At 63.1% G+C, this 454,880-nt stretch carries 409 protein-coding genes, 14 tRNA genes, 9 rRNA genes, 1 other RNA gene, 8 pseudogenes and 1 riboswitch (2 of these 442 cut by a window edge); of the genes and pseudogenes, 238 read left to right on the plus strand and 203 right to left on the minus strand.

What is annotated here, in order from left to right:
• The 54 genes from SFA35_RS03110 to bfr all read left to right on the plus strand — a co-directional run.
• Nucleotides 1-312, plus strand: a 16S ribosomal RNA gene (locus tag SFA35_RS03110); it begins 1,225 nt to the left of the window's first position.
• Nucleotides 313-455: 143 nt separating this feature from the next.
• A tRNA-Ile gene (locus SFA35_RS03115) sits at nt 456-532 on the plus strand.
• A gap of 4 nt (nt 533-536) precedes the next feature.
• Nucleotides 537-612, plus strand: a tRNA-Ala gene (locus SFA35_RS03120).
• 255 nt (nt 613-867) lie between these two features.
• Nucleotides 868-3,760 (plus strand): 23S ribosomal RNA (locus SFA35_RS03125).
• Nucleotides 3,761-3,900: 140 nt separating this feature from the next.
• Nucleotides 3,901-4,016: ribosomal RNA gene (rrf, locus tag SFA35_RS03130) — 5S ribosomal RNA — on the plus strand.
• Together the 16S, 23S and 5S rRNA genes with 2 tRNA genes alongside form the textbook arrangement of a ribosomal RNA operon.
• A gap of 299 nt (nt 4,017-4,315) precedes the next feature.
• Complete coding sequence (gene birA, locus SFA35_RS03135; protein WP_320575122.1) at nt 4,316-5,278, plus strand: bifunctional biotin--[acetyl-CoA-carboxylase] ligase/biotin operon repressor BirA; 963 nt, start codon at nt 4,316-4,318, stop codon at nt 5,276-5,278.
• Nucleotides 5,268-6,017 carry a pantothenate kinase gene (locus tag SFA35_RS03140; protein ID WP_320575124.1) on the plus strand — a complete coding sequence of 250 codons (750 nt, stop codon included), beginning with the start codon at nt 5,268-5,270 and terminating at the stop codon, nt 6,015-6,017. Before birA ends, SFA35_RS03140 begins: the two co-directional genes overlap by 11 nt.
• A gap of 7 nt (nt 6,018-6,024) precedes the next feature.
• Complete coding sequence (locus SFA35_RS03145; RefSeq protein ID WP_320575126.1) at nt 6,025-6,444, plus strand: hypothetical protein; 420 nt, start codon at nt 6,025-6,027, stop codon at nt 6,442-6,444.
• A gap of 143 nt (nt 6,445-6,587) precedes the next feature.
• A tRNA-Tyr gene (locus SFA35_RS03150) sits at nt 6,588-6,672 on the plus strand.
• 24 nt (nt 6,673-6,696) lie between these two features.
• Nucleotides 6,697-6,770, plus strand: a tRNA-Gly gene (locus SFA35_RS03155).
• A gap of 26 nt (nt 6,771-6,796) precedes the next feature.
• Nucleotides 6,797-6,872: transfer RNA gene (locus SFA35_RS03160), tRNA-Thr, on the plus strand.
• A 108-nt stretch (nt 6,873-6,980) separates the two neighbouring features.
• Nucleotides 6,981-7,056 (plus strand) — tRNA-Trp (locus tag SFA35_RS03165).
• A 45-nt stretch (nt 7,057-7,101) separates the two neighbouring features.
• Nucleotides 7,102-7,470, plus strand: coding sequence for a preprotein translocase subunit SecE (secE, locus tag SFA35_RS03170; protein WP_320575128.1), 369 nt, complete (start codon nt 7,102-7,104; stop codon nt 7,468-7,470).
• A 9-nt stretch (nt 7,471-7,479) separates the two neighbouring features.
• The gene (gene nusG / locus SFA35_RS03175) at nt 7,480-8,013 is read left to right on the plus strand and encodes a transcription termination/antitermination protein NusG (RefSeq protein WP_108240418.1); all 534 of its coding nucleotides are present in this window, start codon (nt 7,480-7,482) and stop codon (nt 8,011-8,013) included.
• A 116-nt stretch (nt 8,014-8,129) separates the two neighbouring features.
• Nucleotides 8,130-8,561, plus strand: coding sequence for a 50S ribosomal protein L11 (gene rplK / locus SFA35_RS03180; protein WP_043192510.1), 432 nt, complete (start codon nt 8,130-8,132; stop codon nt 8,559-8,561).
• Nucleotides 8,561-9,256 (plus strand): 50S ribosomal protein L1, encoded by a 696-nt coding sequence (gene rplA, locus SFA35_RS03185; RefSeq protein WP_320575133.1) that lies wholly within the window; start codon nt 8,561-8,563, stop codon nt 9,254-9,256. Before rplK ends, rplA begins: the two co-directional genes overlap by 1 nt.
• A 200-nt stretch (nt 9,257-9,456) precedes the next feature.
• Entirely contained in the window at nt 9,457-9,957 is a 501-nt protein-coding gene (gene rplJ, locus SFA35_RS03190; protein WP_320575135.1) for a 50S ribosomal protein L10, read from the plus strand.
• Between the two features lie 78 nt (nt 9,958-10,035).
• Complete coding sequence (rplL, locus tag SFA35_RS03195; protein WP_025215758.1) at nt 10,036-10,401, plus strand: 50S ribosomal protein L7/L12; 366 nt, start codon at nt 10,036-10,038, stop codon at nt 10,399-10,401.
• Between the two features lie 216 nt (nt 10,402-10,617).
• Complete coding sequence (gene rpoB, locus SFA35_RS03200) at nt 10,618-14,691, plus strand: DNA-directed RNA polymerase subunit beta (RefSeq protein WP_320575139.1); 4,074 nt, start codon at nt 10,618-10,620, stop codon at nt 14,689-14,691.
• 63 nt (nt 14,692-14,754) lie between these two features.
• The gene (rpoC, locus tag SFA35_RS03205; RefSeq protein ID WP_320575141.1) at nt 14,755-18,954 is read left to right on the plus strand and encodes a DNA-directed RNA polymerase subunit beta'; all 4,200 of its coding nucleotides are present in this window, start codon (nt 14,755-14,757) and stop codon (nt 18,952-18,954) included.
• A gap of 233 nt (nt 18,955-19,187) precedes the next feature.
• Nucleotides 19,188-19,562: a 30S ribosomal protein S12 gene (gene rpsL / locus SFA35_RS03210; protein ID WP_213879453.1), complete on the plus strand. Its 375-nt coding sequence runs from the start codon at nt 19,188-19,190 to the stop codon at nt 19,560-19,562.
• Between the two features lie 119 nt (nt 19,563-19,681).
• Complete coding sequence (gene rpsG, locus SFA35_RS03215; protein WP_002555493.1) at nt 19,682-20,152, plus strand: 30S ribosomal protein S7; 471 nt, start codon at nt 19,682-19,684, stop codon at nt 20,150-20,152.
• A 30-nt stretch (nt 20,153-20,182) separates the two neighbouring features.
• On the plus strand, nt 20,183-22,285 hold the full coding sequence (gene fusA, locus SFA35_RS03220) for an elongation factor G (RefSeq protein ID WP_320575145.1): 2,103 nt from the start codon (nt 20,183-20,185) through the stop codon (nt 22,283-22,285).
• 31 nt (nt 22,286-22,316) lie between these two features.
• Nucleotides 22,317-23,510: an elongation factor Tu gene (gene tuf / locus SFA35_RS03225; RefSeq protein WP_320575147.1), complete on the plus strand. Its 1,194-nt coding sequence runs from the start codon at nt 22,317-22,319 to the stop codon at nt 23,508-23,510.
• Nucleotides 23,511-23,667: 157 nt separating this feature from the next.
• Nucleotides 23,668-23,979, plus strand: a complete 312-nt coding sequence (gene rpsJ, locus SFA35_RS03230) for a 30S ribosomal protein S10 (RefSeq protein ID WP_003186070.1) — start codon at nt 23,668-23,670, stop codon at nt 23,977-23,979.
• An 80-nt stretch (nt 23,980-24,059) separates the two neighbouring features.
• Nucleotides 24,060-24,695, plus strand: coding sequence for a 50S ribosomal protein L3 (gene rplC / locus SFA35_RS03235; protein ID WP_320575150.1), 636 nt, complete (start codon nt 24,060-24,062; stop codon nt 24,693-24,695).
• A gap of 12 nt (nt 24,696-24,707) precedes the next feature.
• Nucleotides 24,708-25,310, plus strand: a complete 603-nt coding sequence (gene rplD, locus SFA35_RS03240; RefSeq protein ID WP_320575152.1) for a 50S ribosomal protein L4 — start codon at nt 24,708-24,710, stop codon at nt 25,308-25,310.
• Nucleotides 25,307-25,606: a 50S ribosomal protein L23 gene (gene rplW / locus SFA35_RS03245; RefSeq protein WP_002555488.1), complete on the plus strand. Its 300-nt coding sequence runs from the start codon at nt 25,307-25,309 to the stop codon at nt 25,604-25,606. The genes rplD and rplW overlap by 4 nt, the downstream gene beginning before the upstream one ends.
• 14 nt (nt 25,607-25,620) lie before the next feature.
• Nucleotides 25,621-26,445 carry a 50S ribosomal protein L2 gene (rplB, locus tag SFA35_RS03250; protein WP_320575156.1) on the plus strand — a complete coding sequence of 275 codons (825 nt, stop codon included), beginning with the start codon at nt 25,621-25,623 and terminating at the stop codon, nt 26,443-26,445.
• 16 nt (nt 26,446-26,461) lie between these two features.
• Nucleotides 26,462-26,737, plus strand: coding sequence for a 30S ribosomal protein S19 (rpsS, locus tag SFA35_RS03255; protein ID WP_002555486.1), 276 nt, complete (start codon nt 26,462-26,464; stop codon nt 26,735-26,737).
• An 11-nt stretch (nt 26,738-26,748) separates the two neighbouring features.
• Nucleotides 26,749-27,081, plus strand: coding sequence for a 50S ribosomal protein L22 (gene rplV / locus SFA35_RS03260; RefSeq protein ID WP_003103908.1), 333 nt, complete (start codon nt 26,749-26,751; stop codon nt 27,079-27,081).
• A gap of 13 nt (nt 27,082-27,094) precedes the next feature.
• Complete coding sequence (rpsC, locus tag SFA35_RS03265) at nt 27,095-27,781, plus strand: 30S ribosomal protein S3 (RefSeq protein WP_008065719.1); 687 nt, start codon at nt 27,095-27,097, stop codon at nt 27,779-27,781.
• 12 nt (nt 27,782-27,793) lie between these two features.
• On the plus strand, nt 27,794-28,207 hold the full coding sequence (rplP, locus tag SFA35_RS03270; RefSeq protein WP_226507474.1) for a 50S ribosomal protein L16: 414 nt from the start codon (nt 27,794-27,796) through the stop codon (nt 28,205-28,207).
• Complete coding sequence (gene rpmC / locus SFA35_RS03275; protein WP_002555481.1) at nt 28,207-28,398, plus strand: 50S ribosomal protein L29; 192 nt, start codon at nt 28,207-28,209, stop codon at nt 28,396-28,398. The genes rplP and rpmC overlap by 1 nt, the downstream gene beginning before the upstream one ends.
• Nucleotides 28,399-28,400: 2 nt before the next feature.
• Nucleotides 28,401-28,667, plus strand: a complete 267-nt coding sequence (gene rpsQ, locus SFA35_RS03280) for a 30S ribosomal protein S17 (protein ID WP_213879467.1) — start codon at nt 28,401-28,403, stop codon at nt 28,665-28,667.
• A gap of 23 nt (nt 28,668-28,690) precedes the next feature.
• Nucleotides 28,691-29,059: a 50S ribosomal protein L14 gene (gene rplN / locus SFA35_RS03285; protein ID WP_003243907.1), complete on the plus strand. Its 369-nt coding sequence runs from the start codon at nt 28,691-28,693 to the stop codon at nt 29,057-29,059.
• Between the two features lie 11 nt (nt 29,060-29,070).
• On the plus strand, nt 29,071-29,385 hold the full coding sequence (gene rplX, locus SFA35_RS03290) for a 50S ribosomal protein L24 (RefSeq protein ID WP_002555478.1): 315 nt from the start codon (nt 29,071-29,073) through the stop codon (nt 29,383-29,385).
• A gap of 20 nt (nt 29,386-29,405) precedes the next feature.
• Nucleotides 29,406-29,945 carry a 50S ribosomal protein L5 gene (rplE, locus tag SFA35_RS03295; RefSeq protein WP_320575168.1) on the plus strand — a complete coding sequence of 180 codons (540 nt, stop codon included), beginning with the start codon at nt 29,406-29,408 and terminating at the stop codon, nt 29,943-29,945.
• Between the two features lie 13 nt (nt 29,946-29,958).
• Nucleotides 29,959-30,264 carry a 30S ribosomal protein S14 gene (rpsN, locus tag SFA35_RS03300; RefSeq protein ID WP_320575171.1) on the plus strand — a complete coding sequence of 102 codons (306 nt, stop codon included), beginning with the start codon at nt 29,959-29,961 and terminating at the stop codon, nt 30,262-30,264.
• Between the two features lie 211 nt (nt 30,265-30,475).
• Entirely contained in the window at nt 30,476-30,868 is a 393-nt protein-coding gene (rpsH, locus tag SFA35_RS03305) for a 30S ribosomal protein S8 (RefSeq protein ID WP_213879473.1), read from the plus strand.
• A 12-nt stretch (nt 30,869-30,880) separates the two neighbouring features.
• A complete protein-coding gene (gene rplF, locus SFA35_RS03310) occupies nt 30,881-31,414 on the plus strand; it encodes a 50S ribosomal protein L6 (protein ID WP_320575177.1) in 534 nt (177 codons plus the stop codon).
• 10 nt (nt 31,415-31,424) lie between these two features.
• Entirely contained in the window at nt 31,425-31,775 is a 351-nt protein-coding gene (gene rplR / locus SFA35_RS03315; RefSeq protein ID WP_053162831.1) for a 50S ribosomal protein L18, read from the plus strand.
• 3 nt (nt 31,776-31,778) lie between these two features.
• The gene (gene rpsE, locus SFA35_RS03320; RefSeq protein ID WP_213879475.1) at nt 31,779-32,279 is read left to right on the plus strand and encodes a 30S ribosomal protein S5; all 501 of its coding nucleotides are present in this window, start codon (nt 31,779-31,781) and stop codon (nt 32,277-32,279) included.
• Between the two features lie 2 nt (nt 32,280-32,281).
• Entirely contained in the window at nt 32,282-32,458 is a 177-nt protein-coding gene (rpmD, locus tag SFA35_RS03325) for a 50S ribosomal protein L30 (protein ID WP_003176408.1), read from the plus strand.
• A gap of 3 nt (nt 32,459-32,461) precedes the next feature.
• Nucleotides 32,462-32,896 (plus strand): 50S ribosomal protein L15, encoded by a 435-nt coding sequence (gene rplO / locus SFA35_RS03330; protein ID WP_320575182.1) that lies wholly within the window; start codon nt 32,462-32,464, stop codon nt 32,894-32,896.
• Nucleotides 32,897-34,228, plus strand: a complete 1,332-nt coding sequence (secY, locus tag SFA35_RS03335; RefSeq protein WP_320575184.1) for a preprotein translocase subunit SecY — start codon at nt 32,897-32,899, stop codon at nt 34,226-34,228.
• Nucleotides 34,229-34,257: 29 nt separating this feature from the next.
• Nucleotides 34,258-34,374, plus strand: coding sequence for a 50S ribosomal protein L36 (gene rpmJ / locus SFA35_RS03340; protein WP_002555468.1), 117 nt, complete (start codon nt 34,258-34,260; stop codon nt 34,372-34,374).
• A 131-nt stretch (nt 34,375-34,505) separates the two neighbouring features.
• Nucleotides 34,506-34,862: a 30S ribosomal protein S13 gene (gene rpsM, locus SFA35_RS03345; RefSeq protein WP_320575186.1), complete on the plus strand. Its 357-nt coding sequence runs from the start codon at nt 34,506-34,508 to the stop codon at nt 34,860-34,862.
• A 30-nt stretch (nt 34,863-34,892) separates the two neighbouring features.
• The gene (gene rpsK / locus SFA35_RS03350) at nt 34,893-35,282 is read left to right on the plus strand and encodes a 30S ribosomal protein S11 (protein ID WP_002555466.1); all 390 of its coding nucleotides are present in this window, start codon (nt 34,893-34,895) and stop codon (nt 35,280-35,282) included.
• 17 nt (nt 35,283-35,299) lie between these two features.
• Entirely contained in the window at nt 35,300-35,920 is a 621-nt protein-coding gene (gene rpsD, locus SFA35_RS03355; RefSeq protein WP_213879483.1) for a 30S ribosomal protein S4, read from the plus strand.
• Nucleotides 35,921-35,942: 22 nt separating this feature from the next.
• The gene (locus SFA35_RS03360) at nt 35,943-36,944 is read left to right on the plus strand and encodes a DNA-directed RNA polymerase subunit alpha (protein ID WP_320575190.1); all 1,002 of its coding nucleotides are present in this window, start codon (nt 35,943-35,945) and stop codon (nt 36,942-36,944) included.
• A 42-nt stretch (nt 36,945-36,986) separates the two neighbouring features.
• Nucleotides 36,987-37,373, plus strand: a complete 387-nt coding sequence (gene rplQ / locus SFA35_RS03365; protein ID WP_320575192.1) for a 50S ribosomal protein L17 — start codon at nt 36,987-36,989, stop codon at nt 37,371-37,373.
• A gap of 173 nt (nt 37,374-37,546) precedes the next feature.
• Nucleotides 37,547-38,995, plus strand: a complete 1,449-nt coding sequence (locus SFA35_RS03370; RefSeq protein WP_320575194.1) for a catalase — start codon at nt 37,547-37,549, stop codon at nt 38,993-38,995.
• Between the two features lie 155 nt (nt 38,996-39,150).
• Nucleotides 39,151-39,615: a bacterioferritin gene (gene bfr / locus SFA35_RS03375; protein ID WP_320575196.1), complete on the plus strand. Its 465-nt coding sequence runs from the start codon at nt 39,151-39,153 to the stop codon at nt 39,613-39,615.
• Nucleotides 39,616-39,666: 51 nt separating this feature from the next.
• Here bfr and uvrA read toward each other — a convergent pair whose 3' ends face one another.
• Nucleotides 39,667-42,501: an excinuclease ABC subunit UvrA gene (gene uvrA, locus SFA35_RS03380; protein ID WP_320575198.1), complete on the minus strand. Its 2,835-nt coding sequence runs from the start codon at nt 42,499-42,501 to the stop codon at nt 39,667-39,669.
• A gap of 176 nt (nt 42,502-42,677) precedes the next feature.
• Between uvrA and SFA35_RS03385 the strand changes: the two genes are divergently transcribed.
• The 3 genes from SFA35_RS03385 to SFA35_RS03395 all read left to right on the plus strand — a co-directional run bounded on the left by SFA35_RS03385 (nt 42,678) and on the right by SFA35_RS03395 (nt 45,158).
• On the plus strand, nt 42,678-44,072 hold the full coding sequence (locus SFA35_RS03385; RefSeq protein ID WP_320575199.1) for an MFS transporter: 1,395 nt from the start codon (nt 42,678-42,680) through the stop codon (nt 44,070-44,072).
• A 10-nt stretch (nt 44,073-44,082) separates the two neighbouring features.
• Nucleotides 44,083-44,610 (plus strand): single-stranded DNA-binding protein, encoded by a 528-nt coding sequence (locus tag SFA35_RS03390; protein ID WP_320575201.1) that lies wholly within the window; start codon nt 44,083-44,085, stop codon nt 44,608-44,610.
• A 257-nt stretch (nt 44,611-44,867) separates the two neighbouring features.
• Nucleotides 44,868-45,158, plus strand: coding sequence for a hypothetical protein (locus SFA35_RS03395; RefSeq protein WP_320575203.1), 291 nt, complete (start codon nt 44,868-44,870; stop codon nt 45,156-45,158).
• Between the two features lie 69 nt (nt 45,159-45,227).
• On the opposite strand, the gene SFA35_RS03400 is transcribed toward SFA35_RS03395, so the two are convergent.
• On the minus strand, nt 45,228-46,214 hold the full coding sequence (locus SFA35_RS03400; RefSeq protein ID WP_320575205.1) for an Abi family protein: 987 nt from the start codon (nt 46,212-46,214) through the stop codon (nt 45,228-45,230).
• 721 nt (nt 46,215-46,935) lie between these two features.
• On the opposite strand from SFA35_RS03400, the gene SFA35_RS03405 reads away from it, so the two are divergent.
• From SFA35_RS03405 to SFA35_RS03415, 3 genes are all read left to right on the plus strand, one after another.
• The gene (locus SFA35_RS03405) at nt 46,936-47,229 is read left to right on the plus strand and encodes an Abi family protein (protein ID WP_320575207.1); all 294 of its coding nucleotides are present in this window, start codon (nt 46,936-46,938) and stop codon (nt 47,227-47,229) included.
• 133 nt (nt 47,230-47,362) lie between these two features.
• Nucleotides 47,363-48,247, plus strand: a complete 885-nt coding sequence (locus SFA35_RS03410) for a sugar nucleotide-binding protein (protein WP_320575209.1) — start codon at nt 47,363-47,365, stop codon at nt 48,245-48,247.
• A complete protein-coding gene (locus SFA35_RS03415; protein ID WP_320575211.1) occupies nt 48,240-49,169 on the plus strand; it encodes an NAD-dependent epimerase/dehydratase family protein in 930 nt (309 codons plus the stop codon). Before SFA35_RS03410 ends, SFA35_RS03415 begins: the two co-directional genes overlap by 8 nt.
• On the opposite strand, the gene SFA35_RS03420 is transcribed toward SFA35_RS03415, so the two are convergent.
• The 3 genes from SFA35_RS03420 to SFA35_RS03430 form a co-directional block, all read right to left on the minus strand.
• Complete coding sequence (locus SFA35_RS03420) at nt 49,166-49,795, minus strand: TetR family transcriptional regulator (RefSeq protein ID WP_320575213.1); 630 nt, start codon at nt 49,793-49,795, stop codon at nt 49,166-49,168. The genes SFA35_RS03415 and SFA35_RS03420 overlap by 4 nt on opposite strands.
• A 146-nt stretch (nt 49,796-49,941) precedes the next feature.
• On the minus strand, nt 49,942-50,226 hold the full coding sequence (locus tag SFA35_RS03425) for a hypothetical protein (RefSeq protein ID WP_320575215.1): 285 nt from the start codon (nt 50,224-50,226) through the stop codon (nt 49,942-49,944).
• Between the two features lie 83 nt (nt 50,227-50,309).
• Nucleotides 50,310-50,495 carry a hypothetical protein gene (locus SFA35_RS03430; RefSeq protein WP_320575217.1) on the minus strand — a complete coding sequence of 62 codons (186 nt, stop codon included), beginning with the start codon at nt 50,493-50,495 and terminating at the stop codon, nt 50,310-50,312.
• A 134-nt stretch (nt 50,496-50,629) separates the two neighbouring features.
• Between SFA35_RS03430 and SFA35_RS03435 the strand changes: the two genes are divergently transcribed.
• On the plus strand, nt 50,630-52,702 hold the full coding sequence (locus tag SFA35_RS03435; protein ID WP_320575219.1) for an AsmA family protein: 2,073 nt from the start codon (nt 50,630-50,632) through the stop codon (nt 52,700-52,702).
• Nucleotides 52,703-52,799: 97 nt separating this feature from the next.
• Here SFA35_RS03435 and SFA35_RS03440 read toward each other — a convergent pair whose 3' ends face one another.
• A complete protein-coding gene (locus SFA35_RS03440) occupies nt 52,800-53,330 on the minus strand; it encodes a ferritin-like domain-containing protein (protein WP_320575222.1) in 531 nt (176 codons plus the stop codon).
• A 137-nt stretch (nt 53,331-53,467) separates the two neighbouring features.
• Nucleotides 53,468-53,809, minus strand: coding sequence for an osmotically-inducible lipoprotein OsmE (gene osmE / locus SFA35_RS03445; RefSeq protein ID WP_320575224.1), 342 nt, complete (start codon nt 53,807-53,809; stop codon nt 53,468-53,470).
• A 187-nt stretch (nt 53,810-53,996) separates the two neighbouring features.
• On the opposite strand from osmE, the gene SFA35_RS03450 reads away from it, so the two are divergent.
• Entirely contained in the window at nt 53,997-54,284 is a 288-nt protein-coding gene (locus SFA35_RS03450; protein WP_320575226.1) for a PsiF family protein, read from the plus strand.
• A gap of 98 nt (nt 54,285-54,382) precedes the next feature.
• On the plus strand, nt 54,383-55,393 hold the full coding sequence (locus tag SFA35_RS03455) for an AI-2E family transporter (RefSeq protein WP_320575228.1): 1,011 nt from the start codon (nt 54,383-54,385) through the stop codon (nt 55,391-55,393).
• Between the two features lie 34 nt (nt 55,394-55,427).
• On the opposite strand, the gene SFA35_RS03460 is transcribed toward SFA35_RS03455, so the two are convergent.
• Nucleotides 55,428-56,696 carry an Hsp70 family protein gene (locus tag SFA35_RS03460; RefSeq protein WP_320575230.1) on the minus strand — a complete coding sequence of 423 codons (1,269 nt, stop codon included), beginning with the start codon at nt 56,694-56,696 and terminating at the stop codon, nt 55,428-55,430.
• Nucleotides 56,697-56,895: 199 nt separating this feature from the next.
• Here SFA35_RS03460 and SFA35_RS03465 point away from each other — a divergent pair, with 199 nt between their 5' ends.
• Nucleotides 56,896-57,843, plus strand: a complete 948-nt coding sequence (locus SFA35_RS03465; protein ID WP_320575232.1) for a DnaJ C-terminal domain-containing protein — start codon at nt 56,896-56,898, stop codon at nt 57,841-57,843.
• A gap of 9 nt (nt 57,844-57,852) precedes the next feature.
• Here SFA35_RS03465 and SFA35_RS03470 read toward each other — a convergent pair whose 3' ends face one another.
• The 20 genes from SFA35_RS03470 to cbiE all read right to left on the minus strand — a co-directional run bounded on the left by SFA35_RS03470 (nt 57,853) and on the right by cbiE (nt 79,399).
• On the minus strand, nt 57,853-60,453 hold the full coding sequence (locus SFA35_RS03470) for a membrane-targeted effector domain-containing toxin (RefSeq protein WP_320575234.1): 2,601 nt from the start codon (nt 60,451-60,453) through the stop codon (nt 57,853-57,855).
• An 82-nt stretch (nt 60,454-60,535) separates the two neighbouring features.
• Nucleotides 60,536-62,236 (minus strand): urease subunit alpha, encoded by a 1,701-nt coding sequence (gene ureC / locus SFA35_RS03475; protein WP_320575235.1) that lies wholly within the window; start codon nt 62,234-62,236, stop codon nt 60,536-60,538.
• 56 nt (nt 62,237-62,292) lie between these two features.
• Complete coding sequence (locus SFA35_RS03480) at nt 62,293-62,598, minus strand: urease subunit beta (RefSeq protein ID WP_320575237.1); 306 nt, start codon at nt 62,596-62,598, stop codon at nt 62,293-62,295.
• Entirely contained in the window at nt 62,595-63,128 is a 534-nt protein-coding gene (locus SFA35_RS03485) for a GNAT family N-acetyltransferase (RefSeq protein WP_320575239.1), read from the minus strand. The genes SFA35_RS03480 and SFA35_RS03485 overlap by 4 nt, the downstream gene beginning before the upstream one ends.
• A 6-nt stretch (nt 63,129-63,134) precedes the next feature.
• The gene (locus SFA35_RS03490; protein ID WP_320575241.1) at nt 63,135-63,665 is read right to left on the minus strand and encodes an N-acetyltransferase family protein; all 531 of its coding nucleotides are present in this window, start codon (nt 63,663-63,665) and stop codon (nt 63,135-63,137) included.
• Between the two features lie 9 nt (nt 63,666-63,674).
• Complete coding sequence (locus tag SFA35_RS03495; protein WP_320575242.1) at nt 63,675-63,977, minus strand: urease subunit gamma; 303 nt, start codon at nt 63,975-63,977, stop codon at nt 63,675-63,677.
• Between the two features lie 43 nt (nt 63,978-64,020).
• Nucleotides 64,021-64,860, minus strand: coding sequence for an urease accessory protein UreD (locus SFA35_RS03500; RefSeq protein WP_320575243.1), 840 nt, complete (start codon nt 64,858-64,860; stop codon nt 64,021-64,023).
• A gap of 31 nt (nt 64,861-64,891) precedes the next feature.
• Nucleotides 64,892-65,590 (minus strand): urea ABC transporter ATP-binding subunit UrtE, encoded by a 699-nt coding sequence (gene urtE / locus SFA35_RS03505; protein WP_320575244.1) that lies wholly within the window; start codon nt 65,588-65,590, stop codon nt 64,892-64,894.
• 71 nt (nt 65,591-65,661) lie between these two features.
• Nucleotides 65,662-66,522, minus strand: a complete 861-nt coding sequence (gene urtD, locus SFA35_RS03510; RefSeq protein WP_414058483.1) for an urea ABC transporter ATP-binding protein UrtD — start codon at nt 66,520-66,522, stop codon at nt 65,662-65,664.
• Nucleotides 66,519-67,598 (minus strand): urea ABC transporter permease subunit UrtC, encoded by a 1,080-nt coding sequence (gene urtC, locus SFA35_RS03515; RefSeq protein WP_320575245.1) that lies wholly within the window; start codon nt 67,596-67,598, stop codon nt 66,519-66,521. Before urtC ends, urtD begins: the two co-directional genes overlap by 4 nt.
• Nucleotides 67,598-69,169, minus strand: coding sequence for an urea ABC transporter permease subunit UrtB (gene urtB / locus SFA35_RS03520; protein WP_320575247.1), 1,572 nt, complete (start codon nt 69,167-69,169; stop codon nt 67,598-67,600). The genes urtC and urtB overlap by 1 nt, the downstream gene beginning before the upstream one ends.
• Before the next feature lie 135 nt (nt 69,170-69,304).
• On the minus strand, nt 69,305-70,570 hold the full coding sequence (gene urtA, locus SFA35_RS03525) for an urea ABC transporter substrate-binding protein (RefSeq protein WP_320575249.1): 1,266 nt from the start codon (nt 70,568-70,570) through the stop codon (nt 69,305-69,307).
• Between the two features lie 292 nt (nt 70,571-70,862).
• Nucleotides 70,863-71,630 (minus strand): sulfite exporter TauE/SafE family protein, encoded by a 768-nt coding sequence (locus SFA35_RS03530; protein WP_320575251.1) that lies wholly within the window; start codon nt 71,628-71,630, stop codon nt 70,863-70,865.
• 233 nt (nt 71,631-71,863) lie between these two features.
• Nucleotides 71,864-73,243, minus strand: coding sequence for a PepSY domain-containing protein (locus SFA35_RS03535; RefSeq protein ID WP_320575253.1), 1,380 nt, complete (start codon nt 73,241-73,243; stop codon nt 71,864-71,866).
• A gap of 29 nt (nt 73,244-73,272) precedes the next feature.
• Nucleotides 73,273-75,315: a TonB-dependent copper receptor gene (locus SFA35_RS03540; protein WP_320575255.1), complete on the minus strand. Its 2,043-nt coding sequence runs from the start codon at nt 75,313-75,315 to the stop codon at nt 73,273-73,275.
• A gap of 87 nt (nt 75,316-75,402) precedes the next feature.
• Nucleotides 75,403-75,843, minus strand: a complete 441-nt coding sequence (locus SFA35_RS03545) for a DUF2946 domain-containing protein (protein WP_320575257.1) — start codon at nt 75,841-75,843, stop codon at nt 75,403-75,405.
• 3 nt (nt 75,844-75,846) lie between these two features.
• Nucleotides 75,847-76,317, minus strand: a complete 471-nt coding sequence (locus SFA35_RS03550; RefSeq protein ID WP_320575259.1) for a copper chaperone PCu(A)C — start codon at nt 76,315-76,317, stop codon at nt 75,847-75,849.
• A 55-nt stretch (nt 76,318-76,372) separates the two neighbouring features.
• Complete coding sequence (locus tag SFA35_RS03555) at nt 76,373-77,101, minus strand: cobalt-precorrin-6A reductase (RefSeq protein ID WP_320575261.1); 729 nt, start codon at nt 77,099-77,101, stop codon at nt 76,373-76,375.
• Nucleotides 77,098-78,195, minus strand: coding sequence for a cobalt-precorrin-5B (C(1))-methyltransferase (locus SFA35_RS03560; RefSeq protein ID WP_320575263.1), 1,098 nt, complete (start codon nt 78,193-78,195; stop codon nt 77,098-77,100). The genes SFA35_RS03555 and SFA35_RS03560 overlap by 4 nt, the downstream gene beginning before the upstream one ends.
• Nucleotides 78,188-79,399, minus strand: coding sequence for a precorrin-6y C5,15-methyltransferase (decarboxylating) subunit CbiE (gene cbiE / locus SFA35_RS03565; protein ID WP_320578827.1), 1,212 nt, complete (start codon nt 79,397-79,399; stop codon nt 78,188-78,190). The genes SFA35_RS03560 and cbiE overlap by 8 nt, the downstream gene beginning before the upstream one ends.
• Nucleotides 79,400-79,506: 107 nt before the next feature.
• Between cbiE and cobG the strand changes: the two genes are divergently transcribed.
• From cobG to SFA35_RS03600, 7 genes are all read left to right on the plus strand, one after another.
• A complete protein-coding gene (gene cobG / locus SFA35_RS03570) occupies nt 79,507-80,823 on the plus strand; it encodes a precorrin-3B synthase (RefSeq protein ID WP_320575265.1) in 1,317 nt (438 codons plus the stop codon).
• On the plus strand, nt 80,820-81,446 hold the full coding sequence (locus tag SFA35_RS03575; RefSeq protein WP_320575267.1) for a precorrin-8X methylmutase: 627 nt from the start codon (nt 80,820-80,822) through the stop codon (nt 81,444-81,446). Before cobG ends, SFA35_RS03575 begins: the two co-directional genes overlap by 4 nt.
• The gene (locus tag SFA35_RS03580) at nt 81,443-82,177 is read left to right on the plus strand and encodes a precorrin-2 C(20)-methyltransferase (RefSeq protein ID WP_320575269.1); all 735 of its coding nucleotides are present in this window, start codon (nt 81,443-81,445) and stop codon (nt 82,175-82,177) included. The genes SFA35_RS03575 and SFA35_RS03580 overlap by 4 nt, the downstream gene beginning before the upstream one ends.
• A complete protein-coding gene (gene cobJ / locus SFA35_RS03585) occupies nt 82,177-83,880 on the plus strand; it encodes a precorrin-3B C(17)-methyltransferase (RefSeq protein ID WP_320575271.1) in 1,704 nt (567 codons plus the stop codon). Before SFA35_RS03580 ends, cobJ begins: the two co-directional genes overlap by 1 nt.
• Nucleotides 83,881-83,981: 101 nt before the next feature.
• Nucleotides 83,982-84,671 (plus strand): hypothetical protein, encoded by a 690-nt coding sequence (locus SFA35_RS03590; protein WP_320575273.1) that lies wholly within the window; start codon nt 83,982-83,984, stop codon nt 84,669-84,671.
• 110 nt (nt 84,672-84,781) lie between these two features.
• The gene (locus SFA35_RS03595) at nt 84,782-85,456 is read left to right on the plus strand and encodes a hypothetical protein (protein WP_320575275.1); all 675 of its coding nucleotides are present in this window, start codon (nt 84,782-84,784) and stop codon (nt 85,454-85,456) included.
• Nucleotides 85,453-86,085, plus strand: a complete 633-nt coding sequence (locus SFA35_RS03600) for a hypothetical protein (RefSeq protein WP_320575277.1) — start codon at nt 85,453-85,455, stop codon at nt 86,083-86,085. The genes SFA35_RS03595 and SFA35_RS03600 overlap by 4 nt, the downstream gene beginning before the upstream one ends.
• A 9-nt stretch (nt 86,086-86,094) precedes the next feature.
• Here the strand turns inward: SFA35_RS03600 and SFA35_RS03605 are convergent, their stop codons facing one another.
• The 11 genes from SFA35_RS03605 to SFA35_RS03655 form a co-directional block, all read right to left on the minus strand.
• Nucleotides 86,095-88,893, minus strand: coding sequence for a response regulator (locus SFA35_RS03605; protein WP_320575279.1), 2,799 nt, complete (start codon nt 88,891-88,893; stop codon nt 86,095-86,097).
• A 103-nt stretch (nt 88,894-88,996) separates the two neighbouring features.
• Nucleotides 88,997-90,286 carry a phosphoribosylamine--glycine ligase gene (gene purD / locus SFA35_RS03610; protein WP_320575281.1) on the minus strand — a complete coding sequence of 430 codons (1,290 nt, stop codon included), beginning with the start codon at nt 90,284-90,286 and terminating at the stop codon, nt 88,997-88,999.
• 206 nt (nt 90,287-90,492) lie between these two features.
• Complete coding sequence (gene purH / locus SFA35_RS03615) at nt 90,493-92,100, minus strand: bifunctional phosphoribosylaminoimidazolecarboxamide formyltransferase/IMP cyclohydrolase (protein WP_320575283.1); 1,608 nt, start codon at nt 92,098-92,100, stop codon at nt 90,493-90,495.
• 77 nt (nt 92,101-92,177) lie between these two features.
• On the minus strand, nt 92,178-92,498 hold the full coding sequence (gene fis, locus SFA35_RS03620) for a DNA-binding transcriptional regulator Fis (protein WP_008368706.1): 321 nt from the start codon (nt 92,496-92,498) through the stop codon (nt 92,178-92,180).
• Entirely contained in the window at nt 92,495-93,508 is a 1,014-nt protein-coding gene (dusB, locus tag SFA35_RS03625; RefSeq protein WP_320575286.1) for a tRNA dihydrouridine synthase DusB, read from the minus strand. Before dusB ends, fis begins: the two co-directional genes overlap by 4 nt.
• Nucleotides 93,509-93,675: 167 nt before the next feature.
• Nucleotides 93,676-94,770, minus strand: coding sequence for a DUF3426 domain-containing protein (locus SFA35_RS03630; RefSeq protein ID WP_320575288.1), 1,095 nt, complete (start codon nt 94,768-94,770; stop codon nt 93,676-93,678).
• Nucleotides 94,771-94,795: 25 nt separating this feature from the next.
• Entirely contained in the window at nt 94,796-95,689 is an 894-nt protein-coding gene (gene prmA, locus SFA35_RS03635) for a 50S ribosomal protein L11 methyltransferase (protein ID WP_320575290.1), read from the minus strand.
• 152 nt (nt 95,690-95,841) lie between these two features.
• Entirely contained in the window at nt 95,842-97,188 is a 1,347-nt protein-coding gene (accC, locus tag SFA35_RS03640) for an acetyl-CoA carboxylase biotin carboxylase subunit (protein WP_320575293.1), read from the minus strand.
• A gap of 17 nt (nt 97,189-97,205) precedes the next feature.
• On the minus strand, nt 97,206-97,658 hold the full coding sequence (gene accB, locus SFA35_RS03645) for an acetyl-CoA carboxylase biotin carboxyl carrier protein (protein WP_320575295.1): 453 nt from the start codon (nt 97,656-97,658) through the stop codon (nt 97,206-97,208).
• Nucleotides 97,659-98,098: 440 nt separating this feature from the next.
• Entirely contained in the window at nt 98,099-99,871 is a 1,773-nt protein-coding gene (locus tag SFA35_RS03650; protein ID WP_320575297.1) for a protein-disulfide reductase DsbD, read from the minus strand.
• Nucleotides 99,872-100,008: 137 nt separating this feature from the next.
• Complete coding sequence (locus SFA35_RS03655) at nt 100,009-101,622, minus strand: PleD family two-component system response regulator (protein ID WP_320575299.1); 1,614 nt, start codon at nt 101,620-101,622, stop codon at nt 100,009-100,011.
• Nucleotides 101,623-101,861: 239 nt separating this feature from the next.
• On the opposite strand from SFA35_RS03655, the gene SFA35_RS03660 reads away from it, so the two are divergent.
• The 5 genes from SFA35_RS03660 (at nt 101,862) to SFA35_RS03680 (ending at nt 106,861) form a co-directional block, all read left to right on the plus strand.
• The gene (locus tag SFA35_RS03660) at nt 101,862-102,959 is read left to right on the plus strand and encodes a DUF2333 family protein (protein WP_320575301.1); all 1,098 of its coding nucleotides are present in this window, start codon (nt 101,862-101,864) and stop codon (nt 102,957-102,959) included.
• Nucleotides 102,959-103,489, plus strand: a complete 531-nt coding sequence (locus SFA35_RS03665) for an NUDIX hydrolase (protein ID WP_320575303.1) — start codon at nt 102,959-102,961, stop codon at nt 103,487-103,489. Before SFA35_RS03660 ends, SFA35_RS03665 begins: the two co-directional genes overlap by 1 nt.
• An 81-nt stretch (nt 103,490-103,570) precedes the next feature.
• Entirely contained in the window at nt 103,571-103,942 is a 372-nt protein-coding gene (locus SFA35_RS03670) for a translation initiation factor Sui1 (protein ID WP_320575305.1), read from the plus strand.
• A gap of 155 nt (nt 103,943-104,097) precedes the next feature.
• A complete protein-coding gene (gene speA / locus SFA35_RS03675; RefSeq protein ID WP_320575307.1) occupies nt 104,098-106,008 on the plus strand; it encodes an arginine decarboxylase in 1,911 nt (636 codons plus the stop codon).
• Nucleotides 106,009-106,012: 4 nt separating this feature from the next.
• On the plus strand, nt 106,013-106,861 hold the full coding sequence (locus tag SFA35_RS03680; protein ID WP_320575309.1) for an alpha/beta hydrolase: 849 nt from the start codon (nt 106,013-106,015) through the stop codon (nt 106,859-106,861).
• Here the strand turns inward: SFA35_RS03680 and SFA35_RS03685 are convergent.
• The 12 genes and pseudogenes from SFA35_RS03685 to SFA35_RS03740 all read right to left on the minus strand — a co-directional run bounded on the left by SFA35_RS03685 (nt 106,851) and on the right by SFA35_RS03740 (nt 116,584).
• Nucleotides 106,851-108,197 carry an MATE family efflux transporter gene (locus SFA35_RS03685; RefSeq protein ID WP_320575311.1) on the minus strand — a complete coding sequence of 449 codons (1,347 nt, stop codon included), beginning with the start codon at nt 108,195-108,197 and terminating at the stop codon, nt 106,851-106,853. The genes SFA35_RS03680 and SFA35_RS03685 overlap by 11 nt on opposite strands.
• 10 nt (nt 108,198-108,207) lie before the next feature.
• Nucleotides 108,208-108,501: a hypothetical protein gene (locus tag SFA35_RS03690; RefSeq protein ID WP_320575313.1), complete on the minus strand. Its 294-nt coding sequence runs from the start codon at nt 108,499-108,501 to the stop codon at nt 108,208-108,210.
• 140 nt (nt 108,502-108,641) lie between these two features.
• Nucleotides 108,642-109,112: a prepilin peptidase gene (locus SFA35_RS03695; protein ID WP_320575315.1), complete on the minus strand. Its 471-nt coding sequence runs from the start codon at nt 109,110-109,112 to the stop codon at nt 108,642-108,644.
• A gap of 151 nt (nt 109,113-109,263) precedes the next feature.
• Nucleotides 109,264-109,830: a DUF4136 domain-containing protein gene (locus tag SFA35_RS03700; RefSeq protein ID WP_320575317.1), complete on the minus strand. Its 567-nt coding sequence runs from the start codon at nt 109,828-109,830 to the stop codon at nt 109,264-109,266.
• Nucleotides 109,831-109,874: 44 nt separating this feature from the next.
• Nucleotides 109,875-110,471, minus strand: coding sequence for a DUF4136 domain-containing protein (locus SFA35_RS03705; protein WP_320575319.1), 597 nt, complete (start codon nt 110,469-110,471; stop codon nt 109,875-109,877).
• Nucleotides 110,472-110,496: 25 nt separating this feature from the next.
• Nucleotides 110,497-111,246 carry a methyltransferase domain-containing protein gene (locus SFA35_RS03710; RefSeq protein WP_320575324.1) on the minus strand — a complete coding sequence of 250 codons (750 nt, stop codon included), beginning with the start codon at nt 111,244-111,246 and terminating at the stop codon, nt 110,497-110,499.
• Nucleotides 111,243-111,548, minus strand: a complete 306-nt coding sequence (locus SFA35_RS03715; protein WP_320575326.1) for a MazG-like family protein — start codon at nt 111,546-111,548, stop codon at nt 111,243-111,245. Before SFA35_RS03715 ends, SFA35_RS03710 begins: the two co-directional genes overlap by 4 nt.
• Before the next feature lie 69 nt (nt 111,549-111,617).
• Nucleotides 111,618-112,211 (minus strand): LysE family translocator, encoded by a 594-nt coding sequence (locus tag SFA35_RS03720; RefSeq protein WP_320575328.1) that lies wholly within the window; start codon nt 112,209-112,211, stop codon nt 111,618-111,620.
• 54 nt (nt 112,212-112,265) lie between these two features.
• A pseudogene (locus SFA35_RS03725) lies at nt 112,266-113,102 on the minus strand (AraC family ligand binding domain-containing protein).
• Between the two features lie 67 nt (nt 113,103-113,169).
• Nucleotides 113,170-114,030, minus strand: a complete 861-nt coding sequence (locus tag SFA35_RS03730) for a MaoC/PaaZ C-terminal domain-containing protein (RefSeq protein ID WP_320575330.1) — start codon at nt 114,028-114,030, stop codon at nt 113,170-113,172.
• 3 nt (nt 114,031-114,033) lie between these two features.
• Entirely contained in the window at nt 114,034-115,386 is a 1,353-nt protein-coding gene (locus SFA35_RS03735; protein WP_320575332.1) for a 3-oxoacyl-ACP reductase, read from the minus strand.
• A 169-nt stretch (nt 115,387-115,555) separates the two neighbouring features.
• Entirely contained in the window at nt 115,556-116,584 is a 1,029-nt protein-coding gene (locus SFA35_RS03740; RefSeq protein ID WP_320575334.1) for a bile acid:sodium symporter family protein, read from the minus strand.
• Between the two features lie 88 nt (nt 116,585-116,672).
• Between SFA35_RS03740 and SFA35_RS03745 the strand changes: the two genes are divergently transcribed.
• The 4 genes from SFA35_RS03745 to SFA35_RS03760 all read left to right on the plus strand — a co-directional run bounded on the left by SFA35_RS03745 (nt 116,673) and on the right by SFA35_RS03760 (nt 123,100).
• Nucleotides 116,673-117,485, plus strand: coding sequence for a helix-turn-helix transcriptional regulator (locus SFA35_RS03745; RefSeq protein WP_320575336.1), 813 nt, complete (start codon nt 116,673-116,675; stop codon nt 117,483-117,485).
• A gap of 196 nt (nt 117,486-117,681) precedes the next feature.
• Nucleotides 117,682-119,739 carry an autotransporter outer membrane beta-barrel domain-containing protein gene (locus SFA35_RS03750; protein ID WP_320575338.1) on the plus strand — a complete coding sequence of 686 codons (2,058 nt, stop codon included), beginning with the start codon at nt 117,682-117,684 and terminating at the stop codon, nt 119,737-119,739.
• Between the two features lie 164 nt (nt 119,740-119,903).
• A complete protein-coding gene (locus tag SFA35_RS03755; RefSeq protein WP_320575340.1) occupies nt 119,904-122,060 on the plus strand; it encodes an autotransporter outer membrane beta-barrel domain-containing protein in 2,157 nt (718 codons plus the stop codon).
• A 143-nt stretch (nt 122,061-122,203) separates the two neighbouring features.
• A complete protein-coding gene (locus SFA35_RS03760; RefSeq protein ID WP_320575342.1) occupies nt 122,204-123,100 on the plus strand; it encodes a PA4780 family RIO1-like protein kinase in 897 nt (298 codons plus the stop codon).
• A gap of 4 nt (nt 123,101-123,104) precedes the next feature.
• On the opposite strand, the gene cueR is transcribed toward SFA35_RS03760, so the two are convergent.
• The 3 genes from cueR to SFA35_RS03775 form a co-directional block, all read right to left on the minus strand.
• Nucleotides 123,105-123,506: a Cu(I)-responsive transcriptional regulator gene (gene cueR, locus SFA35_RS03765; RefSeq protein WP_320575344.1), complete on the minus strand. Its 402-nt coding sequence runs from the start codon at nt 123,504-123,506 to the stop codon at nt 123,105-123,107.
• Nucleotides 123,503-125,668: a heavy metal translocating P-type ATPase gene (locus tag SFA35_RS03770; protein ID WP_320575346.1), complete on the minus strand. Its 2,166-nt coding sequence runs from the start codon at nt 125,666-125,668 to the stop codon at nt 123,503-123,505. The genes cueR and SFA35_RS03770 overlap by 4 nt, the downstream gene beginning before the upstream one ends.
• 64 nt (nt 125,669-125,732) lie before the next feature.
• On the minus strand, nt 125,733-126,119 hold the full coding sequence (locus SFA35_RS03775; RefSeq protein ID WP_320575349.1) for a hypothetical protein: 387 nt from the start codon (nt 126,117-126,119) through the stop codon (nt 125,733-125,735).
• 152 nt (nt 126,120-126,271) lie between these two features.
• On the opposite strand from SFA35_RS03775, the gene SFA35_RS03780 reads away from it, so the two are divergent.
• Both SFA35_RS03780 and SFA35_RS03785 read left to right on the plus strand, forming a co-directional pair.
• Nucleotides 126,272-126,469, plus strand: a complete 198-nt coding sequence (locus SFA35_RS03780) for a heavy-metal-associated domain-containing protein (protein ID WP_320575351.1) — start codon at nt 126,272-126,274, stop codon at nt 126,467-126,469.
• Between the two features lie 78 nt (nt 126,470-126,547).
• On the plus strand, nt 126,548-127,729 hold the full coding sequence (locus SFA35_RS03785) for a multidrug effflux MFS transporter (RefSeq protein ID WP_320575353.1): 1,182 nt from the start codon (nt 126,548-126,550) through the stop codon (nt 127,727-127,729).
• A gap of 3 nt (nt 127,730-127,732) precedes the next feature.
• On the opposite strand, the gene SFA35_RS03790 is transcribed toward SFA35_RS03785, so the two are convergent.
• The gene (locus tag SFA35_RS03790; protein WP_320575355.1) at nt 127,733-127,909 is read right to left on the minus strand and encodes a hypothetical protein; all 177 of its coding nucleotides are present in this window, start codon (nt 127,907-127,909) and stop codon (nt 127,733-127,735) included.
• Between the two features lie 429 nt (nt 127,910-128,338).
• Here SFA35_RS03790 and SFA35_RS03795 point away from each other — a divergent pair, with 429 nt between their 5' ends.
• Complete coding sequence (locus SFA35_RS03795; protein ID WP_320575357.1) at nt 128,339-129,022, plus strand: helix-turn-helix transcriptional regulator; 684 nt, start codon at nt 128,339-128,341, stop codon at nt 129,020-129,022.
• Here SFA35_RS03795 and SFA35_RS03800 read toward each other — a convergent pair.
• The 3 genes from SFA35_RS03800 to SFA35_RS03810 form a co-directional block, all read right to left on the minus strand.
• Nucleotides 129,019-129,969, minus strand: a complete 951-nt coding sequence (locus SFA35_RS03800) for an adenosine deaminase (protein ID WP_320575359.1) — start codon at nt 129,967-129,969, stop codon at nt 129,019-129,021. The genes SFA35_RS03795 and SFA35_RS03800 overlap by 4 nt on opposite strands.
• A gap of 66 nt (nt 129,970-130,035) precedes the next feature.
• Nucleotides 130,036-130,992 (minus strand): 2-oxoglutarate and iron-dependent oxygenase domain-containing protein, encoded by a 957-nt coding sequence (locus SFA35_RS03805; protein WP_320575361.1) that lies wholly within the window; start codon nt 130,990-130,992, stop codon nt 130,036-130,038.
• Nucleotides 130,993-131,079: 87 nt separating this feature from the next.
• Complete coding sequence (locus tag SFA35_RS03810; protein WP_320575363.1) at nt 131,080-132,162, minus strand: BMP family ABC transporter substrate-binding protein; 1,083 nt, start codon at nt 132,160-132,162, stop codon at nt 131,080-131,082.
• A 281-nt stretch (nt 132,163-132,443) separates the two neighbouring features.
• On the opposite strand from SFA35_RS03810, the gene SFA35_RS03815 reads away from it, so the two are divergent.
• Nucleotides 132,444-133,535: a calcium:proton antiporter gene (locus tag SFA35_RS03815; RefSeq protein WP_320575365.1), complete on the plus strand. Its 1,092-nt coding sequence runs from the start codon at nt 132,444-132,446 to the stop codon at nt 133,533-133,535.
• Here SFA35_RS03815 and SFA35_RS03820 read toward each other — a convergent pair.
• From SFA35_RS03820 to SFA35_RS03855, 8 genes are all read right to left on the minus strand, one after another.
• Nucleotides 133,532-134,887, minus strand: a complete 1,356-nt coding sequence (locus tag SFA35_RS03820) for an 8-oxoguanine deaminase (RefSeq protein WP_320575367.1) — start codon at nt 134,885-134,887, stop codon at nt 133,532-133,534. The genes SFA35_RS03815 and SFA35_RS03820 overlap by 4 nt on opposite strands.
• Before the next feature lie 92 nt (nt 134,888-134,979).
• On the minus strand, nt 134,980-135,906 hold the full coding sequence (locus tag SFA35_RS03825; protein WP_320575369.1) for an ABC transporter permease: 927 nt from the start codon (nt 135,904-135,906) through the stop codon (nt 134,980-134,982).
• Nucleotides 135,906-137,009, minus strand: a complete 1,104-nt coding sequence (locus SFA35_RS03830) for an ABC transporter permease (RefSeq protein WP_320575373.1) — start codon at nt 137,007-137,009, stop codon at nt 135,906-135,908. The genes SFA35_RS03825 and SFA35_RS03830 overlap by 1 nt, the downstream gene beginning before the upstream one ends.
• Nucleotides 137,010-137,020: 11 nt before the next feature.
• Nucleotides 137,021-138,580 (minus strand): ABC transporter ATP-binding protein, encoded by a 1,560-nt coding sequence (locus tag SFA35_RS03835; RefSeq protein ID WP_320575376.1) that lies wholly within the window; start codon nt 138,578-138,580, stop codon nt 137,021-137,023.
• 215 nt (nt 138,581-138,795) lie between these two features.
• A complete protein-coding gene (locus SFA35_RS03840; RefSeq protein ID WP_320575378.1) occupies nt 138,796-139,380 on the minus strand; it encodes a YigZ family protein in 585 nt (194 codons plus the stop codon).
• Nucleotides 139,381-139,405: 25 nt separating this feature from the next.
• Nucleotides 139,406-140,068, minus strand: coding sequence for a TetR/AcrR family transcriptional regulator (locus SFA35_RS03845; RefSeq protein WP_320575381.1), 663 nt, complete (start codon nt 140,066-140,068; stop codon nt 139,406-139,408).
• A gap of 92 nt (nt 140,069-140,160) precedes the next feature.
• The gene (locus tag SFA35_RS03850; protein WP_414058489.1) at nt 140,161-141,555 is read right to left on the minus strand and encodes a uracil-xanthine permease family protein; all 1,395 of its coding nucleotides are present in this window, start codon (nt 141,553-141,555) and stop codon (nt 140,161-140,163) included.
• Between the two features lie 136 nt (nt 141,556-141,691).
• On the minus strand, nt 141,692-142,612 hold the full coding sequence (locus SFA35_RS03855) for a LysR family transcriptional regulator (RefSeq protein ID WP_320575384.1): 921 nt from the start codon (nt 142,610-142,612) through the stop codon (nt 141,692-141,694).
• Between the two features lie 112 nt (nt 142,613-142,724).
• On the opposite strand from SFA35_RS03855, the gene SFA35_RS03860 reads away from it, so the two are divergent.
• The 10 genes from SFA35_RS03860 to recD all read left to right on the plus strand — a co-directional run bounded on the left by SFA35_RS03860 (nt 142,725) and on the right by recD (nt 160,930).
• Nucleotides 142,725-144,071, plus strand: a complete 1,347-nt coding sequence (locus SFA35_RS03860) for an aspartate aminotransferase family protein (protein ID WP_320575385.1) — start codon at nt 142,725-142,727, stop codon at nt 144,069-144,071.
• Nucleotides 144,072-144,093: 22 nt separating this feature from the next.
• Complete coding sequence (locus tag SFA35_RS03865; protein WP_320575387.1) at nt 144,094-145,587, plus strand: CoA-acylating methylmalonate-semialdehyde dehydrogenase; 1,494 nt, start codon at nt 144,094-144,096, stop codon at nt 145,585-145,587.
• Nucleotides 145,588-146,153: 566 nt separating this feature from the next.
• A 16S ribosomal RNA gene (locus SFA35_RS03870) occupies nt 146,154-147,690 on the plus strand.
• Nucleotides 147,691-147,812: 122 nt separating this feature from the next.
• Nucleotides 147,813-147,889 (plus strand) — tRNA-Ile (locus SFA35_RS03875).
• Nucleotides 147,890-147,919: 30 nt separating this feature from the next.
• Nucleotides 147,920-147,995: transfer RNA gene (locus tag SFA35_RS03880), tRNA-Ala, on the plus strand.
• Between the two features lie 252 nt (nt 147,996-148,247).
• Nucleotides 148,248-151,138, plus strand: a 23S ribosomal RNA gene (locus SFA35_RS03885).
• 140 nt (nt 151,139-151,278) lie between these two features.
• Nucleotides 151,279-151,394 (plus strand): 5S ribosomal RNA (gene rrf / locus SFA35_RS03890).
• A 289-nt stretch (nt 151,395-151,683) separates the two neighbouring features.
• On the plus strand, nt 151,684-155,166 hold the full coding sequence (gene recC / locus SFA35_RS03895) for an exodeoxyribonuclease V subunit gamma (protein WP_320575390.1): 3,483 nt from the start codon (nt 151,684-151,686) through the stop codon (nt 155,164-155,166).
• The gene (gene recB / locus SFA35_RS03900) at nt 155,163-158,852 is read left to right on the plus strand and encodes an exodeoxyribonuclease V subunit beta (protein WP_320575391.1); all 3,690 of its coding nucleotides are present in this window, start codon (nt 155,163-155,165) and stop codon (nt 158,850-158,852) included. Before recC ends, recB begins: the two co-directional genes overlap by 4 nt.
• On the plus strand, nt 158,849-160,930 hold the full coding sequence (recD, locus tag SFA35_RS03905) for an exodeoxyribonuclease V subunit alpha (RefSeq protein ID WP_320578829.1): 2,082 nt from the start codon (nt 158,849-158,851) through the stop codon (nt 160,928-160,930). The genes recB and recD overlap by 4 nt, the downstream gene beginning before the upstream one ends.
• A gap of 16 nt (nt 160,931-160,946) precedes the next feature.
• Here the strand turns inward: recD and SFA35_RS03910 are convergent, their stop codons facing one another.
• The 5 genes from SFA35_RS03910 to SFA35_RS03930 form a co-directional block, all read right to left on the minus strand.
• Nucleotides 160,947-162,464 (minus strand): amino acid ABC transporter permease/ATP-binding protein, encoded by a 1,518-nt coding sequence (locus tag SFA35_RS03910; protein WP_320575392.1) that lies wholly within the window; start codon nt 162,462-162,464, stop codon nt 160,947-160,949.
• 59 nt (nt 162,465-162,523) lie between these two features.
• Nucleotides 162,524-163,306 (minus strand): ABC transporter substrate-binding protein, encoded by a 783-nt coding sequence (locus tag SFA35_RS03915; RefSeq protein ID WP_320575394.1) that lies wholly within the window; start codon nt 163,304-163,306, stop codon nt 162,524-162,526.
• A 40-nt stretch (nt 163,307-163,346) separates the two neighbouring features.
• On the minus strand, nt 163,347-164,387 hold the full coding sequence (locus SFA35_RS03920; RefSeq protein ID WP_320575397.1) for an isopenicillin N synthase family dioxygenase: 1,041 nt from the start codon (nt 164,385-164,387) through the stop codon (nt 163,347-163,349).
• Between the two features lie 51 nt (nt 164,388-164,438).
• The gene (locus SFA35_RS03925; RefSeq protein ID WP_320575399.1) at nt 164,439-165,281 is read right to left on the minus strand and encodes a sugar phosphate isomerase/epimerase; all 843 of its coding nucleotides are present in this window, start codon (nt 165,279-165,281) and stop codon (nt 164,439-164,441) included.
• 369 nt (nt 165,282-165,650) lie between these two features.
• A complete protein-coding gene (locus SFA35_RS03930) occupies nt 165,651-166,622 on the minus strand; it encodes a LysR family transcriptional regulator (RefSeq protein WP_320575401.1) in 972 nt (323 codons plus the stop codon).
• A 105-nt stretch (nt 166,623-166,727) separates the two neighbouring features.
• Between SFA35_RS03930 and SFA35_RS03935 the strand changes: the two genes are divergently transcribed.
• The 6 genes from SFA35_RS03935 (at nt 166,728) to SFA35_RS03960 (ending at nt 174,058) form a co-directional block, all read left to right on the plus strand.
• Nucleotides 166,728-168,251, plus strand: a complete 1,524-nt coding sequence (locus SFA35_RS03935) for a CoA-acylating methylmalonate-semialdehyde dehydrogenase (RefSeq protein WP_320575403.1) — start codon at nt 166,728-166,730, stop codon at nt 168,249-168,251.
• 9 nt (nt 168,252-168,260) lie between these two features.
• Nucleotides 168,261-169,148 (plus strand): 3-hydroxyisobutyrate dehydrogenase, encoded by an 888-nt coding sequence (gene mmsB, locus SFA35_RS03940; RefSeq protein WP_320575406.1) that lies wholly within the window; start codon nt 168,261-168,263, stop codon nt 169,146-169,148.
• A gap of 203 nt (nt 169,149-169,351) precedes the next feature.
• Nucleotides 169,352-169,936, plus strand: a complete 585-nt coding sequence (locus SFA35_RS03945) for an NAD(P)H-dependent oxidoreductase (protein WP_320575408.1) — start codon at nt 169,352-169,354, stop codon at nt 169,934-169,936.
• A gap of 25 nt (nt 169,937-169,961) precedes the next feature.
• Nucleotides 169,962-170,858, plus strand: a complete 897-nt coding sequence (locus SFA35_RS03950) for a LysR family transcriptional regulator (RefSeq protein WP_320575410.1) — start codon at nt 169,962-169,964, stop codon at nt 170,856-170,858.
• Between the two features lie 99 nt (nt 170,859-170,957).
• Nucleotides 170,958-172,625, plus strand: a complete 1,668-nt coding sequence (ggt, locus tag SFA35_RS03955; protein ID WP_320575411.1) for a gamma-glutamyltransferase — start codon at nt 170,958-170,960, stop codon at nt 172,623-172,625.
• On the plus strand, nt 172,622-174,058 hold the full coding sequence (locus SFA35_RS03960) for a hypothetical protein (protein ID WP_320575413.1): 1,437 nt from the start codon (nt 172,622-172,624) through the stop codon (nt 174,056-174,058). The genes ggt and SFA35_RS03960 overlap by 4 nt, the downstream gene beginning before the upstream one ends.
• Nucleotides 174,059-174,455: 397 nt before the next feature.
• Here the strand turns inward: SFA35_RS03960 and SFA35_RS26625 are convergent, their stop codons facing one another.
• Together SFA35_RS26625 and SFA35_RS26630 are read right to left on the minus strand one after the other, a co-directional pair.
• The gene (locus tag SFA35_RS26625; RefSeq protein WP_414058523.1) at nt 174,456-175,319 is read right to left on the minus strand and encodes a methyl-accepting chemotaxis protein; all 864 of its coding nucleotides are present in this window, start codon (nt 175,317-175,319) and stop codon (nt 174,456-174,458) included.
• Nucleotides 175,320-175,358: 39 nt separating this feature from the next.
• Nucleotides 175,359-176,372 (minus strand): annotated as a pseudogene (locus tag SFA35_RS26630) (methyl-accepting chemotaxis protein); the annotation flags it as partial.
• Between the two features lie 243 nt (nt 176,373-176,615).
• Between SFA35_RS26630 and SFA35_RS03970 the strand changes: the two are divergent.
• Both SFA35_RS03970 and SFA35_RS03975 read left to right on the plus strand, forming a co-directional pair.
• Nucleotides 176,616-177,620 (plus strand): response regulator, encoded by a 1,005-nt coding sequence (locus SFA35_RS03970; RefSeq protein ID WP_320575420.1) that lies wholly within the window; start codon nt 176,616-176,618, stop codon nt 177,618-177,620.
• A 2-nt stretch (nt 177,621-177,622) separates the two neighbouring features.
• A complete protein-coding gene (locus tag SFA35_RS03975) occupies nt 177,623-178,582 on the plus strand; it encodes a diguanylate cyclase (protein WP_320575422.1) in 960 nt (319 codons plus the stop codon).
• A gap of 18 nt (nt 178,583-178,600) precedes the next feature.
• Here SFA35_RS03975 and SFA35_RS03980 read toward each other — a convergent pair whose 3' ends face one another.
• Entirely contained in the window at nt 178,601-180,220 is a 1,620-nt protein-coding gene (locus tag SFA35_RS03980; RefSeq protein WP_320575425.1) for a methyl-accepting chemotaxis protein, read from the minus strand.
• A 217-nt stretch (nt 180,221-180,437) separates the two neighbouring features.
• Here SFA35_RS03980 and SFA35_RS03985 point away from each other — a divergent pair, with 217 nt between their 5' ends.
• On the plus strand, nt 180,438-180,932 hold the full coding sequence (locus SFA35_RS03985; RefSeq protein WP_320578831.1) for a DUF1543 domain-containing protein: 495 nt from the start codon (nt 180,438-180,440) through the stop codon (nt 180,930-180,932).
• A gap of 51 nt (nt 180,933-180,983) precedes the next feature.
• Here the strand turns inward: SFA35_RS03985 and SFA35_RS26635 are convergent, their stop codons facing one another.
• From SFA35_RS26635 to SFA35_RS04005, 5 genes and pseudogenes are all read right to left on the minus strand, one after another.
• The gene (locus tag SFA35_RS26635; RefSeq protein ID WP_414058524.1) at nt 180,984-181,394 is read right to left on the minus strand and encodes a methyl-accepting chemotaxis protein; all 411 of its coding nucleotides are present in this window, start codon (nt 181,392-181,394) and stop codon (nt 180,984-180,986) included.
• A gap of 180 nt (nt 181,395-181,574) precedes the next feature.
• Nucleotides 181,575-182,300, minus strand: a pseudogene (locus SFA35_RS26640) (PAS domain-containing protein); the annotation flags it as partial.
• A gap of 80 nt (nt 182,301-182,380) precedes the next feature.
• On the minus strand, nt 182,381-183,700 hold the full coding sequence (locus tag SFA35_RS03995; protein WP_320575429.1) for a sensor histidine kinase: 1,320 nt from the start codon (nt 183,698-183,700) through the stop codon (nt 182,381-182,383).
• Nucleotides 183,701-183,796: 96 nt separating this feature from the next.
• Nucleotides 183,797-183,994, minus strand: a complete 198-nt coding sequence (locus tag SFA35_RS04000; RefSeq protein WP_320575432.1) for a hypothetical protein — start codon at nt 183,992-183,994, stop codon at nt 183,797-183,799.
• A gap of 141 nt (nt 183,995-184,135) precedes the next feature.
• Nucleotides 184,136-184,333, minus strand: a complete 198-nt coding sequence (locus SFA35_RS04005) for a DUF6124 family protein (protein ID WP_320575433.1) — start codon at nt 184,331-184,333, stop codon at nt 184,136-184,138.
• 271 nt (nt 184,334-184,604) lie between these two features.
• On the opposite strand from SFA35_RS04005, the gene SFA35_RS04010 reads away from it, so the two are divergent.
• Entirely contained in the window at nt 184,605-184,850 is a 246-nt protein-coding gene (locus tag SFA35_RS04010; protein WP_320575435.1) for a hypothetical protein, read from the plus strand.
• Between the two features lie 105 nt (nt 184,851-184,955).
• Here SFA35_RS04010 and SFA35_RS04015 read toward each other — a convergent pair whose 3' ends face one another.
• Nucleotides 184,956-185,432 carry a DUF488 domain-containing protein gene (locus SFA35_RS04015; protein WP_320575437.1) on the minus strand — a complete coding sequence of 159 codons (477 nt, stop codon included), beginning with the start codon at nt 185,430-185,432 and terminating at the stop codon, nt 184,956-184,958.
• Nucleotides 185,433-186,328: 896 nt separating this feature from the next.
• On the opposite strand from SFA35_RS04015, the gene SFA35_RS04020 reads away from it, so the two are divergent.
• Complete coding sequence (locus SFA35_RS04020) at nt 186,329-186,865, plus strand: DUF4760 domain-containing protein (RefSeq protein WP_320575440.1); 537 nt, start codon at nt 186,329-186,331, stop codon at nt 186,863-186,865.
• 923 nt (nt 186,866-187,788) lie between these two features.
• Here SFA35_RS04020 and SFA35_RS26645 read toward each other — a convergent pair.
• Nucleotides 187,789-188,121: an Arm DNA-binding domain-containing protein gene (locus SFA35_RS26645; RefSeq protein WP_414058492.1), complete on the minus strand. Its 333-nt coding sequence runs from the start codon at nt 188,119-188,121 to the stop codon at nt 187,789-187,791.
• A 702-nt stretch (nt 188,122-188,823) separates the two neighbouring features.
• Between SFA35_RS26645 and SFA35_RS04030 the strand changes: the two genes are divergently transcribed.
• The 3 genes from SFA35_RS04030 (at nt 188,824) to SFA35_RS04040 (ending at nt 191,330) form a co-directional block, all read left to right on the plus strand.
• The gene (locus tag SFA35_RS04030) at nt 188,824-189,180 is read left to right on the plus strand and encodes a hypothetical protein (RefSeq protein WP_320575441.1); all 357 of its coding nucleotides are present in this window, start codon (nt 188,824-188,826) and stop codon (nt 189,178-189,180) included.
• 264 nt (nt 189,181-189,444) lie between these two features.
• Nucleotides 189,445-190,875: an SIR2 family protein gene (locus SFA35_RS04035; RefSeq protein ID WP_320575443.1), complete on the plus strand. Its 1,431-nt coding sequence runs from the start codon at nt 189,445-189,447 to the stop codon at nt 190,873-190,875.
• An 11-nt stretch (nt 190,876-190,886) separates the two neighbouring features.
• Entirely contained in the window at nt 190,887-191,330 is a 444-nt protein-coding gene (locus SFA35_RS04040) for a TIR domain-containing protein (RefSeq protein ID WP_320575445.1), read from the plus strand.
• A gap of 14 nt (nt 191,331-191,344) precedes the next feature.
• On the opposite strand, the gene SFA35_RS04045 is transcribed toward SFA35_RS04040, so the two are convergent.
• Nucleotides 191,345-191,533: a hypothetical protein gene (locus SFA35_RS04045; protein WP_320575447.1), complete on the minus strand. Its 189-nt coding sequence runs from the start codon at nt 191,531-191,533 to the stop codon at nt 191,345-191,347.
• Entirely contained in the window at nt 191,527-192,531 is a 1,005-nt protein-coding gene (locus SFA35_RS04050; RefSeq protein WP_320575449.1) for a hypothetical protein, read from the minus strand. The genes SFA35_RS04045 and SFA35_RS04050 overlap by 7 nt, the downstream gene beginning before the upstream one ends.
• A gap of 508 nt (nt 192,532-193,039) precedes the next feature.
• On the opposite strand from SFA35_RS04050, the gene SFA35_RS04055 reads away from it, so the two are divergent.
• The 3 genes from SFA35_RS04055 (at nt 193,040) to SFA35_RS04065 (ending at nt 195,520) form a co-directional block, all read left to right on the plus strand.
• Entirely contained in the window at nt 193,040-193,909 is an 870-nt protein-coding gene (locus SFA35_RS04055; RefSeq protein ID WP_320575451.1) for a hypothetical protein, read from the plus strand.
• Nucleotides 193,910-194,072: 163 nt separating this feature from the next.
• Nucleotides 194,073-194,324 carry a hypothetical protein gene (locus SFA35_RS04060; RefSeq protein ID WP_320575453.1) on the plus strand — a complete coding sequence of 84 codons (252 nt, stop codon included), beginning with the start codon at nt 194,073-194,075 and terminating at the stop codon, nt 194,322-194,324.
• 14 nt (nt 194,325-194,338) lie between these two features.
• Entirely contained in the window at nt 194,339-195,520 is a 1,182-nt protein-coding gene (locus tag SFA35_RS04065; RefSeq protein WP_320575456.1) for a hypothetical protein, read from the plus strand.
• Nucleotides 195,521-195,923: 403 nt separating this feature from the next.
• Here the strand turns inward: SFA35_RS04065 and SFA35_RS04070 are convergent.
• The 6 genes and pseudogenes from SFA35_RS04070 to smpB all read right to left on the minus strand — a co-directional run.
• Nucleotides 195,924-196,207, minus strand: a pseudogene (locus tag SFA35_RS04070) (integrase); the annotation flags it as partial.
• Nucleotides 196,183-196,637: pseudogene (locus SFA35_RS04075) on the minus strand (integrase arm-type DNA-binding domain-containing protein); the annotation flags it as partial. The pseudogenes SFA35_RS04075 and SFA35_RS04070, both read right to left, overlap by 25 nt.
• A gap of 187 nt (nt 196,638-196,824) precedes the next feature.
• Nucleotides 196,825-197,212, minus strand: a transfer-messenger RNA (tmRNA) gene (gene ssrA / locus SFA35_RS04080).
• A gap of 106 nt (nt 197,213-197,318) precedes the next feature.
• Entirely contained in the window at nt 197,319-197,603 is a 285-nt protein-coding gene (locus SFA35_RS04085; RefSeq protein WP_320575457.1) for a hypothetical protein, read from the minus strand.
• A gap of 206 nt (nt 197,604-197,809) precedes the next feature.
• A complete protein-coding gene (locus SFA35_RS04090; RefSeq protein ID WP_320575460.1) occupies nt 197,810-200,629 on the minus strand; it encodes an FAD-binding and (Fe-S)-binding domain-containing protein in 2,820 nt (939 codons plus the stop codon).
• A 189-nt stretch (nt 200,630-200,818) separates the two neighbouring features.
• Entirely contained in the window at nt 200,819-201,301 is a 483-nt protein-coding gene (gene smpB, locus SFA35_RS04095; protein WP_320575462.1) for an SsrA-binding protein SmpB, read from the minus strand.
• A 161-nt stretch (nt 201,302-201,462) separates the two neighbouring features.
• Here smpB and SFA35_RS04100 point away from each other — a divergent pair, with 161 nt between their 5' ends.
• Both SFA35_RS04100 and SFA35_RS04105 read left to right on the plus strand, forming a co-directional pair.
• Nucleotides 201,463-201,897, plus strand: coding sequence for a type II toxin-antitoxin system RatA family toxin (locus SFA35_RS04100; RefSeq protein WP_320575464.1), 435 nt, complete (start codon nt 201,463-201,465; stop codon nt 201,895-201,897).
• Nucleotides 201,894-202,199, plus strand: coding sequence for an RnfH family protein (locus SFA35_RS04105; protein ID WP_320575466.1), 306 nt, complete (start codon nt 201,894-201,896; stop codon nt 202,197-202,199). The genes SFA35_RS04100 and SFA35_RS04105 overlap by 4 nt, the downstream gene beginning before the upstream one ends.
• A gap of 92 nt (nt 202,200-202,291) precedes the next feature.
• Here SFA35_RS04105 and SFA35_RS04110 read toward each other — a convergent pair whose 3' ends face one another.
• Complete coding sequence (locus tag SFA35_RS04110; protein ID WP_320575468.1) at nt 202,292-202,816, minus strand: outer membrane protein assembly factor BamE; 525 nt, start codon at nt 202,814-202,816, stop codon at nt 202,292-202,294.
• A 98-nt stretch (nt 202,817-202,914) separates the two neighbouring features.
• Here SFA35_RS04110 and fur point away from each other — a divergent pair, with 98 nt between their 5' ends.
• Nucleotides 202,915-203,322: a ferric iron uptake transcriptional regulator gene (fur, locus tag SFA35_RS04115; protein WP_320578833.1), complete on the plus strand. Its 408-nt coding sequence runs from the start codon at nt 202,915-202,917 to the stop codon at nt 203,320-203,322.
• Nucleotides 203,323-203,534: 212 nt separating this feature from the next.
• Here the strand turns inward: fur and recN are convergent, their stop codons facing one another.
• Complete coding sequence (gene recN, locus SFA35_RS04120; RefSeq protein WP_320575470.1) at nt 203,535-205,208, minus strand: DNA repair protein RecN; 1,674 nt, start codon at nt 205,206-205,208, stop codon at nt 203,535-203,537.
• Nucleotides 205,209-205,428: 220 nt separating this feature from the next.
• Between recN and grpE the strand changes: the two genes are divergently transcribed.
• The 7 genes from grpE to greA all read left to right on the plus strand — a co-directional run bounded on the left by grpE (nt 205,429) and on the right by greA (nt 215,519).
• Entirely contained in the window at nt 205,429-205,992 is a 564-nt protein-coding gene (grpE, locus tag SFA35_RS04125) for a nucleotide exchange factor GrpE (RefSeq protein ID WP_320575472.1), read from the plus strand.
• A gap of 142 nt (nt 205,993-206,134) precedes the next feature.
• Entirely contained in the window at nt 206,135-208,054 is a 1,920-nt protein-coding gene (dnaK, locus tag SFA35_RS04130) for a molecular chaperone DnaK (RefSeq protein WP_320575475.1), read from the plus strand.
• 191 nt (nt 208,055-208,245) lie between these two features.
• Nucleotides 208,246-209,379 carry a molecular chaperone DnaJ gene (gene dnaJ / locus SFA35_RS04135; RefSeq protein WP_320575477.1) on the plus strand — a complete coding sequence of 378 codons (1,134 nt, stop codon included), beginning with the start codon at nt 208,246-208,248 and terminating at the stop codon, nt 209,377-209,379.
• Nucleotides 209,380-209,391: 12 nt separating this feature from the next.
• Nucleotides 209,392-210,195 carry a 4-hydroxy-tetrahydrodipicolinate reductase gene (dapB, locus tag SFA35_RS04140; RefSeq protein WP_320575479.1) on the plus strand — a complete coding sequence of 268 codons (804 nt, stop codon included), beginning with the start codon at nt 209,392-209,394 and terminating at the stop codon, nt 210,193-210,195.
• 375 nt (nt 210,196-210,570) lie between these two features.
• Nucleotides 210,571-211,707 carry a glutamine-hydrolyzing carbamoyl-phosphate synthase small subunit gene (gene carA / locus SFA35_RS04145; protein ID WP_320575481.1) on the plus strand — a complete coding sequence of 379 codons (1,137 nt, stop codon included), beginning with the start codon at nt 210,571-210,573 and terminating at the stop codon, nt 211,705-211,707.
• Nucleotides 211,708-211,824: 117 nt separating this feature from the next.
• Nucleotides 211,825-215,046 (plus strand): carbamoyl-phosphate synthase large subunit, encoded by a 3,222-nt coding sequence (gene carB / locus SFA35_RS04150; RefSeq protein WP_320575483.1) that lies wholly within the window; start codon nt 211,825-211,827, stop codon nt 215,044-215,046.
• Nucleotides 215,043-215,519 carry a transcription elongation factor GreA gene (greA, locus tag SFA35_RS04155; RefSeq protein WP_320575488.1) on the plus strand — a complete coding sequence of 159 codons (477 nt, stop codon included), beginning with the start codon at nt 215,043-215,045 and terminating at the stop codon, nt 215,517-215,519. Before carB ends, greA begins: the two co-directional genes overlap by 4 nt.
• Before the next feature lie 60 nt (nt 215,520-215,579).
• On the opposite strand, the gene SFA35_RS04160 is transcribed toward greA, so the two are convergent.
• The gene (locus tag SFA35_RS04160; protein ID WP_320575492.1) at nt 215,580-215,888 is read right to left on the minus strand and encodes a YhbY family RNA-binding protein; all 309 of its coding nucleotides are present in this window, start codon (nt 215,886-215,888) and stop codon (nt 215,580-215,582) included.
• Between the two features lie 98 nt (nt 215,889-215,986).
• Here SFA35_RS04160 and rlmE point away from each other — a divergent pair, with 98 nt between their 5' ends.
• The 15 genes from rlmE to pnp all read left to right on the plus strand — a co-directional run bounded on the left by rlmE (nt 215,987) and on the right by pnp (nt 231,356).
• A complete protein-coding gene (rlmE, locus tag SFA35_RS04165; RefSeq protein WP_320575494.1) occupies nt 215,987-216,640 on the plus strand; it encodes a 23S rRNA (uridine(2552)-2'-O)-methyltransferase RlmE in 654 nt (217 codons plus the stop codon).
• Between the two features lie 189 nt (nt 216,641-216,829).
• Complete coding sequence (gene ftsH, locus SFA35_RS04170; protein ID WP_320575497.1) at nt 216,830-218,740, plus strand: ATP-dependent zinc metalloprotease FtsH; 1,911 nt, start codon at nt 216,830-216,832, stop codon at nt 218,738-218,740.
• A 21-nt stretch (nt 218,741-218,761) separates the two neighbouring features.
• Nucleotides 218,762-219,613, plus strand: coding sequence for a dihydropteroate synthase (folP, locus tag SFA35_RS04175; RefSeq protein WP_320575504.1), 852 nt, complete (start codon nt 218,762-218,764; stop codon nt 219,611-219,613).
• A gap of 17 nt (nt 219,614-219,630) precedes the next feature.
• Nucleotides 219,631-220,968: a phosphoglucosamine mutase gene (gene glmM / locus SFA35_RS04180; RefSeq protein WP_320575506.1), complete on the plus strand. Its 1,338-nt coding sequence runs from the start codon at nt 219,631-219,633 to the stop codon at nt 220,966-220,968.
• A gap of 66 nt (nt 220,969-221,034) precedes the next feature.
• Nucleotides 221,035-221,790, plus strand: a complete 756-nt coding sequence (tpiA, locus tag SFA35_RS04185) for a triose-phosphate isomerase (RefSeq protein ID WP_320575509.1) — start codon at nt 221,035-221,037, stop codon at nt 221,788-221,790.
• A gap of 3 nt (nt 221,791-221,793) precedes the next feature.
• The gene (gene secG, locus SFA35_RS04190; RefSeq protein WP_320575511.1) at nt 221,794-222,174 is read left to right on the plus strand and encodes a preprotein translocase subunit SecG; all 381 of its coding nucleotides are present in this window, start codon (nt 221,794-221,796) and stop codon (nt 222,172-222,174) included.
• Nucleotides 222,175-222,210: 36 nt separating this feature from the next.
• Nucleotides 222,211-222,296, plus strand: a tRNA-Leu gene (locus tag SFA35_RS04195).
• A 99-nt stretch (nt 222,297-222,395) separates the two neighbouring features.
• Nucleotides 222,396-222,472, plus strand: a tRNA-Met gene (locus SFA35_RS04200).
• A 130-nt stretch (nt 222,473-222,602) separates the two neighbouring features.
• Nucleotides 222,603-223,061: a ribosome maturation factor RimP gene (gene rimP, locus SFA35_RS04205; protein ID WP_320575513.1), complete on the plus strand. Its 459-nt coding sequence runs from the start codon at nt 222,603-222,605 to the stop codon at nt 223,059-223,061.
• A 59-nt stretch (nt 223,062-223,120) separates the two neighbouring features.
• Nucleotides 223,121-224,602, plus strand: a complete 1,482-nt coding sequence (nusA, locus tag SFA35_RS04210; protein WP_320575515.1) for a transcription termination factor NusA — start codon at nt 223,121-223,123, stop codon at nt 224,600-224,602.
• A gap of 27 nt (nt 224,603-224,629) precedes the next feature.
• A complete protein-coding gene (gene infB, locus SFA35_RS04215) occupies nt 224,630-227,158 on the plus strand; it encodes a translation initiation factor IF-2 (RefSeq protein ID WP_320575517.1) in 2,529 nt (842 codons plus the stop codon).
• Nucleotides 227,159-227,283: 125 nt separating this feature from the next.
• Nucleotides 227,284-227,703 (plus strand): 30S ribosome-binding factor RbfA, encoded by a 420-nt coding sequence (gene rbfA, locus SFA35_RS04220; RefSeq protein ID WP_320575519.1) that lies wholly within the window; start codon nt 227,284-227,286, stop codon nt 227,701-227,703.
• A 5-nt stretch (nt 227,704-227,708) separates the two neighbouring features.
• Entirely contained in the window at nt 227,709-228,626 is a 918-nt protein-coding gene (gene truB, locus SFA35_RS04225) for a tRNA pseudouridine(55) synthase TruB (RefSeq protein ID WP_320575521.1), read from the plus strand.
• 111 nt (nt 228,627-228,737) lie between these two features.
• A complete protein-coding gene (gene rpsO, locus SFA35_RS04230) occupies nt 228,738-229,007 on the plus strand; it encodes a 30S ribosomal protein S15 (protein WP_213880640.1) in 270 nt (89 codons plus the stop codon).
• 246 nt (nt 229,008-229,253) lie between these two features.
• Nucleotides 229,254-231,356, plus strand: coding sequence for a polyribonucleotide nucleotidyltransferase (gene pnp / locus SFA35_RS04235; protein ID WP_320575526.1), 2,103 nt, complete (start codon nt 229,254-229,256; stop codon nt 231,354-231,356).
• A gap of 81 nt (nt 231,357-231,437) precedes the next feature.
• On the opposite strand, the gene SFA35_RS04240 is transcribed toward pnp, so the two are convergent.
• The gene (locus SFA35_RS04240; protein WP_320575528.1) at nt 231,438-236,504 is read right to left on the minus strand and encodes a dermonecrotic toxin domain-containing protein; all 5,067 of its coding nucleotides are present in this window, start codon (nt 236,502-236,504) and stop codon (nt 231,438-231,440) included.
• A 305-nt stretch (nt 236,505-236,809) separates the two neighbouring features.
• Here SFA35_RS04240 and SFA35_RS04245 point away from each other — a divergent pair, with 305 nt between their 5' ends.
• The gene (locus tag SFA35_RS04245) at nt 236,810-237,154 is read left to right on the plus strand and encodes a BON domain-containing protein (RefSeq protein ID WP_320575530.1); all 345 of its coding nucleotides are present in this window, start codon (nt 236,810-236,812) and stop codon (nt 237,152-237,154) included.
• Between the two features lie 302 nt (nt 237,155-237,456).
• Here the strand turns inward: SFA35_RS04245 and SFA35_RS04250 are convergent, their stop codons facing one another.
• The 15 genes from SFA35_RS04250 to dksA form a co-directional block, all read right to left on the minus strand.
• A complete protein-coding gene (locus SFA35_RS04250) occupies nt 237,457-237,768 on the minus strand; it encodes a DUF2845 domain-containing protein (protein WP_414058493.1) in 312 nt (103 codons plus the stop codon).
• Complete coding sequence (locus tag SFA35_RS04255; RefSeq protein WP_320575534.1) at nt 237,765-240,701, minus strand: DUF748 domain-containing protein; 2,937 nt, start codon at nt 240,699-240,701, stop codon at nt 237,765-237,767. The genes SFA35_RS04250 and SFA35_RS04255 overlap by 4 nt, the downstream gene beginning before the upstream one ends.
• Nucleotides 240,702-240,811: 110 nt before the next feature.
• On the minus strand, nt 240,812-241,828 hold the full coding sequence (locus tag SFA35_RS04260; protein ID WP_320575536.1) for a class I SAM-dependent rRNA methyltransferase: 1,017 nt from the start codon (nt 241,826-241,828) through the stop codon (nt 240,812-240,814).
• Nucleotides 241,829-241,921: 93 nt separating this feature from the next.
• The gene (locus SFA35_RS04265; RefSeq protein ID WP_320575538.1) at nt 241,922-242,794 is read right to left on the minus strand and encodes an oxygenase MpaB family protein; all 873 of its coding nucleotides are present in this window, start codon (nt 242,792-242,794) and stop codon (nt 241,922-241,924) included.
• 12 nt (nt 242,795-242,806) lie between these two features.
• Nucleotides 242,807-244,744 (minus strand): acetate--CoA ligase, encoded by a 1,938-nt coding sequence (acs, locus tag SFA35_RS04270; protein WP_320575540.1) that lies wholly within the window; start codon nt 244,742-244,744, stop codon nt 242,807-242,809.
• A 121-nt stretch (nt 244,745-244,865) separates the two neighbouring features.
• Nucleotides 244,866-246,530 carry a glucose-6-phosphate isomerase gene (pgi, locus tag SFA35_RS04275; protein ID WP_320575543.1) on the minus strand — a complete coding sequence of 555 codons (1,665 nt, stop codon included), beginning with the start codon at nt 246,528-246,530 and terminating at the stop codon, nt 244,866-244,868.
• A gap of 223 nt (nt 246,531-246,753) precedes the next feature.
• Nucleotides 246,754-247,608 carry a pantoate--beta-alanine ligase gene (panC, locus tag SFA35_RS04280; RefSeq protein WP_320575545.1) on the minus strand — a complete coding sequence of 285 codons (855 nt, stop codon included), beginning with the start codon at nt 247,606-247,608 and terminating at the stop codon, nt 246,754-246,756.
• Nucleotides 247,605-248,405, minus strand: coding sequence for a 3-methyl-2-oxobutanoate hydroxymethyltransferase (gene panB / locus SFA35_RS04285; protein WP_320575548.1), 801 nt, complete (start codon nt 248,403-248,405; stop codon nt 247,605-247,607). Before panB ends, panC begins: the two co-directional genes overlap by 4 nt.
• 229 nt (nt 248,406-248,634) lie before the next feature.
• On the minus strand, nt 248,635-249,120 hold the full coding sequence (gene folK, locus SFA35_RS04290) for a 2-amino-4-hydroxy-6-hydroxymethyldihydropteridine diphosphokinase (RefSeq protein WP_320575550.1): 486 nt from the start codon (nt 249,118-249,120) through the stop codon (nt 248,635-248,637).
• Nucleotides 249,120-250,511 (minus strand): polynucleotide adenylyltransferase PcnB, encoded by a 1,392-nt coding sequence (locus tag SFA35_RS04295; RefSeq protein WP_320575552.1) that lies wholly within the window; start codon nt 250,509-250,511, stop codon nt 249,120-249,122. The genes folK and SFA35_RS04295 overlap by 1 nt, the downstream gene beginning before the upstream one ends.
• Nucleotides 250,512-251,240: 729 nt before the next feature.
• Nucleotides 251,241-252,674, minus strand: a complete 1,434-nt coding sequence (locus SFA35_RS04300; protein ID WP_320575555.1) for a sigma-54 dependent transcriptional regulator — start codon at nt 252,672-252,674, stop codon at nt 251,241-251,243.
• A 22-nt stretch (nt 252,675-252,696) separates the two neighbouring features.
• Nucleotides 252,697-255,651 carry a sensor histidine kinase gene (locus SFA35_RS04305; protein ID WP_320575557.1) on the minus strand — a complete coding sequence of 985 codons (2,955 nt, stop codon included), beginning with the start codon at nt 255,649-255,651 and terminating at the stop codon, nt 252,697-252,699.
• Nucleotides 255,635-255,811, minus strand: coding sequence for a hypothetical protein (locus SFA35_RS04310; RefSeq protein WP_003250005.1), 177 nt, complete (start codon nt 255,809-255,811; stop codon nt 255,635-255,637). The genes SFA35_RS04305 and SFA35_RS04310 overlap by 17 nt, the downstream gene beginning before the upstream one ends.
• Nucleotides 255,812-255,901: 90 nt before the next feature.
• Nucleotides 255,902-256,789 carry a tRNA glutamyl-Q(34) synthetase GluQRS gene (gluQRS, locus tag SFA35_RS04315; RefSeq protein WP_320575560.1) on the minus strand — a complete coding sequence of 296 codons (888 nt, stop codon included), beginning with the start codon at nt 256,787-256,789 and terminating at the stop codon, nt 255,902-255,904.
• Between the two features lie 81 nt (nt 256,790-256,870).
• Entirely contained in the window at nt 256,871-257,314 is a 444-nt protein-coding gene (dksA, locus tag SFA35_RS04320) for an RNA polymerase-binding protein DksA (protein WP_320575562.1), read from the minus strand.
• Between the two features lie 259 nt (nt 257,315-257,573).
• On the opposite strand from dksA, the gene SFA35_RS04325 reads away from it, so the two are divergent.
• Nucleotides 257,574-258,749 carry a pyridoxal phosphate-dependent aminotransferase gene (locus SFA35_RS04325; RefSeq protein ID WP_320575565.1) on the plus strand — a complete coding sequence of 392 codons (1,176 nt, stop codon included), beginning with the start codon at nt 257,574-257,576 and terminating at the stop codon, nt 258,747-258,749.
• Nucleotides 258,746-259,462 (plus strand): DNA/RNA nuclease SfsA, encoded by a 717-nt coding sequence (gene sfsA, locus SFA35_RS04330; protein ID WP_320575567.1) that lies wholly within the window; start codon nt 258,746-258,748, stop codon nt 259,460-259,462. The genes SFA35_RS04325 and sfsA overlap by 4 nt, the downstream gene beginning before the upstream one ends.
• A gap of 184 nt (nt 259,463-259,646) precedes the next feature.
• Here sfsA and SFA35_RS04335 read toward each other — a convergent pair whose 3' ends face one another.
• The 4 genes from SFA35_RS04335 to SFA35_RS04350 all read right to left on the minus strand — a co-directional run bounded on the left by SFA35_RS04335 (nt 259,647) and on the right by SFA35_RS04350 (nt 262,918).
• The gene (locus SFA35_RS04335) at nt 259,647-260,441 is read right to left on the minus strand and encodes a cyclic nucleotide-binding domain-containing protein (RefSeq protein WP_320575569.1); all 795 of its coding nucleotides are present in this window, start codon (nt 260,439-260,441) and stop codon (nt 259,647-259,649) included.
• Nucleotides 260,442-260,479: 38 nt separating this feature from the next.
• Nucleotides 260,480-260,752 (minus strand): TfoX/Sxy family protein, encoded by a 273-nt coding sequence (locus tag SFA35_RS04340; protein ID WP_320575571.1) that lies wholly within the window; start codon nt 260,750-260,752, stop codon nt 260,480-260,482.
• Nucleotides 260,753-260,913: 161 nt separating this feature from the next.
• Nucleotides 260,914-261,258, minus strand: coding sequence for a pentapeptide repeat-containing protein (locus SFA35_RS04345; RefSeq protein WP_320575573.1), 345 nt, complete (start codon nt 261,256-261,258; stop codon nt 260,914-260,916).
• A gap of 100 nt (nt 261,259-261,358) precedes the next feature.
• Nucleotides 261,359-262,918 carry an AAA family ATPase gene (locus SFA35_RS04350; RefSeq protein WP_320575574.1) on the minus strand — a complete coding sequence of 520 codons (1,560 nt, stop codon included), beginning with the start codon at nt 262,916-262,918 and terminating at the stop codon, nt 261,359-261,361.
• Nucleotides 262,919-263,049: 131 nt separating this feature from the next.
• Between SFA35_RS04350 and mrcB the strand changes: the two genes are divergently transcribed.
• Genes mrcB through SFA35_RS04365 form a run of 3 tightly spaced genes read left to right on the plus strand, consistent with a single transcriptional unit; the run spans nt 263,050 to nt 266,530 of the window.
• Complete coding sequence (mrcB, locus tag SFA35_RS04355; protein ID WP_320575576.1) at nt 263,050-265,380, plus strand: penicillin-binding protein 1B; 2,331 nt, start codon at nt 263,050-263,052, stop codon at nt 265,378-265,380.
• 59 nt (nt 265,381-265,439) lie between these two features.
• On the plus strand, nt 265,440-266,201 hold the full coding sequence (locus SFA35_RS04360; protein ID WP_320575578.1) for a tetratricopeptide repeat protein: 762 nt from the start codon (nt 265,440-265,442) through the stop codon (nt 266,199-266,201).
• Nucleotides 266,201-266,530, plus strand: coding sequence for a YqcC family protein (locus SFA35_RS04365; protein ID WP_320575580.1), 330 nt, complete (start codon nt 266,201-266,203; stop codon nt 266,528-266,530). Before SFA35_RS04360 ends, SFA35_RS04365 begins: the two co-directional genes overlap by 1 nt.
• A gap of 11 nt (nt 266,531-266,541) precedes the next feature.
• Here the strand turns inward: SFA35_RS04365 and SFA35_RS04370 are convergent, their stop codons facing one another.
• Nucleotides 266,542-266,982, minus strand: a complete 441-nt coding sequence (locus SFA35_RS04370) for a DUF4124 domain-containing protein (protein WP_320575582.1) — start codon at nt 266,980-266,982, stop codon at nt 266,542-266,544.
• Nucleotides 266,983-267,378: 396 nt separating this feature from the next.
• Between SFA35_RS04370 and SFA35_RS04375 the strand changes: the two genes are divergently transcribed.
• The 12 genes from SFA35_RS04375 (at nt 267,379) to SFA35_RS04430 (ending at nt 280,033) form a co-directional block, all read left to right on the plus strand.
• The gene (locus tag SFA35_RS04375; protein ID WP_320575583.1) at nt 267,379-269,103 is read left to right on the plus strand and encodes an acetolactate synthase 3 large subunit; all 1,725 of its coding nucleotides are present in this window, start codon (nt 267,379-267,381) and stop codon (nt 269,101-269,103) included.
• A gap of 2 nt (nt 269,104-269,105) precedes the next feature.
• The gene (ilvN, locus tag SFA35_RS04380; RefSeq protein ID WP_320575586.1) at nt 269,106-269,597 is read left to right on the plus strand and encodes an acetolactate synthase small subunit; all 492 of its coding nucleotides are present in this window, start codon (nt 269,106-269,108) and stop codon (nt 269,595-269,597) included.
• 72 nt (nt 269,598-269,669) lie between these two features.
• A complete protein-coding gene (ilvC, locus tag SFA35_RS04385; RefSeq protein WP_320575587.1) occupies nt 269,670-270,686 on the plus strand; it encodes a ketol-acid reductoisomerase in 1,017 nt (338 codons plus the stop codon).
• Nucleotides 270,687-270,831: 145 nt separating this feature from the next.
• Nucleotides 270,832-271,674 (plus strand): CDP-diacylglycerol--serine O-phosphatidyltransferase, encoded by an 843-nt coding sequence (pssA, locus tag SFA35_RS04390; RefSeq protein WP_320575590.1) that lies wholly within the window; start codon nt 270,832-270,834, stop codon nt 271,672-271,674.
• Nucleotides 271,675-271,731: 57 nt separating this feature from the next.
• Nucleotides 271,732-272,745, plus strand: coding sequence for a protein-methionine-sulfoxide reductase catalytic subunit MsrP (gene msrP / locus SFA35_RS04395; RefSeq protein WP_320575592.1), 1,014 nt, complete (start codon nt 271,732-271,734; stop codon nt 272,743-272,745).
• Nucleotides 272,745-273,365: a protein-methionine-sulfoxide reductase heme-binding subunit MsrQ gene (gene msrQ / locus SFA35_RS04400; RefSeq protein WP_320575594.1), complete on the plus strand. Its 621-nt coding sequence runs from the start codon at nt 272,745-272,747 to the stop codon at nt 273,363-273,365. The genes msrP and msrQ overlap by 1 nt, the downstream gene beginning before the upstream one ends.
• Nucleotides 273,366-273,863: 498 nt before the next feature.
• Nucleotides 273,864-275,400, plus strand: a 16S ribosomal RNA gene (locus tag SFA35_RS04405).
• A gap of 64 nt (nt 275,401-275,464) precedes the next feature.
• Nucleotides 275,465-275,541, plus strand: a tRNA-Ile gene (locus tag SFA35_RS04410).
• Nucleotides 275,542-275,545: 4 nt separating this feature from the next.
• Nucleotides 275,546-275,621: transfer RNA gene (locus tag SFA35_RS04415), tRNA-Ala, on the plus strand.
• 255 nt (nt 275,622-275,876) lie between these two features.
• Nucleotides 275,877-278,769: ribosomal RNA gene (locus tag SFA35_RS04420) — 23S ribosomal RNA — on the plus strand.
• Nucleotides 278,770-278,909: 140 nt separating this feature from the next.
• Nucleotides 278,910-279,025: ribosomal RNA gene (gene rrf / locus SFA35_RS04425) — 5S ribosomal RNA — on the plus strand.
• Between the two features lie 399 nt (nt 279,026-279,424).
• Nucleotides 279,425-280,033 (plus strand): hypothetical protein, encoded by a 609-nt coding sequence (locus tag SFA35_RS04430; RefSeq protein ID WP_320575596.1) that lies wholly within the window; start codon nt 279,425-279,427, stop codon nt 280,031-280,033.
• 58 nt (nt 280,034-280,091) lie between these two features.
• Here SFA35_RS04430 and mksF read toward each other — a convergent pair whose 3' ends face one another.
• The 3 genes from mksF to mksB are packed head-to-tail and all read right to left on the minus strand — an operon-like array spanning nt 280,092 to nt 284,906.
• Nucleotides 280,092-282,911 (minus strand): Mks condensin complex protein MksF, encoded by a 2,820-nt coding sequence (mksF, locus tag SFA35_RS04435; RefSeq protein ID WP_320575599.1) that lies wholly within the window; start codon nt 282,909-282,911, stop codon nt 280,092-280,094.
• The gene (mksE, locus tag SFA35_RS04440; protein WP_320575602.1) at nt 282,908-283,627 is read right to left on the minus strand and encodes an Mks condensin complex protein MksE; all 720 of its coding nucleotides are present in this window, start codon (nt 283,625-283,627) and stop codon (nt 282,908-282,910) included. Before mksE ends, mksF begins: the two co-directional genes overlap by 4 nt.
• Nucleotides 283,617-284,906: an Mks condensin complex protein MksB gene (gene mksB, locus SFA35_RS04445; protein WP_320575604.1), complete on the minus strand. Its 1,290-nt coding sequence runs from the start codon at nt 284,904-284,906 to the stop codon at nt 283,617-283,619. Before mksB ends, mksE begins: the two co-directional genes overlap by 11 nt.
• A 175-nt stretch (nt 284,907-285,081) precedes the next feature.
• On the opposite strand from mksB, the gene SFA35_RS04450 reads away from it, so the two are divergent.
• Nucleotides 285,082-285,861 carry an energy transducer TonB gene (locus SFA35_RS04450; protein ID WP_320575606.1) on the plus strand — a complete coding sequence of 260 codons (780 nt, stop codon included), beginning with the start codon at nt 285,082-285,084 and terminating at the stop codon, nt 285,859-285,861.
• 8 nt (nt 285,862-285,869) lie between these two features.
• Nucleotides 285,870-286,322, plus strand: a complete 453-nt coding sequence (gene rimI, locus SFA35_RS04455; RefSeq protein WP_320575608.1) for a ribosomal protein S18-alanine N-acetyltransferase — start codon at nt 285,870-285,872, stop codon at nt 286,320-286,322.
• 120 nt (nt 286,323-286,442) lie between these two features.
• Here the strand turns inward: rimI and SFA35_RS04460 are convergent, their stop codons facing one another.
• Nucleotides 286,443-286,847, minus strand: a complete 405-nt coding sequence (locus tag SFA35_RS04460; RefSeq protein ID WP_320575611.1) for a serine kinase/phosphatase — start codon at nt 286,845-286,847, stop codon at nt 286,443-286,445.
• Nucleotides 286,848-286,975: 128 nt separating this feature from the next.
• On the opposite strand from SFA35_RS04460, the gene can reads away from it, so the two are divergent.
• Nucleotides 286,976-287,614 carry a carbonate dehydratase gene (gene can / locus SFA35_RS04465; protein ID WP_320575619.1) on the plus strand — a complete coding sequence of 213 codons (639 nt, stop codon included), beginning with the start codon at nt 286,976-286,978 and terminating at the stop codon, nt 287,612-287,614.
• A 2-nt stretch (nt 287,615-287,616) separates the two neighbouring features.
• Here the strand turns inward: can and SFA35_RS04470 are convergent, their stop codons facing one another.
• Nucleotides 287,617-288,555, minus strand: coding sequence for a 2-hydroxyacid dehydrogenase (locus SFA35_RS04470; protein WP_320575621.1), 939 nt, complete (start codon nt 288,553-288,555; stop codon nt 287,617-287,619).
• An 87-nt stretch (nt 288,556-288,642) separates the two neighbouring features.
• Between SFA35_RS04470 and SFA35_RS04475 the strand changes: the two genes are divergently transcribed.
• The gene (locus SFA35_RS04475; protein ID WP_320575623.1) at nt 288,643-289,356 is read left to right on the plus strand and encodes a TerC family protein; all 714 of its coding nucleotides are present in this window, start codon (nt 288,643-288,645) and stop codon (nt 289,354-289,356) included.
• Here SFA35_RS04475 and SFA35_RS04480 read toward each other — a convergent pair.
• From SFA35_RS04480 to SFA35_RS04500, 5 genes are all read right to left on the minus strand, one after another.
• The gene (locus SFA35_RS04480) at nt 289,337-291,016 is read right to left on the minus strand and encodes an acid phosphatase (protein WP_320575625.1); all 1,680 of its coding nucleotides are present in this window, start codon (nt 291,014-291,016) and stop codon (nt 289,337-289,339) included. The two genes, SFA35_RS04475 and SFA35_RS04480, sit on opposite strands and share 20 nt — an antisense overlap.
• 71 nt (nt 291,017-291,087) lie before the next feature.
• Nucleotides 291,088-291,774 (minus strand): TIGR02466 family protein, encoded by a 687-nt coding sequence (locus SFA35_RS04485; protein ID WP_320575627.1) that lies wholly within the window; start codon nt 291,772-291,774, stop codon nt 291,088-291,090.
• Nucleotides 291,775-291,904: 130 nt separating this feature from the next.
• A tRNA-Met gene (locus SFA35_RS04490) sits at nt 291,905-291,981 on the minus strand.
• Nucleotides 291,959-292,306, minus strand: a complete 348-nt coding sequence (locus SFA35_RS04495) for a hypothetical protein (protein ID WP_320575629.1) — start codon at nt 292,304-292,306, stop codon at nt 291,959-291,961. The genes SFA35_RS04490 and SFA35_RS04495 overlap by 23 nt, the downstream gene beginning before the upstream one ends.
• A gap of 51 nt (nt 292,307-292,357) precedes the next feature.
• The gene (locus tag SFA35_RS04500) at nt 292,358-293,653 is read right to left on the minus strand and encodes an NCS2 family permease (protein WP_320575631.1); all 1,296 of its coding nucleotides are present in this window, start codon (nt 293,651-293,653) and stop codon (nt 292,358-292,360) included.
• Nucleotides 293,654-295,031: 1,378 nt separating this feature from the next.
• Here SFA35_RS04500 and SFA35_RS26650 point away from each other — a divergent pair.
• The 4 genes and pseudogenes from SFA35_RS26650 to SFA35_RS04515 all read left to right on the plus strand — a co-directional run.
• Nucleotides 295,032-295,136: pseudogene (locus SFA35_RS26650) on the plus strand (hypothetical protein); the annotation flags it as partial.
• 216 nt (nt 295,137-295,352) lie between these two features.
• Entirely contained in the window at nt 295,353-296,039 is a 687-nt protein-coding gene (locus SFA35_RS26655; RefSeq protein ID WP_414058525.1) for a methyl-accepting chemotaxis protein, read from the plus strand.
• A gap of 183 nt (nt 296,040-296,222) precedes the next feature.
• Nucleotides 296,223-297,437 (plus strand): MFS transporter, encoded by a 1,215-nt coding sequence (locus SFA35_RS04510; RefSeq protein ID WP_320575635.1) that lies wholly within the window; start codon nt 296,223-296,225, stop codon nt 297,435-297,437.
• A 57-nt stretch (nt 297,438-297,494) separates the two neighbouring features.
• Nucleotides 297,495-297,647: a hypothetical protein gene (locus tag SFA35_RS04515; protein WP_320575637.1), complete on the plus strand. Its 153-nt coding sequence runs from the start codon at nt 297,495-297,497 to the stop codon at nt 297,645-297,647.
• Nucleotides 297,648-297,715: 68 nt separating this feature from the next.
• Here SFA35_RS04515 and SFA35_RS04520 read toward each other — a convergent pair whose 3' ends face one another.
• The 4 genes from SFA35_RS04520 to SFA35_RS04535 form a co-directional block, all read right to left on the minus strand.
• Entirely contained in the window at nt 297,716-298,747 is a 1,032-nt protein-coding gene (locus tag SFA35_RS04520) for an NADP-dependent oxidoreductase (protein WP_320575639.1), read from the minus strand.
• Nucleotides 298,748-298,764: 17 nt separating this feature from the next.
• A complete protein-coding gene (locus SFA35_RS04525) occupies nt 298,765-299,535 on the minus strand; it encodes an SDR family NAD(P)-dependent oxidoreductase (RefSeq protein WP_320575641.1) in 771 nt (256 codons plus the stop codon).
• A 73-nt stretch (nt 299,536-299,608) separates the two neighbouring features.
• Nucleotides 299,609-300,085: a WbuC family cupin fold metalloprotein gene (locus tag SFA35_RS04530; RefSeq protein WP_320575643.1), complete on the minus strand. Its 477-nt coding sequence runs from the start codon at nt 300,083-300,085 to the stop codon at nt 299,609-299,611.
• A 148-nt stretch (nt 300,086-300,233) separates the two neighbouring features.
• Entirely contained in the window at nt 300,234-301,592 is a 1,359-nt protein-coding gene (locus SFA35_RS04535; RefSeq protein WP_414058526.1) for a carbohydrate porin, read from the minus strand.
• Nucleotides 301,593-302,074: 482 nt separating this feature from the next.
• Between SFA35_RS04535 and SFA35_RS04540 the strand changes: the two genes are divergently transcribed.
• The 10 genes from SFA35_RS04540 (at nt 302,075) to SFA35_RS04585 (ending at nt 313,214) form a co-directional block, all read left to right on the plus strand.
• Entirely contained in the window at nt 302,075-303,385 is a 1,311-nt protein-coding gene (locus SFA35_RS04540) for a Fic family protein (RefSeq protein WP_320575647.1), read from the plus strand.
• 112 nt (nt 303,386-303,497) lie between these two features.
• The gene (locus SFA35_RS04545; RefSeq protein ID WP_320575649.1) at nt 303,498-304,280 is read left to right on the plus strand and encodes an SDR family oxidoreductase; all 783 of its coding nucleotides are present in this window, start codon (nt 303,498-303,500) and stop codon (nt 304,278-304,280) included.
• A gap of 197 nt (nt 304,281-304,477) precedes the next feature.
• Nucleotides 304,478-305,881 carry an LLM class flavin-dependent oxidoreductase gene (locus tag SFA35_RS04550; RefSeq protein WP_320575651.1) on the plus strand — a complete coding sequence of 468 codons (1,404 nt, stop codon included), beginning with the start codon at nt 304,478-304,480 and terminating at the stop codon, nt 305,879-305,881.
• Nucleotides 305,878-306,846 (plus strand): AMP-binding protein, encoded by a 969-nt coding sequence (locus tag SFA35_RS04555; RefSeq protein ID WP_320575653.1) that lies wholly within the window; start codon nt 305,878-305,880, stop codon nt 306,844-306,846. Before SFA35_RS04550 ends, SFA35_RS04555 begins: the two co-directional genes overlap by 4 nt.
• A complete protein-coding gene (locus SFA35_RS04560) occupies nt 306,843-307,667 on the plus strand; it encodes an ABC transporter ATP-binding protein (RefSeq protein WP_320575655.1) in 825 nt (274 codons plus the stop codon). The genes SFA35_RS04555 and SFA35_RS04560 overlap by 4 nt, the downstream gene beginning before the upstream one ends.
• On the plus strand, nt 307,664-308,545 hold the full coding sequence (locus SFA35_RS04565; RefSeq protein WP_320575657.1) for a branched-chain amino acid ABC transporter permease: 882 nt from the start codon (nt 307,664-307,666) through the stop codon (nt 308,543-308,545). The genes SFA35_RS04560 and SFA35_RS04565 overlap by 4 nt, the downstream gene beginning before the upstream one ends.
• 4 nt (nt 308,546-308,549) lie before the next feature.
• Nucleotides 308,550-309,614, plus strand: a complete 1,065-nt coding sequence (locus SFA35_RS04570; protein WP_320575659.1) for a branched-chain amino acid ABC transporter permease — start codon at nt 308,550-308,552, stop codon at nt 309,612-309,614.
• Nucleotides 309,615-309,686: 72 nt separating this feature from the next.
• Nucleotides 309,687-311,030, plus strand: a complete 1,344-nt coding sequence (locus tag SFA35_RS04575; protein WP_320575661.1) for an ABC transporter substrate-binding protein — start codon at nt 309,687-309,689, stop codon at nt 311,028-311,030.
• A gap of 23 nt (nt 311,031-311,053) precedes the next feature.
• A complete protein-coding gene (locus SFA35_RS04580; protein WP_320575664.1) occupies nt 311,054-312,388 on the plus strand; it encodes an ABC transporter substrate-binding protein in 1,335 nt (444 codons plus the stop codon).
• Between the two features lie 28 nt (nt 312,389-312,416).
• Nucleotides 312,417-313,214, plus strand: a complete 798-nt coding sequence (locus SFA35_RS04585) for an ABC transporter ATP-binding protein (RefSeq protein WP_320575666.1) — start codon at nt 312,417-312,419, stop codon at nt 313,212-313,214.
• A gap of 3 nt (nt 313,215-313,217) precedes the next feature.
• Here the strand turns inward: SFA35_RS04585 and SFA35_RS04590 are convergent, their stop codons facing one another.
• From SFA35_RS04590 to SFA35_RS04630, 9 genes are all read right to left on the minus strand, one after another.
• The gene (locus tag SFA35_RS04590; RefSeq protein ID WP_320575668.1) at nt 313,218-314,459 is read right to left on the minus strand and encodes an acyl-CoA dehydrogenase family protein; all 1,242 of its coding nucleotides are present in this window, start codon (nt 314,457-314,459) and stop codon (nt 313,218-313,220) included.
• Nucleotides 314,460-314,979: 520 nt separating this feature from the next.
• Nucleotides 314,980-316,080, minus strand: coding sequence for a redox-regulated ATPase YchF (gene ychF / locus SFA35_RS04595; RefSeq protein WP_320575670.1), 1,101 nt, complete (start codon nt 316,078-316,080; stop codon nt 314,980-314,982).
• Nucleotides 316,081-316,101: 21 nt separating this feature from the next.
• Complete coding sequence (pth, locus tag SFA35_RS04600; RefSeq protein WP_320575672.1) at nt 316,102-316,686, minus strand: aminoacyl-tRNA hydrolase; 585 nt, start codon at nt 316,684-316,686, stop codon at nt 316,102-316,104.
• A 76-nt stretch (nt 316,687-316,762) separates the two neighbouring features.
• A complete protein-coding gene (locus SFA35_RS04605; protein ID WP_320575675.1) occupies nt 316,763-317,368 on the minus strand; it encodes a 50S ribosomal protein L25/general stress protein Ctc in 606 nt (201 codons plus the stop codon).
• A gap of 137 nt (nt 317,369-317,505) precedes the next feature.
• Nucleotides 317,506-318,447, minus strand: a complete 942-nt coding sequence (locus tag SFA35_RS04610) for a ribose-phosphate pyrophosphokinase (protein WP_003205529.1) — start codon at nt 318,445-318,447, stop codon at nt 317,506-317,508.
• A gap of 47 nt (nt 318,448-318,494) precedes the next feature.
• Nucleotides 318,495-318,569, minus strand: a tRNA-Gln gene (locus tag SFA35_RS04615).
• A gap of 34 nt (nt 318,570-318,603) precedes the next feature.
• Nucleotides 318,604-319,455, minus strand: a complete 852-nt coding sequence (ispE, locus tag SFA35_RS04620) for a 4-(cytidine 5'-diphospho)-2-C-methyl-D-erythritol kinase (protein ID WP_320575685.1) — start codon at nt 319,453-319,455, stop codon at nt 318,604-318,606.
• Nucleotides 319,452-320,099 (minus strand): lipoprotein insertase outer membrane protein LolB, encoded by a 648-nt coding sequence (gene lolB / locus SFA35_RS04625; protein WP_320575686.1) that lies wholly within the window; start codon nt 320,097-320,099, stop codon nt 319,452-319,454. Before lolB ends, ispE begins: the two co-directional genes overlap by 4 nt.
• Before the next feature lie 4 nt (nt 320,100-320,103).
• Nucleotides 320,104-321,831, minus strand: a complete 1,728-nt coding sequence (locus SFA35_RS04630) for a tetratricopeptide repeat protein (RefSeq protein ID WP_320575688.1) — start codon at nt 321,829-321,831, stop codon at nt 320,104-320,106.
• 175 nt (nt 321,832-322,006) lie between these two features.
• Between SFA35_RS04630 and hemA the strand changes: the two genes are divergently transcribed.
• From hemA to SFA35_RS04660, 6 genes are all read left to right on the plus strand, one after another.
• Complete coding sequence (gene hemA / locus SFA35_RS04635; protein ID WP_320575691.1) at nt 322,007-323,284, plus strand: glutamyl-tRNA reductase; 1,278 nt, start codon at nt 322,007-322,009, stop codon at nt 323,282-323,284.
• Nucleotides 323,281-324,363, plus strand: coding sequence for a peptide chain release factor 1 (prfA, locus tag SFA35_RS04640; RefSeq protein ID WP_320575693.1), 1,083 nt, complete (start codon nt 323,281-323,283; stop codon nt 324,361-324,363). Before hemA ends, prfA begins: the two co-directional genes overlap by 4 nt.
• Nucleotides 324,364-325,194 (plus strand): peptide chain release factor N(5)-glutamine methyltransferase, encoded by an 831-nt coding sequence (gene prmC, locus SFA35_RS04645; RefSeq protein ID WP_320575695.1) that lies wholly within the window; start codon nt 324,364-324,366, stop codon nt 325,192-325,194. It begins immediately after the preceding gene.
• Nucleotides 325,188-325,943: a molybdopterin-synthase adenylyltransferase MoeB gene (locus SFA35_RS04650; RefSeq protein WP_320575698.1), complete on the plus strand. Its 756-nt coding sequence runs from the start codon at nt 325,188-325,190 to the stop codon at nt 325,941-325,943. The genes prmC and SFA35_RS04650 overlap by 7 nt, the downstream gene beginning before the upstream one ends.
• Nucleotides 325,936-326,736: a glutamate racemase gene (murI, locus tag SFA35_RS04655; RefSeq protein ID WP_320575704.1), complete on the plus strand. Its 801-nt coding sequence runs from the start codon at nt 325,936-325,938 to the stop codon at nt 326,734-326,736. Before SFA35_RS04650 ends, murI begins: the two co-directional genes overlap by 8 nt.
• A 125-nt stretch (nt 326,737-326,861) precedes the next feature.
• Nucleotides 326,862-327,377 carry an acyloxyacyl hydrolase gene (locus SFA35_RS04660; RefSeq protein WP_320575706.1) on the plus strand — a complete coding sequence of 172 codons (516 nt, stop codon included), beginning with the start codon at nt 326,862-326,864 and terminating at the stop codon, nt 327,375-327,377.
• Between the two features lie 47 nt (nt 327,378-327,424).
• On the opposite strand, the gene phrB is transcribed toward SFA35_RS04660, so the two are convergent.
• The 5 genes from phrB to SFA35_RS04685 all read right to left on the minus strand — a co-directional run bounded on the left by phrB (nt 327,425) and on the right by SFA35_RS04685 (nt 332,114).
• Nucleotides 327,425-328,861, minus strand: coding sequence for a deoxyribodipyrimidine photo-lyase (gene phrB, locus SFA35_RS04665; protein ID WP_320575707.1), 1,437 nt, complete (start codon nt 328,859-328,861; stop codon nt 327,425-327,427).
• Between the two features lie 33 nt (nt 328,862-328,894).
• On the minus strand, nt 328,895-329,815 hold the full coding sequence (locus SFA35_RS04670) for a MerR family transcriptional regulator (RefSeq protein ID WP_320575709.1): 921 nt from the start codon (nt 329,813-329,815) through the stop codon (nt 328,895-328,897).
• A gap of 2 nt (nt 329,816-329,817) precedes the next feature.
• A complete protein-coding gene (locus SFA35_RS04675; RefSeq protein WP_320575715.1) occupies nt 329,818-330,789 on the minus strand; it encodes a DUF523 and DUF1722 domain-containing protein in 972 nt (323 codons plus the stop codon).
• 115 nt (nt 330,790-330,904) lie between these two features.
• The gene (locus tag SFA35_RS04680; protein ID WP_320575717.1) at nt 330,905-331,135 is read right to left on the minus strand and encodes a TIGR02450 family Trp-rich protein; all 231 of its coding nucleotides are present in this window, start codon (nt 331,133-331,135) and stop codon (nt 330,905-330,907) included.
• Nucleotides 331,128-332,114 (minus strand): NAD(P)/FAD-dependent oxidoreductase, encoded by a 987-nt coding sequence (locus tag SFA35_RS04685; protein WP_320575720.1) that lies wholly within the window; start codon nt 332,112-332,114, stop codon nt 331,128-331,130. Before SFA35_RS04685 ends, SFA35_RS04680 begins: the two co-directional genes overlap by 8 nt.
• A 210-nt stretch (nt 332,115-332,324) precedes the next feature.
• On the opposite strand from SFA35_RS04685, the gene SFA35_RS04690 reads away from it, so the two are divergent.
• Both SFA35_RS04690 and hemH read left to right on the plus strand, forming a co-directional pair.
• Nucleotides 332,325-333,224, plus strand: coding sequence for a TIGR01777 family oxidoreductase (locus SFA35_RS04690; protein ID WP_320575722.1), 900 nt, complete (start codon nt 332,325-332,327; stop codon nt 333,222-333,224).
• 40 nt (nt 333,225-333,264) lie between these two features.
• The gene (hemH, locus tag SFA35_RS04695; protein WP_320575724.1) at nt 333,265-334,293 is read left to right on the plus strand and encodes a ferrochelatase; all 1,029 of its coding nucleotides are present in this window, start codon (nt 333,265-333,267) and stop codon (nt 334,291-334,293) included.
• A gap of 37 nt (nt 334,294-334,330) precedes the next feature.
• Here hemH and SFA35_RS04700 read toward each other — a convergent pair whose 3' ends face one another.
• Both SFA35_RS04700 and upp read right to left on the minus strand, forming a co-directional pair.
• Nucleotides 334,331-335,593, minus strand: coding sequence for a uracil-xanthine permease family protein (locus SFA35_RS04700; protein WP_320575726.1), 1,263 nt, complete (start codon nt 335,591-335,593; stop codon nt 334,331-334,333).
• Between the two features lie 2 nt (nt 335,594-335,595).
• Nucleotides 335,596-336,234 (minus strand): uracil phosphoribosyltransferase, encoded by a 639-nt coding sequence (gene upp, locus SFA35_RS04705; protein WP_320575728.1) that lies wholly within the window; start codon nt 336,232-336,234, stop codon nt 335,596-335,598.
• Nucleotides 336,235-336,403: 169 nt separating this feature from the next.
• Here upp and SFA35_RS04710 point away from each other — a divergent pair, with 169 nt between their 5' ends.
• From SFA35_RS04710 to SFA35_RS04720, 3 genes are all read left to right on the plus strand, one after another.
• Nucleotides 336,404-336,961, plus strand: coding sequence for a hypoxanthine-guanine phosphoribosyltransferase (locus SFA35_RS04710; protein ID WP_320575731.1), 558 nt, complete (start codon nt 336,404-336,406; stop codon nt 336,959-336,961).
• Nucleotides 336,962-337,060: 99 nt separating this feature from the next.
• Nucleotides 337,061-337,558, plus strand: a complete 498-nt coding sequence (locus SFA35_RS04715) for a hypothetical protein (RefSeq protein ID WP_320575733.1) — start codon at nt 337,061-337,063, stop codon at nt 337,556-337,558.
• 65 nt (nt 337,559-337,623) lie between these two features.
• A complete protein-coding gene (locus tag SFA35_RS04720; RefSeq protein WP_320575735.1) occupies nt 337,624-337,908 on the plus strand; it encodes a PA4642 family protein in 285 nt (94 codons plus the stop codon).
• 75 nt (nt 337,909-337,983) lie between these two features.
• Here SFA35_RS04720 and mqo read toward each other — a convergent pair whose 3' ends face one another.
• The gene (mqo, locus tag SFA35_RS04725) at nt 337,984-339,498 is read right to left on the minus strand and encodes a malate dehydrogenase (quinone) (RefSeq protein ID WP_320575737.1); all 1,515 of its coding nucleotides are present in this window, start codon (nt 339,496-339,498) and stop codon (nt 337,984-337,986) included.
• A 662-nt stretch (nt 339,499-340,160) separates the two neighbouring features.
• Here mqo and SFA35_RS04730 point away from each other — a divergent pair.
• Nucleotides 340,161-340,745: a YajG family lipoprotein gene (locus SFA35_RS04730; protein ID WP_320575740.1), complete on the plus strand. Its 585-nt coding sequence runs from the start codon at nt 340,161-340,163 to the stop codon at nt 340,743-340,745.
• A gap of 55 nt (nt 340,746-340,800) precedes the next feature.
• Here the strand turns inward: SFA35_RS04730 and SFA35_RS04735 are convergent, their stop codons facing one another.
• Both SFA35_RS04735 and SFA35_RS04740 read right to left on the minus strand, forming a co-directional pair.
• Nucleotides 340,801-341,004, minus strand: coding sequence for a hypothetical protein (locus SFA35_RS04735; protein ID WP_320575742.1), 204 nt, complete (start codon nt 341,002-341,004; stop codon nt 340,801-340,803).
• Between the two features lie 72 nt (nt 341,005-341,076).
• The gene (locus SFA35_RS04740) at nt 341,077-342,243 is read right to left on the minus strand and encodes a 1-acyl-sn-glycerol-3-phosphate acyltransferase (RefSeq protein WP_320578835.1); all 1,167 of its coding nucleotides are present in this window, start codon (nt 342,241-342,243) and stop codon (nt 341,077-341,079) included.
• Between the two features lie 110 nt (nt 342,244-342,353).
• Between SFA35_RS04740 and SFA35_RS04745 the strand changes: the two genes are divergently transcribed.
• The 4 genes from SFA35_RS04745 (at nt 342,354) to SFA35_RS04760 (ending at nt 344,344) form a co-directional block, all read left to right on the plus strand.
• Nucleotides 342,354-342,536, plus strand: coding sequence for a CPXCG motif-containing cysteine-rich protein (locus SFA35_RS04745; RefSeq protein ID WP_320575743.1), 183 nt, complete (start codon nt 342,354-342,356; stop codon nt 342,534-342,536).
• Complete coding sequence (locus SFA35_RS04750) at nt 342,536-342,799, plus strand: putative signal transducing protein (RefSeq protein WP_320575745.1); 264 nt, start codon at nt 342,536-342,538, stop codon at nt 342,797-342,799. The genes SFA35_RS04745 and SFA35_RS04750 overlap by 1 nt, the downstream gene beginning before the upstream one ends.
• Before the next feature lie 37 nt (nt 342,800-342,836).
• The gene (locus SFA35_RS04755) at nt 342,837-343,457 is read left to right on the plus strand and encodes an SOS response-associated peptidase (RefSeq protein ID WP_320575747.1); all 621 of its coding nucleotides are present in this window, start codon (nt 342,837-342,839) and stop codon (nt 343,455-343,457) included.
• Between the two features lie 77 nt (nt 343,458-343,534).
• A complete protein-coding gene (locus tag SFA35_RS04760) occupies nt 343,535-344,344 on the plus strand; it encodes a M48 family metallopeptidase (protein WP_320575749.1) in 810 nt (269 codons plus the stop codon).
• A gap of 1 nt (nt 344,345) precedes the next feature.
• On the opposite strand, the gene SFA35_RS04765 is transcribed toward SFA35_RS04760, so the two are convergent.
• The 3 genes from SFA35_RS04765 to SFA35_RS04775 all read right to left on the minus strand — a co-directional run bounded on the left by SFA35_RS04765 (nt 344,346) and on the right by SFA35_RS04775 (nt 347,185).
• A complete protein-coding gene (locus tag SFA35_RS04765; protein WP_320575751.1) occupies nt 344,346-344,930 on the minus strand; it encodes a TMEM165/GDT1 family protein in 585 nt (194 codons plus the stop codon).
• A 91-nt stretch (nt 344,931-345,021) separates the two neighbouring features.
• Nucleotides 345,022-345,143: riboswitch (yybP-ykoY riboswitch) on the minus strand.
• Nucleotides 345,144-345,182: 39 nt separating this feature from the next.
• Nucleotides 345,183-346,181: a class I SAM-dependent methyltransferase gene (locus SFA35_RS04770; protein WP_320575753.1), complete on the minus strand. Its 999-nt coding sequence runs from the start codon at nt 346,179-346,181 to the stop codon at nt 345,183-345,185.
• Between the two features lie 77 nt (nt 346,182-346,258).
• On the minus strand, nt 346,259-347,185 hold the full coding sequence (locus SFA35_RS04775) for a 2-hydroxyacid dehydrogenase (RefSeq protein WP_414058494.1): 927 nt from the start codon (nt 347,183-347,185) through the stop codon (nt 346,259-346,261).
• 138 nt (nt 347,186-347,323) lie between these two features.
• Between SFA35_RS04775 and SFA35_RS04780 the strand changes: the two genes are divergently transcribed.
• The 3 genes from SFA35_RS04780 (at nt 347,324) to SFA35_RS04790 (ending at nt 351,383) form a co-directional block, all read left to right on the plus strand.
• On the plus strand, nt 347,324-347,953 hold the full coding sequence (locus tag SFA35_RS04780; RefSeq protein ID WP_320578837.1) for a LysE family translocator: 630 nt from the start codon (nt 347,324-347,326) through the stop codon (nt 347,951-347,953).
• Between the two features lie 164 nt (nt 347,954-348,117).
• Complete coding sequence (locus SFA35_RS04785; RefSeq protein ID WP_320575757.1) at nt 348,118-349,992, plus strand: DUF1302 domain-containing protein; 1,875 nt, start codon at nt 348,118-348,120, stop codon at nt 349,990-349,992.
• A gap of 26 nt (nt 349,993-350,018) precedes the next feature.
• On the plus strand, nt 350,019-351,383 hold the full coding sequence (locus SFA35_RS04790) for a DUF1329 domain-containing protein (protein WP_320575759.1): 1,365 nt from the start codon (nt 350,019-350,021) through the stop codon (nt 351,381-351,383).
• 23 nt (nt 351,384-351,406) lie between these two features.
• On the opposite strand, the gene vapC is transcribed toward SFA35_RS04790, so the two are convergent.
• Complete coding sequence (vapC, locus tag SFA35_RS04795; protein WP_320575761.1) at nt 351,407-351,820, minus strand: type II toxin-antitoxin system tRNA(fMet)-specific endonuclease VapC; 414 nt, start codon at nt 351,818-351,820, stop codon at nt 351,407-351,409.
• Nucleotides 351,820-352,050 (minus strand): type II toxin-antitoxin system VapB family antitoxin, encoded by a 231-nt coding sequence (gene vapB / locus SFA35_RS04800; protein ID WP_320575763.1) that lies wholly within the window; start codon nt 352,048-352,050, stop codon nt 351,820-351,822. Before vapB ends, vapC begins: the two co-directional genes overlap by 1 nt.
• A 308-nt stretch (nt 352,051-352,358) precedes the next feature.
• Here vapB and SFA35_RS04805 point away from each other — a divergent pair, with 308 nt between their 5' ends.
• A complete protein-coding gene (locus SFA35_RS04805; RefSeq protein ID WP_320575765.1) occupies nt 352,359-353,072 on the plus strand; it encodes an OmpA family protein in 714 nt (237 codons plus the stop codon).
• A gap of 55 nt (nt 353,073-353,127) precedes the next feature.
• Here SFA35_RS04805 and SFA35_RS04810 read toward each other — a convergent pair whose 3' ends face one another.
• From SFA35_RS04810 to SFA35_RS04820, 3 genes and pseudogenes are all read right to left on the minus strand, one after another.
• Nucleotides 353,128-354,045: an acyltransferase gene (locus SFA35_RS04810; protein ID WP_320575767.1), complete on the minus strand. Its 918-nt coding sequence runs from the start codon at nt 354,043-354,045 to the stop codon at nt 353,128-353,130.
• The gene (gene pta, locus SFA35_RS04815) at nt 354,042-356,150 is read right to left on the minus strand and encodes a phosphate acetyltransferase (protein ID WP_320575769.1); all 2,109 of its coding nucleotides are present in this window, start codon (nt 356,148-356,150) and stop codon (nt 354,042-354,044) included. The genes SFA35_RS04810 and pta overlap by 4 nt, the downstream gene beginning before the upstream one ends.
• Nucleotides 356,151-356,294: 144 nt before the next feature.
• Nucleotides 356,295-356,411 (minus strand): annotated as a pseudogene (locus SFA35_RS04820) (DUF3565 domain-containing protein); the annotation flags it as partial.
• Here SFA35_RS04820 and SFA35_RS04825 point away from each other — a divergent pair.
• Both SFA35_RS04825 and SFA35_RS04830 read left to right on the plus strand, forming a co-directional pair.
• A complete protein-coding gene (locus tag SFA35_RS04825; protein ID WP_320575771.1) occupies nt 356,380-356,865 on the plus strand; it encodes a peptidylprolyl isomerase in 486 nt (161 codons plus the stop codon). The pseudogene SFA35_RS04820 and the gene SFA35_RS04825 sit on opposite strands and share 32 nt — an antisense overlap.
• Before the next feature lie 176 nt (nt 356,866-357,041).
• A complete protein-coding gene (locus SFA35_RS04830) occupies nt 357,042-358,145 on the plus strand; it encodes an NADH:flavin oxidoreductase (RefSeq protein ID WP_320575773.1) in 1,104 nt (367 codons plus the stop codon).
• On the opposite strand, the gene SFA35_RS04835 is transcribed toward SFA35_RS04830, so the two are convergent.
• On the minus strand, nt 358,114-359,307 hold the full coding sequence (locus tag SFA35_RS04835; protein ID WP_320575775.1) for a glycosyltransferase family 1 protein: 1,194 nt from the start codon (nt 359,305-359,307) through the stop codon (nt 358,114-358,116). The genes SFA35_RS04830 and SFA35_RS04835 overlap by 32 nt on opposite strands.
• A gap of 63 nt (nt 359,308-359,370) precedes the next feature.
• A complete protein-coding gene (gene cysZ / locus SFA35_RS04840) occupies nt 359,371-360,099 on the minus strand; it encodes a sulfate transporter CysZ (RefSeq protein ID WP_320575777.1) in 729 nt (242 codons plus the stop codon).
• 358 nt (nt 360,100-360,457) lie between these two features.
• On the opposite strand from cysZ, the gene trxB reads away from it, so the two are divergent.
• Nucleotides 360,458-361,423: a thioredoxin-disulfide reductase gene (trxB, locus tag SFA35_RS04845; protein ID WP_320575779.1), complete on the plus strand. Its 966-nt coding sequence runs from the start codon at nt 360,458-360,460 to the stop codon at nt 361,421-361,423.
• A gap of 119 nt (nt 361,424-361,542) precedes the next feature.
• On the opposite strand, the gene SFA35_RS04850 is transcribed toward trxB, so the two are convergent.
• The 5 genes from SFA35_RS04850 to SFA35_RS04870 are packed head-to-tail and all read right to left on the minus strand — an operon-like array spanning nt 361,543 to nt 363,935.
• A complete protein-coding gene (locus SFA35_RS04850) occupies nt 361,543-361,884 on the minus strand; it encodes a HopJ type III effector protein (RefSeq protein ID WP_320575781.1) in 342 nt (113 codons plus the stop codon).
• Nucleotides 361,877-362,179, minus strand: a complete 303-nt coding sequence (locus SFA35_RS04855; protein ID WP_320575783.1) for a DUF1244 domain-containing protein — start codon at nt 362,177-362,179, stop codon at nt 361,877-361,879. Before SFA35_RS04855 ends, SFA35_RS04850 begins: the two co-directional genes overlap by 8 nt.
• Before the next feature lie 15 nt (nt 362,180-362,194).
• Nucleotides 362,195-362,566 carry a dihydroneopterin triphosphate 2'-epimerase gene (gene folX, locus SFA35_RS04860; RefSeq protein ID WP_320575786.1) on the minus strand — a complete coding sequence of 124 codons (372 nt, stop codon included), beginning with the start codon at nt 362,564-362,566 and terminating at the stop codon, nt 362,195-362,197.
• A 40-nt stretch (nt 362,567-362,606) separates the two neighbouring features.
• Nucleotides 362,607-363,314 carry a dihydromonapterin reductase gene (gene folM / locus SFA35_RS04865; protein WP_320575788.1) on the minus strand — a complete coding sequence of 236 codons (708 nt, stop codon included), beginning with the start codon at nt 363,312-363,314 and terminating at the stop codon, nt 362,607-362,609.
• Between the two features lie 48 nt (nt 363,315-363,362).
• On the minus strand, nt 363,363-363,935 hold the full coding sequence (locus SFA35_RS04870; RefSeq protein ID WP_320575790.1) for an antibiotic biosynthesis monooxygenase: 573 nt from the start codon (nt 363,933-363,935) through the stop codon (nt 363,363-363,365).
• Nucleotides 363,936-364,176: 241 nt separating this feature from the next.
• Between SFA35_RS04870 and SFA35_RS04875 the strand changes: the two genes are divergently transcribed.
• Nucleotides 364,177-365,124, plus strand: a complete 948-nt coding sequence (locus SFA35_RS04875) for a MerR family transcriptional regulator (RefSeq protein WP_320575792.1) — start codon at nt 364,177-364,179, stop codon at nt 365,122-365,124.
• A gap of 9 nt (nt 365,125-365,133) precedes the next feature.
• On the opposite strand, the gene SFA35_RS04880 is transcribed toward SFA35_RS04875, so the two are convergent.
• Together SFA35_RS04880 and SFA35_RS04885 are read right to left on the minus strand one after the other, a co-directional pair.
• Nucleotides 365,134-365,739 (minus strand): hypothetical protein, encoded by a 606-nt coding sequence (locus SFA35_RS04880; RefSeq protein WP_320575794.1) that lies wholly within the window; start codon nt 365,737-365,739, stop codon nt 365,134-365,136.
• 68 nt (nt 365,740-365,807) lie between these two features.
• A complete protein-coding gene (locus SFA35_RS04885; RefSeq protein ID WP_320575797.1) occupies nt 365,808-366,266 on the minus strand; it encodes a PAS domain-containing protein in 459 nt (152 codons plus the stop codon).
• Between the two features lie 148 nt (nt 366,267-366,414).
• On the opposite strand from SFA35_RS04885, the gene SFA35_RS04890 reads away from it, so the two are divergent.
• A complete protein-coding gene (locus SFA35_RS04890) occupies nt 366,415-366,870 on the plus strand; it encodes a flavodoxin (protein WP_320575799.1) in 456 nt (151 codons plus the stop codon).
• Here the strand turns inward: SFA35_RS04890 and SFA35_RS04895 are convergent.
• Nucleotides 366,865-367,746, minus strand: a complete 882-nt coding sequence (locus SFA35_RS04895) for a LysR family transcriptional regulator (protein WP_320575801.1) — start codon at nt 367,744-367,746, stop codon at nt 366,865-366,867. The two genes, SFA35_RS04890 and SFA35_RS04895, sit on opposite strands and share 6 nt — an antisense overlap.
• A gap of 192 nt (nt 367,747-367,938) precedes the next feature.
• Between SFA35_RS04895 and SFA35_RS04900 the strand changes: the two genes are divergently transcribed.
• The 4 genes from SFA35_RS04900 to fahA all read left to right on the plus strand — a co-directional run bounded on the left by SFA35_RS04900 (nt 367,939) and on the right by fahA (nt 371,918).
• Nucleotides 367,939-368,280 carry a CidA/LrgA family protein gene (locus SFA35_RS04900; protein ID WP_320578839.1) on the plus strand — a complete coding sequence of 114 codons (342 nt, stop codon included), beginning with the start codon at nt 367,939-367,941 and terminating at the stop codon, nt 368,278-368,280.
• A complete protein-coding gene (locus tag SFA35_RS04905) occupies nt 368,270-368,956 on the plus strand; it encodes an LrgB family protein (RefSeq protein WP_320575803.1) in 687 nt (228 codons plus the stop codon). Before SFA35_RS04900 ends, SFA35_RS04905 begins: the two co-directional genes overlap by 11 nt.
• A gap of 362 nt (nt 368,957-369,318) precedes the next feature.
• Nucleotides 369,319-370,629, plus strand: coding sequence for a homogentisate 1,2-dioxygenase (hmgA, locus tag SFA35_RS04910; protein WP_320575806.1), 1,311 nt, complete (start codon nt 369,319-369,321; stop codon nt 370,627-370,629).
• Nucleotides 370,626-371,918: a fumarylacetoacetase gene (gene fahA / locus SFA35_RS04915; RefSeq protein ID WP_320575808.1), complete on the plus strand. Its 1,293-nt coding sequence runs from the start codon at nt 370,626-370,628 to the stop codon at nt 371,916-371,918. The genes hmgA and fahA overlap by 4 nt, the downstream gene beginning before the upstream one ends.
• On the opposite strand, the gene SFA35_RS04920 is transcribed toward fahA, so the two are convergent.
• Entirely contained in the window at nt 371,915-372,721 is an 807-nt protein-coding gene (locus SFA35_RS04920; protein WP_320575810.1) for a SirB1 family protein, read from the minus strand. The genes fahA and SFA35_RS04920 overlap by 4 nt on opposite strands.
• Before the next feature lie 183 nt (nt 372,722-372,904).
• On the opposite strand from SFA35_RS04920, the gene SFA35_RS04925 reads away from it, so the two are divergent.
• Entirely contained in the window at nt 372,905-373,927 is a 1,023-nt protein-coding gene (locus SFA35_RS04925) for a Leu/Phe/Val dehydrogenase (RefSeq protein ID WP_320575812.1), read from the plus strand.
• 36 nt (nt 373,928-373,963) lie between these two features.
• On the opposite strand, the gene SFA35_RS04930 is transcribed toward SFA35_RS04925, so the two are convergent.
• The gene (locus tag SFA35_RS04930; RefSeq protein ID WP_320575815.1) at nt 373,964-374,215 is read right to left on the minus strand and encodes a YebG family protein; all 252 of its coding nucleotides are present in this window, start codon (nt 374,213-374,215) and stop codon (nt 373,964-373,966) included.
• Nucleotides 374,216-374,489: 274 nt separating this feature from the next.
• Here SFA35_RS04930 and SFA35_RS04935 point away from each other — a divergent pair, with 274 nt between their 5' ends.
• Nucleotides 374,490-374,978 (plus strand): phosphate-starvation-inducible protein PsiE, encoded by a 489-nt coding sequence (locus tag SFA35_RS04935; protein WP_320575816.1) that lies wholly within the window; start codon nt 374,490-374,492, stop codon nt 374,976-374,978.
• Nucleotides 374,979-375,096: 118 nt separating this feature from the next.
• Here the strand turns inward: SFA35_RS04935 and SFA35_RS04940 are convergent, their stop codons facing one another.
• From SFA35_RS04940 to SFA35_RS04950, 3 genes are all read right to left on the minus strand, one after another.
• Nucleotides 375,097-375,405 (minus strand): DUF3509 domain-containing protein, encoded by a 309-nt coding sequence (locus SFA35_RS04940; protein ID WP_320575818.1) that lies wholly within the window; start codon nt 375,403-375,405, stop codon nt 375,097-375,099.
• 213 nt (nt 375,406-375,618) lie between these two features.
• Nucleotides 375,619-376,029 carry an HPF/RaiA family ribosome-associated protein gene (locus SFA35_RS04945; RefSeq protein WP_320575820.1) on the minus strand — a complete coding sequence of 137 codons (411 nt, stop codon included), beginning with the start codon at nt 376,027-376,029 and terminating at the stop codon, nt 375,619-375,621.
• 167 nt (nt 376,030-376,196) lie between these two features.
• Entirely contained in the window at nt 376,197-377,096 is a 900-nt protein-coding gene (locus SFA35_RS04950; RefSeq protein ID WP_320575823.1) for an AraC family transcriptional regulator, read from the minus strand.
• Nucleotides 377,097-377,229: 133 nt separating this feature from the next.
• On the opposite strand from SFA35_RS04950, the gene SFA35_RS04955 reads away from it, so the two are divergent.
• Nucleotides 377,230-378,141: a DMT family transporter gene (locus SFA35_RS04955; protein WP_320575826.1), complete on the plus strand. Its 912-nt coding sequence runs from the start codon at nt 377,230-377,232 to the stop codon at nt 378,139-378,141.
• Here the strand turns inward: SFA35_RS04955 and SFA35_RS04960 are convergent.
• From SFA35_RS04960 to SFA35_RS04970, 3 genes are all read right to left on the minus strand, one after another.
• A complete protein-coding gene (locus SFA35_RS04960) occupies nt 378,099-378,557 on the minus strand; it encodes a DUF2165 domain-containing protein (RefSeq protein ID WP_320575828.1) in 459 nt (152 codons plus the stop codon). The two genes, SFA35_RS04955 and SFA35_RS04960, sit on opposite strands and share 43 nt — an antisense overlap.
• A gap of 185 nt (nt 378,558-378,742) precedes the next feature.
• Nucleotides 378,743-379,717 carry a D-glycerate dehydrogenase gene (locus SFA35_RS04965; protein ID WP_320575831.1) on the minus strand — a complete coding sequence of 325 codons (975 nt, stop codon included), beginning with the start codon at nt 379,715-379,717 and terminating at the stop codon, nt 378,743-378,745.
• Between the two features lie 57 nt (nt 379,718-379,774).
• On the minus strand, nt 379,775-380,722 hold the full coding sequence (locus SFA35_RS04970) for a LysR family transcriptional regulator (RefSeq protein ID WP_320575833.1): 948 nt from the start codon (nt 380,720-380,722) through the stop codon (nt 379,775-379,777).
• A gap of 241 nt (nt 380,723-380,963) precedes the next feature.
• Between SFA35_RS04970 and SFA35_RS04975 the strand changes: the two genes are divergently transcribed.
• From SFA35_RS04975 to SFA35_RS04990, 4 genes are read left to right on the plus strand one after another with little or no spacing between them, the layout of a single operon-like run.
• Entirely contained in the window at nt 380,964-382,433 is a 1,470-nt protein-coding gene (locus tag SFA35_RS04975; RefSeq protein ID WP_320575835.1) for an efflux transporter outer membrane subunit, read from the plus strand.
• A complete protein-coding gene (locus SFA35_RS04980) occupies nt 382,430-384,595 on the plus strand; it encodes an FUSC family protein (RefSeq protein ID WP_320575838.1) in 2,166 nt (721 codons plus the stop codon). Before SFA35_RS04975 ends, SFA35_RS04980 begins: the two co-directional genes overlap by 4 nt.
• The gene (locus SFA35_RS04985; RefSeq protein WP_320575840.1) at nt 384,585-384,785 is read left to right on the plus strand and encodes a DUF1656 domain-containing protein; all 201 of its coding nucleotides are present in this window, start codon (nt 384,585-384,587) and stop codon (nt 384,783-384,785) included. Before SFA35_RS04980 ends, SFA35_RS04985 begins: the two co-directional genes overlap by 11 nt.
• Nucleotides 384,786-384,807: 22 nt before the next feature.
• Complete coding sequence (locus SFA35_RS04990; protein ID WP_320575843.1) at nt 384,808-385,668, plus strand: HlyD family secretion protein; 861 nt, start codon at nt 384,808-384,810, stop codon at nt 385,666-385,668.
• A gap of 14 nt (nt 385,669-385,682) precedes the next feature.
• Here the strand turns inward: SFA35_RS04990 and SFA35_RS04995 are convergent, their stop codons facing one another.
• Together SFA35_RS04995 and SFA35_RS05000 are read right to left on the minus strand one after the other, a co-directional pair.
• The gene (locus tag SFA35_RS04995) at nt 385,683-386,507 is read right to left on the minus strand and encodes an SDR family oxidoreductase (RefSeq protein ID WP_320575844.1); all 825 of its coding nucleotides are present in this window, start codon (nt 386,505-386,507) and stop codon (nt 385,683-385,685) included.
• A gap of 27 nt (nt 386,508-386,534) precedes the next feature.
• Nucleotides 386,535-386,999 carry a multidrug transporter gene (locus SFA35_RS05000; RefSeq protein ID WP_320575846.1) on the minus strand — a complete coding sequence of 155 codons (465 nt, stop codon included), beginning with the start codon at nt 386,997-386,999 and terminating at the stop codon, nt 386,535-386,537.
• A gap of 66 nt (nt 387,000-387,065) precedes the next feature.
• Here SFA35_RS05000 and SFA35_RS05005 point away from each other — a divergent pair, with 66 nt between their 5' ends.
• Nucleotides 387,066-387,347 (plus strand): type II toxin-antitoxin system Phd/YefM family antitoxin, encoded by a 282-nt coding sequence (locus SFA35_RS05005; protein ID WP_320575847.1) that lies wholly within the window; start codon nt 387,066-387,068, stop codon nt 387,345-387,347.
• Nucleotides 387,340-387,631: pseudogene (locus SFA35_RS05010) on the plus strand (type II toxin-antitoxin system RelE family toxin). The gene SFA35_RS05005 and the pseudogene SFA35_RS05010 overlap by 8 nt, the downstream one beginning before the upstream one ends.
• A gap of 125 nt (nt 387,632-387,756) precedes the next feature.
• On the opposite strand, the gene SFA35_RS05015 reads toward SFA35_RS05010, so the two are convergent.
• The 12 genes from SFA35_RS05015 to yaaA all read right to left on the minus strand — a co-directional run bounded on the left by SFA35_RS05015 (nt 387,757) and on the right by yaaA (nt 404,112).
• Entirely contained in the window at nt 387,757-388,398 is a 642-nt protein-coding gene (locus SFA35_RS05015; protein WP_320575849.1) for an alginate O-acetyltransferase AlgF, read from the minus strand.
• Between the two features lie 25 nt (nt 388,399-388,423).
• Nucleotides 388,424-389,572: an alginate O-acetyltransferase gene (locus SFA35_RS05020; RefSeq protein ID WP_320575852.1), complete on the minus strand. Its 1,149-nt coding sequence runs from the start codon at nt 389,570-389,572 to the stop codon at nt 388,424-388,426.
• Nucleotides 389,573-389,583: 11 nt separating this feature from the next.
• Entirely contained in the window at nt 389,584-391,035 is a 1,452-nt protein-coding gene (locus tag SFA35_RS05025; RefSeq protein ID WP_320575854.1) for an MBOAT family protein, read from the minus strand.
• A gap of 114 nt (nt 391,036-391,149) precedes the next feature.
• Nucleotides 391,150-392,310: a mannuronate-specific alginate lyase gene (locus SFA35_RS05030; protein WP_320575856.1), complete on the minus strand. Its 1,161-nt coding sequence runs from the start codon at nt 392,308-392,310 to the stop codon at nt 391,150-391,152.
• Between the two features lie 8 nt (nt 392,311-392,318).
• A complete protein-coding gene (locus SFA35_RS05035; RefSeq protein WP_414058495.1) occupies nt 392,319-393,872 on the minus strand; it encodes an alginate O-acetyltransferase in 1,554 nt (517 codons plus the stop codon).
• Between the two features lie 10 nt (nt 393,873-393,882).
• Nucleotides 393,883-395,475 carry a mannuronan 5-epimerase AlgG gene (algG, locus tag SFA35_RS05040; RefSeq protein ID WP_320575859.1) on the minus strand — a complete coding sequence of 531 codons (1,593 nt, stop codon included), beginning with the start codon at nt 395,473-395,475 and terminating at the stop codon, nt 393,883-393,885.
• Between the two features lie 20 nt (nt 395,476-395,495).
• Nucleotides 395,496-396,998: an alginate export family protein gene (locus SFA35_RS05045; protein ID WP_320575860.1), complete on the minus strand. Its 1,503-nt coding sequence runs from the start codon at nt 396,996-396,998 to the stop codon at nt 395,496-395,498.
• Complete coding sequence (locus SFA35_RS05050) at nt 396,995-398,437, minus strand: alginate biosynthesis protein AlgK (RefSeq protein ID WP_320575862.1); 1,443 nt, start codon at nt 398,435-398,437, stop codon at nt 396,995-396,997. The genes SFA35_RS05045 and SFA35_RS05050 overlap by 4 nt, the downstream gene beginning before the upstream one ends.
• Before the next feature lie 17 nt (nt 398,438-398,454).
• Nucleotides 398,455-399,618, minus strand: a complete 1,164-nt coding sequence (locus tag SFA35_RS05055) for an alginate biosynthesis protein Alg44 (protein WP_320575864.1) — start codon at nt 399,616-399,618, stop codon at nt 398,455-398,457.
• A gap of 37 nt (nt 399,619-399,655) precedes the next feature.
• Nucleotides 399,656-401,137, minus strand: coding sequence for a mannuronan synthase (gene alg8 / locus SFA35_RS05060; protein WP_320575866.1), 1,482 nt, complete (start codon nt 401,135-401,137; stop codon nt 399,656-399,658).
• A gap of 82 nt (nt 401,138-401,219) precedes the next feature.
• Nucleotides 401,220-402,536: a nucleotide sugar dehydrogenase gene (locus SFA35_RS05065; protein ID WP_320575868.1), complete on the minus strand. Its 1,317-nt coding sequence runs from the start codon at nt 402,534-402,536 to the stop codon at nt 401,220-401,222.
• 796 nt (nt 402,537-403,332) lie between these two features.
• Nucleotides 403,333-404,112 carry a peroxide stress protein YaaA gene (gene yaaA / locus SFA35_RS05070; protein WP_320575871.1) on the minus strand — a complete coding sequence of 260 codons (780 nt, stop codon included), beginning with the start codon at nt 404,110-404,112 and terminating at the stop codon, nt 403,333-403,335.
• Between the two features lie 135 nt (nt 404,113-404,247).
• Here yaaA and SFA35_RS05075 point away from each other — a divergent pair, with 135 nt between their 5' ends.
• Nucleotides 404,248-405,351 (plus strand): polysaccharide deacetylase family protein, encoded by a 1,104-nt coding sequence (locus tag SFA35_RS05075; RefSeq protein ID WP_414058527.1) that lies wholly within the window; start codon nt 404,248-404,250, stop codon nt 405,349-405,351.
• Nucleotides 405,352-405,801: 450 nt separating this feature from the next.
• Nucleotides 405,802-407,196 carry a PhoH family protein gene (locus SFA35_RS05080; RefSeq protein ID WP_320575875.1) on the plus strand — a complete coding sequence of 465 codons (1,395 nt, stop codon included), beginning with the start codon at nt 405,802-405,804 and terminating at the stop codon, nt 407,194-407,196.
• A gap of 52 nt (nt 407,197-407,248) precedes the next feature.
• Here the strand turns inward: SFA35_RS05080 and SFA35_RS05085 are convergent, their stop codons facing one another.
• Complete coding sequence (locus SFA35_RS05085; RefSeq protein ID WP_320575877.1) at nt 407,249-407,449, minus strand: hypothetical protein; 201 nt, start codon at nt 407,447-407,449, stop codon at nt 407,249-407,251.
• Nucleotides 407,450-407,551: 102 nt separating this feature from the next.
• Nucleotides 407,552-408,460 (minus strand): glutaminase B, encoded by a 909-nt coding sequence (gene glsB, locus SFA35_RS05090; RefSeq protein WP_320575879.1) that lies wholly within the window; start codon nt 408,458-408,460, stop codon nt 407,552-407,554.
• A gap of 115 nt (nt 408,461-408,575) precedes the next feature.
• Between glsB and moaC the strand changes: the two genes are divergently transcribed.
• Genes moaC through moaE form a run of 3 tightly spaced genes read left to right on the plus strand, consistent with a single transcriptional unit; the run spans nt 408,576 to nt 409,739 of the window.
• Nucleotides 408,576-409,049: a cyclic pyranopterin monophosphate synthase MoaC gene (moaC, locus tag SFA35_RS05095; protein WP_320575880.1), complete on the plus strand. Its 474-nt coding sequence runs from the start codon at nt 408,576-408,578 to the stop codon at nt 409,047-409,049.
• The gene (locus tag SFA35_RS05100) at nt 409,046-409,288 is read left to right on the plus strand and encodes a MoaD/ThiS family protein (RefSeq protein WP_320575882.1); all 243 of its coding nucleotides are present in this window, start codon (nt 409,046-409,048) and stop codon (nt 409,286-409,288) included. Before moaC ends, SFA35_RS05100 begins: the two co-directional genes overlap by 4 nt.
• Before the next feature lies 1 nt (nt 409,289).
• Nucleotides 409,290-409,739 carry a molybdopterin synthase catalytic subunit MoaE gene (gene moaE, locus SFA35_RS05105; protein WP_320575884.1) on the plus strand — a complete coding sequence of 150 codons (450 nt, stop codon included), beginning with the start codon at nt 409,290-409,292 and terminating at the stop codon, nt 409,737-409,739.
• A 75-nt stretch (nt 409,740-409,814) separates the two neighbouring features.
• Here the strand turns inward: moaE and rhlB are convergent, their stop codons facing one another.
• Both rhlB and SFA35_RS05115 read right to left on the minus strand, forming a co-directional pair.
• Nucleotides 409,815-411,281, minus strand: coding sequence for an ATP-dependent RNA helicase RhlB (gene rhlB / locus SFA35_RS05110; RefSeq protein ID WP_320575886.1), 1,467 nt, complete (start codon nt 411,279-411,281; stop codon nt 409,815-409,817).
• 123 nt (nt 411,282-411,404) lie between these two features.
• Complete coding sequence (locus SFA35_RS05115; RefSeq protein WP_320575889.1) at nt 411,405-412,061, minus strand: alpha/beta hydrolase; 657 nt, start codon at nt 412,059-412,061, stop codon at nt 411,405-411,407.
• 473 nt (nt 412,062-412,534) lie between these two features.
• Here SFA35_RS05115 and SFA35_RS05120 point away from each other — a divergent pair, with 473 nt between their 5' ends.
• The 6 genes from SFA35_RS05120 (at nt 412,535) to SFA35_RS05145 (ending at nt 418,933) form a co-directional block, all read left to right on the plus strand.
• Nucleotides 412,535-413,563, plus strand: a complete 1,029-nt coding sequence (locus SFA35_RS05120; RefSeq protein WP_320575891.1) for an amino acid ABC transporter substrate-binding protein — start codon at nt 412,535-412,537, stop codon at nt 413,561-413,563.
• Nucleotides 413,564-413,633: 70 nt separating this feature from the next.
• Nucleotides 413,634-414,815, plus strand: a complete 1,182-nt coding sequence (locus SFA35_RS05125; RefSeq protein WP_320575893.1) for an amino acid ABC transporter permease — start codon at nt 413,634-413,636, stop codon at nt 414,813-414,815.
• A gap of 9 nt (nt 414,816-414,824) precedes the next feature.
• A complete protein-coding gene (locus tag SFA35_RS05130; protein WP_320575895.1) occupies nt 414,825-415,919 on the plus strand; it encodes an amino acid ABC transporter permease in 1,095 nt (364 codons plus the stop codon).
• A gap of 10 nt (nt 415,920-415,929) precedes the next feature.
• A complete protein-coding gene (locus tag SFA35_RS05135) occupies nt 415,930-416,694 on the plus strand; it encodes an amino acid ABC transporter ATP-binding protein (RefSeq protein ID WP_320575897.1) in 765 nt (254 codons plus the stop codon).
• 418 nt (nt 416,695-417,112) lie between these two features.
• A complete protein-coding gene (locus SFA35_RS05140) occupies nt 417,113-418,330 on the plus strand; it encodes a CynX/NimT family MFS transporter (protein ID WP_320575900.1) in 1,218 nt (405 codons plus the stop codon).
• Between the two features lie 129 nt (nt 418,331-418,459).
• Entirely contained in the window at nt 418,460-418,933 is a 474-nt protein-coding gene (locus tag SFA35_RS05145; RefSeq protein WP_320575902.1) for a nuclear transport factor 2 family protein, read from the plus strand.
• Here SFA35_RS05145 and SFA35_RS05150 read toward each other — a convergent pair.
• Entirely contained in the window at nt 418,930-419,796 is an 867-nt protein-coding gene (locus SFA35_RS05150) for a hypothetical protein (protein WP_320575904.1), read from the minus strand. The two genes, SFA35_RS05145 and SFA35_RS05150, sit on opposite strands and share 4 nt — an antisense overlap.
• 75 nt (nt 419,797-419,871) lie before the next feature.
• Between SFA35_RS05150 and SFA35_RS05155 the strand changes: the two genes are divergently transcribed.
• Together SFA35_RS05155 and SFA35_RS05160 are read left to right on the plus strand one after the other, a co-directional pair.
• Complete coding sequence (locus SFA35_RS05155) at nt 419,872-420,216, plus strand: GIY-YIG nuclease family protein (RefSeq protein WP_414058496.1); 345 nt, start codon at nt 419,872-419,874, stop codon at nt 420,214-420,216.
• A gap of 65 nt (nt 420,217-420,281) precedes the next feature.
• A complete protein-coding gene (locus SFA35_RS05160) occupies nt 420,282-421,217 on the plus strand; it encodes a glutathione S-transferase family protein (RefSeq protein WP_320575909.1) in 936 nt (311 codons plus the stop codon).
• 50 nt (nt 421,218-421,267) lie between these two features.
• Here the strand turns inward: SFA35_RS05160 and SFA35_RS05165 are convergent, their stop codons facing one another.
• Nucleotides 421,268-422,431 (minus strand): type III PLP-dependent enzyme, encoded by a 1,164-nt coding sequence (locus tag SFA35_RS05165; protein WP_320575912.1) that lies wholly within the window; start codon nt 422,429-422,431, stop codon nt 421,268-421,270.
• Nucleotides 422,432-422,871: 440 nt separating this feature from the next.
• Between SFA35_RS05165 and selD the strand changes: the two genes are divergently transcribed.
• Nucleotides 422,872-423,906 carry a selenide, water dikinase SelD gene (gene selD, locus SFA35_RS05170; protein WP_320575914.1) on the plus strand — a complete coding sequence of 345 codons (1,035 nt, stop codon included), beginning with the start codon at nt 422,872-422,874 and terminating at the stop codon, nt 423,904-423,906.
• Nucleotides 423,906-425,006, plus strand: a complete 1,101-nt coding sequence (mnmH, locus tag SFA35_RS05175; protein WP_320575917.1) for a tRNA 2-selenouridine(34) synthase MnmH — start codon at nt 423,906-423,908, stop codon at nt 425,004-425,006. The genes selD and mnmH overlap by 1 nt, the downstream gene beginning before the upstream one ends.
• Before the next feature lie 9 nt (nt 425,007-425,015).
• Here mnmH and SFA35_RS05180 read toward each other — a convergent pair whose 3' ends face one another.
• Nucleotides 425,016-426,065, minus strand: coding sequence for a permease (locus SFA35_RS05180; RefSeq protein WP_320578842.1), 1,050 nt, complete (start codon nt 426,063-426,065; stop codon nt 425,016-425,018).
• A 176-nt stretch (nt 426,066-426,241) separates the two neighbouring features.
• Here SFA35_RS05180 and SFA35_RS05185 point away from each other — a divergent pair, with 176 nt between their 5' ends.
• The gene (locus tag SFA35_RS05185) at nt 426,242-426,811 is read left to right on the plus strand and encodes a hypothetical protein (RefSeq protein ID WP_320575920.1); all 570 of its coding nucleotides are present in this window, start codon (nt 426,242-426,244) and stop codon (nt 426,809-426,811) included.
• Between the two features lie 82 nt (nt 426,812-426,893).
• Here the strand turns inward: SFA35_RS05185 and SFA35_RS05190 are convergent, their stop codons facing one another.
• Genes SFA35_RS05190 through SFA35_RS05205 form a run of 4 tightly spaced genes read right to left on the minus strand, consistent with a single transcriptional unit; the run spans nt 426,894 to nt 430,300 of the window.
• Nucleotides 426,894-428,045, minus strand: coding sequence for an ABC transporter ATP-binding protein (locus SFA35_RS05190; RefSeq protein ID WP_320575923.1), 1,152 nt, complete (start codon nt 428,043-428,045; stop codon nt 426,894-426,896).
• The gene (locus SFA35_RS05195) at nt 428,042-428,695 is read right to left on the minus strand and encodes an ABC transporter permease (protein ID WP_320575925.1); all 654 of its coding nucleotides are present in this window, start codon (nt 428,693-428,695) and stop codon (nt 428,042-428,044) included. The genes SFA35_RS05190 and SFA35_RS05195 overlap by 4 nt, the downstream gene beginning before the upstream one ends.
• A 10-nt stretch (nt 428,696-428,705) precedes the next feature.
• On the minus strand, nt 428,706-429,599 hold the full coding sequence (locus SFA35_RS05200) for a glycine betaine ABC transporter substrate-binding protein (RefSeq protein WP_320575927.1): 894 nt from the start codon (nt 429,597-429,599) through the stop codon (nt 428,706-428,708).
• 14 nt (nt 429,600-429,613) lie between these two features.
• On the minus strand, nt 429,614-430,300 hold the full coding sequence (locus SFA35_RS05205) for an ABC transporter permease (RefSeq protein ID WP_320578843.1): 687 nt from the start codon (nt 430,298-430,300) through the stop codon (nt 429,614-429,616).
• Nucleotides 430,301-430,588: 288 nt separating this feature from the next.
• Between SFA35_RS05205 and SFA35_RS05210 the strand changes: the two genes are divergently transcribed.
• The 8 genes from SFA35_RS05210 to SFA35_RS05245 all read left to right on the plus strand — a co-directional run bounded on the left by SFA35_RS05210 (nt 430,589) and on the right by SFA35_RS05245 (nt 445,041).
• Nucleotides 430,589-431,188 carry a hypothetical protein gene (locus SFA35_RS05210; protein ID WP_320575929.1) on the plus strand — a complete coding sequence of 200 codons (600 nt, stop codon included), beginning with the start codon at nt 430,589-430,591 and terminating at the stop codon, nt 431,186-431,188.
• A gap of 76 nt (nt 431,189-431,264) precedes the next feature.
• Nucleotides 431,265-432,848 carry a peptide chain release factor 3 gene (locus SFA35_RS05215; RefSeq protein ID WP_320575931.1) on the plus strand — a complete coding sequence of 528 codons (1,584 nt, stop codon included), beginning with the start codon at nt 431,265-431,267 and terminating at the stop codon, nt 432,846-432,848.
• A 96-nt stretch (nt 432,849-432,944) separates the two neighbouring features.
• The gene (locus SFA35_RS05220) at nt 432,945-439,145 is read left to right on the plus strand and encodes a hypothetical protein (protein ID WP_320575933.1); all 6,201 of its coding nucleotides are present in this window, start codon (nt 432,945-432,947) and stop codon (nt 439,143-439,145) included.
• 134 nt (nt 439,146-439,279) lie between these two features.
• The gene (locus SFA35_RS05225) at nt 439,280-440,566 is read left to right on the plus strand and encodes an ABC transporter substrate-binding protein (protein WP_320575935.1); all 1,287 of its coding nucleotides are present in this window, start codon (nt 439,280-439,282) and stop codon (nt 440,564-440,566) included.
• Nucleotides 440,567-440,643: 77 nt separating this feature from the next.
• Entirely contained in the window at nt 440,644-441,552 is a 909-nt protein-coding gene (locus SFA35_RS05230; RefSeq protein ID WP_320575937.1) for a sugar ABC transporter permease, read from the plus strand.
• Nucleotides 441,545-442,390 carry a carbohydrate ABC transporter permease gene (locus tag SFA35_RS05235; RefSeq protein ID WP_320575939.1) on the plus strand — a complete coding sequence of 282 codons (846 nt, stop codon included), beginning with the start codon at nt 441,545-441,547 and terminating at the stop codon, nt 442,388-442,390. Before SFA35_RS05230 ends, SFA35_RS05235 begins: the two co-directional genes overlap by 8 nt.
• Before the next feature lie 2 nt (nt 442,391-442,392).
• Nucleotides 442,393-443,553, plus strand: coding sequence for an ABC transporter ATP-binding protein (locus SFA35_RS05240; protein WP_320575941.1), 1,161 nt, complete (start codon nt 442,393-442,395; stop codon nt 443,551-443,553).
• Between the two features lie 120 nt (nt 443,554-443,673).
• Entirely contained in the window at nt 443,674-445,041 is a 1,368-nt protein-coding gene (locus tag SFA35_RS05245; protein ID WP_320575943.1) for a carbohydrate porin, read from the plus strand.
• Nucleotides 445,042-445,134: 93 nt separating this feature from the next.
• Here the strand turns inward: SFA35_RS05245 and hexR are convergent, their stop codons facing one another.
• On the minus strand, nt 445,135-445,995 hold the full coding sequence (gene hexR / locus SFA35_RS05250; protein ID WP_320578845.1) for a DNA-binding transcriptional regulator HexR: 861 nt from the start codon (nt 445,993-445,995) through the stop codon (nt 445,135-445,137).
• A 189-nt stretch (nt 445,996-446,184) separates the two neighbouring features.
• Between hexR and zwf the strand changes: the two genes are divergently transcribed.
• Genes zwf through SFA35_RS05265 form a run of 3 tightly spaced genes read left to right on the plus strand, consistent with a single transcriptional unit; the run spans nt 446,185 to nt 449,049 of the window.
• Nucleotides 446,185-447,654, plus strand: a complete 1,470-nt coding sequence (zwf, locus tag SFA35_RS05255) for a glucose-6-phosphate dehydrogenase (RefSeq protein WP_320575945.1) — start codon at nt 446,185-446,187, stop codon at nt 447,652-447,654.
• Nucleotides 447,641-448,354: a 6-phosphogluconolactonase gene (pgl, locus tag SFA35_RS05260; protein ID WP_320575947.1), complete on the plus strand. Its 714-nt coding sequence runs from the start codon at nt 447,641-447,643 to the stop codon at nt 448,352-448,354. Before zwf ends, pgl begins: the two co-directional genes overlap by 14 nt.
• Nucleotides 448,355-448,371: 17 nt before the next feature.
• Nucleotides 448,372-449,049 (plus strand): bifunctional 4-hydroxy-2-oxoglutarate aldolase/2-dehydro-3-deoxy-phosphogluconate aldolase, encoded by a 678-nt coding sequence (locus SFA35_RS05265; RefSeq protein WP_320575949.1) that lies wholly within the window; start codon nt 448,372-448,374, stop codon nt 449,047-449,049.
• A gap of 93 nt (nt 449,050-449,142) precedes the next feature.
• Here the strand turns inward: SFA35_RS05265 and SFA35_RS05270 are convergent, their stop codons facing one another.
• The gene (locus SFA35_RS05270; RefSeq protein WP_320575951.1) at nt 449,143-449,364 is read right to left on the minus strand and encodes a DUF3820 family protein; all 222 of its coding nucleotides are present in this window, start codon (nt 449,362-449,364) and stop codon (nt 449,143-449,145) included.
• 206 nt (nt 449,365-449,570) lie between these two features.
• On the opposite strand from SFA35_RS05270, the gene SFA35_RS05275 reads away from it, so the two are divergent.
• Nucleotides 449,571-450,026 carry a PA2169 family four-helix-bundle protein gene (locus SFA35_RS05275; protein ID WP_320575953.1) on the plus strand — a complete coding sequence of 152 codons (456 nt, stop codon included), beginning with the start codon at nt 449,571-449,573 and terminating at the stop codon, nt 450,024-450,026.
• Between the two features lie 68 nt (nt 450,027-450,094).
• Here the strand turns inward: SFA35_RS05275 and SFA35_RS05280 are convergent, their stop codons facing one another.
• From SFA35_RS05280 to SFA35_RS05295, 4 genes are all read right to left on the minus strand, one after another.
• Entirely contained in the window at nt 450,095-451,609 is a 1,515-nt protein-coding gene (locus SFA35_RS05280) for a sensor domain-containing diguanylate cyclase (protein WP_320575955.1), read from the minus strand.
• A 246-nt stretch (nt 451,610-451,855) separates the two neighbouring features.
• Nucleotides 451,856-453,202 carry an OprD family porin gene (locus tag SFA35_RS05285; RefSeq protein ID WP_320575957.1) on the minus strand — a complete coding sequence of 449 codons (1,347 nt, stop codon included), beginning with the start codon at nt 453,200-453,202 and terminating at the stop codon, nt 451,856-451,858.
• A gap of 202 nt (nt 453,203-453,404) precedes the next feature.
• On the minus strand, nt 453,405-453,650 hold the full coding sequence (locus SFA35_RS05290) for a hypothetical protein (protein WP_320575960.1): 246 nt from the start codon (nt 453,648-453,650) through the stop codon (nt 453,405-453,407).
• A gap of 148 nt (nt 453,651-453,798) precedes the next feature.
• Nucleotides 453,799-454,880 carry the 3' portion of a multidrug efflux RND transporter permease subunit gene (locus SFA35_RS05295; RefSeq protein ID WP_320575962.1) on the minus strand. 1,993 nt of this gene lie beyond the right edge of the window, so only the last 1,082 of its 3,075 coding nucleotides appear in the window; its start codon lies off the right edge, out of view; it ends in the stop codon at nt 453,799-453,801.

The raw sequence follows: 454,880 nt of genomic DNA on the forward strand, positions 1-454,880 counted from the left end.
GTGCTACAATGGTCGGTACAGAGGGTCGCCAAGCCGCGAGGTGGAGCTAATCTCACAAAACCGATCGTAGTCCGGATCGCAGTCTGCAACTCGACTGCGTGAAGTCGGAATCGCTAGTAATCGCGAATCAGAATGTCGCGGTGAATACGTTCCCGGGCCTTGTACACACCGCCCGTCACACCATGGGAGTGGGTTGCACCAGAAGTAGCTAGTCTAACCTTCGGGAGGACGGTTACCACGGTGTGATTCATGACTGGGGTGAAGTCGTAACAAGGTAGCCGTAGGGGAACCTGCGGCTGGATCACCTCCTTAATCGACGACATCATCTGTTTCATGAGCACCCACACGAATTGCTTGATTCATTGTAGAGACGATTGGGTCTGAGTTTGTTAGAGCGAACCCCATGCTACTTAGGTAGAGAGTGGGTGAGGTCGACTTAGTTGTAGCCCCTGATTGGGTCTGTAGCTCAGTTGGTTAGAGCGCACCCCTGATAAGGGTGAGGTCGGCAGTTCGAATCTGCCCAGACCCACCAATTTGGGGCCATAGCTCAGCTGGGAGAGCGCCTGCCTTGCACGCAGGAGGTCAACGGTTCGATCCCGTTTGGCTCCACCATATTTGGTACCCTCGTTGTAAAGCTTAGAAATGAGCATTCCATCAGATGATTGATGCGTGAATGTTGATTTCTAGTCTTTGACTAGATCGTTCTTTAAAAATTTAGGTATGTGATAGAAGTATAGACTGGATAGCACTTTCACTGGTGTTGTTCAGGCTAAGGTAAAATTTGTGAGTTACTCTCAATTGACTTGAGAAAGCAAATTTTCGGCGAATGTCGTCTTCACAGTATAACCAGATTGCTTGGGGTTATATGGTCAAGTGAAGAAGCGCATACGGTGGATGCCTTGGCAGTCAGAGGCGATGAAAGACGTGGTAGCCTGCGAAAAGCTTCGGGGAGTCGGCAAACAGACTGTGATCCGGAGATGTCTGAATGGGGGAACCCAGCTGTCATAAGACAGTTATCTTGTACTGAATACATAGGTGCAAGAGGCGAACCAGGGGAACTGAAACATCTAAGTACCCTGAGGAAAAGAAATCAACCGAGATTCCCTTAGTAGTGGCGAGCGAACGGGGACCAGCCCTTAAGTGGTTTGGAGATTAGCGGAACGCTCTGGAAAGTGCGGCCATAGTGGGTGATAGCCCTGTACGCGAAAATCTCCTTGTCATGAAATCGAGTAGGACGGAGCACGAGAAACTTTGTCTGAATATGGGGGGACCATCCTCCAAGGCTAAATACTACTGACTGACCGATAGTGAACTAGTACCGTGAGGGAAAGGCGAAAAGAACCCCGGAGAGGGGAGTGAAATAGATCCTGAAACCGTATGCGTACAAGCAGTGGGAGCAGACTTTGTTCTGTGACTGCGTACCTTTTGTATAATGGGTCAGCGACTTATTTTCAGTGGCGAGCTTAACCGAATAGGGGAGGCGTAGCGAAAGCGAGTCTTAATAGGGCGTCTAGTCGCTGGGAATAGACCCGAAACCGGGCGATCTATCCATGGGCAGGTTGAAGGTTAGGTAACACTGACTGGAGGACCGAACCGACTACCGTTGAAAAGTTAGCGGATGACCTGTGGATCGGAGTGAAAGGCTAATCAAGCTCGGAGATAGCTGGTTCTCCTCGAAAGCTATTTAGGTAGCGCCTCATGTATCACTGTAGGGGGTAGAGCACTGTTTCGGCTAGGGGGTCATCCCGACTTACCAAACCGATGCAAACTCCGAATACCTACAAGTGCCGAGCATGGGAGACACACGGCGGGTGCTAACGTCCGTCGTGAAAAGGGAAACAACCCAGACCGTCAGCTAAGGTCCCAAAATCCTGGTTAAGTGGGAAACGATGTGGGAAGGCTTAGACAGCTAGGAGGTTGGCTTAGAAGCAGCCACCCTTTAAAGAAAGCGTAATAGCTCACTAGTCGAGTCGGCCTGCGCGGAAGATGTAACGGGGCTCAAACCAGGTACCGAAGCTACGGGTATCATCTTATGATGATGCGGTAGAGGAGCGTTCTGTAAGCCTGTGAAGGTGAGTTGAGAAGCTTGCTGGAGGTATCAGAAGTGCGAATGCTGACATGAGTAACGACAATGGGTGTGAAAAACACCCACGCCGAAAGACCAAGGTTTCCTGCGCAACGTTAATCGACGCAGGGTTAGTCGGTCCCTAAGGCGAGGCTGAAAAGCGTAGTCGATGGAAAACAGGTTAATATTCCTGTACTTCTGGTTACTGCGATGGAGGGACGGAGAAGGCTAGGCCAGCTTGGCGTTGGTTGTCCAAGTTTAAGGTGGTAGGCTGAGATCTTAGGTAAATCCGGGATCTTAAGGCCGAGAGCTGATGACGAGTGTCCTTTAGGACGCGAAGTGGTTGATGCCATGCTTCCAAGAAAAGCTTCTAAGCTTCAGGTAACCAGGAACCGTACCCCAAACCGACACAGGTGGTTGGGTAGAGAATACCAAGGCGCTTGAGAGAACTCGGGTGAAGGAACTAGGCAAAATGGCACCGTAACTTCGGGAGAAGGTGCGCCGGTGAGGGTGAAGGACTTGCTCCGTAAGCTCATGCCGGTCGAAGATACCAGGCCGCTGCGACTGTTTATTAAAAACACAGCACTCTGCAAACACGAAAGTGGACGTATAGGGTGTGACGCCTGCCCGGTGCCGGAAGGTTAATTGATGGGGTTAGCGCAAGCGAAGCTCTTGATCGAAGCCCCGGTAAACGGCGGCCGTAACTATAACGGTCCTAAGGTAGCGAAATTCCTTGTCGGGTAAGTTCCGACCTGCACGAATGGCGTAACGATGGCGGCGCTGTCTCCACCCGAGACTCAGTGAAATTGAAATCGCTGTGAAGATGCAGTGTATCCGCGGCTAGACGGAAAGACCCCGTGAACCTTTACTATAGCTTTGCACTGGACTTTGAATTTGCTTGTGTAGGATAGGTGGGAGGCTTTGAAGCGTGGACGCCAGTCTGCGTGGAGCCAACCTTGAAATACCACCCTGGCAACTTTGAGGTTCTAACTCAGGTCCGTTATCCGGATCGAGGACAGTGTATGGTGGGTAGTTTGACTGGGGCGGTCTCCTCCTAAAGAGTAACGGAGGAGTACGAAGGTGCGCTCAGACCGGTCGGAAATCGGTCGTAGAGTATAAAGGCAAAAGCGCGCTTGACTGCGAGACAGACACGTCGAGCAGGTACGAAAGTAGGTCTTAGTGATCCGGTGGTTCTGTATGGAAGGGCCATCGCTCAACGGATAAAAGGTACTCCGGGGATAACAGGCTGATACCGCCCAAGAGTTCATATCGACGGCGGTGTTTGGCACCTCGATGTCGGCTCATCACATCCTGGGGCTGAAGCCGGTCCCAAGGGTATGGCTGTTCGCCATTTAAAGTGGTACGCGAGCTGGGTTTAGAACGTCGTGAGACAGTTCGGTCCCTATCTGCCGTGGACGTTTGAGATTTGAGAGGGGCTGCTCCTAGTACGAGAGGACCGGAGTGGACGAACCTCTGGTGTTCCGGTTGTCACGCCAGTGGCATTGCCGGGTAGCTATGTTCGGGAAAGATAACCGCTGAAAGCATCTAAGCGGGAAACTTGCCTCAAGATGAGATCTCACTGGAACCTTGAGTTCCCTGAAGGGCCGTCGAAGACTACGACGTTGATAGGTGGGGTGTGTAAGCGCTGTGAGGCGTTGAGCTAACCCATACTAATTGCCCGTGAGGCTTGACCATATAACACCCAAGCAATTTGCGTCGAATGACCAGATTGCGGTGTTGTGAAGACGACAACAGCACGAAAATTTGCGACTCACAAACATCACATACCTGATTTGCCGAGCTGTCCTTCAAAAGACTCCTCAGCACCCGAATTTCTTGACGACCATAGAGCATTGGAACCACCTGATCCCATCCCGAACTCAGCAGTGAAACGATGCATCGCCGATGGTAGTGTGGGGTTTCCCCATGTGAGAGTAGGTCATCGTCAAGATTAAATTCCAGAACCCCGTCTGCTCGCGCAGATGGGGTTTTGTTTTTGCGCCTGGAAAAAGCCCAAGCCAGGCCCAGCTGCCATACAGGGCCTGGTGCAATGCGGGCAATATGGGAGTGGGCTACGCCCACGATCTCTTGCCCTTGCGATCGCCGAAGACCAACCGGCATGGCGGCCTCTCAGGGGCTTCGCCCCCCCTCCCTCGAATACAGTATTTCCAGCTGCATTCCCGAGCCCTTTTCTATGCAACAGCACCCCGCATGGCTATCATGCCTGCCTCATTGTGAGGCGGGACCGGCATGTTGACGTTGTTGAAACTCCTCAAGGATGGAAAATTCCATTCAGGCCAGGATCTGGGGGCAGCGCTGGGCATCAGTCGCAGCGCTGTCTGGAAGCAACTGCAGCAATTGCAGGGCGAACTGAACCTGGCCATCCATAAAGTCCGAGGCCGCGGCTATCAGCTGTCCGCGCCCCTGGAGCTGCTCGACCCGGCGCTGATCGAGGCCCAGGCTGCGGTGTCGCCGTCATGGCCGGTCACGGTGCTGGACACCATCGACTCCACCAACGCCGAGGCGCTACGGCTGCTCGCAGGCGGTCGGCAGGCGCCGTTCCTCCTGCTCGCCGAGCGTCAAACCGCCGGCCGCGGCCGCCGAGGCCGAACCTGGGTCAGCCCGTTCGGGGAGAACCTCTACTACAGCCTGTTGTTGCGCATAGAAGGTGGAATGCGCCAGGTCGAAGGCTTGAGTCTGGTGGTCGGTCTGGCAGTCGTGAATACGCTGCGCGAGCTGGGGGTGGTTAAGGCTGGACTGAAATGGCCCAACGACATCCTGGCAGAGCAGCGCAAGCTGGCGGGTATCCTGCTGGAGCTGGTAGGCGATCCTGCCGATGTCTGCCATGTGGTCATCGGTATTGGCATCAACGTCAACATGCAGTCCACGGAGGAGGTCGATCAGCAGTGGACCTCGATGCGCCTGCAGTCGGGGGCACCTGTTGATCGCAATCACCTGGCGGCCTTGCTCAGCGCCAAGCTGCAAGTCTATCTTGAGCGGCATCGCCGGGAAGGCTTCGCAGCGATTCAGCCCGAATGGGAACACAACCACCTATGGCAAGGGCGGCAGGTCGCGCTGATTGCCGGTGCCAAGCAGATCGAGGGCAAGGTATTGGGTATAGATCGCCAGGGGGCGCTGCGTCTCGAGGTGCAGGGGCGCGAGCAGGTGTTCAGCGGTGGCGAATTGAGTTTGAGGCTGCGCGATGATTCTTGAGCTCGATTGCGGCAACAGCTTTATCAAGTGGCGGGTGATCGTTCGCAATGACGGCGCTATCTTCGCCGGCGGCACGGTCGATTCCGATCTCGCGCTGCTGGCGACGCTGGAGGCATTGAACGGTCTGGCCCTACGCCACTGCCGGCTGGTCAGCGTCCGTTCCGATGATGAGACTGCGCGGGTGATACAGCTGCTGGCTGATCGGTTCGCCATCGTGCCGGTCTGTGCTACGCCCGCGCAGAGCCTCATTGGCGTACAAAATGGCTATGACGAATATCAACGGCTGGGGCTTGATCGCTGGCTGGCCCTGGTGGGTGGCTATCACCTGGCACAGGGCAACTGCGTGGTCATCGATTCCGGTACCGCCGTGACCTCCGATCTGATCGCCGCCGACGGTCGCCACCTGGGTGGTTTCATCTGCCCGGGCCTGGCTCTGATGCGCAACCAGCTGCGTACCCACACACGCAGGATCCGCTACGACGATCACGCCGCAGAAGTCGCCCTCGAGTCGCTGCAGCCTGGGCGCTCGACGGTGGAGGCGGTGGAGCGCGGCTGTACCTTGATGCTGCAGGGCTTCGCCCTGACCCAGCTGGAGTTGGCCAAAAGTTACTGGGGCGATCGATTCACGGTATTTCTCGCGGGCGGAGACGCCGAGCGCGTGCATGAAGTGATGCCGGGCGCACAGGTAGTGCCAGACCTGGTATTCATCGGCTTGGCGATCGCCTGCCCATTGTCCTGAGGTGCTTATGCGTTGGTTGTTCCTGCTGCTGCTGATTCTCAACGTCTTCTATTACGTCTGGCACCAGCAGGAGGCGCCCATGCAGGCCAAGGAGATCGCGCCGCTGACCTCGCACAGCGCCGGGCAACATGATATTCACCTGCTCAGCGAGGCAAAGAAGGATGGCGCAGGAGGGCAGGATTGCCTGTACCTGGGTGGCCTGTCGACGAGCGAGGCGCTGGCGCCGTTGCAGCAGCGCCTGAGCGGCGAGAAGATTGCTGCAGTTACGCGCCAGCTCAAGGCCGAGCAGGGCGGCGGATACTGGCTGCGCGTAGGGGTGCCGGGCCAGCCGTTGCCCGACGAGGTCCAGGTGCGGAGCCTGTCTCGGGACATCAATGAGCTGAAACATCAAATAATGCCGTGCGAAGGCATTGCAACCGGCGAATAGTTTGCATAGAATGGCGCCCGCTTCACAGGGATGATGTCTTGTCCGGCCATGTGAAGCACCTGTCTCAAGTAGCTAACCTCAAGATTTTAATGAGAAAATAGCTTGACAGGGCGGTGGCAAGCTGTAAAATGCCGCCACATTAAGGAGGGGTTCCCGAGCGGCCAAAGGGATCAGACTGTAAATCTGACGTCTACGACTTCGAAGGTTCGAATCCTTCTCCCTCCACCATTTTTAGCGAGAGCTGCAAGCTCCGCGGGTATAGTTTAGTGGTAGAACCTCAGCCTTCCAAGCTGATGATGCGGGTTCGATTCCCGCTACCCGCTCCACGTTTGCTGCTGTTGCACGGTGTTACGCTCTTGTAGCTCAGTTGGTAGAGCACACCCTTGGTAAGGGTGAGGTCAGCGGTTCAAATCCGCTCAAGAGCTCCATTTTCAGAGGCAGATATGAATATATCTGCCTTTGTTTTAATGGGCTGATTCAACGAAGGTTGAATTCGTTCCTTCGGGCCTGCATAATGGTCGGCCTGATTTTGTTTTAGGTCAGTAGCTCAATTGGCAGAGCGACGGTCTCCAAAACCGTAGGTTGGGGGTTCGATTCCCTCCTGACCTGCCAGATTCACTCGGTGGGTTTGGCTTTCTTTTCACAGGATCTTCCTAGATGACTCCAAAAGCTGAAGCCCAGGATTCGCGTTTCGATCTGCTCAAGTGGCTCGCAGTCGTCGCTTTGGTGGTCGTGGGTGTCGTAGGTAACCAGTACTACCACGCCTCGCCGATCCTGTATCGGGTTCTCGCGCTTCTCGTCATTGCTGCCGTCGCTGCCTTCGTGGCTCTGCAGACCGCCAAAGGCAAGTCGTTCTTCGTCCTGGCTAAGGAAGCTCGCACCGAAATCCGTAAAGTCGTTTGGCCGACTCGCCAAGAAACCACGCAGACCACACTGATCGTAGTGGCGGTCGTACTGGTCATGGCGTTGCTGTTGTGGGGTCTCGATTCCCTGCTCGGCTGGCTTGTTTCCTTGATTGTTGGCTAAGGGTGTCCCGTGGCTAAGCGTTGGTACGTTGTGCATGCCTACTCGGGTTACGAGAAGCATGTTATGCGCTCTTTGATCGAGCGTGTAAAGCTGGCCGGCATGGAAGACGGCTTTGGCGAAATTCTGGTCCCCACTGAAGAAGTGGTCGAGATGCGCAATGGCCAGAAGCGCAAAAGCGAACGCAAGTTCTTCCCTGGCTATGTGCTGGTCCAGATGGAAATGAACGAGGGTACTTGGCACTTGGTCAAGGATACTCCTCGCGTGATGGGCTTCATTGGCGGTACCGCCGACAAGCCTGCGCCGATCACCGACAAGGAAGCGGAAGCTATCCTGCGCCGCGTTGCTGACGGTAGCGACAAGCCCAAGCCGAAGACCTTGTTCGAGCCGGGTGAGGTCGTTCGCGTCACCGACGGTCCGTTCGCCGATTTCAATGGCACGGTCGAAGAAGTTAACTACGAAAAGAGCCGGATCCAGGTGGCAGTGCTCATTTTCGGTCGCTCTACTCCGGTAGAGCTCGAGTTCAGTCAGGTCGAAAAGGTCTGATTGGAAACGGATCCCATACCCCGCAGGCGTAAGCTGCGGGGTTTTGTCGTCACTGGGATAAAACGCAAAGCAACTGGGGAGCCGCAAGGCGCCTGTACCCAATAGTGGAGTAGCTCATGGCTAAGAAAATCACGGCTTACATCAAGCTGCAAGTAAAGGCCGGCCAGGCCAACCCAAGTCCACCCGTCGGCCCGGCTCTGGGTCAGCACGGCGTGAACATCATGGAATTCTGCAAGGCCTTCAACGCCCGTACTCAGGGTCAAGAAGCCGGCCTGCCGACTCCTGTGATCATCACCGTTTACAGCGACCGCAGCTTCACCTTCGAGACCAAAAGCACCCCTGCTTCGGTTCTGCTGAAGAAAGCTGCTGGCCTGACCAGCGGTTCCGCTCGTCCGAACACCGTCAAAGTCGGTACCGTGACCCGCGCTCAGCTGGAAGATATCGCTAAAGCCAAGAACGCGGACCTGACTGCCGCTGACATGGAAGCAGCCGTGCGTACCATCGCCGGTTCTGCTCGCTCCATGGGCCTCAACGTGGAGGGTGTGTAATGGCTAAGCCGACCAAGCGTCAAAAGGCTATCGCTTCCAAGATCGAAGCTGGCAAGTTCTACAACTTCGAAGAAGCCGCCACCCTGCTGGCCGAGCTGTCGACCGTCAAGTTCAGCGAGTCGTTCGACGTCGCCGTGAACCTGGGCGTTGATCCGCGTAAATCCGATCAGGTCGTACGTAGCGCTACCGTGCTGCCACACGGCACCGGCAAGACCGTACGGGTTGCCGTGTTCACCCAGGGTCCAGCTGCCGAAGCTGCTCTGGCTGCCGGTGCAGACCGCGTTGGCATGGACGACCTGGCTGCCGAAATGAAAGGCGGCGACCTGAACTATGACGTCGTAATCGCATCGCCTGATGCCATGCGCGTTGTCGGTCAGCTGGGCCAGATCCTCGGTCCGCGTGGCCTGATGCCTAACCCGAAAGTCGGTACCGTAACTCCTGACGTCGCCAACGCCGTGAAAAACGCCAAGGCGGGTCAAGTTCGTTATCGCACCGACAAAAACGGCATCATCCACACTTCCGTAGGCAAGGTCGGCTTCGAAGCCACCAAGCTGAAGGAAAACGTCGAAGCACTGATCGCTGACCTCAAGCGTATCAAGCCTGCTTCCTCGAAAGGTATCTACGTCAAGCGCGTTACCCTGAGCACCACCATGGGCCCGGGCCTGGTCATCGACCAAGGTTCGCTGGACGCGTAAGACCGCTCGGGCACGAGCAATCGTGCCCTGGCATGCAAGATTGGGGTCCCTGCCTGGCGGGGGCTATCCAAGACCGTAGGCGGCGCAAGCCTTAAACCCCAAGCCTACGCAGATGGTGCTCCCGGTTCCTTACCGAATCAGACACCAAAACGACATCCGGCTTCGGCCAGATGAAACGGTAACAAGCAGGAGTTAAACCCGTGGCAATTAATCTCGAAGACAAGAAGGCCATCGTCGCTGAAGTCAACGAGGCTGCCAAAGTCGCTCTGTCCGCTGTCGTGGCTGATGCCCGTGGTGTGACAGTAGGCGCTATGACCGGACTCCGTAAAGAGGCCCGCGAAGCTGGCGTGTATGTACGTGTCGTACGTAACACCCTGCTCAAGCGCGCCGTTGAAGGCACCGAGTATTCGATCCTCAACGACGTGTTCAAAGGCCCGACCCTGATCGCCTTTTCCAAAGACCACCCGGGCGCTGCTGCCCGTCTGTTCAAGGAATTCGCCAAGGGTCAGGACAAGTTCGAGATCAAGGCAGCTGCGTTCGAGGGCAAGTTCCTCGCAGCTAACCAAATCGACGTGCTGGCAACTCTGCCGACCCGTGACGAAGCCATTTCGCAGCTGATGAGCGTGATTCAAGGCGCTACCAGCAAGCTGGCTCGTACTCTGGCTGCAGTTCGCGAGCAAAAAGAAGCCGCCGCAGCCTGAGGCTGAACGACTTCTCTCGCGTATTTTTGTTTATTTCGATGGCCGAGTAGGCCGTCCCCCAATTCAGGAAATACAGCAATGTCTATCTCCCAAGACGATATCCTCAACGCCGTAGCTGAAATGTCGGTTCTGCAGGTTGTTGAGCTGATCAAGGCTTTCGAAGAAAAATTCGGCGTTTCCGCTGCCGCTGCTTCGGCTGGCCCAGCTGCTGCTGCCGCTGTTGTTGAAGAGCAAACCGAATTCAACGTCATGCTTACCGAAGCTGGCGAGAAGAAAGTCAACGTGATCAAGGCTGTTCGTGAGCTGACCGGTCTGGGCCTGAAAGAAGCCAAGGCAGTCGTTGACGGCGCCCCAGCAATGGTCCTGGAAGCTGTTTCGAAAGACGCAGCCGACAAAGCCAAGGCTACTCTGGAAGAAGCAGGCGCCAAAGTCGAGCTGAAGTAAGCATCGACCTTGCGTCTCCAGCCCAGCGTTTAGCGCGAGGCTGATGGCTGGTGGCTCATGCCACCGGCCTTTTTCCGTTACTGGCGGTCGATCAGGTCGACGCGAGTAACGTGCAGTACCACCCGAGGCGGTGGCGCGAATCAAGGGATTCGCAAGATTTTCTGGCTGCTCCCGTCGGGAGGGGCCACAAGCAGGTGACCAAGCTGGGGAACGCTGATGGCTTACTCATACACTGAGAAAAAACGTATCCGCAAGGACTTTAGCAAGTTGCCGGACGTCATGGACGTACCGTACCTCTTGGCTATCCAGCTGGATTCGTATCGCGAATTCTTGCAGGCGGGAGCGACCAAGGACCAGTTCCGTGACGTCGGTCTGCATGCGGCCTTCAAATCCGTTTTCCCGATCATCAGCTACTCCGGCAATGCGGCTTTGGAGTACGTTGGTTATCGCCTGGGCGAACCGGCTTTTGATGTCAAGGAATGCGTGTTGCGAGGCGTGACGTACGCCGTACCTTTGCGGGTAAAAGTACGCCTGATCATTTTCGACAAAGAGTCGTCGAACAAAGCGATCAAGGACATCAAAGAGCAAGAAGTCTACATGGGTGAAATCCCCCTGATGACTGAGAACGGTACCTTCGTAATCAACGGTACCGAGCGCGTTATCGTTTCCCAGCTGCACCGTTCGCCTGGCGTGTTCTTCGACCACGACCGTGGCAAGACTCACAGCTCCGGCAAGCTGCTGTACTCGGCTCGCATCATTCCTTACCGCGGTTCGTGGCTGGACTTCGAATTCGACCCGAAAGACTGTGTATTCGTCCGGATCGACCGTCGTCGCAAGCTGCCCGCGTCGGTACTGCTGCGCGCGCTGGGTTACAGCACCGAAGAAGTCCTGGATGCGTTCTACACCACCAACGTCTTCCACGTTCAGGGCGAAAACCTGAGCCTGGAACTGGTGCCTCAGCGCCTGCGTGGTGAAATCGCGGCCCTGGACATCACCGATGGCAGCGGCAAGGTCATCGTCGAGCAAGGCCGTCGTATCACCGCACGCCACATCAACCAGATCGAGAAGTCCGGGGTCAAGACCCTCGACGTTCCGCTGGACTACGTACTGGGTCGCACCACGGCGAAGGCTATCGTGCACCCGGCTACCGGCGAGATCCTGGCTGAATGCAACACCGAGCTGACAACCGACGTCCTGGCGAAAATCGCCAAGGCCCAGGTCGTGCGCATCGAAACGCTGTACACCAACGACATCGACTGCGGTCCGTTCATCTCCGACACGCTGAAGATCGACTCCACCAGCAACCAATTGGAAGCGCTGGTCGAGATCTATCGCATGATGCGTCCAGGCGAACCGCCGACCAAGGATGCCGCCGAGACCCTGTTCAACAACCTGTTCTTCAGCCCTGAGCGCTATGACCTGTCTGCGGTCGGCCGGATGAAGTTCAACCGTCGTATCGGTCGCACCGAGATCGAAGGTTCGGGCGTGTTGAGCAAGGAAGACATCGTTGCCGTACTGAAGACCCTGGTCGACATCCGCAACGGCAAAGGCATCGTCGACGACATCGACCACCTGGGTAACCGTCGCGTCCGCTGCGTCGGCGAGATGGCCGAGAACCAGTTCCGTGTGGGCCTGGTGCGCGTGGAGCGTGCGGTCAAGGAACGTCTGTCGATGGCCGAAAGCGAAGGCCTGATGCCTCAGGACCTGATCAACGCCAAGCCGGTAGCGGCCGCGGTGAAAGAGTTCTTCGGTTCCAGCCAGCTTTCGCAGTTCATGGACCAGAACAACCCGCTGTCCGAGATCACCCACAAGCGTCGTGTTTCCGCACTCGGCCCTGGCGGTCTGACTCGCGAACGCGCGGGCTTCGAAGTTCGTGACGTACACCCGACGCACTACGGTCGCGTGTGCCCGATCGAAACGCCGGAAGGTCCGAACATCGGTCTGATCAACTCCCTGGCTGCCTATGCGCGCACCAACCAGTACGGCTTCCTCGAAAGCCCGTACCGTGTGGTGAAAGACGCTCTGGTCACCGACGAGATCGTGTTCCTGTCCGCTATTGAAGAAGCCGATCACGTGATCGCGCAGGCTTCGGCGACCATGAACGACAAGAAAGTCCTGATCGACGAGCTGGTAGCAGTACGTCACCTGAACGAATTCACCGTGAAGGCGCCTGAAGACGTCACCCTGATGGACGTTTCGCCCAAGCAGGTAGTCTCGGTTGCAGCCTCGCTGATTCCGTTCCTCGAGCACGACGACGCCAACCGTGCGTTGATGGGTTCGAACATGCAGCGTCAGGCCGTACCGACCCTGCGTGCCGACAAGCCGCTGGTCGGCACCGGCATGGAGCGCAACGTTGCCCGCGACTCCGGTGTCTGCGTGGTGGCTCGCCGTGGCGGCGTGATCGACTCCGTCGATGCCAGCCGTATCGTGGTTCGGGTTGCCGATGACGAAGTCGAAACCGGTGAAGCCGGTGTCGACATCTACAACCTGACCAAGTACACCCGTTCGAACCAGAACACCTGCATCAACCAGCGTCCGCTGGTGAGCAAAGGTGATCGCGTCGAGCGTTTCGACATCATGGCGGATGGTCCTTCCACCGACATGGGCGAACTGGCCCTGGGCCAGAACATGCGCATCGCGTTCATGGCGTGGAACGGCTTCAACTTCGAAGACTCCATCTGCCTGTCCGAGCGTGTGGTTCAGGAAGACCGCTTCACCACGATCCACATCCAGGAACTGACCTGTGTGGCGCGTGATACCAAGCTGGGCCCAGAGGAAATCACTGCCGACATCCCTAACGTGGGTGAAGCGGCGCTGAACAAGCTGGACGAAGCCGGTATCGTTTACGTGGGTGCCGAAGTCGGCGCCGGCGACATCCTGGTCGGCAAGGTCACCCCGAAAGGCGAGACCCAGCTGACTCCGGAAGAAAAACTGCTGCGCGCAATCTTCGGCGAGAAGGCCAGCGACGTCAAAGACACCTCCCTGCGCGTGCCGACTGGCACCAAAGGTACCGTCATCGACGTTCAGGTCTTCACCCGCGACGGCGTCGAGCGTGACGCTCGTGCCCTGTCGATCGAGAAGAGCCAGCTGGATGAGATCCGCAAGGACCTCAACGAAGAGTTCCGCATCGTCGAAGGTGCTACCTTCGAACGTCTGCGTTCGGCCCTCAAAGGCCAGATCGTCGAAGGCGGCGCCGGCCTGAAGAAAGGCACCGAGATCACCGACGAAGTTCTCGACGGTCTCGAGCACGGCCAGTGGTTCAAACTGCGCATGGCCGAAGACGCGCTGAATGAGCAACTGGAAAAGGCCCAGGCCTACATCGTTGATCGTCGCCGTCTGCTGGACGACAAGTTCGAAGACAAGAAGCGCAAGCTGCAGCAGGGCGATGACCTGGCACCGGGCGTACTGAAGATCGTCAAGGTCTACCTGGCCATTCGTCGCCGCATCCAGCCGGGCGACAAGATGGCCGGCCGTCACGGTAACAAGGGTGTAGTCTCGGTCATCATGCCGGTCGAAGACATGCCGCACGACGCCAACGGTACTCCGGTGGACGTGGTTCTCAACCCCTTGGGCGTACCTTCGCGCATGAACGTTGGGCAGATCCTCGAGACCCACCTGGGCCTCGCGGCCAAGGGCCTGGGCGAGAAGATCAACCGTATGCTGGAAGAACAGCGTAAGGTGGCTGAACTGCGCGGTTTCCTGACCGAGATCTACAACGAGATCGGCGGGCGTCAAGAGAAGCTCGAAGACTTCACCGATCAAGAGATCCTTGACCTGGCGAAGAACCTCAAAGGCGGTGTGCCAATGGCCACCCCAGTATTCGACGGCGCCAAGGAAAGCGAAATCAAGGCCATGCTGAAACTGGCAGACATGCCGGAAAGCGGCCAGATGCAGCTGTTCGATGGCCGCACCGGCAACAAGTTCGAGCGTCCGGTCACCGTCGGCTACATGTACATGCTCAAACTGAACCACTTGGTGGACGACAAGATGCACGCGCGTTCCACTGGTTCTTACAGCCTGGTCACCCAGCAACCGCTGGGCGGCAAGGCGCAGTTCGGTGGTCAGCGTTTCGGGGAGATGGAAGTGTGGGCGCTGGAAGCATACGGCGCGGCATACACCCTGCAGGAAATGCTCACAGTGAAGTCGGACGATGTGAACGGTCGGACCAAGATGTACAAGAACATCGTGGACGGCGATCACCGTATGGAGCCGGGCATGCCCGAGTCCTTCAACGTGTTGATCAAAGAGATTCGTTCCCTCGGTATCGATATCGATCTGGAAACCGAATAACACGTGACGCGAATGGGAGCGGGCCCTTGAAGCTCGCTCCCTGCTCCGCCAGGAGGAAAGGCCTTGAAAGACCTACTGAATTTGCTGAAAAACCAGGGTCAAGTCGAAGAGTTCGATGCTATCCGCATCGGCCTCGCGTCGCCTGAGATGATCCGTTCGTGGTCGTTCGGTGAAGTTAAAAAGCCGGAAACCATCAACTACCGTACGTTCAAGCCCGAGCGTGACGGCCTGTTCTGCGCCAAGATCTTTGGCCCAGTCAAGGACTACGAGTGCCTGTGCGGCAAGTACAAGCGCCTCAAGCACCGTGGCGTGATCTGCGAAAAGTGCGGCGTTGAAGTTGCGCTGGCCAAGGTTCGTCGTGAGCGCATGGCGCACATCGAACTGGCTTCGCCGGTTGCTCACATCTGGTTCCTGAAATCGCTGCCGTCGCGTATTGGCTTGCTGATGGACATGACCCTGCGTGATATCGAACGCGTTCTCTACTTCGAGAGCTATGTCGTTATCGACCCGGGCATGACCACCCTGGAAAAAGGCCAGCTGCTCAACGACGAGCAGTACTTCGAAGCACTCGAAGAGTTCGGTGACGACTTCGACGCCCGCATGGGGGCCGAGGCTGTCCGCGAACTGCTGCACGCTATCGACCTGGAACACGAGATCGGCCGCCTGCGCGAAGAGATTCCGCAGACCAACTCCGAAACCAAGATCAAGAAGCTGTCCAAGCGCCTGAAGTTGATGGAAGCCTTCCAGGGTTCCGGCAACCTGCCTGAGTGGATGGTGTTGACCGTTCTGCCGGTTCTGCCGCCAGACCTGCGTCCACTGGTTCCGCTGGATGGCGGTCGTTTCGCGACTTCCGACCTCAACGATCTGTATCGTCGAGTGATCAACCGTAACAACCGTTTGAAGCGTCTGCTGGATCTGTCCGCTCCCGATATCATCGTGCGCAACGAAAAGCGCATGCTGCAGGAAGCTGTGGATGCCCTGCTCGACAACGGTCGTCGCGGTCGCGCCATCACCGGCTCGAACAAGCGTCCTCTGAAATCCCTGGCCGACATGATCAAGGGTAAGCAGGGTCGTTTCCGTCAGAACCTGCTCGGCAAGCGTGTGGACTATTCGGGTCGTTCGGTAATTACCGTAGGCCCGACCCTGCGTCTGCATCAGTGCGGTCTGCCGAAGAAGATGGCCCTCGAGCTGTTCAAGCCGTTCATTTTCGGCAAGCTGGAAATGCGTGGTCTGGCGACCACCATCAAGGCTGCCAAGAAGATGGTCGAGCGCGAACTGCCGGAAGTGTGGGACGTTCTCGCCGAAGTGATTCGCGAACACCCCGTGCTGCTCAACCGTGCACCGACGCTTCACCGTCTGGGTATCCAGGCGTTTGAACCGGTTCTGATCGAAGGTAAAGCCATCCAGCTGCACCCTCTGGTCTGCGCCGCGTACAACGCCGACTTCGACGGCGACCAGATGGCGGTCCACGTACCGCTGACCCTGGAAGCCCAGCTCGAAGCCCGCGCGCTGATGATGTCGACCAACAACATCCTGTCGCCCGCCAACGGTGAGCCAATCATCGTTCCGTCGCAGGACGTTGTATTGGGTCTGTACTACATGACCCGTGAAGCGATCAATGCCAAGGGTGAAGGCCGTATCTTTGCCGACCTGCAGGAAGTCGACCGGGTATTCCGCGCCGGCGAAGCAGCGCTGCACGCCAAGATCAAGGTTCGTATCAACGAAACCGTGAATGATCGTGACGGCGGCAGCGTGAGCGGCACCCGTATCGTCGACACCACTGTCGGCCGTGCGCTGCTGTTCCAGGTTGTACCAAAAGGCCTGTCCTTCGACGTCGTCAACTTGCCGATGAAGAAAAAGGCGATCTCCAAGCTGATCAACCAGTGCTACCGCGTGGTCGGTCTGAAAGAGACCGTGATCTTCGCTGACCAGTTGATGTACACCGGTTTCGCGTACTCGACCATTTCCGGTGTCTCCATCGGTGTTAACGACTTCGTTATCCCGGATGAGAAGGCCGCCATCATCGGTGCTGCCACCGATGAAGTGAAAGAGATCGAGAGCCAGTACGCTTCGGGTCTGGTGACCCAGGGCGAGAAATACAACAAGGTGATCGACCTTTGGTCCAAGGCCAACGACGAAGTGTCGAAGGCAATGATGTCGAACCTCTCGAAAGAGCGGGTTATCGACCGTCATGGCGTGGAAGTCGATCAAGAGTCGTTCAACTCGATGTACATGATGGCCGACTCCGGCGCACGGGGTTCTGCTGCGCAGATCCGTCAGCTCGCCGGTATGCGTGGCCTGATGGCCAAGCCGGACGGCTCCATCATCGAAACGCCGATCACTGCGAACTTCCGTGAGGGCCTGAGCGTACTTCAGTACTTCATCTCGACTCACGGTGCGCGTAAAGGTCTGGCGGATACCGCGTTGAAAACCGCGAACTCCGGTTACCTGACTCGTCGTCTGGTAGACGTCGCGCAAGACCTGGTGGTGACTGAAGTCGACTGCGGTACCGAACACGGTCTGCTGATGACTCCGCACATCGAAGGCGGTGACGTCGTCGAGCCGTTGGGTGAGCGCGTACTGGGCCGAGTGATCGCCCGTGACGTGTTCAAGCCAGGTACCGAGGACGTCATCGTTCCTGCGGGCACCCTGGTCGACGAGAAGTGGGTCGAATTCATCGAGCTGAACAGCATCGACGAAGTGATCGTGCGCTCGCCAATCAGCTGCGAAACCCGTTACGGGATCTGCGCCAAGTGCTACGGCCGCGATCTGGCCCGTGGTCACCAGGTGAACATCGGTGAAGCGGTTGGCGTTATCGCTGCCCAGTCCATCGGTGAGCCGGGTACCCAGCTGACCATGCGTACGTTCCACATCGGTGGTGCGGCGAGCCGGACCTCGGCGGCCGACAGCGTTCAGGTGAAGAATGGCGGTACTGTCCGTCTGCACAACCTGAAACACGTCGAGCGTCTGGATGGCAACCTGGTTGCCGTATCCCGTTCCGGTGAGTTGGCGATTGCCGACGAATTCGGTCGTGAGCGCGAGCGCTACAAGCTGCCGTACGGCGCCGTGATTTCGGTGAAGGAAGGCGACAAGGTCGACGCTGGCTCCATCGTGGCCAAGTGGGACCCGCACACTCACCCGATCGTCACCGAGATGAAAGGTACCGTGACCTACGTGGGCATGGAAGAAGGCATCACGATCAAGCGTCAAACCGACGAACTGACCGGCCTGACCAACATCGAAGTACTGGATCCGAAGGATCGTCCAGCGGCTGGCAAGGAAATTCGTCCGGCTGTGAAGATGGTCGGCATCGATGGCAAGGATCTGCTGCTGCCAGGTACCGACGTACCGGCTCAGTACTTCCTGCCAGCCAACGCCCTGGTCGGCGTGGCGGACGGTGCGCAGGTGGGTGTGGGTGACGTTATCGCCCGTATCCCGCAGGAAACGTCGAAGACTCGTGACATCACCGGTGGTCTGCCGCGTGTTGCCGACCTGTTCGAAGCGCGTCGTCCGAAGGAAGCGTCGATTCTGGCGGAAGTCAGCGGCACCATCGCATTCGGCAAGGAGACCAAGGGCAAGCGCCGTCTGGTCATCACTCCGAACGACGGTACCGATCCGTACGAAGAGCTGATTCCGAAGTGGCGTCACCTGAACGTCTTCGAAGGCGAACAAGTGAACCGCGGCGAAGTTATCTCCGACGGTCCGAGCGATCCGCACGACATCCTGCGTCTGCTGGGTGTAAGCGCGCTGGCCAAGTACATCGTCAACGAGATTCAGGACGTTTACCGTCTGCAAGGCGTGAAGATCAACGACAAGCACATCGAGACCATCCTGCGCCAGATGCTGCGCAAGGTCGAGATTGCCGAGTCGGGTGATTCCAGCTTCATCAAGGGCGACCAGATGGAACTGACTCACGTTCTCGGTGAAAACGAGCGCCTGAGCACCGACGACAAGTTCGTGGCCAAGTACACCCGTGTGTTGCTGGGTATTACCAAGGCCTCGTTGTCGACCGAATCGTTCATCTCCGCGGCTTCCTTCCAGGAAACCACGCGAGTTCTGACCGAAGCGGCCGTCACCGGCAAGCGCGACTACCTGCGTGGCCTGAAGGAAAACGTGGTCGTGGGTCGCCTGATCCCGGCCGGTACCGGTCTGGCCTACCACAGCGAGCGCAAGCGTCGCCGTGAACTGGACAAACCGACTCGTGTCAGCGCCAGCGAAGTAGAAGCTGCACTGACCGAAGCCTTGAACTCCAGCGGCAGCTAAGCTGAAGGGTTCCAGGTAAACGAAAGCAGGGCCCTGGTTGTCTCAACCGCAGGGCCCCGTCTCTGACGGGGTTCGGCAGGGGAGGAGGCCGGGGCTTTGTCTTGACTGGGGAGCGAGGTTTCTTTAGACTCTTGTACCCCTAAAATTGGCGGGGAGATTTGACAGGGTCATGCCCTGCCATTTTTGCTTTCTTGCAAGACAATAGCGTCGCAAGACAACAGTGGAGCTAGTAGATGGCAACTATCAACCAGCTGGTACGTCAGCCGCGTAAGCGTATCGTCGAGAAATCCGACGTACCTGCGCTGCAGAACTGCCCGCAACGTCGTGGCGTGTGCACCCGTGTGTACACCACCACGCCGAAAAAACCTAACTCGGCACTGCGTAAAGTATGCCGCGTGCGCCTGACCAACGGTTTCGAGGTTTCCTCGTACATCGGTGGTGAAGGCCACAACCTGCAAGAGCACAGCGTTGTGCTGATCCGTGGCGGTCGTGTAAAAGACTTGCCAGGTGTTCGCTACCACACCGTTCGCGGCTCCCTGGATACCTCCGGCGTCAAAGGTCGTAACCAAGGTCGTTCGAAATACGGTACCAAGCGTCCGAAGAAGTAATGGTCGCTTGCGGCACACAGCAATTTTCTATTTTTCTGAGTCGATAAGAGTAAGGTCGGGCGCCCGTCCACAGGGCAGGTTGTTCCGAGCTAACCTGAAGACCGTTTGAGGGCTTATCCATGCCAAGAAGACGCGTAGCAGCCAAGCGCGAAGTGCTTGACGATCCAAAATACGGCAGCCAGATCCTGGCCAAGTTCATGAACCACGTGATGGAAAGCGGCAAGAAAGCCGTTGCCGAGCGTATCGTTTATGGCGCGCTGGAAAAGGTTAAAGAACGCAAGAACAGCGACCCCCTGGAAATCTTCGAGAAAGCTCTCGACGCCATCGCTCCGCTGGTCGAAGTAAAGTCGCGCCGTGTAGGCGGTGCTACTTACCAGGTTCCGGTCGAAGTTCGCCCGTCCCGTCGTAACGCCCTGGCCATGCGCTGGCTGGTAGACTTCGCCCGCAAGCGCGGCGAGAAGTCCATGGCCCTGCGCCTGGCTGGCGAGCTGTTGGATGCTGCCGAAGGCAAAGGTGCTGCAGTTAAGAAGCGCGAAGACGTTCACCGTATGGCTGAAGCCAACAAAGCGTTCTCGCACTACCGCTTCTAAATCCAGCGTCATTTATCTTGCGAGGGCTTTATGGCTCGTACAACCGATATCAAGCGCTACCGTAACATCGGTATCGTTGCTCACGTAGACGCGGGTAAGACCACGACTACCGAGCGCGTCCTGTTCTACACGGGCGTAAACCACAAGATGGGCGAGGTGCATGATGGCGCCGCGACCATGGACTGGATGGTGCAGGAGCAGGAGCGGGGTATCACCATTACCTCCGCTGCGACCACCGCTTTCTGGGAAGGCTCGACCAAGCAGTTCCCGAAGCATCGCTTCAACATCATCGACACCCCCGGCCACGTTGACTTCACCATCGAAGTAGAGCGCTCGCTGCGCGTACTCGACGGCGCTGTCGTTGTGTTCTGCGGTACCTCCGGCGTTGAGCCGCAGTCGGAAACCGTATGGCGTCAAGCCAACAAGTACGGCGTTCCGCGTCTTGTTTACGTCAACAAGATGGACCGTGCCGGCGCAAACTTCCTGCGCGTGATCGGTCAGATCAAGCAGCGCCTGGGTCACACCCCGGTGCCTATCCAGCTGGCTATCGGCTCGGAAGACAACTTCGAAGGTCAGATCGATCTGCTGACCATGGAAGCTGTTCGCTGGGACGAGAGCGACAAGGGTACTTCGGCCATCCGTGGTCCGATCCCTGCCGAGCTGCAGGAGCTGGCTGAAGAGTGGCGCAACAACATGGTCGAGGCTGCGGCCGAAGCCACTGAAGAGCTGATGAACAAGTACCTCGAAGGTGAGGAACTGACCATCGAGGAAATCAAGGCCGCTCTGCGTCAGCGCACCATCGCTGGCGAAATCGTCCTGGCTGTCTGCGGCTCTTCGTTCAAGAACAAGGGTGTCCCCCTGGTTCTCGACGCCGTCATCGACTACCTGCCGGCTCCAGTCGACATTCCCGCCATCAAAGGTTCCGACCTGGATGACGAGACCATCGAAATGGAACGTCACGCAGACGACAACGAGCCGTTCTCGGCTCTGGCGTTCAAGATCGCGACCGACCCATTCGTGGGTACCTTGACCTTTGCTCGCGTCTACTCGGGCAAGCTGGAGTCCGGGACCACCGTCCTGAACTCGGTAAAGGGCAAGAAAGAGCGTGTTGGCCGTATGGTGCAGATGCACGCCAACAGCCGCGAAGAGATCAAAGAAGTACTGGCGGGTGACATCGCGGCCTTGATCGGCATGAAAGATGTGACCACCGGCGACACCCTGTGCTCGCTGGAAAAGCCGATCATCCTGGTTCGCATGGACTTCCCGGAGCCGGTTATCTCGGTTGCCGTTGAGCCAAAGACCAAGGACGACCAGGAAAAAATGGGTATCGCACTGGGCAAGCTGGCTCAGGAAGACCCATCTTTCCGCGTCAAGACCGATGAGGAGACGGGTCAAACCATCATCTCCGGCATGGGCGAACTGCACCTGGACATCCTGGTTGACCGGATGCGCCGCGAGTTCAACGTCGAAGCCAACATCGGTAAACCACAAGTGTCCTATCGTGAGAAAATCACGAAGGCTTGTGAGATCGAAGGCAAGTTCGTTCGTCAGTCCGGCGGTCGTGGCCAGTTCGGCCATTGCTGGATCCGTTTTGCTCCTGCTGACGAAGGTCAGGAAGGTCTGCAATTCGTAAACGAAGTGGTCGGTGGTGTGGTTCCAAAGGAATACATCCCGGCTATCCAGAAGGGTATCGAAGAGCAGATGAAGAACGGCGTTGTTGCCGGCTATCCGCTGATCGGCCTGAAGGCGACCGTTTTCGATGGTTCTTACCACGACGTCGACTCCAACGAGATGGCGTTCAAGGTGGCAGCCTCCATGGCGACCAAGCAACTGGCTACCAAAGGTGGCGGTGTTGTTCTTGAGCCGATCATGAAGGTTGAAGTTGTAACACCTGAGGACTACATGGGTGACGTGATGGGTGACCTGAACCGTCGTCGTGGTCTGATCCAGGGTATGGAAGATACGGTCTCCGGCAAGGTTATCCGCGCTGAAGTGCCGTTGGGCGAGATGTTCGGTTATGCGACCGACGTTCGTTCCATGTCCCAGGGTCGCGCGAGCTACTCTATGGAATTCTCCAAATACTCCGAGGCTCCGTCGAACATCGTCGAAGCTATCGTTAAAAAACAAGGCTGATTCAGCCCCTTTAGGCTAGGAGTTAATTGTCGTGGCTAAAGAAAAATTTGATCGTTCCCTTCCGCACGTCAACGTTGGCACCATCGGTCACGTTGACCACGGTAAAACCACTCTGACCGCTGCTCTGACTCGCGTCTGCTCCGAAGTTTTCGGTTCGGCTCGTGTTGACTTCGACAAGATCGACAGCGCACCAGAAGAAAAAGCTCGCGGTATCACCATCAACACCGCTCACGTTGAGTACAACTCGACCATTCGTCACTACGCTCACGTTGACTGCCCAGGTCACGCTGACTACGTGAAGAACATGATCACCGGTGCTGCCCAGATGGACGGCGCGATCCTGGTTTGCTCGGCCGCCGATGGTCCGATGCCACAAACCCGTGAGCACATCCTGCTGTCCCGTCAGGTAGGCGTTCCGTACATCGTGGTCTTCCTGAACAAGGCTGACCTGGTAGACGACGCAGAGCTGCTGGAACTGGTCGAGATGGAAGTTCGTGACCTGCTGTCCACCTACGACTTCCCAGGCGACGACACTCCGATCGTCATCGGTTCCGCTCGTATGGCTCTGGAAGGCCTGGACGACAACGAAATGGGCACCACTGCCGTTCGTAAACTGGTAGAGACTCTGGACAGCTACATCCCAGAACCAGTTCGTCTGACCGACAAGCCATTCCTGATGCCAATCGAAGACGTGTTCTCGATCTCCGGCCGCGGTACTGTTGTTACCGGTCGTATCGAGCGCGGTATCGTCAAGGTTCAGGATTCGCTGGAAATCGTTGGTCTGCGTGACACTACCGTCACCACCTGCACCGGTGTTGAAATGTTCCGCAAACTGCTCGACGAAGGTCGTGCTGGCGAGAACTGCGGCGTGCTGCTGCGCGGTACCAAGCGTGACGACGTTGAGCGTGGCCAGGTTCTGGTCAAGCCAGGTTCGGTCAAGCCGCACACCAAGTTCACCGCTGAAGTGTACGTTCTGAGCAAGGAAGAAGGCGGCCGTCACACTCCGTTCTTCAAAGGCTACCGTCCACAGTTCTACTTCCGGACCACCGACGTGACCGGTAACTGCGAACTGCCGGAAGGCGTTGAAATGGTAATGCCAGGTGACAACATTCAGATGACTGTCACCCTGATCAAGACCATCGCAATGGAAGACGGTCTGCGCTTCGCTATCCGTGAAGGCGGTCGTACCGTCGGCGCCGGCGTCGTTGCCAAAATCATCGAGTAATTCTCTTTTTGAGATAGCATCGATGCTTTGAGAAAGCCCCCGCTCAGCGGGGGCTTTTTTATTGGGTTGACACCCCATGGGCGCGTCTATAGAATTGCGCCTCCTTTAATCGGGCGTATTGCGCTCGGTGGGAATAGCAGCCGGAGTCTGAAATCCAATGCAAAATCAGCAAATCCGTATCAGGTTGAAGGCTTTTGACCATCGCCTGATCGACCAATCCACCCAGGAAATCGTGGAAACCGCGAAACGTACTGGTGCACAAGTGCGTGGTCCAATTCCACTGCCTACCCGTAAAGAGCGTTTCACCGTTCTGGTTTCCCCGCACGTCAACAAAGACGCGCGTGACCAGTACGAGATTCGCACTCATAAGCGTGTTCTGGACATCGTCCAGCCAACGGATAAAACCGTTGATGCGCTGATGAAGCTTGATCTGGCGGCCGGTGTGGAAGTACAGATCAGCCTCGGCTAAGACTCGGGTCTTAGTCGTGTAACGCTCTGAAATGGGCGGCCATAGCGGGTGAAAGCCCCGTACACTCATGAGGTTACAACATGACTATTGGTGTAGTCGGTCGTAAATGCGGTATGACCCGCATTTTTACCGAAGAAGGTGTCTCCATTCCGGTTACGGTCATCGAGATCGAGCCGAATCGCGTCACCCAGTTCAAAACTGAAGAAACCGATGGCTATCGTGCAGTGCAAGTCACTGTCGGTGAGCGTCGTGCTTCGCGCGTGACTGCTGCTCAAGCAGGTCACTTCGCCAAAGCAAACGTTGCTGCAGGCCGTGGCGTCTGGGAATTCCGTCTTGAAGAAGGCGAGTACCAGGCTGGCGACTTGATCAGCGCTGAACTCTTCGCTGCAGGCCAGCTGGTAGACGTTACCGGTCAGTCGAAAGGTAAAGGCTTTGCCGGTACCATCAAGCGTTGGAACTTCCGCGGTCAAGACAATACCCACGGTAACTCTGTTTCCCACCGTGTCCCTGGCTCCATCGGCCAGTGCCAGACTCCTGGTCGTGTATTCAAGGGCAAGAAAATGTCCGGTCACATGGGCGCCGAGCGCGTGACCGTTCAGTCCCTCGAAGTCGTACGCGTAGACGCTGAACGCAATCTGCTGCTCGTCAAGGGTGCCGTTCCTGGCGCTACCGGCGGCAATTTGGTTGTGCGTCCGGCAGCCAAGGCTCGCGGTTAAGGGGAAGCTGAAATGCAATTAAATGTAAATGACGCTCAGGCGATCGAAGTTTCCGAACTGACCTTCGGCGGCGAATTCAACGAGACGTTGGTGCACCAAGCAGTCGTGGCCTACATGGCCGGCGGCCGTCAAGGCACCAGCCAGCAGAAAACCCGTTCCGACGTTCGTGGTGGCGGCAAGCGCCCGTGGCGTCAGAAGGGTACTGGCCGTGCACGTGCCGGTACTATCCGTAGCCCAATCTGGCGTGGCGGTGGTACCACCTTCGCAGCGCGTCCTCAGGACCACTCGCAGAAGCTCAACAAGAAGATGTATCGCGCAGCACTGCGCTCCATCCTCGCTGAGTTGGTGCGTACCGACCGTCTGGTCGTCGTCCAGGATTTCGTTGTCGATGCACCGAAAACCAAAGACCTGCTGAGCAAGCTGAACGGCATGGGTCTGACCGACGTTCTGATCGTGTCCGACGCTGTTGACCAGAATCTGTACCTGGCTGCTCGCAACCTGCCACACGTCGATGTACGTGACGTGCAGGGTTCCGATCCAGTTAGTCTGATCGCATACGACAAGGTGTTGATCACCGTGTCGGCCGTGAAGAAATTCGAGGAGCTGCTGGGATGAACCAGGAACGCGTATTTAAAGTTCTGCTTGGCCCGCACGTTTCCGAAAAGGCTACGGTTCTGGCTGACAAGAAAGGCCAGTTCGTTTTCAAGGTTGCAACCGACGCAACCAAGCTGGAAATCAAGAAGGCCGTCGAAAGCCTGTTCAGCGTGAAAGTAGAGCGCGTCACTACCCTGAACGTTCTGGGTAAAAGCAAGCGCACTGCTCGCGGTCTGGGCAAGCGTAATGACTGGAAGAAGGCAGTTATCTCCCTTCAGCCAGGCCAAGATCTCGATTTCAGCAGCAGTGCTGAGTAAGGAAGGGGTGCATCATGGCAATCGTTAAATGCAAACCGACTTCCCCTGGCCGCCGTTTCGTGGTCAAGGTGGTCAACCAGGAGCTGCATAAAGGCGCTCCTCACGCACCGCTGCTCGAGAAGAAATCGAAGTCTGGTGGTCGTAACAACAATGGCCGCATCACCACCCGTCATATCGGTGGTGGCCACAAGCAGCATTACCGTATGGTCGACTTCCGTCGCAACGACAAGGATGGCATCGCTGCCACCGTCGAGCGTATCGAATACGATCCAAACCGTACTGCTCACATCGCACTGCTGCTGTACGCAGACGGCGAACGCCGCTACATCATCGCCCCTAAAGGCGTGAGCGCTGGCGACCAGCTGATCTCGGGCGCTCTCGCTCCGATCAAGCCAGGTAACTCGCTGCAACTGCGCAACATCCCAGTGGGTAGCACCATCCACGGCGTCGAGCTGAAGCCTGGTAAAGGCGCTCAGATCGCTCGTTCGGCAGGCGCTTCGGCCCAGCTGATCGCTCGTGAAGGTGTTTATGTAACTCTGCGTCTGCGCTCCGGCGAGATGCGTAAAGTGCTGGCTGAATGCCGCGCGACCCTGGGCGAAGTCTCGAACTCCGAGCACAGCCTGCGTTCGCTGGGTAAAGCCGGTGCCAAACGCTGGCGTGGCGTTCGCCCAACCGTTCGTGGTGTTGCCATGAACCCGGTTGACCACCCACATGGTGGTGGTGAAGGTCGTACCTCCGGTGGTCGTCATCCGGTATCGCCATGGGGCTTCCCGACTAAGGGCGCGAAGACTCGTGGTAATAAGCGTACCGACAACATGATCGTCCGTCGTCGCAAGTAAATAGAGGGATACGACAGTGCCACGTTCTCTGAAAAAAGGTCCTTTTATTGATCTTCACCTACTGAAGAAGATCGAAGTGGCGGCGGAAAAGAACGATCGCAAGCCGGTGAAAACCTGGTCGCGTCGCTCGATGATCCTGCCACAAATGGTCGGTCTGACCATCGCGGTACACAACGGTCGTCAACACGTCCCCGTTCTCGTGAACGAAGACATGGTCGGCCATAAACTGGGCGAGTTTGCCGGTACCCGCACTTATCGTGGGCACGTGGCTGACAAGAAAGCCAAGCGTTAAGGGGTTAGGAAATGGAAGTAGCCGCTAAGTTGTCGGGCGCTCGAATCTCCGCCCAGAAAGCCCGCTTGGTCGCCGACCAGATCCGCGGGAAGAAGGTGGGCGAAGCGCTCAACCTGTTGGCTTTCAGCAGTAAGAAAGCCGCTGAAATCATGAAAAAAGTGCTGGAGTCGGCCGTAGCCAACGCCGAGCACAACGAAGGCGCAGACGTCGATGACCTGAAGGTTTCGACTGTTTTCGTCAACGAAGGGCGTTCGCTGAAGCGCATCATGCCACGTGCCAAAGGCCGGGCTGATCGCATCGTCAAGCGGTCTTGCCATATCACTGTCAAGGTTGCTGACAAGTAACGGAGTCGATCAGATGGGTCAGAAAGTACATCCCATTGGCATTCGCCTGGGAATCGTCAAGGAGCACACCTCCGTCTGGTACGCAGACGGTCGGACTTATGCGGACTATTTGCTCGCAGATCTGAAGGTGCGTGAATACCTCCAAGACAAACTAAAAAGCGCGTCCGTAAGCCGTATCGATATCCATCGCCCGGCTCAGACTGCACGGATCACCATCCACACCGCTCGTCCTGGTATCGTTATCGGGAAGAAAGGTGAAGATGTCGAGAAGCTGCGTCAGGACCTGACCAAGCAAATGGGTGTGCCTGTGCACATCAATATCGAAGAGATCCGCAAGCCGGAGCTCGACGGTATGCTGGTTGCGCAAAGCGTAGCTCAGCAGCTGGAGCGTCGTGTGATGTTCCGTCGCGCCATGAAGCGCGCTGTTCAGAACGCCATGCGGATCGGTGCCAAGGGCATCAAGATCCAAGTGAGCGGTCGTCTGGGCGGTGCTGAAATTGCGCGGACTGAATGGTATCGCGAAGGTCGTGTGCCTCTGCACACCCTGCGTGCCGACATCGACTATGCCAACTACGAAGCCCACACCACCTACGGTGTGATCGGTGTCAAGGTTTGGATCTTCAAAGGCGAAGTAATTGGTGGTCGCCAGGAAGAACTGAAACCTCAAGCACCAGCGCCTCGTAAAAAAGCTGCTAAATAAGGGGTACGCCAAATGTTGCAACCAAAGCGTACGAAGTTCCGCAAGCAGATGACTGGCCACAACCGTGGTCTGGCACTGCGCGGTAGCAAAGTCAGCTTCGGCGAATTCGCCTTGAAAGCTGTTGCCCGCGGTCGTCTCACCGCCCGTCAGATCGAGTCGGCACGTCGTGCTCTGACCCGTCACGTAAAGCGTGGCGGCAAGATCTGGATCCGTGTATTCCCGGACAAGCCGATCTCCAAGAAGCCTCTCGAAGTGCGGATGGGTAAAGGTAAGGGTTCCGTCGAGTACTGGGTTGCCCAGATTCAGCCAGGCAAAGTCCTGTATGAAATCGAGGGTGTCACTGAAGAGCTGGCGCGTGAGGCTTTCGCCTTGGCAGCTGCAAAGCTGCCTCTCGCCACCTCCTTTGTTAAGCGGACGGTGATGTGATGAAAGCGAACGAACTTCGTGAAAAATCAGCACAGCAACTGAACGAGCAACTGCTCGGCTTGCTGCGCGACCAGTTCAATCTGCGTATGCAGAAAGCAACTGGCCAGTTGGGGCAGTCTCACCTGCTCTCGCAAGTGAAGCGCGACATCGCTCGCGTGAAAACTGTGCTCAACCAGCAGGCAGGTAAGTGATCATGGCTGAAGCCGAAAAAACCGTCCGTACGCTGACTGGCCGTGTCGTCAGCGACAAGATGGACAAAACCATCACCGTGTTGATCGAGCGTCGCGTAAAGCACCCGATCTACGGTAAATACGTCAAGCGTTCGACTAAGCTACACGCACACGACGAAACCAATCAGTGCAAAACCGGCGACAAGGTTTCCATTCGCGAAACCCGTCCGCTGGCCAAGACCAAGTCCTGGGCCCTGGTTGAAGTTCTCGAACGCGCTGTTGAAGTCTAAGGGCTAAGGGTCGGAGAAATTTTATGATTCAGACTCAATCCATGCTCGATGTGGCCGATAACAGCGGCGCTCGTCGCGTCATGTGCATCAAGGTATTGGGCGGTTCGCACCGCCGGTACGCTGGCATCGGTGACATCATCAAGGTGACCGTCAAGGAAGCAATTCCTCGCGGCAAAGTGAAGAAAGGCCAGGTGATGACTGCTGTTGTAGTCCGCACTCGCCACGGTGTTCGTCGCGCTGACGGCTCCATTATCCGCTTTGACGGCAACGCTGCTGTTCTGTTGAACAACAAGCAAGAGCCGATCGGCACCCGTATCTTTGGGCCAGTGACCCGTGAGCTTCGTTCCGAGAAGTTCATGAAGATCGTCTCGCTCGCCCCAGAAGTGCTGTAAGGAGATCCGACATGCAAAAGATTCGTCGTGACGACGAGATCATCGTGATCGCCGGCAAAGACAAAGGTAAGCGCGGTAAGGTGCTCAAGGTTCTCGCTGATGACCGTCTGGTCGTCGGTGGGATCAACCTGGTGAAGCGTCATACCAAGCCTAACCCGATGTCGGGCGTACAGGGCGGTATCGTCGAGAAAGAAGCGCCACTGCACGCTTCCAACGTCGCCATTTTCAACGGCGCAACCAACAAGGCTGACCGCGTTGGTTTCAAAGTTGAAGACGGCAAGAAAATTCGTGTCTTCAAGTCGACCCAAAAAGCGGTTGATGCTTGAACACTGCTAGGTAGAAGACCATGGCACGACTCAAAGAGATTTACCGGAAGGAAATCGCTCCCAAGCTTGTAGAAGAACTCAAGCTGGCGAACGTGATGGAAGTTCCGCGCGTTACCAAGATCACCCTGAACATGGGTATCGGCGAAGCAATCGGCGACAAAAAAGTCATCGAGCACGCTGTAGCTGACCTGGAAAAGATCACCGGCCAGAAAGCCGTCGTGACCTACGCTCGCAAATCCATCGCGGGCTTCAAGGTCCGCGAGGGCTGGCCGATTGGTGTCAAGGTGACCCTGCGTCGCGATCGTATGTATGAATTCCTGGACCGCCTGCTGGCGATCTCCCTGCCTCGGGTTCGCGACTTCCGCGGCCTGAATGCCAAGTCCTTCGATGGTCGTGGCAACTACAGCATGGGCGTGAAAGAGCAGATCATTTTCCCGGAAATTGATTACGACAAGATCGATGCCCTGCGCGGTCTGGACATTACCCTGACCACCACTGCTCGTTCGGATGATGAAGGTCGCGCCCTGCTGCGTGCTTTCAAATTCCCGTTCCGCAACTGATTGGAGTAGGAAAATGGCCAAGAAGAGCATGAAAAACCGTGAGCTGAAGCGTCAGCTGACGGTCGCCAAGTACGCCAAGAAGCGTGCAGAGCTGAAAGCAATCATCGTGAATCTGAACGCAAGTGACGAAGACCGTTGGAATGCCTCGATCGCCCTGCAGAAGCAGCCACGTGACGCCAGCGCTTCGCGCATGCGTAACCGCTGCCGCCTGACTGGCCGTCCACACGGCGTATACCGCAAGTTCGGCCTGGGCCGTAACATGCTGCGTCAAGCCGCCATGCGCGGTGACGTACCAGGTCTGGTCAAGGCCAGCTGGTAAGTCGTACCGCCGAGTCCCGGTGATCGGGAGAGCAATCAACCGACCGCCGGTACCCTGCGACTGAATCAAGCCCCTCATGGGGCTTGATTCATTTGTGGGGTGCGTCTAGAATTGCCGGCTCGCCAGAGCCCGGGTTTTTGGACCGGTTTTACTGTCTCGGCGACGTTGTAGCCGCAAGGCTAATAATTTTTGTATCAGGAGCGTCAAGCCCATGAGTATGCAGGACCCGTTAGCGGACATGCTAACTCGAATCCGTAATGCCCAGATGGCTGAAAAGTCCGTCGTAAGCATGCCGTCTTCCACGTTGAAGGTAGCTGTGGCCAAAGTTCTGAAGGACGAAGGCTATATCGCGGGTTTTCAGGTAAGCAGCGAAACCAAGCCGTCGCTTTCCATCGAGCTCAAATACTTCGAAGGCCGTCCGGTCATCGAGGAAGTCAAACGCGTCAGCCGTCCCGGCCTGCGTCAGTACAAATCCGTTGATGACCTGCCAAAAGTTCGTGGCGGTCTCGGCGTATCCATCGTCTCCACCAACAAGGGTGTGATGACGGATCGTGCTGCGCGCGCTGCCGGTGTCGGCGGCGAAGTTCTTTGCACAGTGTTCTAAGGGGGGATAAGCATGTCTCGCGTCGCTAAGAACCCCGTAAAGCTGCCAGCCGGTGTCGAAGTCAAATTCGTCGGCCAGCAGCTTTCGGTGAAGGGTGCCAAGGGCACTCTTGAACTGAATGTACACTCGTCCGTTGAAATCGTTGAAGAAGCTGGCGAGCTGCGTTTCGCCGCCCGCAATGGCGATCAACAGACCCGTGCAATGGCCGGTACCACCCGTGCTTTGGTCAACAACATGGTCCAGGGCGTAAGCCAAGGCTTCGAGCGCAAGCTCCAGCTGGTCGGTGTTGGTTACAAGGCTCAAGCCAAAGGCCAAGTGCTGAACCTGGCTCTCGGCTTCTCGCACCCGGTGGACTACGAATTGCCGCAAGGCATCACCGCTGAGACTCCTAGCCAGACCGATATCCTGATCAAGGGCATCGACAAGCAGCTGGTGGGTCAAGTGGCCGCTGAAATCCGCGATTTCCGTCCGCCAGAGCCTTACAAAGGCAAAGGTGTACGTTACGCAGACGAAGTCGTCCGCCGTAAAGAAGCCAAGAAGAAGTAGGGCATAGCAAATGACCGACAAAAAAGTTACTCGACTGCGTCGAGCTCGCAAAGCACGCCTGAAAATGCACGAACTCGAAGTCGTGCGTCTCTGCGTGTTCCGCTCTTCGCAGCACATCTATGCCCAGGTCATCTCGGCCGACGGCAGCAAGGTCCTGGCAAGCGCCTCGACTTTGGACAAAGAACTGCGTGATGGCGCCACTGGCAACATCGACGCGGCCACTAAGGTTGGCCAGCTGGTCGCTACGCGTGCTAAAGCCGCTGGTGTCTCGCAGGTGGCTTTCGACCGCTCTGGCTTCAAGTACCATGGTCGCGTGAAAGCGCTGGCTGATGCTGCTCGTGAAGCTGGGCTGGAGTTCTAAGTTATGTCAAATAACGACCAAAAGCGCGACGAAGGCTACATCGAGAAGCTGGTTCAAGTGAACCGCGTTGCCAAGACCGTAAAAGGCGGCCGTATCTTCACCTTCACCGCGTTGACCGTGGTAGGTGATGGCAAGGGTCGCGTTGGTTTCGGCCGTGGCAAGTCTCGTGAAGTGCCAGCTGCCATCCAGAAGGCGATGGAAGCTGCTCGTCGCAACATGATCCAAGTGGACCTCAACGGTACCACCCTGCAGTACGCCATGAAGTCCGCCCACGGCGCCTCCAAGGTCTACATGCAGCCAGCTTCCGAAGGTACCGGTATCATCGCCGGTGGCGCAATGCGTGCCGTCCTGGAAGTCGCTGGTGTTCAGAACGTTCTGGCCAAGTGCTACGGCTCGACCAATCCTGTGAACGTGGTACACGCCACTTTCAAAGGTCTGAAGTCGATGCAGTCCCCGTCGTCCATTGCTGCCAAGCGCGGCAAAAACGTTGAGGAGATCATCTGATCATGGCCACCGTTAAAGTAACGCTGATCAAAAGCATGACCGGCCGCATCCCTAACCACAAACTGTGCGTTAAGGGTCTGGGTCTGCGTCGCATCGGTCACACTGTAGAAGTCCAGGATACTCCCGAGAATCGCGGGATGATCAACAAGGCCTACTACATGCTGCGTGTCGAGGGTTAATCGATGAAACTCAATGATCTGAGTCCAGCGCCGGGTTCCCGTCGCGAAAAGCATCGTCCGGGCCGTGGTATCGGTAGTGGTTTGGGCAAGACCGGTGGCCGTGGCCACAAAGGTCAGACCTCCCGCTCCGGTGGCACCATCGCTCCAGGCTTTGAAGGCGGTCAACAGCCGCTGCATCGCCGTTTGCCGAAGTTCGGCTTCGTTTCGCTGAAAGCCATGGACCGCGCAGAAGTGCGTCTGTCCGAGCTGGCCAAGGTTGAAGGCGACGTCGTCTCCGTGCAATCGCTCAAGGATGCGAACGTGATCAACCAGAACGTTCAGCGTGTGAAAATCATGCTGTCCGGTGAAGTTGCTCGCGCTTTCACCTTCAAAGGTATCGCCGTCACCAAAGGTGCACGTGCGGCTATCGAAGCAGCTGGCGGCAAGTTCGAGGAATAAATGGCTAAGCAAGGTGCTCTCTCAGCGCTCAGCAAAGGCGGGTTGTCCGAGCTCTGGGCTCGTCTGCGATTTCTGTTCCTGGCGATTGTCGTCTACAGGATAGGCGCACACATCCCAGTTCCAGGTATCAACCCGGACCGGCTGGCCGATCTGTTCAAACAGAATGAGGGGACCATTCTTAGCTTGTTCAACATGTTTTCCGGCGGTGCGCTGGAGCGGATGAGCATCTTTGCACTGGGGATCATGCCGTACATCTCGGCATCGATCATCATGCAGCTGATGTCCGCTGTAGCGCCGCAGCTGGAACAGTTGAAGAAGGAAGGTGAGGCTGGTCGTCGCAAGATCAGCCAGTACACCCGCTATGGCACCGTCGTCCTGGCACTGGTTCAAGCGATCGGCATGTCGATCGGTCTGGCCAACCAGGGCGTTTCGTTCTCCGCTGGCATCAGCTTCTATCTGCTCGCCGTATCGACCTTCGTGGCCGGTGCGATGTTCATGATGTGGCTGGGCGAGCAGATTACCGAGCGCGGTGTGGGCAACGGTATCTCGATGTTGATTTTTTCGGGTATCGTGGCCGGTCTTCCGAGAGCAGTAGGGCAGTCTTTCGAGTCTGCACGTCAGGGCGATATCAACATCTTCGCGTTGGTTGCGATCGGTTTGTTGGCGGTAGCGATCATTGGTTTCGTGGTGTTCATCGAGCGTGGTCAGCGGCGTATTGCCGTTCACTATGCCAAGCGTCAGCAGGGCCGCAAGGTCTTCGCTGCGCAGACAAGCCACTTGCCACTGAAAGTGAACATGGCCGGTGTGATTCCAGCCATTTTCGCGAGCAGCATCCTGTTGTTCCCGGCCTCGCTGGGGCAATGGTTCGGTCAGTCCCCTGGTATGGGCTGGCTGCAGGATCTCTCTCAGTCGATCGCTCCTGGTCAGCCGTTGAATATTCTGCTGTTTAGTGCAGGGATTATTTTCTTCTGCTTCTTCTATACGGCGTTGATGTTCAATCCGAAAGACGTAGCGGAAAACCTGAAGAAGTCCGGTGCCTTTATTCCGGGCATCCGTCCAGGGGAGCAGTCGGCGCGCTACATTGATGGCGTTCTGACCCGCTTGACCATGTTCGGTGCTCTCTACATGATGTGCGTCTGTCTGCTTCCCCAGTTCCTGGTGGTCGCCGCAAACGTTCCGTTTTACCTTGGCGGGACCTCGTTGCTGATCGTCGTAGTGGTTGTGATGGACTTCATGTCCCAAGTACAATCGCACCTCGTTTCGCACCAGTACGAATCCCTGATGAAGAAAGCCAACCTGAAGGGCTACGGTGGCAGCGGTCTGCTGCGCTGAGCACCCCCTAAGGTTCGAGGAGTTTGGTGATGAAAGTTCGTGCATCGGTCAAAAAACTGTGCCGCAACTGCAAGATTATTCGCCGCGAAGGTGTTGTTCGCGTCATTTGCAGCGCGGAACCGCGTCACAAGCAGCGCCAAGGCTGATTGTGATCTGTGCTTCAAACCCAGCAGCTAGTGCGCTGCTGGGTTGATTATTTGTTTCTACAGCGATATTATCTCGCGCCCTATTTCTTGGCTTCCGGGGCGTAGGTAGCTGTCAATTGGAGTCCCACTGAATGGCCCGTATTGCAGGCGTCAACATTCCAGATAACAAGCATACTGTTATCTCGCTGACCTACATCTATGGTGTTGGTCGCACCACTGCGCAGAACATTTGCGCAGTCACCGGGGTCAACCCGGCCGCAAAGATCAAGGATCTGAGCGACGAGCAGATTGAATTGCTGCGTGGCGAAGTTGCCAAGTTCACCGTTGAAGGCGACCTGCGTCGCGAAATCAACATGAAAATCAAGCGCTTGATGGATCTGGGCTGCTACCGCGGTCTTCGTCATCGTCGTGGTCTGCCGGTTCGCGGTCAACGCACCAAGACCAACGCGCGTACCCGTAAAGGCCCGCGTAAGCCGATCCGCAAGTAATCGCACCAGCGAATCGACAGGAATCTAGTCATGGCAAAACCTGCTGCTCGTCCTCGTAAAAAAGTAAAAAAGACAGTGGTTGATGGCATCGCCCACATCCACGCGTCTTTCAACAACACCATCGTGACCATCACCGACCGTCAAGGTAACGCTCTGTCCTGGGCTACCTCCGGTGGTTCGGGTTTCCGCGGTTCCCGCAAGTCCACCCCGTTCGCGGCTCAAGTAGCTGCTGAGCGTGCTGGTCAAGCTGCGCTGGAATATGGCCTGAAAAACCTCGACGTCAACGTCAAGGGTCCAGGTCCAGGTCGTGAGTCCGCTGTCCGTGCTTTGAACGGCTGTGGCTATAAGATCGCCAGCATCACCGACGTGACGCCAATCCCGCATAACGGGTGCCGTCCGCCGAAGAAGCGCCGCGTGTAATCAGGAGACGATAGATAATGGCTCGTTACATTGGTCCAAAATGCAAACTGGCGCGTCGTGAAGGCACTGACCTGTTCCTGAAAAGCGGCGTTCGCGCCCTGGAATCGAAGTGCAACATCGAAGCAGCCCCAGGTATCCACGGTCAGCGCCGTGGCCGCCAGTCCGACTACGGCACCCAGCTGCGTGAAAAGCAGAAAGTCCGTCGTATCTATGGCGTTCTCGAGCGTCAGTTCAGCGGTTACTACAAGGAAGCTGCCGGCAAGAAAGGCGCAACTGGCGAGAACCTGCTGCAGCTGCTCGAATGCCGTCTGGACAACGTTGTATACCGTATGGGTTTCGGCTCCACTCGTGCCGAATCTCGTCAGCTGGTATCGCACAAGTCGATCAGCGTCAACGGCAAGACCGTTAACGTTCCGTCCTACCAGGTTCGTGCTGGTGACGTGGTCGCGATCCGCGAGAAGGCAAAGAACCAACTTCGCATTGTCCAGGCTCTCGATCTGTGTGCCCAACGTGGCCGCGTAGAATGGGTAGAAGTAGACACTGAGAAGAAGTCGGGCGTTTTCAAGAACGTTCCAGCTCGCAGTGATCTGTCCGCCGACATCAACGAAAGCCTGATTGTCGAGCTCTACTCCAAGTAAGGGCTAGAAAATAGGTGCATCCATGCAGATTTCGGTAAATGAGTTCCTGACGCCCCGCCATATCGATGTGCAGGTCGTCAGTCCAACCCGCGCCAAGATCACTCTCGAGCCTCTCGAGCGTGGTTTCGGCCATACCCTGGGCAACGCGCTGCGCCGCATCCTGTTGTCCTCAATGCCCGGCTGTGCAGTAGTCGAGGCCGAGATTGACGGTGTACTCCACGAGTACAGCGCCATCGAAGGTGTACAGGAAGACGTCATTGAAATCCTGTTGAACCTGAAAGGTCTGGCTATCAAGCTGCACGGTCGTGACGAAGTTACGCTGACCTTGTCGAAAAAGGGTTCGGGGGTGGTTACCGCTGCCGATATTCAGCTGGATCATGATGTCGAGATCGTTAACCCCGATCACGTAATCGCTAACCTGGCGTCCAACGGCGCCCTGAACATGAAGCTCGTTGTAGCTCGTGGTCGCGGTTATGAACCAGCCGACTCGCGTCAGAGCGATGAAGACGAAAGCCGCAGCATCGGTCGCTTGCAGCTCGACTCTTCGTTCAGCCCGGTACGCCGTATCGCCTACGTGGTGGAAAACGCCCGTGTCGAACAGCGCACCAACCTGGACAAACTGGTTATCGATCTGGAAACCAACGGTACTCTGGATCCTGAAGAGGCTATCCGCCGCGCTGCAACCATCCTGCAACAGCAGCTGGCTGCGTTCGTCGACCTCAAAGGTGACAGCGAACCTGTGGTAATCGAACAGGAAGACGAGATCGATCCGATCCTCCTCCGTCCGGTTGACGATCTGGAACTGACTGTACGTTCGGCCAACTGCCTCAAGGCGGAGAACATCTACTACATCGGCGACCTGATTCAGCGCACCGAAGTAGAGCTGTTGAAGACTCCAAACCTGGGCAAGAAATCCTTGACTGAAATCAAGGACGTACTCGGCTCACGCAGTCTGTCCCTCGGCATGCGCCTCGACAACTGGCCGCCTGCAAGTCTTAAGAAGGACGACAAGGCGACTGCCTGATCGTCGTAATCACCGAACGTCGTGTTTGGTAAGGAATGAACCATGCGTCATCGTAAAAGTGGTCGTCACCTGAGCCGCACTAGCTCGCACCGCAAGGCCATGTTCCAAAACATGGCGGTGTCGCTGTTCGAGCACGAGCTGATCAAAACTACTCTGCCTAAAGCCAAGGAACTGCGCCGCGTTGCCGAGCCGCTGATCACCCTGGCCAAGGTTGACAGCGTATCCAACCGCCGTCTGGCTTTCGACCGTACTCGTTCGAAAGCTATCGTTGGCAAGCTGTTCAACGACCTGGGCAAGCGTTATGCAACCCGTGAGGGTGGCTACCTGCGCATCCTGAAGTGCGGTTTCCGCGCTGGCGACAACGCGCCTATGGCGTACGTCGAACTGGTTGATCGTCCAGTCGGTGGCGTTGTAGAAGCCGCTGAGTAAGACGTTTCAGTCACATAAGAAACCGGGCCCAGCGCCCGGTTTTTTATTGCCTCTTGCATTTAGAAAAATCTATCGCCCACCAATAATCAATGCATTGGCGCGATACGCGAACGACCCGCAATAATCCTCTCAAGCCACCTAGAACGACATTCTCAGCCCGAGAGAGGAAACGCATGAGCCAGACCAAGACCTTGACCACCGCCAGCGGTGCTCCGATTTCCGATAATCAGAATTCGCGCTCTGCGGGCCCCCGCGGACCTTTGCTGCTCGAAGACTTTCACCTGATCGAGAAGCTCGCCCATTTCAACCGCGAGAACATTCCGGAACGACGCGTCCATGCCAAGGGCTCGGGTGCCTATGGCACGTTCACCGTGACTCGGGACATCACCCACCTGACGAGCGCCCGACTGTTCAGCCAGGTCGGCAAGCAGACCGAAACCTTCCTGCGCTTTTCCACAGTGGGTGGTGAGCGCGGTTCGGCTGACACCGAGCGCGACCCTCGCGGTTTCGCCCTGAAGTTCTACACCGAAGAAGGCAACTGGGACATCGTTGGCAACAACACCCCGGTGTTCTTCATTCGCGATCCGCTGAAATTCCCCGACTTTATCCACACGCAAAAGCGCCTGCCACAAAGCAACCTGAAGAGTGCGCAGATGATGTGTGATTTCTGGTCCCATTCGCCTGAGGCACTGCATCAGGTCACCATCCTGTTCTCCGACCGCGGGATCCCGGATGGCTATCGCCACATGCACGGTTTCGGCAGCCACACCTACAGCCTGATCAATGCCGCAGGCGAGCGGCATTGGGTCAAATGGCACTACAAGACCGAACAAGGCATCAAGAACCTGGCCCCGGCCGACGCGGCGCGGATTGCCGGCACCGACCCGGACTACGCCCAGCGTGACCTGTTCGCAGCGATCGAGCGCGGTGACTTCCCGAAATGGCGTGTGTGCATCCAGGTCATGAGCGAGGCCCAGGCTGATGCCCATCACGAGAATCCGTTCGACGTGACCAAGACCTGGTCGCAGAAAGAGTATCCGCTGATCGAAGTCGGCATGCTCGAGCTCAACCGCAACCCGCTGAACTACTTCGCCGAAGTCGAGCAGGCAGCGTTCGGCCCCAGCAACATGGTACCTGGCGTCGGCCTGTCGCCTGATCGCATGCTGCAGGGCCGGGTGTTCGCCTACGCTGACGCCCATCGCTACCGCGTCGGGACCAACCACCAGCAGTTGCCGGTGAATGCGCCGCGCAGCCCGGTCAACAGCTACCAACGCGACGGTTCCATGGCGTTGGGTAGCAACGGTGGGTCGGCACCCAACTACGAGCCCAACAGCTATGCCGACGCGCCCAAGCAGGACGCCCGCTACGCCGAGCCGCCCTTGGCGCTACAGGGTGCTGCCGATCGCTGGGACCACCGTGTCGACGGCGATTACTACAGCCAGGCCGGTGCACTGTTCCGCTTGATGAGTGACGCGCAGCGGGCGCTGCTGGTGGACAACATCGCCGGTGCCATGGCCGGGGTCTCGGTGGATGTTATCGAGCGCCAATTGGGTCACTTCAGCAAGGCAGATCCGGCGTATGGAGAAGCAATCGCAAGGGCGATCGAAGCGAAACGCGCCTAAGTCGAAATGCTAAGAAGAACCGCCCTCATTTGGGCGGTTTTTCGCTTCCAATCGTCGCCGTTTCCGCCTTTTTTAGTGATTCTTTTAGTGTCTGCCCGTGACCTCAGAGCATTCATGGTTCAAACTATGTCTTTCGAACAGGGAGATGTAGGTCAATGTTGGGTCATCCGGAAGTCATCGAGTACCTGAACACGTTGCTGCGAGGAGAGCTGGCCGCGCGTGATCAGTATTTCGTCCATTCGCGGATGTACGAAGACTGGGGCTTCAGCAAGCTCTATGAGCGTATCAACCACGAAATGCAGGAAGAGGCCGAGCACGCCGACGCCTTGATGCGCCGCATCCTCATGCTCGAAGGTACGCCGACCATGCGCCCCGACGATCTCGACGTCGGCACCACCGTGCCGGAAATGCTCGAGAGCGACCTGCGCCTGGAGTACAAGGTGCGGGCCGCGCTGTGCAAGGGTATCGAGCTGTGTGAGTTGCACCATGACTACGTCAGCCGCGAAATCCTGCGAGTGCAGCTAAACGACACCGAGGAAGATCACACCTACTGGCTGGAGAAGCAGCTCGGCCTGATCAAGTCGATCGGCTTGCAGAACTATCTGCAGTCGCAGTTCTGAAGCTTATGCAATAAAAAAGCCCCGGTTTTCCGGGGCTTTTTTATGGATCAATCAAGCCTTGTCACGCTCCAGCAACGGCTTGAGGTAATGCCCGGTGTAGGACTGCTTCATCCCTGCCACCTGCTCCGGCGTCCCCACGGCAATAATCTGCCCGCCCTTGGAGCCACCCTCTGGCCCCAGGTCAACCAGCCAGTCCGCAGTCTTGATCACGTCGAGGTTGTGTTCGATCACCACCACGGTGTTGCCGTGGTCGCGCAGGCGATGCAAGACATCGAGCAGTTGCTGGATATCGGCGAAGTGCAAACCGGTAGTCGGCTCGTCGAGGATGTACAGGGTCTTGCCGGTGTCGCGCTTGGACAGCTCACGGGACAGCTTGACCCGTTGTGCCTCGCCCCCAGACAGCGTGGTCGCCGACTGCCCCAGCTTGATGTATGACAGGCCCACATCCATCAGCGTTTGCAGCTTGCGCGCCAGGGCCGGCACGGCATCGAAGAACTCGCGGGCTTCCTCGATGGTCATTTCCAGGGTTTCGTGGATGCTCTTGCCCTTGTATTTGATCTCCAGGGTTTCGCGGTTGTAGCGCTTGCTCTTGCACACGTCGCACGGCACGTAGATGTCCGGCAGAAAGTGCATCTCGACCTTGATCAGGCCATCGCCCTGGCAGGCCTCGCAGCGCCCGCCCTTGACGTTGAAGGAGAAACGCCCCGGGCCATAGCCGCGCGAACGGGCCTCGGGTACACCGGCGAACAGCTCGCGGATTGGCGTGAACAGCCCGGTATAGGTCGCCGGGTTGGAGCGCGGCGTGCGCCCGATCGGGCTCTGGTCGATGTCGACCACCTTGTCCAGGTGCTGCAGGCCGTCAATGCTGTCGTGCGCCGCTGCCTCGAGGGTGGTCGCGCCGTTCAACGCGGTGGAGCTGAGTGGAAACAGTGTGTTGTTGATCAGCGTCGACTTGCCCGAACCGGACACGCCGGTAACGCAGGTCAGCAGGCCGATGGGAATTTCCAGGTCGACATTGCGCAGGTTGTTGCCGCGTGCGCCCTTGAGGGTCAGCGCCAACTTCTTGTTGCGTGGCGTGCGCTTGGCAGGCACTTCGATTTTGACCCGGCCGGACAGATACTTGCCGGTCAGCGAGTCGGGGTGGTCCATGACCTCCTGGGCGGTGCCCTGGGCCACGATGTAGCCACCGTGCACGCCGGCACCCGGGCCGATATCGACCACATAGTCGGCCAGGCGAATGGCGTCTTCGTCGTGCTCGACCACGATCACCGTGTTGCCGATGTCGCGCAGATGCTTGAGCGTGCCCAGCAGCCGGTCGTTGTCGCGCTGGTGCAGGCCGATCGACGGCTCGTCGAGGATGTACATCACCCCGACCAGGCCGGCGCCGATCTGGCTGGCCAGACGGATGCGCTGCGCCTCGCCACCGGACAGGGTGTCGGCACTGCGGTCCAGAGTCAGGTAGTCGAGGCCGACGTTCACCAGAAATTGCAGGCGCTCGCGAATCTCCTTGAGGATCTTGTCGGCGATCTCGCCCTTACGTCCGGTGAGCTTCAGCTCGTCGAAATATGACGTGGCGTCGCCGATCGGCAGCCCGGTCACCGCCGGCAGGGTCTTCTCGCCGACCCACACGTGCCGCGCCTCGCGACGCAGACGCGTGCCGCGGCAGTCGGGGCAGGGCTGGGTACTGAGGAACTTGGCCAGCTCCTCGCGCACGGTGGTCGACTCGGTCTCGCGATAGCGTCGCTCCAGGTTCGGCACGATGCCTTCGAAGGGGTGCGAGCGCTTGACGATGTCACCGCGGTCGTTGAGATAACGGAAGTCAACGTTGTGATTGCCGCTGCCGCTGAGCAGGATCTTCTGCTGATCGGTCGGCAGGTCCTTGAAGGGCACCTCCAGGCTGAAGCCATAGTGCGAGGCCAGCGAGCCGAGCATCTGGAAGTAATACACATTGCGCCGGTCCCAGCCGCGAATCGCCCCTTCGGCCAGGGTCAGCTCGCCATTGACCAGGCGCTTGGTGTCGAAGAACTGCTTCACGCCCAGGCCGTCACAGGTCGGGCAGGCGCCGGCCGGGTTGTTGAAGGAAAACAGCTTGGGTTCCAGCTCGCTGATGGCGTGACCGCAGATCGGGCAGGCAAAGCGCGCGGAGAAGATCATCTCATCGCCCGGCTCGTCGTCCATGGGCGCCACGAGGGCGATGCCGTCCGCCAGCTTGAGCGCCGTCTCGAAGGACTCCGCCAGGCGTTGCTGCAGGTCGTTACGCACCTTGAAACGGTCGACCACCACCTCGATGGTGTGCTTCTTCTGTTTTTCCAGCTTGGGCAGTTCGTCCATCTCGTGCAGCCGGCCGTTGACCCGCACGCGCACGAAACCCTGAGCGCGCAGCTCTTCGAAAATCGCCAGGTGTTCACCCTTGCGCTCGCGAATCACCGGCGCCAGCAGCATCAGCTTGCGGCCCTCGGGCTCGGCCAGGACCAGGTCGACCATCTGGCTGACGGTCTGCGCCTCCAGCGGGATATCGTGGTCGGGGCAGCGCGGGGTGCCGACGCGGGCATACAGCAGCCGCAGGTAGTCGTAGATCTCGGTGATGGTGCCGACGGTGGAGCGCGGGTTGTGCGAAGTGGATTTCTGCTCGATGGAGATCGCCGGGGACAGCCCTTCGATGGTGTCGACATCGGGTTTTTCCATCATCGACAGGAACTGCCGGGCGTAGGCCGACAGCGATTCCACGTAGCGCCGCTGGCCTTCGGCATACAGCGTGTCGAACGCCAACGAGGACTTGCCCGAGCCCGACAGGCCGGTGATGACGATCAGCTTGTCACGGGGCAGGGTGAGGTCGATGTTCTTCAGGTTGTGGGTCCGAGCCCCACGAATCAGGATCTTGTCCAAAAGCGGCCTCGCTTGGCGGGCGTAAACGCAGGAGTATAAGGCTAAATACTGGATGGATGCACACTATGATGCGGCTGCATGAAAAGCGCATGACATCTGCGCGGCAAAGCGTCGCCGTATGTGTCGTTAATCTGTGGGACTGGTAGAATCGCCGCCGGTTCACATGAGGTTTTTCCATGCACGATCCCCACACCGAACGCATGAGTGGCGCCGAAACCCGCGCAGCCAGCGGCCTGGCCCTGGTATTTGCGTTTCGCATGCTTGGCATGTTCATGGTCCTGCCAGTGCTGGCCACCTACGGCATGGACCTGGCGGGCGCCACCCCCGCGCTGATCGGTCTGGCCATCGGCGCCTACGGCCTGACCCAGGCCTTCCTGCAGATTCCGTTCGGCATCCTCTGCGACCGCATCGGGCGGCGCCCGGTGATCTATGGCGGGTTGATCGTCTTCGCCCTGGGCAGCCTGCTGGCCGCCCACGCCGACTCCATCTGGGGGGTGATCGCCGGGCGCATCCTGCAGGGCGCCGGCGCCATCTCCGCCGCCGTGATGGCGTTGCTGTCGGACCTGACCCGCGAGCAGCACCGGACCAAGGCCATGGCCATGATCGGCATGAGCATCGGAGTGTCGTTCGCCGTGGCCATGGTGGTCGGCCCGCTGCTGACCCGAGCCTTCGGCCTCTCCGGGCTGTTTCTGGCCACCGCCGGGCTGGCGTTGGTCGGCATCTTGCTGATCGCCTACGTGGTGCCGGTGGCCTCCGGGCCCTTGCAGCACCGCGAGTCGGGCGTGGCCAAGGGGGCCATGCTCGCCACCCTGCGCCACCCCGACCTGCTGCGCCTGGACCTGGGCATCTTCGTGCTGCATTCGGTGCTGATGGCCAGCTTCGTCGCGCTGCCGCTGGCGCTCGTCGAGCGCGCCGGCCTGCCCAAGGAGCAGCACTGGTGGGTGTACCTGACCGCGCTGCTGATTTCTTTTTTCGCAATGATTCCGTTCATCATCTACGGCGAAAAAAAGCGCAAGATGAAGCGCGTATTGATTGGCGCGGTGGCAACGCTGCTGCTCACCGAATTGTTCTTCTGGCAGTTTGGCGACTCGCTAAGAATGCTGGTTATAGGTACAGTGGTCTTCTTCATCGCGTTCAACCTGCTTGAAGCGTCGCTGCCCTCGCTGATCAGCAAGGTTTCGCCGGCAGGCGGCAAGGGCACGGCGATGGGGGTGTACTCCACCAGCCAGTTCCTGGGTTCGGCAATGGGCGGCATCCTGGGCGGCTGGCTGTTTGGCCATGGTGGGCTGAACATGGTGTTCATCGGCTGTGCGGTGCTGCTCGCACTCTGGCTGGCGATAGCTGTTACCATGCGCGAACCACCTTATGTAACAAGCCTGCGCATGCCGCTCTCGCCCGAGGCGAAGCGCGAAGCGGGCTTGGCCGAACGCCTCAAGGCCGTGCCGGGCGTAACGGATGCAGTGGTGGTGGCCGAAGAGGCCGCCATCTATATAAAACTGGACACTGAAATTTTGGACCGCACGTCGCTGGAGCGCCTGATCAACCCGGCCCCAGAGACCTGCGAAGCCTAGGAGAAGATTTATGGCCCGTGGGGTTAACAAAGTCATACTGGTCGGCACCTGTGGCCAGGATCCGGAAGTCCGTTACCTGCCCAATGGCAACGCGGTGACCAACCTGAGCCTGGCAACCAGCGAGCAATGGACCGACAAGCAGAGCGGCCAGAAGGTCGAGCGCACCGAATGGCACCGCGTGTCGATGTTCGGCAAGGTCGCGGAAATCGCCGGCGAATACCTGCGCAAAGGTTCGCAGGTGTACATCGAAGGCAAGCTGCAGACCCGTGAGTGGGAAAAGGACGGCATCAAGCGTTACACCACGGAAATCATCGTCGACATGCAGGGCACCATGCAGCTGCTCGGCGGCCGTCCTCAGGGCGACCAGAATGCGCAAGGCGGCGGTGGCAACAACTACCAGCAGTCGGCCCCGCGTCAGCAGGCCCCACGCCCGCAGTCGGCACCCCAGCAGTCCGCTCCGCAGCGCCCGGCTCCGCAACAGTCGGCCCCTCAGCCGGCGCCGGACTTTGACAGCTTTGATGATGATATTCCGTTCTGATACCTAGCTTTTCTGAGCTGTAAACATGTGAAGCGAAGCCGTTGATTTGGCTTCGCTTTTTTGTTTACCGCACTACCGGCAAGCGTGTATGCAATATACTTTTCCATATACGCAAGGATTGGATGAGCGATTGATGAAGCTGTCGAAGGCGCAAAAGCAACGGGCTATCGAGTAGATGCACGACCTAATGTTACGACTTCCACTGGCCGAGGAAGCAGATCGCATAGATCAGTGCTGGACTGCAGCGGAAGACACCATTGATTCGTACATCACTGCAGCGGAGTCGCGAGCTTCTGATTTACCGCCTAGTGAGCAGCTGGGGGGAGGCCTGTTTCAACCTTATTTCCCTAGTCGATCTGATTCGAGATGACGACAACATTCGGCTTGTCTCCGAGCTGCTGACGCCTGAGTTCGGCGTCGAGTTGTTCGGCATGTTACCGAGGGTCAAGCGTCTCAGGGATGCGGCAATGGCGAAGCTGGAAGAGCTGGCCGAGCAGCAATCCAGGACAAAGGACGAAAGCCCATCCACCAAGTTTGATCTGTTTTAGCTAACGAACGTCCACCAGGTCTCCTGATGGTTAAATCAGTGGAAATGCCGGCCAGCATGGTAGCAACGTTCATATGCCGAAAAGATGGCGAGGGAACCCAGCTTCGCTAGGGAAGCCCATAGCGGCGAAGGTGCATCCAGGGATTGCCGGTTTGGAATCGATCAGGCGTGCGATTTCACGGATCCACTGACTTCCAGGCTCGATTCGTTGAAGTAGCAGCCAGATTACGGCGATAAGCCCGTATAAGCGCTTTAACGCATTTGCATCCAGGTTTAGGGCTTGGAAATAAGGGCTCTGTTGCGGTAGAGCAATGGGGTTGCTCGACGATTGGTTCCAGATCCGGGTGTGATGGGCACACCGGTTGCGGAGGGTGTTCAGCTCCTTGAGCCAGCTGATGAATGCTCTGACATCTGTAAGGCCCAGCCTGGCAAGGACCCAGCCCTGAGGCTTGGCTTTGAGGAGTTGATAGTAGATGGACAGGGTTCCGAAATCCCATGCTTCGACAGCAACCCAAAATGGCACAGAGCGATTCTTTAACCGATGAGAGTTGAAGTACTCCTCTTTGCATTCATCCTGTTTCTTTTGCTGACGAGCCGTCCAGCTGTCCCATTTGCTCATGCTGAAACCAGGATTGATGACAGTCCACTTAGGTTCGATGAAGGTCACCGAGGTATATGCCATTTCGCCGTTACGGCCCAGCTCGTGAGCTACGACGGTCTTGAGATGGACCTCGATCGACTCGATTGCATCAAGCATGAGCAAGCGGAGCGCTTTATCAAATCTGTAAAGCTCAACGGCCTTGTCGAATCGAGTTCTAGGCTGGAAATCTTCCATCCGAACTGGCTTTCTGGTCTGAGGGCAGATGAGCTTGTTACCTGCGTCATCACGGGCGAATCTGCGGGCTGGGTACCAGAAACCGCTCAAACGGTAATAACCAAGGCGGGCGATTTCACGCTTGGTTGCGTCGACGTCGAGAATTTCCATGCCGCGAGCGGTCAGTAGCGTGACCAGGTCAGCGTAGGCTAGGAAAGGCTTCGGAGGGATGGGCTGGTTCAACTTCCATGTTCCAGAAACAAGAAGGCCTGACCGTAATGCCGGTCAAGCCGGCAACATAGGATCAGGCGCTGTTGAGATAATGTTGCCTGCAGTTGACAGGGGTGTCAACCAGATCCGACGGCCTGTTCTGCCGCAGAAATCCTGATTGCCCGGGCGGGTGTAAGCGCGGCTATGTGTCGTCGAGGATGGCCAGGCCTGACAATCCCGATCCGGGCGCATGAAGCGAACCAGGGCCTGAGTCAGAAAAAATGTATACAACCCATGCCTAAAATCCTGTGTGGTTTACGTTTTTTCGGAAACAATTACGTTTCTGGCTTCTAGGGCCTTGATCCTCAAAGAAATCTGCGTTGTTGACAGTATTCTGGTGAGTAGAACCGTTCTAATTCCTACTGGTTCAGCTGGAACCTGCAATGGCAGCAATGACCGCCGGTCGGATGCAGTTACGCTTTGATTTGGCTTCGCTTTGCCTGGCAGATTGATCAAATTGATCAACCAGTAGGACCGTGTTAGCGTTGACCCCAAGAATAGCCCCCACGCCTCGGGCGGGACTTGTCCCGTACTGCGCACCAGGGGGTTAGTTATTTCTGGCCCCCCACATGCCCCGCAGGATGCTCTGGCATGCCGCAAGCGCCCCTCTATTTCCTCAAGCCTGCGAAGCCACCCAACGCTCTGCTGCGCCACCACGCCGGCCCTGCCGCCTGTATGGACGGTCCTCGAGGCGATGACCATAGGCCAGCTTTCGCGCCTGTTCAGTGATCTGCACCTGCATCATCGCAAAACTGTAGCGGCCAAATTCGGCTACAACGAGTCCGTGTTGGTGACTTGGCTGAAAAGCCTGACCATCCTTCGGAATGTCTGCGCCCACCATGGCAGGCTGTGGAATGCTTCGATTACCGCAGATGCGCTCAAATACGCCAAGGCTAAACAAGTGCTGCAAGTCTTGGCTGTGTTTATAGTTTTTGGACAGATGACACGTGCCTCACGCCATTCAGTGCTGAACAGCTTGTTCGAGTGATTCACGGTGGCCTTTGCCGGTGTCTTCCAACAGGGACTTGGTGCCGACTACGGACCCGCACAACCGAGTCGTCCAGACCTCACCCGCTTTGTGATATAAATAGTCGTTTAACCCGATTGGATCTGCCGACTCTATGCGAATGCGCCTTATGCTTTTGGGCGGTGGCAATGCCTTGGGCCAAGCGCTGATTCGCCTCGGTGCGGAAGAAGACATTGGCTTTCTGGCCCCGCGCCCGCCGGAAAACGGCTGGGACGCGCCAAGCCTGACCCAACTGCTGGACGACACCCGCCCAGACGCCGTGATCAACCTGGCGTATTACTTCGACTGGTTCCAGGCGCAGAGCGTCGCTGCCGAGCGCCTGGCGCTGCAGGAGCGCGCCGTGGAGCGCCTCGCCGAGCTGTGCCAGCACCACGAAATGATCCTTGTGCAGCCCTCCAGCTACCGTGTGTTCGACGGTTTGCGGGCCACCGCCTACAGCGAAAAGGACCAGCCGGTACCCCTGGGTGTGCGGGGTCAGGCCTTGTGGCGCATGGAAAACAGCGTGCGCGCCACCAGCCCCAAACACGTGCTGATCCGCTTCGGCTGGCTGCTGGATGACAGCGTCGACGGCCTGCTCGGACGCTTTCTGCAGCGCGCGGAAACCCCGCAGGAAATTCTCCTGGCCGACGATCGCCGGGGTAACCCGACGCCGGTGGACGATGCCGCGCGGGTGATCATTTCGGTGCTCAAGCAGCTCGATTGCGACGCGCCGTTGTGGGGGACCTACCACTACGCCGGCAACGAGGCGACCACCCCGCTGGCGCTGGGCCAGGCAATTCTCAGCGAGGCGGCCAACCTGCATCCGCTGGCGGTCGAGGCGCCTGCGGCGCAAGCGCACGCGGCCAGCCCGGACGCCGCCGAAGAGCCGCAGCATGCGGTGCTCGCCTGCAAGAAAATCCTTCATACCTTCGGTATCAAGCCGCGTGCCTGGCGCGCCGGCTTGCCGAGCCTACTCGACAGATATTATCGCCATGGCTGACGCCCCCGTTCTCATCACCGGCGGCGCCGGTTTCATCGGTTCGCACCTGGCGGACGCCTTGCTCGCCAAAGGCTACGCCGTGCGCGTGCTCGACGACCTGTCGACCGGCAAGCGCGAAAACCTCGCCCTCGACCACCCTGGCCTGCAGCTGATCGTCGGCGACGTTGCCGACGCGGCGCTGGTGGCCCGCGCGGTCGAGGGCTGCCAGGCGGTGGTGCACCTGGCGGCCGTGGCCTCGGTGCAGGCCTCGGTAGACGACCCGGTGAAGACCCACCAGAGCAATTTCATCGGCACCCTGAACGTCTGCGAGGCCATGCGCCTGGCCGGGGTCAAGCGCGTGCTGTTCGCCTCCAGCGCGGCGGTGTACGGCAACAACGGCGAGGGCCAGGCCATCGGCGAGGACATCGCCAAGGCGCCGCTGACCCCCTATGCCTCGGACAAGCTGGCCAGCGAGTACTACCTGGACTTCTACCGCCGCTCGCACCGCCTGGAGCCGGTGCTGTTTCGCTTCTTCAACATCTACGGGCCGCGCCAGGATCCGTCCTCGCCCTACTCCGGGGTGATCAGCATTTTCTGCGAGCGCGCCCAGCAAGGCCTGCCCATCACCTTGTTCGGCGACGGCGAGCAGACCCGCGACTTCTTCTATGTCGGCGACCTGGCCGACCTGCTGCTGCAGGCGCTGGAGAAACCCTCGGTGGAAGAGGGCGCGGTGAACGTCGGGCTCAACCAGGTGACCAGCCTGAACCAGCTGCTGGGCGCCCTGCACGGGGTGCTGGGCAGCCTGCCGGAAATCAATTATCAGGATGCCCGCGCCGGCGACATCCGCCACTCCCGCGCCGACAACCGCCGGTTGCTGCAGCGCTACACACTGGGTGCCACCACGCCGCTGGCCGAAGGCCTGAGCAGGCTGCTGGCCGGCTAACGGCTGTTGACCCCGGCCCAATGCCTGGCGCCGACGAAGATGAAGCGCAACTGTTGGGTAATTTTCACTTGCGGTGACAGGTGGCGGGGCAGGGGCTGATCGGGCGGGTCGATCAGTTCCGGCAGGGTCGCGAACACGCTCTTGACCACCAGGTCGGCGAGCACCGCCAGCGCCTGCTCATCCAGATGCTGCCAGCGCGGCATCAATGCCATGTCGGCCGCCAGGTCCGAGCTGATGGCGTCGCGCAGGCTGCCCAGGGCCTGGCGCACCGGCCGCGAGCCGCCGTACTGCTCGCGGGCGAGGAACAGGAACTGTGCCCGATTGGCCGCCACCCCTTGCAGAAAGATGCGCACCGAGGCTTCGGTAAGGCCGCCGCGTTCGAACTCGTTCTGCCGCACCAGGCGGATGGTCTCGCGAAAGGCCTGGCCCACCTCGCTGACCAGCGCCAGGCCCAGCTGGTCCATATCGGCGAAATGCCGGTAGAAGCCGGTGGGCACGATCCCCGCCGCTTTCGCCACTTCCCGCAGGCTGATGCTGCCAAAACCACGGCCGGACGCCATCAATTGCCGGGCGGCATCGAGGAGGGCGTGGCGGGTCTGCTGCTTCTGTTCGGCGCGGGGGAGCATGGCGAGGGGACTTTCTTGGTCGGCAGCTCGGGACTTTAGCAAATCCGTCGGCTGGGCGTCGAACGGGGGAGTGAATCATCGTCGCGCTGCAGACAGACAAAAGCCCGGTTCGAGGCGAACCGGGCTTTTTTCAGGGCACTCATGAATCAGCTGTCGTGTTGGGCGCGAACATAATCCGAACCGTCCTGGGCCAGGCGATCGAGGGTGCGATCCGAACCATCTTGGGACAGGCGTTCGAGGGTGCGATCCGAACCGTCCTGAGCGACACGGTTGAGGGTGCGGTCGGAGCCTTCCTGAGTGAAGCGATCCTGTTTGATCACGTGGTCCGAACCGCCTTCAGCCAACATGTTGTGGGTCTGGGCGACCGGCATGGCGAAAGCGTTGGCGGCCAGGGCCGAGAAAGCGAGGGAAAGCAGAATTTGGCGTTTCATGATATTGGCGCTCCTTGGGAGGGCAGCAAAGTGGGTACAGGAGCAATGCTACTCTTGAAAATTCGATACAAAAGTTCATAAAGCTAATGGTAACAATCGATGAAAATGATATTCATGAAAAAGCCCGGTAAATCAGGGGCTTGCGATGGGTGTTTTTGCACCGAAAACGTGAGTTCAATCTTTTCAGTGCACTGGCAGCGGGCGCGGTACGGGCTGTGCACCGGTTGCAGATGGCCTGTCGTGGGCGGCGTTTCGATGAAATCCTTCATGAAACCTGCTGGGCAGAGGCCTGCAATTGCATCGGCTGGGCATAAAAGGTTAAACCCAACGGCCTTTTGCCAGTCCTAGTCTCATGTGGGGAGCTGCACCATCCCCGAGGCCCGCTGTAACAGGAGCACCGTGCATGACGCGCCCACGCAAGATTCTGCTGTGGATATTGGCCATTTTCCTGGTCTTGATCGCTGTACTGGTCGTGGTGATCGCCACGTTCGATTGGAACCGGGTCAAGCCGACCCTCAATGCCAAGGTCTCGGAGGCGCTGCATCGGCCTTTCGCTATCAATGGCAACCTCGCCGTGCAATGGCAGCGCGAACCGGATGAAGGCGGCTGGCGCGCCTGGGTGCCGTGGCCGCATTTCGAGGCCGATGACATCACCCTGGGCAACCCCGACTGGTCGAAGAACCCGCAGATGGTCGGCCTCAAGCACATTGAATTTCGTCTGTCGCCGCTGCCGCTACTGGTCGAGCACGTGGTCATCCCGCGCATCGACCTCACCGAGCCGAGTGCCAATCTCGAGCGCCTCAAGGACGGTCGCGCCAACTGGGTGTTCGACTTCGGTCCGAAAGACCCCAATGCCGAACCGTCCAAATGGGTGATGGACATCGGCGCGATCAAATTTGACAAGGGCCACGTCACCTACAGCGATCAGACGCTGCAGGCGCAAATGGACGTGCTCATCGACCCCCTCGGCAAACCCATCCCCTTCAGCGACATCGTCGGCAGCGGCGCGGCGAAGAAGGTCAGCGATGGCGGCGGCACCGCCCAGGATTACGCGTTCGGTCTCAAGGTCAAGGGCCGCTACAAGGACCAACCCGTCGACGGCACCGGCAAGATCGGCGGCCTGCTGGCGTTGCAGGATGCGAGCAAGCCTTTCCCGGTGCAGGTGGATATCGCCATCGGCGATACCCACGCCGCTGTAGCAGGCACCCTGACCGATCCTAAGAATCTCGGCGCGCTGGACTTGCGCCTGCGCCTGAGCGGCACCAGCCTGGGCAATCTGTACCCGCTGACGGGGGTCACGCTGCCCGACTCGCCGGCATATGAAACCGACGGCCATCTGCAGGCCAAGCTGCATGACCCGGCGGGCGCCACGTTCAGCTACCAGGGCTTCAACGGCAAGATCGGCGATAGCGATATACACGGCGACCTCAGCTTCGTCGCCGGCCAGCCGCGGCCCAAGCTGAGCGGCAAGCTGGTCTCCGAACAGCTGCTGTTCAAGGACCTGGCGCCGCTCATCGGTGCCGATTCCAACGATGCGCAAAAAGCCCGTGGCGGGGCCAGCAAGCAGCCGCAGGGCAAAGTGCTGCCGGTCGAGCAGTTCAAGACCGACCGGTGGCGGGCCATGGATGCCGACGTCGAATTCACCGGCAAGCGCATCGTGCACAGCGACAAGCTGCCCTTGAGCGACCTGTACACCCACGTCGTGCTGGATGATGGCCGCCTCAAGCTCGAGCCGCTGCGCTTCGGCGTGGCCGGTGGCAAACTCGACACCCAGATCGACCTCAATGGCCGCGATACGCCCTTGCAGGGCTCCGCGCGCCTGACGGCCCGTGGCTTCAAGCTCAAGGAGCTGTTCCCGGGCTTCGCGCCCATGAGCACCAGCTTCGGCGAGCTCAATGGCGATGCCGACATCACCGGCACCGGCAACTCGGTGGCGGCCCTGCTGGGCACGGCCAACGGCAACCTGAAGATGATCGTCAACGACGGCGCGGTGAGCCGCAGCCTGATGGAGATCGCCGGCCTCAACGTGGGCAACTATGTGGTGGACAAGCTGTTCGGCGAGAAGGAAGTGAAGATCAACTGCGCGGCGGCCGACCTGGGCATCAAGGACGGCCTGGCCACCACCCGCCTGTTCGTGTTCGACACCGAGAACGCGATCATCTATATCAACGGCACCACCAACTTCAAGGATGAGCAGCTGGACCTGAAGATTACCCCGGAGTCCAAAGGCTTTCGGGTGTTCTCGCTGCGCTCGCCTTTGTATGTGCGTGGCCCGTTCGCCAAGCCCGGTGCCGGGGTGCAAGCGGTGCCTTTGGCGTTGCGTGGCGCTGGCATGGTGGCCTTGGGTGTAGTGGCTGGCCCGGCTGCCGGCTTGCTGGCGTTGATTGCCCCCAGCGGCGGCGAGCCCAACCAGTGCACGCCATTGCTGCAACAGATGCGCGAAGGCAAGGCGCCGAAGACCGTACCCGGTGCCTGAGCTCGGTTCTTAACCTATAGATAACTACTCCTCATAGTCAGCGCACACAAAAAAGCCAAGGCATGAAAACCTTGGCTTTTTTACAGCGCAGAGCGGGTTACAGGTCTTTCAAGATATCCGCCATATCATCGGCGTGCTCTTCTTCCTGGGCCAGGATGTCCTCGAACAGGCGGCGGGTGGTCGGGTCTTTCTCGCCGATGTACTGCACGATCTCGCGATAGCTGTCGATGGCGATACGCTCGGCCACCAGGTCTTCGTAGACCATTTCCTTGAGGGTCGAGCCAGCCACGTATTGAGCGTGGGAGTTCTTGCTCAGGTTGTCCGGGTTGAAATCCGGCTCGCCGCCCAGCTGCATGATGCGCTCGGCCAGGCGGTCGGCGTGTTCGGCTTCCTGGGCCGCATGCTCGGCGAATTCGCCGGCTGCGACGCTGGCCTTGAGGCCGGAGGCCATGAAGTAGTGGCGCTTGTAGCGCAGCACGCACACCAGCTCGGTCGCCAGCGACGAATTGAGCAGGCGCAGGATCTCTTCGCGGTCGCCCATGTAGCCTTCGGTGACGGCGCCGTTATCTACGTTGGTCCGCGCTCTCTCGCGCAGGGTGTTCACATCGGTCAGCTGTACATTGATCATCATCGTCTCCAGGCTTACGGTTGGCCGTCTCGCTCTCTATGCGCTCGGCAGGAGCACGCGGCGTGATCGGTACACAGGTGTGAGTGGCGGCCGGCCGAAAAAGTTTTACTCGGCTCTGGCCGCACCGCTCACCGGCCTCACATGGCCTTTTCGTTGGCCTTGCGCTGGTCGCAGGTCATGAAGCCCTTGCTGGCGACGTGGCCCGAGCTGTCGAAGCTGACGTAGTAAGGCTGCTGATGGCCGTCGCGGTTGAGGATGTAATTGTTGCAGGTGCCCGCCGAGGAGTTGGCAGTACCGTTGACCACGGTCGAAGGCGTACCGCCGATGGCGATCACTTGCTGCATGGTCATGCCGGTTTCGACCTGCTTGACCAGTGGCTCGTTGCGATAGGTGACGAAGTCCACCGGGTTTTCCGGTGTGGACGAGCAACCGGCTACCGAAGCCAGGACGAAAAGTGCCGCGAGGGATTGTTTGATCATGATGTCACTCCGTTGAATTAACCTGATGGGCAATAGCTGCGGGCTATATACGCTTATGAGTGCTCTTTGATTGCGGTAGTTCTATAGGCGTTGCCAGATGCTTCTGGCTCCCGAAAAAAGTGTAAGAAAGGTTGTCTACACTCATGGGCGTACCGTGCTTCCGCGCATGGCCCCAAGGAGCGACGTCATGAAGATGATTCACCTGCCATTGCTGCTGGTCACCGCGCTGTTCTGCGCGCAAGGCTTCGCGGCCACCGACCAACAGAACAAGATGACCAGCTGCAACGCCGACGCCACCGCGAAAAGCCTCAAGGGCGATGACCGCAAGGCCTACATGAGCAGTTGCCTTAAGGCCACCCCGGCTGGCACCCCGCAACAGCAGAAGATGAAAACCTGTAATGCCAGCGCCAGCAGCCAGTCACTCAAGGGCGACGCGCGCAAGACCTTCATGAGCAGCTGTTTGAAGAAAAGCTGAACCAGGCCGATAGTTGAAGGAGTCGGCCACCCACTGGTTCTGCCAGGGGAAGGGTGGCAGACTGCCCATCCTTCCCCGCTGTTCGTGCTTGAGGCTGTATGCCCATCTTTTCCCCCCGCCAGATATTGATCGCCAGCTGGATTCTGCTGTTCGGTGGTTTGCTGCTCGTCATTCCGTTGCGCCTGCTGCCGAGCCTGCTGGCCGGCCTGCTGGTCTACGAGCTGGTGGACATGCTGACGCCCAAGCTGCAGCGGCTGATCTCCGGGCGCCGCGCGCGCTGGCTGGCGGTGGCGCTGCTGGGCACGCTGGTGGTGAGTGTGCTGGCGCTGATCTTCGCCGGCGCCATCAGCTTCCTGTTGCACGAAGCGGAAAACCCCGGCGCCTCGCTGGACAAGTTCATGGGCGTGGTGGACCGCGCCCGCGGGCAGTTGCCGCCCTTCATCGATGCTTACCTGCCGGCCAGCGCCGCTGAATTCCAGGTGGCCATCAGCGCCTGGCTGAGCAAGCACCTGAGCGAATTGCAGCTGGTGGGCAAGGACGCCGCGCACATGTTCGTCACCCTGCTGATCGGCATGGTGCTGGGGGCGATCATCGCCTTGCAGCGGGTCTCCGACGAACTACGTCGCAAGCCGCTGGCAGCGGCCCTGTTCGACCGTCTTGGGCTGCTGGTGAGGGCCTTTCGCAACATCGTCTTCGCGCAGATCAAGATTGCCGCGCTGAACACCTTTTTCACCGCGATCTTCCTGGCCGTGATCCTGCCGCTGTGCGGCATCAAGCTGCCGCTGACCAAGACCCTGATCGTGCTGACGTTCCTGCTCGGCCTGCTGCCGGTGATCGGCAATCTGATGTCCAACACCCTGATCACCATCGTCGGCCTGTCGTTGTCGATCTGGGTGGCGGTGGCGGCGCTGGGATATCTGATCGTCATCCACAAAGTGGAGTACTTCCTCAACGCACGCATCGTCGGCGGGCAGATCAGCGCCAAGTCATGGGAGTTGCTCCTGGCAATGCTGATTTTCGAAGCGGCCTTCGGCCTGCCGGGGGTGGTGGCAGGGCCGGTTTACTATGCGTACCTGAAGAGCGAGTTGCGCGAGCAGGGGCTGGTTTGATGGGGCAGGGGGCTATACCCCCTCCCATCAAGCGCTATACGCCGTAGCGCTTGCGTGCTTCGATCGCCAGGCCGGCGCCGATGCTGCCGAAGATATTGCCTTCCACGTGCCGCGCATTCGGCAGCATCGCCCCGACGCCCTGGCGCAACGCCGGAATGCCGCTGGAGCCGCCGGTGAAGAACACCGTGTCGACCTGCTCCACGCGTACGCCGGCATCGCCGAGCAGTTGCGTGACGCTGCCGCGCACCCGCTCGAGCAGCGCCTCGATGGCCGCGTCGAACAAGGCGCGGGTCAGCTTCACGCTGAGTTCCGGCTCAATTCGATCCAGCGCCACCAGGCGGCTTTCAGCGTGGGTCAGCTGGATCTTGGTTTCTTCCACTTCCATGGCCAGCCAGTGCCCGGCGCGCTGCTCGATCAACTTGAACAGACGGTCGATGCCGTCGGTGTCCTGGATGTCGTAGCGCATGCTGCCCAGGGCCAATTGGGACTTTTGCGAGTACACCGAGTTGATGGTATGCCAGGTGGCCAGGTTCATGTGATGGCTGGTGGGCATGAAGGCGCCGCTCTTCATGCGGCTGCCGTAGCCGAACAGCGGCATCACCCCTTGCAGGCTCAGCTGTTTGTCGAAGTCGGTGCCGCCGATGTGCACACCGCCGGTGGCCAGGATGTCGCTCTCGCGGTCAGCCACATCGCGGCGCTCGGGTGCCAGGCGCACCAGCGAAAAGTCCGAGGTACCCCCGCCGATGTCGACGATCAGCACCAGTTCTTCGCGCTCGAGCGTCGACTCGTAGTCAAAGGCCGCGGCGATCGGCTCGTACTGGAAGGAGACTTCCTTGAAGCCGATGTTGCGCGCAACCTCTTCCAGGGTGTCCTGGGCTTCCTGGTCGGCAGCGGCGTCGTCGTCGACGAAATGCACCGGCCGCCCCAGCACCACTTCATCGAAAGGTCGCCCGGCATTGGCCTCGGCGCGCTTCTTGAGCTCGCCGATGAACATGCCCAGCAAGTCCTTGAATGGCAGCGCAGTGCCCAGCACGCTGGTGTCATGCTTGATCAGCTTGCTGCCCAGCAGGCTCTTGAGCGAGCGCATCAGGCGGCCTTCGTAGCCTTCGAGGTATTCGTGCAGGGCCAGGCGGCCATACACCGGGCGGCGCTCCTCGATGTTGAAAAACACCACGGACGGCAGGGTGATCTTGCCGTCCTCCAGCGCGATCAGCGACTCCTCGCCTGGCCGATGCCAGCCGACGGTGGAGTTGGAAGTACCGAAGTCGATGCCGCAGGCGCGGGCCGCAGATGCGTTTTTCATGTGTTTCGCGGTTCTATGTAAAAACGGTCGCGCAGTGTATGCCAGTTGCGCGCAGAATCAAGGCCGACCATCGCTTGGCCAGGTGGCTTGAAAGCCCGGGCAAGGGCCCCCATCTACAGATTAAACTTGCACCGCGCCTGCCCGTCTCACGCTTTGAGGGGGGCGGGGCGCACTCGCTACCAGCATTGGTGAGACCCGGATGGACTTCAAAGACTACTACAAGATTTTGGGCGTGGAGCCGACGGCGGACGACAAGACCATCAAGTCGGCCTTTCGCAAGCTCGCGCGCAAATATCACCCCGATGTCAGCAAGGAAAAAGACGCCGAGGCCCGCTTCAAGGAGGCCAACGAGGCGTACGAAGCGCTGAGCAGCCCAGAGAAACGCGCCGAATACGACGAGCTGCGCAAATACGGCCAGCACGGTCGGCCGTTCCAGGGCCCGCCCGGCTGGCAGGGCCGCGGTGGCGCCGGTGCCGGCCCGGGCGGCGAGAACGTCGATTTTTCCGACTTCTTCAGTTCCATCTTCGGCCAGGGCGGGCGGGGTAACGGCAACCCCTTCGGGCGCGGCGGCCAGCAGCGCGCTGCGCCGCGCAAAGGCCAGGACGTGGAAATGACCCTGGCGGTGTTTCTTGAGGAGACGCTGTCGGGCGAGTCCAAGCAGGTCAGCTTCCGCGTGCCGGGCGCCGAAGGCGGCGAGACGCGTACCCTCAACGTGAAGATTCCGGCGGGGGTCAACGACGGTGAGCGCATTCGCCTCAAGGGCCAGGGCGCACCGGGCAGCGCCGGTGGCCCGGCGGGTGATCTGTTTCTGACCATCAAGCTGGCGCCGCACCCGCATTTCGTGGTCGAGGGCCATGACCTGGTGATCGACGTGCCGCTGGCGCCCTGGGAGCTGGCGCTGGGTGCCAAGGTGGCGGTGCCGACCCTCACCGGGCGCATCAACCTCACCGTGCGCCCCGGCAGCCAGAACGGCCAGCGCCTGCGGGTCAAGGCCAATGGCCTGGCCAACAAGCAGGGCGAGCGCGGCGACCTGTACGCGCAGCTCAAGGTGGTGATGCCGTCGCGGGTCGACGAGACCACCAACGCCCTGTGGGAAAAGCTGGCCCGCGAAGCCGAGTTCGACCCGCGCGCCAACTGGCTGCGTTGAGGTCGGCGCTCAGTCGAGCATCTCGTAGGCGCGCTGCACGCCCAGTTCCAGCCTGACGTCGCCTTGCACTTGAACGGTTCCGGACAGTTCGCCGCTGTCCAGGGTCAACTTGGCGGCTTCGTCATTGAGCAGGTCTCTCACGCGCAGGTGCGCAGCGCCGGTCAGCTCGGCCAGGCCAAGCTCGCCGGCGACGCTCGAAGCGCGGATGTCCTGGGTCAGGGCAATCCACTTCTCCCGGGGCGCCCCGGCGCGCTGGGCGTTGATGCGCTGCATCGCATAGAACAGGCGCATGCGCCGGGCCAGTCCCGGCTGCGCCGGCAGGCCGTCGCTGGCCAGGCTGGCCGCACAGTCCAGCGCCTGCAGGCGAATGCCGTGGCGGCGCGCTTCCTTGAGCAGGCGCTGATGGCTGTAGTATTCGTGCTGGTCGAGCAGCAATTGCGCGCGTATCTGCCTGAAGCGACGAGTGAGCTGGAGCGGCATGTCGCCGGTCAGCCAGAAGTGGTCCAGTGCCGGCTGATGCAGGTCCTTGAGCAGATGCTCGACGTAGAGGGTTCTCACGCCGGCGGCCTTGAGCCTGGCCATATAGTCGATCAGCAGGCGTTTGCCGCCAAGGCCGCTGCGAGTTTCGCTGATCACCAGGGCGTCGCCGCTGGCGAAGAAGATATCGAAGAACTCGCGGGCGCTGGTGTCGGCGTCCAGCGCGGTAATCTTCCAGCGGCCGATGGCCGGCGGGTCCAGGAAGAAATCGCTGCCTTGTTGCGCCAACTGCTGGCGCAGGCCTCGCAGTTGCTCGCGGGCGGCCAGCAGCGGGCTGCCGTCACCCAGCGCCGAGCTCATCAGCTCGGCGCCGTTGCGGCCTACCAGTTGTTCGATGAAGTTGTCGTAGCGGGCCGACGTGTTGAACGCGTTGAGTTCGACGCTCAGGCGGTGGGCCTCGAGGACGGGCACATCGACCGGCTGCAAAGGGATGCCTTCTTCCACCTCGAGTTCGACATGGGGCTCCCAGCGCCCGCGCCAGTTGCGCACCACTGGCCAGGCGCCAGCCAGGCGTTGCGGCTCGAGGGGGTCGACCACCACCCACTGCTCGATGCCCTCGACGAAACTCACCTGGTAGGTATGGCCCTGCATGGCGATGTAGCGGTGCTGCGAGTCGAACACATGGACCCCGGCATTGCGCCCGTTGCCCAGCGATGCGGCGTCCAGTTCGAGGTCGACGGCCATGGCCTGCAGCAGCGGATTGTCGGCCACGGCGGTTTCCCCGGCCGCCACCGAGGCGTCGTTGGCGAGCACCGGCTCGTCGAGGTCGGCGAAGGCTCGTGCGGCAGTGCTCTGGTGGGCGTATAGCTGGACGCCATCGAGCAGCAGCAACACGGCATCGGTCAGCGCGGCGTGCCACGCCTGGTGGCGTTCGGCGCGGTCGACGCCATGCACCGCCAGGGCCATGTGCCCGCCCAGGCTCAGGGCAGTGGAGGCTGCCGCGAGCAGGGCGACTTGCGGCGCCAGTGGCGCCAGCCCCGAAGTGATGCGGGTGAAGGCGGCGAGGTCCACCAGCCACAGGCGCTTGCGCAGGTCGCGATTGTCGAATACGGCCCTCACCTCGCCTTGCAGACGCTCCAGCATGCGGTTGAACAGGTAGCTGAAGACATCGCTCTTGACCTCTTTGCTGTGACTCTGCAAATGCGTTTGCGTGGGCGACCAGGCCGTAGCCCGCAGCGCATCGAGCGTGGCGTGAAAGGCCTTGCGCTGGTCGCGTGCGGTTTCGTCCATGGCGTGCGGATCGACGAAATGGGTGATCAGGTGCCGTCGTGACTCGGCATCGGCGGCTTCCTCGCGCAGCCAGTCATAGGCTTCCTGCAGTCCCTGGAAGACCATGTACCAGCCGTCGGCGGCATACAGAATGTGCAGGCCATCGCTATTGCGGATGAAGAGCATGTCGACCGCCGTCAAGGCTCCCAGGGTGAACGTACGCACCTCGGCGTACTGGCGCAGCGTGTTGCTGTTGCGCAGGTCCTGAAGATTGAACGGAAAGCGGGTCGGCCCCCAGAGTGTATTGACCAGCAGCTTGAACACGTCCGTGCTCAGCGGCCCGTATTTGCTGCGCGCGGACCAGGCGCTGGTGATGAAGGCGGCCTTGAGCAACACGCGGCCGTTCTCCGCCTCCTGCTCGCGAAAGGTCGCCAGGCGCGCCAGGTAAGTGCCCTTGAAATCCAGGGCCCAGAAGTCGTTGAGCACGTCCACCACCGACATCGCCACCTGGTTCTGCTGGTCGTATGAACCGGCCTCGGGCCCGGCCTGGTAGAACCCGGTCATCTGGTCCAGATCGATGGCGTTGACTTCGTCGCGTACCGCGAAGCGCTTGATCACCAGGTCCGTCAGGGTCACCGACTGCTGCGGCGGGCCGCGGTGTTCTCGGCCATTGAAGGACTGCTGATTGCTCTGCGCGTTGTCGAAGGCGTGCCACCACACCTGGTCCGGGTCGAGGGTCTGCCCCGTGTGCTTCTTGATCAGCAGCGCCGCTTGCTCGCGGGCAAACTCACGCAGGTCGGGGATGGCGGCGCTGTATTGCGCGCCGATGGTATTGAGGGATTGGCCAAAGGTCTGATGCGGCATGGTCAAGGCTCGGTCGTCTAGAGGGACGACCAAGCTAGGGCAGCACTGGAGGGTGCTGGATGTAGATAGTTAGCGGGCGCGGTCAGAACAGGAAATAGCGCTGCGCCATCGGCAGCACTTCTGCCGGCTCGCACCACAGCAGCACGCCATCGGCCTTGACCTGATAGGTCTGCGGGTCGACTTCGATGTCCGGCAGCGCGCCGTTGTGAATCAGGTCGGTCTTCTGCACGCTGCGACAGCCCTTGACCACGGCGATCTGCTTTTGCAGGCCGAGGTTGGCTGGCACCCCGGCATCGAACGCGGCCTGGCTGATGAAGGTCAGGCTGGTGGCGTGCAGGGCGCTGCCATAGCTGGCGAACATCGGCCGGTAGTGCACCGGTTGCGGGGTCGGAATCGAGGCGTTGGCATCGCCCATCAGGCTGGCCGCAATCGCTCCGCCCTTGAGAATCAGGGTCGGCTTGACCCCAAAGAAGGCCGGGCGCCAGAGTACCAGGTCAGCCCACTTGCCGACTTCCACCGAGCCTACCTCATGGCTGATACCGTGGGTGATGGCCGGGTTGATGGTGTACTTGGCGATGTAGCGCTTGACCCGGAAGTTGTCGTTGCCGGGGCCGTCGCCTTCCAGTGCGCCGCGCTGCTTTTTCATCTTGTCGGCGGTCTGCCAGGTGCGCAGCACCACTTCGCCGACGCGGCCCATGGCCTGGCTGTCGGAGCTGAGCATGGAGAAGGCACCGAGGTCGTGGAGAATGTCCTCTGCGGCGATGGTCTCGCGGCGGATGCGACTCTCGGCGAACGCCACGTCCTCGGCGATGCTCGGGTCCAGGTGGTGGCAGACCATGAGCATGTCCAGGTGCTCGTCGATGGTGTTGCGGGTGAACGGCCGGGTCGGGTTGGTCGAACTCGGCAACACGTTGTTGAAGCCGCAGGCCTTGATGATGTCCGGCGCATGGCCGCCACCGGCACCCTCGGTGTGGTAGGTGTGGATGGTGCGGCCCTTGAAGGCGGCCAGGGTGGTTTCGACGAAGCCCGATTCGTTGAGGGTGTCGGTGTGGATGGCCACCTGCACGTCGTACTGGTCGGCCACGCTCAGGCAGTTGTCGATGGCCGCAGGCGTGGTGCCCCAGTCTTCGTGCAGCTTGAGGCCGATGGCGCCGGCCTTGATCTGCTCCACCAGCGGCTCCGGCAGGCTGACGTTGCCCTTGCCGGTAAAGCCGATGTTCATCGGGAAGCTGTCGGCGGCCTGCAGCATGCGCGCCATGTGCCAGGGCCCGGGGGTGACCGTGGTGGCGTTGGTGCCGGTGGCCGGGCCGGTGCCGCCACCGATCATGGTAGTGACGCCGCTCATCAGCGCTTCTTCGATCTGCTGCGGGCAGATGAAGTGGATGTGCGTGTCGACGCCGCCGGCCGTAAGGATCATCCCCTCGCCAGCGATGACCTCGGTGCTGGCGCCGATGGCGATGCCCACATCAGGCTGGATGTCCGGGTTGCCGGCCTTGCCGATGGCGTGGATGCGGCCGTTCTTGAGGCCGACGTCGGCCTTGACGATGCCCCAGTGGTCGATGATCAGCGCGTTGGTGATCAGCGTGTCGACCACTTCGGCGGCCAGCAGCTGACTCTGGCCCATGCCGTCCCGGATGACCTTGCCGCCGCCGAACTTGACCTCTTCGCCGTAGGTGGTGAAGTCCTTCTCGACCTCGATCCACAGCTCGGTGTCGGCCAGGCGCACCTTGTCGCCGACGGTGGGGCCGAACATGTCGGCGTAGGCTTGTCTGGAGATTTTCATTGGCTAATTCCTTTTGCACAGCTTGCAGCTTGCAGCTGGCAGCTGAAGGCTGGTTTTCAAAGCTCGCCCATGACCCGCCCGGCGAAGCCGAACACCCGGCGCAGGCCGGCCAGTTCGACCAGCTCGACCTCGCGGCTCTGCCCCGGCTCGAAGCGCACCGCAGTGCCGGCCGGAATGTTCAGGCGCATGCCGTGGCTTAGCGCACGGTCGAAGGTCAGGGCGTCGTTGGTTTCGAAGAAGTGATAGTGCGAGCCCACCTGGATCGGCCGGTCGCCGCTGTTGGCAACGGTGATGGCCTGGGTGCGGCGGCCGACGTTGAGCTCGATGTCGCCGGGCTGGATCTGGTATTGGCCAGGAATCATGCTGGTTGCCCCAATGTCTTGAAGTAAATGGCGGTCGGCTTGTAGCCGCCGTGTGGCGACGCGCAGTAATCGGGCAGCTCGCCCACGCGGGTGTAGTGCAGGGACTGATAGAAAGCTTCGGCTGCCGAGCCCGCCTCGGTGTCCAGGTACAGCAAGCCGCGCTGGTGCTGGCGCGCAGCGTGTTCGAGGGCCTGCATCAACTGCTGGCCCAGGCCCCGGCGACGGGCACTGGAATGCACCAGCAGCTTTTGCACCTCGGCGCGATTGAGCCCGTTGGGCTTCAGGCACAGCGCCAACTGCACGCTGGCCACCACCTCTTCGTCGCGCACCACCACCCACAGCAGCAGGCTGCCGGCGTCCAGCCCATGGCGCACGTCCTCGAAATAACGGCTGGCCTGGGCGTCATCCAAGTCGGCCATGAAGCCGACGCTGGCGCCATCGGCCACCGCGTCGCGCAGCAGGGCGATCAGCCCGAGGCGATAGTGGGCGAAGCTTTCGGTGTTGACGCGGCGCAGCTGGGCGGGGTTCATCGCGGTCTACTCCTGGTGCGCGGCGGGCGGCTGGGGGCTGCTGTCGAGCAGCAGTTGCATGAAGGTCAGGTCCAGCCAGCGGCCGAACTTCACCCCGACCTGCGGCATCTGCCCGCTGACGGTGAAGCCCAGGCGCTCGTGCAGGCGCACCGAGGCAGCGTTGCCGCTCTCGATGGCCGCCATCATGACGTGCTTGCCCCCTTCGCGGGCGCGCTCGATCAGCGCCTGCATCAGCATCGGGCCCAGGCCGCGGCCGCGCTGGTCGTGGCGCACGTACACCGAGTGTTCGACGGTGTAGCGATAACCTTCGAAGGCCCGCCAGTCGCCATAGGAGGCGTAGCCGAGCACGCCTTGTTCGTCAGCCACCACCAGGATGGGGTAGAGCTGGGCGCGGCGGCCCTCGTACCAGGCCTGGCGGTTGGCCAGGTCGACCTGTTTGTCGTTCCAGATCGAGGTGGTGTTGAGCACCGCGTCGTTGTAGATGTCGCGAATCGCTGGCAGGTCTTCGGGTTGCGCATCGCGCAGAGTCAAAGTCATGGTGCGGCCTCAGGCGATGGGTTGGTGCACAGTGACCAGCTTGGTGCCGTCGGGGAAGGTCGCTTCCACCTGGATCTCGGCGATCATCTCCGGCACGCCCTCCATCACTTGTTCGCGGCCGAGCAGGGTGGTGCCGTAGTGCATCAGTTCGGCCACGGTCTGGCCGTCGCGGGCGCCTTCGAGCAGCGCGGCGGAGATCAACGCCATGGCTTCCGGGTAATTGAGCTTCAGGCCTCGGGCCAGGCGGCGTTCGGCCACCAGCCCGGCGGTGAAGATCAGCATCTTGTCTTTTTCGCGTGGAGTCAGGTCCATGGGGTGCAGCTTCCAGTTCAGAAAAGGGTAAGGGGGCAGCGGCTCACGTCGCCCAGATGCGCGGGGCGACGGCAGCGCGGCCTAGCAGCGCGGGACGCAGCAGTTGCCACAGGCCGAGCAGCCACTCGCGGGCGTGCAACGCCTCGCTGGCCAGGCAGCGCGCGACCAGCAGGCCGGGCAACTGGCTGAGGTCGCCGCGAACCCGATTGGGCAATTCGCGGCAGCGTTGCAACAAGTCTTCGGTAATCTCTCCGGTGATCAACAGCGTAGCGAAAACCGGCTGGCCAGCCAGGCCGATGGGCGAGTCGAGCAAGCCGTCGCCACCGTTGACGCGCTGGCGCTCGTGCCAGAGCAACTGGCCGTCGCGCACAATCTCCAGGCGCGACTGGAAATGCCCATCGGCAAAGCGCTCGTCTGCCGCCGGGCGACCCAGGGCGACCACGTCCCAATACAGCAGGCGCGCGTCACCCTGCAATTGGATGCGGGTACTCAGCTCGGCCTGGGCCGCGCTGTAGACGATGGTTTCCTGAGGCAGCCACTCCAGCGTGGCGCCGGCGGCCACCTGCAGGTTCAGCTGCTGATAGGCCGGGCCGGCGGCGCGATACCACTTGGCCGCGCCGGGGCTGGTCAGCTGCGCCCAGGCGCCGGCGCCGACGCTGACGTCGATGTCCAGCCGGTCGCCGCCGGCAATTCCGCCGGGGGGGTGCACGATAATGTGCTGGCAGACTTGCGGACCCTCGCCGTACAGATGCTTCTGCACCCGCAGCGGGCCCTTGTGGCGGCGCTGGACTGGCCGCGTGCAGTCGCCGAAGCGGGCATAGGCCAGTTCCAGCTCAGCATGCCAGCTGGGCGTGAATACGGCGGTATTGGCAGGCAGATTCATGAGGTCATCGCAACAATCGGGCTCGGGCAGTTTAAATGGTGACCAGGCCGCGTACACCCTCGGCCTCCATGTTTTCGCCGCGCCCTTGCTGGACGATCTCGCCACGCGACATCACCAGGTACTGGTCGGCCAGTTCGGCGGCGAAATCGTAGAACTGCTCGACCAGCAGGATCGCCATGTCGCCACGAGCGGCAAGCTTCTTGATCACTGCGCCGATCTCCTTGATCACCGACGGTTGGATACCCTCGGTCGGCTCGTCGAGAATCAGCAGGCGCGGGCGGCTGGCCAGGGCCCGGCCGATCGCCAGTTGCTGCTGCTGGCCGCCGGATAAGTCGCCACCGCGGCGGTGCTTCATCTGCAGCAGCACCGGGAACAACTCATAGATGAAGGCCGGCACCACCTTGGCTTCGGCGCCGGGAAAGCGCGACAGGCCCATCAGCAGGTTCTCTTCCACCGTCAGGCGTCCGAAGATCTCCCGGCCCTGTGGCACGTAGGCGATCCCGGCGTGCACGCGCTGGTGCGGCTTGAAGCCGGTGATGGCCTTGCCGTCCCAGTTGACGTTGCCTTCCTTGGCCGGAATCAGGCCCATCAGGCACTTGAGCAGGGTGGTCTTGCCGACGCCGTTGCGCCCCAGCAGGCAGGTGACTTCGCCGATCTGCACGTCGAAGGACAGGCCGCGCAGGATGTGGCTGCCGCCGTAGTATTGGTGAAGCTTGTGCACTTGCAGCATTGCCGCGCTCCTATCGAACCAGCCAAACGAAACCCACTACCAAACAAAACCCAACGCCAGGCAGACACCTGTCAACGGCCGAGGTAGACCTCGATCACCCGTTCATCCGCCTGCACCTGCTCCAGCGAACCCTCGGCCAGCACGCTGCCCTGGTGCAGCACCGTGACGTGGTCGGCGATGGAGCCGACGAAGCCCATGTCGTGCTCCACCACCATCAGCGAGTGCTTGCCGGCAAGGGTCTTGAACAACTCGGCAGTGAACTCGGTCTCGGCGTCGGTCATGCCCGCCACCGGTTCGTCGAGCAACAGCAGCTGAGGGTCCTGCACCAGCAGCATGCCGATCTCCAGGAACTGCTTCTGGCCGTGGGACAGCAGCCCGGCCGGGCGGTTGACCGAGGCGCTCAGGCGGATGGTCTCCAGCACGCTGGCGATGCGGTCGTGCTGCTCGCCGCTCAGCTTCGCGCGCAGGCTGGCCCACACCGACTTGTCGGTCTTCTGCGCCAGTTCGAGGTTTTCGAACACCGTCAGCGCTTCGAACACGGTGGGCTTCTGGAACTTGCGGCCGATGCCGGCCTGGGCGATCTGCACCTCGCCGAGGCTGGTCAGGTCCAGCGTCTCGCCGAACCAGGCCTGGCCCTCGCTGGGCCGGGTCTTGCCGGTGATGACGTCCATCATGGTGGTCTTGCCGGCGCCGTTGGGGCCGATGATGCAGCGCAGCTCGCCGACGCCGATGTACAGGTTGAGGTTGTTCAAGGCCTTGAAGCCATCGAAGCTGACGCTGATGTCTTCCAGGGTCAGGATGGTGCCGTGGCGGGTGTTGAGCCCGGGTCCGGCGCTTTGCCCCAGGCCGATGGCGTCGCGGCTGGTGCCGGCGTCGCTGTTGGGGTCCAGCACCGGTTCGAGCATGAATTCGGGCGTCGGTGTGATTCTCATTGCTCACCCCTCTTCTTGATCAGGCCGATCACACCCTTGGGCAGGTACAGCGTGACGATGATGAACAGCGCGCCGAGAAAGAACAGCCAGTACTCCGGGAACGCTACGGTGAACCAGCTCTTCATGCCGTTGACCACGCCGGCGCCGAGCAGCGGGCCGATCAGCGTGCCGCGCCCGCCCAGCGCGACCCACACCGCCGCCTCGATGGAGTTGGTCGGCGACATCTCGCTGGGGTTGATGATGCCCACCTGCGGCACGTACAAGGCCCCGGCCAGGCCGCACAACACGGCGCTCAGCACCCACACGAACAGCTTGAAGCCGCGGGGGTCGTAGCCGCAGAACATCAGGCGGTTCTCGGCGTCGCGCAGGGCGGTCAGCACCCGGCCGAACTTGCTCGCGGCCAGGCGCCAGCCGAGCAGCAGGCTGGCCACCAGCAGCGCCACGGTGAGCAGGAACAGCACCGCGCGGGTGCCCTGGGAGGTGATGCTGAAACCCAGGATGCTGCGAAAGTTGGTGAAGCCGTTGTTGCCGCCAAAACCGGTCTCGTTGCGAAAGAACAGCAGCATGCCGGCGAAGGTCAGGGCCTGGGTCATGATCGAGAAATACACGCCCTTGATCCGCGAGCGGAAGGCAAAGAAGCCGAACACCAGGGCCAGCAGGCCGGGCGCCAGCACCACCAGGCACAGCGCCCAGAGAAAGTGGTTGGTGCCAACCCAGTACCACGGCAGCTCGGTCCACGAAAGAAAGGTCATGAACGCCGGCAGGCCGTCGCCGGCCGCTTCGCGCATCAGGTACATGCCCATGGCATAGCCGCCGAGGGCAAAGAACAGGCCATGGCCCAGCGACAGCAGGCCGGCATAGCCCCACACCAGGTCCAGCGCCAGGGCGACGATGGCGTAGCAGAGGATCTTGCCGACCAGGGTCAGGGTATAGGCCGACACCTGCAGGCTGTTGTCCGCCGGCAGCAGCGACAGCAACGGCAGGGCGATCAGCAGCACCAGCACGAGCGCGCCGATCGCCAGGGTGATCTTGGGCCCGGCCTTTTGTGCAGCGCTGACCATCAATGGCTGGTTCATCAGTCGATCACCCGTCCTTTCAGTGCGAAGAGGCCTTGCGGGCGCTTCTGGATGAACAGAATGATCAGCGCAAGGATGAGGATCTTGCCAAGTACGGCGCCGATCTGCGGCTCGAGAATCTTGTTGGCGATGCCCAGGCCGAAGGCCGCAGAGACACTGCCTGCCAGCTGTCCGACGCCGCCGAGCACCACCACCAGGAAGGAGTCGATGATGTAGCTCTGGCCCAGGTCCGGGCCGACGTTGCCGATCTGGCTCAGGGCCACGCCGCCGAGGCCGGCGATGCCCGAGCCGAGGCCGAAGGCAAGCATGTCGACGCGACCGGTGGGCACGCCGCAGCAGGCGGCCATGTTGCGGTTCTGGGTCACCGCGCGCACGTTGAGGCCCAGGCGAGTCTTGTTCAGCAGCAGCCAGGTCAGCGCCACCACTGCCAGGGCGAACAGGATGATGACGATGCGGTTGTACGGCAGCACCAGGTTGGGCATTACCTGGATCCCGCCCGACAGCCACTCGGGGTTGGCCACCTCGACGTTCTGCGCGCCGAAGGCCAGGCGCACAGCCTGGATCAGCATCAGGCTGATGCCCCAGGTCGCCAGCAGAGTCTCCAGCGGCCGGCCATAAAGATGGCGAATCACCGTGCGTTCCAGCGCCATGCCGATCGCGGCGGTGACGAAGAAGGCTACCGGCAGGGCGATCAGCGGGTAGTACTCGAGGGCGCCGGGCGCGTAGTGCTGGAACAGCAGCTGCACCACGTAGGTGGAGTAGGCGCCAAGCATGAGCATCTCGCCGTGAGCCATGTTGATCACCCCCAGCAGGCCGAAGGTGATCGCCAGGCCCAGCGCCGCCAGCAACAGGATCGAGCCCAGCGACAGGCCGCTGAAGGCCTCGCCGAGGATGTCGCCGATCATCAACTGGCGCTTGATCTGCACCAAACTGGTTTCTACCGCAGTACGCACGCCCGCGTCACTTTCGGCGTCCGGCGCCTGCAGCGTCTGCAGGCGGGTCAGGGCCATGGGGTCGCCGGTCTCGCCGAGCAGGCGCACGGCGGCCAGGCGCACGGCCGGGTCTGGGTCGACCAGTTGCAGGTTGGCCAGGGCCAGGCTCAAGGCAGCCTTGACCACAGGGTTCTTCTCGCCGGCGACTTCATGGTCGAGCAGGCCGAGTTGGTTGGGCCGGGCGCCGCGCTGCAACTGCTGGGCGGCGGCCAGGCGAATCTTGTCGTCGTTGGACAGCAGCTGATGGCTGGCCACGGCGGTGTCGGTCAGGCCGCGCAGACGGTTGTTCAGGCGCAGCTTGCGCATGGGTTCGACCGGCGCGTCATTGCTGTCGAGGTTGACCAGCTTGCCGTCGTTGTCGATGAAGGGGTGCTTGTTGTCGTCGGCAGCCACGCGGCCCTGCTGCAGTGCCAGGAGAAAATCCAGGCGTTGCGGCACCGGTTGCGCCGACCAGGTTTCCAGCAAGGTCGCCTGCTGGCTGGAGTCGGCGGCAACGAAATCGCCGGCGTCGCTGGCATGGGCTGCCAAGGGCAGCAGCAGGGTCAGGCTGAGGATCAAACGAGTGAGGGCGCTGGGCATTGGCAATGTCCTGTGGGGTCCCTGAAGCGGCGGCCGGTTCGCAGGGCCGAGCTTGCTCGAGAAGGGTATTGCACCCGTTCCCGAGCGAGCTCGGTCCTACAGACTGAGGCCAGTCCGGCGAACAGCGATCTCGCCTTAGTTGCTCTTCACCGCATAGTCAGGCTTCTTGTCGTTGCCTGGGATAAACGGGCTCCACGGCTGAGCGCGGATCGGCTCCTTGGTCTGCCACACAACGTTGAACTGACCGTTGTCCTCGATCTCGCCGATCATCACCGGCTTGTGCAGGTGGTGGTTGGTCTTGTCCATGGTCAGGGTAAAGCCCGACGGCGCGGCGAAGGTCTGCCCGGCCATGGCCTCGCGAACCTTGTCGACATCGGTGGACTTGGCCTTCTCGGCCGCTTGCGCCCACATGTGGATGCCCACGTAGGTGGCTTCCATCGGGTCGTTGGTGACCACGGTGTCGGCGTTGGGCAGGTTGTGCTTCTTGGCGTAGGCCTTCCAGTCGGCGACGAACTTCTTGTTCACCGGGTTTTCTACCGATTCGAAGTAGTTCCAGGCGGCCAGGTTGCCTACCAGCGGCTTGGTGTCGATGCCGCGCAGTTCTTCTTCGCCGACCGAGAACGCCACCACCGGCACGTCGGTTGCCTTCAGGCCCTGGTTGGCCAGTTCCTTGTAGAACGGCACGTTGGAGTCGCCGTTGACGGTGGAGATGACTGCGGTCTTGCCACCGGCGGAGAACTTCTTGATGTTGGCGACAATGGTCTGGTAGTCGGCATGGCCGAATGGGGTGTAGACCTCTTCGATGTCGCTGTCTTTCACGCCTTTGGAGTGCAGGAAGGCGCGCAGGATCTTGTTGGTGGTGCGCGGGTAGACGTAGTCGGTGCCCAGCAGGAAAAAACGCTTGGCCGCGCCGCCGTCTTCGCTCATCAGGTACTCGACCGCCGGGATAGCCTGCTGGTTGGGCGCCGCGCCGGTGTAGAAGACGTTGGGCGACATTTCCTCGCCTTCGTATTGCACCGGGTAGAACAGCAGGCCGTTGAGCTCCTCGAACACTGGCAGCACCGACTTGCGCGACACCGAGGTCCAGCAGCCGAACACTACCGCCACTTTGTCCTGAGTGATCAACTGCCGGGCTTTCTCGGCGAACAGCGGCCAGTTGGAAGCGGGGTCCACCACTACCGGCTCGAGCATCTTGCCGTTGACGCCGCCCTTGGCGTTTATCTCGTCGATGGTCATCAACGCCATGTCTTTAAGAGAGGTTTCGGAAATCGCCATGGTCCCGGAAAGCGAGTGCAGGATGCCGACCTTGATGGTCTCGGCGGCCTGAACGGTCCAGGACATGCCCATCGCGGCGATGGACGCCGTCAGAGTGAAAGCCTTGATCAAGCTGCGACGCTTCATTTGTGCAATCTCCATTTACCGTTTTTTTAGTGGGCAGACGACAACTCTCCGGCAAGGGTGTTTGCAAGGCGTGTGCCGGAACGGCCGACGGCCTGTAGCGGGCCCCCGCGCATCTGCGCGAAACGGCATCGCGCACCGCAAGGGTGCCGGGCGCGAGAGGGAGTGCACGTGCGTGCGCTGGGACGGTGCGTTTTGCTAAGCGGATTGCTAGCACATGCTGGGCTGACCGCAATCGCTGCGGATAGAGGCAAAGCCCGAGGGGACACCAGGCCGTTGCTGACCCATCAGGCAGTCAACCAAGGAGGGTAACCCCCATCCGCCCGATCAAAAACACCAGCAGAATCAGAAAAAGCACCCTGATAAATCCGCTGCCCAAGCGTAGGGCCAGGTAAACCCCCGCGAGCGAACCGCTGATATTACAAACGGCCACCACTCCACCAATGGCCCATAGCACATTGCCCGAAGGCACAAAAAATAGGAGCGCGGCGGTGAAGGTTCCCAGGTTGACCAACTTGGCCGAAGCCGAGGCGTTGAGGAAATCGAAGCCGAAATATCGAACGAAGATAAACAGCAGCAGGCTGCCACTGCCGGGCCCGAACACGCCGTCGTAAAAGCCGATGAGCCCACCTGCCACAGCGCCGATGGCCACATCTTTGCGACGAAGTGGCAGCACATGATGGACCTGACCCATGTCCTTTTTCATGAACGTGTATAAGGCCATCGCTATGAGGATAATAAAAACCGCATATTCCATCAGCTTCTTCGGAATGAATGAAACCGATAGTGCGCCAGGCCAGGATAGTGCGAACGCCGAAAGCATCATGGGCAACAGTAACTTCCAGATGATGCGTACTCTTTTTACATAGCTGAAAATAGAAAAGATGTTTCCAGCAAGCGCCGCAAGCTTGTTGGTCCCGAATACTGTGCTCAAGCTGAATTGAGGCAAGGCATGCAGCAGCGCTGGGACCTGAATCAATCCCCCACCACCCACAGCAGCATCCATCAAACCGCCGCAAAAAGCGAAAAACCCTAATATTAAAAGGGTCTGATCTAAGTCCATGGATGAGTGTCCGCTGAGGAATTTATGCCATGAACACGCTTGCAGAGTATGTCCCTCAGTAGCCTGCTCATCAGGTGGATTGCGCGGTAGTTTAACTAAGCCGGAGAATGGCTCGGGCAGTTATCGCAAGAGAAAATGTTTAAATATGTTGCTGAGCTGAAGCGCCAAAACTCATCCGATACTTCGCCCCCCCTTCCCACCAAGGTGGGAAGGGGCAGAGCCGCCAGGCCGTTTCAGCCTGGTAACCGAGTACCCGCCCTGATCATCACCACCACCCGATCCACCACCCACACCGCCAGCAACGACAGGCCCACCAGCGGAAAAGCCAAGGCGAGCACAGCCATCACCCCCATGGCGACCTTCCATTTGGGCAGATCATGGCGCAGTGGCGGCACGCCGAGGCTGCCGGTGGGGCGGCGTTGCCACCAGATGAGCAAGCCGCTGACAGCGCTGAGCAGAATCATCACGCAGACCAGGGCGATCGCCCATTGGTTGATCGGCCCCAACAGCTTGCCTTCGTGCAGCATCACGCCCATTTCCGTGGCGCGGGCGACGTTGCCGTAGTCTTTCCAGCGCACGTCGGCCAGCACCTGGCCGGTGTACTGGTCCACATGCAAGGTGGCGTCGTGGCGTGGGTCGTCGGCGAACAGGGCGATGGTGAAGACGCCGGTTTCGGTGGTGGGCAGGGTGATGCTATAGCCGGGTCCTACCCCCCTCTCCGAGGCACGCTGCACCACGCTTTGCAGGCTGACCATGGGCGCGGCGGGCGGTGCTGGGATGGCGCCGTGCTGCATGTGCTCGGCGTGCGCGCCGCTGGCCTCGGACATCGGCATCGGGGTGTTTTCCAGTGCCCAGGGCACGGTCTGACGGGCTGCGCTGTTGAGGCTGCGGGCCTGCAGGTCGGACGTGGGCACCTGGTTCCACATGGCGTCCGGGAAGCGGTTCCACACGTCGGCGAACTGCTTGCCCCAGAAGCCGGTCCAGGTCATGCCACTGATCAGCATGAGCAGCAGGCAAACCGAGCCCCAGAAGCCGACCACGCTGTGAATGTCCCGCCACAGCGCACGGCCGCGGCTGCGCCAGCGTGGCCAGAGCACGCCGCTGGCGGCCGTGCCGCGCGGCCACCACAGGTACAGGCCGGAGACCACCAGCACGATGCCCCATCCGGCGGCCAGTTCGACGAGGCGGTCGCCCAAGGTGCCGATCATCAGTTCGCCGTGCAGGGCGCGGGCTACGGCTTGCAGGTTGAGCTTGGCGTCCTGGTCGCCGAGCAACTCGCCGCTGTAGGGGTTGATGAAGACATTGAGCTCGCGGCCATGCTCCTTCACCACGAATTGCGCGCTGCGGTCCACAGCGGTGGGCGGCAGGTATTGGCTGACGCTGGCGTGCGGGTAGGCAGCACGCACGTCCCGCAGCAGGGTGTCGGCGGCCAGGCGCTGTTCGGCCACCGGCACCACCAGCAAATGGCGGTACAGCAGCGGATCAAGCTGCGGCTTGAACAGGTAGATCAGGCCGGTCAGGGCCAGCAGGATCATGAACGGGGCGACGAACAGGCCGGCGTAGAAATGCCAGCGCCAGGCCAGGTTGTAGAACGAGATTCGAGAAGTGCTCATAAAGGTTTCCTTGATCGCCAGGCGGGCTGTCAGAAGCTGAATTCGACTTTGCTCCAGAGCGTGCGCCCCGGTTCATTGACGGCCTGCGGGTCGCTGGCCGGGTAGCCGAAGCCGGCGTTGCCGGCCAGGTTCAGGTGCTCGGCGTAGGCCTTGCCGAACAGGTTGTCGATGCCACTGCTGAGCTTGAGATGGGAGTTCACCCGGTAGGCGGCGTTGAGCGAAAACACGCCGAAGCCGGGGCTTTGCCGGTAATCCTTGCCGACCACGTTGCCAGCGTCGGCGTCGATGCGCCGTTGTGCCGCGACCAGCCGCCAAAGCGCGGCGGCGCTCCAGTTGTCGCGGGCATAGGTCAGGCCCAGGCGCGTATCCAGCGGTGGCATCTGCGGCAGCGGGCGGTGGTCAGTGGTGTTTTCGCCCCAGGCGTAGGCGAGGGTGGCGTCCACCTTCCAGCGCGGGGTGAGGTTGTACGCCGCGCCCAATTCGCCGCCCCAGATGCGCGCATCGACGTTGCGCGCCTGGGTGTCGTTGCCCTGGTAGTCGAAGAGCATGAAGTTCTCGACCTGGCCCAGGTAACCCGAGGCCCAGGCGTCGAGATCGGCGTGCCGGTACTGCAGGCCGACGTCCAGCTGCGTGGTCTTTTCCGGCTTGAGGCCGGCGAAGGCGTTGGCGGATCCGCTCGGGCCGCGGGTGGGCGAAAACAGCTCCCAATAGTCCGGGAAGCGCTGCACATGCCCCACGCCGGCATAGGCGGTGGCCGGCAGACTGGCCAGGTCATGCTCCCAGCGCACGAAGCCGCTGGGCAGGCTGGCCTGGCGCTGCTGGTCGGCGGTGGGGTTGGGCACCACGCTCATGCCGGAGCCGAGGGTCTGCCGAGAGTCGCGAGCCGAGGCGCGGTCCAGGCGGGCACCGCTGACCAGGCGGTCGTTATCGTCGAGGCTCCAGGTCAGCTCGCCGAACAGGCCGTAATTGCGCAGTTCGGCGTCCTTGTCCCAGGGCAGCTCCTTGTAGGTGTCCACGCCCATGGCGCTGCGAGCGCGGTGCTGGCTGGTCTGGGCGTCTACGCCGGCGAGCAGTTGCAGGTCGTTCCAGTGCCAGGTGCCCTTGAGGCGCGTCCCCAGCGTGCGGCGCTCGACGGCACTGGCCATGGGGCCGGCCATCATGCCGGTGGTCGATGGCGTGCGCAGGCTGTAGTTGTCCATCACGTGGTCGGCGTAGTTGTAGTAGACCTGCCCCTCGAGTTTGTCGAACACCTCGCCCAGGCCGCTCTTCTCGAAGCGCAGGCCCAGGCTTTCGCGCTTGAACTGGGCGCCGTCCATCCCACGGCCAGCGTAGCGAGCATCGCCGTTGCCTTTGCCGGCGGTGAGCTCGACCAGGGTGTCGGCATCTGGAGTCCAGCCGAGGGCGGCATCGCCGTTCCATTTGTCCCAGCGCGAAGGCACCCGGTGGTTGTCGCCGTCGCGGTAGTCGTCGGCCTGGGACTGATTGCCGACGAAGCGGGCATAGCCCTCGCGATTGCCGACTGCGGTGTCGACGAGCTTGTCGAACCGGCCGTTGGAGCCGGTCAGCAGGCTGGCGTTCAGACGCGTGCCCAGTTCCGAGGAGGGTTGCGAGAACTGCTCCGGCTCGCGCTCGAAAAGCACCGTGCCGGCCGAGGCGCCGGGACCCCACTGCACGCTTTGCGGGCCCTTGATCACGGTCAGGCGGTCGAAGGTTTCAGGGGAGATGTAGGCGGTGGGTGCGTCCATGCGGTTGGGGCAGGCGCCGATCATGTTGCCGCCGTTGGTGAGGATGTTCAGACGTGAGCCAAACATGCCGCGCAGCACCGGGTCGCCGTTGCTGCCACCGGCGCGGATGGCGCTGAAGCCGGGAATGGTTTTCAGGTAGTCGGCGCCATCGCTGGCCGGCACCGGCTGGCGTGGGTCTTTGGGATCGGTGGTGATGGTCAAGGGGGAGGTGGGTGCCAGCGCCGTGATGACGACAGGGCTCAATTCGCTGATCGGTTCCCCGGCGGACACCAGGACAGGCACAAGCGTGCCGCACACTGCGGCGAACGAAGTTAAACGCACAGACATGGAAGATTCCAACTGCTAACAGCCATACGGGCGCGCGCCGCCGTGCTGCTCTATGGGCAGTTCACGGCGGCGGGCGAAGGATGTGGGTCAGGCAGGCAGGGAAACGGGTGGCGCGCGGGTGCGGGCACCGGGGAAGATCGCCTGGCGGGCGTGGCCGGCGAGTGCCTGCGGCGGGCTGCCGAGGCTGTGCAACGGCTGCGCGGCGGCGATGAAAAGCAGCGCCTGGGGCAGGGCCGGATTGTGAAAGAACAGGCTGCAGTAGCCGCATTTTTCCCAGAGTGGGTGCAGGCTGTGATCGTGCTCACCGGAGTGCGCGGTGGCCGGCATCTGCATGGACATGGGCATGTCCATCGCCATGCCCATCGGCATGTCGTGGGCCATGCCCCGGCTGGTACCGCCAGGGGTGGGCAGTGATTGCGATACCAGCGGGCCGATGAACATCATCAGCATGGCGAACACGCCCAGCCAGCTGGCGCGGCGATGCGTCAGCGTGCTGGAACGGGTGGCCTTGCGGGTGAGAGTTGTCATCGATCAGCGCGGGTCCGCCGGGGGCACCTTGAGCACATCGACGTCGACGCTGACATCGCCGGCCTTCTCGAAGTGCAGCACCAACGGGAAGAACTGGCCATCGCGCAGTGGGCCGTTCAGTTGCGTGAGCATGATGTGGTAACCCATGGGCGCAAAGGCCACGCGGGTGCCCGGGCCGACGCTGACGCCGTCCTCGACCTTCTGCATCTTCATCATGCCGTCCTGGTCGACGTGCGCGTGGATCTCGGCCGTGCCGGCCGCCGGGGTGTCCACCGACTTCAAGCGGTCGGCGTTCATGCCCTGGTTATCGAGGACCAGGTACACCGCCACCGTCGGCGAGTTGGGCGGCAGTTCCTGCGACCAGGGCTGCAGAATGTGCAGGTCGCCGACGGCGAAATCATTGGCCTGCACGGGCAGCGCGAGCACTGCGGCGAGGCTCAGCAAAACGGTATGAAATAGCCGGAATCGGGTCATGGATTTTCCGTTGACGGAACGTGCTGGAAGCTCGCCATTAAGCCAGAGGTGGCCATCAGGTGAAAGGCGTTAAATGGTTCAGCAGTGCTGCGACCGACTGCCACTCCCGATCCGCTGCCGGCAGTGCCGGGCGCCCCAGCAGCAACACCGGCACGCCGCGCTCGCGCGCCACTTGCAGCTTGGGTTCGGTGGCGCCGCTGCCGCTGTTCTTGCTGACCAGTACGTCGATGTGACGACGTTCGAACAGTGTGCGCTCGTCCTCCAGCAGGAAAGGCCCGCGCGCACCGATGATTTCGCACTGATGGTTGCCCGGATAGTTGTCCAGTGCGCGCAGGGTCCAGAACTGCCCGGGCGGGATTTCATGGATGTGCGCCAGCGGCTCGCGGCCCAGGGTGAACAGCGGGCGCGAGAACGGCGCCAGCGCGCTCGTCAGTGCCGGCCAGTCGGCGACTTCGCGCCAGTCATCCCCGGCCTGCGGCTGCCAGGCGGGCCGGCGCAGCGCCCAGTAGGGAATGCCTGCGGCGCGGGCCGCCTTGGCAGCGTTGGCGCTGATCTGCGCAGCGTAGGGGTGGGTGGCGTCCAGCAGCAGGCCGAACTGCTGCTCGCGCAGGTAGGCCGCCAGGCCCTCGGCCCCGCCATAACCGCCGACCCGCACCTGGCAGCGCAGGTCGCCCGGCACGCGGCCGACACCGGCCAGGCTGTAGACGTGCTGCGGGCCCAGGGTGCGAGCGACCGCCAGGGCCTCGGCGACGCCGCCGAGCAGCAGGATGCGCGGCGGCTTCATGGCACGGCTCCGGCATGGCCGACGATGCCGCCCTGGCGATCGATGGCGAACACCTCGACGCTGACGCTGGCCGGCACCACGCTGCGGGCGAAGGCCAGCGCGTGGCCGCACACCGCGTCGCCAAGGGCGAAGCCGGCGGCGCTGGCCATCGCCAGGGCCTGCTGGCTGGTATTGGCCTGGCAGATGTCTTCCTGCAACTGGGCGCTGGCGCCGAGGGCGGCGGCCCATTCGGCCAGCTGCGGCAGGTCGATGCTCGAATGGCGGCTGTGCAGGTCCATGTGCCCGGCCGCCAGCTTGCTGATCTTGCCGAAGCCGCCACACAGGCTCAGGCGAGGCACCGGCACCTTGCGCAGGTGCTTGAGCACGGCGCCGACGAAGTCGCCCATCTCGATTAGAGCAATGTCGGGCAGTTGGTAGACCTGGCGCATGGTGTCTTCGCTGGCGTTGCCGGTGCAGGCGGCGATGTGGCTGTAGCCATTGGTGCTGGCGACGTCGATGCCCTGCTGGATGGAGGCGATGTAGGCCGCGCAGGAGAACGGCCGGACGATGCCGCTGGTGCCCAGGATCGACAGGCCGCCAAGGATGCCCAGCCGCGGGTTCATGGTCTTGAGCGCCAGCTCGGCGCCGTGCTCGACGTTGACCGTGACTTCGAAGCCGCCGCCATAGCCGCACTCGCCGGCGAGCTGCGCCAGGTGTTCGACGATCATGCGCCGCGGCACCGGGTTGATCGCCGGCTCGCCGACGCCCAGCACCAGCCCGGGGCGGGTCACGGTGCCGACGCCGCTGCCGGCGAAGAAGCGCACGCCGGGTGCCGCCACCAGGCGCACCTGGCTGTAGAGCAGGGCGCCGTGGGTCACATCGGGGTCGTCGCCGGCGTCCTTGAGGGTGCCGGCTTCGGCGCCGTCGGCGGTCGGCCGGCAGAACTCCAGGCGCATCGACACCTGCTTGCCTTTGGGCAGGACGATGTCTGCCGCGTCGCTGGCCACGCCGCGCAGCAACAGCCGGGCGGCCGCCAGGCTGGTGGCGGTGGCGCAGCTGCCGGTGGTCAGGCCGCTGCGCAGGGGCGCTGGCTGCTCGGCGGTTTCGTCACGCATGGAGGGGCTTGACCAGATCGAGCAAGGTGATGGGCAGGGACTGGCGCCAAGTGTCGAACTCGCCCAGGGGCTGCGCCTGGGCGATATGCAGGCGGGTCAACTCGCCGCCGTGCGTTGCCCGCCACTGCGCCAGCACCAGCTCGCTCTGCAGGGTCACGGCGTTGGCTATCAGGCGGCCGCCGGGTTTGAGGTGGTGCCAGCAGTGCTGCAGCACGCCTTCACGGGTGACGCCACCGCCGATGAAGATCGCGTCAGGGGCCGGCAGGTCCTGCAAGGCTTGCGGCGCGCTGCCGCGCACCAGTTGCAGCCCGGGCACGCCGAGCACGTCGCGGTTGTGCTCGATCAGGGCCTGGCGCCCGGCATCGGCTTCGATGGCCAGCGCCCGGCAGGCCGGGTGGCTGCGCATCCATTCGATGCCGATCGACCCGCTGCCGGCGCCGACGTCCCACAGCAGTTCGCCGGGCTGTGGGGCGAGACGGGCGAGAGTGACGGCGCGCACGTCACGTTTGGTGATCTGCCCGTCGTGGCGAAAGGCACTGTCCGGCAACCCGGCCAGGCGCGACAGGCGCGGCGTGTCGCTGGCAGCCTGGCACTCGATGGCCAGCAGGTTGAGGTCGGCGCCGGGCGCGGCCTGCCAGGCCTCGGCCAGGCCGTCGAAGCGGCGCTCGGCCGGGCCGCCGAGATGTTCCAGCACGGTCATGCGGCTGGGGCCGAAGCCGCGCTCGCAGAGCAGCCAGGCGACTTGCGCGGGGCTTTGTGCATCGTTGCTGAGCACCAGCAGGCGCACCCCGCTGGCCAGTTGCGCGGCGATGGCGGCTACCGGGCGGGCGACTACCGACAGGGTGGTCACCTCCTGCAGCGGCCAGCCCAGCCGCGCGGCGGCCAGCGAGAACGACGAGGGCGCCGGCAGCACGGTCATGGCCGTGCTGTCGAGCTGGCGTGCCAGGCTGGCGCCGACGCCGTAGAGCATCGGATCGCCACTGGCCAGCACGCAGACCGCCTCGCCCGGGCGCGCCAGCACCGCCTCGAGGCTGAACGGGCTCGGCCAGGGCTGGCGCTCGGCGGCGATGCAGGGCGGCAGCAGGGCCAGTTGCCGTGGGCTGCCGAACACCCGGCCGGCGCGCAGCAGCGCGTGCCGGGCGTTCTTGCCCAGCCCGGCGTAGCCGTCTTCGCCAATCCCCACCACGGTCAGCCAGGGCGCCATGCCTGCTCCTTTCTTGAATGATCCGACCAGCAGGCTTTTCATGCCGCCGGCTAAAACGGGCATAATACCGCGCCTTGTACCCGCAAGCGCCCTTTCCACGATCTCTGGTGCCCCTTTTGAGCGAGCCTGCTGCCCACACGCCCCTGCGCCCCTCGGCCTGCCCGGGATTGCTGCGCGTGGTGCAGGCACTCGACGGCGGCCTGTGTCGGGTGAAGTTGCCCGGTGGCGTGCTGCGCGCCGAGCAGGCCGAGGCCCTGGCGCAGGCGGCCCGGCGCTACGCCAGCGGCGTGCTTGAAGTCACCAACCGCAGCAACCTGCAGATCCGCGGTATCGGCGGCGAGGCGGCCGCGCTGGCCGAGGCATTGCTGGCGGCCGGGCTCGGTCCGCGTGAGGTGGCCGCCGACGATGTGCGCAATCTCATGCTCAGTCCTGCCGCCGGTCTCGATCCCGCCCGCTTGATCGACGTCGGCCCCCTGGCCACGCAGATTCTCGCCAGCCTGGAACAGCGAACGTCGCTGCACCAGCTGTCGGCCAAGTTCGCCGTGCAACTGGACGGCGCTGAAGAATTGGCGATGGTCGAGCATCACCACGATCTGTGGCTGTCGGCCATGGTTCATCAAGGGCAGACCCTGTTCGCGGTCGGCCTGGCTGGCTGCCCGGTCGATGGCAGCCAACTGGCCGTGGCCGCGCAGGATGCCCATGCACTGGTGCTGGCCGTGCTCGAGCGCTTCGTGAAAGTGGCGACGCCCGCGCAGACGCGCATGCGCGACCTTGGCGCCAGCCTTCAAGACCTTTTGCAGGGCAGCGCAATTGCGCTGCACGCCGTAGCGTTTCGCCGCGCCAGGGTGCTGGCCGAACCCCTGGGCGTTCATGTGCAGTCGCAGCCGGGGCGGGTCAGCGTCTGCGCTGGCGCGCCGCTGGGCCGCCTGGATGCAATGGCCCTGCACGGGGTGGCGCAACTGGCCCGGCGCTATGGCGACGGCACCCTGCGCATGACGCCCTGGCAAGGGCTTTTGCTGCCGCACATCGCCACCGGCCAGGCCGGGGAGGTCGTCAGCCAGCTCGATGCCTTGGGCCTGTTGACCGACGCCGCTGCACCCTTGGCGCAACTGCTGGCCTGCACCGGCGCGGCAGGCTGCGCCAAGGGGCACTCCGACACCAAGGCCGACGCCCTGCGCCTGGCGCAACTATTGCCACGCGCCCAGGCCGTGCACCTGAGCGGCTGCCCGCGCTCGTGCGCCTGCGCCCACGGCGCGCCGGTCACGCTGCTGGCCACCAGCCCAGGCCACTATGATCTGTATGTTCGCGATGCCCAGGGCGAGGGCTTCGGCGCCCTGCAGGCACGCAATCTTTCCCTGCAAGCGGCCGCCGCCTGGCTGGGCCGCTCATGCAGCGACTCTTCGACTGACAAAGGCACCCCATGATTGACTACATCCGCGACGGTCAGGAGATCTATCGCAACTCTTTCGCCATCATCCGCGCCGAGGCCGACCTGAGTGGCATTCCCGCCGACCTGGAAAAACTCGCCGTGCGGGTCATCCACGCCTGCGGCATGGTCGAGGTGGTCGAAGGCCTGCGCTTCTCCCCCGGCGCCGGCAAGGCCGGGCGCGACGCGCTGGCCGCCGGCGCGGCGATCCTCTGCGATGCGCACATGGTGGCCGAGGGCGTGACCCGCGCGCGGCTGCCGGCGAACAACCCGGTGATCTGCACCCTCAAGCACGACGGCGTGGCAGAGCTGGCCCGCGAACTGGGCAACACCCGTTCGGCGGCGGCCCTGGAATTGTGGCGGCCACACCTGGAAGGCGCGGTGGTGGTCATCGGCAATGCGCCGACGGCGCTGTTCTACCTGCTGGAGATGATCGACGCCGGCGCGCCGAAACCGGCGCTGATCCTCGGTTTCCCGGTCGGCTTCGTCGGCGCGGCCGAGTCCAAGGCCATGCTGGCGGCGGACAGCCGCGGCGTGCCATTCGTCATCATGCAGGGCCGCCGCGGCGGCAGCGCGATGGCTGCTGCAGCCATCAATGCCTTGGCCACGGAGGTCGAATGATGCAGGCTCGTGGCCGTTTGCTGGGCCTGGGCGTGGGCCCCGGCGACCCGGAACTGATCACCGTCAAGGCCTTGCGCCTGCTGCGCGAAGCGCCGGTGGTGGCGTATTTCGTGGCCAAAGGTAAAAAAGGCAATGCCTTCGGCATCATCGAGGCGCACCTGCAGGCCGCCCAGCAACTGCTGCCGCTGGTCTACCCGGTGACCACCGAAGCCCTGCCGGCGCCCTTGTCGTATGAGCAGGTGATCAGCGACTTCTACGACAGCGCCAGCCACGAGGTGGCCGCGCACCTGGACGCCGGCCGCGACGTGGCGGTGATCTGCGAAGGCGATCCGATGTTCTATGGTTCCTACATGTACCTGCACGACCGCCTGGCCGAACGCTACGAGGCGCAGGTCATCCCCGGCGTGTGCTCGATGCTCGGCGGCGCCGCCGTGCTCGGCGCGCCGCTGGTGTATCGCAACCAGAGCCTGTCGGTGCTCTCCGGCGTGCTGCCGGCCGACGAGCTCAAGCGGCGTCTGGCCGACGCCGACGCCGCCGTGGTCATGAAACTGGGACGCAACTTTCCCAAGGTACGCCAGGTGCTGGCCGAGCTGGGCCTGGCCGAGCGGGCGCTGTACGTGGAGCGCGCGACCATGGCCAATCAGAAGGTGGTGGCCCTGGCCGAGGTCGACCCGATGTCGTCGCCGTACTTCTCGCTGATCATCGTGCCCGGTGAACGGTGGCAGGGCTGATGAGCACCTCGACTCCTGCGATCGTCATCCTCGGCAACGGCGCCCTGGCCACTGCGCAACGCGTGCAACAACGCTATCCGGGGGCGCTGATCCACGGCCTGGCCGGGCGAGTCGGCGCTGCCGATCGCCACTATCAGGATTTCGGCGCCACGCTGCGTGAACTGTATCGGCACAACACGCCGATCATCGCCCTGTGCGCTGCGGGCATCGTTATTCGGACCTTGGCCAGCGAGCTGCTGGAGAAGGGCGCCGAGCCGCCCGTGCTGGCCGTGGCCGAGGACGGCAGCGCCGTGGTGCCACTGCTGGGCGGGCTGGGCGGGGTGAATGTCATGGCCCGCGAGATCGGTGCCGCCCTGGGCGTGGCGGCGGCGATCACCACCAGCGGCGAGTTGCGTTTCGGCACCTGCCTGCTCAACCCGCCGCCAGGCTACGCGCTGGCCGACCTGGACCAGGGCAAACGCTTCGTCTCCGATCTGCTGGCCGGCGAACCGGTGCGCATCGAAGGCCAGGCCCCATGGCTGGCGTCGGCGCAGTTGACCGAAGACCCTGGCGCGCGTCTGCGCATTCATGTTGGCAGCCAGGCGCGGCAGGCATCCGCCGATGAATTGTTGATTCATCCACGCAGCGTGCTGGTGGCCGTCAGCGCGGCCACCCCCGCATTGGCCGAACGGGTGCACCAGGCACTGCAGGCGGCGGACGTGGCGTTGCCGGCACTGGCTTGCCTGCTGGCCAGCGAAGACGATATGGCGCAGCCGGCGCTTCGCGAGGCGGCGCTGGCGCTGGGCGTGCCCCTGCGCTTTGCGGCGCCCGCCAGCTCGTTGCGCGAGCTGGCCGAGCGGGCCGTCGTCGGTGGGCTGCCGGTGGTCGAATGCGAGCAGGTGGCCATCGCCGTAGCCGCGCAGCCCCTGCAGATCGCGACCATCGGCCGCCGGCGCGGTCGCCTTGCCGTGGTCGGTCTCGGCCCGGGGGCCGCCGAGCTGATGGTGCCCGCCGTCAGGGCTGAGCTGGCGCAAGCCAACGACGTGCTCGGCTACGAGACCTATGTGCGCATGGCCGGGCCGTTTCGCGACGACCAGGTGCTGCATTGCAGCGACAACCGCGAAGAGCTGCTGCGCGCCCGTCACGCCTTCGAGCTGGCGGCCAGCGGCCGCTCGGTGGTAGTGGTGTCGTCCGGCGACCCGGGCGTGTTCGCCATGGCGGCAGCCGTGCTCGAGGCCCTGCATGAGTCCAGCGACCCGGCCTGGCATCGGGTCGACCTGCAAATGTTGCCGGGGGTGTCTGCTTCGCTGGCCACTGCCGCCCAGGCCGGTGCACCGCTGGGCCACGATTTCTGCGTGATCTCGCTGTCGGACAACCTCAAGCCCTGGTCGATCATCGAAACCCGCCTGGACCTGGCCGCCCAGGCCGACCTGGCGCTGGCGTTCTATAACCCGATCTCGCGTTCGCGCCCGCATCAGCTGGGGCTGGCGCTGGAGATCGTCCGCCGCCATCGCCGTGCCGACACCCCGGTGACCCTTGGCCGCGACATCGGGCGCCCCGGCCAGAGCCTGCGGGTCACCACCCTCGGCGAACTGACCCCAGAGCAGGTCGACATGCGCACCATGGTGCTGGTCGGCTCGTCCACCACCTGCGTGTTTGCGCGTGCCGATGGCGGAGTCTGGGTGTACACCCCGCGCTACTACGGCGCCGCGTACAAGAGATGACAGGGCCGGGCTTCCAACTGGGAGCCCGACCGCGTTGCGCTTAGTTTGAGCTCCTGCCCATCCCGGGCGAACCACTGGCAAGGCTGCCAAAGGAGCTTCACATGAGCGACAACGAACTGGACATCGAACAAAGCGGCGTGGTCATCAACAACATCGTGACCGCCTTCGGCAAGGGCATGTCCCAGGCCAATCGCAACGATATCCGCAACTGCCTGCATTACTGCAACCTGGCCGCCGACAAGGCCCACCCCGATGATGACAAGGGCACCGCATGGTACCGGGTGTTCACTTCGGCGCTCAAAAGCTTCGCTTTCTTCGAGATCCGCGACAAGGACGAACGCCTGACCGTCGACAGCACGGCCGTGACCCTGGACGGCGTGGCGGTGAATCTCATCGCCAAGGCCGTGGGCGGGGCTGCCTCGGCCGGTATCCAGGCGGCGACGGTACTGCCCCTGATCGGCGACGCGCTGGCCGGGCTGAAACGCGACGACAATGCTGCCAATCTGTTCAAGGACAAGTCGCGCCGCCACAACGGTGCCCTGTTCGTGGTGGCCGCCTGCGTCGAATCCGAGCAAGGCGACGTGTACATGGCGCTGGGGGTGGTGGGCAGCCGCGAGGCAACCACCAACACCCAGTTGCTGTTCGGCAACTATCAGTCGAACTCGACCAGCACCTACGGCGCCAGCACCCTCCTGGGTTTCAACCCCTCGGTGTATGCGCGCATCCGCGAGGACGTGCTGGTCAAACTAGGTGACAAGGCCGTGGGGGCGTTCGCCGAGTTCCCGATCTGACGAATGCGTGACGCGGTGGGAGTGGCCCCGCGACCCCGCAGGCCGGATCACCGGCTTGCAAACTGCGCCCGCTCCCACTTCCGGTTTCAATCCCGAATATGGATCCCCCTATGGAAGCGAACCTCACCGTTGTCGCCGGCGCCCTGCTGGTGACCGATCCCGGTGCCAAGGCCCGAGACGATGTGCTGGGCTTGAGCCTCTACGCCCAGCTGGCTGCCGACAAGAAAGGCAGCACTGCCGCCCCCCCATTCACTCGTCATGACGATCCGGTCTCCTGGCATCGCCACAACACCGCCGCTTTGAAAAACTTCGGCATGCTGCTGCCGGCCACCGATGAGCTGGCATTCACAGCCTTGCCTGGCGAAGTCAGGACCCTGGTGCAGTGGCTCGAACTGCAGCCCTCATCAGCACCGGCGCAAGCCTTGCTGCAACTGGCTCGATTGCCCGAGGACGACAAGGCCTTGCAGCGCCTGCAAAGCCGCATCCTCGCGCACGACGCTACCGGCAGCCGTCTGACGCTGTTGCTGCAATGCCTGAGCGGGGAGGGCAGCTTCGAGAGCTGGTTCGTCACCCTGCACACCGCGCAACCGCTTGGGCCCAACGTCTTCAGTCAGCCCATCGACGGCGGTTCGCTGCTGTGCGAAGTGCATATCAGCCATCGAGCTGGACGCTTGGGGCCCGGCCATGGCCAGTTCCGTACCCTGCTGGCGCAGAAGATCGAGGCGGTGCGCCAGGCCAATGTGCTGACAATCGATAACCCCCAGACTACAGGTGATACCCCATGAGCAAAGACCATCAGCCCGCGGCTTCGATGTTGAGCTCGGTCGCCACGTTCGTTGCCGGCATGTCGGCGGATGACAAACGTGACATCAGTGACATGCTGCGCCAGGCGGATATTTTCGCCAGCACAACCTGGCGACGCCACGATCATTTCTCCCAATGGATGGACTACCACGACAGTCGACTGGTCAAGCATGGCTGCACCAAGCTCGGGCCGCTGTTCATGGACCCGCTGTTCATCAAAAGTGCCGAGGATCTCCAGAAACCCTTCGCCTTGAAGATGTTCAGCGTGCGTGAGTCGCTAAAGCTCAGGGACTTGACCATCGAAGCGCTGAACCAGTCCGGCTATCGCGACTTCTGTATCGAGTTCATCAAACACGGCTCGGCGCGCAGCGTGCTGACCGCGAACCAGACCGTGCCATGCATGGCCAACCCTGAGGGCGGCGTCAGCCTGATGGTCTGTGGCCTGCAGGCCGTGGGCAAGTTGACGCACGATGGCAGTCGAGAAGTCGTGCTGCGGATCAAGGGCGGTGAGTACATCTTCAACGCCGGGCAATACGCCAAATGGAGAGAGGAGGTGCACAGCCATCTGCTTCGCTATGGGCAACAGCAGCTCAAGCATATCGAGCTGTAGGCCGGTCCTTCAGGAGCTTTGCAGCATCCGCGCTTCGCGCTCGCTGACCCAATGCTCGATCAGCTCGCGCAGCTGCGACAACTCGATCGGCTTGGCCATGTGGCCGTCCATGCCGGCCTGACGCGCACGTTCCTTGTGTTCGGCAAGAATGTGCGCGGTCAGTGCCACGACCGGCGTACGGATGCGCTGGGTGCCGACCTCCCAGGCGCGCAGCTGCTGGGTCGCGCTGAAGCCATCGAGAATTGGCATTTCACAATCCATCAACACCAGATCGTAGCGCTGCGCCTTCATGGCGCGAAGCGCCTCCTCGCCATTGCTGGCGGTGTCGGGTTCCAGGTTGAGCTTGCCGAGCATGCCGCGGATCACCTTGGTGGAGATGTTGTTGTCTTCGGCCACCAGGATGCGGAAGTCGCTGGGCACATGGATCGCCGGCACGGCAACCGTCGGCGCCAGGTAGGCCGATTCACCCTTGCCCCGTTGCATCAACTCGTCGGCCAGGGTAGTGCGCAGGGTGTAGCCGGCCACCGGCTTGGCGAGGATGCGCTTGACCCCCGAATTGCGCGCGATGATCTTGCTTGGCGCATTGCTGATGCCGGTGAGCATGATCAATAGAATGTCGTGGTTCAGGCTCGGGTCTTCCTTGATCTTGGCCGCTAGCTGCATGCCGGTCATGCCCGGCATGTTCTGGTCCAGCAGCACCACATCGAAATAATCGCGCAGGTGCGCCTTGGTGCGCAGCAGCGCCAGCGCTTCCTTGCCCGAGGGCACCGCGCTGACGTTCAGGCCCCAGGCGGTGCACTGCTGCACCAGCACCTTGCGGCAGGTCTCGTTGTCGTCCACCACCAACACACGGGCGCCGCGCAGCGGGCCGTCGAGGTCGGCCGGCGGATGCTCGAGGCGTTGCGGGTCCAGCGGCAGGGTCAGCCAGAAGGTACTGCCTTGCTCGCCAGCTTTAGCATTGGCGCCCTTGCCGCCTGCGGCGCCGCTGTTGATGCCGAAGTCGCCTTTCATCAGCAGCACCAGCTGCCGGGCGATGACCAGGCCCAGGTGTCCGCCCAGACGGTTGCTGGCCAGCAGGTCCTTGCTTTGCAGCTCGGTGTGCAGCAAGGCCTCGCGTTCGGCGGCGGGTAGCGGCTCGCCGCTGTCCTGCACGCTGATGCGCAGGCGAGGCTCGCCAGGTCGCGAGTCGAGAGCGACGGCCAGCAGGATTTCGCCGTGATCGGTTTTTTTCAGCGCGTTGTCCAGCAGGTTGAGCAGGGTCTGGCGCAGGCGCGTGGGGTCGCCGCTGATCACTCGTGGCACTTGCGGCTGGGTGAAGCTGATCAGCTCGACGTTTTGCTGCTCGGCCTTGGCGCGAAAGATGTTCAGGCAGTCTTCGAGCAGCGCGCTGAGGTCGAACTGCACGTCGTCCAGCTCGATCTGCCCGGACTCGATCCGCGAGATGTCGAGGATCTCGTTGATCAGCCCGAGCAGTTCGTTGCCGGCGCTGTGGATGGTCTGCACGTAGTCGCGCTGCTTGACCGACAGCGGCGTGCCCAGCAACAGTTCGGTCATGCCCAGCACGCCGTTCATCGGGGTGCGGATTTCATGGCTGAGCTTGGCCAGAAACTCGGCCTTGGCGTTGATTTCGGCGGTGCTGGCGGCCAGGTCGCGGCTGGCGCTGAAACGCGTTTCACGCAGTTCGCGCAGCCGTTCGCTGAGGGCCATGTTGAGCAGCACGCCGCTCAAGGTGACCATTGCGAGCAGGGCGAAGATCAGCCACTGTGCCGGGATGCGGGTCAGCCAGATAAGAGCCGGAAGCATCAGCAGAAAGCCGATGTTGCAGATCGCCAGGCCCCAGGTGAACAACCGCGCCGGCTGGTAGCCGCGCTGCCAGTGCCAGCCGGCGACGACCAGCATCAGCAGCGTATTGAAGGCGATCAGGGCATAGGTCAGCAGGTTCATCGGCAGCGCGCTGACGAACAGCATGAGCAGGCCGCAGACCACGCTCAGGGCAATGGCCGCCTGCAACACCCGATCGCGCACGCGGCTGGCCAGCGGGGCGAAGAAGCGCTGGGTGAACACCAGTGCGCACAGCGAGGCGAGCAGGGCCACCAGGTACGCCGCCGGCGTTTGCGCGGTGTGCCAGGCCGTGACCCAAGGGCCGGAAAGATTGAGCAGGATCAGTGCGCAGAGCACGATCATCAGCTGCGTGGCAGCCAGCCACAGGCTGCTGTTGGAGCGTGCGGCGCTGTAGCGCATCAGGTTGTGGAAGATCAGCATGGCTGCCGCACCCAGCAGCAACCCGAACAGCAGCGGCTGGCGCTGGTCGGCGGCGGCGACGATGGCCGGCTGCAGGCTGATGGCGGGGCGCAGCTGGTGCTGGGAAACGATGCGCAGGTAGATGTCCAGTGGCCGATCACTGATCGGCAGGGCCAGCAGGTGGGCGCTGTTGGACAGGCGCGGGGCGCTTTCGGCGCTGCCGGCACCGCTGCGGATCTGCTGCAGCACGCGCTCGCCATCGAGGGCGTACAGGTCCAGGTGCAACAGGTCGGGGGCGAACACCCTGAGCAACTGCTCATGAGGCTCTGGCTGCAAGCGGTAATGCAACCAGAGGGCGCCGCTGGGGTCGGCGGCGTTGACGTTGCCCAGCTGGATGGGGGCGAACTGGTTCTGGAAGCGCTCGGAGCGTACGTCGCCGAGCTGCAGGGTGGCATCGTCGTCGACAAGCACCGACCAGCCGCTACCCTGCTCGGCGTGTGCGCACAGCACAAACAGCAGGATGAACAGCCCGATCAATGATCTTGTGGCAGTCCTGAGCCAGCCCACGGCGAAATCCCTTCGTAGATGAATGCCTGAGTATAACTACGCATTGCATGCCAGCGTAACCCGGGGGCCGAACGGCGCGGGTTACGCACGGCTGGCCGACGGGTTACTGCAGCTCCTGCTCGCGGGCGATGGCGCGGTAGCCGATGTCGCTGCGGTAGAAGCAGCCCTGCCAGTCGATCTTGGCGGCCAGGGCATAGGCGTTCTGCTGCGCAGCGCCCACGGTTTCGCCAAGGGCGGTGGCGCAGAGGACCCGGCCACCGCTGGTCAGCACCTGGCCCTCCTTGAGGGTGGTACCGGCATGGAACACCTTGCCCGGCAGCTGCGCCGCCACGTCGAGGCCGCCGATCACGTCCGCCTTGCGGTAGTCGGCCGGGTAGCCGCCGGCAGCCAGCACCACGCCCAGGCTCGGCCGTGGGTCCCATTGCGCCTCGATCTTGTCGAGGGCCTGGGCCAGCGCCGCTTCCACCAGCAGCACCAGGCTCGATTGCAGACGCAGCATCACCGGCTGGGTTTCCGGATCGCCGAAGCGGCAGTTGAATTCGATGACCTTGGGGTTGCCGGCCTTGTCGATCATCAGACCGGCATAGAGGAAACCGGTGTAGACGTTGCCTTCCTCGGCCATGCCGCGCACGGTCGGCCAGATCACCTGGTCCATGACCCGCTGGTGCACGTCGGCGGTGACCACCGGTGCTGGCGAGTAGGCGCCCATGCCGCCGGTGTTCGGGCCGCTGTCGCCGTTGCCGACGCGCTTGTGGTCCTGGCTGGTGGCCATCGGCAGGACGTTCTTGCCGTCGACCATGACGATGAAGCTGGCTTCCTCGCCGTCGAGAAACTCTTCGATGACTACGCGCGAGCCGGCGTCGCCGAACGCGTTGCCGGCGAGCATGTCACGCACGGCGTCTTCGGCTTCGCCCAGAGTCATGGCGACGATCACGCCTTTGCCTGCAGCCAGGCCATCGGCCTTGATCACGATCGGGGCGCCTTTCTCGCGCAGGTAAGCCAGCGCCGGCTCGATCTCGGTGAAGTTCCGGTATTCGGCGGTAGGAATCTGGTGGCGTGCCAGGAAGTCCTTGGCGAACGCCTTGGAGCCTTCCAGCTGGGCCGCGCCTTTGGTTGGGCCGAAGCAGTCCAGGCCGCGGCTGCGGAACAGGTCGACGACGCCAGCCACCAGCGGCACTTCCGGGCCGACGATGGTCAGAGTGACATTTTTCTCGGCAAAGTCGGCCAGCTGCTCAATGGCCTGCACGTCGATGGCGACGTTCTCGCACTTGGCTTCAGTCGCGGTGCCGGCATTGCCCGGAGCGACGAAGACTTTCTGCACGCGCGGGTCTTGCGCCACTTTCCAGGCCAGGGCGTGCTCGCGGCCGCCGCTGCCGATGATCAATACGTTCATGTTCTATAACCTCGGTGGAGCTGAATGCTTGGGCGCACCGGCACCCGCTTTTGATCTTGCTGGACAACACAGGGTGGGAGGTCGCAATGAAGCGGGTAGATGCAAGGCGGAGTCGGTCTCGATGAGCGCAGTTGCCTTCTGGCAATGAGCATCAGCGGGATCGGCTCCAACGCAGCAGATACCGGCTTCAGTGCGGCCGTCGCCGATCAATGGCGGAAATGGCGCATACCGGTGAACACCATCGCGATGCCGGCTTCGTCCGCTGCCGCGATGACTTCGGCATCACGCATCGAGCCGCCGGGCTGGATCACCGCGGTGATGCCCACCTTGGCAGCGTTGTCGATACCGTCGCGGAACGGGAAGAAGGCGTCCGAGGCCATGACCGAGCCCTGCACTTGCAAGCCGGCGTGTTCGGCCTTGATCGCGGCGATGCGCGCCGAGTTGACGCGGCTCATCTGGCCGGCGCCGACGCCGATGGTCTGGCGATTGCGCGCATAGACGATGGCGTTGGACTTGACGTATTTGGCGACTTTCCAGGCAAAGATCAGGTCGTGAATTTCCTGTTCGCTCGGGGCGCGTTGGGTGACCACTTTCAGGTCGTCGGCGCCGATCATGCCGATGTCACGGCTCTGCACCAGCAGGCCGCCGTTGACGCGCTTGTAGTCCCAGGCCGCAGCGCGGTCCCGGGACCACTCGCCGCAGGCCAACAGGCGCACGTTGGCCTTGGCGGCAACGATGGCGCGGGCCTCGTCACTGACGCTCGGGGCGATGATCACTTCGACGAATTGGCGCTCGACGATGGCCTTGGCCGTCTCGGCGTCCAGCTCGCGGTTGAAGGCGATGATGCCGCCGAAGGCCGACTCGGTGTCGGTGGCGTAGGCCAGTTCGTAGGCCTGGCGGATGCCGCCCTCGGCGTCCGGGCTGACGGCCACGCCGCACGGGTTGGCATGCTTGACGATGACGCAGGCCGGCTTGACGAAGCTCTTCACGCATTCCAGCGCGGCGTCGGTGTCGGCCACGTTGTTGTATGACAGCTCCTTGCCCTGCAGCTGCACGGCGGTGGCGATACCCACTTCAGCGGGCTTGGCTTCCACGTAGAACGCTGCCTTCTGGTGCGGGTTCTCGCCGTAGCGCATTTCCTGGGCCTTGATGAACTGGCTGTTGAAGGTGCGTGGGAATTCGCCGCGCGCTTCGGTGCTCAGGGTCTCGGCAGTCTGGTCCAGGGTGCCGAAGTAGTTGGCGATCATGCCGTCGTAGGCGCTGGTGTGCTCGAACGCCTTGAGCATCAGGTCAAAGCGCTGGGCGTAGGTCAGGCCGCCGCTCTTGAGGCCTGCAAGAACGCTCGCGTAGTCGCTGGCATTGACCACGATGGCCACATCCTTGTGGTTCTTGGCCGCCGAGCGGACCATGGTCGGGCCGCCGATATCGATGTTCTCGACGGCGGTGGCCAGGTCGCAGCCGGGCTTGGCCACGGTGGCTTCGAACGGGTAGAGATTGACCGCCACCAGGTCGATCGGCTTGATGCCGTGTTCGTTCATGATGGCGTCGTCGGTGCCGCGACGACCGAGGATGCCGCCGTGGATCTTCGGATGCAGGGTCTTGACCCGGCCGTCCATCATTTCCGCGAAGCCGGTGTAGTCCGCCACTTCAACCGCAGCGATCGAGTTGTCGCGCAGCAGCTTGAAAGTGCCGCCGGTGGAGAGGATCTCGACGCCGAGGGCCTCCAGTTCACGGGCGAATTCAACGATCCCGGTCTTGTCGGATACGCTGATGAGGGCGCGGCGGATCGGCAGGCGGGTGGTCTGATCGGTCATCTCGATTTCCATCTAGAGCAGAAAAATCAACAAAAAAGGCGAACCCTGGGGTCGCCTTTTCTGGTGTGGATTGGGGCTTACAGCAGATCGTACTGCTTGAGCTTCTTGCGCAGCGTACCGCGGTTCAAGCCCAGCATTTCGCTGGCCTTGGTCTGGTTGCCCTTGACGTAGTTCATCACGCTTTCGAGCAGCGGCGCCTCGACTTCCGAGAGCACCAGGTTGTAGACGTCCGTGACGGCCGCGCCTTCAAGGTGCGCGAAATAGTTGTGCAGCGCCTTCTCCACACTGCCGCGCAGGGTCTGACCCTCTTCGCTCGGCGTGTTCAGGTGCTGTTTCAGGTTGACGTTGTCGCTCACGGGCGTTGTTCCACTCACTAAAGTCTCAGTCATCATCGTCATGCGGCCACACCCTCTGCGTCCCTTGTCACCAGGCTCTCATGGCGTTCGCTGAAAAACTGGCGAACGTTGGCGCATTGCTCTTGTGTCTCTGCCAAACGATTGAAGTGGCTGCGGAACTCCTTGGCCCCAGGCAGCGTGGCCAGGTACCAGCCGACATGCTTGCGGGCAATACGAACGCCCATCACCTCGCCATAAAAGGCGTGCAATGCGCCAAGATGCTCCAGCAGGATGTCTTCCACTTCAGTCAGCTGCGGCGCGGGCAGCAACTGCCCGGTTTGCAGGTAATGCTGGATCTCGCGAAAGATCCATGGCCGCCCTTGGGCGGCCCGGCCAATCAACAAACCGTCCACGCCCGTGGCATCCAGCACGGTCCGGGCCTTTTGCGGTGAGTCGATGTCGCCGTTGGCGAACACCGGTATCGACACCGCCTGCTTGATCGCGGCAATGGTGTCGTACTCGGCTTCGCCGGTGTACAGGTCCGCGCGTGTCCGGCCGTGCACTGCCAGGGCAGTGATGCCGGCTTGCTCGGCAATCTTTGCAACGGTGATGCCATTCTTGTTGCTGCGGTCCCAACCGGTGCGAATTTTCAAGGTCACCGGCACATCCACCGCCGCTACGACGGCGTGGAGAATCTCTTCGACCAGCGCTTCATCCTTCAGCAGGGCGGAGCCGGCGGCCTTGTTGCAGACTTTCTTGGCCGGGCAACCCATGTTGATGTCGATGATCTGCGCGCCCATCTCGACGTTGGCCCGTGCCGCCGCCGCCAGCATCTGCGCATCGCCCCCGGCGATCTGCACCGAGCGTGGCTCGGGATCGCCTTCGTGGAGCATGCGCAGACGCGACTTGCGGGTGTTCCACAGGCTCATGTCACTGCTGACCATTTCCGACACCACCAGCCCGGCGCCGAGCCGTTTGCACAGTTGACGGAAAGGTTGGTCGGTGACGCCCGCCATCGGGGCGAGAATCAGCGAGTTCTGCAGTGTATATGGGCCGATGCGTACCGCCGACATAGGAGTTCCCTGTTGTGGGGGGCCGATCTTGGGAGTTCGAAAAAGGGATCGCATAATACCCGCTCTCGATGACCGGATAAAGATCGATTTGGATAAAATCTGAACAGTTATTGGCTTATAACCAGTCGGGCAACTGTGTGCCCGATGGATCCGCTGCGCCGGGTTGGCTAATCCGGCGAACGGAAGCTGAGGCTGTAATTCACAGCCTTGGGGCCGGGGTCGAGGATATCCAGGGCAATGTGGATGGGCGTCTGCGGGGGCATTTCCGCCTGGCCGGTCAGGTCGCCGCCCAGGTATTCACCCGGTTTGAAGCGACGACTGGCGATCAGCGCGCCGTTGATGTCGGCGAAACGCAGTTCCAGCAGCGGGAACGGCTGGGCGAAGGTCGCACGGTTGTAGATGATTGCGTCCACCACCAGCGCGCCGCTGAAGTCCGGATGGCTGCGCACTACCAGATTGCTGCTCTTGATCAGTGCGATATCCACCTTGGACGGCACCTTGCAGCCTAATTGCGGGCACAGCTGCTCGAACCAGGGGCGGTATTCGTCCTGGCGGGCCAGCTGGTCGAAGTGGTAGCCGATGTACTGGCCGGCCAGGCCCAGCACCGCCACCAATGATAGAGCAGCCCACAGCAGGCGCTTGCTCCAGCCGCTTTTGGGTTTTTCCCAAACGTACTGCGGCGGGTCCTCGAGCAGATCGTCGAGCATCGGGTCGTGGCGCAGCGAGGGTTCGCTGCGCTGGGGCTGGGGTTTGTCGCTGATTCGCGGGGCGCTTGGCGGCGGCTCGTGCTCGACCACCGAAGCCAGCGGTGGGTCGATGTCGTGGGCCAGCTCGGGCTCGGCGCCATGGCCATGGCCATCGTCATCCGGCGCGGTGTAGAACGCGTCAGGCCACAGGGCATCGTCCTGCGGATCTTCACGGCTGGCACTGAGGTCGTCGTTGCGTGGCGAATGCTGGCGCTCGAGGTTGCCCAGGTCGACGTCGCTGCTGCTGCGCCATTGCCGGGGGCTGCCGCTGGGGTCGGCCGCAGGCTCGGCAGCGGGGGCGGGCATTGGCGTGGGCGCCAACACCGCTTCGACCGGCATGGCCGCCAGCGGCGGGTTCTGCCGCGCGGCACTCTGTTCGAGCAGCTGGCGGGCGGCGTTGAACACCTGCAGGCACGAGCCGCAACGCACGGCCCCGCGCGCCACGCTCAACTGATTGTGGCTGACCCGGAAGCTGGTCTGGCAATGAGGGCACTGGGTGACGAAGCTGTCGGTCATGCGCGGGTCCGGATTATGCAGACGGCTATTCTAGGCGCTCTTGGCGACGACGACCACTGATGCGCACCCAGCCTTCGCGGTTGGCGATGGGGTCCAGTTCGAAGTCGGCGGCGTAGGCGGCGGCGACTTCCTCGCCCTGCTCGGCAAGGATGCCGGACAACGCCAGCAGGCCGCCCGGACGCACCAGGCCGCTGAGCTGCGGCGCCAGGCTGACCAGCGGGCCGGCGAGGATGTTGGCCACCAGCACGTCGGCCTGCATGGCCGGCAGGTGTTCTGGCAGGTACAGCGCCAGGCGCTCGTCGGCGATGCCGTTGCGCCCGGCGTTGTCGCGTGATGCTTCCAGGGCCTGCACGTCGATGTCGGTACCGACTGCCGTACGGGCGCCCAGCAGCAGGGCGGCGATGGCCAGAATCCCCGAGCCGCAGCCAAAGTCGAGCACCTGGCTGTCCTGCAGGGCCTGGCCGTCCAGCCACTCCAGGCACAGGGCGGTGGTCGGGTGGGTGCCGGTGCCAAAGGCCAGGCCCGGGTCCAGCAGCAGGTTCACGGCGCCGGGTTCAGGTGCGGCATGCCAGCTGGGCACGATCCACAGGCGTTGGCCGAAGCGCATGGGGTGAAAGTTGTCCATCCAGCTGCGTTCCCAGTCCTGATCCTCGATGACTTCGGCCTGGTGTTCCGGCAGTGGCGCGTCAGTGAGCAGCTGCAGGTGGGCGAACACGCTGTCGGCCTGGGTGTCGGCTTCGAACAGGGCCAGCAGATGGGTGTGCGACCACAGCGGCGTGGTGTTGAGGTCCGGCTCGAAGATCGGTTGATCCTCGGCGTCCATGAAGGTCACCGATACCGCGCCGACTTCCAGCAGCGCGTCTTCGTAGGTTTCAGCCTGTTCGGGGCTGATGGCGAGACGAACTTGAAGCCAGGGCATGGCGGGTACCTTCGAAGAAATCGGAAAGCGCGGGAGTTTACGTGAAGCGTGGGGGTTTGGCGATGCGCACGCCCTGTTGGCAATCTGGACGGGCAGCCGAACCCCAGGCACAAAAAAACCGGCCGGGGCCGGTTTTTTCGATGCGTCGCGACTTACTTCTCGCTGGCCAGCTTGTGCTCCAGGTAGTGGATGTTCACACCACCCTTGCAGAAGCCCTCATCGCGAACCAGGTCGCGGTGCAGCGGGATGTTGGTCTTGATGCCGTCGACCACGATCTCGTCCAGGGCATTGCGCATACGGGCCATGGCCTCGTCGCGGTCCTTGCCGTAGGTGATCAGCTTGCCGATCAGCGAGTCGTAGTTCGGCGGTACCGCATAGCCGCTGTACAGGTGCGAGTCAACGCGCACGCCGTTGCCGCCCGGGGCGTGGAAGTGCTTCACCGTGCCTGGGCTCGGGATGAAGCTGCGCGGGTCCTCGGCGTTGATCCGGCACTCCAGCGAGTGACCACGAATGACCACGTCTTCCTGGGTGTACGACAGCTTGTTGCCAGCGGCGATGCTGAGCATCTCCTTGACGATGTCGATACCGGTGACCATTTCCGACACCGGGTGCTCGACCTGGACGCGGGTGTTCATTTCGATGAAATAGAACCGACCGTTTTCGTACAGGAACTCGAAGGTGCCAGCGCCGCGATAGCCGATCTCGATGCACGCCTTGACGCAGCGGGCGAAGACTTCCTGGCGAGCGGTCTCGTCGATGCCGGGGGCCGGCGCTTCTTCGAGCACCTTCTGGTGGCGGCGCTGCAGCGAGCAGTCGCGGTCACCCAGGTGGATGGCGTGGCCCTGGCCGTCGGAGAGCACCTGCACTTCCACGTGGCGTGGGTTGGTGAGGAACTTCTCCAGGTAGACCATCGGGTTGCCGAACGCCGCGCCGGCTTCGGTACGGGTCAGCTTGGCCGAGGCGATCAGGTCTTCTTCCTTGTGCACCACGCGCATGCCGCGACCACCGCCGCCGCCAGCGGCCTTGATGATCACCGGGTAGCCGACTTCACGGCCGATGCGCAAGGCAGTTTCTTCGTCTTCGGGCAGCGGGCCGTCGGAGCCGGGTACGGTCGGTACGCCAGCAGCGATCATGGCGTGCTTGGCCGAAACCTTGTCGCCCATCAGGCGAATGGTGTCGGCTTTCGGGCCGATGAAGGCGAAGCCGGATTTTTCCACCTGCTCGGCGAAGTCGGCGTTCTCAGCCAAAAAGCCGTAGCCTGGGTGAATGGCGGTGGCGCCGGTCACTTCAGCGGCGGCGATGATCGCCGGGATGTGCAGGTAGGACAGGTTGGCAGGGGCCGGGCCGATGCAGACCGACTCGTCGGCCAGGCCCAGGTGCATCAGTTCCTTGTCCGCCTTGGAGTAGACGGCCACGGTCTTGATGCCCAGTTCCTTGCAAGCGCGCAAGATGCGCAGGGCGATCTCGCCGCGGTTGGCAATCAGGACTTTTTCCAACATCGCAGGCTCTCCGCTGGTCAAACGATGGTGAACAGCGGCTGGTCGTACTCAACCGGCTGACCGTCTTCTACCAGGATCGATTCAATCACACCGCTGGTTTCAGCTTCGATGTGGTTCATCATTTTCATCGCTTCGACGATGCACAGGGTGTCGCCTTTCTTCACGGTCTGGCCGACTTCAACGAAGGCCGGCGAGGCAGGGGAAGACTTGCGATAGAAGGTGCCGACCATCGGCGAGCGGGCCACAGTGCCGTTGAGCTTCGGCGCGGCTGGAGCTTCGGCGGCAGCGGCAGGGGCTGCGGCTGGAGCGGCGACCGGTGCAGCAACCGGTGCTGGCGCGTAGTACTGCTGGGCAGGGGTCTTGCTGTGGCGGCTGATCCGTACAGATTCTTCGCCTTCACGGATTTCCAGTTCGTCGATGCCGGACTCTTCCAGCAGCTCGATCAGTTTCTTGACTTTACGAATATCCATCAATCATCAACTCCCAAGGGTCGGTCAGGGGCGTTTAAGCAAGTTCATGCCTTGCCAGCGTGCCTGGCGGGCCAGCGGCCTGTAACCAGGCGCTGGCGCTGCGGCTGCGAATCACTTCAGCCGGCATGGGCCGGGCCGAAGTGACGGCGGAAATTTTTGCGTGGTGCCTGTGGTAAAACGGCACTTCGCTGAGTGGGATGCTCAACGGCGCTCGTGCGTCACGTTCTGCATGGCATCGATTGGGAAAATCGATTGGAGGATCGCCATTTTTAACTTTCCTCTTCGGCGTAGGGTTCGGCAGAGCGGGGCGACTATGCCGCAAACTGCCCTCGACTGTCCAGTTGCCTGCAATAGCCAGCACGATGAGCGATAATCGCGAGAAATTTGTGACTGGGCGCACGATGTCGGTCACTGCAAGGATTTTTACAGGCCTTTCTCGGTTATAGACCCTGTTGGCGATTCGCGCTGGCGATCCGCTGCGCGAAATCAGCGGCGTTTATCTCGCCAATTACCCTGGAGCCCTCTACTTCGCTGCCGTTGCCGGCAAACAGCATCAACGCCGGCGGCCCGAAAAGCCGGTAGCGATCGAGGAGGGCGCGTTGCTCGGCATTGCTGTCAGTGAGGTCGAGCCGGACAAGCCGGTACCCGTTGAGCAGGCTCTGCACTTGCGGATCGGTGAGCACCTGATGCTCGATCACCTTGCAGCTGATGCACCAGTCGGCGTACCAGTCGAGCAGCAGCGGTTGGTTGGCCGCCTTGGCGTCGGCGAAGGCCGCCTGCAATTGGGCGTCGCTGGTCACGGTCTGCCAGGCCCCGGCCTGTCCGGCGCTGGCCGAGGCCGAGGCTGTCTGTGCACCGGTCAACGGCTGGAATGGATCGCTGTGGCCGCTCCAGGCGCCGTACCAGCAGGCCAGCCCGTAGAACACCGCCAACAGTCCAAGCACCTGGCCGAGCCGCTGAGCGGTGGTTTTCGGGGCGAACTCCAGCGCTCCGAGAAACACCCCGACGCCGACCGTCAGCAGGCCCAGCATCAGCAAGGTCACCGGACCCGGCAGCACGCGGCTGAGCAGGCCGACCGCCAGGGCCAGCAGCAGCACGCCGATGGCGTTTTTCACCGTGACCAGCCATGGCCCGCTGCGGGGCAGCACGGCGGCGCCGCCGGTGGCGACCAGCAACAGCGGCGCGCCCATGCCCAGGCCCAGCGCCAGCAACTTCAAGGCGCCGCCCCAGGCATCACCACTGGCGCTGATATAGAGGAGGGCACCAGCCAGGGGCGCTGACACGCACGGCGACACCAGCAGGCTGGAGACCACCCCCAGCACGGCGGCGCCCCACAGCGAGCCGCCCTTGGCGTTGCCGGCCAGGCGATCGAGGCGGCTGCTCAAGGCCTGCGGCAGCTTGAGTTCGAACAGGCCGAACATGGCCAGGGCGAACACCACGAAGAACAGCGCGAAGGGCACCAGCACCGCTGGTGATTGCAGGCGTGCCTGCAGGTTCATCTGCGCGCCGAACAGTCCCATGAGGGCGCCCAGCGCCGCGAAGCACAGGGCCATCGGCAGCACGTAGGCCAGTGAAAGACTCAAGCCGCGCCAGCCGCCGACCGAGCCGCGCAACACCACCCCGGAGAGGATCGGCAGCATCGGCAGCACGCAAGGGGTGAATGTCAGCCCGATACCGGCGAGGAAGAACAGCGCCAGGTCGCGCCAGCCCGTGGCGGCGGGGGTGTTGCCGGGCGGCGCGGCGGCGCCACTGCCCGCGATGTCCAGGCGCAAGGTTTCCGGGGGGTAGCACAGGCCCTTGTCGGCGCAGCCCTGGTAGGTCACCGCCAGGGTGAAAGGCCGCGAATCGCCCGGCGGGCGCGGCAGGTCGACGTCAAGGATGCCGTGGTACACCTCGACGTCGCCGAAGTACTCGTCCTGCTTCTTCTCGCCGGCCGGCAGCTGCGCCGTGCCCAGTTGGATATCCGCAGGCTGGGCATGGAACTGGAAGCGGTGGCGGTACAGGTAATAGCCTTCGGCGGCGACGAAACGCAAACGCACATGCTGCGCAGTGCTCTCGACCACGCTCAGCTGGAAGGCTTCGTGCACGGGGAGGAAGTCGCTGCTGTTATTGAGTGCGCCGCCAAGGGTGGCGTTGGGCCGGCTGTCGAGCAGGCTGGCGGCACCCACTGGCAGGGCCAGCAGCAATAACAGAAGACAGAGCAGGCGGCGCATAAGGATCTCGCGGGCGTATGAAGCCTCGCATCATAGCCCAGCGGGTCCCGAGGGCGCAGGGGGGTGGGCGTTACCTTTCATTTCGGTGGCGCGGCAAGGACAGCCCGAGGGCGTTGCCTGCTCGCGCATCCTTGCGCTCAATCCGCCAGCTGAATCCGGTTGCGCCCCGCGCCCTTGGCCAGATACAAGGCGGCGTCGGCCCGCGAGGCCATGTTCAGGCCATCGAAGACGGTGTTGAGCTGCGCCACGCCGGCACTGAAGGTGCAGGTGAAATCCTGGGGTTGTGCCGGGTAGTTGATCTCGGCGAAGCGCTCGCGAATCTCGTCCAGTACCAGCCTGGCGGCCTCCAGGTCGGTGTCCGGCATGACGATGGCGAATTCTTCGCCACCATAGCGGCCAATGAAATCGGTCTTGCGCAGGCGCTGCTTGAGGAACAGCGACAGGCTCTTGATCACCCGGTCGCCCATGGGGTGGCCATGGCCGTCGTTGACCTGCTTGAAGTGGTCGATGTCGAGCATGGCGAAGCATAGCGGCTTGTCTTCGCGGCGCGCGCGGAAACTGCAATCCTCCAGCAGTTGCAGGATATGCGTGTGGTTGTACAGCCCGGTGAGGCTGTCGCGGACCATCCGCGACTTGAGGTTGCGCGCCCGCGCGGCGCGGTTGCGCACGGTGGTGATCAGGTGGCGCGAGCGGATCGGCTTGGTGAGGAAGTCGTCACCGCCCTCGCTCATGGCGTCCAGCTGCTTGTCCAGGTCGTCTTCGGCGGAAAGGTAGATGATCGGCACGCTGACATAGCGATCATTGTGGCGGATGACCTTGGCCAGTTCCGTGCCGGTGCAGCCGGGCATGTACATGTCGAGGATGATCAGGTCGGGCTGGAAATCCGCCAGTTCGGCCATGGCCTGGATCGGGTCGGTGAGACTGCGGGTGACGATCCCGGCGCTGTTGAGCAGGCGCTCGGTGTGCATCGCCTGGGCCCGCGAATCGTCGATGACCAGCACGCGGAACGGCTCGTAATGGGCGACACAGGTGAGGATCTCGATCTTTTCCAGCAGGCTGGAAGCCTCCAGGGTGCCGCTGAGAAACTCCTGGCCGCCGGCGCGCACGGCGGCCAGGCGGGTTGGCGTGTCGGTTTCGTGGAGGCTGAAGAACAGCAGCGGCAGCTTGTGCTCCAGGCCTTCCTGGGCCTGCTCGGCCAGCCGCAGACCGACCCCGCTGCCGGCAAAATCCACGTCCATGACGATGGCCGCAGGATGACGTTCGGCCATGGAGGCCTGAAAGGCGCTGGCCGATTCCATGGCCTGGGCGCTGAGCCCGAAGAACTCCAGCTGGGTGCTCAGCCGCTCGGCCCGGTCGAAGTCCTGCAAGGCGATGTAGATCGGCTTGCGCAAGGGCGGCAGCAGGGTCTGGTCGAGCTCGTCGCCATGGCGCAGGCCGGTGCGTGACAGGCGATGCATCAGGCGGTTGAGCTCGTTGATCGATTCGCTGGTCAGGCGGTTGTGGTTGTCCTGCACTTTTTGCAGCGTCTCGCCGATGCTGCGGGCCAGCAGTACATGTTCCGGCTGTTCGAAGCGTTCGGCGAAGCGCTGCAGGCGCAGGTTGGCTTCGCCGAACTCGGCCAGGTCCACGGCTGACCATTCGCTGCGGTGCAGGCGCTGCCAGATCTCCAGGATCTGTCGGGCCTGGTGGATCACGCGCTGGGCGAAATGATGCTTGAGACGCTGACGGCTGGGGTCTTCTGGCTCGGTCATGGTGGGCTACTGAGAAAGAAACTGAAGGGGTGCTTCAGTGGTGGCCCCATGCTATCACCTCTTCGTGAATAACCGAATGTCTGGCGCCAGAAAACTGCGCTCAACGGTCGTGCAACATGATGACCGGTTGGTCAAATAGGATTGCCTGCCGGCTTGTTCTATAGTGCGTTGCCTGAACGCACCATGTGCGAGGGCTGCGGTCCAACCGTTGAATTCTGAGATAGACAAGGGACATAGCCATGCTGGACTGGAAGAACCGCACGGGCAAGACCGACGGCGCGACAGGGCGCAAGCCTGACGTGGAGACTGCCCCGAGTGGCACGAGCACTCGTTCGCGTGGTTACCTGGGCGGGCTGGTACTGAGCCGCGGATTGCTGTCGCTGATCGCCATCTACCTGCTGGTGACCGGCGGCCTGGGCTGGTACTGGAGCGAGGAGCCCGCGCTGTTTCCGGTGCAGCAGGACGCGCAGATGTCGGCCGAGCGCGACGGCAAGAAAATGGTCGTGGGCTACACCACGGTGCAAACCCTGAAGACCGTTGCCGGCACCCTGCTCGACAAGCCCGGTGGCTATATTTCCAACGACCGTTTCCCGCCAGGCCTGTGGATGGACAACATGCCCAGCTGGGAATATGGCGTGCTGGTCCAGGTACGCGACATGACCCGCGCGCTGCGCAAGGACTTCGCCCGCTCGCAGTCGCAGTCGGCCGAAGACGGCGACCTGGCCAAGGCCGAACCGCTGTTCAACTTCGACAACCGCAGCTGGGTGCTGCCGTCCAGCGAATCGCAGTACCAGGACGGCATCAACGCGTTGACCCGCTACCAGAACCGCCTGGCCGACCCGGCGCAGAACAACGCCCTGTTCTATGCCCGCGCCGACAACCTGAACAACTGGCTGGGCGACGTCGGTACGCGCCTGGGCTCGCTGTCCCAGCGCCTCTCGGCCAGCGTTGGCCGGGTCAAGCTGAACGCCTCGCTGAAGACCGAAGCGGTGGTGCCAGGCCAGGCGCCGCAGGTCGACGAAGAAGTGGTGGAAACCCCGTGGATGCAGATCGACAACGTCTTCTATGAAGCACGGGGTCAGGCCTGGGCGCTGTCCCACCTGCTGCGCGCGGTGGAAGTCGATTTCGCCGACGTGCTGGCCAAGAAGAACGCCACGGTCAGCGTGCGCCAGATCATCCGCGAGCTGGAAGCTTCGCAGGAGCCGGTCTGGAGCCCGATGATCCTCAATGGTAGCGGCTTCGGCATCCTGGCCAACCATTCGCTGGTCATGGCCAACTATATTTCCCGCGCCAACGCCGCCGTCATCGACCTGCGTCAGCTGCTGTCGCAGGGATGATGCCTGGCAACCCAAAGGAGGCCGCGCACCGCGCCGCCTCCGACGCCGAATCCATCGCCTGGGTCGACGAAGACGACACTCTGCTCGGTGCGCTGCCACGTGGCGAACTGCGTGAGCGCGGCCTGATCGGGCGCGGCACCTTCATTCTGTTGTTCAACTCGGCCGGCGAGCTGTGCGTGCACCGGCGCACCCTGAGCAAGGCGCTGTATCCCGGCTACTGGGACGTGGCGGCGGGCGGCATGGTCCAGGCCGACGAGAGCTACGAGCTGTCGGCGGCGCGCGAGCTGGAAGAGGAGCTGGGTGTGGCAGGCGTCGAGCTGGTCGCCCACGAGCGTTTCTACTTCGACCAACCTGGCAACCGGCTCTGGTGCGCGGTGTTTTCTGCGGTGTGGGACGGCCCCCTGTGCCTGCAGCCAGAAGAGGTGCTGGAGGCGCGGTTCATGCCCGTCGCCGAAGCCTTGCGGCGCAGCCAGAGCGAGCCCTACTGCCCTGATTCGCTGATGGCGCTCAAGCACGTGCTCAGCCCATGAAACTGCCCCTGGGCGGGGTACACAGCGCAGTTTTTTGCCGTTAAACTGCGCGGCCTATTCATCCTCCACAAAGGATCGCCGGTGGCCAAGAAAGCCGCATCCTTCGCCGCGCTCGGCGGCCTGGTCTTTTCCACGGACTCGGGCCGGCATTGCCCTGACTGCCGTCAGCCGATCGACGCCTGCACCTGCAAAAGCACTGCGATCCCGGAAGGGGATGGAATCGCTCGTGTGCGTCGAGAAAGCAAGGGCCGTGGCGGCAAGACGGTGACCACCATCACCGGGGTGCCCTTGCCGGCCGAAGCGCTCAAGGAGCTGGCCAGTACCCTCAAGCGCCGCTGCGGTACGGGGGGCGCCTTGAAGGACGGGGTGATCGAGATCCAGGGCGAGCATGTCGAGTTGCTGCTGGCCGAGTTGATCAAGCTCGGCTACAAGGCGAAAAAGTCCGGCGGCTGAGGCCGCAGCGCCCCGACGTTCTAAACTTGGCGCGCCCGGCAGGGTCGAACCTGCACAGACACATCAATCGTCATCTTCATTTTCCAGACTGCCCGGACCCTGCCAGCGCATCGCCTGCAGGGCCCGCATTATCCGAATTTTCATAGGGGACCTCGATGTCCGTACGACGCACACGCAAAGACGATGGCAGCCAATGGACCGTGGCCGACAGCCGCAGTGTTTATGGCATTCGCCATTGGGGCGCTGGCTATTTCGCGATCAATGAAGCCGGGCGTGTCGAAGTGCGTCCCAACGGCCCGGGCAGCGCGCCGATCGACCTTTACGAACAGGTCGACGAGCTGCGCAAGAGTGGCCTGTCGCTGCCGTTGCTGGTGCGCTTTCCCGACATCCTGCAAGACCGCGTGCGCCAGCTGACCGGTGCCTTCGACGCCAACATCGAGCGCCTGGAGTACCAGAGCCAGTACACCGCGCTGTACCCGATCAAGGTCAACCAGCAGGAAGCGGTGGTGGAGAACATCATCGCCACGCAGAACGTTTCCATCGGCCTGGAAGCCGGTTCCAAGCCCGAGCTGCTGGCGGTGCTGGCCCTGGCGCCGAAGGGCGGCACTATAGTCTGCAACGGCTACAAGGACCGCGAATTCATTCGCCTGGCGCTGATCGGCCAGAAGCTGGGGCACAACGTCTTCATCGTCATCGAGAAAGAATCGGAAGTGGCGCTGGTGATCGAGGAGGCGGCCGAGCTCAAGGTCAAGCCACAGGTCGGCCTGCGCGTGCGTCTGTCGTCGCTGGCTTCGAGCAAGTGGGCCGACACCGGGGGCGAGAAGTCCAAGTTCGGCCTGTCGGCCGCGCAGCTGATCTCGGTGGTCGAGCGCTTTCGCACTGCCGGCCTGGACCAGGGCATCCGCCTGCTGCACTTTCACATGGGTTCGCAGATCGCCAACCTGGCCGACTACCAGCACGGCTTCAAAGAGGCCATCCGTTACTACGGCGAGCTGCGTGCGCTGGGCCTGCCGGTGGACCACATCGATGTCGGCGGCGGCCTGGGCGTCGACTATGACGGCACCCACTCGCGCAACGCCAGCTCGATCAACTACGACATGGATGACTACGCCGGCGTCGTGGTCGGCATGCTCAAGGAGTTCTGCAACGCTCAGGGGCTGCCGCACCCGCACATCTTCTCGGAGAGCGGCCGCTCGCTGACCGCACACCACGCCATGCTGGTGGTGCAGGTCACCGACGTCGAGCGCCACAATGACGACGTGCCGCAGATCGACGACAAGGAAAGCCTGCCCGAGACCGTGCAGTGGCTGGCCGACCTGCTGGGCCCCACCGACATCGAAATGGTCACCGAGACCTACTGGCGTGCCACGCACTACATGAGCGACGTGGCCACCCAGTACGCCGACGGCAAGATCACCCTGGCCCAGAAGGCCTTGGCCGAGCAGTGCTACTTCGCCGTGTGCCGACGCCTGCACAACTCGCTCAAGGCACGCCAGCGCTCGCACCGCATGGTGCTCGATGAGCTCAACGACAAGTTGGCCGACAAATACATCTGCAACTTCTCGGTGTTCCAGAGCCTGCCCGACACCTGGGCCATCGGCCAGGTGCTGCCGATCCTGCCGCTGCATCGCCTGGACGAAGAGCCACTGCGCCGCGCCGTGCTGCAGGACCTGACCTGCGACTCCGACGGCAAGATCAAGCAGTACGTCGACGAGCAGAGTATCGAGACCAGCCTGCCGGTGCATTCGCTGAACGAAGGTGAGGACTACCTGCTGGGGATCTTCCTGGTGGGCGCCTACCAGGAAATTCTCGGCGACATGCACAACCTGTTCGGTGACACCGACTCGGTGAACATCTACCAGAACCCCAACGGCAGCGTGTACCACGCCGGCATCGAGACCCACGACACCATCGAGGACATGCTGCGCTACGTGCACCTGTCGCCCGAAGAGCTGATGACCCACTATCGTGACAAGGTCGCCAGCGCTTCGATCAGCACCCGTGAACGTACCCAGTACCTGGACGCGCTGCGTCTGGGCCTGACCCGTTCCTCGTACCTGTCGTAAGCCGATGCGGGCGCTGCGGCGGGTCATCGGCCTGGGGCTGATGGTCATGCTGGCAGGCTGCTCACGGCTGGGCCTGATCGACTGGTTGACCCCCGACCGCGGCTACCACTTGGTAGCCGGCATCGATTATGGCCAGGGGCCGCGCCAGCAGCTGGACCTGTACCAGCCTTCCACACCACTGCCGGCGCACCCGGTGGTGGTGTTTTTCTATGGCGGCAGCTGGAACAGCGGCCAGCGCGGCGACTACCGCTTCGTCGCCCAGGCACTGGCCAGCCGCGGCATCCTGGTAGCGGTCGCCGACTACCGGCTGTATCCGCAGGTGCGCTACCCGGCGTTTCTCGATGACAACGCGCAGGCGGTGGCCTGGGTCTACCGGCATGTCGCCGAGTATGGCGGCAACCCGCAGCGGTTGTTCCTGATGGGCCACAGCTCCGGCGCCTACAACGCAGCGATGCTGGCACTGGACCCGGCGCGGCTGGCGGCGGTTGGCCTCTCCCCAGCCATCATCAAGGGTTGGATTGGCCTGGCCGGTCCTTATGATTTTCTGCCTGTGGAAGACAAGGAAGTGCGCCCGGTGTTCTTCTATCCGGATTCACCGGTCGATTCGCAGCCGATCAACCATGTGCAAGCCGGGGCACCGCCGGCCCTGCTGCTGGCGGCCAACAGCGACAGCTTCGTCAACCCGGTGCGCAACACCGGCGGCCTGGCGCGGCGCCTGCGCGAAGTCGGCGTGCCGGTGCGGGTGCGCTACTTCGATCACCTCAACCACGCCACCCTGGTCGGCGCCATGGCTTGGCCACTGGCCTGGCTGGCGCCGGTGCGCGATGAGGTGGTGGGGTTTGTCAGTCAGTAGCGCCCAGCCACGCATCGCGTCGTCGCAAGCGCCAGCCGATCAGCCCCAGGGTCACGGCGCGCAGCGCCATGAACAGCAGAAAGCTCACCCATAGCCCATGATTGCCCAAGCCCATGCTCAACCAGGCCACGGGCAGGATGATCGCCACACTGACCAGCATGCCGTTGCGCATCTCGCGGGCGCGGGTGGCGCCGATGAACAGGCCGTCGAGCAGGTAACTCCACACGGCCACCAGCGGCAGCAGCGCCAGGTACGGCAGGTAGACGTAGGCCGTCTCGCGCACGCTGGCGATATCGGTCTGCAGGTCGATGAACAGATGGCCGCCCAACAGGAACAGCAGGGCGAAGGCCAAGCTGGCCAGCAGCGACCAGCCACAGGCAACCACCAGCGATCGGCGCAGGCCATCACGGTCGCGTGCGCCGATCGCGTGGCCGCACAGTGCCTCCACCGCATGGGCCAGGCCGTCCAGTGCCTGCGCAGTGAGCATCAGGCCGTTGAGCAGCAGGGCGTTGGCCGCCACCGTGGCGTCGCCGAGCCGCGCGCCTTGCACAGTGATCAGGAAAAACACACCCTGCAAGGCCAGGCTGCGAATGAAGATGTCGCGATTGACTGCCAGCAACGGCCGCCAGTTGTGCCAGCGGCGCAAGGCCGCCCAGGCGACCTGGCCGGGGTAGCGGCGCAGTGCTGGGCGGGTCAGCATCAGACCCAGCAACACCCCGGCCCATTCGGCCACCACCGAAGCGCGCGCCGAGCCCAGCACGCCCCAGTCCAGCCCCAGCACAAACCACAGGTTGAGGACGATGTTCAGCAGGTTGGTGGCCAGCAGAATGGCCAGCGGCGCCCGGGCGTTCTGGGTACCGAGAAACCAGCCGATCAGAGCGAAAGTGCCCAGGGCCGCCGGCAGCCCCAGCAGGCGGGTGTTGAAGAAGTCGCGGGTGGTTTGCGCCAGGTCCGCCGAGGGTTGCATCAGGCTCAGGGCGAAGTGGCTGAAGGGCAGCCCGACCAGTCCCAGCAGCAGCGAGAACAGCAGCGCCAGCATCAGCCCCTGGGCCAGCACCTGGCGCAGTCCGGCGCCGTCGTTGCGCCCCGAGGCCAGGGCGGCGAAGCCGGTGGCGCCCATGCGCAGGAAACCCATGGCCCAGGCCAGCAGCGAATAGAGGCTGCCGCCTACGGCTACGGCGCCCAGCTGGTGGGCGTGGGGCAGGTGGCCGATCACCGCACTGTCGACCAATGCCACCAGCGGTACGGAAATATTCGAGAGAATCATGGGCGCAGCCAGCGCCCAGACCTTGCGGTGAGTGGCACGGTGGCGCCAGTCGGCCAGCAGTTGCGACATCGAGAAGGCCTTAGCGAATGATCCAGCTCAGCAGCCACAGGCCCAGCAAGGCCCAGATGATGCCGCTGATGATGGCCGCGCGCATGAACGCGCGCACCGCCGAATAGAGAAATACCAGGCCCACTACCAGGCCGATGATGCTGATCAGCGAGGTGTCCATGCCCAAGGTGCGTGACAGGCCCTCGACGAAGTTGCCTCCGGCGTGGCCGAGCAAGTTGAACAGCCAGCCCAGGCTGTCGACCACAAAGCGAATGACCGCGCCCAGCGCCTGGCCGAGCCACTCGAAAAAGCCATCTACTTGCATGCGTGTTTCCTGTCGGTCTGAAGGCAGTCTCTGGTGATCAGAGCAGCGCCGAATTCGAGTCTTGGGCCATTGCCCGCGGTCGGGAGTTCCCTGCTGGACCCGACCAACGGCGGCACGACTGAATAGTAGGGGCTAACGGCCTACTGAAGCCAGAACAACGACAGGACAAAACCTGCCAGCAGGAACGGCGAGAAGGGCGGATTGATGCTAGTGGCCGGCTCCAATGGGTGCAGCAGGCGGCGCGTGCGCGGCTTGAGCCGAGCCCAGATGCGCGGGCCGATCAAGGCCCATATGACCAGGGTGAGGATGGCGCCGACGAAGGTACCCAGCAGGTGCATGCGGTCGCTGGCCAGGGCCAGCCCGGCCAGCAGCTTGACGTCGCTGGCGTCCAGGCGGCCGGACAGGTAGCCGGGGAAGGTCAGCAGCATCGACAGGGCCAGCGCGTAGCCGCCCTCGCTGACGCTGGCGCCCAGCCAGGTGTGGCCGGTACTGAACAGCACCAGCAAGGCCAGCGCCGCGCCGCCCAGGGTCAGGCTGTTGGTGATGCGCCGCTGGCGGATGTCCTGCTCGGCGCAGAGGGTGAACCAGATGACCAATATCAGGTTTTGCATCGTTAGACGTCCCTTGTGTCTGCCGACGTGTCGAAGCGATCACTCGCTGCCTGCTCGCTTCTGTCAGGGTAGACGCGATCTGGCCAAGGGTGTTCCGCTGGCGACAAAATGCTGCCGCAGCGGGCAGCTTTTCATGCCCAACGGCAATCCGTCAGTGCGGCGGGTAGCTGGAAAGCACCTCGGCCACGGATTTGCGGATGGTGTCGCTGCGCTGCTGCGGGCCGGCATCGCCGCTGTTGTCGATGTGCTCGGCACTGGCCCGCCACACCAGCTTGCCGTCGCGGCCGTCGAGCAGGTCGATCTGCACCGTGGCCACTTTGTAGTCGATGGTGCGCGTCTCGGTATAGATCGGCGCGCCCCAGCCGCCGCCCCAGTAGCCACCCCACAGCGGGGGCTGGCTGACGATCTGCTGCTGGCGGTTGTCTACGATCCACCACGTCTGCACATCGAGGTCGGCCTTGCTGCCCGCCGGGGCGGGACGCAGGCCGCGCTGGTCGAGCTGCTCGCTGACCGCCTGGCGGATGCGCTGCTCGGTCAGGTCGCTGCGGATGCGCGGGTCATCGGGCCGGTATTGCAGCACCGGGTCCTTGAAGGCCCAGGTACGATAGCCGGCGAAGTCGCGGCTGGCGTCATAGTCGGCCACCGGTCGGTAGGCCTGGCAGGCCCCGAGCAGCAGGCTCAGGGACAGCGTCAGGGCGATTCGAGCGGGCAGGGTCATGGCAGTTCTCCTTGCTAGGCAGCTTCACAACGGGACCGCCCGCCTCAGGCGGGAGGGTAGGCACTCAGGGCTTTGGCCACGGCCTGGCGCAGGGCATCGGCGCGCTGGCTCTCGCTGCCGTCGCTGCTGGTTTCGGCGGCGGCCCGCCATACTGGCTGGCCGCTGACGCCGTCGAACAGGTGGATGTCGATCACCATGACATTGACCACATAGGTGCGCACCACCGGCGGCCGATAATAGTTGCCGTACGGGCCATAGCCGGGGCCGCCGTAGTAGCCGTCGTCCTGCACCTGGCGCACGCGCTGCTCCATGCGCACGTCGGCGGCGACCCGCAGATCGGCCGGCTGGCCATTGCGCGCGGGGCGCAGGCCACGCTGGTCAAGGCCCTGGCTGACCGAGTCGGCAACCTGTGCCGGGTCGGCCAGCGGCGTGCCGATGGGCAGGCGGTCGTTGAACCAGGCCCAATTGCGGTAGTGGGCGAAGTCCCGTGGCGCCGGCGGGTAGGCGCTGGCATCGAAGGTTTGCGCGGCCTGTGCCGGGGCCGGCGGCAGCGGATTGGAGCTGGCGACATAGGGATTGGGGCTCTGGCAGGCGGCCAGGCCCAGGGTCAGCAGAACAAGTGAAGCGAAACGGCAGTACATGTTGGACTCCACGGCGGCAGGCCGCTCAGACAGGTCGGCAGATCCAGTGCAAATAACGCCCCAGGCCGGCGAACGCCGGGTGGCGGCGGTGGGCAAGCTCCATTTCGATCAGGTCCGCGACGTCGCAGCGGGCCTGGAATTCGGCCGGCATGTAGTCGTGGAACACCCGCACCCCGCTCTGGCTTTCGACTTGCCAGTGGCCGTCGAGTTGCGCCGCCAGCTCGCGCGGGTCAAGTGGCGTCTGCGGGGTGAGGCTCTGCTTCTCGCCGGCCAGGTCATTGGTGCGCAGCTTGCGCAGATGCCCCTTGAGCAGGTTGCGATAGACCAGCGCGTCACGGTTGTAGAACGCCAATGACAGCCAGCCGCCAGGCGCTGTCAGCTGGCGCAGCACGGGGAAGATGGCGAACGGCTCGGCCAGCCACTCGAGCACGGCATGGCACAGCACCAGGTCGTAGGGTTGGTGCGATTGCGCCGGCAGCTCCTGCCAGCTGGCATGGATGAACGTGGCACTCAGCCCGGCACTGGCGAAGCGCTCGCGGGCGCCGTCGAGCATCGGCTGGGCCGGCTCGGCCAGGGTTACCTGATGGCCTTGCTGGGCCAGCCACAAGGCCATGTGGCCCAGCCCGGCACCGATGTCCAGCACGCGCAGTGGCCGCTGTGGCAGACACTCGCGCAGGTCGGCCTGGAGCACCGCGAGACGGATGGCGCCCTTGTTGCCGCCATAGATTTTCGCCGCAAAGCGCGTGGCCAGCTCGTCGAAATGGCGATCCTTCATTTGGCGAAACGCCGTTCGCTGTCGGCCAGTTTCGCCCGCACCACTTCATCCATGTTCAGGCCCAGCTCGCTGCACAGCAGCAGCAGGTACAACACCACGTCGCCGATTTCCTGGCCGGCATGGGCCAGGTGCTCGGGCGGCAGCTGGCGCGACTGGTCTTCGCTGAGCCATTGGAAAATTTCCACCAGCTCGGCCATCTCCACGCTGGCGGCCATGGCCAGATTCTTCGGGCTGTGAAAGCCGCGCCAGTCGTTGCTGTCGCGAATGCGGTGCAGGCGTTGGGTCAATGCTTCTATATTCATGGGGCTCGCTCCTCGAGCCCATAGCTTCGCGGTGCCGTGTGGCCAATGCAAGTGAATGGCGTGCGCCGTTCAGTTTTGCAGCAGCACACTGGACCAGGCGGCGGCGAGCAACAGCAGGGCCATGGCCCGGTTGAAGTGGCGCAAGGCCCTGGGCGAGCGCAGCACCCGCGCTGAACCGGCGCCCAGCAGCGCCCAGCAGATCAGGCAGGGCACCGATACGGCGAAGAACAGCCCGGCGAGCAGGGCGATCCGCTGCGCCGGGTGGGCAGCGCCGTTGCTGAACACGCCAAGCACCGCCAGCGCCATCATCCAGGTCTTCGGATTGACCAGCTGCAGGCCGGCGGCGCCGAGCAACCCCAGGCGCGGCGCGCCTTGGCTGGCGGTGGCATCCAGGGCCGGCGCGCGATACAGCCCCCAGGCCAGCCAGCTGAGCCAGAGCACCCCGGCCCAGGCCATGGCCACCTGCACCTGCGGCCATTGCAGCAGCAACTGGCCCAGGCCCGTACCAACCACCAGCACCAGCCCGGCGGCCCCGGCGCAGGCGCCCAGCACGATCGGCAGCGCTGCCGCCAGGCCGTAGCGCGCGCTGTTGCTCAGCACCAGCAGGTTGGTCGGGCCAGGGGTGATGGAGGCGACGAAAGCGAACAGTATGAAGGGCAGCATGGCAGCACCGAGCGTCAGACTTGAAGAGGACTCAGGGTGGCGCAGGGCCCGGCGCTAGTCTGGAAGGTTTGTGCAGCGCTTGCGGTAGGCGGCGGGCGTCAGGCCGTAGGCGCGCATGAACCAGCGGCCCAGGTGGCTCTGATCGGCAAAGCCCAGGTCGCTGGCGACCTCGGCGGGCTGCGCGCCGCCGGCCAGCAGGCGGCGCGCGCGGGCCAGGCGCAGCTGGATCAGATAGGCATGGGGCGGCAGGCCGAACGCCGCGCGAAAGGCCCGGGTCAGGCGGAACCGATCGACCCCGCAGGCATTGGCCAACTCATTCAGGCCCAGGTCTTCATGGACATGCGCGTGCAGATAGTCCCGTGCCCGCAAGGCCACCTGGGGCAAGCGTGGGTCGGCCTCGGCGCGCAGGCGCCAGTGCAGTTGCCGGGTCAGCTGTTCGAGCAGGTGGTCCAGCGCGGTCTGGCGGACGATGCGCAGCTCGCTGCCGCGCAGCGCAGTGAAGGCCGCAGCGATGGCCTGCATCAGGCGCGGGTCATCGATCAGGGTCTGGGCGAAACTCAACTGGGCATTGGCCGGCGCCTGCTCGAACCACTCGCTCAGTTCGCGCTGCAGCCAGGCCGGGTCCAGGTACAGCATGCGGTAGGTGAAACCGTCGGCGCTGGGCGCCTGGCCGTCGTGCAGCTCGCCGGGTTCGAGTAGAAAGATCTGGCCCGGCGTGCTGTCGTGCCGGGTGCGCCGGCAGTTGAACTGCTGCACACCCTGCTCGGTGAAGCCGACCAGGTAGCTGTCATGAAAGTGCGGGTCTTAGGCGTGGCCTTCGAAATGCGCGCGCAGGGTCTCGATGCCGGTGTCGTGATCCTGTGCCAGATCGATCCAGTTGCCTGCTTTCATCGCGTTCCTCCCAGGCCACAAGGGTGAACCACGTGCCAAGCCGGCGTCTAGACGATTTGTGCAGCCGTCAATGCAATGGCCGCCATTGCCCGACCAGATGCGTCAAGCCGCCGTCGCCCTCGACCGCAAAGCGCCCGCTGGCGCCAGCGGCGCTGGCATTGAGCAGCAGTTCGCAGGGCAGACGCACCGGCTTGTCGAACTGCACGGCGATCTCCACGTTGGCCACCGGCAGCGACTCGCGCAGCGCCGCCAGCGCGCGCGCCGCTGTCCACATGCCGTGGGCGATGGCACAGGGAAAGCCGAACATCCGCGCACTGGTGGCGCTCAGGTGGATCGGGTTGTAGTCCCCGGAGACCCGCGCATAACGCCGACCGGTATCGGCCTCAGCGGTCCAGCGGGCCACCTCGGTCAGTGGCAACTCGCCCGTGACCGGTGGGTTGGCCAGCGCCGGTTGCCCGGCGATGTGCACGTCGCGGCAAAGCAGGGTGCTGGTCTCTTCCCACAGTGGCCCCAGCGGGTCCTGCACCTCGGTGACGAGGTCGAAGGTGGTGCCCTTTTCATGGGGCGCGAGATGAGCGACGTGCACGCTGACCTGCACCCCGCTGATGCCGCCCAGCGGGCGCTGGATACGGATCACGTTGCGCAGGTGCACCAGCCCCAGCAGCGGGAACGGGAAGTCCTTGGCGGTGAGCAATTGCATCTGCATCGCAAACGCCAGCACATGGGGATAGGTTGCCGGCAGCAGGCTGCCCTCGCCAAAGCCGCAGGCCTGGCGATAGGCGGCGAGTTTTTCCGGGTCCGGGCGCAGCCAGCAGCGCAGGGCGCGCTCGGGTAATTGCTCGCCGCTGACCTTGCGCTTGAGCGCGGCACGGGCATACAGGCCGGTCAGGGGGGCGGGGTGTTCGAGGGTCTGCCATTGCCGTGACATGGTTCAGGCCCCCAGCAGGCTTTGGCCGCAGACGCGCAGCACCTGGCCATTGATCGCGCCGCTGCCGGGCTGGGCCAGCCAGGCTACGGTTTCAGCGACATCCTGGGGCAGGCCACCCTGGCCCAGGGAGCTCAGGCGACGGCCGGCTTCGCGCAGGGCGAAGGGCATCTGTGCCGTCATCTGCGTCTCGATAAAACCGGGCGCCACGGCGTTGATGCTGGCGCCGCGCTCGGCCATTCGCGGGGCCCAGGCCTGCGCCAGGCCGATCAGCCCAGCCTTGCTGGCGGCGTAGTTGCTCTGCCCGCGGTTGCCGGCGATGGCGCTGGTGGACGACAGCAGGATGACTCGGCCATGGTCATGCAGGGTACCGCTGTCGAACAGGCTTTCGGTCAGCCGCGCCGGTGCCTGCAAGTTGACCGCCAGCACGCTGTCCCACTGTTCCTGGCTCATGTTCACCAGGCTTTGGTCGCGGGTGATGCCGGCGTTGTGCACGACGATGTCGATGCCGCCTGGCAGCGCCGCGATCAGCCCGGCGCCGGCATCCGCCGCGCAGATGTCCAGGTCGAGGGTGTGGCCGTTGAGGCGGGCGGCGAGGGCGGCCAGCTCGGTCTGCGCCGCCGGCACGTCCAGCAGGTACACCTCGGCGCCGTCACGGGCCAGGGTTTCGGCGATGGCCGCGCCGATGCCGCGGGCGGCTCCGGTGACCAGCGCCTTGCGCCCGGCCAGCGGTCGGGCCCAGTCACTGACCTGCTGGGTGCAGGGCCCCAGGTGCAGGACCTGGCCGCTGACGTAGACACTTTTGGGCGACAGCAGAAAACGCAGGAGTCCCTCAAGCTGGTGCTCGGCCCCTGGCTCCACATACACCAGCTGCAGGGTGCCGCCGTTGCGCAACTCCTTGGCCAGCGAGCGACTGAAGCCTTCCAGGGCGCGCTGCGCTACCTGAACCGCCGGCGCCTGGTCGGCGCGCACCGGGCGGCCGAGGATCACAATATGGGCGCTGGCTTGCAGGTGCTTGAGTACGGGAGCGAAAAAGTCGCGCAGCTGGCCCAGCGCCGCCATCTCAACGATTTCGCTGGCATCGAAGACCAGCGCCTTGAGTGGCGTCGGCGCCTGGCCCTGCCAGGTCGGCAGGCTGGTGCCGGCGTTGGCCAGGCTCAAGGGTTGGTCGCTCAGGCGCCCGGCGAATTCGGCGATGCGCCCGCTCAGCGCCCCGCCGCCCAGCAGCAGGGCCCCTTCAATGACCCGTTGTCGGCCTGCCCGCCAGCGTTCCAGGCGCGCCGGAGTCGGCAGCCCGACTGCCCCGGCAAGGCGCCGGCCGATCCCGGAATTGGCGAAGTCGATATAGGGATCGGACATGCAACGCACTCCACTTGATTGGGCTCCCACAATGGACCACACCCGGCAAGCAGTCGTTCGCCGGGCTTTGCCCGGGGTTTGCACTGGCCAGCGCCGCGAATCGGTGGCGCAGACCTGGTTCATCCCCCCGTATCGAGCAGGAGCGCCGGCGGTCAGGGCTTGACGGCGATCATCGAGCGCTGACGGCTGCCGCAGGCGGGGCGTTGACGGCGCTGCGCTGGTCATGGGCATAGCTTTCAGCCATCACCGAGCACACCACGAGCTGCAGCGGATGGTAGATCATGATCGGCAGCAGAATCAGCCCCAGCCCGGGGTTCGCCCCGAAGATCAGCGCCGCCATCGGCGCCCCGGCCGCCAGGGACTTCTTGCTGGCGCAGAACACCGCAGCCACCTTGTCGGCATGATTGAAGTGCAGGGCACGGGCGGTGCGGGTGGTCAGGGTGAGGATCAGCGCGAGCAGGATGGCGGTACCGACGAAGGCGGTGACGATCACCGACAACCCCTGTTTCTGCCACATGCCCGAGACCATGGAGTTGCAGAACGCCGAATACACCAGCAGCAGGATTACCAGCTTGTCCATGATGTTGGTGTAACGCTTGTGCCGGCCGAAGAACTTGCCCAGCAGCGGACGTACCAGCTGGCCAAGCACCAGCGGCAGCAGGAGCATGGCGCAGAGGTCGAGCAGCGTGGAGCCCAGGTCGATGCCGCCGGCGCCGGAGCCGACCACCAGGCTGACCAGCCAGGGGGTGATGAAGATGCCGACCACGCTGGACAGGCTGGCATTGAGGATCGCCGCTGGTACATTGCCGCCGGCGCTGCCAGTCAGGGCCACCGAGGAGGAAATGGTCGAGGGCAGCGCGCAGAGGTAGAAGAAGCCGAGCATCAGCAGCGCCGGCACGTGAGAGCCCAGCAGCTTGTCGCACACCAGCCAGATCAGCGGGAACACCACGAAGGTGAAGCCCTGCACCATCAGATGCAGGCGCCAATTCTTCAGGCCGTGGCTGATCTGCTCGCTGGACAGGTTGACCCCGTGCAGGAAGAACACCAGGAACACGCCGACGTTGATCACGACCTCGGCGTGCATCGGCCCACCGCTGGCGCCGTAGCTGGGCAGGAAATACGCCAGCAGCGTAGCCAGCAGCATGCCGCAGAGGAACCAGTCGGTGACCACGCGCTTGAGGTGTTTTAAAGCGTGCATGAGAAGCACCCGCGAAAAGATTTGTCATGATTGAGGCCACAGCCTAACGTAGACCGTCTCCTGCCGTCTCGCGATACAAGGCCAACATATGCCGACTAACGGACAACATCAGCTGCAGCGGCAGATCCCCGAGCTGTCGAGCCTGCCGCGCGCGCTCTACGCCCGCGCCGAAAGCCTCAGCGCCGGCAGTTGGACGCCACCGCATCAACATGCCTGGGTACAGTTTTCCTATGCCATCAGCGGGGTGCTCGGCGTACACACCGCCGAAGGCAGTTTCTTCGCACCGCCGCAGTGGGGCGTGTGGATACCGGCAGGGGTCGAGCACGAAGTGGTGACTTCGACCCGCGCGGAAATGCGCAGCCTTTATGTGCATTGCGAGGCCGTGCAATGGGCCCCGCCGCGCTGCCGGGTGCTGGAGGTGACGCCGCTGGCGCGTGAGCTGATCAAGAGTTTTTGCCAGCTGCCAGTGGAGTACCCGCAAGGCGACTGCGCCGAAGCGCGCCTGGTGCAGGTGCTGCTGGATCAACTGGGGCAGCTGCCGGAGGTAGCATTCTCCCTGCCCTTGCCGCGCCATCCGCGTCTGCTGGCACTGTGCGGCGAACTTGTCGAGCGCCCCGACTCTGCCGCGACCCTCGCCGACTGGGCTTTACGCCTGGCCACCTCGGAGAAGACCCTGATGCGCCTGTTCCAGCGCGAGACTGGCTTGAGCTTTCGCAGTTGGCGCCAGCGCATGCGCCTGCTGTCGGCGCTGGGCGCCCTGGAGCATGGCCAGAGCGTCACGGCCACGGCGCTCGGCTGCGGCTATGACTCGACGTCGGCCTTCATCGCCGCGTTCAAGACACTGTTCGGCGCAACGCCGGGGGATCTTTTCAGGCGTGAGGGTCATGTCCTACAAGGTTGATCGATCTTTGTAGGACGCGCTGGAGGCGCTGTCTTATTCAACCCAGTCGTGTGCATCCGTAGCGTGAACTGGCTTTACGCCAATTCATTGCATGGGGCAATAAATGACTGATTACAAAAGTAAAAGAATCAATGGGCTGAATCGCTGCCGGCTCGCGCTGGCTGTCGGCCTGGCAGGGTGCATGGTGGCGCCGGCAATGGCAAAGACGCTGCTGCCGGGCGAGGTGGCCAGCGTGTGGGCGGGTGAGCCGGCGCAGGACTGGTTTCTTATGTCAGATGCGCAACTGACCCTCGAAACAGGCGCCAGCAGCCACGATATTTTCGCCATGGGCGGTTCCCGGGTGATCGTCAAGAGCGCGGATGTGCAATCGCAAAGCCCGCGCGCGGCGCTCAGCCTGGTCAACAGCACGGCACTTGTCACCGACTCGCGTATCGTCAGCGACACTCTTGGCCTGTCGGTATCCCGCAACTGGAGCGATGGCGACGATATGGCTAGTGCCATATTGGTCAATAGCACCGTGCAGGGTGGCCGGGCAGGAATGTCCATGGATTCCAGTCAAGTGCTCGCGTACGGCTCCAGGATCGAGGGAGGGGCAGTCGGCGTCGAAATGGCCGATGGGCGCCTGACCCTGGCCGACGGCACGCGTGTGAGCGGCGATACCGGCGTGGAGATGAAAGCGGCCTGGTTCTTCGGTGACAGCATCGGTAACCACCTGGTGCTCAACAGCGCCCACGTCGAGGGCCGCAGTGGCAGCGCAATCGTGGTCAAGGCCGATAATCTCGGCGAGCCCACCGAGGCCAACATCATTCTGCGCAATGGCTCGACCCTGACCGCCAGCAATGGCGTGCTGGTGGACGTCGAAGCCGGAGCCGATGTCGGGCTCGAGGTTTCTGCCAGTCATCTGACCGGGGAGCTGATCAATCTCAACCGCCTCGCCCTGAGTGACAACGCCAGTTGGACCATGACCCGCGATGCCGCGGTCGGCGCGCTGACGATGGACCGCGGTACGGTGAATCTGGGTGGCGGCGATGGCGACTTTCGCCAACTGACCCTGGACCGCCTGGAAGGCAATGGCCAGTTCAACATGGGCGTCGACCTGGCGGCACTGCAGGGCGACCTGCTCAAGGTCAACGGCACGGCCAACGGCGATTTCCGTCTGAAGATCGCCAACACCGGTCGTGAGCCCGAGGCGGGCGCGAGCGGGCTGACAGTGGTGCAGACCGGCGGCGGCACTGGCCATTTCGACGTGGTCGGCGGTCAGGTCGACGCCGGTGCCTTCGCTTATGTGCTGCAACGCGAGGGCGATGACTGGGCGCTGGTGCAGAAGGTCGACCGCCAGGGCCGCCGCGCCTTGTCGGCGTCCTCGCAGTCGGTGTTGGGTCTGTACAACGCCGCGCCGGTGGTCTGGAGCGGCGAGCTGACCGGCCTGCGCAGCCGCTTCGACGAACTGCGGCGTACCCCGGCCGCCACCGGTTTGTGGTTGCGCGCGCAAGGCGCCAAGTACGAAGTCGGCCACACCGATCTGCGCACCTATGACATGCGCCAGAGCGGCTTCACCCTGGGCTCGGACCTGGCGTTGAGCCAGGAGCTGACCGTCGGCCTGCTGGCCGGCAGCAGCAAGGCCGACCTGGACTTCTCCCGCGGCACCCGTGGCAGCATCGACAGCGTGTTCGTCGGTGCCTACGCCGGCTGGACCGAGGCCAGCGGCCTGTACGTCGATGCGCTGGTCAAGGCCAACCGGTTCAGCAACCGCGCCGACGTGCTGATGAGCGACGGGGTCAAGGCCCGTGGCAAATACAACGACTTCGGCCTCGGCGGCTCGCTGGAATTGGGCAAGCGCCTGACCCTGGGCGAGGGCTGGTACCTCAAGCCGTACGCCCAGCTGACAGCGCTGTCGGTGCAGGGCCAGGGCTACCGGCTGGACAATGGCCTGACCGCCGACAGCAACGCGGCGCGCTCGCTCAACGGCCGCCTGGGCAGCCAGTTCGGCCGCACCCTGGCCATGGCTGGCGGCGGTACCTTGCAGCCGTACCTGAAGCTGGCCGCAGCGCGTGAGTTCGCCGATGGCAACCAGGCACGGATCAATGGCCAGACCTTCGATAACAGCCTCAAGGGCAACAGCATCGAACTGGGGACGGGCTTCACCGCGCAGCTGAGCGAGGCCTGGCAGATGAACGCCGAGTTCGATTACGCCACCGGCCATCGGGTCGACCAGCCCTATGGCGTGAGTGCGGGGTTGCGTTACGCGTTCTGATTGCCCAGCCAGCTTCTGCGGCCCGCCTTTTCGGCGGGCCGTTTTATTTCCTACAAGGTCACGGCCGCCTTCCCACCCGCCGGGTCAGGCTCCTCCCATTCAGCCCGTCGGGCCGCTCCCTTAGCGTGAGTTCGCGAGTCCCAACTCTCTGCATGGAGCACCACATGAGCCATCCACATCATCACAAAACCTTCCTGCCTTCGCGCCTGGCCTTGGCCGTCGCCCTGTGCGGCAGCCTGTGCGCGCCGGCGCTGGCGGCAACCCTGGAGCCTGGGGAATCGGCCATCGTCCAGCCGGGCGATCCCACTCAAGCCTGGTTCCTGCGCTCGCAGGCCGAGCTGACCCTGATGCCAGGAGCGACCAGTCATCAGATCCACGGCGTCAGCAATTCCAGGGTCACCCTGGATGGCGCCGAGGTCGAGGCGCAGGGTCGCAACGAGGCCCTGAGCCTGCTCAACAGCCAGGCAGACATTCGCGACTCCTGGCTGGCTTCCGACACGGTCGGGTTGCGCCTCGCCAGCTCGACGCTGGTGGCTGGCGACGCTTCCAGCGCGGTGGTCGACAACAGCATCATCGTCGCCGGCAAGACAGCTGCCGAGCTGGAGTCAGCCAGCCTCCATGCATTCGACAGCATCTTCTGGAGTGAAGACGATTTCGGCTACGGCATCACCATGGCCGACGGCCAATTGCATCTGGGACGGGGCAGCGAAGTCAGCGGGGCGACTGGCATCCTTCTGCAATCGGCTTATCTTTTCACCGAGTCGCAAGGTAACCACCTGGTCATCGACGGCGGCAGTTCGGTCGAAGGCCGTGACGGCAGCGCCATCGTGGTCAAGGCCGGTAATGTCGGCCTGCCGACCGAGGCCAGTATCGTGGTCAGCAACGGCTCCACGCTCAAGGCCAGCAATGGCGTGCTGGTCGACGTGGAGCGCGGTGCGCAGGTGGACATGACCATCGCCAATAGCCATCTGACCGGGCAGCTGCGCGGCCTGACTGCGCTGAGCCTCGTCGACCAGGCCAGCTGGACCCTGACCCAGGACGCCGAGGTCGGCAGCCTGGCGCTGGAGCGCAGCACCGTCGACCTCGGCGGTTCGGCCGGTGATTTCCGTCAGCTGACGCTGGACAGCCTGAGCGGCAGCGGCCAGTTCAACATGGGCGTCGACCTGGCGGCACTGCAGGGCGACCTGCTCAAGGTCAACGGCACGGCCAATGGCGATTTCCGTCTGAAGATCGCCAACACCGGTCGTGAGCCCGAGGCGGGCGCGAGCGGCCTGACAGTGGTGCAGACCGGCGGCGGCACTGGCCATTTCGACGTGGTCGGCGGTCAGGTCGACGCCGGTGCCTTCGCTTATGTGCTGCAACGCGAGGGCGATGACTGGGCGCTGGTGCAGAAGGTCGACCGCCAAGGCCGCCGCGCCTTGTCGGCGTCCTCGCAGTCGGTGTTGGGTCTGTACAACGCCGCGCCGGTGGTCTGGAGTGGCGAGCTGACCGGCCTGCGCAGCCGCTTCGACGAACTGCGGCGTACCCCGGCCGCCACCGGTTTGTGGTTGCGCGCGCAGGGCGCCAAGTACGAAGTCGGCCACACCGATCTGCGCACCTATGACATGCGCCAGAGCGGCTTCACCCTGGGCTCGGACCTGGCGTTGAGCCAGGAGCTGACCGTCGGCCTGCTGGCCGGCAGCAGCAAGGCCGACCTGGACTTCTCCCGCGGCACCCGTGGCAGCATCGACAGCGTGTTCGTCGGTGCCTACGCCGGCTGGACCGAGGCCACCGGCCTGTACGTCGATGCGCTGGTCAAGGCCAACCGGTTCAGCAACCGCGCCGACGTGCTGATGAGCGATGGGGTCAAGGCCCGTGGCAAATACAACGACTTCGGCCTCGGCGGCTCGCTGGAATTGGGCAAGCGCCTGACCCTGGGCGAGGGCTGGTACCTCAAGCCGTACGCCCAGTTGACAGCGCTGTCGGTGCAGGGCCAGGGCTACCGGCTGGACAATGGCCTGACCGCCGACAGCAACGCGGCGCGCTCGCTCAGCGGCCGCCTGGGCAGCCAGTTCGGCCGCACCCTGGCCATGGCCGGCGGCGGTACCTTGCAGCCGTACCTGAAGCTGGCCGCAGCGCGTGAGTTCGCCGATGGCAACCAGGCACGTATCAACGGCCAGACCTTCGATAACAGTCTCAAGGGCAACAGCATCGAGCTGGGGACGGGCTTCACCGCGCAGCTGAGCGAGGCCTGGCAGATGAACGCCGAATTCGATTACGCCACCGGCCATCGGGTCGACCAGCCCTATGGCGTGAGTGCGGGGCTGCGCTACGCTTTTTGACCATTGCCTGACGCCAGCAGCCCGCCTTTATTGGCGGGCTGTTTGCATCTGTCTATCGTCAATGGTCGGCAAGCGCCTCTCGCTGTGAGAGGATGCCACCTGAACTCGCGTGTCTGGCCACGAAGGACCCAGAATAAAAGCTGATGAAGACTCCAAAACGCATTGAACCGCTGATCGAGGACGGTCTGGTGGACGAGGTGCTGCGACCACTCATGAGTGGCAAAGAGGCAGCTGTCTATGTGGTGCGTTGCGGCAACGAGCTGCGCTGCGCCAAGGTCTACAAGGAGGCCAACAAACGAAGTTTCCGCCAGGCGGCCGAATATCAGGAAGGCCGCAAGGTTCGCAACAGCCGGCAGGCCCGGGCCATGGCCAAGGGCTCCAAGTTTGGCCGCAAGGAAGCCGAGGAGGCTTGGCAGAACGCCGAGGTGGCTGCCTTGTTCCGCCTGGCCGGTGCCGGTGTGCGCGTGCCAAAGCCCTTCGATTTTCTCGAGGGCGTGCTGTTGATGGAGATGGTCTGCGACGAATACGGCGACGCCGCGCCGCGGCTCAACGACGTCTCGTTGGAAGCCGACCAGGCGCGGGAGTATCACGCCTTCCTGATTCGCCAGATCGTGCTGATGCTCTGCACCGGCCTGGTGCATGGTGACCTTTCCGAGTTCAACGTGCTGCTGTCGCCTGACGGCCCGGTGATCATCGACCTGCCACAGGCTGTCGACGCAGCGGGCAACAACCACGCCTTCAGCATGCTGGAGCGGGATGTAGGCAACATGGCCAGCTATTTCGGGCAATTTGCCCCGGAGTTGAAGCAGACTCGCTACGCCAAGGAAATGTGGGCGTTGTACGAAGCGGGCAATCTGCACCCGGCCAGTGTGCTCACCGGCGAGTTTGCCGAGGAAGAGGTCGAGGCCGATGTCGGCGGCGTGATGCGCGAGATCGAAGCGGCGCGGCTGGACGACGCGCGCCGACGTGCGGCGCGCGAGGCCGACGAGACGCCGGCAGGCAAATCCGATGAACCGCCGCCCCCGCCCTGGTTGCAATAGCGGCTCACTGGCAGCAATTGCCGGACGCCAGGTTCGCCAGAATCGGGCAGTCCGGCCGCTCGTCGCCCTGGCAGTGGCTGACCAGCTGCTGCAATGAATCGCGCAGCGCGGTCAGTTCATCGATGCGTCGGTCGAGGTCCTCGACGTGGGCCCTGGCCAAGGCCTTGACGTCGGCGCTGGCACGGCTGCGGTCCTGCCACAGGGTCAGCAGGCGGCCCACTTCCTCCAGCGAGAAGCCCAGGTCGCGGGCGCGCTTGATGAACCCCAGGGTGTGCAGGTCGTCGGCCCGGTACAGGCGGTAGCCGCTGTCGCTGCGATGGGCCGCGCTGAGCAGCCCGATCGACTCGTAATAGCGAATCATTTTGGCGCTGAGCCCGCTCTGGCGGGCGGCCTGGCCGATATTCATGGTTGACCCCTCGAACTGAAACCTGGCCGCCAGCGAGTCAGCCACAGTGCATTGAGCACCACGCTGACGCTCGACAAGGCCATGGCTGTGCCGGCCAGTACCGGGCTGAGCCAGCCGGCGGCGGCCAGTGGAATGCCGAGCAGATTGTAGATGAATGCCCAGAACAGATTCTGGCGGATTTTCGCCTGAGTGCGGCGGCAGATGTCCAGTGCCGCCGCGACCAGGCGCGGGTCGCTGCGCATCAGGGTGATCCCCGCTGCCTGCATGGCCACGTCGGTGCCACTGGCCATGGCCAGGCCGAGGTCGGCGGCGGCCAGCGCCGGCGCGTCGTTGATGCCGTCGCCGACCATGGCCACCACCTGCGTACGGCGCAGCGTTTCGATGACCTGCGCCTTGCCGGCGGGCAGCACCTGGGCATGTACCTGGTGGATGGCCACGGCTGTCGCGATCTGCCGTGCACTGCCCAGGTTGTCGCCGGTGAGCAGGTGGCATACGACCCCGTCCGCCTGCAGTAGCGCCACTGCCGCTCGGGCCTGCGGGCGCGCCTCGTCGGCGAAAGCCAGCACCCCCAGCACGTGGGCCTGCGGCTGCATGGCCACCAGCCATGACACGGTGCAACCCTCGGCTTCCCAAGCCAGGGAGATGGCATCGGCGCTCAGGTGCAGGTCCTCCAGCAGGCGCCGGTTGCCCAGCTGCAACGGCTGGCCCTCGACGGTCCCGGCAATGCCGCGCCCGGCCAGCGCGCGGCTGTCGTGCAGCGCGGGGAGGTCACCGCAGCGCTCGAGCAGGGCCAGCGCCAGGGGGTGTTCGCTGCCCTGTTGCAAGGCCGCCGCCAGGCGCAGCAAGGTTTGCTCGTCGCCGTTGCTGGCCGCCTGGTGCAGCAGCCGCGGCCGGCCGAGCGTCAGCGTGCCGGTCTTGTCGAACACCACGCAGTCCACCGCTTCGGCGCGCTGCAGCGTGGTGCTGTCCTTGATCAGGATGCCATGCCGGGCCGCCGCTCCGGTTCCCGCCAGTACCGCTGCGGGCGTGGCCAGGCCGAGTGCGCAAGGGCAGGCGATGACCAGCACCGCCACTGCGTGGATGATCGCCGTCTGCACTGGCGCCCCGCCGAGCAGCCAGCCCAGCAGTGTCAGCAGGGCGATGACGAGCACCAGCGGCACGAAGACTCGGCTGACCCGGTCCACCAGCAATTGGATCGGCGCCTTCGCGCCCTGGGCGCTCTCCACCAGGCGAATGATCCGCGCCAGCGTGCTCTGCGGCCCCAGCGCGGTGACGCGCACCCGCAGTTGCCCTTCGCCGTTGATGGCCCCGCCCGTGACCCGGTCGCCGGGTTGCTTGGCCACCGGCAGCGGCTCGCCGCTGATCAGCGCCTCGTCGGCATGGCTGCGCCCCTCCAGCACGATGCCATCGCAGGCAAAGCGCGCCCCTGGCTTGACCAGCAGCACGTCGTCCGGGCGCAGCGCCTGCACCGCGACGGTTTCCAGCCGCTCGCCGACCTGACGCAGCGCGGTGTCGCTCTGCAGGTTTTCCAGCGCGCGCAAGGCCTGGCCGGCCTGCCGCCGGGCGCGGCCTTCGAGCCACTTGCCGAGCAGCACCAGGGCGATCACCGTGGACGACGACTCGAAGTACAGGTGCATCGGGGCGGCGGGGCTGCTCAGCCAGAGATAGACGCTCAGGCCGTAGCCGGCGCTGGTGCCGAGCACTACCAGCAGGTCCATGTTGCCATCCAGGGTGCGCAGCGCGCGCCAGGCGGCACGGTAGAAGCGCGCGCCGATGCCGAACTGCACCGCGCCTGCCAGCAGGCATTGCAGCCAGGCCGGCAGCATCCAGTGTACGCCCATGGGCTGCAGCAGCATCGGTGCCAGCAGCGGCAGTGCCAACAGCAGCGCAAGGACCACGGCCAAGCGCTCGTGGCCGGCTGCACGGCACTGATCGTCAGGGTTCTGGCCGAGGCTCGCCTGGTACCCGGCGCGCTCTATGGCGGCAATCAGCAACGCCGCCGGCGCGGCGCTGCGCAGCGTGACCTGGGCGCGGTGGCTGGCCAGATTCACCGACGCCTGTTCGACGGCGGGGAGTTTCTTCAAGGCGCGTTCGACCCGACCCGCGCAGTTGGCGCAGGTCATGCCGCTGACGGACAGTTCCAGGGTGGGCAGGTCAGACATCGGAGCAGTCTCCTTGGAGGTGCTCGCAGTTTCAACCTTGACGCCTTGGCAAGGTCAAGCGGTGTCAGTAAGTCACCGGCGCCGGTTTCAGAAACAGCCCGGAAGTGCCGACGGCGATGCGGTATTTGGCGATGGCGCCGGCGCGCAGGTCGATTTCAGTGTCGGCCGGCTGCTGCATGCCGGGTGCGCAGCCGGGGGTCTGCCCGGGCAGGTAGCCGAGGCGGATCGAGGCTTTGCCGGGCGGCAGGTTGAAGGAGGTGGATTGCTCCTGGAATACCCGGCCGATCAGCTGGCCTTGCAGGTAGATGCCGATCTCGCAGCTGCTCGCCACCTCCAGCCGCTCCCGGGAGATGATCAATATGGCGTAATCCTGGGCGTCTTCGGCGCTTGCCAGAGGCGCGATGCTCGCCAGGCCGAGAAGGCCGGCAAGGCTCAATGCTGACCAGCGCATGACTGGATCTCCTGCTGTGGGGGCTGATAGCTCAGCTTGGCCGAGCAGGGCGCCGATTGCCAGCCCGGCAGCCGGCAATAAAACTTGATGGGCTTGACCTTGACCTTATGGCAAGGCTCAGGGTGCAGCCATTCACCACAAGGAGCCTCACCATGCAGCCATTCAACGTGCAAGGCATGACCTGCGCCCATTGCGCCCGGGCCATCGAGTCGGCGATCGGCGAGGCCGACCCGCAGGCCAGGGTCGAGGTGGAGGTGGCCAGCGGCCAGGTTCGCGTCGACTCGAGTTTGAGCGCCGAGGCGCTGATCCAGCTGATCGAAGCCGAGGGCTACAGTGCCCAACGTGGCTGAGCCGGGCGATCGGGCATGACCCCTGGCCGGTACGCAGTTACACTGCCAGGTCGACTTGTCTTGCCGTCTGGATACCTGATGAACCTTCGCACTATCCTCATCCTGGGAGCCCTGAGCGCTTTCGGGCCCCTGGCCATCGATTTCTACCTGCCGGGCTTTCCCGCCATCGCCCAGGCGTTCGGCACCGACGAGCAGCATGTGCAGATCACCCTGGCCGTGTACTTTCTGGGCCTGTCGATCGGGCAGCTGATCTATGGGCCGATCGCCGATCGGTACGGCCGACGCGTGCCGCTGCTGGTAGGCGTCAGCCTGTTCACCCTGGCTTCCATCGCCTGTGCGTGCGCACCCAACCTGGAGTGGCTGATCGCCGCGCGATTCGTCCAGGCCCTGGGTGGGTGTGCCGGCATGGTGTTGTCGCGGGCCATCGTCAGCGACAAATGCGACGCGGTGGGTTCGGCCAAGGTCTTCTCGCAGCTGATGCTGGTCATGGGGCTGGCGCCCATCCTCGCGCCGATGCTCGGCGGCCTGCTGGTCAACACCCTGGGCTGGCGCTGGATCTTCATCCTCCTGACCCTGTTCAGTGCCGCTGCCACGGCGGCGGTGTTCCTGGGCCTGCCGGAAAGCATGCCCGCCGGCCATCCGCGCCAGCCGCTGAGTGGCGCGCTGAGCCGCTACCTGCGCCTGATGGTGCACCCGACCTTCATCGGCTATGCGTTTACCGGCGGCATCGCCATGGCCGGCATGTTTGCCTACGTCGCCGGGTCGCCGTTCGTGTTCATCAAGCTCTATGGCGTACCGGCCGAGCATTACGGCTGGCTGTTCGGCAGCAACGCCGCCGGCTTCATCCTGGTGGCGCAGGTCAACGCCAGGCTGCTGGCCAGGCACGGGCCGGCGTACCTCTTGGGCAAGGCGACCCTGGTCTACCTGACGTCCGGGCTGGTGCTGCTCGGTGTGGCCGCGCTGCACACCGAGCATTTGTGGCCGCTGCTGATTCCGCTGTTCATATGCGTCGCCAGCCTCGGCTGCATCATCCCCAATGCCTCGGCCTGCGCGATGAACGGCCAGGGGCGCAATGCCGGCAGCGCCTCGGCTCTGCTGGGCTGCATCCAGTTCAGCGTGGCCGCTGGCGCGGCGGCCATGGTCGGCGTGCTGCACGACGGCAGCGCCCTGCCGATGACCCTGGTGATCGGCAGCTGCGCGCTGATCGCCGTGGTGGTCGGCCGGCTGACCGCTCGTTTGGCCCGCCGCGTCGAGGCCTGAGGGTCAGGCACTACGGCGGTTGGTGCCAGGCAGCGAGTGCGGCGCGCGCAGGCGCGCCTGCAAGGTAGCGACAAAGGCCTGGGCCTCCGCTTCGCTACGGAAGGACACCACGTGCTGGCCCATTTGTACCTGCCAATGGCTACCCCGTGGCTTGACCGATTCGGTGATGGCGATATTCATCGAGCACTTCCTCCAGTGGGCAAAAGCCAGCAGTTTAGTCGCTGCCCGGGGCCACGCCGGCCGCGTCACCCTTCGCCAGATCAACGGTCATTGATCCCCAGCCGCCATTCCGAGGTCTTGGCAACAATCGGAATCATTTCATTGGGCGACGTTTCTTGTAGTCCTTATGCACGCGCCTTGTAGGCAATTGCCCTGCAGTCGTGGCGGTTCGCGCCCCGGCCCCCAGCTTGCAAGGGCCCGGGCAGAGCGGGTGGCCGGCCATCGGCGGTTTGCTTCGGCAGCATTTCCGCTTTGCATGAACTTGCATCCTGTTGGCAAACCTGACGCCCCTCGCTCCGATGCGCTGGGACCGGCACCGTGCGCGGTCGAGCGGCAGCCATATACTGACGGCTGTTCCGATACGGACGATTCCAGACAGGGAGTGGAACCATGCAGTACGTACCCAGCATCAGCCAGATCGCAACGCTGCTCGCCGATCCCAAACGCAGTGCCATGATCTGGGCGCTGATCGATGGCACGGCGCGAGGCGCCGATGAACTGGCCGGCCTTGCTGGCCTGAGCACCTCATCGGCCAGCGCCCATCTGTCACGGTTGTCTTCCGGCGGCTTGCTCAAGCTGGAGTCGCGCGGACGCAAGCGGTTCTTTCGCCTGGCCGCGCCGGAGGTCGGCCTCGCGGTGGAGGCGCTGGCCTGCGTCAGCGTCGGGCATCAGGCGCAGGCCGGGGCGGGCCGGCCTGCGCCGACCCCACTATCGTTGCGCCGGGCGCGACTGTGCCAGGATCATCTGGGCGGAGAGTTGGCCACACAGCTGTATCAGCGGTTGCTGCTCAAGGACTGGATCGAACGGGGCGACGGCCAGTTGCTGATCACCTCGGCCGGTGCCGAGGGCCTGGCGCGCTGCGGCATCTTCATCGAGGCGCTGGTGCCCAGGCAGCGCCAGGCGCTGTGCCAGTGCAGCGACTGGAGCGAAGGTTGCCCGCATCTGGGCGGAGCCTTGGGTGCCAGCCTCATGCGGCTGTTTCAGCAATCGGGGTGGCTGCGCACCACCGACTCCAGTCACGTATTGCGGGTGACTGAAGCGGGGCTGCGCGAGATCGGCAAGCTGGGTGCTTAGCGAGTCAGGCGGGCATCCAGGCTGTTCTGCGCCAGGCGCCGGGCCTGGTCCTGGGTCATGCCCAGGTCGGTGTACAGCGCGTGGAAGTTTTCCGTGACGTAGCCGCCGAAGTAGGCCGGGTCATCGGAGTTGACCGTGACCTTCACGCCGCGCTCGAGCATGTCGAGAATGTTGTGCTGGCTCATGTGGTCGAACACGCACAGCTTGGTGTTGGACAGCGGGCAGACGGTCAGCGGAATCTGTTCGTCGATGATGCGCTGCATCAGCCGTTCGTCTTCGATGGCACGTACGCCGTGGTCGATGCGCTGGATCTTGAGCAGGTCCAGGGCCTCCCAGATGTACTCCGGCGGGCCTTCTTCGCCGGCGTGGGCGACGGTCAGGAAGCCCTCGGCGCGAGCACGATCGAATACCCGCACGAACTTGCTGGGTGGATGGCCGACTTCCGAGCTGTCGAGGCCTACAGCGACGAAGGCGTCGCGAAACGGCATGGCCTGGTCGAGGGTCTTCTGCGCTTCTTCTTCGCTGAGGTGGCGCAGGAAGCTGAGAATCAGGCCGCTGCCGATGCCCAGTTGCTGCTTGCCATCCTTGAGCGCCTGGCTGATACCGCGCAACACCACCTCGAAGGGCACGCCGCGGTCAGTGTGGGTCTGCGGGTCGAAGAAGGGTTCGGTATGCACCACGTTCTGCGCCTTGCAGCGCAGCAGGTAGGCCCAGGTCAAGTCGTAGAAGTCCTGTTCGGTGCGCAGCACGTCGGCGCCCTGGTAGTACAGGTCGAGGAACTCCTGCAGGTTGTTGAAGGCGTAGGCGCTGCGCAGGCCTTCGACATCGGCCCAGGGCAGGGCGATCTTGTTGCGCTCGGCCAGGGCAAACAGCAGCTCCGGTTCCAGCGAGCCTTCCAGGTGCATGTGCAGTTCTGCCTTGGGCAGCGCGTTGAGCCAGTCGTACATAATCGTTTCTCATCAGGTGCAAGGCCGGCATTCTACAGGAACCTGACTGTCGGGTTCAGATCGCCTTCAGGCCGGGCGTCGGTAAGCATAGGTGTCGGCAAAGCGTGACAGCAGGAACTCGGCGCACGTGGTGGCGGGGTAGCGCGGCGGATGTTCGGCGTCCTGGCAGCCGGGCAGGCACTCGACCCGGGTATCGGGGTGCGGCTCGGCGAAGAACGGCATGGAGTAGCGGTCCACGCCCAGGGGGCTGATCACCCGGTGCGGCGTGGAGCGGTAACGGTCGTTGGTCCAGCGCGCCATCATGTCGCCGAGATTGACCACGAAGGTACCCTCGATGGGCGGCGCGTCGAGCCACTGGCCGTCCACCGTGCGCACCTGCAGGCCGCCGGCCTGGTCCTGATGCAGCAAGGTGATGCAACCATAGTCGGTATGGGCGCCGGCGCCTTGCTGGGCGGCCGAGGTGGCGGTATGGCGCGGTGGGTAGTGGATCATGCGCAGCACGCTGACCGGCTCGACGAAGCGCTGGTCGAAGAAGTCGCGCGGTACGCCCAATGCGTGAGTCATGGCCCGAAGCAGAGTCAGGGCCAGAGCCTGCATGTCCAGGTAATGCTGCTCCAGCAAGGCCTCCCAGCCGGGCAGCTGGGGATGGCGATTGGGCCCGCGCAGCGGTTTGCCGGCGATCACCTGCGGGTGGTCCATCGGCAGGTGCAGGCCCATGTCGAAGGTTTCCTTCAGATCGCTGGGCAGTGCCGGGTCCAGCTGCTCGGTGGCGATGGCGCCGTAGCCGCGATGGTGGCGGGTCTGGGTGATGTCGATCGCCAGCTTCTGCGCCAGGGGCAGGGCGAAGAAGGTCTCGGCGGCGGCGCTCAAAGCGCCGATGCGGGCGGCGCTGATCGGGTGGCCGCTGATGTAGAAGAAGCCCCATTGCCGGCAGGCGCGGTCGATGGCGTCGGCGACCTGCGCCGCGCCCTCGGCATCGTCCTGGTACAGCGGGCTGATATCGATGACTGGAAGTGTCCGCATGACCTTGGCGTCCTTTCAAGTGTTCGCCGCCGTCCCTGTTCGACAGAAGGACGGCGATCCGTTTGCAGGTGAGCGCTCGCAGCCCGTTTATTTAGGCATCTGCGCCGTGATGCCTTCGACGTAGTAGTTCATCGAAGCCAGTTCGGCGTTGCTGGCGCTGGCGCCGGCGGCAATCTTCACGGCACCGGTCTGGTCCTTGATCGGCCCGGTGAACGGTTTGAATTCACCGCTCTTGATGCTGGCGATGAGCTTCTCGGCTTCGGCCTTGACGTCGGCCGGCACCACGTCGCTGATGGGCAGCTCGACGGTGCCGTCATTCAGCCCGCCCCAGTAGTCCTGGGATTTCCAGGTGCCATCGAGCACTGCCTGAGTGCTGGCGATATAGTGCGGCGCCCAGTTGTTGACGATCGAAGTCAGCACCGCCTTGGGCCCGAAGTGGGCCATGTCCGAGGCGTAACCCACGGCATACACGCCGCGGCGTTCGGCAGTCTGGATCGGCGCCGGGCTGTCGGTGTGCTGGAAGATCACGTCCACGCCCTGGTCGACCAGCGCGTTGGCCGCATCGGCTTCCTTGCCCGGGTCGAACCAGGAGTTGACCCACACCACCTTCATTTCGGTGCCGGGGTTGTACTTGTTCAAGGCCAGCTGGATGGCATTGATGTCGCGGATCACCTCGGGAATCGGAAAGGAGGCCACGTAGCCGATTTTTTTGCTTTTGGTCATCTTCGCGGCGAGGAAGCCGCCGACGTAGCGGCCCTCGTAGGTGCGGGCCAGGTAGGTGCCAAGGTTCTTGTCCTGCTTGTAGCCGGTGGCGTGCTCGAAAATCACCTTGGGAAATTGCTTGGCGACTTTCACCGTGGGGTTCATGTAGCCGAACGAGGTGGTGAAGATCAGGTCGTACTTGTCCTTGGCCATGTCGCGGATCACCCGCTCGGCGTCGGCGCCCTCGGCGACGTTTTCCACGTAGCTGGTCTTGATCTTGTCACCCATCTGCGCTTCCAGCGCCTTGCGGCCTTGCTCGTGCTGGTAGGTCCAGCCATGGTCGCCGATCGGCCCGACATAGACGAAGCCGACTTTCAACGGATCGGCCGCGCTGGCCGCCAGGCTGCCCGCCAGGCCGATCGCTGCGGCCAGTGTCCCGAGGATTTTCTTCAATGGGCGTTTTTGCATGAATCACAAGCTCCGGTTTGTTGTGGGGTGAGGGCGTTGCAATGCTGGCGGAGCTCAATGCAAAAAATTGACCAACAGGACAGGTCGCGGTGTTTGCTGGGGGCGCGGCCTGCCAATGGACAGTTGTCTGCCACCTGCTGGTGCGGATCGCCGGATGCAGGCGCCATTTGTGGGACGGGCAATGTCCCAGGGAGAAGGTCTGCGGCGCGCAGACGAAACGTTGCCCGCCGCCTACAGTCTCTATGACACATCTTGCAATCCCATCACCGATCAGGCCGCCGATGCTCAACACGCTCAAAGAAGAAAAATTCCTCCTGCTGGCCTTGCTCATGACGTGCCTGGCCTACCCCCTGGAACCGCAACTGCTGGGGCACGGCCAGACCGTGGCATTGATCGCCGGGGTGGTGCTGGTGGCGGCCATCATCTGCGCCTCGATGCGCGTGGCCCACCACGCCGAGCTGATCGCGGAAAAGGTCGGCGACCCCTATGGCACCATGATCCTGACCCTGTCGGCGGTGCTGGTGGAGGTGGTGATCCTGGCTATCATGATGAACAACGAACCGTCGCCGACCCTGGTGCGCGACACCATCTACTCGGCGGTGATGCTCGACATCAACGGCATCCTCGGCCTGGCCGCGCTGATGGGCGGGCTCAAGCACGGCGAGCAGTCCTACAACGACGATTCGGCGCGCACCTACAGCGTGATGATCCTCACGGCCATGGGCGTGTCCATGGTGGTGCCGGAGTTCATTCCGCAAGGCGACTGGAAGATCTACTCGGCGTTCACCATTGGCGCCATGCTGGTGCTGTACACCTTGTTCCTGCGCATGCAGGTCGGGCCGCACAGCTACTTCTTCAGCTATAGCTACCCGCAGAAGCGCAAGCCGAAGGAACCCTCCGAGGTCAACGAACCGCAGGTCAGCCGCAAGCAGTCGATCGTGACCCTGGTGTTCGGCCTGGTGGTGATCGGCGCATTGGCCGAGGTGATGTCCAAGACCATCGACCTTGGCCTGGAAAACAGCGGAGCGCCGCCAGTGCTGGCGGCGATCCTGGTGGCGGCGATTTCCGCGGCACCGGAGATTCTCACGGCGTTGCGCGCGGCCTTGGCCAACCGCATGCAGTCGGTGGTCAACGTGGCACTGGGCGCCTCGCTGTCCACCGTGATCCTCACCGTGCCGGTGATGGAAGCCATGGCGCTGTACAGCGGCCAGCCATTCCAGATGGCGATGACCCCGGTGCAGACGGTGATGATCCTCATCACCCTGCTGGTGTCGGCGATCAACCTCAACGATGGCGAAACCAACGCCATCGAGGGCATGACTCACTTCGTGCTGTTCGCCACCTTCATCATGCTGTCGCTGCTCGGGCTTTAGCCGGCGATCAGCTCGGCGGCGGCCTGGCGGTGGTCGGCGATCAGCTGGCGCACGTCGAGGCCCTCGATCTGCCCGTCGACCACGCGCCACTTGCCGCCGACCATCACTCGGTCGGCGCGGTCTGCGCCGCACAGCAGCAGCGCCGACAGTGGGTCGTGGCTGCCGGAGAAGCGCAGCTCATCCAGCTTGAACAGCGCCAGGTCGGACTGTTTGCCGACGGCCAGCTCGCCGACGTCCTTGCGCCCCAGCAGCGCCGCCGAACCCTTGGTGGCCCAACCCAGCACCAGCTGCGGGGTAATCTTGTCGGCGCCGTAGCGCAGGCGCTGCAGGTACATGGCCTGGCGCACCTCGAGGATCATGTTGGAGCCGTCGTTGGACGCCGAACCGTCGACGCCGATGCCCACCGGCGCGCCGGCCGCCACCAGGTCCAGGGTCGGGCAGATGCCTGAGGCCAGGCGCATGTTCGAGCTCGGGCAGTGGCAGATACCGGTGCCGTGCTGGCCCAGACGGGCGATTTCATCCGGGTTGAAGTGGATGCCGTGGGCCAGCCAGGTGCGCGGGCCCAGCCAGCCGACGCTGTCCAGGTAGTCGACGGTGCGCAGGCCGAAGCGCTGCAGGCAGAAGTCTTCCTCGTCCAGCGTCTCGGCCAGGTGGGTGTGCAGGCGAACGTCGAGGCGCTCGGCCATGTCGGCGGAGGCGCGCATGATTTCCGGGGTTACCGAGAACGGCGAGCAGGGCGCCAGGGCGATCTGGATCTGCGCGCCGTCGCCGCGCTGGTGGTAGCGCTCGATAAGGCGCTGGCTGTCTTCAAGAATCACTTCACCTTGCTGCACGGTCTGCTGGGGTGGCAAGCCGCCGTCTTTCTCGCCCAGGGTCATGGAGCCACGGGTGAGCATGGCGCGCATGCCCAGTTCGCGGACCGCCTCGACCTGCACGTCGATGGCGTTTTCCAGGCCTTCCGGGAACAGGTAATGGTGGTCGGCCGCCGTGGTGCAGCCCGACAGCAGCAGCTCGGCCAGGGCGACCTTGCTCGCCACGGCAAGTTTCTCCGGGGTCAACCGCGCCCACACCGGATAGAGGGTCTTGAGCCACGGAAACAGCGGCTCGTTGACCACCGGCGCCCAGGCGCGGGTCAGGGTCTGGTAGAAGTGGTGGTGGGTGTTGATCAGGCCCGGCAGCAGCACGTGCTCACGGGCGTCGAACACCTGATCGCAGGGCTGCGCCGGCTGCTCGCCCAGGCCCAGCACTTGTTCGATGACGCCATCGGCGACCACCAGCCCGCCACGGGCATCGAGCGCGTTGGCGGTGAAGATGGCGAGGGGATTCTTTAACCAGGTACGGGTCGCGGGCATGGTGGCCGGCTCCTCTGAAAGTTGTGTTCAGGTTAGCCAGCTCAGTTTTGCCCTGTCTGCTGATCCAGGTTGTGCCGGGCGATTGTATACAGTCAGTGGCCCGGTTGCCAAGGTTGGCCGAGGGACACCGGCGCGTACAGCCGGGTGCGCAGGCCGTCGCGCGAGAGCAGCACCAGCACCACGATGGTCGCCACGTATGGCAGCATCGCCAGCAGATTGGACGGGATCGCCAGGCCGATGCCCTGGGCCACCAGATGGAGGATGCTGGCCAGGCCGAACAGGTAGGCGCCGAGCAGCAGGCGCCACACCCGCCAGCTGGCGAATACCACCAGCGCCAGGGCAATCCAGCCGCGCCCGGCGCTCATGTTTTCCGCCCACATCGGCGTGTAGGCCAGCGACAGGTAGGCGCCAGCCAACCCAGCCATGGCGCCGCCGAACAGCACCGCCAGGGTGCGCACGCGCAGCACCGGCAGGCCCATGGCGCTGGCCGCGTCAGGGTTTTCGCCGACCGCCTGGATGATCAGGCCCAGGCGGCTGCGCAGCAGCACCCAGGCCACCAGGGCGAACAGCGCGAACGACAGGTACACCAGCAGGTCCTGGCCGAACAGCATGCGTCCGACCAACGGCAGGCTGCTCAGCCACGGCAGCATGATCGGCTCGAAACCGGCCAGTGGTTTGCCGACCCACGCGGCGCCGACAAAGGTCGACAGGCCCACGCCAAAGATGGTCAGCGCCAGCCCCGTGGCCACCTGGTTGGCGTTGAAGGCCAGGGCAACCAAGGCAAACAGCGACGACAGCAACATGCCCGCCAGCATCGCCAGCAACACCCCGAGCCAGAGGCTGCCGGTACTGAAGGCGACGATGAAGCCGATCACCGCGCCGAACAGCATCATGCCCTCCTGGCCGAGGTTGAGCACGCCGCTCTTCTCGCAGATCAGCTCGCCCAGGGCCACCAGCAGCAACGGGGTGCCAGTGCGTACCATGGCGTAGAAAATATTGCTCAACAGGTCGATATCCATCACAGCGCTCCCACGGCGGCCGCGGCGGGGGCGCGGCGAGCCCAGCGCAATTTCAGGCGCGGGCGGTAGAGAATCAGAACGTCACAGGCGAGCAGGAAGAACAGCATCATGCCCTGGAACAACTGGGTGATCGCCTGGGGCAGGTTGAGGCTCATCTGCGCGCTTTCGCCGCCCAGGTACAGCAGGGCCATCAGCAGGCTGGAGAAGACGATGCCGATCGGGTTGAGACGGCCGAGAAAGGCCACGGTGATCGCCGCGTAGCCGTAGCCGGGGCTGACCTGCGGCACCAGCTGGCCGATCGGCCCGGTCACTTCGCAAACCCCGGCCAGCCCCGCGAGGGCGCCGCTGATCAACAGCGCCAGCCAGACCAGGCGTTTCTCGCGAAAGCCCACCGAGGCCGCGGCACGTTTATCCAGGCCCAGTACCTTGATCTGGAAGCCGACAAAGCTGCGCTGCAGCAGCACCCACACCGCAACCAGGGCCAGCAGGGCGAACCAGGCGCCGGCGTGGGCGCGGCCGTCGGCGAACAGCAAGGGCAGGCGCGCCGAGTCGCCGAACATCGCCGACTCGGGGAAGTTGAAACCGGCCGGGTCCTTCAGCGGGCCGTGGACGAAGTACAGCAGGAGGTTCAACGAGATGTAGTTGAGCATGATGCTGGTGAGGATTTCGTTGGCGTTGAACTGCGTGCGCAGCCAGGCGGTCAGGCCGGCCCACAGCGCGCCACCGAGGGTGCCCACGGCCAGCACCATGACCAGCGCCCAGCGGCTCTGCAGGTCGATGATATTGACCGCCAGCGCGCTGCCCACCAGGGCGCCCATCAGCAGCTGGCCTTCGGCGCCGATGTTCCAGATGCGCGCCTGGTAGGCCACGGCCAGGCCCAGGGCGCAGAGCAGGATGGGCGTGGCCTTGACCAGCAGTTCGGAGACGCCGTACAGGTCGCTGACCGGGGCGATCAGCAAAGTGCGCAGGGTCAGCCACGGGTCCAGGCCGAGGGCCATGAACAGCAGCGCGCCGCAGCACAGGGTGAGGATCGCTGCCAGCAGCGGCGAGCACCACAGCATGGCGCGCGATTGCTGGCCACGGGGTTCGAGGGAAAGCAGCATCGCAGGCTCCGTCAGCTGTTGATCGAGGAAAGGGGGGCGGCCGCCGTGTCGGTCGCGAAGCGCCCGGCCATCCAGCCGCCGAGTTCGGCCGGGTGGATCTGCCCGGTGGCTTTCAGGGCGCTGAGGCGCCCGCCGCTGAGGGCGCCGAGGCGGTCGCAGATCTGGAACAGTTCGTCCAGGTCCTCGGAAATCACCAGAATCGCCGCGCCGGCATCGCGCAGGGCGATCAAGGCACGATGGATGGTGGCGGCGGCACCGACGTCGACGCCCCAGGTCGGGTGCGCCGCGACCAGCAGGCGTGGCTGCTGGAGGATCTCGCGGCCAAGGATGAATTTTTGCAGGTTGCCGCCGGACAGGCTGCGCGCCGGTGCCTGGGCGTCCGGGGTCTTGACCGCGAAGCGGCGGATGATGGTGTCGGCCAGCTCGCGAACCTTGTCGCGCTGGATCAGCCCTTTGCTCACCAGGCCCTGCTGGAAGGACGTCAGCAGGGCGTTGTCGGCCAGGCTCAGTTCCGGCACCGCGCCGTGCCCGAGCCGCTCGGCCGGGACGAACGCCAACCCCAGCGCGCGGCGAGCGTCGGGACGCAGGTGGCCGACCGCGCGTTCGCCGAACTTGATTCGCGTGGCACCGTCGCTGCCCAGGGTCTGCTCGCCGCTGAGCAGGGCCAGCAGTTCTTCCTGGCCGTTGCCGGCGACGCCGGCGATACCGACGATCTCGCCGCTGCGCACCGCCAGGTTGAGCGCCTTGAGCGAGCAGCCAAAGGGATCGGGGTTGCGCCAGGACAGATGGTTGACCGTGAGAAAGTCCTCGGTGCCCCGGGTCTTCGGGTACTGCGCACTCAGGCCCTCGGCGTCGCCGACCATCAGCCGCGCCAGTTCCAGGTCACTGCACTCGGCCGGCCGGCAGTGCCCGGACACCCGCCCGCCACGCAGCACCGTAGCGCTGTGGCACAGAGCGCGCACTTCGGCCAGCTTGTGGCTGATGAACAGGATGCTGCAGCCTTCGCTGGCCAGCCGGCGCAAGGTCACGAACAATTCGTCGGCCTCCAGTGGTGTCAGCACCGAGGTAGGCTCGTCGAGAATCAACAGGCGAATGTCCTGCATCAGGCAGCGAATGATCTCGACCCGCTGGCGCTCGCCGATCGACAGGCTGTGCACCAGCCGTTGTGGCTCGACGCTCATGCCATAGCGCGCTGACACCTCGCGGATCTTCGCCTCCAGCTGGCGCGGCGTCTGCCCGGGGCCCATGGCCAGGGCGATGTTCTGCGCCACGCTGAGCGTCTCGAACAGGGAAAAATGCTGGAACACCATGCCAATGCCCAGCGCCCGCGCCTGCGCCGGGTTGCGCATGCGCACCGGCTGGCCCTCCCACAGCAGGGTTCCGCTGTCGGGTTGGGTCACGCCGTAGATGATCTTCATCAGGGTGCTCTTGCCCGCGCCGTTCTCGCCGAGCAGGGCGTGGATCTCCCCGGCCTGGATGCTCAGGTCGATGGCATCGTTGGCCAGGCAGCCGGGGTAGCGCTTGCTGATACCGCGCATCTGCAGGCGCTGGGGCAGTAGGTCTGTGGACATGGCAGTCTCGGTCGAGGAGGGCTGCGCTGTCTAAAGCAATAACCTGGCCAGGAGGTCAGCTTTAGCTCCAGAAGAGCGTGGCGGGGAGTGCGGGGTGGGCGCAGCCCACGATCTGCTGATCTGGGTGGCAAAACGGACGAGCTTGGCGGCCTCTCAAGCCCTTGGCCCGCACCTGCGAGGCGCCGAAACAGCGCACGCGCGCACCAAATCAGCCACTATTGACCTTGCAAGCGAATCCGCCCCCGGGAAAGATCCGCCAACTGCTGCTGCAACCCCGCCACCTGCTGCGGCTCCACCGCCAGCATCAGGTCTGCGCCCTCGGCGGTAAAGTCTTCCTGCTCGACCAGCCCGGCCAGCTCCGCCACCCGCAGCTTGACCAATGGCAGCTCGGCAAAGGTGCAACTGCAGCTCACCAGGACGCGCTTGACCAACAGCCGCTTGCCAGCTTGCTGCAGGCACTTGTTGGCGCCGCCGCCATACGCCCGCGCCAGGCCGCCGGTGCCCAGCTGGATGCCGCCGTACCAGCGAATCACCAGCACCACTACCTGGTCGCAGTCCTGCGCCTGGATAGCCGCCAGTATCGGCCGCCCGGCTGTGCCGCCGGGCTCGCCGTCGTCGGTACTGCGGTAGTGCTCGCCCAGCTTCCAGGCCCAGCAATTGTGCGTGGCGTCCGAGTCGCTGTGGCGTTCGATGAAGCTCTGCGCCTCGGCGGCGCTGTTGATCGGGGCGGCGAGGGTGATGAAACGGCTCTTGCGAATCTCTTCGCGAAATTCGCACGGCTCGAGCAGGGTGGAGGGCATTCAGGCAGCGTCCGCAGGCGGGGGGTCACAGCGGCGGGGTCAGCCCGCAGCCTTTGAGAATGATCCGGATCAGGTTGTCGCCGGCGGTCTCGAAATCCTGCTTGGTCAGGCGCGTGCGGCCAGTGACCTGGCAGATCTGCGTGGCGAAGTCGGCGTAGTGCTGGGTACTGCCCCACAGCAGGAAAATCAGGTGCACCGGGTCGACCGGGTCCATCTTGCCTGCCTCGATCCAGCCCTGGAACACCTGGGCCCGGCCGGCGAACCAGAGGCGGTAGTCCTGGCTGAAATACTCGGTCAGGCACTGCCCGCCGCTGATGATCTCCATGGCGAAGATGCGTGAGGCCTGCGGCTGGCGGCGCGAGAACTCCATCTTGGCGCGGATGTAGCGAGTCAGCGCCTGAGCCGGATCGTCCTCGGGGTCCAGGTTGTTGAAGGTGCTGTCCCACAACTCGATGATGTTGCTCAGCACCGCCACATACAGGCCCAGCTTGTTGGTGAAGTAATAGTGCAGATTGGCCTTGGGCAACCCTGCCTTCAGCGCAATGGTGTTCATGCTGGTACCCTTGAAACCGTGGCGAGCAAACTCGTCTTCCGCGGCCTGAATGATGGTTTCCTCATTCTTCTGACGGATGCGGCTGGCCGGTTTGCCGGCGTTGGGGATGCTGTGGGCTGGGACTTCGAGGGTCATAGGCAGTTCCGGACGGATCGTATGGGCGCGACATGTGCGTTGATAGCGCACCCGATACGATCCGACAAGCGTTGCGGCGAAAAACTATGGTCTCAGACCGGCGTTTTCACCACCGCAGGCTCCAGCTCGGGCGCCAGCGGCGCGGTCTCGCGAGGCTGTGGCAGGATCAGGTTGAGCAGCAGGGCGGTGATGCCGCCACTGGTGATCGCCGAGTCGAACAGGTTCTGCACCAGCTTGGGCAGGTGGTGCAGCAGCTCCGGTTGCGAGGCGATGCCCAGGCCGACGCCGAACGAGGTGGCGATGATCAGCATGTTGCGCCGGTCCAGCGAGGTCTGCGCGAGGATGCGCACGCCGGCAGCCGCGACACTGCCGAACATCACCAGGGTAGCGCCGCCCAGCACCGGCTTGGGAATCTGCTGCAGCACGGCGCCGATGGCCGGGATCAGCCCGAGCATGAACAGCAGCGCGCCGATGTACAGGCCGACGTAGCGGCTGGCCACGCCGGTCAGCTGTATGACGCCGTTGTTCTGGGCAAAGGTAGTGTTGGGGAAGGCGCTGAAGGTTGCGGCGAGCATACAGCTGACGCCGTCACCCAGCACGCCGCCCTTGAGCCGGGCGATATAGCTCGGCCCGCTGATGGGTTCGCGCGACAGCATGCAGTTGGCCGTCAGGTCGCCCACCGTCTCGATGGTGCTGATCAGGTAGATCAATGCCACCGGCAGGAAGGCGCTCCAGTCGAAGGCGAAACCGAACTTGAACGGCAGCGGCACGCTGATCAGCGGCAGCGCGGGCAGCGCCTGGGGCACCAGCTTGCCGCTGAACCAGGCGGCGATGCTGCCCAGGGCCAGGCCGATGATGATCGCCGACAGGCGAATCCACGGCGTGTTCGAGCGGTTGAGCAGGATGATCACCACCAGCACGAAGGCGCCCAGGCCGAGGTTGCCCGGGGCGCCGAAGTCGGCCGCGCCGAAGCCGCCGCCCAGGTCGGTGACGCCGACCTTGATCAGGCTGATGCCAATCAGGGTGATGACGATGCCGGTCACCAGCGGTGTGATGACCCGGCGCAGCTGGCCGATGAAGCGGCTGAGGACGATCTGCACCAGGCCGCCGAAGAAGCACACACCGAACACCATCGCCATGATGTCCTCGGGGCTGCCGCCGCGTGCCTTGACCATGAAGCCGGCCGACAGCACGGCGCCGAGGAAGGCGAAGCTGGTGCCTTGCAGGCAGATCATGCCGGCGCCGATGCCGAATGGCCGCCGCGCCTGAATGAAGGTGCCGACCCCGGACACCATCAGGGCCATGCTGATCAGGTAGGGCATGTGCGCGCCGAGGCCCAGGGCCGAACCGATGATCAACGGCGGGGTGATGATGCCGACGAAACTGGCCAGCACATGCTGCAGGGCGGCCAGCACGGCGGCCATGGGATTGGGGCGGTCGTTGAGGCCGTAGATCAAATCGTTAGGGGCGGATGATTCTGGGGGCATGGCTGTCTCGGTGCAGTCGGGAGGGCAGATGCCGGATGACTGCAAAAAGCTGTCCAACCGATCAGCAACCTGTTGTGCTCGATGGTGAATCCGCTTGTGAAACAACGAGATAAAATTTTTATCGGCCCGCCAGGGCTCATCCTGCGGTTGCCGCCAGGCTTTCCAGAAAGCTTTCCAGCACCAAATGGGGGCGGCGGCCCTTGCGCGTGACCCACGACAGGCTCAGGTCATAAAAGCGCTGGCTCGGCTTGAGGGCGCGCAACCGGCCCTGCTGGACCCAGAACATGGCGTAGTGATCGGGCAGGTAGCCAATATAGCGCCCGGTGAGGATCAGAAACGCCATGCCTTCGCGGTCCGACGCGCTGGCCGTACAGTTGAGGGCCTGGTAGCGCGCCTGAATGTCGGCCGGCAGGCGAAAGGTCGGGGCGATGGCTTCCTGGGCATTCAGGCGCGGGTCGTCAAGCTGGCCGTCGTCGGCATAGAACAGCGGGTGGCCGACGGCGCAGTAAAGTAGCGAGCGTTCGCTGTACAGCGGCTGATATTCCAGCCCGGACAGCGCGCTGGCCTGGGGCACCACGCCAACGTGCAGGCTGCCGTCGAGCACCCCTTGCTCGACCTGGCTGGGGGCGATCATGCGTATCTGGATGCGCACGTCCGGGCCGCGGTCCTTGAGCTGGGCCAGGGCATGGGTGATGCGCATGTGCGGCAGGGTCACCAGGTTGTCGGTCAGGCCGATGTTCAGTTCGCCGCGCAGGTGCTGGTGCAGGCCGTTGACCTCGGTGCGAAAGTTCTCCAGGGCGCCGAGCAGTTGCAGCGCCGACTGATACACCTCGCGCCCCTCCTCGGTCAGCGAGAAACCGGCGCGCCCGCGTTGGCACAGGCGCAGCCCGAGCCGCTGCTCGAGGTCGCTCATCTGCTGGCTGATGGCCGAGCGGCCGATGCCCAGCACGTTCTCGGCAGCGGAGAAGCCGCCACACTCGACTACGCTGCGATAGATCTTTAACAGGCGGATGTCGAAGTCGCTGACTTGGGCGAGGGGGTCGGGTCTGCGGCTCATTGTTTAGTGGGCGCCTGACTGAGGATCTGAAAAGTGGGATTTTCCAGACTTTATCGCCGTGCCAATTTAGCTGCAACCGGTCTTCTCGCCTATCACGCCCTGAGGTATTGCCATGAACATGCCTGAAAAAGCCCCGGCTGGCATCGCCAGCCAGCTCAAGCTCGACGCCCACTGGATGCCCTACACCGCCAACCGCAGTTTCCAGCGCGACCCGCGAATCATCGTCGCGGCCCACGGTAGCTACCTGACCGACGACCAGGGCCGGCAGATCTACGACAGCCTGTCGGGCCTGTGGACCTGCGGCGCCGGGCACACCCGCAAGGAAATCCAGGAAGCGGTGTCGCGCCAGCTGGGCGTGCTCGACTACTCCCCGGCGTTCCAGTACGGCCATCCACTGTCCTTCCAGCTGGCGGAAAAAATCACCGAGCTGACCCCGGGCAAGCTCGATCACGTCTTCTATACCAACTCCGGTTCCGAGTGCGCCGATACTGCCGTGAAAATGGTCCGCGCCTATTGGCGTCTCAAGGGCCAGGCCACCAAGACCAAGCTGATCGGCCGCGCCCGTGGCTACCACGGCGTCAACGTCGCCGGCACCAGCCTGGGTGGGGTCAACGGCAACCGCAAGATGTTCGGCCAGCTGATGGACGTCGACCACCTGCCGCACACCTTGCTGCCGGGCAATGTCTACTCCAAGGGTTCGCCCGAAGAGGGCGGTATTGCCTTGGCCGATGAAATGCTCAAGCTCATCGAGTTGCACGATGCGTCGAACATTGCTGCGCTGATCGTCGAGCCGATGGCCGGCTCGGCCGGCGTACTGCCGCCGCCCAAGGGCTACCTCAAGCGTCTGCGCGAGATCTGCGACCAGCACAACATCCTGCTGATCTTCGACGAAGTCATTACCGGCTTTGGCCGTACCGGCTCGATGTTCGGCGCCGACACCTTCGGGGTGACGCCAGACCTGATGTGCATCGCCAAGCAGGTCACCAACGGCGCCATCCCCATGGGCGCGGTGATTGCCAGCAGCGAGATCTACCAGACCTTCATGAACCAGCCGACGCCGGAATACGCCGTCGAGTTTCCCCATGGCTATACCTACTCGGCGCACCCGGTGGCCTGCGCGGCCGGCCTGGCGGCTCTGGAGCTGCTGCAAAAGGAAAACCTGGTACAGCGCGCCGCCGAATTGGCGCCGCACTTCGAGCAAGTGCTGCACGGGGTGAAAGGCGCGAAGAACATTGTCGACATCCGCAACTTCGGCCTGGCCGGCGCCATCCAGCTGGCGGCCCGCGACGGTGACGCCATCGTGCGGCCGTATGAGGTTTCGATGAAACTGTGGAAAGCCGGCTTCTATGTACGCTTCGGCGGCGACACCTTGCAGTTCGGGCCAACCTTCAATGCCCAGCCGCAGGACCTCGACCGCCTGTTCGACGCCGTCGGCGAAGCCCTGAACCAGGTCGATTGATTTCATTCCGGAGATTATTTGCATGAGCACTATCCAACACCTGATCCACGGCGAGCTGGTCAGCAGCGGCGAGCGTAGCGCCGACGTCTACAACCCATCGACCGGCCAGGTGATCCATCAATTGCCGCTGGCCACTCGCGACACCGTGCAGCAGGCCATCGATTCGGCGAAAAAAGCCTTCCCGGCCTGGCGCAACACGCCACCGGCCAAGCGCGCCCAGGTCATGTTCCGCTTCAAGCAGCTGCTCGAGCAGAACGAAGCGAGAATCTCCCAACGGATCAGCGAGGAGCATGGCAAGACCCTGGAAGACGCCGCCGGTGAACTGAAACGCGGCATCGAGAACGTCGAGTACGCCTGCGCAGCACCGGAAATCCTCAAGGGCGAGTACAGCCGCAACGTCGGGCCGAACATCGATGCCTGGTCCGACTTCCAGCCGCTGGGCGTGGTGGCCGGCATCACCCCGTTCAACTTCCCGGCCATGGTGCCATTGTGGATGTACCCACTGGCCATTGCCTGCGGCAACTGCTTCATCCTCAAACCATCGGAGCGTGATCCGAGCTCGACGCTGCTGATTGCCCAGTTGCTCCATGAAGCAGGCTTGCCGGCAGGCGTGCTCAACGTGGTGCACGGCGACAAGGTGGCGGTGGATGCGCTGATCGAGGCGCCCGAGGTCAAGGCGCTGAGCTTCGTCGGCTCCACGCCGATTGCCGAGTACATCTATAAGGAAGGCACTGCACGGGGCAAACGCGTGCAGGCTCTGGGCGGGGCGAAGAACCATGCGGTGCTGATGCCCGATGCCGATCTGGACAACGCGGTGAGCGCGCTCATGGGCGCGGCCTATGGTTCCTGCGGCGAGCGCTGCATGGCCATTTCGGTGGCGGTGTGTGTTGGCGACCAGGTGGCCGATGCCCTCGTGGCCAAACTGGTTCCGCAGATCCAGTCGCTGAAGATTGGTGCTGGCACTACCTGCGGCCTGGACATGGGGCCCCTGGTCACCGGGCAGGCGCGCGACAAGGTCAGCGGCTATGTGGAAGAGGGCGTTCGCGCCGGAGCCCAGCTGGTGGTGGACGGCCGTGGCTTGAGTGTGGCCGGCAACGAAGACGGCTTCTTTCTGGGTGGTTGCCTGTTCGACCGGGTTACGCCCGAGATGCGCATCTATAAAGAAGAGATCTTCGGGCCGGTGTTGTGCATCGTGCGTGTCGACAGCCTGGAAGCAGCCATGCAGCTGATCAACGACCATGAGTACGGCAATGGCACCTGCATCTTCACCCGTGACGGTGAAGCGGCCCGGTTGTTCTGCGACGAGATTGAAGTGGGTATGGTCGGCGTCAACGTACCCTTGCCGGTGCCTGTGGCCTATCACAGCTTTGGTGGCTGGAAGCGTTCGCTGTTTGGCGACCTGCATGCCTATGGCCCTGATGGCGTGCGTTTCTATACGCGGCGCAAGGCAATTACCCAGCGTTGGCCGCAACGGGCCAGCCATGAAGCTTCGCAATTCGCCTTCCCAAGCCTTTGAAATGCCTGAAAGGCGGCCCGCGAGGGCCGCCTTTTGCTTTATTTGAACTTTATGACGGTTTTTTGAATCCGGGGGGTTGACGGCCTCTCGGAACTCTCTATAATTCGCCCCACTTCCGGCGCAGACGAAACGGAAAACTCCTTGAGATTCAATGAGTTAACCGAAGTAAACAGCGAGGTGGTGCTTCGATACGGGCTTCGGTCTGACGATCGAAAGCGGTGAGAAAAGGTGGTTGACAGCGGTTTGAAACGCTGTAGAATTCGCCTCCCGCTGACGAGAGATCGAAGCGAGTCAAGTGTTTGGTTCTTAACGAGATTGTCGTTAAAAACTTCAAAATAAACCCTTGACAGGCTCTGAGGAAAGCGTAGAATGCGCGCCTCGGTTGAGACGAAAGAATCAACCAACCGCTCTTTAACAACTGAATCAAGCAATTCGTGTGGGTGCTTGTGAGATAAGACTGATCGTCACTAGATTATCAGCATCATAAGTTACTCCGCGAGAAATCAAAGATGTAACCAACGATTGCTGAGCCAAGTTTAGGGTTTTCTCAAAACCCATGCAGTATTGAACTGAAGAGTTTGATCATGGCTCAGATTGAACGCTGGCGGCAGGCCTAACACATGCAAGTCGAGCGGATGAGAAGAGCTTGCTCTTCGATTCAGCGGCGGACGGGTGAGTAATGCCTAGGAATCTGCCTGGTAGTGGGGGACAACGTTTCGAAAGGAACGCTAATACCGCATACGTCCTACGGGAGAAAGCAGGGGACCTTCGGGCCTTGCGCTATCAGATGAGCCTAGGTCGGATTAGCTAGTTGGTGGGGTAATGGCTCACCAAGGCGACGATCCGTAACTGGTCTGAGAGGATGATCAGTCACACTGGAACTGAGACACGGTCCAGACTCCTACGGGAGGCAGCAGTGGGGAATATTGGACAATGGGCGAAAGCCTGATCCAGCCATGCCGCGTGTGTGAAGAAGGTCTTCGGATTGTAAAGCACTTTAAGTTGGGAGGAAGGGTTGTTTCCTAATACGAAGCAATTTTGACGTTACCGACAGAATAAGCACCGGCTAACTCTGTGCCAGCAGCCGCGGTAATACAGAGGGTGCAAGCGTTAATCGGAATTACTGGGCGTAAAGCGCGCGTAGGTGGTTTGTTAAGTTGAATGTGAAATCCCCGGGCTCAACCTGGGAACTGCATCCAAAACTGGCAAGCTAGAGTAGGGTAGAGGGTGGTGGAATTTCCTGTGTAGCGGTGAAATGCGTAGATATAGGAAGGAACACCAGTGGCGAAGGCGACCACCTGGACTCATACTGACACTGAGGTGCGAAAGCGTGGGGAGCAAACAGGATTAGATACCCTGGTAGTCCACGCCGTAAACGATGTCAACTAGCCGTTGGGAGTCTTGAACTCTTAGTGGCGCAGCTAACGCATTAAGTTGACCGCCTGGGGAGTACGGCCGCAAGGTTAAAACTCAAATGAATTGACGGGGGCCCGCACAAGCGGTGGAGCATGTGGTTTAATTCGAAGCAACGCGAAGAACCTTACCAGGCCTTGACATCCAATGAACTTTCCAGAGATGGATTGGTGCCTTCGGGAACATTGAGACAGGTGCTGCATGGCTGTCGTCAGCTCGTGTCGTGAGATGTTGGGTTAAGTCCCGTAACGAGCGCAACCCTTGTCCTTAGTTACCAGCACGTTATGGTGGGCACTCTAAGGAGACTGCCGGTGACAAACCGGAGGAAGGTGGGGATGACGTCAAGTCATCATGGCCCTTACGGCCTGGGCTACACACGTGCTACAATGGTCGGTACAGAGGGTCGCCAAGCCGCGAGGTGGAGCTAATCTCACAAAACCGATCGTAGTCCGGATCGCAGTCTGCAACTCGACTGCGTGAAGTCGGAATCGCTAGTAATCGCGAATCAGAATGTCGCGGTGAATACGTTCCCGGGCCTTGTACACACCGCCCGTCACACCATGGGAGTGGGTTGCACCAGAAGTAGCTAGTCTAACCTTCGGGAGGACGGTTACCACGGTGTGATTCATGACTGGGGTGAAGTCGTAACAAGGTAGCCGTAGGGGAACCTGCGGCTGGATCACCTCCTTAATCGACGACATCATCTGTTTCATGAGCACCCACACGAATTGCTTGATTCATTGAAGAAGACGATAGAAGCAGCTTTATGCTCCAAGCTGATAGCTCACGCTAACGGCTACAAGCTCGAAATTGGGTCTGTAGCTCAGTTGGTTAGAGCGCACCCCTGATAAGGGTGAGGTCGGCAGTTCGAATCTGCCCAGACCCACCAATTTTGTGTGGGAAACGCCTGTAGAGATACGGGGCCATAGCTCAGCTGGGAGAGCGCCTGCCTTGCACGCAGGAGGTCAACGGTTCGATCCCGTTTGGCTCCACCATTACTGCTTCTGCCTTAAAGCTTAGAAATGAGCATTCCATCAGATGATTGATGAGTGAATGTTGATTTCTAGTCTTTGACTAGATCGTTCTTTAAAAATTTAGGTATGTGATAGAAGTATAGACTGGATGACACTTTCACTGGTGTTGTTCAGGCTAAGGTAAAATTTGTGAGTTACTCTCAATTGACTTGAGAAAGCAAATTTTCGGCGAATGTCGTCTTCACAGTATAACCAGATTGCTTGGGGTTATATAGTCAAGTGAAGAAGCGCATACGGTGGATGCCTTGGCAGTCAGAGGCGATGAAAGACGTGGTAGCCTGCGAAAAGCTTCGGGGAGTCGGCAAACAGACTGTGATCCGGAGATGTCTGAATGGGGGAACCCAGCTGTCATAAGACAGTTATCTTGTACTGAATACATAGGTGCAAGAGGCGAACCAGGGGAACTGAAACATCTAAGTACCCTGAGGAAAAGAAATCAACCGAGATTCCCTTAGTAGTGGCGAGCGAACGGGGACCAGCCCTTAAGTGGTTTGGAGATTAGCGGAACGCTCTGGAAAGTGCGGCCATAGTGGGTGATAGCCCTGTACGCGAAAATCTCCTTGTCATGAAATCGAGTAGGACGGAGCACGAGAAACTTTGTCTGAATATGGGGGGACCATCCTCCAAGGCTAAATACTACTGGCTGACCGATAGTGAACTAGTACCGTGAGGGAAAGGCGAAAAGAACCCCGGAGAGGGGAGTGAAATAGATCCTGAAATCGTATGCGTACAAGCAGTGGGAGCAGACTTTGTTCTGTGACTGCGTACCTTTTGTATAATGGGTCAGCGACTTATTTTCAGTGGCGAGCTTAACCGAATAGGGGAGGCGTAGCGAAAGCGAGTCTTAATAGGGCGTCTAGTCGCTGGGAATAGACCCGAAACCGGGCGATCTATCCATGGGCAGGTTGAAGGTTAGGTAACACTGACTGGAGGACCGAACCGACTACCGTTGAAAAGTTAGCGGATGACCTGTGGATCGGAGTGAAAGGCTAATCAAGCTCGGAGATAGCTGGTTCTCCTCGAAAGCTATTTAGGTAGCGCCTCATGTATCACTGTAGGGGGTAGAGCACTGTTTCGGCTAGGGGGTCATCCCGACTTACCAAACCGATGCAAACTCCGAATACCTACAAGTGCCGAGCATGGGAGACACACGGCGGGTGCTAACGTCCGTCGTGAAAAGGGAAACAACCCAGACCGTCAGCTAAGGTCCCAAAGTTATGGTTAAGTGGGAAACGATGTGGGAAGGCTTAGACAGCTAGGAGGTTGGCTTAGAAGCAGCCACCCTTTAAAGAAAGCGTAATAGCTCACTAGTCGAGTCGGCCTGCGCGGAAGATGTAACGGGGCTCAAACCATACACCGAAGCTACGGGTATCACGCAAGTGATGCGGTAGAGGAGCGTTCTGTAAGCCTGTGAAGGTGAGTTGAGAAGCTTGCTGGAGGTATCAGAAGTGCGAATGCTGACATGAGTAACGACAATGGGTGTGAAAAACACCCACGCCGAAAGACCAAGGTTTCCTGCGCAACGTTAATCGACGCAGGGTTAGTCGGTCCCTAAGGCGAGGCTGAAAAGCGTAGTCGATGGAAAACAGGTTAATATTCCTGTACTTCTGGTTACTGCGATGGAGGGACGGAGAAGGCTAGGCCAGCTTGGCGTTGGTTGTCCAAGTTTAAGGTGGTAGGCTGAGATCTTAGGTAAATCCGGGATCTTAAGGCCGAGAGCTGATGACGAGTGTCCTTTAGGACGCGAAGTGGTTGATGCCATGCTTCCAAGAAAAGCTTCTAAGCTTCAGGTAACCAGGAACCGTACCCCAAACCGACACAGGTGGTTGGGTAGAGAATACCAAGGCGCTTGAGAGAACTCGGGTGAAGGAACTAGGCAAAATGGCACCGTAACTTCGGGAGAAGGTGCGCCGGTGAGGGTGAAGGACTTGCTCCGTAAGCTCATGCCGGTCGAAGATACCAGGCCGCTGCGACTGTTTATTAAAAACACAGCACTCTGCAAACACGAAAGTGGACGTATAGGGTGTGACGCCTGCCCGGTGCCGGAAGGTTAATTGATGGGGTTAGCGCAAGCGAAGCTCTTGATCGAAGCCCCGGTAAACGGCGGCCGTAACTATAACGGTCCTAAGGTAGCGAAATTCCTTGTCGGGTAAGTTCCGACCTGCACGAATGGCGTAACGATGGCGGCGCTGTCTCCACCCGAGACTCAGTGAAATTGAAATCGCTGTGAAGATGCAGTGTATCCGCGGCTAGACGGAAAGACCCCGTGAACCTTTACTATAGCTTTGCACTGGACTTTGAATTTGCTTGTGTAGGATAGGTGGGAGGCTTTGAAGCGTGGACGCCAGTCTGCGTGGAGCCAACCTTGAAATACCACCCTGGCAACTTTGAGGTTCTAACTCAGGTCCGTTATCCGGATCGAGGACAGTGTATGGTGGGTAGTTTGACTGGGGCGGTCTCCTCCTAAAGAGTAACGGAGGAGTACGAAGGTGCGCTCAGACCGGTCGGAAATCGGTCGTAGAGTATAAAGGCAAAAGCGCGCTTGACTGCGAGACAGACACGTCGAGCAGGTACGAAAGTAGGTCTTAGTGATCCGGTGGTTCTGTATGGAAGGGCCATCGCTCAACGGATAAAAGGTACTCCGGGGATAACAGGCTGATACCGCCCAAGAGTTCATATCGACGGCGGTGTTTGGCACCTCGATGTCGGCTCATCACATCCTGGGGCTGAAGCCGGTCCCAAGGGTATGGCTGTTCGCCATTTAAAGTGGTACGCGAGCTGGGTTTAGAACGTCGTGAGACAGTTCGGTCCCTATCTGCCGTGGACGTTTGAGATTTGAGAGGGGCTGCTCCTAGTACGAGAGGACCGGAGTGGACGAACCTCTGGTGTTCCGGTTGTCACGCCAGTGGCATTGCCGGGTAGCTATGTTCGGGAAAGATAACCGCTGAAAGCATCTAAGCGGGAAACTTGCCTCAAGATGAGATCTCACTGGAACCTTGAGTTCCCTGAAGGGCCGTCGAAGACTACGACGTTGATAGGTGGGGTGTGTAAGCGCTGTGAGGCGTTGAGCTAACCCATACTAATTGCCCGTGAGGCTTGACCATATAACACCCAAGCAATTTGCGTCGAACGACCAGATTGCGGTGTTGTGAAGACGACAACAGCACGAAAATTTGCGACTCACAAACATCACATACCTGATTTGCCGAGCTGTCCCTCAAAAGACGCCTCAGCACCCGAATTTCTTGACGACCATAGAGCATTGGAACCACCTGATCCCATCCCGAACTCAGCAGTGAAACGATGCATCGCCGATGGTAGTGTGGGGTTTCCCCATGTGAGAGTAGGTCATCGTCAAGATTAAATTCCAGAACCCCGTCTGCTCGCGCAGATGGGGTTTTGTTTTTGTGCCTGGAAAACGCCCAAGGCAGGCCCAGCTGCCATGCAGGGCCTGGTGCAATGTGGGCAATGTGGGAGTGGGCGCAGCCCACGATTTTTTGATCCTGAGGATCAAACCGGTCTGGCGGCTTCGCCCCCTCCCACATATCTCCTCGCACATATCCCCATCCGCAACAGCCTTTCAACAGGCAGCCTGCGCCCCTTGTGGTAAGGTTTCCCCCCTCAGAAGCCGCTCAACCAGGACGCTCGCATGCCGGACGCAAACGCTCTCACCCCAGGTTTCATGGTGGTTCAAGGCAACCGCCTGGACGAGCTGCGCAACCTGGTGGTGAGCATCATGCGGCGCTACCCGCTGGCCCCTCTGGAAAACGAAATCGCCCTGGTGCAAAGCAACGGCATCGCCCAGTGGCTCAAGCTGGCCCTGGCCGAAGACGCCAGTGATGACGGCACCGGCGGCTGTGGCATCGCCGCAGCCATCGACGTGCAACTGCCGGGCAGTTTCATGTGGCAGCTGTATCGCCGGGTTCTGGGGCGCGACGAAATCCCCGCCAACTCGCTGCTGGACAAGGCGCCTCTGACCTGGCGCCTGATGCGCCTGCTGCCGGAGCTCATCGGCCGTCCGCACTTCGAGCCTTTGCAGCGTTTTCTCACCGACGACAATGACCTGCGCAAGCGCTATCAACTGGCCGAGCGTCTGGCCGACCTGTTCGACCAGTATCAGGTCTACCGCGCCGACTGGCTGGAGGACTGGGCCGCCGGCAAGCATCAGCTGCGCAATGGCCGCGGTGAAGCCAAGCCCTTGCCGGCCGCCAACTGCTGGCAAGCCGAGCTGTGGGGCGCCCTGCTGCTGGACGTCGGTGCCGAAGGCATGGCGCAGAGCCGGGCAGGGGTGCATCGGCGTTTCGTCGAACGCATCAACAGCCTGGACCAGGCGCCCAAGGGCTTGCCCTCCCGGGTGATCGTCTTTGGCATCTCGTCGCTGCCGGCCCAGGCGCTGGAAGCGCTGGCCGGTCTGGCACGCTTCAGCCAGGTGCTGCTTTGCGTGCACAACCCCTGCCGCTACCACTGGACCGACATCGTCGCCGACAAGGACCTGCTGCGCCACCAATACAAGCGCCAGGCGCGCAAGGCCGGCACCCCGCTGGTGCTCGACGCCCACGCCTTGCACCAGCACGCGCACCCGTTGCTGGCCGCCTGGGGCAAGCAGGGCCGCGACTACATCAACCTGCTCGACAGCCATGACGACCCGCAAAGTTACCGCAGCGTGTTCCAGGACGAACGCATCGACCTGTTCGTCGAGGGCACCCAGGACACCCTGTTGGGCCAATTGCAGGACGATATCCTGCAACTGCGGCCCTTGGCGGAAACCCGTAGCACCTGGGGGCCGGTCGACCCGCAGCGCGACCGCTCCATCCGCTTTCACGTGACCCACAGTGCACAGCGCGAAGTCGAGGTGCTGCATGACCAGCTGCTCGCCCGCTTCAGCGCCGACGCCAGCCTCCGCCCGCGCGACATCATCGTCATGGTGCCGGATATCGACGCCTACGCGCCGCACATTCGCGCGGTGTTCGGCCAGCTGGAGCACGCTGACAGCCGCTTCATCCCCTACACCCTGACCGACCAGGGACAACGCGGTCGCGACCCTCTGCTGATCGCCATCGAACACCTGCTCAAGCTGCCCGACAGCCGCTTCCCGGTCAGTGATATCCTCGACCTGCTCGACGTGCCCGCCCTGCGCAACCGCTTCGGTGTGGCCGAGCGCGACCTGCCGACCCTGCATCGCTGGATCGAAGGCGCCGGCATCCGCTGGGGCCTCAATGCCGAGCAGCGCAGCGGCCTCGGCCTGCCCGCCGACCTGGAGCAGAACAGCTGGCGCTTCGGCCTGCGGCGTATGTTGCTGGGCTATGCCGTGGGCAACGGCGAAGCCTGCGATGGGGTCGAGCCCTACGATGAAATCGGCGGGCTGGACGCGGCCCTGATCGGCCCCCTGGTCGCCCTGCTCGATGCTCTGGAAGTCGCCCACCGCCAGCTGTCGCTGCCGGCGATACCGGCCGAATGGGGCGAGCGCCTGCATGACCTGTTGCAGGTATTTTTCCTCGCCAGCAACGAGCACGACGACTACCTGCTGGCCCAGCTCGAAGACCTGCGTGAAGACTGGCTGCAAACCTGCGAGCTGGTGGCACTGCAGGAGGCCCTGCCGCTGACCGTGGTGCGCGAAGCCTGGCTGGCCGGCATGGACCAGGGCCGGCTGTCCCAGCGCTTTCTCGCCGGCGCGGTGAATTTCTGCACCTTGATGCCCATGCGCGCCATTCCGTTTCGGCTGGTGTGCCTGCTCGGCATGAATGACGGCGACTACCCGCGCGCCCAGGCGCCGCTGGATTTCGACCTGATGGGCAGCGACTACCGCCCCGGTGATCGCTCGCGGCGTGAGGACGACCGCTACCTGCTGCTCGAGGCGCTGCTGTCGGCCCGTGACCAGCTCTATATCAGCTGGATCGGCCGCAGCATCCGCGACAACAGCGAGCGCCCGGCCTCGGTGCTGATCGGCCAGTTGCGCGATCACCTGGCCAGCGGCTGGAGCCTGGCCGGGGTCGAGCCCGAGGGCAGTGGTACCGGCGGCGAGCAACTGCTGCACGTCCTGACTCTGGAGCATCCCCTGCAACCCTTCAGCGCACGCTACTTCCATGAAGGAAACCCGCAGCTGTTCAGCTTCGCCGGCGAGTGGCAGCGCCTGCATCAGCAGCACTCGCCCGCTCAGCCGGCCCCGGTGCTGCCAGCCTATGTGCCGGAGGAGCCGCTCAGCCTGGCGCAGTTGCAGGACTTTGTGCGCCACCCCATCCGGCACTTTTTCAGCCAGCGCCTGAAGGTCTACTTCGAAGCCGCCCAGGCGCCCCTGGCCGACGAGGAGCCGTTCGTGCTCGACGCCCTGCAGCGCTACAGCCTCAGCGAGAGCCTGCTGCGCTCGGCGCTCAGCGAACCGGGCTCGGTGACGGCCGCGTTGAACCAGCAAGCGCTGCGCCTGCAAGGCAGTGGCCAGCTGCCGATGGCCGGCTTTGGCGAAATCATGCAGCAGGAGTTGATCGCGCCGCTGCCCGATCTGCTGGAGCGCTATCGCAACCTGCTGACCCTCTGGCCCACCGTGCTGCACAGCGCCCTGCCGCTGTCGTTCGAACATCAGGGCCTGACCCTCGAAGGCTGGCTGGGCGGCCTGCACCAGCGTGCCGACGGCGGCCTGCTGAGCATCGAGACCATTGCCAACGCCATCGGCCCATTGCGCTCGCGCAAATGGCACCGGCTGACCCGCGCCTGGGTCACCCACCTGGCGGCCTGCGCCGTGGGCCTGCCGCTGACGACCGCGCTGGTGGCCAGCGACGACACCCTGTTGCTCGCTGCGCTGCCGGCCGACTTCGCGCGCCAGGCCCTGGGCGACCTGCTGCTGGCCTGGCAACTGGGCATGCGTCGACCGCTGCCGGTGGCGGTCAAGACTGCGTTCGCCTGGCTCGGCCAGAGCGATCCGCAAAAGGCCCTCGCTGCAGCCCGCAAGGCATACGAGGGCGATGGCCTGACCACCGACGGCGAACGCCGCGAGAATGCCGCCATGGCCCGGGAGTTTCCCGACTTCGACGCGTTGATCGCCAGCGAAGAGTTCGAAGGTTGGGCCGAAGCCCTGTACAAGCCCATGTTCGAAGCGGGCTGGACATCCATCGACAGCGATTCGCAGGAGCGCTCATGAGCCAGTCCACCCCTCGGCAAGCGCCGCTGGCCCTGACCTTCCCGCTGCGGGGCAGCCAGCTGATCGAAGCCAGTGCCGGCACCGGCAAGACCTTCACCATCTCGGCGCTGTACCTGCGCCTGATCCTCGGCCACGGTGGCGCCGAGGCCGGCTTTGGGCGCGAGTTGCTGCCCCCGCAGATCCTCGTGGTGACCTTTACCGAGGCTGCTACCCAGGAGCTGCGTGACCGCATCCGCTTGCGCCTGACCGAAGCGGCCCGCTATTTCCGTGACGAAGTCGCCAGCCCTGACGCGCTGCTCGGGCAGCTGCGCGACGAATACCCGCGCGAGCAGTGGCCAGCTTGCGCCAGCCGCCTGGACATGGCCGCCCAATGGATGGATGAAGCGGCAGTCTCGACCATCCACGGCTGGTGCCAGCGCATGCTGCGCGAGCATGCCTTCGACAGCGGCAGCCTGTTCACCCAGACCCTGGAAACCGATCACAGCGAATTGCTCGGCGAAGTGCTGCGCGACTATTGGCGGCGCTTCTGCTACGGCATGCAGGGAGGTTCGCTGGAGTGGGTGCGCAGCCACTGGGGTGGCCCGGCGGCGCTGCTGCCCAAGGTGCGTGCGCTGTTCGGCAGCTCGCGGGGCACGGCCACGGCCGGACTTGCGCCAGCCGAGCTGATCGAGGCGGCCTTGCGCCAGCGTCAGCAGGCACTGGGCGAGCTCAAGCAGCCCTGGGCCGATTGGGCCGGCGAGCTGCGCCAGCTGTTTCATGAGGGGCTGGCGGCCAAGGCCGTGGACGGGCGCAAGATCCAGGCGCGCTACTTCGAGCCCTGGTTCGAAAAACTCGCCGCCTGGGCGAGCGACGACAGCGTCGAGCACCTGGACATCGGCACCGGCTTCACCCGCCTGACCCCCGACGGCGTCGCCGAAGCCTGGAAGCACCAGGCGCCCAGCCATCCGGCACTGCATGCCATGGTTGACCTGCCGGCCAGCCTCGCGGCGCTGCCAACGCCGCACGCCGACGTGCTCGAGCATGCGGCGCAGTGGGTCGGCCAGCGCTTCGAGCAAGAGAAGCGCCGGCGCGCGGAAATGGGTTTCGACGACATGCTCCTGCGCCTCGATGCCGCCCTGCAGGGCAGCGGCGGCGAGCGCCTGGCCAGCCTGATTCGCGAGCAGTTCCCGGTGGCCTTGATCGACGAGTTCCAGGACACCGACCCGGTGCAGTACCGAATCTTTGCCAGCATCTATCCGATCGAGGAAAACCACAGCGACAGCGGCCTGTTCCTGATCGGCGACCCCAAGCAGGCGATCTACGCCTTTCGGGGCGCCGACATTTATACCTACCTGCGTGCGCGGCGAGCCACCGAAGGCCGCCTGCACACCCTGGGCACCAACTTTCGCTCCAGCCACGCCATGGTCGAGGCGGTCAATCACCTGTTCGCGCGTGCCGAACAGCGCCCCGAAGGCCTTGGCGCCTTCCTGTTCCGCCACGGCGCGGACAATCCGGTGCCGTTTCTGCCGGTGCTGGCCCAGGGGCGCAAGGAGCACCTGCAAGTCGATGGCAGCGAGGTGCCGGCGTTGAATTTCTGGCAGCTGGCCAGCGATGAGCCTGTCAGTGGGCCGGGCTACCGCGCCGCCATGGCCGCTGCCTGCGCCGGCGAGATCGTCCGCCTGCTCAACGCCGGCCAGCAGGGCCGGGGTGGCTTCGTGCAGGGCGAACAGTTGCGCGGCATCCTGCCGGCCGACATCGCCATTCTGGTGCGCGACGGCCGCGAAGCCCAGGCGGTGCGCGCGGAACTGGCGGCGCGCGGGGTGCGCAGCGTGTACCTGTCGGACAAGGACTCGGTGTTCGCTGCCCAGGAGGCGCGCGACCTGCTGAGCTGGCTCAAGGCCTGCGCCGAGCCGGATGCCGAACGCCCACTGCGCGCCGCCCTGGCCAGCATCACCCTGGACCTGCCGCTGGCTGAACTCGAGCGCCTCAATCAGGACGAGCTGGCCTGGGAACAGCGCGTCATGCAATTTCGCAACTACCGGCATATCTGGCGAGTGCAGGGCGTGCTGCCGATGCTGCGCAAGCTGCTGCACGACTTCAACCTGCCCCTGACACTGATCGGCCGCAGCGACGGCGAGCGGGTGCTGACCAACCTGCTGCACCTGTGCGAACTGTTGCAGCAAGCTTCTGGCGAGCTGGACGGCGAACAGGCACTCATCCGCCATTTGTCCGAGCACCTGGCGCTGTCCGGGCAGACCGGCGAGGAGCAGATCCTGCGCCTGGAAAGCGACGAGCAGCTGGTCAAGGTCATCACCATCCACAAATCCAAGGGGTTGGAATATCCACTGGTGTTCCTGCCCTTCATCTGCTCGGCCAAGCCGGTGGACGGCAAGCGCCTGCCGCTTGCCTGGCACGACGAGCACGACCAGGTGCAGGTGACCCTCAGCCCCAGCGCCGAGCAGATCGAGCTGGCCGACAACGAGCGCCTGGCCGAGGACCTGCGCCTGCTGTACGTGGCCCTGACTCGCGCCCGGCATGCCCTGTGGCTGGGCGTGGCCGACCTCAAGCGTGGCACCGCCAAGGACTCGATACTGCACCGCAGCGCCATGGGTTACCTGCTGGGTGGCGGCGCGGTGCTGCGCGAATCGGCGCAGCTGGCCGGCTGGCTCGCCGATGCCGGGGCCGGCTGCCCGGGCATCCATTGCGCGGCGCTGCCCGAGCAGGACGGCCAGACCTTCGTGCCGCCACGCAACGAAGCGGCGCTGCGCAAACCGCGGGTGCCCAAACGCAAGGCCGCCGAAAACTGGTGGATCGCCTCCTACAGCGCCTTGCGCATCAGCGAGGGCAACCCCGCGGCGCCGGATGACCCGCAGGCGCAGAAGCTGTTCGACGACGAACGCCTCGACCCGCTGGCCGCCCGCCAGGTGCCGGCCACCAGCGGCGACATCCACCGCTTCCCGCGCGGCCCGGGGCCCGGCACCTTCCTGCATGGTTTGCTGGAGTGGGCGGGCAACGAAGGCTTCGCCGAGGCCGCCGGCAACCCCCAGGCACTGCAGGATGCCGTGGCCCGGCGTTGCAACCGACGTGGCTGGAGCGGCTGGATTCCCACCCTCGCCGAGTGGCTGCAGCACCTGCTGGCCGCGCCGTTGCAGCTCGACCCGCAGACCGCGCCGCTGCGCCTGGGCGAGCTGAGCGAATACCGCATCGAGATGGAATTCTGGTTTGCCAGCCACCGGGTCGATGTCGCCCGCCTGGACGCGCTGGTTACCGCCGGCACCCACCTGGGCCAGCCGCGGGCCCCTGCCGAAGGGGCGCTGCTCAATGGCATGTTCAAAGGTTTCATCGACCTGTGCTTCGAGCACGACGGGCGCTACTACGTGGCTGACTACAAGTCCAACTGGCTGGGCCCGGACGACCAGGCCTACACCGTCAGCGCCATGAACGACGCCATCCTGCACAACCGCTACGACCTGCAATACGTGCTCTACCTGCTGGCCCTGCATCGCCAACTCAAGGCGCGCCTGGGCGCCGCCTACGACTATGACAGGCACGTCGGCGGGGCGCTGTTCGTGTTCCTGCGCGGCATCGATTCGGCCAGCCAGGGCCTGTATTTCACCCGTCCGCCCCGCGAGCTGATCGAACAGCTCGACGCCCTGTTCAGCGCCAAGGCGCCAGCGGCGCCCGGCGTGCAAGGAGCGTTGTTCTGATGCGTACGTTCGCCGATCTGTTGCCCACCCCGCTGCAGGCCGAGAGCCTTTCGGCCCTGCAGCCCCTGACCCGCGTGGCCGACCTGCTGACCCTGCTCGAGCGCTGGGTCGAGCGCGGCTGGCTGCGCGCACTGGACAAAGCCTTCGTCGCCTTCCTCGCCGAGCGCGACCCTGGAGCCGACCCGCTGTTGCTGCTGGCTGCGGCCCTGACCAGCCATCAGCTGGGCCACGGGCATGTCTGCCTGGACCTCAACGCTACCCTCGCCGAACCCGATTTCGCCCTGTCGTTGCCACCCGAAGGCGACGCGCTGGCCGGGCCGCTGCTGCTGCCCTCGCAACTGCTGCACAACCTCGACGGCGACACCTGGCGCTCCGCCGTCATCGCCAGCACGCTGGTCGCCGCCGGCGCCGACCCCGCCCACAGCGCGCGCCCGCTGGTGCTGTCGGGCTCACGGCTGTACCTGCGCCGCTACTGGAACTACGAGCGGCGCATCGATCAGGCGCTGGTGCAGCGTCTGGCCGCCAGCGAACCGCCACCGGACGATCTGCGCGAGCGTCTCGAGCAGTTGTTCGGCCCGGCCACGGGTGCGCCCATCGACTGGCAGAAGCTGGCCTGTGCGCTGGCCACCCGTGGCGCCTTCAGCATCGTCACCGGCGGCCCCGGCACCGGCAAGACCACCACCGTGGTGCGCTTGCTCGCACTGCTGCAGGCGCCAGCGGTGGCGCGTGGGCAACCCCTGCGCATTCGCCTGGCGGCGCCCACCGGCAAGGCTGCCGCGCGCCTGACCGAGTCGATCAGCGTGCAGGTGCGCAGCCTGGAGGTCAGCCCCGACGTGCGCGAGAAAATTCCCAGCGAGGTCACCACCGTGCACCGCCTGCTCGGCAGCCGCCCGGGCACCCGGCATTTCCGGCACGACGCCAGCAACCCGTTGCCGCTGGACGTGCTGGTGGTGGACGAAGCCTCGATGATCGACCTGGAAATGATGGCCAATTTGCTCGACGCCTTGCCTGCCCACGCCCGCCTGGTGCTGCTGGGCGACAAGGACCAGCTGGCCTCGGTGGAAGCTGGCGCCGTGCTGGGCGACCTCTGTCGCGACGCCGAGGCGGGCCGCTATAGCCCGCAGACTCGCGCGTGGCTGGAGCAGGTCAGCGGCGAAGACCTGGGCGCCAGCGAGTTGCTCGAAGGCAGCGATGAGGCCTTCCCCCTGGCCCAGCAGGTGGTGATGCTGCGCCACTCGCGGCGCTTCGGGCACACCAGCGGCATCGGCCAGCTGGCCCGCGAGGTCAACCGCCAGCAGGCCGAGGCAGCGCGCGCGGTGCTGCGCGCTGGGCAGTACGCGGACGTCCACTCGGTGCCGCTCAAGGGCGAGCACGACCCGGCTCTGGAGCGCCTGGTGCTCGACGGCCACGGCGGCGGTGCAGGCCAACCGGTGGGTTACCGGTTCTATCTGGAGTTGTTGCGCCGCACGCGTCCGGCGGCCGACCTGCCCTTGGAAGATCCGCAGTGGGAGAGCTGGGCGCGCAGCGTGCTGGACGCCTTCGACACCTTCCAGCTGCTCTGTGCCGTGCGCAAGGGGCCGTGGGGCGTGGAGGGCCTCAACCAGCGCGCCACCCGCACTTTGCTGGCCAACGGGCTGATCGCGCACGACGGCCAGTGGTACGAAGGTCGCCCGGTGCTGATGACCCGCAATGACTATGGCCTGGGTTTGATGAATGGCGACATCGGCATCGTGTTGCGCCTGCCCGAGAGCGGCGACAGCGCCCGCCAGGTGCTGCGCGTGGCCTTCGCCCGCAACGACGGCAGGGGCGGCGTGCGTTTCGTGCTGCCCAGCCGGCTCAACGACGTGGAAACCGTGTACGCCATGACCGTGCACAAATCCCAGGGCTCGGAATTCGCCCACACCGCGCTGGTGCTGCCGGAGGCCTTGAACCCGGTGCTGACCAAGGAGCTGATCTACACCGGGATCACCCGCGCCAAGCATTGGTTCAGCCTGGTGGAACCGCGCCAGGGGGTGTTCGAAGAAGCTGTGCGCCGGCGTGTGAAGCGGTTGAGCGGCTTGTTCGTAGAGAGTGTTTGATGATCAAACCCGCCCATCAGGCCGCCCGCTCGATGCCCATGAACTTCCTCACCCGTTCACTGTGCACATCCCGGCGGATCGCCTCCGGCGGCGCATCCAGCCCGATATGGCCGTTCTCCATGAAGATCACCCGGTCGGAAATCGACATGGCGAACTCCATTTCATGGGTCACGATCAGCAACGTCATGCCCTCGCGCGCCAGGCCCTGAATCACGTTCAGCACATCGCCCACCAGCTCCGGGTCCAGTGCCGAAGTCGGCTCGTCGAACAGCATGATCTCCGGGTCGATCGCCAGGGCGCGGGCGATGGCCACGCGCTGCTGCTGGCCACCGGACAGCTGGTGCGGGTACTTGCGTGCATGGGCCAGCAGCCCGACCTTGTCCAGCAGGGCATAGGCCCGTTGTTCGCTGAGCTCGCGCGCCTGGCCGTGATAGCGCGGCGCCAGGGTGATGTTGTCGAGGATGGTGCGGTGCGGGAACAGGTTGAAGTTCTGGAACACCATGCCGATGTGGCGCACGCCGCGGCGCACCTGCGGGTTGTTCGGCGTGTCGCTGGCATGGATGAAGCTTTCGCCGAACAGCACGATCTCGCCCTGGTCGATGCTCTCCAGGCCGTTGATGGTGCGGATCAGCGACGTCTTGCCCGAGCCTGACGGGCCGATGATCGACACCACCTGGCCGGCACTGATGCGCAGGTCGATGCCCTTGAGCACGTCATGGTCGCCGTAGCTCTTGTGGATGTTCTGCAGTTGCAGCGCAGGGGCCGCACCCGGTGCCGACGCCGGCCGCACGTTGACCGCCGCCGCCTTGAGCTGGCCCTTGAGCTGTATCAGCGCGGCGGCGTCGAGGGTCTGTGGCTTGCGCTGGTTGAGGTCCAGAGAGTGCTCGAAGCGCTGCAGCAGCCAGCCGAACACGCTGACGATCATCACGTAGTACAGCCCCACGGCGGCCAGGGTTTCCATCACCAGAAAATTCTGCGCATACAGGCGCTGGCCCACGGTAAGGATTTCCGTCAGGGAGATCACCGACACCAGCGAGGTCAGCTTGACCACCGTGATGTACTCGTTGATCAAGGTCGGCAGGGAAATGCGAAACGCCTGGGGGATGACGATCAGCCGCTGCATGCCCAGCACGCCGATGCCCAGCGCGCGGCCGGCCTCCTTCTGGCCCTTGATCACCGAGATCAAGCCGCCGCGATGGATCTCGGCCATGTACGCCGCTTCGGTGACCACCAGCGCCAGCAGCCCGGAATAGAACGGGTTGGACAGCACTGCGCCGCTGCCGGGCAGCATCTGTGGCAGGTTGTAGACGAACACCACCAGCACCAGCAGCGGGATGCTGCGAAAAAACCAGATATAAATGCCGGCCGGCACGCTCAGCAGGCGTGAACTGGACAGCTTCGCCGAGGCCAGCAGAAAGCCCAGCAGCATGCCGATGAACCAGCCCAGCGCGCTGAGCTCGACCACCGTCAGGCTGGCCTGCCAGAAGGCCGGCATGGAGAACAGCGAAAAAAAGTAAGACCAGTCAAATACCATGAAACACTCTCGAATCGGCAAGGCCAACGGCCACCCTCAGGCGAGGGTGGCCGAAGGTGTCAGTTGGATGCTTCTTCCAGGTTGTACTTCTTCAGAATGCTCGAGTATTCGCCGCTTTTCTTCGAGGCTTCCACGGCCTTGAGCAGCGCCTGATAGGTCGCGTCGTCGCCCTTTTTCACGTAGATGCCCAGGGTCTGCGGGTACACCAGCTCGGTGGAAGTGACCACCACACGGCCTTTGGTCTTGTCGGCGATCATGTGCGCCGCGCCGGAGATTTCCACCTGCGCCTGGATGTTCTTCGACAGCAGCGCCTGGGTCACCTCAGGCGCGGACGGGTACTCGCTGATGGTGATCGCGCCCTTGCCCTTGGGCACGCAGTATTCCGTGGACAGCTTGTTGAACGCCGCCACCCAGGTGGTGCCTTGCTCAAGCCCGACCTTCAGGCCGCACAGGTCTTCGGGCACCGCCGGCTTGATCGCGCTGCCGGCCGGCACCATGATCGCCGCGCCGGTCTTGGCGTAGGGAATGGTCTGCGCCTGGGCCTGGCGCTCGGGGGTGATGTACATGCCGGAGATGATTGCGTCGTAATGGCCGGCGTTGAGCCCGAGGATCAGGTTGGGGAATTTGGTGTCGACGAACTCGGCGGTGGTGCCCATCTGCTTGGCCAGGGCGCGCGACAGGTCGGGGTCGGAGCCGACCACGTTCTTGTCGGCGTCATAGGACTCGAACGGTGGGTAGGTGATTTCCATGCCGACTTTCAACGGCTTGTCGGCGGCAAAGCCGCTGGCGGCGCAGAGCATGGCGGTGGCGAGCAGGGTCAGGCTGGCGATCTTCTTGGACATGTATGGGGGCTCCACGGGCTTTGTCAGGATGGGTGACGGGTCAGGAAGGTTGTGCCTGGTTTTTCAAATGGCCGAAGCTCGACGGTTTGCGCGCCTTGGCCGGTAATTGGATCTCGCCGTTCTCGACCTTGCGCCGCAGGTACTGATAACTCTGCAGGGCCTGGCCAAACATGTGCTCGCCGATGGCAATCTCCTGATACTCCTCGCCGGCCTTGGCAAACTGCGGCAGCGGCTTGATCTGCGTGTGGTAGTCGCAGGCGTAGAACAGCGGAAAGGAGTAACGCTCCTGGCCGACCTTGCGCACCCGATGGGCCGTTGCAACGAACGTACCGGCGGTCATCACCTCGAGCATGTCGCCGATGTTGACCACGAAGGCGTCTGCCAGGGGCGGCGCGTCGATCCACTGGTGCTGGTCGTTCATCACCTCAAGGCCCGGCTGGTCGGCGTGCAGGATGGTGAAGCATTCGTAATCGGTATGCGCACCAATACCGGGCGCGTCGACCGCGCTGGCATCGAACGGGTAGTGGATCAAGCGCAGCTTGGAGGGCGGGCGGGTGACCATGGCATCGAAGTAGTCTTCCTCCAGGCCCAGCGCCAGCGCGAAACCGCCGAACAGCTGGCGGCCCAGGGCGAACACGGCGGCGTAGTAGGCCTGCACCGATTCCTTGAAGCCGGGCACCGCCGGCCAGTGATTGGGCCCTAGCAGCGGCGTCTTCGCCAGGAACAGCGGGTCGTCGGCGGGCACTTCGAAGCCGATGTCGAAGGCCTCCTTGTGATCCGGCTTGCCCTTGGAGTACACCTCTTCGCCCTCTGGCACGAAGCCCTTGTGCGATTCCGAGGTGCCGATGTAGTGCTGCATCTTGGTCTCGAACGGCTGGGCGAAATAGTCCTCGGCGGCCTTGTGCAGGCCGGCGATCAACTCGGGCGCGATACCGTGCCCGGTGATGTAGAGAAAACCGACATCGCTGGCAGCGCGGCCGAGGGCCTCGGCGACCACCAGGCGGTCTTCCAGCTCGGCGCTGAACAGGCCGGCGATGTCCACCACCGGGATGCTGCTGAAATTGGCTTGTTCGTGACTCACGGCGTGGCTCCCTTTTATAGAGGCGTTGTTATCGATGGACGATGGGCTGGATCAGGCCTGGCTGAAGCGGTCGAAATGCGCGCGCTCGCTGCGCGCCATCCACACGTTCAGCGACCACAGGTCGGCCACCGGCACATTGGTGAAAGGCAGGTGATGCAGGTAGCCGTCGGCGCCGAACTCCGGGGTCAGGGTGCTGACCTCGAAGCCGCGGGCAACCTGCGAGCGCCACACCGCTTCCCAGTGCTGCTGGTGGAAGGCCAGTTCGCGGGCGTATTCCGGCGCGCCGGGGTGCGGCACTTGCGGACCCTGGTCGTAGCCGACCCGGGCCTGGATGTGATGAACGCGCTCGATGAAGGGCGTGAGGTCGTCGGCCGGGTCGTCCAGCAGCCGCTCGCAGGTGACGATCCAGTGGCTGATGTCACTGGTAAAACGCAGCTGCGGCAGCTGGCGGATCAGCTCCAGGGTCACCCAGGGGCTATACAGCGAGCGCGAGCGATGGGTTTCGAAGGTGCAGAACTGGCCGTGCTTGCGCGCCAGCTCCAGGGCCTGGCCATGAAACTCGACCTGCTCGGCCATGCCCCAGCGGTCGTTGCCGGCCAAGAGGTTGACGAAGCGCGGCGCCATTTCGGCGGCCAGGCCCAGCTTGAGGTCGAGGTCGGCAAGGTGCTCGGCCACGCTGGCCGACTGCTTGGGCAACACGTCGTAGGCGGTGAACACCGTGGCGATGTAACCGACCCGATTGGCCTTGAGGAAGCTGGCGAACTGCGCCCGATCCTCCGCCACCAACGGCAGCCGCGCCTCCATGCCGGTGAAACCGTGTTCGAGCATCTCCTCCAGCGCTTGCGTCTTGCTGGCGGTGTAGCCCCACAGGCTGCGGAAAATATCCAGTTTCATCGATGGCCCCTCGGCAAACTCTCGGCTGCGTGCAGACGCCAGCGGCATGGGCCGACGTCGTTGTCATGGGCAGTAGCAAGGCGTGCAGCGGGGCGAGACCTCTGTGGGTCCCTGCGGCGGATGGTAGGCAGGCCGGCGCGCCGGGAAGAATAGGAAAGTGCAAATCGATAGTTCAGGTTTTTCTGAAGTAATGCTCAGCGCCGAGTGGGCGTTGGACCTGTGGGAGGGGGCAAAGCCCCCGAGTTTTGCTTGAAGATCAAACTGGGGTGCGCCTGGCAGGTAGCGAATGACTGTGCGAAATCGTGGGAGGTGGCGAAGACCCCGATCTTTTGATCTGCTTGAGGGGGCTTTGCCCCCACCCACCTGTTTTCAAGCCGGGGCTCCATCCACAAACACCGTCTGCGGCGAGCTCCCCATCAATAGCGGCTGGTTGAGCTCGGTCACCTCGCGAATGTAGTCCCACAACAGGGTAATGCGCTTCAATTTGCGCAGATCCTCGCGGCAGTACATCCAGAACTGCCGGGTGATGTTCACCTCCTCTGGCAACACCGCGATCAGCCGCGCGTCCTGCGCCGCCAGAAAGCACGGCAGTATCGCCAGGCCGCGCCCCTGCAGCGCGGCGACGAACTGGGCGATCACGCTGGTGCTGCGCAGGTGCGCGTTGGCGTTCGGCAATAGATGGTGCAGGTAGAGCAGCTCGGAGCTGAAGGCCAGGTCGTCGACGTAGCTGATGAAGGGATGGGCATTCAGGTCGGCCAGGGTGCCGATGGGCGGGTGGCGTTCGAGATATTCGGCGGTAGCGTAAAGCCGCAGCCGGTAGTCGCACAGCTTGCAGCACACATAGGGGCCGTGCTCGGGGCGTTCCAGGGCGATGACGATGTCGGCTTCGCGCTTGGACAGGCTGATGAAGTGCGGCAGCGGCAGGATGTCGACGCTGATGGCTGGGTAACGGTCGACGAAATGGCTCAGCTGCGGGGTGATGAAGAAGCTGCCGAAGCCTTCGGTGCAGCCCATGCGCACATGCCCCGAGAGCGCCATGCTTGAGCCCGACACCTGCTCGCAGGCCATGTGCAGGGTACTTTCCACGGTTTCGGCGTAGCTGAGCAGGCGCTGGCCTTCGCTGGTCAAGACGAAGCCGGTGGTGCGCGACTTCTCGAACAGCAGCGTACCCAGCGCTGCCTCCAGCGCGGCGATGCGCCGCGACACCGTGGTGTAGTCCACACCCAGGCGTTTGGCAGCGGTGCTGGCCTTGCGCGTGCGGGCCACTTCGAGAAAAAACTTCAGGTCGTCCCAGTTGAGGGTGCTCAACGAGGGCGTCGGCGGCGTGAGGTTTTTTTGCATGTTGGACCGGCTTTAATAAGCATTATTGTTAGAAGTTTGCACATCTATACTCCTCCCCTAGGTCATCACGCCATACCCCATAACAATAAGATGCGGAGGTTTACGATGAACGCTTCACTCCCGGCCGGCACCCAGACGCAAACCGTCAAGCTGCTGATCAACGGCCAATGGCTCGAGTCCACCACCAGCGAATGGCTCGACGTGGTCAACCCGGCCACCCAGCAGGTACTGGCCCGCGTGCCGCTGGCCACTCGCGCCGAAGTCGACGCTGCCGTCGCTGCCGCCCACAGCGCCTTCAAGAGCTGGCGCAATACGCCAATCGGCGCGCGCATGCGCATCATGCTCAAGCTGCAGGCGCTGATTCGCGAGCACTCGCCGCGTATCGCCAGGACCCTCAGTGCCGAGCAGGGCAAGACCATCGCCGACGCCGAGGGCGATATTTTCCGTGGGCTGGAAGTGGTCGAGCATGCCTGCTCGATCGGCAGCCTGCAGTTGGGCGAGTTCGCCGAGAACGTCGCCAGCGGCGTCGACACCTACACTCTGCGCCAGCCGATCGGCGTGTGCGCCGGCATCACTCCCTTCAACTTCCCGGCGATGATTCCGCTGTGGATGTTTCCCATGGCCATCGTCTGCGGCAACACCTTCGTGCTCAAGCCCTCCGAGCAGGACCCGCTGAGCACCGTGCAGCTGGTCGAGCTGGCGCTGGAAGCCGGCGTGCCGGCGGGGGTGCTCAACGTTGTGCATGGTGGCAAGGAAGTGGTCGACGCGCTGTGCACCCATCAGGATATCAAGGCGGTCTCTTTCGTCGGCTCAACCGCGGTCGGCACTCACGTCTATGACCTCGCCGGCCAGCACGGCAAGCGCGTGCAGGCGATGATGGGAGCCAAGAACCATGCAGTGGTGCTGCCCGACGCCAACCGCGAGCAGACGCTCAACGCTTTGGTCGGTGCTGCCTTCGGCGCGGCCGGGCAGCGTTGCATGGCCACGTCGGTGGCGGTGCTGGTGGGCGCGGCCAAGCAATGGATTCCCGATCTCAAGGCGCTGGCGCAGAAGCTCAAGGTCAACGCTGGCAGCGAGCCGGGCACGGATGTCGGGCCGGTGATTTCCCGGCGCGCCAAACAGCGCGTGCTGGGCCTGATCGCCAGCGGCGTGGAGGAGGGCGCGACCCTCGAACTGGATGGCCGCGACGTGAAGGTGGCGGGTTTCGAGGACGGCAACTTCGTCGGCCCGACGCTGTTCTCCGGGGTCACCACCGAGATGCAGATCTACACCCAGGAAATATTCGGCCCGGTGCTGGTGGTGCTGACCGTCGACACACTCGACGAGGCCATCGAGCTGGTCAACCGCAACCCCTTCGGCAACGGCGTCGGCCTGTTCACCCAGAGCGGCGCAGCGGCGCGCAAGTTCCAGAGCGAGATCGACGTCGGCCAAGTGGGCATCAATATTCCGATTCCAGTGCCGGTGCCGTTCTTCAGCTTCACCGGTTCGCGCGGCTCCAAGCTCGGCGACCTCGGCCCCTACGGCAAGCAGGTGGTGCAGTTCTACACCCAGACCAAGACGGTGACCGCGCGCTGGTTCGATGACAGCAGCGTCAACGACGGCGTCAATACCACCATCAACCTGAAGTAGGAGACGGCCATGGACATCGCATTCATCGGCCTGGGCAACATGGGCGCGCCCATGGCGCGCAACCTGCTCAAGGCCGGCCATCAGGTACATCTGTTCGACCTCAACCAGGCCGTGCTCGGCGAGCTGGCCGAGCAGGGCGGGCACATCAGCGACTCGCCACGGGACGCGGCGCGGGCCGCCGAACTGGTGATCACCATGCTGCCGGCGGCGGCCCATGTACGCAGCGTGTACCTGGGCGACGACGGCGTGCTGGCCGGCATCCGCCCCGGCACGCCGGCGGTGGACTGCAGCACCATCGACCCGCAGACCGTGCGCGACGTCTCGGCGCTGGCGCTCAAGCAGGGCGTGGCGCTGGCCGACGCGCCGGTCAGCGGCGGCACCGGCGGCGCCCAGGCGGGCACCCTGACCTTCATGGTCGGCGCCACCGCCGAGCTGTTCGCCACCTTGCAGCCGGTGCTGGCGCAGATGGGCCGCAACATCGTGCACTGCGGCGAAGTCGGCACCGGGCAGATCGCCAAGATCTGCAACAACATGCTCCTGGGGATCTCCATGATCGGCGTGTCCGAAGCCATGGCCTTGGGTGACGCGCTGGGCATCGACACCCAGGTGCTGGCCGGCATCCTCAACACCTCGACCGGGCGTTGCTGGAGTTCGGACACCTACAATCCCTGGCCCGGGATCATCGACACGGCGCCAGCGTCACGCGGCTACACCGGCGGCTTCGGTGCCGAGCTGATGCTCAAGGACCTGGGGCTGGCCACCGAAGCGGCGCGGGTGGCCAAGCAGCCGGTGGTGCTCGGGGCGGTGGCCCAGCAGCTCTACCAGGCGATGAGTTTGCGCGGCGACGGCGGGCTGGATTTTTCGGCGATCATCAAGGGGTATCGTCGCGGCGAATGACGGCGTTGTTTGTTGTGCTGTGGGACCGGGCTGGCCCGGGAACCGGATGTACTCCCTTCCCGGGCAAGCCCAGTCCCACATGAAAGGCGTTGACGCAGACCGCTGATTCGTTCCCTTCCAGCAAAATTCATTTGCGCATTCGTGTCTTATTCGCACGCCGGGCTCCCAGTACCATGCCTCCATCAAATTCCGAGGCATACCCCATGAAAAAGATCCTCCTGCTCAACGGCGGCAAGCAGTTCGCCCATTCCGACGGCCGCTACAACACCACTCTGCATGACGCCGCTGTCGCCACCCTCGATCACGCCGGTTTCGACGTGCAGACCACCTTCATCGATGGCGGTTACGATGTCAGCGAAGAAGTGCAGAAGTACCTGTGGGCCGACGTCATCGTCTACCAGATGCCCGGCTGGTGGATGGGCGCGCCCTGGACCGTGAAGAAGTACCTCGACGAGGTGCTCACCGAAGGCCACGGCAGCCTCTACGCCAACGACGGCCGCACGCGCTCCGACGCCTCGCAGAAATACGGCAGCGGTGGCCTGGTGCAGGGCAAGCAGTACATGATCGCCGCCACCTGGAACGCACCGCAGCAGGCCTTCGACGACCCGAGCGATTTCTTCGAGGGCAAGGGCGTGGACGCGGTATATTTCCCGTTCCACAAGGCCAACCAGTTCCTCGGCATGACCGCCTTGCCCACCTTCCTCAGCGTCGATGTGATGAAGCGGCCGAATATCGAGGCTGACGTCGAGCGCTACCGCCAGCACCTGCTGCGCGTGCTCGGTGCTTGAGGCCTGCCCGCCACGGAGTGAACTGTTGAAAGCGCGATCCGATGAGTTGCAGCTGTTTGTCGCGGTGATCGAGCGCGGTTCCATCTCGGCTGCCGCCGAATTGCTGGGCCAGACCCCCTCGGCGGTCAGCCGCAGCCTGGCGCGCCTGGAAGGCAAGCTCGACACCACGCTGATCAACCGCACCACCCGGCGCATGGACCTGACCGAGGAGGGCCGCTACTTCTTCGAACAGGCGCGGCTGATCCTCGACCAGATGCAAAACCTCGAAGAGCGCCTGGCCGCACGCCACCAGCGGCCCTCCGGGCGGCTGCGGATCAACGCGGCGGCGCCGTTCATGGTCCACGCCATCGTGCCGCACGTGCCCGAGTTTCGCGCGCTGTACCCGGACATCCAGCTGGAGCTCAACAGCAACGACCTGATCATCGACCTGCTCGAGCAAAGCACTGACGTTGCCATCCGCATCGGCGTGCTGGCCGACTCCAGCCTGCACGCCCGCTCGCTCGGTTGCAGCCCGCTGAACATCCTCGCCAGCCCCGCCTACCTGGCCCGGCACGGCAGGCCGACGCGGGTGCAGGACCTGCTCGAGCACAGCCTGCTGGGTTTCAGCCACACCGAAACCCTGAACAACTGGCCGCTGCGCCATGCCGAGGGCGATGACTGGCTGATTCGCCCGAGCCTGTCGGCCTCCAGCGGCGAGACCATTCGCCAGCTGGCGCTGGAGGGGCAGGGCATCGCCTGCCTGTCGCACTTCATGACTGGCGAGGACATCCGCCGCGGCGACCTGCAGGTGCTGCTCGGCGAGGCCAACAACGGCTATCGCCAGCCGATCCACGCGGTGTTCTATCGCAATTCGCAGCTGGCGCTGCGCATCCAGTGCTTCCTGGACTTCATCCAGGAAAAACTCGCCGAATACGCCGACTGAAAGCTTTTACCCGCCGCGCGCAGTAGAGGTGATTTGATAACTGTGCCGACATGGGCCTTAATGACACCATTCGTACAAAATCGTCGCTAAGGACACTTCATGCGCGTCGTCTGTTTTCGTTCGCTGGCGCTGAGCGCCGCCCTGCTCAGTGTGTCACCGGCCTATGCCGTGGTGTTGGATGCAGGGGCGGTGGCCGCTCCCGATCAGTACTCCGCCGAGGTGGCGGCGCAAATCCTGAAAAAAGGCGGCAACGCGGTCGACGCGGCGGTGGCAACCGCCTTCACCCTGGCGGTGACCTTCCCCGAAGCCGGCAACATCGGCGGCGGCGGCTTCATGACCCTCTACGTGCACGGCAAGCCGTACTTCATGGACTATCGAGAGACGGCGCCCAAGGCCGCCTCGCGCAACATGTACCTGGACGACAAGGGCGAGGTGGTGAAGAACGCCAGCCTGGTCGGCGCCCGTGCCGCCGGCGTACCGGGCACGGTGATGGGCATGTGGGAAGTGCATCGGCGCTTCGGCAAGCTGCCGTGGAGTGAACTGCTGACCCCGGCCATCGCCTACGCGAAGAACGGCTTCACCGTTGCCGACCGCCAGTACCAATACCGCCAGGACGCCCTGGCGCTGTTCGCCGACAGCACCAACTTCAGCGACTATTTCGGCAGCATGAAAGCCGGTGAAACCTTCCGCCAGCCGGAAATGGCCGAGACCCTGGAGCGTATTGCCGACCAGGGCGCCAAGGATTTCTATCGCGGCAAGACCTCGCAGCTGCTGGTCGCGCAGATGCAGCAGGACAAGGGCCTGATCACCCGTCAGGACCTGCTCGACTATAAAGTGGCGTGGCGCGAACCGATTCGCATCAGCTGGCGCGGCAACGTCATCTACACCGCGCCGCTGCCAAGCTCCGGCGGTATCGCCCTGGCCCAGCTGCTGGGCATCAAGGAGCTGCGCGCTGCCGACTTCAAGGGCGTGCCGCTGAACTCGGCGCGCTACATCCACCTGCTGGCCGAAATCGAGAAACGGGTGTTCGCCGACCGCGCCGACTACCTTGGCGACCCGGCCTTCACCCAGGTGCCGGTGCACCACCTGATTTCCGCCGACTACCTGAAAAAACGCGCCGCCGAGGTCAACCCCACGGCCATCTCGCCGACCGAGAAAGTCCGCCCGGGCCTGGAGCCGCACCAGACCACGCATTTTTCCATCGTCGACAAGGAAGGCAACGCCGTCAGCAATACCTTCACCCTCAACTGGGATTACGGCAGTGGCGTGGTGGTCAAGGGCGCAGGCTTCCTGCTCAACGACGAGATGGACGACTTCAGCTCCAAGCCGGGTGTGGCCAACGGCTTTGGCGTGGTCGGCGGCGACGCCAACGCCATCGCCCCGGGCAAGCGCATGCTGTCGTCGATGAGCCCCACGGTGATCACCCGCAACGGCAACGTCAAGCTGGTGCTGGGCACCCCGGGCGGCTCGCGGATCTTCACCTCGATCTTCCAGGTCATCAACAACATCTACGACTACCACCTGCCGCTGGACCAGGCAGTGGCCGCCCAGCGCGTGCACCACCAGTTGCTGCCCAAGGACACTATCTATTACGACGGCTTCGCGCCGCTCACCGGCCCCGTGGCCGACGAGCTCAAGGGCATGGGCTACACCCTGGAAAACCAGGGCTGGAGCATGGGCGACATTCAGGCGGTGCGCATTCACGGCACGCAGATTGAAACCGCGTCCGACCCACGGGGCCGCGGCGTCGGCAAGATCGTCAAATGAACCGCGCGGGCTGGTGGTTGGGCCTCGGCGCATTGCTGCTGGCCGGGTGCGGCACCAAGCCGCCCGCGCCGCCGCCCGCCGACGAAGCCGCTGCACCTTCCGGCGCAGAGCAGATGCTCGCCGACACCCTGGCCGGCACGCCGTTGCCGGCCAGCCTGATGCGCGACGATCAGCGCCTGGCCTATGCCGTGCAACAGCCGGCCAAGGAGGGCGCCGATGCCTACCTGGCGCAGCTGGATGCCAGTTGCGATGGCAGCAGCGCGCGGGTCATCTACCTCGACGGGTCGCAGCGGGTCTACCTGGGCAGCAAGGACGGCAAGTACGCCGCGCCGACCTCCATCCCCGGCAAATACCTGGAACTGCTCAAGCGCAACACCGCCTTCCAGCAGGCCTGCACGCAAACCGCCAAGCCCGACTGGCGCCTGGCCCACGGCACCGCCAAGGGCTCGCAGATTCTCATCGACCGCGCCAGCCTGGTCACAGAGGCCGGGGTGACGCGCTTCTGGGGCGCCTACGACGAGCCGCAGCTGGGCCACGACAAACCCTACAACGCGCCGGTGGCGCAGAAGCGCGAGCACTACGCAGTGGACTGCGCGCAACAGACCTTCAGCCTGCTGGCGGCCTACGATATCGACGACAAACAGACGGTCACCGACGGCAAGGTTTTCGACAAGCAAAACCCGACGCCGGTGGCCAAGGCCCACGTCGATTACCGATTGCTGTTCGACCTGGTGTGCAGCAAGCCCGAGAAGCTGGCCAAGCTGCCAGCGTTCACCGCGCGCAGCATGGCCCCGGCCGAAATAAAGATGCCCGGGGTGACCCCTGCGGTGCTGACCGCGATCAAGCGCCTGGGCCTGCGTGCGCCGAGCAAGTCGCTCAAGCATGTGGTGCTGACCGGCACCACCAGCCTCAAGGGCAAGGCCGGCGAGCTGCATGAAGAGCAGTTTTTCGACGCCGACCGAGCCACCAGCCAGCTGGTGGTGCGCACCCGCGGGCAGGGCTACGAAGGCAGCTCGGTGACCTTCCGCGGGCTGTTCCCGCTGGCCGAACAGACGCGGTTCGAGAGCAGCGGGCAGACCCTGACCAGCAACCAGCAGCTGCTCGGCCTGACCCTCAGTGGCGATTGGTGGAAGATGCCGGTGGGCGAGCAGCTCAGCTACACCAGCGTGGGCGTGACCGTGAACAGCGCGGCGGGCACCTACGGGCGCGACCCCACCACCGTGCATTGCGAAGTGGCCGATCAGGCGGCAGCGAGCACGTTGAACCCAAGCCTGACAGGCGATGCCCGCAAGCTGCGCTGCAGCACAGAGGGGGATGAGTACAAGCGGGTCGAGACGGTGTATTACCTGGTCGATTACGGCTGGTTCTTCAAGGCCGGCGTGGACAAGAACGCGTTCTACGATGAAGAGCGCAGGATTGTGTCGGTGGAGTGAGCACAGGCCCGGGCGATGGGGGATCCCGGCTCCGTGTAGGAGCCGGCGCAGCTGGCGAGGGCATCACCTCGATGGTCGGGTGGATGATCTAACGGTATCGCGACCCATGGCCAATCAAACCTGGCGTTCGGGGTTGCTTCGCTCGCCAGCTTCGCCGGCTCCTACGCCAGCTGTGGGGCATCCCGGCCCCGTGTAGGAGCCGGTGCAGCTGGCGAGGGCATTACCTCGGAGGCCGGGTGGATGATCTAACGGTATCGCGACCCATGGCCAATCAAACCTGGCGTTCGGGGTTGCTTCGCTCGCCAGCTTCGCCGGCTCCTACGCCACCTGTGGGGCATCGCGGCCCCGTGTAGGAGCCGGCGCAGCTGGCGAGGGCATTACCTCGGTGGCCGGTGGATCACACCTTGAAATGACTCACCAGGGTCTGCAGCTGCCCACCCAGGCGGGCCAGTTCGGCGCTGGACAGCGCGGTCTGCTCGCTCGCCGAGGCGGTCTGTTCCGACACATCGCGCACGTTGACGATGCTGCGGCTGATCTCTTCGGCCACGGCGCTTTGCTCTTCGGCGGCGGTGGCGATCTGCTGGTTCATTGCCTGGATGTTCGACACCGTGCGGGTGATGTTCTCCAGTGAGGAACCGGCGCGGCGGGTCAGCTCGACGCTGCTGTCGGTCAGGTTGCGGCTGTTGAGCATCACCGTGGCGACCTGTTGGGTGCCGCTCTGCAGGTCGGCCACCAGGCCTTCGATTTCCTCGGTGGATTTCTGCGTGCGTTGCGCCAGCCCGCGTACTTCATCGGCCACCACGGCGAAACCACGGCCGGCTTCACCGGCGCGCGCCGCTTCGATCGCCGCGTTGAGCGCCAGCAGGTTGGTCTGCTCGGCCACGGCCTTGATCACGTCCATCACGCTGCCGATCTTGTTGCTCTCGTTCTGCAGGTTGCTCATGGCGTCGGTGGAACGGCGCACTTCATCGGCCAAGCGTTCGATCTGGGCGATGGCCTCGGCCACCACCTTGTCACCCAGGCGTGCTTCGCGGTCGGCGTCAGTGGCCGCCTGCGAGGCCTGCTCGGCGCTGCGTGCGACTTCCTGCACGGTGGCGGTCATCTCGTGCATGGCGGTGGCGACCTGGTCGGTCTCGATCTTCTGGCTGTTGACCCCGGCGCTGGTCTGCTCGGTCACCGAGGACAACTCTTCGGCCGCGCTGGCGATCTGCGCCACGCCGTCGCGGATGCCGCCGATCAGCTGGCGCAGGGTCGTGGCCATGCGCTGGATGCCCTGTTGCAGCACGCCCAGCTCGTCGCGACGGGTCACCACCAGGTTGGCGCTGAGGTCGCCGCTGGCGATGCGCTCGACGGCGTCGAGGGTTTCCTGCAACGGACGGGTGATTTGCCGGGTGATGAGCCAGGCCGACAGCACGCCGAACAGCAGCGCCAGCAGCGCGGCGGTGATCTGCAGGGTACGCGCCTGGGCGCTTTCGTCGTCGCGGCGGTCCATTTGAATCTGGAACAGCTCGTCGCTCAGGCGCACGATATCGGCGCCCTGGTCGGTCATGTCCTTGCGGGCGGCGCTGATCTCGGCGAGGCTGGCCTTGTAGTTGCGCAGCGAATCGCGATAGGCGCTCAGTGAGGTCTGCAGCTTGGCGATGCTGGCCTGCTGCTCGGGCAAAGCGGCCTGCAACACCGGCACGCCGGCGATGGCGGCGTCCATGGCGGCGAAGGCGGTCTGCTCGGTCTTGTCGTTGACGCTGGCGGCGTAGCCGCGCACTTCGTAACGCACCGCCATGACCTGCTCGCGGGCCTGGGTCACGGCCTCGATGTGGGCCACCTGCAGATCGCTGACCGCCTCGGCCTTGACGCTCTTGTACAGCTCGTCGACCACCGCATAGGCGCTATTGGCGGCATCGCCCATGCTCTGGCGTGCGGCGTTGCTGGCCACATAGCCCTGGCGCATGCGGGTCAGGGATTTCGAATAGTCGTTGATGCGCTGGTTCTGCTCTTGCAGGCGCTTGACGTTGTCCGGGCTCTTGAACGAAGTCAGGGCTTCCTTGAGTTGCCCCTTGAACGCGTCCAACTGTACCTGCACGGCCTGCGCCGCTGTTTCGTCGCCGTTGGTCAGCATGTACTGCAGACGCGTGACGCGCAGTTTGGTCAGGCCGTTGTTGAGCTCCGAGATATCGCTCATCCAGTTGCTACGGTCGATCAAACTGCCGAGGCTGGTCCAGCCCGTCAGTGCCAACAGTGCGGTCAACACCAGCACAAGACCAAAGCCCAGGCAGAGCTTCATTGTGACGCTGATGTTTGCAAACCAAGTGTTCATGCATTTCTCCAGAAGCGTGAATAACGAAAAAACGCCGCATCATTGTTGGTATTGGGGCTGCGAAGCTGTTCTGTACGTTGTGTTATCGGCGGTCGAGGTAAAAGCTGAACCCTTACTTCACGACCACATCCGCCAAGGATATGGCGAAAGAGTGGCAACGATCTTGCTTTTATAGGTATCGTGGGCGCTATAAAGCCCCAATGCAGTGCACACTCACGCTCAACCGACCGAGATTACTTGCTGATGGCTGCCGTACCCTTGTTGATCTGCGATGACTCCGGCATGGCGCGCAAACAATTGTTGCGCGCGCTGCCCCAGGATTGGGCAGTTTCAGTGACCCAGGCCACCAATGGCCAGGAGGGTCTGGAAGCCATCCGCCGCGCGCAGGGGCAGGTAGTGCTGCTCGACCTGACCATGCCGGTGATGGACGGCTACCAGCTGCTCGAAGCGGTGCGCGCCGAAGGCCATCGCTCGCGCATCATCGTGGTCTCGGGTGACGTGCAGGACGAGGCGGTGCGCCGGGTGATGGAACTGGGCGCGCTGGCCTTCCTGAAAAAGCCGGTGGCCCCGGACGACCTGCTGGCCACCCTCAAGCGCCTCGACCTGCTCGACCCCCCCGGCACGGCCCCCGCAGCCGCACCGCTGCGCCCACAAGAGGCCAGCATCAGTTTCACCGAAGCCATGCGCGAAATCGTCAACGTCGCCATGGGCCGCGCCGCCGCCCTGATGGCGCGGGTGCTGGACGTGTTCGTCGAGTTGCCGGTGCCCAACGTCAACACCCTCACGGTGGGCGAGCTGCAGATGGCCCTGGTCGACGCCCATGCCAACCCGCAACTGACGGCGGTGTGCCAGGGCTTCATCGGCAGCGGCATCGCCGGGGAAGCGCTGCTGATCTTTCACGACTGCGACGCCGCCGACCTCAGCCGCCTGATGCTGCGCGACCTGGCGCTGGAGTATTCCGACAGCGAAATGCTCCTGGACCTGTCCTCGCTGCTGGTCGGTGCGTGCCTGAGCGGCATCGCCGAGCAGGTCGACGTGCAGTTTGCCCAGAACCACCCGCACCGCCTCGGCTCCCAAGGGCCGATCGACGAACTGGTGCGGCGCAATCAGCCGCGCTGGAAACCCACCCTCGCCGTGGAAATCAGCTACGCGCTGGAAGGCCATGGCATCCACTTCGACTTGTTGCTGTTGTTCACCGAAGACTCGGTGCAACTGCTGCGCAACAAACTCGCCTATGTGATGAATTGACCATGTCCGCGCAGATTGAAATAAACGAGTTGCACTGGTTGCTGGCCATTACCCAGAGCATCGATGTCGGCGTGGTGGTACTGGACCGTCAATACCGCGTGCAAGTGTGGAATTCCTTCATGGAAAACCGCTCCGGGGTACAACCGCGCGACGCGATCAGCCAGACGTTCTTCAGCCTGTTCCCGGAAGTGAACCAGGGCTGGTTTCGCAAGAAGGTGGAAAGTGTCGTGACCCTCGGCACCCCGGCATTCACCGTGTGGGAACAGCGGCCGTATCTGGTGCGCTTTGCCAACTACCAGCCGATCACCGCCGAAGAAGACTACATGTACCAGAACACCACCTTCCTGCCGCTGCGCTCGATCAACGGCGAGGTCGGGCATATCTGCGTGGTGATCTACGACGTGACCGAAGTGGCGGTCAACCGCCGCCAGTTGCAGAACAGCAACCTGCAGTTGCAGCAGCTCTCCGCCACCGATCGCCTGACCGGCCTGTACAACCGCGGGCACTGGGAAGAGTCGCTGAAACTGGAGTTCGCCCGCCACAGCCGCTACGGCCATGCGGCGGCGCTGATCATGTTCGACATCGACCACTTCAAGCGGGTCAACGACACCTATGGCCACCCGGTGGGCGACGTGGTGATTCAGCGCGTGGCCGCCGTGGCCAAGGCGCTGGTGCGCGATGCCGACATCGTCGGCCGCTACGGCGGCGAAGAGTTCGCCATCCTGCTGCCGGGCACCGACAAGGCCGGCGGCGCCATTCTGGCCGAGCGCCTGCGGGTGGCCATCGAGGCCGAAGAAGTGTTCCACGAAGGCGCCAGGGTGCCGTTCACCATCAGCCTCGGCGTGGCCGACCTGGACAGCCCCGCCAAGGAATACAAGGAGCTGATCGAGTGGGCCGACCAGGCGCTGTACGCGTCGAAGAAGGGCGGCCGCAATCGGGTCTCGGTGCACAACGCCGACTGACCCTTTGCCTAGGGGCCGCTAGATCGAAAAACGCCCCACCAGCTTGCTCAGGTCCGTGGCCAGGCGTGACAGCTCGCCACTGGCCTCGGCCGTCTGCTGCGCGCCGCTGGCGCTCTGCACCGCCAGGTCCTTGATGCTCACCAGGTTCTGGTCCACCGAACGCGCCACCTGGGCCTGTTCTTCGGAAGCCGAGGCAATCAACAGGTTCATCTGGCTGATGGTGGTCACCGCCGACGCGATCGCGCCGATGGCAGCGCCCGCCTCATGGGCCACGGTCAGGGTCTGGGTGGCCTCGCCGTTGCTGCGGTGCATCGAGTTCACCGCCTGGGTGGCGCCGACCTGAATGGTCTTGATCATCTGCTCGATTTCCAGGGTCGAGCTCTGGGTGCGGTGGGCGAGCGCGCGCACCTCGTCGGCCACCACGGCAAAGCCGCGGCCCTGTTCGCCCGCCCGCGCCGCCTCGATGGCCGCGTTGAGCGCCAGCAGGTTGGTCTGTTCGGCGATGCCGCGAATCACGTCGAGCACCTTGCTGATGTCGCGGGTCTGCCCGGCCAAACCTTCGATGTCGGCGCCGGTCTGGCTGACGCTGGCGCTGAGCTTCTGGATCGAATCGATGGTCTCGCGCACCCGGTCCTGGCCCAGCGCCGCCGACTGCTCCGAGGCCTGGGTGGACTGCGAAGCCTGTACGGCGTTGCGCGCCACTTCCTCCACCGCGGCGGTCATTTCGTTGACCGCCGTGGCGGCCTGGTCGGTTTCCAGGTTCTGCTGCTGGATGCCGGCGTTCGATTCACGGGTGATCGCCGCCATCTGCTCGGCCGCCGCCGCCAGTTGCCGCGACGAGTCGGCGATATGCTGCAGCGTGCCCTTGAGGCTGGCCTGCATGTGCGCGGTGGAGGTCTGCAGCTGGGTAATCTCGTCGCTGCCGTTGATCTGCACCTCGTCGCGCAGGTTGCCTTCGGCGATCTTGCCGGTGGCATCGAGCAGCTGGCGCACCGGGGCGGTGATGCTGCGGGTGAACAGGATGGCGATCAGCACGGCGCCGAGCACGGCGATGATGACGATCACCAGGGTCAGGTTAAAACCGTTCTGGTATTGCGCGTCGGCGGCGACGCCCGAGGCCTGGGCGCCCTGGTCGTTGATGGCCACCAGTTCGTCGATGGAGCCTTGCAGGGTGGTGGCCAGGGGCAGGGTAATGTTGTTGACGAAGCTGACCTGCTGCTCGGAGGTCTGCCCGGCGGCGTTGACGATCAGCGTGGCCATCTGGGTCTGGTAGGCGGCGGCATTGGCCAGCACGGTTTCGTAACGCTGTTTTTCCTCGGGGCTGGAGACCAGCGCCGCATAGTCGGCCAGGTCCTTCTTCAAGGCCGCCTGCAAGGTGTTGAGCATGGCAATGTTCTGCGCTTGCGCGTTGGCGCCTTCGGTGGCCATGTGCAGGCCGGCCAGGCGCAATTTGTAGGTGTCGGACTGAATCTTGTTACCCTGCTCGATGCTCGGCAGCCAGTCGGTTTGCAGGTCGTTTGCGGCGGTGTGCACCTGGGCCAGTTTGGACAAGGACAGCAGGCCCAAGGCAAACAGCAGCAAGCTGATGATGCCGAAGCTGAGCAGGGCGCGCGAAGCGAGTTTGATGTTTCTGAACATGTGGGGTCACCATCCGGCCGATTTGGGGGAGCCACGCGGAGCAAGGCGTGGCATCGACTTCATGTCAATGTGACATCACCGTAGAACGATGCCGATTTTTAATCTACGGGCCGAAAATGAATTTTTAGTCATGTGCGGCGCAACCCGTGAAAACATTGACGCCAAATATTTGCGCGCCATGAATATCCGACGAAAGGCCAACCCCGAGGGCGCGCCAATGCTGTTTGTAGTGATGCTGGGCGGCAAGCACCCCAGGGCCAACATCGAGGTGCACGACGTGGTGTTCGTCCTGGCCGAGCGCTTGGACCAGGCCTACCCGCAGCTGCGCGAAGCCTGGTTCGGCAGCGCCAAGGGCGTGCACATCGACGCCTGGATGGCGGTGGACGGGGTGGCGGGCTGGCAGGTGCGGATGAGCGACCTGGCGCCGGGCCCCGACGAGCCCAGGCTGTATTTCATCAACCTCGGCGGTTACGAGCCGGGCGCGTTCGGCGAAGCCCACCGCTACGAACTGGTGGTGGCCCGCAACAAGACGGAAGCCAAGGCCCAGGCGCGCGCGGGCATGCGCAGAGGCTGGCAGCAGGGCCACCTGGACGCCTTGCTGGACGTGGACGACTGCATCCCGATCGACCAGGTCGGCGGCCGCTACGTGCAACTAGTGCAAGGCGCACACGCCGGCGTGCAGGTGCGCAGCGATTACATCGTGCTCAGCTGAAGTGGGAGGGGCACAGCCCCCGAGAGGCCGGTTTGATCTTCGGCCAAAAGCCTACTTGGAAATAGCCCCGGCAAACCGGCTGACCGCCGACACCACTGTCTGCGCCCGATGCTGCATGTCCTGAATCACATTGTCGGCATCACTGGCCAGTTCAAGCGCCTGGATCGCCTGCTCCTTGTTCGAGCCAATGATCCCCACCGCCGTGGAAGCCAGCTCCTGGTTCTGGCGCACCACGTTGACGATCTCCTGGGTCGCCAGGCTGGTGCGCGACGCCAGTTGCCTGACCTCGTCGGCCACCACCGCAAAGCCGCGCCCCTGCTCACCGGCCCGCGCCGCCTCGATGGCCGCGTTCAGCGCCAGCAGGTTGGTCTGCTCGGCGATGCCGCTGATGGTCTTGACGATGGTGCCGATGGTCTGGCTCTGCTTGTCCAGCGCCTCGATGCCCTCGGTCGCCTCCTGCATCGACTCGCCCAGGCGCTGCAACACGCCCACCGTCTGCTGAATCACATCGCGGCCGGCCTGGGCGCGGCTGTCGGTCTGCACCGAGGTGTCATAGGCGATGCTCGCCGCTTCCGACACCGAGCGCTCCTGGTTGATCTGGTCGGTGATCACCGTGGCGAACTTCACCACTTTGCACAGCTTGCCGTTGGCGTCGATGATCGGGTTGTAGGTGGCCTCCAGCCACACCGGCTGGCCGCTGCTGTTGACGCGCTCGAAACGCCCAGCAACGTATTCACCGCGACGCAGGCGCTCCCAGAACCGGTTGTAGGCGTCCGAAGAAGTCTCTTCGGAGGTGCAGAACATGCGGTGATGCTGGCCCTTGATCTGCCCCACCGAGTAACCCATGGCGCCGAGGAACATCTCGTTGGCGGTGATCACCTTGCCGTCCAGGTTGAACTCGATCACCGCCGTGGAGCGCAGCAGGCCCTTGACCAGGTTCTCGTTCTCGCGGGAGGTCTCGATGGTGCGGGTCAGGTTGCTGGAGTACAGGGTGATCTGCTCGACCTTGCCGCTCTCGTCCATGAACGGCACCACCATGGTCCGCAGCCACACATGGGAGCCGTTGCGGTGCGACAGGCGCAGGGCGCCGCAAAAGGCCTTGCCTTCGCGGATGGCGCTCAGCGCGCGCACCTGGTGCGGGTCGCTGGCGACATCGGCCGGGGCCAGCTCGCTGAAACGCCGGCCGACCACGTCGCTGGCCTTGTAACCGACTTCACTCTCGAACAACCCGTTGACCGACTCGATGGTGCCGTTGGGGGTGAGAATCAGGCTGATCATCTCGTCTTCCAGAGACAGCCGTACCTGTTCCAGCTGCGCCAGGCGGCGCTCAAGCTCTTTGTTTGCTTTTTTGAGAGAGGCGTTGAACATGGCGGAGCGTCCGAATGGTTGAGTCGCATGTACGACTGCATCGGCCCACCGCAGACCTTCTTGAGTGCCCCTTTGTCAGCTCAGCCAAAGGCCGGCGACGCCAGGCTTTCCACCCGGCCGAGCACCCGCAGCCACAGGCTGATGGTGGTGCCCGCCCCGGGCGCACTGTGCACCCGCGCCACGCCGCCGGCGCTGCTGGCGAACTCCTGCACCTGGGCCAGGCCCAGGCCGGTGCCTTGCCCGGCCAGCTTGGTGGTGTAGAACGGCTCGAACACCCGCGCGGCCACGTCCGCGTTCATGCCCGGGCCGTCGTCGGCGACGCTCAGCACCAGATAATCGCCCTCGGGCAACTCCAGGTCGTCCTCCACCGCCACCAGCCGCGTGGCGATATGCACACTGCCCGGCCCGGCCAGCGCGTCGCGGGCGTTGGCCAGCAGGTTCATCACCACCGACAGCAACTGCACCTCGACGCACATCACCCCCCAACCCCGCGCCGCCAGGTCGAAGGACAGGTCCAGCTCGCCACTCACCGTGCGCGCCAGCACCGAGCGCGCCGCCTCGATGCGCGCGCTGACGTCCAGGCAGATCACCTCCGGGCCGTCGCTGCGCACGTTGCTCATCAGCCGCGCCACCAGCTGGCGCCCTTGCTCCACCGCCTGCAGCCCGGTGTCGGCAAAGCGCTCGACATCCAGCGGCCGCCGCGCGCGCATGTGCACCATCTGCAGGCTGGCGCTCAAGGCCTGCAACAGATTGTTGAAGTCGTGGGCGATGCTCGCCGTCAGCATCCCCAGCGACGACACCCGCCGCGAATGCCGCAACGACGCCTGCGCCTGCTCGGTCTGCGCCACCGCCTCTTCCAGCTCCTCGGTCAGCACCTCGGCCTGCTGCTCGCGCTGGCGATTGAGCCAGCGCAACTGCAACAACGCCGCCGTCTGCCGCGCCAGCGCATGCAAGCCCTGCCGCTCGGCCGCGCCCAGCGTGCGCGGGCGCGTGTCGATCACGCAGACCGTGCCCAGCGCCAAACCGGCATCGGACACGATCGGCGCCCCGGCATAGAAACGGATAAAGGGCGCCCCCAGCACCAGCGGGCTCTCGGCGAAGCGCGGGTCGAGCAGCGTGTCCTCGACCACCAGCACTTCCTGCGGCGCCAGAATCGCATGGGCGCAGAAAGCCAGGTCGCGGTGCGTGCCGCACACATCCAGCCCCAGCCGCGCCTTGAACCACTGCCGCTCGCGGTCCACCAGCGACACCAGGGCAATCGGCGTCTGGCAGAGCGTTTGCGCCAACAGCACGATGTCATCGAAGCCTTGCTCGGCGGCGCTGTCCAGCACCTCCAGGTGCTCGAGCGACAGGGCGCGGTGTTCCTCGTTGGCGGGCAAGGGGGCAGGGGTGTGAGGCATGGGCGGGCGCGTCGCATCGAGGGGTCATGGGGTGGCCCATGATGCTTGCGCGACGGGGTTAGAGCAAGGGAGAACAGCCGGTTGTGCAAGCCACCGTCAGTGGCGGGATAGACGGGCAGCCTTGTCCAGCTGCGCACTGGCCTCGTCGATCAGCCGAATCGCCTCCCACACCCGTTCCAGGTCGTGGCCGCGCAGGTGTTGGGCGGCTTGCAGGATGTTGGTTCGGGCTTCGAGCAGCATGTCGCTGGCGACGTTGATCATGGCCAGGCGGTGGGCGGGGTCGAGGGTCGGCACGGTGCAGTTCCTGGGTGGCGGGGTGGCTGCGAGGAACATTAGAGGGGGCGGATGTTGGGGGGCAATCAACGGATTGTTTCAAGGCGTGGCAAGAGACGCGGGCCTCCGGCAAGGGCGCCACGGCCCTTGCCGGCAAGGCGGTCAGTGGGCGGCGCGCAGGGCGGCTTCGTCGAGTTTGAGGCGAGCCATGTCGATCAGGTGAACCACGGCCAGCGCGTGGTCACGCTGGCTGCCGGAGAGGGCGTCGGCACTTTCGTAGGCGGTGGCCTTGGCGCAGCGCAGGAGGTCGTCGGCGGCTTCGATGATTTCGGTTTGGGTGGTGGGGGGTGGGGTAGGCATGGGGTCACTCCTTGGTTGACAGGTCGCGAGCACGACAGCGGCTCGCGGCGTACGACAGAAAGGTGTCAGCTCAAGAGTTCCAGGTTCCTACGCCCGGGCCGCCCATCTCGCAGCGACTGATGAAGGTTAGTGACGGGGGCGAGGTGAGGCAAGGTTGATAGTGTTTCCAGATTCCACGGCTGTCCGTCGGCGGCTTGGGGAATGTCATATGGCAGTCTGCTACCTTTGAACGATAGCTGGCTAAGGGCTGGCGCTAACAAGAGAGGGATGCATGGCGACCATCGAACAGGTGCTGGACCAACTCAGCCCGCCGATCGTTTATCAGCTGGACAAGGAAGACTCCCGGTATGCGCTGACCCTGCGAGACCCCTCGGTGCCGGCGGAGGTGAAGCGCAGCTTGGCGGAGCATGAGTTGGCGGATCGGGAGCAGTTTCGGGTGTTGGTGTTGTATGCGATCAATGAGTTGAGACGGAAGGGGTCGCATGCGGCTTTGGAGGTTTTGCCGGAGTGGGAGTGAGGGTGGTTTTTGGGGTGGGTTGGGGTGGTGGGTTGGCGGGTGCTGGAAACGGGCCGATAGCCTCTGCCGTCGGCGGCCAATAACGGCTGGATCGACCCTAGCAGCCTAAGCGATAGCCATGATCGAGCCAGTAATTGGCTTCATTTTTGACGGAAGGTGTCGGGCCTTCAAGGTAGGGTCCAATTCCTGAGCAGCTTCGGCAATCAGGCTGCGGTGGCAGAAGCGGGCATCGGCTTCATAGCACACCATGCAGATTCGCTGCTTGGCCGCTTCGGTGGTCAAGCTGAGCAGCAGCTCGGGTTGGGTGCGGATATAAGCTCGGAAATTTTGGGCGTAAAGGCTCCAATTGCCGTCGATCTTGTATTGGTTGCGAATCGGCTTGGGGCAGCCCAGAGGTGGGCAGTGCTCATAGGTGATGCCTGACTCGGCTAGGCATGCCGCGAAGGCTTTCTTGGAGAATCCCGGTTTTCTGGATAGTGGGTATTCACGGACATCGAGAACCTTGTCGATCCCTGCCTGTTTTAGGCGGGCGATGAAGGTTTCGATGCTTAGGCCTTCGTAGCCTGCGGTGTAGATGGGCATGTGGGGGTTCCCTGGGTGCTTCCTGCGAGCGGTTGGTGAGTTGGGGGACTGTATCACCACGGTGCTAGATGGGGTGTTTCCGGGGGCATGCGTGGTAGCGATGGTGGATGTAGGCGTTGGGTGGGAGCCTTGATTTGGGATTGGTCTTCGCAGAGCCAGGTGTTTCTGGATAGGCCATACGGGGTGGGATGCTGACGAGGCTTTGGGCTATGTAGATGCGCTGGAGGATCGCCGCACGCTACCGGCGCCGGGATTTGAACCCCCGTCTGAGCCTTATGGAGCAGCGCTTTCAGCCTATAGACTGTCATTTAGCTGGCATTTATCTATTGAGAGCTGGCAGCAAGCGTATTGGGCTCCTTGCGTGAAGCGTCATCTTCAACCGCTTGGGTAGCAGATATTTGGATTGAGCACAGAGCACTCAATTGTGCTCAGCTTAGCCCGATGCGTAAAAGCATGGGAATAAGGTCCTTTTGTAAAGCCTTTGACACGTGTGTCCTCCTAACATTTTTGCCCTTGACATTAGGACAGCTGAGCTCCATTTTATAGGTGTGTCGCAGCAAGGGCTGGCGAGTCTTGAGGAGCCGAGGCAGCGTGCTAAGGGAACTGAGACCCTCAAGGACCGTCCAATGTGTGACTCGTCTGAAAGCAAGCATGAAGGCTGAGGAATGCTTGCATCGGACCCAGAAGGTCTATAGTCTCAGCCACCCACAAGCATCACGCATGATAAAGCTGGCCAACAGCTGCTTAGTGAACCCTTAATCGTACCTAGGAGTGGATTATGAAAAGCGTTCTTGTTTCGCTGGTAAACGACGACTACGAAGGCTTCTAACCAGAAGCTCATCAGAATTCTAAAAAACTGGAGGCCTCGGCCTCCTTTTTTGTGTTCAGGAATTGACATGGATTGTACAGGGTTTCTTGCATGTGCCGGCAGCATCGTGGGCTCGGATTGGTTCCGAAGCTTGTCATTCTTACTGGGTGTCACCGTCGCAGTCATATCGGTACTGACGGTGAAGGCCACGGCTAAGCGAAAGCAGTCAGCTGACCTGCTATTCGCAAGCAGGGCTGACAAGGAGCTTATGGCTGGGATGCGCTGTTTGGCAGCTATCCACGAGAGGGCTGACTCCAATGTGCGAGCTTATGCTCGAAAGGACCAGGTTGGCACCGATGAAGCCAAAAGCATTAGGTATGTACTCAACCATTGGGAATACGTCAGTGTTGGCGTTCAGGCGGGCATCTATGACGAAAAGATGCTATGGAATGCCAGTTATAATACTCTTGTAGGGCTTCATAGGAATGCTAGGCCGTTTATTGATGCGCTAAGAGAGGCCAGCGGCCGCTCGACGCTTTTTCAAGAGGTGCAGTGGTTAGCAGAGCGTTGGGATTACCTTGGCCCACCTATCAAGAAAAAAAGTAAATTCACTCGATTGCTCTGACCGGAGCTTGGCTTCTTTGGATGAGTATCGAAAGATTGCTGCTCTGCTCTGCTCTGCTCTGCTTCGGCCTCAGTTTCAGAAGACGACATCCACCGTCCATAGACCCTGGCGATCATCGTCTAGTCAGTCTGCCCCATCTGCTTTGCAACCCACATAGGATGCTCTCCAGCTGATAGCATCATTGATGCATAGGCGTGCCGCGTCTGATAGGGTCGACGGTCCGGACGCCTGCCTTCTTCATCACCGGCATCCACATCGTTTTCCGGAGCGGGCCGTCGCCGGTCCATCGCTCGAGCGTACGAGGATTTTGAAACACTTCAGCGTCGGCTAGGAACGTATGCGTTTTCTAAGCCTAGAGTGCTTCCATTGCCGGGCGCAGCAGCTTGGCTCTGCGCCGCCTTGCGGCTGTTTTCGTAGTCTCTGCTTTGCCTCGGGCCGCCTGCGTCATAGCCCTAGTCACAAGGAACTCGTCGCGAAGTCGATATCGCCCCGGTCGAGCGGCACAAGTTCGCTGGTGCGTAGGCCTGCCCACAGTGCGAACATGCATCATGTTGCGCGCCTGGCCGGAAAATGCCCCGAGCACGGCCTGTTGCTCCTCGGGGCTGAACGGGTGAACGTCGTCCTCTTTGGGCGGTGCTTCCTTGCGAGAGTAGGTCCAGCCTGCCAAAGAGTTGGTGTCGATCAGTTCCTCCTCCACCACGTCGTTCAGAGCCGATCGCAAGCAGCTCTGTATATTGCTGAGCGTCTTGTTCCTACCTCGAGCTTGTCGAGCCAATCCCGAACGGTCTTCCGCTTGAGGTCAACCAGCATGTGGTCACTCAGGGCAAGGATCAGCCGCGACTCGACGAGCTTTCGGTACCCCTCGAAAGTACTGCTTGCGATGAGCTTCTGCTTCGCATCGAGCCACCTGGTTAGAAAACCTTTCACCGTTTCCCGGCTTGCCTCTGGCGCGACCTTAGCAGCCTGGCCGACCCGGGGAAGGCCACCGAGTAGTCGAAGGTGCCGATCGAGATTGCGTGCTCAATCGCCGCCTTGTACTGTTCCGCTTTCTTCAGATTAGTGGCGGTGGGCTTGAGCGTGATCCTCTCGCGGCAACGGACGCCCCGATAGATGAACGTGATTTCGATGCTCGAATCGGAAATCCCTGAACTCCCCCGTCCCGCCGCCGGGTAGCAGGCGAGGGTGTCCAGTACCCTGAGCGTGAAGTACCCTCCCATCCAGGCGCCCGTATCGACAGGCGGCACGTTGCCCAGCATCGCCGGCCGCGCAGGGGGAGTGTCTAGCTATCACTGCCCGTATGCCATCTACAGGATGTTGGTTGTGGTGTTGCCCGTCTCGAGACCACTGGACAACGGCCACCATGTTGCGAACAGTGGGCCTCTGAGGTAGTCCCGCTAGTATCACAAACACGGAATGGGAAGGCTGCATGGACGATGCCGACGAGGCCGGTCTGGGTGTCGACTTCCAGCCGCCTCCGGAGGATCGCCAAGTGCAACGGCATAGCCTGCTTGCTAGGCGCTGCCGAGCCCTATCAGCCACGTGCGGCCCTTCCGCTAAGACATATTATCGCGCAGCATCTGGTGAGCTTACAGCGTCGCCATGTCTTCATGATCGCTCAGCACTGCGGAGAGCCGTGACTTGTCCGCCATTCCAACATCTGCTCGGGTTCAGAGCCACGGTCGATAAGATCGTCAACAATGAAGAGACAGCAGGGCGAAACCGATGGCATCGAGAGCGGCTCGCAGCTCAATGAAGTGGCAAGGAAAGCGTCTGCTTGGAGGTTATCCAAGGGTCTCTGTATGCGGCGTGGCAGTTGGAGTCGTCAGATCACTTACGGCCCGGCCATTGAGTCGGGCTCTTCCTTTTCCATGGGTCGAAAAATCGGATCCGATCAGCCTAGGCAAAGCAGTAAAATTATTGGTAGATTCTCTACTCAATTTTTTGACAGGCGATGAGAGATGTTGAGCGGGATTTTTGAATGGGCTGAGCTAGCGAAACAGTTCACCCTGACGGGAGTCATGGTTTTGTTTTCTGCAGGGCTAATCCTCGGAGCTAATCGGTTCCTGTCCTACTCTGATGGGTGGTTGATTCATGCAGGGGTAGCAGTGTGTGCGCTGCTGGAAATGATATTCCCATATGGCTGGAACTCGATGTTCGGCGATGGCCAAGGCGACATTGACTGGGACGCGCTCAGATCTGGCTTGCCCTATATTAGTCCGGTCATCCGTTTCGAGGCCGATATCATCGGCGGCTTGATCGGCTTGGCCATCGCGTACGCGGTGTATTACGTTCTCAGTAACCGTGAGCGTTGGTAATGTCGTCCTTCTACTCCAGCCCAGCCGTTATTCCCGCTGGTGCCCTGGGAGATTGGGTACGCGGATGGAAAAAAGCAGCTCAACCGCATTGCCATAGCCCCTACCATAGACAGTTATGATCATTATCGAGGTAATGAATATTTAAAACTGTACAGCACCATTGATACCCCGTCGGCCGGCGGTTTAGCTCTATAAGAGCTCCAAGACAAGGGATACTGGGTAAGCCATCTGAAATTTTCTTTACACCGATAAAGTGATTACGGCATGAATAGAGAACAATTACGTCTTATCGACAACCTATCGAAGGAGTTGGCCGAAGGGAATCTGGCGATATTTGCTGGTGCAGGGTTTTCAAGGGCAGCAGGTTTTGTCGATTGGAAGTCGTTGCTTAAGCCGATTGCGGATGACCTTGAACTTGACGTGGAAAGGGAGTGGGATCTGGTGACGCTGGCGCAGTACCATGCGAACGTAAACCTGACTAATCGAGCGAAGCTTAATCAGCTTCTGGTCACTGAGTTCTCCGCAAACGTGGCACCTACTGAAAACCACGCCATATTGGCAAGGCTTCCGATCCAGACGTACTGGACAACAAACTACGATCGCCTAATTGAGACCGCTCTGCAAAACAATGAGAAAGTAGCGGACATAAAATATACGACCAAGCAGCTTGCCACCACTCGGCCTAAGCGCGATGCCGTTGTCTATAAGATGCACGGTGACGTCGAGCACGCTTCGGACGCGGTCTTGATTCGTGATGACTACGAGCGCTATCACGTCAAGATGCAGCCCTTCATTACCGCGCTCAGCGGTGACCTGATCGCTAAGACATTCTTGTTTTTAGGCTTTAGTTTCTCGGACCCCAACCTTGAGTACATTCTCAGCCGTGTGAGGATTCAGTTCGCGCAAGATCAACGACAGCATTATTGCATCCTTCGTAAAGCAAGCAAGGAACCACGGGAAGGCCAAGCAGACTTCGAGTACCGTCAGCGTAAGGAAGAGCTCTTCAAAGGTGAGCTGCTGCGCGTCGGGATCAAGGTGATCTACGTCGATCTGTTCTCTGAGATCACTGACATCCTAAAGGCGATCGAGCATCGCCACAAGAAGAAGACCATCTTCATCTCAGGAGCAGCTCATGACTACTCTCCTTGGACGGAGGCGGAGTCGGAGCAATTTGTTTATAATCTGAGCAAGGCCATTAGCGCGAAGCAATACCGTGTCATTTCAGGCTTTGGCCTGGGCATCGGGAGTGCAGTCATCACCGGTGTGCTGGAGCAGACCATCATGAACGGTGGGCGCCTGGATAGCGATCAGTTGATCTTGCGCCCGTTCCCCCAGAGTCAATCTGGGCAGAAGCCTCTCAACGAACTCTGGACAGAGTATCGTCACAACATGCTTGCCCACGCGGGTATCGCTATTTTCCTGTTTGGCAACAAGCTCAAAGACGGCGAGCTAGTACTATCTAATGGAATGCGCGAAGAGTTCGACATTGCTGTAGCGAACGGCATATTCGTAATTCCTATTGGCATCACCGGTTCCATATCTGCAGAGCTGTGGAAGGAGGTGATCCAGGGGTACGACGAATCAAAGTATGAGCATGGAAAGAAGATTACACCCCTGTTGGATGAGCTGGGCGATGAGGCCACCACGCTGAATCGCGCCCAAGAGGTCATCCTCACACTACTGCCTCTCATTTAAGGACGATACCAATGGCGAGAAAAGTTTTCTTCAGCTTCAAATATGACGATGTTCAACGTGCCATGAATGTGCGAAACAGCAATGTGATCGCTGCTGATACGAAATATGGCTTCATCGACAAGGCAGATTTTGAAGAGGTTCAGCGTAAAGGGGACGCGGCGATCAAGGCCTGGATCGATGGCCAGCTTTCCGGTACGACCGTTACGGTTGTGCTCGTAGGGGCTAATACCGATAAAAGCAAATGGGTCAAGTATGAGGTCGCCCAAAGCATCGCGCGCGGTAACGGCATTTTGACTATAGACATCAGCAAGATCGCGAACCTCGATGGAGAGACAACAGACTGCTGCAGCTTGCGAGTTCAAGGTTATAACCATTACCTGTGGAACAACGGTCATGGACGCGACAATCTTGGAGCGTGGGTTGAGAGTGCAGCCAAGGCAGCAGGCAAACCCTGACCTATCAAACCCATTCAGTAGGCGCTGATCCAGCGCCTTCCTACATCACCAAGGAATTCTTGATGTATCTTGGCTTTAAAATCAACGGTTACAAAGCTTTGTCTGTCTCGACTATAAGCGATATCGATGCCTTCACGGCTCGAACCAAGGGGCGCATCGATAAGCTTGCTCGATAAATTATAGGCTCCTACCAAGGTCAGCAAGTTCTAGATGCTGAGAAACTCTCTGCTGCTCTGGTCAAGGCGGCCTCTGCCTTTTCAGCCCATCCATCGGGCAGTTCAATAGTCAAGGTCAACGCGTAAGTACCCGAAGTAGGCTCAGCAGCAAACGTTTCGGCTAGAAACCTCTGTATTTCCATCACCTGATTTATCAGATGCCCTGCGGTCCCCAGGAATAAATCGCGAACTTCCACGAAGTCTTCATCAACCCTGGTAAAATGAATCTGTTCCTCCCAAAGCAGAGCCCCCCGGCAGACCTCACCGTAAAGCCTGCATGCCGAAACAATATCGAAGTCGTTGCCGGAAACTCCAGGTTCTCCCCATGCCAACTGTAGTTCGCCGTTGGTGAGGTTCATGAAGGCCTGCACATAAAGCAGAATTTCCTGCATCCTGTCACTGAGCCATTCAAAACTCTCTGCTCGCTCCAGCCGGGTGATTGGCTTCGCGTAGAGGCCGCCATTTAGCGCCTTCCAACGCCTCGCAATTGGCGTGATCTCGGTCTTTAAAGCTTCGGCAGTGAGCAGATACTCCCAGAAACTATCCTTGTCGATAATCAAGCGTTCTGCTACATAGCTCAGCTTACCGAAAGCTTCCAGGTGACGACGCTCATACCGATGTTTGATCGCAGCGCTGGTTTTCCCCATTTTCTCACTGATGGCTTGTTCGTGTTCTTGCCTCCACTCGAATAGCAATCCTGCGGGGTACTGATCGGGGTCGTCGTCTATCATTTTGTGGCAGTTGCCGCACAACCAGATGGCGTTGGTGATCGCCCTTCGCTCGGCAGAAAGCATCGCCTCCGCGTATCGGGCAGAACCTAGGTTAGCTCCGTAGATGTGAGCGGCTTCACCTAAATTTATCGACCCTTCCGGGCGATCAGCCGGCCCACTCGTGATTGCTCCGCAGCTAGGATTGGTACAGATGTTCGCAGATCGCTTGGCGAGTGTCGTGATGACACTTTGAGGAAAGCGGTTTTCGGAGGGCATGGGTCTCTCGGTACTAGGATGATTCCATATGATAGCGACCTAGAGCCTCGACTGTATCGCTTGATGGAACGCCTAGAGGCGTGGGGATGGATTCAATCCTAATTATTTTTGATAAAAAGAGAATCAATTCCGATTCGACCACTTGGGAGCTTGTCCCGACTGACCACTTTCGGCCACTAGCTGCCGTTGGCCTAAGGCATCTTCCGCCCCCAAATCGATATTCACTGTCCCGAACGTGTAGCCACGAAGACCGCGAACGATGACTGAGAACATGAAGAACACAGCGATCCCCGCTGAGACTACATCTATCAGAGCTGGCAAGGGCTGCGGGTTCTTGTGCAATTGGCTGGATGCACCGAATCGCTACGTGAAGGTCAAGTTCGAGTGTGACGTTGAACTGCCTGCTCCGGTTCATCGCCTGCACCAAAGTAGCGCTGCCGTAAAGGCTTTATAAATCGATGTCGAGCCTCTCTAATACCCACTCCGGCTTTGGGAATGAGAGGACGCCATGACAAGCTTCACAGATGAAGACATTTTGCAGCTCGACCACCGCTACGCGCAGGAAGGCGTCCCCTTCCATGCCCGGCCATTTCGGGCTGCGGTGGACCTGCTCAAGGATCAGTTTGTTCTCGGCCTTCACCAGAACCCCGCCATTGAGGACATCTCCCACGCCTACGCCAGGCTGGTACCCGAGGTCAACTACTCCTGGCCCGGGATGGGCACTGGCCTGGCGGCAGCCGTCGATCAGGTAAAGAAGATTACGATAGCTGTGGGGTACGGTCAGTTCGCGATGACCCCTCATCAAGGGCTGGGCTTCGACAACCATGAAGTCTGGAGTCGTTGGTGCAGAGGGGACCGCATGATTGCGGCCAGATCCTGTTTTGCCTGGGCGGACGCGTTCGACCTGGTTTACAGCATCGACGATCTGCAACATCAGGTGGACAAGGAGACCCTTACCTTGTGGGGGCAGGCCGCCTCCAATCTGGAGGACGTGGCCAATACTTTGGTCAACACCTACAACTCCAGCTCCATCATTCAACCGATCTGCCTAACAGCGGAGCTGGCAATCAAAGGCACCCTAAAGCACCTCGGTGTATCAGAGAAGGATCGTCGCGGCCTGGGGCACAAACACGAGGTTCTGGCCAACCGCTTGATTGCCGAATGTCCGCATCGAGATGACCAACACCTCCTCGTGATTGCGAAGAAACTGCCGGACTACGTGAATACCCGTTATCAAGGGGCAGGTCTCACTCGACTGGAAGTCATCGACCTTGCTCTAGGCGTCCAGTTCATCGCCGCCTCCGCGCTGAGACGAGTTAGCACCCGGGACCTTGCGCTCCAGTTGGAGCAGGATGTTTGGCCGGGCCCCCGGCCGTGAAGATATTCAGTGGGGCTGCTTGGTACCGTAGGGTGGGCTTCAGCCCACCATCGAGCCAGCCCGCATCAAAAATGAGATTTGTCTTGGCCTTTACGCTGAATTCAGCACTCAGTCGGTGAGCGCAATAGAACTACTACAAGACCCATTCGAAGAAGCCGAGCGCATGATCGCGCAGGTAGGCAAGTGGATTGTCGGAGCGATTGAGACGCGGACCTTCTGGCCAACCAAGAGACAGGCCGTCTCATTCGATGGCAAAAAATTCGTCCTAATGCCTGCTGAAACGCATGAGAAATCGACCAGCCTTCCAGCCATTGCAATCCGAGCTAACGAATACGGTCTTTCAGATATGGAGGCCCGAGTAGCAATCATGCGTTTTGCCAGCGATAATCGCTCTGCTCCTGATGGGGCCTACTAGTTTGGATTTCACAGATGACTTCCTCACGTGACAATTTTTCAAAAAAAACTAAGAGCGTCCTCGCCCTACGGGCAAGCTATGAATGCTCCTTGTGCAAGGTCTCGACGGTAGGGCCAAGCGACGAGGCTTCAAACGCTGTGACCATGATTGGCGTTGCTGCTCACATTGCAGCCGCCGCGCCTGGTCCTGGCGCGCGCCGTTACGACCACTCAATGACTCCTGAGCAACGCGGATCAATCGATAATGGGATTTGGCTGTGCGCTAGCTGTAGCGTTCTCATCGACAGGGACGAAGCCAGATTCTCAACTCAAAACCTTCATGAGCTGAAGCTCAGCCATGAGGCATCAAGGCGCCTTCAGGGGCAAGGTGAAGTGAGTCGCGATGACATCATTGCTATCGGCCCGAGTCTAATCGCGCTAGGGGCGGTATTACGGTTCGGTCCGGACGGATACCGATTCCGAATATCTCACTTCCTGGAAGGCAACATCCGGGAGCTGTGGGCTATGAGCGTGGATTTCAGCAAATGGCCAGATGAGGATCGATACGTCCTTTCAAATGAACTTGGCTATGGCGGGCTGCTTTCCCAACCGCCTGCTATTGAGCGAACTGAGTTAGGGTACGAGGTCACCGTCCAAATCCAAGTGGCCACAGACCGTCGCAATGCAATGACAACCAAAACCATGTGCACAGAGACCGGTAGGATGCTCGGTGGTGTGGACGCGATGGAGTCGGTATTTGGCAACGTGCTGGGTATGGCTCACGGCACGTGGTTTACGGACCTTCAGAGCGGCAGCTTTATCTCTGATTATCACGAAAGGTATGTAGGCTCCGATTGGCTTAGCAGGCTCATTATGATGGATATCATCCGCCTTTCGTTTGTCCCCCGGAATTCCAGAGCTGCTAACAAGAAAGTGGCACCGCTTGCCTGGGTCAATCGCGTCAATAGCGTTAGCACTCCGACCTTTGAGCTTACCGAACAATATCTTTCTATTCATGTGGATGCGGAGCTTGAGGGAGTAGGTAACTGGTCGGGGGTACTGCCAGTATTTATTTGTACGCCGGAACAATTACAGGAAGGTCGAGATCAAGCGCGGAGAAACGCGCTCTTGATTAGCCCTACTGTAGATCATGGTCTCGTTGAGGCACTGCCTGTAGACAAGAAAACCGCGGATCGCTTTAAGCTCCTGGGACGCTAAGTCGAACCATCAACACTCCACTTGGATTGCCCTACTTTTGTAGAGGTTGGATGACCGCTGATGGCCGATTGCTGCCCTCCGCGAGCGTCCGTTTTGGCGCGAGAGCACCCTGCTTCGTAGAGGAAGACTCAGTTTAAAGTCCGAAAACCCATGACGCCTTTAGGAGTCGAGCGATCAATCTGACAGTGAGTAGGTAGTAATATCGCGTGTCTTCGCTACGTTGCTTTAAGTGATGCGCGAGACACCACTCCAAATGCTTCCGCTGCCACGCCCATGGATTTTCTCGGTGCCATCGCTTAGCTATAGCAGCTTGGATAACCTTCGCCTGCCGTAAATGCCGTTGCCGAGTCGCATGCGACCCAGCCAGCACGCCACCCAAACACCTCCATATCAAGCCCCTTGGTCATATCCGCCCCCCAATGTAGGCAGCGACTACGTCAATCCGCCTATGCCCCAGGTCTCGACTGATCTGCATGCGAGCCTCACGATCAAGGCGCCGATGTATCGCATAGCACTCCCACCTTTAACAGGCACCTGGTGCTGAGTGATCTGCTCGAAGCGCTCACACGCAAACGCCGCCCTCAGCTCATGAAACCCTTTGAGATCGTGAGCATGCAGAACGTCTCTTGCCGGCCCGGCGACTCGCTGTACAAACGCGTTATAGCTCTCACATGGCGCAGAGGGGTTTTCTTCATGGTCGGTGATACGTGCAGCACGAGCGAGCGCCAGATGTCTTCGGCATAGGCCGGGGTCACCGAGACTTTCTTGGGCTCGAACTAGGCGGTGGCCACGTTCTCGAAGGTGTGTTCGGTTTCCGTCCGTTTGGCTTCATTCAGCGTATTGCGCTGCACCTTAGGATCGTTTCCAGGGCAAGCAGCTCGCGGACCTCGACTGCCATCTTTCGTGCGTTCGCCAGTGACAGTTCGGGATAGGTCCCGAAGCCGATGTTGATGCGCTTCTTGGTCACCGGTTCGCGGTAGTTGAAATTCCACAGCAACGAGCCGTTGCTGCGTACGCGGAGTTGCAAACCGTCGCCGTCCGTGAGGACGTAATCCTTGGACGCGGGTTTGGCTCCCTTGAGTTGTCGATCGGAGAGGCGGAGGTTTTGAGCAGGCATGAGATTGTCCTCAAGCACTGATTCGGTATTCCAAAGATTAGCACCGGGTGAGCTGGAATACCGCCTGGAATACCCGAATGGCTGGAACTCAAAAACTCTTGAAAGACCGCAAAAGCGCTGGAGGCCGCGTATTTACTGGATCTCAGGCACAAAAAAAGACGCCCATGGACGTCTTCCTTTGATCATTTGGTGGAGCCGGGGGGATTTGAACCCCCGTCCGCCAGTACTCCGCTGTCGGTTCTACATGCTTAGCCGTGTCTACTAAGTTAACCCTCGGCCGCCCGACGGGCAGGGTGCTTCAGGCGAGTTGTGTAAGTTTTAGGCGCTTCGTCCACAACGTACTAGGCGACGATTCTGTTCTATATGACAATCGCTTCGGGTTTACAGACATCCCCTAACGATTGCTGGAGCCGAAGCTACCAGAAGTGCGACTAGGCTGCTTACGCAGCTAGTTGGGCACCGTAATTGTCATCATTGGCAATTATAGAGTTTTGCAACAGTGGATTTACGAGTTCTGTTACCAACTCGGCATGCCCCTAGAGTTTCGTTACCGGCGTCGAATCCTAATCGGCCCCGCTTGCAGCTCTTGCCTGCCTGCCGAAGCAGTCAGGCCGCACAGTGTACCCGAGGGCGGCTGTGCAAGCAAACCGGCCAGCGATGGGGCTGGCCTGGCCGCTTGAATTACTTGGCGCCGTCGGAGCTGGAGCCGGTGGTTTTCAGGTCGTTGATGGCCTGGCTGGTGATGGCGATGCATTTCTTGTCGTCGCCAGCTTTGTGGGCCTTGTTGGCCTGGTTCCAGGTTTTCGACAGGCCTTTTTTCTGTTCGGCGCTCAGGTTGGTGTTGGTCGACACCTGGGCGTCCTTGAGGGTCTGCAGGTTGGCGCCGCAGAGGTCTTCGGCTGCGAAAACAGGGGATGCCAGCAGGGCGGCGGTGATGAACAGTCCAGAAATCATGGTGCGCTTCATGGGGTATCTCCTCGAGCTAGATGGCTCGGAATCCGCCGAAAAAGGCAAACCTTCCGAGGTGGTTAATAGCCCTTTTGTTCAGGGCCTAAATAAACGGACTCTAACGTTTGACGAGGGTTCTATTTTTTCTTCATGGCGGGCCACGAAAAGCTGTTTTTCGGCCAACAAGCGGCAGTTTGCACCAAACAGGGGCGAAAACTGCGGGTTTATTGCGCAGTTGGGCGCTTGGCGGTGGTGACTCGGTCTACCAGGTAAACCAGGCTGTGGTAGTCGATGCCGCTGTGGTGCGACAGGCCGATTTCGCAGGTGCGGCTGGTGCTGATGCCCTCGTGGCAGCCCTGCACATCCTGTTTGAGGTGGCGCAGGGCGTGAGCGTTCAGTTCGGGGGTGGTAAAGCCTTTGTCGCCGGCGAAGCCGCAGCAGTGAATGCCCTCGGGGATCACGACGTTGTGGCTGCAGCGGCGGGCCAGGTCGATGAGGGCCTGGCCTTCGCCCAAGTGCTGGGTGCTGCAGGTGACGTGCACGGCGATGGGGTCGGCCTGGGGGGTGAAGTCCAGGCGCTCGAGCAGGTGGCTGCGGATGAAGCGCACCGGGTCGTAGAGGCTCAGGCGTGGGTCGGCGGGCTGTTGCAGCAGGCGCAGGGTGCAGGGGCTGGTGTCGCAGTAGATGGGGTCGAGGCCGCCACGGCTGGCGCTGAGCAGGGCGTCGAGCAGGGTTTGGCGTTTGCGTTCGGCCGGCTCGGGGTAGCCTTTCGAGGCGAAGGGTTGGCCGCAGCAGAGGTTGTCGAGGGTGGCCGGGAAGATGACCTGGTAGCCGGCTTTTTCCAGCAGTTGGGTGGTTTTGTCGCGCAGGGACATCTGTTCGGGGTCGCTGGCGGCGGGGCCCATCACGCGGGAGACGCAGGCGGGCAGGTAGACGACTCGCGGGCGCTGGTCCAGCAGGGCGGGTTTGACGCGGATGGCCTGTTCGGCTTGCGGCATGGCCGAGGTCCACTGCGGGATCTGCCCACGGCTGGCCTCTTGCAGGCGGGCGGAGAGTGCCGTGAGGCGCGGGGCGCCGAGCAGCATGCGCGCGCCGTTGGCGGCGTGCAGGGTGAAGCGGGCGCCTTGCAGGGCTGTGCTGAAGTGGTCGGCCAGCCAGTTGGCTGCGCGCGGGTGGGTGGCGTTTTCGGCGCGCAGTTGTTTGATCAGCTCACCGGTGTTGATGCCCACCGGGCAGCGCTGGGCGCACAGGCCGGTGGCGGCGCAGGTGTCGATGCCCTGGTACTGGAAGTCGCGGCGCTGGGCGTCGGTGTTTTCGCCGGCGCGTTGCCGCGCCTGGATGTCGCGCCAGAGCACGATGCGCTGGCGTGGGGTGAGGGTCAGGCCGCGGGACGGGCACACCGGTTCGCAGAAGCCGCACTCGATGCATTTGTCGACGATGGGGTCGGCGGCGGGCAGCGGCTTGAGGTTTTTCAGGTGGATGTGCGGGTCTTCGCTAAGCACGACATTGGGGTTGAGGATGCCTTTGGGGTCGAGCAGGCGTTTGATTTGCCACATCAGTTGGTAGGCGTCGCGGCCCCATTCCAGTTCGACGAAGGGCGCCATGTTGCGGCCGGTGCCGTGTTCGGCCTTGAGCGAACCGCCGAATTGTACGGCCACCAGGTGCGCGACGTCGTCCATGAAGGCCTGGTAGCGCTGGATCTCTGCCGGGTTGTTGAAGCCCTGGGTGAAGACGAAGTGCAGGTTGCCCTCCAGGGCGTGGCCGAACAGGATGGCTTCGTTGTAGTGGTGTTTTTCGAACAGGGCGATGAGGCCGGTAACGCCGGCGGCCAGCTGTTCGACGGGGAAGGTGACGTCTTCGATGATCACCGTGGTGCCGGTCTCGCGCACGGCGCCGACGGCGGGGAAGGTGTCTTTGCGGATGGCCCAGAGGCGGGCGTTTTCCAGCGGGTCTTCGGTGAAGTCGATCTGTTCGAGCACGGCGAAGGGGGCGAGGGCGGTCTGGATCTGGCCGACCTGGTCGAGCACTTCGGCGCGCGCGCCGGCGCGGGTTTCGATGAGCAGGGCGCAGGCGGCGTCGGGCAGGTCGCGGACGAAGGGCGGCATGCCGGGTTTGTCTTGCACCGAGCGCAGGCTGCGGCGGTCGAGCAGTTCGACGGCGGCCACCGGTTGCTGCTTGAGCACGGTGACGGCGTTGCAGCAGGTGTGCACGTCGGGGAAGACGATCAGCGCGGTGGCTTTGCAGGGGTGGTCGATGACGGTGTCGTAGGTGACGGCGCTGATGAAGCCCAGCGTGCCTTCGGAGCCAACCATCAGGTGCATGAGGATTTGCAGCGGGTCGTCGTGGTCGACCAGGGCGTTGAGCGACAGGCCGGTGGTGTTTTTCAGGCGGTACTTGTGGCGGATGCGTTCGGCGAGTTCGGGATTGGCGCGGGTCTGTTCAGCGAGTTGTTGGAGCGCGCCGAGCAGCTCGCCGTGGCTGTGGCCAAAGGCGGCGACGCTGGCGGGGTCTTCGCTGTCGACGCAGCTGCCATCGGCGAGGATCAGGCGCATGCCGGCCAGGGTGTGATAGGTGTTCTGCGCGGTGCCGCAGCACATGCCGCTGGCGTTGTTGGCGACGATGCCGCCGATCTTGCAGGCGTTGATGGAGGCCGGGTCGGGGCCGATCTTGCGCCCGTACGGGGCGAGCCAGGCGTTGGCCTGGGCGCCGATTACACCCGGTTGCAGGCGAATCTGCAGGCCGTGCTCGCGGATGTCGCGGCCGTTCCAGTGCTCGCCCAGTACCAGCAGCACCGAGTCGCTGATGGCCTGGCCGGACAGGCTGGTGCCGGCGGCGCGGAAGGTTACGGGCACGCCTTCGCGGTGGGCCAGTTGCAGCACGCCGATGACTTCGGCTTCGGATTCGACCCGCAGCACCTGTTGCGGGATCAGCCGGTAGAAGCTGGCGTCGGTGCCGAAGGCCAGCAACGAGGTCGGGTCGCTGAAGCGGCGGGCGGCAGGGATCAGCTGTTCGATGGAGCTCAGGAATGTCGACGGCAAACTCATCAGGCCAATCTCCGCAGCGTCGGCTCTGGCGCGCGGGGAGTGCGCGAGCCTTTTTATGCTGCGGTCATTGTTGACGAGTGTCTGGCTGGGCGCCAGCGTTGCCGGTCGCGCTTGGCCTGTATGGCGGGCAGGCGAACACCTCCCGAGGTCGGGAAGTGCTGAAGGGGGAAATCAGCTGGGGCCGAGGCCTCAGTCTTCCTTGCCCTTGGTGCGCACGGCGCGCTGCAGCTCGCGGTCGGAATCGCGTTCGCGCTGGGTATCGCGCTTGTCGTATTCCTTCTTGCCTTTGCCCAGAGCGATTTCGCACTTGATCAAGTGCTTGCTCCAGTACAGCGACAAGGCGACGCAGGCGTAGCCTTTCTGTTGCACGTTGGTGAACAGTTTTTCCAGCTCGCGCTTGTTCAACAGCAGCTTGCGGGTGCGTACCGGATCGGCGATGACGTGAGTGCTGGCCGTGGTCAACGGGGCGATGTGGCTACCCAGCAGCCAGGCTTCGCCATCCTTGAGCAGGACGTAACTGTCGATCAACTGCGCCTTGCCGGCCCGCAGACTTTTTACTTCCCAGCCGGCCAGGACCAGACCAGCTTCGAAACGGTGTTCGATGAAGTAATCGTGTCGCGCTTTCTTGTTCTGCGCGATGGTCCCTGTTGGGTGTTTCTTTTGTTTAGCCATAGGGGCGGCATTATATGCAGTCGACGGCTCGTCGGCTATGGGCTTGCTGCATGCTTGAGACGCTTCGATGAATCCCGGACAATGCGCCAACTTTTTTGATCACCCGCGCCCGCTTGCCGTCGATATGCAGTACCGACGCAACCGGCGCCCAGGGGAACTGCATGACGACTCATATTCAACGTTCGGCGTTGCTGCCATACCCGGCTCAGGCGCTGTACGACCTGGTCAACGATGTGGCGCGCTACCCGGAATTCCTGCCGTGGTGCTCCGGTACCACGGTGCTCGAAGCCAACGACGAGCTGATGCGCGCCAAGCTGGACGTGGCCAAGGGCGGGATCAGCCAGCACTTCGTCACGCGCAACCAGCTGGTGCCGGGCCGCTTGATCGAGATGAATCTGGAAGAGGGGCCGTTCAGCCAGCTGCATGGCATCTGGGTGTTCAAGCCGCTGGGTGAAAAGGCCTGCAAGATCAGCCTGGACCTGGCCTTCGACTACGCCGGGCCGATCGTGCGCGCCACGCTGGGGCCGTTGTTCAATCAGGCGGCCAACACCCTGGTCGATGCCTTCTGCCAGCGTGCCAAGCAGCTGCACGGATGATCGACATCGAGGTGGTGTATGCCTTGGCGCAGCAGCAGACGCTGCTGGCCTTGAAGGTGCCGGCGGGGTCCAGCGTGGCCCAGGTGCTGCGCCTGGAGGCAGTGGTGCAGCAGTGGCCTGAGCTGGACCTGGCGGCCATGCCGGTAGGGATTTTCGGCAAGGTGGTCGATCAGCCGGCCGAGCGGGTGGTGCAGGCTGGCGAACGGATCGAGATCTATCGCCCGTTGCTGGCGGACCCAAAGGAGATTCGCCGGTTGCGGGCAGCCAAGGCGGCGCGGGATCGGGCCAAGGCCGGCGGCTGAGTAAACCTTCACCCACTGGCCTGGCCCGTTTGCACGCAATGTTGAGACATAAAAAAACCCGAACATGTCGGGCTTTTTTTTTCGCGGCGATTTTACTGCGGCGCGGTGTCCAGCGGCGGGACGGTCGGCACCGGTACGGTCTGCACGCCGTCGACGTCTTTCTGGATCTGGTCGAGCAGCGAGCCGGGCTTGGGCGGCGCTTCTTTCTTCGGTGCTTCACCCTGAGGCGGCTGGGCCACGTTGGTGTCGGAGTCCTTGCCCAGGATGGCCTGGTCGCGGCTGACGCCTGGTTTGAAATCACCCGACAAGCTGACCAGTTGGTCGTTGCCGTTGAAGAAGATGCTCATGCGCTCCTGCTGGCGAGTGCCGCCACCCGGTTGCAGGGTGTACAGGTAATCCCAGCGATCGGCGTGGAATGTATCGACGATCAGAGGATTGCCCATGATAAACCGTACTTGCCGACGGGTCATTCCTGGCCGTAACTGGTCTATCATGTCCTGCGTGACGACATTGCCCTGCTGGATGTCGATTTTGTAAACCCCGGGGAATGAACAACCGGCGAGTGCGAGCAGTCCCACGATGGTGAGGCTGGTTAGCAAGTGCTTGGTGTTTTGCATCGGTGGGCGACTTCCACTATCTTGGCTGGGACAACGTAAACCCCGATCATACCCGCATTAAGAGAAGCTGCGAAGCAGCATCGGCGAGAAAGCTGACCATGGTTGAAAATAGCGAATTACGTAAAGCGGGCCTCAAGGTTACCCTGCCGCGAGTCAAGATCCTGCAAATGCTGGACTCTGCAGAGCAACGTCACATGAGTGCCGAGGACGTCTACAAGGCCCTGATGGAAGCAGGCGAGGACGTCGGTCTGGCCACGGTTTACCGTGTACTGACACAGTTCGAGGCATGCAATCTGGTCGTACGGCACAACTTCGACGGCGGTCATGCCGTATTCGAACTGTCCGACGGGGGCCACCACGACCACATGGTCAACGTGGATTCCGGCGAGGTTATCGAGTTCTTCGATAGCGAGATCGAGCGTCGTCAGAAGGAGATCGTGATCGAGCATGGCTTCGAGCTGGTCGACCACAATCTGGTGCTGTATGTGCGCAAGAAGAAGAGCTGATCTACACATCAGCTGACAAAAAAGGCGACCTTGAGGGTCGCCTTTTTTGTGGGTGGTGCAGATGGAGGCTGAGAGCGAGGGGGGGCGGCGCAGTGCAAGGCTCGCAACATCCGGTCACCGAGGTGATCCTGTTGCCAGCTGCGCCGGCTCCTACACTGGACCGGGATGCCCCACAGGTGGCGTAGCCGGCAGCGACGCGGCATTGCGCGCGATCAACCCTTCGCGGTCACTACCATCTTCTTGGCATGGGCCAGGGATTCCTTGGTCAGGTCGATGCCGCCGAGCATGCGTGCGACTTCTTCTACCCGTTCAGCTTTGCTCAGGCTGGACACGGCGGTGCGGGTTTCTTCGCTGTCGCGGGCCTTGTGCACGAACAGGTGGTGGTGACCCTGGGCGGCCACTTGTGGCAAATGGGTGACGGTCAGCACCTGGCCGCGTTCGCCGAGGCGGCGCAGCAGTTGGCCAACGATTTCCGCCGTAGGGCCGCCGATGCCGACGTCGACTTCGTCGAACACCAGGGTCGGTACTCGCGAGGTCTGTGCGGTGATGACCTGGATGGCCAGGCTGATACGCGACAGTTCGCCACCCGAAGCGACCTTGGCCAGGGGTTTGAGGGGTTGCCCGGGGTTGGCGCTGACCAGCAGCTCGACCTGCTCCAGGCCGTGCGGTTGCAGGTCGTCGTTGGCGTTGGCCTTCAACTCGATGGTGAAACGCCCGCCCGGCATGCCCAGGCGCTGGATCTCCTGTTGCACGGCTTCGGCCAGTTGCTCGGCGGCTTTGGTCCGCAGGCCGCTCAGTTCGGCGGCGCGCTGCTGGTAATGACGCGCATAGGCAGCCAGCTCTTCACCCAGTTGCTCGACCGATTCGTCGTTGGCGTTGAGCCCTTCGATTTCATCCATCAGGCGTTGCTGCAGTGCCGGCAATTCGGTGGGGTGTACCCGGTGCTTGCGCGCCAGGGTGTAGATAGTGTCGAGGCGTTCTTCCAGCTGTTGCAGGCGCGCGGGGTCAGCGTCGAAGTTGTCGAGGAAGCGATTGAGCTCGCCCACGGCTTCCTCTACCTGGATCTGCGCGCTGGCGATCAGGTTGGCGGCCTCACCCAGGGCATGCGGCGCGTTGCTCACGGCGCCCAGGCGGTTGAGACTGGTGGTCAGGGCGCTGAGCACGTTGCCCGAGTCGCTTTCGCTGCAGTGCTCGATGACCTGGCGGCAGATGCCGAACAAGGCCTCGGCATTGGTCAGGTTCTTGTGTTCCTGCTCCAATTGCTCCAGCTCGTTTTCGCCGAGGCCGAGGTTGTCGAGCTCTTCGAGCTGGTAGCTGAGCAGTTGATGGCGCGCGCGTTGTTCGTCGCTGGAGTTGGCCAGGCGGTCGAGCTCGGTGCGGGTCTGGCGCCACTTTTGTGCGGCCAGGTACACCTGGCGTGCCAGGTCGGTGGCGCCGGCGTATTCGTCGAGCAGACGGCGGTGGGTGTCGGTTTTCAGCAGCGACTGGTGTTCGTGCTGGCTGTGGATGTCGATCAGCAGCTCGCCCAGGGCCTTGAGGTCGCCGAGCGGGCAGGGCGTGCCGTTGATGTAGCCACGCGAGCGGCCTTCGGCGGTGATCACCCGGCGCAGGATGCACGGGCCATCGTTGGCCAGGTCGCGCTCGGCCAGCCAGGTGCTCGCCTCGGGAATGTCGACCAGGTCGAAGGTGGCAAGAATGTCGGCCTTGTCGGCACCCGGGCGCACTACGCCGCTGTCGGCGCGGTCACCCAGGGTCAGGCCCAGGGCGTCGAGCATGATCGACTTGCCGGCGCCGGTTTCACCGGTGATCACGCTCATCCCGCGCTCGAGTTCGAGGTCAAGGTGTTCGACGATGGCGTAGTTGTGTACGGACAGGTGCACCAACATGGAGGCGGCTCCCAGGCTTGAGGTCTGGTTATTTATACAGTGTTTTTTGCGGGCCTGACAATGCCTCTCATCGGTCGCCGTCGGCCGCCGGGCAAAAATTTGATTGCATCAAGGTATTAAGACGCAGCCAAGAGTGTCTTTACCCTTGAACCGCAAAATTGCGGCCCCATATACCCGGCACAAGCGCGAGTCGTGCTCGCCAACGATCGAGGAGAAAACCATGGCTGACGAACAGAAGCTGGACGAACAGAACACCGAAGCCACCGCAGGCGAAGCCGGTGGTGAAGACCTTGGCGCCCGTGTGCAGTTGCTCGAAGAGCAATTGGCAGGCGCGCAGGATCAGGCATTGCGAGTGGCTGCCGACCTGCAGAACGTCCGTCGCCGTGCCGAGCAGGACGTCGAGAAGGCGCACAAATTCGCCCTCGAGAAATTTGCCGGCGACCTGCTGCCGATCGTCGACAGCCTGGAGCGCGGCCTGGAGCTGTCGAACCCGGACGACGTGAGCATCCGCCCGATGCGCGAAGGCATCGAGCTGACCTTGAAGATGTTCCACGACACCCTCAAGCGCTACAACCTCGAAGCCCTTGACCCACACGGCGCGCCGTTCAACGCCGAGCACCACCAGGCGATGGCCATGCAGGAAAGCGCCGACGTCGAGCCCAACAGCGTGTTGAAAGTGTTCCAGAAGGGCTACTCGCTCAATGGCCGCCTGTTGCGCCCGGCCATGGTCGTGGTCAGCAAGGCGCCGGCACCGTCCGCGCCGTCGATCGACGAAAAGGCCTGAGCAAAATTCGCAGGGGCGGCCTTGAAATAAAACTCCAGGCCCCCATTTAGATGTCAAGCGTTTAAGTGCTACCGCGGTTTTAGTCAGCACAGCCGCGGCAACCAAATCAGATTTGCAAAAAACCAGTTTCGGGAGAGTTAACATGGGCAAGATTATCGGTATCGACCTGGGGACCACCAACTCGTGCGTCTCCATCCTCGAGAACGGCAGTGTCAAGGTGCTGGAAAACGCCGAAGGCGCGCGTACCACTCCATCGATCATTGCATACGCCAACGACGGTGAAATCCTCGTCGGCCAGTCGGCCAAGCGTCAGGCCGTGACCAACCCGCACAACACCCTGTACGCGGTAAAGCGCCTGATCGGCCGCCGCTTCGACGAACAAGTCGTACAGAAAGACATTCAGATGGTCCCTTACAAGATCGTCAAGGCCGACAACAACGACGCCTGGGTTGAAGTCAACAACCAGAAGATGTCGCCGCCACAGATCTCGGCCGAAATCCTCAAGAAGATGAAGAAGACCGCCGAGGACTACCTGGGCGAAGCTGTGACCGAAGCGGTCATCACCGTCCCGGCCTACTTCAACGACAGCCAGCGCCAGGCCACCAAGGACGCCGGTCGTATCGCTGGCCTGGACGTCAAGCGCATCATCAACGAGCCGACCGCAGCTGCGCTGGCTTACGGTATGGACAAGGCCAAGGGCGACCACACTGTCATCGTTTATGACCTGGGTGGCGGTACCTTCGACGTTTCGGTGATCGAAATCGCCGAAGTCGATGGCGAGCACCAGTTCGAAGTGTTGGCCACCAACGGCGATACCTTCCTCGGTGGTGAAGACTTCGACATCCGCCTGATCGACTACCTCGTCGAGGAGTTCAAGAAAGAAAGCGGCATGAACCTCAAGGGTGACCCGCTGGCCATGCAGCGCCTGAAGGAAGCTGCTGAGAAGGCCAAGATCGAGCTGTCCTCGAGCCTGCAGACCGACGTCAATCTGCCGTACATCACTGCAGACGCCACTGGCCCGAAACACTTGAACGTGAAGATCTCGCGCGCCAAGCTGGAATCGCTGGTCGAAGACCTGGTCAAGCGCACCATCGAGCCTTGCCGCATCGCCCTGAAAGACTCGGGCATCGACATCGGCGCGATCAACGACGTGATCCTGGTCGGTGGTCAGACCCGCATGCCGCTGGTGCAGAAAGCTGTTACCGAATTCTTCGGTAAAGAAGCGCGTAAAGACGTCAACCCCGACGAAGCCGTTGCCATGGGTGCTGCCATCCAGGGCGCCGTACTGGCCGGTGACGTGAAAGACGTACTGCTGCTGGACGTCAGCCCGCTGACCCTGGGTATCGAGACCATGGGTGGCGTGATGACCAACCTGATCGAGAAGAACACCACGATTCCGACCAAGAAATCGCAGACCTTCTCGACTGCCGACGACAACCAGAGCGCGGTGACCATCCACGTGCTGCAGGGCGAGCGCAAGCAGGCTTCGCAGAACAAGTCGCTGGGCAAGTTCGACCTGACGGGTATTCCGCCAGCAGGCCGCGGCGTGCCGCAGATCGAAGTGACCTTCGACATCGACGCCAACGGTATCCTCACCGTACAGGCGAAGGATAAGGCCACCGGCAAAGAGCAGAAGATCACCGTCCAGGCTAACTCGGGTCTGTCCGAGGAAGAAATTCAGCAGATGATTCGCGACGCTGAAAGCAACGCCGACGAAGACCGCAAGTTCGAAGAACTGGCCGCTGCCCGCAACCAGGGTGATGCGCTGGTGCACTCGACTCGCAAGATGATCGTCGACGCTGGTGACAAGGTCACTGCCGAAGAGAAAACCGCGATCGAAGCGGCTGTGGTTGCCCTGGAAGCCGCTGTCAAAGGCGACGACAAGGCTGCCATCGACTCCAAGGTCGAAGAGCTGTCGCGTCTGTCGGCCCCGGTTGCGCAGAAGATGTATGCCGACCAGCCTCAGCCTGACGGCGCTGCCGGTGCCCAGCACACCGAAGAGCCGGCCAAGCATGACGACGTGGTCGACGCCGAGTTCGAAGAAGTCAAAGACCACAAGTAATCGCGCTTGTTGGTCGGCCAGCTAACCCCTGATGGGGCGCGGCTGGTAGGATGTCGCCGCGCGGGAGCCTAGCTCCCGCGTTGGCGTATCTGGAACCCACGAATTTTTTGTTACAACAGGCCTCCGTGGCCTGTTGGTAGTACGGCCTCTGGCGCCCAGGCGTACTGGCTCCCTGAAGAGTACGAAGACATATGGCAAAGCGTGACTATTACGAGGTGTTGGGGGTGGAGCGTGGCTCCAGTGAAGGCGATCTGAAGAAGGCTTATCGCCGCCTCGCAATGAAATATCACCCGGACCGCAACCCGGACGACAAGGCCTCGGAAGAGAAATTCAAGGAGGCCAACGAGGCCTACGAGGTTCTTTCCGACGCCAGCAAGCGGGCGTCCTATGACCAGTACGGCCATGCCGGCGTCGACCCGAGCATGGGTGGCGGCGGTGGTTTCGGCGGTGCCGGTGGCGCCAACTTCTCCGATATCTTCGGCGACGTGTTCAGCGATTTCTTCGGTGGCGGCCAGGGCCGTGGCGGCCGCGGCGGAGCACAGCGCGGCAGCGACCTGCGCTACACCCTGGAGCTGAGCCTGGAAGAAGCCGTGCGCGGCACCACCGTCAGCATTCGCGTGCCGACGCTGGTCAATTGCAAACCGTGCGATGGCAGCGGCGCAAAGAAAGGCTCCGCGCCCGTGACGTGCCCGACCTGCGGCGGCATCGGCCAGGTGCGCATGCAGCAGGGCTTTTTCTCCGTGCAGCAGACCTGCCCGCGCTGCCATGGCCAGGGCAAGATCATCTCCGACCCGTGCGACTCGTGCCATGGCGAAGGTCGTGTCGAAGAGTTCAAGACGCTGTCGGTCAAGGTGCCTGCGGGCGTCGACACCGGCGATCGCATTCGCCTGTCGGGCGAAGGCGAGGCGGGCACCCAGGGTGGCCCGACCGGCGACCTGTACGTGGTGATCAACGTGCGCGACCACGACATCTTTCAGCGTGACGGCAAGCATCTGTACTGCGACGTGCCGATCAGCTTCACCGATGCGGCGCTGGGCGGTGAGCTCGACGTGCCGACCCTCGATGGCCGGGTCAAGCTGCGCATTCCGGAAGGCACTCAGACCGGCAAGCAGTTCCGCCTGCGCGGCAAGGGCGTGGCTCCGGTGCGCGGCGGTGGCGCCGGCGACCTGTTGTGCCGGGTGGCGGTGGAAACCCCGGTCAACCTGGGCAAGCGCCAGCGCGAATTGCTCGAAGAACTGCGCGCATCGCTGGAAGGCGACAGCTCGCACTCACCCAAGGCCACCGGCTGGTTCGATGGTGTGAAGCGCTTCTTTGGCGATTTGTAAGAAGGATCGAACATGCGACGTATAGCTGTGATGGGCGCCGCCGGGCGTATGGGCAAGGCGCTGATCGAGGCCGTGCAGATGGCCCCGGGCGCCGGGCTGACCGCTGCGGTGCACCGCGCCGAAAGCAGTCTGGTGGGCGCTGATGCCGGCGAGTTGGCTGGCATTGGCCGCATCGGCGTACCGCTCTCCGGTGACCTGGATCGGGTGGTCGACGAGTTCGACGTGCTGATCGATTTCACCCACCCGTCGGTGACGCTGAAAAACCTGGCCTTCTGCCGCAAGGCGGGCAAGGCAATGATCATCGGCACCACCGGCTTCACTGCCGACGAGAAGCTGCGCCTGGCCGAAGCCGGCAAGGACATCCCCATCGTCTTCGCCGCCAACTTCAGCGTTGGCGTCAACCTCTGCCTGAAGCTGCTCGACACTGCGGCGCGGGTGCTGGGTGACGATGCCGACATCGAGATCATCGAAGCGCATCACCGGCACAAGGTGGATGCACCTTCGGGCACCGCGCTGCGCATGGGTGAAGTGGTGGCCAAGGCGCTGGGGCGAGACCTGCAGGAAGTGGCGGTGTATGGCCGCGAAGGCCAGACCGGTGCGCGCCAGCGCGAGACCATCGGTTTCGCCACCGTGCGCGGTGGCGATGTGGTGGGCGATCACACCGTGTTGTTCGCCGCCGAAGGCGAGCGCGTGGAAATCACCCACAAGGCGTCCAGCCGCATGACCTTCGCCAAGGGCGCGGTACGTGCCGCGCTGTGGCTGGACGGGCGCCAGCCTGGCCTGTACGACATGCAGGATGTGCTGGATCTGCATTGATCCAGACCAGCCGTAACGCTGCGGTTGGACCTGCAGTTGAGGCTGCTGTTGTGGGAGGGGCGCAGCCCCGAGAGGCCGAAGGCCGGTTAGATTTTGTTCATGAAAAGATCAAGCCGGCCTTCGGCCTCTCGGGTGCTTTGCCCCCTCCTACAACAGGCACTGCATCACAGTCCCACCAGCAATCTGTCGCATCCCCCCAATTTCTCGCCCCATTACCGGTAGACCAAAACAGGGTTTTTCTGTAAGCTACAGCTTTAGTGTGTCCACTAAAAGCGCGCAGATGATCAAAGAAGAAGCGGGGTGACGGTCTATACGTCATTCCGCTTTTTTACAACCTGCGATCGCCCTTTCAGGTTTTTTCTACCGGAGGTCTTCTTGACTACGCCAGCCATACTCGCCCTTGCCGACGGCAGCATTTTCCGCGGTGAGGCCATCGGAGCCGACGGTCAAACCGTTGGTGAGGTGGTGTTCAACACTGCAATGACCGGCTATCAGGAAATCCTCACCGATCCTTCCTACGCCCAACAGATCGTCACCCTGACCTACCCGCACATCGGCAACACCGGCACCACGCCGGAAGACGCCGAATCCGACTGCGTCTGGTCGGCGGGCCTGGTGATTCGCGATCTGCCGCTGGTCGCCAGTAACTGGCGTAACACAATGTCGCTGTCCGATTACCTGAAGGCCAACAACGTCGTCGCCATCGCCGGCATCGACACCCGTCGCCTGACCCGCATCCTGCGCGAGAAGGGCGCCCAGAATGGCTGCATCATGGCCGGCGAGAACATCTCCGAAGCCGCCGCCATCGCCGCCGCCCAGGGCTTCCCTGGCCTCAAGGGCATGGACCTGGCCAAGGAAGTCAGCTGCAAGGAGACCTACCAGTGGCGCTCCAGTGTCTGGGACCTGAAAACCGACAGCCACGCCGACCTCGACGAAGCTGACCTGCCGCATCACGTGGTCGCCTTCGACTACGGCGTCAAGCTGAACATCCTGCGCATGCTGGTCGAGCGCGGTTGCCGCATCACCGTGGTGCCGGCGCAAACCTCGGCGGCCGACGTGCTGGCACTCAACCCCGATGGCGTGTTCCTGTCCAACGGCCCGGGCGACCCCGAGCCGTGCGACTACGCTATCAAGGCCATTCAGGAAATCCTCGAGACCGAGATTCCGGTGTTCGGCATCTGCCTGGGTCACCAGCTGCTGGCCCTGGCTGCCGGCGCCAAGACCGTGAAAATGGGCCATGGTCATCACGGTGCCAACCACCCGGTACAAGACCTGGACACCGGTGTGGTGATGATCACCAGCCAGAACCACGGTTTTGCGGTGGACGAAGCGACCTTGCCGAGCAACGTGCGCGCCATCCACAAATCGCTGTTCGACGGCACCCTGCAGGGCATCGAGCTGACCGACAAGGACGCCTTCAGCTTCCAGGGTCACCCGGAAGCCAGCCCAGGCCCGAACGACGTAGCGCCTTTGTTCGACCGGTTCATCGCTTCGATGGCCAAGCGCCGCTGATTGACGCTGCGACTGTAATGCGCGCTGGCCAGGCCCCGGATCTCCGGAGCGAGCCTGCCAGCGCCGCCTGTGAACGTTCAGCGGCTTGCCGACTGACCTGCGGATTCGAGACAACTCATGCCAAAACGTACAGACCTTAAAAGCATCCTGATTCTTGGCGCCGGCCCGATCGTCATCGGCCAGGCCTGCGAATTCGACTACTCCGGCGCCCAGGCCTGCAAGGCCCTGCGCGAAGAGGGTTACCGCGTCATTCTGGTCAACTCCAACCCGGCGACCATCATGACCGACCCGGCCATGGCCGACGCCACCTACATCGAACCGATCAAATGGCAGACCGTGGCCAAGATCATCGAGAAGGAGCGCCCAGACGCCCTGCTGCCGACCATGGGTGGCCAGACCGCACTGAACTGCGCCCTGGACCTGGAACGCGAAGGCGTGCTGGAAAAATTCGGCGTGGAAATGATCGGCGCCAACGCCGACACCATCGACAAGGCCGAAGACCGTTCGCGCTTTGACAAGGCCATGAAGTCCATCGGCCTGGCCTGCCCACGCTCGGGCATCGCCCACAGCATGGAAGAAGCCAACGCGGTGCTGGAGAAGCTCGGCTTCCCGTGCATCATTCGTCCTTCGTTCACCATGGGCGGCACCGGCGGCGGCATCGCCTACAACCGTGAAGAGTTCGAAGAGATCTGCGCCCGTGGTCTGGACCTGTCGCCAACCAAGGAACTGTTGATCGACGAATCGCTGATCGGCTGGAAAGAGTACGAGATGGAAGTGGTCCGCGACAAAAAGGACAACTGCATCATCGTCTGCTCGATCGAGAACTTCGACCCGATGGGCGTGCACACCGGTGACTCGATCACCGTTGCCCCGGCGCAGACCCTGACCGACAAGGAATACCAGATCCTGCGCAACGCCTCGCTGGCGGTACTGCGCGAGATCGGCGTGGAAACCGGCGGCTCCAACGTGCAGTTCGGCATCTGCCCGGACACCGGCCGCATGGTCGTCATCGAGATGAACCCGCGGGTATCGCGTTCCTCGGCGCTGGCTTCCAAGGCCACCGGCTTCCCGATCGCCAAGGTCGCGGCCAAGCTGGCCGTGGGTTACACCCTCGACGAACTGCAGAACGACATCACCGGCGGCAAGACCCCGGCGTCCTTCGAGCCGTCGATCGACTACGTGGTCACCAAGCTGCCCCGTTTCGCCTTCGAGAAATTCCCGAAAGCCGATGCGCGCCTGACCACCCAGATGAAATCCGTGGGTGAAGTCATGGCCATCGGCCGGACCTTCCAGGAGTCCCTGCAGAAAGCCCTGCGCGGCCTGGAAGTGGGCGTCTCGGGCCTGGACCCGAAAGTCGAGCCGAGCAACCCCGATTTCCACAGCATCCTCAAGCGTGAACTGACCGTGCCGGGCGCCGAGCGCATCTGGTACGTGGCCGACGCCATGCGCGCCGGCATGAGCGTGGACGACATCTTCAACCTGACCATGATCGACCGCTGGTTCCTGGTGCAGATGGAAGACCTGATCAAGGACGAAGAGAAGGTCAAGACCCTGGGTCTGGCCGATATCGACAAGGACTTGATGTTCCGCCTCAAGCGCAAGGGTTTCTCTGACCAGCGCCTGGCCAAGCTGCTGGGCATCACTGACAAGAACCTGCGCCGTCATCGCCACAAGCTCGAAGTGTTCCCGGTGTACAAGCGCGTCGACACCTGCGCCGCCGAGTTCGCCACCGACACCGCCTACCTGTACTCCACGTACGAGGAAGAGTGCGAGGCCAACCCGTCGACCCGCGACAAGATCATGATCCTCGGTGGCGGCCCGAACCGTATCGGCCAGGGCATCGAGTTCGACTACTGCTGCGTGCACGCGGCGCTGGCGCTGCGTGAAGATGGCTACGAGACCATCATGGTCAACTGCAACCCGGAGACCGTGTCCACCGACTACGACACCTCCGATCGCCTGTACTTCGAGCCGCTGACCCTGGAAGACGTGCTGGAAGTGGTGCGCGTCGAGAAGCCCAAGGGCGTGATCGTCCAGTACGGCGGCCAGACCCCGCTGAAACTGGCTCGCGCCCTGGAAGAAGCCGGCGTGCCGATCATCGGCACCAGCCCGGACTCCATCGACCGCGCCGAAGACCGCGAGCGTTTCCAGCAGATGGTCGAGCGCCTGAACCTGCTGCAGCCGCCGAACGCCACCGTGCGCAGCGAAGAAGAAGCCATCCGCGCCGCCGGCAGCATCGGCTACCCGCTGGTGGTGCGCCCGTCCTACGTGCTGGGCGGCCGCGCCATGGAGATCGTCTACGAACTGGACGAGCTCAAGCGCTACCTGCGTGAAGCGGTGCAGGTGTCCAACGACAGCCCGGTGCTGCTCGACCACTTCCTCAACTGCGCCATCGAGATGGACGTGGATGCGGTGTGCGACGGCACCGACGTGGTCATCGGCGCGATCATGCAGCACATCGAACAGGCGGGCGTGCACTCCGGTGACTCCGCGTGCTCGCTGCCGCCGTACTCGCTGCCTGCCCACGTGCAGGACGAGGTGCGCGAGCAGGTCAAGAAGATGGCCCTCGAACTGGGCGTGATCGGCTTGATGAACGTGCAGCTGGCCCTGCAGGGCGACAAGATCTACGTGATCGAAGTCAACCCGCGCGCCTCGCGGACCGTGCCGTTCGTGTCCAAGTGCATCGGTGTGTCCCTGGCGATGATCGCCGCCCGCGTCATGGCCGGCAAAACCTTGAAAGAATTGGGCTTCACCAAGGAAATCATTCCTAACTTCTACAGTGTGAAAGAAGCGGTGTTCCCATTCGCCAAGTTCCCGGGCGTCGACCCGATCCTCGGCCCAGAGATGAAGTCCACCGGTGAAGTCATGGGTGTCGGCGACACCTTCGGCGAAGCCTTCGCCAAGGCCCAGATGGGCGCCAGCGAAGTGCTGCCGACTGGCGGCACCGCCTTCATCAGCGTACGCGACGACGACAAGCCGCTGGTGGCCGGCGTTGCCCGCGACCTGATCGATCTCGGCTTCGAAGTGGTGGCCACCGCTGGCACTGCGCGTATCATCGAAGCGGCGGGCCTGAAAGTGCGCCGCGTGAACAAGGTGACCGAAGGCCGGCCGCACGTGGTCGACATGATCAAGAATGACGAAGTCACGCTGATCATCAACACCACCGAAGGCCGTCAGTCGATCGCTGATTCCTATTCCATCCGCCGTAACGCCCTGCAGCACAAGATCTACTGCACCACCACCATTGCTGCGGGCGAGGCCATCTGCGAAGCGTTGAAATTCGGCCCTGAAAAGACCGTGCGCCGCTTGCAGGATCTGCATGCAGGACTCAAGGCATGATCAAGTACCCAATGACCGTCCAGGGCGCTCGCGCCCTGGAAGAAGAACACGCTCACCTGACCAAGGTCGTGCGCCCCAAGCTGAGCCAGGACATCGGCACCGCGCGCGAGCTCGGCGACCTCAAGGAAAACGCCGAATACCATGCTGCCCGCGAGCAGCAGGGTATGGTCGAGGCGCGTATCCGTGACATCGAGGGCCGCATGCAGAATGCCGTGGTCATCGACGTGACCACGATCCCGCACACTGGCAAGGTGATTTTCGGCACCACGGTGGAGATCGCCAACGTCGAGACCGACGAGCGCGTGAAGTATCAGATCGTCGGTGAGGATGAAGCCGACATCAAGCAGGGCAAGCTGTCGGTGGGTTCGCCCATCGCGCGTGCGCTGATCGCCAAGGAAGAGGGTGATGTGGTGGTGGTGAAGACGCCGAGCGGCGTGATCGAGTACGAGATCGTCGAGGTTGCGCACATCTGAGGCAGCGCCTGAACCTCTGTTGCACCGGGCGTGCCCGGTGCAACAGAGGCGCTGTGCCGATCAGTGAAACCGATGCACGTTCGACAGCTGCTTGTTGACCTGCGGATTCTTGCGGTAGATGAGCGCCATCTTGCCGATGACCTGGACCAGGTCGGCGCGGCCGGCCTTGCACAGCCCGGCAATGGATTCCAGGCGCGATTCGCGGTCGAGGATATTGAGCTTGACCTTGATCAGCTCGTGATCGGCCAAGGCGCGTTCGAGCTCGGCCAGCACACCTTCGGTCAAACCATTGTCAGCCACAGTCAAGACTGGTTTCAGATGGTGGCCAATGGATTTGTACTGTTTCTTCTGCTCCTGAGTGAGCGGCATAATCTGACCCTTTGTCTGATCTGTAAAAAGCGGCGGCCAGTTTACCCGAGCGCCCGAGAGTCCGCCCAGTTAATCACGACCGTTATTCGAGGTGCCCTGTGGCCCGCTCCAAGACCAGCCTTAACTGGCTCAAAGAACACTTCAACGACCCCTACGTGAAAATGGCGCAGAAGGACGGCTACCGTTCGCGCGCCAGCTACAAGCTGCTGGAGATCCAGGAGAAGGACAAGCTGATCCGTCCAGGCATGACCGTGATCGACCTGGGCGCCGCGCCTGGCGGCTGGTCGCAGGTCACCAGCCGACTGATCGGCGGGCAGGGCCGGCTGATCGCCTCGGACATCCTGGAAATGGACAGCATTCCCGACGTGACCTTCATCCAGGGCGACTTCACCGAAGCCTCGGTGCTGGCGCAAATCCTCGAAGCGGTAGGAAATACTTCCGTGGACCTTGTGATTTCCGACATGGCCCCCAATATGAGTGGATTGGCAGCAGTCGATATGCCCCGCGCCATGTTTTTGTGTGAGTTGGCGCTTGATTTGGCGGGAAGAGTCTTGAGCCCTGGCGGCGACTTCCTTATCAAAGTATTTCAGGGTGAAGGTTTCGACGTTTATCACAAGACCGTTCGGCAGATGTTCGACAAGGTGCAGATGCGCAAACCCTCGTCATCGCGCGACCGTTCTCGTGAGCAGTACCTGCTGGCTCGCGGTTTCAAGGGCCTGCAGCTGCCAAGCGAGAACTCCCTAGGTGGGTGATAGCTTTTTTCAAATGGCTGAGCCTGCCGAACCTGTTCGATGATTTTGTAGTCTATCGTCACAAAGAGTTACAGACGTCGACTGCAAGACCATGGGATATGGTGTACGTTAAGCCGGTGAAAAAATCATGCGAAGCACGCCTGCGTGGGTTGCGGGTAGCGGGCTTCAGAGGGTAGCGAATTGAACGATATGGCAAAGAATCTGATCCTGTGGTTGATCATTGCGGCCGTGCTGGTGACGGTGATGAACAACTTCTCCAGCCCCAATGAGCCGCAGACCCTCAACTATTCCGACTTCATTCAGCAGGTCAAGGATGGCAAGGTCGAGCGTGTGGCGGTCGATGGCCTGGTCATCACCGGCAAGCGCAATGACGGCGACTCCTTCAAGACCATCCGTCCGAACATCCCGGACAACGGTCTGATCGGCGACCTGGTCGAGAACCACGTGTCGGTCGAAGGCAAGATGCCAGAGCAGCAGGGCATCTGGACGCAACTGCTGGTGGCCAGCTTCCCGATCCTGGTGATCATCGCCGTGTTCATGTTCTTCATGCGCCAGATGCAAGGCGGTGCAGGTGGCAAGGGCGGCCCGATGAGCTTCGGCAAGAGCAAGGCACGCCTGCTCTCCGAAGATCAGGTCAAGACCACCTTGGCCGACGTCGCCGGTTGCGACGAAGCCAAGGAAGAAGTGGGCGAGCTGGTTGAGTTCCTGCGCGACCCGGGCAAGTTCCAGCGCCTGGGCGGGCGTATCCCGCGCGGCGTGCTGATGGTCGGCCCGCCTGGTACCGGTAAAACCCTGCTGGCCAAGGCCATCGCCGGCGAAGCCAAGGTGCCGTTCTTTACCATTTCCGGTTCCGACTTCGTCGAGATGTTCGTCGGCGTCGGCGCCAGCCGTGTGCGTGACATGTTCGAGCAGGCCAAGAAGCATGCGCCTTGCATCATTTTCATCGACGAAATCGATGCGGTCGGTCGTCACCGTGGCGCCGGCATGGGCGGCGGTCACGACGAGCGCGAGCAGACGCTGAACCAGCTGCTGGTGGAGATGGACGGCTTCGAAATGAATGACGGCATCATCGTCATCGCGGCCACCAACCGTCCTGACGTACTTGACCCGGCGCTGCTGCGTCCAGGTCGTTTCGACCGCCAGGTGGTGGTTGGCCTGCCGGACATCCGCGGTCGCGAGCAGATCCTCAAGGTCCACATGAAAAAGGCGCCACTGGGTGACGACGTCAACCCGGCGGTGATCGCTCGTGGTACCCCGGGCTTCTCCGGTGCCGACCTGGCCAACCTGGTCAACGAAGCCTCGCTGTTCGCTGCCCGCAACGGCAAGCGCATCGTCGAGATGAAGGAGTTCGAACTGGCCAAAGACAAGATCATGATGGGCGCCGAGCGCAAGACCATGGTCATGTCCGAGAAAGAGAAACAGAACACTGCCTACCACGAAGCCGGTCACGCCATCGTCGGCCGTGTGGTGCCTGAACACGACCCTGTATACAAGGTCTCGATCATCCCGCGCGGTCGCGCGCTGGGTGTGACCATGTTCCTCCCGGAAGAGGACCGCTACAGCCTTTCCAAGCGCGCGCTGATCAGCCAGATCTGCTCGCTGTACGGCGGCCGTATCGCTGAAGAGATGACCCTGGGCTTCGATGGCGTCACCACCGGTGCTTCCAACGACATCATGCGGGCCAGCCAGATCGCTCGCAACATGGTCACCAAGTGGGGGCTGTCCGAGAAGCTCGGCCCGCTGATGTACGCCGAAGACGAGAACGAAGGTTACCTGGGTCGCGGCGGCGGTGGTCAGAGCGCCAACGTGTCGGGCGAGACCGCCAAGGTCATCGACTCGGAAGTACGCAGCATCATTGACCAGTGCTACAGCACGGCCAAGCAGATTCTCACCGACAATCGCGACAAACTCGACGCCATGGCCGACGCGCTGATGAAGTACGAGACCATCGACGCCGACCAGATCGACGACATCATGGCTGGGCGCGTACCGCGTGAGCCACGTGACTGGTCCGGTGGCTCGGGTGGCCCGACCGGTACGCCGATCACCCCGGTCGACCGTCCGGAAACGCCCATCGGTGGCCCTGCCGCTCAGCTCTAAGCTCAACGTCTAAGGTTTCAAATGTCCTCTGCGCTGTACCCAACCCGGTTGCCTTGCGGCAACCGGGTTCTTGATTTATCCCGCACCCATGTCATGGGTATCCTCAACATCACCCCCGATTCGTTTTCCGACGGCGGCCGTTTCAATCAGCGCGAACTGGGCTTGCAACATGCCCGGGCGATGGTCGAGGCGGGTGCCACGCTGATCGATGTCGGCGGCGAGTCCACGCGCCCCGGCGCGCCCCCAGTGGGCGTTCAGGAGGAGCTGGACCGGGTGCTGCCTGCCGTCGAGGCAATCAGCCGCGAGCTGGACGTGATCATCTCGGTGGACACCTCCACGCCTGAGGTGATCACCGAGTCGGCACGCCTGGGCGCCGGCCTGATCAACGACGTGCGTTCGCTGCGTCGTGACGGAGCCCTGGCAGCAGCTGCAGCCACCGGCCTGCCGGTGTGCCTCATGCACATGCGCGGCGAGCCGGGCAACATGCAGCGCGATCCGCACTATGACGACCTGGTGGGGGAGGTCAGTGCCTTCCTGCGCGAGCGCATGCAGGCCTGCGAGGCCGTGGGCATCCCGGCCGAGCGCATCCTCCTCGACCCGGGCTTCGGTTTCGCCAAGACCCATGCGCACAACCTCAGCCTGTTCAAGCACATGGCCGAGCTGTTTGCCCTTGGGCGGCCGCTGCTGGTCGGGGTGTCGCGCAAGAGCATGGTCGGCCTGGCCCTCGGCAAGCCGGTGAACGAGCGCCTGTATGGCAGCCTCGGCCTCGCCGCCTTGGCGATGCACAAGGGCGCGCGTATCCTGCGGGTACATGACGTACCTGAAACAGTTGATCTGGTCAGAATGATCGAAGCGGTCGAATCGGCCGAATAAGAATCACGGAGCATTGCATGAGCAAGAAATACTTTGGCACCGACGGCATCCGCGGTCGCGTCGGGCAGTTCCCGATCACCCCGGATTTCATGCTCAAGCTGGGCTGGGCGGCGGGCATGGCCTTCCGCAAGCAAGGCAACTGTCGGGTGCTGGTTGGCAAGGACACGCGCATTTCCGGCTACATGTTCGAGTCGGCGCTGGAGGCGGGCCTCTCTGCCGCCGGTGCCGACGTGATGCTGCTGGGCCCGATGCCCACGCCCGGTATCGCCTACCTGACGCGCACCTTCCATGCCGAAGCGGGCATTGTCATCAGCGCCTCGCACAACCCCCATGACGACAACGGCATCAAGTTCTTCTCCGGCCAGGGCACCAAGCTGCCGGACGAGCTGGAGCTGATGATCGAAGAGCTGCTGGACACGCCGATGACCGTGGCCGAGTCGAGCAAGCTGGGCAAGGTGTCGCGGATCAACGATGCGTCCGGTCGTTACATTGAATTCTGCAAGAGCAGCGTACCTACCAGCACCGATTTTGCCGGCCTGCACCTGGTGGTCGATTGCGCTCACGGCGCGGCCTACAAGATCGCCCCCAACGTGTTCCGCGAGCTGGGCGCCAAGGTCACCGTGCTGCACGCGCAGCCTAACGGCCTGAACATCAACGCCGACTGCGGCTCGACCCACATGGAGTCGCTGCAGGCCGCCGTATTGGCCGAACACGCAGACCTGGGCATCGCCTTCGATGGCGACGGCGACCGCGTGCTGATGGTCGATCACACCGGTGCGGTGGTCGATGGCGACGAACTGCTGTTCATCATCGCCCGCGACCTCAAGGAACGTGGGCGCCTGAACGGCGGCGTGGTCGGTACCTTGATGAGCAACCTGGGCCTGGAGCTGGCCCTGGCCGAGCTGGACATTCCGTTCATTCGCGCCAACGTCGGCGACCGCTACGTGATCGCCGAGCTGCTCGAACGCGAGTGGGAGCTGGGCGGCGAGAACTCCGGCCACATCGTCTGCATGCGCCACACCACTACCGGTGATGCGGCCATTGCCGCGCTGCAGGTGCTGCTGGCGCTCAAGCGCCGTGACGAGACCCTGGCCCAGGCGCGCATGGCTGTGCGCAAGTGCCCGCAGGTGCTGGTCAATGTGCGCTTTGCCGGCGGCGTCGACCCGGTCAGCCACCCGGCGGTGATGGACGCCTGCAGCCGCGTGACCGAGGCCATGGGTGGCCGTGGCCGCGTGCTGCTGCGCAAGTCCGGCACCGAGCCGCTGGTGCGGGTGATGGTCGAAGGCGAGGACGAAACCACCGTGCGCGGCTATGCCGACGAGCTGGCAAAACTGGTGAGTGAAGTTTGCGGCTGAATTCGGCTTGCAACCCATGAATCCGTTGGGTAACATCTGCGCCCACTTTGACCGACGAGGTACAGCATGCGTCGCACTATGGTAGCTGGTAACTGGAAAATGCACGGTACCCGCGCCAGCGTCGCTGAGCTGATCACGGGTCTGAGCGCCTTGACGGTGCCGAGTGGCGTGGATGTGGCGGTGTTTCCGTCGTTTCTGCACATCGGTCAGGCGATCGACGGCCTCAAGGGCCAGGCGATTGCCGTCGGCGCGCAGAACGTCGCGGTGCAGCCCGAACAGGGCGCACTGACCGGTGAAGTGGCTTCCAGCCAGTTGGCCGATGCCGGTTGCACGCTGGTGCTGGTCGGTCACTCCGAGCGTCGCCAGTTGATCGGCGAATCGGACGAAGTGCTGATCCGCAAGTTCGCGGCGGCGCAGGCCCAGGGCTTGACCCCGGTGCTGTGCGTAGGGGAAACCCTGGAGCAGCGTCAGGCGGAGCAGACGCTGGAAGTGGTCGGGCGTCAGCTCGGCAGCGTCATCGAAGCACTGGGTATCGAAGTTTTCGCCCGTGCGGTCATCGCTTATGAGCCTGTCTGGGCCATCGGCACCGGCCTCACGGCAACGCCACAGCAGGCTCAGGATGTGCACGCAGCCATCCGTGCCCAGCTGGCGGCAGAGAATGCCGAAGTCGCGCAAGGTGCGCGGCTTCTCTACGGCGGCAGCGTCAAGGCGGCCAATGCGGTCGAACTGTTCGGCATGCCGGATATCGATGGGGGGCTGATTGGTGGTGCCTCCCTGAATGCAGATGAGTTCGGCGCGATCATTCGTGCCGCGGGAAACTGAAAAATGCTGGAAACAGTCGTAGTCGTTCTTCATCTGTTGGGTGCTCTGGGCGTTGTTGCCCTGGTATTGCTGCAACAGGGTAAAGGTGCGGACGCTGGCGCGTCATTCGGGGCAGGTGCATCAAATACTGTCTTCGGAAGCCAAGGTTCCTCTACCTTTCTGAGTAAGTTTACTGCTATACTTGCCGCCAGTTTCTTCATAACCAGCCTAGGCTTAGGTTACTTTGCTAAAGAGAAAGCTCACGCGCTGACTCAAGTAGGTCTCCCAAGCCCGGCAGCGATTGAAGCGCCAAAGCAAAAGCCGGCAGCAGATGATGTTCCGGTGCTTCAAGAGCAAAAGACCGACGTGAAAAACACCGACGTCCCCGCTCAAGAGCAAAAGTAAGACGCAGTAAAGTGGCAAGGTTTCAACTGTAGTATTGCCGAGGTGGTGGAATTGGTAGACACGCAACCTTGAGGTGGTTGTGCCCATAGGGTGTAGGGGTTCGAGTCCCCTTCTCGGTACCATTTAGTCAGGAGAGCCCGCAGATGCGGGCTTTCTTGTCGGTGCAAGCTGCGGATTGACCGCTTACAGGGTTCAGCCGTATACTTTCGCCCCAGCTTTGTCGCGGGATGGAGCAGTCTGGTAGCTCGTCGGGCTCATAACCCGAAGGTCGTTGGTTCAAATCCAGCTCCCGCAACCAGTTATAGCAGAGCCCCTTTCAAGGGGCTTTTTGTTAGCTGGACAGTTCTCAGCGCCGGTGTTCAGACGGCGTATCAGGGATGGGCGCTTTGCCCATTTTTTATTTGTGAAGCATGCACGAGGGGGTTCAGGTGTCGAGCAAGCTAGAACAGTTGCAGGCCTTGTTGGCCCCGGTGGTCGTGGCCCTTGGCTATGAATGCTGGGGTATCGAGTTTTCGGCTCAGGGTCGCCACTCACTGTTGCGTATTTATATCGATAAGGAAGGCGGTGTACTGGTGGAGGACTGCGAAATCGTCAGCCGCCAGGTCAGCGGGATCCTCGATGTCGAAGATCCGATCAGCGTTGAATACACCCTTGAGGTTTCTTCTCCAGGCATGGATCGCCCGCTGTTCACCCTTGAACAGTTCGCTTCGCATGCCGGCGATCAAGTGAAGATAAGGTTGCGCACACCCTATGAGGGGCGACGCAACTTTCAGGGCCTTCTCCGCGGGGTGGAGGAGCAGGACGTCGTGGTGCAGGTAGACGACCATGAGTTTTTGCTGCCGATCGATTCGATCGACAAGGCCAACATTATTCCCAGTTTTGACTGAGACGTGCCAGATACTGCGGATCCCGCGGATCCAATGGCGTGCGAAAGGCGAGGCGTACGATGAGCAAAGAAGTACTGCTGGTTGTTGAGTCGGTATCCAACGAAAAGGGTGTACCGGCTGGCGTAATATTCGAGGCGCTGGAAATTGCGCTGGCAACCGCGACCAAGAAGCGGTTCGAAGATGAAGTGGACCTGCGTGTGGAAATCAACCGCCACACCGGTGCCTATGAAACGTTCCGTCGCTGGACCGTTGTAGAAGAAGCCGACCTTGACGATCCGGCCATCGAAACCTGGCCAAGCAAGGTTGTCGAGACTCACCCTGAAGCCAAGGTGGGTGATGTCGTCGAAGAAAAGATCGAGTCCATCGAATTCGGCCGTATCGCTGCGCAAACCGCCAAGCAGGTGATCGTCCAGAAGGTTCGTGAAGCCGAGCGCGCCCAGGTGGTCGACGCTTACCGCGAACGTCTGGGCGAAATCATCGCCGGCACGGTCAAGAAAGTCACCCGCGACAACGTCATCGTTGACCTGGGTAACAACGCCGAGGCCTTGCTGGCTCGCGAAGACATCATCAGCCGCGAGACCTTCCGTGTCGGTGTGCGCCTGCGCGCCCTGCTCAAGGAAATCCGCACTGAAAACCGCGGCCCGCAGCTGATCCTGTCGCGTACCGCACCCGAGATGCTGATCGAGCTGTTCCGCATCGAAGTGCCGGAGATCGCCGAAGGGCTGATCGAAGTGATGGCCGCCTCCCGTGACCCGGGTTCGCGCGCCAAGATCGCCGTTCGCTCCAAGGACAAGCGCATCGACCCGCAAGGCGCCTGCATCGGCATGCGCGGTTCGCGTGTGCAGGCAGTGTCCGGCGAGTTGGGTGGCGAGCGTGTCGACATCGTGCTTTGGGACGATAACCCGGCGCAGTTCGTCATCAACGCCATGTCGCCTGCCGAAGTGGCGGCGATCATCGTCGACGAAGACGCTCACGCGATGGACATCGCGGTCGGCGCCGACAACCTCGCCCAGGCCATCGGTCGTGGCGGGCAGAACGTGCGTCTGGCCAGCCAACTGACCGGCTGGACGTTGAACGTGATGACCGAATCGGACATCCAGGCCAAGCAGCAAGCGGAAACCGGCGACATCCTGCGCAACTTCATCGACGAGCTGGAAATCGACGAAGACCTGGCGCAGGTGCTGGTAGACGAAGGCTTCACCAGCCTGGAAGAGATTGCCTACGTACCGTTGGAAGAAATGCTCAACATCGACGGCTTTGACGAGGAGATCGTCAACGAGCTCCGCGCTCGCGCCAAGGATCGTTTGTTGACTCACGCCATCGCTACTGAGGAAAAGCTGGCAGACGCCCATCCGGCCGAAGACCTGCTCTCGCTTGAGGGTATGGACAAGGATTTGGCGATGGAACTGGCGGTGCGCGGCGTAATTACCCGCGAAGACCTGGCCGAGCAGTCTATTGACGATCTGCTCGACATCGACGGCATTGACGATGATCGTGCCGGCAAGTTGATCATGGCCGCCCGAGCCCATTGGTTCGAGTAAGTAGGCGCGGCCTGAGGAGAGAAGTGCATGACGCAAGTCACGGTGAAAGAACTGGCCAAAGAGGTCGCCGCACCGGTAGAGCGCCTGTTGCAGCAGATGCGTGAGGCAGGTCTGCCGCACACCGACGCCGCTCAAGTTGTGACCGACAATGAGAAGCAGGCTCTGCTGGCTCATTTGAAGAGCAGCCACAAGGTGAAGCTGGAAGAACCGCGCAAGATTACCTTGCAGCGCAAAACCCAGAGCACCTTGCGTGTGGCCGGCAGCAAAAGCATCAGCGTAGAAGTACGCAAGAAGAAAGTGTTCGTGCAACGCAGCCCGGAAGAAATCCAGGCCGAGCAGAAGCGCGAGCTCGAAGAACGTCGTGCCGCAGAAAACGCTGCACGGCAGAAAGCCGAGGCTGAAACCCGTCAGCGTGCCGAAGAAGAAGCACGTCGTCAGCCTGCGTCCGCCGGTCAGCCAGCGGCGCCTGCCGCTGCCCAAGCGCCAGCCGTTGCTGCCGCGCCGGTGGCCAGCGTGCCGGACATCGACCTTGCCAGCGTAGCGCCAGCCCCGGCTGCCGATGCGCGCCGCAAGGAAGAGCCGCGTCGCCCGGACAAACCCCGTGCCGACGACAACCGTCGTGGCGGCGAAGGCGAGCGCAAGAACGCCCCGCATCGCGCCACGGTCAAGGAAAAGGCGCCGACCCCACGTGCCGCCCCGCGTACCACCGAAGAGGAAAGCGACAGCTTCCGTCGCGGTGGCCGTGGCAAGTCCAAGCTGAAAAAGCGCAACGCCCACGGTTTCCAGAGCCCTACCGGCCCTGTCGTGCGTGACGTGCAGATCGGCGAGACCATCACTGTCGGTGATCTGGCCGCGCAGATGTCGGTCAAGGCTGCCGAAGTCATCAAGTTCATGTTCAAGCTGGGCACTCCAGCCACCATCAACCAGGTACTGGACCAGGAAACTGCCCAGCTGGTCGCCGAAGAACTGGGCCACAAAGTGACCCTGGTCAGCGACACCGCCCTGGAAGATTCCCTGGCCGAGTCGCTGAAGTTCGAAGGTGAAGCGTTCTCCCGTGCTCCGGTCGTGACCGTCATGGGTCACGTCGACCACGGCAAGACCTCGCTGCTCGACTACATCCGTCGTGCCAAGGTCGCCGCGGGCGAAGCCGGCGGTATCACCCAGCACATCGGTGCGTACCACGTGGAAACCGACCGTGGCATGGTGACCTTCCTCGACACCCCGGGCCACGCCGCGTTTACCGCGATGCGTGCCCGTGGTGCCAAGGCCACCGACATCGTCATCCTGGTGGTGGCAGCGGACGACGGCGTGATGCCGCAGACCGTCGAAGCCGTACAACACGCCCAGGCCGCCGGTGTTCCGCTGGTCGTGGCAGTGAACAAGATCGACAAGCCGGGCGCCGACCTGGACCGCATCCGCAGCGAGCTGTCGGTGCATGGCGTGACCTCCGAAGAGTGGGGCGGTGACACGCCGTTCGTTTCGGTCTCGGCCAAGATGGGTACCGGCGTCGACGAACTGCTCGAAGCCGTCCTGCTGCAAGCCGAAGTACTGGAACTGAAGGCCACCCCTTCGGCCCCGGGCCGCGGTGTGGTCGTCGAGTCGCGCCTGGACAAGGGCCGTGGCCCGGTGGCCACCGTGCTGGTTCAGGACGGTACGCTGCGTCAGGGCGACATGGTGCTGGTTGGTTCGAACTATGGCCGCGTGCGCGCCATGCTCGACGAGAACGGCAAGCCGATCAAGGAAGCCGGTCCTTCCATTCCGGTCGAGATCCTCGGCCTGGACGGTACTCCGGACGCTGGCGACGAAATGAGCGTAGTAGCCGACGAGAAGAAAGCCCGTGAAGTGGCGTTGTTCCGTCAAGGCAAGTTCCGCGAAGTGAAACTGGCCCGTGCTCACGCCGGCAAGCTGGAAAACATCTTCGAGAACATGGGCCAGGAAGAGAAGAAGACGCTCAACATCGTCCTCAAATCCGACGTCCGTGGTTCGCTGGAAGCACTGCAAGGCGCGCTCAACGGTCTGGGCAACGACGAAGTGCAAGTGCGCGTGGTCGGTGGCGGTGTCGGTGGTATCACCGAGTCCGACGCCAACCTGGCACTGGCCTCCAATGCGGTCGTGTTCGGCTTCAACGTGCGTGCCGATGCTGGCGCGCGCAAGATCGTCGAGCAGGAAGGTCTGGATATGCGTTACTACAACGTGATCTACGACATCATTGAAGACGTCAAGAAAGCCCTGACCGGCATGCTCGGCAGCGACGTTCGCGAGAACATCCTGGGCATCGCCGAAGTGCGTGACGTGTTCCGTTCGCCGAAATTCGGTGCTATCGCCGGTTGCATGGTCACCGAGGGTACGGTCTACCGTAACCGTCCGATCCGTGTACTGCGCGAAGACATCGTTATTTTCGAAGGCGAGCTGGAATCGCTGCGTCGCTTCAAGGACGACGCTTCCGAAGTTCGTGCCGGCATGGAATGCGGTATTGGCGTCAAGAGCTACAACGACGTCAAGGTCGGCGACAAGATCGAAGTCTTCGAGAAGGTCCAGGTTGCTCGTACTCTCTAAGGAGCCGCGAGCTGCATGAGCCGATGCCCTTCAGGGCTCGGCTGCAAAGGCAACGCCCGGTCAGGGACACCCATCATGGGTCAACCTGACCGGGCGTTTGCCGCTTCAGTTACAGGTAGCAAGACATGGCAAAAGAATACAGCCGTACCCAACGTATCGGTGATCAGATCCAGCGCGAGCTGGCTCAACTGATCCGCCGAGAAGTGAAAGACCCGCGCGTCGGCCTGGTGACCATCACCGCCGTCGACGTCAGCCGCGATGTCGGTCATGCCAAGGTGTTCATCACCGTCATGGGCGAAGACAGCAAGGAAGACATCGCCCAGAGCATCAAGGTGCTCAACAGCGCCGCCGGTTTCCTGCGCGTGCAACTGGGCAAGGAAATGAAGCTGCGCAGCGTGCCGCAACTGCACTTCCATTACGACGAGAGCGTGACCCGCGGGGCGCACCTCTCGGCCTTGATCGAGCGTGCCGTGGCCGAAGACAGCCAGCACGTGGCCGCTGCGGCCGAGCCCGCCGGCAAACTCGATACTCTCGACAAGGAGTAACGAGGTTGGCTCAGGTCAAGCGTATCCGTCGTAACGTCAGCGGCATCATCCTGCTCGACAAGCCGTTGGGGTTCACCTCCAACGCCGCCTTGCAGAAGGTCCGTTGGCTGCTCAACGCCGAGAAGGCGGGGCACACCGGCAGTCTCGACCCGCTGGCCAGTGGCGTGCTGCCGCTGTGCTTCGGCGAGGCCACCAAGTTTTCGCAGTACCTGCTCGACTCCGACAAGGGCTACGAGACGGTCATGCAGTTGGGCCAGACCACGACCACGGCCGACGCCGAGGGCGAGGTGCTGCAAACCCGCGAAGTGACGGTCGGTCGTGCCGACATCGAAGCCGTGCTGCCGGCCTTCCGCGGCCCTATTCAGCAGATTCCACCGATGTACTCGGCGCTCAAGCGCGACGGCCAGCCGCTGTACAAGCTGGCACGTGCTGGGGAAGTAGTGGAGCGCGAGGCGCGTTCTGTTACTATTGCGCGCCTGGAGTTGCTGGAATGCGAAGCGACCCGCGCCAGGTTGGCGGTCGATTGCAGCAAAGGTACCTATATCCGCACCCTGGTGGAGGATATCGGTGAGCGCCTCGGTTGTGGCGCCTATGTCGCTGAACTGCGTCGCACCCAGGCCGGGCCGTTCAGCCTGGCCCAGACGGTGACGCTCGAAGCGCTCGAAGCAGCCCACGCCGAAGGTGGCAACGAGGCGCTCGATCGCTTCCTGATGCCTTCCGACAGCGGCCTGCTGGATTGGCCACTGCTGCAATTTTCCGAGCACAGTGCGTTTTACTGGCTGCACGGCCAGGCAGTACGAGCTCCCGACGCGCCGGCTTTCGGCATGGTGCGGGTGCAGGATCACACAGGTCGCTTCATCGGTATCGGTGAAGTGGCCGAAGACGGGCGCATTGCGCCGCGTCGCTTGATTCGGTCGGAATGACCGAACTAGGGCTGCTGTCAGCAGGCACGGTTGTCCCTACTTTTAAATACGAGGATCTGTCCTCGGCCTGTTGGAAGCCGCTCGCGGTTTCCTTGATATGGAGAAGCCACCATGGCACTCAGCGTTGAAGAAAAAGCTCAAATCGTTACCGACTACCAGCAAGCCGTTGGCGACACCGGTTCGCCAGAAGTCCAGGTAGCTCTGCTGACCGCTAACATCAACAAGCTGCAAGGTCACTTCAAGGCCAACGGCAAAGACCACCACTCCCGTCGTGGTCTGATCCGCATGGTCAACCAGCGTCGCAAGCTGCTGGACTACCTGAAGGGCAAAGACACCACTCGTTACAGCACCCTGATCGGTCGTCTGGGCCTGCGTCGCTGATAGCGGCCCTGGCAGAGTGGTGTGCAGACGCGAGTTCGTCGTGCCGGGCAGCGATGCCCGGTGCGCGACTCGCGTCGGCGTATCAATGAGGTTGGTTGTTTGTCATGCGGCGGTGTTTCCATCACCCGGCAAGGCAGGCTTCCAGCCTCAAGTTTTATCTGGAGCACCAAAAGGGCCGATTCCCTGTGGCGCCCAAGAATTCGCAAGAACCCGTTTCCCCAGAGCAATCAAAGAAGGTAGGACACCGTGAACCCGGTTATCAAGACATTCCAGTTCGGTCAATCGACCGTTACCCTCGAAACGGGCCGTATCGCCCGTCAAGCCTCCGGCGCAGTGCTGGTGACCGTCGACAACGACGTCACCGTGCTGGTGACCGTGGTCGGTGCCAAGCACGCCGACCCGAGCAAGGGCTTCTTCCCCCTTTCCGTGCACTACCAGGAAAAGACCTACGCCGCCGGCAAGATCCCTGGTGGTTTCTTCAAGCGTGAAGGCCGTCCTTCCGAGAAAGAGACGCTGACCTCGCGCCTGATCGACCGTCCGATCCGCCCGCTGTTTCCTCAAGGCTTCATGAACGAAGTGCAGGTCGTCTGCACCGTGGTCTCCACCAGCAAGAAGACCGACCCGGACATCGCCGCGATGATCGGTACCTCGGCTGCCCTGGCCATCTCCGGCATTCCGTTCGACGGCCCGATCGGCGCCGCGCGCGTGGCTTTCCACGAAAGCACCGGCTACCTGCTGAACCCGACTTACGAGCAACTGGCTGCCTCCAGCCTGGACATGGTCGTAGCCGGCACCTCCGACGCCGTGCTGATGGTTGAATCCGAAGCCAAGGAGCTGACCGAAGACCAGATGCTGGGCGCCGTGCTGTTCGCCCACGACGAATTCCAGTCGGTGATCACCGCCGTCAAGGAACTGGCCGCCGAAGCCGCCAAGCCTACCTGGAACTGGGCTGCCAAGCCGCAGAACACCCCGCTGCTGGACGCTATCCGCGGCGAATTCGGTGCTGCCGTTTCCGACGCCTACACCATCACCGTCAAGGCCGACCGCTATGCCCGTCTGGGTGAAGTGCGTGACCAGGTGGTTGCCAAGTTCGCCACTGAAGACGGCCCGAGCGCTGGCGAAGTGAAGGAAATCTTCGGCGAGATCGAATACCGCACCGTGCGCGAGAACATCGTCAACGGCAAGCCGCGTATCGACGGCCGCGACACCAAGACCGTGCGCCCGCTGAACATCGAAGTTGGCGTACTGCCCAAGACCCACGGTTCGGCGCTGTTCACCCGTGGCGAAACCCAGGCCCTGGTGGTTGCCACCTTGGGTACCGCGCGTGACGCGCAGTTGCTCGACACCCTCGAAGGCGAGAAGAAAGACCCCTTCATGCTGCACTACAACTTCCCGCCGTTCTCGGTGGGCGAGTGTGGCCGCATGGGCGGTGCTGGCCGTCGTGAAATCGGCCACGGCCGTCTGGCCCGTCGTTCGGTTCAAGCCATGCTGCCGGCTGCCGACGTGTTCCCGTACACCATCCGTGTGGTCTCGGAAATCACCGAGTCGAACGGTTCCAGCTCGATGGCTTCGGTCTGCGGCGCCTCCCTGGCGCTGATGGACGCCGGTGTGCCGATGAAGGCGCCAGTGGCCGGTATCGCCATGGGCCTGGTCAAGGAAGGCGAGAAGTTCGCCATCCTCACCGACATCCTCGGTGACGAAGACCACCTGGGCGACATGGACTTCAAAGTGGCCGGTACCGCCAAAGGCGTCACCGCGCTGCAGATGGACATCAAGATCAACGGCATCACCGAAGAGATCATGGAAATCGCCCTGGGCCAGGCCCTGGAAGCGCGCCTGAACATCCTCGGCCAGATGAACCAGATCCTTGGCCAGTCGCGCTCCGAGCTGTCGGACAACGCACCGACCATGATCGCCATGAAGATCGACAGCGACAAGATCCGTGACGTGATCGGCAAGGGCGGCGCCACCATTCGCGCCATCTGCGAAGAAACCAAGGCCTCGATCGACATCGAAGACGACGGCTCGATCAAGATCTTCGGCGAATCCAAGGAAGCCGCCGAGGCTGCCCGCCAGCGCGTGTTGTCGATCACCGCGGAAGCCGAGATCGGCAAGATCTACGTCGGCAAGGTGGAGCGCATCGTCGACTTCGGCGCCTTCGTCAACATCCTGCCGGGCAAGGACGGCCTGGTGCACATCTCGATGCTGAGCGACGCTCGGGTCGAGAAGGTCACCGACATCCTCAAGGAAGGCCAGGAAGTGGAAGTGCTGGTACTGGACGTGGACAACCGCGGCCGTATCAAGCTGTCCATCAAGGACGTCGCTGCGGCCAAGGCTTCGGGCGTCTGATAGCCTGATGCTGTAACGTTGCATGAAAAAGGACCCGCGAGGGTCCTTTTTTTTGGGGCCGGTTATCGAGCTGGCGTCGGTCTATTTGCCATTCTCCGCTTGCGCTTGCGCGGCCCGTTCCACCTCCAAAGTCGAACTCTGGCCCAGCCGGCTGATCAGCAATGCCAGGGAGTCGGCGTTGCTCAGAATCATGTCGGCGCGTTTTTCCGCGTTGTCGCGAAATACCTCCCGGGCCTCATCCAGCGTGGTGGTGCCACTGAGCCGCAGGACCGCTGCCTTGGCACTGCCATCCCTGGTCCGCAGGTCCCGCAGGCCGTAGATATCATGGACCTTGAACAACTGGTCAGGCGGCGTGGCGGCGGTAAAGCCTTTTTCCCATGCGTCCTTGACGCGGTTATAGAAGGCCAGACTGCTGGGCGTGCTCCGTTCCAGCACGTCCAGCGAAGGCACGATGGCATCTACGTAGGCGATGTCCTCGGTCTTCAGGACCAGATGGCTGAGTTCGTGCAGCAACGTACTGGCCTGATGATGGGCCAGCAGGTCGACGTCGCGCGCCATGCTGTTCATTCGTACGTCATCGATGATCTTGAAGAACAGTTCGGTGAGGAATATGCGTTTTTTCGCGTCGCCTCGGTAGGTGAGGGCGATTCGCGGGATCTGGCCCGGGACGTTGTAGCCGCTGACATAGCGGTTGGACGTCAGTGGCGACATGTTAGGGCCAAGCAACTCATCAAGCAGGGCCTTGCAGTGGGATCGCAGCCTCGTCAGCACCCGCTCGTTCGGCTCCTCGCCGAACGTGCTGCGCAGAATGTCGCGAGTGATCTCCGGCAGGGGTTCCCATGTATGCCAGGCAAAGAGGTTACCCAAGGTGGTACTGAGCATGCGAACGGCCAGGGCATGCGCTGTCTGTATCTGTAAGGCGTAGCCGTAATGGTTGCTGGCTATTTCAGCGATGCCATTGCCCTGCACCGTGAAAACTTTAGGTATGTTTGCTTCGATCTGGGCGATTTCCAGTGCCGCGACAAGATCTTCGTTGCCGCCGCGCAGGCCCATTTGCAGCTCCCACAGGTCGTCGCTGCGCAGGCGGATGGCTGGCCCGGTCTGGTCGCCCTTGATGATGTACCAGCGCGCGTCGAGACTGCGTACTTCATAGACCTTGCCGTCCAGCGGTACATAGCTGCGGGTGCCGTCGCGCGATGAATAGATCCGGGTAGCAGGGTCGAAGGACAACCCGTCAAGCACGACGTCGTGTGCCTCGAACTCCCGGCTCAGGCGTTGCGAGGTAGTTTCCATGGCAATAGTCATCAGCGGTTCGCTGGGCGCCGGCTTTTTGTCCGGGCCGATTTCGCGCGGACCGGGGACGCGGTCCAGGGCAGTATTGGCATGCGGGTCGTGCAGGGTGGCGAAGCTGGCCAGAGCCGTGGTGAATTCCGCCAACGCTTGACCCCAACTGCGCTTTCTGGCGGATTGCAGCGACGCCTCCAACCATTCGAACGCCTGCCAGAGGTTGATCAACACGGCCAACGGCCTGGGCGCCAGCACTGTGGCCTGCTCGATACTGAGGCGCAGCATTTCGCGCCAGACTTGCCATTTCGCTTGGCCAGAGGTGACGGTACGCAAACTGGCGCGGTGAATCAGGGTCTTGTTGTTCTGCTCGAACAAGTAATGGAAGACGTTGCCTTTGATGGGCTCGAGGACCAGGCGAGTCAGGCCGGGGTCAGGCTCGAAGGTGAAGTTGTCCTCAGGGCCCACCAGCATATTCGGCCGCACCAGGCCGCCATGGCTGTAGCGTGCCCGCTCGGTGACGCCGAGGTTGTCCAGCACCAGGGCTTCCAGACGTTTGTCGTCGTGCAGCCGCTTCAACAGGTCGGCGCGGTCGGTGAACTCGGTGAGAATATAGTCGTCGCGGTAAGCCGCATACAGCACCAAAGGGCCCTTGAGGGGGTCTACGGGCGCCACCACGAACAGGCTGTCCACGGTGTCCGGCTGCATGTTTCCGGCCTGCAGCTGCAGAGGTCCGAACTGCAGGGCGACGCCGTCCACTGGTTCGCGCGCCAGAGCATCGGGAGAGCCCAGGACGCGCGCAAAATAATGCGCGGCGGTGCGCGACAGGCTTTTCTCCATGCGCGCCTGAAATGCACAGGCCATCAGGTTGGGGTGCATGCCCAACGTAAAGAGTTGACGGCGCTTTTGAAAATCAGGGTCTTTGCTGCTGAGCTTGTCCGCCAGCAGCTGCTGATAGGAAGTGCCCACATCCACACGCGTCACCAGGTCGCGCAGGTAGCTGGGATCGGGCACGGTCTTGCCAGGCTGGGCGACCCCTACGTACATGGCAGCCGTGGAGAATTCGGTGAAATGGGTCAGCGAAAACTCGGTCAGGGTTCTGGTCACCCGCGATGTATGCGCCGGCAACATGCCGGGGGTTTGGCCGGTTTGCGGGTACTCGGTTTCATAGTGAGCCAGCGTCACGCTGATCTGGTCGGAATCGTCCGGATAATTCGAATCGTCGGCGAGCAGTGCGGCCCTCAATTTTTCGCGGGCATACGACAAGGTGTCCGGAACGCCGAACAGGTAACTCAACTGCGGGGTGGCCATCTGCGCGCAACGGTCGAGCAGGGCTTCATAGATGCGCAGGTCAGTGGCCGAGGCACTGGTCAGCCATTTGGGCAGGGTGAAGTTGAAACGGGTGTTGTACAGCGCTTCGCTGGAGCCGCGTATGCCAACGGTCAGCGGGTCGTCACGGCTGGTCAGGTAGCGGCGGAACAGTTGCGGATCGAAGCGGCAACTCGTGGCCAGGGTCAGATCCTCGGCCGCCTGGGCCTTGTGCCGGATGCGTTCGGAGGCGCACAGGTTGCTCACCAGATTGCCTGCAGCTGGCTCTATCACCAGCTGCGCACGTTGCGTTGTCGAAGGCGGCAGCGCCGACTCGCGCACCAGTTGCCGGCCGGCCCAAGGTGCCAGCAACGTGGCCCACTCGCGCATGTCGACGGCGCTGGTCAGCGTGCGATTGATGGCGTGCCGCATCCAGGTAAGGTTGGAATAGGGCTGCAGCCCAGCCAGAGGCGTCCACTGCAAGACGCCTTTGAGCGGGGCGTCGGACAGGCTGATGGCGAACGAGTTGCTGATCTCGGCACGGTCGTGGGTACTGGAAAAACTCAAGTAGAGACTGTGTTGGACAAGCCCTGGAGGAGGGCGTTGATCGAGCAGGTCGGCCAGTGCGTCGAGCAGGGTGGTGTCGATCTTGCCCTCATCCCTGGCTTGTGCGAGATCGGCACGCAGCAGGGTGTCATAGGCTTTGCGGGTCTCGCGCGCGATGTCCAGCACGCCTTGGGCGCACCGATAAGTATGGCTCTCGAAATAGGTCAGGCGATTCTTGTAATTCTCCTTGAATGTCCTGGTGTGGCTGTCGACGCGACCGAGCAGCCATTGCGCGTCTGGCCAGGCCAGGGGCTTACCCTTGGCGTCCGCCAGGCTGACCCCGTAGATGACGTTGCCGATGCCATAACCCGTCAGGCGCTTGAGAAAGAATTCCTCCAGTGTGTGAGAGGTGCCATCGTAGACCAGGCGCACTGCTGCTGTGTCCAGCAGACCCTCGCTGACCGTGATGATCTCGGGCGATAGCTGCCCCTCGATGCATTCGCCAATGCTGGGTTGCAGGCTGCGCAGTTGATCGTAGCGTTTGGCCAGCGCCTGGATCTGGCGGATGCGGCTGGACAGATCAGAGGTCACCGATGTCACGCTGGTGAGTGGCACCTGCTTGCGTCGGCCGATTGCCATCCAGCGGCCAGCGCTATCGATGCAGTCGAGACGACGATCAAGCAGCGCGCGGATGTCCAGGGCGTCGTCGAAGTTGGCGATGGCGGCTTCGGGCTGCCCGGCGGGCTTGCCCAGGACATGAATGAGGTTGTGCTGAATGACCTCGATGATCGACTGCACCACCGCGCCAGGCAAGGTGGCTGTCACCGGCTCGAGGGCGACCGCGCGAGCAGCGGAGGTTTGCAGCGCAGGCCAATGGCGTGGGGAAATGCCCTGTGGGCGGTGCTCCTGCAGGCTCACCTCGCGAAAGAACTCCTTGAGCGCTGCTTCGCCGGGGAAGCGGCGTATGCCCGTGTTTGCCGAGTAGACGAACAGCGGGTCATCGGCCGCAGCGCTCCCGGGCAGCACCACGAGCCCCGCGTAGGGGATGTCATCGTCGAGGCCATCGACGTTGTAGGCTAAACGTCGTACCGGTGGCGAATCGGCAATCAGAGCCTCATGCATCCACTTCGCCTGGGCGGCGTCCAGCACGCCGTCGCGGTGGCCATTGAGGACGGCGCGAGCGAAGCCGTCGGCAACGATCACCATGGCCGCAGCGCTTCGATTCATGTCGGCCTCGTCAGGCGTAGCCGTCCACCAGCGGCTCAACACCTCGCCATAGGTTTGCCGCAGCCCACTCACCGCGCGGTTTACCGCCTGCTCCCAGGCACTGGCGTCGGCGCCGGAAAGCAGCGTGCCTGCGCCATCCACATAGCGTCGCTCGACCTTCGACTCGTTGTTTTGGTTGCACAGTACCTGCAATGCCGCCTCGCCGAGGCTGGAAGTGGCCACCGGTTTGTCGGTTTTGCTGTCCACTTGCAGTAACAGGTGTTCATGTACGGCTTGCGAGGCAGGCAACAAGGACTTGAATTGAGCCTGCAGGGCGATGGCAAGGGTGGCGGGCAGCCTTGGCAGTTCGCCGACCCATAGGGCCATCTGTTCCAGGCGTTGGGTCTGTACCAGCACCTGGTGCTGAGACCATTGATCGAACACGGCCCGTTTCATCTCAAGGTAGTTAAGCCGCGGCGCAGTGCCCGTCCAGCCCTTCAGGGGGGCTTGCAGAGCTTGCTCGGCGAGTTGTGGTGAATCGTGAGCTGCCAGGCCTGACCAGACGCTGTAGGTATAGGCTGCAGGTTTGTTCGCCTCGGCGTAGGTGATGAGCAATGCGGCGCCGGGCAGTGGGTGCACATTCGTGACCATTTCTACCTTCATGTCCACCGGCAGTTCATCTTGCATCTGCGACAACCAGCGAGCTTCCAGCTCACTGATAGCCTCGGTTTCATAGGCAGACTTCACGGCGGCGAGAAAGCCGCTGGCCAGTCGTTCGGTTTCGAAATAGGGGATGGTCGACATGCTTGCACCTGTTGGCAGTAGCCCGAAGATGGACGAGGCGACAGGCTAAAAGGGGCAGGTGGTGACTGGCGGTAGATATGGCGCGAGGCGCAAATCTCAGAATCTTGCGAACATGCAACTTGCACGCAGTTTTACCGATGAGCGTGCACTCTGCACGATCCTGTCATCAGCTCGATGTCATAACTATCTGTTTATTAAGGAAATTATAATTACCGATAAGTGGCACACCCCGTGCAACTACCTATAGCAACCCTGCTGCCAGGACACCGAGGCCGCAGAATTTTCGAAAAACAGGAGTGACTCGTATGAAGAAGTTTGCTATTGCCGCCGCTACTGCCGCCGCCCTGACCCTGACTCTGGGCAACGCTGCCTTCGCCGCCGAAGCTGCCCCAATGCAGCTGGCCGCCAGCGAAGCCACCCAGGCTAAAGAAGGTGTTTCCGACACCTGGATCACCACCAAGGTGAAATCGGATCTGGTCACCGAAAAAGGCATTCCGGGCACCGACATCAAGGTAGAAACCAACAAAGGCGTGGTTTCCCTGTCGTCGACTGTCGCGATCACCGAAGCGCAGAAAACCACTGCCGTGGCGATCACCAAAAAGATCAAAGGCGTACGCGCCGTATCGGCTGATGGTCTGAAAGCCGAGTAAGTTCATGCGAAGACCGGAAGGATCCGGTCACTCAAGCCCCGGCCCTGTGCCGGGGCTTTTTTTATGGAAGGCGGGTAGGTGAGGGCTCGGGTGCAGGCAAATTCTGGGGCCTTTGACGTCATCAAGAGCGAACCGGCCTGGCGGCCTCTCGGGGGCTTTGCCCCCTCCCACATGAGACGCGCCTGGCGTGGCAACGACTGACTGAGCGAGGTCGTAGGAGGGGGCCAAGCCCCCGATCTGTTGATCTGCTTGGAGGGGGTTTGCCCCCTCCCACGACCCCACTTCGCAGAGGGTCCGCGCCATCAATCCCCGCGCTTGCTGCGAATCTCGGTCAACCGCCCGCCTTCGAAGCGCAGGTACTGGTACATGCCATTGGCCGGGCCATACAGCCACTCCTCGATCGGCACCTGGTTGTAGCGACCGCCATAACCCTGCGCATCGATATAGCCAAGGAACGAGCGGCTGACCGGCTCGCCGCACTTGCGCGCCACTTCCACGGCAGGGTCGCCGGTGGAGACGATGGCGCTGGCGCAGCGCAAGGTTGAGGCGGCGTGGGCCAATGCGCTGTAGCTGCCCAGCGCCAAGCACAATATGGCCACTGCTGATTTCGTCATTCTGCGTCCAGATGCATTGGGGTGATGACCTTGCCGTCCCCTTGGGCCGGGCCGAAGCTGGCGTCGAGGAGGAACACGCGATCGTCGGCGAGCTTGCCTTGGTCTACCAGCCAGGCCTTGATGCTGGCGGCGCGGGCCTGGGCCAGCTGACGCAGCAACGGCACGCTGTCGCTCCAGGAACCCACCACCGCATCGTGCAGCCTGGCGTTGCGCTGCGCCTTGTCGAGCTGCGCCCAATCGGCCGGCGGCTGCTGCTTGAGCTGGGTGCGATAGATCGCTTCGAGCATGGCCGGTTTTTCGTCTTCCGGAACCTGCACCTGCGAGGCCTGCGCCGGCACCTTGTCGCCGCGGCGCTGGAGGATCTTGTACCAGCTGCTCTGGTATTCGCGGTCCAGACGCTGCTGGGCGATCAAGGGGCCGTCGGCGTTCTGCGCGCTGGTGCCTTCGACTTCCAGGCGCAGCGCCGGGCGTGCCTTGAGCGCAGCAGCCAGCTTGCCCAAGGTCTGCTGGGCCGGGCCGTCGAGGTTGCTGCTGCCGGCGGCGAACTCGACGCTGCCCAGGTCCTGCGAGTCGCCGCCGGCGATCAAGCCGCCAATGAATTTGAACGGCGCCTGTGCGGCGCGCAGCACCAGGTTGCGCAGGGTCTGCCAGACGATCGGCATGACGCTGAATTGCGGGTCGTTGAGGTTGCCCGTCACCGGCAGCTCGATGCTGATCTTGCCCTGGGTGTCCTTGAGCAAGGCAATCGCCAGGCGCACCGGCAGGCTGGTGGCATCCGGGCTGTCGACCTTCTCGCCCAGTTGCAACTGGTCGACCAGTACCTTGTTCTCGGCCTGCAACTGACCCTTGGTGATCTTGTAGTGCAGGTCCAGGTCCAGGCGCCCCTTGCGGATGCGGTAGCCGGCGAACTTGCCGGAGTAGGGCGTCAGGGTGGTCAGCTCGACATGCTTGAAGCTGGTGGCGATGTCCAGGCTGGCCAGCGGGTCGAATGGGTTGAGGCTGCCGCCGATGGTGACCGGCGCGTAGCGGTCGACCTTGCCCTGGATGTCGACCTTGGCCGGGGCCGGCTGGCGGTTGTCGAGGGTGCCGATCTGGCCGTTGAGCTGCTGGATGGCGGTGGCGAAGTTGGGCTTGAGGCTGAAGTCGGCGAAGTTGGCCGAGCCGTCGTTGATCGCCACGGCGCCAACGTGGATGCCCATGGGTCTGGCCTTCGCCTCGGCCACTGCAGCCTTGCTCTGCGGTGCGCTATCGGCGGGCTGCTTGACCAGCAGGTCGTCGATATTGGTGGTGTGGTTCTCGTTGATCATGAAGCGCGCATACGGCTGCTGCAGCGTGACCTTGGCGATGCTCAGGCTGTCGCCGTGCTGGTAGTCGACGCCGTCGAGGACCAGCTTGTCCCATTTGACGAAGTCCCGCGAACCGAGGGTGTCGAGGGTGTGCAACTGGTCGACCTCGGCCCGTCCGGTCAGTGCGAAGGCCAGCGGTTCGGTGCTCTTGAGGTTGACCGCCAGGTCGCTGTCGAGCATGCCGCTGCGCAGTTCCAGCTTGATGAACGGGGTGATGTAGGCCTGGGCCACGCGCAGGTCGATGTCGCGGGTGGTGACGGCCAGTTTGGCGGCCATCGGCTTGAGGGTCACTGAGCCTGTGGCGGTGAGCTTGCCCTGCTTGCCCAGGCCGGTGTCGAGCTTGAGGCTGAAGGGGCTCTGACCGAGGCTGTCGAAGTCATGCAGGTCGAGGTTGAGCGGGCCGAGGTCGATGGCCACCGGATCGACGGGCACGCGGTCGGCCAGGTGCACGCTGTAGTCGCGCAGCTGCACGTCCTTGAGCAGCACCTGCCAGGGCTTGCTGGCCGCCGTCGGCGTTGGCGCGGGTGGCTGATCGGCCGTAGCCGGTGCGCCAGCAGCCTGCGCGGCGGCCTTGTCGGCCTTGCTCGGCTGGCTGGCGAACAGCTTCTGCCAGTCCAGCTCGCCGTCCTTTTCCCGCGCAGCCCAGGTTTCCAGTTTCTCGCTGTGGATCTGACCCACGGTAACCTGCTGTTTGGCCAGGTCCAGCGCGGTATCGCTGACGTCCAGCCGCGCCAGGCGCACCAGCGGACGGCCATCCGGGGCGTTGATGGCCAAGGGTGCGACGCTCAAGGCGGCGTTGCTAAGTTTCAGCTGGGTGTCGTGGGACAGGTCGAGCTGGTACTCGGTGCTGAAGTTGAGCACGCCGTTTTCCAGTGCCAGCGGCAGCGCGTCGCGCACATAGGGCCACCAGACCTTCATCTGGCCGTCGCTGAGCTTGAGCTTGCCGGCCGACATGATCGGGTTCAGGCCTACGGTGCCGCTCCACTCGATCTGCCCACCCTCGGGGCCGGCGGCGACCAGGGTCATGTCGGCCTGGTCGTCGGGCAGAGTGCTAAGGTTTTTCAGCTCCAGGTTCATCGAGTCGTAAACGAATTCGATCGGCTCGCTGGGCCGCAGGTCCTGGAAATGCAGGTAGCCGTCGGCCAGCTTGATGCTGGCGATGCGCAACGGGAAGGGTTTGCTCGGGGTGGCCGGCTCAGGCGATGCCGGTGGCAGTTTGAACAGCCCGGCCAGGTTGAGCGTGCCGTCCCTGGCGAACAGCAGTTCGGTGTGCGGCTTGTCCAGCTCGACGGCGGCCAGGTGCAGGGCGCCGGTCCACAGGCTGTCGATCTGCAGGTTGGCGTACAGCCGTTCGAAGGCTATCTGCTCCTGGCCGGGAGCGCCGATGTGCAGGCCCCAGGCGGTCAGCTCGAGGCTGAAGGGGTTGAACTCGATGCGCTCCAGGTGGGCGGGCACGTTCGAGTAATTGGCCAGCTGCTGGTTGGCGATGCGCAGGCCAACACCCGGAAGAATCAGGAACCCCAACAGGCTGTAGAGCGCGAGCAATACCACCAGGGTACCGATGATGCGTTTCAGAGCTTTGGCCATTGCAAGGCGTCGCCTGTCGGATCGAAGGTGCTTGGAGTATGGCACGCGACAGCGGTTCCATAGAACAGCGGCTTCAAGTCACGGAATTTTCAGGACAAAGCGCCATGCAATCAGAATTGCAGGACCAGGGTTTTCAGCGGCGGCTGTTGGTCGTGTGACGGAAAATCCGCCGCCGGCTCGATCACCTGCCATTCGCGCACCGGCCGGCCGGTCTTCTCGGCGCAGCGCAACACCTGTTCGCGCCAGTCGGCCATGGCCACGCGGGCCAGGTTGTTGCAGCAGATAAGCACACCGTCGTCAGCGGTGGCCAGCACCGCTGGTTTGAGCAGGCTCTGGTAGTCGCGCAGCAGGTCGACGGTGCCGAAGGCGCTCTTGGCCCAGGCGGGCGGGTCGAGAAATACCAGGTCGTACTGGCGCTGTTCCAGGCGCACGTAGGGCGGTAGCTTGTGCCCACGGCGCTGGGTGATGGGCAGCCCGGCCAGTTGGCGGATGGCCGGGAAATAATCCGACTGGACAAATTGCATCGCTGCCAGCTCGGGGTTGAGCAGGCCGTTCTCCCGGCCGACTGCCAGGTTGCCTTCGGCGAAGTCCAGGTTGCATACCTCGCGGGCGCCGCCGGCGGCCGCGCTGAGGCCGACCCCACAGGTGTAGGCGAACAGGTTGAGCACGCTCTTGCCCTGGCTGTGCTGCTTGACCCAGCCGCGGGCGGCGCGCAGGTCAAGGAACAGCAGCGGGTCCTGGCCGGGGTGGCGGCCGCGCACGCGGTAGTTCAGGCCCCATTCGTGGCCGATCAGGTCTTGCAGCGCATCCGGGGTGGCCTGGTAGACCGGGTCGTCGCGGTCGATGCGCGAATTGCCTTGCGAGCGGTCGTTGTAGACCAGCAGCAAGGGCAGGCCCAAGGCTTGTTCCACCTGGCCATGGAGGGCCAGCAGGTCATCGCGGCCCAGGCTTTGATGAAAGCTCTGTACCAGCAGCTGCGGACCGTAGCGGTCCACCGTGAGCCCACCAGCCCCTTCCTGGCTGCCGTGGAACAGGCGATAGCAGTCGGTGCCCTCGGCGTGCAGTTGGGCCAGCAGCGGCTGGCGCTGCGCGAGGGCGGCGGTGAGCGCCTGGGTCAGAGGGGGCATGCTGGAGGAGCCTTGAAGGAGAATGGGCGGGATTTTATCAGTGCTGGGCGGTTTTTGGGCTGTGTGCCTGGACAAAACCAACCTTGCAGCCGTTTACACGGGCAAGCCCATGCGCCGCCGGGCCCGCTGCACCGAGCCATTGCGCACGGCCCAGCGCAGCAGCGGGGCCACGCTGCGTACGCCGCTGCGCACCAGCCGGCGTTGCAACTCGTTTTGCTGCAACGCCAGCATGCCACTGGCCCAGCGCGGCAACAGGTCGGTACCCGCCTGCATCATCAAGGCGCCCATGGGCCGCGCCAACAGGCTGGGCGCCGGTGCGTGCAGCAGCAGGCGCACCACTTCATGGCTGCGGTGGTCGCACAGCAGCTGCGGGCGGATGTCGCTCAGGTAGTCCGCGACGTCCATGCGTGAGCGTGGCACATCACGCGCACCCAGGCGCTCGGCGACCAGGGCGATCTCATCGTAATAGCGGTCCTGATCGGCCCCCGACAGCAGCGGGTTGCGGTAGCGCAGGTGCGCGGCCAGAAAGTGGCTGACCTCGGCCACGTGCACCCAGGTGAGCAATGCCGGGTCGCTGGCGGCATAGGTGCGGCCATCTTCGGCGTGACCGGTCACCTGCAAATGGATGGTGCGCACCTTGTCGATCAGCCAGTCGGCATCGCCCGTCGCGCCAAAGGTGGTACCGGAAATGAACTGCCCGGTGCGGCGCAGGCGCCCGAGCATGTCCTGGCGAAAGTTGGAGTGGTCCCAGACCCCGGCCAGGGCCAGCGGGTGCAGGGCCTGCAGCATCAGCGCACTGATGCCGCCGATGAGCATGCTGGTGAAATCGCCATGCACCTGCCAGCTCACCGAGCCAGGGCCGAACAGGCCGGGGTCGCCCTTGGGGTTTTCCAGGTCGAGCTGGCCGAGCGCCAGGCCGGTCAGGCTCATGATCTGGGTTTCGATGCGGCGGCGGATGAATTCCATGGGCCCTGCGCTTCAGCGGTTGAGGCGCTCCTCGATCAGTTCCCTGACAACGTCGGGGTCGGCCAGGGTCGAGGTATCGCCGAGGCTGTCCAGTTCGTTGCTGGCGATCTTGCGCAAGATACGCCGCATGATCTTACCCGAGCGGGTTTTTGGCAAGGTGCTGGTGAATTGCAGCCATTCGGGGCGGGCGAAGCGGCCGATCTCCTGGCTGACCAGGGTCAGCAGCTCCTGATGCAGGTCCTCGTCGGCAGTCACCCCGCTCATGGGTGTCACGTACGCGTAGATGGCCTGGCCCTTGAGCGGGTGCGGACAGCCCACTACCGCCGCCTCGGCGATATTGGGATGCAGCAGCAGGGCGCTTTCGATCTCGGCGGTGCCGATGCGTTGCGCCGAGACGTTGATCACGTCGTCGATACGCCCGGTGATCCACAGGTCGCCATCCTCGTCGCGGCGCGCGCCGTCGCCGGTGAAGTAGTAGCCGGGGTAGGGTTGGTAGTAGGTTTCGGTCATGCGCTGCGGGTTGCCGTGAATGGTCCGCAGTTGCGCCGGCCAACTGCCCTTGAGCACCAGTATGCCGGTGCCCGGGCCGTGGATTTCTTCGCCCTGCTCGTTCAGCAGGACCGGTTGCACGCCGTAGCACGGCTGCATGGCGCAACCCGGCTTGAGCTGGCGGGCGGCCACGCGCGGGCTGAGCATGATGGCGCCGGTTTCGGTCTGCCACCAGGTGTCGACGATGGGGCAGCGCTGCTGGCCGACGGCGTTGAAATACCACTCCCAGGCTTCGGAGTTGATCGGTTCGCCAACGCTGCCGAGCAGCCGCAGGCTGGTCCGCGCGGTCTCCTGAAGAAAGCGCGGGCCTTCGCGCATCAAGGCGCGCAGCACGGTGGGGGCGGTGTAGAGGATATTGACCTGGCGCTTGTCGACGATCTGCCAGTAGCGCTCGGCGCTGGGATGGTCGGGCACTCCCTCGTAGATCAAGGTGGTGGCGCCGTTGGCCAGGGGCCCGTAGACGATATAGCTCTGGCCGGTGATCCAGCCGATGTCGGCGGTGCACCAGAACACCTCGCCGGGCCGGTAGTCGAACACCGTCTTGAAGCTCAGCGCGGTCTGCAGCAGGTAGCCGCCGGTACTGTGCACCACGCCCTTGGGTTTGCCGGTGCTGCCGGAGGTGTACAGGATGAACAGCGGGTCCTCGGCCTGCATCGGCTCGGCCGGGCAGTCCTCCGGGGCCAGGCGGATCGCTTCGTGGTACCAGTAGTCGCGCCCGGCCACCCAGTTGATGCGCCCGCCGGTGCGCTCCACCACCAGCACTGTGGAGACCTGCGGGCAGGCCAGCAGGGCTTGGTCGACATGGTGCTTGAGACCGACGTGCTTGCCGGCGCGCACCGACTCGTCGGCGGTGATCACGGTGTGGCAATCGGCGTCGAGGATGCGGTCGCGCAGGGCATCAGCGGAAAACCCGCCGAACACCACCGAATGCACGGCACCCAGGCGGCTGCAGGCAAGAATCGCGTACACCGCCTCGGGCACCATCGGCATGTAGATGCACACCCGATGGCCCTTGCCGACACCACGGGCCTTGAGCACGTTGGCCAGGCGGCAGACGTGCCGGTGCAGTTGCCGATAGGTGACGGTCAGCGATTCTTCAGGGTCGTCGCCTTCCCAGAGGAGGGCGGCCTGCTCGGCGCGCTCGGCCAGGTGGCGGTCGATGCAGTTGTGGCTGGCGTTGAGTTGGCCACCCTGAAACCAGCTGGCCTGGCCGCTGGCAGGGTCGAATCGGTGTACCTGGGTCCAGGGGCGGGTCCATTCCAGGCACGCGTGCGCCTGTTCGGCCCAGAAGGTCTGCGGGTCATCGATGGACTGGCGATACAAGCGCTGGTAGTCGACTTCGCTCGGCACGGCTGCAAGGCTGACCTTGTCCGCGACGGGGTAGGCGCTGATATCGAGCATGGCAAAACCCTTTCACGTGAATGTGACGATCAGGGTAAGGGTGGGCGAGGATTCTTCAGAGTCAAGGCGCCGGGCGCCAATACCTGCCGGCGAAGCGAGTCGCCGGCAGGCGGTGAGCCGATCAGCCGCGGTGGTGGCTGCGGAAGAACTTGATCAGGCCCTGGGTGGACGCGTCTTCGGCCGGCTCTTCGATGCCGCCGGTCAGACGCTGGTAGACGCCCTTGCCGAGCTCCTTGCCCAGCTCCACGCCCCACTGGTCGAAGGAGTTGATCCCCCAGACCACGCCCTGCACGAACACCTTGTGTTCATACATGGCCACCAGTGCGCCAAGGCGGCGTGGGCTGATGCGTTCGACCACCAGGGTGTTGCTCGGGCGGTTGCCGGGGATGACCTTGTGTGGCGCCAGTTTCTGCACGTCGTCTTCGGCCATGCCGCGGTCACGCAGCTCGGCTTCGGCTTCGCTGCGGCTCTTGCCGAGCATCAGTGCCTGGCTCTGCGACAGGCAGTTGGCGAACAGCCACTGGTGATGGTCGGCCACCGGGTTGAAGCTGACCACCGGCACGATGAAGTCGGCCGGGATCATCTGGGTGCCCTGGTGCAGCAGCTGGTGGTAGGCGTGCTGGCCATTGCAGCCGACGCCGCCCCAGATCACCGGACCGGTGTCGGTGGTCACCGGGGTGCCGTCCTGGCGCACGCTCTTGCCGTTGGATTCCATGTCCAGCTGCTGCAAATGCTTGGTGATGTTACGCAGGTAGTGGTCGTACGGCAGGATCGCGTGGGAGTGCGAATTCCAGAAGTTGCCGTACCACACGCCCAGCAGTGCCAGCAGCACCGGCATGTTCTTTTCGAACGGTGTGGTCTGGAAGTGCTGGTCCATGACGTAGGCGCCGGACAGCAGTTCCTTGAAGTTGGCCATGCCGATGGACATGGCGATCGGCAGACCGATGGCCGACCACAGCGAGTAGCGGCCGCCGACCCAGTCCCACATCGGGAAGATGTTTTCTTCGCGGATACCGAAAGCTACCGCCGCCGCGTTGTTGCTCGAAACGGCGATGAAGTGACGGTACAGCTCGGCCTCCGAACCGCCCTGGGCCAGGTACCAGCCGCGCGCCGCCTGGGCGTTCTTCAGGGTTTCCAGCGTGCTGAACGACTTCGAAGACACGATGAACAGGGTGGTTTCAGCCTGCAGCTTGGCCGACAGCTCGTGAAACTCGCTGCCGTCGATGTTCGCCAGGTAGTGGCAACGCACGCCTTTCTGCGCATACGGCAGCAGGGCTTCGGAGACCAGTTCCGGGCCGAGGAACGAGCCACCGATGCCGATGTTGACCACGTCGGTGATCGGCTTTTCGGTGTAGCCGCGCCACAGGCCGTCATGCACGCGGCCGACCAGTTCGGTGATCTGGTTGAGCACCTTGTGCACTTCGGGCATCACGTCGACGCCGTTGACCTTGAGCTTGTCGCCCACCGGGCGGCGCAGGGCGGTGTGCAGCACCGGACGGTTTTCCGAGGCGTTGAGGATCTCGCCGGCGAACATGGCCTTGATCGCCTGCTCGAGGTCGACTTCGCGGGCCAGCTGCACCAGCAGGTCGCGGGTTTCGTCGTTGATCAGGTTCTTCGAGTAATCAAGGAAAAGGCCGCAGGTCTTCAGCGAGAATTGCTGGAAGCGGTCCGGGTTGGCATTGAAAGCATCGCGCATGCTGAAGTCCTGCATGGCTTCACGGTGCTCGACGAGAGCCTGCCAGGCGGGCAGGGTGGTGACATCAGGAGGATTACGGTAGTACGCCATCGCTGCGGGCTTCCTTTTACTAGACCAGCTTATGGACAATCGACGAGTTTATGGACAATCAACGACTCGCTAGGGTTGCGTGAAATTCATTGCAATCGATCGATCGGCATCAGCGGTACGCATGTGTGGGCATCAGGCCCACATTAAACGCCCGCAGCCTGCTTGTCTGCGCCTGCGGATGAACAAGCCCGGTACTTTTTTACAATACCGGGCGCGGCGCGGCTCAGGCGTCCAGCTCCAGGTGCAGGTTGTCGATCAGACGGGTCTTGCCCAGCGCTGCGGCGACCAGGATCACCAGGTCGCGATCCAGCTCGGTGGCCGGGCGCAGGTCGTGGGCGTGACGAATTTCCAGATACTCGGGCAGTAGGCCCGCGGCGCGGATCTGCTCGGCGTACCGCGCCAACAGCTGCGGGTAGTCGCGCTCGCCGCCACGAATGGCGTCGGCCACCGCCTTCAGGGTGCGGTACAACACCGGTGCCACAGCCAGCTGTTCGGGGTTGAGGTAGCCGTTGCGCGACGACAGGGCCAGGCCGTGGCTGTCGCGCACCGTGGGTTCGCCGATGATCTTGATCGGCATGTTGAGGTCGCGCACCACGGCGCGGATCACCGCCAGCTGCTGGTAGTCCTTCTGGCCGAACACGGCGAGGTCCGGCTGGACCATGTTGAACAGCTTGCTGACCACCGTCGCCACGCCATCGAAATGCCCGGGTCGGCTGGCGCCGCACAGGCCCTGGGAAACGCGGGGCACGCTGACCAGGGTCTGCGCGCTCATGCCGTCGGGGTACATTTCATCAACGCCAGGGGCGAACAGCAGGTTGCAGCCGGCCTGCAGCAGTTTTTCCTGGTCAGCGGCCAGGGTGCGCGGGTACTTGTCGAGGTCTTCGCTGGGGCCGAACTGCAGCGGGTTGACGAAGATACTGGCGACCACGAAGTCGGCCTGTTGCGCCGCCTTGGTCACCAGCGCCACATGGCCGGCGTGCAGGTTGCCCATGGTCGGCACGAAGCCGATGCGTTTGCCCTGGCTGCGCGCACGGGCGACGGCCGAGCGCAGTTCGCGAATGGTCTTGACCGTGTTCATGCGTTGAATCCGTGTTCGATGGCGGGGAAGCTGACCTCTTTCACGGCCTTGACGTAGGCCGCCAGGGCGTTGGGGATATCGGCCTGGCCGGCCATGAAGTTCTTCACGAACCTGGGCACATGGCCGCTCAGGGACAGGCCGAGCATGTCGTGCAGCACCAGCACCTGGCCGTCGGTAGCACTGCCGGCGCCGATGCCGATCACCGGGATGCTCACCGCCTGGGTGATCTCGGCCGCCAGCGCGCTGGGCACGCATTCGAGCAGCAGCATGGCAGCGCCGGCGGCTTCCAGCGCCACGGCGTCATCGCGCAGCTGACGCGCCTGCTGCTCCTGGCGGCCTTGCACCTTGTAGCCGCCCAGCACATTGACCGACTGCGGGGTCAGGCCCAGGTGCACGCACACTGGAATACCGCGTTGGGTCAGTTGGCTGACGGTCTCGCCCAGCCAGGCGGCGCCTTCGAGCTTGACCAGGTGCGCGCCGGCCTGCATCAGCTGGGCGCTGTTGCGCAGCGCCTGCTCGACCGTGGCATAGGCCATGAAGGGCAGGTCGGCGGCGATCAGGGCACCACGGTTGCCGCGCTTGACGCAGGCTACGTGGTAGGCCATGTCGTCGTTGCTCACCGGCAGGGTGCTGTCATGACCCTGCAGCACCATGCCCAGCGAATCGCCCACCAGCAGCACTTCGACCCCGGCCTGGCTGACGGCGTGCGCGAAGGTCGCGTCGTAGCAGGTCAGCATGGTGATTTTCTCCCCGCGTGCCTTGAGGCTTTGCAGGGTGGTCAGGGTTATATCAGGCATCGAAGGCTCCTCGGCCCGGCGCCGGGCGGGCCGCCGCGTGCAAGCGTATTGTTCGTGTCCGGAACACGACATCCTCTGTCGTGATGTTTTGAAAGCGACGGGTTCCGGTTGGTTTCGCGCCGTTTGCCAGCTCCTGGCCCGGCGCGCCGCCTATAGTCGTGATGAGGTGAGGGGAAGTCAATCGGGCGTGTGCGGCTTGCCAGCACCTCGTGGTCGCAGGAGCGGCCCGCTAGGCCTGCAGCCGCTGCAGCCCGTTCAATGGACATTCGGCCAGCAGATGCGCCAGGGCCCGCCCGTCCGCCAGGACAAACCCCTCGTCCACCAACTCCGCCAGCGGATACAGCACGAAGGCCCGCGCCTGCAGGTGGTAGTGCGGCACCTTGAGGCGCGGCTCGTCGATCAGCCGCTCACCGAACAGAATGATGTCCAGGTCCAGGGTGCGCGGGCCCCAGCGCTCCAGGCGCACGCGGCCCTGATCGTTCTCGATGCCTTGCAGGGCGTCGAGCAGGGCCAGCGGCGCCAGCTCGGTGTGCAACTCGGCCACCGCGTTGGTGTAGCGCGGCTGACCGGCCAGCAACGAGTCGCTGCCGTACAGCGCCGAGGTGGCGGCCAGGCGCGTGGCCGGCAACTGCCCCAGAGCGGCGAACGCCTGGCGCAGTTGCTCGGCAGGTTCGGCCAGGTTGCTGCCCAGGCCGACGAAGACTCGTTCGCTCATTATTCGAACAGGTCCGGCTCGCCGTCGGCGCGCTTGCGCTTGGCCGGGCTGCGCTTGCGTTTGCGCGCCACGCCCGGGGCGTCTTCACGCGAACCGAGGTCCTTGATCATCTGCCGGCGTTCGCTGTCGTTGCCGTCCTGGTAGTCGGTCCACCATTCACCCAGGCCGTCGGTCTCCTCGCCGGCGCTTTCACGCAGCAGCAGGAAGTCGTAGCCGGCGCGAAAGCGTGGGTTGTCGAGCAACAGGTCGGCACGCTTGCCGCTGCGCCGTGGCAGGCGCTCCTGCATGTCCCAGATCTCGCGGATCGGGATGGTGAAACGCTTGGGAATGGCGATGCGCTGGCATTGCTCGGCGATCAGCTCGTGAGCACCTTCCTGCATGGCCGGGATCGGCGGCATGCCCTTGGCCTGCAGACGCAGCACGCGGGCCGGCAAGGCAGGCCAGAGCAGGGCGGCAAACAGGAAGGCCGGGGTCACCGGCTTGCCCTGCTTGATGCGCAGGTCGGTGTTGATCAAGGCCTGGCTGATCAGCGTGTGGGTGTAGGTCGGCCGTTGCTCGAGGGCCTCGGCACTGGCCGGGAACAGCGCATCGAACAGCTGCAGGTCGACCAGCATCTCGAAGGTGTCGGCGGCGTTACCACCGAGGAACAGCTTGAGCACTTCCTCGAACAACCGGGCCGAGGGGATCTCGCGCAGCAGCGGCGCCAGTTCGCGGATCGGTGCGGCGCTGTGTTTCTCGATGCCGAAATCCAGCTTGGCGGTGAAGCGCACCGCCCGCAGCATGCGCACCGGGTCTTCCTGATAGCGCTGCTGGGGATCGCCGATCAGGCGCATCAGGCGGTTGCGGATGTCGTGCACGCCATTGGCGTAATCGAGGATGCGCTCGCTGACCGGGTCGTAGTACAGCGCGTTGATGGTGAAGTCGCGGCGCTGGGCGTCGTCTTCAAGGGTGCCGTAGACGTTGTCGCGCAGGATGCGACCGCTCTCGTTGCGCGAGGAGTGGTTGCTGTTTTCCTCTTCATCCTGGGGATGATTGGCGCGGAAGGTGGCGACCTCGATGATTTCGCGACCGAAATGCACGTGGACCAGCTTGAAGCGCCGACCGATCACTCGCGCGTTGCGAAACTCGGCGCGGATCTGCTCGGGGGTGGCGCTGGTGGCGACGTCGAAGTCCTTGGGCGTGATGCCCAGCAGCAGGTCGCGCACGCAGCCGCCGACCAGGTAGGCCTGGTAGCCGGCACCTTGCAGGCGCTCGACGATGCCCACGGCATGGCGACTGAACTGGCCGCGCTGCAGCGAGTGTTGGCTGCTGGTGAGGACTTCAGGCGTGGTGCGCACATGGTGCGTCACGTGCACAGGAGTACGGAGTGACTGGAACAGCTTCTTCAGCATGGGATGCACTGTTTGAAGGAATTTTCGGCCAAAAACCAGGAATGACCGCATGGATGGGCGGGGATTCTAGCATTTAGTCGAGGGATGGTGTAGGACGCCGAAAGCGCGGGGAGGAACTGCGCTGGCGATGAGCCGGATGGAGAGGGCTGAAAGCCGGAAACTACAAGGGGAGCCGAAGCTCCCCCAGAAGTAGTTGCGTGCTCTTTTTATTTTTTTGTCGGGCTTCTTGTTTTTGTTGATCGCCCAGCCTACGAGGCCTTGGCCTGTGGCTGCTCCCTAGTCGGGAGTCAAGAGCAAACGGATTGCTTTGGTCGCTGAATTGCAATGATCAATCGATCCAACCAGTACGGGCCCTGCTATGAGTGCAGTTTTTGTTGTTCTCGGCCTGGGTGTGGGGCAAGCCCCAAATACAACGCCTCTCCAAAAGAATCAGTTAGCTACGTCTCCGCCGTGTTGTTCTTGTTATGCGTGAGTCGATTCGTCTTGTTTTTATTATGGGTTACAGGGTTTTTGTTGTTCTTGTACCAGAGATATAGCAGGAGCTGTGCCAACTTTGGAAAAGCCCCGGAAACCGGGGCTTTGAGCTTTTTGCGAGAGAGGAGGTGCCCGGGAAGGTCACCGATTCGTTACCTTAAAACCCGAGGTTTGTTACGAGAGGATGACGGGGTAACAGTTTGTCAACGTTACCCCGGGGTAACAGTGTTAGCAGATGTAAATCGCTGAAACGTATCAGCTTTCGCTGGCCACGCCCGCCTTGCGTCGCGGTATGCCCAGGCGCTGGCGACGTTCCCACAGACACTTGCGGCTCACGCCTAATTTGCGCGCCAGTTCGGTCTCGGTCATGTGGTCCTGATGCTCGAGCACGAAGTGCTGGAAGTAGTCCTCCAGGGACAGGTCTTCGGTTGGCTCCTGCCCCGGCGTCGCCGAATTGTGTACCTGCTGCGAGGGCAGGTTGGCGAAAGGATTGTCGTCCAGGTCGCCCAGTTCGATGTCGATGCCCAGCAGCTCGGCGGATATCTGCGCCGTCTCGCTGAGGATCACCGAACGCTCGACGGCGTTCTCCAGCTCGCGGACATTGCCAGGCCATGAGTAGTGGCGGATGGCTTGCTCGGCATCGGCGGCGAAGCGCAGGTCGGTGCGCCCCAGGCGCGCGCTCTGGCGGGCCAGGAAGGCGTTGGCGATTTCATTGACGTCGGCGCCACGCTCGCGCAGGGCCGGCAGTTTCAGGGCGATGACGTGCAGGCGGTAATACAGGTCTTCGCGGAACTGCCCGACCTTGGCCAGGCTCTTGAGGTCACGGTGGGTGGCCGCGATCAGGCGTACGTCGACTTTCTGCGACTGCACCGAACCGACCCGGCGAATCTCGCCTTCCTGCAACACCCGCAGCAGGCGTGCCTGGGCTTCGAGCGGCAACTCGCCGATTTCATCGAGAAACAGCGTACCGCCATCGGCCGCCTCCACCAGCCCGGCACGGCCGGCGCTGGCGCCGGTGAACGCGCCCTTTTCGTGGCCGAACAGCTCGGACTCGATCAGCGACTCGGGAATGGCCGCGCAGTTGACCGAGATCATCGGCGCCTTGGCGCGCTTGGACAGGTTGTGCAGGGCGCGGGCCACCAGCTCCTTGCCGGTGCCGGATTCGCCCTGCACCAGCACGTTGGAGTCGGTGGGTGCGACCTTGCGGATCTTGCTGTACAGGTCGAGCATCGGCGGGCACGAGCCAATGATGCCGATCTCGCCATTGGCACCGGCGCTCAGGCTCTTGTCGGCAAGGGCCTTGCCGGTGGGGCGCTCGCCGGCCACGCTCGGCGTGCTCTGCCGGTCGCGCAGGATGCGCGCCACGGCCTGCAGCATCTCGTCATGGTCGAAGGGCTTGGCGATGTAGTCCACCGCGCCCATCTTCATCGAGTCGACCGCCGAGCGCAGGCTGGCGTAGCTGGTCATGATCAGCACCGGGGTGCCCTGGCCGAGGTTGATCAGCTCGGTACCGGGGGCGCCAGGCAGACGCAGGTCGCTGACGATCAGGTCGAACGAGGGGATGGTGAAACGTTCCTGTGCTTCCTGCACTGAACCGGCTTCGCTGACCTGGTACTGGTTGCGCTCGAGCAGGCGGCGCAGGGCAGAGCGAATGATGGTTTCGTCTTCGACGATCAGAATATGAGGCATTGATTCGATTCTCTCGACGGTCTCAGTTCACAGCGGACGTCGCTACGACATGTCGCGGCAGAGTGACCCGGATTCGGGTGCCTCGCTGGCTCTGGATATCGGCCGGGCTGTCGATGGTGATCTGTCCATAATGCTCTTCCACGATGGAATAGACCAGAGCGAGCCCCAGCCCGGTCCCCTCGCCCGGATCCTTGGTGGTGAAGAAGGGTTCGAACAAGCGGTCCATGATGTTTTTCGGAATACCACTGCCTTCATCTTCGACGATGAGGTCGACGGTATGTTCACTGGCTTCGGTCTTGACCCGCACCGCGCCACCGGCAATGGAGGCGTCACGGGCATTGGACAGAAGGTTGATCAGCACCTGCGCCAGGCGTTGCGGGTCGCCGACGGCCCAATGCTCGGGGTTGCACAGGTTGTAGAACTGCACCTCGAAATTGCGTCGGTTCAGCGCCAGCAGGCCAATGGCGTCCTGCGCCACTTCGGCCAGGCTCACCGGTTCGTCGCTGTGCTGGTGGCTGCCGGCGTGGGCAAAGCTCATCAGCGACTGCACGATGCGTGACACGCGCTTGGTCTGTTCGAGTATCTGGCTGCTCAGCTCGGTGATTTCGCTGTCTTCCTCGCGCTCTTCGCGAAGGTTCTGCGCCAGGCAGGCGATGCCGGTGATCGGGTTGCCTATCTCATGGGCGACACCTGCCGCCAGCCGACCGATGCTGGCCAGGCGCTCGGAATGCACCAGCTTGTCTTCCAGCATCTGCGTATCGGTGAGGTCTTCGACCAGCAGCACCAGGCCGCTGCTGCCGGGCGCCAGGGGTTCGTCGATGGCCGCCTTGTGCAGGTTCAGCCAGCGGGTCTGGCCGTCCAGGCCCAGGCGCTGCTTGTGCAGGTGTTCGTCGGGGCGGTTGATGAAGCCCAGCAGCAACGCCTGCCACGGCTCGGCGATTGTCGACAGCCGCGAGCCGACCACCCGCAGCGCGGCGATGCCGGTCAGGTCTTCCATGGCCTTGTTCCACATCAGGATCTCCTGATCCTTGGCCAGCGAGCAGACGCCCATGGGCAGCTCCTGCAGGGTCTGGCGATGGTAGCGGCGCAGGGCGTCGAGTTCGGCAGCCAGGCCCGTGAGGCGCGAGTGGTAGTCCTCCAGCCGGCTTTCGATGAAGTGGATGTCTTCGGTGACGTAGTTTTCACTGCCGCTTTTATACGGCAGGAAGGTTTCGACCATGTCCTGGGCAACGCTGGGGCCCATCAGCCCGGACAGATTGGCCTCGATGCGATCGCGCAGGCGGCGCAGGGCATAGGGGCGGCGCTCGTCGAACGGCAGGTAGAGGTCGCGCAGGGCCTGTTCCACTTCGCGCTGGGCGGCTTTGGCGCCCAATGGCTTGGCCAGCTGGGTGGCGAATTCCTGGGGCGACACGGCGTGCAGTTCGCGCCGCTGCGGGCGGCGCACGTTGTCCACGGCGCAGGCTTCGGCGGCGCTGGCTTCCTCGCTGCTGACATCGGTGAACAGCGAGACCAGGGTGAACACCAGCACGTTGGCCGCCAGCGAGGCGATGGCCGCCATGTGCCAGCTGGTGTCGTCGAGCACGTAGATCATGTTCAACAGCGGGATATAGAAGCCCTGCAGGTTGCCGATCAGCGGCAGCAGCATGGTCAGCATCCACACCAGGGTGCCGGCCAGCAGCCCGGCCATGAAACCGCGTCGGTTGGCGGTCGGCCAGTACAGCACCGAGAGTACCCCGGGGAGGAACTGCAAGGTCGCGACGAAGGCCACGATGCCCAGGTTGGCGAGGTCCTGCTGGGCGCTGATCAGGCGGTAGAAGCTGTAGCCAGCGAGGATGATGGCGACGATCAGGCCGCGCCGGGTCCACTTCAGCCAGCGGTAGATGTTGCCTTCGGCGGGCGGCTGGTAGAGCGGCAGTACCAGGTGGTTGAGCATCATGCCCGACAGCGCCAGGGTGGTGACGATGATCAGCCCGCAGGACGCCGACAACCCGCCGACGTAGGCCAGCAGGGCGAGCGCCGGCTGGTTGGCGGCGATGCCGATGCCAAGGGTGAAGAATTCCGGGTCGGTGGTTACCCCCAGGCGCAGGCCGGCCCAGAGAATCAGCGGCACGGCCAGGCTCATCAGCAGCAGGAACAGCGGCAGGCCCCAGCTGGCGCTGACCAGCGAGCGCGGGTTGAGGTTCTCGGTGAAGGTCATGTGGTACATGTGCGGCATGACGATGGCCGAGGCGAAGAACACCAGCAGCAGGGTCCGCCACGGCCCTTCCTGCAGGGGGGTGTGCAAGGCGGCGAGCGCCGTCTGGTTCTGCAGCAGCCATTGCTCCAGCTCGTGGGGGCCGTTGAACACCCCGTACAGGGCGTACAGGCCGACGCCGCCGAGGGCGACCAGCTTGATCACCGACTCGAAGGCGATGGCAAAGACCAGCCCTTCGTGCTTGTCGCGGGTGGCGATGTGACGGGAGCCGAAGAAGATGGTGAACAGCGTGATCAGTCCGCAGAAGGCCAGGGCCACGCGGTTCTGCACCGGCTCGCGGGTCAGCAGGCTGATCGAATCGGCCACTGCCTGGATCTGCAGCGCCAGCAGCGGCAGCACGCCGATCAGCATGAACACCGTGGTCAGGGCGCCGGCCCAGGTGCTGCGAAAGCGAAAGGCGAACAGGTCGGCCAGTGACGACAGCTGGTAGGTGCGGGTGATCTTCAGAATCGGGTAGAGCAGCACCGGCGCCAGCAGGAAGGCGCCCGACACCCCCAGGTAACAGGCGAGAAAGCCGTAGCCGTACTGGTAGGCCAGGCCCACCGAACCATAGAAGGCCCAGGCGCTGGCGTAGACCCCCAGCGACAGGGTGTAGGTCAGCGGGTGGCGAATGATCGCCTTGGGGATCATGCCGCGCTCGCTGACCCAGGCTACCGCGAACAGCACCAGCAGGTAGGCGGCGCTGACCAGCAACATCTGGGTGAGGCTAAAGCTCATCGGCATCTCGTTGACTCTGCAGGATAAAGGTCACCACGATCAGAATCAGCCAGAGCAGATACGGTCGATACCAGGCCCCCGTGGGCTCGATCCACCAATCCATGATGGCGGGGGAGAACAGGTAGATACCTACCACCAGCAGCAGGACCAAACGGTAGATGTACATGGCGGCCTCTGGGTGAAAAGGTGCGGGCGATGGTAACGGAAGCGCTGTCGCCTGCAAATGGGCGCCTTATCCTTGCGCAACCGAGCCGCCTCACAGGGTCGGCAGGCCGGCCTCCGGCAGCACCGGCACTCGGGGAATCGATCCGGCATCCCAGTGCGCCACACCCCAGGCCAGTACGTCGTCCACCGAGGCCGCGCGCAAGTCGTCCGGCGCGATTTGCCCCAGCGCCCGCAGCGCGCGCCACAACAACGGCGCGGCCTGTTCGGCCTGCAAGGGCGGCGAGCGGTAGCGCTTGCCCAGCTTGTGGCCATCGGGCTGGGTGATCAAGGGCACATGCAGATAGCGCGGCTGGGCCAGCCCCAGCAATTCCTGCAGGTACAGCTGGCGCGGGGTGGAGTCGAGCAGGTCGGCGCCGCGGACGATGTTGGTGACCCCTTGCCAGGCGTCGTCCAGCACCACCGCCAGTTGATAGGCATAGAAGCCATCGCGGCGGCGAATCACGAAATCACCGGCCTCGCGCCCCAGATGCTGCTCGAAACGGCCCTGCACCCGGTCAAGGAAATGATAGGCCAGCTCGGGCACCCGCACGCGGATCGCGGCGTTCTCCGGCGAGTGGCCGGCATTGCGGCAGGTGCCCGGGTAGATGCCGTTCGATCCCTCGAGCTGTTTGCGCGAGCAGGTGCAGGCATAGGCCAGACCCTGCTGGAACAACCGCTGGATCACCGCCTCGTAGGCGGCATGCCGGGCGCTCTGGTAGGCGATCTCACCGTCCCAGTGCAGGCCGTAGTTCTCCAGGGCTTGAAGGATCCCGGCTTGCGCACCGGCGACTTCGCGTGGCGGATCGAGGTCTTCCATGCGCACCAGCCAGCGGCCACTGGCGGCGCGGGCATCGAGCCAGGAGGCGAGGGCGGCCACCAGCGAGCCGAAGTGCAGAAAGCCGCTGGGGGTGGGGGCGAAGCGTCCGATATAAGCCGTCATGGGGAGCGATCTTGGCCTCTATGAGCAACAAAAAAGGGCGCTCCAGGCGCCCTTTGATGGTTCAAGCGAAAAACCGGTGGCTTACTTGCCGACCTGCTTTTCCTTGATTTCCGCCAGGGTCTTGCAGTCGATGCACAGGTCTGCGGTCGGGCGGGCTTCCAGACGGCGGATGCCGATCTCGATGCCGCAGGATTCACACCAGCCGTATTCTTCGTCTTCGATCAGTTGCAGGGTCTTGTCGATCTTCTTGATCAACTTGCGCTCGCGGTCGCGGGCACGCAGTTCGAGGCTGAATTCTTCTTCCTGGCTGGCGCGGTCGGCGGGGTCCGGGAAGTTGGCGGCTTCGTCCTTCATGTGGTCCACAGTGCGATCCACTTCGTGCATCAAGTCCTGTTTCCACTTGTTCAGGATCTTGGTGAAGTGTTTGCGCATGGGCTCACCCATGTACTCCTCGCCCTTGCTCTCTACGTAGGGTTCGAAGCCTTGCACAAGCTGACTGCTCTGTTGCTTTTCATTGGTGGGCATGAATTGACCGCCTCTCGCTCTACTAATCCATTGCGCAGGATGCTCCATCTCCGACACCCGCCGGCCCTGCGACTGCAAGCCGGCGAACTTACCAGATCGAATCGGGGCGCGCTACTCCCGGTTGTCGAGCCTGTGGCCGTGTGGCCTGTCGCTGGAACGTGGTTGATATCGATCTGTGCTTTAAGGAAACGTTCGCCGGAAACGTTCGGTAGAATCGATATTTTTAGCCACGCCTTTTTACCGCTTGCAAGGAATACCCATGGCCCAGCCCTACAGTGCGCGCAGCCGCGCCATCGAACCTTTCCACGTGATGGCGCTGCTGGCCCGCGCCAACGAACTGCAGGCGGCAGGGCACGACGTGATTCACCTGGAGATCGGCGAGCCGGACTTCAGCACTGCAGCGCCCATCGTCGCGGCCGGGCAGGCCGCCCTGGCCAACGGCCACACGCGCTATACCGCCGCCCGTGGCCTGCCGGCGCTGCGCGAAGCGATTGCCGGGTTCTACCAGCGGCGCCACGGCCTGGACATCGACCCGCAGCGCATTCTGGTGACCCCAGGCGGCTCCGGCGCCTTGCTCCTGGCCGCCAGCCTGCTGGTCGACCCGGGCAAGCACTGGCTGCTGGCCGACCCCGGCTACCCGTGCAACCGTCATTTCCTGCGCCTGGTCGAGGGGGCCGCGCAGCTGGTGCCAGTCGGGCCGGAGGTGCGCTACCAGCTGACGGCCGCGCTGGTGGAGAGCCACTGGGATTCGGACAGCGTCGGTGCCCTGCTGGCATCGCCGGCCAACCCCACCGGCACGGTGCTACGCCGTGAAGAGCTGGCCAGCCTGTCGCGGGCCATCAAGGAGCGCCAGGGCCACCTGGTGGTGGACGAGATCTACCAGGGCCTGACCTATGGCATGGACGCCCCCAGCGTGCTGGAAGTGGACGACGAAGCCTTCGTCATGAATAGTTTTTCCAAGTATTTCGGCATGACCGGCTGGCGTCTGGGTTGGCTGGTTGCGCCCCCCGCTGCCGTGCCGGAGCTGGAAAAGCTCGCGCAGAACCTGTACATCAGCGCCCCGTCAATGGCCCAGCACGCGGCGCTTGCCTGCTTCGAGCCGGCGACCCTGGAGATTCTCGAGCAGCGTCGCCACGAATTCGCCCGGCGCCGTGACTACCTGTTGCCGGCCCTGCGCGAACTGGGCTTCGGCATTGCCGTCGAGCCCGAGGGCGCGTTCTACCTGTACGCCGATATCCGCGCCTTCGGCGGCGATGCCTTTGGCTTCTGCCAGCATTTTCTCGAAACCGAGCACGTGGCCTTCACCCCGGGCCTGGACTTCGGCCGCTACCAGGCCAGCCATCACGTGCGCTTTGCCTACACGCAGAGCCTGCCGCGCCTGGAGCAGGCGGTCGAGCGCATCGCTCGCGGGCTCAAGAGCTGGGCGGCGCGATGATCTTCCTGCCGGCCCTGGAGGAGGCGCGCCTGATCAAACGTTACAAGCGCTTTCTGGCCGACATCGAGCTGGCCAGTGGCGAGCAGATCACCATTCACTGCCCCAATACCGGGTCGATGTTCAATTGCATGCTGGAGGGCGGCAAGGTCTGGTTCAGCCGCTCCAGCGACCCCAAGCGCAAGCTGCCCGGCACCTGGGAAATCGCCGAAACGCCACAGGGGCGGCTGGCATGCGTGAATACCGGGCGCGCCAACGCCCTGGTCGAGGAGGCCCTGCGTGCCGAGCGAATTGCCGAACTGGCCGGGTTTCATGGGCTCAGGCGCGAGGTGGCCTATGGCGAAGAGCGCAGCCGTATCGACTTTCTGCTGGAATACCCCGAAGGCCCGGCCTATGTCGAGGTCAAGAGCGTGACCCTGGGCTTCGCTGATAGCGCCGTGGCGGCCTTTCCCGACGCGGTCACCCAGCGCGGCGCCAAGCACCTGCGCGAGCTGGCCTCGCTGGCGCGCCAGGGTATCCGGGCGGTGCAGCTGTATTGCGTGAACCTGAGCGGGGTTTCGGCGGTGCGCACGGCGGACGAGATCGACTGGGCCTACAGCGACGCTCTGCGGGCGGCGGTGGCCGAGGGTGTCGAGGTGCTGGCGTATGGCGTGTACCTGGATGCCGAGCAGATCTACATCGACCGCAGGCTCGAGGTGGTCGGGCTGACGCGCTGAATCGCGGGCAAAAAAAGACCCGGTTAAAAACCGGGTCAAAAACCGTGATTAGCCTGATGAGGAGACAATCTGGAAGGTCCGACCAAGGTCCTTCCGAATTGACACCCAGTCTCGCGACTGGATGTGGTAATCATAACCATTCTCATTTCATCGTCAAGCTTTATTGAGAACTATTTACATCCGCTCAGTCGACAGGCTGGGTCGCTGCGGTCAGTTGGCGGTTGAGCAGGTCGATGCGCCGGGCCATGCTTTCGATCAGGCTGTGGGCAATGCGCGGGTTGGTCTGGGTCAGGCTGAGGAACTGGTCGCGCGGGATGAGCATCACCGTGCAAGGCTCGCTGGCGATCACTGTGGCACTGCGCTTTTCGTTGGTGAACACCGCCATGGCGCCGAAGATTTCGTCCTTGGCCACATCACCGACTTTTTGCCCGTCGACGAAGGCTTCGGCACGGCCTTCGATGATCACGAACACGTGATCGGCCTCGTCGCCTTCGTTGATCAACGTCTCGCCCTGGGCGACCTGCTTGAAGCCGTTGGAGCTGCGGAACTCCGGCTGCTTGAGACGGGTAATGGCGTCGCTCAGCAGCAGGGCGTGCCCGGTCAGGTATTCAACCAGCAGCTGTTGCGCGGCCGGTTGCGCACCGACGTGGGCCAGCAGTGCACTGCGCGAATAGGGCACGAGCCGCAGCGGGCCGTCGCTGCTCGAAACACAGTGCGGGGGCTGGTCGTCCAGGCGCCAGCCCAGCAGGTCGCCCTCGTGGAGGTAGAACAGGTTGCGCTCGTTCAGGCGGATGTGAACCAGGCCACGCTCCACCAGATAGATGCAGGCCGGGTCCAGCACCGCGCCGAGGTCGGCCACTTCGTCGAAATCCACCGCGCTCGCGCAGGGTGCCAGGCCTTGCAGGAGTTGCGGCGCGATGGCCTGCAGCCGGTTGACCCACGCGTCGGCGTAGGCTGGCTGCTCTCCGAGTAGATACATAAGCGATTCTCTTGACTGCTGCGCGTCTCACGCCGACATTAATTTTGCTGTCGAGACGATATAGCCTCCAGCTGTTTATTCAAAGCGTCTTTGCGTTCGGAAGGAACGTCGTTCCAGTGCACGTCCAGCAGCGCCCCTTCGATGGCGTACAGCAGCACCTTGGAGGCCCGGAAGCCGCGGGTCTTGACCGCGCGGTAGGCATCGACGGCGCCGAGGCGGCGAAGGTCGCTGGCATTATGGATACCGACGGCGTGCAGCCACTGCGCGGAAGTCTTTCCCAGGTTTCTCAGGTGCTGCAATTCGTCATTCATCAAGCCTCCTTGCGATGGCGCATTGGGGTGCGTGCGCGGGCGCGCAGAAGTCAGTGTAGCGGCTGGTGACCGCTTTACAGACAATTGCGCCGCAGACTTGATGTGCCGGATGTTGCCGCTCGGCGTGCCGTGCCCGGCGCAGGCGCTGGGGGGCGACAGGCCTAGCGGGTGCGGTAACGCAGCCGGGTGCCGAAATTGACCGACATGAGGATCTCGTCGGCCGACAGTTCCGGCGGGAAGTAGGCCCCGGAAATCTTGGCGTGTGACAGGCTGGCGCCTTCCAGCTGGGTGTCGCGCAGGTCAAGACCGCGCAGGTCTGTGGCGCGGAAATAGCCGTCGGTGAAATCGATGCCGTGGGCGTCCAGCTCGCGCAGGTCGAGCCCGCGGAAATCGCCGCCCTTGAAGTCGATCAGCTCGACCCCCTGGCGTTCTTCGTTGAAGCCACGCACATCTTCCTTGTGCAGCAAGGCGTACAGCGCTGAATCAAGCTGCTTGGGCTGGGCCATGGTGACTCTCCTGAGTGTCCTGTTGGAATTATGACGCCATTATAATGCCACTATTGTCGGGCCGGGAATGGCCGTCGTTCACGACCCGACGAAGCGCGTGTCAGAGCCCCGGCAACCGCGTGCGGATCTGCTTGACCAGCTTGTCGAGGCTGCCGCTTTCATTGGTTTCGACGCGCTTGGTCAGCAGGCTCTCCTCGGCCGTCAGTGCTTGGCGGCCAGCTTGCTGGGCTTCTATGACAGCCAGTGTAGCGTCTGATGGGTCGTTGCCCTCGGCCTGGCGCTGTTCCAGCCAGCTGGCGATGACTGCCGCCGGGGCATTGCAGTCCAGAATCAGGAAGGGCACCCCGGTGGTCTCGGCGACCTGGGCCGCTGCGCTGCGCTGTTCGCGCTTGAGGTAGGTGGCGTCGATGACCACTGGCAGCCCGGCGTGCAGCACGGTATCGGCCAGGCTGTGCAGGCGCTGGTAGGTACTGGCACTGGCCTGCTCGGTGTAGATGCCGTCGTTGAGCTCGGCCGCCGCTGCGTGCTGCTCGCCGAGCAGGCGCTTGCGTTCCACGTCCGAACGCAGGCGCACTGCGCCCAGTGCCTCGACCATGCGCATGGCCACGTGGCTCTTGCCCACTGCCGACACGCCACAGGTAATGGCCAGGAAGCGCGACGGGATGGCGCTGTAGCTCTCGGCCAGGTTGGCATAGTTGCGGTAGCTGCGCAGGGCGGTGGCGCGCTGCACGCCGTCGGCTTCGGCGGGCATGCTGAACAGGGCGATCTTGGCACGTACCAGGGCGCGGTAGGCCTTGTAGAAGTTCAGCAGCTCGAGGCCGGCGTAGTCGCCGGTGCGCTCCAGGTACTGGCTGATGAAGCGCCGGGCCAGGCTTTTCAGGCCGCGGTCTTCAAGGTCCATGGCCAGGAAGCCGACGTCGGCGTAGACGTCGGTGAAGCGGAACGGCTCGTTGAATTCGATGCAGTCGAAGATCACTACCTTGCCGTCGATGACCGTGGCATTGCCCAGATGGATGTCGCCGTGGCACTCGCGGATGAAGCCGTCGCGCTTGCGTTCCAGAAGCAGCGGCTGCAGGCGTTGATAACTGGCCTGCGCCCAGGCCTGCAAGGCGTCGAGCTGGGTCAGGTCGGCCTTGTCCTTGAGGAACGGACGAATCTGCTCGAAGTTCTGCTCGACCGGCTCCATCACCGCCGCCGGGGAGCCCGATGGATGCGCGTCGGCCACTTTGGGCGCCTGCTGGTGGAATTCGGCGATCTGCACCGCCAACTCGTCGATGTGACTGCTGGTCAGTTCGCCATTGGCTTGCAGGGTACTGAGCAGGTTGCTCTGCGGGAACTGACGCATCTTCAGGGCGTACTCGATGGGCTCGCCGGCGCCGCCCAGCTGCGGGGCGTCGGCGCTGCCGGTGATCGGCAACACTTCAAGATACAAATCATCGGTCAGGCGCTGATTCAGGCGCAGCTCCTCAGCGCAGAAGTGGCCGCGGGCCGACAGTTCGGAGAAGTCGAGGAAACCGAAGTTCATCGGCTTCTTGATCTTGTAGGCGTACGGGCCGGTGAGCAGGACCCAGGAAATGTGCGTCTCGATGACCTTGAACCCTTCGACCGCATGGGGGTAGAGGGCCGGGTTCTGCAGGGCGGCGATCAGTGTTTGGCTCACGGGCGGTCCTTGGGTGATAAAGAAGAGATGACGATTGCTTCGAGGCGGTCATTATGGCCATTGCGACCGCGCATGCAAACCGCTTGGGGATGCCTGTCGAGGCGTATCAAAGGTGCGTATAATCCGCCGCCATGACTCGTACTCGATCCCCTCGCAACGCCAAAAAACAACCCACCGGTCGCCTGCGCAGCCTGCTTGGCTGGGCTCTGAAGCTGAGCCTGGTGGGCCTGGTGATCCTCGCCGGCTTTGCCATCTACCTCGATGCCATCGTCCAGGAAAAGTTTTCCGGCAAACGCTGGACCATCCCGGCCAAGGTTTATGCGCGGCCGCTGGAGCTGTTCGTCGGCCAGAAACTGCGCAGGGAAGACTTCCTCACCGAGCTCGATGCCCTGGGCTATCGACGCGTGTCGACCCTCGACGGGCCGGGCACCGCTGCGGTGACCGCCAGCGGGGTGGATCTGAACACCCGCGGCTTCCAATTCTATGAAGGGCTTGAGCAGGCGCAGCCGGTGCACGTGCGCTTCAACGGCGACAGCGTGGCCGAGCTTTCCTCCACGCAGAATGCCAAGCTGGCGGTGGTTCGGCTGGAGCCGCTTTTGATCGGCGGGTTGTACCCCAAGAACCTCGAGGACCGCATCCTGATCAAGATCGACCAGGTGCCGCCGTACCTGCTAGACACCCTGATCACGGTCGAGGACCGCGACTTCTATCACCATTGGGGCGTGTCGCCCAAGTCGATCATCCGTGCACTCTGGGTCAACGCCTCGGCCGGGCAGACCCGCCAGGGCGGCAGTACCCTGACCCAGCAGTTGGTGAAGAACTTCTACCTGACCAACGAGCGCAGCATCAGCCGCAAGCTCACCGAAGTCATGATGGCGTTGCTGCTGGAGCTGCATTACGACAAGCGCGAGATCCTCGAGGCCTACCTCAACGAGGTGTTCATCGGCCAGGACGGCCAGCGCGCGGTGCATGGTTTCGGCCTGGCCAGCCAGTTCTTCTTCAGCCAGCCGCTGTCCGAGCTCAAGCTGCATCAGGTGGCCCTGCTGGTGGGCATGGTCAAGGGGCCGTCCGCCTACAATCCGCGGCGTTACCCCGACCGCGCTCTGGAGCGGCGTAATCTGGTGCTCGACTTGCTGGCCCAGCAAGGCGTGGTACCCCAGGCCCAGGTCGATGCCGCGAAGAAAATGCCCCTGGGCGTGTCCAAGCAGGGCAGCCTGGCCGACAGCTCGTTCCCTGGCTTCCTCGACCTGGTCAAGCGCCAGCTGCGCCAGGACTACCGCGACGAAGACTTGACCGAAGAAGGCCTGCGCATCTTCACCAGCTTCGACCCGATCCTGCAGCGCAAGGCCGAGGCTGCGGTGACCGAGACGTTCAAGCGTTTCACCGGGCGCAAGGGCATCGACGGCGTCGAGACGGCCATGGTCGTCACCAACCCGGAAAGCGGCGAAGTGCAGGCGTTGGTCGGCAGCCGCCTGCCGGGCTTCGCCGGCTTCAACCGGGCGCTGGACGCCGTGCGGCCGATCGGTTCGCTGATCAAGCCAGCGGTATATCTCACCGCGCTGGAACAGCCGAGCAAGTACACCCTGACCACCTGGATCAAGGACGAACCGTTTTCGGTCAAGGGCGCCGACGGCCAGGTGTGGACGCCGAAGAACTACGAAGGCAACTCCAACGGCACCATCTTCCTTTATCAGGGCCTGGCGCGGTCGCTGAACCTGTCCACCGCCCGGCTGGGCCTGGACCTGGGTGTGCCGAACGTGCTCAAGACCCTCGGCCGGCTAGGCGTCGAGGTCGACTGGCCAGCCTTCCCGGCGATGCTGCTGGGGGCCGGCGGGCTGTCGCCGATGCAGGTGGCAACCATGTACCAGACCATCGCCAACGGTGGCTTCAACACGCCGATGCGCGGTATCCGCAGCGTGCTGACCGCCGACGGCAAGCCGCTCAAACGCTATCCGTTCCAGATTCAGCAGCGCTTCGACGCCGGCTCCATCTACCTGATCCAGAACGCCATGCAGCGGGTCATGCGCGAGGGCACCGGGCGCTCGGTGTACAACGTGCTGCCGAGCTCCATCAATCTGGCCGGCAAGACCGGTACCAGCAACGATTCGCGCGACAGCTGGTTCGCCGGTTTCAGCCAGGACACCCTTGCGGTGGTGTGGATGGGGCGCGACGATAACGGCAAGACGCCGTTCACCGGCGCCACCGGCTCGCTGCAGGTGTGGACCAGTTTCATGCGCAAGGTCGACCCGCTGTCGCTGGACACGCCGCTGCCGGACAACGTCGTGCAGGCCTGGGTCGACCCGCACTCTGGCCAGGGCTCCGACGCCAGCTGCCCGGGCGCCGTGCAGATGCCGTATATTCGCGGCAGCGAACCGGTTGCCGGTACCGCCTGCAACAGCGGGCAGGCCCCGGCCGAGGGCGTGATGGACTGGGTCAAGGGCTGGCTCGACCCTTCCCACTGACGCAGCGGCCCATCTCAGCAACTATGCGACGCGCCTGAAGGGCGCAAAGAGGAATCGAAGTGAACAAGTGGTTGTTTCCAGCAGCTGTCGCCACCCTGGCCTTGCTCGGTGGCTGTGCAACCGAGCCCCGTGGGGCGATTCCGGTGGTCGACTCGGGCAGTGCCGTAAGTTACAGCGAGCGCGTGTCGGCCAACCGCAGCGGCTATCGTGCGCCAGTGGCCCAGGCGCAGCCGCAGGCGGTGCCGGAAGATTCCGGTGTGGTGGTGATGGTGCCCGGTGCCGCTGGCGGTTCGCAGCCGATCCAGGGCAATCCGGCGCCGTCCAGCCAGCCAATCGTGCCCGGGCCCATTACTCCTGGTCCTATCACTCCTGGCCCTATCACTCCCGGCCCGGTCACGTCCGGGCCAGCCGCGACCCCCGGCAGTTACTCGGTGCCGGCCAGTCCAAGTGGCATTCCGAGCAGCAGTGCCGGCGGTGGCCTTGCGGCTGACGAGCAACTGGATGGGCCGGTGCTGGCATTGCTGACCACCGCCCAGCAGCAACAGGGCAGCGGCGACCTCAATGGCGCCTCGTCGAGCCTTGAGCGTGCGCAGCGGATCGCTCCGCGTGAGCCACAAGTGCTCTACCGCCTGGCCCAGGTACGGCTGTCGCAAGGTGATTCGGCCCAGGCCGAGCAGCTGGCGCAGCGTGCTCTGACCTACGCCAACGGTCGCCCCGACCTGCAGGCCAGCCTCTGGACCACCATCGCCCAGGCCCGCGACAAGCAGGGTGATGCCGCTGGCGCTGCCGCCGCGCGGCAAAAAGCCAAGGTCAATCTCTGATGGATTCGCGCTTTCTCGAGGTCGCCGAACAACTGCTGCTGATCGAGCGCGAGCTTCGTGTGCTGGGTTGGTGGGACGAAGTCGCCCCCAGCCCGCAGGCGCTGGCCAGCGTCGAGCCGTTCAGCGTCGACACGCTGGACTTCTCGCAATGGCTGCAGTGGATCTTCCTGCCGCGCATGAAGCTGATCCTCGAACAGGATCTGCCGCTGCCCAGCGCCTCGGGCATTCTGGTGATGGCCGAGATGGTCTACGCCAACAAGGCCGAGCAGAGCCGCGAGTTGCGGCGGCTGCTGGCGCGCTTCGATGAATTGATCGGGCAGGTGCAGTAGCGGGGGCAACCCTACTTGGTACATTCCTTGGCGATCTGCGTCTCGGCGTCCTTGATCTGCTTCTGGCGCTGCTCCTCGGTCAGGCGCACGGTCTGGCCGTTGATTTCCATGCTGACCCGCGGGTTGTTCTGCAGTTGCGCCAGGTTGGTCCGCTCAGTGGTGCAGAACTCCTTGCGCTTGGCCTCCTGGTCATCGACCTTCTTGCGCACCTGGCGGTCGATGGTCTTCTGGTCCGGCCCGGTAGGCCCGATGGTCGGGGTTTCCGGCTCCTTGGCCGGCGGCGGCGGGGGCGGCGGCTTGACCAGCGGGACCACGGTGGACGGGCGGTTTTCCGGCGGCTGGGCGTCGAAGTGAGTGGTACCGCTGGCGTCCGTCCATTTGTACACCTGGCCTGCCATGGCGATGGGGGAGAGCGTGAGCAACAACGTGAGGCTGACGGCAGTGGAACGCATGACAGGGTCTCGATGATTCGTGCTGGCGTGACACTAGCATAGCTTGCAGCAGAACTGTTTCTTCCTTGTGTATCATGCGCCTGCACACAATTAAATCCACAGACCGCTTGACTTGCACGAGCCTGATCGGAACAATCTCAAGTCCGCTGTAGGGGGACTGCCAGAAGCAGGCCCGCTCGGCAGAGCAAAGGCGCGCACCCGCGCCGACCTGTAACACCCGCAACGCGTTACCTCGCGCTGGGTGGGAAAACCCCGCAACATCTGGGGCGCTCCCAATACTTGCTCAGTCAGTGCTGACGTACGTCGGCGACCACCGTCGCTCATGCTCTGCTGACAGTAAACCTATCAAATCCCGTTCCCAATGAACGGTATTCTGGCGTTTTAGAGGTGAACAACGTGGAGCTTTTATCTGGCGCTGAGATGATCGTCCGCTTTTTGCGTGACGAAGGTGTCAAGCATATCTACGGGTACCCGGGTGGTGCCCTCCTGCATGTCTACGATGCGCTGTTCAAGGAGCCCGAGGTCGAGCATATCCTCGTGCGCCACGAGCAGGCGGCCACGCACATGGCCGACGGCTACGCACGTGCCACCGGCAAGGCCGGCGTGGTGCTGGTGACCTCGGGCCCCGGTGCGACCAACGCCATCACCGGCATCGCCACCGCCTACATGGACTCCATTCCGATGGTGGTGCTGTCGGGCCAGGTACCGAGCACCATGGTCGGCACCGACGCGTTCCAGGAAACCGACATGATCGGTATCTCCCGGCCGATCGTGAAGCACAGCTTCATGATCAAGAGCGTGCAGGAAATTCCCGAAGTCCTGAAAAAAGCCTTCTACCTGGCGCAATCCGGTCGCCCGGGCCCGGTGGTCGTGGACATTCCGAAGGACATGACCAACCCGACCGACAAGTTCGAGTACGTCTATCCGAAGAAGGCCAAGCTGCGCTCCTACAGCCCGGCAGTGCGTGGTCACTCGGGGCAGATCCGCAAGGCCGCTGAAATGCTGCTGGCGGCCAAGCGCCCGGTGTTGTACGCCGGTGGCGGGGTGATCCTGGGCGGCGGTTCGGCGCAGTTGACCGAGCTGGCGCATCTGCTCGACCTGCCGGTCACCAATACCCTGATGGGTCTGGGCGCCTTTCCGGGCACCGACCGCCAGTTCGTCGGCATGCTTGGCATGCACGGCAGCTACACCGCCAACCTGGTCATGCACCACGCCGACGTGATTCTGGCCGTGGGCGCGCGCTTCGACGACCGGGTCATCAACGGTGCGAGCAAGTTTTCGCCGAACGCCAAGATCATCCACGTCGACATCGACCCGGCGTCTATTTCCAAGACGATCAAGGCAGACGTGCCTATCGTCGGGCCGGTCGACAGTGTGCTGACCGAAATGGTCGCGACCCTCAAGGAAATCGGCCAGGCCCCCAACAAGGAGGCGGTTGCCGCCTGGTGGAAGCAGGTCGATGAGTGGCGTGGCGACCGTGGCCTGTTCCCTTACGAGAAAGGCGACGGCTCGAAAATCAAGCCGCAGACCGTGATAGAAACCCTCTGCGAAGTCACCAAGGGCGATGCCTATGTGACCTCCGACGTGGGCCAGCACCAGATGTTCGCCGCGCAGTACTACAAGTTCGACAAGCCCAACCGCTGGATCAACTCCGGTGGCCTGGGCACCATGGGCTTCGGCTTCCCGGCGGCCATGGGTGTCAAGTTGAGCTTCCCGGATGCCCACGTCGCCTGTGTCACCGGCGAAGGCAGCATCCAGATGAACATCCAGGAGCTGTCGACCTGCCTGCAGTACGGCTTGCCGGTCAAGATCATCCTGCTCAACAACGGTGTACTGGGCATGGTTCGCCAGTGGCAGGACATGAACTACGGCGGCCGCCATTCGCATTCGTACGTCGAGTCGCTGCCTGACTTCGTCAAGCTGGTCGAGTCCTATGGGCACGTCGGCATTCGTGTCACCGACCTCAAGGACCTCAAGCCGAAGATGGAGGAGGCGTTCGCCATGACCGATCGCCTGGTGTTCCTCGATATTCAGGTCGATGCGAGCGAGCACGTCTATCCGATGCAGATCAAGGACGGTTCGATGCGCGACATGTGGCTGAGCAAGACGGAGCGTACCTAATCATGCGGCACATTATTTCCCTTCTGCTGGAAAACGAACCGGGTGCGTTGTCGCGAGTGGTCGGGCTGTTTTCCCAGCGCAACTACAATATCGAAAGCCTGACCGTGGCGCCGACCGAGGACCCGACCCTGTCGCGTCTGACGCTGACCACCGTGGGCCATGATGAGGTGATCGAGCAGATCACCAAGAACCTTAACAAGCTGATCGAAGTGGTCAAGCTGGTCGACCTGTCGGAAAGCGCGCACATCGAGCGCGAGCTGATGCTGGTCAAGGTCAAGGCCACCGGCGCCCAGCGTGCCGAGATCAAGCGCACCACCGACATCTACCGTGGGCAGATCGTCGACGTCAGTGCCAGTGTGTACACCGTGCAGCTGACCGGGACCAGCGACAAGCTCGACAGCTTCATTCAGGCTATCGGCACCGCCTCGATCCTCGAAACCGTGCGCAGTGGCGTCACCGGTATTGCTCGTGGCGACAAGGTTCTGAGCATTTAACCGTTTATTCGGCCCTTTGCGGCCACACCTATTCAAACGGCCCCAAGGGGCCAGGATACCAGGGGATATTTCATGAAAGTTTACTACGACAAAGACTGCGACCTTTCCATCATCCAGGGCAAGAAAGTCGCCATCATCGGTTACGGTTCCCAGGGCCACGCCCAGGCGTGCAACCTGAAAGACTCCGGTGTAGACGTCACTGTCGGTCTGCGTAAAGGTTCGGCGACCGTTGCCAAGGCTGAAGCCCACGGCCTGAAAGTCGCCGACGTGGCCACCGCCGTTGCTGGCGCCGACCTGGTCATGATCCTGACCCCGGACGAATTCCAGTCCCAGCTGTACAAGAACGAAGTCGAGCCGAACATCAAGAAGGGCGCCACCCTGGCCTTCTCCCACGGCTTCGCCATCCACTACAACCAGGTGGTACCGCGTGCCGACCTCGACGTGATCATGATCGCGCCAAAGGCTCCTGGCCACACCGTACGCACCGAGTTCGTCAAGGGCGGCGGTATCCCTGACCTGATCGCCGTTTACCAGGACGCTTCGGGCAATGCCAAGAACGTCGCCCTGTCCTACGCTTCGGGCGTCGGCGGCGGCCGCACCGGCATCATCGAAACCACCTTCAAGGACGAGACCGAAACCGACCTGTTCGGCGAACAGGCCGTTCTGTGCGGCGGTACCGTCGAGCTGGTCAAGGCCGGTTTCGAAACCCTGGTCGAAGCGGGCTACGCGCCGGAAATGGCCTACTTCGAGTGCCTGCACGAACTGAAGCTGATCGTCGACCTCATGTACGAAGGCGGCATCGCCAACATGAACTACTCGATCTCCAACAACGCCGAATACGGCGAGTACGTGACCGGCCCGGAAGTCATCAACGCCGAGTCGCGCCAGGCTATGCGTAACGCCTTGAAACGTATTCAGGACGGTGAATACGCCAAGATGTTCATCAGCGAGGGCGCAACCGGCTACCCTTCGATGACCGCCAAGCGTCGCAACAACGCTGCTCACGGCATCGAGATCATCGGCGAGCAACTGCGCTCGATGATGCCGTGGATCGCTGCGAACAAGATCGTCGACAAAGCCAAGAACTGATCCGGTTCGGCTCGACAGGAACGCGGCCTTGGCCGCGTTTTTTCGTTTTGGTGGCGTGCTTCTGGTATAAAGCTGCAACCTTTGCCGTCGAACCCATGTCGCCGGCTCGTGTCGAAATTTTTTACAGCCTTGCAAGGTAAACTCAATGAGCGAACGTCCCGAAGAGCCCAATCAGGCCTCTGACGCCGAAAGCCTGCTGCCCATCGATGAGCATGTCGAGGAAGGCCACGACGCCGAAGGACGCAAAGTCCGTCACCGTGGCATCTACCTGCTGCCCAACCTGTTCACCACGGCGAACCTGTTCGCCGGTTTCTACTCGATCATCAACTCGATCAGCGCCCAGAGCGCCGGCGATCCGCAGCAGGCGAGCAAGTACTTCGCCTATGCGGCCATCGCGATTTTCGTGGCGATGATCCTCGACAGTCTGGACGGGCGTGTCGCGCGCATGACCAACACGCAAAGCGCTTTCGGTGCCGAGTATGACTCGCTGTCCGACATGGTCGCCTTTGGTGTAGCGCCGGCGTTGCTGGCATTCGGCTGGGCACTGGGCGACATGGGCAAGGTCGGCTGGATGGTCGCCTTCATCTACGTGGCCGGAGCCGCGTTGCGCCTGGCGCGCTTCAACACTCAGGTCGGCACCGCCGACAAGCGCTACTTCATCGGCCTGGCCAGCCCGGCCGCGGCAGGCGTAGTGGCCGGTACCGTGTGGGCGTTCAGCGACTACGGTATCCAGGGTTCGAAGATGTCCTTCCTGGTGGCGCTGCTGGTGGCGGCCGCCGGCATGCTGATGGTCAGCAACATCAAGTACAACAGCTTCAAGGAACTGGACCTCAAAGGGCGCGTACCCTTCGTGGCCATCCTGGCCGTGGTGCTGGTATTCGCCGTGGTATTCAGCGATCCGCCGCGCGTGTTGCTGCTGATTTTCCTTGCCTATGCGGCTTCCGGGCCGGTGCAATACCTGCTCAAGATGCGTCGCCACAAACGCTAGGCAAATCGCGCATACTCCGTAGTATCCAGGTCAACAGCCTGATGCTACGGAGTTGCCATGCTGATCAAGCTTCCCAGGCCTTGCGATTGCACGCAGTCGCAGGTCACCCCCGAACCCCTCTATCTTTCACGCCGCCGCCTGCTCGGCAATTCGCTGGCGCTTGCCGGCGTCAGCAGCCTGCCGCGCTGGGCGACAGCGGCCGATGCCTCGCGTTACGCCGACGTCGAAGCCGGCAACGCGCCTGGCTGGTTCGCCGAAAAGCTGGCGCAAACCCGATGGCAAGCCACGACGGTGGCGGGGGAGGGCATCACTCCTTATAAAGACGCCACTCACTACAATAACTTCTACGAGTTCGGCACTGACAAGGGCGATCCTGCGGCCAATGCCGGCACCCTGAAAACCGAGCCCTGGTCGGTGGTCATCGACGGCGAGGTGGGCAAGCCCGGGCGATACGCTCTGGAGGACTTCATCAAGCCGTATGCCTTGCAGGAGCGGATCTACCGGCTGCGCTGCGTCGAGGCCTGGTCAATGGTCATTCCGTGGCTGGGCTTTCCCTTGGCGGATCTGCTCAAGCAGGTCGAACCGACTTCCAGAGCGAAATTCATTCGCTTCGAGACCCTGCAGGATCCCCAGTCCATGCCGGGCCAGCGTTCCAGCTTTGCCCTGATCGATTGGCCGTATGTAGAAGGGCTGCGCCTGGATGAGGCGATGAATCCGCTGGCGATACTTGCGGTAGGGATGTATGGGCGCGAACTGCCCAATCAGAACGGCGCGCCATTGCGTCTGGTGGTGCCGTGGAAGTACGGCTTCAAGAGTGGCAAGTCGATCGTGCGCATCAGCCTGACGGCCGAGCAGCCGAAAACCACCTGGCAGCAGATCGCACCGAGCGAGTACGGCTTCTATGCCAACGTCAACCCCACGGTCGACCACCCGCGCTGGACTCAGGCGCGCGAGCGCCGCTTGCCCAGCAGCCTGTTCAGCCCCAATGTACGAGAGACCTTGATGTTCAATGGTTACGCTGACGAAGTCGCGTCCTTGTATCAGGGTATGGATCTGCGGAAGAACTACTGATGCGATATCCGTTGTGGCGCCTTGGCGTGTTTCTGTTGATCGGCTTCTGGCCGGTGTGGTGGGTGTATCAGGCATGGTTGTTCGCCCTTGGGCCTGACCCGGGCAAGGTGCTGGTGGATCGCCTGGGTTTGGGCACTTTGGTTCTGGTGTTGGTGACCCTGAGCATGACGCCCTTGCAGCGCCTGACGGGCATGCCCTTCTGGATCGTGGTGCGTCGCCAGCTTGGCCTCTGGTGTTTCGCTTATGTGAGCCTGCACCTGGCCGCGTATCTGTTCTTTGTGCTGGGGCTGGACTGGAGCCAGCTCGGGGTGGAGTTGCGCAAGCGGCCGTACATCATTGTCGGGTCTGTGGCTTACCTGTGCTTGATGCTGCTGGCGCTGACCTCCAATCGCTTCAGCCAGCGCCGGCTCGGTGCGCGTTGGCGCAAGTTGCACCAGCTCATCTATATAGTGCTGGGCTTGGGCCTCCTGCATTTCCTCTGGATAGTGCGGGCCGATCTGCAGGAATGGTCGGTGTATGCCGGCATTGGTGTGCTGCTGCTGGTGCTGCGAGTGCCAGCAGTGGCGAGGCGAATCCCGCGTATTGGTGGGCGAAAACAACTTTCTGCAACAAAGTTGTGAACGAGGGGTTGACGCCCCTTCAGATCTCTCTATAATTCGCCCCACTTCCGGCGCAGACGAAACGGAAAACTCCTTGAGATTCAATGAGTTAACCGAAGTAAACAGCGAGGTGGAGCTTCGATACGGGCTTCGGTCTGACGATCGAAAGCGGTGAGAAAAGGTGGTTGACAGCGGTTTGAAACGCTGTAGAATTCGCCTCCCGCTGACGAGAGATCGAAGCGAGTCAAGTGTTTGGTTCTTAACGAGATTGTCGTTAAAAACTTCAAAATAAACCCTTGACAGGCTCTGAGGAAAGCGTAGAATGCGCGCCTCGGTTGAGACGAAAGAATCAACCAACCGCTCTTTAACAACTGAATCAAGCAATTCGTGTGGGTGCTTGTGAGATAAGACTGATCGTCACTAGATTATCAGCATCATAAGTTACTCCGCGAGAAATCAAAGATGTAACCAACGATTGCTGAGCCAAGTTTAGGGTTTTCTCAAAACCCATGCAGTATTGAACTGAAGAGTTTGATCATGGCTCAGATTGAACGCTGGCGGCAGGCCTAACACATGCAAGTCGAGCGGATGAGAAGAGCTTGCTCTTCGATTCAGCGGCGGACGGGTGAGTAATGCCTAGGAATCTGCCTGGTAGTGGGGGACAACGTTTCGAAAGGAACGCTAATACCGCATACGTCCTACGGGAGAAAGCAGGGGACCTTCGGGCCTTGCGCTATCAGATGAGCCTAGGTCGGATTAGCTAGTTGGTGGGGTAATGGCTCACCAAGGCGACGATCCGTAACTGGTCTGAGAGGATGATCAGTCACACTGGAACTGAGACACGGTCCAGACTCCTACGGGAGGCAGCAGTGGGGAATATTGGACAATGGGCGAAAGCCTGATCCAGCCATGCCGCGTGTGTGAAGAAGGTCTTCGGATTGTAAAGCACTTTAAGTTGGGAGGAAGGGTTGTTTCCTAATACGAAGCAATTTTGACGTTACCGACAGAATAAGCACCGGCTAACTCTGTGCCAGCAGCCGCGGTAATACAGAGGGTGCAAGCGTTAATCGGAATTACTGGGCGTAAAGCGCGCGTAGGTGGTTTGTTAAGTTGAATGTGAAATCCCCGGGCTCAACCTGGGAACTGCATCCAAAACTGGCAAGCTAGAGTAGGGTAGAGGGTGGTGGAATTTCCTGTGTAGCGGTGAAATGCGTAGATATAGGAAGGAACACCAGTGGCGAAGGCGACCACCTGGACTCATACTGACACTGAGGTGCGAAAGCGTGGGGAGCAAACAGGATTAGATACCCTGGTAGTCCACGCCGTAAACGATGTCAACTAGCCGTTGGGAGTCTTGAACTCTTAGTGGCGCAGCTAACGCATTAAGTTGACCGCCTGGGGAGTACGGCCGCAAGGTTAAAACTCAAATGAATTGACGGGGGCCCGCACAAGCGGTGGAGCATGTGGTTTAATTCGAAGCAACGCGAAGAACCTTACCAGGCCTTGACATCCAATGAACTTTCCAGAGATGGATTGGTGCCTTCGGGAGCATTGAGACAGGTGCTGCATGGCTGTCGTCAGCTCGTGTCGTGAGATGTTGGGTTAAGTCCCGTAACGAGCGCAACCCTTGTCCTTAGTTACCAGCACGTTAAGGTGGGCACTCTAAGGAGACTGCCGGTGACAAACCGGAGGAAGGTGGGGATGACGTCAAGTCATCATGGCCCTTACGGCCTGGGCTACACACGTGCTACAATGGTCGGTACAGAGGGTCGCCAAGCCGCGAGGTGGAGCTAATCTCACAAAACCGATCGTAGTCCGGATCGCAGTCTGCAACTCGACTGCGTGAAGTCGGAATCGCTAGTAATCGCGAATCAGAATGTCGCGGTGAATACGTTCCCGGGCCTTGTACACACCGCCCGTCACACCATGGGAGTGGGTTGCACCAGAAGTAGCTAGTCTAACCTTCGGGAGGACGGTTACCACGGTGTGATTCATGACTGGGGTGAAGTCGTAACAAGGTAGCCGTAGGGGAACCTGCGGCTGGATCACCTCCTTAATCGACGACATCATCTGTTTCATGAGCACCCACACGAATTGCTTGATTCATTGTAGAGACGATTGGGTCTGTAGCTCAGTTGGTTAGAGCGCACCCCTGATAAGGGTGAGGTCGGCAGTTCGAATCTGCCCAGACCCACCAATTTGGGGCCATAGCTCAGCTGGGAGAGCGCCTGCCTTGCACGCAGGAGGTCAACGGTTCGATCCCGTTTGGCTCCACCATATTTGGTACCCTCGTTGTAAAGCTTAGAAATGAGCATTCCATCAGATGATTGATGCGTGAATGTTGATTTCTAGTCTTTGACTAGATCGTTCTTTAAAAATTTAGGTATGTGATAGAAGTATAGACTGGATAGCACTTTCACTGGTGTTGTTCAGGCTAAGGTAAAATTTGTGAGTTACTCTCAATTGACTTGAGAAAGCAAATTTTCGGCGAATGTCGTCTTCACAGTATAACCAGATTGCTTGGGGTTATATGGTCAAGTGAAGAAGCGCATACGGTGGATGCCTTGGCAGTCAGAGGCGATGAAAGACGTGGTAGCCTGCGAAAAGCTTCGGGGAGTCGGCAAACAGACTGTGATCCGGAGATGTCTGAATGGGGGAACCCAGCTGTCATAAGACAGTTATCTTGTACTGAATGCATAGGTGCAAGAGGCGAACCAGGGGAACTGAAACATCTAAGTACCCTGAGGAAAAGAAATCAACCGAGATTCCCTTAGTAGTGGCGAGCGAACGGGGACCAGCCCTTAAGTGGCTTGGAGATTAGCGGAACGCTCTGGAAAGTGCGGCCATAGTGGGTGATAGCCCTGTACGCGAAAATCTCCTTGTCATGAAATCGAGTAGGACGGAGCACGAGAAACTTTGTCTGAATATGGGGGGACCATCCTCCAAGGCTAAATACTACTGACTGACCGATAGTGAACTAGTACCGTGAGGGAAAGGCGAAAAGAACCCCGGAGAGGGGAGTGAAATAGATCCTGAAACCGTATGCGTACAAGCAGTGGGAGCAGACTTTGTTCTGTGACTGCGTACCTTTTGTATAATGGGTCAGCGACTTATTTTCAGTGGCGAGCTTAACCGAATAGGGGAGGCGTAGCGAAAGCGAGTCTTAATAGGGCGTCTAGTCGCTGGGAATAGACCCGAAACCGGGCGATCTATCCATGGGCAGGTTGAAGGTTAGGTAACACTGACTGGAGGACCGAACCGACTACCGTTGAAAAGTTAGCGGATGACCTGTGGATCGGAGTGAAAGGCTAATCAAGCTCGGAGATAGCTGGTTCTCCTCGAAAGCTATTTAGGTAGCGCCTCATGTATCACTGTAGGGGGTAGAGCACTGTTTCGGCTAGGGGGTCATCCCGACTTACCAAACCGATGCAAACTCCGAATACCTACAAGTGCCGAGCATGGGAGACACACGGCGGGTGCTAACGTCCGTCGTGAAAAGGGAAACAACCCAGACCGTCAGCTAAGGTCCCAAAATCCTGGTTAAGTGGGAAACGATGTGGGAAGGCTTAGACAGCTAGGAGGTTGGCTTAGAAGCAGCCACCCTTTAAAGAAAGCGTAATAGCTCACTAGTCGAGTCGGCCTGCGCGGAAGATGTAACGGGGCTCAAACCAGGTACCGAAGCTACGGGTATCATCTTATGATGATGCGGTAGAGGAGCGTTCTGTAAGCCTGTGAAGGTGAGTTGAGAAGCTTGCTGGAGGTATCAGAAGTGCGAATGCTGACATGAGTAACGACAATGGGTGTGAAAAACACCCACGCCGAAAGACCAAGGTTTCCTGCGCAACGTTAATCGACGCAGGGTTAGTCGGTCCCTAAGGCGAGGCTGAAAAGCGTAGTCGATGGAAAACAGGTTAATATTCCTGTACTTCTGGTTACTGCGATGGAGGGACGGAGAAGGCTAGGCCAGCTTGGCGTTGGTTGTCCAAGTTTAAGGTGGTAGGCTGAGATCTTAGGTAAATCCGGGATCTTAAGGCCGAGAGCTGATGACGAGTGTCCTTTAGGACGCGAAGTGGTTGATGCCATGCTTCCAAGAAAAGCTTCTAAGCTTCAGGTAACCAGGAACCGTACCCCAAACCGACACAGGTGGTTGGGTAGAGAATACCAAGGCGCTTGAGAGAACTCGGGTGAAGGAACTAGGCAAAATGGCACCGTAACTTCGGGAGAAGGTGCGCCGGTGAGGGTGAAGGACTTGCTCCGTAAGCTCATGCCGGTCGAAGATACCAGGCCGCTGCGACTGTTTATTAAAAACACAGCACTCTGCAAACACGAAAGTGGACGTATAGGGTGTGACGCCTGCCCGGTGCCGGAAGGTTAATTGATGGGGTTAGCGCAAGCGAAGCTCTTGATCGAAGCCCCGGTAAACGGCGGCCGTAACTATAACGGTCCTAAGGTAGCGAAATTCCTTGTCGGGTAAGTTCCGACCTGCACGAATGGCGTAACGATGGCGGCGCTGTCTCCACCCGAGACTCAGTGAAATTGAAATCGCTGTGAAGATGCAGTGTATCCGCGGCTAGACGGAAAGACCCCGTGAACCTTTACTATAGCTTTGCACTGGACTTTGAATTTGCTTGTGTAGGATAGGTGGGAGGCTTTGAAGCGTGGACGCCAGTCTGCGTGGAGCCAACCTTGAAATACCACCCTGGCAACTTTGAGGTTCTAACTCAGGTCCGTTATCCGGATCGAGGACAGTGTATGGTGGGTAGTTTGACTGGGGCGGTCTCCTCCTAAAGAGTAACGGAGGAGTACGAAGGTGCGCTCAGACCGGTCGGAAATCGGTCATAGAGTATAAAGGCAAAAGCGCGCTTGACTGCGAGACAGACACGTCGAGCAGGTACGAAAGTAGGTCTTAGTGATCCGGTGGTTCTGTATGGAAGGGCCATCGCTCAACGGATAAAAGGTACTCCGGGGATAACAGGCTGATACCGCCCAAGAGTTCATATCGACGGCGGTGTTTGGCACCTCGATGTCGGCTCATCACATCCTGGGGCTGAAGCCGGTCCCAAGGGTATGGCTGTTCGCCATTTAAAGTGGTACGCGAGCTGGGTTTAGAACGTCGTGAGACAGTTCGGTCCCTATCTGCCGTGGACGTTTGAGATTTGAGAGGGGCTGCTCCTAGTACGAGAGGACCGGAGTGGACGAACCTCTGGTGTTCCGGTTGTCACGCCAGTGGCATTGCCGGGTAGCTATGTTCGGGAAAGATAACCGCTGAAAGCATCTAAGCGGGAAACTTGCCTCAAGATGAGATCTCACTGGAACCTTGAGTTCCCTGAAGGGCCGTCGAAGACTACGACGTTGATAGGTGGGGTGTGTAAGCGCTGTGAGGCGTTGAGCTAACCCATACTAATTGCCCGTGAGGCTTGACCATATAACACCCAAGCAATTTGCGTCGAATGACCAGATTGCGGTGTTGTGAAGACGACAACAGCACGAAAATTTGCGACTCACAAACATCACATACCTGATTTGCCGAGTTGTCCCTCAAAAGACACCTCAGCACCCGAATTTCTTGACGACCATAGAGCATTGGAACCACCTGATCCCATCCCGAACTCAGCAGTGAAACGATGCATCGCCGATGGTAGTGTGGGGTTTCCCCATGTGAGAGTAGGTCATCGTCAAGATTAAATTCCAGAACCCCATCTGCTCGCGCAGATGGGGTTTTGTTTTTGTGCCTGGAAAAGCCCAAGCCAGTCTCTGCTGCCATGCAGGGCCTGGTGCAATGTGGGCAATGTGGGAGTGGGCGCAGCCCACGATCTTTTGATCTTGAAGATCAAACCGGCCTGACGGCCTCTCGGGGGCTTTGCCCCCTCCCACAACCCACCTCTCCCACTAGAGCGGAAGGCTTGCGAATCCGCGACCCCTGATCGCGGCTTTCCTCTGGGATCTGGTTGCTGTAAATGCCTTCCAGCCGCCTCCCATCAGCCCCTGCTGGCCTCAAGACCATGGCGCAATGTTTCCAGCTGCTCTGCAGAGCTGCAAATCCCTAGAGTCAGGGCTTCAATGCGCTCAAGGAGCTTCGCATGACTTATAAATTCCATCCAGACCTGAGCTTCGCCGCTGATATTTATTGGCAGCAATCCTCCACAAGCAATGAGCCTCTGCGCGTGACCGCACCCGGTGACCTGACCAACGAGGGCGATGGGTGGCTATGGGCGGGGGTGCCTAGGGAGAGGCCGAAGTCCGCCCCTGGCTTGAGGCGGCAAAATTTCTGGTTTGGCTGCTATTCGAAAGATGGCAAATACTGTTACCAGATCCGGGGACGGACGCCAGGCAGTCTGGAGATTGTCGTTACTCGTCAGCTCGATGTAAGTCGTAACGGGTACCTCGGGATGTATCCATTGCCCAGTGCGCTTGACGTCGTCAGTCCACTGGCCATCATTCGTGGCCTCGAACACATGGCCGTGGAATATCCCATAGCGTTCTGGACAGTCGATGGCTTTGATACCGAGAACCTGAAAATAGGACAGACCACTTGGAATATAACGCTCGTTAGTCCCAACGGCAGGGAAGTCAAACGTAGCGTAGAGGACGGGTGGTGCTATCTGAACGACAGCAAAGGTGAATCCGTCGCATTCGGGATAGAGGTCAATGAGATCCTCGATAACGGCCCCAGATACGGCGCACGCTAGTAAGGACGGGTCGCTGTACCTGATTCAGGGCTACAGCGACCCGCACCGTTTAACGCACTTAGGCTTCAAGCGCCTCGGCAGTGACTTTCAGTTCGTCATGCCGACGAATGATCTTCCAGTCTGCCTCATCGATGTAGATACCTTCCGGCCCGCTGCCCCCTTCCAGATCGATCGCCACCCGTGCCGACACCTGCGGCTTTACGCTCGCCAGAATCGGCACGAAGCCCAGCTGCAGACTGGTCTCCAACAGGGCCGCCTGATTGCGCTCATCGATGTCCGCCGCTTCGTCCAGGTAGTACGGCAAGCGCACCCGCCCGGCACGCTCGCGGTCCATCAGGTGCAGCAACAGGTACATGTTGGTCAGCGCCTTGATGGTCATGGTGGTGCCGTTCGACGCGGCGCCATCGATGTCGGTGTGGATCACCGGCTGGCCGTTGACCTTGGTGATCTCGAAGGCCAGCTCGAACAGATCCTTGAGGCCCAACTGATTGTGGTTGGCGGCGACCAGGCGTGCCAGATACTCCTTGGCCTCCTCGTTCCTGTTGTCCTGTTCGGCGCTTTGGCTCAGGTCGAACACCGACAGGGTCTCGCCCTCCTCGTACTGCCCGGCGCTGTGGATGATCTGGTCGATGTGCTTGAGCGCCTCCTTGTTTGGCGCCAGCACGATGCGAAAGCTCTGCAGGTTGGAGACCTGGCGCTTGTTGATCTCGCGGTTGAAGAGGGCCAGTTGGTGCTCGAGGCTGTCGTAGTCGCTGCGAATGTTGCGCAGAGTTCGGGCGATGTCGGTGACCGCCGCGCGGCGGGCCTTGCCCAAGGTCAAGGCTTCGTCGGTGCGGTGCGCGTAGGCGTTGATCAGCAACTGCAGGCGACGCTCCATGTCGTCCTCGCTGTCGAACTTGGCCACGCCCTTGAGGCGCACCTGGGCATATAGCGCCTCGATTTGCCCGTCGGTGCGCAGCAGCCCCTGCCAGCTGTCCTGGTAGTCGTTGAGCAGTGGCAACAGGTTGTCCATGGAGTCGTCCACCGGCTCCATGAAGGGCGTACCGAAGGGCAGGTCGGCGGGCAGCAGCTGACGGCGGCGCAACGCGTCGTCGAGGGTGCGTTGCTTGGCTTCCAGGTCCGACAGCTGCCGGCCCACCAGTTGCAGCTTGGCCGACAGCTGCTGGACGCGCTCGGTGAAGGCGTCGCTGGAACGCTTGAGGTCGTCCTGAGCGGCTTCCATCTGCGCCAGTTGCTCCAGCTTCTCGCCTTCCTCGGCACTCAGAGTTTCGGCGCGGCGGAAGTCTTCCAGAGCCTTCTGCGCGTCCAGCACCTGCTGATACAGCGCTTCGGTCTGACTCTTGCTGGCCGCGCGGTCGGCGGCCACGGCCTGTTGGGTCTTGAGCTGCTTGAGCTCCTTTTCCAGGCGCTCCTTCTGGTCGCGCAGGGCCGCGCGGTCGGCCAGGGCCTGCAGCGCCGGCGGCTCGATGTTGGACAGGTCGATGGACAGCCCCGGCACTTCGAAGCGCTCACCCTTGAAGCCATCGAGGATGGCTTCCAGCGACTTGACCCAGGCGTCGCCGTCGTCCAACGCGATGCCTTGCTCGCCCAGCGGCAGGCTGAACAGCGCGCTGTTGAACAGGCGCATCAGGCGCTCGACATCCGGCTGGGAGAACTCTTCGCGCAGGCGCGCATAGCTGTTGTTGTCGGCGTGATCCAGTTGCTGGCGCACCGACTTCAGACGTTTTTCCAGATCGCGCAGTCGCTCGTCGAGGTCCTCGGCACTGAACTGCCGTGACTGGGCCAGGGCCCCGGCCAGCTCGTCGTGGGCGTCCTTGGCGGCCAGCAGTTGCTGTTCCAGGACCTTGACGTCGTTGACCAGGGCAAAGCGGTGCTTGAGCACCGACAACTCGCCCAGCCAGCGCTGGATCCCGGTGATCTCGCGCTCCAGGCGCATCAGCTCCTGGGTCCCGCCGCGCTGGTCGTTCTGCAGTGAATCCTGCTCGCCGCGGTAGTGCTCGGCCTGGATTACCAGCTCCTCGCGGCGTGCCCCGGCGTAGTCCTGCCAGGTGCCCAGCAGCGAATCGAGCAAGGGCGACAGGCGATGCAGCTTGCCGCGCAGGATGTCGCGGGTCTTCACGCCGTTAGCCAAGGCCTCGACCAAAGGCCCGGCGGCCACCAGCGAGTTGTAGTCCTGCTCCATGCGACGCACGTCGCGGAAGGCCTCTTCGCAGGCGGCGATGTAGTCGACGCTGCCCGAACGCAGGCTGTGCTCGAAAGCATCGAGGAACAGCTGCTTGAGCTTGGCTGCGGTGATCTCGCGCATGTGCAGCAGGTTGATGAACAGCGCGCGGAAAGTCTTGAGGCTCTGCTCGCTGGTGGAGCGCAGCGGGATCAGGGTCAGGTCCAGCGGGATCGAGGTGTGTCCGCCCACCAGCAGGCGGCGCAGCTCGTCGGGCTTGAGTTCATAGGCCTTGAGGCCGTTGCGCTCCAGATTGTTGAACAGCTCCTTCTGGCGCAGGCAGGTGCCGTCCTTCTGGTAGTGGGCCAGGTCGAGGTCGCCGGCGTAGGCGAAGAACTGGTGACCAAAGCCGCCGCCCGGGCCGCGCCCAACCACGCCGATGACGTGGCGGCCATGGGGCAGCGAGACCTCGCAGAGGATATAGCTGGTGTCGGTGGCGAAGTAGAACCGGCGCGACTGCTCCAGGCTGTACTTGCCGAAACTCATGTCGGACATGCGCGCCAGGATGGGGAATTGCAGCGCGTTGATCGAGGCACTCTTGCCCAGGTTGTTGGCGCCGTACACCGACAGCGGGTGCTCCAGCGGAAACAGGCCGAGGCTGTAGCCGGCGGTGTTCAGCAAGGCAAATCGGCGGATGCCGTAGCGTTCCTGGCTCATGCGTCGATCTCCTGCTCGTGGGCGGCGCGCTGTTCATCGGCGATGGCGCGGGCCAGGGCGTCTGCCTCGGATTCTTCGGTGAAGGGGCTGAGGTCGAGCGGGTCGTCGGTCTCCAGCAGTTTCTCGTCGCTGTCATCGTCGACCAGCACCGGCGTGGGCAATGGCAAGGCGCTGTGCAGGCTGGCGGCCAGGTCGCGGTCCTGCTGCACGGACAGGCACACGTCGAGGAAGCGGTGCATCGGCGGCAGGAAACGGTAGATGCCGTTGTCTTCGGCAGCGAAACCCAGCTGGGTCATGCGGCGCAGGATCTTCTCTTCCAGCTCCTCCTGGGTCTGCACCTCGGCCTGCAGGAACAGGTCCTTGTACTTGTCCAGCAGCGACGGCAGCTCGTCGCGGCCCAGGCTGCCGCCGTCGAGCACGGCGATCGGATCGCGACCCTGGTCGGCCAGGTGCTCGACCAGAATGAAAGTAAACAGGGACAGGCGTTGCGCGGTCTTGTTGACCTGGGCGGCGGCCATTTCCGGCACGAAGTAGTAGAAACCCCGGGTGTCGCACACCAGTTCGAAGCCCAGGGCCTTGAACAGCCCGCGATAGGTGTCCTGGAAGTTCGACAGCTGGGCGTACAACTCGGGGTCGCGACGGCTGATGTGAAAGCCCTTGAACAACTCGCGGAAGATCGGCGCCAGTTGGGTCAGTTCGGATAGATCAAGATGCATGGGAGGTGCTCGCAGAGGGTTCCGACTCGGGGCTTGCAGCCGCAGGGGCGCCGGAAAGCAGGGCGAAGGAGCGCAGGCTGACCTGGTGCTCGCGGGTATGGTAATCGCGGCGCTCCAGGCGCTCGCGGGCAAAGCGTTTATCCCGCGACAGGCGCGAGAACCAGTACAGCAATTCGTCGGTCGCGCCATTGGGCTCCTGGTCCAGCAGCCAGACCATCAGGTCGGGCAGCGGCAGGGCGCTCTCGCAGCGTTCGAGCATTTCCTTGACCGTGCGCGGCCCGCGACCCGGCTCCGGGCGCTGCTGCTTGTGCGACTTGGGAAACTGCGCCGGCCGCGATTCGAAGCGCGCCAGGGCATACACATAGGCTTCCACCTGGCTGGCACTGCCGAGAAAGGTGCTTTGCGGGCGGGTAAACAGCGGCAAGGCGGCATGGGGCACCGCGTCCAGACCCTTGCGGCGAATGGCCGAGAGCGCCAGGGCCGCCCCGCGGGTGACGGCATTGTGCCGGCGTGCTTCTTCACGCAACGGCAGCAGCAGTTCGCGGGCATGGCGCAGGGTCAGCTGGGCGCTGGTCTGCATTTCCAGGATGCGCGCATGGGTGCGCAGCAGCATGTCGTCGTCCACCAGGTGGCCCAGGCGCTGCTGCTCGGTGAGCAGGCGCAGCAGCACGTTCTCGACCTTGCGCACGCCCTGCTCGAAGGCGCCGTCGGCGTTGACCAGCTGGATCATCGGTTCGATGTATTCGTCCCAGGTCGCCAGCACTTCGGCGTAGCGCTGGCGCAGCGGGATCTGCCGATCGCTGGTCTTGGCCCGCTCGGCGACCGCTACCAGTGCCTGCTCGTCGTTTGCCAGCTTCTTGAGCACGTCGCGCACGCGCATGTCGAGCAGGCGCAGCTGGCGCGCCAGGTCGGCGCCGTCGCGGATGTCGAAGGCGTCCTGGATGTGCCCGGCCAGGCGCTCCAGATGGCGCAGATAGGCTTCGATTTCCAGGCACAGCCCCAGCCGGTGTTCACGGCGCAGGTAGGCGAGGAAGTCGTGGATCTGGGCGTTCAGCTCGAAGCGGTTGGGGCTCTTCGCCACAGGCACCAGGATGTCCAGGCGGATCCACACGTCCAGCAGGCTGGTGATGTCCTGCGGCGTGCTGTCGGCCTGCTGGGCGGCCAGTTGCAGGCGCAGTTCGCTGAGGCTCAGGGTGCCCTGGTCGAAGTGTTCGCACAGGGGTTCGAGCAGTGCCCAGTGCTCGGCGAGGGCGCGCAAGACGCGCTTGGGTTCGATCATTGGATGGCCAACTTGGTGGGTGGTTGCCAAAGGAAAAGCGCCGATTGTACTGCATGATTCGCCGCGCGATCGGCCCTGTCATCGCAGGATGTGCATTTGTCGCGATGAGGGGCGGCGCGCGGCGGCGAACAGCGGTAGAATTGCCGACTTTCACTTACCCACAGATGGCCGCCACTTGCTGAACGAGCCCCGCCGCCGCGCCTACCTGGATGCCATGCAAGTGGTGCCCTGGCTGCCACGCACCGAACTGCCATTCGCCGCGCCCTCGCGCGAGTGGCTGCTGGCGCCACAGGCGCCGGTAGAGGTGGCGCCCGCGCCAGTGGCCACGGCAGCGACTCCCGCGTCAGCAGCGCCGCCGCGCACGGTCGAACGGCCGAAGATCGAGGTGCCGCGCCCCGCCGCCAAGATGGCGGCCAAGGTGGCTGCCGAGCCGACTACGCCCGCCGCTGTGGTGGAGAAGGCCGTGCAGGCTCCGGCGCCGCGCTTTGCCCTGCAATTGCTGCGCTCGGGGCCTTGTCTGATTCTGGTCGAGCTGGTCACCGGCGAGCCGTTCCAGAGCCGCGACCCCAGCTACGTGCTGCTCAAGGACCTGCTGCGCGCCGCCGGCCTGCCCGACAGCCCGCAGATCATCGGCGAGCCGGTACGCTGGCCACTTTTGCAGCGCGGCAACCTCGATCAGGGGCCGGAGGCGGCGCGGGACTTCGTTCAGGGCTTCGTCCAGGCGCAGCTCGAACAGGCGCCATCCCTGTGCCTGTGGCTGGTCGGCCTGCCGGCGGTGCGTTTCGCCGGCGAGGCCAACGCCGAGGATTACGACCGCGAGCTGCAGGTCGAAGGCCTAGGCAATGCCTGGGCATTGCCCAGCCTGGAGCTGTTGATGGATGAGCCGCAGCGCAAGGCCAGCCTCTGGCGTGCCATGCGCCGATTGATGCCGCGCTGGAAACAGCGAGAAGAGTAATAGCCCCGATGAGCGATGCAGTAACCTTCCGCCTGATGACCGAGGCGGACCTCGACGCCGTACTGAAAATCGAATACGCCGCCTACAGCCATCCCTGGACCCGCGGCATTTTCGTGGATGGCATGAAGTCCTACGCCATCTGGTTGATGTTCGAGGGCAGTCAACAGGTCGGGCATGGGGTGATCAACGTGATCATCGACGAAGCGCATCTGCTCAACATTACCGTCAAGCCGGAGAACCAGGGCTGCGGGCTGGGGCTCAAGCTGCTCGAGCACCTGATGGCCGAGGCCTATGCGATGAAAGGCCGCGAGTGCTTCCTTGAAGTGCGCGACAGCAACCGCTCGGCCTACCGGCTGTACGAACGCTTCGGCTTCAACGAGATTGGCCGGCGCCGCGATTACTACCCGGTCGCAGGTGGCCGGGAAGATGCGATCGTGATGGCCTGCACCCTGTTCGAATAGGCAGAAAAAGCTCGGGGGCTTTGCCCCCTTCCACCTGTTGCGCCCCACACCGGTCAATCAGGTGGTGGGCTGCGGTGGAAGGGGCAAAACCCCCGAGAAGCCGTCAGGCCGACTGGACTGTCAGCGCTTGCCATCCAGCGGATCGCGCTGCGCCAGTTCAGCCTCGTCGAGGCCATTGCCACCACCGATCTCGTCTTCGTCGACAATGGTCAGCTCGCGATCGATGGCGTCGTCGGCGCCGCCTTCGCGGGCCGAGCGGGCGCCGTCTTCGTGAATCAGCGTCTCCGGGCTCAGGTCATCGTCGGTGGGCTCGTGGTCTTCCATCGACGCCCCGGTCATGCCAGCCTCGCGCACGCGCTCGGGGGGCAGGTCGTGGGCCAGTTCATCCTCGGGCATCTCGTCGCCAATCTTCGCGGTGGGCTCGTCGTCGTCCAGGTGCAGTTCTTCCATCGAGCCCATGCGGTCCTGAATGTCATCGATCTCTTCAGGCTGTGGCGCGTTCATCGGGCGTTGTGGCTGTGTCATGATCCGTCTCCTTGCTATGGGGCATGAAGGGTGGACCGGCCGGTGAGGACAAAGATTCAATAATCCGCCGCTGTGACCCGGCCCGCTGATGGCCAGTCATACCCACGCAACTTCAAGAGGCTGAGCACATGAACGATTTGCAGGAACTGATTGATAACAACGCGCGCTGGGCCGAGGCGATCAAGCAGGAAGACCCGGATTTCTTCGCCAAGCTGGCCCGTCAGCAAACCCCCGAATACCTCTGGATCGGCTGCTCCGACGCCCGGGTGCCGGCCAACGAGATCGTCGGCATGCTGCCGGGCGATCTGTTCGTGCACCGCAACGTGGCGAACGTGGTGCTGCACACCGACCTCAATTGCCTGTCGGTGATCCAGTACGCGGTGGAAGTGCTGAAGGTCAAGCACATCCTGGTGACCGGCCACTACGGTTGCGGTGGCGTGCGCGCGTCGATGCAGGACCGCCAACTGGGCCTGATCGACGGCTGGTTGCGCTCGATTCGCGACATCTACTACGAAAATCGCAACGAGCTGGCACAACTGCCCACCGAAGAAGAGCGCGTCGACCGCCTCTGCGAGCTGAACGTGATCCAGCAGGTGGCCAACGTCGGTCACACCAGCATCGTCCAGAACGCCTGGCATCGCGGGCAGAGCCTGTCGATCCACGGCTGCATCTACGGCATCAAGGACGGGCGCTGGAAAAGTCTCAACGCCACCATCAGCGGCTTCGAGCAACTGCCGCCGCAGTATCGCCTGCGTCCGATGGACTAGGCTCAGTCGAGCGCCACAGGGGTCAACAGCGGCTGGCCGTTGAAGAAGGCCTCGAGGTTGCGCCCCACCATGCGCACCGTGTCCTCGCTGGCCTGCGGCGAAAGGCCGGCGACGTGGGGCGTGAGGACCACGTTGGTCAGCGCCTTGAAGGCGTCGGGCACCTGCGGCTCGTCGTCGAACACATCCAGCGCCGCACCCGCGATCAGGCCCTGTTCCAGGGCCTGCAGCAGCGCCGCGCTATCGGTGACACTGGCGCGGGCGATGTTCACCACAAAACCCTGCGGGCCCAGGGCCTGCAGCGCGGCGGCGTCGATCATGCTGCGCGTCTGGGCGCCGCCGGGGGTAGCGACGATCAGGAAGTCACAGCCCGCGGCCAACGCCAGCGGACTCTCGCGATACTCATAGGACACGTCCTGGCGCGGCCGGCGGTTGTGGTAGCTGACCGCCATGTCGAAACCGCCAGCGCGACGGGCGATGGCCATGCCCACGGCACCCAGGCCGAGAATGCCCAGGCGTTTGCCCTGCAGCGAGGGACGGGTAATCTTGGCCCATTCACCGCGGCGCACCGAGGCGTCGGCGCGCGGGATGTCGCGCACCAGGGCCAGCAGCAGCGCCATGGCGTGGTCTGCCACCGATGGGGCGTTGACCCCGGCGCCATTGCTCACCACCAGGCCATGGGCCCTGGCCGCCGCCAGATCGACGTGCTCGTAGCCGGCGCCGATCACGCAGATGATTTTCAGGTGCGGCAGGGCCGCCATCTCGTCGCCCCGGAAACCCAGCGGGCCACGGGTCAGCACAGCGTCGATGCGTTCGGCATGCTCGGCGATGGCCGCCGCCCGGGCGGCGGGTGTGGGTGCCAGGATCAGGGTGTAACCCTGCTGCTCGAGGATCGGCAGGTAGTCGTTAACCGCTTCGACCAGTACCAGTACGGTGACGCTCATGGGTTTCTCCAGTCAGAGGCGTTGAACGATAATGGGCAAACCGCCATCTTAACGCTGCATCCACGTCCGGAAAATCGCCAGGGAGAATTGCGTATCGCTATACATTGGTTGACCGACCCCGCCATCTGGAGCGCGCTGCTGCAGATTATCGCCATCGACCTGCTGCTGGGCGGCGACAATGCCGTTGTCATCGCCCTGGCCTGCCGACGCCTGCCAGTGGCCCAACGCGCCAAGGCAATCTGGGGCGGCATGGCCGGCGCGATCATCGTGCGCATCGTGCTGCTGTTCTTTGCCATGCGCCTGCTCGACCTGCCGTACCTCAAGCTGGTGGGTGCCTTGCTGCTGCTCTGGGTGGGCATCAAGCTGGTGCTGCACGACGACGAGGCGCCCGGCGAAATCGCTGCGAGCAATCACCTGTGGCGGGCGATCCGCACCATTGTCATCGCCGATGTGGTGATGTCGCTGGACAACGTGCTGGCGGTGGCCGGGGCAGGGGATGGCAATCTGTACGTGGTGTCATTCGGTGTATTGGTGAGTATTCCGATCATCGTGCTGGGCAGCAGGCTGGTGCTCAAGGCGCTGGACCGCTTCCCCCTGCTGATCACCCTGGGCGGGGCGCTGATCGGCTGGATCGCCGGCGGCATGCTGGTGGCCGACAACGCCGTGCAACCCTGGCTGCCGCAGCGCCAGTGGCTGCATTACACCGCCAGCGGCGCGGGTGCGCTGCTGGTGGTGGGCATCGGTGCCCTGGTCAACCGACGCCGGGCACGCAACGCGGCGGTCAGAACCGCAGCGCGTTAGTCAGGTCGCCCATCGGCGCCTGGCCGCGGGCACGCATGGCGTCGTCACGCTGCTTGAGGCCGTCGAGGGTCTCGAGCTTGAACACCCGGGTGATCAGCCGCAGGATCGACGCGGTGTCGTACACCGTGTGATCCACCGTGCCCTTGCGCGCGAACGGTGACACCACCAGTGCCGGCACGCGGGTACCCGGACCCCAGCGGTCGCCCTTGGGCGGCGCAACGTGGTCCCACCAGCCACCGTTCTCGTCCACCGTCACCACCACCACCATGTTCTTCCACTGCGGGCTGGCCTGCAGGGTCTTCAGGATGCGGTCGATGTGCCGGTCGCCCGAGGCCACGTCGGCGTACCCGGCGTGCATGTTGAGGTTGCCCTGGGGTTTGTAGAAGGTCACCGCGGGCAGCTTGCCCGCCGCCGCGTCGGCGAGGAACCTGTTGGTGCTCGGCTCTTCGCCCAGGCCACCGTCGCGCAGGCGGCGCTGGCGCTCCTCGGGGTTTTCCGGGCCCTGGCGCTTGAAGTAGTTGAACGGTTGGTGGTGGTACTGGAAATTGGGGATCTTGGGGATGCCCGTCGAATCCTTGAACTGGTCGAGAGTGGCCTGCCAGGCGCCGGCGTACCAGGCCCAGTCGATGTTTTTCTTCGACAGCTTGTCGCCGATGTGTTCGTGAGTCTGCGGCACCATGACGGTGGCCTGGTCCGGCTTGGAGTAATCCGGGCGTTCGGGGTCGCGGGCCCAGGTCGGCCAGTAGGGCGGGGCCATGGTGTTGACGCCGTAGCCGTCCGGGGTCAGCGCGCTGGGGCCGAACTGCGGGGCGCCGGTCATGGCGCTGGCCGGGGACTTCTCCAGGGGCTTGAGCCGCGGGTCGGTCGGATCATCGCTCTGCAAGGTGGCGATCTGCTGCTTGGCCACCGAGGTGTCGACGTTGGGGTAGAACGGCGCGGTCGCGCTGATCAGGTACTGGTGATTGAGGAACGAGCCGCCAAAGGCGCCCTGGAAGAAGTTGTCGCACAGCACGAACTCCTTCGCCACGTCCCACAGACGCAGCGAGTACTGGGTCTGCGCGTAGTAGCCCATGGTCAGGCCGCCAGAGTCGGCCCAGGCGACGAAGCCGTCGTTCTTGCCGCCGTTGATCTGCATCTGGTTCTGGTAGAACACGTGCCACAGGTCGCGGGTGACCAGGCTCAGCGGCAGCTCTTCCTGGTTCGGCCCCTTGAGGGCATAGGGCGCGTTGGGCAAATTTTCCTGATATTGCTGGCCGGTGGCGTAGGTGACGCCGTCCACCGTCTGCGGGCCGGCCTGCAACACGCCGCCCCAGGTCGGGGGTAGGCTGCTCAGCAGGCTGCCATCGCGGTCGCGCTGCTGGTATTGCTCGGGCTTGAGCGCCGACAGTGGCTGCTGCACGCCGGGAAAGTCGCCGAACAGGTTGTTGAAGCTGCGGTTCTCGGCGTAGATCACCACCACGGTCTTGACGTGCTCGGCCAGCGCCTTGTCCAGCTCGGTTGGGCTCAGGTGTTTTTCATGAGTGGCTGCGGCCGCCTCGCCACTTTGGGCGTGGGCGGCCAGGGTGACGCCCGCGCCCAGCACCACGGCGCCGCCGAGAAAGCGCCGGCGGCTGGTGTCGGTGGGTTGTTCTTCAGTGTCCTGCGGGCGATCTTCACTCATTTCACGGCGTCCTTTTTCCAGGTCGAAAGCTTGGCTGCCAAGGACGCTAGCAAGCGCAGATGACGAAAAAGTTACAGATTGGCCACACCGAAATTGAAGGCGATGGAAATCCGCGGGCGCTTGCCGTCAAAGCGCCGCACCGAGTGCATCAGCCATGAGGGAAACATGATCAGGGTGCCGCTGCGGGCGGCTACCGTGGTGCTGTAGCCTGCGGCCACGCAGCCTTCGATGCGCATGCGCAGCGCCGGGTTGTACACCGAGGCGATCATCCCGCGCGGGTCGGGAAACTCCAGATCGCCACCGACGCTGGGGTCGTCGCTGCGCCCGCCATCGTCGACCCAGTACACCGCCGACCAGTATGCCCCGGCATGACCATGCAGGGCATTGCTGGCGCCGGCTTCGTTGACGTTGGCCCAGGCGTTGTACTGCCAGGCGAACTCCGGCTCGAACAGCCCGCGCTCGTTGCTGTGCTGGGCGGTGAGCTGGGTGGCCAGGGCGGTGGCGAACTGCAGCAGGGCCTGGCCGGGCTCGCCGGCCCAGCTGGCGAAATCGGCGGTCGATTGCCAGCCGCCTTCATTGCTGCGCTGGCTGCCGGACTGGTCGGCCTGCATACGTGCCTCGATCACGGCCTTGAGGGCGGGGTTGAGTGTGTCGGCCTGGGGGTGCACCACCTCGGCCAGCGGTGTGATGAAAAGCTTCTTGATGGTGATGTCGCCGGGGTCCACGGCGGTGGCGAAGGCAGAATCAGCGGCTTGCATAACAGCTCCCGAGCAATTTGCAGGTGTCTTGCTGCAAGCTTGGCAAGGAGTGGCGGAAAAGCCAAATCGAAGAGGGGAAATGCGCATCCAAAAAAAAAGGCCTACCTTGCGGTAAGCCCTTTTTCGTACTTGGTGGCTACACAGGGACTTGAACCCCGGACCCCAGCATTATGAATGCTATGCTCTAACCAACTGAGCTATGTAGCCAAGTGGCGCGCATTATTCGCCGATAACGGATATGTGTCAAACCTTTTTTTGAAAAAATATGGCGGTCGATCAAAAGCTTAGCGTCGAGGGCTGCTGAGCCTGCTGCCAGGCGGCCAGTTGCGCGGGGCGCAGGCCGTAGCGGGCCAGCACGCCATCGTGCAACCGGCGCAGTTCCTCGATGATCAGCGCGCCACTGTGCGCGGAAGGGGTCCGGCGCCACCAGTTCGCGCCGGATCGCCAGGTACTCCTGTGTGGATCGCTCGTAGGCCCAGACATAGAGGTCGCGCAGCAGCTCGATGCGGGTGGTCTCGTAGAGGCCGATCACTGCGCGGCTGCATGGCACGATTCTCAGTATCGCGCCACTTTTAATGGCGTGTCAGCCGTTGAACCAGCCCAGCTTGATCACGAACAGCACCGATAACACCACCAGCGGCACATTCAGCTCGCGCCATTTGCCGGACACCAGCTTGATCAAGGTCCAGCTGATGAAACCCAGCGCAATGCCGTTGGCGATCGAGTAGGTGAACGGCATTGCCAAAGCGGTGATCACCACCGGTGCTGCTTCGGTGATGTCGTCCCAGTTGATTTCCGCCAGGCCCGAAGCCATCAGCACGGCGACGAACATTAGCGCCGGCGCGGTGGCGAAGGCCGGCACGCTGCCAGCCAGGGGGGCGAAGAACAGCGCCAGCAGAAACAGCACGGCGACCACCATGGCGGTCAGGCCGGTGCGCCCGCCCGCGCTGACGCCCGCCGCCGACTCGATGTAGCTGGTGGTGGTCGAAGTGCCCAGCAGTGAGCCGGCCAGGGCGGCGGTGCTGTCGGCGATCAGTGCCCGGCCCATCTTCGGCATATGGCCGTCCTTGCCCATCAGCCCGGCGCGCTTGGCCACACCGATCAGGGTGCCGGAGTTGTCGAACAGGTCGACGAACAGAAAGGCGAAGATCACGCTGACCATGCCCACATTCAGTGCGCCAGCGATGTCCAGCTGCAGGAAGGTCGGCGCCAACGAAGGCGGCATCGATACCACGCCGCCGAACGGCGTGTAGCCCAGCATGATCGACACCAGGGTGACCGCGAGAATGCCGATCAGCACGGCGCCTTTGACCCGCAGCGCCTCCAGCGCGACGATCAGCACAAAGCCCAGGGCCGCCAGCACTGCACCGGGCTGGCGCAGGTCACCCAGGCCCACCAGCGTGGCCGGGTTGCCGACCACGATGCCGGCGTTGTGCAGGGCGATCAGCGCCAGAAACAGGCCGATGCCGGCGGCGATGGCCGAGCGCAGCGGCAGCGGGATGCTGTTGATGATCCACTCGCGGATGCGCAGGATCGACAGCAGGAAGAAGCACACCGCGGAAATGAACACCGCCCCCAACGCCACCTGCCAGGTGTGGCCCATGTGCAGCACCACGGTATAGGTAAAGAAGGCGTTCAGGCCCATGCCTGGCGCCAGGGCGATGGGGTAGTTGGCGATCAGGCCCATGGTCGCCGAGCCGATGGCGGCCGCCAGGCATGTGGCGACGAACAGCGCGCCCTTGTCCATGCCGGTGGCGCCGAGAATGCTCGGGTTGACGAACAGGATGTAGGCCATGGCCAGGAAGGTGGTGACCCCGGCGAGAATTTCGGTGCGCACCGTCGTGTTGTGCGCGCGGAGTTTGAATAGCGAGTCCAGCATGATGCTCCCCGTCGGCGCCGTGGGCGCCTGATTGTAATGCCGCGAATGCAAGATCGAAGGTGGAAACTAACCACCCGGTCAGTTTTGCCCTGATGCGCTTAGCAGGATGTGGGCCAAGCGGCCACGAGCCGCGGCTGCCGCGCCTTGTAATGGCTCAACCCGGTGTTGCCGACGTACCCCGCGCACCTTTTGTGTGCGGGGCAAAGGCCGCTGGACGGGCGGCGCGCCATAAAGTGACCTGCGGTCTGAATCTTGCTAACTCTCCGGCGCAGGTGTGGCATTTTGCCCAAGCGTTGCCACCTGCAGATGTTCAGAGGAGAAGTCGAACATGAATGCATTTCTTGCCCCCGGGATCAGCCTGCTGGGCCGTTTCAATTTCGCCCGCAAGTTTCAGCTTTTGTTCCTGCTGTTCATGCTGCCGCTGGTGGCCAGCCTTTGGCTGTTGGGGCAGGAATACATGAGCCGCCTGGCGGTCGTGGCCGGTGAGCGCGCCGGTGTGCGCGAACTGCTGGCGCTGGATTCGCTCAACGATCAGCTGCTCGCGCAACGGGACCTGACCGCGCGCTGGAAAGCCACCGACACCCTGCGCCAGCTGACCCCGGCGGCCAGTGCGGCCAAGCAGGCGTTCGAAGCCAACGGGCCGAAATTGCAGCAGGCCATGGCTGAGCTGGGTGACACGCTCAAGCGCGAAGCGGCAGGCGCTGACGTGCTGAATCGTTACCAGGCGTTACAACAGGCCGTGGCCGGTATCGACGCGGCCAGCATCGGCGGGTTGGGCTGGTGGCCGGACGGCTACGAACGCCTGACGGCGGCCCTGGCGGCCCTGCAAGCGTTGCGTGAGCAGGTGGCCATGAACAGCGGCCTCATAGTCGACCCGTGGATGGAAACCTACCTGCTCATACAAGTGGCCACCGCCCAGGCACCGGACCTGGCCGAGCGGGTCGGACGCCTGGGCAGCGTCGGCGCGGCATCCGTGGCTTCCGGGCAGTTCAGCCTGCAAAGCCGCCTGCAACTGCGCGACCTGCGCAGCCGCATCAACGATGCACGGGACCAGTTGAACAAGACCGGCAAGTCCCTCAAGGCCCGCCTGCCTGCTCAGTTGCAAGCCTGGGGTGATCAATACGACAGCACCCAGCAGCGCCTCGATCAGGCGCTCAAGGTGCTCGATGAAGGCATGTTCGCCAGCGCCATCAGCCTGACGTCCGCTGACTTCGAGCACAGCATCGACGCCGCCCTGGCCGACCTCGGTGCCTTGCGCCACCAGTCGCTGAAGTCCCTGGATGATCGTCTGGACTACTACCACGACCAGACCGTCAGGCAGTTCACCCCCCTGGCGGCCGGTTTTACCGTGCTGCTGCTGGCGGCCCTGTACCTGTTCATGTGCCTGCAGGCCTCGATCCGGCGCAGTGCCAGCGGCATTACTACGCTGGCGCAGTCGCTGCGTGACGGTAACCTCAGCGTGCAGGTGGCGGTGCATGGCCGAGATGAGCTGGCGGCCATCAGCACCGCGCTGAACGTTGCGGTAGTGCAACTGCGCGACAGCCTGCTGGGTGTCAACCACGAGACGCTTCAGCTGGGCGATGCGGTGCACACCCTCAACCAGCAGTCGCAAGGCACCCTGGGCGATGTCGAGGCACAGCAGCTGCAGATCAGTCAGATCGCCGCCGCCGCGACGCAGCTGGCGGCGACCTCGCAGGGCGTGGCGCGCAGCTGCGAGCAGGCTTCGGGCAGCGCCCAGCACACCCGCCGCATCGCTGAAGACAGCAGCCGCGACAGCCAGCGCACCACCGCCAGCATCCAGCAGCTGAACCTGCGCCTGACCGACACCGCCGCAGCGCTGGGCCGAGTCAGCGAGCAAGGCCAGCAGATCCAGTCGGTGGTCGATGCCATCCGCGGCATCGCCGAACAGACCAACCTGCTCGCGCTCAACGCCGCCATCGAAGCCGCGCGCGCCGGCGAGCAAGGCCGCGGGTTTGCCGTGGTGGCCGACGAAGTGCGCAGCCTCTCGCAACGCACCCAGAGCTCCACCGCGCAGATCGCCGGCACCGTGGAGAGCCTGCGCAGCACCGTGCGCCAGGCCGTGGAATTGATGCAGGCCGCCTGTGGCCAGGCCGAGAACGATGCGGCGGCGGTCACCGGCCTCGGTCAGCGGCTGGGCGAGATTGCCGGCGCCGTGCAGAGCGTCACCGACACCCTGACGCAGATCGCCACGGCCGTGGACGAGCAGGCCGCAACGGCCGACGAGGTGAGCGGCAATATCCAGCAGGTGGACCAGGCGGCGGGGCGTCTGCTCGATGGCGCCCGCGCCGTGAACCAGGCGGCGGACCGACTGAACCTGGGCAGCCGGGCGCTGAGCGAAAACACCGCGCGCTTCAACCTCGCCTGAACGCTCAAGCGCGTTGCTCCCCCATGACCTCGTGGGAGGGGCAGTGCGCCCGGGGCCGCCAGGCCGATTTGATCCGGTGGGTCAGCGGTGGAGTCATGAAATATCTGGTCACACAATAGCCTTGGGCTGCTCAAAAATGGCACAGTGGCGGCCTCCAAGAAAAACAGCCGCCCGGAACGTGCCATGGCCACCAATGCTTCAAGCGCGCAAGCGCCTGCCACCGCTGCCTCGCAAACCAGCCCGCTGGTGATGCGCATCATCGGCGCCTGCGCCCTGGCGCATTTGATCAACGACCTGATCCAGTCGGTCCTGCCGTCGATCTACCCCATGCTCAAGGCCAACTACGGCCTGAGCTTCACCCAGGTCGGCCTGATCACCCTGACCTTCCAGGTCACCGCCTCGCTGCTGCAGCCCTGGATCGGTTTCTACACCGACCGCCATCCCAAGCCGATGCTGCTGCCGCTGGGTATGGTCTGCACCCTGGTCGGCATCATGATGCTGTCGGTGGTCGGCAGCTTCCCGATGATTCTGCTGGCCTCGGCGCTGATCGGCGTGGGCTCCTCGACCTTTCACCCGGAAACCTCGCGCGTTGCGCGGCTGGCTTCCGGAGGCCGTTACGGCCTGGCGCAGTCGACCTTTCAGGTGGGCGGCAACGCCGGCTCGGCGTTCGGCCCGCTGCTGGCGGCGGCCATCATCATTCCGTTCGGCCAGGGCCATGTGGCCTGGTTCGGCGTGGTCGCCCTGTTCGCCATCGGCGTGCAGTACGGCATCAGCCGCTGGTACCGCGAGCACCTCAACCTGTTCAAGCTCAAGGGCGGGCAGAAAGCCACCCACGGCCTGTCCAAAGGCCGGGTGACGGCGGCACTGGTGGTACTGGCGCTGCTGGTGTTCGGCAAGTACTTCTACATGGCCAGCTTCACCAGCTACTTCACTTTCTACCTGATCGAGAAGTTCGACCTGTCGGTGGCCAGCTCGCAGCTACACCTGTTCCTGTTTCTCGGCGCGGTCGCTGCTGGCACCTTCTTCGGCGGCCCGATCGGCGACCGCATCGGCCGCAAGGCGGTGATCTGGTTCTCGATCCTCGGCGTGGCGCCGTTCACCCTGCTGCTGCCCTATGTCGACCTGTTCTGGACGACCGTGCTCAGCGTCATCATCGGCTTCATCCTGGCCTCGGCCTTCTCGGCCATCGTGGTGTTCGCCCAGGAGCTGGTGCCGGGCAACGTCGGCATGATCGCCGGGGTGTTCTTCGGCTTGATGTTCGGTTTCGGCGGCATCGGCGCTGCGCTACTCGGCCACCTGGCGGACATCCACGGCATCGAGTACGTGTACAAGCTGTGTTCCTACCTGCCGTTGTTCGGCGTGTTGACGGTACTATTGCCGTCTACCAAGCGAGCTTGAGGGTTCGCGGCCGGCTGCCCTCAGCCGGCCATATCGCCGCCGCCCGAGAGAACCGTCATGCCGACCTACCAGCGGCCTTTTCAGCTCACGCCGCAAATCCTCAGGCAGGTCGCGGCGATCGAACCGGTCACCGCGGTGTTCGACGGCAAGCCGGTGCTGGGGCAGCCGCGCGAGGTCCAGGAAGTGCGCAACGCCATCCTGGCCATCTGAGGAGCTCGAACATTGGCAACATGCTGCAAGCGCTGCTCGATGCGAGGCTGCAGACTCACGTCTGAGCGTTACCGGCGCTCACCCACCCGCACCAGCACCTTGCCGAAGTTCTTGCCCTTGAGCATGCCCATGAAGGTGGCCGGAGCGTTCTCCAGGCCGTCGACGATGTCTTCCAGATGCTCGATTTCGCCTTGCTTGATGGCCGGCCCGACTTCCTTGAGGAAGTCGCCGAAGCAGTAGTCCAGGTCGTAGTTGATGAAGCCGCGCACGGTGATGCTCTTGCTGAGGATGCCGCGCATCAGGCCGGCAACCGACAGGCCATCGCTGACCGCTGCCGAGCCGTTGTAGTCCGCCACCAGGCCGCACACCGGCACCCGGGCGAAGGGGTTGAGCAGGGGGAACACGGCATGCCAGATCGGCCCGCCGACGTTCTCGAAGTACACGTCGATGCCGTCCGGGCAGGCGGTGGCCAGTTGGTCGGCGAAGTCCTCGGCGTGGTGGTCGATGACTACGTCGAAGCCCAGCACGTCCTTGACGTAGGCGCACTTGCGGGTGCCGCCGGCGATGCCCACGGCGCGGGCGCCCGAGCGCTGCGCCAGCTGCCCGACCAGCGAGCCGACCGGCCCGCTGGCAGCGGCGACTACAACGGTTTCACCGGCACGCGGCTTGCCGATTTCGCGCAGGCCGGCATAGGCGGTGAAGCCGGGCATGCCCAGCACGCCCAGGCGGGTCTCGATGGGCGCGGTGTCGGGATCGATCTTGCGTACGCCCTGGCCGTCGGACAGCGCATGGCTGACCCAGCCGCTGTGCGCCAGCACCAGGTCGCCAGCCGCATAACCGGCCAGCTGCGACTCGACCACCTCGGCCACCACCTCGCCGACCATGGTCTGGCCCAGGCCCACGGGGGGCATGTAGGACTTGGCGTCGTTCATGCGCCCACGCATGTAGGGGTCCAGGGACAGGTAGAGCGTCTTGAGCAGCAGCTGGCCGGCGGCGGGCGCTGGCAGTTGCACGGTTTCAAGGCGAAAGTCCGTGGCGGTCGGCTCACCCTGGGGGCGGGCGGCCAGCACGATACGCTGGGCTTGGGTGGAACTGGACATACTGATTCCTCGGTTGATCAAGGCTGGCGAAAGATCGGTGCGCCATAAGGTGCACCGGTCGCTCCTCCATCTACGACAACTTCAGCGCCGGTAATTCCCGCAGCGGTGGCCAGGAAAAGCACCGCGTTGGCGGTTTCTTCCGGTTCGGCCAGGCGGCCCAGCGGGATATGCGGCGCGAGGAACGCCTCGGTACCGTCCAGGGTGCTGCCGCTGCGGTCGCCGCGGGTCCAGATCGGCGTGCGCGTGGCCCCCGGGATCACGGTGTTGACGCGGATGCCGCGGGGCGCCAGTTCCGCAGCGAAGACTTTGGCCATGCCGCTGATCCCGGCCTTGGTTGCCGAGTAGGCGCTGGAGCCGGGCGAACCCAGCTCGCGCATCACCGAACCGTTGAAGACGATCGCGCCGCCGTCCGCCATGAGCGGCAGCACTGCCTGGAGCGTGAAGAACACCGAGGTCAGGTTGGTGCGCAGGATCAGCTCGAACGCCTCCAGGGTGGTGCTGCCCAGCGGTGTCGAGCCGCCGATGCCGGCATTGGCGAAGACCACGTCGAGCTGGCCGAATTCGCTGCCCAGGCGCTCGCTCAAGGCTTGTACATCACCGGCAAGGGTCAGGTCGGCCTGCAGCGCCAGCACACCGTTGCCCAGTTCGGCCGCCGCCACCTCCAGCTTGCTCGGGTCACGCCCGGTGATCGCCACTCGGGCGCCATGGGCGAGCATCAACCGCGCGGTGGCCAGGCCGATGCCGCTGTTGCCACCGGTGATCAGTACGTTCTTGCCTTGCAGATTCATGGTCGAGCCTCTTTGAATGATGGGTGTAATGTATTTACATTATGCCCATCATTCAAAGGCGTCAAGGGTCCGCTCAGGCGGGGCTGTAGCGGTCGCCGATTTGTGCCACGGCATACCAGGCCATCAGGTCGGCCACACCTGGGGTATTCTCGGCCGGCGCCCAGGTCGCGTAGTTGCCCTCAGGGATTGGCAGGTAGGGGCCATGCTTGACCTCGAAGATGACCCCGCCGACGTCCAGCGAGAGCACCGCGTGCCAGCGGTGGGACGGAATCTCGACGATGGGGCAATCCGGGCCTAGTACCAGGCGCTGGGTGACCACGCCCTGATCATCGAAATTGAGCACCAGGAAACGCCCGGCCAGGGCATAGAGCAGCTCCCAGGTGTGCGCGTGATATTGCGCGCGAATGTAGGTACCGGGCTCCATGGCGATGGCCAGACGCTGGATCGGGTCGCTGAGCTCTTCGTGCAGATTGAGGTTGGCGCGCTGGCGCGGGGACATCTGCGCCTGGGTCGCCAGGGTGCCGAGGGTGTCGCGGGTGATCTGTTTCATGAAGGCGGGTCACATTGGGTGAAACAGCCATTATGGCCCAGCACATGTCAAAAAGAGCTGAACGGTATCAGCCCACGCCGGATGCGCTCCTCCCGTTTGCGGGTGCCGGGGGAGGGCGCGCAGCCCGCGAGCCTTATGCCGTTGCCGATCAGAACTGGGAAGTCACCTGCATGCCGAACACCAGCGCGTCGTCCACTTCGCGCACGCCGTCCGGGTTCTTGATGTATTGCAGGTTGGGCATGATCTGCAGCCATTTGGTCGCCTGCACGGCGTAGTTCAGCTCGGTGGCGATTTCCGAATGCTGCTCGGGCACGTAGCCGGCATCGTCGTAGCCCAGGCCGCTGGCCTCGTTGGCCGTGCGCGCGTTGCGCAGGAACTCGGAGCTGGCGTGCAAACGGGCAACGCCAAAGCCCAGGCTGTCGGCGGGACGGGCATCGAACGGGCCTTTGTAGACCAGCTCGACCTTCTGGTAGCTGTCCACCGGCGTGGTCTGGCGGTCCTGGAAGGTGGCGCTGGCGGTCACGCTCAGGCCGCGGGCGACATCGCCATTGACCGAGGTCAACTGCTGTTTGGCGATGATCCAGGCACCGTGGCGGCTACCGTCGCTGCGGTAGTCGTTGCCGCTCAACGCCGCCGGCTGACCGTTGCTGTCGCGGTAGACGTCGGTGCCGTTGGCGGTGCTGTGGTAGTAGCCCAGGCGGTATTCGCCCGGCAGCTTGTTCACCGTCGGTGCCCACACCAGCTCGACCGGGACCAGGGTGCCCGTGGTGCCCGCACCGTTGAGCTTGAAGCCGTTGTCGTTTTCCAGGTCCGATGGGTTGATGTTGAACGCGCCGATCTGCGCATAGACTTCGCTGCTCAAGCGGTAGCGTACGCGCAGTGCCCACTGGCTGATCGGGCCGTTGTAGATGCTGTCCACGTAGTTGCCTGGCTGCGAGCCGCAGAACGCCAGCGATTGGAACGAGCAGTCCTCGACGGCGAAATCGTCGCTGACCGCCTGGCGGCCAAACTTGATGTTCAGCGCGTCGTCGAACCAGCCCTTGCTGACCCACAGTTCGCTCAGGCGGCTGACGCTGCCACGGCCCTGGATTTCCATGGTTGAGCTCATGCCAGAGGCGCGGGGGTCGCTGAGCTTGTCGTTGAGGTTGTCACCGTTGCGGTTGCTGATCACCAGGCTGGCGGCCGAGTCGTTCCAGCCCAGCAGCTTTTGCAGATCAAGGTTGGCCCCCACGCTGAACTGGTCGGCGTAGCGGGTGGCGCGATCTTGTTTCTGGTAGCCGCCGTGCAGGCTGCTGGCGGATTCGCCGACGTAGCCCAGCTGGATATCCACACCCTCGTTGAACAGTTGAGTGCGCAGGCCGCCCCAATCGCCGGTCATGTATTTCGAGTTGGCGGCGAAGGCGTCGTCGGCCTGAGCGTGGATCGCCGCGCCCGCAGCACAGAGGGAAATCAGCAAGGTTACGGCCTGGCGCTGGCGCGCCGCTTTCGGTGCGGCAGACGCCGACATGACTGGCAAGAGACGTGGCATGACAAGGCTCCATCGATGTTATCGGTCGGCGGACCAGGACGGTCGCCGAGCTTTATGTAGTAGGTCCGGGCAAGCCGGCCACGACCGGTGCAGGAACGGGGGCATCGCGCCTACGCGCGGCCGGCTTGCAAAGGGCGTTCATTGTTCCGGCAATAGTCCCGCACGGATAATGAAAATATCTTCAGACCCGCGTAATAGAGCGGGCGCGCAAGGATAAGGCGAGGCCGGCGAGATGGCGTTATTGCTTTTTACAATAATCACTATCCAGCAAACGGATGGGGGTGAATCAGGTAAGCGCCTACCGGCAGCTGAAATAAATCGGCTCACATTCGTGAGCTGTTCTCGGGCCGATAATGAGCCGATTGCGCTATAGTGAGCCGATTCAGGTTGGAGTCATGCACATGTCAGTTCGGGATAAAATCCGCGCAGCCCTCTCTAGTAACGGGGGCGAGGGGGCGCCAATGAGCTCGACTCAGCTGTCGCTGGCGGTCGGTGCGAGCCTGGCCACCGTCAAGCGGCAGCTTGAGGTGCTTGTCGCCATGGGCCAGGTGCAGCGCGAGGGGCAGGCGCGGGCCACACGCTACCGTTTGCCAGACCCTGCCAGCCAGACACTGCGCTACAGCATGGCTCACAGCGCGAATCAATTCGAGGTCCGTGAACCTCCTGCGGGCGCAACCCTCTGGAGCGAAACACGCCGGCCATTGCTCGAACGGCTGCAACAGCCGCTGGCAATGCGTACTCCGGTCACCTACCAGCGCGCGCTGGTGGACGATTATGTGCCCAATCAAAGTTCGCTGTTACCGCCTCACGTTGCGCGGCAGTTGGCGGAACAAGGCCGGATGCGTGGGCAGCAACCCGCCGGCACCTATGCGCGCAAGGTGCTCGAACCCATGCTGGTGGATCTCTCGTGGTCGTCGTCGCGGCTCGAAGGCAATCGCTACTCGCTGCTTGCCACCGAAGAGCTGTTCAAGCACGGCGCCCTCAGCCATGACCTGGACGCCGTGATGTTGCTCAACCACAAGGCTGCCATCGAATTTCTCGTCGACGCGGCTCCCCGCTACGGTCTGACCAGACCCTTGGTGTGCAATCTGCACGCGCTGCTGATGCAGGATCTTTTGGCGGACAGTGACGGGCTGGGCAGCATTCGGCAAAAGGTGGTGAACATCAGCGACACCACTTATGTCCCCTGCCAGGTTCCCTTGCTGCTCGGGGAAATGCTCGAGTCGATCCTGACCAAGGCGAGGCAGATCAAGAACCCCGTGGAGTCGGCATGCTTTCTTTGGGTTCACCTGGCTTACCTGCAGCCTTTCGAAGATGGCAACAAGCGCACCAGTCGAATGGCGGCGAACATTCCATTGATGCTTTACAACAGCGCGCCGCTGTCGTTCATGGATGTCGACCCGGGCGACTACGCCTGCGCCATGCTGGCCGTATACGAGTTTGGCGATGTGTCACTGGCGGCCGACCTGTTCGCCTGGGTCTACGGGCGCTCGATCGACCGGTACGCGGTGCTGCTCGAAGCCATGGGTCAGCCAGACCCATTGCGGCTGCAGTTTCGTGAAGCGCTCAACGAGGCGATTGGCGCTATCGTGCGGGACGCGCTGACCCTGGAGCAGGCGGTCGCGGCGTTGCGGCTGGACGCTACGAGGGCCAGCCAGTTCGTGCCCCTGCTGGAGGCAGAGTTGCGGGTGCTTGGGCTGCACAACTGCGCGCGCTATCGCCTGGCCTTCAGCCAGGTCGAGCAATGGACGGCCGCCGGCAGGCCTCGCTAGGCGCTGTACGAGCTGCATCACGTCCGTATTGCATTGTCTGCAGCCTCTGGCTTTACAAGCCCCGGCGATCCGCTCATCGTGCGTCCCTCATCCATCGCGCAGGAAGGTCGTCATGCCGTCACTCAAAGGTCAGTGGGCGCTGGTCACCGGTGCGTCCAGTGGGCTTGGCCAGCACTTTGCCTGGGCCTTGGCCGAGCAGGGTGCCGACCTGGTGCTGGTGGCGCGCCGAAGCGATCCGATGCAGACGTTGGCCCGGGAGATCGAGGCGCGCCATGCAGTGCGGGTGAGGGTGCAGCCTGCAGACCTCTCGGCGCCTGGCGCGGCGGCCGAACTCAAGGCTGCACTCGACGACTCGGGGGTGCAGATCGACGTGCTGATCAACAACGCCGGCATGGGCGTGATTGGCGATTTCCTTGACCAGCCGGCGCAGAACACCCGCGACCTGCTCAACCTCAATGTGCTCGCGCTGACCGAATTGACCCAGCAATTCGCCACCCCGATGCAGGGCCGTGGCCGCGGGCATATCCTGCTGGTGGCCAGCATCGTCGCTTTCCAGCCGTACCCGTCCTACGCTGCCTATGCCGCCAGCAAGGCCTACGTGCTGTCGTTCGGCGAGGCCCTGCACATTGAACTGGCGCGCCATGGCGTGGTGGTCAGCGTGCTCTCGCCCGGGATCACCGATACCGAGTTCTTCAGCGCTGCCGGCAGCCAGCCCAATGCCATGATGAAACGCATGATGATGGCGCCGCGTCCCGTGGTGGACATTGGCCTGGCGGCGCTGTTCGCCGGCAAGTCCTCGGTGGTGGCCGGTGCGCTGAATCGGCTGGTGACCTTCGCCAGCCGCTTGTTCTCCCGCCGATGGCTGGCGCGGCTGACCTACAGGGCCGGCATCTAGCCCCGCACAGGCGTGAACACAGCTGTCGCGTCACCAACAGCAGATCAGCACTGTGCCTGGCGTCATGCACGGGCTCCATCCCGATGGCGTCAATAACCTATTGATTTAGAAAGAAAATATATCTGGCACGAATCGTGTTTCACAGTCTTGCAGAGCACGCGCCCCGCGCTGCACAGCCTTTGAACTGGAGTCGACCCGTGCCACGTGAAATTCGCCTGAACGCCTTCGAGATGAACTGTGTCGGCCACCAATCGCCCGGACTTTGGGCGCACCCGCGGGATCGCTCCTGGCAGTACAAGGACCTGGAGTACTGGACCGACCTGGCCAGGCTGCTGGAGCGTGGCAAGTTCGACGGGATTTTCATCGCCGACGTCATCGGCATCTATGACGTGCTCGACGGCAACGGCGATGCCGCGATTCGCCAGGCCACACAGGTGCCGGTCAACGACCCGCTGGCGCTGATCACGCCGATGGCGCTGGTGACCGAGCACCTGGGCTTCGGCCTCACCGCTTCGCTGAGCTTCGAGCATCCCTATCCTTTCGCCCGCCGGCTGTCCACCCTGGACCACCTGACCAAGGGCCGGGTCGGCTGGAACATCGTCACCTCCTACCTGGACAGCGGCGCACGCAACCTCGGGCAAAAAGCCCTGAGCGATCACGATGCCCGCTACGACTACGCCGAGGAGTACCTCGAAGTGCTCTACAAGCTGTTCGAAGGCAGCTGGGAGGAGGGTGCGGTGCTGCGCGATCGCGAGCGCCGGGTGTTCAGCGACCCGAGCAGGATTCACGCGATTGGCCACCATGGCAAACACTTCCAGGTGCCCGGCATCCACCTCTGCGAGCCGTCGCCACAGCGTACCCCGGTGCTGTACCAGGCCGGCGCGTCGAACCGCGGCAAGGCCTTCGCCGCCGGGCACGCCGAGTGCGTCTTCGTGGCCGTGCCGTCCAAGGTGCTGCTGAAAAAAACCGTGGCGGACATTCGTCGGCGGGCGGCCGAAGCGGGGCGCGATCCGCGCAAGGTGCTGATCTTCAACCTGCAGACGGTGATCGTCGACGAGACCGACGCCAAGGCCCAGGCCAAGTGGCGCGAGCTCAAGTCCTACAGCAGCTATGAGGGGGCGCTGGCGCTGATCTCCGGTTGGACCGGCATCGATTTCGGCCAGTATGAGCCCGACCAGGTGCTCAAGCACATTCACACCAATGCCATTCAGTCGGCGGTGGAAACCTTCTCTACGGCCGACCCGAACAAGCAGTGGACGGTCAAGGAACTGGCCGACTGGGTCGGCATCGGTGGGTTTGGCCCGCTACTCGTGGGCAGCGCCGAGACAGTGGCCGACGAGTTGCAGTCGTGGGTCGAAGAGACCGACGTCGACGGCTTCAACTTCGCCTACGCGCTGGCCCACGACACCTTCCGCGACGTGGTCGAGCTGCTGATACCCGAGCTGCAGAAGCGCGGCGTGTTCAAGACCGAATATGCCCCCGGGACCCTGCGCGACAAGCTGTTCGGCGACGGCCCGCGCCTGGCCGCGCCCCATCCCGGCGCCGAGTACCGCGACCTGCATCGGGCGGCCAAGGTCGACAAGGCGGGGGTGACGGCATGAGCGTTCACGAACATGATCGGCCGCCTCTGGCCGTGGTGCCCGCTGCAGCGCTACTCGCGTTGCGCCGCTGGGCCGCCGAGCGTCCGCAGCAGCTCGCCTTGCGCCACCGCCGCCAGGGCGCGTGGCAAGCCTGGCGCTGGAGTGACGTGGTGGCGCAAGTCGAACGCGGTGCCGCCGGGCTGCGCGCCCAGGGTTTCGCCGAGGGATCACGGCTGGCGGTATGCGGCGCCTTCGAACCGTCACTGTTGATAGTGGTGCTGGCCGCCCATAGCCTCGGCGGGCAGGTCCGCCCGATCAGCCGGCACAGCCGTGGCGACGCCCTGCGTGAGCAGCTGCTGCAAGCGCAGGCTGGCTACGCCTACGTCCAGCGCCGGGAGGAGGTCTCGCAATGGCGTCAGGCCAGCCCGCAGTTGCCGGCGCCGCTGCGCCTGTACTGCCCGGATGCCAGCGCCGCCATTGATGGCGATTGGCATGTGCTGCCGCTGGCGACCTTGTTCGGCGCCGCCGACAATGCGCCGGGCACCCTGGCCTGGCGCCATGCGCACGCCGACCCGGCGGTCTGGGTCGAGCAGGGCACCGAGTGGCCCGAAGGTTTGAGCCACCTGCTGCAGCGCTGGCTGGATCGCGGTGAGGGCTTTGCCTTTCCGGAAACCAGCGAGTCGGCCAGCCGCGACCGACGCGACATCAGGCCGGCGGCGCTGCTGCTTTCCAGCGAACGGGTCCAGGCCCTCGCCGACGAGATCGAGGCGCGTCTGGCCCCGCTGGGCAGCTGGCGTCGACGCCTCTGCGACTGGACCCTGCGAAACCCGCGCCATGGCCTGCGCCGTTGGCTGCATCAGCGCGTACGCGGCCTGCTGGGCTTTTCGCGCCTGACCGAGATCGACAGCCCGGCGCCGTCGCGCCTGCCGCTGCGGGCGACGGCCCCGGCCTCCTGGCTGCACCCGGTCGTCGAGCGTGCGGCATGAGTGCCCTGCTCGAAGTGCAGCCTCTGCTTGAGGGGCGCCCTCTGCTCGAGGTACGGCCCCTGCTTGAGGTGCGCAGTGTCTCGCTGTCGTTCAAGGGGGTGAAGGCGATCAATGACCTGTCCTTCGCCGTGGCCCAGGGGGAGATCTGCGCGCTGATCGGCCCCAACGGCGCCGGCAAGAGCTCGCTGCTGAACATTCTCAATGGCGTGTACCGCGCCGATGCCGGGCAGCTGCTGTTCGCCGCCGAGCCGTTCAGCCGGCCCCACCCGCTGGAAGCGGCCCGGCGCGGTATCGGCCGGACCTTCCAGAACAATGCGCTGTTCAAGAAGATGAGCGTGCTCGACAACCTGCTCACCGGGCTGTCGCGGTTCCAGCGCAGTTTCTTTCTTGAACAGGCACTCGGGCTGCCACGGGCGCGCCGCGAAGCCCAGGCGTTTGCGCGCCAGGCCGAACAGGTGCTGCAGTTTCTCGAGCTGCAGCCCTGGCGCGACGTGGCCGTCGGCAGCCTTGCCTACGGCCTGCAGAAGCGCGTGGAGCTGGGCCGCGCGCTGATTGCCCAGCCGCGCCTGTTGTTGCTCGACGAGCCCATGGCCGGCATGAACGCCGAAGAGAAACAGGAGATGAGCCGCTTCATCGCCGACATCAATCGCGACCTGGGCACCACCGTCATTCTCATCGAGCACGACATCAAGGTGGTCATGGGTCTGTGCTCCCACGTCGTGGTACTGGACTACGGGCGCAAGGTCGGCGACGGCACGCCGGCCCAGGTGCAGGCCGACCCCGACGTCATCGCCGCCTACCTGGGAACCGTGCACGGATGAATTTCTTTCTCGAAACACTGATTGGCGGCCTGCTGGCTGGCACCATGTATTCACTGGTGGCGATCGGCTTCGTGCTGATCTACAAGGCCAGTGGCGTGTTCAACTTCGCCCAGGGCTCGATGCTGCTGTTCGCCGCGCTGACCTTCGTCAGCCTGCACGAGCACGGCCTGCCCTTCGCCGTGGCGCTGCTGCTGACCCTGCTGGTCATGGTCATCGGCGCCTTGCTGATCGAGCGGCTGGTATTGCGGCCACTGGTCAATCGCTCGCAGATCACCCTGTTCATGGCCACCCTGGGGCTGTCGTTCATCATCGAAGGGCTGGCCCAGGGCTTGATGGGCGCTCAGGTGCGAGCGCTGGACCTGGGCATCGAGGACGTGCCGCTGTTCGTCGGCCAGATCATGATCAGCCAGTTCGACCTGGTCGCCGCCGGGGTTGCCGCCGTGGTGGTGACCCTGCTGGCGCTGCTGTTCAACAACACGCGCATCGGCATCGCCCTGCGCGCGGTCGCCGACGACACCCGCGCGGCCTTGTCGCTGGGCATCAACCTGAATCGTATCTGGCAGATCGTCTGGGCCGTGGCCGGCGTGGTCGGTCTGGTGGCCGGGCTGCTCTGGGGCGCCCGTCAAGGGGTGCAGTTTTCCCTGTCCCTGGTGGTGCTCAAGGCCTTGCCGGTACTCATCATCGGCGGCTTCACCTCGATTGGCGGAGCCATCGTCGGCGGGCTGATCGTCGGCGCCTCGGAGAACCTCGCCGAGGCCTATATCGGGCCGTTGATCGGCGGTGGCATCACCACCTGGTTCGCCTATTTCCTGGCCCTGGTCTTCCTTTACATCCGCCCCGCCGGCCTGTTCGGCGACCGCACTATCGAACGAGTATGAGCCGATGACCGCTACCCTTTCGCGCCTGGGCGCACGTTTCGACGCCGCACCCCTGACCCTGGTGCGCCGCCACCGGCCCCTGGCCCTGGGGCTGTTGCTGCTGGTGGCCTTCGTCGTGCTGCCGCTGCTGGGCGACGACTATTGGCTCAACGCCATCCTCACGCCCTTCCTGGTGCTGTCACTGGCCGGGCTGGGTCTCAACCTGCTGACCGGCTACACCGGCCAGACCTCGGTCGGCGCGGCCGGCTTCATGGCGGTCGGGGCGTTCGCCACCTACGGCCTGCTGCTGCGGGTGCCGGGCATTCCACTGCCGCTGGCGCTGGTCGGCGGCGGGCTGATCGCCGGGCTGGTGGGACTGGTGTTCGGCATTCCCAGCAACCGCATCAAGGGCTTCTACCTGATGGTCACCACCCTGGCGGCACAGTTCTTCCTGGAGTGGGTGTTCGACAAGTTTCCCTGGTTCTACAACTACGCCTCGTCCGGCACCATCAGCGCGCCGCGCCTGGCGCTGTTGGGCTACAACCTCGATTCGCCGGCCAGTCGCTACCTGCTGACCTTGAGCTGCGTGGCGTTGCTGACCTGGGTCGCGGTCAACCTGGTGCGCAGCCAGGTGGGGCGCAACTGGATGGCGATCCGCGACATGGACACCGCTGCCGCGGTGATCGGCATCCCGGTCGACCGTTACAAACGCCTGGCCTTCGCCGTCAGCTCGTTCTACCTGGGCGTGGCCGGGGCGCTGTGGGCCTTCGCCTACCTGGGCACGGCCAGTGCCAGCAGCTTTGATATCAACCGCTCGTTCCAGATCCTGTTCATCATCATTATCGGCGGCATGGGCAGCATCGCCGGCAACTTCATCGGCGCCGCCTTCATCAGCCTGCTGCCGATCCTGCTCAATCACGTCGGCCAATGGCTGTTTGCCGGCAATGTCGACGCCGGGCAATTGCAGAACCTGCAGAAGATCATTTTCGGCGCGCTGATCATCGGCTTCCTGATCAAGGAGCCCGAGGGCCTGGTGCGGCTGCTCGGCAACCTCAAGGAGCGCCTCAAGGCCTGGCCCCTGCGCTTCTAGCCTGACCTTACGACCCATACCTTGACCCGGCCACGGGAGGGGCAACCACGACCTTTCAGACAAGTGAACGACATGCGCACGACTTTGCAGCGTACCTTCGTGGGCGCTTTGCTCGCCCTCGGCCTTCAGGCCGCGTTACCCGTCACCAGCCACGCCGCCGGCAATGAGCAGTTCGTGCCCATGGCCACCTACCGCGTCGGCGCCTATGCCTCCAGCGGCATTCCCTGGTGGGCCGGGGAGATCGATTATTTTCGCTACGTCAACGAGGTGCAGGGGGGCGTCAACGGCGTCAAGCTGGTGTGGCAGGAGTGCGAGACTGAATGGAACGTCGATCGCATCGTCGAGTGTTACGAGCGTTTCAAGGGCGGCCTGAACGGCGCGCCTACGGCGTTCTTCTTCACCCACAGCACCCCGGGCTCCTATGCGCTCATGGAAAAGGGTGCGGCCGACAGGATTCCGTTGATCGACGGCGCCGGCGGGCGCACCGAGTCCACCGACGGCCGGGTGTTCCCCTATGCCTTCCCGTTGCTGCTCAACTACTACAGCCAGGCCTCGGTGGGCATCAACTACATCGCCGGGCGCGAGGGTGGCTTCGATCGGCTCAAGGGCAAGAAGATCGTCACCGTCTACCACGACTCGGCCTACGGCCGGGAAACCCAGGCGGCCATGACCCTGCTGGCGCAGAAGTACGGCTTCGAGAACATCCAGATCCCGGTCGCCGACCCCGGCAACGAGCAATCGGCCCAGTGGCGCCAGGTGCGGCAGATCCAACCGGACTGGATCTTCCTGCGCACCTGGGGCGTGTCCACCCCCGTGGCGCTGAAGACCGCCGTGCGCTTCGGCATCGCCGTCGATCACATCATCGGTGATGTCTGGGCCGGTTCCGAGGCCGACGTGATCCCGGCCGGCAGCGCCGCCAAGGGTTACCAGGCACTGGCGCCGTTCCCCGGCGGCGACGGCTTCGAGATCCACCAGCGCCTCAGGCAGGCGATCCTCGATCCCGGCAAGAGCGACCTCAAGGACCCCAGCTATTTCGGCAAGGTGTACTACAACATCGGCCTGATCAACGCCGCCATCGCGGTGGAGGCTTTGCGCACCGCCCAGGGCCGATTCGGCAACCGCCCACTCAACGGCGAGGAGGCGCGCTGGGGTTTCGAGCACCTGAACATCGACACCGCGCGGCTCAAGGCGATCGGTTTCGAGGGCTTGCTGGCGCCGCTCAAATTGTCCTGTGCCGACCACGAAGGCGGCGGCGCGGCCCGTATCCAGCAGTGGGATGGCCAGCAGTGGGTGCTGGTGACCGACTGGATTCAGGCTGACCGCGACACCCTGCGCCCGCTGATCGAAGCCAAGTCCGACAGTTACGCCAAGGAAAAGGGCATCACCGCCCGTGACTGCTCGGCGCCGCAATCATGATCCCGTTCAAGGAAGCCAATATCATGCACAAACCGCTCAAACGCCTGCTGGCCACCACTGTGCTGCTGCTCGGCCTGCCCGCGGCCCTGCCGGTGCAGGCCGACGCTACTGCGCAGTTCATCCCGCTGGCCACCTACCGGGTCGGCGCCTACGCCTCCAGCGGCATCCCGGTGTGGGCCGGAATGATCGACTACCTGCGCTACATCAACGAGGTCGAAGGCGGCATCAACGGCGTCAAGCTGACCTGGCAGGAATGCGAGACCGAGTGGACCGCAGAAAAAGGCATCGAGTGCTACGAGCGCTTCAAGCACGGCCTGGACGGCGCGCCGGTGGCCGTCTACCAACCCAATGGCGCGCCGGCGGCCTACGCGCTGGCGGAAAAAGCCGAGGCCGACAAGATCCCGCTGATCACCCTGGGCTACGGCCGCACCGAGGCCACCGATGGCACGGTGTTCCCGTACAACTTTCCGGTGATGCTGACTTTCTACAGCGAGGCCTCGGCTTTCATCAACTACGTGGCCCAGCGCGAAGGCGGGCTCGACAAGTTGCGGGGCAAGAAGATCGCCACGGTGTACCACGACTCGGCCTATGGCCGCGAAACCCAGCGGCCGCTGCAGTTGCTGGCCGAGAAATACGGCTTCGAGAACATCCAGATCCCGGTAGCCGACCCCGGCAACGAACAGGCCGCGCAATGGCGCCAGGTACGGCAGCTCAAGCCGGACTGGATCTTCCTGCGCACCTGGGGCGTGTCCACACCGGTGGCGATCAAGACCGCCGCGCGCTTTGGCTACCCGGTGGACCATATCGTCGGCGACATCTGGGCCAGCTCCGACGAGGACGTGCTGCCCGCCGGCGAGGCCGGCAAGGGCTACCTGGCGCTGACCCCCTACCCGGGCGGTGCCACCTTCGACATCCATCAGCGCCTCAAGCAGAACATCCTCGACAAGGGTGAAAGCGACCTCAAGGACCCGCGCAGCTTCGGCAGCGTGTACTACAACTCCGGCCTGGTGAACGCCGCCATCGCCGTGGAAGCCATCCGCGCCGGGCAGAAGAAATTCGGCAACCGCCCGCTGACCGGCGAAGAGGGACGCTGGGGCCTGGAGCATCTGGACCTGGACGATGCGCGCCTCAAGGCCATCGGTTTTCTGGGCCTGATGCAGCCGCTCAAGCTGTCCTGCAGCGACCACGAAGGTGGCGGCGCGGCCAAGGTGCAGCAGTGGGACGGCCAGCAATGGAAGCTTGTGACCGACTGGGTGCAGGCCGACCGCGCCACCCTGCGCCCGCTGATCGATGCCAAGGCCGCCGAGTTCGCCCGCGAAAAAGGCATCACCCCACGCGATTGCCAGCCAGGGCAATGAGCATGCACCGTTCGGGAGGGCAACGCCCATGAGCACGCAACCCAGTCAACCCAGTCAACCAAAGCCTCAGCCTGGCGCCGCCGAGCTGTTGGCAGTGGAGGATATCGAGGTGATCTACGACGGCGCCATCCTGGCCGTCGCCGGGGTGTCGTTGCGCGTCGAGCAGGGCGGCATCGTCGCCCTGCTGGGGGCCAACGGCGCTGGCAAGAGCACCACGCTCAAGGCCATCTCCGGCCTGGTGCAGGCCGACCGGGCAAGGGTCAGTCGCGGCGCCATCCGCTTTCGCGGCGCCGACACCGCCGGCATCCCCGCCAACCAGCTGGCCCGCCAGGGCATCGTCCACGTGCTGGAGGGGCGGCATGTGTTCGCCCACCTGACCATCGAGGAAAACCTGCGCACCGGAGGCTTTCTGCGCAAGCCCTCGCGGGCCCGCCTGGCCGAGGAACTGGAGCGCATCTACGCCTGGTTTCCGCGCCTGCGGACCAAGCGCAAGACCCAGGCCGGCCTGACCTCCGGCGGCGAGCAGCAGATGCTGGCGATCGGTCGGGCCTTGATGACCCGGCCCAGCCTGGTGCTGCTCGACGAGCCGTCCATGGGCCTGGCGCCGATCATCGTCGAAGAGATCTTCGAGATCGTCGCCCAGCTCAACCGCCAGGAGGGTGTGAGTTTTCTGGTGGCCGAGCAGAACATCAACGTGGCCCTGCGCCACGCCAGCTACGCCTACATCCTGGAGAACGGCCGGGTGGTCGGTGAGGGCGCCGCCGAGCAGTTGGCGGCGCGAGAGGACATCCAGCACTTCTACCTGGGCGGCAAGGCCCAGGCCTGAGACTCAGCCTTGCTTGGCCCCGCCACCGATCTGCCAGACGTAGGGCGGCTCGGTGGCGTTGATCTCCCAGTCACCGAGGATGCGCTCCTTGTAGATCACCGGGTTGTGCGAGGCGGCCGTGCGCGCGTTGCGCCAGTGGCGGTCGAGCTGGCGGCTGGTGCTGGTGGCCGAGGCGCCGAGGCTGTTGAACAGGTCGCTGGTGGCGCGCAGCACCAGGTCGACGGCCGCCACCTGGGCCTGCGCCGATTCCAGCTCGGCGGCGATATTGGCCTGGCGTTCGGCTTCGGCGTCATTGCCAAAGCGCGCCTGATAGGCCGCCTGGGCCGCGTGTGCGGCGCGCACGGAGGCGGCTTCGGCAGCGTAAACCAGGCCCGAGGCCTTGCCGATCACCTGCTGCACTTGCGGGTCCTGGCTGGTCGAAGCGCCCGCTCCATGGCTGAACACGCGGGTGCGCCGGCTCGCTTCGCCGGCGAAGTCGCGCACGGCAGCGCGCCCGGAACCGGCGATCACCGCCAGCAGCACCAGCTGGTAGAACGCCGTCTGGTATTTGAAGCGGCTGGCGAAGTCGATGACGTTCTCTTCCTCGACCACGGCGTTGACGAACTCCGATGTGCCGCTGCCGGTGGTGCGCTGGCCGAAACCGTCCCAATCATCTTTTTGCTGCACACCTGGCTGCTGCGTGCGGACCACGGCAATCACATCGCCACCGGTGTCGTCACGCCGGGAGAACAGGTCGATCCAGTCGGCGTACAGGCTGCCGGTGCTGTAGTACTTGGTGCCGTTGACCACCCACTGCTCACCCTGGCGTGACACACGGGTGATCACGTCGCCGATCTTCACGCTGCCCACTTCGGTCCAGGCGCAGCCCACCAGTTCACCGGCCACGAAGCGCTTGAACCACACCTCCTGCGGCGCGCTGGCCTGGGCGTTGAGGCGATCCTCGACAAAGGCGAAGTGCGCCCGCAATGCCTGGGGAATGTTCGAGTCGGCAGCAGCCAGCTCGATCAGCAACTCGAGCAGCTGCGGCAGGGAAGCGCCGCCGCCGCCTTGTTCGACCGGCACACGGACCGCGCCGAAGCCGGCCTCCTTGAGCCACTGGATCTGTTCGTACGGCAGTACCCGCTCACGCTCGCGGGCAACGCTGCCCTCGGCGATACGGGCAAAGATCGGTCTGAAACGGGCGGCCAGCTCGGCATAGTCGGCGCCGGTGGCGAGGGAGGGCAGGGGATGTTCGCGGGCAGTCATGCAGGTTCTCCTGGGGCAGAAAAGACAGCGTCGAGCAGGAGATTGCACAGCCCGTGCCGGGCCCGCGAGCGCCCTTTTGCTGGACCTGCGGCCCTCGGGGTGTTGGCTGCAGGCGCATCCTGCTGATGTGCTGTTGCCGGGTGAACATGGGCCGGCAGTGGGCGCAAATGTGGAACGGCCCACAGGTGGCGTAGTAGATTCCATGGTTGCAAACAACGGTTGACCGCTCTTGATGTTCGGGGCGGTCATAGGTAATGCCACTGGAACGGCACGTTCGAAGTAAATGTCCGGGGTGCACATCCCGGTGTAGGAGCCGGCGAAGCTGGCGAGCGGGGCAACCCCGAACGGCAGGCTTGATTGGCCATGGGCCGCGATTCGGTCAGATGATCCACCCGGCCACCGAGGTGATGCCCTCGCCAGCTGCGCCGGCTCCTACATTGATGCGCAATGCCCCATGAGCGCCGGTTTGCGGGCATGAAAAAACCGCGCCGGGGCGCGGTTTTTTCAAAGGTGCAGGCGATCAGACGTTGAAGCGGAAGTGCATCACGTCGCCGTCCTTGACCACATACTCCTTGCCTTCCAGCCGCCACTTGCCCGCTTCCTTGGTACCGGCTTCGCCGTTGTACTGGATGAAGTCGTTGTAGGCGATGACCTCGGCACGGATGAAGCCTTTTTCGAAGTCGGTGTGGATCACGCCAGCGGCCTGTGGCGCGGTGGCGCCGACCTTGACGGTCCAGGCACGAACTTCCTCGACGCCGGCGGTGAAGTAGGTCTGCAGGTGCAGCAGGTCGTAGCCGGCGCGGATCACCCGGTTCAGGCCCGGCTCGTCGAAGCCCAGGGCTTCGAGGAACATGTCCTTCTCTTCACCGTCGTCGAGCTCGGCGATTTCCGCTTCGATCTTGTTGCACACCGGTACCACGATGGCGCCTTCTTCTTCGGCGATGGCGCGCACTACGTCGAGCAGCGGGTTGTTGTCGAAGCCGTCTTCGGCGACGTTGGCGATGTACATCACCGGCTTGCTGGTCAGCAGGTGGAAGCCACGGATGATCGCCTTTTCATCGGCGCCCATGTTCTTCATCAGGCTGCGGGCCGGTTTGGCCAGGGTGAAGTGGGCGATCAGCTGCTCGAGCAGGCCTTTCTGCGCCACGGCGTCCTTGTCGCCGCCTTTTGCGTTGCGCGTAACCTTTTGCAGTTGCTTCTCGCAGCTGTCGAGGTCGGCGAAGATCAGCTCCAGGTCGATGATCTCGATGTCACGCTTGGGGTCGACACTGTTGGCGACGTGAATCACGTTCTCGTCTTCGAAGCAGCGCACCACGTGGGCGATGGCATCGGTCTCGCGAATGTTGGCGAGGAACTTGTTGCCCAGGCCTTCACCTTTCGAAGCGCCCGCCACAAGGCCGGCGATGTCGACGAATTCCATGGTGGTCGGCAGGATGCGCTTGGGGTTGACGATAGCCGCCAGCGCCGCCAGGCGTGGGTCGGGCATCGGCACGATGCCGCTGTTGGGCTCGATGGTGCAGAACGGGAAGTTTTCCGCCGCGATACCGGATTTAGTCAGCGCATTGAACAAGGTGGACTTGCCGACGTTGGGCAGGCCGACGATACCGCAGTTGAATCCCATGATGCTTGCCTCGTTGTGGGGTCAGGCCTTTTGGCTGTGCAGGTTTTTCATCGCGCGATTCCACTCGCCGGCGAAGATATCCGGCAGCACGCCGAGGGCATAATCGATACTGGCGTCGAGTTTTTCCTGCTCGGCGCGCGGAGCGCGGCCCAGCACGAAGTTCGACACCTGGCTGGCGACACCCGGGTGGCCGATGCCAAGCCGCAGTCGGTGAAAGCCGTTGTTGTTACCCAGCTGCGCGATGATGTCGCGCAGGCCGTTGTGCCCACCGTGCCCGCCGCCCACTTTGAGCTTGGCCACGCCCGGAGGCAAATCGAGTTCGTCGTGCGCCACCAGAATCGCTTCGACCGGTATGCGGTAGAAATTGGCCAGCGCCGCGACGGCCTGCCCACTGCGGTTCATGTAGGTGGTGGGGATCAGCAGACGAATGTCACTGCCCTGATGGCTGAATTTTGCCACCAGGCCAAAATATTTACGCTCTGCGACCAGATTGACGCGCTGGGCGGAGGCGATGCGTTCAACGAAAAGAGCCCCTGCGTTATGCCGGGTCTGTTCGTATTCGGGGCCAGGATTTCCTAGACCCACGATCAGTTGTATGGCAGTCACGACAGGGGCTCTTCCTTACAGTAGGTGGCAGGGCAGGGCGAAGATTCTCGCACAAGCCCCGCCTCCAGCGTACCGATTACTCGGCAGCGCCTTCTGCTGGGGTTTCTTCAGGGGTGATGCGCGGCAGGTGGACGTTGGCCACAGCCAGGTCGTTGCCGTGAGCCAGAGCCACGAACTCGACGCCTTTAGGAGCGGTCAGGTCGGACAGGTGGACAATGGTGCCCACTTCGGCGTTGGCCAGGTCGACTTCGATGAACTCAGGCAGGTCTTTCGGCAGGCAGGAAACTTCCAGCTCGGTCTCGGTGTGCGAGATCTCGCCGCCTTTCTTGACCGCTGCTTCCTGGTTCAGGAAGTGGATCGGCACGATGGCGGTCAGTTTCTGACCGGCTACCACGCGGACGAAGTCAGCGTGCAGCACGTGGCCTTTGGCCGGGTGACGCTGCAGTGCCTTGATCAGGACGTTCTGCTTGGTGCCACCGACGTTCAGCTCGATAACGTGGCTGAAAGCGGCTTCGTTTTCCAGCAGCTTGGCAACTTCCTTGGCCAGCATGCTGATGGACTCAGGGGCTTTGTCGCCACCGTAGACCACAGCAGGAACCAGGCTGGCGAGGCGACGCAGGCGGCGGCTCGCACCTTTCCCCAGGTCGGAACGCGCTTCTGCATTCAGGGTAAATTCGTTCATGTTGACTCTCCAAAATAACCACATCTGCCTGGCGGTTGCGACCGCCGCCATGGCGACATGGGCAAAAAAGCCCCGCCCCGGCAGGATTGTCGGGGCGGGGCGCTTTACGTCAACGGATGTCGCTTCGGGCAGAGCCCTTAGCGGAACATCGCGCTGATCGATTCTTCGTTGCTGATGCGGCGGACCGCTTCAGCCACTACCGGGGCGATGTCCAGTTGGCGGATACGCACACAGGCTTGAGCGGCGGCGGACAACGGGATGGTGTTGGTCACCACCAGTTCGTCCAGCACGGAATTCTCGATGTTCTCGATGGCACGGCCCGACAGCACCGGGTGCGTGCAATAGGCGAACACCTTGGCGGCGCCATGCTCTTTCAGGGCCTTGGCCGCGTGGCACAGGGTGCCGGCGGTGTCGACCATGTCATCGACCAGAATACAGGTACGCCCTTCGACGTCGCCGATGATGTGCATCACTTCGGAGTGATTGGCCTTCTCGCGGCGCTTGTCGATGATCCCGAGGTCGACGCCCAGCGACTTGGCCACGGCCCGTGCACGCACGACGCCACCAATGTCCGGGGAGACGATCATCAGGTTTTCGAAGCGTTGATCCTCGATGTCGTCGACCAGCACGGGCGAGCCGTAGATGTTGTCGACGGGGATATCGAAGAAGCCCTGAATCTGGTCGGCATGCAGATCGACGGTGAGCACACGATCGATCCCGACCACGGTCAGCATGTCGGCCACGACTTTCGCGCTGATTGCCACACGGGCAGAGCGCGGACGACGGTCCTGACGGGCATAACCGAAATAGGGGATTACAGCAGTGATACGAGTTGCCGAGGAGCGGCGGAAGGCATCGGCCATCACTACCAGTTCCATCAGGTTATCGTTGGTCGGAGCACACGTCGGCTGAATGATGAAGACGTCTTTACCGCGAACGTTTTCATTGATCTCAGCGGTAATCTCGCCGTCGGAGAATTTTCCGACAGAGATGTCACCGAGTGGGATATGCAGCTGACGTACGACACGCCGAGCCAGATCGGGGTTGGCGTTCCCCGTAAAGACCATCATCTTGGACACGCGCAGTACCTGCCGGCTGAGGGTATACCTGGATGAGTATAGGAAAATGGCAGGGGCGGCTGGATTCGAACCAACGCATGGCAGGATCAAAACCTGCTGCCTTACCGCTTGGCGACGCCCCTGTAACTGGATCATCGAGTGCCTGGCACTCGGTTCTTAGAACAGACTTTGCAGCTTGCGATGCAACATCGAGATGTTGCTTCCCTTTGCCACGAACCCTGTAAGGGTCTCTGCAAGAAGGTGCGAAACTCTATCAGCTTCCGCTTTGCTTGGGAAGGCCCCAAACACACAACTTCCAGTACCTGTGAGCCTTGCATCAGTGAATTTGCCTAGCAAATTCAAAGCGTTACGAACCTCTGGGTAACGACGCTCGACCACTGGTTGACAGTCATTACGACCGTTTCCCTCGAGAACGGGGCGCACTTTAATGGCAGGCGTGTCACGTGTCAACAGCGGATCGTTAAAAATTTCCACTGTACTTACAGAGACTTGCGGCACCAGCAAGAGATACCACGGCTCGGCGGGTTCGACGGCAGTGAGCTTCTCGCCTATCCCCTCGGCGAAGGCCGCGTGCCCGCGCACGAAAACCGGCACGTCGGCGCCCAGCGTCAGGCCCAGTTGAGCCAGGCGATCAGCGTCCCAGCCCAGCTGCCACAGATGATTCAAGGCCAGCAGGGTGGTGGCGGCATCGGAGCTGCCGCCGCCGATGCCGCCGCCCATGGGCAGCACTTTCTTCAGCCAGATATCGGCGCCCAGCGAGCTGCCGGACAAGGCCTGCAGCTTGCGCGCGGCCTTGACGATCAGATTGCTGTCGTGGGGCACGCCGTCGATAGGCGTGTGCAGCTGCACCTGGCCATCTGCGCGCAGGGCGAAGTCCAGCTCGTCGCCGTAGTCGAGAAATTGAAACAGGGTTTGCAGCTCATGGTAGCCGTCGGCACGGCGACCAAGGATGTGCAGCATCAAGTTGAGCTTGGCCGGGGCCGGCAGCGTCAGGCGGCCTGCGCTCATGGCACGGCCCCGGGCGTCGGGGCCGCAGCTTGGCCCAGGCGCCGTGGCTGCCAGTCCTTGACCACCAGGGTCACGTCCAGGTCCTTGCCGTGCAGCTTGATGCGATCAGGCAGGGTGTAGCCGTTCTGCTCGGTGTAGCTCAGGTATTCCACTGTCCAGTCGTCCTGCTCCAGGCGCGCCAGACGGCTGTTGCCGTCGAGCGTCAGGCGACTTTTGCTCTGCGGTGCCGGCAGGCCGCGCACCCACCAGACCAGGTTGGACACCGGCAGGCGCCAGCCCAGTTGATCCTGCAGCAGGGTCTCCGGGCTGTCGGCGTCGTATTTGCCCTGGCCGGCGACTTCCAGGCTGACCTTGCCCGGGCGCCCGGTCAGGCGCGCGGCGCCACGGCCCAACGGGCCGGACAGGCGGATGTCGTAATAGTCCTGGCGCTGCAGCCAGTACAGGGTGCCGCTGCCCGAGTCACGGGGCGCGCGGATACCGACCTTGCCGTTGATTTCCCAGCCGTCCAGCTGGCCCAGGGGTGCCTTGTTGAGATTCCATTGCTGGGTATTGCCCTGGCCTTCGACGGCTTCGCGCGGGCCGATGCCGGCGCAGCCGGCGAGCAGGGCGATCAGGCTGAACACTACGAGGTTACGCAAAAACATAAGCTTAAAGGGTCTCGGATCCGGTCACGCGCAGCACGGTGCTGCGAAGAATAGGGCTGTCGGGCTGGTCTTTGAGGAACTTGGTCCAAACCTGCCTGGCTTCACGCTGTTTGCCATTGGCCCACAGCACTTCACCCAGATGCGCGGCCACTTCCTGGTCGGGAAAGCGCTCCAGCGCCTGGCGCAGGAAGCCCTCGGCGACATCGAGGTTGCCCAGGCGGAAGTTGACCCAGCCGAGGCTATCGAGCACCGCCGGGTCGTCCGGCGTCAGGCTGTGGGCCTTCTCGATCAGGGCCTTGGCCTCGGCGTAGCGAGTGGTGCGGTCGGACAGCGTGTAGCCCAAGGCGTTGAGGGCCATGGCATTGTCCGGTTCACGCTTGATGATGGTACGCAGGTCCTTTTCCATTTGCGGCAGATCGTCGCGCTTCTCGGCCAGCATGGCGCGGGTGTACAGCAGGTTCAGGTCGTCCGGGTACTGCAGCAGGGCCTTTTGCAGGACCTGCCAGGCCTGGTCGTTCTTGTCGTTGTTGACCAGGGTCTCGGCCTCGATCAAGTACAACTGAACGGCGTAGTCCGGCTCGGCGGCGCGGGCTTCGGCCAGCGCCTTGGTGGCCTCGTCGGCGCGGCCGTTGGACACCAGGATATCGGCCTGGCGCAGCTGGGCCGGCAGGAAGTCGTTGCCGGGGCCAACCTGGCCGTACTCGTCCAGCGCGCCTTGCAGGTCGTCGCGCTCCTCGGCGATGCGGCCCAGGTTCAGGTGCGCGGAGTCGACATGCGCGCCGCGCTCGACCAGCTGGTGCAGGTAGCTGGCGGCCTCGTCCCAGGCCTTGGCCTCCAGGCACACCAGGGCCAGCGAATAGCGCAGCTCGTCGTCGTCCGGATATTGCTGTACCAGGCTGGCGAACTGCACCTTGGCGTCGGCCATGCGGTTCTGTTCCACCAGGGTGCGCGCGTAGGTCAGGCGCAGGCGCTTGTCGTCCGGGTATTTCTTGATGCTTTTTTCCAGCAGGGGAATCGCTTCCTTGCCGCGGTCGAGCGCCGTCAACAGGCGCGCGTGCAGCAGGATCGGGGCGATCTCGCCATCCTGCGGCGGGTTGTCCTCGAGCAGCTTGAGTGCGCCTTCGCCGTCGCCGTCCTGCTGCATCAGCAGGGCCTTGCCGAAGATCAACTGGCCATTTTTCGGGTACTTCACCAACAGGCGATTGAAGCTTTGCAGCAGGCCGCGGCGGGTGTTCTGATCAGTGTCGGCAGCCGACAGGGCGAGGAAGTCGAAGTGCGTGTCGCCCTGGCCCTGGAGCACCTTCTCCATGTACACCATGGACTCGTCATAGCGGCCGTTGCGCGCCAGTTGAATAGCGGCGGCGCGCTGCGCGTCGAGGTTGCTCGGGGCATTCTTCGCCCACAGCAGCGAGGCTTCGAGCGCCGACGGGTCGGCGCCCAGGTATTCGGCAATGCGGAACGCCCGCTCGGCCACCCCGGCGTCCTGAGTCTGGATCGCCTGGGTCATATAGTTGTCCAGGGCGATGTCGAACCGGTTGCGCTGACCCGCCAGTTCCGCCGTCAGCAGGCTGAACGTGGTCTCTTCACTCAATGAACCATAGACCTGAGGCTTGGCCTCGGGGGGCGGTGCAGGCTGTGCGGCAGGTGGCGTCGCCTGCTGGGCATGCCCGGGCCACGTCTGGCAGCCATTGAGCAAGGCAAAGGCGAGAAGCAATGCGGGAGTTCTATTCATATAGGGATTTGGCGGCTTACCTGCGGTCGGATCATCATGACACAAGCCGGAGGGCAAAACCCACCAGTGTTGGCTCATCTCGGTGCTGACTATTGAGACAATAGAGAGCGGTGGTTGTTCTCGAACTGTCGAAGTAGGACAATTGTCGGCTACTCGTCAGAATCAGCGACCTTGCATGGCCTTTCTTGCCCTCGGTATCAACCATAAGACTGCCTCGGTGGACGTGCGCGAGCGCGTGGCGTTCACTCCCGAGCAGCTGGTCGACGCCTTGCAGCAGCTCTGCCGGCTGACCGACAGTCGCGAAGCGGCGATCCTGTCGACCTGCAACCGCAGCGAGCTGTACATCGACCAGGACCATGTGGCCGCCGACAGCATCCTGCGCTGGCTGGCCGACTACCACCGGCTGAGCATCGAAGAGCTGCGCGCCAGCGCCTACGTGCATGAAGACGACGCCGCCGTGCGGCACATGATGCGCGTGGCCTCGGGCCTCGACTCGCTGGTGCTCGGCGAGCCGCAGATCCTCGGCCAGATGAAGTCCGCCTATGCCGTGGCCCGTGAAGCCGGCACCATCGGGCCGCGGCTGGGGCGATTGTTCCAGGCCACCTTCAGTGCTGCCAAGCAGGTGCGTACCGACACCGCCATCGGCGAGAACCCGGTTTCGGTGGCTTTCGCCGCAGTCAGCCTGGCCAAGCAGATCTTCAGCAATTTGCAGCAGAGCAGCGCGCTGTTGATTGGCGCTGGGGAAACCATCACTCTGGTCGCGCGCCACCTGCATGAGCAGGGCATCAAGCGTATCGTGGTGGCCAACCGCACCCTGGAGCGCGCCAGCACCCTGGCCGCGCAGTTCGGCGCCCACGCCGTGCTGCTGTCGGATATCCCCCAGGAGCTGGTGCACAGCGACATCGTCATCAGTTCCACTGCCAGTCAGCTGCCGATCCTGGGCAAGGGGGCAGTGGAAAGCGCGCTGAAGCTGCGCAAGCACAAGCCGATTTTCATGGTCGACATCGCCGTTCCCCGGGATATCGAGCCTGAAGTCGGCGAATTGGATGACGTTTACCTGTACTCGGTCGATGACCTGCATGAAGTGGTGGCCGAGAACCTCAAGAGCCGCCAAGGCGCTGCCCAGGCGGCCGAGCAACTGGTCAGCAGCGGCGTCGACGACTTCATGGCGCGGCTGCGCGAGCTGGCCGCGGTGGATGTGCTCAAGGCCTATCGCCAGCAAAGCGAGCGGCTGCGTGACGAAGAACTGCAGAAGGCGTTGCGCTTGCTGGCCAATGGCGGCAATGCCGAGGAAATACTCGGGCAGATGGCCCGTGGCCTGACCAACAAGCTGTTGCACGCACCCAGCGTGCAGTTGAAGAAACTTTCCGCCGAAGGCCGCCTCGATGCGCTGGCCATGGCCCAGGAACTCTTTGCCCTGAACGAGGGCTCCACGGATAAACCCCCGCAATGAAAGCGTCACTGCTCAACAAGCTGGACATGATCCAGGACCGATTCGAAGAACTCACGGCGCTGCTCGGCGACGCCGAGGTCATCAGCGATCAAACGCGCTTTCGCACCTATTCGCGCGAATACGCCGAGCTCGAGCCGGTGGTCGGCCACTTCCAGCAGTGGGGCAAGGTGCAGGCCGACCTCGAAGGCGCCCAGGCCCTGCTCAAGGACAGCGACCCGGACATGCGCGAGATGGCCGTGGAGGAAGTGCGCGACGCCCGCGAGCAACTGGCGATACTGGAAGGCCAGCTGCAACGCATGCTGCTGCCCAAGGATCCGAATGACGGGCGCAACGTGTTCCTCGAAATTCGCGCCGGAACCGGTGGCGACGAGGCGGCGATCTTCTCCGGCGACCTGTTTCGCATGTATTCGCGCTACGCCGAGCGGCGTGGCTGGCGGGTCGAGATTCTTTCCGAGAACGAGGGCGAGCACGGTGGCTATAAAGAGGTGATCGCCCGGGTCGAAGGCGACAACGTCTACGCCAAGCTCAAGTTCGAGTCCGGCGCGCACCGCGTGCAGCGGGTGCCGGAAACCGAATCCCAAGGCCGCATTCATACCTCGGCTTGCACCGTGGCGGTGCTGGCCGAACCGGACGAGCAGGTGGCGATCGAGATCAACCCGGCAGATTTGCGCGTGGACACCTACCGCTCATCCGGTGCGGGCGGCCAGCACGTCAACAAGACGGACTCGGCGATCCGCATCACCCACCTGCCCACCGGTATCGTCGTCGAGTGCCAGGAAGAGCGTTCCCAGCACAAGAACCGCGCCCGGGCCATGGCCTGGTTGTCGGCCAAGCTCAACGACCTGCAGACCAGCGCTGCGCAGAACGCCATCGCCAGTGAGCGCAAGCTGCTGGTGGGCTCGGGCGATCGCTCCGAACGCATCCGTACCTACAATTTCCCGCAAGGCCGCGTCACCGACCATCGCGTCAACCTCACCCTGTATTCGCTGGATGAAGTGCTGGCCGGTGGGGTCGACGCCGTCATAGAGCCGTTGCTGGCAGAATATCAAGCCGACCAACTGGCGGCATTGGGTGAGTAAATGACAGTCATTGCCAGTTTGTTGAGAAACGCCGAGTTACCCGATTCGCCGACCGCGCGCCTGGACATCGAGCTGCTGCTGGCCGCTGCGCTGGGCAAGTCGCGCAGCTATTTGCACACCTGGCCCGAGCGCATCGTCAGCAGCCAGGCCGCGACCACGTTCAGCGAGTACCTGGGCCGCCGTCGCGAGGGCGAGCCGGTGGCCTATATCCTCGGCCAGCAGGGCTTCTGGAAGCTGGACCTGGAAGTGGCGCCGCACACCCTGATCCCGCGTCCGGAGACCGAGTTGCTGGTGGAAGCGGCGCTGGAGCTGCTGCCCCTGAGCGAGGTCAAGGTGCTCGACCTGGGCACCGGCACCGGCGCTATTGCCCTGGCCCTGGCCAGCGAGCGCAAGGGCTGGCACGTGACCGCAGTGGACCGCATCGCCGAAGCCGTGGCTCTGGCCGAGCGCAACCGCGAGCGCCTGCAGCTGGACAACGCCCGAGTGCTGCAAAGCCACTGGTTCGATGCCCTGGCGGGCGAGCGTTACCAGTTGATCATCAGCAACCCCCCCTATATCGCTGCCGCCGACCCGCACCTGGCGGCCGGTGACGTGCGCTTCGAGCCCAGCAGTGCGCTGGTGGCCGGCCCCGACGGCCTCGACGACCTGCGCCTGATCATTGCCCAGGCGCCGGCGCATCTGGAACCCGGTGGCTGGCTGCTGCTCGAGCATGGCTACGACCAGGCGGCTGCCGTGCGCGAGCTGCTGGCCAAGCACGACTTCGAGCAGATCGAGAGCCGTGATGATTTCGCCGGTCACGAGCGCATCACCCTGGGACGCCTGCCGTGCTGAGTGACGAGGAACTGTTGCGCTACAGCCGGCAGATTCTCCTGCAGCAGATCGACATCGAGGGCCAGTTGCGCCTCAAGGCCAGCCGCGCCTTGATCGTCGGCCTCGGTGGTCTGGGCTCGCCGGTAGCGCTGTACCTGGCTGCGGCCGGGGTCGGCGAGTTGCACCTGGCCGACTTCGATACCGTCGACCTGACCAATCTGCAACGCCAGGTGTTGCACGACACGGCCACGGTGGGCATGAGCAAGGTCGACTCCGCTCTCGCGCGACTGGGCTTGATCAACCCGAGCATCCGCCTGCACGCCCATCGCCAGGCGCTGGACGAAGACTCGCTGGCCGCTGCCGTGGCGGCCGTGGACCTGGTGCTTGATTGCTCCGACAACTTCCACACCCGCGAGGCGGTCAACGCCGCCTGCGTGAAGGCCGGCAAGCCGCTGGTCAGCGGCGCGGCCATTCGCCTGGAAGGGCAGCTCTCGGTGTTCGACCCGCGCAACCCTGCCAGCCCTTGCTACCACTGCCTGTACGGGCATGGCAGCGAAGCTGAACTGACCTGCAGTGAAGCGGGGGTGGTGGGCCCGCTGGTCGGCCTGGTCGGCAGCTTGCAGGCGCTCGAAGCGCTGAAGCTGCTAGCCGGTTTCGGCGAGCCGCTGGTCGGCCGGCTGCTGCTGATCGACGCGCTGGGCTCGCGCTTTCGTGAGTTGCGGGTCAAGCGCGACCCTGGGTGTAGCGTCTGCGGAGCCCGGCATGGCTGACGCCCGGCAGGCGCCGGTGGGCGTCTTCGATTCCGGTGTCGGTGGCCTCAGCGTGCTGGCCGAAATCCAGCGCCTGCTGCCCGGGGAGTCGCTGCTGTACGTGGCCGACGGCGGGCACATCCCCTATGGGGAAAAGTCGCCGCAGTTCATTCGCGAACGTTGCGTGCAGATCGCCGAGTTCTTTCGCGCGCAGGGCGCCAAGGCGCTGGTGGTGGCGTGCAACACGGCGACCGTCGCTGCCGCCGCCGATCTGCGCGAGCGCTACCCAAACTGGCCCTTGGTGGGCATGGAGCCGGCGGTCAAGCCGGCCGCCGCCGCCACCCGCAGCGGCGTGGTCGGCGTGCTGGCCACCACGGGCACCCTGCAGAGCGCCAAGTTCGCCGCCTTGCTCGACCGTTTTGCCAGCGATGTGCGCGTGGTCACCCAGCCCTGCCCGGGGCTGGTGGAGCTGATCGAAGCCGGCGACTTGCAGGCGCCCGCCTTGCGCGAGCTGCTGCTTGGCTATGTCCAGCCGTTGCTCGACGCAGGGTGCGACACCATCATCCTCGGCTGCACCCACTATCCCTTCCTCAAGCCGCTGCTGGCGCAGATGGTGCCGGCACCGGTCAGCCTGATCGACACCGGCGCCGCCGTAGCCCGGCAGTTGCAACGCCTGTTGCAGCAACGCGATCTGCTGGCAGTGGGCCCTGCCGCCGAGCCACAGTTCTGGACCAGTGCCAATCCGCAACATTTGCAACACATACTTCCCGCCTTGTGGCAAAAGTCTTACATTGTGCAAAGCTTCCAGTCGTAAGAAATTTCATCCGTAGATGGCCGCGTACCGCTGAACTTACAGAGGTACGCCGATTTCTGATGCTGGCTTGTTGGGGCTCAAACAAAAAAAGATTTGTCACCGCATTTGAAAATGGGATGTTTCATATGAAGAAATTTTGCATGGCCGCGCTGGCGGCTATCTCCTTGGGGCAGTGCTATAGCGCGCAAGCTTTGGATGCGTCGATCTCGGTGGGGCATACAGGGCAGACCTCCATGGTCTACCGTCTGAGCCTGCAATCGAACTGGGACCAAAGCTGGCTGCAAAGCAGCACGGGACATCTCACCGGTTACTGGGACGCCGGGCTGACCCACTGGGAAGGCAATAAAGACCCAAGCAACAACACCCTTTCCTTCGCGCCGGTGTTTCGCTACGAGTTTGGCGGCGATTACATCAAGCCCTTCATCGATGCCGGTATTGGTGTTTCGGTGTTCCAGCATCTGGAAGTCGAAGACAAGCACCTGGGCACCGCCTTCAACTTTGAAGACCGCATCGGCGCCGGTCTGCATTTCGGCAATGGCCAGGAAGTCAGCCTGCGTGTGACCCACTATTCCAACGCCGGTATCAAGGAGCCTAACGACGGCATCGAAGCCTATTCGTTGAATTATCGGATTCCGTTGTAAGCCGCTGGCGGCGGTAGGGCCGGGCTGGCCGCTAGTCACGCTGGCGGTTAGCCCCCGACCTCGCGCTGCGGCAGGTCGCGAAACGCCGCCAACGCCCGTTCGCGACTCTTGCGCAGGTCCACGATTGGCCGCGGATAGTCGCCAACGCCGCTGAACAAGTCGCCGACACTGTTCGGGTCATGCACTTCCTTGTTACCCAGACTGGCCAACTCCGGCACCCATTGGCGGATGAACACGCCCTGCGCGTCGAACTTGGCCGACTGGCTGGTCGGGTTGAAGATGCGGAAGTAAGGCGAGGCGTCGGTGCCGGTCGATGAACTCCACTGCCAGCCACCGTTATTGGAAGCCAGGTCGCCATCGATCAGATGTTGCATGAAAAAGCGCTCGCCCAGGCGCCAGTCGATCAACAGGTTCTTGGTCAGGAACATCGCCGTGATCATGCGCAAGCGGTTGTGCATCCAGCCGGTGGCCACCAACTGGCGCATCGCTGCATCGACGATCGGCAAACCCGTCCGACCCTCCTGCCACGCTTGCAGGTCGGCCGGTGCGTCGCGCCAGCGCAGGGCCTCGGTTTCCTGGCGAAAGGCGCGGTGCATTGACACTCGCGGATAGCCGACGAGGATGTGTTTGTAGAACTCGCGCCAGCACAACTCGTTGATCCAGGTCACGGCGCCGACGTTGCCACTCTGGAACTCGCCCTGGTTGCTGGCCAGCGCAGCGTGCAGGCACTGGCGTGGCGACACCACTCCCGCCGCCAGATACGCCGACAGCTGGCTGGTGCCAGGGTGAGCGGGCAAGTCGCGTTCGCTCAGGTAATCCTCGATGGGCCCGCCGCAGAAGTGCGTCAGACGCCGCCGCGCTTCATCCTCGCCGGCCGGCCAGAGCTCGATGATGGCCTTGGGCGGCTGGGCGAAGCCATCGGCGCTACGCGCCAGCGCGTCACTCTTGATCGACACGGGGGCCTGGGCGCGGGGCTTGGGCACCAAGGCTGGCACGGACTGGTGAAAGCGCTCGTAACAGACTTTGCGAAACTGGCTGAACACCTGGAAATAGGTGCCGCTTTTGGTCAGCACGCTGCCCGGCTTGAAAAACAACTGGTCGAGATGGCTGTGCAGCTCGATGCCGTCCTTGCCCAGGCGCTGGCGCACGGCGCTGTCACGGGCGCTTTCATTGACGCCGTATTCTTCATTGCAGTGCACGGCCTGCACCGAGTGCTGCCCGCAGACCTCGGCCAGTACCTTGGGCGCCTCGCTCCAGAACTCGAGCGTGCGCACCAGCAGCGGGATGTGCAGGGCCTCGAGCTGTTGGCGCAGCTCGGCCAGGTTGCGCAGCCAGAAGTCGACCTTGGCCGGCGCATCATCGTGCTCGCGCCATTGGCCCGGGCTGACCAGGTACAGGGCGACCACCGGGCCCTGCTTGCAGGCGGCGGCCAGTGCGGTGTTGTCGTGGACCCGCAGGTCACAGCGAAACCAGATCAGCTGCATAAGGCTCTCTTGGGGCAGATCGAATAATAATTCTCAACTCGCCGGCTCGTGCAGCAGGCCAAGCTGGTGCAGCCGGGCCTGGGCCTTGAGGGGAGTGTCGAGCAGGTGCAGGTCGCCGACCTGGGCGCTGATGGCCAGCCAGTCGTTATGGTGAATGCGCACGGCCGGGCCGACGATCAGCTTGGGGCAGGGGCAGTTGCTCAGCAGGCGCGGCAACTGGCCGAGCGGCATGGCTTTGCTGGCGTAGAGCACCAGGGCGCGGGCGTCCAGGCGCTCGCAGGCCAGGGCCAGTTCGCCGGCCGGCAGTGGCCAGTCGAAGACCTCCACCGGGCAACCGGCGCCGCTGGCCAGCCAGGCGGTCAGCCACAGGGCAGGCTCCATGGCCAGGTCGGACTGATTGACCATCAGCAATGGCCGGCCGCGCAGCTGGCGGTTGTTGTGATAGATGCGCGCGCCCAGCTTGCTGCGCAGCCAGCTGTAGAAGAACACCCGTTCCATCTGCGCACCGAATTGCCCTTGCCAGCGGTGGTCCAGCTCCGCCAGCAAGGGCAGCATCAACTGCTCGCACAAGGTCGCCGGCGGATACAGAGCCATGGCCTGGTTGAACAGTTCGTCGACGCGCCGTTCGCTCAGGCTGCCGATGGCTTGCAGCAGGTTGCGCCGCAGGGGCACCCAGTCGTTGCCCGGGGCAGCGGGGGCGCCTGTGCTCGGCGCGTCGATCAGCGCCTTGACCTGGCTGACGGCCACGCCGCGGTTGAGCCAGGTCAGTATCTGCTGGATGCGCTCGACATGGGCGATGTCGAACAGCCGGTGCCCTTTGGCCGTACGGTGCGGTATCACCAAGCCATAGCGCCGCTCCCAGGCGCGCAGGGTGACCGGGTTGACCCCGGTCAGCCGTGACACTTCACGGATCGGCAGCCAGTTGGCGCTGGGTATCGGCTCGATATCTGTCATGGTCAGATCGCATTGCGCAGGCTGAGGTTTTCCGGGTGCGGCTGCAGGTAGACCTGCTGCGCGATGTACGGATCCGGGTGCAAGCGAAACAGGTGCTTGAGCAGGGTCAGCGGCACGACCAGCGGTACGATGCCCTGGCGGTATTGATCAATCAGCTGGAGCATCTCTTGCTTGTCCGCAGGCCCGATATGCTGCTTGAGGTAGCCGCTCAGGTGCAGCAAGACGTTGCTATGGGTACCGCGCGTTGCGCAGCGCTTGAGCGCGGCCATCAACTGGCTGAAGTAACGCGGGCCCACGTCATTGGCATCGGCCTCGCCCATGCTGCCCAGCATTTTGCCCAGTACCTTGTATTGCGGTGGGTTGTTGGCCATGAGCTGATATTTGTAGCGCGCATGGAATTCGGTCAGGGCGCGGCGGCTCAAGCCGGCGGCGCGTACGCGTTGCCAGTCGGCGTAGGCGAATACCCGGACCAGGAAGTTTTCCCGCAGGACCGGATCGTTCAGGCGGCCTTCTTCTTCTACCGGCAGGTCAGGGTAGGCCGCGCAGAACGCTTGGGCATAGATGCCGCGGCCGCCGTCGGCTTGCGGGGCGCCGTTGTCACGGTAGACCTTGACCCGCTCCAGGCCGCACGACGGTGACTTCTGCATGAAGATGTAGCCACAGATATCGTCGAGCTGGCCGGCCATGTGGGCACCGTACTGGGCCAGGGCATCCGTGACGTCCCGCTCGGCATGCACGGTGCCCACCGCACGGGGCTGATTCGGCTCGCCCACCAGGCGGATCGGCTCGCGAGGAATGCCCAGGCCGATCGCCACTTCCGGGCAGACGCGGATGAAGTCGAAATGCTCGGCCAGGGCGTTGCGGCACAGCAGTGACTGCTTGTGTCCGGCGTTGTAGCGCACCTCGTCGCCCATCAGGCAGGCGCTGATGGCCAGCCGTGGCTTGAGGGGCGCAGGTGTGACGGTCTCGGGCATGCAAACCTCGAATAAACCTGTACAGGCGGTTTTGTTTGTACAGATTTATTTATCATAGGTTGCCTGTTGTACAAGTCAACTCCGATGTACAACTTTTATCAGGGCGGGCCCAGTTCTATCTCCAGCCGCTGTGCCAGCGCTCCGCATCCTGCAGCGCCTGCCAGGGCAGCCGCTGGTTGCGCTGGGTGAGCACCGCCTGCAGCTCGATTTCGAGCACCGTACCCGCTTCGTCGCGAAACAGTTCGGTGACCAGAAAGTGCTTTTCGCGGTTCTGCGGCTCGGCTGCCGTCCATTTCGACAGCAGCAACTTGCGCGGGTTGAGGCGGTGACGCGCGGGCTTATTCAAGGTGGGCGAGCAGCTTGCGGGCGGCATCGTTGCCGCTTAGCCAGGCGCCCTCGACGCGCCCGGACAGGCACCAGTCGCCGCACACGTACAGGCCAAGATCAGCGTCGGCCAGTGAGCTCCATTCGCGGCCGCCCACCGGGCGGGCATACAGCCAGCGGTGCGCCAGGCTGAAGCTGGGCGGTGGCATGACGCAGTCGAGCAGTTCGGCGAAAGCGCCATGCAGCCGTTCGATCACGGCCTCCCTGGACAGGTCGATGTGCTGGCGGCTCCAGCTGGCGCTGGCGTGCAGGACCCAGGTGTCGCGGTTGGTGTCCCGGCCCGGCTTGCTGCGATCACGTGCGACCCAGTCCAGCGGGCTGTCCTGGATGAAGCAGCCTTGCATGGCAGTTTGCAGCGGCGCATCGAACGCCAGCGCCACGGCCCAGGTGGGGTCCATCTGCACACCTGCGGCGGCGGCCGCGAGCTTTGGCACCGTGGCCAGGAGCGCCGTGGCCTGGGGCGCCGGCAGCGCGATCACGACCTGGCTGAAGGGCCCGTGGCCACGGCCTTCGGCGTCCTGCAGGTGCCAGTGCTGGGTGCCGCGGAACACTTCGGTGATGCGGCAGGAATATTCCACCGGCAGCTCGCCGAGCATCTGCCGGGCAATCGCACTCATGCGCGGGGTGCCGACCCAGCGCACCTGTTCGTCGGGCGAGGGGCTGAGTACGCCGGCGTTGGAGTTGTAGAGTTGCGGGGTCCACTGCTCGACACAGCCTGCGGTGACCCACTGCTGGACCTGATTGACGAAGCGCCGGTCGCGGGCGGTGAAGTACTGCGCGCCCATGTCCAGCGAGCCGGCTTCGCTGCGCTTGCTGGACATGCGCCCACCGGGCCCGCGGCTCTTGTCGAACAACTGGACGCTGAGCCCGGCCTGCTGCAGCGCCTGGGCGGCAGCCAGCCCGGCGATGCCGGTACCGATGATGGCAATAGGTGCGGTCATGAGTGGCCTCGTTACTTCTGTGTACAGACTAGGCGACAAAACAAACCTGTACAACGTGCAGCTCTGGTATAAGTTATGACGTCCTTACTAAATGCTTGTCCTATGTTTATCTGAGAAGGGGTGCCGGTAAAAGTGCCGACCCTTTCCAAAAATACCTTACCTACAACATACCTCAGCGATACCCGCTGAATCGTCAACAAGGAAGCTGCCATGCACATCTTGCTGACCGGCGGTACCGGTCTGATCGGCCGCCGTCTCTGCCAATACTGGCTTGCCCAGGGCCACCGGCTCACTGTGCTCAGCCGGCGCCCCGAAGAGGTCCCGCGGCTGTGCGGAGCCTCGGTTCAAGGTATCGCAGATTTGTCGCAGTTGGGCAATGCGCCGGTCGACGCGGTGGTCAACCTGGCCGGTCAGCCGATCGCTGCGCGGCCCTGGACCGGCAAGCGCCGCGCCAGCCTGTGGGCCAGTCGCATCGGTTCGACCGAGCGCCTGCTGGCCTGGCTGGAGAGCCGCGAGAGCCGGCCAGCGGTATTGATCTCCGGATCGGCGGTGGGCTGGTACGGCGACGGCGGCGAGCGTGAGTTGACCGAGGCCGCGCCGCCGGTCCGCGAGGATTTCGCCAGCCAGTTGTGCATCGCCTGGGAGGAAACTGCCTTGCGTGCGCAAGCGCTGGGTATTCGTGTGGCCTGCATCCGCACCGGGCTGGTGCTGGCCAGCGAGGGCGGTTTTCTGCAGCCGCTGAAGCTGCCGTTCAAACTGGGGTTGGGCGGCCCGATCGGCGATGGCCGGCAATGGATGGCATGGATTCACATCGATGACCAAATCGCCTTGATTGATTTTATCTTGCACCGCAACGATGCCAGCGGTCCCTATAATGCCTGCGCGCCGCAGCCGGTGCGCAACCGCGAGTTCGCCCGGTTGTTCGGCCGCGCGTTGCACCGGCCGGCCTTCCTGCCGCTGCCGGCGCTGCTGCTGCGGCCGCTGGGCGAAATGTCCGGGCTGCTGCTGGGCGGCCAGCACGCGCGCCCAGCCCGGTTGCTGGAAGCCGGCTTCGTCTTTCGCTACACCGAATTGTCCCAGGCGCTGGCCGAACTGGCGCCGCATCTGTGAACTGGCTGCACGTCTATCACCCTTTGATTCAGGACCTCGCATGACCGACCACGCCTTGCTGCTGGTGAACCTGGGCTCGCCAGCTTCGACCGAAGTGGCTGATGTCCGCCGTTATCTCAACCAGTTTCTGATGGACCCCTACGTCATCGACCTGCCCTGGCCGGTGCGCCGGCTGCTGGTGTCGCTGATCCTGGTCAAGCGGCCCGAGCAATCGGCCCACGCCTATGCCTCCATCTGGTGGGACGAAGGCTCGCCGCTGGTGGTGCTGACCCGACGCCTGCAGGCGGTGATGCGCGAACAATGGCGCCATGGCCCGGTGGAGATCGCCATGCGTTATGGCGAGCCGTCGCTGCAGACGGTGCTGACCCGCCTGGCCGGGCAGGGCGTCGGTGAGATAACCCTGGCACCTTTGTATCCGCAGTTTGCCGACAGCACCGTGACCACGGTGATCGAGGAAGCCAAACGCGTGGTGCGCGAACACCGGCTGGCGGTGAAATTTGCCGTGGTGCCACCGTTTTACGATCAGCCGGAATATATCCAGGCGCTGACCGCCAGTGCTCGTCCGTACCTGGAGGCGGCGCCGTTCGACCACCTGCTGCTGAGTTTCCACGGCCTGCCCGAACGTCACCTGACCAAGCTCGACCCGACCGGCAGCCACTGCCTGAAGGACGCCGGTTGCTGTCGCAACGCACCGCCTGCGGTGCTTGCTACCTGCTATCGCGCGCAGTGCATGCGCACGGCCGCCGCCTTTGCCACGAGTATGGGTTTGCCGGACGGCAAGTGGTCGGTGTCGTTCCAGTCGCGGCTGGGCCGCGCCAAATGGATCGAACCCTATACCGAGGCGCGTCTGGACGAGCTGGCGAAACAGGGGGTCAAGCGCCTTTTGGTGATGTGCCCGGCGTTCGTCGCCGATTGCATCGAAACCCTGGAGGAGATCGGCGATCGCGGCCGCGAGCAATTCGTCGCGGCCGGGGGAGAGGAGTTGGTGCTGGTGCCCTGCCTGAATGACAACCTTCAGTGGGGCGAGGCGTTGAATACCCTGTGCGAGCGAGCGCCGGTGATGGCCTGATGCCCAGGTGGGAGAGGTGCTCCTCTCCCTCTGACGCTCAATCCAGCGTCCGCTCCTTCCACTTGCCATGCCCAGGCAACACCAGGTTCAGCAGGATGGCCACCACGGCACACAGGGCGATGCCCTTGAGGCCGAAGTCGTTTGGCCCGGTGCCGCTGCCCACCAACACCCCACCGATGCCAAATACCAGGGTCACCGAAACGATCACCAGGTTGCGCGCCTCGCCCAGATCGATCTTGTGACGGATCAGGGTATTGAGGCCCACCGCCGCGATTGAGCCGAACAGCAGGCAGAGAATCCCGCCCATGACCGGCACCGGAATGCTCTGCAGCAAGGCCCCGAACTTGCCGATGAAGGCCAGGCTGATAGCGAAGACCGCCGCCCAGGTCATGATTTTCGGGTTGTAGGCCTTGGTCAGCATCACCGCACCGGTCACTTCGGCGTAGGTGGTGTTGGGCGGCCCGCCGAACAGGCCGGCGGCCGTGGTGGCCAGGCCGTCACCCAGCAAGGTGCGGTGCAGGCCAGGCTTTTTCAGGTAGTCGCGGCCGGTCACGCTGCCCACCGCGATCACCCCGCCGATGTGCTCGATGGCCGGTGCCAGTGCCACCGGGACGATAAACAGGATGGCCTGCCAGTTGAACGCCGGCGCGGTGAAGTGCGGCAACGCCAGCCAGGGCGCGGCGGCGATCTTCGCCACGTCGACCACGCCGAACCAGAACGACAGGGCAAAGCCCACCAGCACCCCGGAGATGATCGGCACCAGGCGGAAGATGCCTTTGCCGAACACCGCCACCACGATGGTGGTGAGCAGGGCCGGCATGGAGATCAGCATGGCGGTGCGGTAGGGCACCAGCTCGCTGCCGTCACCGGCCTTGCCCATGGCCATGTTGGCGGCGATCGGCGCCATCGCCAGGCCAATGGAAATCACCACCGGCCCGATCACCACCGGCGGCAGCAGGCGGTCGATGAAACCTGGACCCTTGAGCTTCACCGCCAGGCCCATGAAGGTGTAGACGAAGCCTGCGGCCATGACCCCGCCCATGGTCTCGGCCAGGCCGAACTGGCCCTTGGCGAGGATGATCGGGGTGATGAAGGCAAAGCTGGACGCGAGGAACACCGGCACCTGGCGCCCGGTCACCAGCTGGAACAAGAGGGTCCCCAGGCCGGCCGTGAACAGCGCGACGTTGGGGTCGAGCCCGGTGATCAGCGGCATCAGCACCAGGGCGCCGAATGCCACGAAGAGCATCTGCGCGCCGGAGACGATTTGCCGCCACAGCGGATCGTTGAACTCGTCGGCCATGCTCAAGCGTCCTTCTGCTTGGTGCCGAAGATCTTGTCGCCGGCATCGCCCAGGCCCGGGATGATGTAGCCGTGTTCGTTGAGACGCTCGTCGATCGAGGCGGTGTAGATCTGCACGTCGGGGTGGGCTTTCTCTACGGCGGCGATGCCTTCGGGGGCCGCCACCAGCACCATGGCGCGGATGTCCTTGCAGCCGGCTTTCTTCAGCAGGTCGATGGTGGCAACCATCGAGCCGCCGGTGGCCAGCATCGGGTCGATGATCATCGCCAGGCGCTCTTCGATGCCCAGTACCAGTTTTTCCAGATAGGTATGGGCCTCCAGGGTCTGCTCGTTGCGGGCGACACCCACGGCGCTGACCTTGGCCCCCGGGATCAGGCTGAGCACGCCTTCGAGCATGCCGATGCCGGCGCGCAGGATGGGCACCACGGTGATCTTCTTGCCAGCGATCTTCTCGACCTGCACCGGGCCGCACCAGCCGTCGATCTGGTAGCTCTCCAGTGGCAGGTCCTTGGTGGCCTCGTAGGTCAGCAGGGCGCCAACCTCCTGCGCCAGCTCACGAAAGTTCTTCGTGCTGATGTCGGCACGGCGCATGAGGCCGAGCTTGTGGCGGATCAGCGGGTGGCGGATCTCTCGAATGGGCATGGGGGCGGGGCTCCGGAAGGCAAAAAAACGCGCTAGATTAGACTATTTGGTCAACTCTGTAACAGCCGCAAACGCGACATTTAGCACGTTAGTCCACAAATGCTTGAACTGCGGGCGGTGGATGCGTACCTTTGCCCGCTTTTCACCGACCGCCCCCCTGGAGAGCGCCATGTCCGCTGACCTCGAGCACATCCGTCAAGTGATGCGCGAAGCCGATTGCCTGCACACTGAAGCCGACGTCGAGGCGGCGATCGCGCGCGTTGGCGCGCAGATCAATGCCGATCTGGCCGAGCGCAACCCGGTGGTGTTCTGCGTGATGAACGGCGGCCTGATCTTTTCCGGCAAATTGCTGACCCACCTGAATTTCCCGCTGGAAGCGTCCTACCTGCACGCCACTCGCTACCGCAACCAGACCAGTGGCGGCGATCTGTTCTGGAAGGCCAAGCCGGAGGTGTCGTTCATCGACCGCGACGTGCTGATCATCGACGACATCCTCGACGAGGGTCACACCCTCAGCGCCATCATCGACTTCTGCAAACACGCTGGCGCTGCCGCCGTGCACACCGCCGTGCTGATCGACAAGGATCACGACCGCAAGGCGTCGCCGGGCTTGAAGGCCACCTATACCGGTTTGCCGTGCGTGGATCGTTACGTGTTCGGTTATGGCATGGACTACAAAGGGTACTGGCGCAATGCGGCGGGGATCTATGCGGTGAAGGGGCTGTAACCTTTCCCAGGATCAAACCGGCCTGGCGGCCTCTCGGGGGCTTCGCCCCCTCCCATGGAGTGCGTGCTACAGTGCTCGCCCGCCTGCCCGGAGCCTGCCATGCGCTTGAAGATCGCCGCTTTTGCCTTGCTGTCCGCCGCCCCCTTCGCCGTGACTGCCGCCGCCACCCCGCCGGCCAGTGTGCCGATGCACGCCCAGTACCTCCCGCCGGACGAGCTGGGCCTGCGCACTGGCAAGCCGGAACAGCAACAGCTGTTGCAGGTGACCGAGTTCACCGTGGTGGTGGGCAACCAGCGGCTGTCCAGCCAGCAGCCGATCCCGGTGACTTCCGCCGTCTCGCTGCGCCTCAAGGGCAAGGCACTGAACAAGGGCGCGAACATCAGTGAAGTGCTGATTACCTTCGATGCAGAAAGCAAAAGCCTGAAAAAGCCTGCCTACGACGACGACAGCAAGACCCTGAGCCTCAACTATCCGCTGGGGCAGTACCGCACCATCGTCGACCTGCTGCGCAATGACACGGTCTACGTCCAGTTCCTGACCTATCCCAACGGCCACATCTGGGCCGACCTGCACACCGGTGCCGAACACGCGCGTTGAGCCTGCGGGCGCGGCAGAGTTACACTTGCCGCCCCGTGAACGCCTTCAAGCGAGTTGGTAGACCGATGCGTAAAGACAAGAAGCAGGTGATTGGTGACGAGATCGGCGACGAGCAGATCAAATTGTTCCTCGACTTCGAGCCGGTGGACGCCACTTCGCCGTCCTTGCACAAGCTGATCAAGGCGTATCGCGGCCTGCGCGTCGACGACTTCGAACGCTTCGTCGGCTTCTTCAAGGCCGCTGGCTACGACCTGGATGGCAAGGACGAGCACGGTCAGGACTTTATCGCCTTGATCAAGGACCAGCGCAACGCGCCCGAATACATCGAGATCATCGAAAAGGCTCGCTGAGCCCGCGCCAGGTAAAAGCCTGCGCATGAAAAAACGCCCCGGCCGGGGCGTTTTTTCATGGGGCCATGACAGCCCTCAAGCGTAGTGCTGCGCCCCGTCGTTCGGCGTAGCGGCCAGGCCCAGGGCCTCGTCGCTCTGTGCGCGGACTCGGCGATACAGCTCGGCGTCGGTCTGCAGGGCCTTTTCACGGGCCGGGAAGATTTCCTCAAGCTTGCTCGACCAGGCGGCCGAACGCGTCTGCTCGGGGAAGCAGCGCTCGAGCAGCTCGAGCATGATCGACACGGTCACCGAGGCGCCCGGGGAGGCCCCAAGCAGCGCTGCCAGCGAGCCATCCTTCGCCGACACCAGCTCGGTGCCGAACTGCAGGATGCCGCCCTTCTTCGCGTCCTTCTTGATGATCTGCACGCGCTGGCCAGCCACTTCCAGACGCCAGTCTTCGGCTTTGGCCTCGGGGTAGAAGCGGCGCAGCGAGTCCAGGCGTTGCTCCATGGACTGGCGGACTTCGCTCATCAGGTACTTGGTCAGGTCCATGTTGTCGCGGGCCACCGCGAGCATCGGGCCGATGTTGCCGGCGCGTACCGACAGCGGCAGGTCGAGGAACGAACCGTGCTTGAGGAACTTGGTGGTGAAGCCGGCGTAAGGCCCGAACAGCAGGGACTTCTTGCCGTCGACCACGCGGGTGTCCAGGTGCGGCACCGACATCGGCGGCGAACCTACCGCAGCCTGGCTGTAGACCTTGGCCTGGTGGCGCTCGACCACTTCCGGCTTGTCGCAACGCAGCCACTGGCCGCTGACCGGGAAGCCGCCGAAGCCCTTGCTCTCGTCGATGCCCGACAGTTGCAGCAGCGGCAGGGCTGCGCCACCGGCGCCGAGGAAGACGAATTTGGCATCCAGCTCACGGCTGCTGCCGCTGACGGCATCCTTGATGGTCACGCGCCAGCCGCTGCCCTGACGGCTCAGGCCGGTGACCTTGCTGGAATACTTGACCTTGGCATTGGCAGTGCTGCCCAGGTGGGCCAGCAGCTTGTTGGTCAAGGCGCCGAAGTTGACGTCGGTGCCGCCCATCACGCGGGTGGCGGCGATCTGCTGGTCGGCGGGGCGGCCCGGCATCATCAGCGGCATCCACTCGACCATGGTGGCTTTGTCTTCGGTGTAGAGCATGTCGGCGAAGGCATGATGCTGCTTGAGCATCTCCCAGCGCTTCTTGAGGAACGCCACGCCCTTGTCACCCTCGACGTAGCTCAGGTGCGGGATGGGGTTGATGAATTCTCGGGCCGCACCGAAGCTGCCCTTGCGTTGCAGGTGCGCCCAGAACTGCTTGGACACCTCGAACTGCGAGTTGATCTGCACGGCTTTCTTGATGTCGACCGAGCCGTCGGCGGCCTGAGGCGTGTAGTTCAGTTCGCACAGCCCGGCATGACCGGTACCGGCGTTGTTCCATGGGTTGGAACTCTCGGCGGCGCCGGAGTCCATGGCCTCGACCACTTCCAGCGTGAGCGTCGGGTCCAGTTCCTTGAGCAGTACGGCCAGGGTGGCACTCATGATGCCAGCCCCAACAAGTACGACATCGACTGCTTCGTTGTGCGCCATGTAACGCGTCTCCAAAATCTTCAGCACCAATTTGACAGCAAGGCGTCGCGTTTGCCATTCGACCATCGGTCAGCGCAATCGTCTTGCCCAGCGAAAAGCGTCAGGCCCGGGTGGTTGAGGGCACCAGGGTGCCGGCGGTGGATGCTGTTCGGGACGTCGATAAAGCTATTGTGAATGCAGAACTGTTCATTTGCTCGCCACACTCTTGTGAAGTAGGAATGATGTACGCAGACATCGCTCTTGCACGCTCTTTTGGAGTCGTTAACCTCGAAAAGGGCCACCCCCGTCACGCGTGCAGATGGATGCGCGGCAAATGGCAGCTCTGGCAGGGCAGGGCGAAATCGGTGGGGGTCACCCGCCACGGCGCTTCGGACCTGCTCTGGATGGGCGGCTCTCTGTGGGCAATGCGGGAGCAAATGGCAGCATTTGCATTGATGCGAGGCCCGATCAGGAGACGTCCTTATAATCGGGGGGAGATTATAACGATGAATCGCCGAGAAATGATCCTGTTACATGACATTTCTTGGACGCTGGAGGCGAAAGTGGGCGGTGACTGGCCAGTCTTTTGCGGGCCGGCGCGTCGCTTTCCAGCCGCGCTGGTTTGCCGGGGGCGGGCACCGCTATACTGCGGCCCTGTTGCCTATTCCCTTGGAGAGACGAGCATGTTGCAACGCCTGTTGTTCGGTTTGATCGCTGTGGCCACCTTGACCTTGGCCGGTTGTGCCAACAGCCCGCAACAACTCAGCCCGGAACCTCGGCTGACCTCGCAATTCGCCGCCGTCGGCCAGGGCCAGCAGGTGGCCGTGCGTGTGGTCGATGGCCGCGCCTCGCAAAGCCTCGGCACTCGCGGTGGCCTGTACCCGGAGACCAGCGCGGTGACCGTCAATGGCTCCGACCTGCTGCCCAAGCTGCAGGCCCAGACCGAAGCGGCCGTGCGCCTGCTGGGTTTCACCCCGACCCAGGGCGGCAGCGGCCCGCAGTTGACCCTGACCCTGACCGACCTCAAATACCAGTCGCCTAAAGACAGCATGTACGTGACCGAGGCTACCATCAGCGCCAACTTCCGCGCCGACGTGGTCAGCGGCAGCCGCCACTACAGCGGCCGTTATGCCGCCTCGCTGGACCAGCGTTTCGGCATGGCGCCGAACCAGGAAACCAACACCCGGCTGGTCAGTGATGTGTTGAGCGATGCGCTGACCCGCGTATTCAAGGATGCCACCATCGGGCAGACCCTCAGCCAGCAGTAAGTCGCCGCAAAGATTCCCCCTAGGACCGAGCGAGCTCGGTCCTAGGGGGGCACCTTCAAGCCGCCTGGTACAACTCCAGCAGGCTGATCCCGGTCGCCAGGTCCACTTCCGGCCAGTCGCGGTGCTGGTGCCCGCCCAATGCGCAATACACCACCCACTGGCGATCCTGCACGTTGAAGGCAAGCGCGTCGATCAGCGCTTGCTGTTCGTCGCTGGGGGCGATCAGGTAGAGGCGGTCCTGGTTCTGGGCGTGCAGCATGACGATCTCCGAGGCTGTGCAAATGAGGTGCGACAGCCTGGCGCTTTTACATGACGGGCGTATGACGTTGCCCTATAAAGGCAGGCCGGCCTTGACCCGGTACTGGTTGCGCACCGGCGTGGCGTACTGCACCACCAGGTAGGGCTGCTGCTCCACCGGGCATTCGTCCAGGCGGCTTTGCCATTCTTCCCTGGCCTGGGCCAGCTCCTCCTCACCGAACACCTCTTCGGCGCGCGGCACCTGCAGGCTCGGGTCGGCGTCGGCCCACTGCGCGTAAGCCAGGTAATGCACCGGGAACAGGCGGTAGCCGCCGAGAATCAGGCGGTCGACCTCGGCCGCCAATTGCTTGGTGTCTTCGAACACCTCGCTGATCGGCGGTGCGAAATTGACGTGCACCCGGCCCTTGTAGCCAGTGATGCCCTTGGCGATGCTCTGGTCGTCCTCGCCCGGCGCCTTGGTGTAGCTGCCGGTGGTGGCGCGCAGGTAGAGCTCGCGGGCCTTGGCCTGGTCGCAGGGGTCGTACTCGTAGCTGATCGACACCGGGGTCAGGTTGAGTGAGCGGATCACCTCGCCGAACGGCTCGTCCTTGCGGCTCATGTGAAACATTTTCAGGATCGCCGAATCGGTACGGTCGTCACCGTCCTTGGCACGCCCCTCGGCCTGAGCGATCCAGATCGACTGGCAGTCTTTGCGGATCGAGTGGCTGATATAGGCCGACAGCAGTTGGTAGGCCGCCAGTTTTTCCCGGCGCCCGCTCAGCGAGCGATGCACGATGAAGCTCTTGTTCAGGCGCATCAGGTCGCTGACGAAGGGCTTTTGCAGCAGGTTGTCGCCGATGGCGATGCGCGGCGTGGGCAGGCCGGCGTGGTACACCGCATAGTTGACGAAGGCCGGGTCCATGACGATGTCGCGATGGTTGGCCAGAAACAGATAGGCGCTGCCCGACTTGAATTGTTCGACGCCGGTGTAGGTCACACCGTCGGTGGCGCGGTCGATGGTTTTGTCGACGTAATACTCGACCTTGTCCTGCAGGGTCGCGACGTTGGTGACGCTGGCGAACTCTTTGCGCAGTCGATGGGCTATAAGTGGTTTGAGCGCCCAGCTGAACGCGCCGGCGGTGCGCGGAAAACGAAAGTGGGTGAGGATGTCGAGAAACGCCTGGTCGCTGAGCAGCCGTGCCAGTACGGCAGGTACCTCGGCGTCGTCATACGGTCGGATGGCATCGAATTCGCCCATCATGCTCTCTTGTTGTAAACGGCTGGTGATCGAGACTGCGCTGGTGTTCATGAAAACCCAACGTTGCAAAGTAGACCGGCGATTATACGCATAACTGAAGTGGAGAGACCGTGATGCTGGAAACCCAAGCGTACGACTGCCCCTATTGCGGCGAGCCGGCCGAGGCGGTGCTGGACCTGTCCGGCGGCGACCAGCAGTACATCGAGGACTGCCCGGTGTGCTGCCGGCCCATTGTCTTCAACCTGCAGACCGATGGCCAGGAATGGATGCTGGACGTGTACAGCGAGAACGAATGATGCGCCGAGTCTATGAGCCTGGAAGCCTGATGGAAGCGCAGATGCTGGTCGACATGCTTGCCAGTGAAGGCGTGCAGGCCTACCTCAGTGGCGGCGATCTGGTTGGCGGCATGGGCGACCTGCCGGCCATGGGGCTGCTGTCGTTGAATGTCGATAACGACCAGGCCGAGCACGCGCGCCAACTGATCGCCGAGTACAATGCGGCCTTGCCGTTGTCCGGCGATGATCAACCGGACAGCGTTCCCGGTATTTTGCTGTGCTGAGTGGCTGCTGTCGGTGGGCCCAAGAGTGTTTTTGCTGATGTGTGGACGTTACGCTTTATTTCGCTGGTCGCCGGCCTTTGCCGCGCTGCCGGGCTTTCCTGCCGACCAGCAGGCGCAGTGGAACATCTCGCCGGGCGATTCGGTGCTGATCCAGCGTCTGGACGCCGGCCAGCCGCAATTGGCCCGCGCACGCTGGGGCCTGACGCCGGCCTGGCTGACCGACTTGTCGCGCACCCCGGCCCATGCTCGCGCCGAGACCGTGGTCGAACAGCCGATGTTCCGCGAGGCGTTGCGCCTGCGCCGCTGCCTGTTGCCCGCCAACGGTTTTTACGAATGGCGCGGCAGCGTGCGCAAGCGTCCTTACTGGTTGACGCCGGGGGAGGGCTCCTCGCTGTTCTTTGCAGCGATCTGGGAGGCCTACCCGGTGCAGGAACAGGTCTGGCTGAGCACTGCGGTGATTACCCAGCCGGCCGCCGGGCAGCGCCGGCCACTGATCCTCGACGCGGCCGGCCAGCAAGCCTGGCTCGACCCCGACACGCCGATGCCGGTGCTGCATACCTTGCTTGCTGCGCCGCCGGCGGCGTTGCGCGAGCGGCCGCTGGCCAATCTGATCAATGATCCCAAGCTCAACGCGCCGGAGTGCCTGACCCCGGCGTGATAAGGCTTTTGGCCATGCAATTGTATCGAAGGCAATACAAAGACTAGGATGACCCGGTTTTCATCAGGAGTCCGAGTATGCGCACATCACTCTCCATCGCCTGCGCCGCGATGCTGCTGGCCGGTTGCCAGGCGGTCAACACCACCGATCCTGGCGCCGTGGGCGTCGACCGCAAGCAATACATGTTCAGCCTGCTGACCACCGACCAGGTCAACCAGATGTACGCCCAGTCCTATCAGCAGACCGTCAGCGAAGCGAGCACCAAGGGCGAACTGGCCAAGGGCAGCAGCGACGACACCCGGGTGCAGGCCATTGCCAAGCGCCTGATTGCCCAGGCGCCGACGCTGCGCGCCGACTCGGCGCAGTGGCAGTGGGAGGTCAATGTGATCAAGAGCGATGAGCTCAATGCCAACTGCGGGCCTGGCGGCAAGATCATCGTCTATTCGGGGTTGATCGATAAGCTGCAATTGTCCGACGACGAGATCGCCGCCGTGATGGGCCATGAGATCGCCCATGCCCTGCGTGAGCATGGCCGCGAGGCGATGTCCAAGGCCTACGGCGTGCAGATGGCCCGCGATGGCGCGGGCAGTCTGCTGGGTCTGGGCCAGGACAGCCTGGCACTGGCCGACACCGTGGTGCAGTACAGCCTGACCCTGCCCAACAGTCGTGCCAACGAGAACGAAGCCGACCTGCTCGGCCTCGAACTGGCGGCCCGAGCCGGCTATAACCCCAACGCCGCCATCACCCTGTGGAACAAGATGGGCGCCGCCGCCAATGGGTCGGCGCCCCCCGAGTTCATGAGCACGCACCCGGCCTCGGCCAACCGTATCGCCGCGTTGCAGGCGGCGATCCCCAAGGTGATGCCGCTGTATCAGAAGACCTTGTGACTCACGCCCCGCTACTGACCTTAATGGCCTGATACACCGCAATGATCGCCAGCACGAAGAACGCCGCAGCGGCGACCCGGCGAATCAAGGTCAGTGGCAGGCGGTCGGCGGCGAAGTTGCCGGCCAGCACCACGGGCACGTTGGCGATCAGCATGCCCAGGGTGGTGCCGATGATCACCAGCAGCAGGTCCGGATACTGCGCGGCGAGCATGATGGTGGCGACCTGGGTCTTGTCGCCGATCTCGGCGATGAAGAAGGCGATCAGGGTGGTCAGGAATGGACCGAACGCGCGCTTGGTGGTGGCTTCGTCGTCGTCCATCTTGTCCGGCACCAGAGTCCACAGCGCGGTGGCGGTGAAGCTGGCGGCGAGAATCCAGTGCAGGATCGAGTCGGTCAGGTAGCTGCTGATCCAGGCCCCCACGGCCCCGGCGGCGGCATGGTTGGCCAGGGTCGCGGCGACGATGCCGGCGATGATCGGCCAAGGCTTGCGAAAGCGTGCCGCCAGGATCAGGGCGAGCAATTGGGTCTTGTCGCCGATTTCGGCGAGGGCCACGATCCCGGTAGGGACGAGAAGGGATTCCAGCATCAGGTGAGTTCCTATGGGGGCGGGTCGACACGGCTATGACACGTACAGCCTCCCCGCCCCGGGTAAGGTGTGCGTGTCATAGGTCTTGTCAAACCCCGGACTCGTCTGGCGCGAATCGCTGGGTCGCACGCGCCATGGTCTGTGGACCAAGTATGTTGACGCGTGCCGGACGAGCATGGCGCTCGTGGGAGACTACTCCCCTAGGACGGAGCGGATTCTGCCTAGGCGAAAGCGTTTGTGCAAGCGCGGAATCTACCCACGTTTGGCGCGATAGACCTTGAACCCTTGGCCTTCTGCCAGTACGGCGCATATGCCCAGATGCTTCTCGATCAACGGCTGATAGCGCAGGAAGCTATTGGCGACCAGCCGGAGTTCGCCGCCTTTTTTCAGATGTTTGGCCGCTTTTTGCAGCATGTTTTCCGACGCCTGATAATCGGTGTGCACTCCGGTATGGAACGGCGGGTTGCTCAGAATGGCGTCGAGAAAGCGTGGTGCGGCATCTATGCCATCACCGACGATCACCTCGGCTTCCAGGCCGTTGGCCGCCAGGGTCAGGCGGCTGCTGGCGGCGGCGAAGGCATCCACGTCCAACATTGTTACGGTATTTTGCGGATAGCGGCGCTTGATCGCTGCGCCGAGCACCCCGGCGCCGCAGCCGAAGTCGAGCACGTGGCCCTGGGTCAGGCCGGCCAGATGCTCGAGCAACAGCGCGGTGCCGCGATCCAGGCGGCCGTGGCTGAACACCCCGGGCAAGGTCACCACCTTGAGCGGCGCGTCGCCCACCGGCAGTTCGTAGTGCTGGGCAAGGCTTTGCAGGCTCACCGCCGCAGGCGGTGTATCGACCTGCACCTGCCAGAGCTGACAGTGACGAGCGCTGTCGAGTTTGCGTGGCGTGCCAAAGGCATGCAGCTGCTTGGAGGCCCCTTCGATGCCACCGCGTTTTTCGCCCACCAGAAACAGCTGTTTGCCGCCCAGGCGGCAGGCGAGGGCGTTGAGCAGGTAGTTGGCCAGGTCTCGGGATTTGGGCAGAAACAGCACGGCGGCTTCGAATGAAGACTCCGGCGCCTCGACACCGAAGGCGCTACGACCTTCGAAGCGGGCCTGCAGAGCGCTCTGGTCGCCCGCGTGCCAGCACCAGCCGTGAGCTTCAGGCAACTGGCCGAGCAGGTCGTCGGCAGGCAAGCCGGCCAGCAGCAGCGGGCCTTGGAACAGGTGGGCTTGGCGAAGCAGCACTTCACTGCGCGGGTCCATGGGGGCTCCTGGCAAAAGGGCGGAGTCTATCAGGGCTGGCGGGGTTACCAAACATCTCGGGGGCCAGGAGGCCGGCTTCAGCCGGCATTGGCTGCCAATTGACCCATGATCCGCTGCCGCGCTTCGCGGCTGCCCCAGGCGTTGTGCGGGGTGACGATCAGCCGTGGAATGTCATCGGCCAACAGCGGATTGCCCTGGGTTGGCGGCTCCGTCGTCAACACATCGGTGGCCGCACCGCCCAGATGCCCCGCACGCAACGCATCGGCCAGCGCCTGTTCGTCGATCAAGCCACCGCGCCCGGTATTGACCACGAATGCGCCAGGCTTGAGCAGGCGCAACTGCTCGGCGCCGATCAGGTGACGGGTCTGCTCGGTCAGCGGGCAGTGCAGGGTCAAGGCATCGATCTGCGGCAGCAGTTCGGCCAGTGGCAACCGGTCCGCGCGCTCGGGGCGGCCGGGCAGCTGGCCGATCAGCACTCGCATGCCGAAGGCTTCGGCCAGCCTGCCCACCGCGCTGCCGAGTTCGCCATGGCCGAGCAGCCCGAGGGTCTTGCCCTGCAGCTCGACGATGGGGAAATCCAGCAGGCAGAACTGGCTGGCCTGCTGCCAGCGCCCGGCCTTGACCGCCTGTTGATAGTCGGCAAAACGGGTGGCCAGGGCCAGCAGGAGCATGAGGGTGTGCTGGGCCACCGACGGCGTCCCGTAGCCCTTGCAGTTGCGTACGGGGATGCCGCGCGCCTGGGCGGCGCCCAGGTCGATGTTGTTGGTGCCGGTGGCCGCCACCAGAATCAGCTTGAGCTGCGGGCACTGAGCGAGGGTCTCGGCGCTCAGCGGTACCTTGTTGACGATGGCCACCTCGAAGCCTTGCAGGCGCGCCACGATCTGCTCGGCGGCGGTCGCCTCATGCAGTTGCAGGTCGCTGAACACCGCCTGCAGGGGCGCCGGGTCGAGGTCGCCGAGGTCCAGCGAGCGGTAGTCGAGAAACACGGCGCGAGGCAAGGTCATCGGCAAATCTCCTGAGCAAAATTGCCCTAACCCTAGGCCCTGCGCTGTCCGGGTACAAGTGCAGGCAACTGTATCTTTCAGTTGTGCGCAAGCGGGGGTAAGGTAGCCGGCTTGTCGATCGACCCTGCCGAGGCCGCCATGTACTGGACCGAATTTCTGACCGTTGCGCTGATCCACCTGCTGGCCGTGGCCAGCCCCGGGCCGGACTTTGCCGTGGTGGTGCGCGAGAGCGTGACCCATGGCCGCCGCGCCGGCACCTGGACGGCCTTCGGGGTCGGCTCGGCGATCTTCCTGCATGTGGGCTATTCGCTGCTGGGCATCGGCCTGATCGTGTCGCAGTCGATCGTGCTGTTCAACGCCCTCAAATGGCTGGCGGCCGCCTACCTGCTGTACATCGGCTTCAAGGCGCTGCGCGCGCGGCCGGCGCCAGCCGGCGCCGAGCAGGTACAGGCCGAACCCAGGGTGCGTACCCCGCGTCAGGCCTACGTGGCCGGTTTCATGACCAATGGCCTGAACCCCAAGGCCACCCTGTTTTTCCTCTCGCTGTTCACCGTGGTCATCAATCCGCACACGCCGCTGCTGGTACAGGCAGGCTATGGCGTCTACCTGGCACTGGCCACCGGCCTGTGGTTCTGCCTGGTGGCGATGCTGTTCAGCCAGCAACGCGTGCGCGCCGGTTTCGCCCGCATGGGCCACTGGTTCGACCGCACCATGGGGGCTGTGCTGATTGCCCTTGGGGTAAAAATCGCCTTCACCCAGATGCGCTGAGTTGATCGAGCGCTCAAGAAATGCCGGGGCGGCGCCGATAACGCTGATATCGCAAACTCATTGTGGAGGGCCTGGATCGCCCCATTGCCCGCCATAGATGGCTCCTGCAGTCGCCTGGCCCGCCGATTGGCCGCCATACAACAATGCATTAGAGAGCCGTGTCGATGACCGCAAGCAAACCTTTCTGGCGCCGGGCCAGGTTGCCCCTGGCCGTGAGCCTCGCCTCGTCGCTGGCTACACCGGCATTGGCCTTGAGCTTCAATGTCGGCGAAATGGAAGGGCAGTTCGATTCTTCGCTGTCGATCGGCAGCAGCTGGTCCACGCAGAACCCCGACAAGAATCTGATCGGCGCCAATAACGGCGGCCATGGCCTGTCGCAGACCACTGACGACGGCCACCTGAACTTCAAGGCCGGGCAGAGCTTCTCGCAGATCTTCAAGGGCGTGCACGACCTGGAGCTCAAATACGGCGACTCCGGGGTCTTCCTGCGTGGCAAGTACTGGTATGACTTCAAGCTGCAGGACGACGACCTCGACTTCAAGAACGTCAGCGATGCCGGGCGCAAGGAGGCCGCCAAGTCGTCCGGTTTCGAACTGCTCGATGCTTTCGTCTACCACAACTACAACATCGGCGACTTGCCAGGCTCGGTGCGGCTGGGCAAGCAGGTGGTCAACTGGGGCGAGAGCACTTTCATCGGTGGCGGCATCAACACCATCAACCCCATCGACGTCTCGGCCTTCCGCCGCCCTGGCGCGGAAATCAAGGAAGGGCTGATTCCGGTCGACATGTTCTATGTGTCGCAGAACCTCACCGACAACTGGTCGGCCGAAGGCTTCTACCAGTTGCAGTGGCAGCAGACGGTAGTGGACAACTGCGGCACCTTCTTCGCCAACTCCGACGTCTCGGCGCCTGGTTGCAGCAACAACCTGGCGGTGCTGCGTACCCGGGCCGGCCTCAACGGCTCGCTGGCGACCGCCGGGCAATCGCCGGCCGCAATTGCGGCCATCGATCGCGGCCTGGCGGCGCAGGGCGTGAGCTTCGGTGCGCCCGATGAAGGCGTGATCGTGCGCCGGGCATCGGACCGCGACCCGAGCAACAGCGGCCAGTTCGGGGTGGCCACGCATTACATGTTCGAGCCGCTGGACACCGAGTTCGGCGCCTATTTCATGAACTACCACAGCCGCCTGCCGATTTTCAGCGGGCACGGTGCGCCTTCGTCGTTCTACAGCGCCAGCCCGCTGGCGTCGCTGCTGATCGCCGGCAATTCCAGCTATTTCATGGAGTACCCCGAGGACATTCGGCTGTATGGGCTGAGCTTCGCCACCACCCTGCCGGAGGGCACCGCCTGGAGCGGCGAGATCAGCTATAGGCCCAACCTGCCGATCCAGCTCAACACTACCGACGTGCTGTTCGCCGGGCTGACGCCGCTCAACCCCAATGTCTCGCCGCTGCAGGCCAGCCCCGACACCGATCTGCACGGTTACCGGCGCAAGGAAGTGACCCAGGCGCAGACCACCTTCACGCACTTCTTCGACCAGGTCATGGGGGCCGAGCGGTTGACCACCGTCGCCGAGGTCGGCTGGACCCACGTTGGCGGCCTCGACAGCAGTTCCAAGGCGCGCTACGGCCGCGATGCCACCTTTGGCCCCGGGCCACTGGCCAACGGCACCTGCCAGGCGCTCAACGCCCAGGCGCTGGCGGGCGCGGCGCAGAACAACGTCAGTCGCTATTGCGAAAATGACGGTTTCACCACGGCCGATTCCTGGGGCTACCGAGCCCGCGCCATCTGGGATTACAACAACGTGTTCGCCGGTATCAACCTCAAGCCCAACCTGGCCTGGTCCCATGACGTCAAAGGCTACTCGCCAAGCCCCGGCGGCAATTTCGAGGAAGGCCGCAAGGCCATCAGCCTGGGGCTCGACGCCGACTACCAGAACACCTACACGGTGGGCCTGTCGTACACCAACTTTTTTGGCGGCAGGTACAGCACCGTGGATGACCGCGACTTCGTCGCGCTCAGCGCCGGCATGACCTTCTGACCCCTACCGCCTCGAGGAGCACGCTCATGAAAACAACAACGCTTGCCTGGCGGGTCGGGGCATTGGCGCTGTCACTGCTGGCCAGCAGCGTAATGGCCGCCGTGCCGCCGGCCGACGCCGCCCGGCTCGGTACCACGCTGACACCCATGGGCGCCGAGCAGGCCGGCAATGCCGCCGGGACCATTCCGGCCTGGGCGCCGCTGGCGAAAAACGCCGGGGCCGTCGACGCCAAGGGCTTCCTTGCCGACCCCTATGCCAGCGAAAAACCTTTGTTCACCATCACTGCGCAGAATCTGGAGGCGTACAAGGACAAGCTCTCGCCCGGCCAGTACGCAATGTTCAAGCGCTACCCGGACAGCTACAGAATGCCGGTCTACCCGTCCCATCGCGGCGCCACAGTGCCGGATGCGGTATTTGCCGCGATCCGCCAGAATGCCCTGAAGAGTCGCCTGGTGGCCGGTGGCAACGGCCTGGAGGACTTCCAGACGGCGGTGCCGTTCCCGATTCCGCGAAACGGTCTCGAAGTGATCTGGAACCACATCACCCGCTACCGCGGCGGCAGCGTCAAGCGCCAGGTCAATCAGGCCACGCCGCAGCAGAACGGCTCCTACAGCCTGGTCAGCTTCGAAGACCAGTTCGTCTTTCGCGACCAGATGAAGGACTTCGACCCGGCCAACCCGGGCAATGTGCTGTTCTATTTCAAGCAGAGCGTCACCGCCCCGGCCCGCCTGGCCGGCACCGTGCTGCTGGTGCACGAGACCCTCGACCAGGTCAGGGAGCCGCGCGAAGCCTGGGTCTACAACGCCGGCCAGCGCCGCGTGCGGCGTGCACCACAGGTCGCCTACGACGGCCCGGGCACGGCCGCCGATGGCCTGCGTACGGCCGACAACCTTGACATGTTCAACGGCGCCCCCGATCGCTACGACTGGAAGCTTTTGGGCAAGCAGGAGATGTACATCGCCGAGGACAGCTACAAGCTCGACTCGCCGAGTCTAAAGTACGATGACATCCTCAAGGCCGGTCACCTCAACCAGGATCTGACCCGCTACGAGCTGCGTCGGGTCTGGCACGTCGTGGCCACGCTCAAGGAAGGCCAGCGGCATATCTACGCCAAGCGCGACTTCTACTTCGACGAGGACACCTGGCAGGCCGCGGTGATCGACCACTATGACGGGCGCGGCCAGTTGTGGCGCGTGGCCGAGGCCCACGCCCAGGACTACTACAACGTGCAGGTGCCCTGGTACACCCTGGAGGTGCTGTACGACCTGCAGTCGGGGCGCTACCTGGCGCTGGGCATGAAGAACGAGGAAAAGTCCGCCTACGATTTCGGCTTCAAGGCCTCGACCGCGGACTTCAGTGCCGCGGCGTTGCGCCAGGACGGGGTTCGATAGCCGCAGGGTAGGGCGCGGTGCTGTCAGCGCTGGGCTGGCGGCACCCAGTTTTCCAACCGTAGGCCAGGCACGCGGGCGAACTCGCGCTGGTTGTTGCTGACCATGATCAACCCCAGTGAGCGGGCGTGCGCGGCGATCATCAGGTCGTAGGGCCCGATCATGTTGCCGGCCTTCGCCAGCTCGGCGCGCAGCTGCCCGGTATGGGCGGCTGCGCCAGGATCGTAGTCAAGCACCTCGAGCCGCGCGACGAAGCCTTCGATGACGTTGAGGTTGGCCGCCGGTGAGGCGGACTTTTCAGCGCCGTAGATCAGTTCCATGAGCGTGATGGAGCTTATGCACAGTTGCTCCTGAGCCCCCACGAAGCGGTCGCGAACGACTGCCGGTTTGTTCTTGATGGTGTAGATGCAGATGTTGGTGTCGAGCATGTACTTGAGCATCAGAACGCCTCGCGCTCCTGCTGGGCAGGTTGTTCACGCTCGTTCATGAAATCCTCGGTGACGCCGTTGCCATCGAACCAGCAATCCCAGGATTCGCCGGCCGGAGAGATGATGCGCGTGCGCCCGACGCTGACGATGTCGACCTTGGTGACGTCGTCAGGCAAGGCCGCAGCTTTTGGCATGCGGATGGCCTGGCTGCGATTGCTCTTGAATACTGAGCCCTGGTCCATGATTGACCTCCAATCGAATGATTTTTCTGAGTCGAAGTCTAGAGAAGCTGTTGGATATGTCAATGGGATATCCCTCCTTGGGGTGCACGGCCATGACGGCCGTCATCAGGGGGAAAGGCTGCTCCTTTTTGCCGACGTGCGCTTGAGGATTGTGTAACCGGAAGTCGCCGATAGCCCCTGTATAATGGGCGCTTGTGAAAATTCCTCTCACAATATTTCACGGAATCAAACCCCGATTTCGTGTTCATATTCGGGCACGATTTCCTCGTGGAAGTCGCTGTCCGTCTTCAGTGTTCAGGAGCTCTGCCATGTTTACCTCGCGTCGTCTGATCGCCCTTGCCGCCGCCGCTGCGGTGCTGTCCGGCTGTGCCGGCCAACAGAATCCCTACGCCAACCAGGGCCAGGCGCAGGGCTCTTCCGGTGGGGTCAGCAACACCGCCAAATACGGCGGCCTGGGCGCACTGGCCGGCGCCGTGGCAGGCGCGGCCATCGATCACAACAATCGCGGCAAGGGCGCACTGATCGGTGCCGCAGTGGTAGGCGCCGGTGCCGCCGGCTACGGCTACTACGCCGACAAGCAGGAAGCGGCGCTGCGGGCGCAGATGGCCAATACCGGCGTGCAGGTGCAGCGCCAGGGTGACCAGATCAAGCTGATCATGCCGGGCAACATCACCTTCGCCACCGACTCCTCGGCCATCTCCAGCAGCTTCTACACGCCGCTGAACAACCTGGCCAATTCGTTCAAGCAGTTCAATGAGAACAGCATCGAGATCGTCGGCTTTACCGACAGCACCGGCAGCCGCCAGCACAACATGGACCTGTCGCAGCAGCGCGCACAGGCCGTGGCGACTTACCTGACCTCGCAAGGCGTGGATGGCTCGCGCCTGTCAGTACGCGGCGCCGGGCCCGACCAGCCGATCGCCAGCAACGCTGATGCCAACGGCCGCGCGCAGAACCGCCGCGTCGAGGTGAACCTCAAGCCGATTCCCGGCCAGCAGTATCAGCAGCCGGCGCAGCAGTAACCCCCGCAAAGGCTCGGAGTCATGCCCCTCCCACAACTGCTGGGAAAGGGCATGGCTACCGAGAGGCCGAAGGTTGGTGGGAGCCTCGCAGGCCCCGGCTCAACCGCTCCAATCGCTCATCCTTCTCGGACCACAACCCATTGATCCACTGCTGGAACTCTTGACGATAGGCTTCGTCGCCGTCGTAGCTCTTGCCGATGAACTGCCGGGGAATCGGCAGCTCCTCGAAGTGCGCAACGACGGTTTGCACGCGTCCGCAGAGCAAGTCCCAGAAGCCGGGCGTCGCGCCCGGGTAGTAGATGGTGACATTGACCAGCGACTGCAACTGCTCGCCCATGGCATCCAGTACGAACGCCATGCCGCCGGCGCGCGGCTTGAGCAGGTGCCGAAACGGTGACTGCTGCTGGTCATGCTTGGCCTGGGTAAAGCGCGTGCCCTCGACGAAGTTGAAGATGCCGGTGGGCTTGCCGCGAAACTTCGCGCAGGTTGCCCGAGTGGTGGCCAGATCCTTGCCTTTCTTTTCCGGGTGCCTGGCCAGGTAGGCCTTGGTGTAGCGCTTCATGAACGGAAAGCCCAGCGCCCACCAGGCCAGGCCGATCACCGGGACCCAGATCAGCGCCTGCTTGATGAAGAACTTCAGCGGGCGCACGCGCCGGTTCAGCACGTATTGCAGGACCAGGATATCGACCCAGCTCTGGTGATTGCTGGTCACCAGGTAGGAGTGCTGGTAGTCCAGCCCCTGCAGGCCAGTCACCTGCCAGTCCACTCGTGCACTGTTCATCCAGCGCTTGTTGTTGCCGACCCAGGCTTCGTGGATGTGCCGCATGAGTTCGTCGGTCACCCGCTGCGCGGCGGCGAACGGCAGGCAGAACTTGAACAGTGCGACCACGAACAGTGGCGTACAGCAGACGATGGTGTTGATGGCCAGCAGCAACGCGTTGACCACGCCGCGCAGGGCGGATCCTTGCTTCATGGTGCATCCTGCAAGTCAGTGCTGCGGTTGGCCTGGATGGCGGTGAGGGCGATGGTATAGACGATATCGTCGACCTGCGCCCCGCGTGGCAGGTCGTTGACCGGCTTGCGCAGGCCCTGCAGCATCGGCCCCAGGCTGACGCAATCGGCGCTGCGCTGCACGGCCTTGTGGGTGGTGTTGCCGGTGTTGAGGTCGGGGAACACGAAGACCGTGGCGCGTCCGGCGACCGGGCTGTCCGGCGCCAGTTGCCGGGCCACGCTTTCGTTGGCCGCAGCGTCGTATTGCAGCGGGCCGTCGATCAGCAGGTCACGCTGGCTTTCCCGGGCCAGTTGGGTCGCCTCGCGGACCTTTTCCACCTCCTCGCCACTGGCCGAGTTGCCGCTCGAATAGCTGATCATCGCCACCCGTGGCGGGATGCCGAAAGCCTGCGCCGAGTCGGCGCTCTGCAAGGCGATTTCCGCCAGCTCGCTGGCACTGGGGTGCGGGTTCATCACGCAGTCGCCGTACACCAGCACCTGGTCGGCGAACAGCATGAAGAACACTGACGACACCAGCTTGCAGCCCGGTGCGGTCTTGATCAGCTGCAGGGCCGGGCGGATGGTATTGGCGGTAGAGTGGATCAGCCCCGAGACCAGCCCGTCGACTTCGTCGAGGGCCAGCATCATGGTGCCGATCACCACGTTGTCTTCCAACTGCTGCTCGGCCATGGGGGCGTTCAGGCTCTTGCTCTTGCGCAATGCCACCATGGGTTCGACGTAGCGCTCGCGGATCAGGTCGGGGTCGAGGATTTCCAGCCCCGGCGGCAGCTCGATGCCCTGGGCGCGGGCCACCGCGTGCACATCCTCGGGCCTGGCCAGCAGCACGCAGCGCGCGATGCCGCGGGCCTGGCAGATGGCGGCGGCCTGTACCATCAGCGGCTCGGCACCTTCGGGCAAAACGATGCGCTTGTCGGCCTGCTGGGCCCGTTGAATCAGCTGGTAACGAAACACCGCAGGCGACAGGCGCAGCTCACGAGGCGTGCCGCAGCGCTGGTGCAGCCATTGGGCGTCGAGGTGGCCGGCGACGAAGTCGGTGATGATCTCCGCGCGCTCACGGTCGTCGATGGGGATTTCCTTGTTCAGCTGGTTCAACCGAGTGGCGGTGTCGTAGGAGCCGGTGCTCACCGACAGCACCGGCAGCCCGGCCTGCAGGGCGCCGCGGCAGAGTTCGAGGATGCGCGGGTCGGGCACCGTATCGCTGGTCAGCAGCAGCCCGGCCAGGGGTACGCCGTTCATGCTGGCCATGCTTACGGCGAGAATGATGTCGTCGCGATCTCCCGGGGTGACTACCAGTACGCCCGGCTTGAGCAGCGGTACGGTATTGAGCACGGTGCGTGCGCAGATGATGATCTTGCTCATGCGCCGCTGCTCGTAGTCGCCGGCATTGATCACCTGGGCGCCGAGCAGGTCGGCGACATCGCGCGTGCGCGGGGCGTTCAGGTCCTCCTGATAGGGGATGCAGCCGAGCAGGCGGAAGTCGCCGCCACGCAACAGCGGCGAGTGCTCCTTGAGGCGCGCGGCAAAGGCCTGCATGCTTTCGTCGGTGCGCACCTTGTTGAGGATCACGCCCAGTACCTTGGGGTCCTTGGGGCCGCCGAACAGTTGCGCCTGCAACTCGACGCGCCCGGACAGCTCGCCGAGCACCTCGTTTTCCGCCGCCGACACCAGGATGACTTCAGCGTCGAGGCTCTTGGCCAGATGCAGGTTGACCCGCGCCGCGTAGCTGGCATGGCGGGTCGGCACCATGCCCTCGACGATCAGCACGTCCTTGCCCACGGCAGCCTGCTGGTAGAGAGTGATGATTTCCTCGAGCAGTTCGTCCAGTTGGCCGTCGCCGAGCATCCGCTCGACATGCGCCAGGGCCAGCGGCTTGGGCGGCTTGAGGCCATGGGTGCGGGCGATCAGTTCGGTGGAGCGTTCCGGGCCCAGGTCGCCCGGGTGCGGCTGGGCGATGGGTTTGAAGAAGCCGACCTTGAGGCCGGCGCGTTCCAGTGTGCGTACCAGCCCGAGGCTGATGGAGGTCAGGCCTACGCCAAAGTCGGTCGGCGCGATAAAGAATGTCTGCATGCGAGCTTCTCGATGAGCGTTGCATTGGCGTTGGCGTATGGCTCGCCAATCGCTTGGATCAGCGCCAAGGGTAACGTTATCGATACCCGGTTGGCACCCCGCAGCGTGGTGCGGCGGAACTTTTCACCTCGCTTGGGCACCGTCCCGTCCGTCCGCGTTCCGTTCGCTTTCGGTCTGGCCCTTGGTTACACTTGGTCGTTCTACATTCTCAAGCAAAAGGTCTCGCCCCATGCTGATCGCCGCCAATAAGGCCGTCTCCATCGACTACACCCTGACCAATGAAATTGGTGAGGTCCTCGACAGCTCGTCCGGCGGAGCACCTCTGGTGTACCTGCAAGGCGCGGGCAACATCATTCCTGGTCTGGAAAAAGCCCTTGAAGGCAAGCAGCCTGGTGACGAATTGACCGTCACCGTAGAGCCCGAGGATGCCTACGGCGAGTACTCTGCCGAACTGGTCAGCACCCTGAGCCGCAGCATGTTCGAAGGCGTCGACGAGCTGGAAGTGGGCATGCAGTTCCACGCTTCGGCGCCGGACGGCCAGATGCAGATCGTGACCATTCGCGACCTCGACGGCGACGACGTCACAGTCGACGGCAACCACCCGCTGGCTGGCCAGAAGCTCACTTTCCAGGTCAAGATCGTCGACGTGCGCGACGCCAGCCAGGAAGAAATCGCCCACGGTCACGTGCATGGCGAAGGTGGTCACCACCACTAAGCATCGAAAACCTGGGGCTTTGTCCCTCCCACACCGATCGTGGGAGGGCCAAGCCCAAGCGTTTGCGCAGCACCCCCTCACGCTGACTCCGCACAATCACCCCCATCAATAGTGCTCCCCCGGCACACCCCAGCGGCGCTATCCTGCGGCCTTTGAGCCAATCCAGGAGCACCCGCATGTCGCTCGACGCCCTGTTCCAGCCCTTCCATCTGGGCAATCTGCAGCTACCCAACCGCGTCGTCATGGCGCCCATGACCCGTTCGTTCTCGCCCGGTGGCGTGCCCACGGCGCAGGTCGTCGAATACTATCGCCGGCGGGCCGCAGGCGGCGTGGGCCTGATCATCACCGAAGGCACCACGGTCGGCCATCGGGCGGCCAACGGGTACCCGCAGGTGCCGCGCTTCTACGGTGTGGACGCGCTGGCAGGCTGGAAGACCGTGGTCGACGCCGTGCACGGCGCCGGCGGCAAGATCGTGCCGCAGCTGTGGCACGTCGGCAGCGTGCGCAAGCCAGGCACCGAGCCCGATGCCAGCGTGCCGGCCTACGGCCCGATGGAGAAGCGCAAGGACGATCAACTGGTGGTACACGGCATGTCGGTCGAAGACATCGACGAGGTGGTCGCCGCCTTCGCCCAGGCCGCACGGGATGCCCAGGCCATCGGCATGGACGGCGTGGAGATCCACGGCGCCCATGGCTATCTGGTCGACCAGTTCTTCTGGGAGGGCAGCAACCAGCGCGACGACGAGTACGCCGGCAGCCTGGCCAACCGCTCGCGCTTCGCGGTCCGCATCGTCGAGGCGATTCGCGCCGCCACGGGCCCGGACTTTCCGATCATATTCCGCTTCTCGCAGTGGAAGCAGCAGGACTACAGCGCGCGCCTGGTGCAGACCCCCGAGGCCCTCGAGGCATTCCTGCAGCCGTTGGTGGCCGCAGGCGTGGACATCTTCCACTGCTCCACCCGGCGCTTCTGGGAAGCGGAGTTCCCCGGCTCGGACCTCAACCTTGCCGGCTGGACCCGCCAGCTCACCGGCAAGCCGACCATCACCGTGGGCAGTGTCGGCCTGGACGGCGAGTTCCTGCAGTTCATGGTCAAGACCGACAAGGTGGCCCAGCCCGCCAGCCTGGAAAACCTGCTGCAGCGCCTGGGCAACGACGAGTTCGATCTGGTGGCGGTCGGCCGGGCCTTGCTGGTGGACCCGGACTGGGCCTTGAAGGTGCGCGAAGGCCGCGAGCAGGACATTCTGCCGTTCAGCCGTGAGGCTCTGACGAGCCTGGTGTGACCGGCCACTGCGCCGCGCCATTGGCCTGGCAGGCGCTGCGCAGGTGGCTTTCGAAGCGCTTGACGATCGCCGCCCAGCCTTGCCGGGTCGCGTGGTGCCGGGCATTGAGGCGCACCCGTCGCAGCGCCTCGTCGTCCTCTAGCAGCCAGTTCACCGCTTCGATGAAATCCTCTTCGTCGCCGGGCAGGGCCACCGCGCCGGTGTGGCCGTGGCGGATGTGCTGGGCGGCGGCCGCGCTGTCGTAGGCGACCACGCCGAGCCCCGAGGCCTGGGCTTCAAGCACCACGTTGCCGAAGGTTTCGGTCAGGCTCGGGAACACGAACACGTCGGCCGAGGCGTAATGGGTTGCCAGCGCTTCGTCGCGCAGCGTGCCGCAGAACAGCGCGTCCGGCAGTTGCTGTTGCAGCCAACTGCGCTGCGGCCCGTCGCCCACCACCAGCAGGCGCAGGCGTCGGCCAGGATACCTCGCGTGCACCGCCGCCAACGTGCGCGGCAGCAGGCCAAGGTTCTTTTCCGCAGCCAGGCGGCCGACATATAGCAGCGCCAAGTCACCGTCTTGCAGCCCCCACTGGCGACGCAGTTCGTGGCTGCGCCGGGCCGGGTTGAACAGCTGGCTGTCGACCCCTCGCGCGAGCATTTCCAGGCGTTCGAAGCCGCGCCCCTGCAACAGCACGCGCTGGCTGCCGCTGGGCACCAGGGTCATGCGCGTGCGGTTGTGGAACCAGCGCAGGTAATGGGTCACCCAGCGCGTCAGCAGGCTCAGGCCGTACAGCGTGGAATATTGCTGGAAGTTGGTGTGAAAGCCGCTGACCACGGTGATCTTCAAACGCCGCGCCGCACGCAGGGCGCTGAACCCCAGCGGGCCTTCGGTGGCGATGTACAGCACGTCGGGGCGGTCGCGACGCCAGCGGCGCAGCAGCTTGTGCATGGACGACTGGCCCCATTGCAGTTGCGGATACCCCGGCAGTGGCCAGCCGCGGCACAGCAGCAGGTCCCTGCCGGGCTCCTCGCGTTCCTCGACCTGGCGCGGGCGCACCACTTCAACGCGGTGGCCGAGGCCGCGCAGGCCGTCGCTCAGGCGGCTGAGGGTGTGCGCGACGCCATTGACCTGCGGGGCGAAGGTCTCGGTGATCAGGGCAATGTGCAGGGAAGTTCGAGTCATGCCTGCCAGTGTGGGCCCGGGCCGTTGCGCGCAGATGGCGGCCCGGTGATGAAATTGTGACGGTCAGGCGCGCTCGCGCACCCAGAACAGCGTGGCACCGGCTACTGCCGCCGGCATCATCAGCAGGTTGACCACCGGAATCAGCAGCACCAGGTAGACGATGCCGCCGAAGCCCAGGCTCTGCCAGCGCTTGTTGCGCAACCAGGCGAGCATGTCCTGCCAGCTCATCTTGTGGTTGTCGGCGGGGTAGTCGATGTATTGGATGGCCATCATCCACACCCCGAACAATAGCCACAGCGGCGCGGCCACCACATTGACCACCGGTATCAGCGACAGTACGAACAGCGCCAGCGCCCGCGGCAAAAAGTAGCCCAGCTTGCGCATCTCACGGCTCAAGGTGCGCGGCACCATGGCCAGCAGCTCACCCCAGCTGAACGCCGGAAACTCGTCGGTGCCGCGCACCACCACTTCCACTTTCTCGGACAGAAATCCGTTGAACGGCGCGGCAATGATGTTGGCCAGCATGGTGAAGGTGAAGAACACCATCAGCACCACCAGGGCCACGAACAGCGGCCAGAGAATGTAGCCCAGCCAGTTCAGCCAGGAGGGCAGGCTGGGCATCAGGTGGTCGACCCACAGACCGAACTGGTGACCGGCGAAATAGATCAGCGCCACGAACAGCACCAGGTTGATCGCCAGCGGCATCAGCACGAACAGCCGCAGACCGGGGCTGAGCACCAGTTTCAGGCCTTCGCGCAGGTATTGGGGGCCGGACAGCATGGGGGCAGGCATAAGGAGAAGACTCCATCGAGGGCAGGGGGCAGACCTTACCCGAGTTTGCCCGGGCGAATAAGGTGCCGATAAGCGGTGGAAATCGACTGTAACAAAGGCTTGGACCACGCGTCTCAACCTTTATGGGGCGCCTGCATCACGGCATAGCGCCAGGCTATGAGCTAGATTGTGAATGGGTATTTCCTTAACCTGGACGCTCCCGTTACAGTGCGACCCAAATTGAGCGCTCGTGCCCCTTTGCCGAGTTGCCACCCGGTTTTCAGGGCTGACGGTTGCAGGCCTTCCCCAAGTGCCTTGTCGGTCCTTTTTCATTTCCAGCCGGTCCTGGTGCGCCAGGACCGCTAGATAGGAGTCTGTCATGTCTGAAGTTCGCCATTCCCGAGTGATCATCCTGGGTTCCGGCCCTGCCGGTTACAGCGCTGCCGTCTATGCCGCGCGGGCCAACCTCAAGCCGTTGCTGATCACGGGCATGCAGTCGGGTGGTCAGTTGACCACCACCACTGAAGTCGACAACTGGCCCGGCGACCCCCATGGCCTGACCGGCCCGGTGCTGATGGAGCGCATGCGCGAACACGCCGAGCGTTTCGAGACCGAGATCGTCTTCGACCACATCAATGCCGTGGACCTGGCCGGCAAGCCATTTACCCTGACCGGCGACAGCGGCCAGTACACCTGCGACGCGCTGATCATCGCCACGGGCGCCAGTGCCCGCTACCTGGGCCTGCCGTCGGAAGAAACCTTCATGGGCAAGGGTGTGTCGGCCTGCGCCACCTGCGACGGCTTCTTCTACCGCAACCGCGAAGTCGCGGTGGTGGGTGGGGGCAACACCGCCGTCGAAGAGGCGTTGTACCTGGCCAACATCGCCAGCAAAGTGACCCTGGTACACCGTCGCGAGACCTTCCGCGCCGAGAAGATTCTGATCGACAAGCTGCACGCACGGGTCGCCGAGGGCAAGATCGCCCTCAAGCTCAACGCCACTCTGGACGAAGTGCTCGGCGACAACATGGGCGTGACCGGCGCGCGTCTGAAGAACAACGACGGGAGCAGCGACGAGCTGAAGGTCGACGGCGTGTTCATCGCCATCGGCCACACGCCGAACACGGCGCTGTTCGAAGGGCAGCTGGCGCTGAAGGACGGTTACATGGTGGTCAACGGCGGCCGTGAAGGCAATGCCACCGCCACCAGCGTGGAAGGCGTATTCGCCGCAGGCGACGTGGCCGACCACGTCTATCGCCAGGCCATCACCTCCGCCGGTGCCGGCTGCATGGCGGCGCTGGACGTGGAGCGCTATCTGGATGGGTTGGCGAACGCTACCTTTTCCTGATGCCTTTGAGCACCGGCCAGGTGTAGGGGCCAACTGGCGCGGCAGGTTTCACCTGCCACACCACCGCTCAAACCGGCTGCGGCCCTCGGGGGGGGGGGGCGTGGCCCCCTGCCAAATTGTCAGCCTTTGCGCTTGAGAGGCTGAGCCGCAAAAACTACCCCCGCCAGGCCATGGGCGATCAGGTTGCGAATATTGCCGTGGTCGCTGCCCTGCGGCGTTGCCAGCACGCTGCGGTAGTGCTCGCCGAACGCCAGCAATGCCTGCTCATCACTCAAACCTTCCAGCACGGCCATGCCCAGGGTCTTGCACGAGCCCTCGTTCTGTCCGGCAGCGTTGTCCAGCTCGCCGTTGCGAAAGGCCTGCGGCTGGTAATCATAGTGTTCGGTCACAAAAGCCAGGGTATCGGCGAATGCGTGCTCGCCGCTGGCAAGGCGGGTCTTGAAACTGGACAGATCAGTCATGGGGTTTTCCTTGGGCGAACGCCTGCTGCTGTTCGGTGCTGGCTTCTTTCTGGTACTGGGCCTTCCACTCGGCGTAAGGCATGCCGTAAACCACCTCGCGGGCCTCATCCAGGCTGAGGTCGAGCTGACGGTCGTCGGCGGCGGCCTTGTACCATTTCGACAGGCAGTTGCGGCAGAAGCCCGAGAGGTTCATCAGGTCGATGTTCTGCACATCGGTGCGCTGGCCCAGATGTTCGACCAGGCGGCGAAAGGCAGCGGCTTCGAGTTCCAGGCGCTGCTGATCTTGTAAAGGCATGTGTGTTTCTCCGGTTCAGCGCTGCGCGGCGAGGGTGATCGACACCGACTCGGCGAATCGCAGCGCATGGGGTTTGTCCACCTCGACCTCGGCATACAGCACCGCTTCATGGCTCATGACCAGGTCCAGCAGCTCCTGGGTCAAGCGTTCGAGCAAGGCGAAGCGGTTGCCTTCGACGTGCTGGATCACTGCCTTGGTGATGGTGCGGTAGTTCAGGGCGTGGTCGATGTCGTTATCGCGCACCGCTTCCTGCGCGGCATACAGGATGGTCAGGTTGATCAGCACGTCCTGCTTGTTGAGGATCTCGTCCTCGTTGATGCCGATGAACGTACGCAGTCGCAGGTCCTTGACCCGGATGCGTGCCATTCCTGGTTGCAGTTGCGGCATGGCATTGCTCCGTTCGATCGATAGGGCTGAAGGTAGACGGCTATTTTACGTGCCGGCCGCCGTTCACGGTCAAGGTGGTGCCGGTCACGTAAGGGTTGTCGAGCAGATAGCGCAGGCTCTGATAGACGACTTCGCTGCCCGGCTCGATTCCCAGCGCGGACTTGGCCAGCGCCCGGGTGCGGTAGGCGGCGTCGTCTTCTGGGTTGAACAGGATCAGCGCCGGGGCAATGCCGTTGACCTTGATGGCCGGCGCCAGGCGGGCGGCGAAGGACAGCGTCAGGCTCTCCAGCGCAGCCTTGCTGGCGCAGTAGGCGATGTGCCGGGGGCTGCCCTTGCGCACCACATCGTCGCTGATATGGATGATATCGGCCGGCTCGCTGGCGCGCAGCAGCTCGCTGCAGCGCAGGTTGATCAGGTAGGGCGCCAGCACATGCACACCGAGCATCTCGGTCATGGCGGCGGCCTCCTGGCCGGCCACCTCTGCCTGCCAGCTGGAGGCGTTGTGAACGATCGCCCGCAGGCTGTCGGTGTGGCCCTTGAGCCGGTCGATGAACGCCAGGATGCCGGCCTCATTGCTGAAGTCGGCGGGCAGCAACGTGGCGCCCAGCTCGCGCAGCTCCTGCACGCCCGGGCGTTCATGACGGTAACTGGCGATGACCGCTTGGCCTTCGGCCAGCAAGCGCTTGGCGCAATACAGGCCGATGCGCTGGCCGGCGCCAGTAATCAGGACAGGGGCAGGGCTGGGCATGCGCATTGGGTCTCGGGAGGCTGAGGCTCCGTTATACCATACCGCCGCCTAGCCCCCGTGGCTCGCTGCCGCGTCGCGCAGGGCGCGGGTAGGCGCCGGATGCAGCCAGCCGGCCAGCAGGTGGGTGGAAAGCGGAATGAAGAAGAACACCATCAGCGGCGTCAAGGCCAGGGTGCTGAAGAAGATTCTGCTGACCAGGGGCAGCTCGGCCAGCCAATGGCCGAAGACAAAGTTGAACAGCAGCGACACCGGGAAAAACGCCACCCAGATCGCCACGGCCTGCTTCCAGCGCGGCGGGCGCTGCAGGTCGTTGCTGGCAAACCAGTTGTCGATGCCCTTGACGCGGTGCTCCGAGGGTTGCGCGAACAGCCCGGCGCCGCGGGCCAGCCAGGCCTGGCGCGAAGCCGAATGCTCCCAGGCGTGCAGGGTGGTCTCGTCGGCAAAACGGAAGATGATCTGGAATTCGTCGTCTTCGGGCGGTGGCGCGAGGACACCGGAGCCAAGGTAGCCAGGGAAGTCGGTGGCCAGGTGTTCGCCTTCATGCAGCCAGGCGATCAGGTCGTGGTAACGGCCGTGGGCGGCGCGACGTGCCACCATCAGGGTGACGGGTGCGGTAGACATGGGTGAATCTCCTTGGCGTAGCTGCCCGGGTAGGGCGGCTCTTCATACGCAGCGCCGGGGTGATGGGCTGCGTGTGCAATGGCAAGCGGGGTTGCCGCGTCGATAGCGGTCAAGTCCAAGCAAGGATTATTCCTGATCCGGCGGCGAAGTGGCAGCTTTCTTCTGACAAACAGCGGTGCAGCCGACCGACTGACGGCGCTAGAATGCTCGACTGCCCTCAAGACCCCTGGTTTGCCTGACGATGAATGATTCTGCAGCCCCGGCAATCAGCCCTGACGATTCTGGCCAGGAGCTGTTGCCGATTCGCGAAGTGTCGCGCCTGACCGGCATCAACCCGGTCACCCTGCGGGCCTGGGAACGCCGTTATGGCCTGGTTCAGCCCATCCGCACCGAAAGCGGGCACCGCTTGTACTCCCAGGCCAACATCGAAGAGGTTCGACAGATTCTTGGCTGGATCGAACGCGGCGTGCCGGTGGGCAAGGTCGAGCGCATCCTGGCCCGCAGTGAAAGCCTGCGCAGCCAGGCGCCGGACCCCAGCACGGCACCAGGTGAATGGGCCGAGTGGCAGGCACGCGTGCGCCGCGCCGTGGGTGAGTTCGACGAGCGCCTGCTGGAGCAGGTCTACGGCCAGATATTTTCCAGTTACCCGCTGGTGGTGGTGTTCCAGGAGATCTTCATGCCGGTCTGGGTGCAGCTGCTGGCCGAGCGCGAGCGGTTCGGCCAGCTGAGCGAATGGCTGCTGCTGGACGGCTTTCTGCGTGGGCGCACCCTGCAGCGTCTGCAGCTGCACAACGGGCTGCCAGCCCACCTGGGGCGCGTGCTGGTGGCCGCTGTGCCTGGAGAATGCCGCGAACTGGAGCTGCTGGTGGCCGGGCTGATGCTGGTGAGCGGCGACATCGAGGTGCGGGTGCTGCCGTTCGGCCAGCCGCTGGAAGAGCTCAGCCTGATCTGCGACAAGGTCCGCCCCGAGGCGCTGGTGTTGTATTCAACCCATCCGCCGGCAACCGATGCCGGCAAGGGCTGGGCACGTCTGGCGCTGTCGCTGGAGTGCCCGCTATTGCTGGCCGGCGAGCTGTCGGAGCTGGCGCATGACAGCTTCGTGGGCGCGCCCATCGTCTGTCTGGGCAGCGACGGACGCTTCATGCAGCGGCGCTTGCAGCAATTTCTCGAAGGGCACCTGGACAGTTGAGGTGGAGCCTCAGACGTGCAGGTCGGGGTGGCTGAGCTGGTGCTGTTGCAGGATGTATTGGCGTAGCCGCTCGGTCTCCCCGGCGTCGCTCTGGCTCAGACGGTAGGCCGCCAGGCCCTTGGCCTTGGTCCGCTCCAGCGTGCCATTGAGGGCCATCGGCGCGTGGCCGTCGGGGCAGAACCACAACGAGAACTCTACCGGCGGCGGGGTTTCGGGGTCCAGTTCGAGCAGCACGCCCTTGAAGGAAATTTCGCGCACCAGAAAATCCGTGCTCAAGCCCAGGTCGTCCCGCAGGGCCACCGGCGAGGCCAGGGTCAAGCGCCAAGGGCGCACCATCGGGCCGTCTTCGTAGATGCTCGGTGCACCCAGGTGAAGGTGCACGGCATGGAACTCGTCTTCCACCAGTTCCAGCGGAAAGCTCATCTGCTGGTTCTCGAACTGCGCCTGGATGGTCACCTGCTCGTGAGCCGCCAGGCGGGTGAGCAGGTCCTTGACCTGCAAGCCGCCATTGACGGTCAGGCTCGGGCTGGCATCCCCCAGATTGAACTGCGGGTTGTGCTGCATCTTCTTGATGAAGTCCAGCTCATCCTGGGTCAGGAGTGCTTCGGGTTCCATGGACAGACTCGAACAGGGCAATTGAAAGACGGTTTTACGCTGATTTAGACAACAAATGGAAACACAAGTTATCGCCGTTCGTCACCTTGCAGCCGCCGAATGTCTTCATGAGCAGCCTGCAGCTGGCGCTCCAGCTCGCCGATGCGCTGCTGGGCAGCCACCTGTTCGCTGACATCTTTCTGTATCCCGACGTAATACATAAGCTGGTCAGCTTCATTGTAAACAGGGGTGATCGACAGCTCGTTCCAGAAAGAAGTGCCGTCCTTGCGGTAGTTGCGCAAGATCTGCCGGGCCGGTTTGCCCTGGTCGATGGCCTGGCGCAGTACCTTGAGCACCTGGGGGTCGGCTTCACCATTCTGCAGGAAGCGACAGTCGCGGTAGAGGATCTCCGCGCCGCTGTAGCCGGTCATGCGTTCGAAAGCCGGGTTCGCATAGATGAGGATGTTGTCTTCACCTTCCTGTTCGGCGACCACGATGCCGTCGTCAGAGGCGTCGATCACAAGTTGCAGCAGCTTGGCATTGATCATGTGAATCCTGCGAGGTGTCATCAAGGCATGTTGCCATTATGACGGACGTCGTCGGTTATTGTTCAAACTGCTGAACTCGACGCCCCCCGTCTGGTGGCGCCGGGAATGATAATATCCGTCGCCTGCCCACTGCCCAGGATCGTTCGCAATGAAAGTCGCCATAATTTCCGGCTCCGTGTACGGCACTGCCGAAGAAGTCGCACGCCACGCCCAGAAGCTGCTCGAGGAAGCTGGGTTGCAGGCGCTCTTCAGCCCCCGCCTGTCGCTCGAGCAACTGCTGGCCGCCGAGCCCCAGGCGCTGCTGGCGGTCACCTCGACCACCGGCATGGGTGAGTTGCCCGACGACCTGCAACCTCTGTATGCCGCGCTGCGCGACAGCCTGCCGGCGGCGCTGCGCGGCTTGCCTGGCGGGGTGATCGGTCTGGGCGATGCCAGCTATGGGGATACCTATTGCGGCGGCGGCGAGCAGATGCGCGAGCTGTTCACCGAGCTTGGGGTGCGCGAGGTATCGCCGATGCTGCGCCTGGACGCCAGTGAGTCGGTCACCCCGGAAACCGACGCCGAGCCTTGGCTGGCGCAGTTCGCGGCGGCGCTGAGGTCATGACCGGCGTTCTGCCAGCAGCTCCAGCCAAGCCTGTGCGGCGCGCGACAGATAGGCGCCCTGGCGCCAGATAAAGGCAATGTCCCAGCGCAATTCGTCGGGCTCGGTCAGGGTCAGGCGCACCACCCCAGGCCGCACCAGCGCCCGCGCGACGACGCTGGGTAGCAGCACCACGCCCTGGCCGGCGGCGACCAGCGCGGCGAGAAAGTCGGCCTGGCCGCTGCGCCCGCCTTCGCGAGGGGTGAAGCCCTGGCGCTGACAGGCCTGGACCAGGCGTTCGTTGAGCACGAAGCTGCGCTGGTACATCAGGAAGGGCGTTTCGGCGAGCTCGGCCAGGCGCACCTCGCGGTTATCGGCCAATGGATGAATGGCCGGCAGCAGGACGTCGAGTGGCTCGTTGCAGAATGGCTGGAAGGCGAATGCCGGGTCGTGGGGCGTCAAGCTGCCGCCCAGCTCCAGCTCGCCATTGAGCACCGCTTTTTCGATGACCAGGCTGCCGCCTTCGATCAGGTGCACCTGGATGTTCGGATAGCGCCGGCGATATTCGGCGAACAATTGGGCGAACAACATATCGCTGCCCAGCAGGGGCAGGCCCAGGCGCAGCTCGCCGCGAGCCATCTGGCTGAGGTCGTCGAGCTCGCGCTGCAACTCGCCGCGCAGGCGCAGCATCGCCTCGCCGCGCTTGAGCACCACGCTTCCGGCCGCCGTCAGCAGCAGGTGTGAGCCCTGGCGCTCGAGTAGCGGGGTGCCCAGGCTGTGCTCCAGCTGGGCGATCTGCTTGCTCACGGCCGACTGGCTGATATTGAGCACGCTGGCGGCCTGGGTGAAGCCGCCCTGGCGCATGACCTCGCTGAAGGTGCGCAAGTGTTTGAATTCCACAGCAAGCGTCTCCCAATCAATTGAGGCGGTGGGTTGTTCGGTGTCGCGATTCCATTATGGAATGCGAGGCAGTCTAACAATTCGTTTAAGACATGGAACCGGTCTCTTTACACTGGCCGTGACTCGGGCGACGGACGCCTGAGTGCAGACAAGGTGGCCAGGGTGAAAAAATTCGCGCGAGTCGTTGCCGAGATGTTGGTACTGCTCGGTCTCTACCTGCTGGGCGGCCAGCTCGCAGCTTGGCTGCACTGGCCTATTCCCGGTGGCGTGGTGGGCCTGGCGCTGTTGCTGCTGGCGTTCGCCAGCGGGCTGATTCGCCCGGCCGTGTTGCAATTGGGCGCTGGCTGGCTGATGGCCGAGATGTTGCTGTTCTTCATTCCTGCCTTGATGAGCCTGCTCGACTACGGCGCCCTGGCCCGCAACCAAGGCTGGCGGATCATGCTGGTGATCGCCGTCAGCACTCTGACCGTGATGCTGGTGACCGCTTTGACCGTTGAATACGCCTGCCGCTGGAAGACCCGCCGTGACGTTTGAACCCATGCCGATGTTCTGGCTCGCGCTGACCCTGCTGGCCTATGTCGGCAGCCGCTGGCTGTACCGGCGCACCCGCCGCTACCTCTTCTCGCCGCTGATCCTGGTGCCCACGGTACTGCTGGCGATCGCCGCGCCGATGCACACTGCCTACGCCGAATATTCGCGCAACACCCACTGGCTGATGCTGGTCCTGGGGCCTGTCACTGTGGCCTTTGCCGTGCCCATCTGGCAGCAGCGGGCCCTGCTGGCACGGCACTGGTCGGCGTTGCTGCTGGGCATGCTGGCGGGCAGTGCGGCGTCCATCGCCAGCTCCTGGTGGCTGGCCCGGGCGCTGGCCCTGGACAACTCGGTGAGCCTGTCGCTGGTGCCGCGCTCGATCACCACGCCGTTCGCCATGCCCCTGGCCCACGACCTGGGCGGCGTGCCGGAGCTGACAGCGGTATTCGTGATGTTCACTGGCGTGTTCGGCGCCATGCTCGGCGGCATTCTGCTCAAGTGGCTGCCCCTGCAAAGCCCCTTGGCCCGCGGCGCGCTGTTCGGTGTCGGCGCCCATGGCGCCGGGGTCAGTCGTGCGCAGGAGGTGGGTAAGGAGGAGGGCTCGGTGGCCGGCCTGGTGATGGTTCTGACCGGCCTGCTCAACCTGTTCGCCGCGCCATTGCTCCAAGCGCTGATCTGACGGCGAGCCAGTTGGCGATGGGCATAAAAAAGGCCGCTGTGATTACACAGCGGCCAAGCAAGACGTTGGTCAAGGAGCTTCAAAACAACGTCGGTGAACAGGGTGCTCTGCGTGCCGTTGCACAACCCTTCGCTACCGGTTGAAAGGCGTCAGGCGCAGATGAATCAAGGGCTGTAGGGGCGGCCCTGAATGTGGTGGTCATTATAGGTGTGGCCATGTCGGCGAAATACCGTGGTTTGCGACATGCTCTGTTACAGTCTGCGCAACAGTGATTCTGCCAATGCTGGGATCCAAGGGTTGCGGCCAGCGACCGACCTCCAGCAAGATACTCCCATAACAAAAAGAATCTCGGGAGATGTCCCATGCCCCAAGACTTTACTGCCAGTCCTCTGCGTTACCAGTCCGGTTTCGCCAACCAATTCGCCAGCGAAGCGCTGCCCGGCGCCTTGCCCAGCGGCCAGAACTCACCGCAGCGTGCGCCCTACGGGCTGTACGCCGAACAATTGAGCGGTACCGCCTTCACCATGCCGCGCCACGAGGCGCGCCGTACCTGGCTGTACCGCATCCGGCCCTCGGCCCTGCACCCGGGCTTCGTACCGCTGCACCGCCAGCTGCAAGGCGTTGGCCTGGGCCCGGGCAATCCCAATCGCCTGCGCTGGAACCCCTTGCCCATGCCCGAGGCGCCCACCGACTTCATCGACGGCTGGGTAGCCATGGCGGCCAATGCCGATGCCGATCAGCCCGGTGGCGTCAGCCTCTACCATTACGCCGCCAACCAGTCGATGCAGCGGGTGTTCTATGACGCTGATGGCGAGCTGCTCCTGGTGCCCCAGGCCGGGCGCCTGCGCATCGTCACCGAACTGGGCGTGCTGGAGGTCGAGCCGTTGCAGATTGCCCTGTTGCCTCGCGGCCTGAAGTTTCGCGTCGAGTTGCTCGATGGCGAGGCCCGCGGCTATCTGGCAGAGAACCATGGCGCGCCCCTGCGCCTGCCGGACCTGGGCCCGATCGGCAGCAACGGCCTGGCCAACCCGCGGGACTTCCAGGCCCCGGTGGCCCACTTCGAGGACCGCCAGGGCGCGGTAGCGCTGGTACAGAAATTCCACGGCCAGCTGTGGGGCTGCCAGCTGCAGCATTCACCCTTCGACGTGGTGGCCTGGCACGGCAGCCATGTGCCCCTGCGCTACGATTTGCGCTGCTTCAACACCCTGGGCAGCATCAGCTTCGACCACCCGGACCCGTCGATCTTCACCGTGTTGACCTCACCCGGCAGCGTGCCGGGCCAGGCCAACATGGACTTCGTGATCTTTCCGCCGCGTTGGCTGGTGGCCGAGAAGACCTTTCGCCCGCCCTGGTTTCATCGCAACCTGATGAACGAGTACATGGGCCTGATCCAAGGCGTCTACGATGCCAAGGCCGAGGGCTTCGTGCCCGGCGGCGCCTCGCTGCACAGTTGCATGAGCGCCCACGGCCCGGACCGCGAAACCTGCGCACGGGCCATCGCCGCCGAGCTGCAACCGCAGAAGGTCGACCAGACCATGGCGTTCATGTTCGAGACCCACCAGGTACTGCGCCCCACGCGTTTTGCCATGCAGTGTGCGCAGCGCCAGGCCGACTACGACGCGTGCTGGGCGGGCCTGCCGAGCACCTTCGACCCCGACTGGAGCCCTTCATGAACGGTGCCCGCAGCTGGCTGGAAACGGCCAACGGTCACGCCGACTTTCCGCTGCAGAACCTCCCTTACGGCGTGTTCAGCCATGGTGGGGCAGCCCCGCGGGTTGGCGTGGCGATCGGCGACAGCATCCTCGATCTGCCCGCGTTGCTGGCCCGTGGCTTGCTTTATGGCCTGGCCGCCGATGCCGTCGCCGCCATGGCCGGCGGTACCCTCAATGCCTTCTTCGCCATGGGCCAGGGCCCGCGGCTGGCCTTGCGTCAACAGTTGCAGGAGCTGCTCGAGGAGACCAGCCAGCAGCGCGCTCGCGTTGAATGCTGCCTGCTCGACAGCGCCGACTGCAGCTTGCACATGCCGGCGCGGGTCGGCGACTACACCGACTTCTACGTTGGCATCGAGCATGCGAAAAATGTCGGTGCTTTGTTTCGCCCAGACAATCCTCTGTTGCCCAACTATAAATTTGTGCCCATCGGCTACCACGGCCGCGCCTCGACCCTGCGCGCCTCTGGCCATCCAGTGCCGCGGCCACGCGGCCAGAGCCTGCCCGCCGGGCAGGGCGAACCGACCCTGGCCGCCACGGCGCGGCTGGATTTCGAGCTGGAGCTGGGCGTGTGGATCGGCCCCGGCAATGCCTTGGGCGAACCGCTGCCGATCGGCCGAGCGGGCGAACACGTAGCCGGTTACTGCCTGCTCAACGACTGGTCGGCGCGCGACATCCAGGCCTGGGAGTACCAGCCTCTGGGGCCATTCCTGTCGAAGAGTTTCATCACCTCGATCTCGCCTTGGGTGGTCACCCCCGAAGCCCTGGCGCCGTTTCGCTGCGCACAGCCGTCGCGCCCTCACGGCGACCCGCAGCCGCTGCCCTATCTGTGGGACGAGCACGATCAGGCCCGAGGCGCCCTGGCCATCGACCTGCAGGTGTGGATCAGCACCGCGCACATGCGCAGCGTCGGCCTGCCGGCCGAGCGGCTGAGCCAGAGCAGCACCCTGGCCATGTACTGGACGGTCGCGCAGTTGCTGGCCCACCACAGCAGCAATGGCTGCCAGCTGCAGCCGGGCGATCTGTTCGGCAGCGGCACCTTGTCCGGTGCCCAGCCGGGGCAGTACGGCAGCCTGCTGGAGATGACCCAGGGTGGCAAGGTCGCCCTGCAACTGGCCTCGGGTGAAGCGCGGCGCTTTCTCGAAGACGGCGACGAGATCATCCTGCGCGGTCGCTGCCACCGCGAAGGCTATGCCTCCATCGGTTTTGGCGAGTGCCGCGGGCGCGTCCAGGGTCTGGGGGAGCGTGCCTAGTGTATCGAGGTCGGGGTGGTAGGCAGCTGGCTCAGCCGCGCGGTCAGGCGCAGGCGCTGCAACGGATCGTCGCTGAGCAGCAGTGCGTGTTCGAGGTCGAAGCGCTCGGCCTGCGGGCAATCGAGCCGCTGGTAAAGCCCGGCACGGGCGAGAAAATCGCCGGCGGTGGCAGGCGGGATCGCCAGCACCCGCTCGGCATCCTTGAGGGCCGCGATTTCGTCGTCATGGCTGCTGTGCAGCTGGCGCAGGTTGCGTGACAGGCGTTGCAATATCTGCGGCCCCTGCGCTTCGCGCAGATGATCGGCCAACAGCGGCGTCTTGGCACCGAATTGCCGGGCCAGCAGCTCGCGGCAGTCGGCGGGGTACAAACGGCGTCCGCCGCAGGGGTCCAGCTGGTGATCGGCGCCCGGCACCCGCAGCAGGAAATGCCCAGGAAAATTCACGCCGACCAGGGGAATGCCCAGGCGTCTGGCCAACTCCAGGCTGATCAGGGCCAGCGCCAACGGCTGTCCGCGGCGCCGTTCGAGTACCTGGTCGAGGAGTGCGGCCTGGGGCCGCAAGGGATGATGATCATCCTGCTGAAAGCCCAGGGCGCTCAGGCGGCGCAGTAGCGGTTGGCCCAGTTCGCCGGGCGGCAAAGCCGGCAGCCCGCTGCTGACCTCGCGCTGCAGCGCATTCAGGGTCTCCAGGCAGTGCGCCGGTTGCACCGCAGGGTCGTGCTCGACGGCGATCCACAACGCCGCCTCGAACACTGCGGCAGGGCCGCGTTGCAGGCAGGCTAGAAAGGCTTGGCGTGGGTTCATCGGGGCTCGTCGCAGTCGCGCAGTTACTCTCCTTTTAGCCCTCCACCGGGGTTTAGTCCAGTCGCCGGCGCGGGTCCCGCGCGCTCCCTCGACAGTCGGGCACAAATGCTTTGCCAATGGCCACCTATACTGTTTTGACACGATTTCGACACAATTGCGCCCAGCGCGCTCGGGAGCCGGGTCATGTTCGCCCTCATGCAAAGCACACGCAGTAAAGCCCTGCATCTGGCGGTGGACGCGGCGACCGGTCTGCGTGCAGTAATTGCCATTCACAACTGCGACCGCGGCCCGGCGTTGGGTGGGTGTCGTTACCTGGCCTACCCGGACGATGAAAGCGCCATGGCCGACGCCATTCGTCTGGCCCAGGGTATGAGCTACAAGGCAGCGCTGGCCGGGTTGCCGTTGGGGGGCGGCAAGGCGGTGATCATCCGCAACGCCCACGTCGCCGACCGCGCGGCGCTGTTCGAAGCGTTCGGCCGCTTTGTCGAAAGCCTGGACGGCCAGTACATCACGGCTATCGAGAGTGGCACCTCGCGGGTCGACATGGACTGCATCGCCCAGGCCACCACTCATGTCACCAGCACCAGCGCCCATGGCGATCCGGCGCTGCACACCGCCCTGGGGGTGTTTGCCGGCATTCGTGCCACGGCCATGGCGCGCCTGGGCAGCGACAACCTGGAGGGTCTGCGCATTGCCGTGCAGGGCCTGGGCAGCGTCGGATTCGCCTTGGCCGAACACCTGCATGCCGCTGGGGCCGAACTGCTGGTCAGTGACGTCGACCCGGGCAAGCTGCGCCTGGCCATGGAGCAGCTGAACGCGCACCCCATTGCCAGCGAGGCGCTGGTGGCCACCCCTTGCGACATCTTCGCCCCCTGCGCCATGGGCGCGGTGCTCAACAGCCAGAGCGTGGCGCAATTGCGCTGCGCCGCCGTCGCAGGGGCCGCAAACACGCAACTGACCAGCCTGCAGGTGGCGGACCAGCTCGAAGCCCGCGGGATTCTCTATGCGCCGGATTATGTGATCAATGCAGGCGGCCTGATTCACGTGGCCTTGACCCACGCCGGTGAATCGCATCTGGCGATTACCGGGCACCTGTCGCAGATCGCCAAGCGGCTGACCGAGATCTTCGGCCACGCCCAGGCGGAAAAGCGTTCACCGGCGGTAGTGGCGGAGCGGCTGGCGGAGCGGTTGCTGTACGGGCGCTGATCGCAACGCGGCGACCAGGCTCGCAAGACCCACCCTTTACTCCCCCTGCAGCTCGCTCAGCGCACTGACATTGCTCTTGAACGCGGCGGCGAACACCGCGCGGTTCTTGGCCATGTAGATACCGGTGTCTTCGGCCAGCTTTTCGCTCAGGCCCGGTACGTTCTTCTGCAGGACCTGGGTGAGCATCTCGGCAAGCTCGAGCATCTGGTCGTGCGCGTCGGCTAGTTTGCGGTCCACGAAGGTAGTCTCCAAATCGCGGGTACTGCGATACAGGGTTTCAACAGCCATTTTCGGCCTCGTATTCAAGTGCACCAGGGGCGGGGGATGTCCCGTTTCGGCCTGTGACGGCAAGGGTTGTCGTCATGCCTGCCAGCCGTCACTGTAGACTACTGGTTGTTTGTACAGTAAAGATCATAGGCCAAAAACGCGCCTCTGACCAGCGCTGCGGCGCAATGCCGCGGCGTCTGCCTGCAAATCCTGCACAAAGCATCGCGTCCAGGCAGCAGAATGTTCAGGTGTGCGCAGCAATGGCTGCGGCGCCATCGCCAAAGGAAGCCAATACGTGAAAATGAACTGGGCCGAATCGCTGCGCCACCGGGTCCATGCCCTGGCGGAGTCGCTGGGCAATCTGCTGGTCGAGAGCTTTCACTACATGGCGCTGTTCGCCATCGGCGCGGTCACGGCCTGGGCCGCCGTGGTGGCGTTTCTCGACATGCTCGAAAAGGGACACATCAGCGTCGATGACATTCTGTTGCTGTTCATCTACCTGGAGCTGGGCGCCATGGTCGGGATCTACTTCAAGACCAACCACATGCCTGTGCGCTTCCTGCTGTACGTGGCAATTACCGCACTGACCCGGCTGCTGATTTCCGATGTGTCGCACCACGGCCCTGCGGACTTGGGGGTGGTCTATCTGACCGGTGCGATCCTGCTGCTGGCCTTGTCCATTCTGGTGGTGCGTTACGCCTCGGCGAAATACCCGTCGGCGAAGATTCCCGATCCGCACAGCCCGGTCAAAGGCGCGGTCACGGAGGAGAAGGGCGAGGTGTAGAGGCTGGCGCGGGCGCACCAATATCCATCAGGGAGGGTCGTTATGGGGCATTTCGGCGAAGCTACCGCGCCAGATGATGGCGCGGTAATAGCTTGATTTTACTGACGAACGGTCGTGTTTACAGGCCCGCTGCCAAGCGTGGCTGGGCCCGGGACCAGGCCTTGGGTGAGTCGCTTTCAGTCATGGCGGCCAGCAACTGCACTGCGCTGTGACCGCGCTCGATAGCGATGCCGAACTGGATGCTCTCGATCAAACGCAACAGACGCTTGGGGTCATTGCGCTGCGCAGCGCTGATCATGCGCTTGGCCACCACGCCGCTGTCGTTGGACAGGGTGAGCATGATGCTGCCGTCCAGGCGCTGAATACTCAGATTGACCCGGTACTCGGGCTGGAAGGCTTCACTGATGATCTGGAATGGGTTATCCATGCGGCGCACCTGGTAAGTAAGACCTGCAGTTATTGACTGGGGGCACTTGGTATAAGTTCGCCGTCCAGACCTACTGACGAGTCGTTTGCTCTTCCTGGCAATTACACGTCACTTGCTCCTGTCAGAGACCTAGCAAGTCACGTGCCGTTTCTGTCAACTTTTGGTGCGCCAAAAAAAAGGCGAGCCGCAGCTCGCCTTTTTCCTCGTTCAGGGTCAGCTGTTGAGGACCTGTTCGTTTTCCAGAAATTCTTCTTCGAGCAGCGCATCGGCGCTGACACCCGGCTCGCTGGCGGGCAGGGCGGCACCGCGGCGCGGGCTGCGCAGCTTGCCGAACAAGTGCTCCAGGGCGTGGTTGAGCTTGGTCGCGGCGCCTTCCACCGCCTGGTCGAGGGTGGCGGCGGTGTGGGTCACGGACACCGGCTGGTGGCCCTTGGGGCGAGCTTCCATCTGGCAGCGCTTGTCGTGGGTGCCTGGCTTGTCGCCGTTTTCATCCTTCAGGTGGACCTCGACGCGGGTGAGGTCCTCTTCGTAGTGTTCGAGAGAGCTCTGGACAGTACTGCTGACCCAGTCTTCCAGTCGGCTGCTGTTTTGAATGTGGTTATCGCTATTGACCTGGATTTGCATGGTTAATCCTTATTCAGCTAGCTCACAAGAGATTCGCCAGAGGGAAATAGGCGCCTCTTGCTTAACAAGGTCAGGCACTGGCGCCGACAATTCAACCCCTTTATGCATATAAATATTTGGTAACTAAACCGCAGCCGGGTGGTCCGCTTGACCTTGCGGGCAACCTGCTATAGGGGCCGTTTCGAGCCCCTGCCGGGTGCCATTGCCAGCCGGTATTCGCCGGGCGTCGCGCCCAGGCTCTGGCCGAAACGCCGGCTGAAATGGCTGGCGCTGGCAAAACCGCAGGCCAGGGCAATCTCCCCCAACGACAGGCTGCCCTGGCTCAGCAGCAGGCGTGCACGCAGCATCCGCCGATGCAGCACGAACTGGTGAGGCGGCACGCCAAAGCTGTGGCGAAACATGCGCGCAAAGTGATATTCCGAGAGGCTGCACAACCCCGCCAGCAGGCCCAGGCTGAGCGGCTCTTCCAGGTGCATTTCGATGTAGTCGCGCAACAGTCGGCGCTGATGCGCCGCCAGCCCACCCTTGACCCGCAGGCCATGGCGCAGCCCGACCTGGGTCAGCACGGTGTGGCCGAGCATCTCGTGGGCCAGCGCCGAGGTCAGCAGGCGCTCGCCGGGCTCCTGCCAGTTCATCCCGATCAATTGGCGAAAGCGCCGCGCCTGCTGGGCGTCCTCGAGAAAGGTGTGCTCGCGCAGTTGCAGCTCGCGGGGCTCGCGATCGAGCAGGCCCAGGCAGCTGAAGGCGAACTGCTCGGCGCTGAAATACAGGTGGGCCAGGCGGATCTCGCCGTTGATCACCCAGGCCGAACGGTGCTCGGCGGGCAAGGTGCAGAGTTTGTCCGGAGCGCCTTTGTTGCCCGGCTGGTCGCGGCGGAAGGTGCCGGTGCCGCCGGCCAGGTAGCACGACAGCGTGTGATGGCTGGGCGCCTGATAATCCTGGGCATCGTGATGGTTGCTCCACAACGCCGCCGCCAGGCCATCGCCCAGTTCGGCGCTGCGCTCCAGGCGCGCGTTGGCCGAGCTGCTGAGGGCCTGGAATACCTGGAGTTGGTCAAGTTGGGTCATGGTCGCTACCTCGATGGCCATCCTAACCCAGCACAGCGCCGCCTCGATGAGCCTGCGTGGAAAAAGCGCAAGATTGTGCAACGGCCACAGGCAGCAGCCACCGCACACTGAGCGTCCATCAGGAGCTTGCGCCATGAACCTATCGCTGTACGTGCTGACTGTCTTGATCTGGGGCACCACCTGGATCGCCCTCAAGCTGCAACTGGGCGTGGTGCCCATCGAGGTGTCGATCGTCTATCGCTTCGCCCTCGCTGCGCTCCTGCTGTTCGTCGGCCTGCTGGCCAGCCGGCGGCTGCAACCGATGAATCGGCGCGGTCACCTGATTTGCCTGGCTCAGGGGCTGTGCCTGTTCTGCGTGAACTTCATGTGCTTTCTGAATGCCAGCCAGTGGGTGCCCAGCGGCCTGATTGCCGTGGTGTTCTCTACGGCTGCGCTATGGAATGCGCTGAATGCGCGGGTGTTTCTCGGCCAGAAGATCGCCGCCAACGTGCTCGGCGGCGGGGCGCTGGGGCTGCTCGGTCTGGGATTGCTGTACTGGCCGCAATTGAGCGCCGGTCATGCCAGCCATCAGACCCTGGTGGGGTTGGGCCTGGCGCTGTTCGGCACCCTGTGTTTCTCGGCGGGCAACCTGCTCTCCAGCGTGCAGCAAAAGGCCGGCTTGCGGCCCATGACCACCAATGCCTGGGGCATGCTGTACGGCGCGGCGATGCTCACCGGTTGGTGCCTGTTGCGCGGCATACCGTTCCAGATCGACTGGAGCCAGCGCTACATCGGTGCCTTGCTGTACCTGGCCATACCTGGTTCGGTGATCGGCTTTACCGCTTACCTGACCCTGGTCGGGCGCATGGGGCCGGAGCGCGCCGCCTACTGCACGGTGCTGTTTCCGCTGGTGGCGTTGAACGTTTCCGCCGTGGTGGAGGGTTACCAGTGGACCGCCCCGGCGCTGGTGGGCCTGGTGGCGGTGATGCTCGGCAACGTGCTGGTGTTTCGCAAGGGCTCGGGCTATTCGTCGTTGCGCAGGCTGATGAAGATCAAGGCGGCGTAGATGAAGTTCATGAAGCGGTCGGCGGTGGCCAGCGCCTGGCTGCCGGACTGCCAGAGCAGGAACCATTCGCCGCCGATCACCTGAAAGCCCAGGTACCACAGCGCGGCGCCCAGCAGCAGGCCGGCAATGGCCCAGCGTTTGGCGTGGTGAAAAGCCATGGCCGAGGCACGGAACTGGCCAGCCATGTTGGCGAAGCCCTTGAAGCAGCAGAAGGTGAACAGCAACTGCGCGGCGATGATGGCCAGGTAGCTCAGGTGATGCAGCAGCGGGTTGGGCACGGCCCTCCAGGCCAGCCCGGGACCGGCCTCGACGCCCTGCAGGCTGAGGGTTTCACCGACGTAGGCGAGGTTGAGGTGGTAGTCACTGAGATTGCCCAGCACCACCAGCAAGCCGAACAGGCCCGCGAACAGAGCCATGCACAACTTGCAAAGACGGATCAGGGCAGGGGTGGTCAGGTTGGGCATAGGCGAGGGCTGGCAAGCGATGGGGCGGGGAGTATCCCAGCCTTGTCGGCCACCGTCGTTCGGCAAGTGGTTTCAAGGTGTAACTCAATCCCACAGCCTGGCGCGAGCCGTTGCTCCCGGTTTGGGCGCCCGCACCTTCAGCCCTTGAACGCCTGCGGGTTGACCAGATCCCGTGGCCGCTCGCCGCGTAGAGCGGCGGTCAGGTTGTCCATGGCGCGCTCGGCCATGGCTTCGCGGGTCTGAGTGGTGGCCGAGCCGATGTGCGGCAGGGTCACCGCATTGGGCAACTGGAACAGTGGCGACTGGGCCAGCGGCTCCTGCTCGTACACGTCCAGCCCGGCACCGCGAATGGTTCCGTTGCGCAGCGCCTGGACCAGCGCCGCCTCGTCCACCACCGGGCCGCGGGCGATATTGATGAGAAAGGCGCCGGGCTTCATCAGGCTTAGCTCACGATGACTGATCAAATGCCGGGTCTTGTCGCTGAGGGGCACCACCAGCACCACGAAGTCGGCTTCGGCCAGCAATTGCTCGAGGCTGCGAAACTGTGCGCCCAGTTCCTGCTCCAGCGCCGGCTTGCGGCTGTTGCCGCTGTACAGCACCGGCATGTTGAACCCTAGCCGGCCGCGGCGGGCGATGGCGGCGCCGATGTTGCCCATGCCGATGATGCCCAGGGTCTTGCCGTGCACGTCGCTGCCGAACTGTGGCGCTGCCACACTGGCTTTCCACTGCCCGGCCTTGGTCCAGGCGTCGAGCTCGGCGACTCGCCGGGCGCTGCTCATGATCAGCGCGAACCCCAGGTCGGCGGTGCTTTCGGTGAGCACATCGGGGGTATTGGTCAGCAGCAGGCCGCGCTCGTTGAAGTAGGCCACGTCGTAGTTGTCGTAGCCCACCGACACGCTGCTGACCGCTTGCAGCCGAGTGGCCGCCGCCAGTTGCTCGCGTCCCAGCTTGCGCCCGGCGCCGATCAAGCCATGGGCATGGGGCAGCGCTTCGTCGAACTGCGCCGCCAGGTCACCCTTTTTCGGGTCGGGCACGATGACTTCGAAGTCCTGTTGCAGGCGTTCGATCATCGGCGGGGTGATGCGGCTGAAGGCCAGTACGGTTTTTTTCATGGTCGCTGTCTCGGCGCAGGAGAAAGCAAGCACGCTAACATTCCCCCAGCCGAACGATCAAACGGCGAACGACAGCTCGTGGCTCTTCAGGTCCGCTTCGTGGGCGGCGAGGATGTCGGGCAGCGAACCGCGCAGGTACTCCACCCAGGTCTTGATCTTGGCGTCCAGGTACTGGCGCGAAGGATAGATGGCGTACAGGTTGAGCTCCTGCAGGCGGTAGTCCGGCAGCATGCGCACCAGGGTGCCGGCGCGCAGGCCATCGATGGCCGCGTAGATCGGCAATACGCCCACGCCCATGCCGCTGGTGATTGCGGTTTTCATGGCGTCGGCCGAGTTGACCTGGAACGGCGCGTTGGTGATGTTGACCATTTCCTGGCCTTCGGGGCCATCAAACAGCCATTTTTCCAGCTGCACCACCGGGCTGACCAGCCGCAGGCAGGCGTGCCCACGCAGGTCCGAAGGGGTGCGCGCGACGCCGTTGGCCTTCACGTAGTCGGGCGATGCGCAGACGATGCTGTAGGTGATGCCCAGGCGTTGGGAGACGAACCCCGAGTCGGGCAGCTCGCTGGCCAGCACGATCGACACGTCGTAGCCCTCGTCGAGCAGATCGGGCACCCGGTTGGCCAGGGTCAGGTCGAAGGTGACGTCAGGGTGGGTCTTGCGATAGCGGGCAATGGCGTCGATGACGAAATGCTGGCCGATACCGGTCATGGTGTGCACTTTCAACTGCCCGGCCGGGCGCGCATGGGCGTCGCTGGCTTCGGCCTCGGCTTCCTCGACATAGGCGAGAATCTGTTCGCAGCGCAGCAGGTAGCGTTTACCGGCTTCGGTCAGCGCGATGCGCCGGGTGGTGCGGTTGAGCAGGCGGGTTTGCAGGTGGGCTTCGAGATTGGAGACGGCGCGCGAAACGTTGGCGGTGGTGGTGTCCAGCTGGGCGGCGGCGGCGGTGAAGCTGCCGGCTTCGGCCACGCAGCTGAAGGCTCGCATGTTTTGCAGGGTGTCCATGGGGGGCTCTCGGATTCGACCGGCAAATTGTCGCATGAAGTTACAAATAATGTCTGAGTGCTGGCGACCGATTATCGCCTTTTACGTAACAAAGAATCACAAAAGCCCCTGCTTATCGCCGCGCCCGAGCGCCCCTAGAATTGCGCGCATTACCCGCCCCCACGCCTATTTTCCCCTGGAACTCGCCGCAGTGCCGTCTCGCAATCGTTGCAAGCTGAATGCGTTCAGCTCTCTGGTCTCCATGCTATTACTCGCAGGTTGCATCGGCACCCACGGCGTCGCCCCGCAAACTCGGCCGCTGGCGGCCAATGCACTGGCCACCGACGCCGCGATTGCCGAGGCGGCGCGCGATGCGCATTGGCCGCAAGGCCAATGGTGGCGCGCCTACGGCGACGAGCAGCTCGACCGCTGGGTGGCCAAGGCGCTGCAGGGCAGCCCCAGCCTGGCCATGGCGGCTGCGCGGGTGCGCCAGGCCAAGGCCATGGCCGGGGTGGTGGAGTCTGCCGAGTCGTTGCAGGTCAATGCCGACGCCGCGCTCAAGCGCCATGATTGGCCCAGCGACAACTTCTATGGCCCTGGCACCCTGGGCAACACCACCACTTGGGACAACAACGCGACCCTGGGCCTGAGCTATTCGCTGGACCTCTGGGGCCGCGAGAGCAACAACAGCGAGCGGGCCCTGGACCTGGCGCACATGACCGCCGCCCAGGCGCGCCAGGCCCAGCTGGAGCTGGAAGACAACGTGGTGCGGGTGTACATCCAGTTATCCTTGCAATATGCGCAACGTGACATCGTGCAGTCGATGCTCGCCCAACAGGAGCAGATTCTGCAGCTGGCGCAAAAGCGCCTGCAGGGGGGCATCGGCACCCACTTCGAGGTCAGCCAGGCGCAAACGCCGCTGCCCGAGACCCACCGCCAACTCGACAGCCTCGACGAAGAAATCGCCTTGAGTGCCAATCAGCTCAGCGCGCTGGCCGGCAAAGGCCCGGGTGAGGGCGCGCAGCTGCAACGCCCGGCGCTGTCGCTGGTGGCCGACCTGAAGCTGCCGTCGGCGGTGCCGGCCGAACTGCTCGGCCAGCGTCCGGACGTCGTGGCCAGCCGTTGGAACGTCGCCGCCCAGGCCCGCGGCATCGAGGTGGTGCAGGCCGGGTTCTATCCGAACGTGGACCTTTCCGCGAGCCTGGGCTACTTCACCACGGCCGGCGGCATGCTGGAATTTCTCAAGGGCACCAAGTTCGGCTATACCGCCGGACCCGCCGTCAGCCTGCCGATTTTCGACGGCGGGCGCCTGCGCGGTCAGCTGGGCGAAGCTTCGGCCAGCTACGACGTGGCCATCGCGCAGTACGACCAGACCCTGGTCAATGCCCTCAAGAGCGTGTCCGACCAGTTGATCCGTCGCCGGTCGATGGCTCGCCAGGCCGATTACGCCGCACAGTCGGTGGCCTCGGCGCGCAAGACCTACGACATCGCCACGGTCGCCTATCAGCGCGGCCTGACCGACTACCTCAACGTGCTCAACGCCCAGAGCCTGCTGTTTCGTCAGCAGCAGGTCGAGCAGCAGGTCCAGGCCGCCCGCCTGAGCGCCAATGCCGAACTGATCACCGCCTTGGGTGGCGGCCTGCAGGCCGGCAGCGACAGCCCGAGCGCCGAGCGCATCGCTGCGCCGCAGACTCCGGCCAGCCTGCAACTGATGGACAGGTTCAAGCCATGACTGCCCTGGCTGGCGCCTGGCAACGGCTGCAATGGCGGCGCGCCTGCAACGAGTGGCTGCGCAGCGATGGTGTGACCTGGGTGTACATCTTCAAGGTGCTGATCGCCGCCTTCGCCACCTTGTGGCTGGCCATGCGCCTTGAGCTGCCGTCGCCGCGCTCGGCGATGATTACCGTGTTCATCGTCATGCAGATTCAGAGCGGGCACGTGTTCGCCAAGAGCTTCTACCGCTTTCTCGGCACCCTGGCGGGGTCGGCGTTCAGCGTGCTGCTGATCGCCCTGTTCGCCCAGGTCACCGAGTTGTTTCTCGGCGGCCTGGCCCTGTGGATCGCCCTGTGCACCGCCGGCGCGGTGCGCCATCGCAACTTCCGTGGCTACGGCTTCGTGCTCGCCGGCTACACGGCGGCGTTCGTCAGCCTGCCGGTGGTGATGCACCCGAGCGGCGCCTTCATGGCGGCGGTCTGGCGGGTGCTGGAGATTTCCCTGGGGCTGGTGGTGTCCACCGTGGTCAGCGCGGCCATCCTGCCGCAGTCGGCCAGTGCCTCGCTGCGCAACGGCCTGTACCAGCGCTTCGGCGTGTTCGCCGGTTTCGTCGTGCAAGGCCTGCGCGGGCTCAGCTCGCGCGAGCAGTTCGAAAGCAGCAACCAGCGCTTCGTTGCCGAGGCCGTTGGCCTGGAGGGGCTGCGCGGGGTGGTGGCGTTCGAGGACCCGCACATGCGTCAGCGCAGCGGCCGGGTCAGCCGTCTGAACAGCGAGTTCATGGCCCTGACCACGCGCTTCAATGCCCTGCACCAATTGCTCGAACGCCTGCGCGGTGCTCACCGCGAGCGGGTGCTGGCGGCAGTCGAGCCGGGCCTGGCGGGGCTGGCACAGTTGCTCGATGGCTTCGGCGCGCGGCCGTTGACGCCCGCCGACGCCCTGGACCTGGCCGCCCGGCTGGCGCAGTTCAAGCCGGCGCTGCGCCAGCAGGTGCGCAGCCTGCGCGAGGGCTTCGTGCAGACCGCGCCCAGCGACGCCAGCCTGCTGGATTTCAACACCGCCTACGAATTGCTCTATCGGCTGGTCGACGAGATGCACGGCTACGCCCTGACTCACGCGTCCCTCGCCGACCAGCGCCACGAGCGGGAAAAATGGACCGAGCCGTTCCGCGCCCAGACCAATTGGCTGGCCTCCCTGGCGGCGGGCGTGCGCGGCGCTTCGGTGGTGGCGTTGCTCGGCGCCTACTGGGTCGCGACCGCCTGGGCCAGCGGCGCCAGCATGATGCTGGTGGTGGCCGCCACCCTGGGCCTCTCGGCGTCATCGCCCAACCCCAAGCGCATGTCCTTCCAGATGGCCGGCGGCACCGCGTTCGGCGCGCTGGTGGGGTTTGTCGAGATGTTCTTCATCTACCCGCGCATCGACGGCTTCGCGCTGTTGTGCGTGGTGCTGGCGCCGGTGCTGATGCTGGGCGCCTTTCTGGCCTCGCGGCCGCAGTACGCCGGCTATGGTCTGGGGTTGCTGATCTTTTTCTCGATCAACTCGGTGCCAGACAACCTCACGCTGTACAACGCCTACAGCTTCATCAATGACTACATCGCCATGGTGCTCGGCATGCTGGTCAGCGCCGCAGCCGGCGCCATCATCCTGCCGCCCAACAGCCGCTGGCTGTGGAGCCGCATGGAGAAGGACCTGCGCGGCCTGGTGGTGTTCGCCGTCGGCGGCCGCCTGCGCGGCCTGGGCAGCGCGTTCGAAAGCCGCACCCGCGACGTGCTCAACCAGGCCTATGGCCTGGCGGCCGGCCAGCCGCAGGTGCAGCGCAACTTGCTGCGCTGGATGTTCGTGGTGCAGGACGTCGGCCACGCCGTGATCGAGCTGCGCCGCGAGCAGGAAAGCCTGCCGCAGCACAGCTGCTACGCCCAGAGCCAGCCCTGGCGCCAGGCCATTCGCGCCATGGGCCGCTCGCTGGTGCGCCTGTTCCTGCAGCCGGGTGCCAGCAACCGCGAGCGCAGCCTGTTGGCCGTGGACCAGGCCATCGAGCGCATCCAGGCCACCGACGAACCCTTTGCGCCGCATTTCGACACTTCGCCGCTGCGGCGCATCCTCAGCTACCTGCACTTCATCCGCAGCTCGTTGCTCGACCCGCAATCGCCGCTGGCTTCACTGGAAGACGCCCATGCCTCGTGAAATCGCCTTCGACGGCGTGTACATGCCGATCGTGACCCTGATGTTCCTGGTCGCCCTGGTGCTGGCCTGGGCCCTGGACCGGTGCCTGGCCGCGCTGAACCTGTACCGCTTTTTCTGGCACCCGGCGCTGCTGCGACTGTGCCTGTTCTTCTGCATCTTCGGCGCCATGGCGCTGACCGTTTACCGCTGACCGTCCTCTTGAGACTCGATCGATGAAAACCTTCTTCAGCCTGCTTGGCACCTTGCTCGTTCTGGCCGTGACCCTGGTCATCGGCCGTGAGCTGTGGGTGCATTACATGGACACTCCCTGGACCCGCGACGGGCGTGTGCGCGCCGACATCATCAACGTCGCGGCCGACGTCGCCGGCTATGTGGTGGACGTGCCGGTGCGTGACAACCAGCCGGTGAAGAAGGGTGACCTGCTGTTGCAGGTCGACCCCGAGCACTACCAGATCGCGGTCAAGCAGGCCGAGTCGCTGGTGGCCTCGCGCAAGGCCACCTGGGAGATGCGCAAGCTCAACGCCAGCCGCCGCGCCGACCTCGACAACCTGGTGATCTCCAAGGAAAACCGCGACGACGCCAACAACACCGCCAGCGCCGCCCTGGCCGACTACCAGCAGGCTCAGGCCCAGCTGCAGGCGGCCGAGCTCAACCTCAAGCGTACCCGGGTACTGGCCACCGTCGACGGTTACGTGACCAACCTCAACGTACATGTGGGCGACTATGCACGGGTGGGCGATGCGAAGATGGCCGTGGTCGACGAGAACTCGTTCTGGGTCTACGGCTTCTTCGAGGAAACCAAGCTGCCGCGCGTGCACGTCGGCGACCCGGTGGACATGCAGATGATGAGCGGCGAGCTGCTCAAGGGGCACGTCGAAAGCATTTCGCGCGGCATCTACGACCGCGACAACCCGCAGAGCCGCGAGCTGACTGCCGACGTCAACCCGACCTTCAACTGGGTCCGTCTGGCCCAGCGCGTGCCCGTGCGCATCCACATCGATTCGCTGCCGGCCGGGATGCTGCTGGCGGCGGGTACGACCTGCACGGTGATCGTCAATCCCGCGGTCCAGTGATCGCGGCTGACAACCTAAAGCCGCCGCGCCAAGCCGAACCTGCGGCGCAGCACCGCCTCCAGCAACCCTTTGGGCAGCCACCTGGCCATCAGCGGCAGCGCCACACAGCCATGGCCGACGCGCAGCAGACGCGGCACCGGCTGCATCTGCACACACTTGAGCACCTGGCTGGCCACTTCGCTGGCTGGCGTCGGCTTGTCCTGCGAGGCGCGGGCCCTGGCGCGGATGCCGTCGCGCAGCGGCCACCACGGCGACTGCTCGGCGATCAGGGCTTCGGCCTCGCCGCTGGCGTTGTCGGCAAAACACGAGTCGATGGCGCCGGGCTGCACTTCCAGCACGCGAACGCCGAACGGTGCCAGTTCCATGCGCAGGGCATCGCTGAGCGCCTGTACCGCCGCCTTCGACGCGCAGTAGGCGCCGGCGAACGGCGTCACCAGGACCCCGGAGACACTGCCGATATTCACCACTACGCCACGGCTGCGGCGCAGCGGCTCGAACAGCGCGCGAGTAACGCCGACCACCGCGAACACGTTGGTCTCGAACTGGCGCTGCAACGCTGCCACGCCGCCATCGAGCAAGGGGCCCATGGCGCCGTAGCCAGCATTGTTGATCAGGATATCCAGGCGTCCGCCTTGCTGTTCGAGGGTCTCGGCCAGCTGCGCGAGCGCCTGGGCATCGTTGACGTCCAGCTGATGGGCGACGAACCCCGCCGCCGCCAGCTGCGCCACGCTCTCGGGCTTGCGGGCGGTGGCCCAGACCTCGTGGCCGGCCTCCTTGAAGGCGTCGGCCATGGCGCGGCCGATGCCGCTGGAGCATCCGGTGATCAGGACGATGGACATGCGGGGCGATCCTTTGGCGGCGGTAGGTCAGCCGGAGAAAGTACCCTGTAATCGCTCGGCACGAAACTCCAGGGTCTGCGCCCGGTAGCCCGACCGCAACGCCGGCAGCGGCACGCAGTCGTTCCAGCTGCTGCCCGGCAACAGGCTGCCAGGCCCGCGATAGCGCGGCCCGTCGTAGTCGTTCTCGACCAGATTGACCGTGTCCCCCGGCGCATAGGCGGCCACCCGCCAGCGCAATTCCACCAAGGGAATTGTGTTGCCATTCTTTACTTGGACTTGCAGCGGCCGATCCGCCGGACACTGCTGGGGCGCATAGTGCATGCGCAGCTCCAGCCGCGCCAGCTGGCGCTCCTCGCGGGTGTCGAGCCAGGCTACCCACAACGCCACCAGGCCCAACCCGCATAACGCCGCCAGTGACACCGGCAGCGCCTTGGCCGGGTAGCGCAGGAGCAGGACCAGCCAGATGATGATGAGGGCGATGCCGATGAACATGAGTAGGCTCGATTAAATTGAAGTGCTATCGTCAGCACCTTTAAAGGCGCTCTAAAAGGAGCATATATGCCGCATGCAATGCTTGCTCGAGTTGTGGCGTCTATCACTGACCTCAAGCGCAATCCGATGGGAACCTTGTTATCAGGTGGAGGCGATGTCGTCGCCATTCTCAACCGAAACGAACCTGCTTTCTATTGTGTGCCTGCAGATAGATATGAAGCGATGTTGGATTACATCGACGAGATGAAGCTCGCCGAGGAGGTCAAGGCTCGGCTGGCGGCCGGTAATGCCTCAGTGAAAGCGAAGATTGTGGGCGACGACATTGTCTTTGAAGGTGACGATGCCTAGCGACTATTCGCTTGAATTCGATCGCTCGGCTCAAAAAGCCTGGAAGAAACTTGATCCAAGCTTGCGTCAGCAGTTCACCCGAAAACTGTCCCAGCGGTTGGCCGATCCCAGAGTGCCAGCGGACAAGCTGCATGGATTGAAGGATTGCTACAAGATCAAATTACGCAGCGTGGGTTATCGCCTCGTTTATCAGGTCATCGACACGTCTCGTGGTCTACGTGATTTCGGTCGGACGCCGCGACGATGAGGCCACCTACGGCAGTGCAACCAGCAAGACGAAGTAGCTGAAAAGGGGACAACCGACGGCGAAACCCGCGTGGCGATTGCGGCTGCGGATCCAGACCACCTCTGGGACCGAGCTTGCTCGGGAATGGCTGCAAACCGCTTCCCGAGCAAGTTAGGTCGGCCCTCAGCGAGTCGGCGCAGGCTTGACCACCCACACAGGCGCCAGGTTGCCGCTTTGCCCGGTCACGTACAGCACCGAGGCCTCGCCGCGTTCCAGGGCCACCGGTTTGACGTCGCTGACTTTCTTGTCGCCGTCGTACAGCGCCAGGCTGACTTTAACCGGGTTGATCTCGCGCTCGCCGGTGCCCTTGGCTTGCACGTTGGCGACCACGTCGGTCTTGCCGTCGGCGGTTTTCAGGGTCAGCGGCTTGTCGCTGAGGTTCTGCAGGCGCACGAGGGATTTCTGCTTGTTCTTGAACACCGGCTCTTCCACCAACACGGGGGTGCCGCCGGCATTGTTGACCAGGGTGTAATAGTGGTCCGACGCCAGTTTGACCGGCAGCGAGGCGCTGCCGACCTTGGCGGTGTAATCGCCCTGGGGCATGAAGCTGTAGTCACTGGCAGCCAGGGGAGCGATATCGTTCAGGTTGGCATTGCCGACGCTGGCGCTGACCTCGCTGTTGGCGGCGTTGTAGACGCGGATGAAGGTCGAGCCCTTGGGCGCGACCGGGCCGTACAGGCCGGCCTCGCCCGCCGCGAAGGCGGGCAGGCTGCAGGCGACAAGGGCGAGAGACAGGGCAGTGCGGCGCAACAGGGGGCTGATCATCAATGCTTCCTCTGGTGTTCAACTATCAATCGTTCTGGCCCAGGGCCAGGTCCTGATTGCCGGCCGAAGGCCTCTTCAGCTCGGCAATCCATTTGGGGTCAAACTCGCTGAAATCGTTTTTCATCGGCAGGTAGCGTTCCGGGAACTCCCAGATGAGCACCTGCGGCGGGCTGTTCTTGAACGCCTCGCCCTGCAGGTACTTGAGCATCGGCAGGATCGGCCCATGGCCGTTCTCGGCGTAGTTGATCACGTCACTGTGCAGCGCCTGCTGCAAGGCTCCCAGGAAATTCCAGTGTGGGTTGGCGCTGTAGCTGGTGCCGACCAGCGCCACGGCGATGTCATCGCTGGCGAACAGGGCATCGGCGCTCGCCTCGGCCGCCTGCTGCAGGTGCGTGCTGCGCTGGGCCAGGTCGTCGGGCGGTGGCAGCAGGTTGCCGAACAACGGGTCCAGCGGCAGGAAGGTGGTCAGGTCGCCCTTGTAGGGGGCGGCGGCCTGGCTGTCGGTGACATAGGTCTGCGGCGCCCCGGCCAGCGGGTCGTGGGCGGCGATCGCCTGGCTCAGTTGCCGGGCCACCACCTCGGCGCCCAGGGGCGTCCAGTGCGTGTCGGTGCGCAGGAACACCGCACCATCGGCTTTGGCCTGCTGCAGCGGGGCGAGCAGCTCGGGGGCGAGGATGCCGGCCTGTTGCGCGCGGGCGTGGAACTGCTGATACAGCTGGGCATGCAAGGCGGCCGGCGGCTGTTGGCCGATGTGCTCGGGGTACAGGCGCGCCTTGGCCGGCACGATCGCCAGCACCAGCTGCACGTGGTGTTGGGCGAGGGTGTCGCGCACGCCGCGGATCAAGGCAAAGTTCTCGGCGGCGTAGCGCTGGCCGTCGGCGACCGGGTTGAACTCCTCGTCGCTGTACAGCCAATGGTCGCGGCCCAGCACCACCCCCGGCCGGCCCTCGTTGAACAGCAGGTACTCCACGGCGGCCCAGAGGTTGGTGCCCAGGCGCTTGATCGGAAACTGCTCGTCGTAGCGGGTCTGCACGGCCTGGGTGAAGTGGCCGTCGAGCAGGGTCATCTGCGCGCTGCGCTGGAAGCCGGCCAGCCCGCTCAGCGACCACAGGCCCAGGCCCACCAGGATGGCGAGAAACGCGCCGACGTAGAGGATGCGCAGCGAACGAGTCATGGCAGTGGCCTCTAGAATTGGAAGTACAGGAAGGGCGAGAAGCTCTGTGCCGAGAGCTTCAGCACCGCCGCCACGAACATCACCAATACCAGCGCACGCCCCGCCGCCGGACCGTGCCCGGAGAACGGCGCGCTGCGCACGGCCGGCGTGGTCGATGCCTTGGCTGGCGGCGCATCGCGGTACAGGTCGCGCAGGCCGAAGAACGCCAGGCTCAGGTACGCCACCACCAGCGTGGTCACCTGCAGGCCGGTCAGGCTGGCCGCGGTCAAGGGCGACAGGTGCCAGTCGGCGAAGCCGAACATGGCGCCGTACATGCGCCCGGCGACGTGCAGGTTTTCGGCGCGGAACATCACCCAGCCGGTCACCACCAGCAGGAAAGTCAGCGCCCAGCGCAGCGGTTGCAGGCCGCGCGGGGTGGTGTTCAGGCCCAGAGCTTTCTCGATGGCCAGCCACACGCCATGCCAGGCACCCCAGAGGATGTAGGTGATGTTGGCGCCATGCCACAGGCCGCCCAGCAGCATGGTCAGGAACAGGTTGCGGTAGGTCTTGAAGGTGCCGCCGCGGTTGCCGCCCAGGGTGATGTACAGGTAGTCGCGCAGCCAGCTCGACAGGCTGATGTGCCAGCGCCGCCAGAACTCGGTGATCGACTGGCTGATGTAGGGTTGCTTGAAGTTCTCCATGAAGCGAAAGCCCATCATCAGGCCCAGGCCGATGGCCATGTCGCTGTAGCCGGAGAAGTCGAAATACAGCTGCGCGGTGTACGCCAGCGCGCCCAGCCAGGCGTCGCCGGTGCTCGGCTGGGCGAGGGCGAAGGCATGGTCGGCGACCACGGCGAGGGTGTCGGCCACGCAGACTTTCTTGATGAAACCCTGCATGAAACGCGTGGCGCCTTCGGCGAATTTGTCCAGGGTGTGGGTGCGGTGGTCGAACTGCTCGACCAGGTCGCGAAAGCGCAGCACGGGGCCGGCGATAAGGTGCGGAAAGATCGCCACGAACGCCGCGAAGTCGATCAGGTTGCGCGTGGCCGGGGTGTCGCCCCGGTACACGTCGATGATGTAGCTGATCGACTCGAAGATGTAGAACGAGATGCCGATCGGCAGCAGCACATGGGTGAGGATGAACGGCTGCAGGCCGAACGAGGTGACGATGGCGTTGAGGCTTTCGACGCCGAAGTTGGCGTACTTGAAGTAACCCAACACGCCCAGGTCCAGCGCCACCCCGGCCAGCAGCCAGCGTTGCGCCGCCCGGGTGCGCACGCCAGCGGCGCCCACCTTGAGGCCGATCCCGTAGTTCCACAGGGTGACCGCAGCGAACAGGCCGAGGAAATCCACCCGCCACCAGGCGTAGAACAGGTAGCTGGCGGCGAGCAGCAGCAGGTTGCGATAGCGGTTGCCGCTCAGGTAATACAGGCCCAGGAACACCGGCAGGAACAGGAACAGGAAGACATTTGACGAGAAAACCATGGTGAATCGCTCCGCTGATTCAGGTGTATAGGCTTGCCGGGCGTTGCGGGACCGGTTTTGCCCGGCAACATCGGCCGGCCGGTTCCCGAGCAAGCTGGGTGCTACAGGGCCATGTCAGGCGCCGTCGTCTGCGCTGGGCGCCTCGGTTGAATCATCGCCACCGCCTTCGCCCTGGTCATGGCTGGGGTCGAACACCTTGGTCACGTCGCCGCCCAGGCGAAAGCTCTTGAACGGTTCGCCGTTGCGCTTGTGGGCCATGGCGTCGCCGTCGCACGGGTACAAGGTGCACCAAGGCTCCAGCCATGCCCATTTGCGGGTGTCGTTGAGCTCGGTCATTTCCTGTACCTTGCCGTTTTTCTGCTGGAACGAAGACGGGTCCTTGGCCCCGGCCAGCACCCGTCGGCCGAGGCGCTGCAGGGCGCTGTCGTTCTCGCCGCGCAGATCGACGCCGTTGGCCTGGGCGAAGGTGGCGATCATCGCCAGCGGTGGAATCGCATAGTTGTGGTAGGCCAGCGCGCGGGTATTGCGGTTCAGCTCGTTGGGCAGGAAGCCCTGGGCGTCGACCTGGCTGGCGCCGGTGCGAAACTTGCCCACCGACCAGTCGAACAGGTCGCGGCGGTCGAGCACCACCGAAGTTGCCATCACCGACCAGGCGGCCCAGTAGGTGTGGTTGTTGGTCTTCTGCAGCGACAGGTTGCTCCAGTCGCTCACCACCTGGTCGGCCAGGCGGCCGAACCAGGCTTCGATGACTTGCGCCTCCTGCGGATGATCGGCCAGCGGGTGGCTGGTGGAGAACTTCAGGCGCAGGTAGGAGGAGGCCATGCTGCCCAGCGCCCATTTGCGCATCGACTTGCCGGTGTGGTTGAAGTCCTGCGACATCAGCGCATCGGCTTTGGCCCAGGTGGTCAGCCAGCCCAGGGTGCAGTCGAGCTGAGCCGGGCGGCCGTCGCGCATGAATTGCATGACCAGGCGGGCGGTGCCGGTCTCCATGGCGAAGATGTCGTGGGTGGCGTCGCGAAAGGCCTTGTCCGAGTCGGCGTTCCAGGTGGAGCGCGACTTGTCCGAGCCCTCGTACTTGCTGCGAAATTGCAGCGCCTGGGTGTAGGGCGTCGGCACGGCCGGGCAGCCCTTGCTGCTCTCGCCCTTCTTGACCTTGTCGATCGGCACCAGGTAGCCCTCGGGCGGCTTGAGCGCCGCCTGGGCAACGCCTGCGCACAGCAGCAGGCCGAGCAGGGCGGGGGACAACAACTGACGGGCAAATCCGCGATAGCTCATGGGTATCCTCATAGTCCAGCCTGGGCGGTGCTTTGCGACATGTTGGGCAAGCCGTTGCGCTTGCAGATCTTCACGTCGACCTGTTGGGGCACCAGCGCCGGCGGCGGGACCGGCGGCGGCGGGTTGCTGACGTGCACCACGCGCTCCACCGGGTCGACGCTGGCGGTGACGGCGGGCACGTTGTCGTCCTTCTCTTCGATCTGCGGGCCGGGCATTTCCAGCGCCAGCACGGTCTGCCCGGCCCAGTCGCCGTCGTCGCGCAGCTCGAAGCTGAAGCGGCCGTTGGTCTCGATCGAGGTCGGCTTGTCGAAGCGCACTTCCTCGTGGCGACCGTTGAGGTACCACAAGGTGGCATGCAGGGTTTTCACCGTGGGGTCGGCGAAGCGGATGTCGATCAGGTGGGTGGCGTTGCCCCAGTCGTGCATGCCGGTCTTGCCGTTGACCAGCAGGTCGGTACGGGTGTTGGGCGCCAGCGTCGCGCTCTGGGCCATCTCGGTGCCGTCGCCGTCGCAGCCCTTGTCGAGCAGGGCGAGGATCTGCCGGTACACCGACTCCTGGTCCAGCCGGTACATGGAGGAAAACTCCCAGACGATGATCTTCGGCGGGTGCTCGCGAAACTCCTGGCTGCCCAGGTATTCCACCATCGAGCCCTCGAAGCCGCAGCCGGCGCAGGCGACGTTGAGCAGGTCGGCACCGGTGTACTGCTTGAGGAAGCCGTCGAAGTTGTAGAAGCGCGCACTGTGGCTGGTACCCACCAGGGTGATCTGCGGCAGCGGCGCGTCGCCGAACAGCTCGTCACCGGAGGCTTCTGCCTTGGGCTGGGTGGCGAAGGTGTTGACGTATTCGGTGGCGTAGCTGGTGCCGCAGAACTGCGCCGCCAGGTCGTGCAGGGTGCCGTTCTTGGACAGGCGCCCGGACAGGTGCGTCTCGAACTCGCGCTTGGGAATGCCCTTGTACTCAGGCATGGCCTTGATCGTTTCGGCGACGATGCGCGCGGTGCGCTCGGCGCCGTAGGCGGTCCAGTGGTGGTCGCCGCGAAAGTAGAAATCCTGTTCCGGGTGGTCGGTGCTTTCGTTCGCCAGCGGCGACAGGTCGGGGGTGTAGAAGCCCATCTTCGCCAGGTGACCGAGCATGTCCTGGTAGCTCTTCAATGCCTTGGGGTAGTCGAACGCGGCGCGGTCGGCGGGCAGCAGGTAGTTGCGCTCGACCAGGCCGCGGGTTGGCTGGTACACGGCGACCACGTCAATGCCGTGGGCCTTGAAGGCGTCGTGCAGCTCCTTCATGCGCCGGTAGCCTTCGGGGGTGGTGGAGAAGTCGGTGCGCAGGTCCTCGATGCTGCGAAACAGCCAGTCGCCCTGGCCGCGCATCAAGGTCTTGAAGTTGTCCTGCAGGCGCGTGGTGTAGTTGTTGGGGTCCTGCGCTTCGGGGCACAGCTGGCAGCACGGCGCGGCGCTGAAGCTGGGGGCGTCGTTCGGGTCGGCTTGCAGTTCGCCGGCCAGCAGGGCACTGCCAAGGCACAGGCCCAGCACGGCGGCGACTTTCAGGGCAAAGGGCTTGAGCATGGGGTCGTCCTTAATCGCGCGCGGCGGTCTGGCGTTCAACGGGGTCGATGAGCACCGCGCGTTGCCGGTTGAGCAGGTCGAAGATGCGGTACTGGTTGTCCCCCAGCACGCCGTTGAAGGTGATGCCGGTGGTCTTGGTCGGCGCCAGCATCTTCACCTGATACAGCTCCACGCTCAGTGGCGAGTCGATGGCCAGGGGCGCGCTGCCGTTGCCCAGCAACTGGCCACCGACCACGATCATCGACACCTCGGTGTCGAACGGGTCGAGCTTGATGTCGCGGTCGGTGGCGCTGAGGTCCTTGATGTGGCCGTAGACGCCGGTCAGGCCGTTGCCGATCGAGGCGTTCTCGTACAGGCGGATGTTGACGCTGTTGCGGATGCGGATGCCGTGGCGCTTGTTGGCCACCACGTGGTTGCCCCAGATCAGGTTGTCGGCGCTCTCGTACAGGGTGATGCCGTCGGTGTGGTTGCGGAAGATGTCGTTGTCGGCCACCAGGTTGTTGACGCTGTTGCGGTCGATGACCACGCCGGAGAGATTGTTGTCGTGCACCCGGTTGTTGAAGATGAAGCTGTCATTGACCTCCCGCGAGATGATGATGCCGTGCTTCTTGTGGGTGCCGTAGACGTCGTTGTCGGTGATGATCAGGCGCTTGGAACGGTCGTGGGGGTCGATGCCGTAGATGACGTTGTCGCTGTAGACGTTGCCCTTGAGCACGAAGTCGTTGGTTTCGTAGCAGTAGAAGCCGTACCACATGTCCGAGAAGCGCGAGCCGATGATCCAGCCGGTGGGCTCGCTGCGTTTCATCAGCAGCTTCATGTTCGGCGTGTACTGGGAAATGCTGATGCCGTAGGACTTGCTCTGGTTGTAGCCAAGGCTGGCCATGGTGGCGTTGACGAAGTAGGTCTCGGTGCCGCCCCAGGAAATGATGAACGGGCGGAAGGTCTTGGGCTCCTCGAAGGTCGAGGGGGCATTCTTCTCTTCGTTCCAGCCGGTGACCCTGGTGTCGGTGATGAACAGCTTGCCGTCGTTGATGATGAACGCGCCGCGGTCCTGTGACAGGCGCAGTTCGCGGGTCTTGCCGTTGATTTCGAGAATGCCGTGGCGCGCCACCACGATCGGCAGGCGGGCGACGTACACCCCGGGTTCCGGCTCGCTGAAATAGGCGGGCTCGGCCTTGGCCATTTCCTGCAGGCTCATGTAGCCGTGGTCGAGAAACAGCGCCGAAGGGATGCCGCGCTGGCGCTTGACCCACTCGGCCATCTTGTTGTTGCCGCCGACGAATTCCTTGAGCACGTCCTGCTGCATCATGCGCCGCACGCTGAGCATGCCGCGCTTGTGCCGGTCGATCTTGGCCTCGACGGCCGCCGCCGTGTAGCCGCCGAGGTCCGGCAGCCCCGGCTTGCTCAGCGCCAGCGAGTCGGGCAGGGGGCTGGTGACCGTGTAGGTCTTGGCCTGTTGCAGCCCCTTGGCGATGGTCGGCGCCTTGTTCGGCAGCGGCCCGACCAGCCCGTCGGCCAACGCCAGGCTGGCCCCCAGGCCCAGGGCGCAGGCCAGCAGTGCCTGCGCTGCGCGCTGCGCGCAGTGACGGTGTGTGCGATGCATGTCATGCCCTCCTTTGACCGTCAAAAGCGCCATACCAGATCGACAATGGCGCGGTGCATGTAGGTGTCGACCCCGCTGCCATAGGCATCGCCGGCCTTGAAGATGCCGGCGCGCAGGCGCACCAGGGCCGACGGGTCGTCGAACGACGGGTAGGCCGAGGAGGCCAGCAGCGGCCCTTCCTTGAAATAGTGGGTCAGCACCACGTCCATCTCCTGGCCCAGGTCGTGGCTGCCATCGCGCAGCGGCAAGGTGCTCAGCGAATTGGCCGAGACGTCGCCGCTGCTGTCGGCCGCCGGGTCGATGCCCGAGGAGCCGATGGCGCTGTCGCCGTCGACGCGGCGGAACTTGTAGTAGATCAGCGAGGCGTCGTCGTCCTCGCGCAGGCGCCAGGTGGTGAACAGCGCGGCGCTCTCGACGTTGGCCATGTCCGGCTGATACGCCTCGCCGTAGCGGGCCACCCGCGAACGGGTGCCGGTCCAGTTCGAGCGGTTGCTCTGCAGGCCGTTCTGCTGGTAGTTCCTGCTCGCTTGCGAGTAGGCGGCGCCAACCTGCCATTCGCTGGCCACGTGGACCCGCAGGCCCAGGTCGGTGGCCCAGCCGTCGACGTCGCTGCCGTCCTTGGCGCCGGCGCGCAGGTAGCCGTCGGCGCCCACGGTGGGGTGGTTCTGGTCCTGATGGCCGGTGACCCAGGTCAGGCTGCCCCAATAGTTGAGGGTGTGGCTGTTGTGAAAGTCGTAGGCGTCGCTGTTGAGGTCCAGGCCCAACCAGGTGAGGTTGCCGTTGCGGGTCTTGTCGAGGTCGTCCATCAAGTGGCCTTGCCTGGCCAGGTCGCCGTCGTCATGCACGTGGTGCATCCGCAGGCCGGCCCATTGGCCGGGCAGCCACTGGTAGTAGACATCGCCGTAGACGTGCAGGCGGTCCTTGTCGGTGGGCGACAATTGCGAGTAGTCGGTGCGGTAGTCACTGAAGCGCTCGGCCGCGCCCAGGTGAGTCTGCAGCAGGGTGGTGTCGAAGTCCCAGTTCAGCGCCTCGATATAGTTGTCGCGCCATTCGCCGTCATCGTTGCGCAGGCGCTGCCGGCCGAATTTGAGTATCTCGCCGGGGTAGGGCGTCAGGCCGCTGTAGCCGACCCAGAGTTCACGCAGGGCCAGGTAGGTGTCGGAGGCGTCCCGGTTGTGGCTGATGTTCTGCCCTTTGGCGTCCGGGTTGTTCGCCGGGCTGTCCAGCGGGTCGGTCTGGATGGTGTCGGTGGCGGTCACCAGTTGGCCCATGGCGTAGCCGCTCCAGTTGCCCCATTGGCCGTAGGCCCAGGGGCGCAGGTCGATGCCGATACCGTTGACCTCGCCACCCCCACGGGTGCCCAGGTCGCGGTCGCCTTCGGCCTCGCCGGTGGCCTTGGCTTCCAGGCCGAAGGTCTTGCTGTCGCCCCCTTGATCGCTGTAGTTCGCGGCCAGGCTGGGGCAGGCCCACATGGCTGCCACGTTGAGGCCGATGCCGGCCATCATCCATCGATTCCATTTCATAGGGCTGGGTCCTTACCGACTGCTTGGGCTGGCAGCGCTTGCAGCGCCAGGACGTTGCTGGGCATTTGCACGCCGCGCAGGCGTTGCTCGCGTTCGAGCAGTTGTTGCGCCTGGGCGCGTTTGTCCAGCGGCAGTTGCTGTTCGATGGCCGCGGCCAGGGCCGCTGGCAGTGGCGCCACGGGGTCGCCGCTCTGCTGGGCCAGCAGCTGCGCCTCGGTCACCGCCAGCTGCGCGAAGACGTAGGCGTTGATGAGGTTGGGCCGGGTGCCGCGGCCGCTGGAATACAGCTGCGCCAGGGCCAGGTCGGCGTTGGTCTGGCCGCCTCGGGCGGCGATCAGCAGGTTGTCCACGGCCTGCTGCGGGTCGGGGTAGCCGAGGTAGCCGCGCCGGTAGATCAGGCCGATGTAGTAATAGGCGCTGATCTCGCTGACGCTGGCCTTGCGAAAGTGCTGCAGGGCCATTTCCGGCTGCGGCACCATCAGCTTGCCTTCGTAGTAGAGGCGCCCGGTGAGCAGTTCGGCGCGGGTCAGGGCGGCGGCGCGGCCCTTGTCCAGGTAGGCCATGATCTGCTCCAGGCCCCCCAGCTCGGGATTGTCGTAGGCCAGTTGGGCGAGATTGACCCAGGACGCCGGAAACACCGGGGCCACTTGCTCGAACATGGCCTGGGCGGTCTTCACGTCGGGCGTGCCCACGCTGGGGTCGGCCAGCACCTGGGCGACGCTGTCGATGCGGTCGGCCTGCACCTGATGGCGGGCATAGGCGTCCTGCAGTTGCTTGAGCAGGGCGGCCAGTTGATCGGCCTGCTTGCGCTTCTGGTACACCGTGGCCAGTTCGTTGTAGCAGACCTCCATGCGCCCGAGCAGGTGTCGGCAGGTGGCTTCGATCTCGTCCAGGTGCTGGTCGTAGGTGTTGCGCACGCGGTACAGCATGATCTGCGCCAGCCCGGCCTCGGGGTAGCCGGCGGCGCGCCAGGTGTTGATCTGCTGCTGCGCGTCGACCTCGGGAAAGCTCCTGGGGTACTGCAGGTAGAGCATCGCCAGCGAGGTCAGGGCGCCACTTTCGCTGCTGGCCATGGCGCGCTTGAGCAGGCCTTGCGCCTCCTGCCGCTCGGCATCGCTGGCATGCGGCTTGAGCACCAGTAGGCGGCCCAGGCGCGCCTGGGCCCGCGGCGAGTCGTCGAGGGCGCTGCGGTAGGTGATTTCCGCCTGGCGGATCTGGTCGGGGTCGCGGCTTTGCACCTGGATGTCGGCAAGGCCGACCTTGGCGTCGACATAGCCCAGGTCCGCCAGCTGTTGATAGTTGCGCTGGGCCTGGGCGGTATCGCCGCGCTTGAGCGCCTGGTTGGCCAGTTGCTGATCGGGCAGGTTGACGCAGCCGGCCAGGCTCAGGGCGACCAGCAGGCCGAGCGGGCGTGACGGCAGGAGGCGGTGGTTGGGCACGGTGTGCGTCCCCCGACTCAACGGCCAGCGGCCATGGCTTTGTCCATCAGCCAGTTCAGCGAGGGGCCGCGGTCGCTGCTGACGTCCACCGGTTGCCCGGCCAGCGCGGTGGGCAGCGCCTCGTCGGGTTTGATCTGCACGCGGATGTCGGAGGACATGTCGAGGCTGTTGAGGCTGGTGCTGCTGACGATCAGGCCCTGGCGCAGCTTGTCTTCGCCGGCCACCTGGAAGCTGACGCGAGTGCCGGGGCGCACGTCGGGGAACTGGCGGTAGGTGAACCGCGCGTCGACGTTGGCGGTAGCGGTCTTGGGAATCATCTGGAAGATCACCTGGCCCTTGCTGGCGAACTGGCCGTCGGCGACCAGTTGCTGGCCCACGACGCAATCGCAGGGCGAGGTGAGGGTGCCGGTCATCTGCTTGCCGAACATCTCGGTGATCTTTTCCGGGGTCAGTTGGGCGTCGGTCAGATGGTCCTTGAGCACGTCGAGCATGCTGGTGTTGAACACCGCCATGGGCGCGCCTTTGGGCGCGTCGCCGTTGACCGCCACCAGCGCCTGCACGGTGCCGTCGCGCGGCATGGTCACGCCGATGCCCGGCAGGCTGACCAGCCCGGAGGTGGCGTGGCTGACGAAATAGACGTTGTACACCGACTTGAAGACGAAACCGAAGGCCGCCAGGCCCACGATGAACACGCCCAGGCTGAAGGTCACCGCGCGCAACCGGCCGAACGCGCTCATGCCGCCGATGGCGCCCTTGCGCCCGCGCGACTTGGTGAAGTTTTCCCGCTGCAGGGTGCCCAGCACGTCGCCGACGGTGACCAGTTCGCCCGCCATGTGCGAGGTGATCAGCGTGCGCAGGGTGGCGATCTCCTGCTGGTCGAGGTTCTGGAACTGGCAGCCGGAGCGGCCGTTGGCATCGATCGAGCGCACCTGGAACTCGACCTCCATGCCCAGCCCGAGGCTGTCGATCATGAACATCAGCCGGCCCTTGTGCACCTCGCCCTGGGCCAGTGGCTGGCGTGCCTGGAAGCTGAAGCCGCCGGCGGAGAGGTCGTCCAGCGGCACCTCCTGCAGCTCGCGGTCGGGCCCCAGGTAGCGCAGTTTGGTCGGAATGCGCACCCGCGCGTGCTGGCGCTGGGCTTCGGATTCGTGCACCACATTCATGTTCAAGGCTGTGTTCATGGCGAATATCCCTAAAGTGAGCAATACAGGTTGCGGGTCAGACCAGCTGGGTCAGCACGGCGACGAAAATGCTGGCGGCCGAGAAGGTCATGGTCCGCGACGACCAGGTGTTGAACCATTGTTGAAAGCTCGCCAGGTCGCGCTTGAGGGCCGTGGGTTGACGCGTCCAGGACTGGCGGTCGAGGCGAAAGAACACGTAGATCTTCACCAGGGCGCCGACGATCTGGTTGTAATAGAGAATCAACGGGTAGATCGGGCCCACCGAGTGCCCGGACAACGACAGCAGCAGCGTCAGGATCAGCCGGGTGATGCCGATCCACAGCAGGTACACCATGAGGTAAGTGATATCGAACTTGAGGCTGGCCAGCAGCGCCACGGTCAGGCCGAACAGGCTGGTCCACATGGAGATGCGCTGGTCGAGCAGGACCACGCTGGTGAACAGGCCCAGGCGGTTGACCCCCAGGCCCAGGGCCCGCGAGTTCTGCCGCAGGTTGTTGCCGTACCAGCGAAACATCAGCTTGCGGCTGGCCTTGAGAAAGCTCTTTTCCGGCGGGTGCTCGACAGTGTTGATGGCCGCGTCGGGCACGTAGAAGGTGTCGTAGCCCAGGCGCATCAGGCTGAACCAGCTGGACTTGTCGTCGCCGGTCAGGAAGCGGAACTTGCCCAGGCGCCAGTGCTGCAGCGAATCGCTCTCGACGTCGCGGATGAACTCGGGGTTGGTGACCACCTCGGCGCGGAACATCGACATGCGTCCGGTCATGGTCAGCACCCGTCTGGACAGGGCCATGGAACACATGTTGATGTGCCGCTGGGCGAAGCGCAGCTTGTGCCACTCGCTCATCAGGTAGCCGCCGCGCACCTCGCAGAATTCGTTGGTGGTGAGGCCGCCGACATTGTCGAACAGCTTGAACCAGGGCACGGTCTTGCGCACGGTGCCGGGCTCGAGCACGGTGTCGCCGTCGATCACCGCCACCACTGCGTCGCTGTCGGGCAGGTGGCGGGAAATCGCCCGAAAGCCGAAGGCCAGGCCGTCGCGTTTGCCGGTGCCGGCGATGCGCACGAAGTCCAGCTGCACCCGTGCCGGCGGATTGGCCTTGTGCCAGAGCGCCTTGACCAGCAACTCGTCGGACATTTCCACCAGCGAGCAGACGATGGTGGTAGGGAAGCCACACTCGATCGCCTCGCGAATCACCGAGCCGTAGACCTGGGCGGTGGTCAGCGCGTCGATGCGAAAGCTGGTGACCATGAGGAACACCTGCGAGGGGTCGGCGGCGCGGCCCATGCGCCGCACCTTGCGCCGCAGGTGCGGGTAGACGACGTACAGAAACAGCATGCCGCGCAGGAAATGGGTCAGGCCCATGGAGTAGCGCCAGATGCCGACGGCGCCGATCAGGAAGATGAAATCCTTGGACTGCGAATCGAACAATGTCGAAGGCAAGGCCAGCGCCAAGGCCATCAACAGGCTCAGATAGAACAACCAGCCGGCGGCCTGGAGGAGGCCATGTCTTAGCCTGTGCATGTCATCAATCCGTTGGCAATGGGCGGGTGGCTAGGCAGATCGCAAAAAAAGCCCGACGCAGGCGCCGGGCTTTCGGGAGGCATCACCAGCAGATGCCCTCGACTCGCTCCTCGACGTTGCTGCGCCTGGGCATGAAGCCGACCAGGTCGAAGACGAACTTGCCCGCCGGGACCTCGTTGACCAGGGCGCGGAACTTCTCGTCGCGGTTGCCGAGGATGATCACGTCGGCGTGGCGGATCACCGCCTCGAAGTCCTCGTCCAGCAGCGACGAGACGTGGGGGATCTTCGACTCGATGTATTCCTTGTTGGCGCCATGCACCCGCGCGTATTGCACGTTGCTGTCGTAGATCTTCAGGTCGAAGCCCTTGCCGATGAGCATTTCGGCCAGCTCCACCAGCGGGCTTTCACGCAGGTCGTCGGTGCCGGCCTTGAAGCTCAAGCCGAGCAACGCGACCTTGCGCTTGTCGTGCCCGGAAATGATGTCGAAGGCGTGCTGTACCTGCGATTCGTTGCTGCGCATCAGCGAGTTGAGCAGCGGTGAGTCGACGTCGAGCAGGCCGGCCCGATAGGTCAGGGCGCGCACATCCTTGGGCAGGCAGGAGCCGCCAAAGGCGAAGCCGGGGCGCATGTAGTACTGCGACAGGTTCAGCGCCTTGTCCTGGCAGACCACGTCCATCACCTCGCGGCCGTCGACGCCGCAGGCCTTGGCGATGTTGCCGATCTCGTTGGCGAAGGTGACCTTGGTGGCGTGCCAGACGTTGCAGGTGTACTTGATCATCTCGGCCACGGCGATGTCCTTGCGGATGATCGGCGCGTCGAGCTCTGCGTAGAGGGCCTGGAGGACATCACCGGAGGCGGCGTCGTATTCGCCGATGACGGTCATGGGCGGGTGGTCGTAGTCCTTGATGGCCGTGCTTTCGCGGAGAAACTCCGGGTTCACCGCCACGCCGAAGTCGACCCCGGCGCGTTTGCCCGAGCAGTCTTCGAGGATCGGAATGACCACATTCCTAACCGTGCCCGGCAGCACCGTGCTGCGCACCACCACGGTATGGCGGGTGGCCTTGTCGCGCAGCACGAAGCCGATTTCGCGGCACACCGATTCGATGTAGTCCAGCGCCAGGTCGCCGTTCTTCTTGCTCGGCGTGCCTACGCAGATCATCGACAGGTCGGTGGCACGGATCGCCTCGGCGAAATCCGTGGTGCCGCGCAGGTTGCCCTGGCGGATGCCCTGGGCCAGCAATTCGCCGAGCCCCGGCTCGACGATGGGCGATTTGCCGTTGTTGATCAGGTCGATCTTGCCTTTTGAAACGTCCACGCCCACCACGTCGTGGCCCCGTGCCGAGAGGCACCCTGCGCACACCGCTCCGACGTAACCCAAACCGAAGATGCTGATTCGCATCGCAATCACCTCATGTGTCAGCGCCCCGGCGCAGTTCTTTGCAAGCCGGGCCAGGTTTCAAGTAACCAGCCGTTTTGACAGGCACTCGCACGCGGTGACAGAGCAACGGCCACGGGCACGGGTGCAGGCAGTAGTCAGCAGTACGAAACGAGTGCTCGAATAAAACGCACTCAATAGGGGCGCTAATAAGCCACAAACTACGGGCGTGCCCTGAGGTGAAGCTGACGCGGCTTAAACTGCAACTACCGAGCCCGTGACTGTTGCACTTCTTCTGATGAGTTGTGCACTAAAACAAGTAACGGTGCGCCGGTGTCGATAATCCGGGTCAAGCGGTGTACGGCGTTTTTTCGAAGGGGCTCGCTCTCTCCTTGGCGGTCGCTGCAGGTCGGGTGGAGCACCTGCGAGTGATCGCCCGCGGCGGGATGCCGTGGGTCGTCCTGAATGCAATGGGGCGCGCGCTGTCTGTGAACCTTGCGTGTCCGGAACCTGCCGCAAGGGCCGGTCAGCGGCGCTGTGAACGGAATATAGGCGAGTGTCTCGAAGACTGGAAGCGGGTACCTGAACAATTTTTTACATGCTGTAACAAGCTTTTTGGTGCAAAAGGCCATCATTTAATAGCGAAAGGCCTTGATCTATACGGGATTTTTGCCGCGATGCTAGCTAATGGCTAGCATTGAAAATATTTTGAATCTTTTTTGATACAGCGTCTGACAACTAGGGCGTGGATCGATGTTTGCCGTTTAGTTGGCGCCAAGAAAGCACTTTGGCGCCGGTTTAAGTCCCTCTAGTCGCCGGTCTAGTCCAGCGGCTGGTCGCGAAGAAACACTAGTTTGGTGGTGCTGGACTGCTCTTTGCTGAAGTAATAGCCGTGCGCGTCGAAACCTTGCAGGCCCTTGATCGACTTGATGCGCTCGGTAATGACGAAGCGGCTCATCATGCCGCGGGCTTTCTTGGCGTAGAAACTGATGATCTTGTACTGGCCGTTCTTCAAGTCGCGAAAATCGACGTCGATCACCCGGGCGTTCAGCGCCGGGCGCTTGACCGCCGAGAAGTACTCGTTGGATGCCAGGTTGAGCAACAGGTCGTCGCCCTGCTCGGCCAGGGCCTGGTTCAACCACTGGCTGATGCGTTCGCCCCAGAAGGCATACAGGTCCTTGCCGCGTGGGTTGGCCATTTTGGTGCCCATCTCCAGGCGATAGGGTTGCATCAAGTCCAGCGGGCGCAGCAGGCCGTACAGGCCGGAGAGCATGCGCAGGTGCTTTTGCGCATAGTCCAGCTGCTTCTCGGTGAAGGTTTCGGCCTGCAGGCCGGTGTACACGTCGCCCTTGAAGGCCAGCAAGGCCGGCTTGGCATTGCTTGGGGTAAAGGGCTGCTGCCAGCTGCCGAAGCGTGCGGCATTGAGGCCGGCCAGCTTGTCGGAGAGGTGCATCAGCTCGCCTATCTGCTGAGGGCTGAGCTCGCGCAGTTGCTCGATCAGCACCTGGGAGTCGTCCAGGTATTGCGGCTGGGTGTGGCGGGCGGTGGTCGGCGGGGTCTCGAAATCGAGGGTCTTGGCGGGCGAAATCACCATCAGCATGCGCATGTCTCCTTTGATCGTCGGGCGATTTTAGGGGCGCGCGGGAGTCATAACCAGCTATAAGGTCGATTAGACTGCGGCCAATGCCCATTTGGAGAACTGCTCTTGCGCTCTGTCACCCCGTTGTTGAGCGGCCTGGCTTTTGCGCTGGCCAGCCTTGGCGCCCTCGCGGCGCCCCAGCCGGTGGCGGTCATCGATCGCACCACCTGGCCGGAAAAGATCGACTCGCCCGTGGCTTTCGACGTCGCTTCACGCGCCGAGGTCCTGAGCTTCGCCCATGCCCTGAGTGCCAGCGAAGGGCTGAGCGAGGCACAGCTGGCCGAGCGCCTGGACCTGCGCAATATCAACATGGCAGCCATCAACGACCTGCGCGGGCAGCTGTGGGCGCGCCTGTGGAAAAGTTTCGATCAGGCCCAGCAGAGCTGCGAGCAGGACGCCTCGTTCTGCTTCGCCATCGACAGCCAGGCTGACCTGCAGCAGCAGGCTGCCGGCTATCAGGTCGACAAGGATTCGTTCTATATCGGCTGGGCCCCGGCCGGCATGGCGTTCGATGAGGCCTACCTCAACGAGCTGCTGCACGCCGCCGCGCTGTTCCCGCAGATCAGCAGCGAAGTGCTGCGTTTCACAGAGGCCGAGCGCAATGGCGACGAGCTCAACGACCGAGTCTTTCTGCTGACCTTCGACGGCGGCCCGACCCCGACCCAGGGCCGTACCGACTGGCTGACCGACTACCTGCGCCGGCAGAAGATGAGTGCGACCTTCTTCGTGCTCGGCAGCAGCTTTGCCAACCGTCGCGACAAGCCCGGCGGCGATGACCTTCCGGCGCTGTACCAGGACCAGTGCGTGGGCGTGCAGGGATGGGAGTACCGTTCGCACAGCCAGTGGCGTGACTGGCAGGATTCGATCCGTCGCAGCGTCAGCCTGGTCCAGGGCGAGCTGCCGGATGACTACGTGCCGCTGTTCCGCCCGCCCTATGGCCAGCGGCGCAGCGACGCGCAGGCGTTCTTCAGCGCGCAGAACCTGCAGGTGGCGCTGTGGGATATCGATTCGCAGGATGCGACAGGGCGCCTGACCGCCGAGCAGTCGGCGCAGCGGGTGTTGACCCTGATGCTGTTGTGGCGGCGTGGCGTGGTGGTGTTTCACGACACCCAGGACAAGGCCCAGACCGCAGTGCCCTGGCTCTTGACGCAGACCGCGCAGAGCGGGATTGGCTGGCAGCCTTGCAGGCAGTTTCAATAATCAGATCAAACCGGCCTGCGGCCTCTCGGGGGCACAGTTCAGACCGTGGGAGGGGGCGAAGCCCCCGATCTTTTGATTGCTCGAGGGCTGAAAATCAAACCGGCCTGCGGCCTCTCGGGGGCTTTGCCCCCTCCCACGGTCTGAATAGCAAATCTAAACAACAAAAAACCGACAGGCCAACAGCCCAGGTGGACTTCCGACTGTAACGGCGTGCGTCCCCTTCGCCAAGCGCTATTCGTCATACAGAAAAATAAACAATAAAGTGCTTTTTTCTTGCAGCCATTTTGCGGTATCAAGAAGTCAGACCGCCGAACCCTGCAACACAGGTGGCGTCATGCTCCTGTAGTCGATGGGTTTCAAGCCTGCGCACCTTGGCGGGTAACGGCGGCACTTCGCGGCGCATCACCGTTCAGGTATTGCGTTGACTGGCTCCCACAAAGGTGACCGTGTATGGATGATCAAGGACGCAACATTTCCTCCAACCAGCCAATCCTTTATGTACTCGACACCAACGTTCTGATTCACGACCCCAACGCGCTGCTGAACTTCGAAGAACACCACGTCGCCATCCCCATGACCGTCCTCGAGGAACTGGACAAGCTCAAAGCCGGTAAACATTCAGTCGCCGCCGAGTGCCGCCAGGCCATCCGGCTGATCGACAACACCCTGGGCGACGCCACGCCGGCCAATGTCGAACTGGGCGTGCCCATTCAACGTGGCAAGGGCGAACCCAAGGGTTTCCTCTCCATCCTGATGGACAAGCGCGCAGAGCCAGCCAGCCTTCTGCCCAACCATCTGAACGACAACATCATCATCAACCAGTTGATCGACCTGCACACCCGCAGCCCGCACATCAACGTCGTACTCGTCACCAAAGACATCAACATGCGCCTCAAGGCGCGCGCCTGCGGCATCGAAGCCGAGGACTACAGCACCGACCAGCTGGTGGACGACGTCTCCCTGTTGTCGCGGGGCTACCACAATGTCACCGGCTCCTTCTGGGACCGCGTGGCCAAGGTGGAAACGCGTCAGGACCACGGCCGTACCTGGCATCGGGTGCAGCTGGCCGAGAAGTTGCCGGCCGCGCACATCAACGAATTCATCATCGACGAACAGGGTTTCGTCGGCTGGATCAAGGCGGTCAAAGACGACGAGCTGATGCTGCTCGACCTGCATCAGGAGCCGTTGCTGCATCAGGAAGCCTGGGGCCTCAAGCCGCGGGACATTTACCAGGGTCTCGCGCTGTTCGCGCTGATGGACCCGGACATCCACCTGGTCAACCTGTCCGGCGCCGCCGGCTCGGGCAAAACCATTCTGGCCCTGGCGGCGGCCATCGAACAGACCATGGTCACCAAGCGTTACCGGCGCATCATCGCCACCCGCAGCGTGCAGGGCCTGGACCAGGAAATCGGCTTTCTGCCCGGCACCGAAGCGGAAAAGATGGAGCCTTGGCTGGGCGCCATCACCGACAACCTCGAAGCCCTGCACATGGACGACGAGAACACCCACGGCAGCGTCGACTACATCCTCAGCAAGGTGCCGCTGCAATTCAAATCGCTCAACTATATCCGCGGCCGCAGCTTCCAGCAGAGCCTGATATTGATCGACGAATGCCAGAACCTGACCCCGCACCAGATGAAAACCATCATCACCCGTGCCGGCTCCGGCTCAAAGGTCATCTGCCTGGGTAACCTGGCGCAGATCGACACCCCTTACCTGTCGGCCACCAGCTCGGGGCTGACCTACCTGACGGAGCGCTTCAAGGATTTCCCCAACGGCGTGCACATCACCCTGCAGGGCGTGCCACGCTCGATCCTCGCTGAATATGCGGAGTCGCATCTCTAGCAACCCAAAAGCCCCTCTTTCAAAGAAAGAGGGGCTACCCGCACGTCAGTCATCAGCCGCAGATCACGGCTACCACCGTCTCGGCGGCGTCGGTCACCACATAGGTGGTATTGGCCTTGATGCTGCGCACGCTTCCGACCGTCAGGACATCGATTTGCTGCCCAGCCACGATGCGTTCCAGCTCGCGACTGCGGGCGGCGGTGTAGGGCTTGCCAACGATGCTTTTCGATTTTTCGGCGATTTCTACGGACATGGATGCCTCCTGGCTTCACATAGCAGCGAAAGTGCTGCCCAGGCACCTTAGGGTGTCAGCTCCTGCTGTTTGCCATACTTAAATGTCGCGGCGCATCGCGCCCTAGAACACCGACCACTCGATCCGCTGGGTCAACTTCTCCAGCGCCGCCATGCCCACCAGCGAATTGCCTGCGGCATTGAGCTCGGGCGACCACACGCACACCGAGAACCGGCCCGGCACCACGGCGATGATGCCGCCGCCTACGCCACTCTTGCCCGGCAAGCCGACCCGGTAGGCGAAGTTACCCGCCTCGTCGTACAGCCCGCTGGTGGCCATGATCGAATTGACCTGCTTGGTCTGGCGCGCCGTGAGCACCTGTTCGCCGCTGTGGGTGCAGTAGCCCTGGTTGGCCAGAAAGCCGAAGGCGCGGGCCAGGTCGATGCAGTTCATGCTCAGGGCGCAATGGTGGAAGTAGCTGCGCAGGACAGTCTCGACATCGCCTTCGAAGTTGCCGAACGACTTCATCAGGTAGGCCGCAGCAGCGTTGCGTGAACGGTGCTGGTATTCGGACTCGGCGACCTTGGCGTCGGAGATGATCTGCCGGTTGCCGCACAGGCGCCGCACGAAGTCGCGCATCGACAGCGCCGGGGCTGCGAAGCGGCTCTGGTTGATGTCGCAGATCACCAGCGCCCCGGCATTGATGAATGGGTTGCGCGGCCGACCTCGCTCGAACTCCAACTGCACCAGCGAGTTGAACGGCTGCCCGGACGGCTCGTGGCCCAACCGCTGCCATATTTCCTCGCCGGAGTGGCCGATGGCCTGGACCAGGCTGAAGACCTTGGAAATGCTTTGAATGGAGAACGCGGTATGGGCGTCGCCGGCGCTGAAGATCTCGCCGTTGTTGCCGTACACGGCGATGCCCAGCTGGTTGGGCGCCACGCTGCCCAGCGCCGGGATGTAGTCGGCCACCTTGCCCTGGCCGATCAGCGGGCGGACCTCGTCAAGTATTTCATTCAGCAGTTCTTGCATGGGCTGCTCGCTTTTGTGCAATCGTCCAATAGACGTGTGGCGCGGCTGGAGCATCACACCGTGCAAGAGTACAGGCTCGGGTTTACACTTCGGGCTCGATAACAGGAGCAACGCTGTGCTGACTCATCTCGATTCCCAAGGCCGCGCGAACATGGTCGATGTCACCGACAAAGCCGTGACCTTCCGCGAGGCCGTGGCCCAGGCCCGTGTGCGCATGCTGCCACAAACCCTGCAAATGATCGTCGACGGCGCGCATCCCAAGGGCGATGTGTTTGCCGTGGCACGCATCGCCGGCATCCAGGCGGCGAAGAAAACCTCCGACCTGATCCCTCTGTGCCATCCGCTGATGCTCACCGGGGTCAAGGTCGAGCTCAGTGCCGAGGGCGACAATGCGGTGCTGATCGTCGCGCGCTGCAAGTTGTCCGGGCAGACCGGCGTGGAGATGGAGGCGCTGACTGCGGCGAGCGTCGCCGCGCTGACGATCTACGACATGTGCAAGGCGGTGGACCGTGGCATGGTCATCGAGCAGGTCATGCTGCTGGAGAAGCAGGGCGGCAAGAGCGGGCACTTCCAGGCGCAGCCGACATGAAGCTCGAGGTCCTGTATTTCGCCCGCTACCGCGAGGTGCTGGGGCGCGAGCGCGAGGTGGTGGAGGGCGACTTCGCCAGCGTCGATGCGCTGCGCCAGTTCCTCATACTCGACCGCGGCCACGACGTGCTGGCCGAACAGAACATCATGTGCGCACGCAACGAAGAGCTCTGTGCGCTGGAGGAAACCCTGGTCGACGGCGACGAGATCGCCTTCTTCCCCACGGTCACCGGAGGCTGAAATGACGGTTCGTGTCCAGGCGGCGGCGTTCGACCCCGGCGCCGAGCTCAACACCTTGCATTCGGCCAACGCCGGGGTTGGCGCGGTGGTCGGCTTCGTCGGCTATGTGCGCGATTTCAACGACGGCCATGAGGTGTCGGGGATGTTTCTTGAGCACTACCCGGGCATGACCGAGAAGGCCCTGGAAAAGATCATTCTGGAGGCGGCCCAGCGCTGGCCCTTGCTCAAGGTGGAGATACTGCACCGGGTCGGCGCGCTGCAGCCGGGCGAGCCGATCGTCTTCGTCGGCGTGGCGAGTGCGCACCGGCGTGCCGCATTCGAGGCCTGTGACTTCGTGATGGACTACCTCAAGACCCGCGCGCCGTTCTGGAAGAAGGAGAACACCGAGGACGGGCCGCGCTGGGTCGAGGGCCGCGACAGCGACCATGCGGCAGCCGAGCGCTGGAAGTAAACCGCCCAGGAATCCATGGCGTGGGCAGGTGGGAGGGGGCAAAGCCCCCGAGAGGCCGCAAGGCCGGCTTGATTCCTAGTGCGATCGCTTGCGCTCCACCGGCTTGAGCATCTCCTCCGAAGGCATCTCGAAATTGATCTTGCGCCCCAGCAGCGCCTCGATCGCCGGTAGCTGGTAGGAGTCGTCCTCGCCGGCAAAGCTGATGGAGACGCCGCTCATCCCGGCCCGGCCAGTACGGCCGATGCGGTGCACGTAATCGTCGGGCACTTCGGGCAGGGTGAAGTTGATCACGTGGCTGATGCCGTCGATGTGAATGCCGCGACCTGCCACGTCGGTGGCCACCAGCACACGAATCTTGCCTTCGCGAAAGCCTTCCAGTGTCTTGATGCGCTTGTGCTGGGGCACATCGCCCGACAGCTGTGCAGCGTTGACACCGTCGCGCACCAGTTTCTCCTCGATGCGGCGTACCTCGTCCTTGCGGTTGGCAAACACGATGACCCGCTCCCAGCTGTTGCTGGTGACCAGGTTGTACAGCAGCTTGTACTTGTCGCTGCCGGCCACTGCGTAGACATGCTGCTCGACGGTTTCGCTGGCGACGTTTTCCGGCTCGATCTCGACGATGGCCGGGTCGGTGGTCCACTGGCGCGCCAGGTTCATCACGTCCTCGGTGAAGGTGGCCGAGAACAGCAGAGTCTGACGTTCGCTCTTGGGCGGGGTCTGGCGAATGATCGCCCGTACCTGCGGGATAAAGCCCATGTCGAGCATGCGGTCGGCTTCGTCCAGCACCATCACTTCGACCATGTCCAGGTGCACGTCACCGCGCTGCTGGAAGTCCATCAGCCGGCCTGGGGTGGCGACCAGGATGTCGCAATAGCGCGCTTCGAGCTGCTTGAGCTGCTTGTCGAAATCCATGCCGCCGACGAAGGTCATGACGTTGAGGTCGGTGTACTTGGTCAGGTTGGCCGCGTCCTTGGCGATCTGCACCACCAGCTCGCGGGTCGGCGCGATGATCAGCGCCCGCGGTTCGCCCATGTAGCGTTCCTTGGGCGGCGGCGTCTGCTGCAGCTGGGTGATGATCGACACCAGGAAGGCCGCGGTCTTGCCGGTGCCGGTCTGGGCGCGGCCGATGGCGTCCTTGCCGCGCAGGGTATAACCGAGCACCTGGGCCTGGATCGGCGTGCAATACGGAAACCCCAGGTCGCTGATGGCGTGCATCAGTTCATCGGACAGCTTGAAGTCGTGAAAGCGCGTCTTGCCTTCCTGCGGCTCGACCTTGAAGTCTTCCAGCTTCCACACCGCCGCCGGGGCTGGCCGGGGTTTGGCCGGTCGCTCGCGGCGCCCTGCCGGCGCCGGGGCGGGTGCTGCCGGTTGTGCGTCCGGCGCCTCGATGGCGGCCATGGACTGGAACGCTGGCGCGGCGATATCGGCAGGGATGGCAACCGGGGGTTCATGGCTGGGCGGCGCGACGGGCGACGGGCCGGCTGCGGCGGTCATCGGCTCGGCCGCGCCTTTGCCGAACATTTTCTGAAGTGCTTTGAGCACGGTCTTCTCATCGGTTGGTTAAGGAGTAATCGCCGGCCAGTGTAATGCAAGAATCGGGCACGGCGTAATCATCTGCTGACAGCCTGGCCAATGGCTCTCCCGGCTGCCCTTGCAACCCGCGGATCAGACGATTCGCTGGCTCAGCCAATGACCAATGTCGATGATTTCCTGAGGTAACACTTCGTGCCCCATTGGGTATTCCTTCCAGTCAGCGGTGACACCCTGACTCTTGAGCCAGGTATGCGCACGCCAGCCCATCTCGTGCAGCACCACGGCGTCGGAGCTGCCGTGCAGGTTGATGACCGGCGTGCGCTGCTGCTCGGCGTTCGGCTGCAGCCCTTCATCGAAGGTCGGGGCATAGGTCGACAGGGCCAGAACCCCGCCCAGCGTGCCTTGCCAGGTGATGAAAGCGGTGTGCAGGACCACGGCGCCACCCTGTGAGAACCCGGCAAGAAAGATCCGCGAAGGGTCGATGCCGTCGGCAACCTGCTCCTCGATCAGGCCCACCACCGTGGCTGCGGAGTGTTCCAACTCGTCGCGGCTGATGGCGCGTGCCGGGCTCATGGCCAGAATGTCGTACCAGCTTGGCATCTGGTAGCCGCCGTTGATGCTGACCGCGCGAGTCGGCGCCTGGGGCAGAACGAAGCGCGTGCTGTGCAGCGTCTGCTGGAGCATTTTGGCCACGGGCGCGAAGTCGGTCTGGTCGGCGCCCAGGCCGTGGAGCCAGATGACGCAGGCATCCGCTGCATTTGTGGGCTTAAATACAAGTGGTGAAGTCATGGTTGCTCCAAAACTGGGCGGGCGCTCTTTATGAGTGCGTCTAAAAGGGGCGTCCCCGGCGAATCCGTTAACAAGATGTCGCAAGGCTACACGTTTTGCTATTGACCGGCTGGCAAACGCCCGCGTTCAAGACTCTGGTACGCGCTTTGCTAAGAAACCCCTGCAAGGGCTCTGCGGCCACTTCCCGGTAACACTGATGCGCGTGGCCGGGCGGGGGAGGGACGCAGGCGCCAGCTGACAGGATGTCCGCCAGATGCCGTGTGGATGAAGAAGAATGTCACAACTTCCCACTACTTTCGAGCCGCAGGCGGGCCACGCGTTTTTCCGGACGTGCGGGAGAGGTCTCCCGTCGCAAACATCACTTGGTTCTAACGCCGCTCGACCCAAAAAAAAGCCAGCACGGGTCGAACATGCCTCATAAGGGTGCGGCAGAACTTGAGCTCGGACACAACAAGAGCAACTGGAGGTTTTGAATGAAGATGTTGAAATCCACCCTGGCAGTCCTGACCGCCGCCTCGGTTTTCGCAATCAGCGGTGGCGCTCAGGCGGGCGCAACCTTGGACGCGATCCAGAAGAAAGGCTTCGTGCAGTGCGGTGTTTCCGATGGCCTGCCAGGTTTCTCGGTGCCTGATGCCAGTGGCAAGATCCTCGGCATCGACGCCGACGTCTGCCGTGCCGTGGCCGCTGCGGTATTCGGCGACGCCACCAAGGTCAAGTTCAGCCAGTTGAACGCCAAGGAGCGCTTCACCGCGCTGCAATCGGGCGAGATCGACATCCTCTCGCGCAACACCACCTGGACCAGCTCGCGTGACGCTGGCATGGGCCTGGTGTTCGCCGGCGTGACCTACTACGACGGCGTTGGCTTCCTGGCCAACAAGAAGCTGGGTGTCAACAGCGCCAAGGAACTGGACGGTGCAACCATCTGCATCCAGGCCGGTACCACCACCGAACTGAACGTCTCGGACTACTTCCGCGCCAACAACCTGAAGTACACCCCGATCACCTTCGACACCTCCGACGAAAGCGCCAAGTCGCTGGAAAGCGGCCGTTGCGACGTGCTGACCTCCGACAAGTCGCAGCTCTACGCACAGCGCAGCAAGCTGGCTTCCCCAGGCGACTATGTCGTTCTGCCGGAAACCATCTCCAAGGAACCACTGGGCCCAGTCGTGCGCAAAGGCGACGAAGACTGGTTCAGCATCGTCAAGTGGACCCTGTTCGCCATGCTCAACGCTGAAGAAGCGGGCGTGACCTCCAAGAACGTCCTCGACGAAGCCAAGTCCACCAAGAACCCCGACGTGGCTCGCCTGCTGGGCGCCGACGGCGAATACGGCAAGGACCTGAAGCTGCCGAAGGACTGGGTCGTGAAGATCGTTTCGCAAGTGGGCAACTACGGCGAAGTGTTCGAGAAGAACCTGGGCAAAGGCACCCCGTTGGCCATCGACCGCGGCCTGAACGCGCTGTGGAACAAGGGCGGCATCCAGTACGCTCCACCGGTACGCTGATTGACCCCCGCCCTCGACGGTTCGCCGTCGAGGGCTCGTTACTCGCTACGCCTTCTACCTGGGGTTCTTCATGCAAAAACCAATCGGCGCACCCACCAAGGGGTTTTCCCTGACCGATCCACGCGTGCGTGGGTGGGTGTTTCAGATCATCACCATCGTGGCGGTGGTCGCACTGGGCTGGTTCCTGTTCGACAACACGCAGACCAACCTGCAACACCGGGGCATCACCTCGGGGTTCGGATTTCTTGAACGCAGTGCCGGCTTCGGCATTGCGCAGCACCTGATCGACTACACCGAGTCGGACACCTACGCCCGGGTCTTCGTCATCGGCCTGCTCAACACCTTGCTGGTGACCTTCATCGGCTTGATCCTGGCCACCTTGCTGGGCTTCATCCTTGGCGTGGCGCGGCTGTCCAGCAACTGGATGATCAACAAGCTGGCGACGGTCTATGTGGAAACCTTCCGCAACATCCCGCCGCTGCTGCAGATCCTCTTCTGGTACTTCGCGGTGTTTCTCAACCTGCCAGGCCCACGGGCGGCCCACGGCCTGTTCAACACCTTCTTCTTCAGCAGCCGTGGCCTGAACATGCCGGCCGCCATCCCGACTGCGGGCGCCTGGCCGTTCGTGATCGCGGTGGTCCTGGCCATCGTCGCCATCGTGCTGATGTCGCGCTGGGCGACCCGGCGCTTCGAAGAAACCGGCGTGCCGTTCCACAAGTTCTGGACGGGCCTCGCGCTGTTGATCGTCATCCCGGCACTCAGCGCACTGATCTTCGGCGCCCCGGTGCATTGGGAATTCGCCGAACTCAAGGGCTTCAACTTCGTCGGCGGCTGGGTGTTGATCCCTGAACTGCTGGCCTTGACCCTGGCGCTGACCATCTACACCGCGGCGTTCATCGCCGAGATCGTGCGCTCGGGTATCAAGTCGGTCAGCCACGGCCAGACCGAAGCTGCGCGCTCGCTGGGCCTGCGCAACGGCCCGACGCTGCGCAAGGTGATCATCCCGCAGGCCCTTCGCGTGATCATCCCGCCGCTGACCAGCCAGTACCTCAACCTGGCGAAGAACTCCTCGCTGGCGGCCGGTATCGGCTACCCGGAAATGGTTTCGCTGTTCGCCGGTACCGTGCTCAACCAGACGGGCCAGGCGATCGAGGTGATTGCCATCACCATGAGCGTGTACCTGGTGATCAGCATCAGCATCTCGCTGCTGATGAACTGGTACAACAAGCGCATTGCGCTGATCGAACGGTAGGAACCGCGCATGAGCACTCATACTTTCAAACCCGACATGCCGCCACCGGCCAAGGTGTTCGGCCCCATGGCGTGGATTCGGCAGAACCTGTTCTCCAATTGGTGGAACACCCTGCTGACCCTGTTCGCGTTCTACCTGCTGTACCTGATCCTGCCGCCGTTGCTGAGCTGGGCGTTCTTCGACGCCAACTGGGTCGGCACCACCCGCCAGGACTGCACCAAGGCTGGCGCCTGCTGGGTGTTCATCGAGCAGCGCTTCGGCCAGTTCATGTACGGCTACTACCCGCCGGAACTGCGCTGGCGGGTCAACCTGACGGTGGTTCTGGCCATCGTCGGCGCCGCGCCGCTGTTCTTCAAGGCCATGCCGAAGAAGGGTATCTATGGCATCTGCTACCTGATCGCCTTCCCGGTCATCGCCTTCTTCCTGCTGCATGGCGGCCTGGGCCTGGAGCCCGTTGCCACCAGCCAGTGGGGCGGGCTGATGCTGACTCTGGTGATCGCTACGGTGGGTATCGCCGGCGCCTTGCCGCTGGGCATCCTGCTGGCGCTGGGCAGGCGCTCGAAGATGCCAGCGGTGCGCGTGGTCTGCGTGACCTTCATCGAGTTCTGGCGCGGCGTGCCCTTGATCACCGTGCTGTTCATGTCGTCGGTGATGCTGCCGTTGTTCCTGCCTGAAGGCATGAACTTCGACAAGCTGCTGCGCGCGCTGATCGGCGTCATCCTGTTCCAGTCGGCCTACGTGGCCGAGGTGGTGCGCGGCGGCATGCAGGCCATTCCCAAGGGGCAGTACGAAGCCGCTGCTGCCATGGCCCTGGGCTACTGGCGCAGCATGGGCCTGGTGATTCTGCCGCAAGCCTTGAAGCTGGTGATCCCGGGTATCGTCAACACCCTGATCGCGCTGTTCAAGGACACCAGCCTGGTGATCATCATCGGTCTGTTCGACCTGCTCAACAGCGTCAAGCAAGCGTCCGCCGACCCCAAGTGGCTCGGTATGGCAACCGAGGGCTACGTATTCGCCGCCCTGGTTTTCTGGATTTTCTGTTTCGGTATGTCCCGCTACTCCCAGTATCTGGAGCGCAAGCTGGACACAGGCCACAAGCGTTAGGAGTTTTGCCATGAGTGAACCGATCAAGCAGCCTGTGGGCGCCCCCGGCATTATCCAGATGCAAGGCGTGAACAAGTGGTACGGCCAGTTCCACGTGCTCAAGGACATCAACCTGAACGTCCAGCAGGGCGAGCGTATCGTCTTGTGCGGCCCTTCGGGTTCGGGCAAGTCGACCACCATCCGCTGCCTCAACCGCCTCGAGGAACACCAGGCCGGCACCATCATCGTCGACGGCGTCGAGCTGACCAACGACCTCAAGCAGATCGAGACCGTGCGCCGTGAAGTCGGCATGGTGTTCCAGCACTTCAACCTCTTTCCGCACCTGACGATCCTGCAGAACTGCACCCTGGCGCCGATGTGGGTGCGCAAGATGCCGAAGAAGGAAGCCGAAGAGATCGCCATGCACTACCTCAAGCGCGTGCGCATTCCTGAGCAGGCCCACAAGTTCCCGGGCCAGCTGTCCGGCGGCCAGCAACAGCGTGTGGCGATCGCCCGCGCCCTGTGCATGAAGCCCAAGATCATGCTGTTCGACGAACCGACCTCGGCGCTCGACCCGGAAATGGTCAAGGAAGTACTCGACACCATGATCGGCCTGGCCGAAGACGGCATGACCATGCTCTGCGTGACCCATGAGATGGGCTTCGCTCGCACCGTGGCCAACCGGGTGATCTTCATGGACAAAGGCGAAATCGTCGAACAGGCTGCGCCGAACGACTTCTTCGACAACCCGCAGAGCGATCGCACACGGATGTTCCTCAGCCAGATCCTGCATTGATCTGGGGGAGGTGAAAAAAGCCCGGGCTGATGCCCGGGTTTTTTTTGGGGGCAGTGCGCCTGTCTCGATGGTCAATATGGCCACCACCGGCCGCCCGCGCGGCCTATCGCGGGCTTCGCGCGCTCCTACGTTCGTTTCGAGCGTATGCATCCAGCGGCCATCACCTATGACCGCCTTGGTGGCTTGGCGGTATGACGTCGAACATCAAAAGCGCTCATAGGCGATTCCACTGGATGCATGCAAATCGAAACAAGCGTGGGAGCGCGCGAAGCCCGCGATAGGCCGCGCGGGCGGCCGGTGGTGGCCCTGATTGAATTCCGTGACGAACATTGAATCGACAAAAATTGCTAGCAATCTTGCATTGCCCACCCGCAAACGACTAGATTGCCCTGCTACACCTTAAAAATCAGAGTCACCCATGTCTGCCTCTTCCGCTTCAACTGCCGCTGCACCCGTTGCCCTTCATCGTCCGTGGTTATTGCTGCTGGGCCTGGTTCTGGTTGCTCTCAACCTGCGCCCGGCGTTGTCGAGCATGGCGCCTTTGCTGGGTCAGGTTTCGGCCAGCCTAGGCCTCAGCGCCTCCACGGCGGGCCTGCTGACTACCCTGCCGGTGCTTTGTCTGGGGTTGTTCGCGCCGTTGGCGCCGATCCTTTCGCGGCGCTTCGGTGCCGAGCGGGTAGTGGCCGGGATTCTCGTGCTGTTGGCCGCAGGGATCGCCGTGCGCAGCAATTTCGGCGTGGTCGGCCTGTTCGGCGGCAGCCTGCTGGCAGGGGCTAGTATCGGCATCATCGGCGTGCTGCTGCCGGGCATCGTCAAGCGTGATTTCCCACGCCAGGCCGGGACCATGACCGGCGTCTACACCATGTCGCTGTGCCTGGGCGCCGCGCTGGCGGCCGGTGCCAGTGTGCCCCTGGCCTTGCAGCTCAACGACAGCTGGGCCATGGGCCTGGGCTTCTGGCTGGTGCCAGCGCTGCTCGCAGCGCTGGTCTGGTGGCCGCAGACCCAGGCCCGACATGGCGTTCAACATGTTGCCTACAGGGTGCGCGGCTTGTTGCGCGATCGCCTGGCGTGGCAGGTGACCCTGTTCATGGGGCTGCAGTCGTCGCTGGCGTACGTGGTCTTCGGCTGGCTGCCGTCGATCCTGATCGCCCGCGGCATGACGCCGGCCGAAGCGGGCTTGATGATGTCGGCCTCGATCCTGGTGCAGCTGCCCAGCGCGCTGGCCGCGCCCTGGCTGGCGACCCGTGGCCGCGACCAGCGCCTGGCGGTCGTGGCGTTGATGCTGCTGACCATCGCCGGGCTGTTCGGTTGCCTGTATGCGCCGATGTCCGGGATCTGGGGCTGGGCGGTGGTGTTGGGGCTGGGGCAGGGCGGCATGTTTGCCGTGGCGCTGACCCTGATCGTGCTGCGCTCGCGTGATTCACATGTGGCCGCAGCGCTGTCGAGCATGGCCCAGGGCGTGGGCTACACCATCGCCTCGGCCGGGCCATTGGCGGTGGGGCTGGTGCATGACTGGACCGGGGGCTGGAATGCCGTGGGCTGGATTTTCGGAATTGTCGGGGCAGCGGCAATCATCGCCGGGTTGGGCGCGGGGCGGGCTTTATGGGTTGAGGTTGTCAGCGAGCCGATTGCCTGAAGATCAAACCGGCCTGCGGCCTCTCGGGGGCTTTGCCCCTCCCACAAGGGTGGGGCAACGCCCCCGGGAGGTCGTCAGGCCGATTTGCTTGTATGCTCGGCAAGCCACCTCAAAAACAAGAGCTTGCCCATGAACGAAAGCAACGCCGAGCTGATCAGCATCTTCTACTCCGCCTTCCAGCGCCTGGACGTCGAGACCATGGTCGCCTGCTACAGCGATGACGTCATTTTCAGTGACCCGGCCTTCGGCACCCTGCGCGGGCGGCAGGTGGGCGACATGTGGCGGATGCTCGCCAGCCGGGCCAAGGATTTCTCGCTGACCTTCGACCAGATCCACGCCGAAGACCACAGCGGCGCGGCGCACTGGGTGGCAACCTACCTGTTCAGCCAGACCCGCCGCACCGTGGTCAACGATATTCATGCCCGCTTCGTGTTTCGCGACGCCAGGATCTGCGAACATTACGACCGCTTCGACCTCTGGCGCTGGTCACGTCAGGCCCTGGGCACGCCGGGCCTGTTGCTGGGCTGGACGCCGCTGCTGCGCGGCAAGATCCGCCGCCAGGCGCTGGCCAATCTAGCGGCGTTTCAGAGCAGGTCAGCCTAAAGACTCGGAGCGACTGCCTGGTCCTCGTTGCGGTAGCTGAAACTGGCCGGGCGCTCGCCATCAGGCAGGCTGATCTCGATCACCGGCAGCCACTTGCCGGTAGTGGCATGCCAGTCGCGTTGGTCGAAGCGGGCATTGTTCAGGCCGTCGCGCCCGCTCACATGAAAGAACGCCTGGATCGGCAGGTTTGCGGAGGTGGCTTCATCCCAGGCGCCGACAATCACTTCGTTCCAGGCGAAGGGCCGCTCGGGCATCAAGCTCATGGCGCGCAGGCTCTGATAGAACGCTGGCGCCGCCTGGGCCGAGCGGCTGCGGCTGACATCGAAAGCACACTGGGCGAAATAACGCTGATGCTCCGGGCCCGGGGTGCTTTCATAGCGAGCGACCCAGCTCTCGGCGCTGTCGATGCCCAGCTCGTGGCAGAACTGCTCGACGCCCTCGGTCTGACTGTTATCGCCACAACCCCGGGCGTTGCGAGTCCAGCTGTCGCCATCGGTCGGGTAGGCGCACAGGACGCGGTAGGCGCTGCTGCCTTGTGGAGCCTGACGCCGTGGCAACAGGATGAAGCCGCTGCTGGCACCTTCGGCCAGGGCCTCGACCGGCGCGTCGGCGCGCAGGTAGGAAAACGCCACGCCGCCTTTTTCGCGGCTGTTGGGGCTGTGGTGCCAGGTGTGATAAGCCGGCGAGGGGCGGGTGGTGCGCAGCAGAATGCCTGAGCAGACGAACGCCGGGGCGCCATTGCAGGCCTGGGTGGTATTGGCATAGTTGGCTTGCAGAGCGGCGGCGGTTTGCTCGCCGAGCTCGGCATGGGCCAGGCCGCTGACGGCCGCAGTGATGAAAATGGGAAACAGGATCGAGCGCATGGCAGAGGCCTCCTTGGCCGCATGGGAACCGCGAGCTTATGGGTCGCCATGAACCGCAAGGTGCGCAATATTGCTATGATCGCGAGCCCCCGAAACGGTCCAGCCGATGTGACAGACAGCGCTTCCCAACCTGCAACCAAACCTTGGTACGTGTACCTGGTGCGCGCCGCCAACGGCGCCTTGTACTGCGGCATCAGTGACGATCCGCAGCGTCGCTTCGCCAAGCATCAGAGCGGCAAGGGCGCGCGCTTCTTCAGCTCCAGCCCGGCGGTGGCCCTGGTGTATTTCGAACGCTGGCCGGACAAGCGCCAGGCGCTGCGCCACGAGCGGCTGATCAAGGCGCTGCGCAAAAGCGCCAAGGAAGCCCTGGTGGCTTCATTCGCGCCGATTCACCCCGTTGATGAGCCAGTATCCGCCTGAGCCCGTAGGCTGAGGGCGGCGGGCCGGTTAAGCTGGCTGCTTTGCCCAGCCACGGTGGCCCGACCATGACCGACCTGATTCTGCATCACTACCCGACCTCGCCGTTCGCCGAGAAAACCCGCCTGCTGCTGGGCTTCAAGGGGCTGTCGTGGCGTTCTGTGACGATCCCGCCGATGCTGCCCAAGCCCGATCTGACCGCGCTCACCGGTGGCTATCGCAAGACGCCGGTGCTGCAGGTCGGCGCTGATATCTACTGCGACACCGCGCTGATCGCCCGTCGCCTCGAAACCGAAAAAAGCTCGCCAGCCCTGTTCCCGCAAGGTAAGGAACTGGTCGTCGCGAGCTTTTCCACCTGGGTCGATTCGGTGGTGTTCCAGCACGCGGTCAGCCTGGTGTTCCAGCCAGAGTCGGCAGCGGTGCGCTTCGCCCGCATGCCGCCGGAAATCATGAAAGCTTTCATCGCCGACCGCGCCGCATTGTTCAGCGGCGGTTCGGCGAGCAGACTGCCGGTGGAACAGGCCAAGCATCAGTGGCCGAGCATCATGGCCCGCCTGGAGCAGCAGCTGGCTCGCGAGCCGGGAGACTTTCTCTTCGGCGAGCCATCGATTGCCGACTTTTCGCTGGCGCACTGCCTGTGGTTTCTCAAGGCGACCCCGGTGACTTCGCCGCTGGTCGACGCCTATCCCCACGTGCAGGCCTGGCACAGCCGCGTCCTGGGTTTCGGCCATGGTGCGCCGAGCGAAATGACTGCCGAGCAGGCGCTGCAGATCGCCCGCGACAGCACGCCAGCAGCTTTGCCGGACGAGGTGTTCGAGGAGCCGAATGGTTTCAGGGCGGGTGATAAGGTGGTGATCGCGGCCACTGACTATGGCTGCGATCCGGTCCGCGGGGAGTTGCTGTTTGCCGGAGCCGAAGAGTTGATCCTCAAACGTGAGGATGAGCGCGGCGGTGTGGTGCACGTGCACTTTCCGCGCTTTGGCTTTCGTCTGGAACGCGTGTAACCGCTAAAAGCCCGGGGGCAATGCCCCCGAGTTGTTTGCAGCCCGGCGATTTAGATATAGAACGACTTCAGCGGCGGGAAGCCGTTGAATTCCACCGCGCTGTAGCTGGTGGTGTAGGCGCCGGTCGACAGCCAGTACAGGCGGTCACCGATGGCCAGGTTCAGCGGCAGGCCGTACTTGTAGTTCTCGTACATGATGTCGGCGCTGTCGCAGGTCGGGCCGGCGATCACCACTTCTTCGACTTCGCCTTTCTTCTCGGTCCAGATCGGAAACTTGATGGCTTCGTCCATGGTTTCGATCAGGCCGCTGAACTTGCCCACGTCGGTGTACACCCAGCGCTCGACCGCCGTGCGCGACTTGCGCGCGACCAGTACCACTTCGCTGACGAGGATGCCGGCGTTGGCAATCAGCGAACGGCCTGGCTCGAGGATGATCTCCGGCAGGTCGTCACCGAAGTCTTCCTTGAGGAAACGAATGATCTCTTGGGCGTAGGTTTCCAGGCTGTTGGTGCGGGTGATGTAGTTGGCCGGGAAGCCGCCACCCATGTTGATCAGCTTGAGTTCGATGCCGTCTTCTTCCTTCAGGCGTTCGAAGATCACCTTGACCTTGGCGATGGCCGCGTCCCAGACGCTGATGTCGCGCTGCTGCGAACCGACGTGGAACGAGATGCCGTAAGGCACCAGGCCCAGGTCACGGGCCAGGATCAGCAGGTCCATGGCCATGTCGGTCTGGCAGCCGAACTTGCGCGACAGAGGCCAATCGGCCGTGGTCGAGCCTTCGGTAAGGATGCGCACATAGACTTTCGAGCCCGGGGCGGCCTTGGCGATGTTGCGCAGGTCGGCTTCGGAGTCGGTGGCGTACAGGCGCACGCCCTTGTCGTAGAAGTAGCGGATGTCCTTGGACTTCTTGATGGTGTTGCCGTAGCTGATGCGCTCCGGGCCAACGCCCTGGTTCATCACCTTGTCCAGTTCATAGATCGAGGCGATGTCGAAGTTCGAACCCTTGTCGCGCAGCAGGTCGATGATTTCCACGGCCGGGTTGGCCTTGACGGCGTAATACACCTTGGCGAATTCGAAGCCTGCGCGCAGGTCGTCGTAGGCCTGGCTGATCATGCCGGTATCGATCAGTACGAACGGGGTTTCTTGCTTGTCGGCGAACGCCTTCATCTTGTCAAAAGTAGGGCGTGCGAAATAGTCTTCGACCTGGATCGACATGCTAGGGGACTCCTGGTGGCAAACGTCATGAGTGGCATGACTGTAAAAAAAATGGGTGTGAGGCCTGGGCCTCGCGAACGTCCTCCGTATCCCCACTTTGGTTCGCCTACTTCCCAAGGCATGTCGCCGAAAGCAAAAAGGCCAGTGGCAGCGCTGCTGCCCTGCTTATGGCCTTGCTGTCTCGTCGTCAGTACTTGAGCCGGATGGATCGTTTCCAGCATGGACGTTCGGCGCGAACTTTAGGACCTGAGGGGTTTGAGATCAACTAAAAATGTCGCGTTTTTGCACGCATGCGTCGCGACCCCTTTCCAGCCTCCTGTTTAACCGACCCACATGACAGGCTGATGTTCCCGCTGTCCGTCGCGCAACGGCCCAGGCGGGCGATTGCCCAGGCTGGCGCTCTGCTAGAATCGGCGTCTTTATTCCCATGAGGTCCAGCCATGAGCGAGCCGGTTCGCCTGACGCAGTACAGCCATGGCGCTGGCTGCGGATGCAAGATTTCCCCCAAGGTGCTGGAAGTGATCCTCGCCGGCAGCGGTGCACAGAACCTCGACCCGCGCCTGTGGGTCGGCAATGCCTCGCGCGACGACGCTGCCGTCTATGCCATCGACGAAGAGCGCGGGGTGGTCTCGACCACCGATTTCTTCATGCCGATCGTTGACGACCCGTTCGACTTCGGCCGCATCGCCGCCACCAACGCCATCAGCGACATCTACGCCATGGGCGGCGACCCACTGATGGCCATCGCCATCCTCGGCTGGCCGGTCAACCTGCTCGGCCCGGAGATCGCCCGCGAAGTCATCCGCGGCGGTCGCGCCGTGTGTGACGCGGCTGGCATCCCGCTGGCCGGCGGCCACTCCATTGATGCCCCGGAACCGATCTTCGGCCTGGCCGTGACCGGGCTGGTGGAAAAGCGCCACATGAAGCGCAACGACACCGCCACCGCTGGCTGCACCCTGTACCTGACCAAGGCGCTGGGCATCGGCATTCTCACCACCGCCGAGAAGAAGGGCGTGTTGCGTGAAGCCGATTTTGGCGTGGCCCGCGACCTGATGTGCACGCTGAACAAACCTGGCAGCCGCTTCGGCAAGCTCGACGGGGTCAAGGCCATGACCGACGTTACCGGCTTCGGCCTGCTCGGCCATCTGGTCGAGATGGCCGACGGCAGCCAGCTCACCGCGCGCCTGGACGCAGCCGCCGTGCCGCGCCTGGCCAGTGTCGAGCATTATCTGCAATTGGGCTGCGTGCCCGGCGGCACCCAGCGCAACTACGACAGCTACGGCGAGCGCATCGGCGCCCTCGGCGAGGCGCACAAGCAGCTGCTGTGCGACCCGCAGACCAGCGGCGGCCTGCTCATCGCGGTCAGCCCCGAGGGGCAGGCGGCATTTCTCGCCGAGGCCGCCGAACTCGGCCTGCAACTGACGGCCATAGGCGAAATGGTCGAGCGACAGCGACTCGCGGTCGAGGTGTATTGATGCGCGACAACTGCACCGATTTTCACGACATCTTCGTCAACGACCTGCCGCTGATGGACGTGCGCGCCCCGGTGGAATTTCACAAGGGGGCCTTTCCCGGCACGCGCAACCTGCCGCTGATGAACGACGCCGAGCGCGAACAGGTCGGCACCTGCTACAAGCAGCGCGGCCAGCAGGCGGCCATCGAGCTGGGGCACCGGCTGGTCAGCGGCGAGGTCAAGGCGACCCGCCAGCAGGCCTGGGCCGACTTCGCCCGGGCCAATCCCGACGGCTATCTGTATTGCTTTCGCGGCGGCCTGCGCTCGCAGATCACCCAGCAGTGGCTCAAGGAAGCCGGCATCGATTACCCGCGCGTGGTCGGCGGCTACAAGGCGCTGCGCAACTATTTGATCAACGCGGTCGACCTGGCGGTGGCCGAGTGCGACATGGTGCTACTCGGCGGCCTCACCGGCTCGGGCAAGACCGAAGTGCTCAACCAACTGAACAATGGCCTGGACCTCGAGGGCCTGGCCAACCACCGTGGCTCCAGCTTCGGCCGGCATGCCACGCCGCAGCCGGCGCAGATCGATTTCGAGAATGCCCTGGCGGTCGACATCCTGAAAAAGCGCGCCCGTGGCATCGAGCAATTTGTCATCGAGGACGAGGCCCGTGCGGTTGGCAGCCTGGCGATTCCGGTGGACTTCTACCGGCGCATGCAGGGCCAGTCACTGGTCTGGCTGCAGGACCCGGTGAGCAGCCGGGTCGAGCGGATCCTAAAAGACTACGTCATCGACCTGTGCGCCGAGTTCGTTGCCCAGCAGGGGGCCGAGCAGGGCTTCACGGCGTTTGCCGAGCGCCTGCGCCAGAGCCTGGCGAGCATCGTCAAGCGCCTTGGTGGCGAGCGCTATCAACGCCTGTCGCTGGCGCTCGACGCGGCGCTGGCCGAACAGGCGCGCAGCGGCGCAGTGGACCTGCACCGGGAGTGGATCAGCGTGCTGCTCAGTGAATACTACGACCCGATGTACGCCTACCAGCGTGACAGCAAGGAGGCGCGCATCGAATTCGCCGGGGATCGCGCGGCGGTGCTCGAGTACCTCAAGCAGCGCCGCGCCAGACGCTAGCGGCAGCTGTCAGAGCAGCGCTGCACCGACCAGGCCGCTGACAATGCCGACCAGCATGGTCAGCACGGCCACGGTCACCAGCACCCGCGCGTCGAAGGATTTGCGCAGCATCAGCAGCGACGGCAGGCTGACGCTGGGCAGGGTCATCAGCAGGGCGACAGCCGGAGCAGTGCCCAGGCCAAGGGTCAGCAGGGTCTGCACGATGGGAATTTCGGCGGCGGTAGGGATCACGAACAAGGTGCCCACGACGGCCAGCGGCACCAGCCACAGCAGGCTGTTGCTCATGGCGTCGTCGACGTGCGGGAACAGCCAGACCCGCGCCGCGCCGAGGATCAGCACCGCCACCACGTAGATCGGGATGGTGCTCCAGAACAGCTGCCACAGTGCCTTGCCCCAGCGCACCAGCAAGCCCTGGTCGTTCTGCGCCGTGGCGTCGCTCACCGCCTGTACCGCGGGCTCTGGCAATGGCTCGGCGCGCGCGATGCGTTGCGCGATCAGCGACACGCCCAGGACCAGGATGATCCCCGCCACCAGTCGCAGTGCGGTGAAGCCCCAGCCCAGCACGAAGCCCATGAACACCAGCGTCGCCGGGTTGAGCACCGGGTTGGCGATCCAGAAGGCCAGAGCGGCGCCCACCGAGACGTTCTGCTTGCGCAGCCCGGCCGCCACCGGCGCTGCGCAGCAGCTGCACATCATGCCCGGCAGGGCGAACAGACCGCCGCGCAGGGTCGAGCCGAAGCCGGCGCGGCCGAACAGGCGCAACAGCCAGTCACGCGGGATCAGCACCTGCAACAGCGAGCCGAGGATCACCGCCAGCACCGCCGCTTTCCAGATCGCCAGGAAATACACCTGGGCATAGGCGATGGCGGCACTGATCGGCGAGATCTGATGGTCGTCGATGATCGAGCCACCAATGCTGTGGTTGCTCGCTGCGAAGACCGACTTGAAGTAGTAGGGCGACCACTTGACGTAGTACAGGCCGGCGGCGGCGATGATCAGAAACAACAACGGTTTCCACCAGAAGGCCAGGCCCCGGGGCTGGGCGCTCGTTTGACTCATGGACATGGGGGTGTTCCGAAAGGCGGGGAGTAGTGGCAGATCATACAGCGCCGCCTGCGTTCGGCACAGGCCACGCTGACCGAGGGAAAGCCTGCGCGATGGGTCCGCGCCGCTGAATGCTTGAACCTGATGGCTCCGACAGCCGCCTGGGCTGTCGCTTGTCAAGGAGCTGGACCATGCCTTATCTCAACTACGAAAAATCCTTCATTGCCAGCGTGCAGTGCGTCACCCCCGACTACTGCGGGTTCTGGGACTGTGCCGAATTGGTCGAAGGCGATGCCGGCGTCGAACGCAAGCTCGGCGACTGGCTGACGGTGCACAATTGCCCACAAGCGGAAAATCACCTGTTTCGCTTCGATTGCTACTACGACGCCAACGGCTATTGCGGCTACGTGATCCAGTCGCACAGCAAGAGCCAGGGCCGCGCCTGGAGCTCCACCGGGATTCGCTTCGGCTTCAGCACCAACGGCTACGTGGCGCTGTATCCGGTCAAGGGCGGGCCCAATGCGTTCTGGAAACCAAAGGTGTTGCGCGACGGGGCTGAAACCGACCTGATCGACAGTCTGAGCGAAGGGGTGATCGACAATGTACGGGTGCGCAGCCCAGACACCTGGACGCTGAAGGCGCTCAAACGGGTGGAGATCGGCGATTACTGGCATGTCTATGTCAACGATGCCGAGGGGCCGACTATGAACCTGAGTCTGCATATCCAGAGCCTGGGCTTTGAGGATCTGGATGATCATTGAGGGCTGAAGATGTCATTACTGCAGGGCCGAGCACGCTCGGCCCTGCATCGTGACAGCCGTTATCCGGCTTATTGAAACAACATCACACCAACTCCGCCGGCGACACAATGCTGGTCTTGGCCCCGCGCGAACGCCCCGAGCTCAGATAGGCGGCGATCGACTCCTGGGTCACTTCACCGAGGAAAACGTTCTCGGCGTTGAGCACCGGCAGCCACGAACGATTGAACTCGTACATGCGCGACAGCAGGATGCGCAGGTGCTCGTCGTAGGCGGCGGTGGCGTTGAACGGCCGCAGGTAGTCGACGCAGCTGCCCTGCTGGCGGTGCAGGTCGCGGCGGCGCACGTAGCCCAGCGCCTTGTTTTCGGCGTCGGTGACCACCACGTAGCGGCGGTCATGTTCATCCATCAGTTCCAGCGCCTCGGCCACCGGCGTCTCGGGGCTGACCGACGGGGCATTGTCGGCGGCGTCCTCGGCCTTGACCAGCAACAGGCGCTTGAGGGTGCTGTCCTGGCCGACGAAGCTGCTGACGAAGTCGTCTACCGGGTGCGCCAGCAAGGTGTCCGGGTGGTCGATCTGCAACAGTTTGCCGCCGCGGAAGATGGCGATCTTGTCGGCCAGCTTGATCGCTTCGTCGATGTCGTGGCTGACCATGATCACCGTCTTGTTCAGCGCCCGCTGCATCTCGAAGAACTCGTTCTGGATCATCTCGCGGTTGATCGGGTCGACCGCGCCGAACGGCTCGTCCATCAACAGCAACGGCGCATCGGCCGCCAGCGCGCGGATCACGCCGATGCGCTGCTGCTGGCCACCGGACAGCTCGCGCGGATAGCGGTGCAAATACTGCTTGGGCTCCAGCTTGATCATGCTCATCAGTTCGCGGGCGCGGTCGTGGCACTTCTGTTTGTCCCAACCGAGCAGGCGCGGCACCACCACGATGTTTTCCTCGATGGTCATGTTGGGAAACAGGCCGATCTGCTGGATCACATAGCCGATATTGCGGCGCAACGTCACTTCGTCCAGGCCCGTGGTGTCTTCACCGTTGATCAACACCTTGCCGGAGGTCGGCTCGATCAGGCGGTTGATCATTTTCAGGGTGGTGCTCTTGCCGCAGCCCGACGGGCCGAGGAACACGCAGATTTCGCCCTCGTTGACCGTCAGGCTCACCGAGTTGACCGCAGTGACCTGCTTGCCGTTGCTTTCAAAAGTCTTGGTCAGGTTCTGAAGTTCGATCATTTGAGAAGTCCTTTGGGAGTCAGGCTGCGTTGCAGCCATTGCAGGGCCAGGTCGGCGATGATCGCCAGGACACTGACCAGCACTGCGCCGACGATGAGCATGGTCATGTCGCTGCGGCTGATGGAAGTGAGGATGAGTACGCCCAGGCCGCCGGCGCCGATGGTCGCGGCGATGGTCATCACCCCGATGTTCATCACCACGGCAGTGCGCACCCCGGCGAGGATCACCGGCACGGCGATCGGCAACTCGACCATGCGCAGGCGCTGGCCAAAGGTCATGCCGATGCCTTTGGCGGCTTCGCGGATGCCCGGCTCGACGCCGGTCAGGGCCAGGTAGGTGTTGCGCAGAATCGGCAGTAGCGAATAAAGGAACACGGCGGTGATCGCAGGCAACGGGCCGAGACCCTGGCCGAACTTCGAATAGAACGGCAGCAGCAGGCCGAACAGGGCAATGGACGGTATCGTCAGCAGCACCGTGGCGCTGGCTTGCAACGGTCCGGCGAGGGCGGGAAAGCGCGTCATCAGGATGCCCAGCGGCACGCCGACGACGATCGCCAGGCTGACGGCGATGCCGACCAGGGTGATGTGCTGCCAGGTCAGGTGCAGCACCAGCGGCCAATCCAGGTGGGAGAAAGTCTGCAGGAAATTCATGGCTTCTCCGTTAGTTGAGGGGGTGGGCTTTGAGAAACTCGGCGGCCACCAGATTGGGGCTCTGGTGCTCGACGTCGACCTTGGCGTTGAGCTCGCGCATGGTCGCGTTGTCGAGCAGTTCGGCCAGCGGCTTGAGTTGCGCGGCGAGGTCCGGGTGAGCGCTGAGGAAGTCCTGGCGCACCACGGGCGCAGCGGTGTAGTCCGGGAAGTAATGCAGGTCGTCGTCCAGCAGCTTGAGGTGGAAGGCGTTCAGCCGCCCATCGGTGGTGTACACCAGGCCGGTGAACACCTGGCCGTTGCGCAGCGCGGTGTAGACCAGGCCGGCGTCCATCTGGCGGATGTCGGCGCGAGTGAAGGTCAGGCCGTAGCGTTGAGTCAGGCCCACCAGCCCGTCGGAGCGGTTGGCGAATTCGGTGTCCAGGGCCAGCACGTGGCCTTTGCTCGGCTCGCTTTTGACCACCGCTTCAAGCTGGCTGATGGTGTTGATCTGCGGGTACTGCTCGGCAATGTTCTGCGGCAGCGCCAGGGCATAGGTGTTGCTGAACTTCGAAGGGCTCAGCCAGACCAGGCCTTTTTTCGCATCCAGCTCCTTGACCCGCGCATAGGTGGCCGCGCTGTCGAGCTTTTCGTCGATGTGGTTGTAGGACACCAGCGACACCCCGGTGTATTCCCAGAGCATGTCCAGTTGCCCGGTTTCCTGTGCGCTACGCGCCAGGTTGCTGCCCAGGCCGCCGGTGATCTGCACGTCGTAGCCTTTGGTGGCCAGGTACTGCGCAGTGAGGTTGGCCAGCACGGTCTGTTCGGTGAACACCCGCGCGCCGAGGCGAATCACCGGTTTGTCGGCCGCGTGGGCGACAGAGGTCAGGCCCAGCGCCAGGCTGAGCATCAAGCTTGCAATCTTCATAGGTTTTTCCTTGATCAGCCGACCAGTCCGCGTTCCAGCCAGAGGCGGCTGACCAGCGTGACGATGGCGTCGAGAATCAGCGCGAGCAGGGCGGTGCAGGCAGCGCCGAGCAGCAGTTGCGGCTGATTGTTCAGGGCAATGCCGGGGAAGATCAGGCTGCCCAGGCTGTTGGCACCGATGAGAAACGCCAGCGGCGCGGTGCCGACGTTGATCGCCAGGGCCACCCGTACGCCGCCGACGATGATCGGCACGGCGTTGGGCATTTCAACCTTCCACAGCACCTGGCGCGGCGTCATGCCGATGCCCACGGCGGCTTCCTTCAGCGAGCCCTGCACATTCTTCAGGCCTTCATAAGTGTTGCGCACGATGGGCAGCAGAGAGGCGAGAAACAGCGCGAAGATCGCCGGCCCGGCACCGATGCCGAGAAAACCCAGGGCGATGGCCAATACGGCCAGGGGCGGCACGGTGTTGCCGATATTGAAAATCTGCATGAAGCGTTCGGCGCGCCGGGCCATGCTCGGGCGGCTGAGCCAGATGCCGGCTGGCAAGCCGACGGCCAGGGCGGCGAACATCGAACAAAGCACCAGCAGCAGGTGCGCCTGCAGGTAGAACAACAGGTCTTCACGGTAATGCTTGATCGTATCGATGCCGATCCAGTGGACCAGCAAGGCCAGGACGACGACCACGGTCGCGCATCCCATCAGGCCTTTGCCGTAGCGGTTTGTCACAGAGGTCTCCTTTATTTCGGGCGGCAGGCTTTGTCGTGTCTGCGCAGGTTGCTCACGGGCAACAAAGAAGCTGGGTTAAAACCTAACTGATTGATTTTTCAGAGGGTGGTGCCAGGTCAAGCAGGTAGTGGACGCCCCCTGTGCGGAAAAGGTTCCCAAGATGACGGCTTTTGGCCATCGCGCCCGGAAGCGGTTCCGGCTGCGGTCGGCGGGGCGGGCGACGCAGAGTGCAACGGGCATCTCCGCCCCCGAGGTATCACCATGACCACGATTATCGAAAGCGCTTCATTCGTCGCCAACCTGAAATGCCAGACCCCTGGGTTCGAGGGTTTTCTCGACGTGCATGAGGTCGGCAAGCCCAATGGCTGGCGCAGGCCCTGCGACTACCTGACCATCAACAACTATTGCAATTTCCCTGAGATCCCCCGCGAGGAGCGCTGGCCTTTCGTGTTCGTCTGTCATCAATCGAATACGGGTGACCTGGCCTACCAGATCCTCAGCCGCAGCGACGGGCAAGTGGTGGAGCTGGATATCACCGACGAATTGGGCTACCTGGTGTGGCGGCCGCATTCGTCCACACCGCTCGCCTTCTGGGACATCGACATGGCCGGGCAGATCGGTGGCCCACCTGGCCCCGGCAAGTATTCGCGGCTGGGCCTGCGGCGAGTAGGCGGCAATGGCAACGAACGACCGTTCACCTGGCTGGGCCTGCGCGAGCGCGACGGTCAGCTCATACCTTACAAACGCTTCGATGAAGACAAACACTGGTTCTGCTACGTCAGCGCCGACGGACGTGCGCACGAGGCGCCGCTGGTGTACGACCTGTATGTACTGGAAATGGGCGTAGTCATGCCGGCGTAGGCCAAGGTTTCAGGGTCGTGGGAATTCGAGCTATAATCGGCGCCCTTTTTTGAATCACCCCCGCAGGCGTTCCCCCATGACCCAACAGGCCGCCGAAGTCGCGAAGCGTCGCACTTTCGCCATCATTTCCCACCCGGACGCCGGCAAGACCACCATCACCGAGAAGCTTTTGCTGATGGGCAAGGCCATTGCCGTCGCCGGTACCGTGAAGTCGCGCAAGTCCGACCGCCACGCCACTTCCGACTGGATGGAAATGGAGAAGCAGCGCGGTATTTCCATCACCACCTCGGTGATGCAGTTCCCCTACCGCGAGCACATGATCAACCTGCTCGACACCCCCGGCCACGAAGACTTCTCGGAAGACACCTACCGCACCCTGACTGCGGTCGACTCGGCGCTGATGGTGCTCGACGGCGGTAAAGGCGTAGAGCCGCGGACCATCGCCCTGATGGACGTCTGCCGGCTGCGCGACACGCCGATCGTCAGCTTCATCAACAAGCTGGACCGCGACATCCGCGACCCCATCGAGCTGCTCGACGAAATCGAAGCGGTGTTGAAGATCAAGGCGGCGCCGATCACCTGGCCGATCGGCTGCTACCGTGACTTCAAGGGCGTCTACCACCTGGCCGACGACTACATCATCGTCTACACCCCGGGCCACGGCCACGAGCGCACCGACGTCAAGATCATCGAAAAACTCGACTCCGACGAAGCCCGCGCCCACCTGGGCGATGAATACGAGCGTTTCGTCGAACAGCTGGAGCTGGTGCAGGGCGCCTGTCACCCGTTCGACCAGGACGAGTTCATGAACGGCCAGCTGACCCCGGTGTTCTTCGGCACCGCGCTGGGCAACTTCGGCGTCGACCATGTACTCGATGCCGTGGTCGACTGGGCGCCGCGCCCGCTGGCGCGGGTCGCCAACGAGCGCACCGTGGAGCCGACCGAGGAGAAATTCACCGGCTTCGTGTTCAAGATCCAGGCGAACATGGACCCCAAGCACCGCGACCGTATCGCCTTCATGCGCATCTGCTCGGGCAAGTACGACCAGGGCATGAAAATGCGCCACGTGCGCACCGGCAAGGACGTGCGCATCGGCGACGCCCTGACCTTCTTCTCCTCCGAACGTGAGCAACTGGTGGAAGCCTTCGCCGGCGACATCATCGGCCTGCACAACCACGGCACCATCCAGATCGGCGACACCTTCAGCGAAGGCGAGAACCTGGGCTTCACTGGTATCCCGCACTTCGCCCCGGAGCTGTTTCGCCGCGTGCGCCTGCGTGACCCGCTCAAGTCCAAGCAGCTACGCCAAGGCTTGCAGCAGCTGGCGGAAGAGGGCGCTACCCAGGTGTTCTTCCCCGAGCGCAGCAACGACATCATCCTGGGCGCCGTCGGTGTGCTGCAGTTCGATGTGGTCGCCAGCCGCCTGAAGGAGGAGTACAAGGTGGAATGCTCCTACGAGCCGATCACCGTGTGGTCCGCGCGCTGGATCGACTGCGCCGACAAGAAGAAGCTCGAGGAATTTCGCAACAAGGCGGTGGAAAACCTCGCCCTCGATGGCGGCGGCCACCTCACTTACCTGGCGCCGACCCGGGTCAATCTGGCGCTGATGCAAGAGCGCTGGCCCGACGTCAATTTCCGCGCAACCCGCGAGCATCATTGATTCTTACAGCGCTGCACGCGCTGTAAGAACTGTTTCACCCGCCCTGGGTGAGTAGTGATTAGACTTCGGCTGGATCCCCTCCCGCCGGAGTCGTCGATGCCGTTCGCTGCCGCTTCGATCGATGAGCCCGCAGCTGCCGAACCTTGGCGGCAAGGCCCCGCGCAGCGCATCGAGCTGTCGCTGGACAGCGCCGAAAATGCCCAGCCGGCGCAATCGCTCACTACACCTGCAGTGGCATTGGCCGAGCTGCAGAGCACTGGCGACTGGCTGCGCCAGCAGCTGTCGGCGGGCTATGCGCTGCTGACGCGCAAGCAGGACCCAACGTCGCGGCATCCGGTGGTGCGGCGCATTGCTCGGCGGGTAGTGTTCAGGTTGGCGACTGCGTTGGTCGCCAAGCTGCTGACCCGCTTCGTGCATCCCATGGCCGGCGTCCTCATGCAGATGTACATCGAGCTGATCCGGCAAAAGGACGAACTCAACGTCACCAACTATGTTGCCCTCAAGGCCCTTTTGCAGGCCTTCATTGACCTGCCCAGTGGCAACGACCGCGACCGCGAACTGGCGTCCTTGCAGAACGTAATGAAGCCGCTGGCAAGCTTGATCGATCTTTTCGACGAGGGGCGCAGTGGCGCTTTGGGGTTGGAATCGGCCAGCAATCATCTGGGGCGATTGTCCGATACGCTGGCCAGCGAAGACGTGGTGCTGGCGCTGCCTGACGGCTACGCCGCGCAATTGATCGAAGGGATGAACCTGCTGCAGTCGTTTATCAACGATCTCACGGTGGCAGGCTCGGCAGCCGCGCAGATCAAGCCGCTGGGGTATCTTCAAGCGTTCGGGCAGAGCCGCCTGCTGGCGGCCATGTTGCCTGCGGAGCTGGCGTGGTTGGCGGAATTCTTCGTCGAACTGGCGGATGTACTGCAGAAAATCCGCGACCTGGCGGGGGACGCCGAGCGCGGGCCGGTCGACAAGGGCTGGGCCATGGCCTTGGTCATACTCGACAGCCGCCTGGGGCACCTTTTCGCACCACAGTTGCAAGAGTGGCTCAGGCCCTTGCGTGGGGTGCTCAAAGGCGCGGCTGACGACGAGGTCGGCGCATTCGACTGGTTGTCCACAGCCGGCAACCTTGACCGGATGCAAGCCGCCGCAGACCCCGCCATGCAGGCAACCAGCGCTCACCTCGCCGAGCTGGGTGAAGGCGCTACGGACATTCAGGGCTTCGCGACTCTGCCAGGCAGTCCTGCGGAACAACTCGGCTGGGGGATCGAGCTGCTGTCGAACAAGCCCCTGCGCGCTCTGCTGCAGCTCTGGTTCGGTGCCCGAGTGATGGAGCCTCTGACGCAGATCTTTGATCTGCTTGAGCAAGCCCCGCGCCGTCCGCTGAACAATTCACTGGCGGCGCAGGCCGCCTGGACGTCAGCGCTGTTCGCCATGCCGAAGCTGCAGAGTTACCTGGCCGAAACGCTGTCCCCTGCGGGAGTCGAACTGTTGCGCAGCAGCCTCGATTGGACCCTCGTCAGCCAGCAGTTGCTGATACTCAAGCAGCGCCGTGACAAGGATGCTTCCTGGGCAAGCCAGGCGCGCGAGGCGATCACCGGGCTGGGGCAGATCTTCATGCGCCAGGTCGCCAATCCAGCCGCGCTGACCACGCTGGCCAAGGGCGCGGCGCTTTATGGCCGCCTGCGCAGTGACCCTGAAGCCGTCATGGTACTGAGCGCCTACATCGCCATTCGGGAAATCCCCGACGATTGGACACTGGCCAGGGACGGTCAACGCTGGCTCTACATCATTTGGGACCGTATCAGTGCGCTGCCCGGTATTGCCGGCAAGGCAGCCTACTACCTGCGGTGGATCGCCCGCGGCCTGAACTTTGCCTGGAAGTGGGCTCGCTCCCCCAGTACTGATGAACTCGAGAGTTGGCTGGAAATGAGCGTCAGGCAGGTGAAATTGGCGACTGGCGTGTCGGGTGCAGGCGCTCTGGCGCTGGACCTGGTGCCGTTGGCGCCAGCCTTGTGGGAGGCTTTCTCGCAGTCGGGCCAAGGCAAGGGGGCCGACCTTTCGGCGGGGCAGCGCGGCGTGCGGTTGTTGGAGCATCTGCTGAGCAGCAGCAGCCCGGCGCTCAAGCGCGCCGGCGCCAGTATCGAGAGTGCCGTGGTCAATGGTCTGGCCGATGCCGTCGGCTCGGCCCTGCCCGAGGGCCAGGCGCCGTTGCTCGGGGCGCTGTCGTTCGGCGCGAGCGCCGCCCCGATCGGCCCGCCTCCCAGCATTGCCACAGGCGTCGGCCAGGGGCTGTCGGCGCGCTGCCGTGTTCCTTCGGCGGCGCAACTGCGCGTGGACACTCTTGGCGGGCATTATCACGCTGCGCTGCTTGGCGCGTTGCTGTTCGGCGGCGTAGCGCTGTCAAGCGCGGGCGCCTACCTGCGCGAGCGCACAGCGGCGCGCAACCCCAGCCTGCGAGTGCCGCAGGAGGACAGCGGCCCGGCGGACGACGCTACGCATCCGCTCGATAGCGCGGCGTCCGTGACCCCGTGGGGCACGCTGGCAGGCCTATCCATCAGTGCTGCGGCGTTCAGCGGCGCCATGGCGATCTACAACTGGCGCGAACGCGAAAAGGCCATCGAGGCCGCCACTCAGTTGGAGCGGATCAACTGGCTGGACCGACCCATGATCGAGGGGCAGCGCACCACCTTCGCCCAGGGCATCGAGGCGTGTATCCGACGCACTCACAGCGATGCCGAGGCAATACTGGGCGACCCGCTGAGGCTGGAGGCAGCTGTGCGCCAATTGCTCACGTCGGTAGAGCAGCCCGATGATCCGGTCAGTGACTCCACCGGCCGTCACCGACGCGACCTGCAATCGAAGCTGCCAGCAGAGTCCGGCGCAGTGCCCGATCAGCACAGCGCGCTGCATGTGGCCCAACGTGATGGGCGCGTCGAGGTACTGGCCAATGACGAACTCAGCGGCAAGGAGCAAACGCTGGTGCTTGAAGGCGATCCGGACGCGCTGGCCGCCAAGACGGCTTTCGAGCTCCTGCTGCACAAATATCAGGTGGAGGCGGGAGTTGCAGCACTGCGCCAACGCGCCGTGGGAGCGGGCGTACTGCCGGCCCACCTGACCAGCCTGGACGAGTTCGCCGAGTACACGGGCGCACGTATTCACGCCAATTACTACAACCGACCCTTCGACCCGGATGAAGCCATCCCCTTGCGCTACGAAGTGTTCGAGGACAACCCACTGGTGTATCTGGTCATGCCGGCGACGCAACCGGTGATGTCCTTGCGCCGGGCCTACGCGCGCCTGCAGGGCCCCGATGCCGTCGAACGGCTGGAGGGTAACGCCGTGAACGAGCCTTTCTGGAATCGACAGATGTTCGGTACCAATGGGCGCATCGAGCTTACCCCCCGGCAATTACTGGCGGGGCGTCTGTACGGCAAACTTGGCCAGAATGCGTACAACATCGAGATAGACCCGCAGCGCTCTGCCGCTGACCAAGGCGGGGCCCCCGCCCTGTACCTGCAAGCGCTGCGTGATTACCCGACCGTGGAAAAATATCAGCAACAATTGCAGACGCACATGGACGAGCAGCGCCCCGCCTTGATCGCTAACTACAAACGTCGACTGTTTGATGAATTGAAAGATGCTGTCGGGTCCAAAGACTATTCGCCCAGTTCGCGGATCGAACAGGGGCTGGCGAGCCTGCACCCGGTTTTTGCAGGCCCGGCCAAACGCTACAAGATATTCACCCCGGCGTTCGGTAGCCCACGGCGGGAGTGGTCGGGGCATCAACGAATCCTGCAAACGGTTCGCTACATCGATGCCTCGGCCAATATCGACATCATTGTTTTCATGGCCAACCATACCGTGATCGACGCCTATCACCCCGGCTCCGCCGCCCTGACCGCAGGCACCGATGCTGCCTCCTGGCCGGTGTCGACCACCGCAGTGGAGGTCACCGACATCTCCCATATAGCTCAGGTGCTGCAGGGTACGGCTCATATGGACAATGAACTGTATGACGCGATTGCAGCGACGGTCGGCCGCGATGAGCGGGACTACGCCGAGGCCCTGCGCGACGTGAATGGGCAGCGAGTCTACAACGATGCCTTCATCAAGCGCCTGGAAAATAGCCGGCATAAAGCCGTCAGCAAAGACCCTACGACCCCCTCGAAACTCAAGCTGATCACCGAACGTGCAGAAACGCTGGACCAATTGGCCGACAATGATGTGCGCTACCTGCAGGAATCCCTGCAGAGTGCGGCGGATCATCAGAGTCGTTCAAAAGCTGAGCAGGCGCTGGATTACTACACCCACAAGTTCGAGTTTGTGATCAATTTATTTGCGGCCGCGCTGACCGTGGTCGGGGGGTCGCCGTTGTCGATTGCCACCGTGGCCGGTCGCTCAGCGTGGCTGACTGCGCTGTTCAGCTCTACGGCTACCAGCCTTGCGCGCATGACCGCTGCGGAGAATGTCGACGAGCAGCGTGCGCTGCTGACCCGGTGGCTGACCACGGTGGTCTCGGAAAGCCTGCTTTGGGGAATGGCCGAATTTGGTGTCCCCCGTATCGCCGAACGTGTCCTCGCCAGCAAGCCGGGCAAGGCTGTGCTGCTCAGCCGGCGCCGGTTGCTGGAGTTGCAACCGCAGCTGGAATCGCCGCGTTTCCTGCGCTACGTCGACGAATACTATGGCGCGCTGGCGGCGGGTGCTGATCCAGTGGTGCGTGAGGCCTATGACGAGTCGATCAAGACCGCGCTGCGCAAGTCCATAGAGCAAGCCCTCAACGCCTCACTGGTGAGCTCGGCCTTCTGGGGCTACCCGGCGCTGCAGGAAGCGGTGCTGAACCTCGATTGGGAGGCGCTGGACGTTCCAGAGGCCATGGCCGAGCGAAACCCGTCGTTCAAGCGTAACAGCGCCATTCTCTACGAGAACGCGAATTATGCCGGTAAAACCGTGCGGCGCCGGTTGCCGCGCAACACCCTTTCTGCCGCCACCCGCACCTCTCAAGCCTGGAAGCTGGTCAGGGAGGATGGGCTGTTGGTTGCCCAGGCCGACAAGGATCCGGACGTGGGCCCCGACGACCCCCGCAACCGCTGGATCAAGTTGGACTGGCAGGTCGGATTGGGCCTGCCCGGGCGGTATCGCAATTTTGACCGTACCAGCTATTACTTGCTCAACGACGACACGCCGTGGTCCAGGTTCGAAGCCGAGCAGTACCGGCTGCTCAAGGAAAATGGTACCTGGCGGGCAGAGCGGGTGATTCGAACGCCCGAACAACGGGTTGCCGACAGGGAGCAGCGCCGTGCGGCTCAGAGCGGGCAGACACAAGCTCCAGAGGACGACCTCACGCCTTATGAGCCCGCAGTGGCCTGGCAAATTGACGTCACAGGGGCAAAATACCGCGCGGTACCGGTGCCCTCGTACAATGCTCAGGAGAACCGTTGGCAAAAGGTTTCCGTCGATGACCCCTCAGAGCCAGGCTTATATGTGCGCATCGCTAATCGCGCCACCTACCGGTCCTATCGGCACCAGCGCTATGGGCGCTCACAACCGTTGTACCAGCTTGAGACACAGGGTGGGCTATGGCGTGCCTCTGAACAGACATCGGCGTCAACCTATGACCCATGGCCTGATCTGCAGTTGCTGGAGGCGAGTGAAAAGGCTCAGGCCGAAGACCTCCGGTACGCCAAGGCGGCGCAGACCCGGCTGGATCTGCTGGAGCCCAAGGGTAATCAGTGGGCTGGCGAGCAGAATATGGTTATCAGCAACCTCAATAGAATGGAAGCCCATTGGACGGCTGACGGTTCTGCCGTAGGGCGTCTGGATGTTCACGTCAGTCAGTTTCAAGTGGATCAGCTTTCCACTCGCCATGAGCGAGTGAAAAAAGAGCTGAACCTGCTGCATCAAGAGCATGCACAGATGACCCAGGCATTTCATGACCGCTACGCGCGCCGCCAGGATTTCCAGGTTCAGTGGCAAAACTATAACACCCTCAAACGCACCGGTCGGTCGCTGACAGCGTTGCAAGCGGAGGATCGCAAACTCGAGGACGAAGCCGCCGGGTGCGACAAGGAACTGCGGCGTCTAGACCGCGATACCACGGTGCTGGGCGAGGACCGCAAGGCTGTCCTGAGGAATCGCTTGCAAAGCATCGCCACGTCCCTGGCCCTGCATATGACCCTGAGATCACGGATGAGCACTGAGATACGCGGTCTTCTCCCGCTGGTCAGCGCCGGTCAGCGGCGGAACTACGAGCGCAAAGCGCCTCCCTTGGAGCCATATGACCGGCCGGGGGTCTATTATTGAACGATGGGGAAATGTCACCACGTGGTGACATTTCCCCATCCCTTCGTTACCTCCGTCAGCTACTACGCTGGTTTAGACTCCCCGCAGCGCAAGCACCAGACTTGCCTTGCATAACAACAAAAAAAGGAATTCACATGAAAGCGATCTCTCGCCTCGCCGTAGCCATTTCCCTTGCTTCGTTGTTCCCTGTCAGTGCCTTCGCCGCCGATTCCAAAGGCACCGTCGAAGTGGTGCACTGGTGGACTTCCGGTGGTGAAAAAGCGGCTGTCGACGTCCTCAAGGCTCAGGTCGAAAAAGACGGCTTCACCTGGAAAGACGGTGCTGTCGCCGGTGGCGGTGGTGCTACCGCGATGACCGTGCTCAAGAGCCGCGCGGTTGCCGGCAACCCGCCAGGCGTTGCCCAGATCAAGGGCCCTGACATCCAGGAATGGGCGTCCACCGGCCTGCTCGACACCGACGTCCTCAAGGACGTAGCCAAAGAAGAGAAGTGGGACAGCCTGCTCGACAAGAAAGTCTCCGATACCGTGAAGTACGACGGTGACTACGTCGCCGTGCCGGTCAACATCCACCGCGTCAACTGGCTGTGGATCAACCCGGAAGTCTTCAAGAAAGCCGGCATCACCAAGAACCCCACCACCCTCGAAGAATTCTACGCCGCCGGCGACAAGCTCAAGGCCGCAGGCTTCATTGCGCTCGCCCACGGTGGCCAGCCTTGGCAGGACAGCACCGTGTTCGAAGCCGTGGTGCTCTCGGTGATGGGTGCCGACGGTTACAAGAAAGCTCTGGTCGACCTCGACGAAGCCGCGCTGACCGGTCCGCAAATGGTCAAGTCGCTGACCGAGCTGAAGAAAGTCGCGACCTACATGGACGCCGACGGCAAGGGCCAGGACTGGAACCTGGAAGCCGGCAAGGTCATCAATGGCAAGGCCGGTATGCAGATCATGGGTGACTGGGCCAAGTCCGAATGGACCGCCGCCAAGAAAATCGCCGGCAAGGACTACGAGTGCGTGCCGTTCCCTGGCACCGACAAGGCCTTCACCTACAACATCGACTCGCTGGCCGTGTTCAAGCAGAAAGACAAAGGCACGGCTGCCGGTCAGCAGGACATTGCCAAGGTCGTGCTGGGTGAGAACTTCCAGAAGGTCTTCAGCATCAACAAGGGCTCGATCCCTGTGCGCGTCGACATGCTGAACAAGATGGACTCCTACGGCTTCGACTCCTGCGCCCAGACCGCTGCCAAGGACTTCCTGGCTGACGCCAAGACCGGCGGCCTGCAGCCAAGCATGGCCCATAACATGGCCACGACCCTGGCGGTGCAAGGCGCATTCTTCGACGTCGTGACCAACTACATCAACAACCCGAAAGCCGACCCGACCGACACCGCCAAGCAACTGGCCGCGGCGATCAAGTCAGCCAAGTAACGGTGACCGCGTGGGGGCCTTCCTGGCCCCCGCCCGGCTTGATTCTGTAGTCCTTTTCCCCTGAACTGGATTTTCCCATGAGCTCTATTGCTGTGTTCAGCAAAGCCTCGCCGTTCGATGCACTGCAGCGCTGGCTACCTAAACTGGTGCTGGCGCCCAGCATGTTCATCGTCCTGGTGGGCTTTTATGGCTACATCCTGTGGACGTTCGTCCTGTCGTTCACCACGTCCACCTTCCTGCCGAGCTACAACTGGGCAGGGCTGGCGCAATATGCCCGATTGTTCGACAACGACCGCTGGTGGGTCGCGAGCAAGAACCTCGCGGTATTCGGCGGCATGTTCATCGGCATCACCCTGGTCATAGGCGTGCTGCTGGCGGTGTTCCTTGACCAGCGCATCCGTCGCGAAGGTTTCATCCGCACAATTTATCTGTACCCGATGGCGCTCTCGATGATCGTCACCGGTACCGCCTGGAAATGGCTGCTCAACCCCGGCATGGGCCTGGACAAGCTGCTGCGCGACTGGGGCTGGGAAGGTTTTCGCCTGGATTGGCTGATCGACCCGAACCGCGTGGTGTACTGCCTGGTGATCGCCGCCGTCTGGCAAGCCTCGGGTTTCATCATGGCGATGTTCCTCGCCGGCCTGCGCGGGGTCGATCAGTCGATCATCCGTGCCGCGCAGATCGACGGCGCGAGCCTGCCGCGCATCTACTGGAGCGTGGTGCTGCCCAGTCTGCGTCCGGTGTTCTTCAGTGCAGTGATGATCCTGGCGCATATCGCGATCAAGAGTTTCGACCTGGTGGCGGCGATGACGGCCGGCGGCCCGGGTTACTCGTCCGACCTGCCAGCGATGTTCATGTACTCCTTCACCTTCAGCCGCGGCCAGATGGGCATGGGCTCGGCCAGTGCCATTCTGATGCTCGGTGCGATCCTCGCGATCATCGTGCCATACCTGTACTCCGAGCTGAGGGCCAAGCGCAATGACTAGTCTCGCCGCCAAACCTGCGCTCAGCCTGAGCCGCATCGCGATCTACGCGGTGCTGATCTTCGCTGTGCTGCTGTACCTGGTACCGCTGGTGGTGATGTTGCTGACCAGCTTCAAGACCCCGGAAGACATCAGCACCGGCAACCTGCTGAGCTGGCCGACCGTGGTCAGCGGCATCGGCTGGGTCAAGGCCTGGGGAACCGTCCATGGCTACTTCTGGAACTCGATCAAGATCACCGTGCCTGCGGTGCTGATCTCCACCGCCATCGGTGCGTTGAACGGCTACGTGCTGTCGTTCTGGCGCTTTCGCGGTTCGCAGCTGTTCTTCGGCCTGCTGCTGTTCGGCTGCTTCCTGCCGTTCCAGACCGTGCTGCTGCCAGCCTCGTTCACTCTCGGCAAGATGGGCCTGGCCAGTACCACCACCGGCCTGGTGTTCGTGCACGTGGTCTACGGCCTGGCGTTCACCACCCTGTTCTTTCGCAACTACTACGTGAGCATTCCGGATGCCCTGGTCAAGGCCGCACGCCTGGACGGCGCCGGCTTCTTCACCATCTTCCGGCAGATCATCCTGCCGATGTCGACCCCGATCATCATGGTCTGCCTGATCTGGCAGTTCACCCAGATCTGGAACGACTTCCTGTTCGGCGTGGTGTTCTCCAGCGGCGATTCCCAGCCCATCACGGTGGCGCTGAACAACCTGGTCAACACCAGCACCGGGGCCAAGGAATATAACGTGGATATGGCGGCGGCGATGATCGCCGGGCTACCGACCCTGCTGGTCTATGTGATCGCAGGCAAGTATTTCGTGCGCGGCCTCACGGCTGGCGCGGTCAAGGGGTAATCATGGCTACGCTCGAACTTCGCAATGTAAACAAGACCTACGGCCCGGGCCTGCCCGACACCCTGAAAAACATAGAACTGTCGATCAACGAAGGCGAGTTCCTGATCCTGGTCGGCCCCTCGGGTTGCGGCAAGTCGACCCTGATGAACTGCATCGCGGGCCTGGAGAACATCTCCGGCGGCGCGATCATGATCGGTGACCAGGATGTCAGCGGCATGAGCCCCAAGGATCGCGACATCGCCATGGTGTTCCAGTCGTACGCGCTGTACCCGACCATGACCGTGCGCGAGAACATCTCCTTCGGCCTGAAGATCCGCAAGATGCCCCAGGCCGAGATCGACACCGAAGTGGCACGGGTGGCCAAGCTGCTGCAGATCGAGCACCTGCTCGACCGCAAGCCGGGGCAAATGTCCGGTGGCCAGCAACAGCGCGTGGCCATGGGCCGGGCGCTGGCGCGGCGGCCGAAGATCTACCTGTTCGACGAGCCGCTGTCCAACCTCGACGCCAAGCTGCGCGTCGAGATGCGCACCGAAATGAAACTGATGCACCAGCGCCTCAAGACCACCACCGTCTACGTGACCCACGACCAGATCGAGGCCATGACCCTGGGCGACAAGGTGGCGGTGATGAAGGACGGCATCATTCAACAATTTGGTACGCCCAAGCAGATTTACAACGACCCGGCTAACCTCTTTGTGGCAAGCTTTATCGGTTCACCGCCGATGAACTTCATTCCGCTGCGTCTGCAGCGCAAGGAAGGCCGTCTGGTGGCGCTGCTCGACAGCGGCCAGGACCGTTGCGAATTGCCGATGAGCATGAGCGATGCCGGCCTGGAAGATCGTGAAGTGATACTGGGCATCCGCCCCGAACAGATCGGCCTGGCGAGCTCGCCCGACAGCTCGCTGCCGATCATCCGTGCCGAAGTGCAGGTCACCGAGCCGACCGGTCCCGACACCCTGGTGTTCGTGACTCTGAATCAGACCAAGGTCTGCTGCCGCATGGCACCGGACCTGGCCCCGCAGGTCGGCGAGAGCCTGAATCTGCAATTTGATCCCGCGCGGGTGTTGTTGTTCGACGCCCAGACCGGGGAGCGCCTGGGTGTGGTGGGGAAGCCGCAGACCCAGGCCCGTGGTGACAATGTTGCGCAATTCAAGGGACGTTGAAGCGCGCACTGCCGAACAGATTGGCGGCGTCTGGCATGACAGGCGCCGTGGATACTGTACCAAGCGTCATATCAAAGCAGTCATAAGCGGTACATAACAATAAAATCGAGGATTCAAGGGATGAAAAAGCAATTGAAGAAGCCATCCGGCGCGCGGCTGATCTGCCAACTCACTGCGCTCAGCGCTCTGGGCCTGGCGGCGACAGCGTTCGCGGCACCGGAAACCGACGCATCATTCGATCCGAGCACCCGCGCAACGGGTGACTGGGGCGGGCTGCGTACCGACCTGTACAACAAAGGTTACGACATCAACCTGGAGTATGTAGGTGAAGCCGCAACCAACCTCAAGGGTGGTTACGACAACGACAAGACGGCCCGCTACAGCGACCAGTTCGCCGTCGGCGCCCAGCTCGACCTGCAAAAAATTCTGGGCTGGCACGATGCCGAGTTCAAGATCACCGTCACCGAGCGTAGTGGTCGCAACATTTCCAACGACCGCATCGGCGACCCGCGTACCGGCACACTCAGCTCCTCGCAGGAAGTCTGGGGTCGTGGCCAGACCTACCGCCTGACCCAGATGTGGTACAAACAGAAGTTCTTCGACGGACACCTGGACATCAAGGCCGGCCGCTTTGGCCCGGGCGAAGATTTCAACAGCTTCCCTTGCGACTTCCAGAACCTGACCTTCTGCGGCTCGCAGGTCGGTAACTGGACGGGCGACATCTGGTACAACTGGCCAGTCAGCCAGTGGGCAGCACGTGTGAAGTGGGCGTTCAACCCTGAATTCTTCGTGCAGATCGGCGCCTTCGAGCAGAACCCGTCGGAACTGGAGCGTCAAAACGGCTTCAAGCTCAGCGGCAGCGGCACCAAGGGCACCATCATTCCTGTGGAAGCGGTGTGGTCGCCGAATATCCAGGGCCTGCCAGGCGAATACCGCATCGGTTACTACAAGAGCTCGGCCAACGCCAACGACGTCTATGAAGGCGCCGATGGTCAGGCACAGCCCATCTCCGGCGGCGACTTCAAGGAGCACGACGAGAAGCACGGCTGGTGGGTGGTTGCTCAGCAACAAATCACTTCGCACAACGGTGATATCAGCCGTGGTCTGAGCGTATTCGCCCAGGCAACCGGGCACGCCAAGGACACCAACAACATCCAGGACTACCAATCGGTGGGCTTGACCTACCGCGGTCCGTTCGATGCACGTCCCAAGGATGACCTGGGCCTGGCGTTCGGTCGTATCCACGTCAACGACCGGGTCACCGATCGCGAGAAGCTGGAAAACGCGCTGAGCGGCATCAGCGACTACGACAACCCGAACTACATCCCGGTGCAGAAGACCGAGTACAACGCCGAGATCTACTACGGCTTCCACGTCACCAACTGGCTGACCGTGCGCCCCAACCTGCAGTACGTGAGGAACCCGGGCGGTGTTGATCAGGTCGACAACGCCATCGTTGCGGGCCTGAAGGTGCAGTCCAAGTTCTGATTTGATGTGCGCGCTTTGCGGACGACCCTGGTCGTCCGTTTTTTTTGCGTGCGATTTGGCGAGGTTTGCAGGGTGACTATCCGCTGCTGCCCATCAATCCAGATTGTCATCCACCGGATAACGGCTGGCGTTCAGGCTTTCCTTGATCTTGCGCAGGTGCGGCTGAAAGTCCACTCCGCGACGAAGGGTCATGCCGGTTGCCAAAACATCGAGTACGGTTAATTGAATGATGCGCGAGGTCATGGGCATGTAGATATCCGTGTCTTCGGGCAGCGGTATATTCAGGCTCAGGGAGCTGGCCTGGGCCAGCGGGGAGCCTGCGGCCGTCAGGCCGAGCACTGATGCGCCGTTTTCCCGGGCCAGGCGTGCCACCTCCACCAGTTCGCGAGTGCGCCCGGTGTAGGAGATGATCACGAACAGCTCGCCGGTGTGTGCCACCGAGGCCAGCATGCGCTGCATCAGCACGTCGGCGTGGGCCGACACGGCCAGGTTGAAACGAAAGAATTTGTGCTGGGCGTCCAGGGCCACCGGGGCCGAGGCGCCAAGCCCGAAGAAGTGGATCTGCCGGGCCTGGATCAGCAGGTCGACGGCGCGGCTGACCAACTGCGGATCAAGCGCCTGGCAGGCGCTGTCCAATGAGGCAATGGCGCTGGCGAAGATCTTGCGGGTGTAGGCTGCCGGGTCATCGTCGGCTTCCACTGCGCGGCTGACATACGCCGCGCCGCTGGCCAGGCTCTGCGCCAGCTGCAGTTTGAGCTCCGGGTAGCCGCTGACGCCGAAGGAGCGGCAGAAGCGGTTGACCGTCGGCTCGCTGACCTTGGCGGCCTGGGCCAGGGCGGCAATGCTGAAACGCGTGGCCTGCTGTGGGTTTTGCAGAATGATTTCCGCGACTTTGCGCTCGGCCTTGTTCAATTCATCCAGGCGGCCCTGTATTTGTTCCAGCAGGTTTCGCACGCGTTCCATGGTGAGTCCTAGGTTGACGACTGACAGTTGCATCGATTGGGCTATCGTACTGAGGGCAGGGAGGCTCTACCACTCGAATCTGCCTTGCGGGTCAGATGTTGTGGTTATTACTACATTTCCCCTTGAATCGTGCCGTGAAAAACGGTATTTCTACGCCAACTTGATAAAAGAACAAACATTATGCCTTCGATTTCCACTGAACCCTGTACCTTTGCCTTGTTCGGCGCCCTGGGTGACCTGGCGCTGCGCAAACTGTTTCCGGCCTTGTACCAACTCGACCGCTCCGGTTTGCTGCATGCCGACACGCGCATTCTGGCGCTGGCCCGCGAGGCCGGCACCGAGCAGGAACACCTGGCGAACATCGAAGCGCACCTGCGCAAGTACGTGAACGACGGGCAACTGGAGGCCGACCACGTTCAGCGCTTCCTCGCCCGCCTCGCCTATGTGCATGTGGACTTCTTCAAGGCCGACGATTACCTCAACCTGGCCGAAGTGGTCGGCAAGCACGAGCAGATGATCGCCTATTTTGCCACGCCGGCCGCGGTGTACGGCGCGATCTGCGAAAACCTCGCGCGCGCCGGCCTGGTCGAGCGCACCCGCGCCGTGCTGGAAAAACCCATCGGTCACGACCTCGAGTCGTCGCGCCGGGTCAACGATGCCGTGGCGCAGTTCTTCCCGGAGAACCGTGTCTACCGTATCGACCATTACCTGGGCAAGGAGACGGTGCAGAACCTCATTGCCCTGCGCTTCGCCAACAGCCTGTTCGAAACCCAGTGGAACCAGAACTACATCTCCCACGTGGAAATCACCGTGGCCGAGAAGGTCGGGATCGAAGGCCGCTGGGGCTATTTTGACCAGGCCGGCCAGCTGCGCGACATGATCCAGAACCACCTCCTGCAGCTGCTCTGCCTGATCGCCATGGACCCGCCGGCCGACCTCTCGGCCGACAGCATCCGTGACGAGAAGGTAAAAGTGCTCAAGGCGCTGGCGCCATTTTCCGCCGAAGGCCTGCACCAGCAGGTGGTGCGCGGCCAGTACATCGCCGGCTACAGCGAAGGTCGCCCGGTGCCGGGTTACCTGGAGGAAGAAAACTCCAACACCCAGAGCGACACTGAAACCTTCGTCGCCCTGCGTGCCGACATCCGCAACTGGCGCTGGGCCGGCGTGCCGTTCTACCTGCGTACCGGCAAGCGCATGCCGCAGAAGCTGTCGCAGATCGTCATCCATTTCAAGGAGCCGGCCCACTATATCTTCGCTCCCGAGCAGCGCCTGCAGATCAGCAACAAGCTGATCATCCGCCTGCAGCCAGACGAAGGTATTTCCCTGCGTGTCATGACCAAGGACCAGGGGCTGGACAAGGGCATGCAGCTGCGCAGCGGCCCACTGCAATTGAATTTCTCGGATACCTATCGCAGTGCGCGGATTCCCGACGCCTACGAGCGGTTGTTGCTGGAAGTGATGCAGGGCAATCAGAACCTGTTTGTCCGTAAAGATGAAATCGAATATGCGTGGAAGTGGTGCGATCAGCTGATCGCCGGCTGGAAGAAGTCCGGTGATGCGCCTAAGCCGTATGCGGCGGGTTCGTGGGGGCCTATGAGCTCCATCGCACTGATTACCCGCGATGGGAGGTCCTGGTATGGCGATATCTGAAATCAAACTGCCGGCGGGCGTGCGCGCCCACGACTTTGTCAGCCCGGCATTATTGGCCGAGGCCTTGGCCGGCAAGGTGGCCGAGCAACTGCGCAGTGCCATCGAGCAGCGTGGCGTGGCCTCGCTGGTGGTCTCGGGTGGTCGCAGCCCGGTGATGTTCTTCCAGTGCCTGGCACGTCAGAGCCTGGACTGGTCGCGCGTGGCCATCAGCCTGGCCGATGAGCGCTGGGTGCCGGTGGAACACGCTGACAGCAATGCGGGCCTGCTCAAACGCTATCTTCTGGTGGGCGCGGTGGCCAAGGCCAATTTCATCGGCCTGTATCAAACCACCGCCACTCAGGAAGAAGCTGCGCAGAAGGCCGACGAAGCCCTTGGCGAGCTGCCGGCGATCGATGTACTGGTGCTGGGCATGGGCGACGACGGCCATACCGCGTCGCTGTTCCCGGCCAGCCCGGACCTCGAGGCCGCGCTGCGCCTGGACAACCCGCGCCGCTGCGTGCCGATGCTGGCGCCCAGCGTGCCCCATCAGCGCTTGAGCATGAGCCGGGCGCTGCTGGCCACCGCGCGCTTCCCGGTGCTGTCGATCCAGGGCGCCGGCAAACTTGCAACCCTGCGTACCGCGTTGGAGGGCGACCTGGTTGCCGAGATGCCGGTGCGCGCCTTTCTTCATTCTCCGTTGGATATTTATTGGTGCCCATGAGCCAAGGATCAGCCGCTATGACGACTTCCGAACAACAACAGCTGGCGCAAAGCCGCATGGCGGACAAGATCACCCAGATCGACGCGCTGGCCGCGCGGGCGAAAATTCTGCCGGTAATCACCATCGCTCGCGAAGAGGACATTCTGCCGTTGGCCGATGCCCTCGCTGCCGGTGGTCTCACCGCGTTGGAAGTGACCCTGCGCTCGCCGCTGGGCCTCACCGCGATCAAGGTGCTGCGTGAGCAGCGCCCTGAGCTGCTGATCGGTTCAGGTACCGTACTCGACCGCCACATGCTGGCGGCCACCGAGGCGGCCGGTTCGCAGTTCACCGTGACTCCGGGTGTGACCCAGGACATGCTCCAGGCCGGCGTCGACAGCCCGCTGCCGATGTTGCCGGGGATCAGCAGCCCGTCCGAGCTGATGATGGGTTACGCGCTGGGCTATCGCCGCTTCAAGCTGTTTCCGGCGGAAGTCAGCGGCGGCGTGGCGGCCATCAAGGCTTTTGCGGGCCCGTTCGGCGAGGTGCGTTTCTGCCCGACCGGTGGCGTCGGCCCCGCCAATATCAAGAACTACATGGCCCAGCCCAATGTAATGTGCGTGGGCGGCTCGTGGATGATCGACAGTGCCTGGATCAAGAATCGCGACTGGGCACGTATTCAGGAAGTGACCGCAGAGGCCGTTGCCCTGCTGGATTGACGGTAAAGCTTCACGGCTTTATTCGGGGTGCGCTTGGTCGGCGCGCCCCTTTTTTTTACCCTGCCGTCGCAGTGCATGGTCCCCCGAACCTGTTCAGCGCCGATGCCGGGCCCGCAGCGGTATCAGCAGATCCGCCAGGCCGTTGTGATCGACCTCGTGCATCAACGCCAACAGCCCGCCCAGTTCGCCTTTGGGGAAGCCCTGGCGGGCGAACCAGTTCAGATAGTGCCCCGGCAGGTCGGCGATCAAGCGGCCCTGATACTTGCCGTAAGGCATTTCCCGGGTGACCAATAGTTCAAGTAATTGTGGATTCATTAGTGCGCCAATAGAACGGGTAAAGGGTAAGTGAGAAAGGCTTGCATTCTGCATGGAGGCCTTTTGATACATCATGCATTAAGCAGTAGCCGCAAAAAGATATGATTGTGTAACTCGTTGAAATAAGAGGGAAATATCTTTACGTAAAAACTGGCACGAACGCTGCTCTATTACTACCAGTCACCTAAACATAAGGAATCGACAAAATGACTGCTACCAATAAAGAAGTGATCTCGGTACTGAACGATCTGATCGAAACCAGCAAGGATGGTGAAAAAGGTTTTGCGGCCTGCGCCAAAGACGTGAAAAACGTCGAACTCCAGCAAGTCTTCACCAAGCATGCACAAGAGTGTGCGGCAGCGGCCAACGAACTTCAAACCGAGGTGCGCTCGTTGGGCGGCGACCCGGAAGACTCCACCAGCGTGAGTGCCGACCTGCACCGCTTCTGGGTCGACATCAAGTCGTCGGTCACCGGCAAGAGCGAAGAAGCCATCCTCAACGAAGCCGAGCGCGGTGAAGACCACGCCAAGGCTGTCTACGAGAAGGCGCTGAAGAAAGACCTGCCGTCGAACGTGCGTTCCATCGTCGAACGCCAATACCACGGCGTGCAGCGCAACCATGACCAGGTCAAGGCTCTGCGCAACATCGCCCGCGCCAGCTAAAGCTGCCGCTGTAGCGAAAAACGCCAGCTCTGCTGGCGTTTTTTTATGCCCCGTTTTATTCCACCGGCTTATGACTCGATGCGCGCATCGGTGTAGCTGACCTGATTGCGACCGCGGTGCTTGGCCTGATACAGCGCCATGTCGGCTTCGTTCAGCAGGTTGCCCACGGTCCGGCCGGCACGGATGCGCTGGCAGCCGATGCCGATGCTCACGGTAGTCGGGCGCTGGTCATTGGCAAACGGCGGCTGCAACTCGACCGCCCGGCGAATGTGCTCGGCTATCAGCTGCGCGCCGCTGAGCGGGGTGTCGGGCAATATCACCAGAAACTCCTCGCCACCGTAGCGCGCGGCGATGTCGGTCGGCCGGCGAATGCTGGAATGAATCGCCGCAGCGACGTTGCGCAGCGCTTCGTCCCCGCCCTGGTGACCGTGGCGCTCGTTGAAGGCCTTGAAATGATCGACGTCGATCATCAGCACCGACAGCGACTGGTCCAGGCGCAACGCCCGCGACCACTCCTTGTGCAGGTGCAGGTCGAGGCTGCGGCGGTTGGCCAACCCGGTCAGGCTGTCGGTAGACGCCAGCGTCGCCAGCTCGGCCTCGGCCCGGTGGCGCAGGCGCAGCTCGCGGCCCAGCAGCAAGGTCAACCAGAGAATCCCCAGGCACAGCAGCCCAGTGGCGCTGCCGATCAGCAGCGCCGTGCGCCGCCAGGGCGCATAGACCACCTCGGCGGACTGGGCCACCACTACCAGCAACGGCAGGTTGCCGACCCGGCTGAAGGTGTACAGCCGATCAATGCGGTCCTGGCTGGACAACGCCGAGAAGCTGCCTTGGCCGGCCTGCAGGAAGCGCTGGAAATTCGGTCGGTGGCTGATGTCCTGGCCGACCAGGGCGCGCCCGGGCAGCTCCGGCTGCCGCGCCAGCAGGATACCGTCGAGGCTGATCAGGCTGACAGTGCTGTTTTCGCCCAGGTTCAGGCTTTTGAACAAGTCGTCGAAGTAGGCCAGGCGCAAGGCGCCTGTGGCGACGCCGAGAAACTCGCCACTGGCTGCGCTGATGCGCCGGCTGAAACTGATGCACCAGCCTAGGTCACCCATTCGGTCCTTGAATGGTGGGCTGATGGTCACCGCCGAACTGAGGTTGTTGCGGTGGGCAATGAAGCTGGGGTCATTGGCAAAATTGGCGTGCCGCGGTTCGTTGCTGACCGAGTCGCCACGCACGTCGCCGGCGGCATCGACCCACAGCAGGTCGCCGCGAAACGGCGCGGTGATGGCCCGGTCGAACAGAGTCTGTCGCCGCAGCGACGGCGGCACGCTGGCGAGGCCTGGATCCTGCACCGCATCGATAAGGCCCTGCAGCGCGGTTTCGTAGAGCCCGGCATTGCGCAGCACATCGTTATTGATCAGTTGCACCACATTGCGCGACGCGCGCACGGCCGCCTGCTCGGTATCGGCCCGCTCGCGAACCAGCAGGAAGGCGACGATCGCGACAATGGCCAGGGTTGCCAAACCGGCGCCCAGACGCAACATGCGTTCGGAGTTGCAGGGCTTGGGTTGGGAGAGCATTGAAGAGGAGTAAGGTGGCATCGTCGCTTCGTTGTGGTTCTGGGTTGTTATCGTTCGATGCACAGAGGGTGCCGTGATGCCAGGCAGGCGCGGCGATAGTTTAGGAGGGGCAGGGCAGGCGAACAAGAGCGACGCTGGCAGGGGAAAACGGCCCGAATCGACAAGGGTTACGGCTGTTTGGATCCTAAAAAACCTTGTATAACAAGGCTTTGTAACGATTCAGTGACGGACCGCAGCGGCGCTGCGGTCGGCCGTTTCAAACGGGTGTTAGAAAATATTCACAGGGTAATCGACGATCACGCGGTATTCGTCCTGATTGTGGTCGACGTTCTCGTTGTAGCCGCCAGTGCCACGGTTGGTCGCCCAGCGCAGGCGTACCGAGAGGTCCTTGACCGGGCCGTGCTGCACCACGTACTTGACGTCCAGGTCGCGTTCCCAATGCATCGCGTCCTTGCCGTCCGGGGTGTAGTAGTAGCCATACGCCGGGCTGTCGGCGTTGGCCTTGGTCAGGTCGAGGGTGCCACGGGTGTAGGAAATCGCCGAGGTCAGCCCGGGAACACCGACATTGGTGAAGTCGTAGCCATACAGCGCCTTCCAGGATTTCTCGCCCGGACCGTTGAAGTCCGACCATTCCTGGGAGTTGTCCAGGTTGATGCTGTCGCCGTCGCGGATGTAGTCGAACGGCGTGTTGCCATTGACCTTTTGCAGCGACAGGCCAAAGGTGTTCATGCCCACGGCCACGTTGAAGTGCAGGCTGAAGGTGTTGTTGTCGATGCTGCCCAGCAGCGACTGGCCCGAGTTGTTGGTGCGGTAGTAGTTCAGCCCGGGGTTGAAGCTGACCAGGTCGTTCAGCGCATAGGTATAGTCAAGGCTATAGAAGTACTGGTCCCACATGTCCTTGAGCTGCGCGCCGTAGAGCTTGGTCGCCAGGCCCGGCAGTGGCTTCCAGGTGCCCCCGGCCCAGGTGATCTTCTTCGAGTCGGTGCCGTTGGCATCATAGTAACTCTGGATGCGCTGATTGCCGCTCTGGTTATACAGGGTGGTGAACGAGGCCTGGCCACCCTCCAGCGTCAGGTTCTTGATGCTGTTGTTGGTCAGGCTGACGCCCTGGAACGTCATCGGCAACAGGCGAGTGGTGCCGCCGGCGACCACCGGGTTGTCGAGGTACAGGTCACCGATACGCAACACAGTGTCGAAGGCACGCACTTTCAGGGTGCCGCCGATGGAGCCGAAGCTGGTTGGCGCATCGCCGTAGCGGTTGCCGACTTTGTCGGTGGGCGATTCCGGCAGGATGCTGCTGCCCGAAGTGCCGCCACCGCCATCGAGCTTGAGCCCGTAGCGGGCATCGACGTCCAGGCCAAAGCCCACCGTGCCCTGGGTGAAACCGGATTCGAAACGCGCCGAAAAGCCTTGCGCCCATTCGGCTTCAAGCTTGCCTGCCGAACCTTTGACGTCGTGGTTGTCATGGTTGTAGTAGTAGTTGCGCAGGTCCAGATTCAGGTGCGAGCCCTCGATGAAACCATCGGTCGAGCTGCTGTCATCGGCCTGGGCCGCAGTCGCCATTGTTGCTGCAATGGCCAGGAACAACGGGCTGAAACTTGAAACTTTCTTCATCGTCAATCGGCTCTTCTTCAGTGGGGGCAGAGTCTATTTTTGTTCCAGTCTGACTGGCTGGCTTATCTTTATTTTCATCAACGCCGGTGGAGCCAAAAAAAGGCCGCTGGGGGCAGCGGCCTAAGCATTCGTCAAGCGGAGCGCACTAAACGAAATACGGTGAAGCACTGGCCAATTAAATGGCCAAGCAACTAATTCGGTATCAGCTATGATTCTGGATGTCGTGTTTCTGTTGTTGCAGGGCCGCTTGCCGAGTCTTCATTTCCTGCTGATGCGCAGCCAGTTCCTGGCGCTGTTCAACGGCTTCATGGCGTGCCTGGGTTTGTGCCACGAAGGCAGGAGACTCTTCAGCCAGAGCCAGCGGCGACAAAATCAGCGAACTCATGACGACAGCGGTGGCGATGCTCAGGGAGCGAAACATATCAATGACCTTCTTGCACAGGGGCAAGTGTTATTCGATCGAAGTCACCCACGGTTGGAGTGACGCAATGGAAGTTCGAGTCAAGGGTAACCGCTTTGCGCATGATGAACAGTGAACAATACTTAAGACAGTAAAAGATCAGTTAATAACTGATCTTTTGTTTATGTAGTGAGTATTATCCGGCGCGCCAGGTCCGGTGCCAACGGCCCAGCTTGAGATAGATGATGGGCGTGGTGAACAGTGTCAGGCCCTGACTGACCAGCAGGCCACCCACCACCGCCATGCCCAACGGCTGGCGCAATTCGGCGCCCGCGCCATGACCGAGCATCAGCGGCAGGGCGCCGAGCAATGCGGCCAGGGTGGTCATCATGATCGGCCGAAAACGCGTGAGACAGGCCTGGTAGATCGCCTGCTCCGGGGACAGGCCGCGCTGGCGCTGGGCGTCCAGGGCGAAATCGATCATCAGGATGCCGTTCTTCTTGACGATACCGATCAGCAACACCAGGCCGATCAAGGCCATGATCGAAAAGTCCTCCCCGCACAGCCACAGCATCACCAGCGCGCCCAGGCCCGCCGAGGGCAGGGTCGAAAGAATGGTCAGCGGATGCACGAAGCTTTCGTAAAGCACCCCGAGGATGATGTACACCGCCAGCAGGGCCGCCAGAATCAGCCACGGCTGGCTGGCCAGCGAGGCCTGGAACGCCTGGGCGGCGCCCTGGAAACTGCCGGTCAGGGTAGCCGGCATGCCGATCTCCAGCCTGGCCCGCTCGATCACCTGCACAGCGTCGCCCAGCGACACCCCGGGGGCCAGGTTGAAGGACAGGTTGGCGGCGGGGAACAGCCCGTCGTGGCTGATGGTCAACGGCCCGCTGACGGGCGCCGTGGCCCGGGCGAGGGCAGCCATAGGCACCAGTTCGTTGCCCAGCGGCGAGCGCAGATGGAAGAGCTCGAGGCTTTCGGCCTTGCCGCGCTGCGCCGCGTCAAGTTCCAGAATGACCTTGTACTGGTTGGCGTCGGTCTGGAATTCGTTGATCTGGCGCTGGCCAAAGGCGTCGTACAGTGTCTGGGCGACGTCGGCGACGCTCAGCCCGAAACGCGCGGCCGCTGCGCGGTCGATGTCGACGGGAGTGACGCTGGCGCCCAGTTGCAGGTCATTGGACAGGTCACGCAGGGCGGGCGAACCTCGCAGGTGTTCGGTGAGCCGCGCGGTCCACTGGTTGAGGAGGGTGCCATCGCTGCCTTTGACCACGTATTGGT

The organism is Pseudomonas sp. HR96, assembly GCF_034059295.1.
Lineage (GTDB): Bacteria > Pseudomonadota > Gammaproteobacteria > Pseudomonadales > Pseudomonadaceae > Aquipseudomonas.

Bases quoted from the DNA above. Each gene is read 5' to 3' on its own strand.
- fis (WP_008368706.1), bottom strand. From the start codon at position 92,498: ATGACGATGATGACTGAGACTTTAGTGAGTGGAACAACGCCCGTGAGC.
- rbfA (WP_320575519.1), top strand. From the start codon at position 227,284: ATGGCAAAAGAATACAGCCGTACCCAACGTATCGGTGATCAGATCCAG.
- SFA35_RS04720 (WP_320575735.1), top strand. From the start codon at position 337,624: ATGCGTAAAGACAAGAAGCAGGTGATTGGTGACGAGATCGGCGACGAG.
- SFA35_RS04365 (WP_320575580.1), top strand. From the start codon at position 266,201: ATGGATTCGCGCTTTCTCGAGGTCGCCGAACAACTGCTGCTGATCGAG.
- rpsL (WP_213879453.1), top strand. From the start codon at position 19,188: ATGGCAACTATCAACCAGCTGGTACGTCAGCCGCGTAAGCGTATCGTC.
- SFA35_RS04245 (WP_320575530.1), top strand. From the start codon at position 236,810: ATGAAGAAGTTTGCTATTGCCGCCGCTACTGCCGCCGCCCTGACCCTG.
- SFA35_RS04790 (WP_320575759.1), top strand. From the start codon at position 350,019: ATGAAAACAACAACGCTTGCCTGGCGGGTCGGGGCATTGGCGCTGTCA.
- SFA35_RS03910 (WP_320575392.1), bottom strand. From the start codon at position 162,464: ATGGTATTTGACTGGTCTTACTTTTTTTCGCTGTTCTCCATGCCGGCC.
- SFA35_RS03830 (WP_320575373.1), bottom strand. From the start codon at position 137,009: ATGCTGCTTTCCCTCGAACCCCGTGGCCAGCAATCGCGCGCCATGCTG.
- SFA35_RS04100 (WP_320575464.1), top strand. From the start codon at position 201,463: ATGACGACTCATATTCAACGTTCGGCGTTGCTGCCATACCCGGCTCAG.
- rpmJ (WP_002555468.1), top strand. From the start codon at position 34,258: ATGAAAGTTCGTGCATCGGTCAAAAAACTGTGCCGCAACTGCAAGATT.
- purD (WP_320575281.1), bottom strand. From the start codon at position 90,286: ATGAACGTATTGATCATCGGCAGCGGCGGCCGCGAGCACGCCCTGGCC.
- SFA35_RS03600 (WP_320575277.1), top strand. From the start codon at position 85,453: ATGAGCAAAGACCATCAGCCCGCGGCTTCGATGTTGAGCTCGGTCGCC.
- SFA35_RS05235 (WP_320575939.1), top strand. From the start codon at position 441,545: ATGACTAGTCTCGCCGCCAAACCTGCGCTCAGCCTGAGCCGCATCGCG.
- SFA35_RS03140 (WP_320575124.1), top strand. From the start codon at position 5,268: ATGATTCTTGAGCTCGATTGCGGCAACAGCTTTATCAAGTGGCGGGTG.
- rplN (WP_003243907.1), top strand. From the start codon at position 28,691: ATGATTCAGACTCAATCCATGCTCGATGTGGCCGATAACAGCGGCGCT.
- SFA35_RS04785 (WP_320575757.1), top strand. From the start codon at position 348,118: ATGACCGCAAGCAAACCTTTCTGGCGCCGGGCCAGGTTGCCCCTGGCC.
- SFA35_RS03450 (WP_320575226.1), top strand. From the start codon at position 53,997: ATGAAGATGATTCACCTGCCATTGCTGCTGGTCACCGCGCTGTTCTGC.
- SFA35_RS03985 (WP_320578831.1), top strand. From the start codon at position 180,438: ATGCTGTTTGTAGTGATGCTGGGCGGCAAGCACCCCAGGGCCAACATC.
- SFA35_RS04590 (WP_320575668.1), bottom strand. From the start codon at position 314,459: ATGACTGCCCGCGAACATCCCCTGCCCTCCCTCGCCACCGGCGCCGAC.
- ggt (WP_320575411.1), top strand. From the start codon at position 170,958: ATGCGCGTCGTCTGTTTTCGTTCGCTGGCGCTGAGCGCCGCCCTGCTC.
- SFA35_RS04085 (WP_320575457.1), bottom strand. From the start codon at position 197,603: ATGAAGCGCACCATGATTTCTGGACTGTTCATCACCGCCGCCCTGCTG.
- SFA35_RS04880 (WP_320575794.1), bottom strand. From the start codon at position 365,739: ATGGAACCCGAAGCACTCCTGACCCAGGATGAGCTGGACTTCATCAAG.
- SFA35_RS04485 (WP_320575627.1), bottom strand. From the start codon at position 291,774: ATGCAAGCCGCTGATTCTGCCTTCGCCACCGCCGTGGACCCCGGCGAC.
- SFA35_RS04985 (WP_320575840.1), top strand. From the start codon at position 384,585: ATGCCTCGTGAAATCGCCTTCGACGGCGTGTACATGCCGATCGTGACC.
- rpsQ (WP_213879467.1), top strand. From the start codon at position 28,401: ATGGCTGAAGCCGAAAAAACCGTCCGTACGCTGACTGGCCGTGTCGTC.
- prfA (WP_320575693.1), top strand. From the start codon at position 323,281: ATGAAAGCGTCACTGCTCAACAAGCTGGACATGATCCAGGACCGATTC.
- SFA35_RS03145 (WP_320575126.1), top strand. From the start codon at position 6,025: ATGCGTTGGTTGTTCCTGCTGCTGCTGATTCTCAACGTCTTCTATTAC.
- SFA35_RS05150 (WP_320575904.1), bottom strand. From the start codon at position 419,796: ATGCGCTCGATCCTGTTTCCCATTTTCATCACTGCGGCCGTCAGCGGC.
- SFA35_RS04580 (WP_320575664.1), top strand. From the start codon at position 311,054: ATGCACAAACCGCTCAAACGCCTGCTGGCCACCACTGTGCTGCTGCTC.
- tpiA (WP_320575509.1), top strand. From the start codon at position 221,035: ATGCGTCGCACTATGGTAGCTGGTAACTGGAAAATGCACGGTACCCGC.
- SFA35_RS04995 (WP_320575844.1), bottom strand. From the start codon at position 386,507: ATGTCCATCGTCCTGATCACCGGATGCTCCAGCGGCATCGGCCGCGCC.
- greA (WP_320575488.1), top strand. From the start codon at position 215,043: ATGATCAAGTACCCAATGACCGTCCAGGGCGCTCGCGCCCTGGAAGAA.
- SFA35_RS03680 (WP_320575309.1), top strand. From the start codon at position 106,013: ATGCGGGCGCTGCGGCGGGTCATCGGCCTGGGGCTGATGGTCATGCTG.
- SFA35_RS04990 (WP_320575843.1), top strand. From the start codon at position 384,808: ATGAAAACCTTCTTCAGCCTGCTTGGCACCTTGCTCGTTCTGGCCGTG.
- SFA35_RS04965 (WP_320575831.1), bottom strand. From the start codon at position 379,717: ATGAAAAAAACCGTACTGGCCTTCAGCCGCATCACCCCGCCGATGATC.
- can (WP_320575619.1), top strand. From the start codon at position 286,976: ATGAACGATTTGCAGGAACTGATTGATAACAACGCGCGCTGGGCCGAG.
- accB (WP_320575295.1), bottom strand. From the start codon at position 97,658: ATGGATATTCGTAAAGTCAAGAAACTGATCGAGCTGCTGGAAGAGTCC.
- SFA35_RS03715 (WP_320575326.1), bottom strand. From the start codon at position 111,548: ATGAATATAGAAGCATTGACCCAACGCCTGCACCGCATTCGCGACAGC.
- cobJ (WP_320575271.1), top strand. From the start codon at position 82,177: ATGAGCACCTCGACTCCTGCGATCGTCATCCTCGGCAACGGCGCCCTG.
- SFA35_RS04060 (WP_320575453.1), top strand. From the start codon at position 194,073: ATGATCGCGCAGGTAGGCAAGTGGATTGTCGGAGCGATTGAGACGCGG.
- SFA35_RS05005 (WP_320575847.1), top strand. From the start codon at position 387,066: ATGCCGCATGCAATGCTTGCTCGAGTTGTGGCGTCTATCACTGACCTC.
- SFA35_RS04035 (WP_320575443.1), top strand. From the start codon at position 189,445: ATGAATAGAGAACAATTACGTCTTATCGACAACCTATCGAAGGAGTTG.
- SFA35_RS05135 (WP_320575897.1), top strand. From the start codon at position 415,930: ATGAGTGAACCGATCAAGCAGCCTGTGGGCGCCCCCGGCATTATCCAG.
- SFA35_RS04945 (WP_320575820.1), bottom strand. From the start codon at position 376,029: ATGCAAATCCAGGTCAATAGCGATAACCACATTCAAAACAGCAGCCGA.
- SFA35_RS04765 (WP_320575751.1), bottom strand. From the start codon at position 344,930: ATGCTGGAATCCCTTCTCGTCCCTACCGGGATCGTGGCCCTCGCCGAA.
- SFA35_RS05230 (WP_320575937.1), top strand. From the start codon at position 440,644: ATGAGCTCTATTGCTGTGTTCAGCAAAGCCTCGCCGTTCGATGCACTG.
- SFA35_RS04810 (WP_320575767.1), bottom strand. From the start codon at position 354,045: ATGAAGCAAGGATCCGCCCTGCGCGGCGTGGTCAACGCGTTGCTGCTG.
- SFA35_RS04015 (WP_320575437.1), bottom strand. From the start codon at position 185,432: ATGCCCATCTACACCGCAGGCTACGAAGGCCTAAGCATCGAAACCTTC.
- SFA35_RS04630 (WP_320575688.1), bottom strand. From the start codon at position 321,831: ATGAATAGAACTCCCGCATTGCTTCTCGCCTTTGCCTTGCTCAATGGC.
- rimI (WP_320575608.1), top strand. From the start codon at position 285,870: ATGAGCGATGCAGTAACCTTCCGCCTGATGACCGAGGCGGACCTCGAC.
- SFA35_RS03855 (WP_320575384.1), bottom strand. From the start codon at position 142,612: ATGAGCCGCAGACCCGACCCCCTCGCCCAAGTCAGCGACTTCGACATC.
- prmA (WP_320575290.1), bottom strand. From the start codon at position 95,689: ATGCCCTGGCTTCAAGTTCGTCTCGCCATCAGCCCCGAACAGGCTGAA.
- selD (WP_320575914.1), top strand. From the start codon at position 422,872: ATGAGCGAGCCGGTTCGCCTGACGCAGTACAGCCATGGCGCTGGCTGC.
- SFA35_RS03930 (WP_320575401.1), bottom strand. From the start codon at position 166,622: ATGCAAAAAAACCTCACGCCGCCGACGCCCTCGTTGAGCACCCTCAAC.
- SFA35_RS04730 (WP_320575740.1), top strand. From the start codon at position 340,161: ATGTTGCAACGCCTGTTGTTCGGTTTGATCGCTGTGGCCACCTTGACC.
- SFA35_RS05045 (WP_320575860.1), bottom strand. From the start codon at position 396,998: ATGAAATGGAATCGATGGATGATGGCCGGCATCGGCCTCAACGTGGCA.
- mksE (WP_320575602.1), bottom strand. From the start codon at position 283,627: ATGCATCTTGATCTATCCGAACTGACCCAACTGGCGCCGATCTTCCGC.
- SFA35_RS03545 (WP_320575257.1), bottom strand. From the start codon at position 75,843: ATGACAACTCTCACCCGCAAGGCCACCCGTTCCAGCACGCTGACGCAT.
- SFA35_RS04500 (WP_320575631.1), bottom strand. From the start codon at position 293,653: ATGCTGGACTCGCTATTCAAACTCCGCGCGCACAACACGACGGTGCGC.
- lolB (WP_320575686.1), bottom strand. From the start codon at position 320,099: ATGTTTTTGCGTAACCTCGTAGTGTTCAGCCTGATCGCCCTGCTCGCC.
- msrQ (WP_320575594.1), top strand. From the start codon at position 272,745: ATGCGATATCCGTTGTGGCGCCTTGGCGTGTTTCTGTTGATCGGCTTC.
- SFA35_RS04570 (WP_320575659.1), top strand. From the start codon at position 308,550: ATGACCGCTACCCTTTCGCGCCTGGGCGCACGTTTCGACGCCGCACCC.
- SFA35_RS04835 (WP_320575775.1), bottom strand. From the start codon at position 359,307: ATGACTCGAACTTCCCTGCACATTGCCCTGATCACCGAGACCTTCGCC.
- SFA35_RS03405 (WP_320575207.1), top strand. From the start codon at position 46,936: ATGACCATAGGCCAGCTTTCGCGCCTGTTCAGTGATCTGCACCTGCAT.
- SFA35_RS04970 (WP_320575833.1), bottom strand. From the start codon at position 380,722: ATGGACACCCTGCAAAACATGCGAGCCTTCAGCTGCGTGGCCGAAGCC.
- glsB (WP_320575879.1), bottom strand. From the start codon at position 408,460: ATGCAAGAACTGCTGAATGAAATACTTGACGAGGTCCGCCCGCTGATC.
- SFA35_RS04950 (WP_320575823.1), bottom strand. From the start codon at position 377,096: ATGACCCAACTTGACCAACTCCAGGTATTCCAGGCCCTCAGCAGCTCG.
- rplO (WP_320575182.1), top strand. From the start codon at position 32,462: ATGAAACTCAATGATCTGAGTCCAGCGCCGGGTTCCCGTCGCGAAAAG.
- SFA35_RS03810 (WP_320575363.1), bottom strand. From the start codon at position 132,162: ATGCAAAAACGCCCATTGAAGAAAATCCTCGGGACACTGGCCGCAGCG.
- gluQRS (WP_320575560.1), bottom strand. From the start codon at position 256,789: ATGACGGCTTATATCGGACGCTTCGCCCCCACCCCCAGCGGCTTTCTG.
- SFA35_RS05245 (WP_320575943.1), top strand. From the start codon at position 443,674: ATGAAAAAGCAATTGAAGAAGCCATCCGGCGCGCGGCTGATCTGCCAA.
- SFA35_RS03530 (WP_320575251.1), bottom strand. From the start codon at position 71,630: ATGGACTTAGATCAGACCCTTTTAATATTAGGGTTTTTCGCTTTTTGC.
- rplE (WP_320575168.1), top strand. From the start codon at position 29,406: ATGGCACGACTCAAAGAGATTTACCGGAAGGAAATCGCTCCCAAGCTT.
- SFA35_RS04300 (WP_320575555.1), bottom strand. From the start codon at position 252,674: ATGCCTCATATTCTGATCGTCGAAGACGAAACCATCATTCGCTCTGCC.
- nusA (WP_320575515.1), top strand. From the start codon at position 223,121: ATGAGCAAAGAAGTACTGCTGGTTGTTGAGTCGGTATCCAACGAAAAG.
- SFA35_RS03535 (WP_320575253.1), bottom strand. From the start codon at position 73,243: ATGAGCACTTCTCGAATCTCGTTCTACAACCTGGCCTGGCGCTGGCAT.
- SFA35_RS04370 (WP_320575582.1), bottom strand. From the start codon at position 266,982: ATGCGTTCCACTGCCGTCAGCCTCACGTTGTTGCTCACGCTCTCCCCC.
- purH (WP_320575283.1), bottom strand. From the start codon at position 92,100: ATGACCGATCAGACCACCCGCCTGCCGATCCGCCGCGCCCTCATCAGC.
- mksF (WP_320575599.1), bottom strand. From the start codon at position 282,911: ATGAGCCAGGAACGCTACGGCATCCGCCGATTTGCCTTGCTGAACACC.
- SFA35_RS03960 (WP_320575413.1), top strand. From the start codon at position 172,622: ATGAACCGCGCGGGCTGGTGGTTGGGCCTCGGCGCATTGCTGCTGGCC.
- SFA35_RS05160 (WP_320575909.1), top strand. From the start codon at position 420,282: ATGACCGACCTGATTCTGCATCACTACCCGACCTCGCCGTTCGCCGAG.
- SFA35_RS03595 (WP_320575275.1), top strand. From the start codon at position 84,782: ATGGAAGCGAACCTCACCGTTGTCGCCGGCGCCCTGCTGGTGACCGAT.
- SFA35_RS05055 (WP_320575864.1), bottom strand. From the start codon at position 399,618: ATGAACACAGCCTTGAACATGAATGTGGTGCACGAATCCGAAGCCCAG.
- SFA35_RS04055 (WP_320575451.1), top strand. From the start codon at position 193,040: ATGACAAGCTTCACAGATGAAGACATTTTGCAGCTCGACCACCGCTAC.
- vapB (WP_320575763.1), bottom strand. From the start codon at position 352,050: ATGGACCAGGGCTCAGTATTCAAGAGCAATCGCAGCCAGGCCATCCGC.
- SFA35_RS03540 (WP_320575255.1), bottom strand. From the start codon at position 75,315: ATGTCTGTGCGTTTAACTTCGTTCGCCGCAGTGTGCGGCACGCTTGTG.
- fahA (WP_320575808.1), top strand. From the start codon at position 370,626: ATGAACGGTGCCCGCAGCTGGCTGGAAACGGCCAACGGTCACGCCGAC.
- rpsH (WP_213879473.1), top strand. From the start codon at position 30,476: ATGAGTATGCAGGACCCGTTAGCGGACATGCTAACTCGAATCCGTAAT.
- folX (WP_320575786.1), bottom strand. From the start codon at position 362,566: ATGCCGCAACTGCAACCAGGAATGGCACGCATCCGGGTCAAGGACCTG.
- SFA35_RS04805 (WP_320575765.1), top strand. From the start codon at position 352,359: ATGTTTACCTCGCGTCGTCTGATCGCCCTTGCCGCCGCCGCTGCGGTG.
- SFA35_RS03820 (WP_320575367.1), bottom strand. From the start codon at position 134,887: ATGCCCGCGACCCGTACCTGGTTAAAGAATCCCCTCGCCATCTTCACC.
- secE (WP_320575128.1), top strand. From the start codon at position 7,102: ATGACTCCAAAAGCTGAAGCCCAGGATTCGCGTTTCGATCTGCTCAAG.
- SFA35_RS04565 (WP_320575657.1), top strand. From the start codon at position 307,664: ATGAATTTCTTTCTCGAAACACTGATTGGCGGCCTGCTGGCTGGCACC.
- SFA35_RS04250 (WP_414058493.1), bottom strand. From the start codon at position 237,768: ATGACGAAATCAGCAGTGGCCATATTGTGCTTGGCGCTGGGCAGCTAC.
- SFA35_RS03785 (WP_320575353.1), top strand. From the start codon at position 126,548: ATGAACCTTCGCACTATCCTCATCCTGGGAGCCCTGAGCGCTTTCGGG.
- rpsC (WP_008065719.1), top strand. From the start codon at position 27,095: ATGGGTCAGAAAGTACATCCCATTGGCATTCGCCTGGGAATCGTCAAG.
- SFA35_RS04710 (WP_320575731.1), top strand. From the start codon at position 336,404: ATGTCCGCTGACCTCGAGCACATCCGTCAAGTGATGCGCGAAGCCGAT.
- SFA35_RS04855 (WP_320575783.1), bottom strand. From the start codon at position 362,179: ATGCCTTTACAAGATCAGCAGCGCCTGGAACTCGAAGCCGCTGCCTTT.
- SFA35_RS04255 (WP_320575534.1), bottom strand. From the start codon at position 240,701: ATGGCCAAAGCTCTGAAACGCATCATCGGTACCCTGGTGGTATTGCTC.
- dksA (WP_320575562.1), bottom strand. From the start codon at position 257,314: ATGCCCACCAATGAAAAGCAACAGAGCAGTCAGCTTGTGCAAGGCTTC.
- SFA35_RS03465 (WP_320575232.1), top strand. From the start codon at position 56,896: ATGGACTTCAAAGACTACTACAAGATTTTGGGCGTGGAGCCGACGGCG.
- rpmC (WP_002555481.1), top strand. From the start codon at position 28,207: ATGAAAGCGAACGAACTTCGTGAAAAATCAGCACAGCAACTGAACGAG.
- phrB (WP_320575707.1), bottom strand. From the start codon at position 328,861: ATGCAGCTGATCTGGTTTCGCTGTGACCTGCGGGTCCACGACAACACC.
- ispE (WP_320575685.1), bottom strand. From the start codon at position 319,455: ATGAGCGCAGGCCGCCTGACGCTGCCGGCCCCGGCCAAGCTCAACTTG.
- alg8 (WP_320575866.1), bottom strand. From the start codon at position 401,137: ATGCACAGGCTAAGACATGGCCTCCTCCAGGCCGCCGGCTGGTTGTTC.
- SFA35_RS03770 (WP_320575346.1), bottom strand. From the start codon at position 125,668: ATGTCTGACCTGCCCACCCTGGAACTGTCCGTCAGCGGCATGACCTGC.
- SFA35_RS04325 (WP_320575565.1), top strand. From the start codon at position 257,574: ATGGCCCAGCCCTACAGTGCGCGCAGCCGCGCCATCGAACCTTTCCAC.
- SFA35_RS04480 (WP_320575625.1), bottom strand. From the start codon at position 291,016: ATGAGTGAAGATCGCCCGCAGGACACTGAAGAACAACCCACCGACACC.
- SFA35_RS04675 (WP_320575715.1), bottom strand. From the start codon at position 330,789: ATGCCCGAGACCGTCACACCTGCGCCCCTCAAGCCACGGCTGGCCATC.
- SFA35_RS03720 (WP_320575328.1), bottom strand. From the start codon at position 112,211: ATGCTGCCCTTCATACTGTTCGCTTTCGTCGCCTCCATCACCCCTGGC.
- SFA35_RS03915 (WP_320575394.1), bottom strand. From the start codon at position 163,306: ATGTCCAAGAAGATCGCCAGCCTGACCCTGCTCGCCACCGCCATGCTC.
- SFA35_RS03735 (WP_320575332.1), bottom strand. From the start codon at position 115,386: ATGTCCGATCCCTATATCGACTTCGCCAATTCCGGGATCGGCCGGCGC.
- trxB (WP_320575779.1), top strand. From the start codon at position 360,458: ATGTCTGAAGTTCGCCATTCCCGAGTGATCATCCTGGGTTCCGGCCCT.
- SFA35_RS05275 (WP_320575953.1), top strand. From the start codon at position 449,571: ATGACTGCTACCAATAAAGAAGTGATCTCGGTACTGAACGATCTGATC.
- rpsD (WP_213879483.1), top strand. From the start codon at position 35,300: ATGGCTCGTTACATTGGTCCAAAATGCAAACTGGCGCGTCGTGAAGGC.
- mmsB (WP_320575406.1), top strand. From the start codon at position 168,261: ATGGACATCGCATTCATCGGCCTGGGCAACATGGGCGCGCCCATGGCG.
- SFA35_RS03360 (WP_320575190.1), top strand. From the start codon at position 35,943: ATGCAGATTTCGGTAAATGAGTTCCTGACGCCCCGCCATATCGATGTG.
- SFA35_RS03435 (WP_320575219.1), top strand. From the start codon at position 50,630: ATGACGCGCCCACGCAAGATTCTGCTGTGGATATTGGCCATTTTCCTG.
- panC (WP_320575545.1), bottom strand. From the start codon at position 247,608: ATGAACACGGTCAAGACCATTCGCGAACTGCGCTCGGCCGTCGCCCGT.
- SFA35_RS04780 (WP_320578837.1), top strand. From the start codon at position 347,324: ATGTACTGGACCGAATTTCTGACCGTTGCGCTGATCCACCTGCTGGCC.
- SFA35_RS03500 (WP_320575243.1), bottom strand. From the start codon at position 64,860: ATGAATCTGCCTGCCAATACCGCCGTATTCACGCCCAGCTGGCATGCT.
- mksB (WP_320575604.1), bottom strand. From the start codon at position 284,906: ATGATCGAACCCAAGCGCGTCTTGCGCGCCCTCGCCGAGCACTGGGCA.
- SFA35_RS04260 (WP_320575536.1), bottom strand. From the start codon at position 241,828: ATGCCCCCTCTGACCCAGGCGCTCACCGCCGCCCTCGCGCAGCGCCAG.
- SFA35_RS03975 (WP_320575422.1), top strand. From the start codon at position 177,623: ATGTCCGCGCAGATTGAAATAAACGAGTTGCACTGGTTGCTGGCCATT.
- SFA35_RS04825 (WP_320575771.1), top strand. From the start codon at position 356,380: ATGCTGATCGCCGCCAATAAGGCCGTCTCCATCGACTACACCCTGACC.
- SFA35_RS04105 (WP_320575466.1), top strand. From the start codon at position 201,894: ATGATCGACATCGAGGTGGTGTATGCCTTGGCGCAGCAGCAGACGCTG.
- recC (WP_320575390.1), top strand. From the start codon at position 151,684: ATGCCGGACGCAAACGCTCTCACCCCAGGTTTCATGGTGGTTCAAGGC.
- acs (WP_320575540.1), bottom strand. From the start codon at position 244,744: ATGCTCGATATCAGCGCCTACCCCGTCGCGGACAAGGTCAGCCTTGCA.
- SFA35_RS03865 (WP_320575387.1), top strand. From the start codon at position 144,094: ATGAGCACTATCCAACACCTGATCCACGGCGAGCTGGTCAGCAGCGGC.
- rplQ (WP_320575192.1), top strand. From the start codon at position 36,987: ATGCGTCATCGTAAAAGTGGTCGTCACCTGAGCCGCACTAGCTCGCAC.
- SFA35_RS03550 (WP_320575259.1), bottom strand. From the start codon at position 76,317: ATGACCCGATTCCGGCTATTTCATACCGTTTTGCTGAGCCTCGCCGCA.
- SFA35_RS03980 (WP_320575425.1), bottom strand. From the start codon at position 180,220: ATGTTCAGAAACATCAAACTCGCTTCGCGCGCCCTGCTCAGCTTCGGC.
- SFA35_RS04345 (WP_320575573.1), bottom strand. From the start codon at position 261,258: ATGGCCCAGCCCAAGCAGCTTGATTCAGCGCTGTACGCCTTGCTGCAC.
- SFA35_RS05240 (WP_320575941.1), top strand. From the start codon at position 442,393: ATGGCTACGCTCGAACTTCGCAATGTAAACAAGACCTACGGCCCGGGC.
- SFA35_RS03805 (WP_320575361.1), bottom strand. From the start codon at position 130,992: ATGCGGACACTTCCAGTCATCGATATCAGCCCGCTGTACCAGGACGAT.
- SFA35_RS03420 (WP_320575213.1), bottom strand. From the start codon at position 49,795: ATGCTCCCCCGCGCCGAACAGAAGCAGCAGACCCGCCACGCCCTCCTC.
- urtA (WP_320575249.1), bottom strand. From the start codon at position 70,570: ATGAAGCGTCGCAGCTTGATCAAGGCTTTCACTCTGACGGCGTCCATC.
- SFA35_RS04660 (WP_320575706.1), top strand. From the start codon at position 326,862: ATGAAGAAATTTTGCATGGCCGCGCTGGCGGCTATCTCCTTGGGGCAG.
- cysZ (WP_320575777.1), bottom strand. From the start codon at position 360,099: ATGCCTGCCCCCATGCTGTCCGGCCCCCAATACCTGCGCGAAGGCCTG.
- ychF (WP_320575670.1), bottom strand. From the start codon at position 316,080: ATGGGATTCAACTGCGGTATCGTCGGCCTGCCCAACGTCGGCAAGTCC.
- SFA35_RS03825 (WP_320575369.1), bottom strand. From the start codon at position 135,906: ATGGATATCGACCTGTTGAGCAATATTTTCTACGCCATGGTACGCACT.
- folP (WP_320575504.1), top strand. From the start codon at position 218,762: ATGTCCTCTGCGCTGTACCCAACCCGGTTGCCTTGCGGCAACCGGGTT.
- osmE (WP_320575224.1), bottom strand. From the start codon at position 53,809: ATGATCAAACAATCCCTCGCGGCACTTTTCGTCCTGGCTTCGGTAGCC.
- upp (WP_320575728.1), bottom strand. From the start codon at position 336,234: ATGCCCATTCGAGAGATCCGCCACCCGCTGATCCGCCACAAGCTCGGC.
- urtC (WP_320575245.1), bottom strand. From the start codon at position 67,598: ATGAACCAGCCATTGATGGTCAGCGCTGCACAAAAGGCCGGGCCCAAG.
- rpsN (WP_320575171.1), top strand. From the start codon at position 29,959: ATGGCCAAGAAGAGCATGAAAAACCGTGAGCTGAAGCGTCAGCTGACG.
- SFA35_RS03700 (WP_320575317.1), bottom strand. From the start codon at position 109,830: ATGACCCTGCCCGCTCGAATCGCCCTGACGCTGTCCCTGAGCCTGCTG.
- hemH (WP_320575724.1), top strand. From the start codon at position 333,265: ATGACCGACCACGCCTTGCTGCTGGTGAACCTGGGCTCGCCAGCTTCG.
- SFA35_RS04540 (WP_320575647.1), top strand. From the start codon at position 302,075: ATGAGCTCGACTCAGCTGTCGCTGGCGGTCGGTGCGAGCCTGGCCACC.
- SFA35_RS05125 (WP_320575893.1), top strand. From the start codon at position 413,634: ATGCAAAAACCAATCGGCGCACCCACCAAGGGGTTTTCCCTGACCGAT.
- carB (WP_320575483.1), top strand. From the start codon at position 211,825: ATGCCAAAACGTACAGACCTTAAAAGCATCCTGATTCTTGGCGCCGGC.
- birA (WP_320575122.1), top strand. From the start codon at position 4,316: ATGTTGACGTTGTTGAAACTCCTCAAGGATGGAAAATTCCATTCAGGC.
- dapB (WP_320575479.1), top strand. From the start codon at position 209,392: ATGCGACGTATAGCTGTGATGGGCGCCGCCGGGCGTATGGGCAAGGCG.
- SFA35_RS03480 (WP_320575237.1), bottom strand. From the start codon at position 62,598: ATGATTCCTGGCCAATACCAGATCCAGCCCGGCGACATCGAGCTCAAC.
- SFA35_RS05180 (WP_320578842.1), bottom strand. From the start codon at position 426,065: ATGAGTCAAACGAGCGCCCAGCCCCGGGGCCTGGCCTTCTGGTGGAAA.
- hemA (WP_320575691.1), top strand. From the start codon at position 322,007: ATGGCCTTTCTTGCCCTCGGTATCAACCATAAGACTGCCTCGGTGGAC.
- SFA35_RS03970 (WP_320575420.1), top strand. From the start codon at position 176,616: ATGGCTGCCGTACCCTTGTTGATCTGCGATGACTCCGGCATGGCGCGC.
- SFA35_RS04240 (WP_320575528.1), bottom strand. From the start codon at position 236,504: ATGTCGACCATCCCCTATTTCGAAACCGAACGACTGGCCAGCGGCTTT.
- prmC (WP_320575695.1), top strand. From the start codon at position 324,364: ATGACAGTCATTGCCAGTTTGTTGAGAAACGCCGAGTTACCCGATTCG.
- SFA35_RS04955 (WP_320575826.1), top strand. From the start codon at position 377,230: ATGAACCTATCGCTGTACGTGCTGACTGTCTTGATCTGGGGCACCACC.
- SFA35_RS05145 (WP_320575902.1), top strand. From the start codon at position 418,460: ATGAACGAAAGCAACGCCGAGCTGATCAGCATCTTCTACTCCGCCTTC.
- SFA35_RS05120 (WP_320575891.1), top strand. From the start codon at position 412,535: ATGAAGATGTTGAAATCCACCCTGGCAGTCCTGACCGCCGCCTCGGTT.
- SFA35_RS03945 (WP_320575408.1), top strand. From the start codon at position 169,352: ATGAAAAAGATCCTCCTGCTCAACGGCGGCAAGCAGTTCGCCCATTCC.
- SFA35_RS04900 (WP_320578839.1), top strand. From the start codon at position 367,939: ATGTTGGTACTGCTCGGTCTCTACCTGCTGGGCGGCCAGCTCGCAGCT.
- SFA35_RS05025 (WP_320575854.1), bottom strand. From the start codon at position 391,035: ATGGTTTTCTCGTCAAATGTCTTCCTGTTCCTGTTCCTGCCGGTGTTC.
- ilvC (WP_320575587.1), top strand. From the start codon at position 269,670: ATGAAAGTTTACTACGACAAAGACTGCGACCTTTCCATCATCCAGGGC.
- SFA35_RS04925 (WP_320575812.1), top strand. From the start codon at position 372,905: ATGTTCGCCCTCATGCAAAGCACACGCAGTAAAGCCCTGCATCTGGCG.
- SFA35_RS05115 (WP_320575889.1), bottom strand. From the start codon at position 412,061: ATGACTTCACCACTTGTATTTAAGCCCACAAATGCAGCGGATGCCTGC.
- rplR (WP_053162831.1), top strand. From the start codon at position 31,425: ATGACCGACAAAAAAGTTACTCGACTGCGTCGAGCTCGCAAAGCACGC.
- SFA35_RS05285 (WP_320575957.1), bottom strand. From the start codon at position 453,202: ATGAAGAAAGTTTCAAGTTTCAGCCCGTTGTTCCTGGCCATTGCAGCA.
- SFA35_RS03730 (WP_320575330.1), bottom strand. From the start codon at position 114,030: ATGTCACGGCAATGGCAGACCCTCGAACACCCCGCCCCCCTGACCGGC.
- SFA35_RS05185 (WP_320575920.1), top strand. From the start codon at position 426,242: ATGCCTTATCTCAACTACGAAAAATCCTTCATTGCCAGCGTGCAGTGC.
- SFA35_RS04930 (WP_320575815.1), bottom strand. From the start codon at position 374,215: ATGGCTGTTGAAACCCTGTATCGCAGTACCCGCGATTTGGAGACTACC.
- infB (WP_320575517.1), top strand. From the start codon at position 224,630: ATGACGCAAGTCACGGTGAAAGAACTGGCCAAAGAGGTCGCCGCACCG.
- SFA35_RS05100 (WP_320575882.1), top strand. From the start codon at position 409,046: ATGAAGCTCGAGGTCCTGTATTTCGCCCGCTACCGCGAGGTGCTGGGG.
- SFA35_RS03995 (WP_320575429.1), bottom strand. From the start codon at position 183,700: ATGCCTCACACCCCTGCCCCCTTGCCCGCCAACGAGGAACACCGCGCC.
- SFA35_RS04005 (WP_320575433.1), bottom strand. From the start codon at position 184,333: ATGCCTACCCCACCCCCCACCACCCAAACCGAAATCATCGAAGCCGCC.
- vapC (WP_320575761.1), bottom strand. From the start codon at position 351,820: ATGCTCAAGTACATGCTCGACACCAACATCTGCATCTACACCATCAAG.
- folK (WP_320575550.1), bottom strand. From the start codon at position 249,120: ATGAGCGAACGAGTCTTCGTCGGCCTGGGCAGCAACCTGGCCGAACCT.
- SFA35_RS03490 (WP_320575241.1), bottom strand. From the start codon at position 63,665: ATGACTTTGACTCTGCGCGATGCGCAACCCGAAGACCTGCCAGCGATT.
- SFA35_RS03695 (WP_320575315.1), bottom strand. From the start codon at position 109,112: ATGCAAAACCTGATATTGGTCATCTGGTTCACCCTCTGCGCCGAGCAG.
- SFA35_RS04050 (WP_320575449.1), bottom strand. From the start codon at position 192,531: ATGCCCTCCGAAAACCGCTTTCCTCAAAGTGTCATCACGACACTCGCC.
- SFA35_RS04160 (WP_320575492.1), bottom strand. From the start codon at position 215,888: ATGCCGCTCACTCAGGAGCAGAAGAAACAGTACAAATCCATTGGCCAC.
- hmgA (WP_320575806.1), top strand. From the start codon at position 369,319: ATGCCCCAAGACTTTACTGCCAGTCCTCTGCGTTACCAGTCCGGTTTC.
- SFA35_RS04530 (WP_320575643.1), bottom strand. From the start codon at position 300,085: ATGAAACAGATCACCCGCGACACCCTCGGCACCCTGGCGACCCAGGCG.
- rplA (WP_320575133.1), top strand. From the start codon at position 8,561: ATGGCTAAGCCGACCAAGCGTCAAAAGGCTATCGCTTCCAAGATCGAA.
- SFA35_RS04515 (WP_320575637.1), top strand. From the start codon at position 297,495: ATGCCGACCTACCAGCGGCCTTTTCAGCTCACGCCGCAAATCCTCAGG.
- SFA35_RS03485 (WP_320575239.1), bottom strand. From the start codon at position 63,128: ATGAACCCCGCCCAGCTGCGCCGCGTCAACACCGAAAGCTTCGCCCAC.
- SFA35_RS04775 (WP_414058494.1), bottom strand. From the start codon at position 347,185: ATGACCTTGCCTCGCGCCGTGTTTCTCGACTACCGCTCGCTGGACCTC.
- SFA35_RS05155 (WP_414058496.1), top strand. From the start codon at position 419,872: ATGATCGCGAGCCCCCGAAACGGTCCAGCCGATGTGACAGACAGCGCT.
- SFA35_RS05165 (WP_320575912.1), bottom strand. From the start codon at position 422,431: ATGTCGATCCAGGTCGAAGACTATTTCGCACGCCCTACTTTTGACAAG.
- cbiE (WP_320578827.1), bottom strand. From the start codon at position 79,399: ATGGCGCCCTGGCTGACCGTGGTGGGGATTGGCGAAGACGGCTACGCC.
- SFA35_RS04265 (WP_320575538.1), bottom strand. From the start codon at position 242,794: ATGGAATTCATCCGCCGCCGCATCGAAACCCAGATCATGAGCCTGACC.
- bfr (WP_320575196.1), top strand. From the start codon at position 39,151: ATGTTGGGTCATCCGGAAGTCATCGAGTACCTGAACACGTTGCTGCGA.
- SFA35_RS03385 (WP_320575199.1), top strand. From the start codon at position 42,678: ATGCACGATCCCCACACCGAACGCATGAGTGGCGCCGAAACCCGCGCA.
- SFA35_RS05140 (WP_320575900.1), top strand. From the start codon at position 417,113: ATGTCTGCCTCTTCCGCTTCAACTGCCGCTGCACCCGTTGCCCTTCAT.
- rplW (WP_002555488.1), top strand. From the start codon at position 25,307: ATGAACCAGGAACGCGTATTTAAAGTTCTGCTTGGCCCGCACGTTTCC.
- secY (WP_320575184.1), top strand. From the start codon at position 32,897: ATGGCTAAGCAAGGTGCTCTCTCAGCGCTCAGCAAAGGCGGGTTGTCC.
- accC (WP_320575293.1), bottom strand. From the start codon at position 97,188: ATGTTGGAAAAAGTCCTGATTGCCAACCGCGGCGAGATCGCCCTGCGC.
- SFA35_RS03710 (WP_320575324.1), bottom strand. From the start codon at position 111,246: ATGAAGGATCGCCATTTCGACGAGCTGGCCACGCGCTTTGCGGCGAAA.
- SFA35_RS04040 (WP_320575445.1), top strand. From the start codon at position 190,887: ATGGCGAGAAAAGTTTTCTTCAGCTTCAAATATGACGATGTTCAACGT.
- SFA35_RS04760 (WP_320575749.1), top strand. From the start codon at position 343,535: ATGCGCACATCACTCTCCATCGCCTGCGCCGCGATGCTGCTGGCCGGT.
- rpsK (WP_002555466.1), top strand. From the start codon at position 34,893: ATGGCAAAACCTGCTGCTCGTCCTCGTAAAAAAGTAAAAAAGACAGTG.
- fur (WP_320578833.1), top strand. From the start codon at position 202,915: ATGGTTGAAAATAGCGAATTACGTAAAGCGGGCCTCAAGGTTACCCTG.
- SFA35_RS04750 (WP_320575745.1), top strand. From the start codon at position 342,536: ATGCGCCGAGTCTATGAGCCTGGAAGCCTGATGGAAGCGCAGATGCTG.
- panB (WP_320575548.1), bottom strand. From the start codon at position 248,405: ATGCCTGATATAACCCTGACCACCCTGCAAAGCCTCAAGGCACGCGGG.
- rpsJ (WP_003186070.1), top strand. From the start codon at position 23,668: ATGCAAAATCAGCAAATCCGTATCAGGTTGAAGGCTTTTGACCATCGC.
- rplB (WP_320575156.1), top strand. From the start codon at position 25,621: ATGGCAATCGTTAAATGCAAACCGACTTCCCCTGGCCGCCGTTTCGTG.
- SFA35_RS03935 (WP_320575403.1), top strand. From the start codon at position 166,728: ATGAACGCTTCACTCCCGGCCGGCACCCAGACGCAAACCGTCAAGCTG.
- SFA35_RS04700 (WP_320575726.1), bottom strand. From the start codon at position 335,593: ATGGCCGACGAGTTCAACGATCCGCTGTGGCGGCAAATCGTCTCCGGC.
- SFA35_RS04960 (WP_320575828.1), bottom strand. From the start codon at position 378,557: ATGGCTCTGTTCGCGGGCCTGTTCGGCTTGCTGGTGGTGCTGGGCAAT.
- SFA35_RS05215 (WP_320575931.1), top strand. From the start codon at position 431,265: ATGACCCAACAGGCCGCCGAAGTCGCGAAGCGTCGCACTTTCGCCATC.
- sfsA (WP_320575567.1), top strand. From the start codon at position 258,746: ATGATCTTCCTGCCGGCCCTGGAGGAGGCGCGCCTGATCAAACGTTAC.
- SFA35_RS04850 (WP_320575781.1), bottom strand. From the start codon at position 361,884: ATGACTGATCTGTCCAGTTTCAAGACCCGCCTTGCCAGCGGCGAGCAC.
- recN (WP_320575470.1), bottom strand. From the start codon at position 205,208: ATGTTGGTGCACCTGTCCGTACACAACTACGCCATCGTCGAACACCTT.
- SFA35_RS03800 (WP_320575359.1), bottom strand. From the start codon at position 129,969: ATGTACGACTGGCTCAACGCGCTGCCCAAGGCAGAACTGCACATGCAC.
- secG (WP_320575511.1), top strand. From the start codon at position 221,794: ATGCTGGAAACAGTCGTAGTCGTTCTTCATCTGTTGGGTGCTCTGGGC.
- SFA35_RS03390 (WP_320575201.1), top strand. From the start codon at position 44,083: ATGGCCCGTGGGGTTAACAAAGTCATACTGGTCGGCACCTGTGGCCAG.
- ureC (WP_320575235.1), bottom strand. From the start codon at position 62,236: ATGAAAATCTCCAGACAAGCCTACGCCGACATGTTCGGCCCCACCGTC.
- SFA35_RS03860 (WP_320575385.1), top strand. From the start codon at position 142,725: ATGAACATGCCTGAAAAAGCCCCGGCTGGCATCGCCAGCCAGCTCAAG.
- SFA35_RS04685 (WP_320575720.1), bottom strand. From the start codon at position 332,114: ATGACCGCACCTATTGCCATCATCGGTACCGGCATCGCCGGGCTGGCT.
- SFA35_RS03430 (WP_320575217.1), bottom strand. From the start codon at position 50,495: ATGAAGGATTTCATCGAAACGCCGCCCACGACAGGCCATCTGCAACCG.
- ftsH (WP_320575497.1), top strand. From the start codon at position 216,830: ATGGCAAAGAATCTGATCCTGTGGTTGATCATTGCGGCCGTGCTGGTG.
- SFA35_RS05280 (WP_320575955.1), bottom strand. From the start codon at position 451,609: ATGCCACCTTACTCCTCTTCAATGCTCTCCCAACCCAAGCCCTGCAAC.
- SFA35_RS03745 (WP_320575336.1), top strand. From the start codon at position 116,673: ATGCCGACTAACGGACAACATCAGCTGCAGCGGCAGATCCCCGAGCTG.
- dusB (WP_320575286.1), bottom strand. From the start codon at position 93,508: ATGTCGGCGGTACGCATCGGCCCATATACACTGCAGAACTCGCTGATT.
- rplF (WP_320575177.1), top strand. From the start codon at position 30,881: ATGTCTCGCGTCGCTAAGAACCCCGTAAAGCTGCCAGCCGGTGTCGAA.
- SFA35_RS03655 (WP_320575299.1), bottom strand. From the start codon at position 101,622: ATGACCGAGCCAGAAGACCCCAGCCGTCAGCGTCTCAAGCATCATTTC.
- SFA35_RS03460 (WP_320575230.1), bottom strand. From the start codon at position 56,696: ATGAAAAACGCATCTGCGGCCCGCGCCTGCGGCATCGACTTCGGTACT.
- SFA35_RS03850 (WP_414058489.1), bottom strand. From the start codon at position 141,555: ATGCCCCCAGAATCATCCGCCCCTAACGATTTGATCTACGGCCTCAAC.
- fusA (WP_320575145.1), top strand. From the start codon at position 20,183: ATGGCTCGTACAACCGATATCAAGCGCTACCGTAACATCGGTATCGTT.
- SFA35_RS04830 (WP_320575773.1), top strand. From the start codon at position 357,042: ATGTCGCTCGACGCCCTGTTCCAGCCCTTCCATCTGGGCAATCTGCAG.
- rpsO (WP_213880640.1), top strand. From the start codon at position 228,738: ATGGCACTCAGCGTTGAAGAAAAAGCTCAAATCGTTACCGACTACCAG.
- SFA35_RS03705 (WP_320575319.1), bottom strand. From the start codon at position 110,471: ATGTACTGCCGTTTCGCTTCACTTGTTCTGCTGACCCTGGGCCTGGCC.
- SFA35_RS05080 (WP_320575875.1), top strand. From the start codon at position 405,802: ATGGATGATCAAGGACGCAACATTTCCTCCAACCAGCCAATCCTTTAT.
- SFA35_RS04520 (WP_320575639.1), bottom strand. From the start codon at position 298,747: ATGTCCAGTTCCACCCAAGCCCAGCGTATCGTGCTGGCCGCCCGCCCC.
- SFA35_RS04940 (WP_320575818.1), bottom strand. From the start codon at position 375,405: ATGGATAACCCATTCCAGATCATCAGTGAAGCCTTCCAGCCCGAGTAC.
- SFA35_RS03795 (WP_320575357.1), top strand. From the start codon at position 128,339: ATGCAGTACGTACCCAGCATCAGCCAGATCGCAACGCTGCTCGCCGAT.
- algG (WP_320575859.1), bottom strand. From the start codon at position 395,475: ATGCATCGCACACACCGTCACTGCGCGCAGCGCGCAGCGCAGGCACTG.
- SFA35_RS26625 (WP_414058523.1), bottom strand. From the start codon at position 175,319: ATGGCCACGACCCTGCGCCAGCTGATCGGCGGCATCCGCGACGGCGTG.
- SFA35_RS05130 (WP_320575895.1), top strand. From the start codon at position 414,825: ATGAGCACTCATACTTTCAAACCCGACATGCCGCCACCGGCCAAGGTG.
- SFA35_RS04875 (WP_320575792.1), top strand. From the start codon at position 364,177: ATGAATGATTCTGCAGCCCCGGCAATCAGCCCTGACGATTCTGGCCAG.
- SFA35_RS04030 (WP_320575441.1), top strand. From the start codon at position 188,824: ATGTTGAGCGGGATTTTTGAATGGGCTGAGCTAGCGAAACAGTTCACC.
- SFA35_RS04090 (WP_320575460.1), bottom strand. From the start codon at position 200,629: ATGAGTTTGCCGTCGACATTCCTGAGCTCCATCGAACAGCTGATCCCT.
- SFA35_RS05000 (WP_320575846.1), bottom strand. From the start codon at position 386,999: ATGTTCATCGGCATCGCCCTCATCATCATCTGGCTGGTCCTGCTCCTG.
- rplL (WP_025215758.1), top strand. From the start codon at position 10,036: ATGTCTATCTCCCAAGACGATATCCTCAACGCCGTAGCTGAAATGTCG.
- rpsE (WP_213879475.1), top strand. From the start codon at position 31,779: ATGTCAAATAACGACCAAAAGCGCGACGAAGGCTACATCGAGAAGCTG.
- SFA35_RS04740 (WP_320578835.1), bottom strand. From the start codon at position 342,243: ATGATGGGCGAATTCGATGCCATCCGACCGTATGACGACGCCGAGGTA.
- SFA35_RS05220 (WP_320575933.1), top strand. From the start codon at position 432,945: ATGCCGTTCGCTGCCGCTTCGATCGATGAGCCCGCAGCTGCCGAACCT.
- rpsG (WP_002555493.1), top strand. From the start codon at position 19,682: ATGCCAAGAAGACGCGTAGCAGCCAAGCGCGAAGTGCTTGACGATCCA.
- SFA35_RS04980 (WP_320575838.1), top strand. From the start codon at position 382,430: ATGACTGCCCTGGCTGGCGCCTGGCAACGGCTGCAATGGCGGCGCGCC.
- SFA35_RS04560 (WP_320575655.1), top strand. From the start codon at position 306,843: ATGAGTGCCCTGCTCGAAGTGCAGCCTCTGCTTGAGGGGCGCCCTCTG.
- SFA35_RS04020 (WP_320575440.1), top strand. From the start codon at position 186,329: ATGGATTGTACAGGGTTTCTTGCATGTGCCGGCAGCATCGTGGGCTCG.
- SFA35_RS04605 (WP_320575675.1), bottom strand. From the start codon at position 317,368: ATGAACGAATTTACCCTGAATGCAGAAGCGCGTTCCGACCTGGGGAAA.
- pgi (WP_320575543.1), bottom strand. From the start codon at position 246,530: ATGGCGTACTACCGTAATCCTCCTGATGTCACCACCCTGCCCGCCTGG.
- pgl (WP_320575947.1), top strand. From the start codon at position 447,641: ATGGCGATATCTGAAATCAAACTGCCGGCGGGCGTGCGCGCCCACGAC.
- SFA35_RS04870 (WP_320575790.1), bottom strand. From the start codon at position 363,935: ATGTCTACCGCACCCGTCACCCTGATGGTGGCACGTCGCGCCGCCCAC.
- SFA35_RS03370 (WP_320575194.1), top strand. From the start codon at position 37,547: ATGAGCCAGACCAAGACCTTGACCACCGCCAGCGGTGCTCCGATTTCC.
- rpoB (WP_320575139.1), top strand. From the start codon at position 10,618: ATGGCTTACTCATACACTGAGAAAAAACGTATCCGCAAGGACTTTAGC.
- cueR (WP_320575344.1), bottom strand. From the start codon at position 123,506: ATGAATATCGGCCAGGCCGCCCGCCAGAGCGGGCTCAGCGCCAAAATG.
- mrcB (WP_320575576.1), top strand. From the start codon at position 263,050: ATGACTCGTACTCGATCCCCTCGCAACGCCAAAAAACAACCCACCGGT.
- SFA35_RS04975 (WP_320575835.1), top strand. From the start codon at position 380,964: ATGCTATTACTCGCAGGTTGCATCGGCACCCACGGCGTCGCCCCGCAA.
- zwf (WP_320575945.1), top strand. From the start codon at position 446,185: ATGCCTTCGATTTCCACTGAACCCTGTACCTTTGCCTTGTTCGGCGCC.
- SFA35_RS05205 (WP_320578843.1), bottom strand. From the start codon at position 430,300: ATGGGATGCGCGACCGTGGTCGTCGTCCTGGCCTTGCTGGTCCACTGG.
- SFA35_RS03470 (WP_320575234.1), bottom strand. From the start codon at position 60,453: ATGCCGCATCAGACCTTTGGCCAATCCCTCAATACCATCGGCGCGCAA.
- SFA35_RS03845 (WP_320575381.1), bottom strand. From the start codon at position 140,068: ATGACCCTCGAAGTCCCAGCCCACAGCATCCCCAACGCCGGCAAACCG.
- murI (WP_320575704.1), top strand. From the start codon at position 325,936: ATGGCTGACGCCCGGCAGGCGCCGGTGGGCGTCTTCGATTCCGGTGTC.
- SFA35_RS04430 (WP_320575596.1), top strand. From the start codon at position 279,425: ATGACTTATAAATTCCATCCAGACCTGAGCTTCGCCGCTGATATTTAT.
- SFA35_RS04525 (WP_320575641.1), bottom strand. From the start codon at position 299,535: ATGAATCTGCAAGGCAAGAACGTACTGATCACCGGTGGCAACAGCGGC.
- msrP (WP_320575592.1), top strand. From the start codon at position 271,732: ATGCTGATCAAGCTTCCCAGGCCTTGCGATTGCACGCAGTCGCAGGTC.
- SFA35_RS04340 (WP_320575571.1), bottom strand. From the start codon at position 260,752: ATGAATGACGAATTGCAGCACCTGAGAAACCTGGGAAAGACTTCCGCG.
- SFA35_RS04890 (WP_320575799.1), top strand. From the start codon at position 366,415: ATGAAAGTCGCCATAATTTCCGGCTCCGTGTACGGCACTGCCGAAGAA.
- SFA35_RS04735 (WP_320575742.1), bottom strand. From the start codon at position 341,004: ATGCTGCACGCCCAGAACCAGGACCGCCTCTACCTGATCGCCCCCAGC.
- SFA35_RS03750 (WP_320575338.1), top strand. From the start codon at position 117,682: ATGGCAAAGACGCTGCTGCCGGGCGAGGTGGCCAGCGTGTGGGCGGGT.
- SFA35_RS03760 (WP_320575342.1), top strand. From the start codon at position 122,204: ATGAAGACTCCAAAACGCATTGAACCGCTGATCGAGGACGGTCTGGTG.
- speA (WP_320575307.1), top strand. From the start codon at position 104,098: ATGTCCGTACGACGCACACGCAAAGACGATGGCAGCCAATGGACCGTG.
- SFA35_RS04920 (WP_320575810.1), bottom strand. From the start codon at position 372,721: ATGAACCCACGCCAAGCCTTTCTAGCCTGCCTGCAACGCGGCCCTGCC.
- SFA35_RS03755 (WP_320575340.1), top strand. From the start codon at position 119,904: ATGAGCCATCCACATCATCACAAAACCTTCCTGCCTTCGCGCCTGGCC.
- urtB (WP_320575247.1), bottom strand. From the start codon at position 69,169: ATGCCCAGCGCCCTCACTCGTTTGATCCTCAGCCTGACCCTGCTGCTG.
- SFA35_RS04885 (WP_320575797.1), bottom strand. From the start codon at position 366,266: ATGATCAATGCCAAGCTGCTGCAACTTGTGATCGACGCCTCTGACGAC.
- SFA35_RS05020 (WP_320575852.1), bottom strand. From the start codon at position 389,572: ATGACTCGTTCGCTGCGCATCCTCTACGTCGGCGCGTTTCTCGCCATC.
- SFA35_RS04545 (WP_320575649.1), top strand. From the start codon at position 303,498: ATGCCGTCACTCAAAGGTCAGTGGGCGCTGGTCACCGGTGCGTCCAGT.
- rpsM (WP_320575186.1), top strand. From the start codon at position 34,506: ATGGCCCGTATTGCAGGCGTCAACATTCCAGATAACAAGCATACTGTT.
- pta (WP_320575769.1), bottom strand. From the start codon at position 356,150: ATGCAGACATTCTTTATCGCGCCGACCGACTTTGGCGTAGGCCTGACC.
- SFA35_RS03580 (WP_320575269.1), top strand. From the start codon at position 81,443: ATGATGCAGGCTCGTGGCCGTTTGCTGGGCCTGGGCGTGGGCCCCGGC.
- SFA35_RS04460 (WP_320575611.1), bottom strand. From the start codon at position 286,847: ATGACACAGCCACAACGCCCGATGAACGCGCCACAGCCTGAAGAGATC.
- SFA35_RS05200 (WP_320575927.1), bottom strand. From the start codon at position 429,599: ATGAAGATTGCAAGCTTGATGCTCAGCCTGGCGCTGGGCCTGACCTCT.
- SFA35_RS03440 (WP_320575222.1), bottom strand. From the start codon at position 53,330: ATGATCAATGTACAGCTGACCGATGTGAACACCCTGCGCGAGAGAGCG.
- SFA35_RS05065 (WP_320575868.1), bottom strand. From the start codon at position 402,536: ATGCGAATCAGCATCTTCGGTTTGGGTTACGTCGGAGCGGTGTGCGCA.
- SFA35_RS03925 (WP_320575399.1), bottom strand. From the start codon at position 165,281: ATGAAACTGGATATTTTCCGCAGCCTGTGGGGCTACACCGCCAGCAAG.
- SFA35_RS04310 (WP_003250005.1), bottom strand. From the start codon at position 255,811: ATGTACATCTACCGTTTGGTCCTGCTGCTGGTGGTAGGTATCTACCTG.
- SFA35_RS03650 (WP_320575297.1), bottom strand. From the start codon at position 99,871: ATGCGCCGCCTGCTCTGTCTTCTGTTATTGCTGCTGGCCCTGCCAGTG.
- SFA35_RS03740 (WP_320575334.1), bottom strand. From the start codon at position 116,584: ATGCACGCTTTAAAACACCTCAAGCGCGTGGTCACCGACTGGTTCCTC.
- SFA35_RS03690 (WP_320575313.1), bottom strand. From the start codon at position 108,501: ATGCAAGTAGATGGCTTTTTCGAGTGGCTCGGCCAGGCGCTGGGCGCG.
- SFA35_RS05195 (WP_320575925.1), bottom strand. From the start codon at position 428,695: ATGAATTTCCTGCAGACTTTCTCCCACCTGGATTGGCCGCTGGTGCTG.
- mnmH (WP_320575917.1), top strand. From the start codon at position 423,906: ATGCGCGACAACTGCACCGATTTTCACGACATCTTCGTCAACGACCTG.
- recB (WP_320575391.1), top strand. From the start codon at position 155,163: ATGAGCCAGTCCACCCCTCGGCAAGCGCCGCTGGCCCTGACCTTCCCG.
- SFA35_RS03665 (WP_320575303.1), top strand. From the start codon at position 102,959: ATGCCTGGCAACCCAAAGGAGGCCGCGCACCGCGCCGCCTCCGACGCC.
- yaaA (WP_320575871.1), bottom strand. From the start codon at position 404,112: ATGCTGATGGTGATTTCGCCCGCCAAGACCCTCGATTTCGAGACCCCG.
- SFA35_RS04755 (WP_320575747.1), top strand. From the start codon at position 342,837: ATGTGTGGACGTTACGCTTTATTTCGCTGGTCGCCGGCCTTTGCCGCG.
- SFA35_RS04575 (WP_320575661.1), top strand. From the start codon at position 309,687: ATGCGCACGACTTTGCAGCGTACCTTCGTGGGCGCTTTGCTCGCCCTC.
- SFA35_RS04470 (WP_320575621.1), bottom strand. From the start codon at position 288,555: ATGAGCGTCACCGTACTGGTACTGGTCGAAGCGGTTAACGACTACCTG.
- SFA35_RS03590 (WP_320575273.1), top strand. From the start codon at position 83,982: ATGAGCGACAACGAACTGGACATCGAACAAAGCGGCGTGGTCATCAAC.
- rplX (WP_002555478.1), top strand. From the start codon at position 29,071: ATGCAAAAGATTCGTCGTGACGACGAGATCATCGTGATCGCCGGCAAA.
- rplC (WP_320575150.1), top strand. From the start codon at position 24,060: ATGACTATTGGTGTAGTCGGTCGTAAATGCGGTATGACCCGCATTTTT.
- SFA35_RS03780 (WP_320575351.1), top strand. From the start codon at position 126,272: ATGCAGCCATTCAACGTGCAAGGCATGACCTGCGCCCATTGCGCCCGG.
- moaE (WP_320575884.1), top strand. From the start codon at position 409,290: ATGACGGTTCGTGTCCAGGCGGCGGCGTTCGACCCCGGCGCCGAGCTC.
- SFA35_RS04295 (WP_320575552.1), bottom strand. From the start codon at position 250,511: ATGCTGAAGAAGCTGTTCCAGTCACTCCGTACTCCTGTGCACGTGACG.
- SFA35_RS04585 (WP_320575666.1), top strand. From the start codon at position 312,417: ATGAGCACGCAACCCAGTCAACCCAGTCAACCAAAGCCTCAGCCTGGC.
- rplP (WP_226507474.1), top strand. From the start codon at position 27,794: ATGTTGCAACCAAAGCGTACGAAGTTCCGCAAGCAGATGACTGGCCAC.
- SFA35_RS03495 (WP_320575242.1), bottom strand. From the start codon at position 63,977: ATGGACCTGACTCCACGCGAAAAAGACAAGATGCTGATCTTCACCGCC.
- rplK (WP_043192510.1), top strand. From the start codon at position 8,130: ATGGCTAAGAAAATCACGGCTTACATCAAGCTGCAAGTAAAGGCCGGC.
- SFA35_RS03425 (WP_320575215.1), bottom strand. From the start codon at position 50,226: ATGAAACGCCAAATTCTGCTTTCCCTCGCTTTCTCGGCCCTGGCCGCC.
- urtD (WP_414058483.1), bottom strand. From the start codon at position 66,522: ATGAGAATCACACCGACGCCCGAATTCATGCTCGAACCGGTGCTGGAC.
- SFA35_RS05270 (WP_320575951.1), bottom strand. From the start codon at position 449,364: ATGAATCCACAATTACTTGAACTATTGGTCACCCGGGAAATGCCTTAC.
- SFA35_RS04510 (WP_320575635.1), top strand. From the start codon at position 296,223: ATGGCCACCAATGCTTCAAGCGCGCAAGCGCCTGCCACCGCTGCCTCG.
- SFA35_RS04690 (WP_320575722.1), top strand. From the start codon at position 332,325: ATGCACATCTTGCTGACCGGCGGTACCGGTCTGATCGGCCGCCGTCTC.
- SFA35_RS03555 (WP_320575261.1), bottom strand. From the start codon at position 77,101: ATGAAGCCGCCGCGCATCCTGCTGCTCGGCGGCGTCGCCGAGGCCCTG.
- SFA35_RS04670 (WP_320575709.1), bottom strand. From the start codon at position 329,815: ATGACAGATATCGAGCCGATACCCAGCGCCAACTGGCTGCCGATCCGT.
- SFA35_RS03660 (WP_320575301.1), top strand. From the start codon at position 101,862: ATGCTGGACTGGAAGAACCGCACGGGCAAGACCGACGGCGCGACAGGG.
- SFA35_RS05210 (WP_320575929.1), top strand. From the start codon at position 430,589: ATGACCACGATTATCGAAAGCGCTTCATTCGTCGCCAACCTGAAATGC.
- glmM (WP_320575506.1), top strand. From the start codon at position 219,631: ATGAGCAAGAAATACTTTGGCACCGACGGCATCCGCGGTCGCGTCGGG.
- SFA35_RS03560 (WP_320575263.1), bottom strand. From the start codon at position 78,195: ATGCGTGACGAAACCGCCGAGCAGCCAGCGCCCCTGCGCAGCGGCCTG.
- SFA35_RS04535 (WP_414058526.1), bottom strand. From the start codon at position 301,592: ATGTCGGCGTCTGCCGCACCGAAAGCGGCGCGCCAGCGCCAGGCCGTA.
- urtE (WP_320575244.1), bottom strand. From the start codon at position 65,590: ATGCTGCAAGTGCACAAGCTTCACCAATACTACGGCGGCAGCCACATC.
- SFA35_RS05030 (WP_320575856.1), bottom strand. From the start codon at position 392,310: ATGAGCTATCGCGGATTTGCCCGTCAGTTGTTGTCCCCCGCCCTGCTC.
- smpB (WP_320575462.1), bottom strand. From the start codon at position 201,301: ATGGCTAAACAAAAGAAACACCCAACAGGGACCATCGCGCAGAACAAG.
- pssA (WP_320575590.1), top strand. From the start codon at position 270,832: ATGAGCGAACGTCCCGAAGAGCCCAATCAGGCCTCTGACGCCGAAAGC.
- SFA35_RS05015 (WP_320575849.1), bottom strand. From the start codon at position 388,398: ATGATCAGCCCCCTGTTGCGCCGCACTGCCCTGTCTCTCGCCCTTGTC.
- dnaK (WP_320575475.1), top strand. From the start codon at position 206,135: ATGGGCAAGATTATCGGTATCGACCTGGGGACCACCAACTCGTGCGTC.
- SFA35_RS03455 (WP_320575228.1), top strand. From the start codon at position 54,383: ATGCCCATCTTTTCCCCCCGCCAGATATTGATCGCCAGCTGGATTCTG.
- dnaJ (WP_320575477.1), top strand. From the start codon at position 208,246: ATGGCAAAGCGTGACTATTACGAGGTGTTGGGGGTGGAGCGTGGCTCC.
- SFA35_RS03815 (WP_320575365.1), top strand. From the start codon at position 132,444: ATGCTCAACACGCTCAAAGAAGAAAAATTCCTCCTGCTGGCCTTGCTC.
- SFA35_RS03415 (WP_320575211.1), top strand. From the start codon at position 48,240: ATGGCTGACGCCCCCGTTCTCATCACCGGCGGCGCCGGTTTCATCGGT.
- SFA35_RS03775 (WP_320575349.1), bottom strand. From the start codon at position 126,119: ATGCGCTGGTCAGCATTGAGCCTTGCCGGCCTTCTCGGCCTGGCGAGC.
- SFA35_RS03410 (WP_320575209.1), top strand. From the start codon at position 47,363: ATGCGAATGCGCCTTATGCTTTTGGGCGGTGGCAATGCCTTGGGCCAA.
- SFA35_RS04010 (WP_320575435.1), top strand. From the start codon at position 184,605: ATGGCGACCATCGAACAGGTGCTGGACCAACTCAGCCCGCCGATCGTT.
- ilvN (WP_320575586.1), top strand. From the start codon at position 269,106: ATGCGGCACATTATTTCCCTTCTGCTGGAAAACGAACCGGGTGCGTTG.
- SFA35_RS04715 (WP_320575733.1), top strand. From the start codon at position 337,061: ATGCGCTTGAAGATCGCCGCTTTTGCCTTGCTGTCCGCCGCCCCCTTC.
- SFA35_RS26635 (WP_414058524.1), bottom strand. From the start codon at position 181,394: ATGCAGGAGGCGACCGAGGGCATCGAGGCGCTGGACAAGCAGAGCCAG.
- SFA35_RS03840 (WP_320575378.1), bottom strand. From the start codon at position 139,380: ATGCCCTCCACCCTGCTCGAGCCGTGCGAATTTCGCGAAGAGATTCGC.
- grpE (WP_320575472.1), top strand. From the start codon at position 205,429: ATGGCTGACGAACAGAAGCTGGACGAACAGAACACCGAAGCCACCGCA.
- SFA35_RS04065 (WP_320575456.1), top strand. From the start codon at position 194,339: ATGACTTCCTCACGTGACAATTTTTCAAAAAAAACTAAGAGCGTCCTC.
- SFA35_RS05225 (WP_320575935.1), top strand. From the start codon at position 439,280: ATGAAAGCGATCTCTCGCCTCGCCGTAGCCATTTCCCTTGCTTCGTTG.
- SFA35_RS04335 (WP_320575569.1), bottom strand. From the start codon at position 260,441: ATGTATCTACTCGGAGAGCAGCCAGCCTACGCCGACGCGTGGGTCAAC.
- rplV (WP_003103908.1), top strand. From the start codon at position 26,749: ATGGAAGTAGCCGCTAAGTTGTCGGGCGCTCGAATCTCCGCCCAGAAA.
- SFA35_RS05265 (WP_320575949.1), top strand. From the start codon at position 448,372: ATGACGACTTCCGAACAACAACAGCTGGCGCAAAGCCGCATGGCGGAC.
- SFA35_RS03835 (WP_320575376.1), bottom strand. From the start codon at position 138,580: ATGTCCACAGACCTACTGCCCCAGCGCCTGCAGATGCGCGGTATCAGC.
- SFA35_RS26645 (WP_414058492.1), bottom strand. From the start codon at position 188,121: ATGCTGGGCAACGTGCCGCCTGTCGATACGGGCGCCTGGATGGGAGGG.
- SFA35_RS04555 (WP_320575653.1), top strand. From the start codon at position 305,878: ATGAGCGTTCACGAACATGATCGGCCGCCTCTGGCCGTGGTGCCCGCT.
- SFA35_RS03575 (WP_320575267.1), top strand. From the start codon at position 80,820: ATGATTGACTACATCCGCGACGGTCAGGAGATCTATCGCAACTCTTTC.
- folM (WP_320575788.1), bottom strand. From the start codon at position 363,314: ATGCCCAGCCCTGCCCCTGTCCTGATTACTGGCGCCGGCCAGCGCATC.
- SFA35_RS04745 (WP_320575743.1), top strand. From the start codon at position 342,354: ATGCTGGAAACCCAAGCGTACGACTGCCCCTATTGCGGCGAGCCGGCC.
- rplD (WP_320575152.1), top strand. From the start codon at position 24,708: ATGCAATTAAATGTAAATGACGCTCAGGCGATCGAAGTTTCCGAACTG.
- SFA35_RS05190 (WP_320575923.1), bottom strand. From the start codon at position 428,045: ATGATCGAACTTCAGAACCTGACCAAGACTTTTGAAAGCAACGGCAAG.
- rpmD (WP_003176408.1), top strand. From the start codon at position 32,282: ATGGCCACCGTTAAAGTAACGCTGATCAAAAGCATGACCGGCCGCATC.
- mqo (WP_320575737.1), bottom strand. From the start codon at position 339,498: ATGGCGCACAACGAAGCAGTCGATGTCGTACTTGTTGGGGCTGGCATC.
- SFA35_RS04770 (WP_320575753.1), bottom strand. From the start codon at position 346,181: ATGGACCCGCGCAGTGAAGTGCTGCTTCGCCAAGCCCACCTGTTCCAA.
- SFA35_RS05085 (WP_320575877.1), bottom strand. From the start codon at position 407,449: ATGTCCGTAGAAATCGCCGAAAAATCGAAAAGCATCGTTGGCAAGCCC.
- SFA35_RS03630 (WP_320575288.1), bottom strand. From the start codon at position 94,770: ATGACCGACAGCTTCGTCACCCAGTGCCCTCATTGCCAGACCAGCTTC.
- SFA35_RS03790 (WP_320575355.1), bottom strand. From the start codon at position 127,909: ATGAATATCGCCATCACCGAATCGGTCAAGCCACGGGGTAGCCATTGG.
- SFA35_RS04305 (WP_320575557.1), bottom strand. From the start codon at position 255,651: ATGCCGATGAGCTTTAGCCTCACCCAGATGTTGCTGGTCAGCGCCGCC.
- SFA35_RS04110 (WP_320575468.1), bottom strand. From the start codon at position 202,816: ATGCAAAACACCAAGCACTTGCTAACCAGCCTCACCATCGTGGGACTG.
- SFA35_RS05035 (WP_414058495.1), bottom strand. From the start codon at position 393,872: ATGCTCAAGCCCTTTGCCCTGAAAGTCGCCGCCGTGCTGGGCCTGTGC.
- SFA35_RS03685 (WP_320575311.1), bottom strand. From the start codon at position 108,197: ATGTCGCAACTGCTGGCCGACTGGCGCCACCGTGCCACTCACCGCAAG.